Origin of the sequence: Oricola thermophila (genome assembly GCF_013358405.1) — a bacterium.
Classification (GTDB): domain Bacteria; phylum Pseudomonadota; class Alphaproteobacteria; order Rhizobiales; family Rhizobiaceae; genus Oricola; species Oricola thermophila.
On the sequence record NZ_CP054836.1, the window covers coordinates 2,780,198 to 3,235,922 of the forward strand.

Annotated in this window: 433 protein-coding genes, 6 tRNA genes, 1 other RNA gene, 2 pseudogenes and 1 riboswitch (2 of these 443 cut by a window edge); of the genes and pseudogenes, 187 read left to right on the forward strand and 255 right to left on the reverse strand. The window is 64.7% G+C overall.

Going from position 1 to position 455,725, the window contains the following annotated elements:
- A protein-coding gene (locus HTY61_RS13355) for an ATP-binding protein (protein WP_175277266.1) crosses the window boundary here: on the reverse strand, positions 1 to 107 show its start. Its footprint begins 1,252 nt before the window's first position; 107 of the gene's 1,359 nt are visible here — the first part of the coding sequence; the start codon lies at positions 105 to 107; its stop codon lies off the left edge, out of view.
- Positions 108 to 229: 122 nt separating this feature from the next.
- On the opposite strand from HTY61_RS13355, the gene ppk2 reads away from it, so the two are divergent.
- Complete coding sequence (gene ppk2, locus HTY61_RS13360; RefSeq protein ID WP_175277267.1) at positions 230 to 1,105, forward strand: polyphosphate kinase 2; 876 nt, start codon at positions 230 to 232, stop codon at positions 1,103 to 1,105.
- Between the two features lie 6 nt (positions 1,106 to 1,111).
- Here ppk2 and HTY61_RS13365 read toward each other — a convergent pair whose 3' ends face one another.
- Positions 1,112 to 2,173, reverse strand: coding sequence for a hypothetical protein (locus HTY61_RS13365; protein WP_175277268.1), 1,062 nt, complete (start codon positions 2,171 to 2,173; stop codon positions 1,112 to 1,114).
- Positions 2,174 to 2,384: 211 nt separating this feature from the next.
- Between HTY61_RS13365 and HTY61_RS13370 the strand changes: the two genes are divergently transcribed.
- Positions 2,385 to 3,347, forward strand: a complete 963-nt coding sequence (locus HTY61_RS13370) for an NAD(P)H-dependent flavin oxidoreductase (RefSeq protein WP_175277269.1) — start codon at positions 2,385 to 2,387, stop codon at positions 3,345 to 3,347.
- A 10-nt stretch (positions 3,348 to 3,357) separates the two neighbouring features.
- Here HTY61_RS13370 and HTY61_RS13375 read toward each other — a convergent pair whose 3' ends face one another.
- The 6 genes from HTY61_RS13375 to HTY61_RS13400 form a co-directional block, all read right to left on the reverse strand.
- Entirely contained in the window at positions 3,358 to 3,804 is a 447-nt protein-coding gene (locus HTY61_RS13375; protein WP_175277270.1) for a periplasmic heavy metal sensor, read from the reverse strand.
- Complete coding sequence (locus tag HTY61_RS13380) at positions 3,804 to 4,205, reverse strand: hypothetical protein (protein WP_175277271.1); 402 nt, start codon at positions 4,203 to 4,205, stop codon at positions 3,804 to 3,806. Before HTY61_RS13380 ends, HTY61_RS13375 begins: the two co-directional genes overlap by 1 nt.
- Positions 4,202 to 4,771: a sigma-70 family RNA polymerase sigma factor gene (locus HTY61_RS13385; protein ID WP_175277272.1), complete on the reverse strand. Its 570-nt coding sequence runs from the start codon at positions 4,769 to 4,771 to the stop codon at positions 4,202 to 4,204. Before HTY61_RS13385 ends, HTY61_RS13380 begins: the two co-directional genes overlap by 4 nt.
- A 20-nt stretch (positions 4,772 to 4,791) precedes the next feature.
- Positions 4,792 to 5,358 (reverse strand): EF-hand domain-containing protein, encoded by a 567-nt coding sequence (locus HTY61_RS13390; RefSeq protein ID WP_175277273.1) that lies wholly within the window; start codon positions 5,356 to 5,358, stop codon positions 4,792 to 4,794.
- Positions 5,359 to 5,774: 416 nt separating this feature from the next.
- Entirely contained in the window at positions 5,775 to 6,584 is an 810-nt protein-coding gene (locus HTY61_RS13395) for a hypothetical protein (protein ID WP_175277274.1), read from the reverse strand.
- Between the two features lie 147 nt (positions 6,585 to 6,731).
- Entirely contained in the window at positions 6,732 to 8,390 is a 1,659-nt protein-coding gene (locus HTY61_RS13400; RefSeq protein ID WP_175277275.1) for a cation:proton antiporter, read from the reverse strand.
- Between the two features lie 174 nt (positions 8,391 to 8,564).
- Here HTY61_RS13400 and HTY61_RS13405 point away from each other — a divergent pair, with 174 nt between their 5' ends.
- Complete coding sequence (locus HTY61_RS13405; RefSeq protein WP_175277276.1) at positions 8,565 to 9,419, forward strand: universal stress protein; 855 nt, start codon at positions 8,565 to 8,567, stop codon at positions 9,417 to 9,419.
- A gap of 63 nt (positions 9,420 to 9,482) precedes the next feature.
- On the opposite strand, the gene HTY61_RS13410 is transcribed toward HTY61_RS13405, so the two are convergent.
- From HTY61_RS13410 to HTY61_RS13430, 5 genes are all read right to left on the reverse strand, one after another.
- Positions 9,483 to 10,142, reverse strand: coding sequence for a L,D-transpeptidase (locus tag HTY61_RS13410; RefSeq protein WP_246273051.1), 660 nt, complete (start codon positions 10,140 to 10,142; stop codon positions 9,483 to 9,485).
- Between the two features lie 133 nt (positions 10,143 to 10,275).
- Positions 10,276 to 10,632: a hypothetical protein gene (locus tag HTY61_RS13415; protein WP_175277277.1), complete on the reverse strand. Its 357-nt coding sequence runs from the start codon at positions 10,630 to 10,632 to the stop codon at positions 10,276 to 10,278.
- A gap of 136 nt (positions 10,633 to 10,768) precedes the next feature.
- A complete protein-coding gene (locus HTY61_RS13420) occupies positions 10,769 to 11,563 on the reverse strand; it encodes an FAD binding domain-containing protein (protein WP_175277278.1) in 795 nt (264 codons plus the stop codon).
- Positions 11,564 to 11,580: 17 nt separating this feature from the next.
- Positions 11,581 to 13,920, reverse strand: coding sequence for a xanthine dehydrogenase family protein molybdopterin-binding subunit (locus HTY61_RS13425; RefSeq protein WP_175277279.1), 2,340 nt, complete (start codon positions 13,918 to 13,920; stop codon positions 11,581 to 11,583).
- 124 nt (positions 13,921 to 14,044) lie between these two features.
- Positions 14,045 to 14,536 (reverse strand): (2Fe-2S)-binding protein, encoded by a 492-nt coding sequence (locus HTY61_RS13430; RefSeq protein WP_175277280.1) that lies wholly within the window; start codon positions 14,534 to 14,536, stop codon positions 14,045 to 14,047.
- Between the two features lie 203 nt (positions 14,537 to 14,739).
- Here HTY61_RS13430 and HTY61_RS13435 point away from each other — a divergent pair.
- The 6 genes from HTY61_RS13435 to HTY61_RS13460 all read left to right on the forward strand — a co-directional run bounded on the left by HTY61_RS13435 (position 14,740) and on the right by HTY61_RS13460 (position 19,790).
- Positions 14,740 to 14,815, forward strand: a tRNA-Thr gene (locus HTY61_RS13435).
- A 233-nt stretch (positions 14,816 to 15,048) separates the two neighbouring features.
- Positions 15,049 to 16,185, forward strand: coding sequence for a TRAP transporter substrate-binding protein (locus HTY61_RS13440; RefSeq protein ID WP_175277281.1), 1,137 nt, complete (start codon positions 15,049 to 15,051; stop codon positions 16,183 to 16,185).
- Positions 16,186 to 16,267: 82 nt separating this feature from the next.
- Positions 16,268 to 16,852: a TRAP transporter small permease subunit gene (locus HTY61_RS13445; RefSeq protein WP_175277282.1), complete on the forward strand. Its 585-nt coding sequence runs from the start codon at positions 16,268 to 16,270 to the stop codon at positions 16,850 to 16,852.
- Entirely contained in the window at positions 16,849 to 18,267 is a 1,419-nt protein-coding gene (locus HTY61_RS13450) for a TRAP transporter large permease (RefSeq protein WP_175277283.1), read from the forward strand. Before HTY61_RS13445 ends, HTY61_RS13450 begins: the two co-directional genes overlap by 4 nt.
- Positions 18,257 to 19,624, forward strand: coding sequence for an amidase (locus HTY61_RS13455; RefSeq protein WP_175277284.1), 1,368 nt, complete (start codon positions 18,257 to 18,259; stop codon positions 19,622 to 19,624). Before HTY61_RS13450 ends, HTY61_RS13455 begins: the two co-directional genes overlap by 11 nt.
- Positions 19,617 to 19,790 (forward strand): hypothetical protein, encoded by a 174-nt coding sequence (locus HTY61_RS13460; protein ID WP_175277285.1) that lies wholly within the window; start codon positions 19,617 to 19,619, stop codon positions 19,788 to 19,790. The genes HTY61_RS13455 and HTY61_RS13460 overlap by 8 nt, the downstream gene beginning before the upstream one ends.
- 34 nt (positions 19,791 to 19,824) lie before the next feature.
- Here HTY61_RS13460 and HTY61_RS13465 read toward each other — a convergent pair whose 3' ends face one another.
- The 4 genes from HTY61_RS13465 to HTY61_RS13480 form a co-directional block, all read right to left on the reverse strand.
- Positions 19,825 to 21,477 carry an ABC transporter ATP-binding protein gene (locus HTY61_RS13465; RefSeq protein WP_175277286.1) on the reverse strand — a complete coding sequence of 551 codons (1,653 nt, stop codon included), beginning with the start codon at positions 21,475 to 21,477 and terminating at the stop codon, positions 19,825 to 19,827.
- Position 21,478: 1 nt separating this feature from the next.
- Complete coding sequence (locus HTY61_RS13470) at positions 21,479 to 22,609, reverse strand: ABC transporter permease (RefSeq protein ID WP_175277287.1); 1,131 nt, start codon at positions 22,607 to 22,609, stop codon at positions 21,479 to 21,481.
- Positions 22,610 to 22,617: 8 nt separating this feature from the next.
- Positions 22,618 to 23,541 carry an oligopeptide ABC transporter permease OppB gene (gene oppB / locus HTY61_RS13475; protein WP_175277288.1) on the reverse strand — a complete coding sequence of 308 codons (924 nt, stop codon included), beginning with the start codon at positions 23,539 to 23,541 and terminating at the stop codon, positions 22,618 to 22,620.
- Positions 23,542 to 23,611: 70 nt separating this feature from the next.
- Positions 23,612 to 25,195: a peptide ABC transporter substrate-binding protein gene (locus tag HTY61_RS13480; RefSeq protein ID WP_175277289.1), complete on the reverse strand. Its 1,584-nt coding sequence runs from the start codon at positions 25,193 to 25,195 to the stop codon at positions 23,612 to 23,614.
- 359 nt (positions 25,196 to 25,554) lie between these two features.
- On the opposite strand from HTY61_RS13480, the gene HTY61_RS13485 reads away from it, so the two are divergent.
- The 5 genes from HTY61_RS13485 (at position 25,555) to HTY61_RS13505 (ending at position 30,804) form a co-directional block, all read left to right on the forward strand.
- Positions 25,555 to 26,910 (forward strand): substrate-binding protein, encoded by a 1,356-nt coding sequence (locus HTY61_RS13485; RefSeq protein ID WP_175277290.1) that lies wholly within the window; start codon positions 25,555 to 25,557, stop codon positions 26,908 to 26,910.
- A 111-nt stretch (positions 26,911 to 27,021) separates the two neighbouring features.
- The gene (locus tag HTY61_RS13490) at positions 27,022 to 28,050 is read left to right on the forward strand and encodes a branched-chain amino acid ABC transporter permease (RefSeq protein ID WP_175277291.1); all 1,029 of its coding nucleotides are present in this window, start codon (positions 27,022 to 27,024) and stop codon (positions 28,048 to 28,050) included.
- Positions 28,051 to 28,054: 4 nt separating this feature from the next.
- The gene (locus tag HTY61_RS13495; RefSeq protein WP_175277292.1) at positions 28,055 to 29,221 is read left to right on the forward strand and encodes a branched-chain amino acid ABC transporter permease; all 1,167 of its coding nucleotides are present in this window, start codon (positions 28,055 to 28,057) and stop codon (positions 29,219 to 29,221) included.
- Positions 29,222 to 29,233: 12 nt separating this feature from the next.
- A complete protein-coding gene (locus HTY61_RS13500; RefSeq protein ID WP_175277293.1) occupies positions 29,234 to 30,052 on the forward strand; it encodes an ABC transporter ATP-binding protein in 819 nt (272 codons plus the stop codon).
- Entirely contained in the window at positions 30,049 to 30,804 is a 756-nt protein-coding gene (locus HTY61_RS13505) for an ABC transporter ATP-binding protein (protein WP_175277294.1), read from the forward strand. Before HTY61_RS13500 ends, HTY61_RS13505 begins: the two co-directional genes overlap by 4 nt.
- 194 nt (positions 30,805 to 30,998) lie before the next feature.
- Here the strand turns inward: HTY61_RS13505 and HTY61_RS13510 are convergent, their stop codons facing one another.
- From HTY61_RS13510 to HTY61_RS13540, 7 genes are all read right to left on the reverse strand, one after another.
- Positions 30,999 to 32,444: an NAD(P)(+) transhydrogenase (Re/Si-specific) subunit beta gene (locus HTY61_RS13510; protein WP_175277295.1), complete on the reverse strand. Its 1,446-nt coding sequence runs from the start codon at positions 32,442 to 32,444 to the stop codon at positions 30,999 to 31,001.
- A gap of 15 nt (positions 32,445 to 32,459) precedes the next feature.
- Positions 32,460 to 34,031, reverse strand: coding sequence for a Re/Si-specific NAD(P)(+) transhydrogenase subunit alpha (locus HTY61_RS13515; RefSeq protein ID WP_175277296.1), 1,572 nt, complete (start codon positions 34,029 to 34,031; stop codon positions 32,460 to 32,462).
- A 207-nt stretch (positions 34,032 to 34,238) separates the two neighbouring features.
- A complete protein-coding gene (locus tag HTY61_RS13520; protein ID WP_175277297.1) occupies positions 34,239 to 36,020 on the reverse strand; it encodes a GNAT family N-acetyltransferase in 1,782 nt (593 codons plus the stop codon).
- A gap of 164 nt (positions 36,021 to 36,184) precedes the next feature.
- A tRNA-Arg gene (locus HTY61_RS13525) sits at positions 36,185 to 36,261 on the reverse strand.
- A gap of 147 nt (positions 36,262 to 36,408) precedes the next feature.
- Positions 36,409 to 37,902: a sensor histidine kinase gene (locus tag HTY61_RS13530; protein WP_175277298.1), complete on the reverse strand. Its 1,494-nt coding sequence runs from the start codon at positions 37,900 to 37,902 to the stop codon at positions 36,409 to 36,411.
- Between the two features lies 1 nt (position 37,903).
- Positions 37,904 to 39,331, reverse strand: a complete 1,428-nt coding sequence (locus tag HTY61_RS13535) for a dihydrolipoyl dehydrogenase family protein (protein WP_175277299.1) — start codon at positions 39,329 to 39,331, stop codon at positions 37,904 to 37,906.
- Positions 39,332 to 39,379: 48 nt separating this feature from the next.
- Positions 39,380 to 40,117: a TVP38/TMEM64 family protein gene (locus tag HTY61_RS13540; RefSeq protein WP_175277300.1), complete on the reverse strand. Its 738-nt coding sequence runs from the start codon at positions 40,115 to 40,117 to the stop codon at positions 39,380 to 39,382.
- A 320-nt stretch (positions 40,118 to 40,437) separates the two neighbouring features.
- Between HTY61_RS13540 and rpmH the strand changes: the two genes are divergently transcribed.
- From rpmH to yihA, 4 genes are read left to right on the forward strand one after another with little or no spacing between them, the layout of a single operon-like run.
- Complete coding sequence (gene rpmH / locus HTY61_RS13545; protein WP_175277301.1) at positions 40,438 to 40,572, forward strand: 50S ribosomal protein L34; 135 nt, start codon at positions 40,438 to 40,440, stop codon at positions 40,570 to 40,572.
- A gap of 22 nt (positions 40,573 to 40,594) precedes the next feature.
- The gene (gene rnpA, locus HTY61_RS13550) at positions 40,595 to 41,026 is read left to right on the forward strand and encodes a ribonuclease P protein component (protein WP_175277302.1); all 432 of its coding nucleotides are present in this window, start codon (positions 40,595 to 40,597) and stop codon (positions 41,024 to 41,026) included.
- Positions 41,019 to 42,812, forward strand: coding sequence for a membrane protein insertase YidC (gene yidC / locus HTY61_RS13555; RefSeq protein WP_175277303.1), 1,794 nt, complete (start codon positions 41,019 to 41,021; stop codon positions 42,810 to 42,812). The genes rnpA and yidC overlap by 8 nt, the downstream gene beginning before the upstream one ends.
- A 7-nt stretch (positions 42,813 to 42,819) precedes the next feature.
- On the forward strand, positions 42,820 to 43,473 hold the full coding sequence (yihA, locus tag HTY61_RS13560; protein ID WP_175277304.1) for a ribosome biogenesis GTP-binding protein YihA/YsxC: 654 nt from the start codon (positions 42,820 to 42,822) through the stop codon (positions 43,471 to 43,473).
- Here yihA and msrB read toward each other — a convergent pair.
- A complete protein-coding gene (gene msrB / locus HTY61_RS13565; protein WP_246273052.1) occupies positions 43,470 to 43,976 on the reverse strand; it encodes a peptide-methionine (R)-S-oxide reductase MsrB in 507 nt (168 codons plus the stop codon). The genes yihA and msrB overlap by 4 nt on opposite strands.
- A gap of 144 nt (positions 43,977 to 44,120) precedes the next feature.
- Between msrB and argB the strand changes: the two genes are divergently transcribed.
- Positions 44,121 to 45,029, forward strand: coding sequence for an acetylglutamate kinase (gene argB, locus HTY61_RS13570; RefSeq protein WP_175277306.1), 909 nt, complete (start codon positions 44,121 to 44,123; stop codon positions 45,027 to 45,029).
- Positions 45,030 to 45,040: 11 nt separating this feature from the next.
- On the opposite strand, the gene HTY61_RS13575 is transcribed toward argB, so the two are convergent.
- Positions 45,041 to 46,339 (reverse strand): alpha/beta hydrolase, encoded by a 1,299-nt coding sequence (locus tag HTY61_RS13575; RefSeq protein WP_175277307.1) that lies wholly within the window; start codon positions 46,337 to 46,339, stop codon positions 45,041 to 45,043.
- Positions 46,340 to 46,401: 62 nt separating this feature from the next.
- Positions 46,402 to 47,307, reverse strand: a complete 906-nt coding sequence (locus HTY61_RS13580) for a DMT family transporter (protein WP_175277308.1) — start codon at positions 47,305 to 47,307, stop codon at positions 46,402 to 46,404.
- An 83-nt stretch (positions 47,308 to 47,390) separates the two neighbouring features.
- Between HTY61_RS13580 and HTY61_RS13585 the strand changes: the two genes are divergently transcribed.
- Positions 47,391 to 48,089, forward strand: coding sequence for a pyrimidine 5'-nucleotidase (locus tag HTY61_RS13585; RefSeq protein ID WP_175277309.1), 699 nt, complete (start codon positions 47,391 to 47,393; stop codon positions 48,087 to 48,089).
- A 34-nt stretch (positions 48,090 to 48,123) separates the two neighbouring features.
- On the opposite strand, the gene HTY61_RS13590 is transcribed toward HTY61_RS13585, so the two are convergent.
- Positions 48,124 to 48,966 carry an LOG family protein gene (locus tag HTY61_RS13590; RefSeq protein ID WP_175277310.1) on the reverse strand — a complete coding sequence of 281 codons (843 nt, stop codon included), beginning with the start codon at positions 48,964 to 48,966 and terminating at the stop codon, positions 48,124 to 48,126.
- Between the two features lie 131 nt (positions 48,967 to 49,097).
- Here HTY61_RS13590 and dapD point away from each other — a divergent pair, with 131 nt between their 5' ends.
- From dapD to HTY61_RS13615, 5 genes are read left to right on the forward strand one after another with little or no spacing between them, the layout of a single operon-like run.
- On the forward strand, positions 49,098 to 49,955 hold the full coding sequence (gene dapD, locus HTY61_RS13595) for a 2,3,4,5-tetrahydropyridine-2,6-dicarboxylate N-succinyltransferase (RefSeq protein ID WP_175277311.1): 858 nt from the start codon (positions 49,098 to 49,100) through the stop codon (positions 49,953 to 49,955).
- Between the two features lie 3 nt (positions 49,956 to 49,958).
- Positions 49,959 to 50,342, forward strand: coding sequence for a DUF805 domain-containing protein (locus HTY61_RS13600; RefSeq protein ID WP_175277312.1), 384 nt, complete (start codon positions 49,959 to 49,961; stop codon positions 50,340 to 50,342).
- Between the two features lie 38 nt (positions 50,343 to 50,380).
- Positions 50,381 to 51,115 (forward strand): hypothetical protein, encoded by a 735-nt coding sequence (locus HTY61_RS13605; protein WP_175277313.1) that lies wholly within the window; start codon positions 50,381 to 50,383, stop codon positions 51,113 to 51,115.
- Positions 51,116 to 51,150: 35 nt separating this feature from the next.
- Positions 51,151 to 52,347 (forward strand): succinyl-diaminopimelate desuccinylase, encoded by a 1,197-nt coding sequence (gene dapE / locus HTY61_RS13610; RefSeq protein WP_175278552.1) that lies wholly within the window; start codon positions 51,151 to 51,153, stop codon positions 52,345 to 52,347.
- Complete coding sequence (locus HTY61_RS13615) at positions 52,344 to 52,943, forward strand: hypothetical protein (RefSeq protein ID WP_175277314.1); 600 nt, start codon at positions 52,344 to 52,346, stop codon at positions 52,941 to 52,943. The genes dapE and HTY61_RS13615 overlap by 4 nt, the downstream gene beginning before the upstream one ends.
- On the opposite strand, the gene truA is transcribed toward HTY61_RS13615, so the two are convergent.
- Together truA and fmt are read right to left on the reverse strand one after the other, a co-directional pair.
- Positions 52,885 to 53,694 carry a tRNA pseudouridine(38-40) synthase TruA gene (gene truA / locus HTY61_RS13620; protein ID WP_175277315.1) on the reverse strand — a complete coding sequence of 270 codons (810 nt, stop codon included), beginning with the start codon at positions 53,692 to 53,694 and terminating at the stop codon, positions 52,885 to 52,887. The two genes, HTY61_RS13615 and truA, sit on opposite strands and share 59 nt — an antisense overlap.
- Before the next feature lie 71 nt (positions 53,695 to 53,765).
- A complete protein-coding gene (gene fmt, locus HTY61_RS13625; RefSeq protein ID WP_175277316.1) occupies positions 53,766 to 54,695 on the reverse strand; it encodes a methionyl-tRNA formyltransferase in 930 nt (309 codons plus the stop codon).
- Positions 54,696 to 54,820: 125 nt separating this feature from the next.
- Here fmt and HTY61_RS13630 point away from each other — a divergent pair, with 125 nt between their 5' ends.
- Positions 54,821 to 55,090: a hypothetical protein gene (locus tag HTY61_RS13630; protein WP_175277317.1), complete on the forward strand. Its 270-nt coding sequence runs from the start codon at positions 54,821 to 54,823 to the stop codon at positions 55,088 to 55,090.
- Here the strand turns inward: HTY61_RS13630 and def are convergent, their stop codons facing one another.
- Positions 55,091 to 55,615: a peptide deformylase gene (gene def, locus HTY61_RS13635; protein ID WP_175277318.1), complete on the reverse strand. Its 525-nt coding sequence runs from the start codon at positions 55,613 to 55,615 to the stop codon at positions 55,091 to 55,093.
- Between the two features lie 97 nt (positions 55,616 to 55,712).
- Here def and HTY61_RS13640 point away from each other — a divergent pair, with 97 nt between their 5' ends.
- Positions 55,713 to 56,957, forward strand: coding sequence for a DNA recombination protein RmuC (locus HTY61_RS13640; protein WP_175277319.1), 1,245 nt, complete (start codon positions 55,713 to 55,715; stop codon positions 56,955 to 56,957).
- On the opposite strand, the gene HTY61_RS13645 is transcribed toward HTY61_RS13640, so the two are convergent.
- Positions 56,929 to 57,687 (reverse strand): phosphate/phosphite/phosphonate ABC transporter substrate-binding protein, encoded by a 759-nt coding sequence (locus HTY61_RS13645; RefSeq protein ID WP_175277320.1) that lies wholly within the window; start codon positions 57,685 to 57,687, stop codon positions 56,929 to 56,931. The two genes, HTY61_RS13640 and HTY61_RS13645, sit on opposite strands and share 29 nt — an antisense overlap.
- A gap of 47 nt (positions 57,688 to 57,734) precedes the next feature.
- Complete coding sequence (locus HTY61_RS13650) at positions 57,735 to 58,736, reverse strand: fatty acid desaturase (RefSeq protein WP_175277321.1); 1,002 nt, start codon at positions 58,734 to 58,736, stop codon at positions 57,735 to 57,737.
- 129 nt (positions 58,737 to 58,865) lie between these two features.
- Between HTY61_RS13650 and HTY61_RS13655 the strand changes: the two genes are divergently transcribed.
- Positions 58,866 to 59,717, forward strand: a complete 852-nt coding sequence (locus HTY61_RS13655) for a helix-turn-helix domain-containing protein (protein ID WP_246272803.1) — start codon at positions 58,866 to 58,868, stop codon at positions 59,715 to 59,717.
- Here HTY61_RS13655 and HTY61_RS13660 read toward each other — a convergent pair.
- The 4 genes from HTY61_RS13660 to recR form a co-directional block, all read right to left on the reverse strand.
- On the reverse strand, positions 59,714 to 60,931 hold the full coding sequence (locus HTY61_RS13660) for a lytic murein transglycosylase (protein ID WP_175277322.1): 1,218 nt from the start codon (positions 60,929 to 60,931) through the stop codon (positions 59,714 to 59,716). The two genes, HTY61_RS13655 and HTY61_RS13660, sit on opposite strands and share 4 nt — an antisense overlap.
- A gap of 122 nt (positions 60,932 to 61,053) precedes the next feature.
- Complete coding sequence (locus HTY61_RS13665) at positions 61,054 to 62,031, reverse strand: hypothetical protein (protein ID WP_175277323.1); 978 nt, start codon at positions 62,029 to 62,031, stop codon at positions 61,054 to 61,056.
- A 109-nt stretch (positions 62,032 to 62,140) separates the two neighbouring features.
- Entirely contained in the window at positions 62,141 to 63,058 is a 918-nt protein-coding gene (locus tag HTY61_RS13670; protein ID WP_175277324.1) for a patatin-like phospholipase family protein, read from the reverse strand.
- Between the two features lie 16 nt (positions 63,059 to 63,074).
- Positions 63,075 to 63,683, reverse strand: coding sequence for a recombination mediator RecR (recR, locus tag HTY61_RS13675; protein WP_175277325.1), 609 nt, complete (start codon positions 63,681 to 63,683; stop codon positions 63,075 to 63,077).
- Positions 63,684 to 63,799: 116 nt separating this feature from the next.
- On the opposite strand from recR, the gene HTY61_RS13680 reads away from it, so the two are divergent.
- Genes HTY61_RS13680 through HTY61_RS13690 form a run of 3 tightly spaced genes read left to right on the forward strand, consistent with a single transcriptional unit; the run spans position 63,800 to position 65,317 of the window.
- A complete protein-coding gene (locus tag HTY61_RS13680) occupies positions 63,800 to 64,720 on the forward strand; it encodes a DMT family transporter (RefSeq protein ID WP_175277326.1) in 921 nt (306 codons plus the stop codon).
- A gap of 41 nt (positions 64,721 to 64,761) precedes the next feature.
- The gene (locus HTY61_RS13685) at positions 64,762 to 65,043 is read left to right on the forward strand and encodes a type II toxin-antitoxin system ParD family antitoxin (protein WP_246272804.1); all 282 of its coding nucleotides are present in this window, start codon (positions 64,762 to 64,764) and stop codon (positions 65,041 to 65,043) included.
- Positions 65,030 to 65,317 carry a type II toxin-antitoxin system RelE/ParE family toxin gene (locus HTY61_RS13690; RefSeq protein WP_175277327.1) on the forward strand — a complete coding sequence of 96 codons (288 nt, stop codon included), beginning with the start codon at positions 65,030 to 65,032 and terminating at the stop codon, positions 65,315 to 65,317. Before HTY61_RS13685 ends, HTY61_RS13690 begins: the two co-directional genes overlap by 14 nt.
- A gap of 6 nt (positions 65,318 to 65,323) precedes the next feature.
- Here the strand turns inward: HTY61_RS13690 and HTY61_RS13695 are convergent, their stop codons facing one another.
- The 3 genes from HTY61_RS13695 to ffs form a co-directional block, all read right to left on the reverse strand.
- A complete protein-coding gene (locus HTY61_RS13695; RefSeq protein WP_175277328.1) occupies positions 65,324 to 65,647 on the reverse strand; it encodes a YbaB/EbfC family nucleoid-associated protein in 324 nt (107 codons plus the stop codon).
- 11 nt (positions 65,648 to 65,658) lie between these two features.
- On the reverse strand, positions 65,659 to 67,509 hold the full coding sequence (locus HTY61_RS13700) for a DNA polymerase III subunit gamma/tau (RefSeq protein WP_175277329.1): 1,851 nt from the start codon (positions 67,507 to 67,509) through the stop codon (positions 65,659 to 65,661).
- A gap of 79 nt (positions 67,510 to 67,588) precedes the next feature.
- Positions 67,589 to 67,686: signal recognition particle sRNA small type (gene ffs, locus HTY61_RS13705), an RNA gene on the reverse strand.
- A 71-nt stretch (positions 67,687 to 67,757) separates the two neighbouring features.
- Between ffs and HTY61_RS13710 the strand changes: the two genes are divergently transcribed.
- The 4 genes from HTY61_RS13710 to HTY61_RS13725 all read left to right on the forward strand — a co-directional run bounded on the left by HTY61_RS13710 (position 67,758) and on the right by HTY61_RS13725 (position 71,598).
- Positions 67,758 to 68,174 (forward strand): HIT domain-containing protein, encoded by a 417-nt coding sequence (locus HTY61_RS13710; protein WP_175277330.1) that lies wholly within the window; start codon positions 67,758 to 67,760, stop codon positions 68,172 to 68,174.
- 79 nt (positions 68,175 to 68,253) lie between these two features.
- Positions 68,254 to 69,207 (forward strand): NAD(+) diphosphatase, encoded by a 954-nt coding sequence (gene nudC / locus HTY61_RS13715; protein WP_175277331.1) that lies wholly within the window; start codon positions 68,254 to 68,256, stop codon positions 69,205 to 69,207.
- Positions 69,204 to 69,758, forward strand: a complete 555-nt coding sequence (locus HTY61_RS13720) for a DUF924 family protein (protein WP_246272805.1) — start codon at positions 69,204 to 69,206, stop codon at positions 69,756 to 69,758. Before nudC ends, HTY61_RS13720 begins: the two co-directional genes overlap by 4 nt.
- A 145-nt stretch (positions 69,759 to 69,903) precedes the next feature.
- Positions 69,904 to 71,598 carry a long-chain fatty acid--CoA ligase gene (locus HTY61_RS13725; protein WP_175277332.1) on the forward strand — a complete coding sequence of 565 codons (1,695 nt, stop codon included), beginning with the start codon at positions 69,904 to 69,906 and terminating at the stop codon, positions 71,596 to 71,598.
- Positions 71,599 to 71,601: 3 nt separating this feature from the next.
- On the opposite strand, the gene HTY61_RS13730 is transcribed toward HTY61_RS13725, so the two are convergent.
- The 3 genes from HTY61_RS13730 to HTY61_RS13740 form a co-directional block, all read right to left on the reverse strand.
- A complete protein-coding gene (locus HTY61_RS13730; RefSeq protein ID WP_175277333.1) occupies positions 71,602 to 73,188 on the reverse strand; it encodes an ABC-F family ATP-binding cassette domain-containing protein in 1,587 nt (528 codons plus the stop codon).
- A gap of 183 nt (positions 73,189 to 73,371) precedes the next feature.
- Positions 73,372 to 74,142 carry an MBL fold metallo-hydrolase gene (locus tag HTY61_RS13735; protein ID WP_175277334.1) on the reverse strand — a complete coding sequence of 257 codons (771 nt, stop codon included), beginning with the start codon at positions 74,140 to 74,142 and terminating at the stop codon, positions 73,372 to 73,374.
- A 149-nt stretch (positions 74,143 to 74,291) separates the two neighbouring features.
- A complete protein-coding gene (locus HTY61_RS13740) occupies positions 74,292 to 74,480 on the reverse strand; it encodes a hypothetical protein (protein WP_175277335.1) in 189 nt (62 codons plus the stop codon).
- Positions 74,481 to 74,758: 278 nt separating this feature from the next.
- Here HTY61_RS13740 and pgi point away from each other — a divergent pair, with 278 nt between their 5' ends.
- Together pgi and HTY61_RS13750 are read left to right on the forward strand one after the other, a co-directional pair.
- Positions 74,759 to 76,396, forward strand: coding sequence for a glucose-6-phosphate isomerase (gene pgi / locus HTY61_RS13745; RefSeq protein ID WP_175277336.1), 1,638 nt, complete (start codon positions 74,759 to 74,761; stop codon positions 76,394 to 76,396).
- Positions 76,397 to 76,481: 85 nt separating this feature from the next.
- Positions 76,482 to 78,281 (forward strand): IlvD/Edd family dehydratase, encoded by a 1,800-nt coding sequence (locus tag HTY61_RS13750; protein WP_175277337.1) that lies wholly within the window; start codon positions 76,482 to 76,484, stop codon positions 78,279 to 78,281.
- A 78-nt stretch (positions 78,282 to 78,359) separates the two neighbouring features.
- Here HTY61_RS13750 and HTY61_RS13755 read toward each other — a convergent pair whose 3' ends face one another.
- From HTY61_RS13755 to HTY61_RS13775, 5 genes are all read right to left on the reverse strand, one after another.
- The gene (locus HTY61_RS13755; RefSeq protein ID WP_175277338.1) at positions 78,360 to 79,472 is read right to left on the reverse strand and encodes an ABC transporter ATP-binding protein; all 1,113 of its coding nucleotides are present in this window, start codon (positions 79,470 to 79,472) and stop codon (positions 78,360 to 78,362) included.
- A 33-nt stretch (positions 79,473 to 79,505) separates the two neighbouring features.
- Positions 79,506 to 81,173, reverse strand: coding sequence for a beta-galactosidase BglA (gene bglA / locus HTY61_RS13760; RefSeq protein ID WP_175277339.1), 1,668 nt, complete (start codon positions 81,171 to 81,173; stop codon positions 79,506 to 79,508).
- Between the two features lie 11 nt (positions 81,174 to 81,184).
- Positions 81,185 to 82,522, reverse strand: coding sequence for a carbohydrate ABC transporter permease (locus HTY61_RS19530; protein WP_246272806.1), 1,338 nt, complete (start codon positions 82,520 to 82,522; stop codon positions 81,185 to 81,187).
- A 14-nt stretch (positions 82,523 to 82,536) separates the two neighbouring features.
- Positions 82,537 to 83,778, reverse strand: coding sequence for a carbohydrate ABC transporter permease (locus HTY61_RS13770; protein WP_175277340.1), 1,242 nt, complete (start codon positions 83,776 to 83,778; stop codon positions 82,537 to 82,539).
- Between the two features lie 80 nt (positions 83,779 to 83,858).
- Positions 83,859 to 85,133, reverse strand: coding sequence for an ABC transporter substrate-binding protein (locus tag HTY61_RS13775; protein WP_175277341.1), 1,275 nt, complete (start codon positions 85,131 to 85,133; stop codon positions 83,859 to 83,861).
- Between the two features lie 266 nt (positions 85,134 to 85,399).
- Between HTY61_RS13775 and HTY61_RS13780 the strand changes: the two genes are divergently transcribed.
- Together HTY61_RS13780 and HTY61_RS13785 are read left to right on the forward strand one after the other, a co-directional pair.
- Positions 85,400 to 86,431: a LacI family DNA-binding transcriptional regulator gene (locus HTY61_RS13780; RefSeq protein WP_175277342.1), complete on the forward strand. Its 1,032-nt coding sequence runs from the start codon at positions 85,400 to 85,402 to the stop codon at positions 86,429 to 86,431.
- A 95-nt stretch (positions 86,432 to 86,526) separates the two neighbouring features.
- On the forward strand, positions 86,527 to 86,904 hold the full coding sequence (locus tag HTY61_RS13785) for a DUF3307 domain-containing protein (RefSeq protein ID WP_175277343.1): 378 nt from the start codon (positions 86,527 to 86,529) through the stop codon (positions 86,902 to 86,904).
- Here HTY61_RS13785 and HTY61_RS13790 read toward each other — a convergent pair.
- A complete protein-coding gene (locus HTY61_RS13790; protein WP_175277344.1) occupies positions 86,901 to 87,788 on the reverse strand; it encodes an NAD(P)-dependent oxidoreductase in 888 nt (295 codons plus the stop codon). The genes HTY61_RS13785 and HTY61_RS13790 overlap by 4 nt on opposite strands.
- A 130-nt stretch (positions 87,789 to 87,918) precedes the next feature.
- Here HTY61_RS13790 and HTY61_RS13795 point away from each other — a divergent pair, with 130 nt between their 5' ends.
- Positions 87,919 to 88,764 (forward strand): fumarylacetoacetate hydrolase family protein, encoded by an 846-nt coding sequence (locus tag HTY61_RS13795; RefSeq protein ID WP_175277345.1) that lies wholly within the window; start codon positions 87,919 to 87,921, stop codon positions 88,762 to 88,764.
- 10 nt (positions 88,765 to 88,774) lie between these two features.
- On the opposite strand, the gene HTY61_RS13800 is transcribed toward HTY61_RS13795, so the two are convergent.
- Positions 88,775 to 89,629, reverse strand: coding sequence for a prephenate dehydratase (locus HTY61_RS13800; protein WP_175277346.1), 855 nt, complete (start codon positions 89,627 to 89,629; stop codon positions 88,775 to 88,777).
- The gene (locus HTY61_RS13805; RefSeq protein WP_175277347.1) at positions 89,626 to 90,369 is read right to left on the reverse strand and encodes a 3-deoxy-manno-octulosonate cytidylyltransferase; all 744 of its coding nucleotides are present in this window, start codon (positions 90,367 to 90,369) and stop codon (positions 89,626 to 89,628) included. Before HTY61_RS13805 ends, HTY61_RS13800 begins: the two co-directional genes overlap by 4 nt.
- A 161-nt stretch (positions 90,370 to 90,530) precedes the next feature.
- Between HTY61_RS13805 and HTY61_RS13810 the strand changes: the two genes are divergently transcribed.
- The 7 genes from HTY61_RS13810 (at position 90,531) to HTY61_RS13840 (ending at position 99,861) form a co-directional block, all read left to right on the forward strand.
- Positions 90,531 to 91,130 carry a c-type cytochrome gene (locus HTY61_RS13810; RefSeq protein WP_175277348.1) on the forward strand — a complete coding sequence of 200 codons (600 nt, stop codon included), beginning with the start codon at positions 90,531 to 90,533 and terminating at the stop codon, positions 91,128 to 91,130.
- Positions 91,131 to 91,250: 120 nt separating this feature from the next.
- Positions 91,251 to 93,092: an extracellular solute-binding protein gene (locus tag HTY61_RS13815; protein ID WP_246272807.1), complete on the forward strand. Its 1,842-nt coding sequence runs from the start codon at positions 91,251 to 91,253 to the stop codon at positions 93,090 to 93,092.
- Positions 93,089 to 94,960 (forward strand): extracellular solute-binding protein, encoded by a 1,872-nt coding sequence (locus HTY61_RS13820; protein WP_175277349.1) that lies wholly within the window; start codon positions 93,089 to 93,091, stop codon positions 94,958 to 94,960. Before HTY61_RS13815 ends, HTY61_RS13820 begins: the two co-directional genes overlap by 4 nt.
- A 33-nt stretch (positions 94,961 to 94,993) precedes the next feature.
- Complete coding sequence (locus tag HTY61_RS13825; RefSeq protein ID WP_175277350.1) at positions 94,994 to 96,109, forward strand: microcin C ABC transporter permease YejB; 1,116 nt, start codon at positions 94,994 to 94,996, stop codon at positions 96,107 to 96,109.
- A 2-nt stretch (positions 96,110 to 96,111) separates the two neighbouring features.
- The gene (locus HTY61_RS13830; RefSeq protein WP_175277351.1) at positions 96,112 to 97,278 is read left to right on the forward strand and encodes an ABC transporter permease; all 1,167 of its coding nucleotides are present in this window, start codon (positions 96,112 to 96,114) and stop codon (positions 97,276 to 97,278) included.
- A complete protein-coding gene (locus tag HTY61_RS13835; protein WP_175277352.1) occupies positions 97,275 to 98,903 on the forward strand; it encodes an ABC transporter ATP-binding protein in 1,629 nt (542 codons plus the stop codon). Before HTY61_RS13830 ends, HTY61_RS13835 begins: the two co-directional genes overlap by 4 nt.
- A gap of 4 nt (positions 98,904 to 98,907) precedes the next feature.
- Positions 98,908 to 99,861: a 2-hydroxyacid dehydrogenase gene (locus HTY61_RS13840; protein WP_175277353.1), complete on the forward strand. Its 954-nt coding sequence runs from the start codon at positions 98,908 to 98,910 to the stop codon at positions 99,859 to 99,861.
- Here the strand turns inward: HTY61_RS13840 and HTY61_RS13845 are convergent.
- From HTY61_RS13845 to HTY61_RS13855, 3 genes are all read right to left on the reverse strand, one after another.
- The gene (locus HTY61_RS13845) at positions 99,858 to 100,718 is read right to left on the reverse strand and encodes a C40 family peptidase (RefSeq protein ID WP_175277354.1); all 861 of its coding nucleotides are present in this window, start codon (positions 100,716 to 100,718) and stop codon (positions 99,858 to 99,860) included. The two genes, HTY61_RS13840 and HTY61_RS13845, sit on opposite strands and share 4 nt — an antisense overlap.
- Entirely contained in the window at positions 100,715 to 101,065 is a 351-nt protein-coding gene (locus HTY61_RS13850) for a MarR family transcriptional regulator (protein ID WP_175277355.1), read from the reverse strand. Before HTY61_RS13850 ends, HTY61_RS13845 begins: the two co-directional genes overlap by 4 nt.
- Positions 101,066 to 101,149: 84 nt before the next feature.
- Positions 101,150 to 102,544 carry a leucyl aminopeptidase family protein gene (locus tag HTY61_RS13855; RefSeq protein ID WP_175277356.1) on the reverse strand — a complete coding sequence of 465 codons (1,395 nt, stop codon included), beginning with the start codon at positions 102,542 to 102,544 and terminating at the stop codon, positions 101,150 to 101,152.
- A 139-nt stretch (positions 102,545 to 102,683) separates the two neighbouring features.
- On the opposite strand from HTY61_RS13855, the gene HTY61_RS13860 reads away from it, so the two are divergent.
- On the forward strand, positions 102,684 to 103,532 hold the full coding sequence (locus tag HTY61_RS13860; protein WP_175277357.1) for a tetratricopeptide repeat protein: 849 nt from the start codon (positions 102,684 to 102,686) through the stop codon (positions 103,530 to 103,532).
- A 78-nt stretch (positions 103,533 to 103,610) separates the two neighbouring features.
- Here HTY61_RS13860 and HTY61_RS13865 read toward each other — a convergent pair whose 3' ends face one another.
- The 12 genes from HTY61_RS13865 to HTY61_RS13920 form a co-directional block, all read right to left on the reverse strand.
- Complete coding sequence (locus HTY61_RS13865) at positions 103,611 to 104,609, reverse strand: type II secretion system F family protein (RefSeq protein WP_175277358.1); 999 nt, start codon at positions 104,607 to 104,609, stop codon at positions 103,611 to 103,613.
- A 3-nt stretch (positions 104,610 to 104,612) separates the two neighbouring features.
- Entirely contained in the window at positions 104,613 to 105,626 is a 1,014-nt protein-coding gene (locus HTY61_RS13870; RefSeq protein ID WP_175278557.1) for a type II secretion system F family protein, read from the reverse strand.
- Between the two features lie 40 nt (positions 105,627 to 105,666).
- Positions 105,667 to 107,202, reverse strand: a complete 1,536-nt coding sequence (locus HTY61_RS13875) for a TadA family conjugal transfer-associated ATPase (RefSeq protein ID WP_175277359.1) — start codon at positions 107,200 to 107,202, stop codon at positions 105,667 to 105,669.
- A 33-nt stretch (positions 107,203 to 107,235) separates the two neighbouring features.
- The gene (locus HTY61_RS13880) at positions 107,236 to 108,516 is read right to left on the reverse strand and encodes a CpaE/TadZ family protein (protein ID WP_175277360.1); all 1,281 of its coding nucleotides are present in this window, start codon (positions 108,514 to 108,516) and stop codon (positions 107,236 to 107,238) included.
- A 19-nt stretch (positions 108,517 to 108,535) separates the two neighbouring features.
- Positions 108,536 to 109,210 carry a CpaD family pilus assembly protein gene (locus HTY61_RS13885; protein ID WP_175277361.1) on the reverse strand — a complete coding sequence of 225 codons (675 nt, stop codon included), beginning with the start codon at positions 109,208 to 109,210 and terminating at the stop codon, positions 108,536 to 108,538.
- Between the two features lie 11 nt (positions 109,211 to 109,221).
- Positions 109,222 to 110,727, reverse strand: a complete 1,506-nt coding sequence (locus tag HTY61_RS13890; protein WP_175277362.1) for a type II and III secretion system protein family protein — start codon at positions 110,725 to 110,727, stop codon at positions 109,222 to 109,224.
- Positions 110,728 to 110,780: 53 nt separating this feature from the next.
- Positions 110,781 to 111,575: a Flp pilus assembly protein CpaB gene (gene cpaB / locus HTY61_RS13895; RefSeq protein ID WP_175278558.1), complete on the reverse strand. Its 795-nt coding sequence runs from the start codon at positions 111,573 to 111,575 to the stop codon at positions 110,781 to 110,783.
- Positions 111,576 to 111,704: 129 nt separating this feature from the next.
- A complete protein-coding gene (locus HTY61_RS13900) occupies positions 111,705 to 112,220 on the reverse strand; it encodes an A24 family peptidase (protein WP_175277363.1) in 516 nt (171 codons plus the stop codon).
- A 153-nt stretch (positions 112,221 to 112,373) separates the two neighbouring features.
- Entirely contained in the window at positions 112,374 to 112,535 is a 162-nt protein-coding gene (locus tag HTY61_RS13905; RefSeq protein WP_175277364.1) for a Flp family type IVb pilin, read from the reverse strand.
- A gap of 201 nt (positions 112,536 to 112,736) precedes the next feature.
- On the reverse strand, positions 112,737 to 113,435 hold the full coding sequence (locus tag HTY61_RS13910; RefSeq protein WP_175277365.1) for an SH3 domain-containing protein: 699 nt from the start codon (positions 113,433 to 113,435) through the stop codon (positions 112,737 to 112,739).
- A gap of 709 nt (positions 113,436 to 114,144) precedes the next feature.
- Positions 114,145 to 114,552 carry a diacylglycerol kinase gene (locus HTY61_RS13915; protein ID WP_175277366.1) on the reverse strand — a complete coding sequence of 136 codons (408 nt, stop codon included), beginning with the start codon at positions 114,550 to 114,552 and terminating at the stop codon, positions 114,145 to 114,147.
- A gap of 79 nt (positions 114,553 to 114,631) precedes the next feature.
- Positions 114,632 to 115,072 (reverse strand): HdeD family acid-resistance protein, encoded by a 441-nt coding sequence (locus HTY61_RS13920; RefSeq protein WP_246272808.1) that lies wholly within the window; start codon positions 115,070 to 115,072, stop codon positions 114,632 to 114,634.
- 402 nt (positions 115,073 to 115,474) lie between these two features.
- On the opposite strand from HTY61_RS13920, the gene HTY61_RS13925 reads away from it, so the two are divergent.
- From HTY61_RS13925 to HTY61_RS13940, 4 genes are all read left to right on the forward strand, one after another.
- Positions 115,475 to 116,143, forward strand: a complete 669-nt coding sequence (locus HTY61_RS13925) for a hypothetical protein (protein ID WP_175277367.1) — start codon at positions 115,475 to 115,477, stop codon at positions 116,141 to 116,143.
- 198 nt (positions 116,144 to 116,341) lie between these two features.
- Positions 116,342 to 117,361 (forward strand): hypothetical protein, encoded by a 1,020-nt coding sequence (locus tag HTY61_RS13930; RefSeq protein WP_246272809.1) that lies wholly within the window; start codon positions 116,342 to 116,344, stop codon positions 117,359 to 117,361.
- A gap of 31 nt (positions 117,362 to 117,392) precedes the next feature.
- Positions 117,393 to 117,800: a hypothetical protein gene (locus HTY61_RS13935; RefSeq protein WP_175277368.1), complete on the forward strand. Its 408-nt coding sequence runs from the start codon at positions 117,393 to 117,395 to the stop codon at positions 117,798 to 117,800.
- Positions 117,797 to 118,417, forward strand: a complete 621-nt coding sequence (locus HTY61_RS13940) for a hypothetical protein (RefSeq protein ID WP_175277369.1) — start codon at positions 117,797 to 117,799, stop codon at positions 118,415 to 118,417. The genes HTY61_RS13935 and HTY61_RS13940 overlap by 4 nt, the downstream gene beginning before the upstream one ends.
- A 70-nt stretch (positions 118,418 to 118,487) precedes the next feature.
- On the opposite strand, the gene lepA is transcribed toward HTY61_RS13940, so the two are convergent.
- Positions 118,488 to 120,296 carry a translation elongation factor 4 gene (lepA, locus tag HTY61_RS13945; RefSeq protein ID WP_175277370.1) on the reverse strand — a complete coding sequence of 603 codons (1,809 nt, stop codon included), beginning with the start codon at positions 120,294 to 120,296 and terminating at the stop codon, positions 118,488 to 118,490.
- A 478-nt stretch (positions 120,297 to 120,774) separates the two neighbouring features.
- On the opposite strand from lepA, the gene HTY61_RS13950 reads away from it, so the two are divergent.
- From HTY61_RS13950 to HTY61_RS14015, 14 genes are all read left to right on the forward strand, one after another.
- Positions 120,775 to 121,566, forward strand: coding sequence for a hypothetical protein (locus HTY61_RS13950; RefSeq protein WP_175277371.1), 792 nt, complete (start codon positions 120,775 to 120,777; stop codon positions 121,564 to 121,566).
- Positions 121,567 to 121,790: 224 nt separating this feature from the next.
- Positions 121,791 to 122,123, forward strand: coding sequence for a curli-like amyloid fiber formation chaperone CsgH (gene csgH / locus HTY61_RS13955; RefSeq protein ID WP_175277372.1), 333 nt, complete (start codon positions 121,791 to 121,793; stop codon positions 122,121 to 122,123).
- A gap of 12 nt (positions 122,124 to 122,135) precedes the next feature.
- Entirely contained in the window at positions 122,136 to 122,699 is a 564-nt protein-coding gene (locus HTY61_RS13960; RefSeq protein ID WP_175277373.1) for a hypothetical protein, read from the forward strand.
- 31 nt (positions 122,700 to 122,730) lie between these two features.
- The gene (locus tag HTY61_RS13965) at positions 122,731 to 123,135 is read left to right on the forward strand and encodes a curli assembly protein CsgF (RefSeq protein ID WP_197945320.1); all 405 of its coding nucleotides are present in this window, start codon (positions 122,731 to 122,733) and stop codon (positions 123,133 to 123,135) included.
- A 32-nt stretch (positions 123,136 to 123,167) separates the two neighbouring features.
- The gene (locus HTY61_RS13970) at positions 123,168 to 124,013 is read left to right on the forward strand and encodes a CsgG/HfaB family protein (RefSeq protein ID WP_175277374.1); all 846 of its coding nucleotides are present in this window, start codon (positions 123,168 to 123,170) and stop codon (positions 124,011 to 124,013) included.
- A 150-nt stretch (positions 124,014 to 124,163) separates the two neighbouring features.
- Entirely contained in the window at positions 124,164 to 125,066 is a 903-nt protein-coding gene (locus HTY61_RS13975) for a FecR domain-containing protein (RefSeq protein WP_175277375.1), read from the forward strand.
- A 20-nt stretch (positions 125,067 to 125,086) separates the two neighbouring features.
- The gene (locus tag HTY61_RS13980) at positions 125,087 to 127,897 is read left to right on the forward strand and encodes an EAL domain-containing protein (protein WP_175277376.1); all 2,811 of its coding nucleotides are present in this window, start codon (positions 125,087 to 125,089) and stop codon (positions 127,895 to 127,897) included.
- Positions 127,898 to 127,983: 86 nt separating this feature from the next.
- Positions 127,984 to 128,460 carry a MarR family winged helix-turn-helix transcriptional regulator gene (locus tag HTY61_RS13985; RefSeq protein WP_246272810.1) on the forward strand — a complete coding sequence of 159 codons (477 nt, stop codon included), beginning with the start codon at positions 127,984 to 127,986 and terminating at the stop codon, positions 128,458 to 128,460.
- Positions 128,457 to 129,593 carry an HlyD family secretion protein gene (locus tag HTY61_RS13990; RefSeq protein WP_175277378.1) on the forward strand — a complete coding sequence of 379 codons (1,137 nt, stop codon included), beginning with the start codon at positions 128,457 to 128,459 and terminating at the stop codon, positions 129,591 to 129,593. Before HTY61_RS13985 ends, HTY61_RS13990 begins: the two co-directional genes overlap by 4 nt.
- Before the next feature lie 90 nt (positions 129,594 to 129,683).
- Positions 129,684 to 131,222, forward strand: coding sequence for a DHA2 family efflux MFS transporter permease subunit (locus HTY61_RS13995; RefSeq protein WP_175277379.1), 1,539 nt, complete (start codon positions 129,684 to 129,686; stop codon positions 131,220 to 131,222).
- Between the two features lie 119 nt (positions 131,223 to 131,341).
- Positions 131,342 to 132,616, forward strand: a complete 1,275-nt coding sequence (locus HTY61_RS14000; RefSeq protein ID WP_175277380.1) for an efflux RND transporter periplasmic adaptor subunit — start codon at positions 131,342 to 131,344, stop codon at positions 132,614 to 132,616.
- A complete protein-coding gene (locus HTY61_RS14005) occupies positions 132,613 to 133,374 on the forward strand; it encodes an ABC transporter ATP-binding protein (protein WP_281367559.1) in 762 nt (253 codons plus the stop codon). The genes HTY61_RS14000 and HTY61_RS14005 overlap by 4 nt, the downstream gene beginning before the upstream one ends.
- A complete protein-coding gene (locus HTY61_RS14010) occupies positions 133,364 to 134,572 on the forward strand; it encodes an ABC transporter permease (RefSeq protein ID WP_175277381.1) in 1,209 nt (402 codons plus the stop codon). The genes HTY61_RS14005 and HTY61_RS14010 overlap by 11 nt, the downstream gene beginning before the upstream one ends.
- A 72-nt stretch (positions 134,573 to 134,644) precedes the next feature.
- On the forward strand, positions 134,645 to 134,797 hold the full coding sequence (locus HTY61_RS14015; RefSeq protein WP_175277382.1) for an entericidin domain-containing protein: 153 nt from the start codon (positions 134,645 to 134,647) through the stop codon (positions 134,795 to 134,797).
- Between the two features lie 80 nt (positions 134,798 to 134,877).
- Here the strand turns inward: HTY61_RS14015 and HTY61_RS14020 are convergent, their stop codons facing one another.
- From HTY61_RS14020 to HTY61_RS14040, 5 genes are all read right to left on the reverse strand, one after another.
- The gene (locus tag HTY61_RS14020) at positions 134,878 to 135,114 is read right to left on the reverse strand and encodes a hypothetical protein (protein ID WP_175274854.1); all 237 of its coding nucleotides are present in this window, start codon (positions 135,112 to 135,114) and stop codon (positions 134,878 to 134,880) included.
- Entirely contained in the window at positions 135,114 to 135,374 is a 261-nt protein-coding gene (gene rpsU, locus HTY61_RS14025; protein WP_175277383.1) for a 30S ribosomal protein S21, read from the reverse strand. The genes HTY61_RS14020 and rpsU overlap by 1 nt, the downstream gene beginning before the upstream one ends.
- 119 nt (positions 135,375 to 135,493) lie before the next feature.
- Positions 135,494 to 135,700, reverse strand: coding sequence for a cold-shock protein (locus tag HTY61_RS14030; RefSeq protein ID WP_175277384.1), 207 nt, complete (start codon positions 135,698 to 135,700; stop codon positions 135,494 to 135,496).
- A gap of 234 nt (positions 135,701 to 135,934) precedes the next feature.
- Positions 135,935 to 137,245 (reverse strand): SulP family inorganic anion transporter, encoded by a 1,311-nt coding sequence (locus HTY61_RS14035; RefSeq protein WP_175277385.1) that lies wholly within the window; start codon positions 137,243 to 137,245, stop codon positions 135,935 to 135,937.
- 53 nt (positions 137,246 to 137,298) lie between these two features.
- Positions 137,299 to 137,979, reverse strand: coding sequence for a 5-formyltetrahydrofolate cyclo-ligase (locus HTY61_RS14040; protein WP_428978264.1), 681 nt, complete (start codon positions 137,977 to 137,979; stop codon positions 137,299 to 137,301).
- Between the two features lie 227 nt (positions 137,980 to 138,206).
- Here HTY61_RS14040 and HTY61_RS14045 point away from each other — a divergent pair, with 227 nt between their 5' ends.
- Positions 138,207 to 138,452: a hypothetical protein gene (locus HTY61_RS14045; RefSeq protein WP_175277386.1), complete on the forward strand. Its 246-nt coding sequence runs from the start codon at positions 138,207 to 138,209 to the stop codon at positions 138,450 to 138,452.
- 42 nt (positions 138,453 to 138,494) lie between these two features.
- On the opposite strand, the gene HTY61_RS14050 is transcribed toward HTY61_RS14045, so the two are convergent.
- Together HTY61_RS14050 and HTY61_RS14055 are read right to left on the reverse strand one after the other, a co-directional pair.
- Positions 138,495 to 139,403, reverse strand: a complete 909-nt coding sequence (locus HTY61_RS14050) for a CHAD domain-containing protein (RefSeq protein ID WP_175277387.1) — start codon at positions 139,401 to 139,403, stop codon at positions 138,495 to 138,497.
- Positions 139,400 to 139,876: a CYTH domain-containing protein gene (locus tag HTY61_RS14055; protein ID WP_175277388.1), complete on the reverse strand. Its 477-nt coding sequence runs from the start codon at positions 139,874 to 139,876 to the stop codon at positions 139,400 to 139,402. Before HTY61_RS14055 ends, HTY61_RS14050 begins: the two co-directional genes overlap by 4 nt.
- Positions 139,877 to 139,998: 122 nt before the next feature.
- On the opposite strand from HTY61_RS14055, the gene mbfA reads away from it, so the two are divergent.
- A complete protein-coding gene (gene mbfA, locus HTY61_RS14060; RefSeq protein ID WP_175277389.1) occupies positions 139,999 to 140,982 on the forward strand; it encodes an iron exporter MbfA in 984 nt (327 codons plus the stop codon).
- A 512-nt stretch (positions 140,983 to 141,494) separates the two neighbouring features.
- Here the strand turns inward: mbfA and HTY61_RS14065 are convergent.
- From HTY61_RS14065 to dnaK, 8 genes are all read right to left on the reverse strand, one after another.
- Complete coding sequence (locus HTY61_RS14065) at positions 141,495 to 142,145, reverse strand: transglutaminase-like cysteine peptidase (RefSeq protein ID WP_175277390.1); 651 nt, start codon at positions 142,143 to 142,145, stop codon at positions 141,495 to 141,497.
- A 127-nt stretch (positions 142,146 to 142,272) separates the two neighbouring features.
- Positions 142,273 to 143,538 (reverse strand): polyhydroxyalkanoate depolymerase, encoded by a 1,266-nt coding sequence (locus HTY61_RS14070; RefSeq protein ID WP_175277391.1) that lies wholly within the window; start codon positions 143,536 to 143,538, stop codon positions 142,273 to 142,275.
- A gap of 269 nt (positions 143,539 to 143,807) precedes the next feature.
- Positions 143,808 to 144,101, reverse strand: a complete 294-nt coding sequence (locus HTY61_RS14075; RefSeq protein WP_175277392.1) for a DUF1330 domain-containing protein — start codon at positions 144,099 to 144,101, stop codon at positions 143,808 to 143,810.
- 12 nt (positions 144,102 to 144,113) lie between these two features.
- Positions 144,114 to 144,827 (reverse strand): orotidine-5'-phosphate decarboxylase, encoded by a 714-nt coding sequence (gene pyrF, locus HTY61_RS14080; RefSeq protein ID WP_175277393.1) that lies wholly within the window; start codon positions 144,825 to 144,827, stop codon positions 144,114 to 144,116.
- Positions 144,828 to 144,893: 66 nt separating this feature from the next.
- A complete protein-coding gene (locus HTY61_RS14085) occupies positions 144,894 to 145,475 on the reverse strand; it encodes an NADPH-dependent FMN reductase (protein WP_175277394.1) in 582 nt (193 codons plus the stop codon).
- A 90-nt stretch (positions 145,476 to 145,565) separates the two neighbouring features.
- Positions 145,566 to 146,216, reverse strand: a complete 651-nt coding sequence (locus HTY61_RS14090) for a class I SAM-dependent methyltransferase (protein ID WP_428978265.1) — start codon at positions 146,214 to 146,216, stop codon at positions 145,566 to 145,568.
- The gene (dnaJ, locus tag HTY61_RS14095) at positions 146,206 to 147,342 is read right to left on the reverse strand and encodes a molecular chaperone DnaJ (protein WP_175277395.1); all 1,137 of its coding nucleotides are present in this window, start codon (positions 147,340 to 147,342) and stop codon (positions 146,206 to 146,208) included. Before dnaJ ends, HTY61_RS14090 begins: the two co-directional genes overlap by 11 nt.
- 70 nt (positions 147,343 to 147,412) lie before the next feature.
- Positions 147,413 to 149,344, reverse strand: a complete 1,932-nt coding sequence (gene dnaK, locus HTY61_RS14100; RefSeq protein ID WP_175277396.1) for a molecular chaperone DnaK — start codon at positions 149,342 to 149,344, stop codon at positions 147,413 to 147,415.
- A gap of 265 nt (positions 149,345 to 149,609) precedes the next feature.
- Here dnaK and HTY61_RS14105 point away from each other — a divergent pair, with 265 nt between their 5' ends.
- Positions 149,610 to 151,616, forward strand: coding sequence for a tetratricopeptide repeat-containing sulfotransferase family protein (locus tag HTY61_RS14105; protein WP_175277397.1), 2,007 nt, complete (start codon positions 149,610 to 149,612; stop codon positions 151,614 to 151,616).
- Positions 151,617 to 151,758: 142 nt separating this feature from the next.
- Positions 151,759 to 153,456, forward strand: a complete 1,698-nt coding sequence (locus tag HTY61_RS14110; protein WP_175277398.1) for a tetratricopeptide repeat-containing sulfotransferase family protein — start codon at positions 151,759 to 151,761, stop codon at positions 153,454 to 153,456.
- Positions 153,457 to 153,459: 3 nt separating this feature from the next.
- On the opposite strand, the gene HTY61_RS14115 is transcribed toward HTY61_RS14110, so the two are convergent.
- Both HTY61_RS14115 and HTY61_RS14120 read right to left on the reverse strand, forming a co-directional pair.
- Positions 153,460 to 155,709 carry a transglycosylase domain-containing protein gene (locus tag HTY61_RS14115; RefSeq protein WP_175277399.1) on the reverse strand — a complete coding sequence of 750 codons (2,250 nt, stop codon included), beginning with the start codon at positions 155,707 to 155,709 and terminating at the stop codon, positions 153,460 to 153,462.
- 192 nt (positions 155,710 to 155,901) lie between these two features.
- Positions 155,902 to 157,305 (reverse strand): M20/M25/M40 family metallo-hydrolase, encoded by a 1,404-nt coding sequence (locus tag HTY61_RS14120; protein WP_175277400.1) that lies wholly within the window; start codon positions 157,303 to 157,305, stop codon positions 155,902 to 155,904.
- A 528-nt stretch (positions 157,306 to 157,833) separates the two neighbouring features.
- Here HTY61_RS14120 and HTY61_RS14125 point away from each other — a divergent pair.
- On the forward strand, positions 157,834 to 161,217 hold the full coding sequence (locus HTY61_RS14125; protein WP_175277401.1) for an SIS domain-containing protein: 3,384 nt from the start codon (positions 157,834 to 157,836) through the stop codon (positions 161,215 to 161,217).
- Positions 161,218 to 161,252: 35 nt separating this feature from the next.
- On the opposite strand, the gene HTY61_RS14130 is transcribed toward HTY61_RS14125, so the two are convergent.
- Both HTY61_RS14130 and HTY61_RS14135 read right to left on the reverse strand, forming a co-directional pair.
- The gene (locus HTY61_RS14130; RefSeq protein WP_175277402.1) at positions 161,253 to 163,463 is read right to left on the reverse strand and encodes an AGE family epimerase/isomerase; all 2,211 of its coding nucleotides are present in this window, start codon (positions 163,461 to 163,463) and stop codon (positions 161,253 to 161,255) included.
- A 175-nt stretch (positions 163,464 to 163,638) separates the two neighbouring features.
- The gene (locus HTY61_RS14135; RefSeq protein WP_175277403.1) at positions 163,639 to 163,800 is read right to left on the reverse strand and encodes a Flp family type IVb pilin; all 162 of its coding nucleotides are present in this window, start codon (positions 163,798 to 163,800) and stop codon (positions 163,639 to 163,641) included.
- Positions 163,801 to 164,112: 312 nt separating this feature from the next.
- On the opposite strand from HTY61_RS14135, the gene HTY61_RS14140 reads away from it, so the two are divergent.
- The 3 genes from HTY61_RS14140 to HTY61_RS14150 all read left to right on the forward strand — a co-directional run bounded on the left by HTY61_RS14140 (position 164,113) and on the right by HTY61_RS14150 (position 165,925).
- Positions 164,113 to 164,589 (forward strand): pilus assembly protein N-terminal domain-containing protein, encoded by a 477-nt coding sequence (locus HTY61_RS14140; RefSeq protein ID WP_175278564.1) that lies wholly within the window; start codon positions 164,113 to 164,115, stop codon positions 164,587 to 164,589.
- Positions 164,590 to 164,724: 135 nt separating this feature from the next.
- Positions 164,725 to 165,279: a TadE/TadG family type IV pilus assembly protein gene (locus tag HTY61_RS14145; protein ID WP_175277404.1), complete on the forward strand. Its 555-nt coding sequence runs from the start codon at positions 164,725 to 164,727 to the stop codon at positions 165,277 to 165,279.
- A 28-nt stretch (positions 165,280 to 165,307) separates the two neighbouring features.
- A complete protein-coding gene (locus HTY61_RS14150) occupies positions 165,308 to 165,925 on the forward strand; it encodes a TadE/TadG family type IV pilus assembly protein (protein ID WP_175277405.1) in 618 nt (205 codons plus the stop codon).
- Positions 165,926 to 165,935: 10 nt separating this feature from the next.
- Here the strand turns inward: HTY61_RS14150 and HTY61_RS14155 are convergent, their stop codons facing one another.
- On the reverse strand, positions 165,936 to 166,868 hold the full coding sequence (locus tag HTY61_RS14155) for a PhnD/SsuA/transferrin family substrate-binding protein (protein WP_175277406.1): 933 nt from the start codon (positions 166,866 to 166,868) through the stop codon (positions 165,936 to 165,938).
- 75 nt (positions 166,869 to 166,943) lie between these two features.
- On the opposite strand from HTY61_RS14155, the gene HTY61_RS14160 reads away from it, so the two are divergent.
- From HTY61_RS14160 to HTY61_RS14195, 8 genes are all read left to right on the forward strand, one after another.
- Positions 166,944 to 168,185 (forward strand): phosphopentomutase, encoded by a 1,242-nt coding sequence (locus HTY61_RS14160; RefSeq protein ID WP_175277407.1) that lies wholly within the window; start codon positions 166,944 to 166,946, stop codon positions 168,183 to 168,185.
- Entirely contained in the window at positions 168,178 to 169,071 is an 894-nt protein-coding gene (gene mutM, locus HTY61_RS14165) for a bifunctional DNA-formamidopyrimidine glycosylase/DNA-(apurinic or apyrimidinic site) lyase (RefSeq protein ID WP_175277408.1), read from the forward strand. Before HTY61_RS14160 ends, mutM begins: the two co-directional genes overlap by 8 nt.
- Before the next feature lie 34 nt (positions 169,072 to 169,105).
- Positions 169,106 to 169,879: an enoyl-CoA hydratase gene (locus HTY61_RS14170; protein WP_175277409.1), complete on the forward strand. Its 774-nt coding sequence runs from the start codon at positions 169,106 to 169,108 to the stop codon at positions 169,877 to 169,879.
- 158 nt (positions 169,880 to 170,037) lie between these two features.
- Positions 170,038 to 170,304, forward strand: a complete 267-nt coding sequence (gene rpsT, locus HTY61_RS14175) for a 30S ribosomal protein S20 (RefSeq protein ID WP_175277410.1) — start codon at positions 170,038 to 170,040, stop codon at positions 170,302 to 170,304.
- A gap of 771 nt (positions 170,305 to 171,075) precedes the next feature.
- Positions 171,076 to 172,695 (forward strand): chromosomal replication initiator protein DnaA, encoded by a 1,620-nt coding sequence (dnaA, locus tag HTY61_RS14180; protein ID WP_428978266.1) that lies wholly within the window; start codon positions 171,076 to 171,078, stop codon positions 172,693 to 172,695.
- Positions 172,696 to 172,935: 240 nt separating this feature from the next.
- On the forward strand, positions 172,936 to 174,054 hold the full coding sequence (dnaN, locus tag HTY61_RS14185; protein ID WP_175277411.1) for a DNA polymerase III subunit beta: 1,119 nt from the start codon (positions 172,936 to 172,938) through the stop codon (positions 174,052 to 174,054).
- Between the two features lie 25 nt (positions 174,055 to 174,079).
- A complete protein-coding gene (gene recF / locus HTY61_RS14190) occupies positions 174,080 to 175,222 on the forward strand; it encodes a DNA replication/repair protein RecF (RefSeq protein ID WP_175277412.1) in 1,143 nt (380 codons plus the stop codon).
- Between the two features lie 13 nt (positions 175,223 to 175,235).
- Entirely contained in the window at positions 175,236 to 176,009 is a 774-nt protein-coding gene (locus HTY61_RS14195) for a HesA/MoeB/ThiF family protein (RefSeq protein ID WP_175277413.1), read from the forward strand.
- Positions 176,010 to 176,051: 42 nt separating this feature from the next.
- On the opposite strand, the gene HTY61_RS14200 is transcribed toward HTY61_RS14195, so the two are convergent.
- Entirely contained in the window at positions 176,052 to 177,053 is a 1,002-nt protein-coding gene (locus tag HTY61_RS14200) for a 2-hydroxyacid dehydrogenase (RefSeq protein WP_175277414.1), read from the reverse strand.
- Positions 177,054 to 177,260: 207 nt separating this feature from the next.
- Here HTY61_RS14200 and HTY61_RS14205 point away from each other — a divergent pair, with 207 nt between their 5' ends.
- Positions 177,261 to 177,812: an SH3 domain-containing protein gene (locus tag HTY61_RS14205; protein ID WP_175277415.1), complete on the forward strand. Its 552-nt coding sequence runs from the start codon at positions 177,261 to 177,263 to the stop codon at positions 177,810 to 177,812.
- Between the two features lie 15 nt (positions 177,813 to 177,827).
- On the opposite strand, the gene irrA is transcribed toward HTY61_RS14205, so the two are convergent.
- A complete protein-coding gene (gene irrA / locus HTY61_RS14210; RefSeq protein WP_175277416.1) occupies positions 177,828 to 178,241 on the reverse strand; it encodes an iron response transcriptional regulator IrrA in 414 nt (137 codons plus the stop codon).
- 164 nt (positions 178,242 to 178,405) lie between these two features.
- On the opposite strand from irrA, the gene fabA reads away from it, so the two are divergent.
- From fabA to HTY61_RS14230, 4 genes are all read left to right on the forward strand, one after another.
- Positions 178,406 to 178,921, forward strand: a complete 516-nt coding sequence (fabA, locus tag HTY61_RS14215) for a 3-hydroxyacyl-[acyl-carrier-protein] dehydratase FabA (RefSeq protein WP_175277417.1) — start codon at positions 178,406 to 178,408, stop codon at positions 178,919 to 178,921.
- A 56-nt stretch (positions 178,922 to 178,977) separates the two neighbouring features.
- The gene (gene fabB / locus HTY61_RS14220; RefSeq protein ID WP_175277418.1) at positions 178,978 to 180,198 is read left to right on the forward strand and encodes a beta-ketoacyl-ACP synthase I; all 1,221 of its coding nucleotides are present in this window, start codon (positions 178,978 to 178,980) and stop codon (positions 180,196 to 180,198) included.
- A gap of 28 nt (positions 180,199 to 180,226) precedes the next feature.
- Complete coding sequence (gene fabI / locus HTY61_RS14225) at positions 180,227 to 181,036, forward strand: enoyl-ACP reductase FabI (RefSeq protein WP_175277419.1); 810 nt, start codon at positions 180,227 to 180,229, stop codon at positions 181,034 to 181,036.
- 100 nt (positions 181,037 to 181,136) lie between these two features.
- A complete protein-coding gene (locus tag HTY61_RS14230) occupies positions 181,137 to 182,675 on the forward strand; it encodes a putative bifunctional diguanylate cyclase/phosphodiesterase (protein WP_175277420.1) in 1,539 nt (512 codons plus the stop codon).
- Here the strand turns inward: HTY61_RS14230 and HTY61_RS14235 are convergent.
- From HTY61_RS14235 to rbfA, 7 genes and pseudogenes are all read right to left on the reverse strand, one after another.
- Positions 182,672 to 183,685: a class I SAM-dependent methyltransferase gene (locus tag HTY61_RS14235; protein ID WP_175277421.1), complete on the reverse strand. Its 1,014-nt coding sequence runs from the start codon at positions 183,683 to 183,685 to the stop codon at positions 182,672 to 182,674. The genes HTY61_RS14230 and HTY61_RS14235 overlap by 4 nt on opposite strands.
- A 72-nt stretch (positions 183,686 to 183,757) precedes the next feature.
- Complete coding sequence (gene pnp, locus HTY61_RS14240; RefSeq protein WP_175277422.1) at positions 183,758 to 185,887, reverse strand: polyribonucleotide nucleotidyltransferase; 2,130 nt, start codon at positions 185,885 to 185,887, stop codon at positions 183,758 to 183,760.
- A 245-nt stretch (positions 185,888 to 186,132) separates the two neighbouring features.
- Complete coding sequence (rpsO, locus tag HTY61_RS14245) at positions 186,133 to 186,402, reverse strand: 30S ribosomal protein S15 (RefSeq protein ID WP_175277423.1); 270 nt, start codon at positions 186,400 to 186,402, stop codon at positions 186,133 to 186,135.
- Positions 186,403 to 186,561: 159 nt separating this feature from the next.
- Complete coding sequence (locus HTY61_RS14250) at positions 186,562 to 186,882, reverse strand: SPOR domain-containing protein (RefSeq protein WP_175277424.1); 321 nt, start codon at positions 186,880 to 186,882, stop codon at positions 186,562 to 186,564.
- Positions 186,883 to 186,889: 7 nt separating this feature from the next.
- A complete protein-coding gene (locus HTY61_RS14255; protein WP_175277425.1) occupies positions 186,890 to 188,314 on the reverse strand; it encodes an aldehyde dehydrogenase family protein in 1,425 nt (474 codons plus the stop codon).
- 27 nt (positions 188,315 to 188,341) lie between these two features.
- Positions 188,342 to 189,322, reverse strand: coding sequence for a tRNA pseudouridine(55) synthase TruB (truB, locus tag HTY61_RS14260; RefSeq protein WP_175278566.1), 981 nt, complete (start codon positions 189,320 to 189,322; stop codon positions 188,342 to 188,344).
- A pseudogene (rbfA, locus tag HTY61_RS14265) lies at positions 189,322 to 189,790 on the reverse strand (30S ribosome-binding factor RbfA). The gene truB and the pseudogene rbfA overlap by 1 nt, the downstream one beginning before the upstream one ends.
- 63 nt (positions 189,791 to 189,853) lie before the next feature.
- Between rbfA and HTY61_RS14270 the strand changes: the two are divergent.
- A complete protein-coding gene (locus tag HTY61_RS14270; protein WP_175277427.1) occupies positions 189,854 to 190,444 on the forward strand; it encodes an acyloxyacyl hydrolase in 591 nt (196 codons plus the stop codon).
- 79 nt (positions 190,445 to 190,523) lie between these two features.
- Here HTY61_RS14270 and infB read toward each other — a convergent pair whose 3' ends face one another.
- The 22 genes from infB to lptC form a co-directional block, all read right to left on the reverse strand.
- On the reverse strand, positions 190,524 to 193,094 hold the full coding sequence (gene infB / locus HTY61_RS14275) for a translation initiation factor IF-2 (RefSeq protein ID WP_175277428.1): 2,571 nt from the start codon (positions 193,092 to 193,094) through the stop codon (positions 190,524 to 190,526).
- Positions 193,091 to 193,762, reverse strand: a complete 672-nt coding sequence (locus HTY61_RS14280; RefSeq protein WP_175277429.1) for an RNA-binding protein — start codon at positions 193,760 to 193,762, stop codon at positions 193,091 to 193,093. The genes infB and HTY61_RS14280 overlap by 4 nt, the downstream gene beginning before the upstream one ends.
- A 35-nt stretch (positions 193,763 to 193,797) precedes the next feature.
- A complete protein-coding gene (gene nusA, locus HTY61_RS14285) occupies positions 193,798 to 195,435 on the reverse strand; it encodes a transcription termination factor NusA (RefSeq protein ID WP_175277430.1) in 1,638 nt (545 codons plus the stop codon).
- A gap of 20 nt (positions 195,436 to 195,455) precedes the next feature.
- The gene (gene rimP, locus HTY61_RS14290) at positions 195,456 to 196,097 is read right to left on the reverse strand and encodes a ribosome maturation factor RimP (RefSeq protein ID WP_175277431.1); all 642 of its coding nucleotides are present in this window, start codon (positions 196,095 to 196,097) and stop codon (positions 195,456 to 195,458) included.
- Positions 196,098 to 196,246: 149 nt separating this feature from the next.
- Positions 196,247 to 196,945, reverse strand: coding sequence for a tRNA (guanosine(46)-N7)-methyltransferase TrmB (gene trmB / locus HTY61_RS14295; protein WP_175277432.1), 699 nt, complete (start codon positions 196,943 to 196,945; stop codon positions 196,247 to 196,249).
- Positions 196,942 to 198,213: a methionine adenosyltransferase gene (gene metK / locus HTY61_RS14300; protein ID WP_175277433.1), complete on the reverse strand. Its 1,272-nt coding sequence runs from the start codon at positions 198,211 to 198,213 to the stop codon at positions 196,942 to 196,944. The genes trmB and metK overlap by 4 nt, the downstream gene beginning before the upstream one ends.
- Positions 198,214 to 198,360: 147 nt before the next feature.
- Positions 198,361 to 198,780, reverse strand: coding sequence for a helix-turn-helix domain-containing protein (locus tag HTY61_RS14305; protein ID WP_175277434.1), 420 nt, complete (start codon positions 198,778 to 198,780; stop codon positions 198,361 to 198,363).
- Between the two features lie 109 nt (positions 198,781 to 198,889).
- On the reverse strand, positions 198,890 to 200,509 hold the full coding sequence (lnt, locus tag HTY61_RS14310; RefSeq protein WP_175277435.1) for an apolipoprotein N-acyltransferase: 1,620 nt from the start codon (positions 200,507 to 200,509) through the stop codon (positions 198,890 to 198,892).
- A 66-nt stretch (positions 200,510 to 200,575) separates the two neighbouring features.
- Positions 200,576 to 201,703, reverse strand: coding sequence for a hemolysin family protein (locus tag HTY61_RS14315; protein ID WP_175277436.1), 1,128 nt, complete (start codon positions 201,701 to 201,703; stop codon positions 200,576 to 200,578).
- A 21-nt stretch (positions 201,704 to 201,724) separates the two neighbouring features.
- Positions 201,725 to 202,222 carry an rRNA maturation RNase YbeY gene (ybeY, locus tag HTY61_RS14320; protein WP_175277437.1) on the reverse strand — a complete coding sequence of 166 codons (498 nt, stop codon included), beginning with the start codon at positions 202,220 to 202,222 and terminating at the stop codon, positions 201,725 to 201,727.
- Positions 202,203 to 203,219: a PhoH family protein gene (locus HTY61_RS14325; protein ID WP_246272813.1), complete on the reverse strand. Its 1,017-nt coding sequence runs from the start codon at positions 203,217 to 203,219 to the stop codon at positions 202,203 to 202,205. The genes ybeY and HTY61_RS14325 overlap by 20 nt, the downstream gene beginning before the upstream one ends.
- Positions 203,216 to 204,625: a tRNA (N6-isopentenyl adenosine(37)-C2)-methylthiotransferase MiaB gene (gene miaB / locus HTY61_RS14330; RefSeq protein WP_175277438.1), complete on the reverse strand. Its 1,410-nt coding sequence runs from the start codon at positions 204,623 to 204,625 to the stop codon at positions 203,216 to 203,218. Before miaB ends, HTY61_RS14325 begins: the two co-directional genes overlap by 4 nt.
- 9 nt (positions 204,626 to 204,634) lie before the next feature.
- Entirely contained in the window at positions 204,635 to 205,456 is an 822-nt protein-coding gene (gene olsA, locus HTY61_RS14335; RefSeq protein WP_175277439.1) for a lyso-ornithine lipid O-acyltransferase, read from the reverse strand.
- A 6-nt stretch (positions 205,457 to 205,462) separates the two neighbouring features.
- A complete protein-coding gene (locus HTY61_RS14340) occupies positions 205,463 to 205,846 on the reverse strand; it encodes a Fur family transcriptional regulator (protein WP_175278568.1) in 384 nt (127 codons plus the stop codon).
- A gap of 81 nt (positions 205,847 to 205,927) precedes the next feature.
- On the reverse strand, positions 205,928 to 206,419 hold the full coding sequence (gene rimI, locus HTY61_RS14345; RefSeq protein ID WP_175277440.1) for a ribosomal protein S18-alanine N-acetyltransferase: 492 nt from the start codon (positions 206,417 to 206,419) through the stop codon (positions 205,928 to 205,930).
- A 1-nt stretch (position 206,420) separates the two neighbouring features.
- Positions 206,421 to 207,089 carry a tRNA (adenosine(37)-N6)-threonylcarbamoyltransferase complex dimerization subunit type 1 TsaB gene (gene tsaB, locus HTY61_RS14350; RefSeq protein ID WP_175277441.1) on the reverse strand — a complete coding sequence of 223 codons (669 nt, stop codon included), beginning with the start codon at positions 207,087 to 207,089 and terminating at the stop codon, positions 206,421 to 206,423.
- Positions 207,090 to 207,192: 103 nt separating this feature from the next.
- A complete protein-coding gene (gene ptsN, locus HTY61_RS14355) occupies positions 207,193 to 207,657 on the reverse strand; it encodes a PTS IIA-like nitrogen regulatory protein PtsN (RefSeq protein ID WP_175277442.1) in 465 nt (154 codons plus the stop codon).
- A 66-nt stretch (positions 207,658 to 207,723) separates the two neighbouring features.
- Complete coding sequence (hpf, locus tag HTY61_RS14360; protein ID WP_175277443.1) at positions 207,724 to 208,305, reverse strand: ribosome hibernation-promoting factor, HPF/YfiA family; 582 nt, start codon at positions 208,303 to 208,305, stop codon at positions 207,724 to 207,726.
- 129 nt (positions 208,306 to 208,434) lie between these two features.
- Complete coding sequence (gene rpoN, locus HTY61_RS14365; protein WP_175277444.1) at positions 208,435 to 209,952, reverse strand: RNA polymerase factor sigma-54; 1,518 nt, start codon at positions 209,950 to 209,952, stop codon at positions 208,435 to 208,437.
- A 152-nt stretch (positions 209,953 to 210,104) separates the two neighbouring features.
- Entirely contained in the window at positions 210,105 to 210,857 is a 753-nt protein-coding gene (gene lptB / locus HTY61_RS14370) for an LPS export ABC transporter ATP-binding protein (protein ID WP_246273057.1), read from the reverse strand.
- A 75-nt stretch (positions 210,858 to 210,932) separates the two neighbouring features.
- Complete coding sequence (locus HTY61_RS14375) at positions 210,933 to 211,508, reverse strand: LptA/OstA family protein (protein ID WP_175277445.1); 576 nt, start codon at positions 211,506 to 211,508, stop codon at positions 210,933 to 210,935.
- 14 nt (positions 211,509 to 211,522) lie between these two features.
- Positions 211,523 to 212,230, reverse strand: coding sequence for an LPS export ABC transporter periplasmic protein LptC (gene lptC, locus HTY61_RS14380; RefSeq protein ID WP_175277446.1), 708 nt, complete (start codon positions 212,228 to 212,230; stop codon positions 211,523 to 211,525).
- A 140-nt stretch (positions 212,231 to 212,370) separates the two neighbouring features.
- Here lptC and sppA point away from each other — a divergent pair, with 140 nt between their 5' ends.
- The 9 genes from sppA to olsB all read left to right on the forward strand — a co-directional run bounded on the left by sppA (position 212,371) and on the right by olsB (position 220,527).
- A complete protein-coding gene (sppA, locus tag HTY61_RS14385) occupies positions 212,371 to 213,324 on the forward strand; it encodes a signal peptide peptidase SppA (RefSeq protein WP_175277447.1) in 954 nt (317 codons plus the stop codon).
- A 36-nt stretch (positions 213,325 to 213,360) separates the two neighbouring features.
- Positions 213,361 to 213,639, forward strand: coding sequence for an integration host factor subunit beta (locus HTY61_RS14390; protein ID WP_175277448.1), 279 nt, complete (start codon positions 213,361 to 213,363; stop codon positions 213,637 to 213,639).
- 51 nt (positions 213,640 to 213,690) lie between these two features.
- Entirely contained in the window at positions 213,691 to 214,035 is a 345-nt protein-coding gene (locus HTY61_RS14395) for a LapA family protein (protein ID WP_175277449.1), read from the forward strand.
- 222 nt (positions 214,036 to 214,257) lie between these two features.
- Complete coding sequence (locus HTY61_RS14400; protein WP_175277450.1) at positions 214,258 to 215,397, forward strand: RsmD family RNA methyltransferase; 1,140 nt, start codon at positions 214,258 to 214,260, stop codon at positions 215,395 to 215,397.
- Positions 215,394 to 216,242 carry a TrmH family RNA methyltransferase gene (locus HTY61_RS14405; protein WP_175277451.1) on the forward strand — a complete coding sequence of 283 codons (849 nt, stop codon included), beginning with the start codon at positions 215,394 to 215,396 and terminating at the stop codon, positions 216,240 to 216,242. The genes HTY61_RS14400 and HTY61_RS14405 overlap by 4 nt, the downstream gene beginning before the upstream one ends.
- Complete coding sequence (lspA, locus tag HTY61_RS14410) at positions 216,239 to 216,724, forward strand: signal peptidase II (RefSeq protein ID WP_175277452.1); 486 nt, start codon at positions 216,239 to 216,241, stop codon at positions 216,722 to 216,724. Before HTY61_RS14405 ends, lspA begins: the two co-directional genes overlap by 4 nt.
- 34 nt (positions 216,725 to 216,758) lie before the next feature.
- Positions 216,759 to 217,754 (forward strand): acrylyl-CoA reductase (NADPH), encoded by a 996-nt coding sequence (gene acuI, locus HTY61_RS14415; protein WP_175277453.1) that lies wholly within the window; start codon positions 216,759 to 216,761, stop codon positions 217,752 to 217,754.
- A 76-nt stretch (positions 217,755 to 217,830) separates the two neighbouring features.
- Entirely contained in the window at positions 217,831 to 219,501 is a 1,671-nt protein-coding gene (locus HTY61_RS14420) for an ATP-binding protein (protein ID WP_175277454.1), read from the forward strand.
- Positions 219,502 to 219,624: 123 nt separating this feature from the next.
- The gene (gene olsB / locus HTY61_RS14425) at positions 219,625 to 220,527 is read left to right on the forward strand and encodes a l-ornithine N(alpha)-acyltransferase (RefSeq protein ID WP_175277455.1); all 903 of its coding nucleotides are present in this window, start codon (positions 219,625 to 219,627) and stop codon (positions 220,525 to 220,527) included.
- A gap of 6 nt (positions 220,528 to 220,533) precedes the next feature.
- On the opposite strand, the gene HTY61_RS14430 is transcribed toward olsB, so the two are convergent.
- Positions 220,534 to 222,834: an NADP-dependent malic enzyme gene (locus HTY61_RS14430; protein WP_175277456.1), complete on the reverse strand. Its 2,301-nt coding sequence runs from the start codon at positions 222,832 to 222,834 to the stop codon at positions 220,534 to 220,536.
- Between the two features lie 120 nt (positions 222,835 to 222,954).
- Between HTY61_RS14430 and mutS the strand changes: the two genes are divergently transcribed.
- The 6 genes from mutS (at position 222,955) to HTY61_RS14460 (ending at position 232,494) form a co-directional block, all read left to right on the forward strand.
- On the forward strand, positions 222,955 to 225,648 hold the full coding sequence (gene mutS, locus HTY61_RS14435) for a DNA mismatch repair protein MutS (protein ID WP_175277457.1): 2,694 nt from the start codon (positions 222,955 to 222,957) through the stop codon (positions 225,646 to 225,648).
- Between the two features lie 52 nt (positions 225,649 to 225,700).
- Positions 225,701 to 228,514, forward strand: a complete 2,814-nt coding sequence (locus tag HTY61_RS14440; RefSeq protein WP_175277458.1) for a [protein-PII] uridylyltransferase — start codon at positions 225,701 to 225,703, stop codon at positions 228,512 to 228,514.
- 3 nt (positions 228,515 to 228,517) lie between these two features.
- A complete protein-coding gene (gene murJ / locus HTY61_RS14445; RefSeq protein WP_175277459.1) occupies positions 228,518 to 230,095 on the forward strand; it encodes a murein biosynthesis integral membrane protein MurJ in 1,578 nt (525 codons plus the stop codon).
- A gap of 110 nt (positions 230,096 to 230,205) precedes the next feature.
- Complete coding sequence (trpS, locus tag HTY61_RS14450; RefSeq protein ID WP_175277460.1) at positions 230,206 to 231,270, forward strand: tryptophan--tRNA ligase; 1,065 nt, start codon at positions 230,206 to 230,208, stop codon at positions 231,268 to 231,270.
- A gap of 75 nt (positions 231,271 to 231,345) precedes the next feature.
- Positions 231,346 to 231,837, forward strand: a complete 492-nt coding sequence (locus HTY61_RS14455) for a universal stress protein (protein ID WP_175277461.1) — start codon at positions 231,346 to 231,348, stop codon at positions 231,835 to 231,837.
- A gap of 87 nt (positions 231,838 to 231,924) precedes the next feature.
- On the forward strand, positions 231,925 to 232,494 hold the full coding sequence (locus tag HTY61_RS14460) for a NifU family protein (RefSeq protein WP_175277462.1): 570 nt from the start codon (positions 231,925 to 231,927) through the stop codon (positions 232,492 to 232,494).
- Positions 232,495 to 232,573: 79 nt separating this feature from the next.
- On the opposite strand, the gene HTY61_RS14465 is transcribed toward HTY61_RS14460, so the two are convergent.
- Positions 232,574 to 233,188: a L,D-transpeptidase gene (locus HTY61_RS14465; protein ID WP_175277463.1), complete on the reverse strand. Its 615-nt coding sequence runs from the start codon at positions 233,186 to 233,188 to the stop codon at positions 232,574 to 232,576.
- A 199-nt stretch (positions 233,189 to 233,387) separates the two neighbouring features.
- Here HTY61_RS14465 and HTY61_RS14470 point away from each other — a divergent pair, with 199 nt between their 5' ends.
- Positions 233,388 to 233,870 (forward strand): MmcB family DNA repair protein, encoded by a 483-nt coding sequence (locus HTY61_RS14470; RefSeq protein ID WP_175277464.1) that lies wholly within the window; start codon positions 233,388 to 233,390, stop codon positions 233,868 to 233,870.
- Between the two features lie 9 nt (positions 233,871 to 233,879).
- Here HTY61_RS14470 and HTY61_RS14475 read toward each other — a convergent pair whose 3' ends face one another.
- The 7 genes from HTY61_RS14475 to HTY61_RS14505 all read right to left on the reverse strand — a co-directional run bounded on the left by HTY61_RS14475 (position 233,880) and on the right by HTY61_RS14505 (position 242,453).
- The gene (locus HTY61_RS14475; RefSeq protein WP_175277465.1) at positions 233,880 to 234,428 is read right to left on the reverse strand and encodes an ActR/PrrA/RegA family redox response regulator transcription factor; all 549 of its coding nucleotides are present in this window, start codon (positions 234,426 to 234,428) and stop codon (positions 233,880 to 233,882) included.
- A gap of 33 nt (positions 234,429 to 234,461) precedes the next feature.
- Positions 234,462 to 235,778 (reverse strand): ActS/PrrB/RegB family redox-sensitive histidine kinase, encoded by a 1,317-nt coding sequence (locus HTY61_RS14480; RefSeq protein ID WP_175277466.1) that lies wholly within the window; start codon positions 235,776 to 235,778, stop codon positions 234,462 to 234,464.
- Positions 235,779 to 235,851: 73 nt separating this feature from the next.
- Complete coding sequence (gene hrpB / locus HTY61_RS14485) at positions 235,852 to 238,317, reverse strand: ATP-dependent helicase HrpB (RefSeq protein WP_175278570.1); 2,466 nt, start codon at positions 238,315 to 238,317, stop codon at positions 235,852 to 235,854.
- A 13-nt stretch (positions 238,318 to 238,330) separates the two neighbouring features.
- Entirely contained in the window at positions 238,331 to 238,978 is a 648-nt protein-coding gene (locus HTY61_RS14490) for an ATP-binding cassette domain-containing protein (RefSeq protein WP_197945321.1), read from the reverse strand.
- A gap of 19 nt (positions 238,979 to 238,997) precedes the next feature.
- The gene (locus HTY61_RS14495; protein WP_175277467.1) at positions 238,998 to 240,677 is read right to left on the reverse strand and encodes an ABC transporter permease; all 1,680 of its coding nucleotides are present in this window, start codon (positions 240,675 to 240,677) and stop codon (positions 238,998 to 239,000) included.
- Positions 240,678 to 240,700: 23 nt separating this feature from the next.
- Complete coding sequence (locus HTY61_RS14500; protein WP_428978292.1) at positions 240,701 to 241,924, reverse strand: ABC transporter substrate-binding protein; 1,224 nt, start codon at positions 241,922 to 241,924, stop codon at positions 240,701 to 240,703.
- A gap of 109 nt (positions 241,925 to 242,033) precedes the next feature.
- A complete protein-coding gene (locus HTY61_RS14505) occupies positions 242,034 to 242,453 on the reverse strand; it encodes an Hsp20 family protein (protein WP_175277469.1) in 420 nt (139 codons plus the stop codon).
- A gap of 116 nt (positions 242,454 to 242,569) precedes the next feature.
- On the opposite strand from HTY61_RS14505, the gene HTY61_RS14510 reads away from it, so the two are divergent.
- The gene (locus HTY61_RS14510; protein WP_175277470.1) at positions 242,570 to 243,511 is read left to right on the forward strand and encodes a nucleoside hydrolase; all 942 of its coding nucleotides are present in this window, start codon (positions 242,570 to 242,572) and stop codon (positions 243,509 to 243,511) included.
- Here the strand turns inward: HTY61_RS14510 and HTY61_RS14515 are convergent.
- Positions 243,508 to 244,395, reverse strand: a complete 888-nt coding sequence (locus tag HTY61_RS14515) for a ribokinase (protein WP_175277471.1) — start codon at positions 244,393 to 244,395, stop codon at positions 243,508 to 243,510. The two genes, HTY61_RS14510 and HTY61_RS14515, sit on opposite strands and share 4 nt — an antisense overlap.
- Positions 244,396 to 244,564: 169 nt before the next feature.
- Between HTY61_RS14515 and HTY61_RS14520 the strand changes: the two genes are divergently transcribed.
- Positions 244,565 to 244,649 (forward strand) — tRNA-Leu (locus tag HTY61_RS14520).
- 59 nt (positions 244,650 to 244,708) lie between these two features.
- Here the strand turns inward: HTY61_RS14520 and HTY61_RS14525 are convergent.
- The 14 genes from HTY61_RS14525 to HTY61_RS14590 all read right to left on the reverse strand — a co-directional run bounded on the left by HTY61_RS14525 (position 244,709) and on the right by HTY61_RS14590 (position 266,271).
- Entirely contained in the window at positions 244,709 to 245,980 is a 1,272-nt protein-coding gene (locus HTY61_RS14525; RefSeq protein ID WP_175277472.1) for an ABC transporter permease, read from the reverse strand.
- 6 nt (positions 245,981 to 245,986) lie between these two features.
- Positions 245,987 to 247,126 carry an ABC transporter permease gene (locus HTY61_RS14530; protein WP_175277473.1) on the reverse strand — a complete coding sequence of 380 codons (1,140 nt, stop codon included), beginning with the start codon at positions 247,124 to 247,126 and terminating at the stop codon, positions 245,987 to 245,989.
- The gene (locus HTY61_RS14535; RefSeq protein ID WP_175277474.1) at positions 247,123 to 248,634 is read right to left on the reverse strand and encodes an ABC transporter ATP-binding protein; all 1,512 of its coding nucleotides are present in this window, start codon (positions 248,632 to 248,634) and stop codon (positions 247,123 to 247,125) included. The genes HTY61_RS14530 and HTY61_RS14535 overlap by 4 nt, the downstream gene beginning before the upstream one ends.
- 84 nt (positions 248,635 to 248,718) lie before the next feature.
- A complete protein-coding gene (locus tag HTY61_RS14540; protein WP_175277475.1) occupies positions 248,719 to 249,747 on the reverse strand; it encodes a BMP family lipoprotein in 1,029 nt (342 codons plus the stop codon).
- Positions 249,748 to 250,083: 336 nt separating this feature from the next.
- On the reverse strand, positions 250,084 to 251,220 hold the full coding sequence (locus HTY61_RS14545; RefSeq protein WP_175277476.1) for an ABC transporter permease: 1,137 nt from the start codon (positions 251,218 to 251,220) through the stop codon (positions 250,084 to 250,086).
- Positions 251,217 to 252,131 carry an ABC transporter ATP-binding protein gene (locus tag HTY61_RS14550; protein ID WP_246272814.1) on the reverse strand — a complete coding sequence of 305 codons (915 nt, stop codon included), beginning with the start codon at positions 252,129 to 252,131 and terminating at the stop codon, positions 251,217 to 251,219. Before HTY61_RS14550 ends, HTY61_RS14545 begins: the two co-directional genes overlap by 4 nt.
- Positions 252,131 to 253,081: an HlyD family secretion protein gene (locus HTY61_RS14555; protein ID WP_175278573.1), complete on the reverse strand. Its 951-nt coding sequence runs from the start codon at positions 253,079 to 253,081 to the stop codon at positions 252,131 to 252,133. Before HTY61_RS14555 ends, HTY61_RS14550 begins: the two co-directional genes overlap by 1 nt.
- A gap of 220 nt (positions 253,082 to 253,301) precedes the next feature.
- Complete coding sequence (locus HTY61_RS14560; protein ID WP_175277477.1) at positions 253,302 to 254,933, reverse strand: alpha-D-glucose phosphate-specific phosphoglucomutase; 1,632 nt, start codon at positions 254,931 to 254,933, stop codon at positions 253,302 to 253,304.
- Between the two features lie 9 nt (positions 254,934 to 254,942).
- Positions 254,943 to 256,859: a 4-alpha-glucanotransferase gene (gene malQ, locus HTY61_RS14565; protein WP_175277478.1), complete on the reverse strand. Its 1,917-nt coding sequence runs from the start codon at positions 256,857 to 256,859 to the stop codon at positions 254,943 to 254,945.
- Positions 256,856 to 258,946 (reverse strand): glycogen debranching protein GlgX, encoded by a 2,091-nt coding sequence (gene glgX, locus HTY61_RS14570; protein ID WP_175277479.1) that lies wholly within the window; start codon positions 258,944 to 258,946, stop codon positions 256,856 to 256,858. The genes malQ and glgX overlap by 4 nt, the downstream gene beginning before the upstream one ends.
- The gene (gene glgA, locus HTY61_RS14575; RefSeq protein WP_175277480.1) at positions 258,943 to 260,376 is read right to left on the reverse strand and encodes a glycogen synthase GlgA; all 1,434 of its coding nucleotides are present in this window, start codon (positions 260,374 to 260,376) and stop codon (positions 258,943 to 258,945) included. The genes glgX and glgA overlap by 4 nt, the downstream gene beginning before the upstream one ends.
- The gene (gene glgC / locus HTY61_RS14580; RefSeq protein ID WP_175277481.1) at positions 260,373 to 261,629 is read right to left on the reverse strand and encodes a glucose-1-phosphate adenylyltransferase; all 1,257 of its coding nucleotides are present in this window, start codon (positions 261,627 to 261,629) and stop codon (positions 260,373 to 260,375) included. The genes glgA and glgC overlap by 4 nt, the downstream gene beginning before the upstream one ends.
- A 21-nt stretch (positions 261,630 to 261,650) precedes the next feature.
- A complete protein-coding gene (glgB, locus tag HTY61_RS14585) occupies positions 261,651 to 263,852 on the reverse strand; it encodes a 1,4-alpha-glucan branching protein GlgB (protein ID WP_175277482.1) in 2,202 nt (733 codons plus the stop codon).
- A 46-nt stretch (positions 263,853 to 263,898) separates the two neighbouring features.
- Positions 263,899 to 266,271 (reverse strand): glycogen/starch/alpha-glucan phosphorylase, encoded by a 2,373-nt coding sequence (locus HTY61_RS14590; RefSeq protein WP_175277483.1) that lies wholly within the window; start codon positions 266,269 to 266,271, stop codon positions 263,899 to 263,901.
- A 240-nt stretch (positions 266,272 to 266,511) separates the two neighbouring features.
- On the opposite strand from HTY61_RS14590, the gene HTY61_RS14595 reads away from it, so the two are divergent.
- Both HTY61_RS14595 and HTY61_RS14600 read left to right on the forward strand, forming a co-directional pair.
- Positions 266,512 to 267,141: a ribonuclease D gene (locus HTY61_RS14595; RefSeq protein ID WP_175277484.1), complete on the forward strand. Its 630-nt coding sequence runs from the start codon at positions 266,512 to 266,514 to the stop codon at positions 267,139 to 267,141.
- Between the two features lie 13 nt (positions 267,142 to 267,154).
- Positions 267,155 to 267,838 carry an HAD family hydrolase gene (locus HTY61_RS14600; RefSeq protein ID WP_175277485.1) on the forward strand — a complete coding sequence of 228 codons (684 nt, stop codon included), beginning with the start codon at positions 267,155 to 267,157 and terminating at the stop codon, positions 267,836 to 267,838.
- An 11-nt stretch (positions 267,839 to 267,849) separates the two neighbouring features.
- Here HTY61_RS14600 and HTY61_RS14605 read toward each other — a convergent pair whose 3' ends face one another.
- The 4 genes from HTY61_RS14605 to HTY61_RS14620 form a co-directional block, all read right to left on the reverse strand.
- Positions 267,850 to 268,188 carry a DUF6665 family protein gene (locus HTY61_RS14605; RefSeq protein ID WP_197945322.1) on the reverse strand — a complete coding sequence of 113 codons (339 nt, stop codon included), beginning with the start codon at positions 268,186 to 268,188 and terminating at the stop codon, positions 267,850 to 267,852.
- A gap of 122 nt (positions 268,189 to 268,310) precedes the next feature.
- Positions 268,311 to 270,011 carry a 30S ribosomal protein S1 gene (gene rpsA / locus HTY61_RS14610; RefSeq protein ID WP_175277486.1) on the reverse strand — a complete coding sequence of 567 codons (1,701 nt, stop codon included), beginning with the start codon at positions 270,009 to 270,011 and terminating at the stop codon, positions 268,311 to 268,313.
- A gap of 137 nt (positions 270,012 to 270,148) precedes the next feature.
- Positions 270,149 to 270,787 (reverse strand): (d)CMP kinase, encoded by a 639-nt coding sequence (gene cmk, locus HTY61_RS14615; RefSeq protein WP_175277487.1) that lies wholly within the window; start codon positions 270,785 to 270,787, stop codon positions 270,149 to 270,151.
- Positions 270,784 to 272,142, reverse strand: coding sequence for a 3-phosphoshikimate 1-carboxyvinyltransferase (locus HTY61_RS14620; protein ID WP_175277488.1), 1,359 nt, complete (start codon positions 272,140 to 272,142; stop codon positions 270,784 to 270,786). Before HTY61_RS14620 ends, cmk begins: the two co-directional genes overlap by 4 nt.
- 236 nt (positions 272,143 to 272,378) lie before the next feature.
- On the opposite strand from HTY61_RS14620, the gene HTY61_RS14625 reads away from it, so the two are divergent.
- Both HTY61_RS14625 and HTY61_RS14630 read left to right on the forward strand, forming a co-directional pair.
- The gene (locus HTY61_RS14625; RefSeq protein WP_175277489.1) at positions 272,379 to 272,792 is read left to right on the forward strand and encodes a TIGR02300 family protein; all 414 of its coding nucleotides are present in this window, start codon (positions 272,379 to 272,381) and stop codon (positions 272,790 to 272,792) included.
- Positions 272,793 to 272,879: 87 nt separating this feature from the next.
- A tRNA-Ala gene (locus tag HTY61_RS14630) sits at positions 272,880 to 272,955 on the forward strand.
- Positions 272,956 to 273,027: 72 nt separating this feature from the next.
- Here the strand turns inward: HTY61_RS14630 and HTY61_RS14635 are convergent.
- Genes HTY61_RS14635 through HTY61_RS14650 form a run of 4 tightly spaced genes read right to left on the reverse strand, consistent with a single transcriptional unit; the run spans position 273,028 to position 276,984 of the window.
- Positions 273,028 to 273,804: an SDR family NAD(P)-dependent oxidoreductase gene (locus HTY61_RS14635; protein WP_175277490.1), complete on the reverse strand. Its 777-nt coding sequence runs from the start codon at positions 273,802 to 273,804 to the stop codon at positions 273,028 to 273,030.
- A complete protein-coding gene (locus tag HTY61_RS14640) occupies positions 273,801 to 274,736 on the reverse strand; it encodes an SDR family oxidoreductase (RefSeq protein ID WP_175277491.1) in 936 nt (311 codons plus the stop codon). Before HTY61_RS14640 ends, HTY61_RS14635 begins: the two co-directional genes overlap by 4 nt.
- A complete protein-coding gene (locus HTY61_RS14645; RefSeq protein ID WP_175277492.1) occupies positions 274,733 to 275,635 on the reverse strand; it encodes a bile acid:sodium symporter family protein in 903 nt (300 codons plus the stop codon). Before HTY61_RS14645 ends, HTY61_RS14640 begins: the two co-directional genes overlap by 4 nt.
- Positions 275,635 to 276,984, reverse strand: a complete 1,350-nt coding sequence (locus tag HTY61_RS14650; RefSeq protein ID WP_175277493.1) for a flavin-containing monooxygenase — start codon at positions 276,982 to 276,984, stop codon at positions 275,635 to 275,637. Before HTY61_RS14650 ends, HTY61_RS14645 begins: the two co-directional genes overlap by 1 nt.
- Before the next feature lie 80 nt (positions 276,985 to 277,064).
- Between HTY61_RS14650 and HTY61_RS14655 the strand changes: the two genes are divergently transcribed.
- Entirely contained in the window at positions 277,065 to 277,751 is a 687-nt protein-coding gene (locus tag HTY61_RS14655; protein WP_175277494.1) for a TetR/AcrR family transcriptional regulator, read from the forward strand.
- On the opposite strand, the gene HTY61_RS14660 is transcribed toward HTY61_RS14655, so the two are convergent.
- The 12 genes from HTY61_RS14660 to HTY61_RS14715 all read right to left on the reverse strand — a co-directional run bounded on the left by HTY61_RS14660 (position 277,748) and on the right by HTY61_RS14715 (position 288,300).
- Entirely contained in the window at positions 277,748 to 278,509 is a 762-nt protein-coding gene (locus tag HTY61_RS14660) for an IclR family transcriptional regulator (protein ID WP_197945323.1), read from the reverse strand. The genes HTY61_RS14655 and HTY61_RS14660 overlap by 4 nt on opposite strands.
- A 492-nt stretch (positions 278,510 to 279,001) precedes the next feature.
- Positions 279,002 to 279,349, reverse strand: a complete 348-nt coding sequence (locus HTY61_RS14665) for a hypothetical protein (protein WP_175277496.1) — start codon at positions 279,347 to 279,349, stop codon at positions 279,002 to 279,004.
- Positions 279,333 to 279,863, reverse strand: coding sequence for a chemotaxis protein CheD (locus tag HTY61_RS14670; protein ID WP_175277497.1), 531 nt, complete (start codon positions 279,861 to 279,863; stop codon positions 279,333 to 279,335). Before HTY61_RS14670 ends, HTY61_RS14665 begins: the two co-directional genes overlap by 17 nt.
- Before the next feature lie 2 nt (positions 279,864 to 279,865).
- Positions 279,866 to 280,255 carry a response regulator gene (locus tag HTY61_RS14675; protein WP_175277498.1) on the reverse strand — a complete coding sequence of 130 codons (390 nt, stop codon included), beginning with the start codon at positions 280,253 to 280,255 and terminating at the stop codon, positions 279,866 to 279,868.
- Entirely contained in the window at positions 280,242 to 281,300 is a 1,059-nt protein-coding gene (locus HTY61_RS14680; protein ID WP_175277499.1) for a protein-glutamate methylesterase/protein-glutamine glutaminase, read from the reverse strand. The genes HTY61_RS14675 and HTY61_RS14680 overlap by 14 nt, the downstream gene beginning before the upstream one ends.
- Positions 281,297 to 282,172, reverse strand: a complete 876-nt coding sequence (locus HTY61_RS14685) for a CheR family methyltransferase (protein ID WP_175277500.1) — start codon at positions 282,170 to 282,172, stop codon at positions 281,297 to 281,299. The genes HTY61_RS14680 and HTY61_RS14685 overlap by 4 nt, the downstream gene beginning before the upstream one ends.
- Complete coding sequence (locus HTY61_RS14690; protein ID WP_175277501.1) at positions 282,169 to 282,636, reverse strand: chemotaxis protein CheW; 468 nt, start codon at positions 282,634 to 282,636, stop codon at positions 282,169 to 282,171. The genes HTY61_RS14685 and HTY61_RS14690 overlap by 4 nt, the downstream gene beginning before the upstream one ends.
- 5 nt (positions 282,637 to 282,641) lie before the next feature.
- Positions 282,642 to 284,864, reverse strand: a complete 2,223-nt coding sequence (locus HTY61_RS14695) for a chemotaxis protein CheA (RefSeq protein WP_175277502.1) — start codon at positions 284,862 to 284,864, stop codon at positions 282,642 to 282,644.
- Between the two features lie 14 nt (positions 284,865 to 284,878).
- Positions 284,879 to 285,244: a response regulator gene (locus HTY61_RS14700; protein WP_175277503.1), complete on the reverse strand. Its 366-nt coding sequence runs from the start codon at positions 285,242 to 285,244 to the stop codon at positions 284,879 to 284,881.
- Positions 285,237 to 285,575 (reverse strand): STAS domain-containing protein, encoded by a 339-nt coding sequence (locus tag HTY61_RS14705; RefSeq protein ID WP_175277504.1) that lies wholly within the window; start codon positions 285,573 to 285,575, stop codon positions 285,237 to 285,239. The genes HTY61_RS14700 and HTY61_RS14705 overlap by 8 nt, the downstream gene beginning before the upstream one ends.
- 3 nt (positions 285,576 to 285,578) lie before the next feature.
- On the reverse strand, positions 285,579 to 287,528 hold the full coding sequence (locus HTY61_RS14710) for a methyl-accepting chemotaxis protein (RefSeq protein ID WP_175277505.1): 1,950 nt from the start codon (positions 287,526 to 287,528) through the stop codon (positions 285,579 to 285,581).
- A 190-nt stretch (positions 287,529 to 287,718) separates the two neighbouring features.
- Positions 287,719 to 288,300: a helix-turn-helix transcriptional regulator gene (locus tag HTY61_RS14715; protein ID WP_175277506.1), complete on the reverse strand. Its 582-nt coding sequence runs from the start codon at positions 288,298 to 288,300 to the stop codon at positions 287,719 to 287,721.
- 519 nt (positions 288,301 to 288,819) lie between these two features.
- Between HTY61_RS14715 and HTY61_RS14720 the strand changes: the two genes are divergently transcribed.
- Entirely contained in the window at positions 288,820 to 289,245 is a 426-nt protein-coding gene (locus HTY61_RS14720; protein WP_175277507.1) for a hypothetical protein, read from the forward strand.
- A 15-nt stretch (positions 289,246 to 289,260) separates the two neighbouring features.
- Here the strand turns inward: HTY61_RS14720 and HTY61_RS14725 are convergent, their stop codons facing one another.
- The 22 genes from HTY61_RS14725 to HTY61_RS14830 form a co-directional block, all read right to left on the reverse strand.
- A complete protein-coding gene (locus HTY61_RS14725; RefSeq protein ID WP_175277508.1) occupies positions 289,261 to 289,761 on the reverse strand; it encodes a hypothetical protein in 501 nt (166 codons plus the stop codon).
- A gap of 5 nt (positions 289,762 to 289,766) precedes the next feature.
- On the reverse strand, positions 289,767 to 290,156 hold the full coding sequence (locus HTY61_RS14730) for a hypothetical protein (RefSeq protein WP_175277509.1): 390 nt from the start codon (positions 290,154 to 290,156) through the stop codon (positions 289,767 to 289,769).
- Entirely contained in the window at positions 290,153 to 290,719 is a 567-nt protein-coding gene (locus HTY61_RS14735) for a rod-binding protein (protein WP_175277510.1), read from the reverse strand. The genes HTY61_RS14730 and HTY61_RS14735 overlap by 4 nt, the downstream gene beginning before the upstream one ends.
- A 35-nt stretch (positions 290,720 to 290,754) precedes the next feature.
- Complete coding sequence (locus HTY61_RS14740) at positions 290,755 to 291,171, reverse strand: hypothetical protein (RefSeq protein WP_175277511.1); 417 nt, start codon at positions 291,169 to 291,171, stop codon at positions 290,755 to 290,757.
- Position 291,172: 1 nt separating this feature from the next.
- Positions 291,173 to 291,928, reverse strand: a complete 756-nt coding sequence (locus tag HTY61_RS14745) for a flagellar biosynthetic protein FliR (RefSeq protein WP_246272816.1) — start codon at positions 291,926 to 291,928, stop codon at positions 291,173 to 291,175.
- Complete coding sequence (gene flhA, locus HTY61_RS14750) at positions 291,925 to 293,931, reverse strand: flagellar biosynthesis protein FlhA (RefSeq protein ID WP_428978293.1); 2,007 nt, start codon at positions 293,929 to 293,931, stop codon at positions 291,925 to 291,927. The genes HTY61_RS14745 and flhA overlap by 4 nt, the downstream gene beginning before the upstream one ends.
- Before the next feature lie 182 nt (positions 293,932 to 294,113).
- Positions 294,114 to 294,380 carry a flagellar biosynthetic protein FliQ gene (locus tag HTY61_RS14755; RefSeq protein ID WP_175277513.1) on the reverse strand — a complete coding sequence of 89 codons (267 nt, stop codon included), beginning with the start codon at positions 294,378 to 294,380 and terminating at the stop codon, positions 294,114 to 294,116.
- Positions 294,380 to 294,790: a flagellar hook assembly protein FlgD gene (gene flgD, locus HTY61_RS14760; RefSeq protein WP_175277514.1), complete on the reverse strand. Its 411-nt coding sequence runs from the start codon at positions 294,788 to 294,790 to the stop codon at positions 294,380 to 294,382. Before flgD ends, HTY61_RS14755 begins: the two co-directional genes overlap by 1 nt.
- Before the next feature lie 3 nt (positions 294,791 to 294,793).
- Entirely contained in the window at positions 294,794 to 295,249 is a 456-nt protein-coding gene (gene flbT / locus HTY61_RS14765) for a flagellar biosynthesis repressor FlbT (protein ID WP_175277515.1), read from the reverse strand.
- A complete protein-coding gene (flaF, locus tag HTY61_RS14770) occupies positions 295,246 to 295,593 on the reverse strand; it encodes a flagellar biosynthesis regulator FlaF (RefSeq protein WP_175277516.1) in 348 nt (115 codons plus the stop codon). The genes flbT and flaF overlap by 4 nt, the downstream gene beginning before the upstream one ends.
- Before the next feature lie 31 nt (positions 295,594 to 295,624).
- Positions 295,625 to 296,665, reverse strand: coding sequence for a flagellar hook-associated family protein (locus tag HTY61_RS14775; RefSeq protein WP_175277517.1), 1,041 nt, complete (start codon positions 296,663 to 296,665; stop codon positions 295,625 to 295,627).
- A gap of 4 nt (positions 296,666 to 296,669) precedes the next feature.
- Positions 296,670 to 298,130, reverse strand: a complete 1,461-nt coding sequence (flgK, locus tag HTY61_RS14780; RefSeq protein WP_175277518.1) for a flagellar hook-associated protein FlgK — start codon at positions 298,128 to 298,130, stop codon at positions 296,670 to 296,672.
- A gap of 76 nt (positions 298,131 to 298,206) precedes the next feature.
- Positions 298,207 to 299,463, reverse strand: coding sequence for a flagellar hook protein FlgE (locus HTY61_RS14785; protein WP_175277519.1), 1,257 nt, complete (start codon positions 299,461 to 299,463; stop codon positions 298,207 to 298,209).
- A 22-nt stretch (positions 299,464 to 299,485) separates the two neighbouring features.
- Positions 299,486 to 300,244: a response regulator transcription factor gene (locus HTY61_RS14790; protein WP_175277520.1), complete on the reverse strand. Its 759-nt coding sequence runs from the start codon at positions 300,242 to 300,244 to the stop codon at positions 299,486 to 299,488.
- 164 nt (positions 300,245 to 300,408) lie between these two features.
- Positions 300,409 to 301,011 carry a transglycosylase SLT domain-containing protein gene (locus HTY61_RS14795; protein ID WP_246272817.1) on the reverse strand — a complete coding sequence of 201 codons (603 nt, stop codon included), beginning with the start codon at positions 301,009 to 301,011 and terminating at the stop codon, positions 300,409 to 300,411.
- On the reverse strand, positions 300,932 to 302,419 hold the full coding sequence (locus tag HTY61_RS19625; RefSeq protein ID WP_175277521.1) for a flagellar hook-length control protein FliK: 1,488 nt from the start codon (positions 302,417 to 302,419) through the stop codon (positions 300,932 to 300,934). Before HTY61_RS19625 ends, HTY61_RS14795 begins: the two co-directional genes overlap by 80 nt.
- Positions 302,416 to 303,651, reverse strand: a complete 1,236-nt coding sequence (locus HTY61_RS14805) for a hypothetical protein (protein ID WP_175277522.1) — start codon at positions 303,649 to 303,651, stop codon at positions 302,416 to 302,418. Before HTY61_RS14805 ends, HTY61_RS19625 begins: the two co-directional genes overlap by 4 nt.
- Positions 303,648 to 304,892, reverse strand: coding sequence for a MotB family protein (locus HTY61_RS14810; protein ID WP_175277523.1), 1,245 nt, complete (start codon positions 304,890 to 304,892; stop codon positions 303,648 to 303,650). Before HTY61_RS14810 ends, HTY61_RS14805 begins: the two co-directional genes overlap by 4 nt.
- Positions 304,889 to 305,737 carry a hypothetical protein gene (locus HTY61_RS14815; protein WP_175277524.1) on the reverse strand — a complete coding sequence of 283 codons (849 nt, stop codon included), beginning with the start codon at positions 305,735 to 305,737 and terminating at the stop codon, positions 304,889 to 304,891. Before HTY61_RS14815 ends, HTY61_RS14810 begins: the two co-directional genes overlap by 4 nt.
- Position 305,738: 1 nt before the next feature.
- On the reverse strand, positions 305,739 to 307,424 hold the full coding sequence (fliF, locus tag HTY61_RS14820; RefSeq protein ID WP_175277525.1) for a flagellar basal-body MS-ring/collar protein FliF: 1,686 nt from the start codon (positions 307,422 to 307,424) through the stop codon (positions 305,739 to 305,741).
- A gap of 149 nt (positions 307,425 to 307,573) precedes the next feature.
- Positions 307,574 to 308,509 (reverse strand): flagellin N-terminal helical domain-containing protein, encoded by a 936-nt coding sequence (locus HTY61_RS14825; RefSeq protein ID WP_175277526.1) that lies wholly within the window; start codon positions 308,507 to 308,509, stop codon positions 307,574 to 307,576.
- Positions 308,510 to 308,776: 267 nt separating this feature from the next.
- Positions 308,777 to 309,709: a flagellin N-terminal helical domain-containing protein gene (locus HTY61_RS14830; protein WP_175277527.1), complete on the reverse strand. Its 933-nt coding sequence runs from the start codon at positions 309,707 to 309,709 to the stop codon at positions 308,777 to 308,779.
- 267 nt (positions 309,710 to 309,976) lie between these two features.
- Between HTY61_RS14830 and HTY61_RS14835 the strand changes: the two genes are divergently transcribed.
- Positions 309,977 to 311,581, forward strand: a complete 1,605-nt coding sequence (locus HTY61_RS14835) for a tetratricopeptide repeat-containing sulfotransferase family protein (protein WP_175277528.1) — start codon at positions 309,977 to 309,979, stop codon at positions 311,579 to 311,581.
- Positions 311,582 to 311,704: 123 nt separating this feature from the next.
- On the opposite strand, the gene HTY61_RS14840 is transcribed toward HTY61_RS14835, so the two are convergent.
- The 15 genes from HTY61_RS14840 to HTY61_RS14910 all read right to left on the reverse strand — a co-directional run bounded on the left by HTY61_RS14840 (position 311,705) and on the right by HTY61_RS14910 (position 322,408).
- Complete coding sequence (locus HTY61_RS14840; RefSeq protein ID WP_175277529.1) at positions 311,705 to 312,637, reverse strand: flagellin N-terminal helical domain-containing protein; 933 nt, start codon at positions 312,635 to 312,637, stop codon at positions 311,705 to 311,707.
- A gap of 225 nt (positions 312,638 to 312,862) precedes the next feature.
- Positions 312,863 to 313,603 (reverse strand): flagellar type III secretion system pore protein FliP, encoded by a 741-nt coding sequence (fliP, locus tag HTY61_RS14845; RefSeq protein ID WP_175277530.1) that lies wholly within the window; start codon positions 313,601 to 313,603, stop codon positions 312,863 to 312,865.
- Complete coding sequence (locus tag HTY61_RS14850) at positions 313,600 to 314,193, reverse strand: flagellar basal body-associated FliL family protein (RefSeq protein ID WP_175277531.1); 594 nt, start codon at positions 314,191 to 314,193, stop codon at positions 313,600 to 313,602. The genes fliP and HTY61_RS14850 overlap by 4 nt, the downstream gene beginning before the upstream one ends.
- Positions 314,194 to 314,210: 17 nt before the next feature.
- Entirely contained in the window at positions 314,211 to 314,921 is a 711-nt protein-coding gene (gene flgH, locus HTY61_RS14855; protein WP_175277532.1) for a flagellar basal body L-ring protein FlgH, read from the reverse strand.
- On the reverse strand, positions 314,918 to 315,460 hold the full coding sequence (locus HTY61_RS14860; protein WP_175277533.1) for a MotE family protein: 543 nt from the start codon (positions 315,458 to 315,460) through the stop codon (positions 314,918 to 314,920). Before HTY61_RS14860 ends, flgH begins: the two co-directional genes overlap by 4 nt.
- Positions 315,457 to 316,557: a flagellar basal body P-ring protein FlgI gene (locus HTY61_RS14865; RefSeq protein WP_175277534.1), complete on the reverse strand. Its 1,101-nt coding sequence runs from the start codon at positions 316,555 to 316,557 to the stop codon at positions 315,457 to 315,459. Before HTY61_RS14865 ends, HTY61_RS14860 begins: the two co-directional genes overlap by 4 nt.
- A complete protein-coding gene (gene flgA, locus HTY61_RS14870) occupies positions 316,554 to 317,024 on the reverse strand; it encodes a flagellar basal body P-ring formation chaperone FlgA (protein WP_175277535.1) in 471 nt (156 codons plus the stop codon). Before flgA ends, HTY61_RS14865 begins: the two co-directional genes overlap by 4 nt.
- Before the next feature lie 3 nt (positions 317,025 to 317,027).
- Positions 317,028 to 317,816: a flagellar basal-body rod protein FlgG gene (gene flgG, locus HTY61_RS14875; RefSeq protein ID WP_175277536.1), complete on the reverse strand. Its 789-nt coding sequence runs from the start codon at positions 317,814 to 317,816 to the stop codon at positions 317,028 to 317,030.
- 10 nt (positions 317,817 to 317,826) lie between these two features.
- Positions 317,827 to 318,147, reverse strand: coding sequence for a flagellar hook-basal body complex protein FliE (gene fliE / locus HTY61_RS14880; protein WP_175277537.1), 321 nt, complete (start codon positions 318,145 to 318,147; stop codon positions 317,827 to 317,829).
- Complete coding sequence (flgC, locus tag HTY61_RS14885) at positions 318,147 to 318,563, reverse strand: flagellar basal body rod protein FlgC (RefSeq protein ID WP_175277538.1); 417 nt, start codon at positions 318,561 to 318,563, stop codon at positions 318,147 to 318,149. The genes fliE and flgC overlap by 1 nt, the downstream gene beginning before the upstream one ends.
- Positions 318,563 to 318,943, reverse strand: coding sequence for a flagellar basal body rod protein FlgB (gene flgB, locus HTY61_RS14890; protein ID WP_175277539.1), 381 nt, complete (start codon positions 318,941 to 318,943; stop codon positions 318,563 to 318,565). The genes flgC and flgB overlap by 1 nt, the downstream gene beginning before the upstream one ends.
- A 79-nt stretch (positions 318,944 to 319,022) precedes the next feature.
- Positions 319,023 to 319,562, reverse strand: a complete 540-nt coding sequence (locus HTY61_RS14895) for a hypothetical protein (protein WP_175277540.1) — start codon at positions 319,560 to 319,562, stop codon at positions 319,023 to 319,025.
- A complete protein-coding gene (locus HTY61_RS14900) occupies positions 319,546 to 320,880 on the reverse strand; it encodes a FliI/YscN family ATPase (protein ID WP_175277541.1) in 1,335 nt (444 codons plus the stop codon). The genes HTY61_RS14895 and HTY61_RS14900 overlap by 17 nt, the downstream gene beginning before the upstream one ends.
- A gap of 5 nt (positions 320,881 to 320,885) precedes the next feature.
- On the reverse strand, positions 320,886 to 321,608 hold the full coding sequence (flgF, locus tag HTY61_RS14905; protein ID WP_175277542.1) for a flagellar basal-body rod protein FlgF: 723 nt from the start codon (positions 321,606 to 321,608) through the stop codon (positions 320,886 to 320,888).
- A gap of 23 nt (positions 321,609 to 321,631) precedes the next feature.
- Positions 321,632 to 322,408, reverse strand: a complete 777-nt coding sequence (locus tag HTY61_RS14910; RefSeq protein ID WP_175277543.1) for a DUF1217 domain-containing protein — start codon at positions 322,406 to 322,408, stop codon at positions 321,632 to 321,634.
- 149 nt (positions 322,409 to 322,557) lie between these two features.
- On the opposite strand from HTY61_RS14910, the gene motA reads away from it, so the two are divergent.
- The 6 genes from motA to HTY61_RS14940 are packed head-to-tail and all read left to right on the forward strand — an operon-like array spanning position 322,558 to position 327,480.
- Complete coding sequence (gene motA / locus HTY61_RS14915; protein ID WP_175277544.1) at positions 322,558 to 323,424, forward strand: flagellar motor stator protein MotA; 867 nt, start codon at positions 322,558 to 322,560, stop codon at positions 323,422 to 323,424.
- A gap of 2 nt (positions 323,425 to 323,426) precedes the next feature.
- On the forward strand, positions 323,427 to 324,413 hold the full coding sequence (locus HTY61_RS14920) for a FliM/FliN family flagellar motor switch protein (protein WP_175277545.1): 987 nt from the start codon (positions 323,427 to 323,429) through the stop codon (positions 324,411 to 324,413).
- Complete coding sequence (locus tag HTY61_RS14925; RefSeq protein WP_175277546.1) at positions 324,406 to 324,861, forward strand: FliM/FliN family flagellar motor switch protein; 456 nt, start codon at positions 324,406 to 324,408, stop codon at positions 324,859 to 324,861. Before HTY61_RS14920 ends, HTY61_RS14925 begins: the two co-directional genes overlap by 8 nt.
- A gap of 35 nt (positions 324,862 to 324,896) precedes the next feature.
- Positions 324,897 to 325,907, forward strand: coding sequence for a FliG C-terminal domain-containing protein (locus HTY61_RS14930; protein WP_175277547.1), 1,011 nt, complete (start codon positions 324,897 to 324,899; stop codon positions 325,905 to 325,907).
- Between the two features lie 20 nt (positions 325,908 to 325,927).
- A complete protein-coding gene (gene flhB / locus HTY61_RS14935; protein ID WP_175277548.1) occupies positions 325,928 to 326,998 on the forward strand; it encodes a flagellar biosynthesis protein FlhB in 1,071 nt (356 codons plus the stop codon).
- 5 nt (positions 326,999 to 327,003) lie between these two features.
- The gene (locus tag HTY61_RS14940) at positions 327,004 to 327,480 is read left to right on the forward strand and encodes a hypothetical protein (RefSeq protein ID WP_175277549.1); all 477 of its coding nucleotides are present in this window, start codon (positions 327,004 to 327,006) and stop codon (positions 327,478 to 327,480) included.
- Here HTY61_RS14940 and HTY61_RS14945 read toward each other — a convergent pair.
- The 3 genes from HTY61_RS14945 to HTY61_RS19715 all read right to left on the reverse strand — a co-directional run bounded on the left by HTY61_RS14945 (position 327,477) and on the right by HTY61_RS19715 (position 329,534).
- Complete coding sequence (locus HTY61_RS14945; protein ID WP_175277550.1) at positions 327,477 to 327,929, reverse strand: hypothetical protein; 453 nt, start codon at positions 327,927 to 327,929, stop codon at positions 327,477 to 327,479. The two genes, HTY61_RS14940 and HTY61_RS14945, sit on opposite strands and share 4 nt — an antisense overlap.
- 268 nt (positions 327,930 to 328,197) lie before the next feature.
- Positions 328,198 to 328,665 carry an RrF2 family transcriptional regulator gene (locus tag HTY61_RS14950; protein WP_197945324.1) on the reverse strand — a complete coding sequence of 156 codons (468 nt, stop codon included), beginning with the start codon at positions 328,663 to 328,665 and terminating at the stop codon, positions 328,198 to 328,200.
- Between the two features lie 611 nt (positions 328,666 to 329,276).
- Positions 329,277 to 329,534 (reverse strand): transposase, encoded by a 258-nt coding sequence (locus HTY61_RS19715; protein ID WP_175277552.1) that lies wholly within the window; start codon positions 329,532 to 329,534, stop codon positions 329,277 to 329,279.
- A gap of 174 nt (positions 329,535 to 329,708) precedes the next feature.
- Between HTY61_RS19715 and HTY61_RS14960 the strand changes: the two genes are divergently transcribed.
- The 3 genes and pseudogenes from HTY61_RS14960 (at position 329,709) to HTY61_RS14970 (ending at position 331,779) form a co-directional block, all read left to right on the forward strand.
- Entirely contained in the window at positions 329,709 to 330,479 is a 771-nt protein-coding gene (locus HTY61_RS14960; RefSeq protein ID WP_175277553.1) for a MerR family transcriptional regulator, read from the forward strand.
- Positions 330,480 to 330,684: 205 nt separating this feature from the next.
- Positions 330,685 to 330,855: pseudogene (locus tag HTY61_RS19720) on the forward strand (IS3 family transposase); the annotation flags it as partial.
- Between the two features lie 216 nt (positions 330,856 to 331,071).
- On the forward strand, positions 331,072 to 331,779 hold the full coding sequence (locus HTY61_RS14970) for a class II aldolase/adducin family protein (protein ID WP_175277555.1): 708 nt from the start codon (positions 331,072 to 331,074) through the stop codon (positions 331,777 to 331,779).
- An 18-nt stretch (positions 331,780 to 331,797) separates the two neighbouring features.
- On the opposite strand, the gene HTY61_RS14975 is transcribed toward HTY61_RS14970, so the two are convergent.
- Complete coding sequence (locus tag HTY61_RS14975; RefSeq protein ID WP_175277556.1) at positions 331,798 to 332,997, reverse strand: LysR family transcriptional regulator; 1,200 nt, start codon at positions 332,995 to 332,997, stop codon at positions 331,798 to 331,800.
- Between the two features lie 205 nt (positions 332,998 to 333,202).
- Between HTY61_RS14975 and HTY61_RS14980 the strand changes: the two genes are divergently transcribed.
- The 6 genes from HTY61_RS14980 to HTY61_RS15005 all read left to right on the forward strand — a co-directional run bounded on the left by HTY61_RS14980 (position 333,203) and on the right by HTY61_RS15005 (position 340,697).
- Entirely contained in the window at positions 333,203 to 335,032 is a 1,830-nt protein-coding gene (locus HTY61_RS14980; protein ID WP_175277557.1) for a thiamine pyrophosphate-binding protein, read from the forward strand.
- A gap of 80 nt (positions 335,033 to 335,112) precedes the next feature.
- The gene (locus tag HTY61_RS14985) at positions 335,113 to 336,081 is read left to right on the forward strand and encodes a Bug family tripartite tricarboxylate transporter substrate binding protein (RefSeq protein ID WP_175277558.1); all 969 of its coding nucleotides are present in this window, start codon (positions 335,113 to 335,115) and stop codon (positions 336,079 to 336,081) included.
- A gap of 26 nt (positions 336,082 to 336,107) precedes the next feature.
- The gene (locus HTY61_RS14990; RefSeq protein WP_175277559.1) at positions 336,108 to 336,572 is read left to right on the forward strand and encodes a tripartite tricarboxylate transporter TctB family protein; all 465 of its coding nucleotides are present in this window, start codon (positions 336,108 to 336,110) and stop codon (positions 336,570 to 336,572) included.
- Between the two features lie 18 nt (positions 336,573 to 336,590).
- The gene (locus HTY61_RS14995; protein WP_175277560.1) at positions 336,591 to 338,138 is read left to right on the forward strand and encodes a tripartite tricarboxylate transporter permease; all 1,548 of its coding nucleotides are present in this window, start codon (positions 336,591 to 336,593) and stop codon (positions 338,136 to 338,138) included.
- On the forward strand, positions 338,135 to 339,613 hold the full coding sequence (locus HTY61_RS15000; protein ID WP_175277561.1) for an aldehyde dehydrogenase family protein: 1,479 nt from the start codon (positions 338,135 to 338,137) through the stop codon (positions 339,611 to 339,613). The genes HTY61_RS14995 and HTY61_RS15000 overlap by 4 nt, the downstream gene beginning before the upstream one ends.
- Before the next feature lie 4 nt (positions 339,614 to 339,617).
- Positions 339,618 to 340,697, forward strand: coding sequence for an AbrB family transcriptional regulator (locus tag HTY61_RS15005; protein WP_175277562.1), 1,080 nt, complete (start codon positions 339,618 to 339,620; stop codon positions 340,695 to 340,697).
- Between the two features lie 70 nt (positions 340,698 to 340,767).
- Here HTY61_RS15005 and HTY61_RS15010 read toward each other — a convergent pair whose 3' ends face one another.
- On the reverse strand, positions 340,768 to 341,820 hold the full coding sequence (locus tag HTY61_RS15010) for an ABC transporter substrate-binding protein (protein WP_246272818.1): 1,053 nt from the start codon (positions 341,818 to 341,820) through the stop codon (positions 340,768 to 340,770).
- A 243-nt stretch (positions 341,821 to 342,063) separates the two neighbouring features.
- Here HTY61_RS15010 and HTY61_RS15015 point away from each other — a divergent pair, with 243 nt between their 5' ends.
- The 6 genes from HTY61_RS15015 to HTY61_RS15040 are packed head-to-tail and all read left to right on the forward strand — an operon-like array spanning position 342,064 to position 346,623.
- Positions 342,064 to 342,903, forward strand: coding sequence for an ABC transporter permease (locus HTY61_RS15015; protein WP_175277563.1), 840 nt, complete (start codon positions 342,064 to 342,066; stop codon positions 342,901 to 342,903).
- Positions 342,900 to 343,676, forward strand: coding sequence for an ABC transporter permease (locus HTY61_RS15020; RefSeq protein WP_175277564.1), 777 nt, complete (start codon positions 342,900 to 342,902; stop codon positions 343,674 to 343,676). Before HTY61_RS15015 ends, HTY61_RS15020 begins: the two co-directional genes overlap by 4 nt.
- A gap of 18 nt (positions 343,677 to 343,694) precedes the next feature.
- The gene (locus HTY61_RS15025) at positions 343,695 to 344,459 is read left to right on the forward strand and encodes an ABC transporter ATP-binding protein (protein WP_175277565.1); all 765 of its coding nucleotides are present in this window, start codon (positions 343,695 to 343,697) and stop codon (positions 344,457 to 344,459) included.
- 20 nt (positions 344,460 to 344,479) lie between these two features.
- A complete protein-coding gene (locus HTY61_RS15030) occupies positions 344,480 to 345,316 on the forward strand; it encodes a DODA-type extradiol aromatic ring-opening family dioxygenase (RefSeq protein WP_175277566.1) in 837 nt (278 codons plus the stop codon).
- The gene (locus HTY61_RS15035; protein WP_175277567.1) at positions 345,313 to 345,597 is read left to right on the forward strand and encodes a hypothetical protein; all 285 of its coding nucleotides are present in this window, start codon (positions 345,313 to 345,315) and stop codon (positions 345,595 to 345,597) included. The genes HTY61_RS15030 and HTY61_RS15035 overlap by 4 nt, the downstream gene beginning before the upstream one ends.
- A gap of 57 nt (positions 345,598 to 345,654) precedes the next feature.
- A complete protein-coding gene (locus HTY61_RS15040; protein ID WP_246272819.1) occupies positions 345,655 to 346,623 on the forward strand; it encodes a substrate-binding domain-containing protein in 969 nt (322 codons plus the stop codon).
- Between the two features lie 3 nt (positions 346,624 to 346,626).
- Here the strand turns inward: HTY61_RS15040 and HTY61_RS15045 are convergent, their stop codons facing one another.
- The 3 genes from HTY61_RS15045 to HTY61_RS15060 form a co-directional block, all read right to left on the reverse strand.
- Positions 346,627 to 347,571: a LysR family transcriptional regulator gene (locus HTY61_RS15045; protein ID WP_175277569.1), complete on the reverse strand. Its 945-nt coding sequence runs from the start codon at positions 347,569 to 347,571 to the stop codon at positions 346,627 to 346,629.
- Positions 347,572 to 347,659: 88 nt separating this feature from the next.
- Positions 347,660 to 348,634: a Gfo/Idh/MocA family protein gene (locus HTY61_RS15050; RefSeq protein WP_175277570.1), complete on the reverse strand. Its 975-nt coding sequence runs from the start codon at positions 348,632 to 348,634 to the stop codon at positions 347,660 to 347,662.
- Positions 348,635 to 349,429: 795 nt separating this feature from the next.
- A tRNA-Arg gene (locus HTY61_RS15060) sits at positions 349,430 to 349,506 on the reverse strand.
- Between the two features lie 204 nt (positions 349,507 to 349,710).
- Between HTY61_RS15060 and HTY61_RS15065 the strand changes: the two genes are divergently transcribed.
- Entirely contained in the window at positions 349,711 to 350,037 is a 327-nt protein-coding gene (locus HTY61_RS15065; protein WP_175277571.1) for a hypothetical protein, read from the forward strand.
- 4 nt (positions 350,038 to 350,041) lie between these two features.
- Here the strand turns inward: HTY61_RS15065 and HTY61_RS15070 are convergent, their stop codons facing one another.
- On the reverse strand, positions 350,042 to 350,806 hold the full coding sequence (locus HTY61_RS15070) for a GGDEF domain-containing protein (protein ID WP_175277572.1): 765 nt from the start codon (positions 350,804 to 350,806) through the stop codon (positions 350,042 to 350,044).
- A 222-nt stretch (positions 350,807 to 351,028) separates the two neighbouring features.
- Between HTY61_RS15070 and HTY61_RS15075 the strand changes: the two genes are divergently transcribed.
- Both HTY61_RS15075 and HTY61_RS15080 read left to right on the forward strand, forming a co-directional pair.
- Positions 351,029 to 351,322, forward strand: coding sequence for a hypothetical protein (locus HTY61_RS15075; RefSeq protein ID WP_175277573.1), 294 nt, complete (start codon positions 351,029 to 351,031; stop codon positions 351,320 to 351,322).
- A 64-nt stretch (positions 351,323 to 351,386) separates the two neighbouring features.
- Positions 351,387 to 352,601 (forward strand): MFS transporter, encoded by a 1,215-nt coding sequence (locus HTY61_RS15080; protein ID WP_175277574.1) that lies wholly within the window; start codon positions 351,387 to 351,389, stop codon positions 352,599 to 352,601.
- Positions 352,602 to 352,607: 6 nt separating this feature from the next.
- On the opposite strand, the gene hppD is transcribed toward HTY61_RS15080, so the two are convergent.
- On the reverse strand, positions 352,608 to 353,720 hold the full coding sequence (hppD, locus tag HTY61_RS15085; RefSeq protein WP_175277575.1) for a 4-hydroxyphenylpyruvate dioxygenase: 1,113 nt from the start codon (positions 353,718 to 353,720) through the stop codon (positions 352,608 to 352,610).
- 119 nt (positions 353,721 to 353,839) lie between these two features.
- On the opposite strand from hppD, the gene HTY61_RS15090 reads away from it, so the two are divergent.
- Positions 353,840 to 354,307 (forward strand): Lrp/AsnC family transcriptional regulator, encoded by a 468-nt coding sequence (locus HTY61_RS15090; RefSeq protein ID WP_175277576.1) that lies wholly within the window; start codon positions 353,840 to 353,842, stop codon positions 354,305 to 354,307.
- An 18-nt stretch (positions 354,308 to 354,325) separates the two neighbouring features.
- Here HTY61_RS15090 and HTY61_RS15095 read toward each other — a convergent pair whose 3' ends face one another.
- From HTY61_RS15095 to HTY61_RS15110, 4 genes are all read right to left on the reverse strand, one after another.
- Positions 354,326 to 356,827, reverse strand: coding sequence for a dipeptide ABC transporter ATP-binding protein (locus HTY61_RS15095; protein ID WP_246272820.1), 2,502 nt, complete (start codon positions 356,825 to 356,827; stop codon positions 354,326 to 354,328).
- 10 nt (positions 356,828 to 356,837) lie between these two features.
- Positions 356,838 to 358,049: an ABC transporter permease gene (locus HTY61_RS15100; protein ID WP_175277577.1), complete on the reverse strand. Its 1,212-nt coding sequence runs from the start codon at positions 358,047 to 358,049 to the stop codon at positions 356,838 to 356,840.
- A gap of 21 nt (positions 358,050 to 358,070) precedes the next feature.
- On the reverse strand, positions 358,071 to 359,108 hold the full coding sequence (locus HTY61_RS15105; RefSeq protein WP_175277578.1) for an ABC transporter permease: 1,038 nt from the start codon (positions 359,106 to 359,108) through the stop codon (positions 358,071 to 358,073).
- A gap of 118 nt (positions 359,109 to 359,226) precedes the next feature.
- Positions 359,227 to 360,870, reverse strand: coding sequence for an ABC transporter substrate-binding protein (locus HTY61_RS15110; RefSeq protein WP_175277579.1), 1,644 nt, complete (start codon positions 360,868 to 360,870; stop codon positions 359,227 to 359,229).
- Between the two features lie 307 nt (positions 360,871 to 361,177).
- Between HTY61_RS15110 and HTY61_RS15115 the strand changes: the two genes are divergently transcribed.
- Positions 361,178 to 361,984 (forward strand): undecaprenyl-diphosphate phosphatase, encoded by an 807-nt coding sequence (locus HTY61_RS15115; protein ID WP_175277580.1) that lies wholly within the window; start codon positions 361,178 to 361,180, stop codon positions 361,982 to 361,984.
- 142 nt (positions 361,985 to 362,126) lie between these two features.
- Here the strand turns inward: HTY61_RS15115 and HTY61_RS15120 are convergent, their stop codons facing one another.
- Complete coding sequence (locus tag HTY61_RS15120) at positions 362,127 to 363,125, reverse strand: complex I NDUFA9 subunit family protein (protein ID WP_175277581.1); 999 nt, start codon at positions 363,123 to 363,125, stop codon at positions 362,127 to 362,129.
- Between the two features lie 163 nt (positions 363,126 to 363,288).
- Between HTY61_RS15120 and HTY61_RS15125 the strand changes: the two genes are divergently transcribed.
- The 8 genes from HTY61_RS15125 to HTY61_RS15160 all read left to right on the forward strand — a co-directional run bounded on the left by HTY61_RS15125 (position 363,289) and on the right by HTY61_RS15160 (position 371,158).
- Complete coding sequence (locus HTY61_RS15125; protein WP_175277582.1) at positions 363,289 to 364,290, forward strand: 2-dehydropantoate 2-reductase; 1,002 nt, start codon at positions 363,289 to 363,291, stop codon at positions 364,288 to 364,290.
- Between the two features lie 239 nt (positions 364,291 to 364,529).
- On the forward strand, positions 364,530 to 366,128 hold the full coding sequence (locus HTY61_RS15130; protein ID WP_175277583.1) for an ABC transporter substrate-binding protein: 1,599 nt from the start codon (positions 364,530 to 364,532) through the stop codon (positions 366,126 to 366,128).
- 103 nt (positions 366,129 to 366,231) lie between these two features.
- The gene (locus HTY61_RS15135) at positions 366,232 to 367,236 is read left to right on the forward strand and encodes an ABC transporter permease subunit (protein WP_175277584.1); all 1,005 of its coding nucleotides are present in this window, start codon (positions 366,232 to 366,234) and stop codon (positions 367,234 to 367,236) included.
- Between the two features lie 67 nt (positions 367,237 to 367,303).
- On the forward strand, positions 367,304 to 368,170 hold the full coding sequence (locus tag HTY61_RS15140; protein ID WP_175278579.1) for an ABC transporter permease subunit: 867 nt from the start codon (positions 367,304 to 367,306) through the stop codon (positions 368,168 to 368,170).
- Between the two features lie 4 nt (positions 368,171 to 368,174).
- Positions 368,175 to 369,176 carry an ABC transporter ATP-binding protein gene (locus tag HTY61_RS15145; RefSeq protein WP_175277585.1) on the forward strand — a complete coding sequence of 334 codons (1,002 nt, stop codon included), beginning with the start codon at positions 368,175 to 368,177 and terminating at the stop codon, positions 369,174 to 369,176.
- Positions 369,173 to 370,186, forward strand: a complete 1,014-nt coding sequence (locus tag HTY61_RS15150) for a peptide ABC transporter ATP-binding protein (protein WP_175277586.1) — start codon at positions 369,173 to 369,175, stop codon at positions 370,184 to 370,186. Before HTY61_RS15145 ends, HTY61_RS15150 begins: the two co-directional genes overlap by 4 nt.
- A gap of 113 nt (positions 370,187 to 370,299) precedes the next feature.
- Positions 370,300 to 370,803, forward strand: coding sequence for a cytochrome b (locus tag HTY61_RS15155; RefSeq protein ID WP_175277587.1), 504 nt, complete (start codon positions 370,300 to 370,302; stop codon positions 370,801 to 370,803).
- A gap of 73 nt (positions 370,804 to 370,876) precedes the next feature.
- Entirely contained in the window at positions 370,877 to 371,158 is a 282-nt protein-coding gene (locus HTY61_RS15160) for a DUF1294 domain-containing protein (protein ID WP_246272821.1), read from the forward strand.
- Positions 371,159 to 371,285: 127 nt separating this feature from the next.
- Here HTY61_RS15160 and HTY61_RS15165 read toward each other — a convergent pair whose 3' ends face one another.
- Entirely contained in the window at positions 371,286 to 372,215 is a 930-nt protein-coding gene (locus tag HTY61_RS15165; protein WP_175277589.1) for a hypothetical protein, read from the reverse strand.
- 279 nt (positions 372,216 to 372,494) lie between these two features.
- Here HTY61_RS15165 and HTY61_RS15170 point away from each other — a divergent pair, with 279 nt between their 5' ends.
- A complete protein-coding gene (locus HTY61_RS15170; RefSeq protein WP_175275025.1) occupies positions 372,495 to 373,484 on the forward strand; it encodes an IS110 family RNA-guided transposase in 990 nt (329 codons plus the stop codon).
- A 227-nt stretch (positions 373,485 to 373,711) separates the two neighbouring features.
- On the opposite strand, the gene HTY61_RS15175 is transcribed toward HTY61_RS15170, so the two are convergent.
- The 8 genes from HTY61_RS15175 to HTY61_RS15210 form a co-directional block, all read right to left on the reverse strand.
- Entirely contained in the window at positions 373,712 to 374,182 is a 471-nt protein-coding gene (locus HTY61_RS15175; protein ID WP_246272822.1) for a DUF992 domain-containing protein, read from the reverse strand.
- A 446-nt stretch (positions 374,183 to 374,628) separates the two neighbouring features.
- Entirely contained in the window at positions 374,629 to 377,088 is a 2,460-nt protein-coding gene (gyrB, locus tag HTY61_RS15180; protein ID WP_175277590.1) for a DNA topoisomerase (ATP-hydrolyzing) subunit B, read from the reverse strand.
- A gap of 117 nt (positions 377,089 to 377,205) precedes the next feature.
- Positions 377,206 to 377,934: an energy-coupling factor transporter transmembrane component T gene (locus HTY61_RS15185; RefSeq protein ID WP_175277591.1), complete on the reverse strand. Its 729-nt coding sequence runs from the start codon at positions 377,932 to 377,934 to the stop codon at positions 377,206 to 377,208.
- The gene (locus HTY61_RS15190) at positions 377,928 to 379,586 is read right to left on the reverse strand and encodes an ABC transporter ATP-binding protein (protein WP_175277592.1); all 1,659 of its coding nucleotides are present in this window, start codon (positions 379,584 to 379,586) and stop codon (positions 377,928 to 377,930) included. The genes HTY61_RS15185 and HTY61_RS15190 overlap by 7 nt, the downstream gene beginning before the upstream one ends.
- Positions 379,561 to 380,145 carry an ECF transporter S component gene (locus tag HTY61_RS15195; RefSeq protein ID WP_175277593.1) on the reverse strand — a complete coding sequence of 195 codons (585 nt, stop codon included), beginning with the start codon at positions 380,143 to 380,145 and terminating at the stop codon, positions 379,561 to 379,563. Before HTY61_RS15195 ends, HTY61_RS15190 begins: the two co-directional genes overlap by 26 nt.
- Before the next feature lie 62 nt (positions 380,146 to 380,207).
- Positions 380,208 to 380,819: a YkoF family thiamine/hydroxymethylpyrimidine-binding protein gene (locus HTY61_RS15200; protein ID WP_175277594.1), complete on the reverse strand. Its 612-nt coding sequence runs from the start codon at positions 380,817 to 380,819 to the stop codon at positions 380,208 to 380,210.
- Positions 380,813 to 380,924: riboswitch (TPP riboswitch) on the reverse strand. (Overlaps the previous gene by 7 nt.)
- 86 nt (positions 380,925 to 381,010) lie before the next feature.
- On the reverse strand, positions 381,011 to 382,636 hold the full coding sequence (locus tag HTY61_RS15205; RefSeq protein ID WP_175277595.1) for a long-chain-fatty-acid--CoA ligase: 1,626 nt from the start codon (positions 382,634 to 382,636) through the stop codon (positions 381,011 to 381,013).
- Positions 382,637 to 382,706: 70 nt separating this feature from the next.
- On the reverse strand, positions 382,707 to 383,702 hold the full coding sequence (locus tag HTY61_RS15210) for an NAD(P)-dependent alcohol dehydrogenase (protein ID WP_175277596.1): 996 nt from the start codon (positions 383,700 to 383,702) through the stop codon (positions 382,707 to 382,709).
- A gap of 98 nt (positions 383,703 to 383,800) precedes the next feature.
- On the opposite strand from HTY61_RS15210, the gene HTY61_RS15215 reads away from it, so the two are divergent.
- Together HTY61_RS15215 and HTY61_RS15220 are read left to right on the forward strand one after the other, a co-directional pair.
- Positions 383,801 to 384,691 carry a LysR family transcriptional regulator gene (locus HTY61_RS15215; protein ID WP_175277597.1) on the forward strand — a complete coding sequence of 297 codons (891 nt, stop codon included), beginning with the start codon at positions 383,801 to 383,803 and terminating at the stop codon, positions 384,689 to 384,691.
- Positions 384,692 to 384,767: 76 nt separating this feature from the next.
- Positions 384,768 to 385,685: a ChaN family lipoprotein gene (locus tag HTY61_RS15220; RefSeq protein ID WP_175277598.1), complete on the forward strand. Its 918-nt coding sequence runs from the start codon at positions 384,768 to 384,770 to the stop codon at positions 385,683 to 385,685.
- 56 nt (positions 385,686 to 385,741) lie between these two features.
- Here the strand turns inward: HTY61_RS15220 and groL are convergent, their stop codons facing one another.
- Together groL and groES are read right to left on the reverse strand one after the other, a co-directional pair.
- Positions 385,742 to 387,370 carry a chaperonin GroEL gene (gene groL / locus HTY61_RS15225; RefSeq protein WP_175277599.1) on the reverse strand — a complete coding sequence of 543 codons (1,629 nt, stop codon included), beginning with the start codon at positions 387,368 to 387,370 and terminating at the stop codon, positions 385,742 to 385,744.
- Between the two features lie 17 nt (positions 387,371 to 387,387).
- Positions 387,388 to 387,702: a co-chaperone GroES gene (gene groES / locus HTY61_RS15230; RefSeq protein WP_175277600.1), complete on the reverse strand. Its 315-nt coding sequence runs from the start codon at positions 387,700 to 387,702 to the stop codon at positions 387,388 to 387,390.
- A gap of 256 nt (positions 387,703 to 387,958) precedes the next feature.
- Here groES and HTY61_RS15235 point away from each other — a divergent pair, with 256 nt between their 5' ends.
- On the forward strand, positions 387,959 to 388,231 hold the full coding sequence (locus HTY61_RS15235; RefSeq protein ID WP_175277601.1) for an usg protein: 273 nt from the start codon (positions 387,959 to 387,961) through the stop codon (positions 388,229 to 388,231).
- 3 nt (positions 388,232 to 388,234) lie between these two features.
- On the opposite strand, the gene HTY61_RS15240 is transcribed toward HTY61_RS15235, so the two are convergent.
- Positions 388,235 to 388,822, reverse strand: coding sequence for a thermonuclease family protein (locus tag HTY61_RS15240; protein ID WP_175277602.1), 588 nt, complete (start codon positions 388,820 to 388,822; stop codon positions 388,235 to 388,237).
- 160 nt (positions 388,823 to 388,982) lie between these two features.
- On the opposite strand from HTY61_RS15240, the gene pncA reads away from it, so the two are divergent.
- From pncA to HTY61_RS15265, 5 genes are all read left to right on the forward strand, one after another.
- Positions 388,983 to 389,582 (forward strand): bifunctional nicotinamidase/pyrazinamidase, encoded by a 600-nt coding sequence (gene pncA, locus HTY61_RS15245; protein WP_175277603.1) that lies wholly within the window; start codon positions 388,983 to 388,985, stop codon positions 389,580 to 389,582.
- Between the two features lie 14 nt (positions 389,583 to 389,596).
- Positions 389,597 to 390,907: a nicotinate phosphoribosyltransferase gene (gene pncB, locus HTY61_RS15250; RefSeq protein ID WP_175277604.1), complete on the forward strand. Its 1,311-nt coding sequence runs from the start codon at positions 389,597 to 389,599 to the stop codon at positions 390,905 to 390,907.
- Positions 390,908 to 391,029: 122 nt separating this feature from the next.
- Positions 391,030 to 391,476 carry a MaoC family dehydratase gene (locus tag HTY61_RS15255; RefSeq protein WP_175277605.1) on the forward strand — a complete coding sequence of 149 codons (447 nt, stop codon included), beginning with the start codon at positions 391,030 to 391,032 and terminating at the stop codon, positions 391,474 to 391,476.
- 142 nt (positions 391,477 to 391,618) lie between these two features.
- Positions 391,619 to 392,116, forward strand: coding sequence for a thioesterase family protein (locus HTY61_RS15260; protein ID WP_175277606.1), 498 nt, complete (start codon positions 391,619 to 391,621; stop codon positions 392,114 to 392,116).
- A gap of 133 nt (positions 392,117 to 392,249) precedes the next feature.
- A complete protein-coding gene (locus HTY61_RS15265; protein WP_175277607.1) occupies positions 392,250 to 394,100 on the forward strand; it encodes a putative bifunctional diguanylate cyclase/phosphodiesterase in 1,851 nt (616 codons plus the stop codon).
- Between the two features lie 9 nt (positions 394,101 to 394,109).
- On the opposite strand, the gene HTY61_RS15270 is transcribed toward HTY61_RS15265, so the two are convergent.
- The gene (locus tag HTY61_RS15270) at positions 394,110 to 395,153 is read right to left on the reverse strand and encodes an aldo/keto reductase (protein WP_175277608.1); all 1,044 of its coding nucleotides are present in this window, start codon (positions 395,151 to 395,153) and stop codon (positions 394,110 to 394,112) included.
- Positions 395,154 to 395,314: 161 nt separating this feature from the next.
- Between HTY61_RS15270 and HTY61_RS15275 the strand changes: the two genes are divergently transcribed.
- From HTY61_RS15275 to HTY61_RS15285, 3 genes are all read left to right on the forward strand, one after another.
- Positions 395,315 to 396,289, forward strand: coding sequence for a Bug family tripartite tricarboxylate transporter substrate binding protein (locus HTY61_RS15275; RefSeq protein WP_175277609.1), 975 nt, complete (start codon positions 395,315 to 395,317; stop codon positions 396,287 to 396,289).
- A 79-nt stretch (positions 396,290 to 396,368) separates the two neighbouring features.
- Positions 396,369 to 396,800, forward strand: a complete 432-nt coding sequence (locus tag HTY61_RS15280; RefSeq protein WP_175277610.1) for a tripartite tricarboxylate transporter TctB family protein — start codon at positions 396,369 to 396,371, stop codon at positions 396,798 to 396,800.
- A 3-nt stretch (positions 396,801 to 396,803) separates the two neighbouring features.
- On the forward strand, positions 396,804 to 398,330 hold the full coding sequence (locus tag HTY61_RS15285; protein WP_175277611.1) for a tripartite tricarboxylate transporter permease: 1,527 nt from the start codon (positions 396,804 to 396,806) through the stop codon (positions 398,328 to 398,330).
- A 9-nt stretch (positions 398,331 to 398,339) separates the two neighbouring features.
- Here the strand turns inward: HTY61_RS15285 and HTY61_RS15290 are convergent, their stop codons facing one another.
- Entirely contained in the window at positions 398,340 to 399,062 is a 723-nt protein-coding gene (locus HTY61_RS15290) for a spermidine synthase (RefSeq protein ID WP_175277612.1), read from the reverse strand.
- Between the two features lie 180 nt (positions 399,063 to 399,242).
- Here HTY61_RS15290 and HTY61_RS15295 point away from each other — a divergent pair, with 180 nt between their 5' ends.
- Complete coding sequence (locus tag HTY61_RS15295) at positions 399,243 to 400,649, forward strand: cytochrome P450 (protein WP_175277613.1); 1,407 nt, start codon at positions 399,243 to 399,245, stop codon at positions 400,647 to 400,649.
- 3 nt (positions 400,650 to 400,652) lie between these two features.
- Here HTY61_RS15295 and HTY61_RS15300 read toward each other — a convergent pair whose 3' ends face one another.
- A complete protein-coding gene (locus tag HTY61_RS15300) occupies positions 400,653 to 401,909 on the reverse strand; it encodes a glycosyltransferase family 87 protein (protein WP_175277614.1) in 1,257 nt (418 codons plus the stop codon).
- 134 nt (positions 401,910 to 402,043) lie between these two features.
- Between HTY61_RS15300 and HTY61_RS15305 the strand changes: the two genes are divergently transcribed.
- Positions 402,044 to 404,065, forward strand: a complete 2,022-nt coding sequence (locus HTY61_RS15305) for a hydantoinase/oxoprolinase N-terminal domain-containing protein (protein ID WP_175277615.1) — start codon at positions 402,044 to 402,046, stop codon at positions 404,063 to 404,065.
- A gap of 117 nt (positions 404,066 to 404,182) precedes the next feature.
- The gene (locus tag HTY61_RS15310) at positions 404,183 to 406,342 is read left to right on the forward strand and encodes a malate synthase G (protein ID WP_175277616.1); all 2,160 of its coding nucleotides are present in this window, start codon (positions 404,183 to 404,185) and stop codon (positions 406,340 to 406,342) included.
- Between the two features lie 54 nt (positions 406,343 to 406,396).
- On the opposite strand, the gene HTY61_RS15315 is transcribed toward HTY61_RS15310, so the two are convergent.
- Positions 406,397 to 406,762 carry a hypothetical protein gene (locus tag HTY61_RS15315; protein WP_175277617.1) on the reverse strand — a complete coding sequence of 122 codons (366 nt, stop codon included), beginning with the start codon at positions 406,760 to 406,762 and terminating at the stop codon, positions 406,397 to 406,399.
- Between the two features lie 86 nt (positions 406,763 to 406,848).
- On the opposite strand from HTY61_RS15315, the gene HTY61_RS15320 reads away from it, so the two are divergent.
- Entirely contained in the window at positions 406,849 to 407,457 is a 609-nt protein-coding gene (locus tag HTY61_RS15320) for a TetR/AcrR family transcriptional regulator (protein ID WP_175277618.1), read from the forward strand.
- An 85-nt stretch (positions 407,458 to 407,542) separates the two neighbouring features.
- Here HTY61_RS15320 and HTY61_RS15325 read toward each other — a convergent pair whose 3' ends face one another.
- The gene (locus tag HTY61_RS15325; protein WP_175277619.1) at positions 407,543 to 409,906 is read right to left on the reverse strand and encodes an autotransporter family protein; all 2,364 of its coding nucleotides are present in this window, start codon (positions 409,904 to 409,906) and stop codon (positions 407,543 to 407,545) included.
- A 327-nt stretch (positions 409,907 to 410,233) separates the two neighbouring features.
- On the opposite strand from HTY61_RS15325, the gene HTY61_RS15330 reads away from it, so the two are divergent.
- The 5 genes from HTY61_RS15330 to HTY61_RS15350 all read left to right on the forward strand — a co-directional run bounded on the left by HTY61_RS15330 (position 410,234) and on the right by HTY61_RS15350 (position 414,373).
- Positions 410,234 to 411,166, forward strand: a complete 933-nt coding sequence (locus tag HTY61_RS15330) for a carbohydrate kinase family protein (protein ID WP_175277620.1) — start codon at positions 410,234 to 410,236, stop codon at positions 411,164 to 411,166.
- Between the two features lie 71 nt (positions 411,167 to 411,237).
- Positions 411,238 to 411,927, forward strand: coding sequence for a glutathione S-transferase family protein (locus HTY61_RS15335; protein ID WP_175277621.1), 690 nt, complete (start codon positions 411,238 to 411,240; stop codon positions 411,925 to 411,927).
- A gap of 48 nt (positions 411,928 to 411,975) precedes the next feature.
- Positions 411,976 to 413,106: a tRNA epoxyqueuosine(34) reductase QueG gene (gene queG, locus HTY61_RS15340; protein WP_175278581.1), complete on the forward strand. Its 1,131-nt coding sequence runs from the start codon at positions 411,976 to 411,978 to the stop codon at positions 413,104 to 413,106.
- Complete coding sequence (locus tag HTY61_RS15345) at positions 413,103 to 413,969, forward strand: SDR family NAD(P)-dependent oxidoreductase (RefSeq protein ID WP_175277622.1); 867 nt, start codon at positions 413,103 to 413,105, stop codon at positions 413,967 to 413,969. The genes queG and HTY61_RS15345 overlap by 4 nt, the downstream gene beginning before the upstream one ends.
- Positions 413,970 to 414,040: 71 nt before the next feature.
- Positions 414,041 to 414,373: a septal ring lytic transglycosylase RlpA family protein gene (locus HTY61_RS15350; protein ID WP_246273060.1), complete on the forward strand. Its 333-nt coding sequence runs from the start codon at positions 414,041 to 414,043 to the stop codon at positions 414,371 to 414,373.
- Positions 414,374 to 414,433: 60 nt separating this feature from the next.
- Here HTY61_RS15350 and HTY61_RS15355 read toward each other — a convergent pair whose 3' ends face one another.
- Positions 414,434 to 416,311 carry a L,D-transpeptidase family protein gene (locus HTY61_RS15355; protein WP_175277624.1) on the reverse strand — a complete coding sequence of 626 codons (1,878 nt, stop codon included), beginning with the start codon at positions 416,309 to 416,311 and terminating at the stop codon, positions 414,434 to 414,436.
- A 179-nt stretch (positions 416,312 to 416,490) separates the two neighbouring features.
- Here HTY61_RS15355 and polA point away from each other — a divergent pair, with 179 nt between their 5' ends.
- Positions 416,491 to 419,397: a DNA polymerase I gene (polA, locus tag HTY61_RS15360; protein ID WP_175277625.1), complete on the forward strand. Its 2,907-nt coding sequence runs from the start codon at positions 416,491 to 416,493 to the stop codon at positions 419,395 to 419,397.
- A 7-nt stretch (positions 419,398 to 419,404) separates the two neighbouring features.
- Here the strand turns inward: polA and HTY61_RS15365 are convergent, their stop codons facing one another.
- Positions 419,405 to 420,334, reverse strand: coding sequence for a LysR family transcriptional regulator (locus tag HTY61_RS15365; protein WP_175277626.1), 930 nt, complete (start codon positions 420,332 to 420,334; stop codon positions 419,405 to 419,407).
- A 131-nt stretch (positions 420,335 to 420,465) separates the two neighbouring features.
- On the opposite strand from HTY61_RS15365, the gene HTY61_RS15370 reads away from it, so the two are divergent.
- Entirely contained in the window at positions 420,466 to 420,759 is a 294-nt protein-coding gene (locus tag HTY61_RS15370; protein WP_175277627.1) for a hypothetical protein, read from the forward strand.
- A 30-nt stretch (positions 420,760 to 420,789) separates the two neighbouring features.
- On the opposite strand, the gene HTY61_RS15375 is transcribed toward HTY61_RS15370, so the two are convergent.
- From HTY61_RS15375 to HTY61_RS15385, 3 genes are all read right to left on the reverse strand, one after another.
- A complete protein-coding gene (locus HTY61_RS15375) occupies positions 420,790 to 421,680 on the reverse strand; it encodes a carbon-nitrogen hydrolase family protein (RefSeq protein ID WP_175277628.1) in 891 nt (296 codons plus the stop codon).
- A 74-nt stretch (positions 421,681 to 421,754) separates the two neighbouring features.
- Complete coding sequence (gene msrA / locus HTY61_RS15380; RefSeq protein ID WP_175278582.1) at positions 421,755 to 422,390, reverse strand: peptide-methionine (S)-S-oxide reductase MsrA; 636 nt, start codon at positions 422,388 to 422,390, stop codon at positions 421,755 to 421,757.
- Between the two features lie 46 nt (positions 422,391 to 422,436).
- A complete protein-coding gene (locus HTY61_RS15385; RefSeq protein WP_175277629.1) occupies positions 422,437 to 422,757 on the reverse strand; it encodes a hypothetical protein in 321 nt (106 codons plus the stop codon).
- Between the two features lie 258 nt (positions 422,758 to 423,015).
- Here HTY61_RS15385 and HTY61_RS15390 point away from each other — a divergent pair.
- A tRNA-Ser gene (locus HTY61_RS15390) sits at positions 423,016 to 423,105 on the forward strand.
- A 46-nt stretch (positions 423,106 to 423,151) separates the two neighbouring features.
- Here the strand turns inward: HTY61_RS15390 and HTY61_RS15395 are convergent.
- A complete protein-coding gene (locus tag HTY61_RS15395; protein WP_175277630.1) occupies positions 423,152 to 423,427 on the reverse strand; it encodes a hypothetical protein in 276 nt (91 codons plus the stop codon).
- Positions 423,428 to 423,747: 320 nt separating this feature from the next.
- Here HTY61_RS15395 and HTY61_RS15400 point away from each other — a divergent pair, with 320 nt between their 5' ends.
- Positions 423,748 to 425,319, forward strand: coding sequence for a hypothetical protein (locus HTY61_RS15400; protein WP_175277631.1), 1,572 nt, complete (start codon positions 423,748 to 423,750; stop codon positions 425,317 to 425,319).
- Between the two features lie 12 nt (positions 425,320 to 425,331).
- Here the strand turns inward: HTY61_RS15400 and HTY61_RS15405 are convergent, their stop codons facing one another.
- The 3 genes from HTY61_RS15405 to HTY61_RS15415 all read right to left on the reverse strand — a co-directional run bounded on the left by HTY61_RS15405 (position 425,332) and on the right by HTY61_RS15415 (position 428,537).
- On the reverse strand, positions 425,332 to 426,042 hold the full coding sequence (locus tag HTY61_RS15405; protein WP_175277632.1) for a response regulator transcription factor: 711 nt from the start codon (positions 426,040 to 426,042) through the stop codon (positions 425,332 to 425,334).
- A gap of 471 nt (positions 426,043 to 426,513) precedes the next feature.
- On the reverse strand, positions 426,514 to 428,307 hold the full coding sequence (locus HTY61_RS15410; protein ID WP_246272824.1) for an SLC13 family permease: 1,794 nt from the start codon (positions 428,305 to 428,307) through the stop codon (positions 426,514 to 426,516).
- Positions 428,308 to 428,324: 17 nt separating this feature from the next.
- The gene (locus HTY61_RS15415; RefSeq protein ID WP_175277633.1) at positions 428,325 to 428,537 is read right to left on the reverse strand and encodes a SlyX family protein; all 213 of its coding nucleotides are present in this window, start codon (positions 428,535 to 428,537) and stop codon (positions 428,325 to 428,327) included.
- Positions 428,538 to 428,715: 178 nt separating this feature from the next.
- Between HTY61_RS15415 and cdd the strand changes: the two genes are divergently transcribed.
- From cdd to deoA, 3 genes are all read left to right on the forward strand, one after another.
- On the forward strand, positions 428,716 to 429,117 hold the full coding sequence (gene cdd / locus HTY61_RS15420) for a cytidine deaminase (protein WP_175277634.1): 402 nt from the start codon (positions 428,716 to 428,718) through the stop codon (positions 429,115 to 429,117).
- Positions 429,114 to 429,908 (forward strand): purine-nucleoside phosphorylase, encoded by a 795-nt coding sequence (locus HTY61_RS15425; RefSeq protein WP_175277635.1) that lies wholly within the window; start codon positions 429,114 to 429,116, stop codon positions 429,906 to 429,908. The genes cdd and HTY61_RS15425 overlap by 4 nt, the downstream gene beginning before the upstream one ends.
- Before the next feature lie 159 nt (positions 429,909 to 430,067).
- A complete protein-coding gene (deoA, locus tag HTY61_RS15430; RefSeq protein ID WP_175277636.1) occupies positions 430,068 to 431,381 on the forward strand; it encodes a thymidine phosphorylase in 1,314 nt (437 codons plus the stop codon).
- Positions 431,382 to 431,393: 12 nt separating this feature from the next.
- Here the strand turns inward: deoA and HTY61_RS15435 are convergent, their stop codons facing one another.
- The 3 genes from HTY61_RS15435 to HTY61_RS15445 all read right to left on the reverse strand — a co-directional run bounded on the left by HTY61_RS15435 (position 431,394) and on the right by HTY61_RS15445 (position 433,755).
- A complete protein-coding gene (locus HTY61_RS15435) occupies positions 431,394 to 431,942 on the reverse strand; it encodes a retropepsin-like aspartic protease family protein (RefSeq protein ID WP_175277637.1) in 549 nt (182 codons plus the stop codon).
- Positions 431,943 to 432,060: 118 nt separating this feature from the next.
- Complete coding sequence (gene upp / locus HTY61_RS15440; protein ID WP_175277638.1) at positions 432,061 to 432,690, reverse strand: uracil phosphoribosyltransferase; 630 nt, start codon at positions 432,688 to 432,690, stop codon at positions 432,061 to 432,063.
- 102 nt (positions 432,691 to 432,792) lie between these two features.
- Positions 432,793 to 433,755 (reverse strand): adenosine deaminase, encoded by a 963-nt coding sequence (locus HTY61_RS15445; protein WP_175277639.1) that lies wholly within the window; start codon positions 433,753 to 433,755, stop codon positions 432,793 to 432,795.
- Between the two features lie 125 nt (positions 433,756 to 433,880).
- On the opposite strand from HTY61_RS15445, the gene ubiE reads away from it, so the two are divergent.
- The 5 genes from ubiE (at position 433,881) to HTY61_RS15470 (ending at position 439,525) form a co-directional block, all read left to right on the forward strand.
- On the forward strand, positions 433,881 to 434,663 hold the full coding sequence (gene ubiE / locus HTY61_RS15450; RefSeq protein ID WP_175277640.1) for a bifunctional demethylmenaquinone methyltransferase/2-methoxy-6-polyprenyl-1,4-benzoquinol methylase UbiE: 783 nt from the start codon (positions 433,881 to 433,883) through the stop codon (positions 434,661 to 434,663).
- A gap of 10 nt (positions 434,664 to 434,673) precedes the next feature.
- Positions 434,674 to 436,251, forward strand: a complete 1,578-nt coding sequence (gene ubiB, locus HTY61_RS15455; RefSeq protein ID WP_175277641.1) for a 2-polyprenylphenol 6-hydroxylase — start codon at positions 434,674 to 434,676, stop codon at positions 436,249 to 436,251.
- Positions 436,252 to 436,309: 58 nt separating this feature from the next.
- On the forward strand, positions 436,310 to 437,833 hold the full coding sequence (gene coaBC, locus HTY61_RS15460; protein ID WP_246272825.1) for a bifunctional phosphopantothenoylcysteine decarboxylase/phosphopantothenate--cysteine ligase CoaBC: 1,524 nt from the start codon (positions 436,310 to 436,312) through the stop codon (positions 437,831 to 437,833).
- A gap of 52 nt (positions 437,834 to 437,885) precedes the next feature.
- Positions 437,886 to 438,803, forward strand: a complete 918-nt coding sequence (locus tag HTY61_RS15465; RefSeq protein WP_175277642.1) for a pirin family protein — start codon at positions 437,886 to 437,888, stop codon at positions 438,801 to 438,803.
- Between the two features lie 125 nt (positions 438,804 to 438,928).
- Positions 438,929 to 439,525 (forward strand): hypothetical protein, encoded by a 597-nt coding sequence (locus tag HTY61_RS15470; RefSeq protein WP_175277643.1) that lies wholly within the window; start codon positions 438,929 to 438,931, stop codon positions 439,523 to 439,525.
- 7 nt (positions 439,526 to 439,532) lie between these two features.
- Here HTY61_RS15470 and HTY61_RS15475 read toward each other — a convergent pair whose 3' ends face one another.
- The 3 genes from HTY61_RS15475 to HTY61_RS15485 form a co-directional block, all read right to left on the reverse strand.
- Complete coding sequence (locus HTY61_RS15475) at positions 439,533 to 440,717, reverse strand: BaiN/RdsA family NAD(P)/FAD-dependent oxidoreductase (RefSeq protein ID WP_175277644.1); 1,185 nt, start codon at positions 440,715 to 440,717, stop codon at positions 439,533 to 439,535.
- A 93-nt stretch (positions 440,718 to 440,810) separates the two neighbouring features.
- The gene (locus HTY61_RS15480) at positions 440,811 to 441,464 is read right to left on the reverse strand and encodes a peroxiredoxin (protein ID WP_175277645.1); all 654 of its coding nucleotides are present in this window, start codon (positions 441,462 to 441,464) and stop codon (positions 440,811 to 440,813) included.
- 170 nt (positions 441,465 to 441,634) lie between these two features.
- Positions 441,635 to 443,221 carry a peptide chain release factor 3 gene (locus HTY61_RS15485; protein ID WP_175277646.1) on the reverse strand — a complete coding sequence of 529 codons (1,587 nt, stop codon included), beginning with the start codon at positions 443,219 to 443,221 and terminating at the stop codon, positions 441,635 to 441,637.
- A 233-nt stretch (positions 443,222 to 443,454) separates the two neighbouring features.
- On the opposite strand from HTY61_RS15485, the gene HTY61_RS19630 reads away from it, so the two are divergent.
- The 5 genes from HTY61_RS19630 (at position 443,455) to HTY61_RS15505 (ending at position 445,788) form a co-directional block, all read left to right on the forward strand.
- Complete coding sequence (locus tag HTY61_RS19630; RefSeq protein ID WP_281367560.1) at positions 443,455 to 443,589, forward strand: hypothetical protein; 135 nt, start codon at positions 443,455 to 443,457, stop codon at positions 443,587 to 443,589.
- Positions 443,590 to 443,610: 21 nt separating this feature from the next.
- Entirely contained in the window at positions 443,611 to 443,964 is a 354-nt protein-coding gene (locus tag HTY61_RS15490) for a DUF1428 domain-containing protein (protein ID WP_175277647.1), read from the forward strand.
- A gap of 88 nt (positions 443,965 to 444,052) precedes the next feature.
- Positions 444,053 to 444,586: a GyrI-like domain-containing protein gene (locus HTY61_RS15495; RefSeq protein WP_175277648.1), complete on the forward strand. Its 534-nt coding sequence runs from the start codon at positions 444,053 to 444,055 to the stop codon at positions 444,584 to 444,586.
- Positions 444,587 to 444,655: 69 nt separating this feature from the next.
- On the forward strand, positions 444,656 to 445,114 hold the full coding sequence (gene dut, locus HTY61_RS15500) for a dUTP diphosphatase (RefSeq protein WP_175277649.1): 459 nt from the start codon (positions 444,656 to 444,658) through the stop codon (positions 445,112 to 445,114).
- A gap of 14 nt (positions 445,115 to 445,128) precedes the next feature.
- Entirely contained in the window at positions 445,129 to 445,788 is a 660-nt protein-coding gene (locus tag HTY61_RS15505; RefSeq protein WP_175277650.1) for an HAD family hydrolase, read from the forward strand.
- Between the two features lie 534 nt (positions 445,789 to 446,322).
- Here the strand turns inward: HTY61_RS15505 and HTY61_RS15510 are convergent.
- The 8 genes from HTY61_RS15510 to rph all read right to left on the reverse strand — a co-directional run bounded on the left by HTY61_RS15510 (position 446,323) and on the right by rph (position 453,166).
- Positions 446,323 to 447,855 carry a YifB family Mg chelatase-like AAA ATPase gene (locus tag HTY61_RS15510; protein WP_175277651.1) on the reverse strand — a complete coding sequence of 511 codons (1,533 nt, stop codon included), beginning with the start codon at positions 447,853 to 447,855 and terminating at the stop codon, positions 446,323 to 446,325.
- 94 nt (positions 447,856 to 447,949) lie between these two features.
- Positions 447,950 to 448,888: a glutathione synthase gene (gene gshB / locus HTY61_RS15515; RefSeq protein ID WP_175277652.1), complete on the reverse strand. Its 939-nt coding sequence runs from the start codon at positions 448,886 to 448,888 to the stop codon at positions 447,950 to 447,952.
- A 57-nt stretch (positions 448,889 to 448,945) separates the two neighbouring features.
- Positions 448,946 to 449,323 carry a YraN family protein gene (locus HTY61_RS15520; protein WP_175277653.1) on the reverse strand — a complete coding sequence of 126 codons (378 nt, stop codon included), beginning with the start codon at positions 449,321 to 449,323 and terminating at the stop codon, positions 448,946 to 448,948.
- A complete protein-coding gene (gene rsmI, locus HTY61_RS15525; RefSeq protein ID WP_175277654.1) occupies positions 449,307 to 450,203 on the reverse strand; it encodes a 16S rRNA (cytidine(1402)-2'-O)-methyltransferase in 897 nt (298 codons plus the stop codon). Before rsmI ends, HTY61_RS15520 begins: the two co-directional genes overlap by 17 nt.
- Positions 450,200 to 451,402 (reverse strand): radical SAM family heme chaperone HemW, encoded by a 1,203-nt coding sequence (hemW, locus tag HTY61_RS15530; protein WP_197945325.1) that lies wholly within the window; start codon positions 451,400 to 451,402, stop codon positions 450,200 to 450,202. Before hemW ends, rsmI begins: the two co-directional genes overlap by 4 nt.
- Positions 451,380 to 452,030 (reverse strand): RdgB/HAM1 family non-canonical purine NTP pyrophosphatase, encoded by a 651-nt coding sequence (gene rdgB, locus HTY61_RS15535; RefSeq protein WP_175277655.1) that lies wholly within the window; start codon positions 452,028 to 452,030, stop codon positions 451,380 to 451,382. Before rdgB ends, hemW begins: the two co-directional genes overlap by 23 nt.
- Complete coding sequence (locus tag HTY61_RS15540) at positions 452,027 to 452,440, reverse strand: VOC family protein (RefSeq protein WP_175277656.1); 414 nt, start codon at positions 452,438 to 452,440, stop codon at positions 452,027 to 452,029. Before HTY61_RS15540 ends, rdgB begins: the two co-directional genes overlap by 4 nt.
- 3 nt (positions 452,441 to 452,443) lie before the next feature.
- Positions 452,444 to 453,166, reverse strand: a complete 723-nt coding sequence (gene rph, locus HTY61_RS15545; RefSeq protein ID WP_175277657.1) for a ribonuclease PH — start codon at positions 453,164 to 453,166, stop codon at positions 452,444 to 452,446.
- 102 nt (positions 453,167 to 453,268) lie between these two features.
- Between rph and hrcA the strand changes: the two genes are divergently transcribed.
- Together hrcA and grpE are read left to right on the forward strand one after the other, a co-directional pair.
- Complete coding sequence (gene hrcA / locus HTY61_RS15550; protein WP_246272826.1) at positions 453,269 to 454,366, forward strand: heat-inducible transcriptional repressor HrcA; 1,098 nt, start codon at positions 453,269 to 453,271, stop codon at positions 454,364 to 454,366.
- A gap of 89 nt (positions 454,367 to 454,455) precedes the next feature.
- Positions 454,456 to 455,199, forward strand: a complete 744-nt coding sequence (gene grpE / locus HTY61_RS15555; RefSeq protein WP_175277658.1) for a nucleotide exchange factor GrpE — start codon at positions 454,456 to 454,458, stop codon at positions 455,197 to 455,199.
- A gap of 33 nt (positions 455,200 to 455,232) precedes the next feature.
- Here the strand turns inward: grpE and HTY61_RS15560 are convergent, their stop codons facing one another.
- Positions 455,233 to 455,725, reverse strand: partial view of an adenosine kinase gene (locus tag HTY61_RS15560; RefSeq protein ID WP_175277659.1) — the final stretch only. Its footprint extends 506 nt past the window's final position; 493 of the gene's 999 nt are visible here — the last part of the coding sequence; its start codon lies off the right edge, out of view — the gene reads right to left on this strand; its stop codon occupies positions 455,233 to 455,235.

Sequence of the window (455,725 nt, forward strand, 5' to 3'; positions counted from 1 at the left end):
GGGAAGCGGTTGGAGAACAGGCGCCGGCGCACGCCTCGAAGGATGCTCTCCCGTCCCGCGTCGGGCTTCTCCGCATCCGCGCCCGAGTCCTCGCGCCTTTCAGGCATGGTCGCCCCGCAGGATGAAATCGGCTGTTACCATCGCCGGCCCCGGCGTCTGGACGGCCCGGACGCGAAGCCATAGGCTGGCGCGACACCAATCGGCAGGTTCGGGAAAACGGCGTTCTGACATGGCAAGCAAATCACGCGCGATCGAGTTCATTATCGACGGAAAGAAGCGGGTATTCGATATCGACGATCCCAAACTGCCGGACTGGGTGGACGACAATGACATAACCGCCGGCGGCTATCCCTACAAGAAGCGGATGGACAAAGACGATTACGAACAGCAGCTGGAGGCGCTGCAGATCCAGATCGTCAACATGCACACGCACATGCAGAATACCGGCAAGCGCATGATCGCCGTCTTCGAGGGACGCGACGCCGCCGGCAAGGGCGGCTCGATCAGCGTGCTGCACGAATTCCTCAATCCGCGCACCGCGCGCAACGTGGCGCTGCCCAAGCCGTCCGACGTCGAGCGCGGCCAGTGGTACTACCAGCGCTACATCGAGCACTTCCCGACGACCGGCGAACTCGTCAGCTTCGACCGCTCCTGGTACAACCGCGGCGGCGTCGAGCCGGTGATGGGCTTCTGCACGCCGGAACAGCACCGCGCCTTCCTGCACGACACGCCGGAATTCGAGAAGATGATCGTCGAGGAAGGCATCGTCTTCTTCAAGTTCTGGCTCAATATCGGCCTCGAGACGCAGCTCAAGCGCTTCCACGACCGCCGCCACAGCAAGCTGAAATACTGGAAGCTGTCGGACATGGACATCATCGGCATGCGGAAATGGGACGACTACACCGCCGCCCGGAACACGATGATCTCGGCCACCCATTCGCCACATGCGCCATGGACGGTGATCCGCATGAACGACAAGCGGCGCGGCCGGCTGGAAGTGCTGCGCCACATCCTTCTCAACATGGACTACGAGGGCAAGGACCGCGACGCCATCGGCAGCCCGGATCCGAAGATCATCGGCACCGGTCCGGACGCGCTCGACTGACGCCGCCTAGCGGCGCAGCTCGCGGACCCGCACCCCGGACAGCTTGACGGCCCGTCCGCCATCGGAAATGTCGGTCACGATCGACACGGTGCCGGTGCCGGTGGCCCCGGAGGGTATCTCGGCCGCGAAAAGGAACTCTCCGTCGTTCTGCGTGACGGAGAAGCGTCGGCGTCCGCAATCGCCCTGCCCCGCGATGTCGCAGGTCACCGAAATCTGCGTCGGCGCGTTGACGTCGGAGCGCGCGATGATCGAGAACTGCGCCGTGCGTCCGGCCAGGGTCTGCATGACGCCCGACGGGATGTCGATCAACACCGGGCTCTCCGTATCCGGCGAAACGATGCGCGCGAACTGGCCGACCGCATCGCTTTCGATGACCGCGGACGCATTGCCGACGAGCGAGACGGTCGTCGGGTCGTCGGGCCGGAACAGGACGATCCAACCCTCGTCGCTGGCCGCCAGCTCGGGAAGGTGCGCCGGCCCGGAGGACGTCTTGGCGTCGGGATTGCCCCGGAAACTCTCGTTTTCCAGTTGCAGCGGCGGGTTGGGCACCGAAGTGTCCCGCTCGGCGGCCGACCGGAAGGCCCCGGTGGAGACGATCCACCATGCTCCCATGACGATCACCGCGAGAACAATGACTCCCGTGAGCATTTTCGCGAAGGGTGCGCGTCGCCTCGTTCCGGGCCGTTCCTCGCGGTCGGGCGCTTCGATGCGCGGCTCGGGTTCCACCCCGGCTTCGCGCGGCGCCTCGTCGCGACGCTCGGCACGCGGTTCGGCTTGCAGGGAGACCTCGGGACCGCGCGTCTCCGCTCGCGGCTCGGGCTGCACCTCCGGCGAGGCGGGAGCGGCAGGCGCAGGCTCTGCAAAGGCGGCCTCGGCGGCGCGGATCGCCTCGGCAAGACGCCGCTTCTGCTCGGCCACATGCGCCGCATCCGCATCGGGCTGGGAGGCGAGCGTGCGCTCGAGCGCATTGACGGCCGCACGATAGACACGCTGGCGAAACGCCGGATTGGACGCCTCGCCCCGGGCGAGCGCGTTCTTCAGCGCGATTTCCAACTCGTTGTCCGACATGTCTTTCCGGTCCACTCCACGCCAAAAGGCCGACATGCGGCCTGCAGCATGTCCGGATTTGGCACAATCCGCGCATCATTGAAAGCGCGAGCCCCTCTCTCCCCCGAAAGATGCACGCGGAACGCGGACCGGACAAAGCGCCTTGCGTCGCAACGGTCTTGGCTTTAGGTCTTACGTTTACGAAAACGTCAATCTGATTTGGGAGGTCACGATGGCGCTGCCGCCGATCCTGAAAGACAATCTCCAACTGCCCGTGGTCGCGGCGCCTATGTTCATCATCTCGCACCCTCCTCTCATCCTCGAGCAGTGCAAGGCGGGCATCGTCGGCTCGTTTCCGGCGCTGAACGCCCGGCCGGAAAGCCAGCTCGACGAATGGCTGGCCCAGATCACCGAGGAACTGGCGGACCACAACGCGAAGAACCCGGACCAACCGGCCGCGCCTTTCGCGGTCAACCAGATCGTTCACATGTCGAACAAGCGGCTGGAGCACGATCTGCGGCTGTGCGTGAAGTACAAGGTGCCGATCGTGATCTCGTCGCTCGGCGCCGTGCCGGAAGTCAACGAGGCGATCCACTCCTATGGCGGAATCGTGCTGCACGACGTCATCAACAACCGCCACGCCAATTCCGCGATCCGCAAGGGCGCGGACGGGCTGATCGCGGTGGCCGCCGGCGCGGGCGGCCATGCCGGGCCGCTGTCGCCCTTCGCGCTGGTGCAGGAAATCCGCGAATGGTTCGACGGGCCGCTGCTGCTGTCCGGCTCGATCGCCAATGGCGGGGCCATCCTCGCCGCCCAGGCGATGGGCGCGGACATGGCCTATATCGGCTCGCCCTTCATCGCCACGCCGGAAGCGCGCGCGGCGGAGGACTACAAGCAGATGATCGTGGACTCGACATCGAAGGACATCGTCTATTCCAACTATTTCACCGGCATCCACGGCAACTACCTCAAGCCCTCCATCGCCAAGGCCGGCATGGACCCGGACAACCTGCCGGAAGCCGACCCGTCCAAGATGGACTTCGAGAAGGCATCGAGGCCGGACGCGAAGGCGTGGAAGGACATATGGGGTTCCGGCCAGGGCATCGGCGCGGTCAAGGAGATCGCCCCGGTGGCCGATCTCGTCGCCCGGCTGAAACGCGAATATGACGAGGCGAAAGCCGCCCTGTGCGGATAGGCCTTGCCGGCTACTCCGCGAAACGCCCGAGCCGCTCCTCCAGCCCCCTTTCGGGAACCCTGATCGCCGCGCGCTGCTCGGGCGTGGCGCCGCGCATGACCGCAAGGAGATGCTCGTGGCCGAGCGCCTGAAGGTCGGAGACGGCGTCGCGCAGATCCGCCATGGCCGCGCGGACAGCGACCTCGTCCAGTTCCTCCTCGCGCAGAAGCTCGTAGAGACGCGCCCGCGCGGCATCGACGCGCGCGACCTCGCCGCGAACCTCGAGCCGGGCCCTCCCGAACTCGGCGCGGATGGCGCGGCGCAAGTCCCGCGGGTAGATCTCGACGGACTGGCGCACGGCCAGAACCGCCCCCGGATTGCGCCACATCCAGGCCGCCGCGCCGGCGGAAAGGAAGGCAAAGATCGCCAGCGGCACCAGGATCGCGACCAGGATGCGGTTGAGACGGCGTGCAGTCATCAGAACGCTCCCGGGAGACCGGTGGCGATGACGGCGGATACCGTATCGAACAAGGCCGCCGGAACGACCAGCCCGGCGATCGCCGCCGCGGCCGCGTAACCGATCCCGGCCAGGCCGAGGGAACCGGCCAGGAACCCGGCGAGCCCGGCGGGCGTTACATCGAACGCGGCCGGCTCGCTGCCGGTTGCCGCCGCCACGACGCGCGCGGCGAGATCGCCGGAGGGCGCGACCGCAGAAGCGGCAAGCACCGCGCCGTCCACGCCGCGAACCGTCTCGACAAGCCGTCGCGCCCCGGCATCCGATGCCACGAGACGCCGTGCCTCGTCCCTGAATTCCGCGGGCCATCGCTCCGGGTCCGCACCGTGAAGCAGAAGCAAGTTCTCGAATTGATCCCTGTTCATAATCCCGTACTCCCGGGCCCGTTCAATTGATCGCGCAAGGCGCGCCTGGCGCGCACAAGCAGTTGTTCGACCGCGCCGACGGAAATTCCCATCGTTTCCGCGATCTGCGGATTGGCAAGCCCCGCCGAGACCGACAGCAGGATCGCCATGCGCTGGCGGTCCGGAAGCGCCGCGACCGCCCGGGCAGCGACAGCCAATTCCCCGCGCCCGGCAACCGTGCGCTCGGGATCGTCATCGCCGGCGAAAAGGGCCTCGATCCGGTCGAGTCCGATCCAGCTCCTGATACGAAGGCGGCGGGCATGATCGATACAGCGATTGGCGGTGACGCGGTAGAGCCACGTGGAAAACCGGGCATCGCCCTCGCGCCACCTGCCGGCGTTGCGCCAGACGGACAGGAAAACCTCCTGGGCGATGTCGTCGGCATCGGCGGCATTGCCCGTGAAGCCGGTGGCCACGCGCCGCACGCGGTCGAGGTGACGCGAGACGAGCAGGCCGTAGGCCCGCTCGCTGCCATCCGCGACGGCGCGCAGAAGCTCGTCATCGGTATCCTCGCGCGCCGGGGCCATTCCGTATCGTCCAACGCCGCTTACCAGTTGCGTGTCACGGCAGGGTTGTAGACCCCGCCAGTCGACCCGGCAACGGCGGCGGCGGGAGGAAACCCTTTCGGTTTCATCGCCTGCATCCTTTCCCGCCCGTTCCGGTCAGCGCGCCTCGGCAAGTGCGGCCAGGAACCGCTCGATTCCGCGCGGTCCAGCGCTCCGTCGGCATTGGTGTCGACGAGTGCGAAGCCCGGCCGCGGCGCGGAGGCGAATTCGGCGCGCGAGATGGCTCCGTCGCCATCGGCATCCAAGCGGTCCAGCCGTTCCTCGCCGGCCAGCCAGGCCATCTCGGCGCGGCGGGCACGACGATCGGACGCCCTGTCCCGCTCGGCACGGGATATCTTTCCGTCACCGTCCGCGTCGGCGCGCTCGAAGGCGCGCATGCGCATCTCGGCAAGCTCCGCGGGATCGAGAACGCCGTTGGCGTTCAGGTCGGCATTCTTGAACAGGTACGCCACCGCCATACGGGCGCGGGGGCCGCCTTCCGCGCTTGCCGGTGCGGAAAGAAGAAGGGCCGCACAGACGGCGCCGGCGACAATCGAAAGAGCTTTCATCTGACATTCTCCGGTATCGGTTGAACACGGGCCGGATCGTTCCGGTACAGGTCTGACACGCGGATGCCCCCCGCCTCCTACGCGGCGCGCGGAAATTTTTCCGGAGGCCGTAGCGCCAGTATCCGCCATCGCGTTCGGAGCCTGCCGACGATTCGCCGGATCGTCGGCTTGCCTCTTCCAAGGTACTTGCCGGGGCGGGGCCCGCGGCCTCCGGCAGCTCCCGCCCGTTCGGCGCTCGAAACGATCCGCCGGATCGTTTCGTCCGCTGCGCGGACCGCGCCTCACCCCCCTCTCCGTCTCGGCTTCGCCTCGACACCTCTCCCCCACCTTCTTGGGGGCGAGGAAGAGGCGTGCGGGATCGGCCCCGCGCCTCGTCTCCGAAGCCGGTCTGTCGGGAACGACCTGTCGCCTTCCGCTCACGACGTGTTCCAGGCGTCGAGCGCCAGCAGGTGGCATTCCTTCAGCACCTCCTCGATCTCGGTTCTTGGCCGCCTTCGCCAGCCCGGCGGCAGGCCGAGCCGCAGTGGGCGGAAACGCCATGGTGCAGGCTTGCGGACCGCGCCGGCTGTAACGCCCTCGATCTCGCCCGCGTCCGCGGCGCGGATGCGCTCGATGGCGCGGTCGAAGCGGGCCTTCCAGCGGGCGAGGCGGGCGGCCTGGCGATCGAGATCGTCCAGCGCCAGTGCCAATGCCCGGATGCGGCGCGACAGGGCGCGGGCATCGACCAGCGCGTCGGGGTCGAGGCCCGGTTCGGACCAGACTTCTTCCCTCGCGTCGTACTCCAGGAAGACATGGCCGAAGGGGCCGTCCAGCCCGGTGACGTCGAACAGGAATGGCGCGTGGCGCTTCCACGGGTCGAACAGGGCGAAACACGGGCGGTCGCGGTAAAGGTCGAGCAGTTCCGCGTCGGTGGGTTCGTGTTCCTCCTCCGTCCCGTGTCCGGTCTGCCGCACCGAAGGGTCGCCGCCATCCGGACCGCGTCGCTGGCCGGGGCGTTCCGGGCCGAGCGTCACGTCCCGTTCCAGCTTGCAGGCGGCCATGACGATCAGTCGGCGGGCGGCGAACTCGGCGGGGCGGAGGACAGACAGGATGCGGCTGCGCAGGGCGCGCGGCACGAAGACCAGCGAGCGGCCCGTCCTGATCCCCGCCAAGAGGAACAGCTGCGCGACGATCCGCAAGAGATCGTCCAGGTTCCTTTCCACCGCCCGTTTCCAGTCGAATTCCATGGCCTTCTCCGTGGTCGCGCGGAGAAGGATACGGGAAGGCCGGATGCGGTGGACAAGTCGCGCAGCCCTATCCAGGAAATTCAGGCGGTTACGACAAATTCGCCGTCAATCCATGCAACCGGAAGCGCGGCGCATGACGGCACAAGATCACTCGCGCTCCGCCGGGAACAGCTCGGCCGCCCTGTCGGCGGCATCCTGGAACGGCTCGAAGACGTGGTCGGCGCCCGAGGCGAGCAGTTCCCCGGTCTCGGCCGTGCCATTGGAGGTCAGCGCGATGCGCCCCCGGAAACCGGACAGGCGCGCGAGCTGCATCAGCGTCAGCCGGGCATCCTCGTGGCTCAGCCCCGTGGCATGGACCGGAACGGAGGAGACCAGCCAGTCAGCATTTTCGAGCGGCAGACCGGCGACGAATTCCGGATCGGTCGCGTCGCCATATTCGGCCGCCATGCCCAGCGCGCGCCAGCGGCGCACGGCGGCGGGATTGAAGTCCACGCCAAGCACGCGCAATCCCTTTTCCTTCAGCCGCAGGCCGAGCGCGGTGCCGAAGCGCCCGAGGCCGAAGACGATCACGTCATGGCGCGAGCCGGCAGGGACGGCGCCGTCATCGCTTTCACGCGGTGCGCCCCTGCGCTCGAACACGCCGAGAAACGGCTCGAACAGGGCATAGAGGTGATGGGAATAAGTGATCATGTAGGTGGATGCGGCGATGGTCACGAGGCCGACCATGGTCACGAGACCGAGCGCGTCATCCTGCAGGTGGCCGAGCGAGATGCCCATGGCGATGAAGATCAGCGAGAACTCGCTGATCTGGGCGACGGTGAGACCGGCGAGGAAGCCGGTGCGCTTGCGGTATCCCATCGCGCCCATGATTGCCAGGACGATCAGCGGGTTGCCGACGAGCACGAAGGCGGAAAACACCAGCGCCGCCGTCACCTGCTGCCCGAGCAACGAGAGGTCCAGCGTCGCCCCGAGCGCGATGAAGAAGAACAGGAGCAAGAAGTCGCGCAGCGGCGCGAGCCGGGCCGCGATGGTCTCGCGGAACGGCGTCGAGGCCAGCGACACGCCCGCGAGAAGGCCGCCGACCTCCTTGCCCAGCCCGACCGCGTCGCCCACCGCGGCAAAGACGGCAGCCAGTGCCAGCGCGAAGATGACCAGCAGTTCCGGCTCGCGGGCCAGCCGCTCGGTCAGCGGATTGGCAACGTAGCGAACGAAAACCGCAACGAACGCGATCAACGCCAGGCTGGCCCCCAGGATCACCGGCAGGCTGCCGGATGCCCCCTCGGCGCCGATGCCGATGGCCGACAGGACGATCATGGCGAATACCACGAAGATATCCTGGACGATCAGGAAGCCGAGCGCGATCTGGCCATGCAGGGAATCGATCTCGCGCTTGTCGGAGAGCAGCTTGACGATGATGATGGTGCTGGAGAAGGTCAGCGCGACCGCGACGTAGAGGCTGGTCGTGACATCGAAACCGAGCGCCAAGCCGATCAGGAAGCCGAAGGCGGAGGTGAAGGCGACCTGGCCGAGACCGGTCATCAGCGACACGGTGCCGAGCGAGCGGATGAGCTTGATATCGAGCTTCAGGCCGACGAGGAACAGCAGGACCGCGATTCCCAGTTCCGACAACAGGTCGATCTGCTCGCCCGCGGTGACGATGTCGAGCAGCGACGGCCCGGCCAGCAGGCCGACCGCGATGAAGCTGACGATCAGCGGCTGGCGCAACATTATGCCGACGAAGCCCAGCACGGCGGCCAGCATCAGCAGTACTGCAATTTCTCCGAACGCGGAATCGATCTCGATCATGGGTTCCGTTTCCTGCCGGCACACGCGCCGCCCGCAACCGCGCCCGGCGCTCGACCGGCGCGGACGAGTCCCCTGCCCCCATGGAAGGACGCGGTCACTGCGTGCGGATGCAACGAGTCGTGATACGCTGTATCCGCTTGACCGTAACCGCACAAACCGCGAAATCAATCAGCCATGAAGAAGATACTCGTCGCCACGGATTTTTCGGCGCGGTCCGATCGCGCGATACGGCGCGCCACCCTGCTGGCAAGGGAGTTCGGCGCGACCGTCACCCTGGTTCACGTGGTCGACGACGACCAGCCGCGCCAGCTGGTGGAGAGCGAAAGCGAGATCGCCGAGGGCATCCTCGCCGGGCAATGCGCGTCACTGCGCGAAATCGACGGGCTGGACTGCGATTTCCTGATCGAGCCGGGCGACCCGTTCGAGGGCATCGCCGCGGCGGCGGGGCGGCTGGCGCCCGACCTGCTGGTCATCGGCGCCCACCGGCGCCAGGCTCTCAGGGACATGTTCGCGGGTACCACGGCGGAGCGCACGGTGCGCAACCAGGAACGGCCGGTGGCAATGGCCAACGCCGTGCCCGCCGGACCGTGGCGGCACGTGCTCGTCGGCATCGACCTTTCCGACAACGCGGCTGCCGCGCTGGACGCGGTGAAGGCGCTCGGCATCGCGGACAAGGCCGTCGTCACCGCCCTTCACGTCTTCGACGCGCCCGGCACCGCGCTGATCGCCCATTCGGCGATGACCCGCGACGAGGCGGATGTCTATGTCGCCGGGGAACGGGCGCGGGCCGAAAGGAAGCTGGCCGCGTTCCTGGAACGAACCGGCCACGCGCCGGACCATGCGGTCCTGCGGTTCAACGAAACCTCGGTGGGCGCCGTGCTGGCCGAAACCGCGCGCGAACTTTCCGCCGACCTCATCGTGGTCGGGACGGGCATACGCCCCGGAATATCCAGGACGCTGCTGGGCAGCACCACGGACGAGGTCTTCCGGATCTGCGAGAAGGACGTCATGGCCGTGCCCGCCCGCTAGGGGCGGGAGGGGCGGCACCTCGGGGCACCGCCCCGGCCTGCGGCCGCCTGCCGGTCGAGACCGTCAGACGACGACGATGTCGGAACCGGGCGTGACGCGGCTGTAGAGGTCGATCACGTCCTGCTGGATCAGCCGGACGCAGCCCGAAGACACGGCCTTGCCGATGGACCAGTATTCGGGCGAGCCGTGGACGCGATAGAGCGTGTCCCTGCCGTTCTGGAAGATGTAGAGCGCGCGCGCGCCGAGCGGATTCAGCGGCCCCGGCGGCATGCCGCCGTTGCGCACGCTCCATTTCTCCAGCTCTGGCTGGCGGGCGATCATCTCGTCCGGCGGCGTCCACTTGGGCCAGGCGCGCTTGTAGGCGATCTTCGCCCGGCCCTTCCACGAGAAGCCCGCCCGGCCGAGCCCGACGCCGTAGCGCATCGCCTTGCCGTTCTCCTGCACGAGATGGAGAAAGAACTTGTTCGTGTCGACGATGATCGTGCCGACGCGCTCGCTCGTCGGATAGTCGACCTGCTGGCGCCAGAACTGCGGCGGGATCTTGCGCGGGTCGACAGCCGGGATCGGGAAACGCTCCTCCGGCATCGCCCGGTAGGCGTTCAGCACGGAAGGCGACAACGCCGGTTTCGGCGGGGTGACAGCACGGGGCTCGACGGTCTGGCAGCCGGCAAGCGCAAGGCCCGTGACGCCCGCGGCGCCCGCAAGAAAGGCCCGGCGCGACATGGACGGCGTTTCGACCGGTTCACAGGGGCGGTCGGAAGGAACACCCGTTTCGAATGACATGATTTCGCGGTTCAACTTGCATCTCCTGATTCTTCTTCACCGTTCGGCGCCGAAAGCGCCGGCATCATGGCGATCAGGAAATGGGAGGGCGGAACGGGCCGCCGTCGTCACGCCCGAGAAGGCGGGGAAGCGGAGCCGGCTCGTGCACATGCGCGCCGCGCGCAACCGCTGGCAGCGACACGGCGCCGACATGCTTGACGTCGCTGCCACAGGAGGATGCCCGCAAGGGCGCCTTGTCATCAGGCGCCGGAAACTGCGCCTTGCGCCAGCAGACCCGCTTCCAGGCCGGACCGGAAAAGTCCTGCGCGGAAGCGACCGAAGGCTGCGGGACAGCGCCCGCGACATCCGCCACGTGGCGCGGAACGGCCAGGGCGAAGGCCTGCCCGGTCAGGAAAACGAGCATGAGTGCGGCTGCGACGATTTTCTTCATGGCACTCATAAAGCGCGCAATCGTGGCAAGTTCCACCACATTCGGCATCAAAGAATCGTGAGCCGGCACAGCGTGGCAGGAAGGCAACAGAAAGGCGGCCCGGAAGCCGCCTTCCCGATCGGTCTGCGATGGCGTCTCAGCAGGCGGCGACGGCCCGCTTCGCCATGACCTTGACGAGGTTGGCGCGGTATTCCGCCGTGCCGTGGAGATCCTCCATCATGTCGCCCGGATCGACGGACAGGCCGTCGAGCGCATCGGGGGAGAAGTTCGCGCCGAGGGCGGCCTCCGCCTCCTTCCAGCGGAACACGCCGTCATTGCCAGCGCCGGTGACGGCGACGCGCACGCCGCCCGAACCCTTCGCCACGAAGACGCCGGCCATGGCGTAGCGCGAGGCCGGGTTCGGGAACTTGGCATAGGCGCAGGCATCGGGCGCGGTGAAGGACACGGCGGTGACGATCTCGTCCTCCTCCAGCGCCGTCTCGAACATGCCGACGAAGAAGTCGCCCGCCGCGATGTCGCGCTTCGAGGTGTGCACCGTCGCGTCCAGCGCCAGCATGGCGGCCGGATAGTCGGCGGCCGGGTCGTTGTTGGCGATGGACCCGCCGAGGGTGCCCATATGGCGGACATGCGGATCGCCGATATGGGCGGCGAGATCGCAGATGCCGGGGCACACGGCGCGCAGCTCGGCCGAGGCGGCAACGTCGTGGTGGATGGTGCCGGCGCCGATCCGCACCGACTTCCCGCTGACCTCGATGCCCTTCATCTCGCCGATATGACGCAGGTCGATCAGCGCGTCGGGCGCGGCAAGCCGCTGCTTCATGGTCGGGATAAGGGTCTGGCCGCCGGCGACGAACTTGCCGCCTTCAGCCTCACCCATCATCTTCACCGCCTCGTCGACGGAACCGGCGCGCTTGTAGCTTGTCTGGTACATGATCCGTTTCCTCTCGCTCAGCCCTGCATCGCCGCCCACACCTTCTGCGGCGTGGCGGGCATGGTCAGGTTGTTGGTGCCGATGGCATCGGTGATGGCGTTGATCACGGCCGGCGGCGAACCGATGGCGCCGGCCTCGCCGCAGCCCTTGATGCCGAGCGGATTGCTCGGGCAGGGCGTCGCCGTGGTCGACACCTTGTAGGACGGCAGGTCGTCGGCGCGCGGCATGGTGTAATCCATGTAGCTCGCCGTCAGGAGCTGGCCCGTCTCGTCATAGGCCGTGCCCTCGAGCAGCGCCTGGCCGATGCCTTGGGCGAGGCCGCCATGGACCTGGCCCTCGACGATCATCGGGTTGATGATGTTGCCGAAATCGTCGGCCGCGACGAACTGCACGATCTCGGTCTTGCCCGTTTCCGGATCGACCTCGACCTCGCAGATGTAGCAGCCGGCCGGGAAGGTGAAGTTGGCCGGGTCGTAGAAGGCGCCCTCCTTCAGCCCCGGCTCCATGCCCTCGGGCAGGTTGTGGGCCGTGTAGGCGTTGAGCGCGACCTCGTGCCAGCCCAGCGCCTTGTCGGTGCCGGCGACCTTCACCTGGCCATTCTCGATGACGATGTCGGACTCGTCGGCCTCCAGCAGATGGGCGGCAATCGCCTTGGCCTTCTTCTCCACCTTGTCGAGCGCCTTGACGACGGCGCTCATGCCGACGGCGCCGGAGCGCGAGCCGTATGTGCCCATGCCCATCTGCACCTTGTCGGTATCGCCGTGAACGACGGAGACCGAGTCGAGCGGAACGCCGAAACGGTCGGCGACGAGCTGGGCGAAGGTGGTCTCGTGCCCCTGGCCGTGGCTGTGCGAGCCGGTCAGGATCTCCACCGTGCCGACGGCATTGACCCGGACCTCGGCCGATTCCCACAGTCCGACGCCGGCGCCAAGCGAGCCGACCGCCTGCGACGGCGCGATGCCGCAGGCCTCGATGTAGCAGCTCATGCCGATGCCCCGCTTCCTGCCGCGCTTCTCGGCCTCGGCCCTGCGTGCCGGGAAGCCGTCCCAGTCGGCAGCCTTCATCGCGGCGTCGAGCGAGGCCTCGTAGTCGCCGGCGTCGTAGTTCATTATGACCGGCGTCTGGTAGGGGAACTCGCGGATGAAGTTCCTGCGGCGCAGCTCGGCCGGCGAGACGCCGAGCTCGCGCGCCGCCGTCTCCACCGTGCGCTCCAGGAGATAGGTCGCCTCCGGGCGGCCGGCGCCGCGATAGGCATCGACCGGCGCGGTGTTGGTGTAGACCGTGCGGACGTTGCAGTGGATCGCCGGGATGGCGTACTGGCCCGACAGCAGCGTGGCGTAGAGATAGGTCGGAACCGCGGAGGAGAAGAGCGACATGTAGGCGCCGAGATTGGCGATGGTGTCGACCTTCAGCGCGGTGATCCGGTTGTCGGCGTCGAAGGCCATCTCCACCGTGGAGACATGGTCGCGACCATGGGCATCCGACAGGAACGCCTCCGTGCGGTCCGCCACCCACTTGACCGGAACGCCGGTCTTCCTCGATGCCCAGAGACAGACGATCTCCTCCGGGTAGATGTAGATCTTCGAGCCGAAGCCGCCGCCGACATCGGGCGCGATGACGCGCAGCTTGTTCTCGGGCGCGACATTGTAGAAGGCGCTCATCACCAGGCGGGCGACATGCGGGTTCTGCGAGGTCGTCCAGCAGGTGTAATGGTCCTCGGCCTCGTCATAGTGGCCGAGCGCGGCGCGCGGCTCCATGGCGTTGGGCACGAGACGGTTGTTGACGATCTCCATGCGCGTGACATGGGCGGCCTTGGCGATCGCCTCGTCGACCGCCGCGCTCTCGCCGATCTCCCAGTCGTAGATGAGATTGCCGGGCGCGTTGTCGTGGATCTGCGGCGCGCCGGGCTTCAGCGCGTCGACCGCCTCGACCACCGCCGGCAGCTCCTCGTAGTCGACCTCGACCGCCTCGGCGGCGTCGCGCGCCTGGGCCCGCGTCTCGGCGACCACGACGGCGACCGCGTCGCCGACATAGCGCACCTTCGTCTGGGCCAGCGGACGCCAGTCGCCCATGTTCATCGGCGAGCCGTCCTTGGAGTGGATCATCCAGCCGCAGATCAGCGAGCCGATGCCGTCGGCGGCAAGTTCGTCACCGGTCAGGACGCCGATCACGCCGGGCATCTTCTCCGCCTTCGACGTGTCGATGCCGCGGATGTTGGCGTGGGCGTGCGGCGAGCGCACGAAGGCGGCATGCTTCATGCCGGGAACGACCATGTCGTCGGTGTACCGGCCCTTGCCGGTGATGAACCGCTTGTCTTCCTTGCGCGCCACGCGGGCGCCGATGCCTTCAATCCCCATAAGTCACTCCTCCCTATGGTCCTGGCAGCGAATGGTCCCGCGCAGAAAGCCAGAAAGCCGTCGTCCGGCCGGTCCGCGCAGTTTCTTCCTCCCCATCCGCCTGTTTCCGATCGCCTGTCGTGGTCTACTCGGCGGCCACCTTCGCGGATCCGCCCATCTGTTCGGCGGCGGCGAGGATGGCCTTGACGATGTTGTGATAGCCCGTGCAGCGGCAGATGTTGCCCTCCAGCTCGGCGCGCACCGTCTTCTCGTCCAGCTTGCCGCCGTGTCGATTGATCATGTCGGTGGCCGCCATGATCATGCCCGGCGTGCAGAAGCCGCACTGCAGGCCGTGGTGTTCCCTGAACGCGGCCTGGACCGGATGCAGCTCGCCGCCCTGCGACAGGCCCTCGATGGTCGTGACCTCCGAACCGGAGGCCTGGGCCGCCAGCATGGTGCAGGACTTCACGGCCTTGCCATCGACATGGACGACGCAGGCGCCGCATTGCGAGGTATCGCACCCGACATGGGTTCCCGTCAGATTGAGGTGTTCGCGCAGGAATTGCACCAGCAACGTGCGATCCTCCACCTCGGCGGAAACGGAACGCCCGTTCACCGTCAATTCTACCTTGGCCATCGATATCCTCCCGTCGACTCCACAACTTGCATCTCGCGATGCCCGTATCTGCCGCAGCGAAGCTTGGCGAGAATTCCGCATTTTGTCCATATGGTTGAAAGAAAAAGCCGCCCATGCGCGATTGCGTGCATTCGGGCCTTGAATTCGGCGGGCAATGCCGATAAAGCGCGCGTTAGCGTTTTTCCGCCAAGGTTGCGCTCCCCGCCGCATTAGCTCAGTTGGTAGAGCACGTCATTCGTAATGATGGGGTCGCTGGTTCGAGTCCGGCATGCGGCACCACCCCCTTCCCGTTTCTCCCATTTCCTCCCGGCCCGCCGCCCCGCGCGGGACTTATTCCGTTCGCAGTATCCACAGCGGCGCACGCACCGAACAGGCCGCGAACGCGCGTATTAAATCGAATAGATTTCCACCCCACGAAAAGGTGACGCAGCGCAAGCTTGCCTGAACCCTTGGTAAGGCTATACTTTTTACTGCCGCAGTTGGGAGGCTGCGGAGAAACCGGGAGGAAAATCATGCAGAACGCTTCAAAGCGCGAGGTCTCGCGCCGCTCTTTCCTGAAGAAAAGCGCGCTGGCCGGCGGCGTCGCCGCGGGCAGCGCACTTGCAGCTCCGGCCGTGCTGGCCCAATCACCCATCGTCGTGAAGATGCAGACGTCCTGGCCCGCCTCGGACATCTGGATGGATTTCGCGCGGGAATACACGACACGCGTGGAGGAAATGTCTGCCGGGCGGCTGAAGATCGACCTGCTGCCGGCAGGCGCGGTGGTCGGCGCGTTCCAGGTCATGGACGCCTGCAATGACGGCGTGCTCGACGCCGCCCACACCGTGCCGGTCTACTGGTACGGCAAGCACAAGGCGGCATCCTTCTTCGGCACCGGCCCGGTCTGGGGCGGCTCGGCAACGACCATGCTGGGCTGGTTCTACCAGGGCGGCGGGGCCGATCTCTACCGCGAACTCACCCAGGACATACTCGGCCTCAACGTCTACGGCTTCATGGGCTTCCCGATGTATGCCCAGCCCTTCGGCTGGTTCAAGAAGGAGGTCAGCACCGTCGAGGACCTGCAGGGCTTCAAGTACCGCACGGTCGGGCTCGCAGCCGACCTGCTGCAGGCGATGGGCATGTCGGTGGCGCAGCTTCCCGGCGGCGAGATCGTGCCGGCGATGGAACGCGGCGTGATCGACGCGTTCGAGTTCAACAACCCGTCTTCCGACAGCCGTTTCGGCGCACAGGACGTGGCCAAGAACTACTACCTGTCGTCCTACCACCAGGCGTCGGAAAGCTTCGAGTTCCTGTTCAACAAGGACTTCTTCGACGACCTCGACCCCGACCTGCAGGCGATCCTGAAATACGGGGTGGAGGCAGCCTCGACGTCCAACACCGCCTCGGCGATGGACAACTACTCCGCCGACCTGGAGAAGCTGCAGACCGAGCACGGCGTCACCGTGCACCGCACGTCGAAGGAAATCCTCGACGCACAGCTCAAGGCCTGGGACCAGCTCATCGCGGACCTGGAGCAGGACGAGTTCATGAAGCGCATCATGGACAGCCAGCGCGCCTGGGTCGAGCGCGTCACCTACTACGAGCTGATGAACGCGCCGGACTACGCGCTCGCCTACGAGCACTACTTCCCCGGCAAGCTGAAGCTCTGACCGGCATAACCTGTCACAACGGACGTCCCGGCACGCTCTCGCGGCCGGGACGCCCAGTCTCAACCGGGGCAGCAATCATCCAATGACCGGATTCATCCGTTTCGCCGATTCCCTCTCGGCCTGGTTCGGCAAGGCCTTCGCGTGGCTGATCGTGCTGATGGCATTCGGCACCGGCTACGAGGTCTTCGTCCGCTACGCGCTCAACAGTCCCACGCCGTGGGCCCTCGACGTCTCCTTCATCATGTACGGGACGCTGTTCATGATGGGCGGCGCCTACACGCTGTCGCGCGGCGGCCATGTGCGCGGCGACTTCCTCTACCGCCTCTGGCAGCCGAAAACGCAGGCCAAGGTCGATCTCGTCCTCTACCTCCTCTTCTTCTTTCCGGGCGTCACCGCGCTGATCCTGTCGGGCTGGAAATACGCCTCGCGCTCCTGGGGCTATGCCGAGGTCTCCATCAACAGCCCGGCCGGAATCCCGATCTACCAGTTCAAGACCGTGATGGTGGCCGCAGGAATCCTGCTGTTCATCCAGGGAATCGCGCAGGTCATGCGCTGCATCCTCTGCATCCGGACCAACCAGTGGCTGGAACCGGAGGAGGACATCCGCGAGACCGAGGACATCCTGCTGGCAAGGGCCACGGAAGCCGAGAAGGACGCGCATCCATGACCGACCCGCAAGTCGCCCTCATGATGCTGGGGCTGTTCATCTTCATGGTGTTTCTCGGCTTTCCCATCGCCTTCACCCTGATGGCCATGGGCATCGGATTCGGCTACTACGCCTATTTCGACGGCGCGCGCATGTGGCGCGCCTACAACCGGCTCGACGAGACGGCGAGCTGGTGGGACAGCACCAGCCTGTGGATCGACGGCTTCTTCAACAACCGCATCTTCGACCTGTTCATCAACCAGACCTACACGGTGATGTCGAACGAGGTGCTGACCGCGGTGCCGCTGTTCCTGTTCATGGGCTACATCGTCGAACGCGCCAACATCGTCGACCGGCTGTTCACCACCCTCAACATCGCGTCGCGCAACGTGCCCGGCTCGATGGGCGTGGCCGCGCTGATCACCTGCGCCCTGTTCGCCACCGCGACGGGAATCGTCGGCGCGGTGGTGACGCTGATGGGACTGCTCGCCCTGCCCGCCATGCTCAAGGCGCGATACGACAAGTCGTTCGCCTCGGGCATCATCTGCGCCGGCGGCACGCTCGGCATCCTGATCCCGCCGTCGATCATGCTGATCGTCTACGCGGCGGCGTCCGGCGTCTCGATCGTGCGGCTCTATGCCGGCGCGCTGCTGCCGGGCTTCACGCTGGTCGGCCTCTACCTGGCCTACGTGGTCGGGCGCTCGATTCTGCAGCCGAAAGCGGCGCCGCGGCCGACAGCGGACGAAGTGCCGGAGGTGCCGTTCCTGCGCCTGGCCGGCATGATCCTGACGTCGTTCTTTCCGCTGGCATTTCTCATCCTCGCCGTGCTGGGCTCGATCCTGTTCGGCCTGGCGACGCCGACGGAGGCCGCCTCGATCGGCGCGCTCGGCGGCATATTGCTGGCCTTCGCCTACCGAGCGATGACGTTCCAGCGAATGCGCGAATCCGTCTACCTGACGGTGCGCACCACGGCGATGGTGTGCTGGCTGTTCGTCGGCTCATACACCTTCTCCTCGGTGTTCTCCTATCTCGGCGGCGAACAGGTCATCACCGAGTTCGTCAGCGGGCTGGACCTGACGCCGCTGCAGTTCCTGCTGCTGGCGCAGCTGATCATCTTCCTGCTCGGCTGGCCGCTGGAGTGGTCGGAGATCATCATCATCTTCGTGCCGATCTTCCTGCCGCTGCTGGAGATCTTCGGCATCGACCCGCTGTTCTTCGGCATCCTGGTGGCGCTGAACCTGCAAACCTCGTTCCTGACGCCGCCCATGGCCATGTCGGCCTACTACCTGAAGGGAATCGCGCCGCCGGAAATCCGCCTGACGCAGATATTCGCGGGCGTGATGCCGTTCCTGTTCATGGTGTTCGTGTCGATGGCCATCGTCTACAACTTCCCGCAGATCGTCTTCTACCTGCCGGAGCAGATCTATGGACGCTAGAAGCACGGCAACGACCGAACTGACCGCGGTCGAGCTGCGCGACCGCATCGCGCAGGGCGCGCTGAAGGCGCGCGAGGCGGCGGAGGCCTTCCTGCAGCGGGTGCGCGAGCGCGACGGCGAAATCGGCGCCTTCGCCTGGCACGACCCGGATTTCGTCCGGCACCAGGCGGACGCCCTCGACCGGCACCGCGAATCCGGCCGACCGCTGGGCGCGCTGCACGGCGTGCCCGTGGCGCTGAAGGACATCATCGACACCGCCCGCATCCCGACCGCGAACGGAACGGCAATGGACGCCGGACGGACGCCCGGGCGCGACGCGGCCATCGTGGAACGGCTCAAGGCGGAAGGCGCGATCATCCTCGGCAAGACGGTGACGACGGAACTCGCCGGGATGGAGCCGGCCGGGACGCGCAATCCGCACAACACGGCGCACACGCCGGGCGGGTCGTCGTCCGGATCCGCGGCGGCGGTCGCCGCCGGAATGGCGCCGCTGGCGATCGGAACCCAGACACGCGGATCGGTGATCCGCCCCGCGGCCTTCTGCGGCGTGACGGGTTTCAAGCCGACCTTCGGGGCGATCCCGCGCACCGGCGTGCTGCGGCAGTCGCAGACCCTCGACACGGTGGGCGTCTTCGCCCGCACGGTGGAGGACGCGGCGATGCTGGCCGAGGCGCTCTTCGGCGCGGACGAACACGATCCGGCCACAGCGCCGGCGCCGCATCCGCGCCTGCTCGAGACCGCGCGCTCGAAGCCGCCGGTGAAGCCGATGTTCGCCCTCGTGCACACGCCGTTCCGGGACCGCGCAGACGCGCAGACCGGGGCGGCCCTCGCGGAGCTGGCGGCGTTCCTCGGCGAGAACTGCTTCGAGGCGGAGCTGCCCGAGGTGTTCGCGGGCGCGCCGGCGATCGTCGAGACGATCAACCTAGCGGAGATGTCGAAGAACTGCGCGCGCTATCTCGACCGCGGGCGCGACACGCTGGGCGAACGGACCGTCGCGGCGCTCGAGAAGGGCAGCGCGATCACCGCGCGCGACTATCTCGCCGCGCTCGACTGGCGCGAGGTGCTTTACGCCGGCCTGGCGGAAATCTTCGAGCGCTGCGACGCGATCATCACGCCGGCGGCGCCGGGGCCGGCACCGCGCGGCCTGGAAAGCACCGGCGATCCCGTCTTCAACGAGCTGTGGACCCTTTGCGGCACGCCGGCAATCACCATACCCGCCTTCGAGGCGGAAAACGGCCTGCCCATGGGCGTGCAGCTGATCGGGCCGCGCGGCCACGACGGTCGGCTGCTGCGCACGGCGCGATGGCTGGCCGACACGCTGGCTGCAGGCAGCACGGAGGAAGAACGATATGGGTGACAAGTTCCTGGCGGCCCTTGCCCTGGCCGTGCTCGCCGGCTTCCTCGGCATACTGGTGTGGAACGTGCCGCGTCTCGACCTGGCCTGCGTCGTCGCGCTGACGCTGGGGCTGGCCGTCTACGACTTCGTGCGCGGATTCCGCACGGAAGGGAAGCGGCAGAAATAGCCGCTCCCCGCGGTGCGGGCAGCCCGGGTCCGGATCAGGCCCCGGCCTCGAGCGCGCGGGCACGCTCCGCCTGGCGCGAAAGCACCGTCTTCAGGTCGAACGCAGCCTCCATGAGCGCCTTCGTGTAGTCGCTTTGGGGATTGCCGAAAATCTCCTCCGTCGGCCCCTGCTCGACGATGTCGCCGGTGCGCATGACGACCACGTAGTCGGCAAGCGCGCGCACGACGGCAAGGTCGTGGCTGATGAAGATGAAGGAGAGGTCGTAACGCTCCTGGATCTCGCGCAGGAGCACGATGATCTGCTTCTGCACGGACCGGTCGAGCGCCGATGTCGGCTCGTCCAGCACGACGACCTTCGGCTTCAGGACGATGGCGCGGGCAATGGCGATGCGCTGGCGCTGGCCGCCGGAAAACTCGTGCGGGAAGCGGTTGCGCGATGCCGGGTCGAGGCCGACCTCGCGCAGGGCCTGGACGGCGCGCTCGTCGCGCTGCTTCGCCGTCAGCTCCGGCTCGTGAACCAAGAGGCCCTCGGTGACGATCTCGCCGGCTGTCAGGCGCGGCGACAGCGAGCCGTACGGGTCCTGGAAGACCATCTGCAGGTTGCGCCGGAGAGGCAGGATCTCCTTGCGGCCGGACACGCCGCTGATCTCGCGGCCCTGGAACACGACGCGGCCCTCCGACGGGATCAGCTGCAGCAGCGCGCGGCCGAGAGTCGACTTGCCGGACCCCGACTCGCCGACGATGCCGATGGTCTGCCTGCGCCGCAGCGTAAGGCCGACATCCCGCACCGCGCGAACCTCGAAGCGGCGGCCGGAGAGCAGGCCGCCGCGCCGCAGGAAGGTGACGGAGACATTGTCGGCGGAGAGCAGGATGTCGGCATCCCCGGAGACGGGCGGCTTGGAGCCTTCCGGCTCGGCGGCAAGCAGCATCCTCGTGTAGTCGTGGCGCGGTGCGGCGAATATGTCGGCGGCGGCCCCCTCCTCCACCACCTGGCCCTTGCGCATGACATAGACGCGGTCGGCGAAGGCCTCGACGATGCCGAGGTCATGGGTGATGAAGATGATCGCCATGCCGAGACGCGCCTGCAGCTCGGCGAGCAGGCCGAGGATCTCGGCCTGGATGGTGACGTCGAGCGCGGTCGTCGGCTCGTCGGCGATCAGCAGGTCGGGATCGTTGGAGAGCGCCATGGCGATCATGACGCGCTGGCGCTGCCCGCCCGACAGTTCGTGCGGGTAGGAGTCGATGCGGCGCTCGGGATCGGGAATCTGCACCAGGCGGAGCAGTTCCAGCGCGCGGGCGCGCGCCTGCTGCGCCGTCATGCCGCCATGCACCATCAGCGGCTCTGCCATCTGCCGGCCGATGGTGTAGAGCGGATCGAGCGAGGTCATCGGCTCCTGGAAGATCATGGTGACCTTGTTGCCGCGGATCTCGTTGAGCCGTCGGCCCGGCATGCCGATCAGCTCGCGGTCGCGGTACCGCGCCGACCCGCTCGCGCTGCCGTTGGAGGCCAGCAGGCCCATCGCCGCCATCATCACCTGGCTCTTGCCGGAGCCGGATTCGCCGACGACGGCGACGGTCTCGCCGGAATGGACCGTCATGTCGACACCGTTGACGGCATCGACCGTGCCGTCCGGCGTGTCGAAGGAAACCCGGAGATCCCGGATCGTGAATATCGGTTCCGCAGCCATGTCAGCGATCCTTCGGGTCGAGCGCGTCGCGCAGCCCGTCGCCCAGGAAGTTGAGGGCGAAGAGCAGCACGGTCAGCGCGATGGACGGATAGATGAGCATGTAGGGCGCGCCGCGCATGTTCTTGGCGCCCTCGGAGATCAGCACGCCGAGCGAGGTCATCGGCTCCTGCACGCCGAGGCCGAGGAAGGAGAGGAAGCTCTCCAGCAGGATGACCTTGGGGATCAGCAGCGTCATGTAGATGATGATGGGGCCCAGCGTGTTGGGAATGATGTGCCTGCGCACGATGCCGCCGGAACTGACGCCCAGCGCCTCGGCGGCGAGAACGAATTCGCGCCGTCGCAGCGAAATCGTCTGGCCGCGCACGATGCGCGCTATGTCGAGCCACTCGACGGCGCCGACGGCGATGAACATGAGGATCACGTTGCGGCCGAAAAACACCACCAGCAGGATGACGAAGAAGATGAAGGGCAGCGAGTAGATGATGTCGACGACGCGCATCATCACATTGTCGATCCGCCCGCCGAGGAAGCCGGCCGTCGCGCCGTAGGCGACGCCGATCAGCAGCGCGACACAGGTCGCCAGCGCGCCGATCATCAGCGATATCCGGATCGAGATCAGGATGCGGGCGAACAGGTCGCGGCCGTTGGCATCGGTGCCGAAGATGAAGCGCAGGCGCTGCACCTCGGCCTCCATGACGACCGAGCGGCCGTCATCCGAACTGCTTGCGATGCGCGTATCCGTGAACAGGTCGGAGCGGTCGAGATAGCGCGTCACGCGCGGGTCGATCTCGCGCGACGATTCCGCCTCGATTCGTATGACACCGCCGTCCACGGCGATATCGCGCAGGTCCAGCCGTGCCCGCGACAGCGCCTTCTCGGCCTCCGGCACGATCTGGTCGGCGCGCGGATAGGGCTCGAGGCTGGCCGGCACCTTCACATACTCGGAATAGACGGTGGCGTAGTGGTGCGGGCTGAGCATGGGGCCGAAAATGCCGGCGAACACGTAGACGACGAGAATGACAATGCTCGCCATCGCCGCCTTGTTGCGGCGCAGGCGCAGGAACGCGGTCTCCCACAAGGAGCGGCTTCTCATTTCCGGCGCCGGGTTCTGAACGCTTGCAGCATCGGTCATGGCGGGCCTCAATCGTAGCGCACGCGCGGATCCAGCGCGGCATAGAGAAGGTCGACAATCAGATTGAACACGACCACGAAGACGGCGACGATGATGACGGTGCCCATCACCAGCGTGTAATCGCGGTTGAGCGCACCCTGCACGAAATAGCGACCGACGCCCGGAAGGCCAAAGATCGATTCGACGACCACGGATCCGGTCAGCAGTGCGGCGGCTGCGGGGCCGAGATAGGAAACCGCCGGCAGCGCGGCAGCGCGCAGTGAATGGGTGACGACGATCATGCGGACCGGCAGGCCGTAGGCGCGGGCAGTGCGCACGTGGTCGGAACGCAACGCCTCGATCATCGAGCCGCGCATCAGCCGCGCAATCACCGCGACCTGCGGCAGGGCAAGAGTGATCACGGGAAGCAGCATGTGCTGCAGCGAGCCGCCATCCCAGCCCCCCGCCGGCAGCCAGCCAAGCCAGACGCCGAAAACCAGGGACAGGACGGGCGCGACGACGAAATTGGGAATGGTGATGCCGAAGGTGGCAATCGTGATCACCGCGTAGTCGACCCACCCGTTCTGGCGCAGCGCGGCAATGGTGCCGAGCACCGTTCCGAGGATGAAGGCCAGCAGAAGGGCGAGGCTGCCAAGCTGGACCGAGACCGGCAGGCCGTTGCCCAAAAGCTGCTGAACGGAGAAGTCGCGATAGATGAAGCTCGGCCCGAGATCGCCGCGGAAGAGATTGCCGAGATAGTAGAAATACTGTTCCCACACCGGCCTATCTAGATGGAAGACCCGGTTCAGGTTCTCCAGCACCTTGGCCTCGAGAGTGCGCTCGCGGTCGAACGGGCCGCCCGGCGCCACCCGCATCAGAAAGAAGGAAATGGTGATGATCAGGAACAGTGTAGGGATCGCGCCGAGAAGGCGGCGTATCGCGTAACCGAACATTGGCTACAACCTTCCTGTTTGCACCATAGCCCGCCCGGCCGCGAGGCCGGACGGAACGATGATGCGACTGTTACTCGCTGATGCTCAGGAAGCGCGTCGCGTGAACGTGCTGGATGTTGTCCTCCCAGCCCTTGAGCTTGGGAGAAACCACCGCGAGCGATGAGTAGAACAGCAGCGGGATGAACGGCATGTCCCGCATGAAGATGGCCTCGGCCTCGCGCAGGATCTCCGCGCGCTTGGCCAGGTCGGTTTCCGCCGCGGCCTTGTCCAGGAGCGCGTCATACTCCGGGTTGTCATACTGGGCGTAGTTGAAGCCCGGATTGTCGGCCTCGACCAAGAACAGGAAGTTCTGCGGGTCGGAATAGTCGCCGATCCAGCCGGCGCGCGCCACGTCGAAATCCTTGTCGTCGCGCAGCATCGCGTAGTGGGCCGAGATGTCTCGAACGTTGAATTCCACATTGACGCCGAGAGGCTTCCACATCTCGGCAATCGCGGTGGCCGTGTTCTTGTGGTTCTCGGAGTTGTTGTAGGAAATCTCCAGCGTGACCGGATTGTCCGGACCGTAACCGGCCTCGGTCATCAGCTCGACCGCCTTGTCCTCGCGATCAAGCAGCGGCATGTCCGCCCATTCGGCCTCGGCGCCGCCGCCCTCGTAGTTGCCGATGCCCGGCGGCACGAGAGAGAAGGCGGGCAGCATGGCGCCGGCCCAGATTTCCTCGCCGAGGAACTCGCGGTCGATGGCCATCGCCAGCGCCTGGCGTACGCGCACGTCCGAAAGCGGCTCGCGCTTCATGTTGAGCGCGTAGTAGTATGTTCCCAGATAGGGCGTGATGCGGACCTGGTCGCCCAGCCGCTCCTTGAGCGAGGCGATCTGCTCGGTCGGAAGGTCCTCGCAGCTCAGCACCTCGCCGGCCTCGAAACGGCGCACGCAGGCGGCGCGATCCTCGATCGACAGGTACTCGACCCGGTCGATCTGCACGTTGGCCGCGTCATGGAAATTCTCGTTCTTCTCCATGACGATCTTGTCGTTCGGCTGGAACGAGACGAGCTTGTAGGCGCCGTTGGACACCATGTTCTCCGGCAGCACGAAATCGGAACCGTGTTCCTTCACCGACGCCGGATGGACCGGAAGGCCGGTCTGGTGCGTCAGCAACTCGAGGAAATAGGGCGTCGCCTGTTCCAGGGTGATCTCGAGCGTCCGGTCGTCAAGCGCGACCACGCCCAGCTCGGACGTGTCCATCTCGCCCTTGTTGATGCTCTCGGCATTCTTGATGGGGTAGAGGATGTTGGCGTATTTCGCCCCGGTCTCGGGCGTCATGATCCTCTGCAGCGAAAAGACGAAATCGCCGGCGACCACCGGATCGCCGTTCGACCACTTCGCGTCCCCGCGCAGCTTGAAGGTGTACACCGTGCCGTCGCCGGACACCTCCCAGCTCTCGGCCACGCCCGGAATGATGTTGGCAGCCGCGTCATAGACAACGAGGCCCTCGTAGAGATCGCGCAGGATGCGCGCCTCGATGGTGGTCGAGGTCTTGTGCTGATCCAGTGTTTCCGGATCACCGTCATTGCCCCGCACATAGGTCACGGCATTGGCAAGTCCGGCGCTGCCCGCGAGCATGGAAGCCGCAAGCAATGCTGTCATCAGATGTTTCATGGAAACCTCCTGTAGGTGGGCCGGCCGGCGGCAGCGCCCCGGCGCGGATCGAACCAGTATTCAGAAACAATCCGGGCGGCAGGTCAAACGCAAGTTTTCGCAATTGCGACATATGAAAGCACCGACACGCGCGCTTGCCCGAGGCCATCTCCGCCGGCCTCGACGAGTCGATCTCGCCGGACGGAACGGAAACGCCAGAAGAACCGGCAGTAACAGCCCGTCGGGCCCGCGTTCTTCTTTCCGAATTACGCACAATGGATAATTGCGGCGGTCCGTCGCAATCCGTTACCACCAATGCTCCGGCCGGGAATTCCCGGAATTGTTGCCGGAAGACAGTTACTCATTTTGGGAGGAGCCATATGAGCAAGAAGTTCATCATAAATCGCCGGTCCGTGCTGAAATACGGCGGCGTCGCCTCGGCGGCGCTGGCAACACCGTACTTCTTCACGCGCGGCGCGCTCGCACAGAGCGAGAACTACCGCAATGCGCCGAAAGGCGGCACGGTGACCTTCGGGTTCAACGTACCGCAGACCGGCGCATATGCCGACGAGGGCGCCGACGAGCTGCGTGCATACGAGCTCGCCGTCGAACACATCAACGCCGGCGGCGGCGGCATGCTGGACACCTTCTCGTCCTCCGCGCTGCGCGACGCGGGCGGCGGCGTCAACGGAAAGAAGGTCGAGTTCGTCACCGGCGACACCCAGACCAAGTCCGACGCGGCCCGTGCATCCGCCAAGCGCATGATCGAGAATGACGGCGCCATCATGATCACCGGCGGCTCGTCCTCGGGTGTCGCGATTGCCGTCCAGGGCCTTTGCCAGGAGGCCGGCGTCATCTTCATGGCCGGCCTGACCCACTCCAACGACACGACCGGCAAGGACAAGCGCGCCAACGGTTTCCGCCACTTCTTCAACACCGAGATGACGGGCGCCGCCCTCGCCCCGGTGCTCAAGAACAACTACGGCACCGACCGCAAGGCCTACCACCTGACGGCCGACTACACCTGGGGCTGGTCGCAGGAAGAGTCGATCAAGAAGTACACCGAACAGCTCGGCTGGGAGACGGTCGCGGCCGTCCGCACCCCGCTCGGCGCCGGCGACTTCTCGCAGTACATCACGCCGGTGCTGAACTCCGGCGCCGACGTGCTGGTGCTGAACCACTACGGCAAGGACATGGTCAACTCGCTGACCCAGGCCGTCCAGTTCGGGCTGCGTGACAAGCAGGTCAACGGCAAGAACTTCGAGATCGTCGTCCCGCTCTACTCGCGCCTGATGGCCCAGGGCGCCGGCGAGAACGTGAAGGGCATCTTCGGTTCGACCAACTGGCACTGGTCGCTGCAGGACGAGGCCTCCCAGGCCTTCGTCAAGTCGTTCGGCGAAAAGTACGGCTTCCCGCCGTCCCAGGCTGCGCACACCTGCTACTGCCAGGCCATCCTCTACGCGGACGCCTGCCAGCGTGCCGGCACCTTCCGCCCGTCGGCGGTCGGCGCTGCGCTGGAGGACTTCGAGTTCGACGGTCTCGGCAACGGCCCGGTCCTCTACCGGGGCGACGACCACCAGTGCTTCAAGGACATCCTTGTCGTGAAGGGCAAGGAGAACCCGTCGTCCAAGTTCGACCTCCTGGAAGTCGTGGAAGTGACGCCGCGCGCCCAGGTCGAATACCCGGCCGAACTGCTCGGCGGCGAGCTCGGCCCGTACAACGACGGCGAAGCCTAAACCGCAATCGACCGCAACCGGCCGGCCGCCACATCGGCGGCCGGTTCGCAATCGGGACAACAATCCAAATCCGCCGACCGAGGTCGCCGGATCAGTTCGCGGTAGCTTAAAATGGACGCAATATTCCTTCAGATTCTGAACGGATTGGACAAGGGCGGCGCCTATGCGCTCATCGCGCTCGGCCTGACGCTCGTCTTCGGCACGCTCGGCGTCGTGAACTTCGCGCACGGCGCGCTGTTCATGCTCGGCTCCTTCTGTGCCGTCACGCTCAACCGGCTTTTCAACCTTTCCTTCGTGCGGGTCAGCGAGACCGAGAAGGACTTCCTCGGCAACCCGCTGAAGGAGCAGGTTCCCTACCTGCAGGAGTGGTTCGGCCCGCAGGTCAGCGGCTTCCTGCTCGAATGGTCGGTTCCACTATCCATCCTGCTCGCCATCATCGTCATGGCGGCGGTCGGCGTCATCATGGAACGCGGACTGATCAAGCATTTCTACAAGCGGCCGCATGCCGACCAGATCCTGGTCACCTTCGGCCTGGCCATCGTCCTGCAGGAAATCGTGCGGCACTATTTCGGCGCCAACCCGATCCCGCAGTCGGCGCCCGCCATCTTCGCCGGCGCTGCCGATGTCGGCAGCTGGGTGGGACTCGGCGAGAACGTCTACTATCCGTGGTGGCGGCTGATCTACTTCCTGTTCTCGGCCGTGGTGATCTTCGGAGTCTTCGCCTTCCTGCAGTTCACGACCTTCGGCATGGTGGTGCGCGCGGGCATGCAGGACCGCGAGACCGTGGGCCTGCTCGGCATCAACATCCAGCGGCGATTCACGATCGTGTTCGGACTGGCCGCCGCGGTGGCAGGCATCGCCGGGGCGATGTACACGCCGATCCTGCCACCCGACTACCACATGGGCATGGACTTCCTGGTGCTGTCCTTCGTCGTGGTGGTCGTCGGCGGGATGGGATCGCTGTCGGGCGCGGTGCTGGCCGGCTTCCTGCTGGGCATCCTGCAGAGCATCGCCTCGATGAACGAAATCAAAAGCATCCTTCCCGGCATCGACCAGATCATCATCTATCTCGTCGCGGTGATCGTCCTGCTCACGCTGCCGCGCGGGCTGATGGGACGCAAGGGCGTGATGGAGGAATGACAACATGCTGAAATCACTTACCCGCAACGACTGGCTGCTGCTGATCGGATTCTCCGTCATCGTGCTGATCCTGCCATGGGCGCTCCAGCCCATCGGCGCAGCCTATCCGGACCTGCTGCAGAAATTCGCGATCTACGGAATCTTCGCGATCGGCTTCAACATCCTGTTCGGCCTGACCGGCTACCTGTCCTTCGGCCACGCCGCCTTCATCGGCGTCGGCTCCTACGTGGCCGTGTGGTCGTTCAAGCTGCTGACCATGAACGTGCTGCCGGCGGTGATCCTGTCGGTCGGCACGGCGGGGCTGTTCGCCTTCATGATCGGCTACGTGTCCCTGCGCCGCTCCGGCATCTACTTCTCGATCCTGACGCTCGCATTCGCGCAGATGAGCTACAATCTCGCCTACTCGGTGCTCACCCCGATCACCAACGGCGAGACCGGGCTGCAGGTGCGCGCCATCCGCGAAAGCGCCGCCGTCCCGCTGCGCGACGGCGACGTGCGCATCATCGACCAGGCGCTCGGCATCCACGAGATCGGCGTGCCGATCACCAACCTGTTCGGCATGAAGATGAGCGGCTATCCGGGCTTCTATTTCTGCGCCGTGCTGCTGATCGCCTGCTTCTTCATCGCCCTGTGCATCACCAAGTCGAATTTCGGCATGATGCTGAAGGCGATCAAGTCCAACCAGAACCGGCTCAACTACACCGGCGTCCACACGCGCCCCTACCTGATCTCGGCCTTCGTGATCTCGGGCATGTATGCCGGCCTGGCCGGTTCGCTGCTGGCGATCACCGACCCGATCGCGGGCGCGGAACGCATGCAGTGGACGGCATCGGGCGAGGTCGTGCTGATGACGATCCTCGGCGGCGCCGGCACGCTCGTCGGCCCGGTGCTCGGCGCCGGACTGATCAAGTACGCGGAGCAGAAGGTCTCGTCATGGAACGAGGGCATCCTGCACGACGCCCTCTCGTTCCTGCCCGACGGCATGGAGGACTTCCTCGTCAGCACCTTCTCGCTCTTCGTCGGGGAAGGCTGGCACCTGACGCTCGGCCTTCTGTTCATGGTCATCGTGATCTTCCTGCCCGGCGGGCTGATGGAGGGCGCGCGCCGCATCGGCGCCGCCTTCGGTCGCGGCCGCGCCAGCGAAGCCACCATCGCCAAGCCGGCGGAATAAGGGGGAATCGACATGCTAGATGCTGCAGTCACACGACAGGACGAAGGCGAGCCCGGCTTCAAGACGGGCATCCCGGACAAGGTCCTGCACATCGACGACGTGCACAAGAGCTTCGCCGGCCTGCATGCGCTCTCCGACGTCGACCTCGACGTCCGCCAGGGCGAGACGCATGCCATCATCGGCCCCAACGGCGCCGGCAAGTCGACGCTGCTCAATGTCTGCGTCGGCCGGCTGAAGCCCGACCGCGGGGCGGTGATCTTCGACGGCGACACCCTGACCGGCAAGGCGCCGCACGAGATCAACCAGCTCGGCGTCGCCCGCGTGTTCCAGACGCCGGAGGTCTTTCTCGAACTGACCGTGCTGGAAAACGTCATGGTGCCGGCGCTGTCTAAGCGGGACGGCCATTTCAAGCTCAACCCCTTCGCCGCATTCGGCGCGGAAAAGGCGATCCGCGAGGAGGCCATCGAGATCATCCACAATGTCGGCCTGCACGCGCAGCTCAACGACGTCGCCTCCAGCATGTCGCGCGGCGACAAGAGGCGGCTGGAACTGGCCATGTGCCTGATCCAGCATCCCAAGCTGCTTCTGCTCGACGAGCCGACAGCCGGCATGGCGCGCGCCGACACCAACGCGACGATCGACCTCCTGAAGAAGATCAAGGAAGGCGGCATGACCAAGGTCATCATCGAGCACGACATGCATGTCGTGTTCTCGCTCGCCGACCGGATCAGCGTGCTTGCCGGCGGGCGCATCATCGCGCAGGGCACGCCCGAGCAGATCAAGAACGATCCGCGGGTCAAGGAAGCCTATCTCGGGGAGGAACAGGTATGACGACCGGGGCAGAGACGACGATCCGTCCGACGGCGGCGGATCCGAAATCGCAATATTTCGCGGTACGCAACCTGCGGGCCTATTACGGCGACAGCTACATCGTCCAGAATGTCTCCTTCGACATCAACGAGGGCGAGATCCTGGCGCTGCTCGGCCGCAACGGCGCGGGAAAGACCTCGACCCTGCGGACCATCGCCCGGGCCGGTTCGCCGGACCTGCGGTCCGGCGAGATCTGGCTTAAGGGCGAACCGGTGCACCAGATGCAGTCGTTCCAGGCGGCGCTGCACGGCATCCAGCTGGTGCCCGAGGACCGACGCATCATCCCCGGCATGACAGTGGAGGAAAACCTGGACCTCGCCTGCATCTCCGGCGAACTCGGCTGGGACTACGAGCGCATCTACGCCCTGTTCCCGCGGTTGAAGGAACGGCGGAAGCAGGAAGGCACGACGCTCTCGGGCGGCGAACAGCAAATGCTTGCGATCGCCCGCGCCCTGGCACGCGACCTGAAGCTGCTGCTTCTCGACGAGCCCTACGAGGGCCTTGCACCGGTGGTGCGCCACGACATCGAGAAGGCGCTGATCGAGGTCCGCAACGCCGGCATCACGACCATCATCGTCGAGCAGAACGCCGTGGCGGCGCTGAAACTCGCCGACCGGGCCGTGATCCTCGACACCGGCGAGGTGGCCTATGACGGCACCGCGCAGGAAGTGCTCGACAACGAGAAGCTGCGGCACGACTACCTGGCAATCTGACCGTCGGCGCATCGCAATTTGAAGGCCCGCCTCGCGCGGGCCTTTCGCTATCCAGGCCCTCATGACAGCAAGACATGGAGGCCGGTTCCTGCCGGAAACGGCGACAGCGCCCCGACAGGACAAGCCGCCTCTCCCGAAACGAAAACGGGGGGCACGAAGCCCCCCGATCATCCGTTCGACGGAATGATGCGCGGTCAGTCGACCAGCGGCAGAAGCGAGTCGATCGACTTCTTGGCGTCACCGTAGAACATGCGCGTGTTCTCCTTGAAGAACAGCGGGTTCTCGATGCCCGAATAGCCGGTGCCCTGGCCGCGCTTGGAGACGAAGACCTGCTTGGCCTTCCAGACCTCCAGCACCGGCATGCCCGCGATGGGAGAGTTGGGGTCCTCCTGGGCAGCCGGGTTCACGATGTCGTTGGCCCCGATGATGATGACGACATCCGTTTCCGGGAAATCGTCGTTGATCTCGTCCATCTCGAGAACGATGTCGTAGGGCACCTTCGCCTCGGCGAGCAGCACGTTCATGTGGCCCGGCAGGCGGCCGGCAACCGGGTGGATGCCGAAACGCACCTCCTTGCCCTTGGCGCGCAGCTTGCGCGTCAGCTCGGAGACCGACTGCTGCGCCTGGGCCACCGCCATGCCGTAACCCGGGACGATGATGACGCTCTCGGCATCGTTCAGCGCGGCGGCGACGCCGTCGGCGTCGATCGCCACCTGCTCGCCCTCGACCTCCATCGCCGGCCCCGACTCACCGCCGAAACCGCCAAGGATGACCGAGATGAAACTGCGGTTCATCGCCTTGCACATGATGTAGGACAGGATCGCGCCCGACGAGCCGACCAGCGCGCCGACGACGATCAGCAGGTCGTTGGACAGCGAGAAGCCGATGGCCGCGGCCGCCCAGCCCGAGTAGGAGTTGAGCATCGACACGACGACCGGCATGTCGGCGCCGCCGATGCCCATGATCAGGTGGTAGCCGATGAAGAAGGCGAGCAGCGCCATCACGGCCAGCGTCCACGTCCCCGCGCCCGCCAGGTACATGACCAGAAGGATGAGCGAGAGGATCGCAGCGCCGGCATTGAGCGCGTGTCCGCCCGGCAGCTTGGTGGCCTTGGAGCCGACCTTCCCGGCCAGCTTGCCATAGGCGATGACCGAGCCGGTGAAGGTTACCGCGCCGATGAAGACGCCGAGGAAGACCTCGATCTTCAACACGTTGATCTCGGCCGGTGTCTTGGCCGCGACCTTGAGCGCGAAGCCCTTCAGGGCGGCCAGCGCCGACGTGTCGGAAGCGGCCTGCATGGCCGCAACGCGAACCATCTCGAACTCGGCGTTGAAGCCGATGAAGACCGCCGCGAGGCCGACCAGCGAATGCATGGCGGCAACAAGCTGCGGCATTTCCGTCATCTGGACGCGGTTGGCGATGTACCAGCCGATCACGCCGCCGCCGGCGACCAGGATGACCGAAAGCCACCAGTTGCCCGCGCCCGGCCCGATCAGCGTGGCGAAAACCGCCAGCGCCATGCCGGCGATGCCGTACCAGACGGCGCGCTTCGCGCTTTCCTGGCCCGACAGGCCGCCAAGGGACAGGATGAAAAGAACCGCCGCAACGACATAGGCGGCCGTGGTGAATCCGTATTCCATCGCTCGCCTCTCTCCTTAAGACTTCTGGAACATGGCGAGCATGCGCCGGGTGACGAGGAAGCCACCGAATATGTTGATCCCGGCCATGAAGACCGACAGGGCGGCCAGCAGCAGAACGAGCCACGAGCCCGAGCCGATCTGCATCAGTGCCCCGAGAATGATGATCGAGGAAATCGCGTTGGTGACGGCCATCAGCGGCGTGTGCAGCGCGTGGCTGACATTCCAGATCACCTGGAAGCCGACGAAGACAGCAAGCACGAAGACGATGAAGTGCTGCATGAAGCTGGCCGGCGCGAACAGCCCGGCAAGCAGGATCGCCGCGCCGCCGACGGCAAGCAGGGTCACCTGCTGCTTCGTCTGCGCCTTGAAGGCCGCCATTTCCTGCGCCCGCTTTTCCTCCGGTGTCAGCTCCCTCGGCTTCTCCTTCGGCTTCGCCGCGGCGATGGCCTGGACCTTCGGCGGCGGCGGCGGGAAGGTGATCTCGCCCTGGTGCGCGACGGTCGCGCCGCGGATGACGTCATCCTCCATGTCGTGAACCACCTTGCCGTCCTTGCCCGGCGTCAGGTCCGTCATCATGTGGCGGACGTTGGTGGCGTAAAGCGTGGACGACTGCGATGCCATGCGGCTCGGGAAATCCGTGTAGCCGATGATGGTGACGCCGTTCTTGGTGACGACCTTCTCGTCTGCCACCGTGAGATCGCAGTTGCCGCCACGCTCGGCCGCGAGGTCGACGACCACGGACCCCGGCTTCATGGACTCGACCATGTCCTTCAGCCACAGTTTCGGCGCGTCGCGGCCAGGGATCAGCGCCGTGGTGATGACGATGTCCATCTCGGGCGCCAGCTCGCGGAACTTGGCAAGCTGCTTCTCGCGGAACTCGGGGCTCGACGGGGCGGCATAGCCGCCGGTCGCGGCGCTGTCCTGGGTCTCGTCGAACTCGAGATAGACGAACTCGGCGCCCATCGACTCGATCTGCTCGGCGACTTCCGGACGGACGTCGAAGGCATAGGTGATGGCGCCCAGTGATGTCGCCGTGCCGATGGCGGCAAGACCGGCCACGCCGGCACCGACGACGAGAACCTTGGCCGGCGGAACCTTGCCGGCCGCCGTCACCTGGCCGGTGAAGAAGCGACCGAAATTGTTGCCCGCCTCGATGACGGCGCGATAGCCGGCGATGTTGGCCATGGAGGACAGGGCATCCATCTTCTGCGCGCGGGATATGCGCGGCACCATGTCCATGGCGATGACGCTGGCGCCCTTGTCCTTGCAAAGCTCGAGCAACGCCTCGTTCTGCGCCGGGTAGAAGAAGGAGATCAGCGTCTTGCCCTTGGTCAAACGCTTCGCCTCGGTCTCTGTCGGCGGACGCACCTTGGCGATGATGTCCGCCGCCTTCCACAGCGCGGCCGCCGTCTTGACGACCTCGACGCCGGCCTCGCGATAGGCGGCGTCGGTGAAGCCGGCAGCAACACCCGCACCGGCCTCGATAACGCAGTCATATCCCAGTTTCTGAAGTTGCCTCGCGCTGTCCGGCGTCATGGCGACACGCGCCTCGCCCTTCAGCACTTCCTTCGGTGTTCCGATCTTCAAGCCGCTCTCCGAGTTGCGTGGTTATTCCAAGCCAACGCTGCCGACGATCAGGGGAATGGACAAGCCGCCTCCCCCCGACATCGGCTGCCAGTCCCCCCGATTACAGCGCAAGCTCCCTACAGTCCACAGGTGACTGCATGTCGCAGGAATTTTCCCCGGCGGCGGGCGGGCCGGGCTGGCGGAATGAATCGTGAGGAAATGTCGATGCTAGCGGCGGGCCGGACCGCCGGCGAGCGGCGCCTCGCCGGCGCGGGAGGCGGCCAGCACCGTGAGCAGCGCGCTGTCCGTCTTCTGCCAGTTCCGCAGGTCGGCAGCAAAGGAGCGCGGACCGGCCTGCGCCGCGCCGGCGGCGGCAAGGCGGCCGGCGAGAATGCGCGCCCTGCGACCGACATCGGCATGCCGGCCCGCGGGCCCCGGCACCCGCTTCCGGCGGAGAAGCAGGGTCCTTGCCATGGCGGTTCGCGCGGCAGCATGACCGGGCTTCAGGCGCAGCGCCGCCTCGAAGGCCGCCAGTGCCGGGTCGGTCTGGCCAAGGATCAGAAGGATCCTGCCAAGGCGATACCAGGCGGTCGCGAAGCCGGGGTTGTGCGCGAGCAGGCGGCAATGGGTGTCTGCGGCACCGGCCCAGTCCCTCAGGCCGATCTGCGAACGACCCAGCCTGAACAGAACCCTTATGCCCCCCGGATCATGACCGAGCAGCGAACGGAACCGGCGAACCGCTGTCGCGTGGTCGCCGAGCCGGGCCGAGACCATGCCATGCAGATAGAGCACGCCGCGATCATGCGGCCTGACTTCCAGCACCTGCTCGAAGCCGCGCCTTGCGGCGGAGAAGCTGCGCTCGCGGTAGAGGGCCGCCGACCTTCGCCTCACATAGTCCAGGCAGCGCGGATCCAGCCGGCCCCCGAGATTCTCGCCGCTGCGCGTGCTCAGCACGAGCGAGGTGATGCGCGCCTCGCCGGTCGCGAAGGAATACTTGTACGGCTCGTTGCCGCGCAGGAAGTCGTATCTCGTGAAGCCGCTCGAGATGGCGTACCGGATGGCATGGGCGTGCAGGATCAGCCCCGAGGGCGGGCCCCTGAAGGATTCGTCGCGGCCGCCGATATAGAAATGGCAGGCCTTCTTGCGACGGTCCACGAGAATGGCCAGCATGCTGACCGGACGATCCCCGTGCCAGAACACGGGCATGAACAGCGTGCCGGTCTCGAAGGCGTGGTGCAGGAGCCGGCGATAGGTTTCCAGAATGGTCCCCAGGCGCCGGCCCTTCCTTGCGCCCCACTTGTCCGCCCACATCTTCAGCAGGATCGCGATGTCGCGATTCAGCGTCTCTCTGCCAGAATGGGTGATGCGGAATTCCTGCGATCCCTCGACCTGGCGCAGGAAGCGCCGGATCTTCTGGCGCGTGTTCGCGCTGACGCTCGTCGCCAGGAACTCGTCCCAGTCACCCGGAAGGGCGGCATAGGGACAGACGCTGTTGTCGATGCCGTCGGGATTGACGGGATCAGGCCGCCCGATCTCGAAAGAGGAACCGGAAAACTGCCGAAGGAATATCGCGGCGCGCCTCCCGGAGGCGGCGAAATTGAGAAGCCGGAAATGGCGCCAGTTCATCCGCTGCACGGCGGCGCCGAGGGCCGACAAGGCTTCCTCCTCGTGATCGGGCCTGCAGATCAGGCCGGCATAGTCCGACGAATAGCACCCCGACAGATATATCTCGTTGTAAAAGCCGGTTTCGGCGTGTTTCGTCACGCGGCGCAGCGGAAGGAAAGCGACATATCCGGGACCGCTGCCCGGTTCGCGGACCGCGAGGACGTAGCCGAAACGGCCGGCTCCCTCCGGCGTCCCGAACTGCCATTCATAGGACAGGAAATATGTCGCCTCGGGGTCCGCCTCGTAGACCGCGTTCCAGTGCGGCCGCAATGCGGCGATCGCCTTCCGTCCGTCGATCAGTTCCACGCGCATCGCCGCACCCCTGCCCTTCCGGACAGAAAGCACGGGCCGGATGTCCGGAGGAACGAATTGCCCCGTCACATTGCTAATCCGCCGATTCGACCGGAACAAGTTCGGGCCGCTAGCCAATTCGGGCTAGTACCCCGCCCGTTCGCGGCAAGAAGCGCGACAGCGGAAACCGGCGAAAAGGGCAATTCCTCGAAGGGGAATGGCGCGCCCGAAAGGATTCGAACCTCTGACCCCCAGATTCGTAGTCTGGTGCTCTATCCAGCTGAGCTACGGGCGCGCATTGCGATGCGGGACATCGTGTGTCCCCGGCGCTGAGCCGGCTTCCTAGTCCGTTGCGAAACGGATTTCAAGACACCCGGCGCGGAAAAATGAAGATGGGGATGCGGCGCCCGGATTTCCAGGGACGGCGCGGGACGGCTCGCCGTCAGGCCGAACCGCTCGAACGCCTGCCGGCACCACGGCGGGCGCGCTCCTGCTCCAGCGACACGGGCGCATCGGGCAGGCGAATCTCGAAATGGGTGCCGATTTCACGGTCGTCGCGCAGTTCCAGCGTGCCGCCATGGGCGCGCACAAGCTCGTGGGCGATGGCGAGACCGAGACCGGTTCCACCAGCACGCGCCGAACCCTTGAAGGCCGAAAACAGGTTCTCGCGCGCCTTCTTCGGCAGGCCGGGCCCGGTGTCCTCTACGCTGATCAGCGCGGTCGTGCCCATGCGGGCAGCCGACACGGTGAGCCGCTTGACCGTCGCCGGATCGTCGTCGCCGCGCATCGCCTCGACGGAATTGCGACACAGGTTCATCAGCACGCGGAACAGCTGCTCCGAATCGGCGTCCAGCTCGAAATCGTCGGGGATGTTGGCGGAGAACTCGATTCCCGACGCCGGGTCGATGCCGAGGAGTTCCTCGACATCGGCGACGACCGGCGAGAGCTTGATCCGGCGGCGCGTGGGAGCGGCCTCCCCGGCCCTGCCGTAGGAAAGGACGTTCTCCGTGTAGTTGATGGCGCGGCCCAGGGTGCGCATCAGCTTGGGCGCGAAACGCTGGACCGAAGGGTCCGTCACGCCCGACAGGCGATCCGACATCAGCTGGGCGGAGGCCAGGATGTTGCGCATGTCGTGGTTGATCTTGGAGACGGCAAGACCGAGATCGGCCAGCCTCTTCTGCTCCTTGAGCGTCTCGTGCAGCCGGCCCTGCATGGCCGCCAGCTCGCGCTCCGCGATGCCGAGCTCGTCGTCGCGCCCGGACGGCCGGACGATGGCATCCGGGTTGTCCGGCGACCGCGAGAACGCGAGCATGGACTCGGTCATCCGCCGGATCGGCCGGATCGCGATGCGGTTGATCGCCATGAAGACGAGGCTCGCCGTGATCAGCGAAATGACCAGGGAAAGCAGGGCGACATTGCGCGCATAGACCAGCATCGCGGCACGCAGCGGCGCGTCGGGCAGGATCAGCTCGATCATGTTGTCGCTGTCGGCAATCGGGCCGTAGACACGGATGAAACGGTCGCCGCCGAAAAGCAGCGTGTCGAAGGCATCACGGATGGCCGCAAAGGCGCTGAACTCGCCTACATTCACATGGGCGTGGATCGGCGGCACGGTCTCGCTCAGGCGGATGAAGCGCGAATCCTCGCCGACATGCAGCGCGATCGCCTTGGCCCCGGTCGCCATCAACACCTCGTCCTGAACGCTCGGCGGAAGCTCCAGGCTTGCATCCGACGCGATCAGCACGCTGGCCGCGGCCGCGGTGCTCATGCGCCCGGAGAGCCACGTCATCCGGAAATTGGCGACCGAGGGCACGAATATCAGCACCTCGGCGATCATCACGAACAGGATCGTCAGGAGAAGAATTTTCGAGGACAGGCGACGGCGCGGCCGGAAGCTCTCCAGATCGGCTGGTGTCGTCCGTGTTTCTGTCGTCATCTCAACCGAATATCCGCATGAACCCGATCAGCCTACGCACCCAGGGATTGCGAGTGACGGGCACATAGTACGACGTCGCGGCGCGTTTAGCCATTTCCGTCATCGTCGGATATGGCGCGATATAGCCGCGCAGATCGGCGACCTTCATCCCGTTGGCGAGCGCCAGGGAGAACATGTTGATCATTTCGCCCGCGCCGGCACCCACGATGGTCGCGCCGAGGATACGACCCTTGCGGTCCGTCACCACCTTGACGTGGCCGACGGTCTTGCGCTCGGCCTGGGCGCGGTCGTTCTCCGCATAGGGCCAGCGCAGGACGGATATGCGGCGATGGCGTTCGCGCGCCTGTTCCTCGGTCAGCCCCACATGGGCAAGCTCGGGGTCGGTGTAGGTGGCCCAGGGAACGATCCCGCGGTTTTCCTTCGCGGGGAACCGGAAGAGAATCGTCTGGACGACGAGGGAGGCGTGGTAGCCTGCGACATGGGTGAATTGCAGGCCGCCGGCAACATCGCCGATGGCGAAGATCCGGCGATTGGTGGTGCGCAGGGCCCTGTCGACCCTGATGCCGGACCGCTCTACCGCGACGCCCGCCTTTTCGAGGTCGAGACCCTCGACATTCGGCTTGCGCCCGGTGGCCACGAGGACGTGGGTTCCGGTCACTTCCCCCGGCCCGTCGCCGGTCTCGAAGCGGACGGAGACCGAGGAGCGGCTCCTGCTCGCGACCTCGACGACCTTCGCGCCCTCATGAACCGTCACGCCCTCGGCGCGGATGCGCTCGAGAACGATGGCTGCCATTTCCGGATCGTCCTTGCCGAGCGCCTTCAAGCCCTCGATCACGGTGACCTCGGAGCCGAGGCGGCGATGCGCCTGCGCCATCTCCATGCCGATCGGCCCGCCCCCGATCACGATCAGGTGACCCGGCTTGCGGGTCTGGTCGAACAAGGTCTCGTTGGTGAGATAGGGCACCGTGTCGAGGCCGGGAATCGGCGGCACCGCCGGCGACGACCCCGTGGCGATGACAAAGCGGCGAGCCCTGATCTCGTAGTCGCCGGCAACCAGGGTGTTGCGGTCGGTGAAGCGACCGTATTCCCGAATCACGCGCACGCCCATCGCCACGAACCGTTCCACCGAATCGTTCGGCGCGATCGCGTCCACGACCGAGCGGACATGGTCGTGCACCTTGCCGAAATTGACCTGCGGATCGACCGACTTGATGCCGAAGGCGTCAGCCCGGCGCATGGTCTCGGCGGTTTTGGCGGCGGCGATCAGCGCCTTGGAGGGCACGCAGCCGTAGTTCAGGCAGTCGCCGCCCATCCGGCCGCCCTCGACAAGGACGACCGGCACGCCGAACGCTGCAGCTGCAGCGGCAACGGTCAGGCCACCGGAACCGCCTCCGATCACGCATATGTCGGGTTTCAGGATCTCTGGCATTCTCATCTCCGTGAAGCCGGCAACGGCGTGCCGGGGAAGCTAACAAATTCAGGGGCGGGCGCGAAACAGCCTGATGACGGGCGGGATGGCCGCGACAACCGCGAGCGCAACGAAGGCAAAGGTGATCTGCGGCGTGACCAGATCGGCCGCGCCTACCTCGGTCCCCGCTTCCCGGGCGACGAGCAAGACACTGTCGATTCCCTGGCCGAGCCAGGCATAGGCAAAGGTGCCCGGCAGGATCCCGAGAAAGGTTGCCACCACATAGGTGCGCACCGGAACGTGAAACAGCGCGGGCGCGATATTGATGACGAAGAACGGGAAAACCGGCGCCAGCCGCAAGACGAGGAGATAGGAGAAGGCGTCCGATTCGAAGCCCTCGGCAAGCCGGCGAACCCGGCCGCTGACCCGGTCGCGAAGAAAGTCGCCGAAAGCGCTGCGCGCGGCCACGAAGACGATGGTCGCCCCCGTCGTGGCGGCGAACGCGACCGTCACCCCGCCCACGAACCAGCCGAACAGGAAGCCGCCGAACACGGTAAGCACCCAGGCGGTGGGGAAGGAAAAGGTCACGGCCAGCACATAGGCGGCCGCGAAGCCGGCCACCGACACCGCGTAATTCGCATCGACGAAGGCGCGCAACGCCTCCCGGCTGTCGGCAAGAAATTCCAGCGACAGGTAGCGGTGGATGCCGCTCGCATAGGCCAGCGCCAGCCCGGCAAGGATGACCGCCAGCGGGGCAAGGCGTTTCGCGATGCCCGGCTGTCTCGCCGCGTCATCGGGTTGGGGCATGTCAATCATTTCGTCCGGCACGTTCTGTGTTCCTTGCAGGCGGTTTCGCCGTCCGTGGCATGATCCGCTTCCCGCATTTGGCTTTCCCGGCGGTAAAGAACAATTCACAAAGCATTGATGCCCGATGCCGCGACCGGCGGGCGCGCGACGTTCCCGGCCTTGCCAATGCAGGCGGGCATTGACTTGAAAGACGGTTTGGACCATAAGCGCGCAACGCTCGGGCGCGTCTCCGGCGGCGTGTATTTATTGTGCAGCCCCGGATGACCAGGTTCCCAATCGAAAGATCAAATATCAGGGCCGCCTGACAGGCGGGATGAACAATGAAACGCACCTATCAGCCTTCCAAACTGGTCCGCAAGCGCCGCCACGGCTTCCGCGCGCGCATGGCAACGGTTGGCGGCCGCAAGGTTCTCGCCGCACGCCGTGCCCGCGGTCGCAAGCGCCTTTCGGCCTGATTGACCGACCGCGACGCTGGCAATGGAACCACCGGCAGAACAGGCCGGCAGGAATGACCAGCGCGCCACAAGACCTTACGGCGTCCTACGAAAACGCCCCGAATTCCTTGCCGTGCGCCGCGGAACGAAAGTCCGCGGCGCATTCGTGCTTGTCGAGGCCAGAGAGCGGCGGGACGACGCGCCACCGCGCCTCGGGCTGACCGTCTCGCGGAAGAACGGCAACGCCGTCAAACGCAACCGGATCAAAAGACGACTGCGCGAAGCCGTTCGCCTGCATTGCGCGGGTGACATGGCGGACGGAAATGACTATGTGATCGTTTCGACGCCGAAGGTGCTGCGCGTACCCTTCGATGCCTTGTGCGCCGATGTTTCTTCCGCATTCGCGCAGGCCAACACCAAATTGCAGCGCCGCCGCGAAGGCGCAAAAGAGGACCGGAATTCGCACGATGGATAACAACCGCAACCTGTTCATCACGATCATTCTTTCCGTCGTGATCCTGGCAGCGTGGCAGATTTTCTATATCGGGCCGAAAATCGAGGCCGAGAGGCAGGCGCAGCTCGAGCTGGAGGCCTCGCAGCCGGCGGAAAGCGCGACGGAAGCGCCGGAAACGGCCATACCGCAGCCTGCCGCCGGGGCGGGAACGACCGTCATAGCCGAGGCCCAGGACAGCGGCGAGGACGCCGGCCGCATCGCCATCGACACGCCGACGCTGACCGGTTCGATCAACCTCAAGGGCGCGCGCTTCGACGACCTGAAGCTGAAGGAATACCGCGAGACGATCCAGAAGGACTCCGACATCGTCACGCTGCTTGCGCCGGCGCAGCAGCCGGACGGCTATATCGGCGAGTTCGGCTACGCCGCGCCCCAGGGCGCCCCCGGCCCGAACACCGTGTGGGAAGCCCCCGCCGATGCGACGCTGACGCCGGAAACGCCGGTCGAACTGACCTACACCGCCCCGAACGGGCTGGTCTTCAAGCGCACGATCTCGGTGGACGAGCAATACATGTTCTCGATAGAGGACACCGTGGAGAACACCACCGGCGACGCGATCGCGCTGCAGGAGTACGGTCGCGTGACACGCTATTCCAAGCCGGAGAAACGGCCCATCTTCGTGCTGCATGAAGGCATGATCGGCGTCACCGGCGAGGAAGGGCTGACCGAGATCAAGTATGCCGACATCGAAGATGACGGGACGGTGACCCCCGGCAAGTCCAGCGACGGCTGGCTCGGCATCACCGACAAGTACTGGGCGACGACGCTGATCCCGGCGGACGACACGACGTTCCAGCCGCGCTACACCTATATCCCTGACGGCCGCACCCGCTACCAGGCGGACTTCCTGTCCGACCCGGTCCTCGTCAATGGCGGCGAATCCGTTCAGTTCCAGAACCGGTTCTTCGCCGGAGCCAAGAAATCGAGCCTGCTCGACGGCTACGAGGAAGACCTCGGCATCCGCCAGTTCGGGCTGCTCATCGACTGGGGATGGTTCCATTTCATCACCCGGCCGATGTTCCACCTTCTCGACTGGCTGTACCACCTGTTCGGCAATTTCGGAGTCGCCATCCTGATCACCACGGTGATCGTCAAGGCGATCTTCTTCCCGCTCGCCAACATGTCCTACCGGTCGATGGCGCGGATGAAGGTCGTGCAGCCGAAGATGCAGGAGATCAAGGAGAAGTACGGCGACGACCGCGAGAAGATGCAGAAGGCGATGATGGATCTCTACCGCGAGGAGAAGATCAATCCTGTCGCCGGCTGCTGGCCGATGCTGATCCAGATCCCGGTGTTCTTCGCCCTCTACAAGGTGCTCTACGTCACCATCGAGATGCGGCACGCGCCGTTCTTCGGCTGGATCCAGGACCTGTCGGCACCCGACCCGACCACGGTGTTCAACCTGTTCGGACTGCTTCCGTTCGACCCGACGGCGCTGCCCGTGTTCGGCACCTTCCTGGCGCTCGGCGTGTGGCCGCTGATCATGGGCATCACCATGTTCCTGCAGATGCGCATGAACCCGGCTCCGCCGGACCCGACCCAGGCGATGATCTTCAACTGGATGCCGCTGGTCTTCATGTTCATGCTGGCGAGCTTCCCGGCGGGACTGGTGATCTACTGGGCGTGGAACAACACGCTCTCGATCATCCAGCAGGCGGTCATCATGAAGAAGAACGGCGCCCAGATCGAGCTGTGGAACAACCTGCGAAACATGCTCGGCGGCAAGAAGGCCGGATCGGTCGAGTGACGCGACCATGAACGACAAGGCCAAGGAGGACGCGCTGGCGCGCTTCCCGCTGCAATGGGACTTCATCCGCGGCGTGCCGTCGATGAAGTTCCTGCCGCCCGAGGGACCGCCCGAGGTGGCCTTCGCCGGACGGTCGAATGTCGGCAAATCCTCGCTGATCAACGCCGTCGTCGGCAAGAAGGGGCTGGCCCGCACCTCCAACACGCCGGGGCGCACGCAGGAGCTGAACTTCTTCGTGCCCGGCGGATATTCCGGCGAGGCCGGCGACATGCCGCCGCTGGCCATCGTCGACATGCCCGGATACGGATTCGCCCAGGCCCCGAAAGCCCAGGTCGACAATTGGACGAAGCTCGTCTTCGACTATCTGCGCGGGCGGGTGACGCTGAAGCGCGTCTACCTGCTGATCGACTCCCGCCACGGCATCAAGAAGAACGACGAGGAAGTTATGGACCTGCTCGACAAGGCAGCGGTGTCCTACCAAATCGTGCTGACCAAGATCGACAAGATCAAGGCGGCGGGCGTGCCGCGCATGCTCGCCGAAACGGCGGAGCGGACCAGGAAACGGCCGGCAGCCTATCCGGAGGTGCTGGCGACCTCCTCGGAAAAGAACACCGGGATCGAGGAATTGCGGTCGGCGATGCTCACCGCCGCCCGTTCCTAGGCATCGGAACCCTCAGCAGGCCGGAAGACCAGCGCCACGCCGTTGATGCAATGCCGCTTGCCGGTCGGCGGCGGGCCGTCATTGAAGACATGGCCGAGATGGCCGCCGCAGCGACGGCAATGTTCCTCGGTGCGCGGATAGATCAGCTTGAAATCGGTCCTGTAGGCAACGGCATCGGGAAGCGCATCGTAAAAGCTCGGCCAACCTGTGCCGCTGTCGAACTTCGTCTCGGAGGAAAACAGCGGCAGGTCGCAGGCGGCGCAATGATAGGTGCCCGCCCGCTTCTCGTCGTTGAGAGGGCTGGTGAAGGGACGCTCGGTCGCCTCCTTGCGCATCACCGCGAACTGCTCCTCGGTCAGGATCTCGCGCCACTCGTCGTCGGTCTTCATGATCTCGAATGCCTCCCCGGAAGCCGCGTGCGCCGGGCCGGCCGCAACCAGGCGCGAAGCGCCGGCGCCGGCCAGCGCGGTCGCAGCGAGTGCTATGAAACGTCTCTTGCTCAGCATGACAAAGCCTCCGTGTCAGCCATCCTTCACCCAACCAGATAATGCGCGCCGGCATCCGCCGCACTACACAACCGTGAACAATTGCGTGATCGCGGGCGCGGCGCTAAGAACGGCGAGTTCCTTTCAGAGCGCCGCAGGTCCATGTCCGACAAATCCTCCACCCCCGGTCCCGAAACCGAAGCCCACATCCTCGCCAAGGCGCTGCCCTACATGCAGCGCTACGAGGACAAGTCCATCGTCGTGAAATACGGCGGCAACGCCATGGGCGACGCCTCGCTCGGCCAGGCCTTCGCGCAGGACATCGCGCTGCTGAAGCAGTCCGGCGTCAACCCGGTCGTCGTGCATGGCGGCGGCCCCCAGATCGGCGCGATGCTGACCAGGATGGGCATCGAATCGAAGTTCGAGGGCGGCCTGCGCGTCACCGACCGCGCCACCGTCGAGATCGTCGAGATGGTTCTCGCCGGCTCGATCAACAAGGAAATCGTCGCGATGATCAACGCGGCGGGCGAATGGGCAATCGGCCTGTGCGGCAAGGACGGCAACATGGTGTTTGCCGAAAAGGCGCGCAAGACGATCACCGATCCCGACAGCAACATCGAACGCATCCTCGACCTCGGCTTCGTCGGCGAGCCGGTCGAGGTCGACCGCACGCTGCTCGACCTGCTGGCGAAATCGGAGATGATCCCGGTCATCGCGCCGGTGGCGCCAGGGCGCGACGGGCATACCTACAACATCAACGCCGACACCTTCGCCGGCGCCATTGCAGGGGCGCTGCAGGCATCGCGCCTGCTCTTCCTGACGGACGTGCCGGGCGTGCTCGACAAGAACGGCGAACTGATCAAGCAGCTGACGGTCTCCGAGGCGAGGGCGCTGATCAAGGACGGCACGATCTCGGGCGGCATGATCCCCAAGGTGGAGACCTGCATCGACGCGCTGCAGCGCGGCGTGAAGGGCGTCGTGATCGTCAACGGCAAGGTGCCGCACGCGGTGCTGCTGGAACTGTTCACCGAACACGGCGCCGGCACGCTCATCGTCCACGACAAGGACTGACATACGCCGGCCTAGCGCGTCGGCGGGCAGTCCTCCCGGTCCGGGTCGCAACGCCTCCCCGCCGGCGTGACCACCGGGACAACCCCGCTCACCACGTTGCCGAGGTTCTGGCCCAGCCGGTCGGCCTGGTCATCGAGATTGTCGCGCGTCGCCGGATCGACGATCGCGATCGGCACCGAGACGGCAAGGCTTGCCGCCGACCCGACCGTGTTGGTCACGCCGATGGCCGCGGCGCCGATGTGCTCGCCAAGGCCGATATCCTGGTCGGTCACCGTCTGGCCGGCAATCAGCCTTTCGCCGAGCAACCGCACCACTTCCGGGCTTTGCGCGAACTTGGAGTGATTGAGCCGGTCGCCGCCGCGCAGCTCCGTCAGGTCGAACACGACGATCCCCTCGCCCTCGAGGAGTTCCCGATACCGCGGATCGGCAATGTCGATGGCGCCGAGCCGATCGATGTTGCCCGAGATGCGGCGGGACAGCTGCAGGGCACGGTCATCGTCGGAAACGAAGACAGTGAATCGCGGCCGCTTCGGCCCCATGTCGGCCAGCTGCTGGCGGAAGACGTCGACATCGAGATCGGGAGCGGCGAGGATAACATCCTCGATCTTGTGCGGCACCCCGCCATTGCGGATCGCCATCTGGCGCAGCGCTTCAACCGTCAGCCAGGTCCCCATCGAATGGGCGAGTACCGTGATCTCGCCGACCTCGGGGTGCCGGCTTGCCGAAGTCAGGAGCCGCTCGAGCGCCGTCCGCGAATAGTTGGTGCTTTCCTTGTCATAGCCATAGGCAAAGATGCTGCCGCGCGACGGCCAGGTGAAAAGGAAGGGCGTTGCCTCCATGCGACTGTCGTGGGCGATCTGCGCGAACCGATAGACCGCGCTCTCGTAGCGGTTGTTGAAACCGTGGACGAAAACCAGCAGCCGCCGGTTCGGCTTGCGGTTGGCGACAAACCACGCCGCGGCCGCGGCCTCGTCCGGAACCGCTGCCACGGACAGGGTGGCAAAATCCCGCGCCGGATCGGGCGGCAGCTTCCTTGGCCATTGCACCTCGCCGATCCTGCGGTTCCCGTCGGGCGGTATGGAAACGACGATCTCGTTGAGGTCCACCCGCGGGCCACGCTCGCCGGAATAGAGAAAGCCCGGATCGTCCGAGGGCGCGCGCGTGGTTGCAACGAGTATCGGAATCCGCGACGTGCCCGGAACGTCTCCATCGACCGGAATCAGAACGCCCTCCGGCAATCCGGCACATCCGGCGATCAGAAACGCCAGTACCGGCGCAAGAAAACGCCTGACACGGATCTTTTGCAACACTTGGGGTTCCTCCGATCAAGGGCCGTCAAAGGAAAGCACGTTCCCCGTCCGGCGTAAAACGGTCAGCCGCCGAAAACCAGTGCAAGAATTCCCGCGACGATCAGCACGCAGCCGGCAATCTCCAGCCGGTTCACGTGCTCGCGAAAAAACAGGATGCTGGTCGCGAAGGCGAAAATCATCTCGACCTGGGCGAGCGCCTTGACGACGGCCGCCTGCTGCAGGGTCATGGCGGCGAACCAGCCGAAGGAAGCCGTGGCGCCGACGAAACCGACAAGCGCGGACACCTTCCAGGCAGCGCGAACCTGCGCGAGGCCGGCGCGATCCCGCCAGACCATCCAGGCCAGCATGACCGCGGTCTGCAGGGCGATGGCCCACAGCAGCGTGGTTGCCGCCTGGATCGCGAAACCCGGATGGCCGAGGGACAGGGACGCCGCCCGATAGGCGACGGCCGCCACGCCGAACAGGCTGCCCGACAGAATCCCGATTCCAGCGGTTCGCGTGAACACCGAAGACACCAGCGCCAGCGCGGTAAAGGTGCCGCGCGCCACCGATATCAGCATGACACCGACCATGGAGACCGCGATCGCCACAAGAGTCAGCGGACCGACGACCTCGCCAAGGAAGACAAGGCCGAACAGGGCAGCCTGCGCCGGCTCCGTGCGCGAATAGGCCGTCCCGACGGTGAAGTTCCGAAACGAAAACAGGTGGATCAACAGGAATGTCGCCGCGACCTGGCCCAGCGCGCCGAGGCCCGTCCAGGCCAGGAATGCCGGCGACGGGGCGGGCAGCGGATTGCCGGACAGGCGCGTCAGCGCAAACAGGTAGAGCGCCGCGAAGGGCAGGCCGAAGCCGAAGCGCACGAAGGTCGCACCGGTGGTGCCAACGTGTTGCTTGAGATGGCGTTGCAACGATGAACGGACGTTCTGGAGAAATGCCGCGCCGACGGTGATGGGAATCCATAGTTCCATGCCCCGTCATCGGTTCGCGGGACAGATAATGCAAGCCCGAATGCACCGGTGACAAAACGCCCGTTCGCGCTTAAGGCTTGGGCATGACAAAAAAGCCCTCCCCCGCAGACTTCGCCCATGTGCGCGAATGGGTGTTCGATCTCGACAACACGCTGTATCCGCATCACACGAACCTGTTCGCCCAGATCGACGTAAGGATGACCGCCTATGTGTCGGAGCTCCTGCAGATTCCGCGCGAAGAGGCGCGCAAGGTCCAGAAGGACTTCTACAAGCGCTACGGCACGACACTGCGGGGGCTGATGGACAATCACGGCGTGGACCCGGACGACTTCCTGGAGAAGGTACACGACATCGATTATTCCTGGGTCGCGCCCGATCCCGCACTGGGCGAGGCGATAAAGGCGCTGCCAGGGCGCAAGTTCATATTCACGAACGGCGACCGGAAGCACGCCGAACGCACCGCGCGCCAGCTCGGCGTGCTGGACCATTTCGACGACATCTTCGACCTTGTCGCCGCCGACCTGGTGCCGAAGCCGGCAGCGGAAACCTATGACAAGTTCCGCGCGCTGCACCGGGTCGACTGCGAACGGGCGGCCATGTTCGAGGACCTGGCGCGCAACCTCGTCAGGCCGAAGGAACTCGGCATGACGACGGTGCTGGTGGTGCCGCGCAATTTCGAGCCGACCTTCTCGGAGATATGGGAACAGGATGCCGACGAGGACCAGGTCGACTACGTGACAGACAACCTGGCCGAATTCCTGTCGGCCCTGATCGACCAATAGCGGACCGGATACGCCCCCGGACGCGCCGGCGCCATCAGAGCGCGTAGAAGTCCCGTACGATCTTCCATGCCTCGTCGGCCGTATCCACGCGGTCGATCAGCGCCGCATCGTCGGGCGCGATCGTGCCCTGCCGGGCGAGGAAATCCAGGTCGATCACGTTCGACCAGAATTCCCTGCCGAACAGCAGCACCGGCACGCGTTCCATACGCCCGGTCTGGATCAGGGTCAGGGTCTCGAACAGCTCGTCCATGGTGCCGAAGCCGCCGGGAAACACGGCAATTACCTTCGCGCGCATGAGGAAATGCATCTTGCGGATCGCGAAGTAGTGGAAGTTGAAGGACAGTTCCGGCGTGACATACTCGTTCGGAGCCTGCTCGTGCGGCAGCACGATGTTGAGACCGATGGAGGGGGCGCCGACATCGGCCGCGCCGCGGTTGCCGGCCTCCATGACGCCCGGGCCGCCGCCGGTGACGACAACGAATTCCCCGTTGCCGGCCTGCAACGAGTGCCGGGAGCAGAGACGGGCGAATTCGCGCGCCTCCTCGTAGTAGCGGGCGTTCGCCTCCAGGTTCTTCTTCTGGGTCTCGTTGTGCGCCGCCCAGGCGACGCCGCCCGGCTCGGGAATGCGGGCTCCGCCGAACAGAACGACCGTCGACTTGATGCCGCTTTCCTGCAGCAGGAGCTCCGGCTTCAGGAGCTCGAGCTGCAGGCGGACCGGCCGCAACTCCTCCCGGCACAAGAAATCCTGGTCGTCATATGCAAGCCGATAGGCGGGCGAGCGCGTCTGCGGCGTATCGGGAACGGCACGTGCCCGGTTCCTGTCCTGATGCGATGGAACCAGCGGATCCCATATCTCGCGATTGCGTTTTGCACTCATTCAATCACTCCACGGCGCGGGCCGAGCGCCCGATACCGCTCCCTTTGTTGACCATTGCGGGCGCATTCGCGTAGTTACCGCGAGACGCGCCCGAGCGGCGTAGATGCTATCCGCCCACAAGGAAACAATTCATGACCGCCCACGATATCGCGACGCTTGAAAACATCATCGAGACGGCGTTCGACAACCGGGATTCCATCTCGACCGACACGCACGGAGAAGTCCGCGAGGCCGTCGAGGAGGCCCTGAACCTGCTCGATGCCGGCAAGGCGCGCGTCGCGGAACGTCAAGCGGACGGCGAATGGAAAGTCAACCAATGGCTGAAAAAGGCGGTGCTGCTTTCCTTCCGCCTGAATCCCATGGAGGTCATCTCCGGCGGACCGGGCGCTTCCGGCTGGTGGGACAAGGTGCCGTCCAAGTTCGACAGCTGGAGCGGCCAGCATTTCGAGAAGGCGGGCTTTCGCGCCGTGCCGAACTGCGTGGTGCGCCGCTCGGCCCATATCGGCAAGGGCGTGGTGCTGATGCCGTCATTCGTCAATCTCGGCGCCTATGTCGACGAGGGCACCATGGTCGACACCTGGGCCACGGTCGGTTCCTGCGCGCAGATCGGCAAGAACGTGCACCTTTCCGGCGGCGTCGGCATCGGTGGCGTGCTGGAGCCGATGCAGGCCGGCCCGACCATCATCGAGGACAACTGCTTCATCGGCGCGCGCTCGGAAGTGGTCGAGGGCTGCATTGTGCGCGAGGGCTCGGTGCTCGGCATGGGCGTGTTCATCGGCAAGTCGACCAAGATCGTGAACCGCGAGACCGGCGAGATTTCCTACGGCGAGGTGCCGCCCTACTCCGTCGTCGTCGCAGGGACGATGCCCTCGGACAAGCAGATGCCGAACGGCCTGCCGGCACCCAGCCTCTACTGCGCCGTGATCGTCAAGACGGTCGACGCGAAGACGCGTTCGAAAACCGGCATCAACGAGTTGCTGAGGGACTGAACCATGAAGGCGGTGCCCGACCATCCGCTGACGGTCAAATGGGTGCTTTTCGGTTTCAAGGGGAGAATCAGTCGCAAGAGCTTCTGGCTGGCCGCGCTGCTGATGATCCTGATACACGCGGCAATCCTGTCACACGTGCTCACCCTGCCGAACAACAGTGCCGCACTGGCGCTCTGGGTCCTGTTGATGGCGGTCGCGTGGCTGGCCACCGCCTGGGTCCTGCTGGCGCTGTCGGTCAAACGGCTGCACGATCTCGGCATGCCCGGCATCCTGTCCATCTGCCTTCTGATCCCGCCCATCACCTATATCGGCTTCCTGCTGCTGGCGTTCCTGCCATCGAAGCAGGAAACAAACCAGCACGGGCCGCCGCCTTTTCCGAAACCATGAGAACGGTCCGTTAAAGGAAAGCTGCGACTGTCGGCGCCATGCCGTACCGCACGCTCGACAAGGACCGGATCACCGCAACCGCCTCCCGCCTGGAGCAACGGATCGGCGAGCGGTTCCCGGATTCCAGCCTGCGCAAGGTCGCGGTCGAACTGGTGGCACTCGCAAACGACACCGGAATCCAGGCTGCGGCGCTGGAAAAGCCCGTGATCTGGCTGCGTATCCTGACCGGCCTCGCCGTGCTCTGCGCGGCAATGATCTTCGCCCTGGTCGGAACCGTGCTGTCCTTCGACCGGATATCGACCGGCGCCTTCGATTTCGTGCAGGGGCTGGAGTCCCTGCTCAACACGCTCGTCTTTGCCGGCGTCGGCGTCTGGACGCTGGTGACGCTGGAGGAGCGCTTCAAGCGCAAGCGGGCGCTCGACGGCCTGCATGCCCTGCGCTCGGTCATCCACATCATAGACATGCACCAGCTGACCAAGGACCCGGCAGCATTCAATGTCGGCTTCATCCCGACGAAAAGCTCGCCCGAACGGAAACTGTCGCGGGCCGAACTGACGCGCTATCTCGACTATTGCTCCGAACTCCTGTCGATCACCGGAAAGCTGGCCGCGCTCTATGCCCAGGCACTGAACGACAGCATCGTCGTCAATGCCGTCAACGACATCGAGAATCTCGGCACCAACCTGTCGCGCAAGATCTGGCAGAAGATCATGCTGATCGGGGAAACCGAGAACAGGCTCGCGGGCGGGCGCGGCGCAACCGCCATTCATTGACGCTGCCGCCGGGCGCCGATACAGCATTGCGCATGATGTCCAGTGCCAGCGATCCCGTCGAAAACCTGCGGACCCTGATCCGCTGTCCCTCCGTTACCCCGGCAGAAGGCGGTGCGCTCGGCGCGCTGGAAGCCATGCTGAAACCGCTCGGCTTCGAGACGGAGCGTCCGGTCTTCCGCGAGGACGGCACGCCGGACATCGAGAACCTCCATGCCCGCCTCGGCAGCAAGGGACCGCACCTCGCCTTCGCAGGCCACACCGACGTGGTGCCGACCGGCGACGAATCGGCCTGGTCGCACCCGCCCTTTGCGGCGGAGATATCGGACGGAATGATGTATGGCCGCGGCGCGGTGGACATGAAGGGCGGGATCGCCTGCTTCGTCGCCGCCGTGGCCCGGCATGTCCAGAAATACGGCCCGCCGAAAGGCTCGATCTCCTTCCTGATCACCGGCGACGAGGAAGGCCCGGCCATCAACGGCACGAAGAAGCTCCTGAAATGGGCGGCGGATCGCGGCGAGACGTGGGACGGCTGCGTTCTCGGCGAGCCGACCAATCCGGAGACGATCGGCGACATGATCAAGATCGGCCGACGCGGCTCGATCTCGGGCAGGGTCACGGTTTCCGGCGTCCAGGGCCATGTCGCCTATCCGCACCTTGCCGACAATCCCCTGCGCGGCATCGTGCAGGTGGCCGAGGCGCTCCTCGATCCGCCGCTCGACGACGGCACCGACCAGTTCCAGCCGACCAACCTGGAGATCACCACGATCGACACGGGCAATCCGGCGACCAACGTGATCCCGGCCAGTGCGACTCTGGCCTTCAACATCCGTTTCAACGACCGGTGGACCGCAGACAGCCTGAAGGCGGAAATCGAGGCACGCGTGGCACGGGGCGCGGCGGCGACGCGTCTTCGCCCGGGCAAGTCGGCGGCGCTGAAGGCGGAAGTCGAATGGCCCACGCCGGTCAGCCCGGTCTTCCTGACGCGCGACGAGACGCTGATCTCGACCGTCGCCGGCGCGGTCGAGGCGGTGACCGGCCGGATGCCCGCGCTGTCGACCTCCGGCGGCACGTCGGATGCCCGGTTCATCAAGGATTACTGCCCGGTGGTCGAGTTCGGCCTCGTCGGCCGGACCATGCACATGATCGACGAATGCGTGGCGGTCGAGGACCTCGAAACGCTCACGGCGATCTACGAACGCGTCATCGCAGACTGGTTCGCGGGCCGGCCATGAACTTCCTCGACTATGCCCTCTACCATGTCATCGGCGTGGCGCGCATCGTGCGGGGCGACCCGGACGCGCTTTCCGACATGGACATCTCGGCAGACGGCTTCTGGCGCTCCTTCCAGGCGATCCCGGCGGCAATGCCGGCGCTGATTTTCGCCTGGACGACGGAGGCGAGGCAGATCCGGGCCGCCGGGGCGGCGGATTCCGTCCTGTCGATGGTCGCCCGCATGGCATTCCTGGAAATCCTGTTCTGGATACTGCCGGTGATCGCGCTCGCCTTCGTGCTCAGGGCACTCGGCATGTCGCGCCGCTTTCCCCACCTGATCATCGCGCGCAACTGGCTGACGGTGCTGACCAGCTACATCTTCGTGCTGGTTCCACTCGGCGAGTTCGTTTTCCGGACCGGTGCGGAAAGCGACGCAATGCTTCTCGTGACCATCGTCACCATGCTGCTTGCGCTGTGGTTCTCGGTCCGCGTCACGCGCGTCGCGCTTTCGGTGACGCCGGCGGTCGCCTTCGCCTTCGTCGCGGTCGAGGTGTTCCTTACCTACCCGCTCGCCGTTTTCGCCTACGGGGCCGTGGGGTTGTATCCACAGGCGTGAAGGCGATGTCGTAGTCGACCTTCTCCAGGTAGAGCCCGTGCGGCGGAGCCAGCGCGCCGCAGCGCTGGTGGTCGCGCGCCTCCAGCGCCTCCTTCACGTCCTGCCTAGTCCAGCGCCCCTCCCCGACCAGCTTCAGCGTGCCGACGATCGAACGGACCTGGTTGTGCAGGAAGCTGCGCGCCGAAACGCGGAACGTGACCAGTTCCCCCGAACGGGAAACGACGATCCTGTCGAGCGTCTTGACCGGCGACTTCGACTGGCACTGAACGGCGCGAAAGGTGGTGAAGTCATGCGTGCCGATCAGCTCGGCGGCGGCATCCTGCATGGCATCGACGTCGAGCGGACGCTTCACCCACCAGGCCCGCTCGCGCTCCAGCGGGATCGGCTGGTGGCGGTTGACGATGCGGTAGAGATAGTGCCGGTTGGTGGCCGAGAAGCGCGCATGGAAATCCTCGTCCATCCGCTCGACATCGAGAATGGCAATGCGCTCGTCGGCCATCACCAGATGCGCGTTGATGGCGTCGAGGACGCGGCGCGCCTCCCACTCGCGCGCAAGATCGACGTGGCAAACCTGGCCCAGCGCGTGAACGCCGGTATCGGTGCGCCCGGCAACATGGACCGTCACCGTCTCTCCGGTGAACTTGCCGATGGCGCGCTCCATCGCCTCCTGGACGGCGTAGCCGTTCGACTGGCGCTGAAAGCCGACATAGGGCGTGCCGTCATATTCGACAGTCAGGCGATAGCGGGGCATGAAATCTCATCCGTTCGGGTCAGGCCCCGGCTTCTAGATCGGCGGGCCGGACGCGTAAAGCTCCCGGCGTTTCAGCGCACGGCCGTCACGGCCGCGCCGCGCAGGAAATCCGTGGCCGGGAGCGGCTTGCCGCCGGCCTTCTGCAGCGTGACCAGCTCGACAGCACCGTCGCCGCAGGCGACCGCAAGACGCTCATCGGCTGAAACCAGGTCGCCGGGCGATGCCGCTGCCTCGCCGGCCAGCCGGCTGCGCAGAAGCTTCACCCGCTCCCACCTGCCGCCAAGCTCCATCTCGCACCATGCACCCGGGAAAGGGGACAGGCCGCGAACGTGGTTGTGGACCTCGCGGGCCGGGCGGGACCAGTCGACGCGAGTCTCGGCCTTGTCGATCTTGGCCGCGTAGAGGACGCCCTCTTCCGGTTGCGGCGTGAGGGTGAGGCTGCCGCGCTCCAGCGCCGCCATGGCCCTGACCATGAGGTCGGCGCCAATCCGGGACAGCGTGTCGTGCAGTTCTCCCGCGGTTACGTCTTCACCGATCGGAACGCGCTCCTCCAAGGCTATGTCGCCGGTGTCCAGCCCCCTGTCCATCTTCATGACCATCATGCCGGTCTCCCTGTCGCCGGCCATGATGGCGCGCTGGATCGGGGCGGCACCGCGCCAGCGCGGCAGAAGCGATGCATGACCATTGTAGCAACCGAGACGGGTGCCGTTCAGCACAGGCTCGGGCAGCAACAGGCCGTAGGCAACCACGACCGCCGCATCGGCATCGAGATCGCGGAACGCGCGCTGCTCCTCCTCGCCCTTCAGGCTCGCCGGAGTGCGCACCGGGATGCCGAGCGCCTCGGCCTGGCGATGAACCGGGGACTTCGTCAGTTCGAGACCGCGACGGCCTGCCGGTCGCGGCGGCTGCGTGTAGCAGGCGACGATCTCGTGGCCCTGGGCGGCAAGCGCGGTCAGTGTCGGAACGGCAAAGTCCGGCGTGCCCATGAATATCAGCCGCATCGTGGCTCCCTCGCTAAAAAATTTCCCGATTCGTTAAAATGCCCACGCCCCCGTAAACGCAATCTTCAGGCGCTTTGCAAATAGAGGATTAACCGAGCAATGGGTGGATTGTGGGGTTGTTTACCATGACGAAGGCTGCATTCGGCCGTCGCAACGCAAAAGTCATTGCCAGCAGCGCGGACGCGGTGCTCAAGGAACACGCCGAGTACCGGGCCGGCGCCAAAGCGGAGAAGACGGCCGCGAAAAACCGTGACGGGTCCCTGATCGACCGCATGCTGGCATGGCTGTCCTATTACACGCTTGTATTCGTCAGTACCGTGGCGATGACGCCCGACACCGCCGCGGCAGCGGTGATGAAGGTCAGGCAGGTCGTTGAGACCGCGCTGCCAGGCTGATCACAGCCTGGTGCCGCCGCGCTGCTTGGCCAGCTTGGTGAATTTCCGGATGACCATGTCGCGCTTCAGCTTCGAGATGTGGTCGATGAACAGCACGCCGTTCAGGTGGTCGATCTCGTGCTGGACGCAGGTGGCGAGAATGCCGTCCGCATCCATCGTACGCTGCTTGCCGTCGCGATCGACATAGTTGACCGTCACCGTCGCCGGGCGCTCGACCTCGGCATAGTAGTCGGGAATCGACAGGCACCCCTCCTCGTAGGTCGAGGTCTCGTCGCCGGTGGACACGATTTCCGGGTTGATGAGGACGAAGGGGGACTTCTCCTCGTCGTCCTTCGAGACATCCATGACCAGCAGCCGGATCGGCTCGCCGACCTGGATGGCGGCAAGGCCGATGCCCGGCGCCTCGTACATGGTCTCCAGCATGTCGTCGGCGAAACGGCGAATGTCATCGTCCACGCGCTCAACCGGCTTCGATTTCTGGCGCAGGACGGGATCGGGGAGGAGAACTAGAGATCTGGTCGTCATCGTGCCGCTCACGTAAGCGCTGAACGCCGCGCCGTCAATCTCCCGCCGCACTCGGCGCCCATCTGACAGCAACCGGCGAATCGACTAGAAGGTAAGGATGGAACCCGCACTCGACCTGTCCCGCCCCCTCATCCCGCTCGGCGACGGCGCCATCACGCTCGGCCAGGCGCTGGCGGGCGGGGGCATCCTGCTGGCACTGGGCCTGCTCGCCCTGGTCATCGCGGCGATGCGGGCGGCAAACCACAGGGCCATGCTGCTGGAGGAGAGCCGGCGCCAGACGGCCGAGGCCGAGGCGCGGATGGCCGAGATCCTCAAGGCGCAGTCCGAAATGCAGGGCCGGATGGCCTCCATGGCGGAAATATTCGGCTCGCGGCAGGCGGAACTCAACCAGTCGATCCACCAGCGCTTCGATTCGATGACGAACCGGCTCGGCCAGTCGCTCACCGAGCACCAGAAGTCGACGCACGAGAACCTCTCCAAGCTGCAGGAGCGGCTCGTGGCGATCGACACGGCGCAGTCCAACATCCAGCAGCTCGCCGGACAGGTGGTGGAACTGCAGTCGATCCTCTCAAACAAGCAGACGCGCGGCGCCTTCGGCCAGGGCCGGATGGAGGCGATCGTCTCCGACGGGCTGCCGCCGGATGCCTACGAGTTCCAAGCAACGCTGACGAACGGCAACAGGCCCGACTGCATCATCCGCATGCCGAACGGCGCGCCGGGACTCGTCATCGACGCGAAATTTCCGCTCGAGGCCTGGAACGCGATCCGAAAAGCGGAGGACCCGGCACAGGCCACGGAGGCGGCAAGGCAGTTCCGCCGCGACATGGACGTCCACATCAAGGCGATCTCGGAGAAATACCTGATCGCGGGCGAGACGCAGGACACGGCCTTCCTGTTCGTGCCGTCGGAGTCGATCTTCGCCGACATCCACGAGCACCACGAGGGAATCATCCAGAAGGCGCACAAGGCAAGGGTGGTGATCGTGTCGCCCTCGCTGCTCATGCTGTCGATCCAGGTGGTGCAGGCGCTGCTGAAGGATGCGCGGATGCGCGAGCAGGCGCACCTGATCCAGGCCGAGGTGCTGCGGCTGATGGAGGACGTCACGCGGCTGGACGAGAGGGTGCGCAAGCTGCAGTCGCATTTCGGCCAGGCGCAGAAGGACATCGACGACATCCTGGTCTCCTCCTCCAAGGTGACGCGGCGCGGCCAGAAGATCGAAAGCCTGGAGTTCGCGGCCGAGAAAACAACGGAGGCACCGGCGGCGGACAAGCCGGCCGACAAGAGCGCCGAAAGCAAGACCGGCCAGCTGCGGCTCAGGGTCGTGGATCCGGAAGAGGAATGATCTCGAAAGGCGGGTCGAATTCCACCGCCTCCATGACGGCATGCACGGCACGCCGGATGCGCACCAGGGCCGCATCGTCCGTCGCGCGCGCGGTGATCAGCGGCAGGCCGGGACGCGAGGCGGTCCAGCCGGCGACGCGAAGCTGTTTCGCCGCCGGCTCGTGTTTCAGCGCGATTTCCCAGGTCACGCAGTCGATTGCCGCGAAATCCGCCTCGCCCGCCGCAACGGCCCTGACCGAATCCCGGTGCGAACCGGTCCACAGGACCTCTTCCGCCGACGGCAATTGCAGCCCGAGGGCCGCGCAATCGCGGACGAGCGCGACAAGGCCCGACATGGATGCCGGCTCGTTCGCCGCCATTCGGCCCGCAACGGCCTCCGGCGGAATCATTGCCGGTCCGTCGCCGTCCGGCGGCGGCACGTCCGCGCCCGGAGCGCGGCGCAGGATGGCGCTGCGATAGGTTCCCCGACCGCAACCCGGCGCATCGCTGACCGGCGTGGCAACATAGCGAACGCGGCCGGCCAGCACGGAGGCGAGCGGATGGCTGCAGGTCTCGCCGAGCAGGAGATCGGCGGACAGCCAGAGGGCAAGCAGGTCGCCGCCGCGCGTCAGGCGATCCGGCGCTTCCAAACCTTCCGCGCGCAGGGCATCGCGCAGCGCCGCCCAGCGGGCGTCGGTTTCGGCGCGACACTCCGGCCAGTCATACATGGGAAGCGTTGCAATCGGCGGCATGTCCGTTTCCTAGACGAACAGCCCCGCAATCGCCATGGCCCCGGCCGCTATTCCCGGTCCGCCTTCGCGGGAACGACGGCACCGCCCCCGACGCGCGGCCCGGTCGGCGCGCCGGCAGGATGAAAGCTTCCGCCGGAAACCGATGCCGGCACCTCGCCGATCCGCCAGGCCGGATGCACGACGGGCTCCTTCGCGCGGAAGGCATAGGCACGGAAGATCGCCCAGTAGTCGGGAAATACATAGCCGCCGTTGCGACGCAGCCATTCGGCGCGGTGCGCGCGGTAGAGGGCGGGCAGCTCGTACCACGGGACCTGCGGACGCTTGTGATGTACGAGATGCAGGTTGTTGTAGAGAAAGAGCAGGCCGAGGACGCCGCCATTCTCCACGATCACGGTGCGGCCGTCGGGCCGCTCCTCCCAGCGGTGCTCGCAATAGGTGCGGATGGCGATGATCGACATGCCCGCCCAAGCGACGGCGAGATAGGCGAGCGGCGGAATGTCCATCACCCCGAAAACGATCACCGCCAGGACGGCGAGACCGGCGACATGGTGAAGCCATGCCCGGCGAACGCCGCGCTCGCCGCGCAATATCCGGCCCGGCTCGGAGGCAAAGAAGGCCCCGACCATCAGGAGCGGACCGACGAGGAGGCGGCCGGCGAGCGTGTTGTTGACCACGAGCAGGAAACGCAGCGGCGCGCCGAGGCGCCGCCAGGTCACGGCGGAACGGTACCAGCTCTCCGGATCGTCATAGGGATCGGTCAGGCGCTCGTCATTGTGGTGGGCCAGATGCAACTGCCGGAAACGGCGATACGGATAGAATACGCCGAGCGGCAGGGCGACCAGCAGCTCGTTGACGGCGGCGCTTCGGGTCGGGTGGCCGTGCAGCACCTCGTGCTGCAGCGAGGAGTGAAGCGCCACGGCGACAGCCATGAGCGCAAGCGCGGGCAGCGGAAATTCCGGCCAGACAACCAGCCCGCAGACAAGCCACAGGCCATAACATACCGCCAGCATGGCCACGGTGGGCCATTCCAACTGTTTCGGATTTCGCATGTTTTTCCCCTAGCGGGCACAACATGCCTCCCGACTGCAGGGATTGAAACGAGAAACTGGTGAATTTCTTTTGAGACTGCACCACATTTCTGTCATATGTTTACCGATGTAAACAATGGTGCGGAAATAATGAACGCTCCGATCGACAAGCGGGATGCCGCGCGGCTGTTCCGCGAACGGCTGGAGGAGCTGCTGAAGCGGTCCGGCCTCAACCGCTCGGCCTTCGCCGCGAGCGTCGGCGTCGACCGCTCGGCGCTGTCGCAACTGCTCGCCGGCGAGGTGACGCGGCTGCCGCGCGCGGAGACGCTGATGCGCATTGCCGGCGTGCACGGCGTCAGTCTCGACTGGCTGCTGGGGCTGAGCCAGGCGGAGGACGTGACCGCGGCGATCAAGCCGGCGCTGGAACTGGAAGAGGCGCCCGACGACCGCGACGAGACGCTGCTGGACGCCTGGCACGGCGAGGCGGCGGGCACCAAGATCCGCTACGTGCCGAAGACGCTGCCCGACCTGCTGCGCACCGACGCGGTGATCTCCTACGAAAGCAGCGAGAACAAGCGCACGCTGGTCTCGCGCATAGACGAGGCGCAGGACCGCATCGCCTATACCCGCCGGCCGGAAACCGACATGGAAATCTGCATGCCGGTGCAAAGGCTGACAGACCTGCGAAGCGGCACGGGAACCTGGGCCGATCTCGCCGAACCGGCGCGGCTCTCCCAGCTCGACCACATGGCGGCGCTGATCGAGGACCTCTATCCCAGCCTCCGGCTCTATCTCTATGACGGGCTGTCCCACTATTCCGCGCCCTACACGGTGTTCGGGCCGTACCGGGTCTCGGTCTATATCGGCGACATGTACCTGGTGCTGAACGCCAAGGAGGCGGTCGCGGCGATGACGCGGCACTTCGACAACCTGATAAGGGCGGCCGCCGTGCAGGCGCACGAGGTGGCGGACTGGATCCGCGACCTGCGGGCCGGGGACTAGCGGATCGCCGCGACAAGGGCGTTCGACGGGAAGCACGTCGGCTTCATGCCGTTCCTCTCCTGCCACTCGCCGATGGAGCGCCGCGTGCGGAAACCCGGCAGCCCGTCGGCACCGCCGACATCGTAGCCCATGCCCTCCAGCGCGCGCTGCATCCTCGCGATGTCGGAGCGGAGCATGGAATCGGTCCTTCCCCAGGGCGCCGAGAAGCGGCGGTCGCCCCACTCGATGCGGTCGCCGGCATGGCCGACGAAGAGCGCGTAGAGATCGCTCTCGTTGTATTCCTTCAGCACGTAGAAATTGGGCGTGACGACGAAGGCCGGGCCGTGGCGGCCGGCGGGCATGAGCAGAAAGCCCTCCTTCCCCGCCTCGCCCGACGGGAAGGGCTTGCCGGAAACGCGGCGGATGCCGAGCTTCTCCCAGTCGGAGATGCGCCGCCCCCTGTCCGGCCCCTCCAGCGCGCAGGAGACCGTGTCCGGCACCGTCACCTCGAAGCCCCAGTCACGGCCCGCATCCCATCCGGCCTCCTTCAGATAGGCGGCGATGGAGGCCAGCGTGTCGGGCACGGAGTTCCAGATGTCGGGATGGCCGTCGCGGTCGTAATCGACGGCGTGATCGAGATAGGAGGAGGGCAGGAACTGCGGCTGGCCCAGCGCGCCGGCCCAGGAGGAGCGCATGTCGCCCGGCGCCGCCAGGCCGCTCTCGACGATGACGAGGGCGTTGAGCAGCTCCCTGCGGAACAGCTCCGGCCGGGTCGACATGAAGGCCTTGGTGCCCAGCACGCGGAAGGCGTCATGCGGGATTTTCACGCGGCCGAAGCCGGACTCGCGGCCCCATATGGCCAGCAGGATGCGGCCGGGCACGCCGTAGCTGCGCTCAATACCGGCCAGCAGTTTCGCATGCCGGCGGGCAAGCTCGCGTCCCGTCGCGGCGATATGGCCGACATTGCGCTCGTCGAAATAGTTCGCGGGCGCGGAAAACTCTGCCTGGCGCATCTGCCGCGGCGGCTCCTTCGATCCGGGCTTCACGAGGCCGGGAATGTCCGTATCGAGGCGTTTCGCGCCCATGGCGCGGTCGAAGGTGGCACGCGCGATGCCGGAACGCCGCGCCTCGGGCCAGATCGTGTCTTCCAGGAAGGCCTCATATTGCGCCTGCAGCGACTGCGCGGCGGCGGGCGCGGCGAAAAGGAGGGCAAGGACGGCGATGAGACGGCGCATTCGGATCTCCTCGATTCGGGACAGAGGGTAGCAGGCGAACACGGAATGGAAAGGGCGCGCGCCGCCGTTCCCGCCCTTCGCGCAGGGCGGGTTGCCGGAAAGGCGGTGGCCTTCCGCCCCGGTCACGGCGGCCCTTCCCGTTCCGCCCAGACCGCGACGCGGTGGCATTCCCCCAGAACCTCGTCGATGGCGTGGCGGCCTCGCTTCCGGTGCCCCGGCGGCGGGCCGGGGCGCAGCGCGGTGTAGATCACCCGGCGGCTGTCCGGCGGGCGGTGGCGGACGCGCGCCTCGTGGCGGGCAAGGCGGCGCGCCTCGCGGTGGATGTTGTCCAGCGCCATGCGCGCCGACACCAGGCGGCGCAAGAGGGTGACGGCGGGAACCGCATCGCCCGGCAGGCGCAGGTCAGGCTCCGGCAATGGCGGGTGGCGCATGTAGACCGGAAACGGGTTGTCGCCCAGCAGGCGGATGCGCGGGCGCGTGCGTGCGTAACGGCGCCGGGGGCGGGTGAAATCGAAGCGCTTGCGCGGATCAATGAGCGGGAAGGCCGGGATGGGGCCGAGCGGCACGGGACCGTCCGGCTTCTCTTCCTGCTCCGGTTCGGGGTCGGGGACGATGCGGAGATTGGCCAGTCCCAGATTCACCGGCACGCGGACGAGCTGCGGGGCGCCGGGAAGCGGTTTTTCCGGCGGCGCGGGCGGCGCGGGGCGGATGGTGACGGTGACGGGGGTGGCGGGCTCGCTCCTCCCCTCTCCCCTCGCGGGAGAGGGTGGCGCGCGCAGCGCGTCGGGTGAGGGGGAACCGGCGTTTGCCGGTTTCACCTGCCCTCCGCCATCGCGCCCCGTCTTCGGCTTCAATGCAGGCGCATGGCGGACCCGAACCTCGATGTCGCGCGCGGCGATCACGATCAGCCTTCTGACGGCGGCCTCGGCGGAGCGCAGGATGCGGCGAACGTGGAGAACGGCGAAACGCGGCAGGGTGGCCGGGAGGACGGGCGCGGGTGCCGTATCGAAGTCCAGCCCGGCCAGCGCGAAAAGGTCGCGCAGGATGCGCAGCAGGTCCCTGCGGTTTCTCTCTATCGCCAGTGCCCAGTCGAACTGCATCGCCTGCCTCCTCGCCGCACCATGCGGCGCGAACAAGGATAAGGGAGGCGGGAGCGCGGTGGACAAGTCCTGGCAAAAGACGCGGCGGGGCCCCGGACCGCGGCCATGCCTAGCCGAAGGCGTCGAGCATGCGGCGGATTTCCGGCAGGGCGAATTCCGCCGTCCGCCGCCCCTCCCCGATCGCCCTTGCCGCGTTCTCGAAATCGAGAAAGCCCATGCCGCCGAGGCGCGGCACCAGAAGCGCATGGGGCGGCTCGCCGGCCAGGCGCGAGCGGGTGATGCGGTCCTGCATGATGTTGATGGAATTGGTGAGAATGTCGAAATAGCCGGGCACCTTCTCCCCGGTGCCGAAATGCCGCCCCAGCGTCTCGGCGACAACCGGGCGCCATGCCGAAGGCAGGCCGGACAGGGCCTTGTCGATCATGTCGGAGCCGGCCTGCCCGCCCGCCCTGGCCGACTGGGCGCGGCGGCGACCGACCAGCTCGCCGTTCAGGTTGACGGCGATGACGAAATCGGCGCCGAGCGCGCGGCAGACAGAGACCGGCACCGGGTTGACGAGACCGCCATCGACGAACCAGCGATTGCCGATCCGGACCGGGGCGAGAATGCCGGGCAATGCCAGCGAGGCGCGCACGGCGCGGTCCACCGGGCCGGTTTCGAACCATTCCTCCAGGCCGGTGCCATAGTCGGTGGCGACCGCGGCGAAACGGCTGCCGAAATCCTCGATATTGCCGCCGACCCCGAACTCCCGGAAGAAATGGTTGACGAAGCCGGTCGAGATCAGCCCGCCGGAAAAGGACAGGTCGAACTTGCCGACCACGCGGCGCCAGGAGAAGGCCTCGGCCCAGTTCCTGAGATCCTCCAGCTTCCCGGCCGCGTAGGCCGCGCCGACAAAGGCGCCGACCGAACAGCCGGCGACGACATCCGGCCGGATGCCTGCCGCCTCGAGCACCTCGATGACGCCGATATGCGACCAGCCGCGCGCCGCGCCGCTGCCGAGGGCGAGGCCTATGACCGGCTTGTGCATGACCGTGTCCCCCGCCTCAGAAGCTGGTGCGCGAGCGCAGGGCCGCCGACAGCGTGCCCTCGTCGAGATAGTCCAGCTCGCCGCCGACCGGCACGCCGTGGGCGAGCCGCGTGACCTTGACGTCGAGCCCCTCGAGCTGGTCGGTGATGAAATGCGCCGTGGTCTGGCCCTCGACCGTGGCATTGACGGCGATGATCAGCTCCGAGACGCCGCCGGCGGCAACGCGGTCGACCAGAGAGCGGATGTTGAGATCCTCCGGGCCTACGCCGTCGAGCGGCGACAGCGTGCCGCCGAGCACGTGGTATTTCGCGTTCATGGCCCCGGCGCGCTCCAGCGCCCAGAGATCGGACACGTCCTCGACCACGATCACGGTGGCGCCGTCGCGGCGCGGATCGGTGCAGATCGAGCAGGGATCGACCGTGTCGACATTGCCGCAGACCGAGCAGACCGTGACCTTTTCGACCGCCTCGGCGAGCGCGCCGGCGAGCGGGGCCATCAACTGGTCCTTCTTCTTGATCAGGTGCAACGCGGCGCGGCGGGCCGAGCGCGGCCCGAGACCCGGCACCTTTGCAAGGAGCTGGATCAGCCTCTCGATTTCCGGTCCGGCGATTCGCTTGGTGGACATGGCGCAGATGTAGGGATTTCGGCGCGAACGGGAAAGAAAAAACGTCACGGAGACAAGAATCGGGTGGCGGACGGGGCTTTCCGGCGGCACGGTCGCCGCGCAACACGGAGACCGACATGCCCGCCGCCCGCACATCCATGACGCCGACCGAATGGGCGATGCTCGTTGCGCTGTCCGTCCTGTGGGGCGGGTCCTTCTTCTTCAACGGCGTGGCAGTGCGGGAACTGCCGCCGCTGACCATCGTGTTCGCCCGGGTGGCGCTGGCCGCGCTGGTGCTGCATCTCGTCCTGGCGGCGACGGGACGGCGGCTGCCCGCGAGCCGCGAGGCCTGGCTGGCCTTCGCCGGCATGGGCGTGCTCAACAATGTCGTGCCCTTCACGCTGATCGTCTGGGGCCAGGGCCAGATCGCCTCGGGCGTCGCCTCGATCCTGAACGCCACGACGCCGCTGTTCACCGTGCTGGTGGCGCACGCCTTCACCGCCGACGAGCGGCTGACACCGATGCGCGCGGCCGGCGTGATCGCCGGATTCGCCGGGGTGGCGGCGATGATCGGCGGCAACGGGCTCTCCGGCGCGGTGCCGGTCGCGGCCTACGCGGCCTGCCTCGGCGCGGCGCTTTCCTACGGCCTGTCCAGCGTCTTCGGGCGGCGGTTCCGGGCTCTCGGCATCGCGCCGCTCTCCGTGGCGACGGGACAGCTGACCATGTCGAGCCTGATGATGCTGCCGCTGATGCTCGCCGCCGAGCGGCCGTGGACGCTCGCCGTGCCCGGCGCCGACACGTTGCTGGCGGTGGCCGGGCTGGCAACGGTCTCGACGGCGCTGGCCTACATACTGTTCTTCCGCATCCTCGCCGGCGCCGGGGCGACCAACATCTCGCTGGTCACGTTCCTGATCCCGCCCAGCGCGATCCTGCTCGGCATCGCCTTTCTCGGCGAGACGCTGCTGCCGCGCCACGTCGCCGGAATGGCGCTGATCGGGCTCGGGCTGGCGCTGGTGGACGGGCGGCTGATGCGGCGGCGGGCGAAGGCGCAAACCTAACAATTCTTGTTGGTTCCTGCCAGGAGCGCTATATTGGGAGCATGAAAACCGAACCCATGAAGACGCTCACCGTTTCGCTCTCGCCGCAACAGGCGCGCATGCTGCAGGCGGCAGTCGACTCGGGCAGCTACGCCTCCAACAGCGAGGTGGTGCGCGATGCGTTGCGCCTGTGGGAACAGCGGGAGGAGCTTCGCCGCCTCGAGATCGCCCGCCTGAAACGGGCCTATGACGAGGGAAAGGCGAGCGGCGAGGGCCGGGAAATCGACGGTCCCACGCTGCTGGCCGAACTGAAAGCCGAAGCCAAGGCGGATGGGCCGCTATAGGCTGACACCGCGCGCCGAGGAAGACCTGCGAGCGATCTGGCGCGCGATCGCCCCGGAGAACGAGGCCGCGGCAGACGCTCTCCTGATGCGGATATTCGACCGGCTCGAACTGGCCGCGGAACAGCCCCGGATGGGCGCTGCGCGCCCGGAACTCAGCGCGACGGCACGCATTCTCGTCGAGGGCAACTACATCGTCATCTACGAACCGGAGCCCGACGGTATCCTCGTCATCGCCGTCGTCCACGGCATGCGCGATCCGGCCAACTGGCTGTGACGCCGCCTAGAAGGGCAGCTTCATGCCGGGCGGGATCGGCAAGCCGGCGGCCATCTCCTTCGTCTTCTCGGCGATGATCGCCTCGATCTTCGCCTTGGCGTCGTTGTGGGCGGCGATGACAAGATCCTCGAGGATCTCGACGTCGTCCTCCCTGAACATGGAAGGATCGATCTTCACGCCCTGCATGGCGCCCTTGCCGTTCAGCGTGACGGCGACCATGCCGCCGCCGGCCGTGCCCTCGGCGGTCATGGTCTCCATCTCCGCCTGCATGGCCTGCATCTTTTCCTGCATTTCCCTGGCCTTGCCCATAAGGCCCATGATGTCGCGCATGACGCTCTCCTCTAAAGTTCGTCGGCCTCGTCGGGATCGAAGGGGACCTCCGGCGCGGCGAATTCATCCTCCGCGATATCGGCATCCGCCGCCCCCTCGGCAAGCCGCACGTCGATGATCTTCGCGCCGGGGAAGGCCGCCAGGATGGCGGCAATCTCGGGATCGCGGCCGGCATCGGCCACCGCCATCTCGCGGCGCTCGGTGTCGATCTCCTCCAGCGTCTTGCCGCCCGGCTCGCGCGACAGCGAGACGACCCAGCGCGTGCCGGTCCACTCCAGCAGCTTGCGCGACAGGTCGCCGAGCAGCGCGCGCGGCGCGTCCTCCGTCAGGCTGACGGCAAGCTTGCCCGGCTCGATGGAGACCGGGCGGACGCACTTGCGCAGATTGACCTTCATCAGCGGGTCGCGGTGGCGGTCGGCGAGATCGACCAGATCCTGCATGGAATAGACGGGCACGGCGGGCCGCTCGGGCTCGGGCTCGGGCCGCGGCGCCTCCTGCAAACGGGGCTCCGGCCCGGAGGAGACGAGGCGCATGGCGCTCGCTCCGCCGCCGGCGCCCGCCGTCGGGGCACGATCCGGCGCGGAGGCCGGGGCGGCGGCCTGCGCAACCGCCTGCGCGCCGCTGCCGCCGCCATTGCCGCTTGCGGACGGCGCGGACGAACCGGCGGAAAGCGCCGGGCGCGACGGCTCGCCCGCGGGCGCGGAATCGAGCGCCTTCAGCGCCTCGTCCAGCGTCGGCAGCGTGGCCGCGTGGGCAAGCCGGATCAGCACCATCTCGGCGGCGGCGACCGGACGCGAGGACAGCTCAGTCTCGGGAATGCCCTTGAGCAACATCTGCCAGGCGCGCGACAGGACCTTGACCGGCAGCCGCTTCGCGAATTCGAGGCCGCGGGTGCGCTCGTCCGGCGTCAGCGACGGATCGTTCTCGGCGGCCTGGGGCACGAAACGAAGCCGGGTGACGAGATGGGTGAAATCGGCGAGGTCGGTCAGCACGACGGCCGGGTCGGCGCCGACATCGTACTGGGCGCGGAACTCGTCCAGCGCCTCGGCGACGCGGCCGGACATCAGGTGCTCGAACAGGTCGATGACCCGGGCGCGGTCGGCCAGGCCCAGCATGGAGCGCACGGCCTCCGCCGTGACGGCACCGGAACCGTGGGCGATCGCCTGGTCGAGGATGGACAGGGAATCGCGCACCGAGCCCTCCGCCGCGCGGGCGATCATGGCCAGCGCCTCCTCCTCCGCCTCGACCGATTCGAGATCGGCGATCCGGCGCAGGTGCTGGGCGAGCTCGGCGGTCTCGATGCGGCGCAGGTCGAAACGCTGGCAACGCGACAGGACCGTGATCGGCACCTTGCGGATCTCGGTGGTGGCGAAGATGAACTTCACATGCTCCGGCGGCTCCTCCAGCGTCTTCAGCAGGCCGTTGAAGGCCTGCGTGGAGAGCATGTGGACCTCGTCGATGATGTAGACCTTGTAGCGCGCCGAAACCGGGCGGTAGCGCACCTGCTCGATGATCTCGCGGATGTCGTCGATGCCGGTGTGGGAGGCGGCGTCCATCTCGATCACGTCGACATGGCGGCCCTCCATGATCGCCTCGCAATGCTCGCCCGGCTCGGCGAGATCGATATGCGGACGATCGATCGTGTCGGTCCTGTAGTTGAGCGCGCGGGCCAGGATGCGGGCCGTCGTCGTCTTGCCGACGCCGCGCACGCCGGTCAGCATCCAGGCCTGGGCGATGCGCCCCGCCGAGAAGGCGTTCTTGAGGGTGCGCACCATCGGCTCCTGGCCGATAAGGTCGGAGAAGTCGCGCGGACGGTACTTGCGCGCAAGAACGCGGTAGGGCGTTGCGGGGGTGTCGCTCATGCTTCCTGTCTAAAGCGATTCAGCGCCGAGCGAAAGCGCCCGAAGGTCCGAATTGCCCGTGAAACACCAGTGCGGGAAGGCGGGAGGCTGGCACGGTGACCCGTGCCGGATCTCGTTAGGGCTGCTTCCTTCCGGACCTGACCCGGTTGGCGAGTGGCTCGTCCACCACCAACCTCCCGACCGCGATATCGTATTTCGCGGCGGCAAAAGCAAGTCGCCAGACGGAAAAAAGCTGCTAGTGTTGCGCCATGAAACAGTTTTGCCTCGATCCGACACTCGCCGCCGACACCATTCCCGTGGCCGACCTCGGCCTGTGCCGGCTGCTGCTGATGAACGACAGCCGCTTTCCCTGGATGATCCTGGTGCCGAAGCGGGCGGACGTGACCGAGATCTACGAGCTGTCGCCGCTCGACCAGACGATGCTGACCTTCGAGACCGTCACCGTCTCGGAGCATCTCAGGGTGCTGACCGGCTGCCACAAGGTCAATGTCGCCGCGCTCGGCAACCAGGTGCGGCAACTGCACATGCATGTCATCGCGCGTCACGTCGACGACGACGCCTGGCCGAACCCGGTCTGGGGATCGGGCCGGGCCAAGCCCTATGCGCGGGAGGCGGCGGAACACTTCATCTCGGAATTCACCGCCAGCTTCCAGGAACGCTCCTGACGGATTTCGCAACTGGCCCCCGCGCCCGCGTTCTGGCACAAATGTTCCCGCAGAGAGAACCGCGAAGCGAGGTAACCGCATGACCACCCGCCTGGACGGCGCGCCCTATCCGGAACCTTCGAGCGAAACCGGCTTCGCGGGCAACCGCCTGGAACGGCGCTCGGAGAAACGCAGCGCCGACTCCACGCGCGAGGCACTGGCGGACGACCGGGCGCATCTCTACCTGCTCGCCGACAACCGCGTGCTGCTGAAGCACGACGAGGAAATATTCGACCCGCTGTTCGCGCCCGGCGAAATCTCCGATCTCGATGCCGATATCGACGAGGCCGTGCTGCTCGGCTTCGAGGCCGACGGGGCGCCGGTGCTGGCGGCATGGACCGAAACCGACAGGGAACACCTGCCCGACCACATCAAGGCGATCGACCTGCGCTCGGTCTACGTGCAGGGACTGGTGCCGCCGGACCGGCTGGGCGCCATCGCCCAGGCCGCCGCGCTCGTCTCATGGAACCGCACGCACCGCTTCTGCGCGCGCTGCGGACATCCCAGCGAAATCACCGACGGCGGCTACAAGCGCATATGCAGCCAATGCGGGACGCTGCACTTTCCGCGCACCGACCCGGTGGTCATCATGCTGTCGGTGACGCCGGACAACGGCTCCTGCCTGCTCGGGCGCAGCCCCCATTTCGGCGAGGGCATGTATTCCTGTCTCGCCGGCTTCGTGGAACCGGGCGAAACGATCGAGAACGCGGTGCGACGCGAGACCAAGGAGGAAAGCGGCATCTCCGTCGGCAAGGTCGCCTACCATGCCAGCCAGCCCTGGCCGTTCCCGCACACGCTGATGATCGGCTGCCACGCGGTGGCCGAGTCCACCGAGATCACCATCGACGAGGAACTGGAGGACTGCCGCTGGTTCACCCGCGCGGAAGTCCGGACCATGCTCGACAGGACCCATCCGGACGGGCTCTGCACCCCGCCGGACGGCGCGATCGCGTCGCTCCTCATCCGCGCATGGGTGGACGAAAGGGAGACATGAAGATGCTGACGGACGGATGGGAGAAAAACGTTCTCGAGTTCTGGTTCACCGAGCTGACGCCGGACCAGTGGTACAGGCGGGACGACCGGCTTGACGAAACGATCGCCGGACGGTTCGGCGCGCTGCACGAGGCGGTGGCCGCAACCGACAACGACAAGCTGCTCGCCACGCCCCGGACGGCGCTTGCCGCGATCATCGTACTCGACCAGTTCTCGCGCAACATGTTCCGCGGCAGCCCGAAAAGCTTCGCCACCGACGCCAAGGCGCGGGCAATCGCGAATGCCGTGCTCGACGCGGGCGGGGACGAGGGCATGAGCGACGACGAGAAGCAGTTTCTCTACATGCCGTTCATGCATTCCGAGACGCTGGCCGACCAGGACCGGTCCGTGGCCCTGTTCGCCACGCTCGGCCGCGCGGAGTCGCTGAAATACGCCAAGGCGCACCGCGGCCCGATCAAGGCGTTCGGGCAGTTCCCGCATCGTAACGCCGTTCTCGGCCGGCCGACCTCGCCGGCGGAAATGGCATGGATCGAGGAACACGGCGGTTTCTGAGGCGAAACGCGCCGCGACGTTTACGTTCACGTCAAAAAAACTTGCATCGTCACAAGTCGCGAAATATGTCAGCTTGAATACGAACAACAATTTCGGGGCGTGCGGAGGGAGAGATCGCAAGCGCCGGCGGTTCGGGAGGAAAGAGATGGCAAGTACAGCGAAAGCAAAATCGGCCTACGCGGCGAAACCGTGGCTGAAGTCCTACCCGGAACAGGTTCCGGCTGAAATGGGGCAGATCGCCTACAGCTCGCTGGCCGACATGGCCGAGAAATGCTGCGCGAAATATGCCGACCGCCCGGCCTATACCTGCATGGACAAGACCATCAGCTACGCCGAACTGGACGCGGCGACCGTCGCCTTCGGCGCCTACCTGCAGTCACTCGGCCTCGAAAAGGGCGACCGCGTCGCGCTGATGATGCCGAACATCCTGCAATATCCCGTGGCGCTCTACGGCGTGCTGCGCGCGGGCATGACGGTGGTCAACGTCAACCCGCTCTACACGCCGCGCGAGCTGGAGCACCAGCTCAAGGATTCCGGCGCCAAGGCCATCGTGATCCTGGAGAATTTCGCCCACACATTGCAGGAGGTCGCGGAAAGGACACCGGTCGAGCACGTGGTGGTCACGGCAATGGGCGACATGATGGGGCTGAAGGGCCACATCGTGAACTTCGTCGTCCGCAAGGTGAAGAAGATGGTGCCGGCATGGTCCCTGCCCGGCCACGTCTCCTTCAAGGCCGCGCTGGCCGCCGGACGCGGCAAGCCGCTGCGCCCCGTGGAACTCGGCCACGGGGACATCGCCTTCCTGCAATACACGGGCGGCACGACCGGCGTTTCCAAGGGCGCGACGCTGACGCATGGCAACGTGCTGGCCAACGTGCAGCAGAACACGCACTGGGTCGAGGTGGCCTATGCGGCACGCGGCAAGCCCGACCTGATCACCTACATGTGCGCGCTGCCGCTCTACCACATCTTCGCGCTCACGGTGAACTCGATCTGCGGCATGGACCAGGGCGGCCACAACGTGCTGATCCCCAATCCCCGCGACATCCCCGCCTTCGTCAAGGAACTGGCGAAATACGAGTGGAACTTCTTCGCCGGGCTCAACACGCTGTTCAACGCGCTGCTCAACAACGAGGAGTTCCGCAAGCTCGACTTCAGCCACGTGCGGCTGGTCATGGGCGGCGGCATGGCGGTGCAGAAGCCCGTCGCCGACCGCTGGAAGGAAGTCACCGGAACGGTCATCTACGAGGGCTACGGCCTCTCGGAAACCTCCCCGGTGGCGACGGCCAACCGCTTCGACTCGCCGGAATTCACCGGCACGATCGGCCTGCCGCTGCCGTCGACCGAAATCGCCATCCGCGACGAGGACGGCAACGACCTGCCGCTGGGCGAGGTGGGCGAGATCTGCATCCGCGGCCCGCAGGTGATGGCCGGCTACTGGAACCGGCCGGACGAAACGGCGAAGGTCATGACCGAGGACGGCTTCTTCCGCTCCGGCGACATGGGCTTCATGGACGAGGCAGGCCTGACCAAGATCGTCGACCGGAAGAAGGACATGATCCTGGTCTCCGGCTTCAACGTCTATCCCAACGAGATCGAGGAAGTCGCCGCCGCGCATCCGGGCATCCTCGAGGCCGCCGCCATCGGCGTTCCGGACGAGAAATCGGGCGAGGTGGTGAAGCTGTTCGTGGTGCGCAAGGACGAGAGCGTGACCGAGGACGTGGTCAAGGCGCATTGCGCCGAGAACCTGACCAACTACAAGCGGCCGAAATACATCGAGTTCCGCGACGAACTGCCGAAGACCAATGTCGGCAAGATATTGCGGCGGGAACTGCGGTAGCGCTCAGCGCGCCGGCAATTCGAGCCGGCGGGTGATGCCGATATTCGAAAGAAATGTCTCGTCGTGGCTGACGACGAGCAGGGCGCCGTCATAGGCGAGCAGGCCCGCCTCCACGGATTCGATCGAGTCTATGTCGAGATGGTTTGTCGGCTCGTCCAGGACCAGCAGGCCGGGCGGTCTCGGGCCGCCGAAGACGCAGGCAAGGCCGGCCCGCAGGATCTGCCCGCCGCTGAGCGACGCCACCGGCCGCAGCGCCGCATCGGCACGGAACATGAAGCGCGCCAGGGCGGCGCGGCAGGCATTGTCGGTCGCATCCGGGTGGAGCCGCCGGAAATTGGCGAGAATCGAGACCGCGGGATCGAGCATGGTTACCTGCTGGTCGAGAAAGGCGAACCCCTCGATGATGCGAACGGTGCCGGAAAACGGCCTGAGCGCGCCTACCGCGAGGGCGAGAAGCGTGGTCTTGCCCGACCCGTTCGGCCCGGTGACGGCGATGCGTTCCGGCCCCGCGACCGCAAAATCGAGATCGCGGATCACCGGCCTTTCCGGCTCGTAGCCGCCCGTCACCGCCTCCATCGCGAGCACGGTGCGGCCCGCCGGCAGACCGCTTGCGGGAAGCGAGACCGAGAGCGGCTGCAGCACTTCCACCCGCTTGCGCGCGTTTTCCAGACGGTCGGATGCCTGCCGCTCCCTTCTCTCGGCAAGCCTTGCCATCGCGCCGCCGGTCGCCTCGCTGGTATCCTTCATCTTGCCGAGCAGGATGCGCGGCACTCCGCCGCTCGCCTTCCGGCGCCGCCCGGCGGAATCGCGGCGCGCCTTGCGCTCGGCGGCAAGCCGGCTCCGGCGCGCACCCTCGGCAACCAGCCTATCCGCGACGGCGAGATCGTGCCGCGCCGCCTCAAGCTCCACCGCCTTGCGTTCGACGTAGTGGCTCCAGTTGCCACCATGGACGGCCGCGCCCAGCGACGAGAGCTCGACGATCGCGTCCATGCATTCCAGAAGCTCGCGGTCGTGGCTGACGACGATCGCGCCGCAGCGCCAGGAGGACAGAAGGCGGACGACCGACTCGCGGCCCTCGCGGTCGAGATTGTTCGTCGGCTCGTCGAGCAGGAGAAAATCCGGCTGCGCGAAGACCAGGGCCGCAAGACGGGCGCGGGTCTGCTGGCCACCGGACAGCGCCGCCAGCGGCACGCCGGGCGAAATGTCGAGACCGACGCCGGAAAGCGCTTCCCCTACCCGGATTTCGAGCGTCCAGTCGGCATCGGCCATTTCGGCGGCGGTCGCCTCGCCGCGCTCGGCGCGGGCCAGCAATGCAAGGCCCTCGCGCGCGCCGAACAGGTCGGCGACGGTCTCGCCGGGCGAAGCGCTCACCGCCTGGCGCAGCAAGGCGATCGAACCGCCGGCCGCGACCGATCCGGTGCGGGGCGCGAGGTTTCCCGCGATGATGTTCAGAAGCGTCGTCTTGCCCGTTCCGTTGCGACCGACGAGGCCGGTGCGAACGGGACCGAAGGAAAGATCGATACCGGAAAGAACGGATGTTCCGTCAGGCGCGGACCAGGATATGTCGGACAGGATTATGGCGGCGGACATGATGCAGGATTTCCCCGTTGGCAAGGCAAGGCGGCATTGCAATCGGGTTGAAATCCATTTCGGCGCACATCCTGTCTGTTCCGGATCGACGGGGCGGAAACTAGCGCAGCCGGACCGGCCATTCAAGGCCGCGAACGGCGCAAGAAGCCCCGGAAGACCGGGGCTTCGCCTTCGAACGGGCGGTCAGGCGTACCAGTCGCCCATCTTAACCTCGGTGACGTCGCCGACCAGTTTCGCGAACTCGGCCGGGTCCTGCGTGCCGCCGTCGCGGCCGCGATAGTGATAGGGGTAGACGAATTTCGGCCGGAACTCCTGCACGGCGGACGCCGCCTGCGCGACATCCATGGTGAAGGGCAGGTTCATGCACAGGAACGCGAGGTCGATGTTCTCGAGCGCGCGCATCTCCGGGATGTCCTCGGTGTCGCCCGAAATGTAGATCCGGAAGCCCTCGAAGGAGAGGACATAGCCGTTGTCGCGGCCCTGCGGATGGAAGATCTTGCGTTCCTCGGTGGTGTTGTAGGCGGGAATCGCATCGATCGGAACGCCGTTGAAGGCCGTCGATTCGCCGTTGGCGATCGCCGAGGCCCTGGCCTTGAGCGCCTCGGGCAACATGCCATGAACGGCGGGATTGGCGATGATCACCGTGCCGTCGGCGACGAGGGCGGCGAGCGTGTCGGCATTGTAGTGGTCGCCGTGCTCGTGGGTGACGAGGATCAGGTCCGGGGCCGGATGACCGGCATAGGCGGAGGCCTCGCCGACCGGATCGACATAGATGGTGCCGGCCGGCGTCCCGAGCACGACCGAGGCGTGTGCTACCGGATGGACCGCGATGTCGCCGGCATCGGTCGAGAACATGTCGGCCTCGTGGCCCGCCGCACGCGCGGCAAAGGGAAGAATCGTGACCGTGCCGGCGGCGGCAGCCACAGTGCAGAAATGGCGTCGTGTCAGTTGCATGGCAGACCTCATATCGATGTTTCCCGCGGGAACACGGCCGAGCGCTCCGGCCGCACGTTGCGTGCAGTAGCTCAGGCTGCGGTGCAAAAGCGGCAATTCCGGGCGCACGGAGGGGAGCGGACGATCAACTGTCCGTGAAGACGGGCCGCCTACCGCGCCGACACGCCGCTGTGCACCGAATCCCGGCCGGCGGCATCCGGCCGTTCATCGGCGCCATCGCCGGCAATGCCGTAATAGGCGGCGATCTCCGCCTCGCTCAGGCCGAGATCCAGAAGGGCTTCCCATGCCCGGCGACGCAGCTGCAACAGCTCGTAGCGGACGTCTCGGGCATCAATCATGTCAAATTCGGGGTGCAACCGGGGAGCGTTGGGCATGATCTCCTCCATGGAAATTACGGCGATCGGGCATTGCCCCTCCGCCTACACCGCCGACATGCCAATTCGATGAAAAAACCGCGGCAGAAAGAAGGCGCGGCACGATTTCCCGATTTCGGGCCGCAATATCCTGCCGTGCCGGGAAACATGCCGCCCGCGCACGCCGATCGCTTGCAATCGACGCCGACAAGCTCTTTAACAGCGCCATTCCGCCATCTCCTAGCGAAGGGGAGTTCCCTGACATGCCGACGAGAGAAGAAGCCGTCGCCGCGCTGAAGCGGCACGCCGAAACGGAAGCCCCGAAAGACCTGCGCGCGGCATTCGCCGCCGATCCCGGCCGTTTCGCCAAGCACAGCGCGCAGCTGGAAGACATGCTGCTCGACTGGTCGAAATGCGGCGTCAACGAGACGACGCTCGACCTGCTGGAAAGGCTCGCCGAGGCCTGCGACGTCGCCGGACGGCGCGAGGCGATGTTCAGGGGCGAGAAGATCAACACGACCGAAGACCGCGCTGTGCTGCACACGGCACTTCGCAACCGCTCCAACACGCCCGTCATCGTCGACGGCGAGGACGTGATGCCGAAGGTTAACGCGGTGCTGGCGGCGATGGCCGATTTCTGCCACGCGATCCGCGGCGGAACGCTGACCGGCGCGACCGGCAAGCCGATCACCGACGTGGTCAATATCGGCATCGGCGGATCGGATCTCGGGCCGGCCATGGCGGTGCTGGCGCTGGCGCCCTACCACGACGGGCCGCGCTGCCATTTCGTCTCCAATGTCGACGGCGCGCACATCGCCGACACGCTGGCCGGGCTGGAGGCGGAGACGACGCTGTTCATCATCGCGTCGAAGACCTTCACCACGGTCGAGACCATGACCAACGCGCAGACGGCGCGCGCATGGCTGACGGAGCGGCTGGGCGAGGACGCGGTTGGCGCGCATTTCTGCGCCGTTTCGACCGCGCTCGACAAGGTGGACGCCTTCGGCATCCCCGAGGACCGCATCTTCGGCTTCTGGGACTGGGTCGGCGGACGCTACTCGCTGTGGGGCGCCATCGGCCTGCCGATCATGCTGGCTGTCGGCCCGGAGGATTTCGGGCGCCTGCTCGAGGGCGCGCATGCCATGGACATCCACTTCCGCAACGCCCCTGCGCGGCAGAACCTGCCGATGATGCTGGGGCTGATCGGCTACTGGCACCGGGCGATATGCGGTCACCCCTCGCGCGCGGTCATCCCCTACGACCAGCGACTGGTGCGGCTGCCGGCCTACCTGCAGCAGCTCGACATGGAATCGAACGGCAAGGGCGTGACGCTTTCCGGCGAGGCCGTCGCGGGCGTGTCCGGGCCGATCGTCTGGGGCGAGCCGGGCACCAACGGCCAGCACGCCTTCTTCCAGCTCCTGCACCAGGGCACCGACATCGTGCCGGTGGAATTCATGGTGGCGGCGAACGGCCACGAGGAGAAGCTGCGCCATCACCACGAACTGCTGCTCGCCAACTGCCTGGCGCAGTCCGAGGCGCTGATGAGGGGCCGCACATTCGAGGAGGCCAGGAACCAGCTTCTCGCCAAGGGACTGGGAGAGACGGAAGCGGCGGAACTGGCGCCGCACCGGGTATTCTCCGGCAACCGGCCCTCGATCACCCTGCTCTACGACCGGCTGGACCCGCACACGCTCGGCCGCATCATCGCGCTCTACGAACACCGGGTCTTCGTCGAGGCGCAGCTGTTCGGCATCAACGCCTTCGACCAGTGGGGCGTGGAACTGGGCAAGGAACTGGCGACCGCCCTGCTGCCGGTGGTCGAGACCGGGGAAGGCGCGGAGCGCCGCGACGGCTCCACCGCCGCGCTGGTCAACCATGCGCGCCGGCTGGCAAAGCGCTGAGACCGGTTACGGCACCTCCGGCGGGCCACTTGCGGCCCGTCCGCGCATGGCCTAACGCTGGCGCGAACGATCAGGGGAAACATCGATGACAAGCCGTACAGGGAAAAAGCTGCGCAGCCAGGAATGGTTCGACAATCCCGACGATCCGGGCATGACCGCACTCTACCTGGAGCGCTATCTCAATTACGGGCTGACGCGCGAGGAACTGCAGTCGGGCAAGCCGATCATCGGCATCGCGCAGACCGGCTCCGACCTCTCGCCGTGCAACCGCCACCACGTGGAACTGGCCAAGCGGGTGCGCGCGGGCATCATCGCCGCGGGCGGCATCCCGTTCGAGTTTCCCTGCCACCCGATCCAGGAGACGGGCAAGCGGCCGACCGCCTCGCTCGACCGCAACCTGGCCTACCTGTCGCTGGTCGAGGTGCTCTACGGCTACCCGATCGACGGCGTGGTGCTGACCATCGGCTGCGACAAGACCACGCCGGCGCTGCTGATGGCGGCGGCGACGGTGAACATCCCGGCCATCGCCCTGTCGGTCGGCCCGATGCTGAACGGCTGGCACCGGGGCGAGCGCACCGGCTCGGGCACGGTGGTGTGGAAATCGCGCGAAAGGCTGTCGGCGGGCGAGATCGACTACGACGAGTTCATGGAGATCGTCTCCTCCTCGGCGCCGTCGGTGGGCTACTGCAACACGATGGGCACGGCGACGACGATGAATTCGCTGGCCGAGGCACTGGGCATGCAGCTGCCGAGCGCGGCCGCGATCCCGGCCCCCTATCGCGAGCGCGGACAAATCTCCTACGAGACCGGAAGACGCATCGTGGAGATGGTGCACGAGGACCTGAAGCCCTCCGACATCATGACCCGCGAGGCCTTCGAGAACGCCATCGTGGTCAACTCGGCCATCGGCGGCTCGACCAACGCGCCGATCCACCTCAACGCGGTGGCACGGCATCTCGGCGTCAAGCTGGACAACGACGACTGGCAGGCCCTCGGCCACAAGATTCCGCTGCTGGTCAACCTGCAGCCGGCCGGCGAGTATCTCGGCGAGGACTTCTGCCGCGCCGGCGGCGTACCGGCGGTGGTGATGGAACTGATGAAGGCGGACCTGCTGCCGCACCCCGACGCGATCACCGCCAACGGAAAGTCCATCGGCGAGAACTGCCGCGACACGGAAAACCTGAACCCCGACGTGATCCGCGGCGCCGACGCGCCGCTGAAGGAACATGCCGGCTTCATCAACCTGAAGGGCAACCTGTTCGACTCCGCGATCATGAAGACCAGCGTGATCTCGGAGGAGTTCCGCGAGCGCTACCTCTCCAACCCGGACGACCCGGAGGCCTTCGAGGGCAAGGCCGCCGTGTTCGACGGGCCGGAAGACTACCACAGGCGCATCGACGACCCCGCCGAGGCGATCGACGAGAACACCATCCTGGTGATGCGCGGCGCCGGGCCGATCGGCTATCCGGGCGCGGCCGAAGTGGTCAACATGCAGCCGCCGGACTACCTGATCAGGAAGGGCGTGCATTCCCTGCCCTGCATCGGCGACGGCCGCCAGTCGGGCACGTCCGGGTCGCCGTCGATCCTCAACGCCTCGCCGGAAGCCGCCGCGATGGGCGGGCTGGCGCTGCTCAGGAACGGCGACCGCATCCGCATCGACCTGGCGAGAGGCGAAGCCAACATACTGGTGTCCGACGAGGAACTGGCGGCGCGACGCAGGGCGCTGGAGGAGGAAGGCGGCTACGCCTACCCCGCGCACCAGACGCCGTGGCAGGAAATCCAGCGCGGCATGGTCGACCAGCTTTCCGAAGGCATGGTGCTGAAACCGGCGGTCAAGTACCAGCACGTCGCGCAGACCAAGGGCCTGCCGCGCAACAATCACTGAACGAAAAGCCCTGCTCGCGCGGGGCTTCCTTCATCGAGAGGGGCCGGTCGGACGATCGCGCGCCGCCGGCTGGAACCGTCAGGCCGCCAGCGGGCGCGCGGAGGACAGCGAATTGCCATCCTCGTCGAAGAGGTGCAGCGCCTCCGACGCGGCAGACAGGTGGACGGTGGCCCCGCGCTCGATCTTCACGTCGCCGGGCAGCTTGGCGATCAGGGACTCCTCGTGGCCTTCCATCCGGACATAGAGGAGCGTCACCTCTCCGAGCGCCTCGACGATCTCCACCTCGCCGGATACCAGCGCCGAGGCCTTGTCCTTCGCGATGGCAAGGTCCTCCGGCCGGACGCCCAGGCTGACCTTCTGCCCCTTCAGTTTCGCGTCGCCGCCGACCGGAACCTCCGCCTTGCCGGCATTGGCTATATCGACCCTGATGGCGCTGCGGTTCGCCGACGTCACCTTCGCGTCGAGTATGTTCATGGCCGGCGAGCCGATGAACTGCGCGACGAACAGGTTGGCCGGGCGGTGATAGAGTTCCATCGGCGAGCCGACCTGCTCGATGTGGCCGGCACGCAGCACCACGATGCGGTCGGCCAGCGTCATCGCCTCGACCTGGTCGTGAGTGACGTAGATCATCGTCGTGTCGGGCATCGACTCGTTCAGCTTGGCGATCTCGATGCGCGTGGCCACGCGCAGGGCCGCATCGAGATTGGACAGCGGCTCGTCGAACAGGAACACCTTCGGGTCGCGACAGATCGAGCGACCGATGGCGACACGCTGGCGCTGGCCGCCGGACAGCGCCTTGGGCAGACGATCGAGATAGGGCGTGAGCTGCAATATCTCCGCCGCATTGCGGACCCGCCTGTCGATCTCCTCGCGGGGGAACTTGGCCAGCCGCAGCCCGAAGGCCATGTTGTCGTAGACCGTCATGTGCGGATAGAGCGCGTAGGTCTGGAACACCATGGCGATGCCGCGCTGCGACGGCGGCACGTCGTTGACGACCATGCCGTCGATCTCAAGCGTTCCGCCGGTAATCTGCTCGAGGCCGGCAATGCAGCGCAGCAGCGTGGACTTGCCGCAGCCCGAGGGCCCGACGAAGACGATGAACTCGCCCTTGGCTATGTGAAGGTTGATGCCGTGCAACACCTTCACATGGCCATAGGCCTTGTCGAGATTCGTCAGCTTCAGTTCCGCCATGGTGCTTCTTCCTCCCTCAGCTGCCGCGCCAGATCATTTCACACGGCCAATGAAACCGCCAAGCGCCTTCAAACGGACAACGCCGTCCTCCGCGACACCGTCCAGCCCGGCGGCCTCGACAGGTGCCGCATTCACGCCAGGTGCAAACTCGCAATCCTCGTGGCCTAGATTGAAGGCGCACAGAAGCGTCGTCTCGCCGTCGGTGCGCAGGAATGCCACGACGTCCTCCGGCGCATCCACGAAGCGAATGTCTCCCTTGGCCAAGACCGGATGGTCGCGCCGGAATTCCAGGAAGGCACGGTAAAACTCGTAGACGCTTTCCGGATTTCCCTGCTGGGTATCGACGGCCATCGCGCGATGGATGTCCGGCACCGGAAGCCAGGGCTTGCCGGTCGTGAAACCGCCATTGGGCAGGTTGGACGACCAGACCATCGGCGTGCGGCAGCCGTCCCGCCCCTTGTATTTCGGCCAGAAGCGGATGCCATAGGGATCCTGCAGGTCCTCATAGGCGATATCGGCCTCGGGCAGACCGAGTTCCTCGCCCTGATAGATGCAGACCGAGCCGCGCATGGTCAGGAGCATCGCCGCAACGAGCTTGAGGAACCGCTGGGGATCGCGCTCATGGGCGCCCCACCGCGTGGCGTGGCGCGGCACGTCGTGGTTGGAAAATGCCCAGCAGGACCACCCGTCCGCCGCCTCGCGCTCGAACCTCTCGATGATCGAGCGCACCCGGGACGCGTTGATGCGTACCGGCGCAAGAAAATCGAAGGAATAGCACATGTGGATGCGGTCGTTGCCCGCGGTGTACTCGGCCAGAAGCTGCAACCCGCGGTGCGCGTCGCCGATCTCGCCAACCGCCGCGGCGGCCGGGAACTCGTCCAGCACGGCACGGAACCGCTTCAGGAACTCGATGTTCTCCGGCTGGCTCTTGTCGTAGAGGTGATCCTGGTAGTTGTAGGGATTGACGTCCGGCGCGATCGCGTTGTTGCGATGCTCCGGCGGCAGGACCGGGTTGTCCTGCAGCGTCTTCGAGTGGAAATAGAAATTGATGGTGTCCAGACGGAAGCCGTCGACGCCCAGCTCCAGCCAGAAGCGGGTGATGTCGAGCAGTTCGTCCTGGACGTCCGGATTGTGAAAATTGAGATCCGGCTGGCTCGAAAGAAAATTGTGCAGATAGTACTGGCGGCGGTTCGTGTCCCATTCCCATGCCGAGCCGCCGAAGATCGACAGCCAGTTGTTGGGCGGCGTGCCATCCGGCTTGGGATCGGCCCAGACATACCAGTCGGCCTTTGGATTGTCCCGGCTGGAGCGGCTTTCGACGAACCAGGGATGCTGGTCCGACGTGTGGGAGATGACAAGATCGATCATCACCCGCAGGCCGAGGCGATGCGCATCCTCGACGAGAGCGCGGAAATCCTCCAGGCTGCCGAACATCGGATCGATGCCGCGATAATCCGACACGTCGTAGCCGAAATCCTTCATCGGCGAAGGGAAGAAGGGGGAAATCCAGATCGCATCCGCACCGAGATTGGCAATGTAAGGCAGGCGCTGGCGGATGCCCGCCAGATCGCCGATGCCGTCGCCGTTGGAATCCTGGAAGGAACGCGGATAGATCTGGTAGATCACCGCGCCGCGCCACCAATCGGGATCGGGCTGAACCAGAACCTCCGGTTGTTCAGCCACGGAAGCGAATACGCTCATATATCAGAACCTCACTTGACGGAGCCGGCCAACAGGCCGCGCACCAGATAGCGTTGCATTGCGAAAAACACGACGAGCGGAACGGCAATCGATACAAAAGCCGCCGTCGCGAGAATTTCCCAGTTTCCGCCACGCGTGCCCAACAACTCGACGATCTGGTTGGTCATGACCGTCGTGTCGCCCGTCGCGTCGATCAGGAACACCTTTGCGACCAGCAGGTCGTTCCAGGTCCACAGGAACTGGAAGATGGCGAAGGACGCGAGTGCCGGGAACGACAACGGCAGGACGATGCGCGTGAAAATCTGGAAATCCGTGGCGCCATCGACCTTTGCGCATTCGATGATGTCGCGCGGAAGGCCGACCATGTAGTTGCGCAGAAGGTAGATGGCCAGCGGCAGTCCGAAGCCCGTATGGGCAAGCCAGACGCCAAGATAGCCCTTGCCGATGCCGATGCCCAGATGCAGGCGCAGGAGCGGAATGAGGGCCAGCTGAAGCGGCACGACGAGCAAGGCGACGACCGCCGCGATCAGGAGCGCCCTGCCCGGGAACCGCATCCAGGCAAGCGCGTAGGCGGCGAAGGCGGCGATCACGATCGGGATCACCGTCGCCGGGATCGTCACGGTCAGCGTGGAGAAGAATGCCTTCGCCATGCTGTCGGTCGTCTGCGCGCCCGCGACGGTACCGGTGGAAAGACCGAACAGGTAGACCAGGGCGACGAGCAGCGCGATGCCGCCGACCCAGGGCGCCGCCGACGCGACCATGTCGGTGCGCTCTCTCACCAGGAGCCGGACAACCGCCCCGAAGGCCACGGCGGCGAGCATGAAGAGCAGCAGCCGCTGGACGACGTTCTTGCCAAGCACCTTGTCATAGTTCTCAAGGGTGAATTCCGGCGGGGTGGTCGCGGTCACGAAAACCCGCTCGCCTCGACGCCCGGAGAACTCCACGTCGTTCTCGAGCCGATAGTCGCCATTGGCCTGGACGGTCAGGCGCCCGTCGTCACCCATGTCGGCCGTCTCTCCGGGGGCATAGTCGGAAATCGCTCGCGACGATATCCCCCAGGCGGATATCTCCGACTCCGCGACACGGTCATTGTCCGAAAAGATGTTGCCCCGGATGACGAACAGGTCGCCCTCGCGGACCTGCGTGTCGGGCGCCGACGTGCGCAGCACGAGATTCTGCTCCTGCGGAAACAGCGCCTTCCACCAGCCACTGGCCGATATCTGGTCGGCGGTGCGGAAGGACGAAACGAACAGGCCGACTGTCGGGAACAGCCAGAGAAGAACCAGCGCGAGGACCGAAAGATGGACCGCCCAGGTGAGAGTCGGCTTGCTGCCTGCAATCGATGACATGACTTCGTCCCCCCTCAGCGCATTTCCTTACGCGCGTTGTAGACGTTCCAGACCAGGATCGGCAGAACGAGCAGCATGATCACGATCGCGCTCGCGGAGCCGACGCCCCAGTCATTGGCGCGAAACAGCTTGTCGTACATGTAGTTCGCCAGGACCTGCGTCTCCCACTGGCCGTTGGTCATCGCGAAGACGATGTCGAAGACCTTGAGAACGACCAGGGTGATGGTGGTCCAGACGACGACGATGGTGCCCATGATCTGCGGCACCTTGATCCGGAAGAAGATGTCGAAGGGATTGGCACCGTCGATGACGGCGGCCTCGATGGTCTCTTCCGGTATGCCGCGCAGCGCCGCCGACAGGATGACCATCGCGAAGCCGGTCTGGATCCAGACCAGGACAACCATGAGGAAGAAATTGTTCCAGAAGGGAATCGTCAGCCAGGTCTGCGGCTCGCCGTAGGGCAATGCCACGGTGAGAACCGGGAGAATCGATCTCGACGCCAGGAAACCGAGCCAGGCAGCACCCGCGGCGACGATCACGCGCACGAGCGCGGTCAGCCGGGACCCGCCGGAATGCGCCGTGTTCCGGCGCAGCAACGGCACGAGGGCGAGGTAAATCACGTAGAGCATGAGGACCGCGAATGCGGCCAGCAGGACCGCGGGCAGCAACCTCAGGACGACGAAGGACCAGACACCGCCGTCGAAAGCCAGCCACACGGCATTGAGAACGCCGATCTGCTCCTGTCCGGCGGGACGGGTGTCATAAACAAGCTTGAAGATCACCGAGGCGCCGACAAAGGAAATCGCCATCGGCATGAAGATCAGCGACTTGGCGATGCTGCCCCACTTGATGCGGTCGGTGAGCTGGGCCGCCATCAGGCCGAAGGCGGTCGACGCCGCCGGCACGACGATCAGCCAGAGCATGTTGTTGCGCATGGCCTCCCAGAACTTCGGCTCGCCAACCATCTGGCGATAGTTCTCGAGGCCGACGAACGCGCCCCCGAGATTGCGGTCGGTCAGTGACAGGCGCAAGGTCTCAATGACGGGATAGGCCAGGTACAGCCCGAGGGCGAAGATCGCGGGAAAAAGAAACAGCCAGGGCCGTACCATGTTGGCGCGGTTGATGTTGCGCCCGGCCTGCGGCCCCTTCGCCGGAAAGAGAAAACGGTCCAGGACGAAATTCGAGAAATAGAAGTAACCGACGCATCCACCGACGCCGATGATGATCGTTATCAAGCCTTGCAACGCCGGATGCATGGTTATCCCTCCCCCGATTGCGCGTCATCTGCGCGATCCGGGGCCGGAGCCCCGGATCGCAATGAAGCGTTGTCGACCGGTTACTTGAGCGATTCCCAGGACTTCTGGATCGCGTCGGCGACTTCCTCGGCCGACTTGCCGCCGGCATAATCCACCATTCCGGTCCAGAACGAGCCCGCACCGACGCCGCCCGGCATCAGGTCGGAACCGTCGAAACGGAAGGTCGTCGCCTGCAGCAGGATGTCGTTCATCTTGCGCAGGGTCGGATCGCTGAAGGCCTCCGGATTGACCGCCTTGTAGGGCGTCAGGAAGCCCTTGAGGCCCATCCAGATCTCGTGCGCCTCGGTGGTCTGCAGGAAGGCGATCAACTCATGCGCGGCATCGCTCTCGTTGGTGATCACCCAGGTCGTTCCGGCGCCGAGCACCGGCTTGCCGAGATCCTTGCCCTCATAGGCAGGGAAGTAGAAGAAGTCGGCGTCGTCGCCCATCATCGTGCCCTCGGGGAAGAAGGCCGGGATGAACGATGCCTGGCGGTGCATGTAGCACTGCGGCGGCGAGGTGAAGAGGCCCTTCGGCGAATCGCGGAAGTCCGTCGAGGCAACGGCGCCGGCGCCGCCGGCAACGAAATCGTCATTGCGCGCGAACCAGCCGAATTCCTCGATCGCGTTGATGACCACCGGATCGGTGAACTTCATCTCGTTGGTCACCCACCTGTCGTAGTCTTCAGGCGAGGCCGTGCGCAGCATCATCTCCTCGACCCAGTCGGTGGCCGGCCAGCCGGTGGCCGCACCCGATCCGAGACCGATGCACCACGGCGTGCCGCCATCGGCGACGATCTGCTCGGTGAGAGCCTTGAGCTCCTCCATCGTCTCCGGCACCTCGTAGCCGGCGTCCTCGAAGTTTTCCGGCACGAACCAGACAAGCGACTTCACGTCGATCTTGAACGGGAAGCCGTAGAGCGCGCTATCTCCGTCGGGACCGACATAGGTGCCGAGATTCACCCAGGACTCGCCCGCGGCATAGTTCTCACGAAGCCAGTCGGCGACATCCTCGCCGAGCGGCGCAAGGAAGCCCCGCTTCGCCATGTCGGAGGCGAGGCCCGGCTGCGGGAAGGCCGCGACATTCGGCGCCGAACCCGCTTCCAGGTCGACCACGATCTGCTGCTCGAAACTGTCGGACCCGACATAGCGCACGTCATGGCCGGACTTCTCGGCGAAAGCCTCGAGAACAGCTTCGACATAGGACTGGTCCGGACCGAGCCACGGGCCGAACACCGTCAGCTGTTCGGCGGACGCCGAGCCGGCGGCACTGGTCAGCAGGGCGGCGGCGAAGCCCGCCATGACTGTCTTCTTCATAGGAAATCCTCCCAGGATTGGTTCGAAGCGAGCCTGCCGACCCGCTCCGGGCACAGTAATTCATTCAAACGTCCAAAGCCAATCAAAGCGCTTTGGCTGTCGCAAATCTCCGCCGGAGGCGACCGAGAGTCAAGATGAAAATTTCACGCAGGACGGCCCAATGCGGCCGATTTTTGCATGCCAGGAGGCATTAGGGACTGGTCAGCGGGGCCATTGTCTGGCAATATTCAAAGCCCTTTGAACGCCTCTGGAGGAGGGGACGTCCGTTGAATCTAAAGGAACTGTCGGAAAAGCTCGGCCTGTCGCAGACAACGGTCAGCCGCGCCCTCAACGGATATCCCGAGGTCAGCGAGAAGACGCGCGAGCGCGTGCTGGAATTCGCGCGGATGATGAACTACCGGCCGAATTCCAACGCCCGGCGCCTGGCCATCGGCAGATCGAACACCATCGGCCATGTCGCGCCCCTTTCCGATCACGACATGATCAACCCGCACTTCACCGATTTCATCGCGGGTGCGGGCGAGGTCTACAACGAGCGCGGCTACGACATGCTGATCTCGGTCACCAATGACGGCGACGAGGAACAGGTGTACCGCAAGCTGGCACGCGATCGGCGGGTCGACGGCGTGATACTGCACGGCCCGAAGGCCGACGATTCGCGCATAGAACTGCTCAGGGAACTGAAACTGCCATTCGTCGTCCACGGGCGCATGGCCGGCCCTGCGGAAGGCTATTGCTGGGTCGACGTCAACAACCGCCGCGCGTTCCGCAAGGCGGCCGAATACCTGCTCAAGGCCGGTCACCGGCGCATCGGCCTGATCAACGGGCTGGAATACTTCGCCTTCGCGACGCGGCGGCGCGAGGGCCTGGAAAGCGCGCTGGCCGAATACGGAATCGCCCCGGATCCCGACATCATGTTTTCCGGCGAGATGATCGAGCCGAACGGCTTCGCGGCAATGACGCGGTTCCTGGCGCACCCGAACCCGCCGACCGCCGTGCTGTGCGCCAGCGTTCTGACCGCGATCGGCGCCATGCGCGCATTGCAGGCGCGCGGGTTGAGCGTCGGCCACGACGTCTCGCTCGTGGCCTATGACGACTGCCTGTCCTTCCTGCCCTCGACGGGCGAGGACCCCAGCATGACGGTGATGCGCTCGTCCATCCGCCTTGCCGGACGGCACTGCGCCAACATGCTGATCGACCAGATCGAGAAGAAGCCCGGCGAGCAGCATCTGCTGCTGGAGGCGGAATTCGTCGTCGGCGCCTCGACAGGGCCGGTTTCCCAGAAGGCGACCTCCTGAACGCGGCGCTGTGCGATTGCACACAGCGCCGCGGCCGCCCGAATGGCAACCTTCCACGCCAGCACATTTCCCGCGGCTGCAAACGGAAGGGACACATGCCGCTTGTTTTCGTCTTGTTTTCCGGACTGCTTCTCAAGCATTTTCTCGCCGACTTCGTTTTTCAGCCCAGATGGATGCTGGCCGGAAAGGGGCGGCTCTCCGCGCCTGGCGGCTATGTCCACGCGGCGGTCCATGCGCTGGGTAGCGGACTCGTGCTGGCGGCCTGCGGAATCGCGGGACCGGTGATCGCGGCGGTGGCGGTCGGCGAGTTCGCGGTCCACTACGGTATCGACTTCGCCAAGGACCGCATCGGCGAGCATTCCCGGGCCGAGCGCAGCCCCAGGCTCTACTGGCAATTGCACGGGCTGGACCAGCTGGCCCACCAGATCACCTATGTCGCCATCACCTACATGGCGACGGCATCGCTCGCCTAGATGCGCCCGTTCCGGTCGAGCAACTCGACGAACAGGGCGGAATGGTCGAGGCCGGCACCGTCGAGTTCATCGCAGAGACGGGCAAAGCGGGCGCGGATGTCGTTGCCCAGGGGCAATTCGAGGCCGAGACCGGCGGCCTCGGCGAGGATGTTGTCCATGTCCTTCAGGTGCAACACGGCACGGCCATGCGGAGCGAAATCGCCGGCGGCCATGCGCGCGCCGTGCAACTGCAGGACCTTGGAATCGGCCAGCCCCCCGGCAAGCGCGTCGCGGAAGGCGTCCATGTCACCACCGCCCTCGCGCATCAGCAGGGTGGCCTCGGCGACGGCGGCGATGGCCGCGCCAACGATCAGCTGGTTGGCGAGCTTGGCCAACTGGCCGGCGCCGACCGGACCGACCCGCGTCGGGCGGCCCATCGCGGAGAGGACGGGGCGCACCCGCTCGAACACTTCCGGATCGCAACCGGCCATGATGGCCAGCGTGCCATCCCCGGCGCCGGACGGCCCGCCCGAAACGGGCGCGTCGCAGAAGGCCACGCCGCCCTTCGCCAGTTCGGCGGCAAGCGCCCGCGCCTCCCCCGGCCGGGCGGAACTCATGTCCACGAACACCGTCCCTTCCGGCAGGACATCGGCGAGGTCATTCTCCGCAACCAGCGAGAGGACAGCCGGCCCGTCCGAAAGCATCGAAATGGCAATGTCGGCACCCTCAGCCGCCTCGCGTGGCGAGGCGCAGGCAACGACATTGCCTGCCTCGACCGCCCGCGCCCTTTCTGGCGTACGGTTCCATGCGCGCACGGCGTGGCCGGTGGCAGCGAGGCGCCGGATCATCGGCGCCCCCATGAGCCCGACACCGAAAAACGCGATCTGCCGGCTTGTTCCGTCCATGTCCATCTCCCTCGCCATCCGACCGCGAGGGGATGCCCGCGCGGGCAAAATGTCAACATCCGGGCGCGCTTGATTTCTCGCGCGATGCCGATAGGTTCCGCACCCGACGCCAACCGGGAGGACCGAGCCGATGAAACTTCTGCGATACGGGGCGCCGGGACACGAAAAGCCCGGACTGCTCGATTCGGATGGCAGAATCCGTGACCTCTCCGCCCACCTGCACGACATCGACGGGGCGGCACTGCACCCGGATTCGCTGGCCCGGCTGGCGGATATCGACCCGGCCACCCTGCCCGAGGTCGATGCCGGCACGCGGCTCGGCCCATGCGTCGGAAACATCGGCAAGATGATGTGCATCGGCCTCAACTATTCCGACCACGCGGCGGAATCGAACCTGCCGATCCCGGACCACCCGATCCTGTTCATGAAGGCAAATTCGGCGATCGTCGGACCGAACGACGACGTCGAACTGCCGCGCGATTCGAAGGCGACGGACTGGGAAGTCGAGCTCGGCGTCGTCATCGGGACACGGGCGAAATACGTGACGCGGGACAACGCGCTCGACCATGTCGCCGGCTACTGCATCGTCAACGACGTCTCCGAACGGGACTTCCAGACGAAGCTCACCGGCCAGTGGACCAAGGGCAAGTCATGCGACACGTTCGGACCGACGGGCCCCTGGGTGGTGACGAAGGACGAGGTTGCCGACCCGCAGGCGCTCGACCTTTGGCTCGACGTCAACGGCGTGCGCCGGCAGACCGGCAACACGTCCAAGATGATCTTCGACGTGGCGACGATCATCGAGCACCTTTCACGGCTGATGACGCTGCATCCCGGCGACGTGATTTCGACCGGAACGCCTCCCGGCGTCGGCATGGGCATCAAGCCGGAGCCCGTCTACCTCAAGGAAGGCGACGTGATGGAACTCGGCATCACCGGGCTGGGCACGCAGCGTCAGAGGGTCGTGCAGGGCTAACGCCCTGCCGTCACATGCCCTCGCGGAACGGCGACGCCCGGTAGACGCCGAGGATGCGGAAATCCTCGGAAAAGAACCCAAGTTCCTCGAAAGCCAGCCGAACGTTGCGATCCTCGGGGTGCCCCTCGATGTCCGCGTAGAACTGGGTGGCGAAAAACTTGCCGCCAAGCTGGTAACTCTCCAGCTTCGTCATGTTCACGCCATTGGTGGCGAATCCGCCCATCGCCTTGTAGAGCGCGGCCGGTATGTTGCGGACGCGGAAGACGAAGGTGGTCATGATCAGTTCGTCCGGCGAGACGCGATCGGGAACCTGCTTCTCCTTCGAGAGCACCACGAAGCGGGTGACGTTGTTCTCCTGATCCTCGACATCGCGGGCGATGATATCGAGGCCATACATCTCGGCGGCCAGTTCGGGCGCCAGCGCGGCCATCGTGCTGTCGCCAGTCTCCGCTACCAGCTTCGCGGCCCCCGCCGTGTCGCCGGCGACCATCGCCTTCCATCGGTGCTTGCGGATCACCTTGCGGCACTGGCCGAGCGCGTGGATGTGGCTGTGGACCGACCGGATCCGCTCCATGGAGACGCCGGGCAGGACCATCAGGTGAAAATGGATCGGCAGGAAATACTCGCCGACAATGTGCAGCCGCGACTCGGGCAGCAGGTGATGGATGTCGGCAACGCGTCCCGCAATCGTGTTCTCGATCGGGATCATGCCGAGCCGCGCCTTGCCGCTTTCCACCGCGTTGAAGGCATCCTCGAAGGTCGCGCAGGGAAGCGGCTCCATGTCCGGAAACATGTCGCGGCAGGCCGTGTCGGAATTGGCACCGGGTTCGCCCTGGAAGGCGATGAGATTCGAGGATTCCGTCATGTCGCTTGCTTTCCCTGGCCCAGGATCGCGCGGGCGCGTTCCAGATCGGGCTGCGTATCCACCCCGAGCGGCTCGGAGTCAATGATTGCCGCATGGATCTCCATGCCGGCCTCGAGGGCACGAAGCTGCTCCAGCCGCTCGCGCGTTTCCAGGACGGAGGGCGGCAGCGCAACGAAACGGTCGAGCGCCGCGCGGCGATAGGCGTAAAGGCCGACATGATGATAGAGCGGCCCCTCGCCCCAGGGCGCAGTGGCGCGGGTGAAATAGAGCGCGCGCAGGATCGACGGTCCACGCGGCGAGCCCACGATCTTGACCACGTTGGGGTTGGTTTTCTCCGCCTCGTCCACGATTTCCACCCCCAGCGTCGCAATGTCGCAGGCAGGGTCGGAAAGCGGCGACAGGGCGGCGCGAATGTCCGCCGGGTCGATGGTCGGCAGGTCGCCCTGCACATTGATGACCGCGTCATGCCGCCCCTCCGGATCAAGCGCGCCCAGCGCCTCGAATATGCGATCGGAGCCGGACGGGTGATCGGCCCGTGTCATCACGGCGGCGAAGCCGGCATCGCGCACGGCCTCGGCGACCCGGGCATCGTCGGTCGCCACCGCAACCGGGCCGCAGTCCGCCTCGCGGGCGCGCTCGGCAACGTGAACGATCATCGGCCTGCCGGCGATCTCGGCAAGCGGCTTGCCGGGAAGACGGGTCGAGGCCATTCGGGCGGGGACGAGAACGAGTGGGCGCATGACGGCAGGTATCGAAGTCCGATTGGAACGAAAATGGCAAAAAGTCTCAAAACCAACGCGCTTATATGTGTTGCATAAGCGGAGCAAAAGACCTAGTTTCCGCGCCAATCTGCGCCGCTGCGTCGCGCGCAACCATTCAGGAATCGGGATTTGGTCAAGCGATGAGTTCGTCGAATCTGAACACTTATGCCGGCACCCTCCTCGGCGGGGTCTTCATCATGATGACGGTCGGCATCCTCGGGGAAGCGATTTTTCACACGGAAACACCGGAACAGGCCGGATTCGCGATCGTCGTGGACGAGAGCGCAGGCAGCGACACCGGCGTGGCGGAAGCCCCGGAAGTCGAACTGATCGCCCCGCTGCTCGCAAGCGCCGATGTCGACAAGGGCGCGAGCGTGTTCAAGAAGTGCCAAGCCTGCCACACGACGGAAGAGGGCGGTGCCAACAAGGTCGGCCCGAACCTCTGGGACATCGTCAATCGCCCGGTCGCCGCGCATGAGGGCTTCAAGTATTCCGGCGCGATGACCGAGTTCGCCGCCAACGGCGCGGTTTGGGATTACGAGCACCTGAACGAATTCATCAAGAAGCCGAAAAACCTGGTGCCGGGAACGGCAATGGGCTTTGCCGGCCTCTCCAAGATCGACGACCGGGCCAACCTGATCGCCTATCTGCGCACCATGTCGGCCAACCCGGCTCCGCTGCCCGACCCGAACGCGGCACCGGCGGACGAAGCGGCCAGCGCGGAAGGCGCAGCCGAGTAACAGCCTCGCGGCGAACGGAACGGATCGAAGCCGGGCACTGTCCCGGCTTCTTTTTTGCCTTTGTTTTCCCGCATTAGCCTTTAAATTCGTGACAAGCCCACTCGGCAGGGAGAGCATGGCGTGCGGATCAGAACTGTCTTCTTGGTCATTGGCATGGTGGTGGGGTCGCTCCAGGCGACAACGGCACAGGAAGCGGAGTGGCGTCACGCCACCAGCCTGATCGGAGAGCCGAAATACCCGCCGGACTTCCGGCATTTCGACTATGTCAATCCGGACGCGCCCAAGGGCGGAGAATTGCGTCTCTCGGAAACGGGCAGCTTCGACTCGCTCAATCCGATCCTGCCCAAGGGCGAAGTGGCCACCGGCATCGTCGGCTTCGTCTACGAGACGCTGATGACGAGCTCCGAGGACGAGGTGTCCACCGAATACGGCCTTCTCGCCGAGGCTCTGGCCTTTCCCGACGACTACTCCGAAGTGACCTACCGCCTGCGCGAGAACGCGCGCTGGCACGACGGCGAGCCGGTGACGGCCGACGACGTGGTGTGGTCCTTCGACAAGCTGGTCGAGATCAACCCGCAACAGCGTTTCTACTACCAGCACGTGACCGGCGCCGAGGCGCTCGACGAGCGCACGGTGCGATTCACCTTCGACGAGGCGGGGAACAAGGAACTGCCGCACATCGTCGGCCAGCTCCCGGTGCTGCCCCGACACTGGTGGGAGGGAACCGACGCGGACGGGAATCCGCGCGACATCGCCGAGACGACGGTGGAACCGCCGCCAGGATCCGGTCCCTACCGCATAGCGACGTTCAGCCCCGGCTCGACGGTCACATTCGAGCGTGTCGAAGACTACTGGGGCCGCGACCTGCCGGTGAATGTCGGATCTCACAATTTCGACCGGATCACCTACACCTACTATCGCGACCTCAATGTCGAGTTCCAGGCCTTCAAGGCGGGCGAGTTCGATTTCTGGCTGGAAAACGAGGCCAAGCGCTGGGCAACGGCCTACGACTTTCCCGCCGTGCAGGAAGGCAAGATCAGGCGCGAGAAGCTGGAAAACCCCTATCGCAGCGCCGGCATCCTCGTCGGCTTCGTGCCCAACCTGCGCCGGCCGCTGTTCCAGGACTATCGCGTGCGCCGCGCACTCAACCTGGTTTTCGACTTCGAGACGCTGAACCAGACCATCTTCTACAACGAGTACGAGCGCGTGGATTCCTTCTTCTACGGCATCCCGCTACGCTGGGAAGGCCTGCCACAGGGCCGCGAACTGGAAATCCTGGAAACCGTGCGCGACCTCGTGCCCGAGCGGGTATTCACCGAGGAATACCGGAACCCGGTCAATGGCGGAGGACGGGCACACCGCCAGAACATGCGCGAGGCATTGCAGCTGCTGCAGGAAGCCGGCTTCGAGCAGCGCAACGGCATGATGGTCAACAAGACGACCGGCGAGCCGTTCTCCTTCGAGTTGCTGCTCAACGGGCCGACGATCGAGCGGGTTGCCCTGCCCTTCGCCGAGGACCTGCGCAAGCTCGGCATCGACATGCGGGTGCGATCGGTGGAGCCGTCGCAATATGTGAACCGGGTCCGAAGCCGCGATTTCGACATGATCTATACCGGCTGGGCGCAGTCGCTGTCGCCCGGCAACGAGCAGTTCGATTTCTTCGGCTCGGAGGCCGCCGACCGCGAGGCGTCCCGCAACTATGCCGGCATCAAGGACCCGGCCGTCGATGCCCTGATCAGGCGGGTGGTCTTCGCGACCGACCGCGAGGAACTGGTGGCGGCAACAAGGGCGCTCGACCGGGTGCTGATGGCCAACCAGTACGTCATCCCGTCCTACACGTCGCGCAACGCGCGCATCGCCTACTGGGACAAGTTCGGCCGACCGGAACCGCTGCCGGAGTACTCGATCGGCTTCCCGACCGTATGGTGGTACGACGCTGACAAGGCCGCGAGGTTGCAATGAGGCCGGACCGCAGGCGCTTCCTGATCCTTTCCGGCGGCCTGACCGTCAGCGCCGCCTTCCCCGCCCTTCCGCGAGCGGAGAACCCGAGCGGGATCGAACTTCACGGGCTGTCGGCCTTCGGCGACCTGAAATACCCGCGCGGCTTTTCCCATTTCGACTACGCCTCGCCCGAGGCGCCGGATGGCGGGACATTCAACTTCCAGCCGGGATACTGGTACTTCAACCAGAACGTCCAGACCTTCAACACGCTGAACAGCTTCGTGCGCCGGGGCGACGCGCCGCCGCGCATGGAATACTGCTTCGACGCGCTGACTGTTTCGGCCTGGGACGAACCGGACGCCGTCTACTGCCACCTCGCCGAGAGCGTTACGATCTCCGACGACCGGAACCGCTTCACATTCAGGCTGCGCCCGGAAGCGCGCTGGCACGACGGATCGCCCGTCACCGCGCATGACGTCGCCTTCAGCTACGAAACACTGAAGGCACAAGGCAATCCCGAATTGTCCCTGCCGCTCTCGGTGCTCAAGGAGGCGGTCGCCGAGGACGAGGAGACCGTGACGCTGGTCTTCGACGGAACGCAATCGGCACAGGCCATCCTGGCGATCGCCGGTTATCCCGTCCTGAACGAGAGATGGTACGCCAACCGGCCCTTCGATGCCGCGACGCTGGAGCCGCCCCTCGGCTCGGGGCCCTACCGGGTCGGGAAATTCTCGGCCGGAAGCTACATCGAATACGAGCGCGTCGACGACTACTGGGCGAAAGACCTGGGCACCGCACGGGGGCTGGACCATTTCCGCACCATCCGCATCGAGTTCTACAAGGAACGCCAGGCGGCATTCGAAGCATTCAAGAAGGGCGCGATCACCTGGCGCCAGGAATTCACATCGAAGAGCTGGGCGACGGAATACGGGTTCCCGGCAGTCCAGGACGGCCGGGTGGTGCAACGGCTTTTCCCGCGGGAAACGCGGCCGAGCATGCAGGCCCTGGCGCCGAACCAGCGCCGCGCGCAGTTCCGCGACAGGCGCGTCCGCGACGCGATCGCGCTGTGTTTCGACTTCGACTGGACCAACAAGAACCTGTTCCACGGCGCATACGAGAAGAGCCACTCGCTGTTCGCGGGATCGGACTACGAAACCTCCGGCCCGCCGGATACCGACGAGCTGGCGCTGATCGGGAAACTGTCGGCCGAACACGCCATTCCCGAAGGCATCGAGGGCGACGCCTATCGCGAGCCGCCGAGCGACGGATCGGGCCGCGACCGCAGACGGTTGCGCGCTGCCATCGGGCTGCTCGACGCGGCCGGGTGGAAGAATGACGGCGGCGTGCTGCGCAACTCCGACGGCGAAACGCTCGACGCGGAGATACTGATCCGGTCGAGCGTGTTCGAGCGCATCTACAATCCCTGGGTGGAGACGATGCGCGCGCTGGGGATCAATGCCTCGCTCCGACTCGTCGACCCGGCACAGTTCCAAGAACGTACCAACAGTTTCGACTTCGACATCGCCGGCTTCGCGCTGTCATGGACCGCGACGCCGACAAGGTCCGGACTGGAAGGCGTGCTCGGCAGCAAGGCGGCGCAGGAGGAAGGTTCGAAAAACTGGACCGGAACGGCCGACCCGCTGATCGACGCCATCATCGCCGAGGTCGGCGCGGCGCGGACGCGCGCGGAACACCGCACCGCGATGCGCGTTCTCGACCGGGTCTTGCGCCTGAGGCGAGACTGGATTCCAAATTGGACATCGGCGAATCACCGTGTCGCCTACTGGGACATGTACGGCTTCAAGGAACCGAAGCCCGATTACTTCTGGCCGGTGGAGCGACTGTGGTGGACCGACCGGGCAAAAGCTGAGGCGCTTGGAAAGGCTTGACGTGAAAGTGACACACCGCGGGGGAGCCGCCTGATGGGGGCATACATCCTGCGAAGACTGCTGCTGATGATCCCGACCATCCTCGGGATCATGGCGATTTCCTTCACCGTCATCCAGTTCGCCCCCGGCGGACCGGTGGAACAGGTGATCGCGCAGCTGACCGGACAGGGCGGCGACGCAACCGACCGGATTACCGGCGGCAGCGGCGACTTCGGCGCCCAGGAGGAGTTCGGCTCGGACCTCGCCAGCGGCAACGAGATCTCCTCTAAGTATCGCGGCGCGCAGGGACTCGACCCGAAGTTCATCGCCGAGCTGGAAAAGCAGTTCGGCTTCGACAAGCCGCCGCTGGAACGCTTCGGCCTGATGCTGTGGGACTATCTGCGCTTCGATTTCGGCGAAAGCTTCTTCCGTCACATCTCGGTGATCGACCTGATCAAGGAAAAAATGCCGGTCTCGATCTCGCTGGGACTGTGGATCACGCTGATCTCCTACGGCATTTCCATCCCGCTCGGCATACGAAAGGCCGTCCGCGACGGCTCCGCCTTCGACGTGTGGACAAGCGGCGTGATCATCGTCGCCTATGCGATTCCCGGCTTCCTGTTCGCGATCATGCTGATCGTGCTGTTCGCGGGCGGATCGTTCCTCGACTGGTTCCCCCTCAGGGGCCTGACGTCGGACAACTGGTCGGAACTGTCCTGGCCAATGCGCATCGTCGACTATTTCTGGCACCTTGCGCTTCCGCTGACTGCCATGGTGCTGTCGGCATTCGCCACGTCTACACTGCTGACCAAGAACTCGTTTCTCGACGAGATCCGCAAGCAATATGTCGTCACTGCCCGCGCGAAGGGGCTGAACGAGCGACAGGTCCTCTACGGCCACGTGTTCCGCAACGCCATGCTCATCATCATCGCCGGTTTTCCCGGCGCGTTCATATCCTCCTTCTTTACAGGCTCGCTGCTGATCGAGACCATCTTCTCGCTCGACGGGCTTGGCCTGCTCGGCTTCCAGTCGGTCATCAACCGGGACTACCCCGTCGTCTTCGCGACGCTCTACATATTCTCGCTGATGGGATTGCTGGTCGGACTGCTGTCGGACCTGATCTACACTTGGGTCGATCCGCGCATCGACTTCGAGCGCAGGGACGTGTGACGATGGAGCAAACCGCCGCATTGACCGCACGGAGCGGACCGAAACCACGCAGGCGCCCTTTCCTGTCGCCGCTGAACCAGCGCCGCTGGCAGAACTTCAAGGCGAACCGGCGCGGCTACTGGTCGCTGTGGATCTTCCTCGCCCTGTTCATCCTGTCGCTCTTCGCCGAGTTCATCGCCAACGACAGGCCGATCCTGGTTTCCTACAAGGGCCAGTACCTGACGCCCATATTCAAGACCTATTCCGAGCGGGTGCTGTTTCCCGACGATCCGCTTGCGCTGCCGCGCATCGACTTCACCGACTCCTTCATACAGGAGGAAATCGCGGCCAATGGCGGATGGATGATATGGCCTCCGATCCGCTATTCCTACCGCACGGTGAACAAGGAGGTGCCGACCTCCGCGCCGTCGAAACCGGCCTTCCTGTTCGACAGCCGGGAGGAACTTTGCGTACGCTACCCGAAGGGCGCGGACGACCCGAACTGCACCTGGGGCAACTTCAACTGGCTCGGCACCGACGACCAGGCGCGCGACGTGCTCGCCCGGCTGATCTACGGATTCAGGATCTCGGTGCTGTTCGGCCTGATCCTGACGGCGCTCTCGGCGGTGATCGGCGTAACCTTCGGCGCGATCCAGGGTTTCTTTGGCGGATGGACCGACCTGATCGGCCAGCGCATCATCGAGATCTGGTCTTCCATGCCCGTGCTCTACCTGCTGCTGATCATTGCCGCCATCCTGCCGCCGGGCTTCTGGATCCTGCTCGGCATCATGCTGCTGTTCTCCTGGGTCAGCTTCGTCGGCATCGTGCGGGCGGAATTCCTGCGGGCGCGCAATTTCGAATATGTCAACGCTGCGCGCGCCCTCGGCGTGCCGAACCGCACCCTCATGTTCCGCCACCTGCTGCCGAACGCCATGGTGGCGACGCTGACATTCCTGCCCTTCATCCTGAACGGCTCGATCACAACGCTGACGTCGCTCGACTTCCTCGGCTTCGGCCTGCCGCCCGGCTCTGCCTCGCTCGGCGAACTGATCCTCCAGGGCAAGAACAACCTGCAGGCACCGTGGCTGGGTTTCGCCAGCTTCATCGTCATCTCGGTCATGCTGTCGCTGCTGATCTTCATCGGCGAGGCGACGCGCGACGCCTTCGATCCAAGGAAGACGTTCGCATGACGAATCCCCCTCTTCTCTCCGTTCGCGATCTCTCCGTCGCCTTCACCCAGGGCGGCGAGACGACCACCGCCGTCGACCGCATCTCCTTCGACATCGCCGACGGCGAGACAGTCGCGCTGGTCGGCGAGTCCGGTTCGGGCAAGTCCGTCTCCGCGCTGTCCGTACTCAAGCTGCTGCAATATCCGGCAGCAAGCCACCCGTCCGGCGAAATCCTGTTCGAGGGAAAGGACCTGCTGTCCGCGACCGAGAACGAGCTGCGCAAGGTGCGCGGCAACGATATCGCGATGATCTTCCAGGAGCCGATGACCTCGCTCAATCCGCTGCACACGGTGGAAAAGCAGATCGGCGAGACACTGAGGTTGCACGGTGCGCGCGACGTGGAGATCCCGTCCCGGACGCTGGAACTGCTCGAACAGGTGGGCATCCGCGACGCGGCCAAGCGCCTGAAGGCCTTCCCGCACCAGCTTTCCGGCGGGCAGCGCCAGCGCGTGATGATCGCCATGGCACTGTCCAACCGGCCGAAACTGCTGATCGCGGACGAGCCGACGACGGCACTCGACGTCACCGTGCAGGCGCAGATCCTCAAGCTGCTCGACGAGCTGAAGCGCGAGGAAGGCATGTCGATGCTGTTCATCACCCACGATCTCGGCATCGTGCGGCGCATCGCGGACCGCGTCTGCGTGATGACGGAAGGCCGGATCGTGGAGACGGGACCGACAGAGAAAATCTTCTCCGACCCGCAGCACGGCTACACGAAGCACCTGCTGGCCGCCGAGCCGAAGGGCAAGCCGATCCCGCTCAACGACAATGCCGAGACGGTGCTGACCGGCGAGAACGTCAGAGTCTGGTTCCCGATCCGCAAGGGGCTGCTGCGCAAGACCGTCGACAACGTGAAGGCAGTCGATGGTGTCGACGTGACCGTCCGCAAGGGCCAGACGCTGGGCATAGTCGGCGAATCCGGCTCGGGCAAGACGACGCTGGGGCTGGCGCTGACGCGGATGATCGCATCGCAGGGCAGGATCGATTTCGGCGGCCGTGAGATCAGCACCTACTCCTTCGAGGCGATGCGTCCGCTCAGGCGCGAGATCCAGATCGTGTTCCAGGATCCGTTCGGCAGTCTCAGCCCCCGCATGTCCATCGACGAGATCGTCGGCGAAGGCCTCGGCATCCATGAGCCGAAACTGTCACGCGACGAGCGCGACGCCCGCGTGACAGGGGCACTGGATGAGGTCGGACTCGACCCCGACACCCGGTTCCGCTACCCGCACGAGTTTTCCGGCGGCCAGCGCCAGCGCATCGCCATCGCGCGGGCCATGGTACTGAAGCCGAAATTCGTCATGCTGGACGAACCGACCTCGGCACTGGACATGAGCGTCCAGGCCCAGGTGGTGGACCTGCTGCGCGACCTGCAACGCAAGCACGACCTCGCCTACCTGTTCATCAGCCACGACCTGAAAGTGGTGCGCGCGCTGGCCAACGAGGTCATGGTCATGCGCAACGGCAAGGTCGTCGAGGCCGGGCGGGCGGAAGAGATTTTCGACAACCCGAAGACCGACTATACCAAGGCTCTCATGGCCGCCGCCTTCGACATAGAGGTGGCCCCGGCCGGCATCGTGAACGAGTAGACCCATGGCAAAAGGCACCATCCTGCTGTCCGTCACCGGCTTCGATCCCGCGACATGGTGCGCCGAACTCGAAAAGGCGGCACCCGACCGAAAGGTGGTCACGGAACCCGCAGGAGCGAACGACCCGGACATCGAGTATGCCGTCGTGTGGAAACAGCGGCGCGGCGTGCTCAACGGTCTCCCGAACCTGAAGGCGATCTTTTCCATCGGCGCGGGCGTCGACCACATCTTCGCGGAGGACGAACTGCCCGACGTACCGATCGTGCGGGCGATCGCCGACGACCTGACCGAGCGGATGAGCGAATATGTCGCCTGGCAGGTGCTGGACCACCATCGCAAGGGCCCGCTGTACCGCGAACAGCAGGCACGGCGCCTGTGGCACGAGGACATCATGCAGCCGGCGGCACGGGACGTGACCGTCGGCATTCTCGGCTACGGCACACTCGGACGCGATGCCGGCAGGAAGCTGCGCACACTGGGCTTCGAGGTGGTCGGCTGGAGCCGGAGGGAGAAGACAGGCGAGAAAATCGACGTTTTCACCGGAGACAACGGACTCAACCAGTTCCTGGCCGTTGCCGATATCGTGGTCTGCTTGCTGCCGCTGACACCGGCGACGCGCGGCATCCTTTCGGCGCGGCTGTTCGACCGGATGAAGAGGCGCGGACCGCTTGGCGCCCCGATACTGATCAATGCCGGTCGCGGTGGCCTGCAGAAGGAGGCGGACATAATCGCGGCGCTGGAAGACGGACGGCTGGGCGCAGTCTCCCTCGACGTTTTCGAGACCGAGCCCCTGCCGGAGGATAGCCGGCTGTGGAACCATCCGCGCGTGACCATCACACCGCATGCGGCGGCGACCTCGATGCCGCACGCGCTGGTGCCGCCCATGATCGAGCAAATGGAGGCGCACGACCGCGGCGAACCGCTCAGGAACGTGGTCGACCGCGAGGCAGGCTACTAGGGCCGCCTGAACGAGGTGGGCTGACCGTAGTGCGGCTCGATGCGGGCGATCGCATCGGCAAGCGGTTCGAGCGCCACGCTCATCGTGCTGCCATTGGCGTGCAACAGGCGTGTGTCGTCGACCATGATGCCGACATGCCCCTTCCAGAACACCAGGTCGCCGCGGCGCAGCCCTGAACGGCCGACCCCGACCTCGACGGCCTCGCCGATGCTCGCCTCCTGCATGTCGGTGTCGCGCGGCACTTCCGTTCCCGCCATGCGCATGGACAGCTGGACGAGACCGGAGCAATCGACGCCGAAACCGGACGCGCCGCCCCACAAATAGGGCGTTTCGAGGAACCGTTCGGCGACCGCAACGAAATCGGGCGCGTGTTTTCCGACCGGCGCGACATGAACGGCCGGCAGCGCCGTACCGTCGGCCAGCATCGCGTAACGCGTGCCCCGATGCACCTCCTCACCCGCGATGGCGACTTGCGCACCGATGGAGAGCGCGGCAAGCGGCGGCTTCTTCAGTTCCGGTTCCGGAAAAAGCCAGGTGCGGAGCGCGGTTACACGATGCGTTGGCGCAGGCTCGGTATCGAATGACAACGCACTGCCCGGAACGTATCCGACATAGCCGTCGCGCACGCCCTGCACCCACGCCCAGCCCTTTGCCACCTCGAAGACGCGCACCGGTTCGCCCAGCAGGAACTGCGTGTCGATGCCGGCCTCCCGGGACGGCGCGCCGTGCAGATCCGCAACCGGCACCGCAATGACGGCCGGGCGGGCATCGACGAACCGCTCCGCAAGAACCCGGCCTTCCAACACCCTGTCTGCCAGATCGGGACGATAGGCGTGCAGCCGGGGATCGAGCGTCACAGCGGCAGTTCCCTTGCCTTGGCGATAATCACGTCCGCGAAACGCTCAAGATAGAGCGAGCCTTCCACCGTGCGCGATATGACGACATTGCGCCTGTCGTTCGGATCACGATGCCGGGTGACAAGGCGGCGCGCGCCCATGGAATCGAGCGCACGGGTGATCACCGGCTTGGTGACGTTCAGCTTTGCGGCGAGACCGCGCACGGTATGCGGCGGCGGCTCCAGATAGATGGACAACAGCACCGCCATCTGACGAAGCGTCAGATCCGGCTCGTCGTCGCGCACCTCCGATAGGGCAACCTGGTGCCAAAGGGCCAGCGCCTGACTCGGCCTCAAGCGAATGGACATCTTCCCGTCATCGCGTTCGTTTCGGCTCCGGCACAATAGGCACCGAACCGGTGAAAACGCAATATGGGGACGTCCCCGCGGTGCCTAGTCGGCCACGCCGTAACGCTGTTTGAGGGCCATCAGCAACGCACGGATGCCCTGTGCCTCGCCGCCCACGGGCGCGTGTGCCTTTGCGTTCAGGCTCCAGGCGAAAATATCGAAATGCGCCCAGCTCTTGGCCTCGGTGACGAAGCGTTTCAGGAACAGCGCCGCAGTCACCGATCCGGCCATGCCGTCGGTGGTGACGTTGCAGAGATCGGCAACCTGCGAGTTGAGGCCCTTCGCGTAGGGTGCCCACAGGGGCATGCGCCAGAGCGGATCGTGCTCCAGCAGCGAGGCGGCGGCGACCGCATCGGCAAAGGTATCGTCGGTGGTGTAGAATGGCGGCACGTCCGGGCCGAGCGCGACCCGGGCGGCACCCGTCAGCGTGGCCATGTCGATCAGCAGGTCTGGCTTCTCCTCATCCGCCAACGTCAGCGCGTCGGCAAGAACCAGCCGTCCCTCCGCATCAGTGTTGCCGATCTCGACGGTAAGCCCCTTGCGGCTGGGAAAGATGTCGCCAGGGCGGAAGGCATTGCCCGCGATGGCATTCTCGACGGCCGGTATCAGGACGCGCAGGCGCACGTCCAGCTTCATGTCCACAATCAGCCCGGCCAACGCCAGCACGTTGGCCGCGCCGCCCATGTCCTTCTTCATGTTGCGCATGCCGGATGGCGGCTTGATGTCGAGTCCGCCGGTGTCGAATGCGACGCCCTTGCCCACCAGCGTCAGGCGCGGCGAACCGCGCTTGCCCCAGCGAAGGTCGATCAGGCGGGGCGCCTGGGCCGAAGCGCGACCGACCGCGTGGATCAGCGGGAGGTTCTGCTTCAGCAGCTCGTTGCCCCTGGTTACCCGGACGGTCATCTTGCGTCCCTTCGCGACAGCGCGCGCCGCCGCCTCGATGCCGTCGGGGCCGAGATCGTTTGCCGGCGTGTTGACAAGGTCGCGCGCCAGCCACACGGCCTCGGCGACAGCGCCGATTTCACCGCGGTCCAGGTTCCGGTCGAGGACCAGGCGCGGCGCAGGGGACGCGGGCTTGCGATAACGCGAAAAGCGATAGGCTCCCATGAGGAACCCGAGGCTGGCAAGGCGCAGGTCGATCTCGCCGCCATCCTCGAAATACCAGTCTCCCGCCGGCAGCTTCCTCGCCAAGGCACCGGCGGCGAAGGGATCGTCGGCTTCGCCCAATCCGAGCACTGCGCCGGCGACAGTACCCGGTTCGTCGCCCGGGACCAGCAACACCTCCCCGGCGCCCGCCTTGAAGCCCGTTTCCTCTATCCACCTGGAAGCAGCCGGGGCCAGAGCGGCAATGTCCGCCGGGCTGTCGGAACGGATCATCCAGACCGGCCGCGCCGTCCTGGTGCGGCGGGTCGTCGGAGCCAAGACATCATTCAGATTCATTCGACCAGTTCTCTCCTGCAAGCGCCCGACGGGCGGAACGTTAACCATTGGTTAGGGTTAACAGAATATTGCTTCCAACAAGAGACTCACCGTCAATCGTTGCAGCGTCATCCACGGAAACGCTGCCTGGGAGCGCAGCATGAGGCGAATCGCCAACGGTGCCCGTCCGGCATCCTCCCCACAGAGGCAAGAAGCCCGCCCGTTCCTTCGCGCCATGGTCATACTGCTCGCGGCCTCGACCGCGACGGCCTGCGCCGACCGGTCGATCACGACCGGATCGATCAGCCCGGCCGCGTCGCACAAGGCGGTCGAACAGATGACGGCGACGGAACTGGAGCAGGCGCTCGCCTCCTATTCGAAATCATACGAGCGCAATCCCAAGGACAAGAATGTCGCCATGACATTCGCCTCGATCCTGCGGATGAACAACCGGAACGAGCAGGCGCTCGCGGTAATGCGCAAGGCCGCCATCGACCATCCCGACGACAAGCAGGTGCTCGCCGCATACGGCAAGGCACTTGCCAGCGTCGGCGAATTCACACAGGCGCTCGATGCCATTCAGCGCGCGCAGGATCCGACCCGTCCGGACTGGCGGTTGCTGTCGGCCGAAGGCGCCATCTACGACCAGACCGGACGTTCGGGCCAGGCACGCCGCATATACGAGAAGGCGCTGACGCTGCAGCCGGGCGAACCGACCATCCTGTCCAACCTGGGCATGAGCTACCTGCTCGAGGGCGATCTTGCCCGGGCGGAAAACTACCTGCGCGAGGCGGCACAGAGCCCGACCGCAGACAGCCGCGTGCGCCAGAACCTCGCTCTCGTCGTCGGCCTGCAGGGCCGCTTCGAAGAGGCGGAGCAGATCGCACAACGCGAACTTTCGCCGCAACAGGCACAGGCCAATGTCGACTACCTGCGGAAGATGCTGTCGCAGCAGAATGCCTGGAACATGATCCAGCAGGAAGACGAGAAGAAGACCGCACAGCAATAAGCACACATCCCCGACGATCCAACGAAAACAGGCGGCCCTTGCGAGCCGCCTTTTCCGTTGTCGGAAGCGGGCCTCTTCCTAGAAGATGCCGCCGCGCTGGGATACCTGGATGCCGGCAGGGCCGAGGATGACGCCAAACAGGACCGGCAGGAAGAACAGGATCATCGGCACGGTCAGTTTCGGCGGCAGGGCGGCTGCTTTCTTTTCGGCCTCGTTCATGCGCTGGTCTCGGCTCTCGGCAGCCAGCACGCGCAGCGCCTGGCCGACCGGTGTACCGTAACGCTCGGCCTGTACCAGCGCCTGGGCCACCGACTTGACGCTTTCCAGCCCGGTGCGGTTGGCCATGTTCTCGTAGGCCATGCGGCGCTCCTGAAGGAAGGAGAGCTCGGCGCCGACGAGAACGAGCTCCTCGGCCAGCGGAACGGATTGCGTGCCAATCTCCTCCGACACCTTGCGAAAGGCCGCCTCGACGGACATGCCCGACTCGACGCAGATCAGCATGAGATCGAGCGCATCGGGCCACGCCTTCTGTATAGACTGCTTGCGCTTCGTGGCCTTGTTGGAAACGTAGATGTTCGGCGCGTAGAAGCCGACATAGGCAAAGCCCACGCAGGCCAGGATCCTGATCGCCGTCGGCTGCTCGGCAAGAGCATGCAAGCCGAACACATAGGCCAGGGCGGCGACAAAGAAGACCAGCGGCAGCACGAGACGCAGGAACAGGAACACGTTCAGCGGCTGCTGGCCGCGAAAGCCGGCCGCGCGCATCTTGTCAATCGTGGACTGGTCGGCGAGCGCCGTCTTCAGGTCGAGGCGCTCCACGATGCGACGCACACCACCTTCCTTGGCCTCCATGCGCAACGAATTGCGGTTCTGTTGCTTCTCGGCGGCAAGGCGTGCGCGCTCGCGGGCGCGGATCTCGTCGCGCTCGGTGGCTACCGTCTTCATGCGGCTCTTGAGTTCATTGCCGCCAAGCATTGGCGCCAGAACGGTGAACAGCGTGGCAAACACGCTCACCGACACCAGGATCGCAAAGACGAACTGCTGAGAGGTCAGCAGGTTCACGATATCGTCGGTCATCGGCTAGACCTCGAAGTTGATCATCTGCCGCATCACGAAGACACCGATCGACATCCACACGGCCGAAACGCCAAGGATGAGAAAGCCGGTGTTCGTGGTGAACAGAAGGGTGATGTAAGCGGGGCTCGTCAGGTAGACGAGAACGGTAACGACAAAGGGCAGCGACGCGATGATCGCGGCGGAGGCCTTGGCTTCCATGGACATGGCCGCGACTTTCGCTTTCATCTTCTTGCGCTCGCGCAGGACACTCGAAAGGTTGCCGAGCGCCTCCGCAAGGTTGCCGCCGGCCTTCGCCTGGATCTGGATGACGATGGCGAAGAAATTTGCTTCCGGAAGCGGCATCGACTGGTACATGCGGCCGCAGGCCTCGGGCGTCGAAAGACCGAGCTGCTGCGCCTCAATGATGCGACGGAACTCGCCCTTGACCGGCTCGCGCGCCTCCGAGGCGATCAGGCGCAGACCGTCATTCAGCGGAAGGCCCGACTTGATGGCGCGCACGATCACGTCGATCGCATTGGGAAACTCGTTCAGGAACGCCTTCATGCGACGCTTCCGGATAATGGCGACAGTCCAGCGGGGCAGGCCGAAAATGCCCACGAAAAGCACCCCGATCAGGTAGAGCGACGGCACGCCGGACAGGAATGCCACGACAGTGAGCAGCGCCCCGCAGACCGCCGAATAGATGTAGAATGTGCGAACATCGATCTTCAGCCCCGCCTGAACGAGCATCTTCTTCAGGGACGGATGCGTGGCATCCCTGGCGCGATCCTTGTTGCGCTCATCGAGCTCGGCCAGTGAATCCGCGATCTGCTTCTTGCGCTTGGCCCCCTCGGAGGCGCGCTCATGCGCGGCGCGGCGCGACGCGCTGTCGGTGGACTGCGCCTTGATGCTTGACAGGCGGCGGTTCACCTTCTGCTCGTTCTCGATGGTGGTGAAGAACAAGGCATAGAGGACGCCGCCCACACCGAGACCGGCGAGAACGACAAAAGCGACAACAGACGCTGGCAGACCGAATATCACCATAGCGATTTACCGATACTGACTGGCCCCGACACGGTCACGCGGCTGCAACCTCCATTGCATCGAGTGCCGCGGCGAGGCGCTGTTCCTCGTTGTAATAGCGGGCACGGTCCCACATCGCCGGCCGGCCCACACCCGTGGACCGATGCTTGCCGATGATCTTGCCGTCGGCATCCTCGCCCTCGATGTCGTAGACGACCAGATCCTGGGTGATGATGACATCACCTTCCATGCCGATCACCTCCGTGACGTGGGTGATGCGACGCGAACCGTCGCGAAGGCGCGCCGCCTGGATGATGACGTCCACCGAGCCCACGATGATCTCGCGCACGGTCTTCTGTGGCAGCGTGAAGCCGCCCATCGCGATCATCGATTCCATTCGGCTGAGGCATTCGCGCGGGGTGTTGGCGTGGATGGTGCCCATCGAGCCGTCATGGCCCGTGTTCATGGCCTGGAGAAGGTCGAAGACCTCCGGACCGCGCACCTCGCCGACGATGATGCGTTCCGGACGCATGCGCAGGCAGTTCTTGACGAGATCACGCATGGTGATTTCGCCCTCGCCCTCCAGGTTCGGCGGGCGCGTTTCGAGCCGCACCACGTGGGGCTGCTGAAGCTGAAGTTCCGCCGAGTCCTCGCAGGTGATGATGCGCTCGTCCTCGTCGATATAGCGTGTCAAACAGTTGAGAAGCGTCGTCTTGCCGGAGCCCGTGCCGCCGGAAATGACGACGTTGCAGCGCACGCGACCGATAATTTCCAGAAGCGTCGCCCCCTCGGGCGAGATCGATCCGAAGCTGACCAGCTGATCGAGGGTCAGCTTGTCCTTCTTGAACTTACGAATTGTCAGCGCCGTTCCATCGATGGCAAGTGGCGGCGCAATGACGTTGACGCGGGAGCCGTCCGGAAGACGCGCGTCACAGATCGGGCTCGATTCATCGACGCGGCGGCCGACCTGGCTGACGATGCGCTGGCAGATGTTCAACAGCTGCTGGTTGTCACGGAAGCGCACATCGGCTTCCTGCACCTTGCCGTTGACTTCGATATAGGCCCTATCGGCACCGTTGATCATGATGTCGGCGATGTCGTCGCGCGCAAGGAGCGGCTCGAGCGGGCCGTAACCCAGGACGTCGTTGCAGATGTCCTCGAGCAACTCCTCCTGCTCGGCGATCGACATGGCGAAATTCTTGATGGCGATGATGTCGTTGACGATGTCGCGGATTTCCTCGCGTGCCGAATCGGCATCGAGCTTGGCCAGCTGCGACAGGTCGATCGTCTCGATCAGCGCCGAAAACACCTGCATCTTGGTGTCGTAGTAGACGTCGTTGCGCTGCGTCCGGGCGCGCGGCTTTTCATCCGGCAGATCGCGGGGCGCCGCCGCGGGCTGCTGCATCGGCGCGGCCGCGGCTTGCGGACGACTTTCCGGTGCCGGCGCGGCCGGCGCCGGCATGACATCAGCCGGCGGCGCGGCGGGCGGCGGCGCAGCCGGCGCGGGCGCTACATCCCGCGGAGCCGGAGAAGGCGACGCACCCCCGAAGGAGCCACCTGGCTTGCTACCCGTTCCCTTTTTTCCGAACATCGTTCAGTCCCGTTACACCGTTTCGACGAAGCTTCACTTCTTCTTGAGCTTTTCGAGAATCCCCTTCAGGCCGGATTTCTGCTTTTCCTTGATGACCCCGCGTCCGGTAACCAGATGCGCTATGTTCGACAGACTGGCGACGATCGGATTGGCGGCGTCGGTCTCGGCAAGCATGCGGCCATTGTTGGCCGCGGTACCGAACAGCTGTGCATCAAAGGGAATCACCGCGACCGGATCGAGTTCGAGCGGCTCCGCGAAATCGTCCGGATCGATCTCCGGGCGTTTCGGCATTCCGACCTGGTTCAGCACCAGACGGGGCGCGAAGTCGTTGGGGCGCAGCTTGCGCAAGGTATCGATCAGATTCTTGGCGTTTCGCAGGTTGGCAAGTTCCGGGGTGGCCACGATGACCACCTCATCCGCCTGCTCCAGCGTGCGTTGCGTCCAGCCGTTCCACACATGCGGAACGTCGAGGATGACATATGGCGATGTCCGCTGCGCAACCTCGATCAGCTGGCTGAATGCATCCGGGCTAAAGTCATAGACCTTGTCCAGCATGGAGGGCGCGGCCAGAAGCGACAGATGCTCCGCGCAATCCGCCAGCAACCGGTCGAGATAGACCTCGTCGATACGATCGGACGAGAACACGGCCTCGGCGATGCCCTGCGCCGGATCCTGGTCGAAATTGATGTTCGCCGTGCCAAAGGGCAGATCCATGTCGGCAATCACCACCTCGGACTGGAACAGCGTCGAGATGGACCAGGAAACGTTGTGCGCGATGGTCGAGGAGCCGACACCGCCCTTTGCGCCGATAAAGGCGACGGAACGGCCAAGCGGCTCGGCCTCGGGATCGACGAACAGGGTCGACACGACATTCATGATGTCCGCGATGGTGACCGGCGCCACCATGTATTCCGATATGCCGCTCTTGATCAGCTCGCGGTAGAGCGCGACATCATTGTTGTGGCCGACTATCACGACCTTGGTGCTGGGATCGCAGACCTCGGCCAGTTCGTTCAACGTCCTGAACAATTCGTCGGTCGGCGCCGAGGATTCCAGAATCACCAGGTTCGGCGTCGGGGCGCTCTGATAGAATTCAACCGCAGCCGGGATACCGCCCATGTAAACACGGGTCTGGGCCTTGGCCATCCGGCGATCCTCGGCCATCCGCCCGATCGGCGCAGCCACGCCCTCGGTCTCGCAGAAAGCCTGGATCGAGATTCGCGGGACCGGGCGCACCTCGGCAAGCGCGGCGACCTCGCCCGGTTCGGCTGCCGGCCTTTCCTCGAAGTCTTCGTTGTAGGCAACGTCTGACATGGTTTTCTCCAAACCCGCTCTAATACCTGACTTCGGACGCGGCGCCGCGCGGTCCGGACTGGTAGTCCTCGATCACCGCGGCGCGCTGGGTCGCGTCGATGGAACTCGACTGACGGGGGCCCATCAGGTCAACAGGATTGGCGATGATTGCCGCCAGATTGGCCTGGGACGAGCAGCCGTAGTCGTAGTAGTTCCTGTTGTACTTCGTATCGGCCAGGTCGTCGGGCCAGTTGCCGCAGGGGCCTGCCGAAGCGCTGACCGTGTTGTAGGAAAGCCGTACAGCGGCCGCGGATCCATGCGCGCTGGCATCATAATGCTGGAGGATCAGCCGGTTGCGCGGCGCTCCGCCAGCAACCAGGCTCTCAATGATCTGTTCCTTGACGGCACCGACCGCATGGGCGTTCGGCGATCCGGAAGGCAGTATCACGAACAGCGACCCCGTGCCGGCCTCGGCAAATCCGGATGCGAAGCCGCGGATGTTGCTGCGGACCGCGCTGTTGAGCTCCCGCGCGCCCGACGCTATCGGAATGTCGATCGTCTTTTCCTGCTCGTCCAGCACGATGGGATGGCGCGCACGGTAGTCAAGCGGGATGCCGCCAACCTCGATATGCTCGCGGTCCGTCCTCGCGCAACCGGCGAAGGCGACTGCCACAAGAAGCAGGCCCGCGGATTTGACAATTGCTCTCGAACGCATAGGCCCGACTCCTATTTGTATATGAACCCGACCGCGCCATGATAGCGGCCATCGGGAAGCTTCTTCTTCGCCGTGCCGTAGATGCGGTTCACGCGACCGAGAAGATAGGTCGTGCGATCGCTCGGCGGCGCGAGATTGTCGGTCGGCAGCGCCAGCTTGTTGGGCGCGGTCGGCCGCACGAGATAGGGCGTCACGGTAATGACAAGTTCGGATTCGTTGCGGATGTAGTCCCGGCTGCGGAACAGGGAACCGATCACCGGAAGCTTCTGCAGTCCCGGGAAGCCGCTGACCACCTGGCGGACATCGTCGCGGATCAGGCCGGCAATCATCATCGCACCCCCGGACGGCAGCTCGACAGTCGTGTCGGCAAGGCGCCGGCGGATGGAAAGGACATTCGTCGAGGCACCGTTGGATGCGCCGATCGACAGCGGTACGGTGCCCTCGACTGTCGGCTCGGACACCGAGGTGCGTATCTTCAGGCTGATACGGCCGGGCGCGAGCACCACCGGCGTGAATTCCAGACCGATGCCGTATTCCACCGTCTCGATGGAATAGGTCGTGCCATTGTCTTCATCGACGGTTGAGCCCTTGATGATGTTGTAGTCGCCGCCGACCTTGAACACTGCCGTCTCGCCGGAAACCGCTGTGAGCGTCGGCGTGGCGAGCGTGCGCATCACGCCGGCCTCCTCCATCGCGCGGAAGTAGGCCTCCAGCGAGAGGCCGCTGACCGAGGCGGCAAGGCCGAGTCCCGAAGGCGCAAGCGGCTTGCCGAGCGCGCCGGCAATCCCCTCGGAAATCGCGGCAAAGGAAATGCCGTCCCCAGCCGGCCTATGGCTTCCGACCAGATTGAGGCCGAGCTGCTTCATGACCGAGCGCTGAACCTCGGCAACCGTGACCTTGAGCGTCACCTGGTCGCCGCCAACGATATCGAGCATGTTCACGATCTGGCTGTTGCCGGTCTGGAAGAACCACGAGAAGCCGTTCTGGGTGGCATCACCGCCCTTGAGGAATATCTCGGCGATCTGGCTGGCCTTGGCCGCATCCTGCGGCGTCTGCACGGTGCCAGTCAGGACAATGTTGTCGTTGATGATTTCCGTCTTGATGTCGGAATCGGGGATGAAGCGGGCGAGATAGCGATCCAGCCCTGAAACATCGCGTTCGATACGCAGATCGAGGCTGACGACCTGCCGGCCCGACTTGTCGAAGATGAAGATGTTGGTCTCGCCGACCTGCTTGCCGAAGAGATATATCCGCCGCGCGGTCCGGGTCACGGCATCGGCGACCTCCGGATTGGCGACGAGAATATCGTGCGCGTCGACCGGCAGGTCGAGGACGATCGACTTGTCGAGGCCGAGCGTCACACGTTCCGATCCTTCGGTCGAACGCCCGACCTTGATGATGTTGCCCGGCTCGGCGACCGCGCCGAAAGCGGACGGCGCAATGAGCGGGGAGGCGGCTGCCAGGGTGGCGCCAACCGCCACCGACAGTATGGCCGATTTCAGTTGCTTGATGGTCATGCCCGGAGAGCTCCGTTCGGCGGTTTCAAAGCTTGAGCGTGGAAGAAGGCCGTTCATCGCGTTTGGACCTCGCTGCGCTGGCCGGACTTGATGAGGGTGACGGCACCACCGACCCCTCCGGAGAGCAGGTGCTCGGCGCCACCTGTATCGGTGTCCGGCTCCACGTCGCGCACCGAGCGCAGCGCCAGAGTCAGGCGTTCCGCCATCTGCTGCGCGACAGTTATGATTTCCGCCTGGCGGGGGGTGAGCTGGAGCGTGGCCGTCTGCCCGACCTGGACCAGCTGGCCCTCCTCGTTCTCGCGAATCGTCTGGTCGATGGCCAGTACGCGGATGTTCTCCAGGATCGTCTCGGTAACGTATCCGCTTCCACCCGGCATGGTCCGGGTCATGATGACGTCGACATAGTCATCCGGCAGGATGAAGCCGCCCGCCGAGGTGTCGGCGGCGATCTGCGTGGCGACGGCGCGCTTGCCGGCGGGAAGGATCGACGACATGAAACTCTGGTCGGGCCCGAGCAGCTTGATGGGGCGGATCGGCTCGCCCTGGGCAACGCTGGACCGGATGACCGAACCGCGCAGCTCTTCGATGGCGTTCGGCCGCATCGAGCGCGTGATGAAATCGGGCGAAAGAGCGCCGACCGGCCATTCTTGCCAGCGCAGCTGCCCGTCGATGGCGGCGCCGGTGTTCAGGTTCTCGGTGGCGACCAGAACCTGGTCGGTCTCCACTACCGGCCGCGTTTCGGCCAGCTCCACATTCTGCTGAGGCGCGGCCATGTTCATGGCAAGATAGCCGGCGCCTCCCGCAGCGAGAACCGCAACGCCAAGAATAATGATACGCTTCGACATAATGGCACCCACCTCACGGACAGATTCCGAACCTCTCGGGTGCATGTTTCATTGGCAAAGGTGTAATTAGGGTTAATGACCCCGTAATTTTCTTGCTTAATAAATATTAAATGCGAGCTATCTGCCGCAGAGTTAGCCAGCGACCTGCGCGAGCGCCCATGTCATCGCAGGCGATTGCGGGAAGGCGATGAGGCCGCCAATGGCCAGCGCAACGCCGTAGGGAACGTCCCGCTCGTCGATCATGCGGCGCAGGATCGGGATCTCGCCGGCATAGACGGCGAGGGACGACTTGCGGAAGAAGACCAGGAACAGCGTGAAGATGCCGCCCCACACGGTCGCCCACAGGAGGTAGTCGAGCAAAGACGGGCCGAGGCCCATCCAGAGGCTGGTGGAGGCGAGCAGCTTCGCATCGCCGCCGCCCATGGTGCCGGTCGCGAACAGGGCGAAGGTGACCGCGAGCACGAGGGCGAAGGCGGCGACATGCCAGCCGAACTCCGCCCAGGACAGGCCGATGAAGGGCGCGACGACGAGGAAGGCGCCGATCAGCACCGCAGAGATGCGGTTGCCGATGGTCATGGTGAAGACATCGGACAGGGCCGCGAATATCATCGAAAAGGGAAACACGACCATGATGATGGCGGCGATCATCGCTCCACTCCCGCTCTTTCACATGCCCCTTCCTAGCCCCATCGCCCTTAAGAAAGGCCAAACGCGCCGCAGGGGCCGTACCGACGAAAAAGGCCCGCCGGAAACGACGGGCCCTGATCATGCAGTTTGCGCTGCCGCGTGGCAGCCTATCGATTAGACGCCCTTGACGGTCGTGCCGATCGCGTTGAACTTGGCGTTCAGTTCGGTACCGAGCGTGGTCGCGCCGGCGATGATGGCAACAGCGATCAGGGCAGCGATCAGGCCGTACTCGATGGCGGTCGCACCGGACTCGTCTTTCAGGAAACGTGCAAACATGGTGAGCTCCTATTCTCGTTCACAGCACTGTCGTCGACACTCTTCGGTGCCAACCGGACGTGGGGGAAACTACCCGGGGCCTGTTGCCACCGGCTTAAGGAACACGGTTTCCAAAGTTTTAAGCGCCGGAAACCGCCGCCATGGTGAAGAAAGGGTAAGCGGCGACGCACGGGCGGGCGCGCCGGCCCGCCGCGGCGCGCATCACCGGTCGAAGGCGATGAAGCTCTCGTATATGTAGCCGCGCCGGCCGTCCCAGGCGACGGCGCACCAGCCGGAGCAATCCGGCTCGACCCGCAGGTCATCGCCGCCGGGCACGACGGCCAGGACCTCCGCCCCGTTGTCGGGGCCGGCGCGCAGATTGACCCATTCACGCGCGCGCGCCGTCACCATTGCCGGTTCCGCGGGATCGGCGGCGGCGGTTTCCGCCGGTGCCTCCGGCAGGGCGAAGGTGTCCGCGCCGGCCGCGGCAAGCTCGGCCTCGATGGCGACCACGTCCGCCTCGGTCTCGGCGACGGGCACCGGCTCCGCGGCCGCGCCGGGAAGGGCGGCAACCGGGCCGTCATCGACGGCCGGAACCGCGGGACGCGGCGACTTCGGCGCGACGACGAAACGCTCCGAGCCGTCGGCAAGCGGCCGCTCGACCTGCGCCAGGCGCGGCGCCGTCGGCGAAACCGGCCCGGCCCCGCCCTCCGGAAGCGGCGTCGCGGAGACATCCGCCGCCGGCTGCGGCGCCACGGGCGCACGGCCCGCGCCGGGCCACAGGATCGCCACGGCAAAGGCGGCCACGACGACACAGAACAGGACCGCAAGAACGACGATGGCGGCATGGCTGCCGCGCGCCTTGCCGGCGCCTCCGCCCGGCACAACACGGCCGGGCGCGTCTTCCCAGACAATACTCATGTTCACTCCACCCCGTACCTGTCGAACGCGCGGCACGGGTGCCGCGCCGGGGCAGTTCACACGGCATATGCGCCGGGAATTTGGCGATTGCGCCGCGCCGCTTCACGTTTGATTGCCGGCGGACTCCGGCGCGTGAAGCCGGCGAAACGGAACCCCGCGCGTGCGGACATGCCCCATCCTCGCCACGCCCCGGAACCAACCGGTCTGGCCATTGAAACTCCTGGAAGACGGGCGGTCGGAGGCCGCTCATCTCTTGTTTTGCGCGGTCCCCCGACCGCCCGCTCGGCATTCTCACGACATCAGTCATCCCGCCGCCTTGCCCGTGGGCAGCTCGCAGGCCGGATACGGCACGCATCTGTGACCCGCCTTCCCCGTGGCGGATGCGCTCGCGTTCCGGCGCCGCTCGCCCGCCGCTGCTGCTACCGCCCGGGGGAGCCGGCGGCACGGCGGTCACGCGCGGGACCGATATGCCTCCCCGGTTTCGGAGCTGTTGGGCGACTTCCGTCAAGCCGGCTCCTGCCCGCGCCACCTGCACGCGGACACCGGGTACCGTCCCCCTCCCCGAAATGCCGGTGCGCACTCAGGCTTCCGCGAGGGGGCAAGGGGAAGGATAGGCGAGGCCGGAGGGCGGTGGACAAGTTTTCGCGGAAATGCCGGAGTTCCGGGAAAGGAGCGCGAAATTTATCCAACTGGGGGCGGGGGGCGCCCGTCAGAAACCCAGGGCGGGCAGGACGAGGACGAGCAGCCAGACGACCGCCGCGGCGACAAGGGCGAGGAAGACGGCGGCGCTGCCGGCATCCTTGGCCGCCTTCGCGAGCGGGTGGATTTCCGTCGAGACGCGGTCCAGCGTCTGCTCGATCGCCGTGTTGAGAAGCTCGACCACCAGCACCGCGACGACGCTGGAAAAGAGAAGCGCGCGCTCCGCCGCACCGACATCGGCCAGCACGACGAAGGGCATGGCGAGGGCGGCAAGCGCGACCTCCTGCCGGAAGGCGGCCTGGGAGCGGAAGGCGGCGGCAAGGCCGGCGCGGGTGGCAAGCCATGCCCGCCAGACGCGGCGCAGGCCGCCGCCATGGCCGAATTCCGGCGCGCTTCCCTTGCCCTGCCCTCTCTTCATGATGTCCCGGCTCCCCTTCTCCGGCGCCGCGAAGGCGGCGGCGCGGGCGGGACCCTAGCCGGGTTTTGCAAAGAAGGGGTTACCCGGCGGCGCGGCGGACCCGCCATGCCATCCAGGACAGCGCCAGGCCCTCGCAAAGAAGCTGGATGCCGACGAGGAGGCCGAGCAGCCAGGCGGCCGCGACCGGCATCTGGGCGAAGAGCAGCACGCCGAGGCCGAGGCCGACGATGCCGGAGCCGAGGATCCAGCCCCATTCCGGGAAGGGGCGGATGGTGAGCGCGAAGACGATGCGCGCCATGCCGCCGACGATGAAGAAGACGATCAGCAGCAGGGTGAGCGCCAGCAGCCCCTCGCCGGGGCTGGCGAGGAACAGGAAGCCGACGACCAGCGACAGCGCCGCCGAGACGAGCTGCAGCCAGAAATGGGGCACGTGCGACGCGCCGACGAGGCCCAGCGCCTGCAATATGCCGGAAACGACGAGCAGCCAGCCGAGCATGACCACCACTGCGACGGAGGACAAGGACGGGAAAGACCAGCGCGACGAAGCCCGCCAGCACCATCAGTGCGCCCTGCGCGAGATACCAGAAGGAATGGCGCCTTATGGCATCGCGCATCGCCGAACGCATGATGCGGGCGGCCTGGTCGACGGTGATGGGGGTGGAGTCGGAGGGCATAGGGTGGGTTCCTGTGCGATGGCGGGTGAGAACGCGATGATAGAGACGCGGAATGGTTTCGGGAATGGGAACTAGGGTTGACCAAGAGTGTAGAAGGACTGCTCAGGATTTCGATTAAAAGGAAATTGAATATAGACCTCACGACCAAATCTTCCATTTTCCTTTAGGATTGATAATTTCGGAAATCATAATACGAATCGGATATGATCCTCAGCAGTTAAGACTTGGATTTTAGGTATCTTTAGAAGATGTCTCTCGAACGCATAAATCTGAGAAAGCTTCTTGCGCTTATCTATCTGCCGCCGAGAGATCGTGTTTCAGCGCTTCGGAGAGATATAACTGAAGATAGAAGACGAGAGGGGCGGCTGCGTGGTAGCGGCGGCGATTTCCATGTCCCGTTTTGGGCGGATGCTAAATCGCAGGCGAGAGGTGTAGGAAATCTAACTCAGCTCACTGAGGTTCGAATTGAGAGCAATCCCCGCCGAGGAAGGCTATACCCCCTATTGCGGGATGGATTTCTCACTTGGTGGAACGAGCGCCGCCGTTGGATTAACGAACCTTTTGAAGTCCTCGAGGAAAACGTACGAGCTTACTACGAAGTTGAGGCTCTTGGCTGCACCGTCAAGGTAGAGAACATACTGGCGGTAAGGATGGATGACGGCTCCTATCGCCTGATCTATCCCTATTTCGCAGAATATCCCGAACTTTCTCATGATGCCGCGCTACTCGGCCTTTGGGTCATGAACCAAGCACTTCCAGAGTATGACCCGAACGGATTTCGAATTCTCGATGTTTTGCGCAGCACTTCGTTTCGCACAGAGGACTACCCATTTCAGGGAGATGAAGAGGAAAGATTGTTGCGCGAGTACGAGTCGCTGTTATCAGATTGGGAACATCTCCGATCGCAATACGGCTAAGGATTTACAACGGCGCAAATTCGAGTGCCTATGCTGCGATCAAGGCGATAGCTCACGGGACCAACCTAGCCGTATGATCGACGCCACCAAGAACGCCGCCAGGCGCCACAAAATCGGATTGGTGTATGAAAATCAACAAAGAATAAGGGGGATTGTTTGACAAATTTACCTGACATTGCCCGGACTATGCGGGCTCGAATGCCGTGGCCGGTCGGGCGTAAAATTCTCAATCAAAATAGCTTTCCTCGCGGTCAGGGATGGGATCGTACGCTCGAAAAACTGATAAATCTCTCCGGTCAGCCCACCGAAAGCTTAGCCGAGCTTACCATTGCGTTACGAGAACACACGTTTAGCGGAGAGAAACTGTCGGGGTTTTACAGAGTGAAACCAGAGAAGATTGGAAAGGTGCGCGATAAGATATTGAAAACCAAAGTCCCAGACTCGGATTATTCGAGACTCTACCCCGTTGCGTTATCGGACGAACAACTAGCCCTCCAACCCATCGGTTCCAAATTAGCGGCGATTGAACCCACAGATGATGGCGTTGCCGTAGTTTTTTCGTCGGTACGCGTAATTACGATACGAGAAGAAATTGAACTGTCACAATTTTCAGATGAAGCCGCAAATTTGTTAGAGGACTATCAGGAAGTCTTTGGTCTTAGAACGTTACGATTTCAGGCTTTTGATGTTGTCTGGCTCCCGCATAACGGGGCCCTCATCGACGTTCGTGTAGATTTCCCATTTGGTACGCACCACGACGTCGCCGTAGCCGCATTCGCACAGACTGTAGATACGTTCCACAAATTAATAGGCGAGAACGTCCTTGTTGATGAGTTGAATTTGTTCCCCCTTATCGATCGGATCTATAATGATAGGAATGAAGGAATTGTGGTCGAATTGGGTTTCGGCACAACGACAGCATCACTGAAACATGAAAAGATGCGCAGAAAGCAACTCGACCTTCGCGATGAGCAATATCATAAGGGCGGGAAAGCTGCCCTTGCTTCGCCCATTGAGCCATTCCGGCTTAGCGTTACCTGGAAACGAAATGCAGGAGGCGGATTAGTATCGAACCCAGAACTGAGCATAAACAGTAGCGCCCGCGCCGCTGGCGGCGAAAATCCTACAATTAACAGCGTCGTTATTCGCAAATGCATGGGGCAGGCCGACTACGAATTTGTCCGCTCTAGAATTGAAACCCACCTAACGCCCCCCTGAAAGGCACCAGACCTTTGAAAGAGTCATCAAAGTGACACTCGATAAACTTCGCGCCGAAATACTAAATGAGTGGGATTCAATTTCTGCCGCTGAAATATGCGTTCAGATATTAGAATATTTTGAAAACCTGCCTCCTAAAGAACTTAATTTTCTTACTTTTCGCACCCTTCGTACCGCCGCAAATAGAGACAGCATAGACGATGAGTTATTATTTGCCATAAACATTCTATCAAATTCAAATCCCCCTCTACTAGAATTACATACACTTTTTATCGATGAAAATGATGAAGAGTTTGAGATAGACCCCAAGGAAATAGGCGAAGCAAAAAAAACTGGTATCTTTATACACCCTGATACAGGCGAACCAGTTAATGATTATGAAAACTATATTATTCCATTTTTTTCGCCTACGAAACGCCTGATAGCGGAACTTAAATGAAATCTTATAGCCCTTCCCTCGCAGACCTTAGAGCTGCCGCAAATCAATCAACCCCCGCTCAGATTGCGCTAGAATGGTTGATTGCTACGGATTTCGAAGAATTGCACAAACTAGTTGAAAGGGCGATAGACTGGATATCTCAAGAGATGTCTAAGACATGTCACCTTAGACAAGAACGCAGTGAAGACCAGATATCTATAGATTTTGTAGGGATGCTCAAAAGCATGGGCTTGAACGCTGCCCATGATACCCAGTATGGAGGACACTGCGATATTATCGTCGAAGGGCGCAATGAATTTCTATGGATAGGGGAAGCGAAGATACACTCCTCTTATTCGTGGCTTGAAAAAGGGATGCACCAGCTTTCTACGAGATATTCTACCGGCCTTCAGGGTCAAGACACAGGAGAGATATTAATTTATACGTATGATAAACGCCTAGATAGAATTCTCAAAGCTTGGCGTGAAAGACTCATAGAACTTGTTCCTGATATTGAAGTCGATGAAATTGATATGGAAAAATTAATTTTTAGATCGACGCACATTCATGAGAATACAGGACGTCTATTTAGAGTTCGGCACAAAGGTATTACACTTCATTTCGACCCTAAAGCCTGAGAGATCAAATTTTCTTCGAAACAGGCCGTCGCAAAACGTAATAGCGTTCGTGACGTAATATCGCGATTCCCTATTCACCCACCTTCAGCACCTGAATAAACGCCTCCTGCGGGATTTCCACCTTGCCGAACTGGCGCATGCGCTTCTTGCCCTCCTTCTGCTTTTCCAGAAGCTTGCGCTTGCGGGTGACGTCGCCGCCGTAGCACTTGGCGGTGACGTCCTTGCGCATGGCCGAGATGGTCTCGCGGGCGATCACCTTGCCGCCGATGGCGGCCTGGATCGGGATCTTGAACATGTGGCGCGGGATCAGGTCCTTCAGCTTCTCGCACATCTGCCGGCCGCGCTTCTCCGCCGCGGTGCGGTGAACCAGCATGGACAGCGCATCGACCGGCTCCTCGTTGACGAGGATGCTCATGCGCACGAGATCGCCCTCGCGGTAGCCCTCCAGCGTGTAGTCGAATGAGGCATAGCCCTTCGAGATCGACTTCAGGCGGTCGTAGAAATCGAACACCACCTCGTTGAGCGGCAATTCGTAGGTGACCATGGCGCGGGTGCCGACATAGGAAAGGTCGGTCTGGATGCCGCGGCGCTCCTGGCAGAGCTTGAGGATGGCGCCGAGATACTCGTCCGGCGTCATGATGGTGGCCTTGATCCACGGCTCCTCGATGGAGGCGATCTTGACCACGTCCGGCATGTCGGCCGGGTTGTGCAGCTCGGTCGTGGTGCCGTCCGTCATGTTCATGCGGTAGACGACCGAGGGCGCGGTGGCGATCAGGTCGAGGTCGAACTCGCGGGACAGCCGCTCCTGGATGATCTCCAGGTGCAGAAGGCCGAGGAAGCCGCAGCGGAAGCCGAAGCCCAGCGCGGCCGAGGTCTCCATCTCGTAGGAGAAGGAGGCATCGTTGAGGCGCAGCTTGCCGATGGCGGCGCGCAGATCCTCGAAATCGGCGGCATCGACCGGGAACAGGCCGCAGAACACCACCGGCTGGGCCGGCTTGAAGCCCGGCAGCGCGGCGTCGCAGGGGCGCTTGTCCTCGGTGATGGTGTCGCCGACGCGGGTATCCGCCACCTCCTTGATGGAGGCGGTGATGACGCCGATCTCGCCGGGGCCGAGCTCGGGCACGACGACCAGCTTGGGCGTGAGCACGCCGACGCGGTCGACCGGGTATTTCGCCCCGGTGCCCATCATGCGGATGTTCTGGCCCTTCTTCAGCACGCCGTCGATGACGCGCACCAGCACGATGACGCCGAGATAGGCGTCGTACCAGGAATCGACCAGCATGGCCTTGAGCGGCGCGGACCGGTCCCCGCCCTTCGGCGGCGGCAGCTGCGTGACGATGGCCTCCAGCACCTCGTCGACGCCCTGGCCCGTCTTGGCCGAGATCAGCAGCGCCTCCGAGGCATCCAGCCCGATGACCTCCTCGATCTGCTCCTTGACGCGGTCCGGCTCGGCGGCCGGCAGGTCGGCCTTGTTGAGGACGGTGACGATCTCGTGGTCGGCGTCGATGGCCTGGTAGACATTGGCCAGCGTCTGCGCCTCGACGCCCTGGGAGGCGTCGACGACGAGGAGCGAGCCCTCGCAGGCGCGCAGCGAGCGCGAGACCTCGTAGGCGAAGTCGACATGGCCGGGCGTGTCGATCAGGTTGAGGACGTAGTGCTCGCCGTCCCTCGCGTCGTATTCGAGGCGCACGGTGTTGGCCTTGATGGTGATGCCGCGCTCGCGCTCGATGTCCATGGTGTCGAGCACCTGCTCCTTCATCTCGCGCTCCTCGAGGGAGCCCGTCATCTGGATCAGGCGGTCGGCGAGCGTCGACTTGCCGTGGTCGATATGGGCGACGATGGAGAAGTTGCGAATGTTTTTCAGCGGTGTGTCGGTCATGCCACCATATAGGCGCAAAGCAGCAAATCTGTAAGCCGGTTTTTCGCCGATCCACGACCCGCGGGCGGCGGGCGGGACACGCGCGATCCGGCGGGCGACATCTCGCGGTGCGGAGGCGACGCCCCATCCGCGGGCGGGAGCCCAAGAGGCGCGCTCCGTTGAATTGATTTAAAATATTGAGATCCCGCGCAATTCCGACTTATACACAGCCTGTGGACAACAATGCGGCGACCAGAACAACAGCCACCCCTCAAATATTGTCGTGCCATCGCATAAATGCGAGTCCTTGCCACATCATTACATTTTGCGATGCAGCAGGAATACGCCTTTCGGATGATTTTCACTTGTCGCTGCATGTCGTTTCTTCACATGTGCTTCGACAGGCAGGAAATATTCGCTTGATTTCACGCCTTACGCTTCGTTAACTCATGCGGGCGCGCAAGCGCGATCAAACCATAAACAGGGAAGGATCGATGCAATGAGAACAAGCATACTCGCAGCCATTGCAGTACTCGCCATGGGCGGAACCGCGTTCGCGGGATCGACTGTCGACATCGACCAGCTGGGCACCGGAAACTCGGCGAGCGCACTGCAGCAGGGTGACAACAACGAGACCTATGTCCGGCAGCTGGCGCACTACAACCTCAGCGTCAGCAAGCAGGTCGGCGACAGCAACTACATCGTGGTCCGGCAGGAAACCAGCTACAACAAGGTCGGCAACGCCGACGACAACTCGGGTGTTGTCCAGCTCGGCAACAGAAACGAGGCCCGCGTCACCCAGAAGCAGGGCAACGAGAACGATGTCCGCAAACTCCTGCAGAACGGCAACAGGAACGATGCCAGGGTCGTCCAGGACGGCAGCAGCAACGTGATCGACCGGGTCGAAACCCACGGCAACGACAACACCGTCAGGATCACCCAGACCGGTTCGCAGAACGGCAAATGGGGCCTCGGCTCCGGCAACCTGCCGGGCGGGTATATCGATACCTCAGACGCGAACTTCGCGCTTTACGGCGGCACCCGGAAAGCCTCGACCTTGCTGCAATATGGTGACGGCAACGACGCCATCATCGGGCAGAGTGGCAGCCGCAACTTCTTCGAGGTCTACCAGGGCGTGTCCGCCGGCAACAACTCGGTCGGCTCCGACTACGATCTGACGCAGGTCGGTCACTACAACTATGCCTATGCGATGCAGACAGGCACGGGCCACAACTCGACGGTCGATCAAATAGGCAACACAAACCGCTCCTTCGTGCGGCAGGACAACTAGGCAGCCCGTTCGTACCGGACCGCGAAATTCGCGGTCCGGACGCGAAACGGCCGGACCCGCGATGCGGGCCGGCCAGCGGATGACCGATGCGAGCCGTATCCATGGCTGTTTCGAGACGACATCACGGCCGATCCCCGTCACCCCGGCATTGCCGGGCGCAACAGGGCGGGCGATACCGCCGCAACCTTCCGGGCCTCGCGCTCGCCGTCGCAGCCTGCGCGGGCATGGCTTCCGGCGCGCTAGCGCAATCGCAGGTGCAGATCCTGTGCGAGGCGCGGATCGAGCGGGCGGGCGACATGCTGGACATCCACGGATGGGTGCAGACGGACCAGCCGGCGACGGTCGACTACACGATGACGGTCACGACCATCGCGGCGGCCAATATCGGATCCACGGCGCAACGCGGCACCATCTCGCTCGACCCGAACACGCCGCAGCGCACATCGCAGGTCACGGTGAACGTCACCGAGGACGGCTTCTACGAGGCCGAACTGGACGCCCGGGAGCGCCTCACCGGAAACAGCTGCAGCTCGAAAGCGACGAGCCAGGGCCAGTAGCGGAGGAACAGAATGCGCATTCGCCAATTCACACGCCCGGCGGCGACCGCCCTTCTCGGCGGCACGCTTCTCATCGCCGGTGCGCCCGCGCGTGCCGACGACCCGGAATTCGACCCCGGCGGAATCCATATCGGCCAGATCGGCCAGCAGGCGGCCCCCGCACCGCGCGACCGCGTGCCGATCGAACAGGAATACGCACCGCATATCGACGGCCGCGTCTCGCGGATGCTGGGCATCGCGGAGCGGCTGTCCGAGACGACGGTCGTGCAGAGAGGCGACGGCAACATGGCGGCCAGCAGCACAAGGGGCCCCAACAACGTGACCGGGCAGTTCCAGATCGGTTCCTTCAACCTTTCGGAGATCGGCGTCGCCGGCTTCAACAACAAGGTCGTCACCATGCAGAACGGCAACCGGAACGCGTCCGAACTCGAGATCATCGGCGGCAACAAGACAGTCTATCATTTCCAGATCGGGGACACCCAGCGCGTGAAGGAAATCTACCGGGGCAACAGCCGGGAAAAGCTGCTCATCATCGATGCGGGCCGGAAGGGGGCCTATGTCGCGCGGATGAAGTGACGGCCGGCGGGCCAAGACCAGGGAGGGCAGAATGCTCAGGACACTTGCAACCATGGCCGCGGCGCTGCTCGCCGGCACGGCGGCGGCCAGCGAACTGGTTTACGAGCCGGTCAACCCGTCCTTCGGCGGCGACCCGCTCAATTCCTCACATCTCTTCCAGGGCGCCGAAATCGCCAACACGTTCGAGGACAGCAGCCTCGACAGCCTGTTCGAGGAGCCGACGGCGGCCGACGAGTTCGCCGCGGCGCTGCAGAGCGCGCTGATCGGAGGCGCGGCATCGCAGATCACCGACGCGATCTTCAACGACGGCGCCCCGCCCTCCGGCACCTTCTCGCTGGACGGCGCGACGGTGTCCTACAACACGGTCGGCGGCAATGTCGTGATCACCATAAGCGACGGCATCTCGACCAGCACGTTGACCGTGCCGGTTCCGTAACCGCGCCGGCAGGTTTCGAAAAGGATCGCTTCATGACATCGCCGTGCTTGCGTCTCTGCTTCCTCGCGCTGCCGATCCTCCTGGCGGCCTGCGCGACCACCAACGAGCCCCTGATCTCCGCCCCGGCGAAGATCATAGAACCGACGGCCGCCACCTCGCTGGTCAACGAGCTCCCGCCACCATCGGAGCCGATCTTCGTCGCGGTCTACGAGTTCCCCGACCTGACCGGCCAGTACAAGCCGGGAAGCAAGTTCGCGGAATATTCCAAGGCCGTGACGCAGGGCGCGGACGCAATCCTGGTCGACGTGCTGCAGAATGCCGGGCACGGCAAATGGTTCGAGGTCGTCGAGCGGCGCGGGCTGACGAACATACTGAAGGAGCGCCAGCTGATCAGCGCGACGCGCCAGCAGTTCCTCGGCAACAACGCCGAACCGCTGCCTCCACTCAACTTCGCGGGCATGCTGATCGAGGGCGGCATCGTCGCCTACGAGAGCAACGTGACGACCGGCGGGCTGGGCGCCAAGTATCTCGGCATCGGTGGCGACACGCAGTTCCGTACCGACGTGGTGACGGTCAACCTGCGCGCGGTCAGCGTGCAGACCGGCAAGGTGCTGCGCTCGGTGACGACGACGAAGCGGCTCTATTCGACGGCGCTGCGCGGATCGGTGTTCAAATATGTCGGCCTGAACGAGCTACTGGAGCTGGAGGCCGGCGTGACGCAGAACCAGCCTGCGCAGTTGGCCGTTCGCGAAGCCATAGAATATGCGGTCTACGCACTGATCCTGGAAGGCGTCGAGCACGGGCTCTGGCAGTTCGCCGACCCGCAGGAAGGCGAAAGACTTCTCGCGACCTACCGGACAAGACAGGCGACGGCGTAACCACCGGTACAACGGCCGAAAATGCCCGATTCGCCGCCGATGCAGCGGGCAACTCCCGTGATGCGTGTGCCAAACACGCATCCGGGATTCAGCATTTCTTTGGAAAATCAAGATAACAGGCATGAAATTGCAACCCTACGGAGCATTGTCATGCGCCCCCATCGCATCGCCTGCGCCCTTTTCATGCTTGTCGCGGCGATCGCTGCGGAACCGACGCTGGCTGCCGAATGGGTCGCCGCTCGCGTCATGCAACCTGCAGAATACTCCACCGACGGCGGCAACTGGATCGACCTGGAACGCGGCATGGACGTGCCGAACGCCGCCTGGATCCGGACGGGAAGCCGCGGGCGCGTTCAGCTGGAACGCGACGAGGACACGATCCTCGTCATGCCGAACACCATGATGGTCGCGTACAAGACCGACCGCCGCGGCAGGCGGCACGCGATCCGGCAGAAGTACGGACGCATCCGTCTCGACCTCGAGAAGCGGAACTACGATCACATGACCGTACGCACGCAGTTCATGGCGGCGGTCGTCAAGGGAACGCGCTTTACCGTATGGACGAATCCGTTCCGCTCCGTCGTCTCGGTCTCCCGCGGGCTTGTCGAGGTGCGCGACACGCGTACCGGATCGAAAGCCAGCGTCGGCGCAGGCGGCAGGGCGGAAGTCGAAAAGGATGCCGGCCGCGGCATCGGGCTTTCTCTGGGCAGCAAGCGCGTCGGCACCGTCGGCGGGAAGCAGGGCGCCAGCGCCGGCAGCGCCGGTGGCGGCAAGGGCACGAGTGCCAGCGCGAGCGTGGGCGGCGGCAACGGCGTCAATGCCAGCGCAAGCGTCGGCGGTGGCAACGGTGTCAATGCCGGCGCCAGTGTCGGCGGCGGTAGTGGTGTCAATGCCAGCGCAAGCGTCGGCGGCGGCAACGGTGTCAATGCCGGTGCCAGTGTCGGAGGCGACGGCGGTGTCAGTGTGGGCATCGGTGTGGGCGGCGGCAACGGCGTCAGCGTCAATGTCGGCATCGGCGGCGGCGGCCTGGGCATCGGCATAGGCGGGAAATAGCGGCGGGGGCATGCCCTGCCATGAAGCAGGATACGCGAAATAGGACACTTCTCGGCGCGAGCCTGCTCGCGCTGCTCCTGTTCGCCCAGTCGGCGGGCTGGCTGGCGCCGCTGAACCGGTACCTGTCGGACCACCGCTACGTCTTCGGCGACCGTCCGGTTTCCGGCGAGATCGTGTTCGTGGCGATCGACAAGCGCAGCCTGGACGAGATCGGCGTATGGCCATGGCCGCGCAGCCTGCACGGTGAACTGACCGACCGGCTGATCGAGGCCGGGGTGAGCGAGATCGTTTTCGACATCGACTTCTCCACGCCCTCGTCAGCCGAGGAAGACGCAGCCTTCGCTGCAGCGATCGAGCGGGCTGGCGGCACCGTGGTGCTGCCGGCATTCCTGCAACGCGCGTCAGCCGACTCCGCGAATCCGGGAATCGAACTCTCCGAACCCATTCCGGAACTGGCACGCAACGCCTGGCTTGCCTCGGTAAACGTGTTCCCCGACAGCGACGGCATGGTGCGCCGCTTCCCCAACGGGTTCATGACGGACGGCAGCTTCATCGCCTCCGTTCCCGCGACACTGGCCCGAATGCCGGACCCGCACGAGGACGACGAAGTGCGGATCGATTTCGGCATCGACGCATCCGGCATTCCCGCCATGAGTGCCGCCGACATTCTCGGAGGTCGCGCGGACGCGCGGCTGCTGCAAGGCCGATCGGTGATCGTCGGTGCTCTCGCCACGGAACTGCGCGACTTCTACTCCGTGCCAAGGCACGGCGTCGTAGCAGGATCGGTGCTGCAGATCCTGGCCGCCGAGACCCTGATGGCTGGCCGGGATCTCGTCGGACTCGACGGGACGATGGTGGCAGTCGGCACGAGCGGGCTTCTGCTGCTCGTCCTGCTCGCCGCGGGCCTGTCCCAGAAAACCAGGATTGCGCCCGCCCTGATCGCCCTCGCCGCGCTGGCGGAGACGGGCGCGACAATTCTCTACGTGCGTAACGGCATCATCGTGCCGACCGCCTTCATCCACATCGCCACGGCGGCGATCCTGGCGCTGCGCTGGATGACGATGACCGATTTCTTCCGCGACCTGCTTCGCGAGGCAACCGCCAAGGCCCGGATGAACCGGAAGGTGCTCCAGCAGGTGGTGCGCGAGAATTTCGACGCAATCATCATCGCGGACGGCGCGGGGAACGTGCGGCAAGTCAACCCGGCAGCACGCGCGATCTTCGATATCGCCGAATCCGCGGCGGGCGACGGCGCGACGATCCCGGACATCCTGCCCCGCCCGATCGCGGAAGAAGTCGACCTCGCCATAGCCGATATCAGGAGCGAGGGGTCCCACGCGACCGAGCTACGGACGGCCCGCCTCGCCCGGGAGGGCGGCATGCCGTGCGCGATCGAATACACGATCGGCGTGTCCCTGCTCGCAGGCCGGGATGCCTCCGAAACGCCGGAGGATGCGGCAATCGTCGTCTGCCTGACCGCGCGCGACATTTCCGAGCGGATCAGCTACGAGGAGAGACTGCGCTGGATGTCGGACAATGACGACATGACCGGCCTGGCGCGACGCCACGCCTTCGTCGCCCGGACGGAGGATGCGCTTGCCGGATCCGGAAAATGCGCCGTGGCGGCGTTCAACCTGCACCGCTTCAAGACGGTGAACATGGCGCTCGGACGGGAGACCGGAAACGCGCTGCTGCGGGAGGTTGCCGAACGGATCGCGCCCGACGGCGGCCTGATCGCCGCGGCAGCGCGCCTGGGCGGCGACACCTTCGCGGTGCTCCTGGAGGGGCTCGGCGAGGAGGAGGAAGCCCGGGCGGCATGCGAGGCCATCTGCGCGGCGCTGATGCGTCCCTACAGTATCGAGCAGGGCTCGGCGCAGGTGGGCGTACAGGCCGGACTGACCGTGCACGACACGCGCCGAGACGGGGCGACCAGCGGCGAGACGCTACTCGACCACGCGGAAATGGCGCTCGACGAGTCGCGGATGGTCCACGGATCGCACATCGTGCTCTATGACAGGCCCCTGGCGGACCAGCGCCGGCGCAGCAGAATCATCGAACGGGACCTGTGGCAGGCGCTGGATCGCGGCGAGTTCCACCTGCGCTACCAGCCGAAGGTGAACCTCGCAAACGGGAGTCCGACCGGTGCCGAGGCATTGATGCGCTGGCACCACCCGGAGCTGGGCGATGTCTCGCCGGCGGACTTCATCGCCATTGCCGAGGCGAACGGCTCCATCGAGACACTGGGACGCTGGGCGCTGGAGACGGCATGCCGCGAAGCGGCCACATGGCCCGAGCCGCTCGGCGTCTCGGTCAACATCGCACCGCAGCAGTTCTGCTCCGGCAACATCGCTTCGGACGTGGAATCCGCGCTGGCCGCCTCCGGCCTTCGCCCGGGGCGCCTGACACTGGAACTGGTCGAAAGCGAGATGCTCGAATCCGACGCGACCGTGCTCCGGCGTGTCGAATCCCTCAAGCGGCTCGGCGTGCGCCTGTCGCTCGACGATTTCGGCACCGGCTATTCCAGCGTCGGCTACCTGTCGCGGCTGCGCTTCGACGAGATCAAGATCGACCGGCAGTTCACCACCAATCTCGGTACCGACCCCGGCGCCCAGGGCATCATCCGCTCCGTGGTCGTGCTCGCGGAGACGTTCGACATGAAGATCGTCAGCGAGGGAATCGAGACGCCCGAACAGGCGCTGTTCCTGCGGCTGGCGGGCTGCCAGGAAGGACAGGGATTTCTCTATTCCGAGCCGCTGACTTCGGCGGAGTTCCGCGCGCGTTTCGCCGGCACCGGGGACTCCGGCCGCCCCCCGTCCACAGCACGGGCCTGACTCCGCCGCTTCCGCCGAAACAGAATCGTTCTTCGCGACGCATTGCGACACTTGATAGATAAGCATGCTTATAATATATGGCGCTCATGAATGACGACCTCCGCAACAGCCTGGGCTTCCTGCTGCACAATGCCGCCCGCCAGCTGCGCAAGCGCTTCGAGGCGCGCGGCGCCGAGTACGGGCTTTCGTCGGCGCAGTGGCGGGTGCTGGTGTTCCTCATCAAGGGGAATATCTCGGCACAGGCGCGGCTGGCCGAGCTGCTCGAGATCGAGCCGATCAGTGTCTCGCGGCTGATCGACCGGATGGAGGAAGCCGGCTGGGTGGAACGACACCCCGACCCGGCCGACCGGCGCGTAAGGCTGCTCCAACCGACAGCAAAGGCGCGCGCCGTGTTCGACGAGGTGAGAACCATGGCGGCGGATGTCTACGACCAGGCATTCGCCGGAATGACGGAAGAGCAGCGTACCGCGCTCATCGCGGGCCTGCAGACGATTTGCGACAACCTGTCGGACGACGAGACGGTCTGCAACAGGATGAAGAAGGACACGGACAGCGGATCATGAACGCGATCACGGAAACCGACGAGAAAACGGCCACCCCCTCCGGCAACGCATGGGACAGGCAGGAGGAAGCCGAGCGAAAGAAGCGCGGGTCGCTGCGCAAGGTGCTGATGCTGGCGCTGCCGCTCGCGCTCGTCGCCGGCGGCGCCTACGCCTGGGCAACGGGCGGACGCTACCAGGAAACCGAAAACGCCTACCTGCAACAGGCCAAGGTGACCATCGCGGCGGAAGCCTCCGGGCGGGTGGTGGAAAGCCATGTCAGCGAGAACGGCCAGGTGAGAAAGGGCGACGTGCTGTTCGTCATCGATCCGGAACCCTACCGCATCGCGCTCGACCAGGCGGAAGCGGCGCTTGCCGCGGCGCGGATCAATGTCGGGCAGCTTCGCGCCGCCTACAGCCAGGCCGTCGCCCAGCGGCGGGCCGCGGCCAATGACGTCGCCTATTACGAGAGCGAACTCGATCGCCGGAACACGCTGGCGACGAAGGGCATCGCGACCAAGGCGGAACTCGACGAGACGACGCGAAACCTGACGCGAGCGCGCGACCAGCTCGCAGCAGCGGAAGAGGCGGTGAGCGGCGCGCTCGCCGCGCTCGGCGGCGATCCGGACATCGAGACCGATGCGCACCCGGCGGTCAGGGCGGCGCTGGCCGCGCGCGACAAGGCCGCGCTCGACCTCGAGCACACGACCGTCACCGCGCCCGCCGACGGCGTGGTCACGCAGGCCGCATCCTTCCAGGTCGGCCAGCTGGTGGCCGCCGGGACGCCGTTGTTCTCGCTGGTCGAGAACGGCGAAAGCTGGGTGGAGGCCAATTTCAAGGAAACGCAGCTGACCAACATGAAGCCGGGACAGGAAGCCGAGATCCGCTTCGACACCTTCCCCGGTCGGCCGGTCAGGGCCACGGTGGAAAGCATCGGCGCCGGCACCGGCGCGGAGTTCTCGCTGATCCCCGCGCAGAACGCGACCGGCAACTGGGTCAAGGTCACGCAGCGCATCCCGGTGCGCCTGCGGATCGAGGACGCCGCCTTCGCCGCGGCACTGCGCACCGGCATGAGCGCGTCCGTGGAGGTCGACACCGGGGTGGCCCGCGGCCTGCCGGCCCTCCCCGGCATGACAACAGCGAAGGCCGCCGAGTAGGCCGGCCCGACACCCTTTCCGGTTCGCCCGCTTTCCCCGCCCACCCCCTCACGGAAAGCGGGCGGGCCGGAAAACCCCACTGGCACGACGATGACCCACCCGACCGAAACGACACAGCGGGACGTTCCGCACCGCGGCCTGATCACCCTGTCGATCATGCTGGCGACCATCATGCAGGTGCTCGACACGACGATCGCCAATGTCGCACTGCCGACAATGACCGGCGATCTCGGCGCCTCGATCGACACGATCACCTGGGTGCTGACATCCTACATCGTGGCCGCCGCGATCATGACGCCGGTCACCGGATGGCTGTCCGACCGGTTCGGGCGGCGCGAGCTGTTCCTGGCATCCATCGTCGGCTTCACCGTCACCTCGATGCTGTGCGGGCTCTCCTGGAGCCTGGAGAGCATGGTGGTCTTCCGCATCTTCCAGGGCCTGTTTGGTGCGGCGATCGTGCCGCTGTCGCAGACATTCCTGCTCGATATCAACCCCAAGGAGCGGCACGGCCAGGCAATGGCCATGTGGGGCGCCGGCATCATGGTCGGGCCGATCATCGGGCCCACGCTCGGCGGCTGGCTGACGGAGTCGCTCAACTGGCGCTGGGTGTTCTTCATCAACCTGCCGGTCGGCATCATCGCCTTCCTCGGTTCCGCCGCATACCTGCCGCGGATCGCAAGGCGGTTGCGGGGCTTCGACTTCTTCGGCTTCGCCATGCTTTCGCTCGGCGTCGGCGCGTTGCAGATGATGCTTGATCGCGGCGCGGAAGTGGACTGGTTCTCCGCCGTGGAAATCTGGATCGAACTCGGCCTCAGCCTGACCGGTTTCTGGGTATTCACCATCCATCTGCTGACCGGAGAGGACACTTTCATCGACGCGGCGATCTTCCGGGACCGCAATTTCGTGACCGGGCTGGTCTTCATCTTCGTCGTCGGCATCATCCTGCTGGCCAGCCTCGCATTGCTGCCGCCGATGCTGTCAAACCTGTTCAATCACTCGACCATCCTGACCGGGCTGGTGATGGCGCCGCGCGGCGTCGGCACGATGATTTCCATGATCCTGGTCGGCCGGCTGGTGCGCGTCGTGGACGCCCGCCTGCTGGTGGTGGCCGGACTGGGCCTCACCGCAGTGTCGCTGCACATGATGACCGGCTTCTCGCCGCAGATGGACGACCGTCCCATCATCGTCTCCGGCATCATCCAGGGGCTTGGCCTCGGCCTCGTCTTCGTACCGTTGTCGACCGTGGCCTTCGCGACGCTGCCACCGCATTTCCGCACCGATGCGGCCAGCCTTTTCAGCCTCGTCCGCAACATCGGCTCGTCGATCGGCATCTCCATCGTCACGGTCATGCTGACGCACAACATGCAGGTCAATCACAACGACCTTTCGGCCGCGATCTCGCCATTCAACCCGGTGCTCGGCACGGTTTCGCCCGCAGCGCAGGCGGGGGACCCGGTCGCTCTGTCCATCATGGAGCAGCTGGTCGCCGCGCAGGCGCTGATGATCTCCTATATCGACGACTTCAAGCTGATGATGGTGATCACGCTGGCGGCGATGCCGCTGGCGCTGCTGCTGCGCAAGCCCGCGCCCGCCATGGCCGGCGCGCACGCGGCCGCGCAAGCGGAGTAACCGGGCACGCCGCGCGATCGTGCGCCGACTTGCCTATGGGCGCGACTTCGCGCACCCTCGCCTTGACGGGAGTCAAGGCGCGCCGGCGCATTGGCGCATAGGGATGGAATTGACCATTCATGCCGAAGGATCAGTATCCCATGCCCGAGAAAACCGATATCGAAGCAATCGCACGCCGCAAGGGAAGCGGCAGGACGCGAAGCTGGATGGTGGCGATCGCGGTAGCCGTCATTGCCGCGGGCGCGTGGTTCTGGCTGGCGGCCGGCAACGAAACGGGTGCGGTGCGTTACACGACCCTGCCGGCCACGATGGAGGACATCATCGTCACGGTGACGGCCACGGGCACGATAGAGCCGGTCAACACCGTCGAGATATCCAGCGAGCTGTCGGGCACGATCCGCAAGGTACACGCCGACTACAACGACCTGGTCGAGGAAGGCGACGTCCTGGCGGAACTCGACACCGACAAGCTGGAAGCGAATGTGGAACAGGCCCGCGCCACGCTGACCGCGCGCGAGGCCAGCGTGATCGAGGCCGAAGCAACGCTTCGGGAGAAGAAGGATGCCTACGACCGCGCGGCAAGCCTGTCCGCACAAGGGATATCCTCGCAGGAGACGCTTCTTGCGGCCAGGGCGGCCTACGAGCGGGCGCAGGCCGCACTCGACACGGCAAAGGCCAACATCAAGGTCGCGGAGGCCAATCTGAAGCTGGTGCAGACGGACCTGGAAAAGGCCTGCATCTGCTCGCCCATCGACGGCATCGTTCTCGACCGCGCCGTCGAAGTCGGTCAGATCGTGGCCGCCTCGCTGTCCGCTCCAGTGCTGTTCACGCTGGCCGAGGACCTGACGCGCATGGACCTGACCGTCGACATCGACGAGGCCGATATCGGCAAGGTCTCCGTCGGCAACAAGGCGACATTCACCGTGGAGGCCTACCAGGGACAGACCTTCTCGGCAGAAATCAGCCAGTTGCGCTACGCGCCGGAAACAATCGAGGGCGTCGTCACCTACAAGGCGATCCTCGACGTCGGCAACGAGGACATGCTGCTGCGGCCGGGCATGACGGCAACGGCGGACATCACCGTGGCTGAACTCAAGGACGTGCTCACGATCCCGAACGCGGCGCTGCGCTTCTCGCCGCCCGTGGAGGACGCCGCCGGGTCCTCGGGGGGCGGACTGCTCGGGATGCTGTTACCGAACCCGCCGGGACGCGACAGCGGGGCAACCGGCGCGGCAGACACGGACGGCATGCGCTCGATCTGGATACTGCGGGACGGCCAGCCGGCCGAAGTCAGGATCCGGACCGGCGCCACCGACGGTTCGCGCACGCAGGTCGTCGAGGGCGACCTTGCCGAAGGCGACGCCGTGATCACCGACATGGAAACCGGAACATGACCAGCGCCCCCGGCAAGCAGGGCGACCGCAAGCCGGCGGTGATCTCGCTGCGCGGCGTCACCCGGACCTATGGCGAAGGCGAGGCCATCGTGCGGGCGCTTCGCGGGATCGACCTCGACATCGAGGAAGGCGAGTTCGTCGCCATCATGGGGCCGAGCGGCTCCGGAAAATCGACGGCAATGAACATACTCGGCGCGCTCGACACGCCGACGGCGGGAACCTACCGGTTCTCGGGCACGGATGTGGGAGGGTTCGACCGTTACCAAAGGGCGATCCTCAGGCGCGAATACCTGGGCTTCGTCTTCCAGGGCTACAACCTGCTGCCGCGCACGACCGCGCTGGAGAATGTCGAACTGCCGCTGATCTACAAGGGCGTCACCGGCGCGGAACGGCGGAAGCGCGCGGCAGAGATGCTGCAGCGGGTCGGACTAGGCCACCGGCTCGACAAGGATCCGTCGCAGCTATCCGGCGGCGAACAGCAACGCGTTGCGATCGCTCGCGCCATCGTCACCAAGCCGGACGTTCTGCTGGCCGACGAGCCGACGGGCAATCTCGACACCGCGCGCTCGATGGAAATCATGGATCTGATCTCGCGGCTGAACGAGGAGGAAGGGCTTACCATCATCATGGTGACGCACGAACCCGACATGGCCGAGTACGCAAAGCGGATCATCCACTTCAAGGACGGACTGATCGAAAGGGACGGCACCAACGGCGCGCGACGGGTACCGGACCGGGAGACCGCCAATGTTCGCTGAAACCGTGCGCCAGGCGCTGCAAGCAATCCTGCGCAACGCGATGCGCTCCTTCCTGACGATCCTCGGTGTCATCATCGGCGTGGCCGCCGTGATCACCATGGTCACGATCGGCCAGGGCTCAACCGTGCAAATCGAGGCCGATGTGTCCAAGCTGGGCACCAACCTGCTGATCATCCGGCCGGGCACCGGCATGGGACCGAGCAGCTCCGGCGGCAGCGCACCGCGCTTCTCGCTGCAGGATGTCGACGCAATCCGCGAACAGGTACCCCGCGTGCTGGCCGTCGCGCCGGTCAACAGCTCGTCCCTGACGGTCGTCCACGGCAACGAGAACCATCCGGCCACCGTCACCGGAACCGACAACGACTTCCTGGTCGCGCGCGACTGGAACCTGGCGCTGGGGCGCGAATTCTACGACAGCGAACTGCGCGCAGGCTCGGCCGCCTGCATTCTCGGCGAAACGGTGCGCCAGGAGCTTTTCGGTGCCGGGGACCCGGTCGGATCGACCGTACGCATGGGACAGATATCGTGCCGGGTGATCGGCCTCCTGGAAGCAAAAGGCGCATCCAGTTTCGGCCAGGACCAGGACGACGTGGTGCTGATCCCCGTCCGCGCCTTCATGCGGCGGATCGCCGGCCACCAGGACGTTTCATCCATGTATGTGGCCGTGCAGCCGGGCTATTCAACGGAACGGGCGCAGGCCACCATCGAGGCGCTGCTGCGCGAAAGAAGGCGCATCGCGCTCGGCGAGGAGGACGATTTCTCGGTCATGGACACGAAGGAGATCACCTCCATGCTGACCAGCATCACAGGGGTGATGACCGGATTGCTGTCGGCCGTCGCGGCGATCAGCCTGCTGGTCGGCGGCATCGGGATCATGAACATCATGCTGGTGTCGGTGACCGAACGCACGCGCGAAATCGGGATCCGGCTGGCCATCGGCGCGACGGAAGGCCAGGTGCTGATGCAGTTCCTTGTCGAGGCAATCGTGCTGTCGCTGTTCGGCGGCCTGATCGGGATCGCGCTGGGCCTTGCGCTGGGCTATGCCGGATCGGCCTACATGAAGGTGCCGTTCTCGCCGGACTGGACAGTCACGGCAATCGCCTTCCTGTTCTCGGCCTTCATCGGCATCGTGTTCGGCTATTTCCCGGCGCGGCGCGCAGCACGGCTCGATCCGATCGAGGCACTTCGCCACGAGTGAACAACACCGCCGAATTTTTGCCCGTATCGTGCGATCTACCGGCGGCGACGAATCGAGAAGAAGGGGTCATCCATGGCACAGGCGGCAAAAACCATGCTCATCCTCGCCGCGTTTCTTTCGGCCAGCGGCTGCGCCAACACCATCCGCGGCATCGGCGAAGACACGGCAAATGCCGTGGAAGCCACGCAATCGGCCGGGCGCAACATCATCCACGCCGCCCGCTAGTCACGGGCGCGAGACGACATCAGGCCCGCCCGCGCGCCCCGGCAATTGCGGGGCATCCGGGCAGGCGATGGCAGAACCGGTCAGGATTTCTTCGCGCGGCTCCGCCCGCCGGCGGGGGGCCGTTTCGGCGACGGGGTTTTCGTCGCCTCGCCTTCACCTGCCGACGAGGCCTCGAGACGCAGCTTGCGCAAACGCTCGGTCTTCTTGCGGCGGGCCTTGGCTTCGGCGTCGATCATGGCGCGGGCGGTGTAGTCCGTCGCGGACTGTTTCGACTCCGCGCGCGTCGGCTTGAACAGGGGAATGCCGTTCCGGGCCATTACCGGGTCCCCGGCCTCGCGGCGTTCACAGGACGCGGCTTGCGCTTAGGGCCGGGGAGCAATCCCTCGCGTTGCGCCTGCTTGCGCGCGGCCTTGCGGCTGCGGCGAACGGCTTCCTGCTTCTCGCGGGTGCGCCTTTCCGACGGCTTCTCATAGGACCGGCGTGCCTTCATCTCGCGAAAGAGGCCTTCGCGCTGCATCTTCTTTTTCAGGACGCGAAGCGCCTGGTCGATATTGTTGTCTCTGACGATAACCTGCATCGAAACTCCTCATTCACTACGTTCGAGTTGACCGGATCGGTTCTCCCGCCAGGCGGCGGGTGCGATGTCGCTCGCCGTCCGGTCGCCAACGCGTCCGGGCCCGGACGCGTGCGGCCAGATCAGACCGTCTGCAGATTGGCAGCGGAAGCGCGGCCATCGCGGCCAGTTTCGAGATCGAAGGTCACCTTCTGGCCTTCGACGAGACCGCCAAGGCCGGCGCGATCGAGCGCGCTGATATGGACGAAGACATCCTTGCTGCCATCTTCCGGCTGGATGAATCCAAAGCCCTTCTGGCCATTGTAGAATTTAACAGTACCTGTCTGCATAATATGTATGTTTCCTGAAAGCATATGCCGCGCCGCAAACTGCGGACACGATCCAAACATCGATAATCTGGAAAGAAATTGGCGGGTCGAAAGCGATTGACGCCGCGAAAGCCAAGCCTGGCCAAAACACGATGACCCCGTATAGGCCCTAAACACGGCCAATACAAGGCATGCCGTCACCCGCCCTGCCCGGAGCAAGGCGAAGACCACGGCCAGAGGCGCGCAAGACGGCACCTAGTGGTGCGGAGCGTGCCACTCCGGCGGATCGATGTCGCGGCGGCGAATCCGCAGGGCAAGGCCGATGGCGACCCCCACCCCGATCGCGACGGTAAGATCGACCAGCACGGTGAGAACCATGGTGAGAACCAGTAGGCCGCGGTCGGAAATCCGCACCGATGGCGACAGACGGTTCTTCAGCTCGTCCATCTCGGCCATGTTCCAGGCCGTCAGCAGAAGAATGGCGGCAAGGGCCGGCATCGGCAGATAGTTCGCCAGCGGGGCGGCAACCAGCATGAATACCAGGATGAACAGCGCGTGGGCGATTCCGGCCACCGGCGTCCGGCCACCGGCACGCACATTGGTCGCGGTGCGGGCGATGGCGCCGGTGGCGGGCAGGCCGGCAAACAGCGCCGAAGCGGTATTGGCAATGCCCTGGGCAACCACCTCGGCATTGGGGCGGTGCTTGCCGGCCACCATGCGGTCGGCAACGATGGCGGAGAGCAGGGACTCGATGCCGGCAAGGAAGGCGATGATGAAGGCCGAGGGGAACAGTTCCACCAGCTTCTCGGGCGACAGGTCGGGCAGCCGCGGCGCGGGCAGGGACGACTGGATCTCGCCGTAGCGCGAACCGATGGTCTCGACCGGCAGGCCGAACGCCCAGACGGCAAGAGAGGCCAGGATCACGGCAAATATGATGCCCGGCAGACGCGGCGCGAGCCGGCGCAGGAGCACGATCAGTATGCCGGTGCCGACCGTAACCATGAGCGCCGTCAGGCTGAAGGTCTCGCGTACCGCCCACATGCCTTCCATCTTGGCGACGAATTCCGCCGGAAGGTTCTCGGCCTGCAGGCCGAACGCATCGCGAAACTGGCTGACGGCGATGATGATCGCGATACCGACAGTGAAGCCGTTGATGACAGGCTCGGGAACATGGCGGATCAGGTTGCCGATTCTCAGCCAGCCGGAAACGACGAGGATGATCCCCGCCATGAAGGTGGCCGTGACGAGACCGTCATAGCCGTGCTCGGCGATGACCCCGTAGACGACGACGATGAAGGCCCCCGTGGGACCGCCGATCTGGACCCGGCTGCCGCCGAGCGCCGAAATCACGAAGCCGCCGACCACGGCGGTGACGAGGCCTACGCCCGGTTCCGCCCCCGAGGCGATGGCAATGGCTATCGAAAGCGGCAAGGCGACCAGCGCGACTGTCAGCCCGGCGAACAGATCGCCGAGAAATGTGTGCGTGTCGTAGTCCCTGAGCGTGGTCAGGATCTTCGGCTGGAACAACGGCCCGCGGGCCGGCTTGGAGGGTGTGTTCGGTTGCATGGCACGGCAGGATGATAAGAGGACCTCCTACTTGCGCCATCACCCTGTCGCGGTCAAGCGCCCACCACCGTGCCTGCCTGCGTCACTATGGCATCCATGGGCACATCATGGGGCTGTGGAAAGATCGTGGGAATGCGCGCCAGTTCGTAACCGACACCGATCACGACGGGCCTTTTCTCCATCGTGGCGAGCGTGCGGTCGAAGAAGCCGCCGCCATAGCCCAGACGATAGCCCTCGCCGTCGAAGCCGACGACCGGCGCCAGGACAATGTCGGGGACGACCGGCGCACCGCGTGCCGGGACGGGAATGTTCCAGACGCCGCGCTCCAGGTCGTCGCCGGGTCGCCACGGGCGGAAGACCAGGGGCTGCCCCTTCGCCTCCACCACCGGCAGGGCGCTGGTACCGCCCCGCCGCAACACGGTTTCGGCAAGCGGCCGCAGGTCCGGCTCGCCGCGAATCGGCCAGTAGAGGCTGACGATCCGGCCGGAGACATCCCGCAATTCCGCCACATGGCCGGCAATCTCTGCCGCCCAGGCCGCGCGCTCCGCGGCGCCGACGGCCAGCCGTGCAGCGATCAGCCTTTCGCGCTCGGCCTTGCGCCAGCGCATCACGTCGCGCCGCTGCCGGGCGTCGACGAGATGAAAGGATCCGTCCGGAGCCTGCACGAGCTCCTCCGCAAAGCAGGGCGACGAGGCGGGTACGCCCATGTCCCTGCCGTCCCCCCTGCCTGTCATCGCCTATCCTCCTCTCCGAAACCGGCCACAGCATGGCAGACGCCGCCTGCTCCCGTACGCCCGGTTGCGACGCCGAGCATTGGCGATGCTCCAGCGCGCCGGTCATTACTTTGCCGCACGAAGACGGTTTCATGGAAGACCCTCCCGGGGTCCGGCGGGACCTTGATGCGCATCAATGCGCGAGGAAGCCCGACGGGATTGTCTCGAACGGCAACATGGAGAGGCAGATGACCAAGCCAGCAATCAGTTCGGCCGATATCCGGCGCATCTGCGGCGACATGCCCGACTGGAAAGTCGCCGCGATCCAGGCGGCCGGCGGCGACATCAACGATCTCAAACAGGCGGTGGCATGGTCGACCGGCGACGACGAGACGACGCCACTGCGCCACCTACCTCCCGGCAGCCCGGCGGCAAGCATTTACGCCGTGCTCATCGCCGGCGAGGAGGAAGAGGATGACCGTGCCCCGCGCTAGCCAGTGGCGGGATGGCGTGCGTCGCGCGGCCGCAACGCGGTGTCAGCGGTCCGCGTCCCGGCAGAGCATGGCGATGCGGCGCTCGAACAGCTTCGGTTCGTCGCGCAGCAGGTCCTTCACGATCATGCGCACCTGTTCGTGCAGCCGCCGGGACCGCTCGGCAATCGCCGCGCGGAGCAGCCGGGTCTCGGTGGCGCCGCCAACGACCTCCGGTTCGGCGGCCATGAGCAGGCAGAGATTGGCGAGGTCATGGTCGTCGCCGAGCGCCTCGCCCGCACGATCGGCGACCTTGGCGCGAATGGCCATCTCGCCCGGCCAGGCCGGGCGCAACAGCAGGACATGCATCCCGTGATACTTGATGCGCTTGCGCATGTCGTGCCAGTCGGCCTGGTTCCCGCTCTTGCGCGCGGTTTCGAAGGCACGAATCGCGCGCGCATAGTTCTTCGCCGCACCGGCAGCGAGCAACGCGATCGCCTTGCCGCGCCCCTTCGGCAGATCGATGCCGTCGAGCGCATCCATTCCCTTCATGCACTCGACAATGGCCGCGGCGACCTTGCCGGAAAGGTCGACCTCCTCGGCAACAATGCGATCGCGCCGCTCCGCGAGACGGCCGCGCACGGCAAGCAGCGCCTCGCGGCTCTCCTCCGAGGATTCTGACTCCAGCAGCCTGTCCATCGCCTCGACCAGCGCGGTGGCGTCGCGCGCCGCAGAAAGGCTTCCGGCGATGGCGCGCAGCCGGGCATTCTCGGCGTCGAAGAGATCCCGCTGACCGTCGCGCACGAGGCGAAACAGGCCGCGCAGGCGCTTGAACCGCTTGCGGGCATCGTGGATCGCCCGGTAGCGATCGTTCTTCCCCTTGCCGAGAACGTCGATGGCCTTGCCGTATTGCGCCCTGGCGATGCGAACGACCTCGCCGGACAGCGGCCGGCCCGGCCTGATCTCATAGCTCATGGAAGCGCGCCCTCGGGCAATCCGTGAATGGCAAGCATGGCGTTCGACCATGCGGCTTCGCCGGTCACCTCGCGGCCGATCCATTCCGGCAGAACCGGCGTATCGTTCTCGGACCGCATCTCGACCTCGGCGATCACCAGGCCGGAAAGAGCGCCCTCATAGACATCGACCTCCCAGACGAAACCGCCCGATGGAATGACATGCCGGACCTTCTCGATCAGCCTGCCCTGCGCCGCTTCGATCATGCGCTCGGCATCTTCCAGCGGAACGGGATACTCGAACTCGTCGCGCACGAGACCCGAACGGCCGATCTTCACCGTCAGGCGTGCGCGTCGACCGTCGGATATGCGCACGCGCACCGAGGTGGAGCCGTCGAGCGCGAGATAGGCCTGGAGTATGTGATGCGAACCTCCGCCGGCTTCGCGCCAACTTTCGCCATCAACAAGGTATTTCCGCTCGATCTCAAGGGCCATGGACCGCATTCTTCGCCAATTCGGGGTTGGAACGCAAAAAGTTTCTCCGCGACCTTCCGTCCCTTGACGCCGAACCGGCAATCGCTAGATTTAGAACAGTTCTAAAGTGGTATTTCCCGGTCATGATCCAACGTTTCTTTTCCTCCGCCCGACGCGATTTCAAATCCTTGAGCGAGCAGGAGATTCTCGCGCTTGCCATATCCTCCGAGGAGGATGACGCGCGCATCTATCTCGCCTATGCCGACGGTTTGCGCGACTCCTATCCGAACTCGGCCAAGGTCTTCGAGGAAATGGCGGAGGAGGAGAGCACGCACCGGGCACGGCTGATCGATCTGCACAAGAAGCGATTCGGCGACCGCATTCCGCTGATCCGGCGCGAGCATGTGCGCGGCTACTACGAACGCAAGCCGGACTGGCTGGTGCGCCCGCTGGGCCTCGAAAAGGTGCGCGCCCAGGCCGCCGAGATGGAAGCGCAGGCACACCGATTCTACCTGCGCGCGGCGCAGCAGTGCGAGGACGCGGACACGCGCAAGCTGCTCGGCGAACTGGCGCTCGCCGAGGCCGGGCACGAGGCGAAGGCCGAGGAGCTGGAGGCCAAGCACCTTCCGGACGACGTGCGCGAAGCCGAGGATTCCGCGGAACGCCGCCAGTTCATCCTCACCTATGTCCAGCCGGGCCTCGCCGGCCTGATGGACGGCTCGGTATCGACACTGGCGCCGATCTTCGCCACGGCCTTCGCGACAATGAATCCCTGGACCACCTTCCTCGTCGGTCTCGCCGCCTCGGTCGGTGCCGGCATCTCGATGGGCTTCACCGAAGTGGCATCGGATGACGGCGTCATTTCCGGGCGCGGTTCGCCGATCAAGCGCGGGCTGGCAACCGGCATCATGACCACGCTCGGGGGGCTCGGCCACGCCCTGCCCTACCTGATCCCGCATTTCTGGACCGCGACGATCATCGCCATGATCGTCGTCGTCATCGAGTTGTGGGCGATTGCCTGGATACAGAAACGGTGGATGGAAACGCCGTGGAACCGGGCGATCTTCCAGGTCGTGCTTGGCGGCGCGCTGGTATTCGCCGCCGGCATGCTGATCGGCAATGCCTGACGCGGTCACCGGAAACAAACCAAGTCCACGCGCAGGTGCACATTTTCTACCGCCGAATGCCACCAAAAACCCGAACCGCCGGGTTTCGTTCACGCAGGATTCACACAGTTGCGGTTAGAACCGAACCCATAGGGACGAGAGGCAAGAAACCTCCGTTACTCGGGAAACACGAGAATGGTCTATATCAAGGCACTCGAACACAGACTGCGCACCATCCGCAAATTCATCTGGCCTGACTACAGGCCGGAGCGGCACTACATGCGCGGACCGGGACCAGCCTGCGCACGGCGACAGGGCGAAACTTCCTTTTCGTAAGGCGCTTCGCCCGCCAATCACGGCGGTTTCGCAGCCCGGCAACATCCTCGTCACCAGCAGCCACCCGGCACATCCGTTCCGTGCTGCCACAGGAAGGACCGGCCAGCTGCATGATCACAGACCCGGACGGAAATCCGATCCTGCTCGATCAGCATGTGTAAGAAAATGCGGAAACGGGGGCGGCCAGCCCCCGACGGTCATTCTACCGAGCCAACGACCGTCCGGTCGGGCATCTCGATCGACACCCAGTGGCCTGCATGGCGCTCGGACTGGCGCTTCAGATAGGTGTAGGGCGTATCCTTCCACAGCATGACCTTGGAAGTCAGATTGTCGAGAACGAAATCGCCGCGCGTCGTGCGCACGGTCAGCACGGCATGCCCCTCGCCGTCCGGCTTGCGGACCACGGTAATCAGCAGCGCGGAGGGCGAGATGCCCTCGTTGATGAGAAGCTGGCGCTTGAGCAGGACATAATCCTCGCAATCGCCCGCCCGATCGGGATAGGTCCAGACCTCTTCCTTGCCATAGATATCGAGGTCGCTCTTCGGCTCGATCACCATGTTCACCGTGGCGTTCACGGTCAGGATGGTGTTCCAGGTCCCCGCATCGAGGCGAAGAGGCTCGGCTGAGCCCCCGATGCGATCGCACTCGTCGCGATAGACCCGGCAGAAATCATAGTGGCCAATCGGCTGCGAGGTGAGCCCGCCCGTGCGCATCGCTCCGGCGGCGCCGGCATTTATCGGCGAAACCGAGGCCATCACCGCGGCCATGGCAAAAGCCGACACGATTCTCAACACACCGGAACTCCCCACTACGCACTCCCACAAGGTTAACGAAAGGTTAACCGGCATCGGCGAACAGCACAACGGCGTTGCGGGCAAACCTCACAGTATGGTTACCGGCGAGAGCGGCCGCCGAATCGGGGAACGAAAAAGGGCGCCCTCTCGGACGCCCTTCCGGGAATGAATGTTCCGCCCCTCAGGCGGCCGGCATCCGGCTCTTCCCGCCGGCGGAGAAGCGCGAACGGGCACGCATGAAATCCAGTATGCGGGGGGCGATCTCCTTGCGGAAGCGCGATCCGTTGAAGACGCCATAGTGGCCGACCCGCGGCTGAACGTGGTGCATCTTCATCGCCTCGGGAATCGAGGTACACAGATCGTGGGCAGCCCTTGTCTGGCCGCGGCCGGTGATGTCGTCATTCTCGCCCTCGACGGTCAGCAGCGCAACGCGGCGGATCGCCGACGGATCGACCTTCTCCCCGCGATGCGTCATCGTTCCATTGGGCAGGGCGTGCCGGATGAAGACAGAATCCACGGTCTGGAGGTAGAACTCCGCCGTAAGATCCATGACGGCGAGATACTCGTCATAGAATTCGCGATGCTTCTCCGCCGAATCGCCGTCGTCGCGCACAAGGTGCATGAAGAAGTCCTTCTGCGCGATCAGGTGGCGGTCGAGATTCATGCTCATGAAGCCCGTGAGCTGCAAGAAGCCCGGATAGACATTGCGCATGAAGCCGGGATTGGGTAGCGGCACCTGCATGATGACATTGCGCTCGAACCAGTCGATGTCCTTTTCCTCGGCAAGGCGGTTGACCGCGGTCGGATTGCAGCGCGTGTCGATCGGCCCGCCCATCAGGGTCATGGACATCGGCACGTCGGGATCGTCGCGTCCCTCCATCACGGAGACGGCGGCGAGCACCGGGACCGAAGGCTGGCAGACGCCGACGATGTGCGTGTCGGGCCCGAGCAGATGCAGCATCTCGATGACGTAGTCGACATAGTCGTCGAGATCGAAACTGCCATCGGAAAGCGGCACCATGCGCGCATCGATCCAGTCGGTGATGTACACATCCGCTTCCGGCAGGAACCGCTCGACCGTGCCGCGCAAAAGGGTTGCGTAGTGGCCCGACATCGGCGCAACAAGAAGCACCTTCGGATCATCCGGGCGGGGCGTCTTCAGATCACGCCGGAAATGGATCAGGTTGCAGAACGGCTTCGACCAGACGATCTTCTCGTGCACGTCGACGGCCTCGCCGTCGATCTCGGTCTGCGCCAGCCCGAATGCGGGTTTGCCGTAACGGCGCGTCGAACGCTCGAACACCTCGCACCAGGCGGCCGCGGTACGGCCCATCGCGGTTTCCGACAGCGGGTTGAGCGGATTCCGGTAGAACAGGCGAACCGCGTCGGCTGCCGCCCGCCAGGGCTGCATCATCGCGTGGTTCATTTCGTAGAGCTGGTAGAACATTGCGTATCTGCCTTTCCGCCCGTCGCCGCGATACGGCGCGGACACGAGCCCACCAAAGGGGGCGGACGTTACCACGTTCATGATGCAACGCAACAAACCAGCGGAGGATTTGGCCGCCAGATCGTAGAAATACGGTATACAATCGGCGTTTTCCGCGCCGCCGACGCCCGGTCGGCATGCATCGCCCCCCGGGAAAAACGGAAAGTTCGGTCAAACGGCCCGGGTTGCCGGCGCGGCACAAGTCGCGTAGCCGGGCGCCGGCGCCGCCATCAGCCGTCGAAGCCTTCGACCACCACCAGTTCGCCGTCGGCAATCTCCTGCCGTATCTTGCGTGCGGCGACATAGGCCGGCGAATTGTAGCAGGCCAGCGCCTTCTCGTAGGACTCGAACTCGATCACGACATTGCGCGGCCGGGCCTCGCCCTCTACCGCGTCGAACTTGCCGCCACGCACCAGAAATTTCGCGCCGTATTCCCTGTAGGCCGGCGTGGCTGTCGTGACATAGTCCTTGTAACGCTCGGGATCGTGCACCGTTATGCGGCCGATCCAGTATCCCTTGGCCATCGTTTCCTCCGTTCAAACAGCCGCCCGAAGGGCCGCTTCCATTTCATCCAGGATCGCCTGCGCGGCAGCTTTCGGATCGTCAGCCGCGACAATTGGCCTGGCGACAACGAGATGGCTCGCGCCGGCGCGGATCGCGTCGCCCGGCGTGACAACGCGCTTCTGGTCGCCGGCGGCGGCCCCGGCCGGCCGGATGCCCGGCGTGACAACGGCCATGCCCGGCCCCGCCATCGCGCGAACGGCGGCGGCCTCGGCCGCCGAACAGACGATGCCACCCATGCCGGCGTCACGCGCCTGCCGGGCGCGCCGCTCGACCAGCGCCGCTGCCGTATCGCGATAGCCCGCATCCGACAGGTCCGCATCGTCCATCGACGTCAGGACGGTGACACCCAGCAGGCAAAGATCCGAGCCCCTTGCGGCCCCGACGGCGGCGGCCATCGCCTTGGGATAGGCATGGATCGTCAGCATCGAGACGCCCATGTTCGCGATGTTCTCTACGCCCCGGGCAACCGTGTTGTCGATGTCGAGCAGCTTCATGTCGAGGAAGACCCGCTTGCCGGATGCGGCAAGATCGCGGGCAAATTCCAGTCCGCCGCCGAAAACGAGCTGGTATCCGATCTTGTAGAAGGAGACGGTATCGCCGAGCCGTTCGACCATGGCCTCGGCATCCGCCACATTCGGCAGGTCGAGTCCGACAATCAGGCGGTCTCTGGCGGCTGTCATCGGCATTCTCCCGGAATCATGGCATGCCATCACTTGGCACGGGCTACCGCCGACGGCAAGGGGCTCGGGCCGTCAGCGGCCACGACCGGGCGTGCAGTGGTCCAGCAGCGCCCGGCAGGCTTTCTCGAGATGCTTCGCCTCCCGCTCGTCGGACGGCATGCCGTCTTCGCCGAACGCCTTGTTCGCCCAGGATATCGCGCATTGCTGGCTGACCACCTGCGCACCGACATTCATGAGGACGGCCCGCAGGTGGTAGAGACCGCGGATGCCGCCCAGCTTGCCGTCCGAGGCCGAACCGAGGGCCACCGTCAGCCCGTCGAACGGCCTGACCGGGCCGGAGCCGTCGGACCTGACAAGGCTCACCCAGTCGATCGTGTTCTTCACCAGCGGCGGAATGGAAGCGTTGTACTCGGGACTGGCAAGGAAGAGCGCATCATGGGCGGCAAACAGCCGCGCCAGCCGAATCGCATTGGCGGGAACGCCCTTTTCCTTCTTCAGATCCTCGTCGACCAGCGGCAGCGGATAGTCGGCCAGCGCAATCATGGTGACCTCGGCTCCCTGCAGGGCCAGCACCTTGGCCGCCGCCTGGGCAAGCTGCCGGTTGAAGGAGCCCGAGCGGTTCGAGCCGGCGAATACAAGTACCCTGGGTATCATCGGCAATCCTGTCTGTTCCGGCACGGTCCTGCCCGAAAATGCGCTCCATGCGCAAGAGGCCGGCGAAAGGACGCCCGTTTTCCGGCGCGGTCAGGCCTTGCGGCGGTAGGTCCATACCCTCGCCGGCGGCATGTTGCGCAGGACCCAGGAGGAGCGGGCGACCGCGATCCCCGGATCGTCGACCGGAACCGGCTGCATCATGCCGTAGGAAAACTGCACGAAGGGCCGGCCGACGGGCAGCACGGACAGCGCCATCGCCAGCAGGCCACACCGTTTCTCGCGGGCGAAATTCAGCAGCGGGAGACCGGAAATGACGCAGTCGAACCGCCCCGGCGCCGCATCGCCCATTCGCTGTGCCAGCGTCGCCTCGAGGTCGAAGGCATCGCCCTGATGGAACCGCGCACCGGGAAACTTCTCGCGCAGAAGCCGGCAGAAGGATGCCGAATACTCTATGGCATGAAGGCGTTCCGGCGGCAGGCCGGAGGCGAGAATCGCCTGCGTGATCGCCCCCGTGCCGGGTCCGAGTTCCAGCACCGGCAATCCCGAGGACAGGTCGATATGGGAGGCCATCAGGCGCGCCGTTTCGGCCGATGTCGGGGCAATCGCCCCGATCGAGCGCGGCGCGCGAAGGACAGAACCCAGAAAGCGGACCTGGTCGGCAAACCGCGCCCTGACGACGGCCTTCCGCGCGATCTTCACGGGCGGCGCATGCAGGGCGGGCGGCTTGCCATCATTCGTCACTGCCGAAGAATTCCTTCATGCGCGAGAAGAAACCGTTCGATTGCGGATTGTTCTCCTTGGCCGAAATCTCCTCGAACTCCTGCAGAAGTTCGCGCTGCCGCTTGGACAGGTTCTGCGGCGTCTCGACCACGATCTGAATGTACAGATCCCCCATGGCGGCCTGGCGCAATACCGGCATGCCCTTGCCCTTCAGGCGGAACTGGCGGCCGGACTGGGTCCCTTCCGGAATCTTCACCCGGGTATAGGCCCCGTCCATTGTGGCCACCTCGAAATGACCACCAAGCGCGGCCTGGGTCATGGATATCGGCACCTTGCAGTAGAGATCGGCGCCGTCGCGCTGGAAGAACTCGTGCGGCTTCACCGAGACGAAGATGTAGAGATCGCCCGTGGGACCGCCTCGGAACCCGGCCTCGCCCTCGCCGGCCAGGCGTATGCGGGTGCCGTCCTCGATGCCGGCGGGAATGTTGACCGAAAGCGACCGCTCCTGAGTGACCCGACCTTCGCCGTGGCAGTTCTCGCAGGGATCCTGAATCGTCTGGCCGCGACCGTTGCAGGTCGGGCAGGTGCGCTCGATGGAGAAGAAGCCGGACGCCGCACGCACGCGGCCGGCACCGCCGCAGGTCGAACAGGTCGACGGACTGGAACCGGGCCGGGCGCCGCTGCCGGAGCAGACCTCGCAGATGACCGAAGAGGGCACGCGGATCTGCGCGGTCTTGCCCGTGTAGGCTTCCTCGAGCGTGATTTCCATGTTGTAGCGCAAATCCGCGCCACGTTCGCGGCCGCCTCCCCTGCGGGAACGCGCGCCACCCATCATCTCGCCGAAGATGTCCTCGAAGATGTCGGAGAATCCGGCCCCGCCGAAACCGCCGCCCATGCCGCCGCCCGGCCCCATGCCGCCGTTCTCGAAGGCGGCGTGGCCGAAACGGTCGTATGCCGCGCGCTTCTGCGGATCCTTGAGCGTCTCGTAAGCCTCGTTGACTTCCTTGAACCTGGCTTCCGCCTCGGGATCGCCCGGATTGCGGTCCGGATGATACTTCATCGCGAGCTTGCGATAGGCGCTCTTCAACGCCTTCTCGTCAGCACCGCGATCGACACCCAGCGTCTCGTAAAAATCGGCCTTGGCCATTGTCCGCCGCTATCCCCTCAACAGAATGTCCTCCCGCGCCGGGCGCGGGAGGGACCGGCTGTCGCCCGGATCAGGCAGACTTCTTCTGATCGTCATCGTCGTCGATTTCCTCGAAATCGGCGTCGACGACATCATCGTCCTTGGCCGCGTCGGCAGACGCATCCGCTTCCGCCGCGGCCTGCTCCTCGGCCTGCTGGGCCTCATACATGGCCTGGCCAAGCTTCATCGAGGCCTCGGCGAGCGCCTGGGTCTTGGTCGTGATCGCCTCGGCATCGAGGTTCTCCGCCTCGATCTCCGACTTGAGCGCAGCGACAGCGTCCTCGATGGCCTTCTTCTCGTCCTCGGTAACCTTGTCGCCGTAATCCTTTAGCGACTTCTCGGTCTGGTCGATCAGGCTCTCGGCCTGGTTCTTCGCCTCGACGGCCTCACGGCGCTTCTTGTCTTCCTCGGCATGAGCCTCGGCGTCCTTGACCATCTTCTCGATCTCGTCGTCGGACAGGCCGCCGGACGCCTGGATACGGATCTGGTGCTCCTTGCCGGTGCCCTTGTCCTTGGCCGAGACGTTGACGATACCGTTGGCGTCGATGTCGAAGGTGACCTCGATCTGTGGCACGCCGCGCGGCGCCGGCGGGATGCCGACAAGATCGAACTGGCCGAGCAGCTTGTTGTCGGCAGCCATCTCGCGCTCGCCCTGGAACACGCGGATCGTCACGGCGTTCTGGTTGTCCTCGGCCGTGGAGAAGACCTGGCTCTTCTTGGTCGGGATGGTCGTGTTGCGGTCGATCAGGCGGGTGAACACGCCACCGAGCGTTTCGATGCCGAGCGACAGCGGCGTCACGTCAAGCAGCAGAACGTCCTTGACGTCGCCCTGCAGGACACCGGCCTGGATGGCGGCGCCGAGCGCGACCACCTCGTCCGGGTTGACGCCCTTGTGCGGATCCTTTCCGAAGAACTGCTTCACAACTTCCTGGACCTTGGGCATGCGAGTCATGCCGCCGACGAGAACGACCTCGTCGATCTCGCCCGCCTTCATGCCGGCATCCTTGAGCGCGGCCTTCATCGGATCGATCGTGCGATTGACGAGATCCTCGACGAGGCTCTCGAACTTGGCGCGGGTCAGCTTCATCGCCAGGTGCTTCGGACCGGACGCGTCGGCGGTGATGAAGGGCAGGTTGATCTCGGTCTGCGAGGAGGACGACAGCTCGATCTTGGCCTTCTCGGCAGCTTCCTTGAGACGCTGCAGGGCCAGCTTGTCGTTCTTGAGGTCGATGCCCTGGTCCTTCTTGAACTCCGTCGCGAGGTAATCGACGAGGCGCATGTCGAAGTCCTCGCCGCCGAGGAAGGTGTCACCATTGGTCGACTTCACCTCGAAAACGCCATCGCCGATCTCGAGAATCGAGACGTCGAAGGTGCCGCCGCCAAGGTCATAGACGGCAATGGTCTTGCCCTCGGTCTTGTCGAGGCCGTAGGCGAGCGCGGCAGCCGTCGGCTCGTTGATGATGCGCAGGACCTCGAGACCGGCGATCTTGCCGGCATCCTTGGTCGCCTGGCGCTGGGCGTCGTTGAAGTAGGCCGGGACGGTGATGACCGCCTGCTCGACGGTCTCGCCCAGATAGGCCTCGGCGGTTTCCTTCATCTTCTGCAACACCATGGCCGAAATCTGCGACGGCGAGTATTTCTCGCCGGAGATCTCCACCCATGCGTCGCCATTGCCGCCCTCGACGATCTTGTAGGGAACAAGCTTCTTGTCCTTCTCGACCGTCGGATCGGAATAGCGCCGGCCGATCAGGCGCTTGACCGCGAAAAGCGTGCCTTCCGGGTTGGTGACCGCCTGGCGCTTGGCCGGCTGACCAACAAGGCGCTCGCCGTCGTCGGAAAACGCGACCATGGACGGCGTGGTGCGCGCGCCCTCGGAGTTTTCGATCACCTTGGCATCCTTGCCGTCCATGACGGCGACACAGGAGTTGGTGGTTCCAAGGTCGATCCCGATAACTTTTGCCATTTTTATAACCTCTCCTAAGCAGACCGCCCGGACCCGTTCCGGCATTCCTTCCAGCGGCCCCTGTTTGCGGGTTTGCAGCTCGCCACCGCAATCGGAGCGGCGACGTTGCGGCGTATATAAGAACCGGATTTTGCGCCTGCAAGACTGGCGAAGGGGCGAAAGACACCGCGCCGGGACAAATCCTCGAGGCTCCGTCAGCCTCGGACAAGGCGACTCCATCATCCTTCACGAATCGCCACAGCGGAGCGTGAAATCCGGCAAACCGATGACTGCTAGCCATCCATACGTCAACCAGGCACTGCAAGCGGCTGCGAGTCCGAGCGAATATGACGCGCTGTCCGGTGCGAAACAGGTCTGCCGCCGGATACTCGACAAGATACCGAAACACGGACGTGCGCCGGCGGCATTGCGCGCCCCGCAGCAACAAGGCAGCGAGGCGGCGCTGCCGCAGGAGGCCGACGAGGCAATCGACCTGTTCCGCCAGGGCCGGCTGGAAGAAGCGCGGGCGGAGGCTGCAAGCCTGGTCGCGCGATATCCACGCGCCGCGACGATGCACAATCTGCTCGGCTCCATCGAAGCAGGACTCGGTCATTCGCTGCGCGCCATCGGCAGTTTCCGGCGCGCAGTGGCGCTAATGCCGGAACTGCTGGAGCCGAAGCTGAACCTGGCCGAAGCGCTGGGCGAGGTCGGCCGCCAGGAGGAAGCCGCGGACATCCTGGCGCGCGCGACCCGCAGCCATCCGGACAGCGCCGATGCGCACGACCGGCTGGGCGCGGTGCTGCAAGCGCTCGGACGGCACGAGGCAGCTGCGGAAAGCCATCGCAAGGCCATCGACCTCAATCCCCGCTCGGCGCAGGCGCATATCAACCTCGGCCGCGCCCTGTCCGCGCTCGGAAAGGTTGAGGAAGCCACGCGCCAATTCGCCAAGGCGGCGCGGCTCGAATCGGATTCAGGCCAGGCCTTCTCCTGCCTCGGCGCGGGCCTGACCGGACTCGGACGCCCGAGGGACGGGATCAAGGCCTGCCACCGGGCAATCGAGCTCAGCCCCGGAAACGCACAGGCCTATGTCGACCTGGCCGAGGGGCTCGAAGGTGTCGGCGAGATTGAATCCGCGCGCCAATGCCTCGAAAGGGCGCTGGCGCTGAAACCCGACCATGCCGGGGCCCATAGCGCGCTCTGCGGCCTGCACCGGCGGGCAGGTGATGAAGACGGTTTCCGCGCCGCCCTGGAGAAGGCACGCCGCCAGTGCGGCGAGGACGATCCGCGTATCCGCTTCCGGATCGCACAGCTCGCCGAGACCGAGGATGCCCCCCTGGCAGCCCGCAGAATCGCCGAAGGAATCCCCGACGGCAGACTTCCCGCGATCATGGAAGCGAGCCGGCTGATGCTGCTCGGCCGCGTCATGGACCGGCAGGGCGATCACGCGCAGGCGTTCGAACTCGCCCGTCGGGCCAACGATTCGCTCGGAGCGACCCCGCTGGCGCGCAATCTCGACCCGGCAGCCTTCCTGCGAGACATCGAATCCCTGACGGCATCCTTTGCCGGGTTCACCGAGAAGCCCTGGCAGGACCCGCCGGATGCACCGTCGGACGCCCCCGTATTCCTGGTCGGCCCGCCCGGCACGGGTGGCGGCTTCATCGACGCCGTGCTCGCCGATCATCCTTCCATCACCGTGGTGGAGGAAAAGCCGATGGTTGCGCGCATGCGAGCGCTGATCGACGGCCCGGCCGACTGCGAAAGGCTGGAAGCCCTTTCGCCAAGCGAACTGGAAGCGATGCGGCACGCCTATTACGGAGAGCTGAACCGCCATGCCGGTTCGGGCAACGCCGGCGCAGTCATCGTCGACAAGCTGCCGCTGAACATCATCCATGCCGGACTGATCAGCCGGGTCTTCCCGTCGGCAAAATTCCTGTTCGCCGCACAGCACCCGTGCAACAGCGTGCTTGCCTGCTACATGGACGATCCTTCCCTCGACGCGGTGACGGCGAACTTCCTCGATCTCGAGACCGGCGCCACGTTCTACGACCGGGTGATGCGACTGTGGTCGACATACCGGCAAATGCTGCATCTCGACGTCCATGTCCTCTCCTGCGAGGCGCCGCCGGCGGACCGTCGACAGACCGTGCGGGCGATGCTGCAGTTCCTCGACCTCGATCCTTCCTACCTGCTGATCGAGCGCGGAACGACACGGCCCGGCTGGTGGGAGAACTATCGCGAACAGCTCGAGCCAGTCCTGCCGTTGCTTGAGTCCTGGGCACGGCACCCCGCCTGAGGCCGGATCCCGACCGACGTCGGGAGCCCCGGCATGCCGCCGAATGGCGTGCAGCAATGCCTGCCACTGTTGCAATTCGAGAGGGGACAGGATCAGATCGGTCTTTCCCGTGACCGATCCCGGATAGATACGTCCCGAACCGATGAACGCCACCGCCCTTTCCGTAGACCAGGCATTGCGCAAGGCCAAATCGCTTGCCCGAAAGGGTGCGATGGACGAGGCCGAGGCGCTGCTGCGCCAAATGCTCGCACGGTTTCCCGACAACAGGCGACTGCAGGAGAGCATGCGGACGCTGGCACTCCCGCCGGGCGCCAGAAGGAACGGCAGGCCGTTGCCGCCCGACAAGGCGAACGCGCTTCTGGCTCTTTTCCGGCAGCGCCGGATCCGCGAGGCACTTGCGCTGGCCCGGTCCCTGCTCGCCCGACATCCGCAGGTCGCACTCCTGCACAGTGTGGAAGCCGCGTGCCTCGCCGAATCCGGCCAGACCGATGCCGCGCTTGCGAGCTACCGGCGCGCCATTGCGCTCGCCCCGGAAGCCGTCGACATGCGCAACAACATGGCCCGCCTCCTGATGGCAATGAAACGCAACAGGGAGGCGCTGGAGCAGCTGGACGCCGTGCTGGAACGACAGCCCGACAACCTGGAGGCGCTGAACAACATGGGGGCCGTCCTGACTGTGCTCGGACGATCGCAGGAGGCCATCGCGCCGCTGGAGAGGGCGCTTGCGCTCAAGCCGGATTTCCCGGACGCCCTGGCCAATCGCGGCAACGCGCTGAACCATGTCGGCCGACGCGAGGAAGCGATTGCCGACCTCGAAAAGGTCGTGGCACTGCAACCCGGCAATGCCGCGGCACACCGCAGCCTGAGCGCCGTGAAAACCTACGAGTCCGGCGATCCGCAAATCGCGCAGATGGAGGCACTGCTGGCCGCCGCCGGCCCCGCCGAACGAAGGCACCTGCATCTCGCGCTCGCCAAGGCCCATGACGACCTCAGGGACGTGGACAAGGCCTTCGGGCACCTGCAAGCCGGAAACGCGCTTTGGCGCCAGTCCCACGGCGATCCGATGGAACGGCACCGCAAGGTCTTCGCGCAAATCCGATCCATGTTCGAAGACGGCATACCCGAGCCGATCTCCCCGGCAACGACCGGGAAACGGCCGATCTTCGTGCTCGGCATGCCGCGATCGGGAACATCCCTGGTCGAGCAGATCCTGGCCAGCCATCCGGAAGTCCATGGCGGCGGCGAGCTTTCGGCGCTACGCCAGGCCGTGATGCCGGCGCTCGGTGAAGAAACGCCGACACCGGAGATGCTGCAGGACATACGCCGACGCTACCTCGGGGAAATCGAAACGCTGGGCACCGACCGACCGGTTGTGACAGACAAGATGCCGGCCAATTTCCGGTGGATCGGATTTATCGCGGCGGCGTTGCCGGAAGCGACAATCATCCACACGACCCGGGACCCGGTTGCCGTCGGTTGGTCCATTTTCAGAACCTTCTTCCCTGCGGGCGGCATGGAATACAGCTTCGACCTCGGCGACATAGCGGCCTATACCAGATTCCACGACGAGATGATGGCCTTCTGGGCCGACCGGTTGCCCGGGCGCATCCACGAGATCAACTACGAGCGACTGACCGAAGACCAGGAAGGCGAAACCCGCCGGCTGCTGGAACTGTGCGGGCTGGAATGGAACCCGCGCTGCCTCGAGTTTCACCGGACGGAACGGGTCGTCACGACCGCCAGCGCGGGTCAGGTGCGCAGGAAGATGTATGGCGGCAGCTCGCAGGCCTGGCGGAAATACGAAAAGCATCTCCGGCCGCTGGTCGCCGCACTTCAATAGGACCTAGCGCCCCATCAGGATGTCCATCACCGTCTTGCCTCCTTCGCCGGATGCCTCGCCGACGCCAACCCTGGGACGCGGACCGGCCGTGGAAGAGGTAACGGTGCGGTCGCGTTTCGGCGGGGCAAAATCGCGCGCGACGGGAACCGGCCGGCCGCCATCGCCGGCTCCGGCAGTCGAGAGGGCGGGCGCCGGACGGGGCGCCGGCACGTTCCGCGGGCGGGCGACAGGCGTGGCAATGCGGGGCATGTGTCCAGGCAGTCTCGCAACGGGCACGCCCTGGTGCGCCCTGACCATGAAGGCGCGCCATGCCTTCGCGGGCAGGGAGCCGCCGGTGACCTTGTCGGTCGGCGAGCCGTCGTCATTGCCGAACCAGACACCGGTTGTCAGATTTGCAGTGTAGCCGATGAACCATGCATCCCGCGATCTCTGGCTCGTGCCGGTCTTGCCGGCGGCCGGATGATCAAACGCCGCCGCACGGGCCGTGCCCTCGGTCAGCGTCTTCGCCATCATGGAATTCATCATGCCGGCAACTTCGGGAGAAATTGCGCGGCTCATGTTGTCGGCGGTGTGCTCGTAGAGCACCTTCCCGTCCAGCGTCGTCACGCGCCTGATGATGTAGGGTTCCGCGCGGTAGCCGCCATTGGCAAACGGGACATAGGCCGAAGTCAGCTCCATCAGCGTAACCTCCGACGTGCCGAGAGCAAGGGAGGCATTCGGTTCAAGAGCGGACCTGATGCCCAGGCGATGTGCGGTTTCTACAACCTTTTCCGCACCCGTTTCCATGATGAGCTGCGCCGCCACCGAATTGAGAGACTTTGCCAGCGCCGTCTCCAGCGTCACCCGACCATAGTACTTTCCACCGTAGTTTTCCGGCGTCCACTTGCCGATCTTCACGGGCGCGTCGTTGCGCACGGACTGCGGCGTGCGCCCCTGTTCGAGCGCCGCGACATAGACGAAGGGCTTGAAGGCCGAGCCAGGCTGGCGCTTCGCCTCGGTGGAACGGTCGAACTGGGAATTGGCGTAGTCGTAGCCGCCCACCATGGCACGCACCGCACCGGTGTTGTCGATGGAGACCAGCGCGCCCTGGCTGACATTCTTTTTCCTTCCCTCCTGCGCAATCAGGTCGCGAATGGCATTCTCTGCGAATTTTTGCAGCACGAGATCGACAGTGGTATCGACGATGACATCCTGGCGGACCTCGCCAATCAGCGAGGGCAACTCCTCCATCACGGCGTCAGCGACATAGTTCTCCGATCCCGTCCAGTAGGCAGCGGCACGAGTGGTGGGGCGAGAGATCGCGGCCGTCATCTCGCGATCGGAGACGAGGCCCTGATCGCGCATGGCGGCAAGAACAACCTGGGCGCGTTCCTCGGCAAGGTGCGGGTTGCGTGCCGGAGACAGGCGCGAGGGCGCCTTGAGAAGACCGGCCAGAAGTGCCGCCTCGGATAGCGAGACATCGCGAGCACTCTTGTTGAAATAGCGCCGCGCGGCAGCCTCGACACCGTAGGAACCGGATCCGAAATAGACCCGGTTTAGGTACATCTCCAGGATCTGGTTCTTGGTGTACTTGTGCTCAAGCCATAGCGCGAGCAACACCTCCTGCACCTTGCGGCCGACCGTGCGGTCCGGTGAGAGGAACAGATTCTTCGCCAATTGCTGGGTAATCGTGGATCCGCCCTGCACCAGCCGGCCCGCCATGAGATTTGCAGCCATTGCGCGGGCGAGGCCGACGGGATCGAGGCCGAAATGGCCGTAAAAGCGGCGGTCCTCGATGGCGATCACGGCCTGCGGGATCCATGGCGACATCTCGTGGATGCCCAGCGCCTCGCCGCCGGTGGCGCCGCGATTGGCGATCAGCGAGCCGTCGACGGCGACGATCTTGACGTTGGGCGGCCGGTCGGGAACCGCCCAGGTGGTGGCCGACGGCAGCTGCGCGCCGTACCAGGCAATGACGCCGGCAACGGCAACACCGCCCCAGATGCCGAGAACGAAGCTCCAGTAGACGAGACCGCCGAGCAGCCCGACCCAGCGACGGCCGGAACGGCGGCCGCGGGCCGTCTTCCGCTTCGGCTTGCGGGCCGATGACGCCTTGCGTTTCGTGGCGGTCTGCTTCTTCGCCGCCGGCTTGCGGCGGCGCGGCGGCGCGGCACGGTCGTCGTCGCTGACGCGAAGATCCGATCCGCGGCGTGCACGCGGCGCGTCGTCCAGGCGCGGCTCGACGCGTTTTCTCGGTTTCTTTCGGCTGGCCATGTGCGGGTCCGGTCCGTTACGCGATACTTCGGCGGCTCATGCACAGTAATTGCGGCAATTTAAGGCGCCGTTAACAGGCGGTGAACGCGGAAGGGCAACTTGTAAAGAACCGGCCCGCACACGCGGACGCCGCCCCCCGGGAACACCGGGAGCGCGGTCACCGCCGAGAACGGCCGGACCCGGCCGGCCAGACTATCGTGCGGCCAGTGCCGCCATGATGCGCGCCCAGGAACGCTGGCCCTTGTGGTAGGATTTCAGCGCATATTTCTCGTTCGGCGAGTGGATGCGGTCATCGGCAAGACCGAAGCCGACAAGGACCGAATCCATGCCGAGCAGGTCCTGGAAATCGCCGACGACGGGGATCGAGCCGCCCATGCCGATCATGACGGCCGGATTCGGCCACTCGTCGGACAGCGCCTGTTTCGCCTTCTGCAGGACCGGCGAATCGTAGGGCAGCTGTATGCCCGGGGAACCGCCGTGCTCCTCGAAGGAAACCTTGCAGTCGGCAGGGATGCGCGCCCTGACGAAATCGCGGAAATTCCTGCGGATCGCCTCGGGATCCTGCTTGCCGACCAGGCGGAAGGAGACCTTCGCCGAGGCCTTCGCCGGGATGACCGTCTTGAAGCCTTCGCCGGTGTAGCCGCCGACAACGCCGTTGACCTCCGCCGTCGGGCGGGCCCAGGTCAGTTCCAGGACGGATCGGCCCTTCTCTCCGGACGGGATGGACAGGCCGACCTCGCCGAGGAACTTCTCCGCCGTCAGGCCGAGGCTCTCCCACTGTTTCAGCACGTCGGCCGGCGTCTCCTCGACGCCATCGTAGAAATGCGGAATCGTGACCGCGCCGTTCTCGTCATGGAGATCGGCCAGAGCCCTGGCGAGGATGTGAATCGGGTTGGCCGCCGCACCGCCGAAATAGCCGGAATGCAGGTCGCGGTCCGCCGCCTCGACGGTAACCTCCTCGCCTACAAGGCCGCGCAGGCCGGTCGAGATGGCCGGCGTGTCGGCGTCCCACATGCCGGTATCGCAGACAAGGGCGAAATCGGCCTTGAGCTCCTCGGCATTGGCCCGGAGGAACGGCTTGAGCGACGGCGAACCGGATTCCTCCTCGCCCTCGAACAGGATGGTGACGCGGCAGGGCAGTTCGCCGTAAACCTCCTTCCAGGCGCGGCAGGCCTCGACGAAGGTCATGAGCTGGCCCTTGTCGTCGGCAGTGCCCCGGCCGGTGATGATCTTGGAACCGTCCGGCCCGTCCTTGACCTTCGGATCGAAGGGATCGCTCTCCCACTCATCAAGGGGATCGACCGGCTGGACGTCATAGTGGCCGTAGAACAGCACATGCGGCGCGTCGGGCGAAGGCCCGTCGTGATGCGCGACTACCATCGGATGACCCGGAGTATCGCGCAGGGAGGCGTCGAAGCCGAGCAGGTCAAGCTGCGCGACCAGCCACTCCGCCGCCTTGCGGCAGTCGCCGGCATAGGCCGGGTCGGTCGAGATGGAGGGAATGCGCACCAGTTCGAAGACGCGCACCAGGCTGTCGGCCAGATTTTCGTCGATCCGCTCGAGGACCGGCGCGAGGCCGCCATTGACGTTCTGCATGAGTAGACTCCGTTCGAAACCGGAATCGATATCTGCGCGCGAAACGCAACGATGTCAAAGGGATGCGCGGCAGAAAACAAAACCGCCGCATGGCGGACCATGCGGCGGAAACTCGAAAAGGTTCAAAAAGTGGCAGCCCGGAGAGGGGGATTAGGCTGCCACCTGTCCGGATCGGCGGGGGACGGGCCTTAGCCGGACATCGGCGCAATATGCCGATTAACGATTTGTCCCACATGAGTGTGGCATAAAAGGGGCAATTTGCACGTTGTGCGGCACCTGTTAACTTTACGTCATGCAGGACCGGGCAAGGCTGGCGTAAAAGGCAAGGCCGGGCATCTCCATGTTCCGTCCGCCGGGCACCGTTTCCACCCTGGCCGAGTCGTTACAGCGTGCAAGACAATGTGAGCGCGTGTATCAGTCATCGCACTTGTAGAAATCAATCGTCGGCGCTTCAAGAACGAGAAGCGTACAACCGGGCCAATTCAACCGGCGGCACGAGCCGCCGAAGCGAGATTTCGAGGGAATTACATGTGTGGCATTGCGGGATTCGTAACCGGCGCATTCGACGCCCGGCAGGCCGACACCGGCTGGCTCGCCGCGCTGTCCGCCGAAATCTCGGCGGCACCGCCCGGCCTTGCTGCCGTTGAGACCCTGCAAGCGGCGGTCGGCACGCTGGAAGAGCGATTCGCCGACCTCATGAGCTTCGACACCGGGCTTGCCGTCGCCTTCGACGGCGAGTTCCGCCGGAAGGCCGTCGCGCTCGCCGACGCGTTCAAGGCCCAGGTCGAGGCGCTCACCGAACTTTCGAGAAGCGGCCGGACGGACCTCGATCCGCTGATCGAGAGCCTGCGCGACTACGAATGGCAGATCCGCGAGGAACTGGTGGCGCAGACGGGAGAGGCCGTCGCGCTGATGCCCGCCGACATGAAGTCGCTCGACGGCAACGCCGCGAAGGTGGCGCTGGCGACCGAACATGTCCTGCGGGCGAATGACCGCCTCGAGGTGCGCGGTCGCGACTCCGCCGGCATCGCGATCCAGATCCAGGTGCCGCAAACGGCCATTGCGGCTCTCTCAGCCGAACTGAAGGCCGAATACGAGAAGCGGAGCGCCGCTCTGCACGCGGACCACCTGGCCGTCTATTTCCACGAAAACGGCGGCGCCACGGCCACGCTGACATTCGTCTTCAAGACCGCGAACCTGGTCGGACGCCTCGGCGACAACGGCGCCGCGCTGCGCGAAACGATCAGGAACGACCACCTGCTTTGGACGCTGGCGGGCGAGGCGCGGCGGGCGGGCGTGCTGTCGCACACGCGATGGGCGTCGCACGGCATCATCTCGGTGGCCAACTGCCACCCGCACAACCCGTCCGTGAAACAGGACGAGACCGGCAGCAGCGGCATCCCGCTCGGCGCGATGTACGCGCTCAACGGCGACGTCGACAATCACATGGAACTGCTCGCCGAACTGGTGACGAACCGGCAGATGGCCATCGATCCGGCCATAACCACCGACGCGAAGATCATCCCGATCGCGCATCGCAGCGCGGGCGCCGAGGGCGGCGACCTGCTGGACCGGTTCCGCACCGCGATCCGCCGCCTCGACGGCTCGATCGCCGTCGGCTGCATCGATCCCGGCCGGCCCGGCGAGGCGTTCCTGGCGCAGAAGGGATCGGGCCAGGGGCTCCACGCGGCGCGGCTGGCCGACGGCTGGATGTTCGCATCCGAGGTCTACGGCCTGTGCAACGTGGCGCGCGCATCCTACAACCTCGCCCGCTCGGTCGCCGGCGGCTCGGTCATCCAGCTCGACGGCGACAGCGACACGCCGGTCATGCGCGGCGTTTCCGACGGCACTCCGGCAACGGTGAACGCCGAGCCGATCCAGATATTCGCACGCGACATCTATCGCGGCCATTTCGACTTCTATCTCGAGAAGGAAATCCACGACGGGCCGGAAAGCGTCGCCAAGACGCTGCGCGGGCGCTACCGCCGCGACGGCGGGCTGGTCGCCTTCGACAACCTGCCGACGGACATCTGGGCGCAGATGCGCAAGGCCGTCGCCAAGGGCATCGCCCGCGTCTACGTGATCGGCCAGGGAACGGCCGGCGTCGCTGCCGTCGGCATCGCCCACCTGATCGAGCGCGCACTCGGCCAGGACACGCGGCTGGACATCGCCGTGACCGCAAGGCGTTCCTCGGAGATGTCGGCGGAGATCGACGCCTACGACTTCCGCAACGCGCTGGTGATCGCGGTGTCGCAGTCCGGCACGACGACGGACACCAACCGCGCGGTCGATCTCGCGCGCGAACGCGGGGCAACCATCCATGCCATCGTCAACCGGCGCAATTCCGACCTGGTGCGCAAGGCCGATTCCGTGCTGTTCACCTCCGACGGGCGAGACGTGGAAATGTCCGTCGCCTCGACCAAGGCATTCTACTCCCAGCTGACCGCCGGCAAGCTGACCGCGCTTTTCCTGGCCGACGCGCTCAACACGATGACCGATGTCGAGATCGCCTACGAGATGGGCGAACTGGAGCGGCTGCCCAGCCTGATCGCGCAGGTGCTGGAAAATGAAGACCACATCGCCGAATGCGCGCGCTCCTTCGCGCCGCAGGCGCGCTACTGGGCGGTCACCGGCTCCGGCGTCAACCATGTCGCCGCGCTGGAAATCCGCATCAAGCTCTCCGAGCTCTGCTACAAGTCCATTCCCGTCGACTACACGGAAGACAAGAAGCACATCGACCTCTCGACCGAACCGCTGACGCTGGTCATCGCCAACGACCTGCCGGGCGATCTCGTCGGCGACGTGGTCAAGGAAGTGGCGATCTTCAAGGCGCATAACGGCCGCCCGATCGTGTTCGCGACCGAGGGCGACGACGCCGCGGCGTTCGCCGAATACGCGGAACGGGTGATCGCGCTGCCAAAGATCGGCGGCGACCTCGCCTTCGTGCTGGCCACGGTCGCGGGGCACATGTTCGGTTTCCATGCCGCGCGCGCCATCGACCGCGCGGCGCAACTGCTCAAGCCGATCCTCACGGATCTGGGCCATGTCGCCATGGGCGACCGGGCCGCCGACCGGACCGCCGTGCTCGAAAGGCTCGACGCCTTCATCGACGAGGGTGCCGCGGGCGCCTTCAACTCCGGCCTCGGCGCCAACGACCTGGCCATGCTCGCCAAGCTCGGCCGCGAACTCGGCCGGGCCGCCGATGCCGACGCGGCACGCGCCGTGGCGGAAGCCGCGATCGGGCGGGTGCGCCACACATTCGAGGAAACATCGCGCCCGATCGACACGATCCGGCACCAGGCCAAGACGGTCACCGTCGGCACCAGCCGGCCGGAGGACGCGCTTTCGCCGGCAATCCGCGACGCGCTGGCCGAACTCGGCGTCGCCGACTCGCGCCTTTCCTTCGACAATCGCAAGGTGCTCGCCGCCGTTTCGCGGCTCATCGACACCATCGAGTGGACCGCGCAGATGTCGGTGGAACAGGCCAAGGACGGGCCACAGGTGCGGCTCGAAGGCAGCGCGCCCTCGCCCGCGATGGAACCCTATTCGGAACCGGCGAAACCGCTCGGCGTGCTGGGTTCCGCGCTCGACGACAACACCGTGCATGCCGGCTACCTGGGCGATGCGGCAGTCATCGCCGTGCCGGTCAACAATGCCGCCTACTCGGAAGTGGATTCGCTGATCTGCTTCGCGGTCAGGCTGCAGGCCCACGCCTCGCGCGAGCAGAAGGCGGCCGCCATGACGGCGCTTGGCACCTACAAGCCGGCACTGCGCGAATGGGAACAGGTGTTCGGCGAGGATGCCGCGTCGGCGCTGGCGCGCCAGATCGCGCGCGAAACGCCCGAGAACATCGTGTTCCGGCCCAAGGTCCTCGACCCGGCACTAAGCCGGGACGAACGGCAGAGCGCGTAGCCGGACCCGGCCGGACCGCGCGGAAAGGCGCCCGGCTAGCGGGAACCCGCATACTCCGCCAGCGCGCAGAAGACGTGGTAGAAGCTCGATGACGGCATGTCGGGGGCGATCACCTGGCCCTCGTCGTCGATGGCATCGTACCAGCCGCCCGGCACCGGGCCGTTGAGATAGTGCGAGAACAGCACGTCAAACATGCGCCGGCGCAACGCCGCGGCGGGGCCGAGGCCCCGCTTCTCGAAGGCGAGGGAAACCTTGAGCGCCTCAGTCTGCGGCCAGAGCCGGGCATGCGGCTCCACGGCCGACCCGTCCGGCTGCATGCCGTCGGCGGCGGCGCCCGTCGCCGGATGATGGCCGAAGGTGGCGGCGGTGGCAAAGAGCTGGCGCGCCTTGGCGCCGACATCCGGCGTATCGCGATGATCGAGATAGCGCGTGATCAGCCAGGCCCATTCGTAGTGGTGGCCCGGCTCGATGCGGGTCTCCTCGGCCGAGTTGCGGCTGCGCGACCAGTCGGCATGGAAATATTCCGACAGCGTGCCCGTCGCCTCGTCGAAGAAGTGGCGGTCGAACAGCATGACCATCGCCTGCGCGCGGTCGAGATACTTCTCCTCGCCGGTCGCCTCGTACCAGGCCATCATGGCCTCGAGGAAATGCATGTGCGGATTGGCGCGGCGCGGAAGCTTGCGGCCGTCGGTCTCGTAGAACCCGCCATGGGCGTGGTCGGCGAGATTCCGGTCCATGTAGTCGAGCGTCCAGTCGGCCCATTCGCGCGCCTCGGCCCGGCCGGTCGCCCGGTAGAGCCATGCCAGCCCGAACAGGACGAAGCAGTGGTCATAGGTATCGCGGGTCTCGTCCTGGACGCTGCCGTCGGGATTGAACAGGTGGATCCAGCCGCCATCGGGATGCCAGCCGGTGCGGGTCAGCGTTTCGAAGCAGTGGTCCAGGATGCCGTCGGCATCGCCCTCCCAGCCCATGAGCTTCGCGTGGGAGAAGCAGTAGATCTGCCGCGCCAGCACGCGCAGGCGCTTGTAGGGCAGCGGCGCCGGCGTGCCGTCGAAATTCAGCGCCTCGTGCACGCCGCCATGGACCCGGTCCACCCCCTTCTCGGCCCAGAACGGCAGGGCCGTCTCGAACAGCCAGGACCGAACGGTGGAGGGGTGGCTGTCGTCGCCGCGAGCCTTGAAGGCCAGGGTGACGTCCTTGACCAGGTGGGTGCGGTCGCGCGCGGTGACCAGAATCTTGTTGTCCTCGGCCACGACGACCAGATCGCGCACGCCGGCAATGGCCACCGTGGCGCCACGCGCGCGCACCAGGTTGCCGTCTGCATCGACGGTGATGACGTCGCCGGACACGGCATTGGCGCGATCGTCCTTCGGCGCGGCCTCGTAGAGCTGCGCCCAGGAACCGAGATCGTCCCAGTCGAAGCGCGCGGGCACGACGCCGATATTGCCGGCCTCCTCCATGATTGCGTAGTCGATCGACAGTTTCGGCGAGGCGGCGAAGCTCTCCGGGTCGAGCACCAGCTTGCGGCCGTCGCGCGCGCCCTCGCGAACGGCCTTGCGCGCGCACTCCCAGATTCGCGGCTGAAGGCGGGCATACTCGGCGGCGAGGCGGCCGGCCCGGAACAGGAATATGCCGGCATTCCAGAAGAAGCTGCCGCTGCGCAGGTAGTGCTCCGCCGTCTCAAGGTCCGGCTTCTCGCGGAAACGGATGACGCGGAAGCCATCGCCCAGCGGCTCGCCCTTCTCGATATAGCCGTACTGCGTCTCGGCGCGGGACGGCGGAATGCCGATGGTCATGATCGCATCGGTCTCCCGCGCCACGCGGGCGGCGGCCGCGACCGTGTCCTGGAAACCGGCGATGTCGTCGATGCGGGCATCCGACGGCAGGACGATGACCAGCTCGTCGGGATTCGTCTCCGCGACGGTGGCGATGGCGGCGGCGATGGCGGCCGCGGTATCGCGGATGCAGGGCTCGAGAACCAGAACCTGCGGCAGGACGGGCGCGCGCGCGACCTCCTTCTCGAGCGCCTCGCCGAGCGCCGCCGAGCCGATGACATGCACCGGCCGGAACGATATGCCCGGCACCACGGGAACCATGCGCTCGATGGTGTTGACCAGCAGGCTGCGATCGTTGACGAGGGCGTGGAACTGCTTCGGCTTGTCCTCGCGGGACATCGGCCACAGGCGCGATCCCGCCCCGCCGCACAGGATCACCGGGGTCACGGTCACATCATTCTTGTTCGCCATCGTCTTCCGATCGCCAGATTTCGCAGGCGCCCCCAGGGAACCCAATACACGTTTCAGGGCCGGCTGCCCGGTCTCGGCGCGCACGAGGCCCGCGCAAGAAGAAACGGCCCGTCTCCCGGTTGAGGAGACAGGCCGTCCCTGATTTGTCAAGTGCCGCCGCGCGGCGGCGTATCGGTCAGGCGCCCTTGACGGTCGTGCCGATCGCGTTGAACTTGGCGTTCAGCTCGGTACCGACCGTAGTCGCGCCGGCGATGATGGCAACGGCGATGAGGGCGGCGATCAGGCCATACTCGATGGCGGTCGCACCGGACTCGTCTTTCATGAAACGTGCAAACATGGTGAGCTCCTTTTCTCGTTCACAGCACTTCCGTCGGCGCTCTTCGCGGCGTCGATCGGATGAGGCCAACCTACAGCGCGCCGATTTCCACCTGCTTAAGGAACAGGGTTTCCAAAGGCTTAAGGCGAAGGAACGGCAATCTTGGTGAACAATCGGTGCACGCGATGGCGACCATCCGACCGGCCCGCGCCGGACGCGCCGGCGCGGCGACGAGGCCGGGAGCGGGCATGATCGGCGGAGGCGCTTATGGTTAAATCTTCGTTCATCATTCCGGGCCATATTGCGACCGTACAGACGACAAGGAGTGCCGGTATGTTCAAGGGGTCGAGATACCTTCTTAGCGCCGCGGCGGCGGCGGGCGTGCTCGCTCATTCGCCGATCGCCGTTGCAGCGGAAAATTTCGCGGAGATGAATGCCGTTCCCGAACCCGCCATCCGGGTCGTCCTCAATCACGCACGGATCGTCAAGCTGTCCGAGCCCGCCGCAACCGTGATCATAGGCAATCCGGAAATCGCCGATGCGACGGTGCGCGACTCGCGCACGCTCGTGCTTACCGGAAGGGGCTTCGGCCAGACCAATCTCGTGATCCTCGACCAGGGCGGAAACCCGATCCTGGACGAACGGATCGCCGTCTCGCGCGAAAACGGATCGGCCCTGCGCATCTATCGACGCGCGGAGATCGAAACCCTGTCCTGCGAGCCCTATTGCGAACGGGCCTACCTGACGGAAGCCGAACTCCAGTCGATCAGGGCGATCGCGGAAGCCAACAACGTCGACGACGACGATTGATCTCCCGCCATGGCGGGACCAATCGGCACCATTGCCAAATCGTAAAAGCGAAAGCTCGCGAAATCGCGGGCAGGAAAACCTTTTCTAAATCCTTTTCACCTATGTTGCCCCCGGTTTCGACCTGCGGGGGTATACATGGCGACACGTGCTGACACATACGGCCGACGCATCCTCGGCAAACTTCGCGGCTTCCGTGGCGACAGTCGCGGCGCGACCGCAATCGAATTCGCCATGCTGGCACTTCCATTCGCATTGCTGTCCTTCGCGATCCTGGAGACGACGGTCTCCTTCACCGCGCAACAGGTGATGAACCACGCAGCCGACCGCATCGGACGGCAGATCCGTACCGGACAGATCACGCTGGACAACACGACGGCGGCGCAGTTCCGCGCAAGGATCTGCAACGAAATCTCCATCATCGTCGGCGACGGGTGCCCGGAGCTGGTGTACGACCTGAACCACTACAACAAGTTCTCGGACGTTCCGAAGACGATCCCGATCGGAGCCGACGGCGACATCGATTCCACGGGTTTTACCTTCAATCCGGGCGACGAGGGAACAATCAACTCGTTGCGCATCTTCTATCGATGGCCTGTCATGACCGACGTGATGCGGTCGTTCATGGAAAACCTGCCCAATGGCAAAACCCTGCTGTTCGCGACGGTCACCTGGCAGAACGAGCCGTTCTGACGATGCGACCCGGCTGGAAAACGAGGACATGACCATGAAAGCGTTTCCGACCAGAGTCCTGCGCAAGGCGGCCGTCATGCACCGTTTCCTGCGCGACCGGCGCGGCATCGCGGCCGTCGAGTTCGCGCTGATCGTCCCGCTCATGCTGGTGATGTATCTCGGCACGCTCGAAATATCCGGCGCAGTGTCGATCAACCGGAAGGTCAGCCGCGTCGCCTCCACGGTCGCCGACCTGGTAACGCAGCAGGACGGCGTGACCAAGGCCGAACTCGACGACATCATGGAGATCGGCGAGGCGGTGCTGTTCCCCTACACGATAAAGAAGCCGGACATCTGGATCACCGCAATCAACGTCGATTCGAGCTATCCCAAGGGCGGGAAGGTCGCGTGGTCGCGCCGCTACAACGAGGGCACGTTCCAGAGCGGCGTGCCGGAGGGTGACGACACCTGGGTTCCACCGGATCTGCGCATCGACGGGACATTCCTTGTCAAGGTCGAAGCGGAACTCGACTATGTCCCGCTCGCAGCATGGCTCATCGGCAACTCGATCGGCACCACCAAGGACGGTGTCGGCATGATCGAGATGAGCGAACGCTACTACCTGCGGCCGCGCCTCGGCGAGGACATTCCCTGCCCGGACTGCTAGGTTCCGCGCTTCACTCGCCGGAGGCGGAAATCGCAGCAACCAGCGCGAGCGCAGAGCGATACTCGTCGGCGGTCACGATCTCGAACCCACCGCCGAGTTCCGGAGAAATTCCATCGAGAACATCGGGATGACCGAGAGCGAGGCCGGCAAGAGCGCGCCGGAGCGCTGCTTTCGCCTCGTGCGGCAGGTTTCGGCGAACCGCATGGGGACCGAAACGCACGGCCTGCGACCGCCACATGACGGCAAAACGATCCGGGGCCAGTTCTTCCAGATAGGCGCGGGGACCGCCCGCGAAAACGGCCGCCGAACCGGGCCGCACAAATTCCCATACAAAAGCCGCGGCAACCTCTCCATCGGCCAGCATGCGCAATGCCTCCTGCGTGGTTTCGACGCGCCGCAAATCGAGCCCGGATTGCGCGAGCGGACGCCCCTGCCAGCGAAAGCCCGCCGCGGGAAGCATATCCCCGCCAAGCGAATCCCGCGGGCCGATCGCGACCGGCAGGCCAGCAAGGTCGCCGATGTGCGCGACTTTCGCGCCGTCGGCGACCAGCACCGAGCGCACGGCGCTCGCCCCCTCCCTGTTGACCGGGGCCGCAAGCGGTTCGACGCATTCGCACAACTCGGAAGCCGTGGCATAGGCCAGCGCGGAAAACACCGCATATTCCACGCGTGACGTGGCGACGGCATCGATCAGCGCGGAACCGTCGCGTGCCGGAAATATCTCAACCGGCATGGCAAGGACTTCCGAGACCAGCGCACGAAATCCTTCCAGCCTTTCCCGTGCAAACGTCCCGTCCGACGGCAGGACAATGCCTATCCGGAACGTGCCCATCCCATCGCGCCAGTCGGCCCGCGCCGGGATGGCGGCAAGCAGGGCCACGGCCAGGAAAATCGCCGCTTCGAGAAGAAGCGTCAGCTTGTTTCGGCGTCTCGGCAATGCCATCTTTAGTCATCCACCTCCATCCTGCCGATACGCAAAGGTATCGCAGAGGCAACAAACATAACAACGGACCATGCAATGAAACGCGTTTTCCTCTTCGTCCTCGATTCCGTCGGCATAGGCGGGGCCAAGGATGCCGAAGCCTTCGGCGACGCGGGTTCGAACACGGTCGGCCACATCCTGGAACGCGCCAACGCCGGACAGGCCGACGAGGCGGGACTACGCGACGGCCCCCTCGAGCTTCCGAATCTCGCATCGCTCGGTCTCTTTCACGCACTCGAGGCGGCATCGGGGCATCCCCTCGCCGCGCAGATGAAGCCGGCCGAGGTTACCGGATTCTGGGGCGCATGCGACGAGGTTTCACACGGCAAGGACACACCGTCCGGGCACTGGGAAATCGCCGGCGTGCCGGTACGCTTCGACTGGGGATATTTCCCGGACGAGATCCCCTGCTTCCCGCAGGACCTGCTCGACAGGATCTACAAGGACGCGGGCATCGACGGCTCCCTCGGCAACAAGCATGCCTCGGGAACGGAGATCATCAGGGAACTCGGCGAGGAACACGTGAAGACCGGCCTGCCGATCTTCTATACATCCGCCGACTCCGTGTTCCAGATCGCCGCCCACGAGGAAAGCTTCGGGCTGCAGCGGCTCTACGACCTGTGCGAAGTGGTGCGCGGCCATGTCGATGCGCTGAACATTGGCCGCGTGATCGCCCGCCCCTTCATCGGCAGCTCGGCGGACGACTTCGCGCGTACCGGCAACCGGCGCGACTACTCAGTGCTGCCGCCCGAGCCGACCGTGCTGGACCGGCTGACCGGGGATGGCGGGCGTGTTCTCGCCGTCGGCAAGATCGCCGACATCTTCGCCCACCAGGGCATCACAAAGCTGCGCAAGGCGAACGGCAACGCGGCACTGTTCGAGGCGACCCTGGCGACGATGGACGAGGCGGGCGACCGCGACCTCGTCTTCACCAATTTCGTCGATTTCGACATGCTGTACGGCCATCGCCGCAACGTGCCCGGATACGCAGCGGCGCTGGAGGAATTCGACAGGCTGCTGCCGGAAGCAATGGCAAGGTTGCGGCCGGGAGACCTCATGATCATCACCGCCGACCACGGCTGCGATCCCACATGGCCCGGAACGGACCATACCCGCGAGCGCATCCCCGTCATCGGCACCGGCCCGGGGCTGCGTGCGACCGGCATCGGCGTGCGACCGACCTATGCCGACATAGGCGAAACCATTGCCGAACACCTGGGACTGAAGCCCGGGCGGCACGGCACATCCTTCCTGGCAGATATCGCCGCGAATGCCTGAACTGCCCGAAGTCGAAACCGTCCGCCGCGGCCTGCAACCGGCCATGGAAAACGCGCGAATCGACTCGGTCGAAACCCGGCGACCGGACCTGCGGTTTCCGCTTCCGGAAGGCATGGAAGGCGCGCTGGCAGGCCGGCGGATCGAGGCGCTGGGGCGGCGGGCGAAATACCTTCTTGTCGAGCTGGACAACGGACAGGTCCTCGGCTGCCATCTCGGCATGTCCGGGTCGTTCCGCGTCGAGGACCCGGAGGCGTCGGAGACGCCGGGCGCATTCCGGCACGCCCGCTCGAAGGACAGCGCGCACGACCATGTCGTGTTCCACCTCATGTCGGCGGACGGAACGGCGCGGCGCGTGATCTACAACGATCCACGGCGTTTCGGCTTCATGTTCCTGACCAGCCGCGAGAGCCTCGACGGCAATCCCTTCCTGAGGAAGCTCGGCCTCGAGCCGACCGGCAACGCGCTCGACGGCAAGGCGCTGGCCGCCACACTCGCGGGGCGCAGAACGACGCTGAAGGCCGCCCTGCTGGACCAGAAAACGGTTGCCGGGCTCGGCAACATCTATGTCTGCGAGGCGCTGTGGCGAGCGGGACTGTCGCCGAAACGCACGGCCGCCACGCTGGCGCGCAAGGACGGCATGCCGACAGATCGCTGCGTCCGGCTGGCCGATGCCGTCCGGGACGTCATCGCCGACGCGATCGCGGCGGGCGGATCGTCGCTCAGGGACCACATACGGACCGACGGGACGCTGGGATATTTCCAGCACTCCTTCTCGGTCTACGACCGCGAGGGGCAGCCGTGCCCGCGCGACGGCTGCGACGGCACGATCCGGCGCATCGTGCAGTCCGGACGCTCGACTTTCCACTGTCCGACATGTCAGAAATAGCCGCCCAACAGGCAATGGCGAGCGGAGTTGACCAATGGCCTACGAAACCATCCTGAGCGAGAAGCGCGGCGAGGTCGGGCTTATCACCCTGAACCGGCCGGACGCGATGAACGCGCTCAACTCCCGGCTCCTGTCGGAGCTGCTCGACGCGGTCGGCAAGATGGATGCCGACGCGCGCATCGGCGCCGTGGTGATCACCGGTTCGCAAAAGGCGTTCGCCGCAGGCGTCGATATCAAGGAAATGCAGGACTATGAATTCGCCGACATATGCATGAACGATTTCGTTGCGGGCTGGGACCGGTTCGCGGCGACGCGAAAACCGGTGATCGCCGCAGTCTCCGGCTATGCGCTCGGCGGCGGATGCGAGCTGGCAATGATGTGCGACTTCATCATAGCGGGCGAAAGCGCGAAGTTCGGCCAGCCCGAGATCACGCTCGGCGTCATGCCCGGCATGGGGGGCACGCAACGCCTCGCCCGCGCGATCGGAAAGGCCAAGACGATGGAGATGTGCCTGACCGGCAGGCTGATGGATGCCGCGGAGGCGGAAAGCTCGGGCCTGGTGGCGCGCGTCGTCCCGGACCACGAGGTCGTGGAAGAGGCCATGCGTGCCGCGGAAAAGATCGCCGGCCTCTCGCGCCCGGCCGTGCTGATGACCAAGGAAACCGTCAACCGCGCCTTCGAGACAACGCTCGCGGAAGGCCTGCGCTTCGAGCGGCGCGCCTTCCAGTCCATGTTCGCGCTGGAAGACCAGAAGGAAGGCATGGCCGCGTTCGTCGAGAAGCGGTCTCCGAGCTTCAAGAACCGCTAGCCAAAACCTCGGGGCGCGACGGCGGCAACCGTTGACGCAAAGGCCAATTGGGCGTATAGACCGCCCACCTTGGCGGCCAACCGGTCGCCATTATGATTTTGTCTGCCCGCATCGGCTGAGGATGCCGGACCGGGCTCCGAAAATGAAAGAGGACCACCATGGCCAACACAACCTCGGCCAAGAAAATGACGCGCAAGATCGCGCGCCGCACGGCGATCAACACCAATCGCCGCTCCCGCGTGCGCACCTTCATCCGCAAGGTCGAGGAAGCGATCGCTTCCGGCGACATCAAGGCCGCCTCGGAAGCACTGAAGGCTGCGCAGCCGGAAATCATGCGCGCCGCCACCAAAGGCGTCCTGCACAAGAACACGGCATCGCGAAAGGTGTCGCGCCTGGCCTCGCGCGTGAAGGCCCTGGCCAGCTAGATTTCACGTAGTCGGCTAATGAATTTCGAAGCCCGGCAGTGCCGGGCTTTTTTGCTGCCCGGACGCAGGGCCGCGGAGCGCTTGTGGACAGGTCCGGATTTGCGTTTTGGCGCAACGCCTTACCCTGCGAATTGAAGGCGGCGCCGAGCTCGAACATCGACACAAATTTGCAAAGAAACTATCAAGCCTTAGAAATTCTCGTTGCATATCAGCAACTTGCGGACATTTTCGCCTCATGCATACCAGCGTCCCATTTCGGGATTGCAAAAAGTTACAAAAACCCTAACCGAGAAATTTTTTTCGTCCGGAGGGTCATTTTTTTCCGAAAAGAGAATCTGTGGAGTCTCAAATATTTAGGTTTTCACAGCCCCCCCGATGCGCATTTTGAATCGATTTGCAAGCCCATTGATTCCCTAAAATTGAGAGTCGAACGGCTTGCGTTTCCCGGTTCGGATTTTGTATCTTCCCCCCATCAGACAAGACGCTTGAACAACCCGACAGCGCGCTTCCGAAAGGGGCGATCCAGAACCCCGGCGCGGCGCGATGGCGCGCAAGCTTTGTCTAACGGCAGGCATTTCGCCTGCCACTTCAAAACAGGCCAACAACCGCAACGGGGAACGACGGTTTCGCGACCGCCGAACGGGTGACTATTGGGAGGGCAAAAGGCGCATACATTCTCATACAGCACAATTCGAAGCGGCAGAACCGCGGGGGCAGCGGAGCAGCCGGCCAATGAATTTTTCAACTGACAGGGCGACAGAGAGAAGGTCGATGAGGTATTATAGCGAGGGCATGGGCGGTCAACTCGAGGGGAAGGCCGGCATCCCTGCAATCATTGCGGGGCACAGCGCGAAACCGTCGGCCGCCAACGCCAACAAGGGGGACGGTGTGAGCGACGGATCATCGGGCGGGCCGGAACATCCGAAAATGGACGACAATGTGGGTACACCAGCCTACGAGGCAGCATTCGAACGCATCAGGACGCGCCTGCGCGCGAAACTCGGCGCCGATGTATACAACAGCTGGTTCGGACGACTGAAACTCGAGTCCGCGACACGCAGCGTGGCGCGCATGTCGGTGCCGACGGCGTTCCTGCGTTCCTGGATCAACAGCCACTACATCAACGACCTGATGACGCTCTGGTCCGAGGAGATCCCGGACATCATGCAGGTCGAGATCGTTGTCCGCAGCGCCACCAAGGCGCCGGCGCAGATGCGCGCCGACGACGCCAAGGGCGCGGCGCCGCGAAAGACATCCATGCAGCCGGTGGCGCGCGCGGTCTTCGCCCAGGACCGGAACAAGCCCGCCCGCGGCAACGCCCTCGCCGAGAACAATGCCGGCGGCAAGCTGATCGGCTCGCCGATCGATTCCCACTACACCTTCGACAACTTCATCGAGGGCAAGTCCAACCGGGTCAGCCTGGCCGCAGCCCGGGCCGCAGCCGACCAGGGCGCCAACGCGGCGCGCTTCAACCCGCTGTTCATCTATGCCTCGGTCGGCCTCGGCAAGACGCACCTGCTGCAGGCCATCGCCAACGGCGTCCTTTCCGCCGAGCCGAAGAAGCGGGTGGTCTACCTGACCGCGGAATACTTCATGTGGCGCTTCGCCAGCGCGATCCGCGACAACAACGCGCTGACACTGAAGGAAACTCTGCATGACATCGACCTGCTGATCATCGACGACATGCAGTTCCTGCAGGGCAAGAAGATCCAGTCGGAGTTCTGCCACCTGATCAACACGCTGCTCGACAGCGCGCGCCAGGTGGTGGTGGCCGCCGACCGCCCGCCGCACGAGCTGGAATCGCTCGATCCGCGCGTGCGCTCGCGGCTGCAGGGCGGCGTTGCGCTGGAAATCGGCGCGCCCGACTACGAGATGCGGCTGGCGATGCTGCAGCAGCGGCTGGAAAACGCCAAGAAGGAAGACCTGACGCTCGACATCTCCACGGAAGTGCTCGAGCACGTGGCCAAGAACGTCACCTCGAGCTTCCGCGAGCTGGAAGGCGCGTTCAACCAGCTGGTGTTCCGCCATTCCTTCGAGCCGGACCTGTCGATCGAGCGCGTGGACGACATTCTCGGCCACCTGGTGCGCGTGGACGACAACCGCAAGATCCGCATCGAGGACATCCAGCGCGCCGTGTCGCGGCACTACAACGTGTCGCGCACCGACATGCTGTCCAACCGGCGCACGCGCCAGATCGTCAAGCCGCGCCAGATCGCCATGTACCTGGCGAAGATACTGACGCCGCGCTCGCTGCCCGAGATCGGACGGCGGTTCGGCGGACGCGACCACACGACGGTGCTCCACGCCGTGCGCAAGGTGGAAGGCATGATCGCCGAGGACGCGAAGCTCGCCAAGGAGCTGGAGCTCCTGAAACGGCTGATCGAGGAGTAATCCTCCCGAACCCCGGCCGGCCGGCACGGCAATCCGGCCGGGGCTCCCTTTTCCCCAGTCTTTGGCCTCCGCGTTCCGCGCAAGTCCGTCCGGGCGCTTGCTTTTCCGACCGCAAGCCGCCACATTCGCGGTCCGTACCGGCGGGGAGCGAACGCGGCCGAATTTGCACGAATTCGCATGCCGCGGGCTGGCCCGCTCCGCGCCGGCTCGTCACAGATTCACACAATCGGACAGCGAACCATGCGTGTCACCCTCGAACGAGCCAACCTGCTGAAGTCCCTGAACCACGTTCACCGGGTCGTCGAACGCCGCAACACCATTCCGATCCTCTCCAACGTCCTGCTGAAGGCCGAGGGATCGGCGCTCGACATGAAGGCGACGGACCTCGACCTAGAGATCACGGAGGCAGCTCCCGCCGTCGTCGAACAGGCCGGCGCGACGACGGTCGCGGCCCATCTGCTCTACGACATCGTGCGCAAGCTGCCCGAGGGCACGGAAGTCATGCTGTCGACGGATGCCGACGGAAACTCCATGACGGTGGTTTCCGGGCGCTCCAACTTCAAGCTGCAATGCCTGCCGCAATCGGACTTCCCCGAGCTGACCGCCGGCGAGTTCAGCCATACCTTCCGCCTCGACTCAGCGGTGCTGAAGGAACTGATCGACCGGACCCAGTTCGCGATCTCCACGGAGGAGACGCGCTACTACCTGAACGGCATCTACATGCACACGGCGGAAGGCGACAACGACATCGTCCTGCGCGCCGTCGCGACCGACGGCCACCGGCTGGCCCGCTGCGAAACGCCGGCGCCGAACGGCTCCGAGCAGATGCCCGGCATCATCATCCCGCGCAAGACGGTCGGCGAACTGCAGAAGCTGGTCGACGACCCGGACGTGGCGGTGACCGTGGAACTGTCGGATTCCAAGATCCGGTTCACCATCGGGGCCATCGTGCTCACCTCAAAGCTGATCGACGGCACCTTCCCGGACTACCAGCGCGTGATCCCGACGGGCAACGACAAGGACATGATGGTCGATCGCCAGAGCTTCGCCGCCGCCGTCGACCGCGTCTCGACGGTGTCCAGCGAGCGCGGCCGGGCGGTGAAGCTGTCTCTCGCCGACGGACAGATGACGCTGACCGTCAACAACCCGGATTCCGGCTCGGCGACGGAAGAGCTTGCGGTCGACTATTCAGCCGACCCGATGGAGATCGGATTCAACGCACGCTACCTGCTCGACATCACGAACCAGATCACCGGCACGGACGTGAAGTTCACGCTGGCCGATGCGGGATCGCCCACCCTGATCATCGACTCGGCCGACGAGAAATCGCTCTACGTGCTGATGCCGATGCGCGTCTAGGACGCGCATTCGCGCGCGCGGGAACATGACGCCGGAAAGCTTTCTCTCCTCGCTGAAGCTGACGGCATTCCGCAACTATGCCAGCCTGTCCGTTGCGTTCGAGCCCGGCCACGTGGTGCTGAGCGGCCCCAACGGCGCGGGCAAGACCAACCTGCTGGAGGCCGTCTCCTTCCTGTCGCCGGGGCGCGGGCTGCGCCGCGCGCAGCTGGCAGACGTGGCGAAAGCGGGCACGCAGAGCGGCTTCGCCGTTCACGCGACACTGGAGCGCGGCGGCGAGAGCTATGAAATCGGCACCGGAACGGCCTACGGCGATGCCGGCCAGCGCCGCCTGCGGATCAACGGCACAAACGCGAAAAGCGCCGACGAGCTGCTGGACCTCGCCCGCATCATCTGGCTGACACCGGCGATGGACGGGCTGTTCACCGGACCGGCCTCGGACCGGCGGCGCTTCCTCGACCGCATGGTCCTGGCGATCGACCCGGCTCACGGACGCCGCGCCGCCGACTACGAGAAGGCGATGCGGCAAAGAAACCGGCTTCTGGAGGAGCCGCCTGGCAGCCAGACCGACGCCTGGCTTGCGGCCACGGAAGCGCAGGTCGCCGCGCTCGGCTCGGCGATCATCGCGGCACGCCAGGAACTGGCCGGACTGCTGTCGGCCATCATCGCCGAACGGCGCGAAAGCGGCGACCCGTTTCCCACCGCGGTCCTTGCGATCGAGGGCGAACTGGAAACGGCGGCTCGCGAAGGCGCCGCGGCCGGCGAGATCGAGGAGCGGCTGATTGCCGACTATCGCGAGGGACGGTACCGCGACCGCGCGGCGGGACGCACGCTAACCGGACCGCATCGCGCCGAATTCGCGATAAGGCACGCGCAGAAGGACATGCCGGCCGCGCAATGTTCCACCGGCGAACAGAAGGCGCTGCTTGTCGGGCTCGTTCTGGCACATGCGGCACTGACACGCACCGTTTCCGGCATGGCCCCGATCATGCTACTCGACGAGATCGCGGCACATCTCGACCCGGCACGCCGCGCCGCGCTGTTCGACCGGATCGACGCTGTCGGCGGGCAGGCCTTCATGACCGGCACCGACCGGTCGCTGTTCGAGGCGCTGGGCGAGCGGGCGCAATACCTGCGGGTCGAGAACGGCGCACTGGCGCGCGAGGACTAGGACTGGACCGAAGATGAGCGACGGCAAGCCGCTGAACCCGGACGAGATCGAGCGCTACGCGCGCCATATCATCCTGCACGAGATCGGCGGGGCAGGACAGCAGAAGCTGAAGGCGGCACGCGTGCTGGTGATCGGTGCCGGGGGCCTCGGCAGCCCGGTCCTGCTTTACCTCGCCGCCGCGGGCGTCGGCACGCTCGGCATCGTCGACGACGATGCCGTGAGCCTGTCCAACCTGCAACGCCAGATCCTCCATGCAACCGGGGACATCGGCCGTCCGAAGACAGAGAGTGCGGCGCACAGCCTGATCGAAATGAACCCGAATGTCGCGATCGAGGAGCACAATGTGCGGCTCACGCGGGAAAATGCCGAGGCCATCCTCTCCGGCCACGACGTCGTTGTCGACGGCTCGGACAATTTCGAGACGCGCTACCTCGTCGCCGATACCGCGGAAGCGCTCGGCATCCCGCTGGTCGCGGGCGCTCTCGGTCGGTTCGACGGCAGCCTGACGGTGCTGGTGCCGCACCAGTCTGACGCGCAGGGAAATCCCAATCCGCGCTACCGCGACCTGTTTCCCGAACCGCCGCCCGAGGGCACCGTGCCTACATGCGCGGAAGCCGGCATCCTCGGCGCGGTCGCCGGCGTCATCGGCACGCTGCAGGCCGTGGAGGTGCTCAAGCTGATCACCGGCATCGGCGAACCGCTTGTCGGCAGGCTGCTGCTCTACGACGCACTGTCGGTACGCTTCCAGACCATGAAATACGGACGGCGCGGCGAGCCCCGCAGGTAGGCGCGTCCCGCCATGCCATGCTGCGACCTGCCCTTCAGCAGGTCAGACCATGGACGGAAGGACGCGGTCGGGCGGCCGGTCGCCATCGGCCATCATGCGGATGTTGATGATGACCTTCTCGCCCATCTCGATGCGGCCCTCGATCGTCGCCGAGCTCATGTGGGGAGACAGCACCACCTTGCCCTTGCGTGCCAGTTCGCGCAGGCGCGGATTGACCGAGGGCTCATCCTCGAAGACATCGAGGCCGGCGCCGGCAATACGCCCCTCCTCGATCAACCTGATCAGCGCCTGCTCGTCGATCACGTCGCCGCGCGAGGTGTTGACGATATACGCGGTCGGCTGCAGCAGCTCGAGGCGGCGCGCCGACAGAAGGTGGAAGGTCGCAGGCGTCGACGGACAGTTGACCGACACGATGTCCATGTGAGCGAGCATCTGATCGAGGCTCTCCCACCAGGTTGCATCGAGTTCCTGCTCGATCGATTCGGCCATGCGGTGGCGGTTGTGATAGTTGATCGAAAGGCCGAAGGCGCGAGCCCGGCGCGCCACCGCCATGCCGATGCGGCCCAGCCCGATAATGCCGAGCCGCTTGCCGGAAATCCGGCGACCGAGCATCCAGGTCGGAGACCAACCCGCCCATTCGTCGTCGCCGGTAAGCACGGCGGCTCCTTCGGTCAGGCGACGCGGCACGGCAAGGATCAGCGCCATGGTCATGTCGGCGGTGTCCTCGTTCAGCACGTTCGGCGTGTTGGTGACCGTTATGCCATGGCCGTGGGCCGCCTTGACATCGATATTGTCGACGCCGTTTCCGAAATTGGCGATCAGCCTGAGCTGGGGCCCCGCCTTGCCTATGAGTTCCGCATCAATCCGGTCGGTGACAGTCGGAACCAGCACCTCCGCCGTCTGCATCGCCTCGGCGAGCTCGGCGTGCGACATCGGCCGGTCGGTCTCGTTCAACCGGACATCAAACAGCTCCGCCATCCGCGCCTCGACGGGGTCCGGCAGCTTGCGCGTGATAATGACCAGCGGTTTCTTGCTTAGGGGCATTCCTACTCCCAGTAACGCGTCCTGTGTCCTGCGCCGGTTCCGGCGTTGAGCGCTCGTTAACCAAGATGGGCCAGAATGGAGGATGGCCCGCCTGCGTTCTGTAGCAAGGCGGGTGAAACAAGACAAAGAGTTTTGCGCGCGCGAAGGGCCGTTCATGACGGGGCAGCCCATGCCGCGCCGGTTGTGTAGAAAAGGTCCAGGTCCACTATGTTTTCGCGTCGTACCGGTCTTTTGCTTTCCGCTTCCGCTTTTCTCGGCCTCACCGTCGCTGCCGCCGCGCAGACGACCGGCGCCATCAACAAGGGACCAAGCGGCCTGCCGCTTCCGCGTTTCGTCTCGCTGAAGGCGACGAAGGTGAATTTGCGTGTCGGCCCCGGCCAGGACTACGCGGTTGCCTATCGCTACGTGAAAAGCGGTCTCCCGCTGGAGGTCATCCAGGAATACGACAACTGGCGGCGCGTCCGCGATGCGGACGGCACGACCGGATGGATCCACGGCTCGCTGCTGTCCGGCGCGCGCACAGCAATCACCTCGCCATGGCGGAAGGGATCGGACACGGACGAAACGGTCGTTCTCTTCGACACGCCTTCCGCCCAGGCCGGCGTCATCGCCTATATCGAACCGGGCGTGATCGGCGAGATCGAATCCTGCGACGGCGCGTGGTGCGAGTTCGAGGTCACCTATGACGAGCGCACGCTGCGCGGCTACGTCAACCAGGCGGAACTCTGGGGGGCCTATCCCGACGAGGTGATCAAGTAGGGAAAAGCGGCGCGATCAGCGCTTGCGCCGGAGCCGGATCACCACATCGATATTGGCGACCTCCATGCCTTCCGGCGGCTCGGGCAGGTTCTCCACCCGGAGACCGGAAACCGGGACGTCGACCACCTCGCCCTCTTCCTCGATATAGAAATGATGATGGTCGGAGGTGTTGGTGTCGAAATAGGTGCGCGACCCCTCTACGGCGAGGATACGCAGCATGCCCGCATTGGTAAACTGGTGCAGGGTGTTGTAGACGGTGGCAAGCGACACCGGCACGCCGGATTCGATTGCCTCGAAGTGCAAGTCCTCCGCGGCGAGGTGGCGATCGCCCTTGGCAAACAGCAATTCCGCCAGCGCGACACGCTGACGCGTCGGCCGAAGCCCCGCATCCTGCAATCTACGCCTTATTTCCGCGCCCGACTGGCTCACTTTCCCGACAGACCCCTGCAAATCTCGCCTTAAGTCCGTGCAAAGATAAGATTTATCCTGTTCCTTGCCGCCGTCATCATATATTCGCTATGGCTGACGCAATCAATAGCGCAACCCGGCGCCGCCGGCGCGGCGACAGGAGACGACAAGAGGTTTTGCACCCCATGGCCGAACAGAAATCGAGCTACACGAAAGACGAACTCATGGCCTGCGCGAGGGGCGAAATGTTCGGTCCCGGGAACGCGCAGCTTCCGGCCCCGCCCATGCTCATGGTCGACCGCATCACGGAAATCAGCGAAACCGGCGGCGACAACGAAAAGGGGTTCATCCGTGCCGAGTTCGACATCAAGCCCGACCTGTGGTTCTTCCCCTGCCACTTCATCGGCGACCCGGTGATGCCCGGCTGCCTCGGCCTCGACGCGTTGTGGCAGCTCACCGGCTTCTTCCTCGGCTGGCTCGGCGAGAAGGGCAAGGGCCGCGCGATCTCGACCGGCGAGGTCAAGTTCACCGGGATGGTGACGCCGGAGACCAAGCTGGTCGAGTACGGCATCGATTTCAAGCGCGTCATGCGCGGTCGTCTCGTGCTCGGCATCGCGGACGGATGGGTCAAGGCCGACGGCGAAACAGTCTTTCATGCGAAAGACTTGCGCGTGGGCTTGTTTCAGGAAAAATCCGCCTGACATAAGAAGCGGGCGCACAACGTTCGCGCCCGAACCGGCAAGCCAGGGAGCCTCTCATGAAACGCGTCGTCGTCACCGGCATCGGCATCGTCTCGTCCATCGGGAACAACGCGCAGGAAGTTACCGCCTCACTGCGGGAAGCGAAGTCGGGCATCAGCTTTTCCGAAGACTTTGCCGAGCACGGTTTCCGCTGCCAGGTCTGGGGAGCGCCGACGCTCGACCCGGCGGAACTGGTTGACCGTCGCGCAATGCGCTTTCTCTCCAAGGGCGCGGCATGGAACCATGTCGCCATGGAACAGGCCATCGCCGACGCCGGCCTCGAGGAGAAGGAAGTCTCCAACGAGCGCACCGGCATCATCATGGGTTCCGGCGGACCTTCGACGCGGACAATCGTCGAGGCAGCCGACATCACCCGCGAAAAGGGCAGCCCCAAGCGCATCGGGCCGTTCGCGGTTCCGAAGGCGATGTCTTCGACCGCATCGGCGACGCTGGCAACCTGGTTCAAGATCCACGGGGTGAACTACTCGATCTCCTCTGCCTGCTCGACATCGGCACATTGCATCGGCAATGCCTGCGAGATGATCCAGTGGGGCAAGCAGGACGTGATGTTCGCCGGCGGCCACGAGGACCTCGACTGGACGATGTCGAACCTGTTCGACGCCATGGGAGCCATGAGCTCCAAGTTCAACGACACGCCGCAATCCGCCTCGCGCGCCTATGATGTCGACCGCGACGGTTTCGTCATCGCCGGCGGCGCGGGCGTGCTCGTGCTGGAGGAACTGGAGCACGCCAAGGCGCGCGGTGCGAAGATCTATTGCGAGGTCACCGGATACGGTGCCACTTCGGACGGATACGACATGGTGGCGCCGTCCGGCGAGGGCGCCGTGCGCTGCATGAACCAGGCACTCGCGACCGTCGACGGCGAGGTCGACTACATCAACACGCACGGCACCTCGACGCCGGTCGGCGATTCGCGCGAGATGGAAGCGATCCGCGAGGTCTTCGGCGAGAACGTGCCGCACATCGCCTCGACGAAATCCCTGACCGGCCACTCGCTCGGTGCCGCCGGCGCGCAGGAATCGATCTACTCGATCCTCATGATGCAGGAAGGCTTCATCGGCGAAAGCGCCCATATTTCCCAGCTCGATCCCGAGTTCGAGGGTATGCCGGTCGTTCGCCAGCGCATCGACAACGCGAAAATTGACACTGTGCTGTCGAACTCGTTCGGCTTTGGCGGAACGAACGCGACGCTCGTCTTCCAACGCTACAACGGCTGACCGTCCGACAATCCAGAAAGGAAACGGCATGAATGGGTTGATGGCTGGAAAACGCGGCTTGATCATGGGCGTGGCAAACGACCACTCCATCGCCTGGGGCATAGCCAAGGCGCTGGCTGCACAGGGAGCCGAGATCGCACTGACCTACCAGGGCGAGGCCTTCGGGCGCCGGGTGAAACCGCTGGCCGACTCGATCGGTTCGAAACTGCTGCTGCCCTGCGACGTGGAGGATGCCGAGACCATCGCCTCCGTGTTCGACACGCTGAAGTCGGAATGGGGCAGCCTGGACTTTCTCGTCCACGCCATCGGCTTTTCCGACCGGGCACAGCTCAAGGGCCGCTATCTCGACGTGACCACGCGGGACAATTTCACGCGCACCATGGTCATTTCGGCCTATTCCTTCACCGAGGTCGCGCAACATGCCGCACCGCTTCTGAACAAGGGCGGATCCCTGCTGACGCTCACCTATGGCGGGTCGATGCGGGTAATGCCCAACTACAACGTGATGGGCGTCGCCAAGGCTGCACTGGAAGCGATGGTGCGCTACCTCGCGGCGGACTTCGGCGAGGATGGCGTGCGCGTCAACGCGATCTCGGCCGGCCCGGTGCGCACGCTCGCGGGCGCCGGCATCGGCGACGCGCGCCAGATGTTCTCCTACCAGCAGCGGAATTCTCCGTTGCAGCGTACCGTCAACATAGATGAAATCGGGCAATCCGCGCTTTATCTTCTGTCCGACATGTCTTCCGGCGTGACGGGCGAAATCCATTACGTGGATTCGGGTTACAACATCATGTCGATGCCGCGGATGAACGAACTTCGGAAACTCGACCCGAAGTAATGCGCACATCGCAAAATCTTGTATTGGGCTAGAGCAAGGTCGTTCTTCAACCGCTTCTTAGGAAATACATGCCACGCTGCGCCTTTGACGCGGAGTGGACATGATGTCTGTGAATGGAAAGCGGCGCAACTTCCTGCTTCGTCTCCTGACGATTCTTTCAAGCGGCTTCGGGGCGTTTTCCCTGGCTTTCGTTGCCCTGATGGTGTTCGCCTCGAATACGACCGGAGCCCCCGGATCTGTCATTATCGGAAGTGGCATCGCTGCATTGTCGGCGCTTGCCGGCATCGGATTCGCCTTTGCCTATTTCGCGGAAACGCCGGGCCAGACCGGCGATGAGGAGGTTTCGCCGGTCGTCGATCCCATTACCAGCCTGCTGTCGCGCTGCGGCCTCGAGAATGAACTGGCGCACGTTCTGGATGGACAGGACGAAAACGACACTCGCTGGATGCTGGTCTCGATCGAGATCGATGCCTTCCGCGACATCAACGACACGCACGGGCAGGAAACCGGGGACAGGGTGTTGCGGATCGTCGCCAATCGCCTGAAGCGCCTGGTCGGAAATCTCGGCCCCGTGGCGCGTATAGCCGGAAGCGAATTCGCCTTCGCGATCGCTTTCGGCAACGACGACCGGGAGATCGCCGCCGTCATGAGCGCGGTCATCAACGAGGTCGGCAAGCCGATCAAGGCCGATCGCAAGACGATCACCGTCTTCTGCACCGCGGGACTGGTCGAACTGAAGCGCGACAACCTCTCGATCGACAAGATGCTGCGGAGGACCAACCTGGCGCGGGCAACCGCCCGGGCAAGCGGACTCGGCAATTGGGCGATCTATCACCCGGAGATGACGCGTTCGGCCAGCTACCGCAAATGGATAGAGGCGGAGCTGGTTCGCGCGGTAAACGGCGACGAATTCGATCTCGTCTATCAGCCGCAGGTCAACAGCCTGACCGGGGAGACAGTCGGCTACGAGGCGCTGCTGCGCTGGACTCACCCGAAAAAGGGCGTCATCCCGCCCTCCGAGTTCATCCCGGTCGCCGAGAAATACGGCCTCATCAGCCAGATCGGCAGCTGGGTCATGCAGCGCGCCTGCGAGGACGCGCGCGCACTCCCGCCCGGTGTCACGGTCGCCATCAATGTCTCGCCGATACAACTGAAATGCGACAGGTTCGTCAACGAACTCGCCAAAATGTTCGAGCAGACCGGGACGCGGCCGGAACAGATCGAAATCGAGATCACCGAAAACGTGCTGATCGACGACCACGATGCGGTGCGGCGCCAGTTCCGCAGCATCCGCTCCCTCGGCTGCAGCATCGCCATCGACGATTTCGGCACCGGCTATTCCAATCTCGGCTCGCTCGCCGACCTGCCCTTCACAAAGCTGAAACTCGACCGCTCGCTGGTCGCACGGCTCGGTACAAGGGAAAACGGCGGCGCGGTCGTCTCCACCATCGTCAACCTGGCGCGCGCGCTTGATGTCGACATCCTGGCCGAAGGCGTCGAGAACGAAGACCAGGTCGTGTTGCTGCGCGCAGCGGGCTGCAGGCTGATGCAGGGCTACTATTTCGGGAAACCCGTCGCGTTCGGAAAGCCCGGTGACGACGAAAGCCGGGCGGCCCCGCTGCAGAAGCTGTCGGCCTAGCGCACGGCCTCGATCACCTTGTAGCCGGCCTCGACGTCCTTCTCCGCGACACGGCGGAACCCCTGCGCCAGGGCCTGCTCGTATGGCAGCTTGCGATTGGCCACCATCAGCAGCCGTCCGCCGGGCTTCAGGGCATTCGAGGCCGCGGCAATGAATGCCCGTCCGATATCCGGTTCCGCCGCACGCCCCGAATGAAAGGGCGGGTTCATGACCACCCAGTCGAACCGCCGCGCAACCGGCTCGGCGGCCAGGTCGCGCCAATGAGCGGAAACGGGCAAGCCCGGCGCGAGAGGCCCGACATTGCGCTCGGCGGCCTTCAGTGACGGGTAATGCGCCTCGAACATGGCCAGGCTGGCCGGGCGGGACCGCTCCAGGACATGCGATGCGAGATAGCCCCAGCCGGCACCGAAATCGGCCACGTCACCCGTGATGCGCTCGTCGATATGGCGCGCCAGCAGCACCGAGCCGGGATCCGGCCGCGCATGGGAAAACATGCCGGGCGCGGTCTCGAATCGCCCGTCCACGAGCACGACCCCGGCGTCCATGTCGGAGAAGACATCGTCCCGGGGCGCGGCAAAACTGAAGACCGTGGCATGATGCTTCGCGAGGGATCCCTCGATCGCAACACGATCGCCGGTCCACTTGCGCAAGGGCTGGATGCCGAGCGTCTTGTCGCCGGCAACGGCAACGGTGCCGTCGGGCGCCGCCAAGCCACAGGCCCTCGCTATCATGGCGCGGTTCTCGCCCTTGTGCTTTCCGGCCAGGACAAGAGCGGCGGCAAAATCGCCCGCAGCGCCATCGAACACGGGCACCGCCGCATATCCGGCACGTTCAAGCGCAAGGAAGGCGGGCCGGAAGCCTTGCTCGCAAAGCAACGCCGCCCTGTCGAAGCCCTCCGGCAAAGCGTCGGGGACGGCCGCATTCAGGAAGGCAATGCGTTGTCCCGCGCCCGGAAGAGCGATGTCGCCGGTGGCGAAGGGGATGAAAAGGGTGTCGACGGCGCCGCTCATGCAATCCAATCCCAAAACGAAAAACGCGGGGCAATACGCCCCGCGCTTCATCACTGCCAGGCAAATGGCCGATCAGTCGGCATTGTCTTCCCTGGCGATTTCCTTGCCCGACTCCTGGTCGACCACCTTCATCGACAGGCGAACCTTGCCTCGCTCGTCGAAACCCATCAGCTTGACGTAGACCTTGTCGCCTTCCTTGACGACATCGGTCGTCTTGGCGACGCGCTCCGGCGCCAGCTGCGAGATGTGCACGAGGCCGTCGCGCGGACCGAAGAAGTTGACGAAGGCACCGAAATCGGTGGTCTTGACGACCGTACCCTCGTAGATCTCGCCAACTTCCGGTTCGGCAACGATGGAGTGGATCCACTTCTTGGCTGCCTCGATCTCCTTGCCGGAGGCGGAGGCGATCTTCACAGTACCGTCGTCGTCGATATTGATCTTGGCGCCAGTCTGCTCGACGATCTCGCGGATCACCTTGCCGCCGGAACCGATAACGTCGCGGATCTTGTCGACCGGGATCTGGATCTGCTCGATGCGCGGCGCGAACTCGCCGAGCTCCGAGCGGCTTTCCGAGATCGCCTTGGCCATCTCGCCGAGGATATGCAGGCGGCCGTCGCGGGCTTGGCCGAGAGCGACCTTCATGATCTCCTCGGTAATGCCCTGGATCTTGATGTCCATCTGCAGCGAGGTGACGCCCTTCGAGGTACCGGCAACCTTGAAGTCCATGTCGCCGAGATGATCCTCGTCGCCGAGAATGTCGGAAAGAACCGCGAACTCGTCGCCTTCCTTGATCAGGCCCATCGCGATGCCGGCCACCGGAGCCTTCAGCGGAACGCCGGCATCCATCAGCGCCAGGGAGGTACCGCAAACAGTCGCCATCGAAGACGAGCCGTTGGACTCGGTGATCTCGGAGACCACGCGCAGCGTGTAGGGGAATTCCTCGGCGCTCGGAAGCATCGGGTGAATGGCGCGCCAGGCCAGCTTGCCGTGACCGATCTCGCGGCGGCCCGGAGACCCCATGCGGCCCGTCTCGCCCACGGAATAGGGCGGGAAGTTGTAGTGCAGCATGAAGGTTTCCTTGTAGGTCCCCATCAGAGAGTCGACATACTGCTCGTCCTCGCCGGTGCCGAGCGTCGCGACGACGAGCGCCTGCGTCTCTCCGCGAGTGAACACGGCCGAGCCGTGGGTCCGCGGCAGGACGCCGACTTCCGCCACGATCGGGCGGACGGTCGAAAGGTCGCGGCCGTCGATCCGGGTCTTGGTCCGGAGAATGTTGCCGCGCACGACCTTTGCCTGCAGCGACTTGAAGACGGAGCCGATCTGTTCAGGCGTCCACTTCGCCTCCTCGCCCTCGGCGGGAGCGAAATGGCCCTTTACGCGATCCTTGACGGCGTCGATCGCGGCGTAGCGATCCTGCTTGTCGGTGATGGTATAGGCCTCGGCGAGTTCGCCGGAAACCAGGTTCTCCATCTCGGTCTCGAGCGCGGAAAGGTCTTCCGGCTCGAATTCGCGCGGGTCCTTCGCCGCAACCTCGGCGAGCTTGATGATCGCCTTGATGACCGGCTGGAAGCCTGCCTGACCGAACATGACGGCGCCGAGCATGGTTTCCTCGTCGAGCTCGCCAGCTTCCGATTCCACCATGAGCACGGCATCACCGGTGCCAGCGACGATGAGGTCGAGATCGCTCTCCACCATCTCGTCGACATGCGGGTTCAGCACGTATTCGCCGTTGATGTAGCCGACGCGCGCGCCGCCGATCGGGCCCATGAAGGGCACGCCGGAAAGCGTAAGGGCGGCGGAAGCGGCGACCATCGCCAGCACGTCCGGATTGTTTTCCAGGTCATGCTGCAGGACGGTGATGACCACCTGGGTGTCGCACTTGTAGCCATCCGGAAAGAGCGGGCGGATCGGACGGTCGATCAGGCGGGAGACCAGCGTCTCGTTTTCCGACGGACGACCCTCGCGCTTGAAATAGCCGCCCGGGATCTTGCCCGCGGCGAACGCCTTTTCCTGGTAGTTGACGGTCAGCGGGAAGAAGTCCTGGCCCGGCTTCGGCTCCTTGGCGGAGACGACGGTGGCAAGCACGACGGTCTCGCCATAGGTGGCCAGAACCGCGCCGTCAGCCTGACGGGCGATCTTGCCGGTTTCGAGAATGAGCGGACGCCCACCCCATTCGATTTCGACCTTGTGATTCTTGAACATGTCTTGTCCTTGTTGTGCGGAGCGTACCCGCCACATGATCGCGCAGGCATCTCCAGTCCTCGTTTGAACGAGCCACGGGCAAGACGACAGGATGCTTGGGTCAATTCACAAGCAGCCGGCAATCCTGCCCCGAAGCTCCCTCGGGTCGGGCGACGGTGCTTCATTGCATACCGCCGGCCGGTTCCGGTTTCACGCCACCCGGAAAAGGCGAAAAGCGGACCGGCAAAGCCGGTCCGCAAGTCTTGTCAGCGGCGAATGCCGAGTTCGGCAATCAGCTTCTGATAGCGGCTTTCGTCCTTGCGCTTCAGATAGTCGAGCAGGCTACGGCGCTTCGACACCAGCTTCAGCAGACCACGGCGGGAATGGTTGTCCTTCTTGTGATCCTTGAAGTGCTCGGTCAGGTTGGTAATCCGTTCGGTGAGGATTGCCACCTGGACCTCCGGCGAACCGGTGTCTCCGTCCTTGGCCGCGAATTTCTGAATGAGCTCAGCCTTGCGCTCGGGCGTAATCGACATCGTGTACCCTTTCCTTGATCGGGGCGAACCCCTTGTTGTTGGATAAGCCGCCCTGTGCCGGGATGTCGTCCAGCAGGGGCCGTGTTTCGCATTTTCATGAATGCAGGCCCGCATATAGGCGATGCAGGGCGAAATGTCGAGAGTTGAGGTCGCGCTGCGTTAACAACCTCTCTTCACGTAGGTTTCGCCAACGGTCTCGCCCCAGTCGACCGCCTCGGCCGCTTCGCGGCTTTCGAACGGTCCGTCAACGAGGCAATGCCAGCCGTCCCGGAAGTTCGGGTAATCCTCGGTGCGGACGACCTTGGCGCGCGTCGTCCCGTCATCGGACAGGGCCGCGATGATGGCACGCTTCCGCTCCATCACCGCCTCCGACCTGGCGCAACCCAGCACGATGTACCAGCCGCATGTCTCGCCCGCGGCAAGCGGCACAGGCGTCGCAAGAACGGCAAGACAGATCATTGCAGCGGGGAACCGTTTCATCGGCGAACTATCGCGTGCTGACGATCTTGACCTCGAGGAAATCCTCGATACCCCAGCGCCCGCCCTCGCGGCCGTTACCGGATTGCTTGTATCCGCCGAACGGATGGCCGGCGGCGAGGCCGGCACCATTGACGCGTACCATGCCGGCGCGCAGTTGCCGGGCGACGCGCTGCCCCCTTTCTGCGTCCGCCGTCGAAATGTAGGCGGCAAGTCCGTAGGGGGTGTCGTTGGCGATCGCAACCGCCTCCTCTTCGCCATCGAAGGGAATCATCACCAGCACCGGCCCGAAAACCTCCTCGCGCGCTATGGTCATGCCATTGTGCACGTCGGCGAAAACAGTCGGGCGGACGAAATAGCCCCGGTTCATGCCGTCCGGCCGACCGGGACCGCCGGCGACCAGGCGCGCGCCCTCGGCGATCGCGGTCTCGATCAGGCCCTGGACCTTGTCGAACTGCGCCTGCGAGACAAGCGGGCCGATGTGATCGCCATGCTCGCGCGGATTGCCGACCCGGACGGACTCCGCGGCGCGTTTGGCAAGATCGACCGCCTCGTCATAGACCGGCCGCTCCACCAGCATGCGCGTCGGCGCATTGCAGGACTGGCCGGTATTTTCCATGCAATGGCTGACACCGCCGCGAACCGCCTTTTCGAGGTTCGCATCGGCAAAGATGATGTTCGGCGACTTGCCGCCGAGCTCGAGCGTGACGCGCTTGACGGTGTCGGCTGCCGCCCTGAACACCTGCGCACCGGCCCGCGTCGAGCCCGTGAAGGACATCATGTCGATATCGGGATGGTGCGACATCGCCTCGCCGACCGTCGGGCCGTCACCGTTGACGAGATTGAACACGCCTTTCGGGAAACCGGCCTCGTCGATGCATTCGGCGAAGATCAACGCCGAAAGCGGCGCAATCTCCGACGGCTTCAGAACGCAGGTGCAACCGGCGAGCAGCGCCGGGATGACCTTCAGCGCGATCTGGTTGACCGGCCAGTTCCACGGCGTGATGAGGCCGCAGACGCCGATCGGTTCGCGGACGATGATCTGCCCCTCGGCGAAAGGCTCCTCCCACGCGATGTGCTTCACGCCCTCGAGAAAGCCCTTCATGTGCCACGGGCCGCAGGCGGCCTGCTCGCTGACAGCGAAATCGATCGGCGCGCCCATTTCCAGCGAGATCGCCTCGCCTAGCTCGCCGATGCGGCGCTGCATGATCGCGTCCAGCCTTTCCAGCAGGACGATGCGCGACTCCAGCGGCGTGGCCGCCCATGACGGGAAGGCGCGCCGCGCCGCCGCGACAGCCTCGTCGACATCGGATTTCGCACCAAGCGAGATGACCGCGCACGCCTCCTCGGTCGCCGGGTCTATTACCTCGAAGTCATTGGCCGCACGGGGAGAGACCCAGGCCCCGTCGATGTAGAATTTCCGTTTCTCGATCATGACCTTCCCCGGATTCCAGCCGTCCGATCATATCTTGAACACGCGGCGCGGGCGGAATTCGCCGGCGGCGATCTCGCCTATGGCGACCAGCCTTCCACGTTCGAAGGCGCAGGCATCCTCCGTCGGCAGCGGCGCGTCGCGACCGCGCAGGATGACCGGGTTGCCGAGACGGATCCGCTTGGCCTGGTCCCCGCTGACCGCGATGCTCGGATAGCCGTGCATCGCCTCGCCGGTATCGAGCAGGCAGGGATCGAGTGCCGCGAAACGGGCCTGCAGGCGCAGCTGCATCGCGGCCTCCTCGTCGTCGCCGTCCCCGATGTCCGCCTCGGCTTCGGCCGCGGACTTTTCCAGTTCCTCCAGCGTGACCGCATCCTCCTCGTCGAACGGATCGACCACGGTGCGCCGCAGATCGACGACGTGGCCATAGCAACCCAGTTCACGGCCCATGTCGCGGGCCAGGGACCGCACATAGGTGCCCTTGCCGCACTCGACCTCGAATGTGGTGCGCCCGTCCTCGTGATTGACGACAACCAGGCTGTCGATCCGGACCTCGCGGGCCGGGATGTCGACCGCCTCGCCCTCGCGGGCGAGATCGTAGGCGCGCTCGCCGTCAATCTTGATCGCCGAATAGGCCGGCGGCTTCTGCATGATGGTGCCGGTATATCCGGGCAGGATCGCCTCGACGTCCTGCCGGGAGGGCCGATCGCCGGATTCCTTCACGACCGCGCCCTCGGTGTCATCCGTCGCGGTCTCCGCGCCCCACGCAACGGTGAAACGGTAGACCTTTTCGCCGTCGACGACATAGGGCACGGTCTTCGTGGCCTCGCCCAGCGCGATCGGCAGGATGCCGGAAGCCAGCGGATCCAGCGTGCCGGCGTGGCCAGCCTTCTCCGCCTTGAAAAGCCACTTGATCTTGGAAACAGCCTCGGTCGATCCCATGCCGCGCGGCTTGTCGAGCACGAGCCAGCCGGAAACGGGCCGCCCCTTCTTCTTGCGCTGGCGAGCCATCATTCGTCCCCTTCGTCGTGACCGAGATCGCGCGCGACCTCGGGTGAGCGAAGCAATTCGTCAATCCTGGAAAAATTGTCAAAGGAGGTATCGGCGCGAAAACGGAACTGCGGCATGTATTTCATCTGCCGCAATGCCGGCGCGACGCGACCGCGGATGAACTTCGCATTCGCGGCGAGCGCCTTGACGATCCGGTCCATGTCGTCGCGGCCAAGTGCCGTCACGTAGACGGTCGCTATCTTCAGGTCCGGCGACATGCGCACCTCGTTGACGGAAAGCACAACGCCCTCGAGCGCCGGATCGCGCAGGTCGCCGCGCTGCAGAATCTCCGTCAGCGCGTGGCGCACCTGTTCACCAACGCGCAGCTGGCGCTGCGACGGCATCGTCCTATCGCGTGTCATGACGCCTCGCACTGTCCGGCCCTGCGAAAGCGGCAAATCGCGCTTCGAAGAGAAGGTGACAATTCAAATACAAATTCTATACCTTTCTGTGCTCTCAGTAACCCGGTTTCCGCTCAGGACTGAAACGACCATGAACATTCCTCGCACTGTTGCCGCCCTGTCGGCGATGACGGCCCTCGTCGCCGCTTCCGGCGCCGTCGCGGGCGAGCGGCTCCATTCGGAGTGGCCCTGGATCGGCAAGAACGCCGAGGCCATGGAAATCCGCTTCGGCGGCGCATTCTACGACACCGGTCCGGCGACCCGCCACGACGAGGACGGGTTCGTCGTGAATGGCGAGGTGCTGCTGCCTTCGCCCGCCCTTCTCTCCGGCATCGGATCGCCCAGACCCTATGTCGGCGCGGACCTCGCCCTTGTGGAGGACGGCGCCGAGCCGGTGCATGTCGTCTATGCGGGTCTCAACTGGCAGGCGCACTGGAGCGAACGCTTCTACACCTCGGCCAGCCTCGGCGGCTCGTACAACACCGCAGATCTCTCCAACCCCTCGCCCAATCACGGGGGGCTCGGCTGCAACTGGCTGTTCCATGTCGGAATCAGCGCCGGCTTCGATATCAGCGAACGAGTATCCGTCGAGGCCTATGGCAACCATTTCTCGAATGCCAATCAGTGTTTCAGCAATGGCGGGCTGGAATCGGCCGGCATGCGCGTCGGCCTGAGGTTCTAGGCGGTTCATCCGTTGCCGGGGCAGGAATGCATCGGCCCGGCTTGCACCGGGCCGTTCTTCCCGCATTCCCGTCACGCCGCTACAGCGACCGGGCGATTTCCTCGACGCGGAAACACTCGATCACGTCGCCGGCACGAATGTCGTCGTAGTTCTCGAAGGCCATGCCGCATTCCTGCCCGCCGGGCACTTCGGAAACCTCGTCCTTGAAGCGCTTGAGCGTCTTCAGCTTGCCCTCGTGGATCACCACGTTGTCGCGGATCAGGCGCACACCCGCACCACGCTCCACCTTGCCCTCGGTGACGCGGCAACCCGCGACCTTGCCGACCTTGGTGATGTTGAACACCTCGAGGATCTCGGCATTGCCGAGGAAGGTCTCGCGGCGCTCCGGCGACAGCAGGCCGGACATCGCTGCCTTCACGTCGTCAAGCAGGTTGTAGATGATGTTGTAGTAGCGGATCTCGACGCCCGCCGCCTCGGCGGCGTCGCGTGCCTGCTTGTTGGCACGCACGTTGAACGCCAGGATCGCCGCACCAGTCGACTCGGCGAGGGAAACATCCGTCTCGGTGATGCCGCCGGCGCCGGAATGGACGATGCGGGCTTGGACCTCGTCCGTGCCCAGCTTTTCCAGCGCGCCGATGATCGCCTCGACGGAGCCCTGCACGTCGGCCTTGATGAGCAGCGGGAACTCCGCCATCTCCTTGTCGCGCGCCTGCGCCATCATCTGCTCGAGCGAGCCGCGGGAACCGGCCTGGCGGGCGACCGCCTTCTCGCGGGTAACCCGCTGACGGTACTCGGAAATCTCGCGGGCCCGGGCCTCGCTTTCGACGACGGCGAACTTGTCACCGGCCAGCGGCGTGCCCTGCAGGCCAAGAATCTCGACCGGCTGCGACGGCACCGCTTCCTTGAGCTGCTGACCACGATCGTTGACGATCGCGCGCACGCGGCCCCACTCGTCACCGGCAACCAGAATGTCACCGATCCGCAGCGTGCCGGCCTGCACAAGTACCGTCGCCACCGAGCCGCGGCCCTTGTCGAGCTTGGCCTCGATCACGACGCCCTCGGCGGAGCGGTCCGGGTTGGCCTTCAGCTCGAGGAGCTCGGCCTGCAGCAGGATGGATTCCAGGAGGCCATCGAGATTCGTGCCCTTGAGCGCGGAGACCTCGACCTCCTGGATATCGCCGCCCATGGATTCGACGAAGACCTCGTGCTGCAACAGTTCCGTGCGCACCTTCTGCGGGTCGGCCTCCGGCTTGTCGACCTTGTTGATCGCCACGATCATCGGCACGCCGGCCGCCTTGATGTGATTTATGGACTCGATCGTTTGCGGCATCACGCTGTCGTCGGCTGCCACCACCAGGATGGCTATGTCCGTCGCCTGCGCACCACGGGCACGCATCGCCGTGAAGGCGGCGTGACCGGGCGTGTCCAGGAAGGTGATCTTCTGGCCGTCCTGCTCGACCTGATAGGCGCCGATATGCTGGGTGATGCCGCCGGCCTCGCCGGAAACGACGTTGGCCTTGCGAATGGCATCGAGGAGCGACGTCTTGCCGTGGTCGACATGGCCCATGATGGTGACGACCGGCGGACGCGGCTTCATGTCCTCGGGACGATCCTCGACATCGAAGATGCCTTCCTCGACATCCGCCTCGGTGACGCGCTTGACAGTATGGCCGAACTCCACGGCGATCAGCTCGGCCGTATCGGCATCGATCAGGTCGCCGGGCTTCATCATCTGGCCCTGCTTCATCAGGAACTTGACCACGTCGACGGCCCGTTCGGCCATGCGCTGTGCAAGTTCCTGGATGGTGATGGTCTCCGGCAGCTGAACCTCGCGCGAGATCTTTTCGCGCGGCTCGTTGCCGGCCATCATCCGCTTCACCTTCTCCTGGCGGCGGCGCATGGCGGACAGCGAACGCGCGCGGCCCTCGCCGTCGGCGCCGACATTCGACAGGGAGATCTTGCCACGGCGACGCTCCTCGTCACGGCGCGGCGCAGGACGCGGCGGCGTTTCGGTGCGGCCGGGACGGCGCGGACCACGATTTTCTTCCTCCTCGCCGGCCCCGCGACGCCCCGCGGGCTTGCCCGCGGCGACGGCAGCCTTTTCCTCTTCCGGCGTCGGCGCACGCTTCGCGGCGTCGACCTCGGCGCGTTCGCGCGCAGCCTTTTCCGCGGCGAGGCGCTCCTCTTCCTCCTTCTGACGGCGCTCGGACTCGGCGCGCTCCTTGGCGCGACGCTCGTCCTCCTCGGCACGGCGCTTGGCCTCCTCGGCGGCACGCTTGCGTTCCTCGGCCTCGCGCACCTTGGCTTCCTCGAGGGCACGCTTGCGCGCCTCGATCTCGCTCTGGGACAGCTGGTTGAGAACGACACCGCCGCGCTTGCCGCCCTCGTCCGGGGCCGCGGCAGGTTTCCTGCCCTCGGCCGCCGGCGCGGCGGCGCGCGGCTTCACGCCCGCCTTGACCGTCGCGGCCGCAGCAGGCTTCTCGTCGGGCCGCGTGAACTTGCGCTTGCGCGTCTCGACGACCACCGATTTGGACCGGCCGTGGCTGAAATTCTGCCGCACGGTGCTCTTGTCACCGCCCGAGCGCTTCAGCGTCAGCGTCCGTTTTCCGTCCGCGCCGGTTTTCTTGTCGTCCGAAGTCGTATCACTCATTCCGTAGTCGTGTCCTTCGCGGTGTTCGAGTTCGCGCCGCCCGATTGCGTATTTTCTGCGCCGAAATGCCGGAAACGGTCGAGAAATACAAGGCTTCGCAATGCAGCCTGTCCCGGCTGCCCGTCCAGTATTGCAGCATGTATCACATTTCCGGCGCCCAATGCCAAATCCAATTCGCCCTCGGCAAATGATTTGAACGCCGGAATGTCCGGCCCGCCCATGCTACGCACGAAAGTACGGGCCTGTTCTATCTTGCGGATCCCGTCCGCCGCCGCCGCCGGATCGTGCAGCACGGCAATCGCCGTGCCGGAACGGACCGCCTTGTCGACCTGCATCGCGCCCGTCACGACCGCACGGGCCTTGCGGGCGAGCCCGAGATGGCCGAGCGCGCGCCTGGCTATCAGATGATCGACCAGCGCGCCGAGTTCAAGGTCCACGGTCACTTCACGGCGCAGACCGCGGCGAAAAAGCTTTTTCGCAACGGCCCTGTCGACGAGATCGCGGCGCGCGGTGACCCAGCAACCGCGCCCCGGCAGATTGCGTTTCAGGTCAGGGACAACCCTGCCGTCCGGATCCGCAACGAAGCGGATCATCTCCTCGGGCGGACGCGCCTCGCCGGTCACGATGCAGGTACGGTCGTTCATGTCGTCCTTCTTGCCTGCGGTCATGTCCGTATCCGGTCAGCGCGCCCATGGTGCCCGCCTCAGGCGTCGAACACGGCGCCGGCCTGCGCCTGCTCTTCGGCCGCTTCCCCGGCCTCGCCTTCCTCGACCTCCTCGTCTGCGCGCAGATCGTCCTCCGTGATCCAGCCGACGGCCAGGCGGGCGGCAACGATCATTTCCTCGGCCTCGGCACGGGAAGTGCCGAAGGGCGTGAAGATTCCGTCATGGATGACGGTCTCGCCTTCCTTGCGCTCGCGCCAGCCGACCAGGTCGTCGGCCGCGCAACCCGCGAAGTCTTCCATGCTCTTGACGCCGTCCTCGCCGAGCGCGACCATCATCGCCGTGGTCATGCCGGGAATCTCACGAAGCGCGTCGTCAACACCGAGCTTCTTGCGCTTCTCGTCGTTCTCGGCCTCGATGCGCTCCAGATATTCCCGTGCCCGGGTCTGGATTTCCGCGGCCGTATCCTCGTCGAAACCCTCGATGGAGGAGACTTCCTCTGCATCGACATAGGCGACTTCCTCGATGGAGGTGAATCCTTCCGAAGCCAGCACCTGGCCGACCATCTCGTCGACGTCGAGCGCCTCCATGAAGAGGTTGGAGCGTTCGACGAATTCCTTCTGGCGACGCGCCGATTCCTCTTCCTCGGTCAGGATGTCGATATCCCAGCCGGTCAGCTGCGAGGCGAGACGGACGTTCTGACCGCGGCGGCCGATGGCCAGCGACAGCTGCTCGTCCGGAACGACGACCTCGATGCGTTCCGCATCCTCGTCGAGCACCACCTTGGCAACTTCCGCCGGCTGCAGCGCGTTGACGATGAAGGACGCGGCATCAGGCTGCCACGGAATGATGTCGATCTTCTCGCCCTGCAATTCGGCGACGACGGCCTGAACGCGGCTGCCACGCATGCCGACGCAGGCGCCGACCGGGTCGATCGAGCTGTCCCGCGACACCACCGCGATCTTGGCGCGCGAACCGGGATCGCGAGCCACCGACTTGATCTCGATGATGCCGTCGTAGATTTCCGGCACTTCCATCTGGAACAGCTTTGCCATGAACTGCGGGTGGGTGCGGGACAGGAATATCTGCGGTCCGCGCTGCTCGCGGCGCACGTCATAGACATAGGCGCGCACCCGGTCGCCGTAGCGATAGGTCTCGCGCGGGATCAGCTCGTCGCGGCGGATGATGGCCTCGGCACGCCCCAGATCGACGATCACATTGCCGTATTCGACGCGCTTGACCGTGCCGTTGACGATTTCGCCAACGCGATCCTTGAATTCCTCGTACTGGTTATCGCGCTCGGCCTCGCGCACCTTCTGGACGATGACCTGCTTGGCGGACTGGGCGGCGATACGACCGAAATCGAGCGGCGGCAGCTGCTCGGCGATGAAATCGCCCGGCTGCGCCTCGGGGTTGCGGCCGCGAGCCTGCTCGATGGAAATCTGCGTGGCCGGGTCCTCCACGGTCTCGGACACCTCGAGCAGACGCTGCAGCTTGATCTCGCCGGTCTTGGTGTTGATATCGGCGCGGATGTTGGTTTCCTGGCCGTAGCGGGACTTCGCCGCCTTCTGGATCGCATCGGCCATCGCGGAGATGACGATGTCCTTGTCGATCATCTTCTCGCGCGCGACCGCGTCGGCGATCTGCAGAAGTTCCAGCCTGTTAGCACTGACTGCCATTGTCGTCTCCTCTATGGCTCTCAAGCCTCCGCATCGCTGTCCGATGCGGTATCCTCGTTGTCGTCATCGTCCCCGACCTCCAGTCCGCGGGCCAGGCGGGCGGCCTTGTCGGCCTTGAGCGCGGCACGGATCAGCTCGTCGGTCAGGATCAGCCTCGCTTCGGAGACCGCTTCGAAGGGTATGTCCGCGACCATCGCCTCGCCGAGCTTCGCCTTGTCCGCCTCGATCGTCACCGCGTCCTGCGTCATGCCGGTAATCGTGCCCCGGAACCGCTTGCGTCCATCGACCATAACCGAGGTCTCGATCTTGGCGATGTGGCCCCGCCACCGGGCAAAATCGGACATTCGGACCAGTGGCCGGTCGATGCCGGGCGACGAAATCTCGAGATGGTAGGCCCGGTCGATCGGATCTTCCACGTCGAGCAGCGGCGAGATCATGCGGCTGACATCCTCGCAATCCTCGACCGTCATGGTGCCGTCGGCGCGCTCCGCCATGATCTGCAAGGTCAGGCCATTCATGCCGGAAAGGCGAACGCGAACCAGCCGGTAGCCGGCCGAATTGAGAACCGGCTCGACGATCGACGCCACACGTGCGTCGACACCCGTCTCGCGAACGATCCGCGGTTCGTCATTTTCTATCGGCGCCAGAGTTGCGTCGCTCACCAGATGCCTGCGGCCTTGTCCGCCAAAACAAAAAGAGCGGGTCCTCGCGGGCCCACTCTTGTTCAAAAGACCAAGAATTTAAAGTCCATATACGCCCCGTGCGGCAAAAGCGCAAGAGCGCCGCGAGGCGGGCAGGACCGCATCCCGGCCTAACGGCGCCGAAAGGTCAGATAGGCAGGCGTGCGGCCTTCACGGAGCGCCTTGGCCTCATATCGCGTCCCCGGCCATCCCTCGAATGGTTCGCGCCAGTCGGCAGCATTGCGCGCCGTCCAGTCGAAGGCCGGATGGGCGTGCAGATGCGCAAGCGTCCAGTTGACATAGGTGTCGATATCGGAGGCGAAGCGGAAGTTCGCACCCGGCTTCATGACGCGGGCAAAACGATCGAGGTTCGCCGCATTCACGAAACGGCGCTTCCAGTGCTTCTTCTTCGGCCAGGGATCGGGATAGAGCAGGTCTATGCCGTCCAGGCATGCCCCGGGCAGCCAGTCGAGAAGTCGCGTGGCATCATCGTCATAGAGACGGATGTTGGCCACGCCCGCGTCCTCTGCGGCCGCGAGAAATTTCGCCATCGAGTTGACAAAGGGCTCGACCCCGATGAACCCGGCATCCGGGTCCTCCTGCGCCCGGTGCAGCAGGTGTTCGCCGCCGCCGAAGCCGATCTCCAATACGATCCGGCTTGGCGCGTTGTCGAAGATGTCGGACAGGCGGTCTGGCGCAGGCGCCTCCAGGTCCAGCTTCCAGCGCGGCAGAAGACGCTCGAGAAGATCGGACTGGCGAGGACGCAGCGCCTTGCCGCGCCGGCGCCCGAAGAAGGCCTCGGTCGATCGGGTACGGCGCTCGCCGGTCATTTCAGTCCGAGCGCTTCCTTCAACGGCTTGACCAGATTGGTCTTCTCCCAGGAGAAGGAGCCGTCACGGCCGGGCTTGCGGCCGAAATGACCATAGGCGGCCGTCTTGGCATAAATCGGCTTGTTGAGATCGAGATGCCTGCGGATGCCGGTCGGGGACAGGTCCATGACCTTGCGCAGCGCATCCTCGATCGCCGCGTCCGCGACCTTGCCGGTACCGGCGGTGTCGACATAGACCGACAAGGGTTGGGCCACGCCGATGGCATAGGAGAGCTGGATCGAGCACCTGTCGGCGATCCCGGCGGCGACAACGTTCTTGGCAAGGTAGCGCGCGGCATAGGCGGCGGAACGGTCCACCTTGGTGGTGTCCTTGCCGGAAAAGGCGCCGCCGCCATGCGGTGCGGCGCCGCCATAGGTGTCGACGATGATCTTGCGACCCGTCAACCCGGCATCGCCGTCAGGGCCACCAATGACGAACTTGCCCGTGGGGTTGATGTACCAATTGCAGTCCGCGGCGATCGGCAGGTCGCCGAGAGCCTCGCGGATATAAGGCTCGACCACGGCCCTGACCTTGTTGCTGTCCCAGCTGTCGTCCAGATGCTGGGTCGACAGTACGATCTGGGTCACTTCCGACGGCTTGCCGTTGCGATAGCGCACGGTGACCTGCGACTTGGCATCGGGACCGAGCTTTGCCGCTTCGCCTTCACCCGCATGGCGCGCGGCCGCCAGCAACTCCAGGATCTTGTGCGCGTAGTAGATCGGAGCCGGCATCAGTTCCGGCGTCTCGTTGCAGGCATAGCCGAACATGATGCCCTGGTCGCCGGCACCTTCCTCCCCCTGCCGGTCGGCGGCATTGTCGACGCCCTGGGCAATGTCGGCAGACTGGCCGTGCAGAAGCACGTCGATGCGGCAGGTCTTCCAGTGGAATCCGTTCTGCTCGTAGCCGATGTCGCGGATAGCGCGGCGCGCGGCAGAGCGGAATTTCGCCGGATTGACCATTGGATGGCCCGTTGCATCCGTGACGAAATTGCCGGACTTGTCCTTCTTGAGCATGCTCTCAGGAACTCGCACCTCGCCGGCAATGACGACCCGGTTCGTAGTTGCCAGCGCCTCGCAGGCAACCCGGACGCGCCACTTCTCGTCCTCGCCGTGCCTGCGCGCCTCCCGATAGATCAGATCAACGATCTCGTCGGAAATGCGGTCGCAGACCTTGTCCGGATGGCCTTCCGAGACCGATTCGGAGGTGAAGAAATAGTCCTGGCGCGCCATGAAGTGTCCCCCGGTGCAGGTACGAAGTCGCCGCCACCACGGCGACATGAAGCCTGCACTGGTTAGGCAAGAGGCAAATTCCGGTCAAGTGAAAACCGGTTTTCGCTTAAAGATATAAGGATAAGTGCATATCGCCCGAATGGAGGACTAGCCCTCTTCGGACTCGGCGGCCAGCGCCTTGACCAGCTCGATTATGCGCTTGCGCACGCGCGAATCGGATATCCGGACGAAGGCGCGATTGAGCTGAAGGCCTTCGGAACTGGACAGGAAGTTCACGACGTAGGAAGCGGAATTCTCCGACACCCCGGTCGCGGAGACCTCGCCTCCATCCCCCGGCGCATCCTCGAAGAAAAAGGACACGGGCACGCCAAGGATCCCCGCCATGTTCTGCAGCCGGCTGGCCCCGACGCGGTTCGTGCCCTTTTCGTATTTCTGAACCTGCTGGAATGTGATGCCGAGCGCCTCTCCCAGCTTTTCCTGGCTCATTCCGAGCATGGTCCGGCGCAGCCGGATGCGGCTGCCGACATGAATGTCAATCGGATTGGGTTGCTTCTTGTTGTCGGCCATTTCATGTCCTTGCCACTTATGTATCTGTTTGTCTTGTTGTTTCCAAGGACCAGCTGTGCCGGCAACAAACGAACCGACGTAAGGGAAACATCATAGCAGTCAAAATCGGTTACACAAAACGCGTCATTTTGCGGGTAGCACGAGATCGCAGGCCTGCACCGACAATCCGGGCCAATGCCGCGATAGCGGCAAACAGCGAAAAGATCCCCGACACGATCTGCCAGCCATGGGTCCGGTAGAGTGTCATTTCCAAGGGGCTGGCAACGGGCGCCTCGAAGGCGCCGCGCACGTCATAGCCGAGCGCGCCCAGCTGACGGCCATGGGCATCGAACACGGCCGACAGGCCATTGTTGGCGGCGCGAACCATTGGCAAGCCGTTTTCGACCGCGCGAATCCGCGCCTGGTGGAGATGCTGATAGGGGCCGGGCGTATCGCCGTACCAGGCATCGTTGGTCACATTGACGATCAGGGTCGGCGGCTCGCCCTCGGACGCGACCGCGTAGGGGAATATCGCCTCGTAGCAGACGGACGGCAGCACCACCACGCCGCCGGGCAGCGACATCGTGCGGCGCAGGCTGGCGGGCGAATAGCCGCGATCCGCATCGGCGATCTTCCGCAGGCCGAAGCGCTCCGCGATCTCCCGGAAGGGAAGATATTCGCCGAAGGGAACAAGGTGCTTCTTGTCGGCCGCATCGATGATGACGCCTTCGTCATTCACGGCAAGGATCGAATTGTACCAAGTCGGTTCCCCGCCCTCGGTCCGTTCCCCGGCACGCACCGCGCCGGCGAGCAGGATCTGGCCCTCGCCCAGCATTTCCGCGATGGCGGCAACAGCGCCGGGCGCCTCGGTCAGCACATAGGGCACGGAGGTCTCCGGCCAGACGACCAGGGCCGGACGCGTATCGCTCCCGTTCGGCTTCTCGGACAGGGCCGTCAGCATGTCGAATATCTCGGAACGCCGTGCCCGATCCCATTTTTCCGACTGGTCGATCGCCGGCTGCACCACGCGCACGACCACGGCGTCCGTGTCGGCTTCGGGGGCATGGTGAAGACGCCAGTAGCCAAAGGTCGCATGGCCGCCCAGCTGGAGAGCGATCAGCCCCATCGAAAGGCCCGCGCGCAGGCGCGTGCGGGCAATGCAGGCTGGCAGGGCGAAGGCGAGAACCGCGAGCGCGTTCATGCCGTATAGACCAACGACCGAGGCCGACTGCATCAGCTCGGGTACCGGCATCGCCGCATAGCCAATGGCATTCCAGGGGAAGCCGGTGAAGGCGTAACTGCGCAGCCATTCGGCAAGGCCGAAACCGAAGGCGAGCGCAAAGATGCGGCCGATGCCGTCCGACCACAGCATCCGGGCGAAGACCGCGGCAAGCCCGTAGAACATGGCAAGGACCGCCGGTATCAGCGTGACCGCGAAGGGCCACAGCCAGGCAAGCGCCTCCGCCTCGACGAAGAGGGCGTTGCCGATCCACCACATTCCGGCCGCGAAATAGCCGAAGCCGAACCACCAGCCGGTCGAAAACGCCGGCCAGGCGGAGGCCACGAGGGAGCGCGACGGCCGCGCCACCGCGCCATCCAGCAGCCAGACCAGGAGCGGGAAGGTCAGGAAACAGACGAAAAACAGGTGAAACGGCGCCTGGGCGAGAACCGTGACAGCGCCCGCGAGGACTGCCAGAAAGGCCCTTCTCCAGCCGGTCGTCAGCAATATTCGGTTGGCTAGACGCTCCATTCGCCGGTCCGGTTTCGAATCAACTCTGCGAAGCAGCTTTATCAGGACTGATCGTCGGAGACGATGTCACTCCGCCTTTTCAGCGGCTTTCTCCACGTCCGGCGCGCCCTTTTCGCTGCCCGCCGGCACCGGGACGGCCTCGCGGTCCGGAACGTCCCGGCGCGACGGCCGGCGTCTCGTGCGCACGATCCGCACGCGCCTGATGCGGCGCGGATCGGCCTCCAGCACCTCGAACTCGTAGCCGGCGAAGGAGGCAATCACCTCGCCGCGAACGGGAATCCGCCCCAGAAGCGAGAAGATCAGGCCGCCGATCGTGTCGACATCGTCCTCCTCGCTGCGCGCCGCCTCCAGGAAGTCGGAACCGAGCAGCTTGGCGAGGTCCTCGAGGTCGGCGCGCGCATCGGCGATGATCGTGCCGTTCTCCTGCTGGGTGACGAGCGCCTCGTCCTCGTCATGCTCGTCCTCGATGTCGCCGACGACCGTCTCGACGATGTCCTCAAGCGAGACGAGGCCGTCGGTGCCGCCATACTCGTCGATCACCAGGGCCATCTGGATGCGCTGCGCCTGCATGCGCGCCATCAGGTCGGCGGCCAGCATGGAGGGCGGCACGAAAAGCACCTGGCGGGCCAGCTTGAGTTCCTCGATGGTCTTGTCGAGCTGCACCCTGGATAGGTCGAACTCGCCGGCGCTGTTGTGGCCGACCGTCGCGGAACCGTTCTTGCGGCGCGGGCGCTTCTTCTCGGCAGCGAGCCTGGTAATCACGGCCACGACGTCGCGGATGTGGACCATGCCGCGCGGGTCGTCGAGCGTCTCGTCATAGACCGGCATGCGGCTGTGGCCCGACCGTTCGAACATGCCCAGCAATTCGCCGAGCGTCGTCTTCTGGTCGACGGCATCGATCTCGGCACGCGGGATCATCACGTCGTCGACACGCATCTCGCGCAGCCGCAGGATGTTGTGCAGCATGGCGCGTTCGCCCGGCGAGATGGTCTGGTCCCACTCGCCGTTGCCGGCAAGCGCGTCCTGCAGGTTTTCCCGGATGGTCGCGGCGGATTGCGGCCTGAAGAGATTGATCAGACGCTGGAAAAAGCCCGGGTAGCCGCGTGTCTTGCCGGGCTCCGTGCGGGGACTTCGGGGATCGGTATCGCTGTCGCCGCCGTCAGACCATGATGAGTCGCTGTCGGTACTGTTCATTTAAGGCTTGTTGTTTCGTTCTCAGTCACAATAGGGGTCGGGAACGCCGATGTCAGCAAGAATTGCGCGTTCCGCGCCTTCCATTTCCCCGGCTTCCGTGTCGTTTTCGTGATCGTACCCCAGAAGATGCAAGAAACCGTGTACAACCAGATGCCGGAGATGGTCATCGAAGGACTTGCCTTCAAGCTCGGCCTCGCGGGCCACCGTCTGCGAAGCGATCACGATATCGCCGAGCATCGGCCCCGGCGCATCGCCGGGCGCGAGATCGAAGGCAGGGAAAGACAGCACGTTCGTCGGCCTGTCCTTGCCGCGCCATTCGGCGTTCAGCCGGCGAATCGCGGCGTCATCGGTGAACAGGACGGACAATTCCGTGTCGGCACCGGAAAGGCCCAACCGGGCCGCCGCCGCATCGACGACCTCGCGCACCAGCGCCTCGAGTTCGTCCGCACCCGGCCAGTCGCCGGCCTCGACGCCGACATCGATCTCGACAGCCAAGGCCCTAGTCCCGGTTGGCGTCATAGGCGGAAACGATGCGGCCGACGAGCGGATGGCGAACGACGTCCTTCTCGTTGAAGCGCACGGTGACGATGCCGGGCACGTCCCGCAGCACGCGCAGTGCCTCCACGAGCCCCGACTGCGCCCCGAGCGGGAGATCTATCTGCGACGGGTCTCCCGTCACCATCATCATGGAATTCTCGCCGAGACGGGTCAGGAACATCTTCATCTGCATCGAGGTCGTGTTCTGCGCCTCGTCGAGTATGACAGCGGCATTGGTCAGCGTGCGGCCACGCATGAAGGCCAGCGGCGCGATCTCGATGACACCGGCGGCCAGCGCGCGCTCGACCTTGTCCGCGGGAATCATGTCGTAAAGCGCGTCGTAGAGTGGCCGCAGATATGGATCGACCTTCTCCTTCAGGTCGCCCGGCAGGAAGCCGAGACGTTCGCCCGCCTCCACGGCCGGACGCGACAGGATGATCCGCTCGACGGCACCGCGCTCCAGCAGCATCGCCGCATGGGCGACCGCGAGATAGGTCTTGCCGGTTCCCGCCGGGCCGATGCCGAAAACGAGCTCGGCACGCTCGAGCGCCCGAATGTAGGCATCCTGGTTCGGCGTGCGGGCGAATATGGTCTTCTTGCGCGTCGATATCTGCGCCGCCGCGAGTTTCGCGGGCGCCGTGATGGTCGGCAGCGAAAGCTGGTCGTCCGCCGCGACCGCCATGCGCAACGCCCCGTCGACCTCGGCTGCATCGGGTTCCTCGCCGCCGGCGGCCAGCCGGTCGTAGAGAAAGTCGAGCGCGCGGCGCGCCTGTTCGGTGGCGGCCGGCTCGCCGCGAATCGAAACCTGGTTGCCCTTGGATCGGACGTCGACGCCCAGGCGCTGCTCGATCAGGGCGAGGTTCTCGTCGAACTGGCCGTAGAGAGCGCGCGCGTATTCGTTGTTGTCGAAGGTCAGGACTATGTGCGCCAGATCGGAGGCGCCGGTGGCCACGGGATTCACATTGGCTTCTGAGTTCAAGCCGGAATTTCCACTTCGCTGTTGTCCGCAATCAGGCTGTTGGCGGATGCCCTCGTGATTCGCACTTGGACAATGTCGCCGATTTTTCCGACATTTTCATCACAAACCACGGGTTGAAGCCAGGGAGACCTCCCGACCAGCTGGCCCGGATCGCGCCCGGGCTTCTCGAGCAGGACGGAAATCGTCCTTCCTTCCAGCCCCTTCATGAAACCTGCCTGCTGCTCGTCGAGCAGGGCCTGCAGGCGGTGAAGCCGCCCGGTCTTGACGTCTTCCGGCACCTGATCGTCCATGTCGGCACCCGGCGTGCCCGGACGCGGGGAATACTTGAAAGAGAAGGCCTGGGCGTAGCCGACATCGGCAATCAGCCGCATCGTGTCCTCGAAATCGGCGTCGGTCTCCCCCGGAAAGCCGACGATGAAATCGCCGGAAAGGGCAATGTCGGGCCGCGCATCGCGAATGCGGTCCACAAGGCGCCGGTACTCGTCGGCGGTATGCTTGCGGTTCATCGCCTTCAGGATGCGGTCGGAGCCCGCCTGTACCGGAAGGTGAAGATAGGGCATCAGGCAATCGAGATCGCGATGCGCCGCTATCAGGGCATCGTCCATGTCGCGGGGATGGCTGGTCGTGTAGCGCAGGCGATCTATGCCGTCGATCTTCGCAAGCTCGTGCAGCAGTTCCCCGAGCCCCCACTCGCGGCCATCGGCACCCTCACCATGCCATGCATTGACGTTCTGGCCGAGCAGGGTGACCTCGCGCACGCCTGCCCCGGCAAGGCGGCGCGCCTCGGAAAGGATCTGGTGAACGGGGCGCGACACCTCGGCGCCTCGCGTATAGGGCACGACGCAGAAGGTGCAGAACTTGTCGCAGCCTTCCTGGACGGTAAGAAAGGCGGTGACGCCACGGGCACGGACCCGTTGCTCGTCATGCGCCGGGAGCTTCTCGAACTTGTCCTCCATGGCGTAGTCCGTCTCGACAACCTTGTTGCCCTGCCGGGCCTCGGCCGCGATCTGCGGAAGCCGGTGGTAGGTCTGCGGACCGATGACGAAATCGACGACAGGCGCGCGGCGAATGATCTCCTCGCCCTCGGCCTGGGCGACGCAACCGGCAACGCCGATCAGCATTTCGCCGCCATCGGAACGGCGCCTGTCGCGCAGCTTGCGCAGGCGTCCGAGCTCCGAATAGACCTTCTCGGCCGCCTTCTCCCGGATGTGACATGTGTTGAGGAGGATCATGTCGGCATCTTCCGGCGACGCCGTTTCCACATAGCCGTCTGCGCCAAGCGCATCGGCCATGCGCTGGCTGTCATAGACGTTCATCTGGCAACCATAGGTCTTGACGAAGACCTTGCGGGTGTTGCCGGCAGCCGGCGCCTCTTCGCGCCCCGTGAGTTCCAGAATATCGCTCATGCCCGGTCTTTACCCCGTTTTGACGCCGCTTGGAAGCGGTGTGCGGCCGCGCAATACGCCGGAGACCATTTCGCGGATCGCGGCCTCGCAGGCGGCCGCAAGCGCCTTGCGGTCGGGCAGTTCCGAAGCCGGAAAGGCTTCGCCGAAGACGATCGACACGTCGATGGCGCCCTCGCCCAGCACGCGCCAGAGATGCGGGGCCAGCCCGACGTCACCCGGCCAGGCGGCAACCGGCCGGTCGTAGCGCCCCATCGGCATCCCGTGCAGGTGGGTGTAGACGATGGCGACCGGCTGGACGTGAGGCGACTTTCCGGCAGCATGGGGCGTGACACCCACCGCACCGAACAGCGCGGACTTGAACGGCAGCAGGAAATTGCCGTCGGACGTGGTGCCCTCGGGAAAGAGGACGACGGCATCGCCCCTCTCGAGACGATCGCGGATGCGCGCCGCCTGCTCGCCGACCTTGCCGCGCCTATGCCGCTCCACGAAAACCGTTTCCTGCAGTTTCGCGAGAATGGAGATGCCGGGCCAGCGGGCGACCTCATCCTTGGCAATGAAGGATACCGGGGCCGCGGCGCCAAGCGCGATGATGTCGAGCCACGAAACGTGATTGGCCGCGATCAGCACACCGGCATGATCGTGAATGGCAGGTTTTCCGTGCACCCGTGTCCGCAGCCCGATGATCCGCGCCGCAATGCGGTGCCAGCATACCGGAAGCCACCTGCGAAGCGGCATGCCGGTGCGCACTGCAAGCAGCTGGAAAGGGGCGGCAAGCACGGTCATCGGCACGAGCAGGCCAAGGAAGAGGATGAGGCGCAACCAGCGTGTCACGACACGTCAGGTCTTGTCCTTGGGGTCGATCGGCACCGCGTAGAGTTCGAGACGGTGATCGACGATGCGGTAGCCCAGTTCACGGGCTATCTCTTCCTGCAGTGCCTCGATGCGCGCATTGCGAAACTCGATCACGTCGCCGGACGTCACGTCGATCAGGTGATCGTGATGCTCGTCGGGGATCGGCTCGTATCGCGCCCGGCCGTCGCGAAATTCGTGCTTTTCGATGATGCCGGCGTCCTCGAACAGCTTCACGGTTCGATAGACGGTGGAAATGGAAATGTTCGAATCCACCGTCGATGCCCGGCGATACAGCTCGTCCACGTCCGGATGATCGGACGCATCCTGCAACACGCGCGCAATCACGCGGCGCTGGTCTGTCATGCGCATGCCGCGTTCGATGCAGAGTTCTTCCAGCGTTTTTTCCGTGCCGCCTTTCACCGCCGTCTCCCGAACCTCCGTTCCGTGCGGTTAACGGAGATCGCGGCGCATGACAAGCGCGGCCGTCGCCCGTCCCGAGCTGTCCCGATAGTAATCCGGCCGGCCTCCGACCTGGTAGAATCCGAGCCGCCGATACAGAGCGATGGCAGATTCGTTGGTCTCGTCGACCTCCAGGAACACCGCCTCGATCCGTTCGCGATGCGCCTCGGCCAGCGCGGCATCCATCAGCTTGCGGCCGATGCCGTGACGCTGCCAGTCGGGAGAAACCACGATCGTCAGTATTTCCGCCTCGCCCGCGGCGGCACGCACCAGCACGAAACCGAGAACCCGGCCCTTGCCGAACCGCATTTCGCGGGCGGCAAAGCCGAACACGGTGTCCTGCGAGAGCAGGTCGTGGAACTCGCCGTCCGTCCATGGCCGGGCGAAGCTGCCGGAATGCAACTCGGCCATGGAGCGGGCGTGCACCGGCTCCAGGGGGTCGATGACGACATCGAGCGGGAAAAGCCTGGCGAGCCAGTTCATGTCACGCCCCGGAACCGGTACGGGGCAATGCAAAGCCGGACTGCGGCCTGGCATCGGCTCCGCGCAGGTAAAGCGGCACCGGCCGGCGGCCCGACCTTTCCGCGAGGCGGGCAATGGTGGTTATGGATCCGGTCGGACGATCGAGCACCGCCTGCACCGGGCGGCCAAGCGCGGCGGCGATGTCCGTCGCGGCATTTCCGGCGATACATCCGATCGACGGCGCCACCAGCGACGCCGCCTCCTCCAACGGCACGGCCACCGGCTCGCCCACGGGGGCACCGTCGGCGGCGAAGGACTGGAGGAAAACCTGGCCACGACCGCCATGAACGGCGACGGCCAGCGCACCGGCCGCGACGCCACGCGCGTCCTCGGCCAGCGCCTCGAGCGTGGTGATCCCGACGACGGGCGCGCCCAGCGCAAGACCGAAACCGCGCGCGGCGGCGACACCGACACGAATGCCGGTGAACGACCCGGGACCGACGGCGACCGCAATGCGCCCGATGTCGGAGAACGCGCGACCGGCACCTGCCAGCGCCCCGGCGACGACCTCCATCAGCTGCTCGGCATGGCCGCGCCCGATATCGCGCTCCTCGACTCCGAGCACGCGCTTCCCGTCCCACGCACAGGCGGAACAGAATCTGGCGGCTGTGTCTATGGCGAGCGTCAGCATCGGATCTGGTTATTCAAACGGCGCGGTGCGGGCAAGCATTTCAACCCGCGGGTCGGCGCCGTTGCCGATTCGGGATTTCCGGACGCTCGCGAATGCCGCCCGCTCAGGCAGCGTTGGAAGCCTGGTCTTCGGTGAGGAAGGAAAACAGCGCTTCCGGGTCTTCCGTGGCGCGCAGCTTCGAAATGCGGCCGGGATCGCGCAGCACGCGCGCGATACGCGACAATGCCTTCAGATGGTCGGCACCGGCGCTTTCTGGAGCCAGCAGCAGGAACACGATGTCCACCGGTTGGTCGTCAAGCGCCTCGAAATCGACCGGCGCGTGCAGGCGCGCGAAGACACCGACGATGCGGTCGAAGTTCGGGAACTTGCCGTGGGGAATGGCTATGCCCTTGCCGACACCGGTCGAGCCCAGCCGTTCGCGCTGCAGGATCGTGTCGAAAATCGCCCGAGCGGAAATGCCCGTCAACTCGGACGCCTTTTCCGCGATTGCCTGGAGAAGCTGCTTCTTGGAACTCACCCGCAAATCCGGGATAATCGCTTCCTGCGTGACAATATCGCCCAAATTCATCAGTCTGCCCTTGCGGATAGTGCGAGCCAAGGCACGCGCCTTTCAGCGCGGTTCAAACATATTCGGTCATGCTTGTTTGATCGAGCCCGGATCTATCCAGCCAATGTTTCCGTCGGCACGGCGGTAGACCAGATTGACGTCGCCGCTGCCTGCATTTCGGAACACATATACCGGGTTGTCCTGCAGGTCCAGTTGCAAAACAGCCGACGACACGGTCATCGTGGCGAGCTTCATCGAGGTCTCCGCGACAATGGTCGGGGCGAAATCCTCGGGAATGTCATCGTCCTCGGTTTCCGGCAACGCCTCGAGCACGCGATAGGCATATTCCTCGGTGCGGGCTGCCGCTTCGTCGGAATTGTGCGACTTCAGCCGGCGCTTGTAGCGGCGCAGGCGCTTCTCGATGCGCTCGGCGGCCATGTCGAAACTGACCTGCGGATCCTGCGCCTCGCCGGTCGCCTGGAGGACGACTCCGGATGCGAGATGGAGCATGCAATCGGTCGTGTAGCGCGATCCCGACTTCTCGACGGTTACATGGCCGTCGGCCCCGCGGTCGAAATACTTGGAGAGAGCCTCGTCGATCCGGTCCTCGATGCGCGTGCGGAACGCGTCACCGATGTCCATGTGTTTTCCCGAAACGCGCAAAGCCATTTGCAACTCCATTGCTTTTCAACTCGTGGCGGCGTGGCCCAAAACACAGATTGGGCGAAACATGCAAGGCTGTGAAGCCGGGCGCACAGAAAAATGCCACCGCATTATGACCCGCGCTGGGCGCGGCATTCAGTCGCCCGCGACCGCAAGCGCGCGCTTTTCGCGTCGTCGCTGCACGGAAGAGGCGATGTTCATGGACTCGCGGTACTTGGCAACGGTGCGCCTTGCGATATCGATGCCTTCCTCCTTCAGAATGGATACCAGCCTGTCATCGGACAGGACGGCGTCGGGCGTCTCCCCTTCTATCAGTTCCCGTATGCGTTGGCGAACGGCTTCCGAAGAGTGGCCCTCCTCCGTCCCGCCGCCGGCACCTATGGCAACGGTGAAGAAATAGCGGAACTCGAACATGCCGCGCGGGGTCAGCATGTACTTGTTGGCGCTGACCCGGCTCACCGTCGATTCATGCATGCCGATCTCGTCGGCGACCATCTTCATGGTCATCGGCTTCAGCGCGCTGACGCCGTGAACGAAAAACGCGTCCTGCTGGCGCACGATCTCGCTGGCGACCTTCAGGATGGTGGTGGCGCGCTGGTCGAGGCTGCGTTCGAGCCAGGTAGCGTTCTGCAGGCACTCGCTCATGAACATCTTTTCTTCCGCCGAAAGGCCGGAACGCGCCACGTGCGCGTAGTAGTCGCGATTGACCAGGACCCGCGGCAGCGCGTCGGGATTGAGCTCGACGCGCCAGGTTCCGTCATCACCTTCCGTCACCTCGACATCGTAGACCACCGACTCCACGCCGACGGGCTCGAACGCAAGGCCGGGCCGCGGATCGAGCGCGCGGATCTCCGCGAGCATCTCGACCAGGTCCGCCTCGCCGACGCCGCAGATGCGCGACAGCGCCTTGAAGTCGCGCCGGGCGAGGAGGGGCAGGTTGTCGAGCAACGCCGCCATGGCCGGGTCGAGGCGCCCCCTGCGGGCCAGCTGCAGGGCCAGGCATTCCGACAGGCTGCGGGCGAAGACGCCGGGCGGGTCCATTGCCTGCAATGCGCCCAAAACGGCCTCGATATCCGCCTCCTCGCACCCCACCCGACTTGCCAAATCGGCAAAATCGACTTCCACATAACCGTTCGGGTCCAGCGCATCGACCAATTCAAAGGCGATGGCCCGGTCCGAATCTGTCCGAAGTGTAAGTGCAATCTGTTCAATCAGATGATCTCGCAGAGTCAGAGACGCGGCGACGACCTCCTGCAGATCGAAATCGTTCTCAGCGTGGCCAACGCCCCCCTCCCCCGAACGAGGCAGCATCACCTGATCCGATTCCACTCGACCCGGGTCATCCGGGAATACATTTTCGAGAGACGTGTCGAGCCTATCCGCGATTGAACCGGCGCTGACCTCCAGTTCGTCCATCGGCCATTCTACGGGCCGATCACGATCCGTATCACCATCAACGTCAAGCGTTTTCGGATCGGAAGCAGTTTCGTCCGATGCGGCTGCCTCCAACAATGGATTGATTTCGATCTGCTCCTCGATGAAACGGTCAAGCTCAAGCTGAGAGAACTGCAGCAACCTGATCGACTGCAGAAGCTGCGGCGTCATCACCATCGACTGGCTTTGCCGCAGGCTTAGCTTGGCAGACAGCGCCATCCCCGCTTACCCGTACCTCAATCACATTTCACCAATTTGGCCCGAAAATTGCTTATCACCGGCTCACTGTCAAACGGTTAAGGGTCGAGCGGTCAATCGCCCAACCACGTCCGGCTCAATCCATTGGAGAATATCCCAGATATTACTAAACCCTAGAGGGAAAACTGTTCCCCAAGATAGAGCCGCCTCACATCGGGATTGGCAATGATTTCGTCCGGCTTTCCCTGCGTAAGAACCTTTCCGGCGTGAATGATATAAGCTCGATCGATCAAACCGAGCGTCTCACGCACATTGTGATCGGTGATCAAGACGCCGATACCGCGCTGAGTAAGGTGGCGAACCAGTTCCTGAATATCGGAAACGGCAATGGGGTCCACGCCGGCAAAAGGCTCGTCGAGCAACATGAATGCGGGATCCGAAGCGAGAGCGCGTGCAATTTCACAACGCCGTCGTTCGCCCCCCGAAAGCGCTATTGACGGTGCCTTGCGCAAATGCCCTATGGAGAACTCCTCAAGTAGCGCATCAAGCTTCCTCTGGCGCTCCTTCGCGCTCTTCTCGACAACTTCGAGCACCGCCAGAATATTCTTTTCCACTGACAAGCCGCGAAAGATCGACGCCTCCTGCGGCAAGTAGCCAATACCAAGGCGGGCGCGCTGATACATCGGCATAGCGGTCACGTCATTGCCGTCGATGAGTATGTGGCCCTCATCGACCGGCACCAGGCCGGTTACCATATAAAAGCAGGTCGTTTTGCCCGCGCCGTTCGGCCCAAGCAGGCCAACCGCCTCGCCGGCTCGCACACCCATGGTAGCGCCGTCAACAACCTTGCGACCACGATAGCTCTTGGTCAGACCGCGCGCGATGAGGGTCCCTTGCAGATTGCGGCCCCGCAGTCCCGGCGCGATCTGCGCCGGAGATGCCGGCTTTCCTCTTTCGGCACCGCGGCGCAGGAGATCAAAAATCGACAATGGGAAATACCCTCATTCGTCTTGAAGAGAGCGCGGTTGCAGCAGAATGGTCGGACGAGAACCCGAACTACCGCAGCCCTGCAGGGTGGCGCGACCGGACTGCATTGCAACCGTCAATTTGCAGCCCGTTGCCACGTTTCCGCCCTCCGAAAGAGTGACCTTGTCTCCGGTCAACACCAGTACTTGCGTCTCCATGTCGAACACGCCGGTGTCTCCAGTGGCCACTTGTGTCTCCGAACGGATATTGACTCCGCCCGTTGCCTCAAGCCTTTCGATCCGCGACGCATCGGATGTAATCGACCCTCCTCCACCCGCATTCCCCGCGTAGTGAATTACGAGCTTTCCGGTACGAAGGACCGTGGCATCCTGAGCGACGCGAACATTGCCCGTAAATACAGCAATACCCTTGTCCTCGAGCACTTCCAGCTTGTCACCTTCGATCTGGACCGGCCTATCGCCCGAGATCTGCAGACCAGTCGTCCGGCTTGTCTGGGCTTGGGCAATCGGCACCGTGATGGCCGCCAACATGGCGACGATGCCGACAAGCCTCACAGCTTTCCAAATTGCAGTGATAGGCGACTTCAGCATGACCGACCCCCTGTCTATCCGCCCGGACCGGCGGCCGCTTCCCCCTCGGAAGCAAACGTCCCGATTGCGCCGGGCTGTACCACAAGTCTGACGCGACTTTCAAAGACCATTCGACGACCGTTATCCTCAACACGCAGACGATCGGCTTCCAAGACAGCGCCAGGCAAAGAAATCCGCACAGGATCGTCAGTCGTCAGGACTCCATCAGCAAGATCGATCGCGGCCGACCCAAGATCAGCGCGCTTCCCGTCACTGGTCTCGACGGAAAGGGATTGCATGATGTCCAAGGTGTTCGCCTCCGAATCGAATATGCCGGAATCTGCCAGAACATTCGCTTCGACGCCTGCAGTCATTTCCACTTTTGCCTGTATCCGCTCCAGATCAATCGCGCCGGACCCCGCCAAGTCCTGAATGGCGCGAGCGGCGCGCATGGAATAGGGTCGCCCATCCGCCGTAAAGCCATCAAGCTTCGGGCTGGCCATGACCAGCTTGCCATCGCGGATCGCACTTCCGGACAAGTCGAGCGTGGTGGTGGGGGTGGCGCGGGAGACCACCATCACAAGCACCATCACAAGCAGAACGGCGACCGCGAGCGCGGGCAGGGCCAGGCGCGCGAGACGCACGCGGCCGGAATGCGCGAGCGCGCTGCGATAGGCGCCCTGGCGCCTGCCGCCGTGCATTTGCGCCGGATCGGCGGCGCCGGTACTGGTGTCTGCCTGCATCAAATCATCTCGCCAAGCCGCCAAAGCGACCATATGGTGATTCCCCGGATATCGCCATGACATGGCGATGCCGGGGCAAAACACAAGTTCCTGCCCCATTCGTAGCAAAAAAAGAAACAGGGAAACCTTTCGGGAGCACCATGTCCGATCATCTGGCTGACGACATCATCGACCGCAGGCGCCTGCGCCGAAAGCTCACCTTCTGGCGCGTCATCGCCGTCGGCGTCGCCCTCGCAGGCCTGTTCGCCATCGCGCTGGCCGCCCTGCCCGAGGACCGCTTCGGACCGAAATCGCGGCCGCATGTCGCCAAGGTACGCATCGAGGGCGTCATCGTCGAGGACGAGGACCTGATCCAGATGCTGGAGGACATCGCGGAAAGCGAGGCGGCAAAAGGCGTGATCCTGGCCATCGACTCGCCCGGCGGCACGACCGCCGGCGGCGAGGCCGTATACGAGGCGGTGCGCCGGCTCGCGGAAACGAAACCCGTGACCGCCCAGATCGGCACCACCGGCGCCTCGGCCGCCTACATGGTCGCCGCGGCCGCCGACTTCATCGTCGCGCGCAAGACGTCGATCGTCGGCTCGATCGGCGTGATCGTGCAATATCCGAACGTCACCGAAATGCTGAAAAAGCTCGGCATCGACATGCAGACGATCAAGTCCACGCCGCTCAAGGGCGAGCCGTCGATGTTCGGCGAACCCGTGCCCGGTGCCGAGGAAATGATGCGCGCGATGCTGCTCGACAGCTATCAGTGGTTCAAGGACCTCGTGCGGGAACGGCGCGATTTCTCCGAGACCGAAATCGACCGGATCGCCGACGGATCGGTGTTCAGCGGGCGGCAGGCGCTCGCCAACAGGCTGGTCGACGATCTCGGCGGCGAGGAAGCGGCCAGGAACTGGCTGACCGGGCAGGGCGTGGACGAGGAGCTGGATATCGTCGAGTGGAAGAAGGCCGAGCCCGCCCCGAACCTGTTCTGGGCGCGCGCCGCCGCGCAATGGCTCGGGCTCGCGCCCGGGAAAAAATCTCCCGTCGACGCGATACAGGAGCGTCTTTTCCTTGACGGTATGATTTCGGTTTGGCACGTTGGCCGCTGATTGCCGGCATGTCCGACCGGACGTGGAGGGGCTGACTTGATAAAATCCGAACTCGTGCAAATCATCGCAAACCGGAACCCGCATCTGTTCCAGCGCGATGTAGAAAACATCGTCAACGCCGTGTTCGACGAGATCGCGGATGGCCTGGCCGCAGGGAACAGGGTCGAATTGCGCGGCTTCGGCGCCTTCTCGGTGAAGAACCGGCCGGCGCGCGAAGGGCGCAATCCGCGCACGGGCGAGAAGGTCGCGGTCGCCGAAAAATGGGTGCCGTTCTTCAAGACCGGCAAGGAACTGCGCGAACGGCTGAACAAGTAGCCGCCGGCCCCGGACTTGACAGGACGGGGCGCTTGCAGGAGTTGACGGGTCATGATCCGGCGTCTGATTACCCTTTTCATCACCATCCCGCTGGCGATCGTCCTGATCGCCCTCGCGGTGGCCAATCGCCATTCCGTCCCGCTGCATCTCGACGTGTTCAACTCGCAGAACGCGGCCCTGACCGTCCATGCGCCGATGTTCCTCTGGCTGCTGTCCGCCGTGGCGATCGGCGTGCTGGCGGGCGGCATCGGCACCTGGATCGCCCAAGGCAAACACCGCAAGATGGAAAGGCGCTACAAGAAGGAGGCAGCGAGCCTGCGCTACGAGGTCGAGGACAGGAAGCGCACCAAAGACGCAGAACCGGAAACCGGCGGCACCCTGCTGCTGTCGCGCTGAGCCCCGGGCCGTCGCGCCGCGAGAACACGGCCCCTAGCCGATCCACTCCCCGAGCAGGAAAAGCACGAGGCAAAGGGCAAGTCCCCAGAAGAAGACTATTGCGGCGTTTTCGCGGTAGGGTCTGCCCATGTGATCTCCTTTTCCGAGCCTGCCGAATTATCGAAGCCCCCGAAGCGCAAGGTCAAGCACGACGCGATCCGGTGTCTTGGTTTTCGCACGCGAATGTTTCATAGACTGCGCCGACAGAACGCGAAGGCAGAAACCTTGGCCAAGACCGACCAGCGAAGAAACAAGCGACCCCGAGGCCGCTCCGCCGCGGGCAAGACTCCCGAGCGCAAGGGCGCGGAGACGCGCGCCAAGGCATTCCGCCCGAGACCGAAACATGCCCTGCCACAGGAAAAGGCCGAGACGGCGACCACCCGAATGCCGCGACGGCCGCGCAGCGGCGCCGCACCGCGGGGCGAGGCCCCGGTGATACTGGAAACGGCGGCGGACGCCAATTACGCCCTGCTCGACTGCGGCGACGGCGAGAAGCTGGAACGCTACGGCCCCTACCGGATCATCCGCCCCGAGGCGCAGGCGATCTGGGCGAAGAGGCTTCCGCCGGCGGAATGGGAAAAGGCCGACGCGATATTCACCGGCGACACGGACGAGGAAGGCCTCGGCCGCTGGCGGTTCCCGGACAGGCCGCTCGGCGAGACCTGGGAAATGGCCTTCGACACCATCGCCTATTTCGGCCGCTTCACATCGTTCCGCCATGTCGGGGTGTTCCCCGAGCAGGCGGTTCACTGGCGCGACATGGCGAACCGCATCCGCAAGGCGGACCGGCAGATCAGGGTGCTCAACCTGTTCGGCTATACCGGCGTCGCATCCCTGGTCGCGGCAGAGGCCGGCGCCCACGTCACCCATGTCGACGCATCGAAGAAGGCGATCACGTGGGCGCGCGAGAACCAGGAACTCGCCGGACTGCAGGACCGGCCCATCCGGTGGATCTGCGAGGATGCCCTGAAATTCGTGCAGCGGGAAGCAAGGCGCGGCAATGCCTACGACATCATCCTGCTCGATCCGCCGGCCTACGGGCGCGGCCCCGCGGGCGAGGTGTGGCAGCTGTTCGAGAACCTGCCGGACATGCTGGACGGCTGCCGGGACATCCTGTCCGAACAGCCGGTCATGCTGACATTGACCGCATACGCGATCCGGGCATCCTTCTTCGCCATGCACGAGATCATGCGCGACGTCTTCACCGGCTGGCGACACGAGGGTCTCGTCCAGTCGGGCGAGCTTATCATCCGCGAGGAAGCCGGAGAGCGCGCGCTTTCGACCTCTCTCTACAGCAGGTGGATCGCGGGAGGGACGCAATGAGCACGACGGTGCGCGCACCCGGCCGGGTGAAGGAAGTGACAAGCCTGTCCAACCCGATCATCAAGGACATAAGGCTGCTCGAGAAGAAGCGGCACCGCGACGAGACCGGGCTTTTCCTCGCCGAGGGCATGAAGCTGGTCATCGACGCCATGGAATCCGGCTGGACGATCCGCACGCTGATCTACGGCAAGGCCGGCAAGGGCCAGGAAAAGGTCGAGGCGCTCGCCGCGCGCTGCCTGGCGCAGGGCGCCGACGTGCTGATCGTGTCCGAAAAGGTGCTCGGTGCGATCGCGCGACGCGACAATCCGCAGATGGTGATGGGCGTGTTCGAGCAGCAATGGCTGCCGCGAGATACCATCGCGCCGACCGGCAACGACACATGGGTCGCGCTCGACCGGGTGCGGGACCCCGGAAATCTGGGCACCATCATCCGCACCGCCGACGCAGCCGGCGCAAAGGGCGTGATCCTCGTCGGCCAGACGACCGACCCGTTCGCCACCGAAACGGTGCGCGCAACGATGGGGTCCATTTTCGCGGTGCCCCTGGCGAGGATGGACGAAGCCGCCTTCATCGACTTCGCGGGGAAATGGCCCGGCATCGTGGCGGGCACGCATCTGAAGGGCGCCGTCGACTACCGGAAGCCCGACTACACGCGCGAGCCGGTGCTGCTGGTCATGGGCAACGAACAGGCCGGCATGACGGACGAACTCGCCGATGCCTGCACGACGCTCATCAAGATACCGCAGGCAGGCAGGGCCGACTCGCTGAACCTCGCGATCGCCACGGGTGTCTGCCTGTTCGAGATCCGGCGCCATGCGCTGACATTCGACGGGGACGACGCATGAAACGACCCGCGGCGGCACTCGGCACGATCGGCCTCGTCGTTGCCATCGACCAAGCGGCGAAATATGCCACGGAGCGGTTCATGGCCTACCAGCGGGCCATCGACATCCTGCCGTTCTTCGCGCTTTACCGCACCCACAACGAAGGCATCGCCTTCTCCATGCTGTGGGGGCTGGGGCCGGGCATCCTGATCGCGATCAGCCTCGGCGTCATCGCCTTCGTATTGTGGCTGTGGCGGGCGAGCCCTGCCGAGCGCGTCGTCTCGCATGCCGGCTTCGCGCTGGTGATCGGCGGAGCCATAGGAAACCTGATCGACCGGGCCGTCTTCGGCTATGTGATCGACTACTTCCTCTTCCACACCCCGGCATGGTCCTTCGCCGTGTTCAACCTCGCCGACGCCGCCATCACGGTCGGCGCGGGACTGATCATATTGGACGAACTGATGACCTGGCGGCGCGAAAGAGCGATTGAGAAATCCGAGTGATCGCTGTTTGGTAGCCGAAAACGGGAGAAAGAACATGGCGGACACGTTCAAGGCAATCCTGGTCTCGCGCGACGAGAACAAGAACCAGTCGGTCGAGGTCAGGGACATGGCAGTGGACGACCTGATGGAGGGCGACACCGTCGTTTCCGTGGAGGCGACCACCGTCAACTACAAGGACGGACTGGCGATCACGGGCAGGTCGCCGGTCGTTCGCCGCTGGCCGATGGTGCCGGGCATCGACCTGGCCGGAACGGTCGAAAGCTCGACGCATCCCGACTGGAAGCCCGGCGACAAGGTCATTCTCAACGGCTGGGGCACCGGGGAGACGCATTACGGCGCCTATGCCGGAAAGTCGCGGGTCAGGGGCGACTGGCTGATCGCGCTGCCCGAGAGCATGTCGCCGACGGACGCGATGGCCGTCGGCACCGCGGGCTACACGGCGATGCTGTCGATCATGGCGCTCGAGCGGCACGGCATCACCCCGGAGCGCGGCCCCGTCGCGGTGAGCGGCGCGTCCGGCGGTGTCGGTTCCGTCGCCGTCTCCATTCTCGCCAGGCTCGGCTACCACGTGATCGCATCGACAGGCCGTACCGCCGAAGCCGACTACCTGACGGGGCTCGGCGCGGCGGAGATCATCGACCGCGCGGAGCTTTCCGAGCCCGGGCGGCCGCTCGGCAAGGAACGCTGGGCGGCGGCCATCGACTCGGTCGGCTCGCACACGCTGGCCAACCTGCTCGCGCAGACCCAGTATGGCGGTGCCGTCACGGCCTGCGGGCTGGCGCAGGGCGCGGACCTGCCCGCAACCGTCATGCCTTTCATCCTGCGCGGCGTATCACTGCTCGGCATCGATTCGGTCATGGCACCGAAGCCGCTGCGGGAGGAAGCATGGTCCCGCATAGCCCGCAACCTCGACACGGCGAAGCTCGCGAGCCTGTCGTCGGTCATCGGCTTCGACGACATCATCGACAGCGCAAATGCCATTCTGGATGGAAAAATTCGCGGCAGGGTTGTCGTCGACATGTCGAAATGACCGTTTCGGTACGGTTGCCGACAGTTTTAGCGATCAGCTCAACCTCGCCCTAACCGCGACGCGGTAGGCTGGTCTCATGGAACTGAACGAGACATTTCAGCTACTGCATCGTGTCGGAGACGCCTTTGCCCGCTGGATGGCCCCGGCGGCACCGGCCGGTTTCAGCGGCAAGGGCTCCGAGAACATCGACATCCACTCGGTTCAGCGGGCCCGCGACGAAGCCGAACGCGCCAATCGGGCGAAATCGCGTTTCCTGGCGATGACGAGCCACGAGATCCGCACGCCGCTGAACGGAATCATCGGCATGGGCAAGCTGCTGGCCGATACCGAGCTGACGCCGGAACAGCAGAACTATGTCGACGCCATCACGATTTCCAGCGAGGCGCTTCTCACGCTGGTCAACGACCTGATGGATTTCGCCCGCTTCGAATCCGGCGACCTGGAGTTCCACCCGCAGCACACCGCGGTCGCGCCCCTGCTCAGCGGCGTCGTCGAGCTCCTGTGCAGCCGTGCCTATGTCAAGGGCATCGATCTCGGCTACTACATGTCGCCGGACGTTCCGGAAAGCGCGGTCTTCGATCCCGCCCGGCTTCGCCAGGTGCTGATGAACATCATCGGCAATGCAGTGAAGTTCACCGAGAAGGGCGGCGTCTCGATCACGGTCGGCCACGACGACGACATGCTGGAAATCTCCGTTCAGGACACCGGACCCGGCATCGCACTGCGCGACCAGCAGCGCATTTTCGAGGAATTCGAGCAGGCGAGCATAGGCTTCAACCGGCCGCATGAGGGAATCGGGCTCGGGCTCGCCATATCCCGGCGCATCGTCGAGGCCGCCGGCGGCTCCATCGCGCTGGAAAGCCGCTTCGGCGAGGGCGCACGCTTCACCATTCGCTACCCGGTAACCGACCAGAAACAGGCCGAGGCGATCGACGGGAAACTCGACGGACGCTGGATCGCGATCCTCAGCCCGAACATCATAGAGGCGGAGATGCTGGCCCGGACCCTCCACGACGCCGGCGCCAGGACCGACATCTTTCACGACCGGGAGGCGGCGATCGCCGCCTGCAGCGGCGACGCGCCCTGCCCGACCCTGATCGTCGACAACCGGATAAGGGGCGGCGCGGAAAGCTTCCTCGACCTCGACGGTTTCTCGGCCGACCTGATCGCGCTGATCGAGGCGGAGGACCGCGGCTCGACAGGCGCCAGCTTCAAGGATGCCGGCCAGTCCTTCCTGACGCGGCCCGTGCGCCCGAGCACGCTCATCCGCATCGTGTCCGGCACCGTGCGCGAAATCTCGCTCGCCGCCAGCAGCATCGTCATGCGGCCCGACATCTGCCTGAAGTCCGGCCTCAACGTGCTCGTCGCCGAGGACAACCCCGTCAACGCGCTGCTGATCCTGCGCATGCTGGAAAAGCTCGGCCACCGCGTGAACCATGTCGAGAACGGCAGGGACGCGGTGGATGCCGTGCGCATGGCGCACACGCAGACCGGCCTGCCCTACGACATCGTGCTGATGGACCTGCACATGCCGGTGCTCGACGGCGTCGACGCCATATCCGCCGTGCGCCGCTTCGAGGACGAGGCCGGATTGCCCCCGGTGCCCATCCTCGCGCTGACCGCCGACGTGCTGCCGGAGACCCATGTCAACGTGCTCAATGCGGGCGCCGACGGCATCCTGACCAAGCCGCTGGAACCGGACGAATTCGTCGCCCAGATCACGCGGCTGAACCAGAAGGCGGCGTGACACCCCCTCGCATCCGTCATCCGGTTGTCGTAAACTGCGACTAGCCAGTTCCGCAATCGTTGGCAGGGGGCGATTCGGTCGCGGCGGCGCGACCCCGGCCCCTTGCCGGGAAAGGGGCAGAGGATGAACATCGCCAACCGGACGATCCGCGCGACCAGGCATTCCGACGCGACCCCGCCATTGTTTCAAGATTCCGGCCAGGCCGACGAAGGCGCCGTGCTGGGCCGGATCGGCCCGCTCGTCGCCAGGCTGATCGCCGACCCCGCGGAACTCGAGGCGGCACAGCGGCTTCGCTACCGGATCTTCCGCGAGGAAATGGGCGCATCATTCTCCCCGGACAGCGGCAGGAGCGATCGCGACGAGGACCGTTTCGATGCAACCTGCGATCACCTGATCGTCGTCGACACGACACGGCCCGGCAGCCCGGCCGAGCAGATCGTCGGCACCTACAGGCTGCTGCGCGACGAGGTCGCGGCGCGCGCCGGCGGCTTCTACTCGGCCGGCGAATACGCCATCGACGCGCTGGTGGCACGCCACCGCGGCAAGCGGTTCCTGGAACTGGGCCGCTCCTGCGTGATGCCGGACTACCGCTCCAAGCGCACGATCGAGCTGCTGTGGCAGGGGATCTGGGCATACTGCCTGCGCCACGGGACCGACGTGATGGTCGGCTGCGCGTCGTTCCCCGGCGCGGACGCGCGAAAACACGCGCTGGCGCTGTCGTTCCTGCACCGGCACGCCCGCGCCAGCGGCGAGTGGGCTGTCGACCCGGCGACCGCCGACGCGATCAAGATGGACATGCTGCCGGAAGAGGCCATCGACATGAAGGCGGCGCTGGCCGCCATGCCGCCGCTGATCAAGGGCTACCTGCGGCTCGGCGCGAAATTCGCCGACCGGGCGGTGATCGACCGGGCCTTCGGCTCGACCGACGTCATGGTCATCCTGCCCGTCGACACGATCAGCGAGCGCTACGTGCGCTATTACGGCGCCGATGCCGGCCGGTTTGCGCCCGGCGCCCGGACCGCCTGAGCGCGCTCACGAATCCGCGTTGTAGGCGGCGATCGCCGCCATGTTGACGATGTCGGCATCGCGCGCACCGAGGGAGACGATCTGCACCGGCCTGTTGAGGCCGACCAGAAGCGGGCCGATCACCGTCGAGCCGCCGAGCTCCTGCAGCATCTTGGTGGAGATGGAGGCCGAATGGAAGGCCGGCATCACCAGCACGTTGGCCGGACGGGACAGGCGGCAGAAGGGGTATTGCGCCATCAGCTCGGCACTGAGCGCCACATCGGCGGCCATCTCGCCGTCATACTCGAAATCGACGCGGCGCCTGTCGAGGATGCGCACGGCGTCACGCACCACCTGCGAGCGCTCGCCCGGCGGCTGGCCGAAAGTGGAGTAGGCCAGCATGGCGACATGGGGCTCGTAGCCCATGCGGCGGGCCATTCCGGCAGCCTCCTCGGCGATGTCCGCCAGTTCCTCGGCGCTCGGCATGTCGTGGACCGCCGTGTCGGCAACGAGCACGGTGCGGCCGCGGCACAACGCCAGGGACAGGCCGATGACACGATGGCCGGGCCGCGCGTCGATGACGCGGCGGACATCGGACAGCGCGGTGGAATAGTTGCGCGTGACGCCGGTGACCATGCCGTCGGCATCGCCGAGGGCCACCATCGTCGCGGCAAAATGGTTGCGGTCGTTGTTGACCAGGCGCTGGCAGTCGCGGAACAGGAAGCCGTCGCGTTGCAGCCGCTCGTAGAGGAAGTCCGCATAGTCCCGGTTCCTGCTCGACAGCCGGGCATTGATCAGCTCGATGCCCGGCCTGTCGATGTCCGCGCCGGCCTCGCGCGCCGTCTCCCGGATCAGGTCCTCGCGGCCGAGCAGGATGGCGGTGCCGAGCTGCTGGTTCACGTAGGACACGGCCGCGCGGATCATCTGCTCCTCCTCGCCCTCGGTGAAGACGATCCGCTTCGGATGGCGACGGACGCGCTCGTAGATCCGCTGAAGCGTCGAGGCGATCGGGTCGCGGCGCGCCGAAAGCTGGTTGGCATAGGCCTCGAAATCCGTGATCTCGCGGCGCGCGACGCCGGTCTTTATCGCCGCCCTGGCAACGGCGACCGGAATGGCCGAGATCAGTCGCGGATCAAACGGCACCGGAATGATGTAGCCCGGCCCGAATTTCGGCCGGTTGCCGGCATAGGCGGCGGCGACATCATCGGGAACATCCTCGCGCGCGAGCTCTGCCAGTGCGTGGGCTGCGGCCGCCTTCATCTCCTCGTTGATCTCCGTCGCGCGCACATCAAGCGCGCCGCGGAAGATGTAGGGGAAGCCCAGCACGTTGTTGACCTGGTTCGGATAGTCGGAACGGCCGGTCGCCACGATGGCGTCGGAGCGGATGGCCGCGACCTCCTCCGGCGTGATCTCCGGGTCGGGATTGGCCATGGCGAAGATGATCGGATTGTCGGCCATGGAACGCACCATGTCCTCGGTCAGCGCCCCCTTGACGGAAAGCCCGAGAAAGACATCCGCACCGTCGAGCGCCTCGGCGAGCGTACGCCTGTCGGTCTTCACGGCATGGGCCGACTTCCACTGGTTCAGGCCGGTGGCACGCCCCTGGTAGATGACGCCCTTGGTATCGCAGAGAATGACGTTCTCGTGCGGCACACCCATCGACTTGACCAGCTCGATGCAGGCGATCGCGGCCGCGCCGGCGCCGTTGCAGACGATCTTCACGGATTTCATGTCGCGGCCTGTCAGATGCAGCGCATTGATCAGACCGGCCGCGGCGATGATTGCCGTGCCGTGCTGGTCGTCGTGGAAAACGGGAATGTCCATTTCCTCGCGCAGCCGCTGCTCGATGATGAAACAGTCCGGCGCCTTGATGTCCTCAAGGTTGATGCCGCCAAAGGACGGCCCGAGAAGGCGAACGCAGTTGACGAACTCGTCGATGTCCCGGGTGTCGACCTCCAGATCGATGGAGTCGACATCGGCGAAGCGCTTGAACAGCACCGCCTTTCCTTCCATCACCGGCTTGGATGCAAGCGCACCGAGATCGCCCATCCCCAGGATGGCACTGCCGTTGGAAATGACGGCAACCATGTTGCCGCGCGCCGTGTAGTCGAAGGCCTTGTCCGGGTCCTCGGCGATCGCCTTGACCGGCACCGCGACACCCGGGGAATAGGCAAGCGAGAGGTCGCGCTGCGTCGTCATCGGCTTGGTCGGCGTGATCTCGAGCTTGCCCGGCCGGCCACGCGAATGGAAGTCCAGCGCTTCCTGGTCCGTGACCCTCGGGGCCTCGGAAGACTGCTTGCCGGATTCCGGTTCCTGGGAGTTGGACATGGGCGTTTCCACTGTTCTTGCCGTTATCCCAAACAAGATGGGGGGTGGATGTCCTAAGGCTATTTCGCCTGCCTGTAAACGCGACTATGACAGGGACAATTCCGAGACAACGCAGGATCCATGCTGACCAAGACCGCACCGGCAGCAGCGCCGACGCCGATGATGGCGCAATATCTGGAGATCAAGGAAGCCAATCCGGATTCGCTCCTTTTCTACAGGATGGGCGATTTCTACGAGTTGTTCTTCGAGGACGCCGAGATCGCATCGCGCGCGCTCGGGATCACGCTGACGAAGCGCGGCAAGCATCTCGACCAGGACATCCCGATGTGCGGCGTGCCCGTTCACTCGGCCGACGACTACCTGCAAAAGCTAATCGGCCAGGGCTTCCGGGTCGCCGTCTGCGAACAGCTGGAGGATCCGGCGGAAGCCAAGAAACGCGGCTCCAAGTCCGTCGTGCGCAGGGCTGTGACGCGACTTGTCACGCCGGGAACGATCACCGAGGAAAAGCTGCTCGACCCGGGCGAGAGCAGTGCCTTTCTCGCCATCGGCCGCACAAAGGCGGGCGGGGAGTTGGCGCTTGCATGGATCGACATCTCGACCGGACAGTTCCGGATCGCCGCAACCGCTCCCGAACGGCTCCTGTCGGACATATTGCGAGTCGGACCGCGCGAGATCACGGTGGCGGAAGCCGTGTTCGAGGATCCCGAGCTTCGGCCGGTGTTCGACCAGCTGGGCCTGGCGGTGACGCCGCTTCCGGCGAGCTTCTTCGACAGCGCAACCGCGGAAGAGCGACTTACGCGCTTCTACGGCGTGAGCACGCTGGACGGATTCGGCAATTTCAGCCGCGCCGAACTGTCGGCGGCCGCGGGTGCCATCGCCTATGTGGAGCGAACCCAGATTTCCGAACGCCCGGTGCTCGAGCGGCCCGAACGAGAGGATTCCGGCGCAACGCTGTTCATAGACCCGGCGACGCGCGCCAACCTGGAAATCGAACGCACGCTGTCCGGGTCGCGGCAGGGCAGCCTGCTCAAGGCCGTGGACCGCACGGTGACGGGCGGCGGCGCGCGGCTGCTCGCCGAACGGTTGCGCTCGCCGCTGACCGATTGCGACGCGATAAACGAGCGGCTGGATTCCGTCACGTTCTTCATGGCCGGCGACGAAAGGCTGGCAAGCGACCTGCGCGACATCCTGAAATCGTCGCCCGACATGCCGCGCGCATTGTCGCGGCTGTCGCTCAATCGCGGAGGCCCCCGCGATCTCGTCGCGATCCGCGACGGGCTGAAAGCGGCGGAGGCGGTGCGGCGCCTGCTCGAAGCGGCAGATCTGCCGGCCGAGCTGTCACGGGCCGCCGCGAGCCTTTCGGCGGCGCCCGGCGACGTCGCGAACAGACTCGACGCCGCGCTTGCCGACGAGGTGCCGCTAATGAAGCGCGACGGCGGCTTCGTGCGTGCCGGCCATCATGGCGAGCTGGACGAGATGCGGGCACTGCGCGACGAGTCGCGGCAGATCATCGCGCGAATGCAGACCGAGCTGATCGAGGAGACGGGCGTCAAGTCGCTCAAGATCAAGTACAACAACGTGCTCGGCTACTTCATCGAGGTGACGCAGCAAAACAGCGGCGCGCTGACCGATACCGACGAGGCCAAGGGCCGGTTCATCCATCGCCAGACACTGGCGAACGCGATGCGCTTCACGACAACGGAACTGGCCGACCTCGAAAGCCGCATCGCCAATGCCGCCGACCGCGCGCTCGCCATAGAGCTGGAGATATTCGACCGGCTGCAGGCGGCGGTAATCGGGTCGGCGGAGGCAATCCGCGGCGCCGCGCAGGCGCTGGCGGTCATCGACGTGTCCATCGGCCTCGCAAGGCTGGCGGAATCCGAGGGCTACTGCCGGCCGAAGGTGGACGGCAGCCGCAGCTTCGAAATCGTCGCCGGACGGCACCCGGTCGTGGAACAGGCGCTCAGGCGGCAAGCGGCCCATCCCTTCGTGGCCAATGATTGCGACCTGTCGCCGGAGGGCGACAGCGAGCAGGGCGCGATCTGGCTGCTCACCGGACCGAACATGGGCGGCAAGTCGACCTTCCTGCGGCAGAATGCGCTGATCGCGATCCTGGCGCAGACCGGCTCCTTCGTGCCCGCCGGCAGCGCGCATATCGGCGTGGTCGACCGGCTGTTCAGCCGGGTCGGCGCATCCGACGACCTGGCACGCGGACGCTCGACCTTCATGGTGGAAATGGTGGAGACGGCGGCGATCCTGAACCAGGCCAGCGACCGGTCGCTGGTCATTCTCGACGAGATCGGGCGGGGCACCTCCACCTTCGACGGGCTGTCGATCGCCTGGGCGACGGTAGAATACCTGCACGAAAAAAACCGCTGCCGTACCCTGTTCGCGACGCATTTCCACGAGCTGACCGCGCTCGCCGAGACGCTGGCCAACCTGCACAATGTCACGATGCGCGTGAAGGAGTGGGAAGGCGACGTGATCTTCCTGCACGAGGTTGCCAGGGGAGCGGCCGACCGTTCCTACGGCGTGCAGGTCGCCAAGCTCGCGGGCCTGCCGGAGAGCGTGGTGACCCGCGCCCGCGACGTGCTCGACCAGCTGGAAGCGCAGGGGCGCGAGTCCAAGGCGTCGAAGCTGGTCGACGACCTGCCGCTGTTCTCCGCCGAAGTGGCGAAGCGCGAGCCGGCCGCCGCCGCCAAGCCGAGCAGGATCGAGGAGGCGGTCGCCGAGCTGACGCCAGACGAAATGACGCCGCGCGAGGCACTGGATGCGCTGTATCGGCTGAAAGGGCTGATAACGAAACCGCAGTGAAGTCATGTGACATTGCGGCGAGGCTTCTGTATGAGGCCCTGAGGACCGGAACATGACAGCAGCCCAGACACAGACCGGCAGCGACACGCTGCACGCCGAGTTGATCGCCATCGCGGACAGGCATGGCGGCGACGGCTCGGGACATGCCGTGCGCTCCGAGGTCTTGGCGCATCTCAAGTCCGTCCTTGCCGAGGATCGCAAGCGGGCCGAGAAGCAGCTGTTCGAGGACGGCGGCGGCATAGCATGCGCCCAGAACCTTTCCGACGACATGGACCGGATGATCCGCGCGATCTACGATTTCGCGATGGAGCGGGTGTTCCGCGTCACCAACCTGTCGCGCGGCGAGAGGCTGGCGCTGGTTGCCGTCGGCGGCTACGGGCGTGCAACACTGGCACCGGGTTCCGACATCGACCTGATGTTCGTGCTGCCCTACAAGCAGACACCGCTGGGCGAACAGCTGGCCGAGTACATCCTCTACATGCTCTGGGACCTCGGCCTGACCGTCGGCCACGCCACGCGGTCCATAGACGAATGCATCCGGCTGTCGAAGGCCGACACGACGATTTGCACGGCGATCCTCGACATGCGCTACCTCTACGGCGAGCGGTCGCTCTTCGACGAACTGGAAAAGCGCTTCCAGGAGGAGGTCGTGCAGAACTCGGCCTCGACCTTCATCCAGGCAAAGCTTGCCGAGCGCGACGCGCGCCACAAGCGGATGGGCGAAACGCGCTATCTCGTGGAGCCGAACATCAAGGACGGCAAGGGCGGATTGCGCGACCTGCAGACGCTGTTCTGGATCGCGAAGTATTTCTACCGCGTCTCCGACCGGACGGACCTGATCAGGAAGGGCGTGCTGTCGCGATCGGAGTACAACCTCTTCGTCAAGTGCGAGGACTTCCTCTGGGCGGTGCGCTGCCACCTGCACTTCATGACGGGAAAGGCGGAAGAGCGCCTCGGCTTCGAGGTGCAGCGCGGCCTCGCCGACCGGCTCGGCTACAAGAGCCATCCCGGCCTGCGGGATGTCGAGCGCTTCATGAAGCACTACTTCCTGATAGCCAAGGATGTCGGCGACCTGACCCGCATCATCTGCGCGGCGCTCGAGGAGGAAGAGGTCAAGCAGGCACCGGCCTTCAACCGCTTCCTGCAGACGCTGCCATTCGCCCGGCGGTCGCAGAAGATCCAGGGAACGCACGATTTCATCATCGAGAACAAGCGCATCAATGTCGCCGCCGACGACGTGTTCAGGAACGACCCGGTCAACATAATCCGGATGTTCTGGTTCGCCGACCGCGACGGCCTCGATTTTCACCCCGATGCGCTGCAGCTCATCCGCCGATCGCTGAAACTCATCAATTCGACGCTGCGCAACGATCCGCGGGCGAACAGGCTGTTCATGGACATCCTGACGTCGCGCAAGGACCCGGCACTCAATCTCAGGCGCATGAACGAGGCCGGCGTGCTCGGCCGCTTCATCCCCGACTTCGGCAAGGTCGTGGCGATGATGCAGTTCAACATGTATCACCACTTCACGGTGGACGAGCACCTGATCCGTTCCGTCGACGTGCTGTCGCGAATCGAGCGCGGCATCCTCAAGGAGGAACATCCGCTCGCCTCCTCGCTGCTGCCCGACCTGGAGGCGCACAGGCGGGTGCTCTACGCGGCACTTTTCCTGCACGACATCGCCAAGGGACGGCCCAAGGACCACTCGGTGGCCGGTGCGGAAGTGGCGGAGAAACTGTGCCCGCGGCTCGGCTTCTCCGCGCAGGAGACCAAGCTTGTCGCATGGCTTATCCGCGATCACCTGACAATGAGCACCGTTGCGCAATCGCGTGACCTGTCCGACCGCAAGACCATCGAGGATTTCGTCGCCAGCGTGCAGACGGTGCTGAGGCTCAAGCTGCTCGTCATCCTCACCGTCTGCGACATACGCGCCGTCGGACCCGGCGTGTGGAACGGCTGGAAGGGACAGCTCCTGCGCACGCTCTATTCCGAGGCCGAACTCGCGATGACCGGCGGCTTCTCGGAAATCAACCGCAAGGAACGCGCCCAGATGGCGCGCGAGGAACTCCTCGAACGGCTGTCGGACTGGCCGGAAGAGGAGCGCGCGGCCTATGTCGGACGGCACTACGACAACTACCTGCTGTCGGTGCATGTCGACGACCAGGTGCGGCATGCCGAGTTTATTCGCGATTCGCTCGGCAAGGACCGGAAACTGGCAACGACCGTCAAGACCAACCATTTCCAGGCGATCACCGAGATCACCGTGCTGGCGCCCGACCACCCGCGCCTGCTTTCCATCATTGCGGCCGCCTGCTCGAGCGCGGGCGCCAAGATCGACGGCGCGCATGTGTTCACGACCAGCGACGGCTGGGCGCTGGACACAATTCTCATCAATCGCGAGTTCGAGGACGACGGCGACGAAATCCGGCGCGCGACACGGATCGGCAAGATGATCGAGGCCGTTCTGGCGGGCCGCGAATACGTGCCCGACATGCTGGCAAACAAGATGAAGCAAAGGCGCGGCCTCAAGGCCTTCTCCATCGAACCCTCGGTGGCGATCAACAACACGCTGTCGAACAGGTTCTCCGTCATCGAGGTGGAGGGCCTGGACCGGCCCGGCATCCTGTCGGAGATCACCGGCGCGCTGTCGGACCTCAGGCTCGACATCCATTCCGCGCATATCACGACCTTCGGCGAGAAGGTGGTCGACACCTTCTATGTCACCGACCTGACCGGACACAAGCTCACCGATCCGTCGCGCCAGAAGCGCATCCGCAGGGTGCTGGAGGACGTGCTGCAGGGGCGCGGCGACGAAAATCCGGTCGTGCAGGTGAGCGCCGGACTCGCCAGATCGAAGGCCGGCTGAGCCATGAGCCTGTTCGGCAAGTTCCTCGGCGTCGGCGGCGCAACCTCCGCCAGCAGGGTGCTGGGCTTCGTGCGCGAGGCGATGATCGCCGCCACGCTCGGCGCCGGCCCGGTGGCGGACGCGTTCTACGCGGCGCTGCGCTTTCCCAACCTGTTCCGCCGCCTGTTCGCGGAGGGCGCGTTCAACTCCGCCTTCGTGCCGATCTTCGCAAAGGAGGTCGAGAGCAACGGCAAGGCCGGCGCGGCGCAGTTCGCCGGCGAGGTGTTCTCTGTCCTGGTACTGGTGCTGGCGGCACTCTCGGCGCTGGCGCTCGCCTTCATGCCGTTCCTCGCCGCAACGGTGATCGCGCCGGCCTTCCAGGACACGCCGGAGAAGTTCGACCTGACCGTGCTGCTCGCGCGGATCATGTTCCCCTATCTCGCTGCGATGTCGCTGGTCGCCATGCTGTCCGGCGTGCTCAACTCCTTCCGCAAGTATTTCCTCGCGGCGCTCGCGCCGGTGCTGCTCAACATCGTCCTGATCGCGGTGCTGCTGGCGGCGCTGCAACAGGGATGGGACGGACGGACAGTCGGCATCGCCCTGGCGATCGGCGTGGTGACGTCCGGTTTGCTGCAGCTGGCCCTGCTCGTTTACGGACTTGCCCGAATCGGCTTCCGCTTCACGCCGCAGCGGCCCCGGCTGACGCCGCAGGTCCGGCGGATGCTGAAACTCGCCGCTCCGGCCGCGCTGACCGGCGGCATCGTGCAGATCAACCTCGTCATAGGGCAGATCATCGCCTCGCAGCAGGACGGCGCGATCGCGCTGCTCAACTATGCGGACCGGATCTACCAGCTGCCGCTCGGCATAATCGGCATCGCCATCGGCGTGGTGCTGCTGCCGGAACTGGCGCGCGCGCTGGGCGCCGGGGAGCAGAAGACTGCGCTGACGCTGCAGAACCGGAGCCTCGAATTCGGCCTCGGGCTGACGGTGCCGGCGGCGGTCGCGCTGGCGCTGACACCGGTGCCGTTCATCGCCGTGATCTACGAGCGCGGCGCCTTCCTGCACGAGACGACACAGGCAACGGCGGCGGCGCTTGCCGCCTTCGCCGTCGGCCTGCCGTCCTTCGTGCTGGTCAAGGTGCTGCAGCCAGCCTACTTCGCGCGCGAGGACATGAAGACCCCGATGTGGTTCTCCCTGGTCTCCCTGGTCGTCAATGCGGGCGGCAGCATCGCGCTGTTCCCCCATTTCGGGCATGTCGGCATCGCCGCGGCCACCAGCCTCGCCGGCTGGACCAACGCCGTGCTGCTTGGCGCAACACTGTGGCGCCGCGACCAGTTCCGCCCGTCGACCGAAACGATCCGCCGCGCGGTCCTGATCGTCATTTGCGCGGCGGCCATGGGTGCAGCGCTGCTGGGCGCATGGTCGCGCGTGGACGAGCTCTTCCTGGCGTCCGGCATCCTGGTGCGGGTGCCCGTCACGGCCGGACTGATCGGCGGCTCGATGGTCGTCTATTTCGGGCTGGCGCTCGCCACCGGCGGAATCGACCGGGCCATGCTGGCGCGAGCGCTGAAGCGCCGCGGCGCCGGCGGAGCCGAATCGTGACCCCCTCTTGAAGCTTGGCCGGCAGCCTGCCATAAGCCGCGCGCAACCTATCCTCGCAGCCTGAGCAACACTCTGCGACGAGGCCCTCCACCAGCTTCGGGAACATGAACATGAGCAGCTTCGCCCCCCTGATCTTTTCCGGCGTGCAACCGACCGGCAACCTGACTCTCGGCAACTATCTCGGCGCGATCAAGAAGTTCGTCGCGCTGCAGGAAACCCATGACTGCATCTACTGCGTCGTCGACCTGCATGCGCTGACCATCAATCCATCGCCCAAGGAGTTGGTGAACGGGACACGGTCGATCGCGGCGGCCTTTCTTGCTGCGGGAATCGACCCGGTCAAGCACATCGTCTTCAACCAGAGCCGCGTCCACCAGCACGCCGAACTCGCCTGGGTGTTCAACTGCGTGGCGCGGATGGGATGGCTGAACCGGATGACGCAATTCAAGGAAAAGGCGGGAAAGGACCGCGAGAACGCCTCGGTCGGCCTGTTCGCCTACCCTGCTCTCATGGCCGCGGACATCCTCGTATACCGCGCCACGCACGTGCCCGTCGGCGATGACCAGAAGCAGCACCTGGAGCTGACCCGCGACGTCGCGCAGAAGTTCAACTACGACTACTCGGACCACATCGGCGAACTCGGCCTCGGCGTGCCGATGGAGATCGGCGAGGAAACGGTCAACGGCTATTTCCCGATGACCGAACCGGTGATCGAGGGCCCGGCGACCCGCATCATGAGCCTGCGCGACGGGACGAAGAAGATGTCCAAGTCCGATCCCTCGGAACTGTCGCGCATCAACCTGACCGACACTGCCGACGACATCGCCAAGAAGATCCGCAAGGCGAAGACCGACCCCGAGCCCCTGCCCGGCGACAGCGGCGGTTTCGAAGGGCGCCCGGAGGCCGAAAACCTGGTCAACATCTATGCCGCCCTGTCCGAGACCACCAAGGAAGAGGTACTGAGGGAATTCGGCGGCAAGCAGTTCTCCGTGTTCAAACCGGCCCTAGCGGATCTCGCAGTGGAGAAACTCAGCCCGATTGCCGACGAGATGCGCCGGCTGCTGGACGACAAGGGTCATATCGATTCCGTGCTGGCGAATGGCGCCGAGCGCGCTTCCGTGCTGGCGGAGAAAACCATGACGGACGTGAAGAAGATCCTTGGTCTTTCCTGGTAGGGCGCCATCAGGCGTCCCTGCCGCGGGCCGATCTCGGCGCTTGATGCAGCCAAGGCGGCATGCCATTTATCGGCCATGGTAACCAAGCGACTTATCCACGAGGCGGGCCACCGCCGCAAGTTCCTGGCGATCATCGACGATACGCCGGAATGCGAACGCGCGGTGCTCTACGCGGCACGTCGCGCCGCGAAGACGAACAGCGGAGTGACCCTGCTCTTCGTCATAGAGCCGGGTGACTTCCAGCATTGGCTGGGCGTCGAACAGGTCATGCGCGCCGAGGCGATGGAAACAGCAGAGGCGACGCTGGCGAAGCACGCAGCCATGGCGCGGGAACGCTGCGGCACGGAAGTGGAAACCGTCATCCGCGAGGGCGTGCCCGTCGAGCAGATTCACGCGTTGATCGAGGAAGACCAGGACATCGCCATCCTCGTCCTGGCAGCCGGCGCGTCGAAGGAAGGCCCCGGACCGCTGGTCTCGTCGATCGCCGGCCGGAACGCGGCCTTTCCCATTCCGGTGACAGTCGTGCCGTACAATCTGAGCGACGAGGACATAGAAAGCCTGTCCTAGAACGAGGAAAGGTGCGCGGGGGATGCTTGATATCGAACTGTGCAAGCCTTAATTTAGAACCATTCCAAACAATCGCCGGAGCGAGCCATGTTCATCCAGACCGAAGCGACGCCCAATCCCGCCACGCTCAAGTTCCTGCCCGGCAATGTCGTGCTGAACCAGGGAACCGCGGACTTCCGCGATGCGGATGAGGCGGCCACCCAGTCTCCGCTCGCCGCCAAGCTGTTCGGCATCGACGGCGTATCCGGCGTTTTCTTCGGGTATGACTTCATTACCGTGACCAAGGAAGACGCGGTGGACTGGTCACACCTGAAACCGGCGATCCTGGCATCCATAATGGAACATTTCATGTCGGATGCACCGGTCATGGCGGACCAGAAGGAAGGGCAGGAGATCGCACCGGGAGAAGAATTCTACGACGCCGGCGACGAATCGATCGTCGCGACGATCAAGGAACTGCTCGAGACCCGCGTGAGACCCGCCGTTGCCCAGGACGGCGGCGACATCACCTTCAGGGGCTACAAGCAGGGCACGGTCTTCCTGCACATGAAGGGTGCATGCGCCGGATGCCCGTCATCGACGGCAACGCTGCAGCACGGAATCCAGAACCTGCTGCGCCATTTCATCCCGGAAGTCCAGGCTGTCGAGGCGGTCTGATACCGTTCCCGATACCGGGCCTGCACAAAAGAATAGGCCGGGCACAAGGCCCGGCCACTTGCATTGAATTCCGCATGCGTCAGGTGACGATCACCTTCGCGCCCGGCTCGACGCGCTCGTAGAGATCGATGATGTCCTGGTTCATCAGGCGAATGCATCCCGACGAAACATTGCCGCCGATCGACCACCATTCCGGCGTGCCGTGCAGGCGATAACCGGTGTCACCGTTGCGGTTGTACAGATAGAGCGCCCGCGCACCCAGCGGATTGGTAAGGCCGGGCTTCATGCCGCCCCGGTACTTGGCCAGTTCCGGCTGGCGCTTGATCATCGGCTCGGGCGGCGTCCAGGTCGGCCATTCACGCTTGAAGGCGACGCGCGCCGTGCCCGACCAGGTGAACCCCTCGCGCCCGACGCCGATTCCGTAACGCACGGCCTTGCCGCCATCGAGCACGAAATAAAGATATTTCGCCTTGGTATCGACGATGACCGTTCCCGGCTTCTCCTTCGTCTGATAGGCGACGATCTGGCGGCGGTACTGCCGCTTGATCTTGCTGACCGGAATCGCCGGCAACTTGTAAGCGCCATCCGCCTTCGCCGTATAGGCGTTCACCATCAGGCCCGAGCCGCCAGTGGTGCTGCAGCCCGCCAGCGCCAATGCCGCGATGACCGCAATCAGAATTCGTGACCCCCGCATGGAATTCTCCCGTTTTGCTACCGGCGGCGACTGCCCCTATCGGCCCGGTACCCTACCTACAGTCTTGCAAGACCGTCTCTTAAGTTCCAATGATTGATTAACCATGAACGCGAATATGTGCCATCGGTCACAAGGCGGTCGGACGCAAAAAACGTGATGTGCCCGTTCCAATTGCCCGCGACCGTGGCAAGACGGACACATGCCGATCATAGATCTCCACGCGAAAAACCCCCTCGAAGACGGTCGCCAGTCGGCGCGGGCACTGCGCATAAGACGCGGCGTCCAGCAACTGCTGACCGGGTTGGGCGCGACGCACCTGCCGGAGCTGACGCTGGCAAACGGCCGACGCGCCGACATCGTGGCACTGTTTCGCGACGGTTCGATCTGGATCGTGGAGATAAAGTCTTCGGTCGAGGACATGAAGGCCGATTCCAAATGGCCGGAATACCGGGATTATTGCGATCGGCTGTTCTTCGCCACGCTGGAGGACGTTCCCGAGGAAATCTTCCCGGCCGATTGCGGCTTCATCCGCGCCGACACGCATGGCGGCGCGCTTCTGCGCGAGGCGCCCGAACACAAGCTCGCCGGCGCAAGACGCAAGGCGGTAACCCTGCGAATCGCGCAATCGGCGGCGCAAAGGCTCTACAGGGCAGAACTCTCCGGCGTGGAACTGCCGGAATAGGCGATTGCCTCAGCGCGGCGCCCGCTTGGCCAGAATCCTTTGCAGGGTGCGGCGGTGCATGTTGAGGCGGCGCGCCGTTTCCGACACGTTGCGATCGCAAGCCTCGAAAACACGCTGGATGTGCTCCCAGCGCACCCTGTCGGCCGACATCGGGTTTTCCGGCGGCGGCGTCTTCTCGCCCGGTTCGGCCGTAAGCGCGGCGAAGATGTCATCGGCGTCGGCCGGTTTCGCCAGGTAGTTGATCGCACCCAGCTTCACCGCGGTCACGGCGGTGGCGATGTTGCCGTAGCCCGTCAGGACGATTGCCCGGGCATCCGGCCGGCGAGAGCGAATCTCCTCGATGACATCGAGGCCGTTGCCATCGCCAAGCCGCATATCAACCACGGCATAGGCCGGTGGCGCCTTCCTCACTTCCGCCAGGCCTTCCGCGATCGTCTCGGCCAGGGTGACCTCGAATCCGCGGCTTTCCATCGCCCGTCCGAGCCGCTGCAGAAACAATCTGTCGTCATCCACGATCAGGAGACGCCGATCCGGGCCCAGGTCGCTTTGCTCTTCCATATCAGTCACCTGCGATTGCACTTCTCATATATCTCATTTTTCCCCGGCTGCCAGTTGCCCGGACTGACGCGGCCATTCCACGACCACATCGGCGCCCTTGCCGGATGAAAACGCGTTGGCGAACCGGACCGTGGCCCCGCTGCGCTCGAGCAGCGTCTTGGCGATGAATATGCCGAGTCCAAGCCCGCCGCCGCCATTGCGGGACCGTGCCGAGAACCTGGCCAGCGGCAGGTCGGGCTCGCCGATCCGCTCGAGGACTTCCGGAGGGAAGCCGGGACCGTCGTCCAGTATGCGAACGGAAACGGTTTCCGGCGTCCACGACAACCGGATCTCGACCGTCTCCTCGGCAAAGTCGACCGCGTTTTCCACGAGATTTCCCAGGCCATAGAGAATAGCCGGGTTTCGGCGGCAAACCGGCTCGTCGCCGTCCCGGCTCTCGACCACGGTGGTGATCGCTATGCCGAATTCGCGATGCGGCGCCACGACCTCCTCGATCATGGTGCGAAGCGCCATGCGCGCCAGGTGATCCTCGTCACCCGCGCCCAGCGTCGAAAGCCGCCTGAGTATCTCGCGACAACGGTCGGCCTGGGTGCGCAAAAGCGTGATGTCGTCGCGGAGGCTGTCGGGATCGAGCGGCTCACGGCCCATTTCCTTGACCACGAGGGAAATCGTCGCCAGCGGCGTGCCGAGCTCGTGCGCGGCGGCCGCCGCCAGCCCGTCCAGCGCGGAAAGATGCTGCTCGCGTTGCAGGACCAGCTCGGTCGCGGCCAGCGCATCCGACAGCCTGCGCGCCTCCTCGGCGACGCGATAGACATAGAACGCCGTGAAGATGAGCATGGAGGCAACCGCGACCCACACCCCCGCGACATATACCAGCGGGATCTCGAGCCGCGTATCCGGGTACCAGGGCAGCGGAAGATAGACGAAGACCAGCGCAGTCGCGATGGCGAGCGTCGTCGCCCCGAGCAACGCCGTGTAGCGCGGCGCCAGCGTGGTCGCCGAAATGATGACCGGGACAACGAGCAGAACGCAGAAGGGGTTGGTCAGGCCGCCGGTCAGCGCCAGCAGACCCGCCAGCTGCGCGACATCGAAAACGAGAACGGCCAGTACACCGGCGGGATTGAGCCGCTTGTTGGCCGGAAAAAACCAGGTCAGGACGAGATTGAGAAGCGCCGCGAGGACAATGAGCACAACGCAGGCGATGACCGGAAACTCGAAACGCAGAACCAGCGCCACGAAGGCGACGGCCGACAGCTGGCCGAAGGTCGCCAGCCAGCGCGTGTTGGTGATGGTCGACAGGCGCAACCGGCGCGTGGAAAAGCCTGTTTCCGGGGCAAGATCATATTCCATGGCGGGCTGTATACGACGCGTTTCCGCTTTTTGAAAACGACATCCGTCAATTCCGTCCGGGGACCGTCCCTTCTCAGCGTCCCCGCGGCTTGGCGCGGCGCGTGGGTTCGGAATTTGCCGGGTCTTCCGGCCAGGGATGCTTGGGATAGCGTCCCCGCATCTCGGCGCGGACAGCCGCCCACGACCCGGCCCAGAACCCGGGCAGGTCCTGCGTGCGCTGTATCGGCCGGTGCGCCGGCGACAGCAATTCCAGCGTCAGCGGAACCGTGCCGCCGGCGATCGAAGGGTGGCTCTTCAGGCCGAACAGTTCCTGCACGCGCAGGGATACCACGGGCGCGGTTCCGTCGGCCGGATAGTCCAGCAGGAAGGCGGAACCGGTGGGCGCAACGAAACGCGGAGGGGCATTCGCATCGATCTCGCGCTGCAGATGCGGTGGAACGCGCAAAACAAGCGCATCGCGCAGGCTCGCGGAGTCGAGCGCCGACAGATTCACGGCACCCTGCAGGAACGGCGCCAGCCATCCCTCCAATTCGTCGAGCAATGAAGCGTCGTCCATCGCAGGCCACGGATCGCCAAGCCGGACATGCAGCCATTCCAGCCGGGCGCGCAATTGCGACACCTCTTTCGACCAGGGCAGCAAGCCAAGCCCGTGCGTGCGCACGGCATCGAGCAGCGCCCGTGTAGCAGCCTCGCCGGGCTCGACTTTCACGGGCACCCGCGAGAAGACGACCGCCCCGAGGCGTTCCACCCTGCGCGCAGAAAGGCCGCCTTTCTGCCGGTCGAATTCGACCTGTTCCACGCTCTCGATTCGATCGCCGAGAACAGCGCGTATTTCCTCCGCGGTCACGGCCGCGGCGGAGGTGACCCGTCCCTCGCGGGCGGCGCCCGTCACGTCGGCGGCCACCAGGTATTGCTCGCCGGCCAGCGGCTCGGTCTCATCCAGCGCCACGCCGCGCCCATTGGCCATGACGAAGGCCCCGTGGCGGCCGCCGCGCGCTTTCGCGACGCGATCCGGCCAGGCATCGAGCAGCATGGCACCCGCACTGGCGATTTCGTCGCCTTGCGGCAGATTCATGCCGGCAACGGCGCGTTTCGCGATGTCGCGCAGACGGGCAAGCTGCGCGCCCTTTCCGCGCAAGGCCGTGTCGAGGCGATGGCCGAGATCGATCCCGGTTCCCGCCGCGCCGCGTTCCGTGACCAGCAGGGCCAGGAGCATCCGGCGAAACGCATCCTCGCGGTCCTGCGCCGCCACGACCATCGCCGCCAGGCGGGCCGGCAGGGCAAGATCGCGCATCGCCGCGCCCTTCTTCGTGAGCATTCCCCTGCCATCCAGCGCTCCGAGCATCGCGAGCAGGGCGCGCGCTTCGTCGAGCGCGGGCACCGGCGGCGGATCCATAAAGCGCAGGCTCGCCGGATCGGCGACACCCCAGGCAAGACAGTCGAGCAGCAGGCCGGCCAGGTCCGCGTTGAGGATTTCCGGCGGATCGAACTCGGCGAGCGCACGCGTCTGCTCCGCGCGCCACAGGCGAATCGCGACACCGGGTTCCGTTCGTCCGGCGCGGCCCGCGCGCTGCGCGGCGGCCGCGCGACTGACGCGAACCGTCTCCAGCCGGGTGAGACCGGAGCCCGGATCGAAAACAGGACGGCGGGCAAGCCCCGAATCGATGACCACGCGCACGCCGTCTATGGTGATCGACGTCTCGGCGATCGCCGTGGCGAGAACGACCTTGCGGGTTCCCGGTTCGGGCGGGCGGATGGCGCGGTCCTGATCGGCAATGTCCATCATGCCGTAGAGGGGCGCGAGAAGGACGCCTTCCGGAAGCCGGCCTTCGAGAGCCTCGGCGACGCGCCGGATCTCTCCCTGGCCGGGCAGGAAGACAAGCAGGCTGCCGGTCTCTTCGGCAAGTGTCTTGCGCACCACGCGGGCAACCGCCTGCTCGATCCGCTCGGTGCCCGGCCGGTCCTCGTGGCGAATATCGACAGGGAAGGTGCGCCCCTCGCTCTCGATCACCGGCGCATCGCCGAGCAGGCCGGCGACGCGGGTACCGTCCAGCGTCGCCGACATGACGAGGATGCGGAGATCCTCGCGCAGCCCCTCTTGGACGTCGAGCGCCAGCGCCAGGCCGAAATCCGCGTCGAGGCTGCGTTCGTGGAACTCGTCGAACAGGACCGCCCCGACCCCGGACAATTCCGGATCACCGGTTATCATGCGCTGGAAAACGCCCTCGGTGACGACCTCGATGCGCGTTCGCGGACCGACCCTGGTATCCATGCGCATGCGGTAGCCTACGGTCTCGCCGACCTTCTCGCCAAGCAGCTCCGCCATGCGCCGGGCGGCGGCGCGCGCGGCCAGCCGGCGCGGCTCCAGAACGACGATCCTGCGGCCTTCGAGCCAGCCCTCGTCCAGGAGGGAGAGCGGCACCAGTGTCGTCTTGCCGGCGCCCGGAGGGGCCACGAGGACAGCGCCGGACGCCCGGGAAAGGGCAGCCTTCAGCTCGCCGAGCACCTCGGCCACGGGAAGGTCGGGCAACGTCTTCAGCACAGCCGGGACCTCATCCGATCTCGATCACCTCGCCGCCGGCGGCTTTCGCGTCGGCCTCGTCATGGGTGACGAGGATCACGGGCAGACGGGAGCGCCGGGCGCTGTCGAAAACCAGGGAGCGCGTCTGGTCGCGCAACTGCATGTCGAGCTTGGAGAACGGCTCGTCGAGAAGCAGGAAGTTCGGCTCGGACAGCAGAACGCGGGCCAGCGCGACCCGGGCCTTCTGGCCGCCCGAAAGAGTGTCGGGATCGCGGTCGAAAAAGCCCTCCAGCCCCACGTCGGCGAGCGCGGCCTCGGCCCGGGCGCGACGGGCCTTCCTGCCGGCGATCGCCTGCGGAATCGCGAAGACGAGATTGCCGCCGACCGACATGTGAGGAAACAGCAGCGGATCCTGGAACAGGATGCCGGCGTGGCGCTCCTCGGCGGGAAGATGCGCGATATCGCGGCCGCCGCAGATGACCCGTCCCTCGCCGGAAAAGACCGGATCGAGAAAGCCGCCGACATAGGCGAGCAGTGTCGACTTGCCGGAGCCGGACGGCCCCATCACGGTCAGCGTCTCGCCGGGGGCGACGTGGCGGTCGACGGCAAGGAGTTCGCGCCCGTCAAGCCGGATGCGAACGGAATCAAGGCGCAGGCCGGCTGGGTTCCCGTTCTTCAAGCAGATCTCCGCGGTCGTTTCAGGCGACCTTCATGGCGCGGCGATCGCGGAAAAGCAACGCCGGGACCAGCGCCGCGACGGCAAAGCCCAGGAAAGGCAGAAGCATCTGCACGAAGGCGTAGATGCCGATGACACGGCGGTTGCCGCCGGCGCCGAGCGCAACCGCCTCCGTGGTGACGGTGACGAGCCGGCCGGCGCCGATCAGGAGGGTCGGCAGATACTGGCCCACCGAAACCGCGAAGCCCACCGCCATCGCAACGAGGATCGCGCGCGACAGCATCGGAAGGCGGATCGCGAAAAGCGTCTGCCACGCCGACTTGCCAAGCCCGGCCGCGATCGCCTCGTAACGCGTGTCGAAGGCGCGCCAGGGCGCCGAAAGCGACAGAAACACGTAAGGAAGGACAAACACCATGTGGACGAGCACAAGTGCCGCCCAGGTGGCACCGACACCGCCATGGGTGAGGAACAGTTTCAGGCCGAAGACAAAGCCCGCCTGGGGCACCAGCAGCGGCAGATAGAGAAAGAACAGCGTCCAATTCGCGCCCGTTCGCCCGGTCTGGCGCTCGCGCGCAAGGCTGGCAATGACGATCAGCGCCGACAGGACGGTCGCGGCCAGCCCGACGGTGACTGTCGTCGCAAGGGGGCCGGCAATCCTCGGCATCACCTTCATCCATCCGCTCAGGGAAAGCGAGTCGGGCAGGACATGTGGAAACTGCCAGAGGCCGGACACCGACCACAGCGCCAGGACGAACATCCCGCCGAACACCATCAGCGCGGTGAGCGCCGTCAGCACCAGTGCGACCTGCCGCACGATCCGGTCGGCACGAAAGCGTCGCCCCTGCCCGCACAGATGCATCGTCACGGCGGCGGCAAGCTTCTCGACCAGGAGCCAGATCACGAGCGCGGCCAGCGTCACGCCCAGCTGCAGCACAGCCCCGGCCGAAGCCATGAAGCGCGAGGACAGGTCCGGATCGTTCATCCACTCGACCAGCCGAACCGGCAAGGCCGCCGGCGTCGTCGGACCGAGAATAACGGCGACATCCACAGCCGAGGACGCAAACGCGATGACGGCAAAGACCGCCAGACGGATCTGGCGATAGATCGCCGGCCACGAGGTGAACAGGAACCCGGCCGTACGACCGTATCCGAGCGAGGAGGTGAGCCGGGCCGACGCCGCCATCGGCACCTGGGGTGCGGCCGCGAGCGCCATGAGCAGGAGGAACGGCACTTCCTTGACAACGAGCCCGGCCATGAATGTCAGGCCAAGCGGATCGTTCACGATCAGCCAGTCGGGCGGCCGCGCCCATCCCGTCGCCCAGGGCGAAAACAGGCGTGCGACAAACCCGGACGGCGCAATCATGAAGGCCAGGCCGAAGGCAGCGGCCGCGTGCGGAACGGCAAGCAACGGCGAAACCAGGGACTGCATGCGGCGGAATGTTCGGGTTCCCGACCATCCGCCCACAAAGAGCGCCACGATCAGGACGGATATCGCGGCCGTGACAACGCCCGCAACAAGCGCAATCAGGCAGGACCGCAATAGCCCGGGCTGTCCAAGGACGACACGGAAAGGTTCCAGGGAGAATGCGTCGCCGCCGAGGGCCGGAAGATATCCGAAGGCCGGCAGAACCGTGCCGGCCAGCCCGCCGAAGACCGGAACGGCCAGAACGGCGATGGCGATGGCGGGCGCGAGACGAAGCATGGCGGGCGTCCGCGATCCCGACGTCAGTTCGCCACGCCGTAGCGCGCGGCCCACTCCTTCTCGATCATCGCCATCCATGAAGGATGCGGCTCCGGCAGCGCCGGCCCAAGTTCCTGCGGCGACAGCGTGGCAACACCGAGATCGAGCGCCTCGAAACGGGCGCGATCCTCATCAGGCAGCTTCTCCATCGCCAGCACGGTCGGATCTCCCCAGACATCCGGGTCCTGCTTCCGGGCCTGGGCCTCGGGCGAAAGAAGAAAGTTGGCGGTCACCAGCGCGCCTGCCTTGGCCGCCGCATTGTAGGGAATCGCGACGAAATGGGTGTTGGAAAGCGTTCCGCCGGAGAAGGTGAAGGAACGGATGGTATCGGGAAGAAGGTCGTTTGCTATGGCGCTCGATGCCTCGGCCGGATTGAAGGCAAAGGTGATCTCCAGCTCGCCATCGGCCAGCAGCTGGCTCATGGACGGATAGTCCCTCGGGAACGCCCGGGCAGAGCGCCAGAGATGGGGATGCAACTCGTCCAGATAGTCGAACAGCGGCTTTGCCAGCGCCGGGAACTCCTTCGCGTCGACAGGCTCGAGCAATCGGGACGGATCGTCGATCCTTTCCGAAAGGACCTGTTTCAGGAATGACGATCCGATGAAGTCCGGCGGCTGCGGATAGGAAAAGCGGCCGGGATTGCGTTTCGCCCACTGCAGCAACTCGTCAGCCGAATCAGGAAGATCGGCCGCCTCGGTGCGGGCGCTGTCGTAGAAGAACACAAGCTTTGCCATGCCCCACGGGGATTCCATCCCGTCCGTGGGAATGGTGAAATCGGTGGTGATCGTCGGCCTGTTCTCGACATCGACATACCGCCAGTTCGGCAGTTTCTGTACCCATCCCGGCCCGTACAGCAGGCCCTGCCGTTTCATCGAGGCGAAGTTCTCGCCATTGATCCAGATCAGGTCTATTGCACCATTGTCGTGCTTTCCGGCCGCTTTCTCGGTCAAGACGGCCGCAACCGCGTTGGCGGTGTCGTCAAGCTTCACATGCACAAGCTTGACGCCAAACTGCTCGCGCAGTTCCTCGCCGACCCAGCCTATGTAGTCGTTGATGCTTTCGGAGCCGCCCCAGGCATTCCAGTAGACGGTCTGACCGCTCGCCTTCCTGACGACTGAGTCCCAGTTGCCCGGATCGATCTCGTCGGCGGATGCCAGGCTGGCGGACAGGATCAGCGCGGCAAACGCCGTGAACAGCGTCTTCATCAGAATGGCCCTCGGCTTTCGGATTCTCGTGGTCGGAGACCATAGATGGGGCGAGCGCCGCGTCAATCGCAGCACACCTACACACCTTGTCACATTCGAGTGAGGATGGCGTTCAATCGCGCGCCTTGATCTCGATCTTCCGGATCTGCTTTTCGGGCTGCGGCCGGTCGAGATCGATCGAAAGAAGGCCGTTTCGGAGCTCCGCACCGAGGACGCGTATCCCGTCGGCCAGAACGAACGCCTTCTGGAACTGGCGGGCCGCGATGCCGCGATGGAGGTACTCGCGCGGCTCCTCCTCAATCTGGCGCCCCCTGATGACCAACTGGGAGTCCTCGGTGGATATCTCCAGATCATCTATGGAAAAACCGGCAACTGCGAGGGTGATGCGCAGGATTTCCGTGCCGTCCTTCACCAGCCGCTCGATATTGTAAGGCGGATAGCCGTCGGAATTCTTGGCAATGCGTTCCAGCGATTTCTCTATGGTCTCGAATCCAAGGAGAAGCGGGCTGGAAAACGGAGGAATCCGCGACATGGCCATGTCCTTTCCTGAAAAGCGACATATGCGGCAAACCCGTTATGGCATTCACCGACGCTCCTGATATGGTCTGCGAAAAAGTCGATTGCAAGCAACCGCATAGCAGGAACTTCATGACAAGGACGCGCCCGATCATCATCGACACCGACCCCGGCCAGGACGACGCGATCGCCATCCTTCTGGCACTGGCCAGCCCGGAACTGGACGTACTGGGTATCACTGCGGTTGCCGGCAACGTGCCCCTGGAACTGACCGAGAAGAACGTGCGGAAGATCTGCGAGCTCGCGGGCAAGCCCGAAACGAGGGTGTTCGCCGGAGCTTCCAGGCCGCTTGTCCGGAAACTGGTGACCGCCGAATATGTGCACGGCAAGACCGGACTCGACGGGCCGGACCTTCCCGAACCCACCATGCCCCTGCAGGAAAAGGACGGGGTCGATTTCATCATCGAGACGTTGCGCGAGAGGCCTGCCGGCGAGATCACGCTGTGCACGCTCGGGCCGCTGACCAATATCGCCCTGGCGCTCATCCGCGCGCCCGACATCGCGCCGAAGATTGGCCGGATCGTGATGATGGGTGGCGGCTTCTTCGAGGGCGGAAACACCACGCCGGCCGCGGAATTCAATATCTTTGTCGATCCGCATGCCGCCAAGACGGTTTTCACGTCGGGCATACCGATCACCATGATCCCGCTCGATTGCACCCACAAGGCGCTGACCACGCGCGATCGGGTCGCCGCCATGCGGTCTCACGGAACCAGGGTAACGACCGCGGCCGCCGAACTGATCGATTTCTTCGAACGATACGACGAAGACAAGTACGGCACCGATGGCGGCCCGCTACATGATCCTTGCGTCATTGCTTGGTTGCTGCGCCCGGACCTGTTCTCGGGCCGCGACTGCAATGTCGAAATCGAGACCGGCTCGGAACTGACCATGGGCATGACCGTCGTCGACTGGTGGGGCGTGACGAACCGGTCAAGAAATGCCCATGTCATCCGCGACCTCGATGCCGACGGTTTCTTCTGCCTGCTGACGGAACGAATCGCAACGCTCTAGACGCTTTCGCGAAAGGGAATCGCGGGCTGGGCGCCGGTTTTCAGGCATGCCGCCGCGCCCGCGCGCACCGCAAGGTCCAGCGCCAACGGCCAGTCCAGCCCCTCGGCAAATGCAGCCGCGAGATATCCGCAGAACGTGTCGCCCGCGCCGACCGTGTCCACCGGGTCGATCTCAGGCGCGGCAACATCGAAACGGCGATTCCGCGTTACCGCCACGGCTCCCTCCGCGCCAAGCGTGACGACCAGCGATCGCCCGGTCGCGCTCGGAAAAGCCGCCATCCGGGCGGCGCGATCGGCGCCTTCCAGACCAAGGGCCGCGGCAAGCAGGTCGAACTCGGTCTCGTTGACAATCGTGACATCGGCCTTGCGCGCAAGCCCGACCGCGTCTTCGTCAAAGGGAGCCGCGTTGAAGAGCGATAGCGCGCCGGCCTTGCGGGCATGGTCGAGAGCGGCATGATTGGCCGCAGCCGGGATCTCCATCTGCAGCAGCAACGCGTCGTCCTCGCCGATGGGGTGAGCCGTCACCTTTTCGGATTCGACGCACCCATTGGCACCGGCGATAACTGCAATGGCATTCTCGCCACGCCCGTCATCCACGAGTATCAGAGCGACCCCAGTGGAAGTTCCTTCGACTCGCGCAACACCGGACAGGTCGACACCGTCCCTTTCCAACAGCGCCAGCGCCTCGCGGGACTGCGTATCGTCGCCGACAGCACCAATCATCGCAACCGGAGCCCCGGCCCTTCGCGCGGCAAGCGCCTGATTCGCGCCCTTCCCGCCCGGTGACGTGGCAAATGACGAACCGCGCACCGTTTCGCCGGGCGCGGGCAGTCGCTCAACGCGGCCAACCAGGTCAAGGTTGATCGATCCAACAACGATGATCAAAGCAGCCTCCCCCGGACATTTCCCGGCCGGTTACACCGGCGAAGTCACCAATCGAAATCCCTCGCCGGCAAGGTCTTCAAATTTCCGCGACAATTCCCACATTGAAGCCCGCAATGGCGTTGACTCGGCGCGCATGTCCTTTTAAACGATGCGGCCTAGCCAAGCCCGTGCCCAGATGGCGGAATTGGTAGACGCGCAGGTTTCAGGTACCTGTGCCGCAAGGCGTGGAGGTTCGAGTCCTCTTCTGGGCACCATTTCTTTCCCCGAGACGAGCAAATGCAAGCGCGCAGCCGGGTCCGGCCGCGCGATGCTTCTATTCCTTGACGTAGGGCTTGCCGTCTGCTGCAGGCGGACGGGAGCGCCCCACGAAACCCGCAACGACGACGATCGTCGCCAGATAGGGCGCCATGGCGAGAAATTCCGACGGAATGGGCGTCCGCAACAGCGCCAGCTTCTGCTGCAGCGAATCGGCAAAACCGAATACGAGCGCCGCCATGAGCGCCCCGACCGGATGCCAGCGACCGAAGATCATCGCCGCCAGCCCGATATAGCCACGACCGCCGGTCATGTTCTCGTCGAAACGACCAACGGTGCCCAGCGTGAACCAGGCGCCGCCGAAGCCGGCCACCATGCCCGCCAGCGTCACGTTGATGTAACGGGTGCGGTAGACATTGATGCCAAGCGTATCGGCAGCACGCGGATGCTCGCCGACGGCACGGGCACGCAGGCCGTACCGGGTATAGAACAGGTAGTAGGTCGCCACGGCGACCAGAACCAGCGCGCCGTAGACGAAAAGGTTCTGGTTGAACAGCATCGGCCCGATCACGGGTATGTCACCGAGCACAGGTATCTTCCAGGAGCGGAAAACCGGTGCATTGTTCAGGAATCGGTACTCGGAGAAAACCTGACTGGAAACGTAGGACGTGACACCGAGGACGAAGAGATTGATGACAACGCCGGCGATGATCTGGTCCATCCGGTAGGTGACCACGAGCGCGGCAAGGATGAAGCCGAACAGGCCGCCGATGGCAACGGCGAAGGCAAGTCCGCCCCAACCGCCAACCAGCGATCCCATCAGCGCCCCGGTGAATGCGCCGGCCAACAACATGCCCTCGATGGCGATGTTGACCACGGCGACACGTTCCGACAGCACGCCGGCAACGCCGCCGAGAGCGATCGGCACCGCCCGCACCATCGTCGCCTGCAACATGCCGGTCAGCGAGAACGATTTCCCCGCTGTCGCCCACACAAGGAACGCCGCGACGACGATGGCAAAGCCGATGCCAATGGAGATCATCGACCAACGGGCGCCGCCGCGAAGGAACTGACGCACTCCCAGGAAGGCGAGGATCGCGGCAGCGATGTAGTTGAAGGGCGCGGCAGGAATGACGAGATTGGGCAAGGCCCATGGATCTGTCGGGCGCGACAGGCGGAAATTCGCATCTCCGGAAGAATCCAGGCCGAAAACGCCCGCGACGAGTATGGCTAGCGCCAGCAGGACAAAACCGTAGATTCTGGCCTGGCGGACCTTGTGAACGTCCAGCTTCTTATTCGGTGCGATATCCGTCGAGGATGCTGCGGTCATGGACGGTTACTCCTTGCGTCCCGCCGAGGGCTTCTGAAAGCCCCACGGGAAGATCGCCCGCACGAGCAGCGGTGCGGCTATGAACACGATAATGAGAGCCTGAATGATCCCGATCAGGTCAATGGAAACGCCCGCATCAACCTGCATCTGGCGGCCGCCGGCTTCCAGCGCTCCGAACAGCAGCCCGGCAAACAAGACACCAATCGGATGAGAGCGACCGAGCAGCGCGACGGAAATTGCGTCGAAGCCGATACCCGCCGAGAACCCCGGCGTCGCTCGCCCCAGCACACCCATGACCTGGTTGGCACCGGCGAGACCGGCCAATGCTCCCGCCGTGGCCATCGCGGCAACGATGATGAGGGAAGCACGCATGCCGGCATAGCGGGCCGCATCGGGATTCTCGCCGGAAGCACGGAACTCGAAGCCGGTCTTTGTCCGGAAAAGCAGCCAGTGCACGACAAAAACCGCGATCACGACAAGAATGATGCCGGCATGGACACGGAGGTTCGGATCCAGCCATCCGAAGAGTCGCGGAAGCTCGGCGCTGTCGAGCACGGATCTGGACACAGGATCCGACCGACCCGGCCGCTGCACCCAGTCGAGACGAAGCGTGTAATCCAGCAAGCGATAGGAAATGAGGTTCAGCATGATGGTCGAAATGACCTCGTGAGCACCCGTCGCCGCCCGCAGGTACCCCGCAATCGACGCATAGGCTGCGCCGGCCAGCGCACCGGCCAGCAGCGTCAGCGGCATGTGGATTATCCAGGGCAGTCCCTCGAAGGAGAAACCGACCATGACAGCGGCAATGCCACCGACCACGATCTGGCCTTCGGCACCGATGTTGAACAGTCCGGCGCGAAAACCGAGTGCCAGCCCAAGACCCGCGAGGATGAGCGGCGCGGCCGCGGTGAAGGTTTCCGAGATTGCGTTCAGCGAACCGACGGAGCCCTCGAGGAGGGCGACATAGGACCGGCCGATCGTCTCGATATCGACGGCAGTCGCAAGCATGACGAGCGCGCCGACGATCAGCGCGACAACAACGGCGAAGATCGGCACGACGACCAGATCCTCGAATTCCGCGCGACCGGGCGCCGCGCGCTGCAGCAGTTTTTCAGCGAGGGTCTGTTGCGAATTCGTGTCGGTCATGCATGCGCTCCCGCCATGGCAAGGCCCACGGCATTCTTGTCTACCGGTCCGGCCGAAGCATCGAACTCGGCCACTATGCGCCCCTCGAACATGACGAGGATGCGATCCGAGAGGGACATGATCTCGTCGAGTTCCGAGGAGACGATGAGGACACCGTCGCCTTCGTCGCGAGCCTCCATCAGGCGCTTGTGGATGTATTCGATCGAACCGACATCGAGGCCTCGCGTCGGCTGGGAGGCTATCACCAGCTTGGTTTCCCGTTCGAGCTCACGGGCAACCACCATCTTTTGCTGGTTGCCTCCGGAAAGATTGCCCGCCTTCAGGTAGACCGACGGTGTGCGCACGTCGAAATCGACCGCATATTGCGCCGCCGTCCTGAGCACTTCCTGCCAGTCTATATTCGGCCCCCTGGAAAAGCGGTCGTCATAGTAGGTGTTGAGCACCATGTTCTCGTAAATCGTAAAATTGGCGATCATGCCGGATTTGAGCCGATCTTCCGGAATATGCGCCATGCCCATGCGATGGCGGTCGCGCACCGACGCGTGCGTTATGTCCCTGCCCAAAAAATCTATATGTCCGCCGGCAGCATTCTGGAGACCGGTCAGGGCCTCTATCAGCGCCGTCTGTCCGTTTCCCTGAACACCGGCGATGCCCACCACCTCTCCGGACCGGACATGGAAGTTGACATGATCGACAGCGACTTCGTCATTCTCGCGCAACACGAGCAGATCCCGGACATCCAGAAGCGTTTCGCCCGGCTTGAACGGCCCCTTTTCAACGTCGAACGAGACCGGTCGACCGACCATCATCTCGGCCAGTTCCTCTTCGGTCATCGCTTTCGGATCGCCCTCGCCGACGATCCTGCCGGCACGCAACACATTGATGCGGTCGGCAATTTCCAGAATCTCGTGCAGCTTGTGCGTGATGAAGACGATCGCCTTGCCGGAATCGCGCAGCGACTTGACGATCTCGAAGAAGTCCTCGACCTCCTGAGGCGTGAGAACGGCTGTCGGCTCGTCGAGAATCAGGACCTCCGCCGAGCGGAACAGAACCTTGATGATCTCGACACGCTGCTGGATGCCGACGGGCAAGTTCTCGATCAGCGCGTCGGGATCGACCTTGAGGCCGTATTTCTCGTTGATCTCGCGCACCTGTTCCCGCGCTGTCCCGAGGTCCAGGAAATCCAGTCGCCCGGTCGGCTCCACACCCAGAACCACATTCTCGGCAACGGTGAAGACGGGTACGAGCATGAAATGCTGGTGAACCATGCCTATGCCTGCGGCAATCCCGTCGCCCGGGCCATGGAACTCGACGGGCTTGCCGTCGATCAGGATCTGCCCCTCATCGGGCGAGTAAAGCCCGGACAGGATGTTCATCATGGTCGATTTGCCGGCGCCGTTCTCGCCCAGCAAGCCCAGGACCTCGCCCGCGCGTATCGTCAGGTTCACGCCATCATTGGCCGTTACCGGCCCGAACCGTTTGGTTATCCCCCGAAGCTCAACATCCACGGCGTCGCACTCCCCACTCCGGCAAATCAGGCAGATAGAAGCCCGCCGCCACGGGGGCGCAGCGGCGGGCAGAAGCAACCGGTCTCAGTTACCGAACTTGATCGAGCCGTCAATAATGCCGGCCCTGATTTCCTCGATTTCCGCCTTCAACTCGGCGGGAACGTCGTCCTCGAAATCGTGGAACGGGGCAAGGCCCACGCCGTCATTTGCAAGCGTGCCGACCACGACACCGCCTTCGAACGTGCCATCCATCACGGAATCGATCACGGCCTGAACCGTTGCGTCCATGCGCTTGAGAACCGAGGTCAGATAGACGTGCTGCTTCTCGGTGTCCGTCATGTACTGGTCGGCGTCGACGCCGATGATCTTGAGCTTGTCGGTGCCGAGTTCATCGGCGAGAGCGGCGGAACCGAGACCGACCGGGCCGGCGACCGGCATGACGATGTCCGCGCCCTCGTCATAGAGATTCTGGGCGAATGCGCGGCCGTCATCCAGGCTTTCGAAGTTGTTGGTGAACAGGCCTTCCTTGGCTTCCGGATCCCAGCCGAGAACCGTAACCGAAGTACCCTTTTTCTCGTTGTAGTAATTCGCGCCGTGAACGAAACCGTCCATGAACACGGTCACCGGCGGAATATTGATGCCGCCGAACGTTCCGATCACACCGGTCTGCGACATTCCCGCGGCGAGATAGCCGGCGAGAAAAGCCGCCTGCTCGGTGGCAAAAACTTGGCCGGCAACATTCGGAATCGCCGGATCATAGGCGAAGTCGACGATCGAAAACTTCTGGTCCGGATTGGCTTCTGCCGCAGCCTTGGTCGCATCACCCATCAGAAAGCCGACCGTGATGATGATATCGCACTGGCCACCGAGCAGCGAGTTCAGGTTCGCCTCGTAGTCGGTCTCCGCCTGGCTCTCCAGGAAGCGTCCCTCGATCCCCTTTTCCGCCATGGCATCCTGGACGCCTTTCCACGCGGTCTGGTTGAAGCCAGCGTCGTCAATGCCGCCGGTGTCCGTCACCTGGCAGGCGGTAAACGCCGACGCCATCGATACGGAGCCAAGCAGAAGCGACGTGGAGACAAACGCACCGCCGATGATCCTGCTGATTTTCGCCATTACATTCTCCCTTGAGATGACACTTACTCGATACCGCAAAACATCCGGTCATTTGAGGGTGGTTTCACTGCCACCACAAGCCCCGACATCTTCCGATAAGACAATTTCGAACGCTGCCAATCCACGCCTGAAACGATGGACAAGGTCAACGCCTTGCAACATCTATGCACATCCCGGCGCGGATTGGCAGTGCTTTTTCGACAAGCCCGAATGCACGGCAACAATGCGCCTTGCGTCAATACCGTTCGCTGCAGCCCCATGATTTCCGTGGCAAATTTCTCCTGATGCGCCAACGCCCCGGGTGCCGCGATGCCCGAACGCGGACAATGCGGGCCGTCAGTCGAGCGTGCGACGGAACCGAACAAGGGCAAGCCCCGAATAGCCCAGGACGAACAATGCAAGCGCACCGAAATGCCGGGCCACGATGTCCAGTTCGGCGCCCTTGAGCATGATGGCACGCACGAGGCGCAGGAAGTGGGTCAACGGAAGAGCCTCGCCCACCCACTGTGCCCAAACCGGCATGCCGCGGAAGGGGAAAATGAAGCCCGAGAGAAGAATGGAAGGCAGGAAGAAGAAGAAGGCGAGCTGCATCGCCTGCATCTGGGTACGCGCCAGTGTGGATATGGTGTAACCCAGCAGGACCAACGCAAGGACGTAAACGAGCACACCGGCCAGCAGCAGGCCCAGATCGCCGACAAACGGCACGGAGAAGAGAACCCGTGCGGCGACGAGGATCACGACGACCTGCACGGCACCGACAACGAGATAGGGCAGGATCTTGCCGAGCATGATCTCGAAAGGCGTCGCCGGAAGCGACAGAAGGTTTTCCATCGTGCCGCGCTCCAACTCGCGGGTAAGCCCCATCGAGGTCATCATCACCATGGTCATCTGCAGGATGACGCCCAGCAGACCGGGCACGATGTTGTACTGGGTTATGCCTTCCGGGTTGTAGCGCTTGTGCACGACCACCTGGAGCTGGCCCTCCAGCGCGGCGGCCGCCTCCGCGGCCACCGGCTGCTCGCGCAGCAATGCCTGCGCCGCCACGGTCCCGAGTGTCGAAATGGCGCCAGAGGCAACGGAAGGATCGGTCGCATCCGCCTCGATCAGGATCTGCGGATGGTCGTTCCTCTGCACACGGCGGGCGAAGTCGGACGGAATGGTGACCACGAAGGAAACCTCGCCCTGCCGGAACAGTCGCTCCGCCTCTTCCGCGGAATCGACGATGTGGCTGAAATGGTAGTAACCGGTCATCTCCAGCGCCGTTACCATGGCGCGGGTGTAATGATCCTGGCTGGTCGTCACCAGCGCCGTCGGCAGATGCTTGGGATCGTTGTTGATCGCGTATCCGAACATCACCAACAGCATGAGCGGGATGCCGATCATCATCGCGAAGGTGACACGGTCCCTTCGCATCTGGATCGATTCCTTGTCGAGCAACGCGCGGAGCCGGCGAAGGGAGAAGCCGAGGATCATTGCCGTGCCTCCTGCGGTGCGTCCATCAGCTGGATGAATACATCCTCCAGGCTGGTGTCGCCCAACCGCACGGTCACGCCGTCGCCGGCAATCTCTTCGACCGAGCGACGCAGCAAGTCCGGATCGCGGCCCACCACGTGCAGGGTCGTCCCGAAGGGCGCGACCTGATCGACGCCCGGCGCGCCAGAAAGACGCTGCATTACTTCGGCCAGGTTCGGCCCCTCTATGACGAAGGTTGTCAGGCCTGCGTTCTCGACCACCTCATCGACCGTGCCACTCGCCAGCACCCTGCCGCGGGAAATGTAATTGATGCGATGGCAACGCTCGGCCTCGTCCATGTAGTGGGTCGACACAAGGACCGTCATGCCGCCAGCCGCGCGTTCGTGGATCTCGTCCCAGAACTCGCGCCGCGCCTTGGGATCGACGCCGGCGGTCGGCTCGTCGAGCATCAGCAGCTTGGGCTTGTGCATGACGCAGGCGGCAAGCGCCAGGCGTTGCTTCCAGCCTCCCGACAACTGACCGGCCAACTGCCGTCGGCGCGCGGTCAGGCCGAGATCCTCCAGCGTGTCGCGCACGCGATCGCGGACGGGGTCGAGTTCGTAGAGCCGCGCCACGAAATTCAAGTTTTCCTCGATCGACAGATCCTCGTAAAAGGAAAAGCGCTGCGTCATGTAGCCGACCTGGAGCCGAATCCTTCGGGTCTCGCGCCGAACGTCGTAGCCGAGAACCGTGCCCTCGCCCTCGTCGGGCGTCAGGAGGCCGCACATGAGGCGGATGGTCGTCGTCTTGCCGGAACCGTTCGGCCCCAAAAAGCCCGCGATCTCGCCCTCGGCAACCTTCATCGAAACGTGGTCGACCACCGCGCGTCCGGAGAACCGCTTGACCAGGTCGCGAACGTCGATAACGGCCACTACTTGCCCTCCGCGACCAGCACGTCAACAATCTGGCCCGGCTTGAGCGACCGCGCCGAGGCGTCGGGCAGCGCCTCGACAAGATAGACGAGCTTCTGACGACTCTCGAGCGAGTAGATGACCGGCGGCGTAAACTCCGGCTCGTCGGCTATGTAGTAGACCGTCGCGCCCGCATCCGGACCGCAGCCGTCACAACGAACCGTCAGCTTCGTGCCGACAGCGATGCGTGCCAGCTCCGGCTCGGGAACATAAAGGCGCAGCTTGGTCGCACCGTCAGGGAGTATCGTGAGGATCGGTGCCTGCGGACCGGCGATCTCGCCAGCACTGCGGATCACATCGAAAACGCGGCCGGCTACCGGCGACGCGACCGTACGCTTGGAGAGACGCCACTCCGCGGTTTCCAGCGCCGACCTGGCCTGGGCGACAGCGGCCTCAGCCGCGGCAATCGTATCGGCGCGCGCCGGCAGCTGCGCAACCGTCAGATTGGCCTCGAACTCGGCCACGCGGGCGTTGGCCAGCTCGAGGCTGGTCTCGGCAGTGTCATAGTTCGCCTGGGAGGTAATCCCCTGTTCGAGCAGATCCTTCTGGCGGGCGAGGACTCGCCTTGCCTCGGATGCCTGGGCCCGCGCGGAATTGAGTGATGCCCGGATTGCCGCGATTTCCTCCGGCCGCTTGCCAAGCCTGAGATCCGACACGTGACTCTCGGCCTCGGCCAGGGCGGCTTTCGCCTGGGCCACAGCGATCTGTGCGTCGCGGCTCTCGAGCCGCGCCAGCACCTGCCCAACCTCGACCGGGTCCCCACGCTCCACTTCCACCGTTTCTATCTGTGCCGTTTCGATGGGCGCGATCCGCACATAGTCGCCCTCGACATAGCCGACAGCGAGGGCCGGCGCCGCATCGCAAGGCCCGAAAAGACCGGCCAGAACAGGCAGGGCACAAATGAATTCCAACATGGCCGAATCACCCGACTCGAAAGGGAATGAGAATTGGTGTGCGGTCCAATCTAACCCATTCCCGACCCCGTACGCCAGACCTTAATGTACCGTGGGTCATTAAAATCCAACCCAAACAGGCGGGCCGGCCCCTCGTCGCCCCGGATACAGGGCCGACCGGCGCCGGGACAAAGGCATCGGCGAGATGTCCGACCGCGCCCGGCCGGCGGGCCGGCGGTCAGGTCATCACGTCGGGTTCGGTGCGCCCGGTATGGCGCGCAATACCGGCAATCGCGTCGGCGGCGGCGATGACAGGCGCCAGCGCCTCCTGCTGCGCACGATGCAGCCTGGCCGGATCGGTCTCCACGTTTTCGAGATAGACGCGCAATGTCGCACCGACCGTACCGGTACCGGAAAGACGGAAAACGATGCGGGCGCCGCCGGAAAAGCCAATGCGGATTCCCTGCCGCTCCGATCGCGAACCGTCGACCGGATCGTCATAGGCGAACTCGTCCGCCGTCTCGACGACAAGGCCGGAGAATTTCTTGCCCGGCAGGGTTGCCAGACCGTCACGGAGCTCGTCGACCAGCGCATTGGCCTTCTCCGGCTCGACGCCCTCGTAGTCATGGCGCGAATAGTAATTCCGGCCGAACTCGTTCCAGTGCGCGGTCATGATTTCGGCAACGGACTGCCGCTTTGCCGCCAGGATGTTCAGCCACAGCAGCACTGCCCAGAGGCCGTCCTTCTCGCGCACGTGATCTGACCCGGTACCCGCGCTTTCCTCGCCGCACAGCGTCACGCGGCCGTCATCGAGCAGATTGCCGAAAAACTTCCAGCCGGTCGGCGTTTCGTAGCAGTCGAGACCCAGCTTATCCGCGACGCGATCGAGCGCGCGGCTGGTCGGCATCGAACGGGCGACGCCCTTCAACCCCGAGGCATAACCCGGCGCGAGATGGGCATTGGCGGCCAGCACGGCAAGGCTGTCGGAAGGCGTGACATAGATGCCCCAGCCGACGATCATGTTGCGATCGCCATCACCGTCGGACGCGGCGCCGAAATCCGGCGCGTCGGCGCCAAACATGACATCCATCAATTCCTTCGCCCAGATCGGATTCGGGTCGGGATGGCCGCCGCCGAAATCGGGAAGCGGTTCGGCGTGGACGACGCTGCCGGGCGGTGCGCCAAGCTTGTCCTCCAGGATAACCCGGGCATAGGGACCGGTGACCGCGTGCATGGCATCGAAGCGGATACGGAACCCCGAGCCAAGCAGATCGCGAATCGCGTCAAAATCGAACAGGCTTTCCATCAGCGCGGCATAGTCGGACACCGGATCGACAATCTCGATCTCCATTGCGCCGAGGCGCTCGGTGCCGGGCTTCGACAAGTCGATGTCCTGCGTCTCGATAATATCGTAGGATTTCACCCGCTTCGTTGCCTCGAATATCCGCGCGGTCACGTCTTCCGGGGCGGGGCCGCCATTGGGCATGTTGAACTTCACGCCGAAATCCTCGTCCGGACCGCCGGGATTGTGGCTGGCCGACAGGATAATGCCGCCATCACTGCCGCGCAGGCGAATCAGGTTGGAAGCGGCCGGCGTCGACAACAGCGCGTCGCGGCCAACTATCACCTTGCGCACGCCTGCCGCGGCCGCCATGCGGAGGATCACCTGGGCGGCGCGGTCGTTGAAATAGCGACCGTCCCCGCCAAGGACGAGCGTCTTTCCTTCGACGCCGCCAATGCCCGTCCAGATCGCCTGGACGAAGTTTTCCAGATAGTGCGCGCCCATGAAGACGCGGGTTTTCTTGCGCAATCCCGAGGTGCCGGGCTTCTGGCCCTCGATCGGTGTGGTTTCAACCGTTATACGCTGCATTCTTCTCTCCTATCGTCCGGTCCTTGCCATGATCTCCGCGGTTCGTCGGAACCGCGCGTCCTCGGCGAAATCCGATGCAGGAACCGTCAATCGGCGGCGCCAGTTCGGATGTTCAAACACCGTGCCGGGCAAGTTGGCCTGTTCTTCAATTCCGAGAATATCCTCCGCCTGCAACGCAACGAGTCGCGAGGCGGCACCGGCCAGAAACGTGTGCATCGCATCCGGTGAATCGCAAGCCTGACCGACGAGGGAATCGAAGGCCGCGACATCGGCGGCGCGCTGCCCGCGCTCGCCGGCGGCCGATTCCGCATCGAGATGACCGAGCTTCTCGCGCCAGTCGATGTCCAGCCCCTTTCGCCAGCCGCGCCAGGTCGGCAGATCGTGCGAGGCAAAGGAAGCGAGTGTCTGGGCATCCCAGGACGAGGCCGGCGCAAAGCCTCCGCCGCCCTGCCAGTCACGCTCGAACATCGCGACCCGGCAGCCCAGGATACCCGACGCGTGGAGATCGGAACGCAGACCGTCAGGAATGTTGCCCAGATCCTCACCGACGATCGTGGCGCCGGCCCGCGCCGCCTCGATGCGGGCAGCCGCCAGCATGGCTTCCTTCGGCATGGTCACGTAGAGCCCGGGCAAGCCTTCCGGACACCAGTAGGCACGCTCGAAGCCCAGGATGTGATCGATGCGCAGCAATCCGCAGAAGCGGAACTGTTCGCGCAGCGTCTCGGCAAGCACCTCGAAGCCCGTTTCGGCAAGCGCGGGCGGCGACAGCGGCGCCACGCCCCAGACCTGCCCCTCACCCGAGAAGGCATCGGGCGGCGAGCCGAGCGACACGCCGCGCGCGAACAATGCGGGATCGGCCCAGGTTTCGGCACCGGCCGGATGGGTGCCGACCGCAAGGTCGAGATAGAGCCCGTGGCGCATGCCCGCATCCAGACCGGCCTGCTGCGCGGCATCCAGCGCGCGCTCGGCACACCACTGGAGCCAGGCGTGGAATGCAACACGATCCTCGCTCGATCGCGCGAATTCCAACACGGCGGAACTCGCCGGATCGCGCAAGTCCACCGGCCAGTCCGTCCAGTAGGCGCCATGGACCTCCGACAGGGCCTGATGGACGGCAAACCGCGCAAGCTCCGCGCCGCGTTCGGCACGCCATGTCTCGAAAGCCGCATCGCCGCCGTCCGCGCGGAAACGCTTCCATGCAGCCTGCAGCGCGGCCTGCCTGGCGGCCAGTGCCGCCGGGTAGTCGATCAACTCGTGCTCCGCGCGGGCGCCGTCGCCCTCGACGGCAATGTGACCGACATTCAGGTGTCGCCGGCTGGACGGCGCATAGGGGCTGAAGTTCAGCGGGTCTTCCGGGAACCCGGCATGTACGGGATTGATACCAAGGAAATCCGCGCCGAGCGCGCCAAGCTCCGTTGCTGCGCGGGCGAGATCGCGATAGCTGCCGATCCCGCCGCCAAACTCCGGCTTCAGGCCGTAGAGCGGCGCCGTGACGCCCCAGCCGCGCGGCACCTCTGCAAGCCGTTCGGGCGCGACCAGCAGCATCGCCATGTCATTGCCGACCTGCAGGCGATGACGGCCGGACGGAAGCGGATCCAGCGCGACGACATCGACACACCGGCCCTCGCGGATTTCGCCATCCTCGCAGCATAGCCGCCATTCGGCCGCACCGCCCCCGGAAAGCGGCAACCGCGCCGCACGGCCGGGCGAGAGAACGAACCATTCGGGCACCCGGCGGCGCGCCCGTTCCTCGCGAAGGCAGCGCAGGCTCTCCCGTGCAGCCGCATCGCTTCCGGCGTCATGGCCGAGGGCGGACAGCACGGCACGCAGGCTTTCCGGCGGTGCCTCGCGCCGGAGCCCTGAACCGTCATTGTAGCGCCAGACGAGCCCGGCCTCGGCGGCGAGCCGTTCCAGCGCCCCTGTCATCGCGCCTTCTCCAGCACCATGACGACGACCGAGTCGGCGGACACGGAAACGGTGTGCCCGTGGACGGCGCGGGGTTCCATATCCGGGCGGGACGTGTCGACATGCAGGCTCCAGGCCCCGCCGGGCGGCGAGCCGGGTACCACGACGTCGACGGCGTCGCCCGCGTTGAACACGGCGAAAATCGCGCTTTCCTGCGCATCGTAATACGGCGTTCCCGAGGCGGTGCGCAGCTCCACGCAGACCAGACGCAGGTCAGGGTCTTCCCAGTCGGCGGTCGTCATCGGGTTGCCGTCGGCGCGCCACCAGAACAGGTCCTCCTTGCCGTCGATGGCCCGCTCGCGGGAATGAAGGAACAGCTTCTGGCGCAGGATCGGACGCGCCTTCCGGAAGGCGATCATGCGGCGGGTGAAGGCAAGGAAGGCCTTGTCGGCATTCTCCCAGTCGATCCAGCTGATCTCGTTGTCCTGGCAATAGGCGTTGTTGTTGCCGCGCTGGGAATGGCCAATCTCGTCGCCGGCGAGGATCATCGGTGTGCCCTGGGCAAGCAGCAACGTCGCCATCATGTTGCGACGGCGGCGGGCACGCGCCGACAGGATGGCGATATCGTCCGTCCCGCCCTCGGCGCCCATGTTGTCGGAGAAATCCTCGTCATGGCCGTCGCGGTTGTCCTCGCCATTGGCCTCGTTGTGCTTGCGGGACCAGGACACGACATCGGCCAGGGTGAAACCATCGTGGGCGGAAACGAAATTGACCGACGAGGTCGCCGGACGACCGGAATGGTCGAACTGCAGCGCCGAACCGGTCAGACGGTCGGCAAGGTCTGGCGCACGGCCCGGGTCCTTGCGCCAGAACCGCCGCACGCCGTCGCGGAACCGGTCGTTCCACTCCAGGAAGGGCGGCGGAAAGGCGCCGAGCTGGTAGCCGCCGGGGCCGATGTCCCAAGGCTCGGCGATAAGCTTGACCTTTGCCAGAACCGGATCCTGGCGCACCGCGTCGAAGAAGGACGCGCCGCGGTCGAAGCCGGACGGCGTGCGCCCGAGCGTGGAGCACAGATCGAAACGGAAGCCGTCTACATGCATCACCTCGACCCAGTAGCGCAGGGAATCCATCACCATGCGCAACACCATCGGATGGTCGAGGTTGAGGGTGTTCCCGGTGCCGGTATCGTTGACATAGTGGCGGGGATCGTCCGCCAGGCGGTAATAGGCACGATTGTCGAGGCCGCGGAAGCACAGGGTCGGCCCGAGTTCGTTCCCCTCGCAGGTGTGGTTGTAGACCACGTCCATCAGCACCTCGATGCCGGCCGAGTGAAACCGCCTCACCATGACCTGAAACTCGGCAATGGACGCCTTGTGCAGGTAGCGCGGCTCGGGCGCGAAAAAGCCGATCGTCTGATAGCCCCAGTAGTTGACCAGGCCCTTCTCGACCAGGAACCGATCGTCGAGAAAGGCCTGAGACGGCAGCAGTTCCACCGCGGTAACGCCGAGATCGACGAGATGATCGAGCACTGGCTGCGACGCCATTGCGAGAAAGGTGCCGGGCGGAGACGCCGCCGGATGCCGCATCGTCAGCCCCTTCACATGCGCCTCGTAGATGACGGATTCGGCGACCGGGATGTCCGGCGGCGCGTCGTCGCCCCAGGCGAAGGACGGGTCGACCACGACGCATTTCGGCATGAAGGGCGCGCTGTCACGGGTATCGAAACTGAGGTCGTCCCGCTTCGAGGCCGGATCGTAGCCGAGCAGCGCGTCCGACCAGACGGGATGCCCGGTCAGTTGCTTGGCATAGGGGTCGATCAGCAGCTTGTGGGGATTGAAGCGATGGCCCCTGTCGGGGCGGTACGGGCCATGAGCGCGGTAGCCGTAGACCTGGCCGGGAAGCAGCCCGGGGATGTAGCCATGCCAGACGTCGCCGTCGCGCTCGGGCAGGTCTATCCGCGCAGTCTCCCTCGCACCGTCGTCGGAAAACAGGCACAGCGTCATGCGCGTCGCGTGTTCCGAGAAGACGGCGAAATTCACGCCGTTGCCGTCGAAGGTCGCCCCGACGGGGGCCGACTTGCCCGGCAGCATGGCGAGTTCGCCGCTCATGCCGGCGCGATGCTCTCGTACAGTGCGGCATAGCGCGGCGCGGACGCTGCCCAGCCGACGGGATGCGCCATGGCGCGGCGCTGCATCCGGTTCCAGGTCCGACGGTCGGCATAGAGGTCGCACAGCTGCGCCAGCGCACCGGCAAGGGCATCCCGCTCGACGGGGTGGAACTGGAGACCCGTGGCGACACCGGCCGTCAGCGCCGCATCGTTGGCGGGGATGACCGTGTCCGCAAGGCCGCCGGTCAGCGAGACGACAGGGATCGCGCCATATCGCAGGCCGTAGAGCTGGGTCAGGCCGCAAGGTTCGAAACGGGACGGCACGATGACGGCGTCACCGCCGGCCATCATGCGATGCGACAGGCTCTCGTCATACCCGATGCGGACCGCGACCTGCGGCATTGCTTCCTCTGCCAGCAACCAGGCCGTTTCCAGCTCGCTGTCGCCAGAGCCGAGCAGCGCAAGCTGGCCGCCTCGGGCGATGAAGGCCGGCAGCGCCTCGAGCAACACATCGAGCCCCTTCTGGTGCGTCAGGCGGGATATCACGACGGCCAGTGGACCGCCGGTGTCGGCAAGGCCGAATTCCGCAAGAAGTGCCTTGCGATTGGGCCGCTTGCGCTTGGGCGAGGCGAAGTTGGAAATCTGCGGATCGGTCTGCGGATCCCATGCTGTCTCGTCGATCCCGTTCAGGATACCGACGAGATCCGCCCCCCGGCTGCGCAGGACGCCCTCCAGTCCCATTCCGAATTCCGGCCTCATCAGTTCGCGCGCGTAGGTTGGACTGACCGTCGACAGCCGGTCCGCATAGACCAGGCCGGCCTTGAGAGCGTTGATCTTGCCGTAATATTCAAACCCTCCCGCATGGAACCCCCATGCGGGCAGGCGCAGCTCCGCCAGGCGCGACGCCGGCGCAATGCCGTGAAAGGCGATGTTGTGGACGGTCAGCAGGGAGCCGACCGATCCGGCCGCGCCCATGTCGCGCAGAAAGACCGGGGCGAACGCGGCCTGCCAGTCATGCAGGTGCAGTACTTCCGGCCTCCACGAATCCGCCCCCTCGGCCGCGATGGTCGCGGCCATCCAGCTCAACGCGGCAAAGCGTTCGGGATTGTCCGGCCAGTCCCTGCCGTCCGGGCCGAGATAGATCGCGCCCTCACGCTCGTACAGGTGCGGTGCATCGAGCACGAGCAATTCGAGCCCTGCCGCCCGCGCTGACAGCAGGCGCGCCGGACCGCCCATCAGATCGCTTTCCTCGCGCACCGTCCTTGCCTTCCTGCCGAGCTTCCTCATCACTGCGGGATAACCCGGCAGCAGCGTCCGCAGCCGCCACCCCTGCGGAGCCAGGGCTGCCGGCAGCGCACCGACCACGTCGGCAAGACCGCCGGTCTTGACCAGCGGCACGCATTCGGAGGCGACCGAGAGAACATGCCTCATCCGGCCGCTCTCCTGTCGAGCATCTCCTGGGTAATCAGGACGATCCCGTTGTCGGTGACGCGAAACCATTTCGCGTCCTCCGCCGGATCCTCGCCAACGACCAGCCCCTCGGGAATGACGACACCGCGGTCGATGACCACGTTTTTCAGCCGCGCCGAACGCGCGATCTCGACATGGGGCAGGACGACAGCATGATCGAGCACGGAGTAGGAATTCGAATGCACGCCAGTAAACAGCAACGAATTGCGCACCTCCGTTCCCGAGAGGATGCAACCGCCGGAGACAAGACTCGAGATGGCGGTTCCCCTGCGCGTTTCCTCGTCGTGCACGAATTTCGCCGGCGGCATGATTTCCGAGTAGGTCCAGATCGGCCAGTGGCGATCCCAGAGATCCAGTTCCGGCGAAAAGTCGGTCAAGTCGATATTGGCCTTCCAGAATGCGTCAATGGTACCGACATCGCGCCAGTAGGCGGGGGCATCGGGCGAGACGCGCACGCAGCTGCGCGAGAAGCGGTGCGCCACCGCCTTGCCGTTCCTGACGATCTGCGGAATGAGGTCGCCGCCGAAATCGTGCCGCGAATGCCGGTCGGCACTGTCGGCAAGCAGAAGTTCACGCAGGAACGGCCAGGCGAAGACATAGATGCCCATTGAGGCAAGCGCGACCGTCGCGTCCTCGGGCGTGCCCGGCGGATCGGCCGGCTTTTCCAGGAAATCGGTGATCCGGTCGGTCCTGTCGACCGCCATGACCCCGAAAGCGCTCGCCTCCTCGCGCGGCACGGTCAGGCAACCGATCGTGACATCGGCGCCGGTTTCCACGTGCTGACGCAACATGATCTCGTAGTCCATCTTGTAGACATGATCGCCGGCGAGAACCAGAACGTAGTCAACATCGTAGCTGTCAACGATATCGATGTTCTGGGTCACGGCGTCTGCCGTCCCCAGATACCACTTGTTCTCTTCCACGCGTTGTGAAGCCGGCAATATATCCAGGTACTCGTTGCGCTCGGGACGGAAGAAGTTCCAGCCGCGCTGGCAGTGGCGGATCAGCGAGTGGGCCTTGTACTGCGTCGCGATCGCCATCTTGCGGATGCCGGAATTGAGGGCATTGGAAAGCGCGAAATCGATAATGCGCGCCTTGCCGCCGAAAAAGACGGCCGGCTTGGCCCGCTTGTCGGTCAGCTCCTTCAGGCGACTGCCCCGGCCGCCTGCCAACACGAATGCCATGCTCCTGTTTGTTAGCCGGGTCATCACCATGATCGCGCCTCCTCGTTCAAATCATGCCTCAAAGGCCAGGATGACCGTTGACAGCGGCGGCAGCGTGACCGGCGCCGAAGCCGGCTGACCGTGCATGGGCAGGTCAGTCGCGATCACGCCGCCCATGTTGCCGCGATTGTCTCCGCCATAGATTCCCGCGTCCGTGTTCAGCGCCTCCCTCCACCTGCCCGGCAGGGGCAGGCCGCAGCGCCAGTCCCGTCGCTCGACGGGCGTGAAATTGCAGATCACGGCCACCGGCGGGTCATCCGGTCCGCCACGCCTGATCCAGGCAAAGACGGATTCAACTGCCGCGTTTGCCTCGATCCACTCGAACCCGTCACTCTCGCAATCCTTCACGTGAAGAGCGGGATGCGCCCGGTACAGGGTGTTCAGATCGCGTATCAGTCTTTGGACGCCCGCATGGGCGGGCCGGGCGGCCGCATCCCAGTTCAGTTCGCCATCGTGGCTCCACTCCTCCGGCTGGGCGAACTCGCTGCCCATGAACAGGAGCTTCTTGCCCGGATGTCCCCACATGTAACCGTAATAGGCGCGCAGGTTCGCAAAGCGGTCACGCTCATTGCCCGGCATGCGGCCGAGCATGGATCCCTTTCCGTGCACCACCTCGTCATGGCTTACCGGAAGTATGAAGTTCTCCGAGAATGCATATTGAAGACCGAAGGTCATCTGGTGATGATGATACCGGCGATGCACGGGCTCACGTCCGACATAGTCGAGCGTGTCATTCATCCAGCCCATGTTCCACTTGTAGCCGAAGCCGAGGCCGCCGGTGTCGACCGGTCGGGAAACACCCGGAAAGGACGTGCTCTCCTCTGCTGCCGTCATGATGCCGTCCACCTCCCCGTAGACGATTGCGTTCATGCGCTGCAGCAGGGCAATCGCCTCGAGATTCTCGCGGCCGCCGTGAACGTTCGGGATCCACTCGCCTTCCCTGCGCGAGTAGTCGCGATAGAGCATCGAGGCGACCGCATCCACACGCAGCCCGTCGACATGATATTCCTCGAGCCAGTAGAGCGCGTTCGAGATGATGTAGTTGGCCACCTCCGAACGACCGTAATTGTAGATCAGCGTATTCCAGTCGGGGTGATAGCCCTCGCGCGGATCGGCATGCTCGTAGAGCGCGGTTCCGTCGAATCGGGCGAGGCCATGAGCGTCGGCGGGAAAATGACCCGGAACCCAGTCGAGAACGATGCCGATGCCTTTCTCGTGGGCCGCCTCGACGAGATCGCGGAATTCGTGCGGCGGACCGTGACGAACCGTCGGGGCATAGAGCCCGACCGGCTGGTAACCCCAGGAACCGTCGAATGGATGCTCGGAAAGCGGCAGAAACTCGATATGGGTAAAACCCATGTCGAAAACGTAGTCGACCAGTTCGCTTGCCGCCTCCCGGTAGGACAGCGAGCGCCCACCATCCTCGTGACGACGCTTCCAGGAACCGAGATGAACCTCGTAGATCGAAATCGGCGCGTTGCGGGAATTGCGGCCCGCGCGCTCCGCCATCCACGGGTTATCGTGCCAGCCATAGCCGGAGATGTCGCGCACCACGGAAGCCGTTTCCGGCGGGTGCTCCGCCCCGAAACCGACAGGGTCGGCCTTCAATGGCTGCACCGTGCCGTCCGGGCCGACGATCCGATATTTGTAACGTGCGCCCTCGCCGACGTCGGGGATGAAGATTTCCCACACGCCGGAAGCGCCCCGCCGGCGCATGACGTGACGGCGTCCATCCCACCAGTTGAAATCGCCCACCACCGAGACGCGCCGGGCGTTCGGCGCCCAAACCGCGAAATGCGTGCCCGCGACTCCCTCATGGGTGATCACATGGGCACCGAGAACCGTCCAGAGACGGCGATGCGTGCCCTCCCCGATCAGGTACTCGTCCATCTCGCCGATGACGGGTCCGAAACGGTAGGGGTCGTCATAGCTCCAGTCCCTTCCCTTGGCATATCCATGAAGGCGATAGGCAGACGCATCGGGAAGCGCCCCGTGGAATACGGTGGGAACCTGCAAGAGAGGCTTCAGTTCGACGGTACCCGTGGGTGTTTCGGCGACGAGCCGCTCGGCGCCGGGATCATGGACAATCAACCAGGTTGCGGTTCCGACCCTGTGCGGCCCAAGGACGGCAAAAGGGTCGTCATGCGTCCCGTCCGCGATGCGTCGTGCCGCCTCCGCGGAAAGGATTTTGGCGATCGGTTCCTCGGCCTTCATTACGCAAGGGTATCTCCCCTGCAGGGAATAGCAACATGCAATGCCCCTATACGATCGATTGCACGCCCCAGATATCGTTCATGTAGCCGCGAATCGTGCGATCGGAGGAAAACCAGCCCGAACGCGCCGTATTGCGGACCGACATGCGAATCCAGCGGTCGCGGTCCATGAACACCGCATCGGCCTCGCGCTGGCTGGCGTAGTAGGAATCGAAATCCGAACAGACGAGGAAGTAATCCGACCAACGCAGGTTCTCGACCACGTCCCGGTAGCGTTCCGGGTCGCCCGGCGAAAACACGCCTGCCTCGATGGCGGCGATGGCGCGCGCCAGCACCGGGCTGGCCTCAATGGCCCTGGTTGCATGGTCGGGAACCGCCCGGCGCGCGACGGCCTCCGGCGCGGTCATGCCGAACAGGAAGAAGTTTTCCGCGCCGACGCGCTCGCGGATCTCGACATTGGCGCCGTCGCGGGTGCCGATGGTCAATGCGCCGTTCAGCGCGAGCTTCATGTTGCCGGTGCCGGACGCCTCCTTGCCGGCGGTGGAAATCTGCTCGGACAGGTCGGCAGCCGGGATCAGGCGCTCGGCAAGCGTCACGTTGTAGTTCGGCATGAAGACGACCTTGAGCAGACTGGAGGTCACCGGATCGGAATTGACGAGACGGGCAACATCGTTGATCAGGTGAATGATCTTCTTGGCGAGGACGTAGCCGGGCGCAGCCTTGCCTGCGAATATCTTCACGCGCGGGGTCCAGCCGGCATCCGGGTTGTCGCGGATGGCCTGCCACAGCGCGATCGTCTCGAGAATGTTCATGTGCTGGCGCTTGTATTCGTGTATGCGCTTGATCTGGATATCGAACATCGCCTCCGGATCGACGGCGATGTTTTCGGTCTCCAGGATGAAGCGCGCGAGTTCCGCCTTGTTTTCCGCCTTGGCGGCCGCAAAATCGGCGCGAAATCCCGAATCCTCGACATGCGGCTCCAATTCGGAAAGACGCTCAAGATCCCCGACCCAGTCGTTGCCTATGGTGCGGTCGATCAGTGCGCTCAGTCGCGGATTGCATGACAGCAGCCAGCGGCGCGGCGTCACACCATTGGTCTCGTTGACGATCCGATCAGGGTGGAGACGGTTGAGCTCGGCGAATACGGTCTGCCGCATGAGGTCGGTATGCAGGGCAGACACACCGTTGACCTTGTGCGCCATGACAAAGGAAAGCTCGCCCATCCTGACATCGCCGTCCTCGCGTATGCGCATCTTGCGGTCCGGGTGTTGCCGGGCATGGGTATCGTCGATGCGCTCGATCAGCTTCATGTGGCGCGGCAGCAGGGAACCCAGCAGGGCCTCCGACCAGCGTTCCAGTGCCTCGGGCATCAGTGTGTGGTTCGTATAGGACAGACAGGCCCGGGCGATCGCCACCGCATCATCGAAGTCAATGCCGTTCTCGTCGTGCAGCAGGCGCACCAGTTCCGGCCCGGCAATTGCCGGGTGGGTATCGTTGAGCTGGATCGCCACCTTCAGCGGCAGCTTGCGCAGGTCGTCGTATTCCGACCGGAAACGGCGCAGGATGTCGCGCAGCGAGGCGGCGGTGAAAAAATATTCCTGCTTAAGGCGCAGCGCCTTGCCCTGCTCGGTCGTGTCGTCGGGATAGAGGACGCGCGAGATCGTGCGGGCCAGCGCCTCCGGCTCGGCTGCGGCCGCGAACTCGCCGCGATTGAACCGTTCCAGATCGAAAAGGCGGGTCGGCCTGGCGCTCCACAGCCGAAGGGTGTTCGCCCAGTTGCCGCGCCAACCTATGATGGGCGTGTCGTGTGCCTCGGCGATGACGCTCTCTCCCGGCTGCCACAATGCGCGGCTGCCCGTTTCCGCAACTTCGCCGCCGAAACCGATCTCGAACGCGGCCTCGGGCCGCTGAAACTCCCAGGCATGGGTATCGGAAAGCCAGGTTTCCGGTTCCTCGACCTGCCGGCCGTCGACGAAGCGCTGCCGGAACAGCCCGTGCTCATAGCGAATGCCGTAGCCGTAGGCAGGACAGGCGAGGGTGGAAAGGGAATCGAGGAAACAGGCGGCGAGGCGTCCGAGCCCTCCGTTTCCGAGCGCCGCATCCGGCTCGTTGGCAAGCACGTCCCCGAAGGAAACGTCATATTCACGGAAAACCTCCTCGGCCTCGTCGAGGAGGCCGAGATTCACGATGGCATCCTCGAGCAGGCGCCCGATGAGAAACTCCATCGACAAGTAGTAGACGCGCTTGTGCCGGCCGCCATAGGTGGCACGGGTGGCTGCAAACCAGGGATCGACTATGCGGTCGCGCACGGCAAGCGACAACGCAACCCGCCAGTCGCGGACCTGCGCATGGGCGGGATCCTTGCCGAGAGAGTATTTCAGATGGTGCAACATGCCCTGACGCAGGCCCGCTTTCGTCATGATCTTTTCCCCTGCCGGCCCGCCGCCGCGGACTGGAGCTGTGCGGATTTGGTCTTGCGTGGCCAAATGGTTTCAACCGATTGTATCGGTGAAAGACAGCCGGCCTGCAAGAAAAATGACGCAACGGCAGGGCCGACGGCTCGAAAGGTGACCGTATCGACACAGGAAAGCGCCCTGTCGGCGTTCCAATTGGAAGCGAAACGCTCTAGAAGGCGCGGGAATATGATTTGAGGGGAACGCATGGCCGACACTTCCATCCGTTTGCACCAGGGCGACCTGTCCGACGAGGCGCTCGCGCGCTACGGCGACACGGTTGCCATCGACACCGAAACACTTGGCCTCAACCCGCACCGTGACCGGCTGTGCGTGGTCCAGCTTTCGCCGGGAGACGGCACGGCGGACGTCGTGCAGATCGCCAAGGGCCAGAAGAAGGCACCAAACCTCGTCAAGCTCCTGCGCGACTCCAGGAAAACCAAGGTCTTCCATTTCGGCCGCTTCGACATCGCCGTGTTGAAGCACGCTTTCGGCGTCACGACAGCGCCGGTCTTCTGCACCAAGATCGCCTCGCGGCTGACACGAACCTATACGGACCGCCATGGCCTGAAGGACATCTGCCGCGAACTGCTCGGCGTGGACATCTCGAAGCAGCAGCAATCCTCCGACTGGGCGGCCGAGAAGCTGAGCGACGCGCAACTCGAATACGCGGCCTCCGACGTCCTCCACCTGCACGCCCTCAAGGCGATCCTCGAGGAGCGGCTGAAGCGCGAGGGACGCGAAAAGCAGGCGGCGGCCTGTTTCCGCTTCCTGCCGACACGCGCCGAGCTAGACCTCATGGGATGGCCCGAGGAAGACATCTTCTCGCACAGCTGAGAAACGACGCACCTTGTCCGAACCGCTCCTGATCTTCGACTGCGACGGCGTCCTGATCGACAGCGAGGTGATCTACCTCGAGGTCGAGCTGGCCTTTCTGCGCGACCTCGGCATCTCGGTGGAGTGGGCATCCTATGTGCGCGAGTTCATGGCGCTTGGCCCGGCGGAATGGCGCGCGAAATATGCCGGCCTGATCCTGCGCGAGACGGGCGAACCGCTTCTCGACGAGGGTTTCGAGAAACTGAAGGCGGAATCGCGCCGCCGCGTGGCGGAGGAACTGCGACCGGTCGAGGGAGCAGAGGCAATGCTGGACGGCCTGCGGCACCCGCGATGCGTCGCCTCCTCGACGCAGCTCGGCTTCCTCTACCGCAAGCTCGACCTAGTCAACTTCTCCCGCTTCTTCGGCGACCGCATCTATTCCGGCGACATGGTGGAGCGCGGAAAGCCCGCCCCCGACCTGTTCCTGCACGCCGCACAGACGTTGGGCTACGAGGGCCGGGACTGCGTGGTGGTGGAAGACAGCGTCAACGGCGTGCTGGGCGGCAAGGCCGCCGGCGCCCTTGTCATAGGCTTTACCGGCGGTTCACATTGCCGGAAGGGTCATGGCGACATGCTGGAAGACGCCGGCGCCGACATGGTTCTCGACAGCCACGAGGAACTGGCGGCGTGGATCGCCAGCGAGCTGAAAACCGCCTGACGGCGGCCGCCTCACGCGGACCGCTTGCCGAAAACGCCAATGCGCAGCATTACCTCGCGTGGAATGTCGTATGTCGACAGCAGATGATGGTCCGTCTTCAGCCCCAGATAGTCTCGCTGGATAAACAGGACCCAGGCCTTCTCGGCGGCCTCCTGCACGAGTTCCTCCCGGTCGCGGTTGGAACCGGGCGTCTCGTCGTGACGGCGCAACGCCTCCAGAGCCTCTTCGAGGTCACGCCCGATGCGCCCGAGAGCCGCCGCGGTCTCGGCCATGATCTCGTGGCTGAAGGCATCGAATCCGTTCGCGGACGCATCGGCGTTTCCGCTGGCTGGCATACGGGGCGGGCACATTCATCCTTCCGATCAGCTTGCCGCGAAAGAATCGGGGCAGACCGTCACGCGGTCAAGCCGGGACAACAAAAAACCCGCCGGACGCTGCCGCCCGGCGGGTGCCATTTTCACGAACGGAAGGCCTAGTTGCCTTCGCGGTTCTTCAGAGCCGCGCCCAGAATGTCGCCGAGCGATGCACCGGCGTCGGTCGAACCGAACTGCGCGACGGCCTGCTTCTCCTCGGCGATTTCCAGCGCCTTGATCGAGATGGTGAGACGACGCGTTTTCTTGTCGAACTGGGTTATGCGGGCATCGACCTTCTGGCCGACGGCGAAACGCTCCGGACGCTGCTCGTCGCGATCGCGCGACAGGTCGGACCGCTTGATGAAGGTCTCGACATCGTGATCGACGAGTTTCACTTCCAGGCCGCCATCGGTGACGGCGGTCACTTCCGCGGTCACGACTGCACCCTTGCGGAGCTCGCCCGAGGCCGCGGCCTCACCAACCGAGTCGCGACCAAGCTGCTTGATGCCGAGCGAGATGCGCTCCTTCTCGACATCGACGTCGAGAACCTGGGCCTGGACAACGTCGCCCTTGTTGTAGTTCTCGATCGCCTGCTCGCCCGGAATGGTCCAGTCGAGATCGGACAGGTGAACCATGCCGTCGACATCGCCTTCCAGGCCGATGAACAGGCCGAACTCGGTCTTGTTCTTGACTTCGCCCTCGACGACGGAACCGACAGGATGGCTCTGCGCGAAGACCTCCCACGGGTTTTCAAGCGTCTGCTTGAGACCGAGCGAGATGCGGCGCTTGGCCGGATCAACCTCGAGAACGACCACGTCTACTTCCTGGGAAGTGGACAGGATCTTGCCCGGATGGACGTTCTTCTTGGTCCAGGACATCTCGGAGACGTGGATAAGCCCCTCGATACCCGGCTCGATTTCCACGAACGCGCCGTAGTCGGTGATGTTCGTGACAGTGCCGGTGATCCGCTTGCCGACCGGATACTTCGTGCCAATGCCTTCCCACGGATCGTCCTGCAGCTGCTTCATGCCGAGCGAGATACGGTGGGTTTCCTGGTTGATGCGGATGATCTGGACCTTGACGGTCTGGCCGATCGACAGGATCTCCGACGGGTGGTTGACGCGGCGCCATGCCATGTCGGTCACGTGCAGCAGGCCGTCGATGCCGCCGAGATCCACGAAGGCGCCGTAGTCGGTGATGTTCTTGACCACACCCTCGACAACCTGGCCCTCTTCGAGATTCTGGACGATCTCCGAACGCTGCTCGGCACGGCTCTCCTCGAGAACGGTGCGGCGCGAGACGACAATGTTGCCGCGGCGCTTGTCCATCTTGAGGATTTCAAAGGGCTGCGGATTGTGCATCAGCGGCGTGACATCGCGCACCGGGCGGATATCCACCTGGCTGCGCGGCAGGAAGGCCACGGCACCGTCCAGATCGACGGTGAAGCCGCCCTTGACCTGGTTGAAGATGACGCCCTCGACGCGCTCGCCGTTGTTGAACTTCTCTTCGAGCTTGATCCAGCTTTCCTCGCGACGTGCCTTCTCGCGCGAAAGAACCGCCTCGCCAAGTGCGTTCTCGACGCGCTCGACATAGACTTCCACGGTGTCGCCGACATTGAGCGTGCCGTCCTTTGCCTTGGCGCCGAATTCCTTCAGCGGCACGCGCCCCTCGACCTTGAGGCCGACATCGATAACCGCCATGTCCTTCTCGATGGCCGTAATTACACCCTTGACGACGGTACCCTCGCTGGTGTCGCGGTCTTCAAAGGACTGTTCAAGCAGTGCCGCAAAGTCGTCGCGGCTGGGGTTTAGTTCTGACATTTATACTCCTGGGAATGCCCGGAATTCTCATCGGGCAAAAGCGCCGGCGGTTCGTGTTGCACCATTCCAAACGGCAATCCGGTCCTGAAGATTCCAATCGGACCAAATCCGGCGCGGGGACTGCGGTTCGGAACTTGTTAGCTATTCTTTTCCAGAGCGGCGTCAACAATGGTTTTCGCCGCCCGGAACGCGGCTTCTATAGTCATTTCCGTCGTGTCAAGCAAGTGCGCATCCCGCGCCGGCCTCATCGGCGAATCGGCACGGTTCGCATCACGATCGTCGCGCCTGATGATATCGGCGAGGATCGCCTGCTCCTCAGCCTTGCCGCCATTGCCGAGAATCTCGTGGTAGCGTCGGCGGGCGCGCACCTCGGGAGAAGCCGTGACAAAGAGCTTCACGGGCGCATCCGGGCAGACCACCGTCCCGATGTCACGACCGTCGAGTACGGTGCCGGCGCCCGTGCGGGAGAATTCGCGCTGTCGTTCCACGAGGACGCGGCGCACGACCGGCATGACGGCGATCCTCGAGGCCGCCTCGCCGATACCGTGTTCCGCAAGCACGTCACGGCGCATTTCGGAGATATCGAAACTGCGCGCGGCCTCGACGGCCGCCGCCTCGTCGTCGAGCGGCAGGCCGGCATCGAGCATTGCCTTGGCAACGGCGCGATAAGTCAGCCCGGTGTCGAGGTGGCGAAATCCGTAGTGGGCGGCCAGCCGGCGGGCGAGCGTGCCCTTGCCGGATGCAGCGGGTCCGTCGATGGCAATGGTGAAACTCATGTATCGACCTCCAATTGTGCGCCAAGCCCGGCAAAAAGCGTCATGAATGCGGGATAGCGATCCGTGATCGACGATGCATCGTCGATCCTGCTCCCGTGTTCTGCCGCTAGCCCGAAAGCGAGAAACGCCATGGCGATGCCTGGATCGAAACGCGTTTCGACGACGGCCCCATCAGTCATCGCGCCCACGCCCCTGCCTCCAGGACGTCCGTGCACGGAAAGACTGTCCCGGCCTTCTGTAAAGTCCACGCCGTTGACCTCGAGCGCTCGAGAAACGGCGTCGAGCCGGTCGCCGCAGGCAACGCGCAACGGCTCGATTCCCTGCATCACCGTCTCGCCATCGGCAAAGCTTGCAGCCACCGCGAGAAGCGGAAAATCCTCAATCATCCCCGACACACGTTCCGCCGGCACCGTCACGCCCTTCAGGTCGGACGAACGTACGCGCAGATCTGCCACCTCCAGGCCGCACGAACGGCGCGCGTTCGTGACTTCGATGGCTGCGCCCATTTCCAGCAATGTATCGAGCAGTCCGACACGGGCCGGATTCATAGGGACGCCCTCCAAGGTCACGTCGGATCCGTGCGTAACCAGGGCCGCCACGATTGCACAGACGGCGAGCAATGAATCGCCGGGCACGGCGATGTCACGGCCGCTCAACTCGCCCTGGCCGGTGATCGCCACACGGCGCGTGCCGTCACCGCCGGTCTCGATGGCGATGTCCGCGCCAAATGCAGCGAGCATGCGCTCGACATCGTCACGGGACATTTCCGGCTCAATGACGGTCGTAATTCCGGGCGCATTGAGGCCCGCAAGCAGGAGCGCGGCCTTCGCATCCGGCGATACGACCGGCAAATGGCACGTTATGGGGTTCGCGGTACGCGGACCGTGCAGCCTTGCAGGCAAACGGTCCCCCCCGCCGGCCTCGATCTGTACGCCCATTCGACGCAACGGCTCGAGAACGCTGCCCATGTCCAGCTTGCGAAGCGACTCATCGCCGGTGATGGCCGTTTCCATGTCATAGGTGCCCACAAGGCCCGCCACCATGCGCGCGCCCGTCGCGGAGCCGACAAGATCGAGGGGACACCCCGGTTCGAGCAGGCAGCCATTGCCGGTGCCATGGGCGATCCACTCGTCCCCGTCCCTGCGAATATCGGCGCCCAGCGCCCGCATGGCGGCAGCAATGGCGAGAACATCGCCGCTTTCGGGCAGCCCCGAAATGCGGGTCTCGCCGGCAGCCACGCCGGCAAGCACCAGCGAGAGACCGGAAACGAAACCGTCCCCAGAAATGCGCACGGCGCCGGACAAGGCCGCGCCCGGGAGCGCGGCGGCTGGGATGGGTATGGCGGACAGGGACATCGGCTCCGTTAAACCGTGGCTGGCTATGGTCGGCAGGCGACCTAACACAGGATTTTGCCGAAATCACCTTGCTTGTGAACGGCAGGCGTGATCTGCACGCTGTGCATTGCAGCGCGATTTCACCTTTGACAGGCATTTTCTTTGCCGCTATGGACCGTCGAAATTTTCAGGACAAAAGAGCCCCCCGTTCCTCCGCCACTCCGGACGGAACGCAAGTACTTCACAAGGACGCGACCGTGGCAAAACCGGAACTTGGAACCAAGCGCATCTGCCCCGAAACGGGGCGCAAATTTTACGATCTGAACAAGGATCCGATCATCTCGCCCTATACCGGGAAGAGCTATCCGCTATCGTTCTTCGAGGACACGAAATCGGAGATCATCGAGGAAAAGGCCGAAGAGGTCGAGGAAGCGGTGGAGCTTGACGAAGAGGAAGACACCGCCGCGCCGGACGTCGTGTCACTCGAGGAAGCGGAGGAGGACACCACGACCAAACCCGACGCCCTGCCGGATCTCGGCGACAACACGGATGACGACATCGACATCGACGACGATGCGGACGACACCTTCCTCGCCAGCGATGACGACGAGGACGACGACGACGTGACCGGTATCATCGACGTCGCCGGCGGCGACGACGACGAAAGCTGAAAAAGCGCGTCGAAAGGGCTTGATCTCAGCGCCGCACGAATGTATCGGAACGCGACCGGCGCGTCGCAAGGCGCAAGGGACCGGAAAGGGGCCATAGCTCAGTTGGGAGAGCGCTACAATGGCATTGTAGAGGTCAGGGGTTCGACTCCCCTTGGCTCCACCAGTTCCCCGGATTTCAAAGATACCCCGGCATGCCGGGGTTTTTTGTTGCCTCCATCCGGAAGCCGGAATCCTCTCAATCGCGGCTGTCGGAGATGTTGCGCTCCATCAGCCTGACATAGAGTCCCGGCGCCAACCGATTGATCCACCATGCCATGCGCGCCACGCGTCCGACCGGTATCGTTTCCCGGCCACGGCGGACACCATCGAGGATCACTTCCGCGGCCGTGTCGGCGTCCATGTAGTCCACGCCGTCCGTCGCGGAACCGGGCCGGGCGATACCACCCGGACGCCGTTCCGGGTTGCCAATATTGGTCGCAACGAAGGAAGGGGCCGCTATATGCACGCGCACGCCGTGCGGCCTTTCCTCGCTGGCCAGGGTACGGAAAAAACCTTCGAGCGCGTGCTTGGACGCCGAATAGGCGGAACGCCGATGGAGCGGCGCGAATCCGGCGACCGAGGATATCGCGAGATGCGCCCCGCGGCTCCGCCGCACGGCCTGCAACAACGCCGCCGCGACGTGAACCGCGCCGAAATAGTTGACCGCGAAAACCTTGCGATGAACGTCGGAGGGCATGTCGGCAAAGAGGCCTATCTGGGTAATGCCCGCATTGTAGACGACAAGGTCGATCGTCGGGCGCGCCGCAAGAATGCCCGCACACGTCCCGGCAACGGCTCGCTCGTCGGTCAGGTCGCAGGACCAGGTGCTGACTTCGGCGCCGAGACCGGCCGCGGCATCCAGTTCATTTCCGGGCAGATCGACGATCGCGACATGCCATCCCTGCCCGAGCAGGCGCCTCGCCAAGGCCTGCCCGAGACCGCCGGCACCGCCGGTTATGACCGCAGTCCTCACAGCCCGACGCTCCTTCGCCACAGTTCGAAGACCTCGGCGCTCGACTTCTCCGGCACGTAACCGAATTCCGTTTTCAGCCTCGTGTTGTCTAGAACCGGGCGATACTGCAGGAAGCGTACCTGTTCAGGCCCGTAACGCGACAGGCCCAGTGGCCGCGCGATGCCGAGCGCCAGCGCGAGCAGGGATGGCGGCAACCAGCGCACCCTCTTTCCGAGCGCGGCTGCAAGTTCGCGGGTGCCCAGCGTACCGTCCCCGGCGACGTTGAAAATGCCCGGCGGGCCATCAGTCGCCGCGCGCAACAGGATACGGGCAAGATCCTTGGTCCAGATGAAAACGAACGGGCTGTCCGAGCCGCGTATGCCGAGCAGCGGATCGCGGTGAAACAGCGCCGTGATCTGGTTCGCGATCCCCTCGCCCAGCACGGTACCGACACGCAAGACGACCTGCTCCAGCTGCGGATGATCGCGGCGGGCATCCGCTAGCATCTCTTCCACAAGGCGCTTGTGAAAGGCATAGGCAAACTCCTCGTTGCCGCGCAATGCGTCCGTCTCGCGAAGCGGAACGGGATTGTCGCCATGGTAGCCATAGGCCGCACCGGACGAGGTGACGACAATGCGGCGCACGCCGTGGGCGACGCAGGCGTCGAGCACACGGCCGCTTCCGGCAACATCGACGGAAAACTCGAATGACCGGGTCGACCCCTTTTGCGGCGTCACGATGGAGGCCAGATGGACGACGACCTCGGGCCTCCAGTCGCCGATTACCCGGTGAGGATCATCGCCACGCACGTCGAGGGAACGATACTCCGCGCCGGCCGGAAGATTCGCCGGTCGGCGAATGTCCGTCGCCAGAACCTCGTGGCCGGCCGGAATCTCGGAAAGCAGCGCCTGGCCGATCCCGCCGGCCGCGCCGGTAACCAGTATCCTCGTCATGGCGCGACGTCCCTACGGGCCATCACCGAAGCCAGGGCCAGGCCGGAAACGGCGTGCCAGATTCCCCAGAAGGCAGCGACGACCGCCATGCCGCCAAGCCCGTTGAAGAAAGCGAAGATCAGGATCAGCCCGAGACCGGAATTCTGGATGCCGGTCTCGATCGTGATGGCGCGCCGGTCATAGGCCGAGACTCCGGCCAGCGTCGCCGCCATGAAACCTCCACCAAGCGCAAGCGCGTTGTGCGCGATCACCAGCATGGCCACGGCACCCGCATAAGACAGGAAAAAGCTCCAGTTGGCAGCCAGTGCCAGAACGATGAAGGCGATGAAGATCAGCATGGACAGGGCCTGCAACGGGCGGCGGATGCGCCCCGCAAGACCCGGCTTCCGCGCGTTGACCAGGATGCCGAGGCACAGCGGCAACACCAGCATCAGGAACACCGTGACAGCAACCATGACCGGGTCGATCGCGGTCTCGCGCAGGATCTGTCTCGTCGGCGGGTAGAGACTGCCCCACAGGCCGATGTTGAACGGCGTCATGAGGATTGCCGCGCAGGTGGCGATCGCCGTCATGGACACGGAAAGCGCGGTGTTCCCGCGTGCGCGATGGGTGATGAAATTGGAGATGTTGCCGCCCGGGCAGGCGGCAACGAGGATCAGCCCGAGCGCGATCGATGGGCGCGGCTGCACCGCCAGGATGAACAGGAAGGTCGCCACCGGAAGGACGACGAATTGCGAGACCAGGCCGGTGACTAGCGGCCTGGGGGCACGGATCAACGCGCGGAAATCCGCCGGTCTCAGGTCCAGCGCGATGGAAAACATCACGATGGCCAGAATGGCGTTCAGCAGGTTCAGGGAACCGGGACTGAAGTTCAGGAGAACGGTATCGATATCACGCATCACGCCGACCGCTTCAGTTTCGCGATGCGGGTATTGACGGCCTTCCGGAAGGTCGCCTTGTCGACATAGTAGGCCATGCGCGGCAGGTCGATGTACTTCATGCCGCCGGTGAGCCGGTCGAAGCTGCCCGCCTTTTCCCGCTGCAACTGCCGGGCTGCGGACGTTCCGTCACGCAGGCCGCGGATGTAGCGCGCGACCATTTCCGCCTGCTCGTGCCGCCCCTGCCAGCCGAGACCCGACGCCTCGACCATGCCCAGCACGAAGATGTCGTCGCGGGCGGGATGCATGCAGTTGAGGAAAAGGTGAGGCGCATCGCCCTTCCAGTTCAGCAGCGCGCGGTCGATGAACGGATAGTGCAGCCTGTAGCCGGTCGCGGCCAGAACCATGTCGTACTCGCCGCTGGTACCGTCGCGGAAATGCACCGTGTTGCCATCGAACCGCTCGACATCGGCGCGGATCCGTATGTCGCCGTGACCGGCATGGAACAGGATCAGCGAGTTGACGACGGGATGGGACTCGTAGAGCCGGTAATCCGGCTTCGGGAATCCGTATTTCTGCGGATCACCGACGAACCATTTCAGGATCATCCCGTCGATCCGACGCTTCAGCCACATCGGAAGCCCGGCGCCACCACCGAGCGTGTCGGCCGGCCGGCCGAACACGTATTTCGGCACGAAATAGTAGCCCCGGCGCATCGACAGGTCGCAGGAGACGCCGTGGTGGATCGCATCGACCGCAATGTCGCAGCCGGAATTTCCGGCACCGATCACGAGAACGCGCTTGCCGTCGAACTGGCGCGGCGAACGGTACTTGCTGGAATGAATCAGCTCGCCCGCGAATTCGCCCTCGAACTCCGGCATGTTCGGCTCGGAAAGCGTTCCGTTGGCGACGAGCACGCCGGCGAAGATGTCCTCGCGCGCCTCGCCGTCCCCGCCGCGCCAGACGACGCGCCAGCCCTCGCCGCTGCCGCCGAGCGGCTCGGTGCGCAGGACCTCGGTCCCGAACATGAAATGGCGACGCAGGTCGAACCGGTCGGCAAAGGCGCGGAAGTATTCCTTCACCTCGCGATGCGACGGATACTCGGCGACTTCCTCGCGCATCGGGAAGTCGGCAAATTCCGTCATCCTCTTCGAGGAGATCAGGTGGGCGGTCTCGTACATGGTCGAGCGCGGAGCGTCGATGTCCCACAAGCCGCCGACATCCGAATGCAGTTCGAAGCCCTGAAAGGGAATGCCCTGGTCGATCAGCGTTCTGGCCATCGCCAATCCCATCGGGCCGGCGCCGATCAGCGCGAAACGGTCGCGATTGCGGATGCCCTCCTCCGGCACCCGGCTCTGCCGGTCAGTCATGTCTCCTCCCTGAACCGAAAATGGTGGTCCAATCCCTCCTTATGTTGAACGACCGTTCAAAATAATGCAAGATGGTTTCCATGACTGCCGCAGAAGCACCCGCCGCCGGAAGGAAGCGCGCACCGTCGAAGCGCTCGCTGCAGACCCGCGCCCGCATCCTCGATGCGGCCGAGCTGCTGTTCGCCGCAAACGGCTACGAGGGGACGTCGATGCGGGACATCGCCGCGGCGGCGCAGGTGCCGGTCGCGCTGGTGAACTTTCATGGCGGGGCGAAGGAAGAGCTGTTCGCCACGGTCGTCGCGCGCCGCGCCGACGTGCTGTCGCTTCGCCGCACGGAGGCGATCGCGGCGGCGAAGGCCCGGAAGGCGGAACTGGACGCGCGGGACGTGCTGGACTGCTTCATACGCCCCTACCTCGAACTGGCGGCAACCGGCGGCCCGCAATGGACCGCCTATGCCCGGCTGATAGCCCTCGTCTCGGCCGACGAACGCTGGCGGCCGATCAGCGAGCGCTGCTTCGACCCGACCGCGCAGGCCTTCATCACCGAACTGGCGCGCCTGTTTCCCGCAGCCGACAAGCGGAAGGTGGCCGGCGCCTTCGTGTTCTCGATCTCGGCCATGCTGTCGCTCGCGACCTCGCGGTGGCGCATAGAGGCAATGGCCGGACAACCGTCCGGCGAGGCGCCCGCGCCCGACGGCTGGGCCGGTTTCCTGATCGAATTCTGCGAGGGCGGCTTCAGGACCGCGCTGGCTGCGGATGCGCCCTAGGCGCCCGCGGCAAGCCTGTTCTCGGCCATCTTCGCGCTGAGCTCCGCGGATATGTCGCAGATGCGCCGCCCTATCCGTTCGATCAGCTCCGGCGTGGTCCGTTCGGTGTACATGGTGACACAGAAGGTGGCCACCGGGCTGGTGCCACCGTCGAAGATCGGCGAGGCGATCCCGGTCATGTCGCGCGTCACGTCACCGTGCGAATAGGCGTAACCGCGGCGACGGACCCTGCGCAATTCGCCCATCACTTCCTCGACCGTGTCGCCGAGCCCTGCCCCGGCGAGCTCCTCGATATTGGCCTCGATGTGGGCTTGCAGCCGGCGGCGGGTCATGTGCGCCATGATGGCGCGCGAGGTCGCTCCGCGGGCGATCGGCAGAGGCCTGCCGCGGGGATACTCGTTCTCGTGGCCGGGCGTCATGCATTCGGAAGCAACCACCAGCTGCTTGCGGCCGTACCAGCGGACGAGCAGGGCGGCGCAGGGATAGTCCGCGGCGAAGCGTTCCAGGTGCGGCTGCGCGTATTGCGCCAGCCTGTCGGACTTGCGCATCAGGAAATCCATCTCGACAACCCGCGGCCCCAGGGTGAAGCCGCCCGTCGGCATGGACGCCAGAAACCCGGCCTCCTTCAGCGTTTTCAGGTAGCGATAGAGCGTCGGCCGGCTGTAACCGAGCTCGGCCATCAACTCCTCGGGCGTCCACTCCAGGCGGTCTTCCGCAAATACGTCGAGCAGCGCAAGCACGCGCTCAAGGCTGTTCATCTCCGACAACTGTCCGTGTCCCTTCGTCCTGTGTGCCCGACGCCCCGGGCAGTCGGCAATGCCGCCTCATAGCCGGACCGTCCCCGCGACGAAAGTGTCACGTGCCCCGTTGCCTGTCCATGCACTCCGCCGGCGAGGCCCCGCGTTTACCAATTGCAAACCGCGTATCCGTCTTGTGGCGCCTGCAAGATGTTGCAGGCCGAGATGCCGCAAGCTTGAAGCGTTTGTTTAACGCCCGATTAGGTTCTGGCTTTCTAGGATCGGCGCGCAGTCCAGCGGTCTGGTATCCGTCGCATGAAGCATTGGGGCTGCTTGCCGACACCGGAATGTCGTGTTTTCGCTGCACAGCATGATTCCCACCCCGAATCAGGTCGGCGTGCCCACAACCCACCCCACAATTGCGCCGGCGTTCACAGCTGCTGTGCTGGCTGGAAACAAACGGAAAAGCCCGCCGTCCCGGCGGGCTTTTCTGCTTCGCGGCGCAGGGTCCCCCTAACCCTGCTTGCGAAACGCGGCCAGCGTGTGCTCCAGGCCGACATCCGTCAAGATTTCCTCGAGGTCATGGAGCGAACTCGGCGTGGCGTCACCGAAGGCATTCTGCATGATCTTCGCTACCTCGATCAGCCGTTGACGGCAGAAGTCGATCTTCTGGAGTGCGACGATCTGATCGCGCGTCAGTTCCTCGGTGGCGATCGGAACATCCTCGATGTCGCGAGCAATCAACGACAATTCCTGAACGAGAACCGCGACGAGCTCCGACTGATGAATTTCCGCCTCCGTCCGCTTGTCGGGCCCGTCCGATGCAAATTCCTTCTCGAAATCCTCAAAAGAAATCGACATCGCCCGCATTCTCCAACTGCTTCTCGATTGTTCTGGGTTCCGGCTCCGGAACGGCAATACCAATGAATTTCTGCCGTGCCTTTCCCGTCGTGGGCTCGAATTCGATGCGGCGGCCCTGAAAGCCGCCGAGACTGGTGGAAACCAGGGCCAGCCCCTCGTTCCGGATGAAGTTCTCCGCGAACTCGGCGTTCTTCGCGCCCGCATCGCTCGTCGACTCGATGACCCGGGCGCCGCCGAAGAGCTTGACCCGAAGCCGGGAGCGCTCGGCGCCCTTCTGGTAGAGCGCGTTCAGGAGCATCTCCATCAGGTAGACTCCATAGCGCCGTGACTGGTCCGAGCCGTCTCGGTCCGGATTGCCGGGCAGCAGGAAGTGATTCATGCCCCCGACCCTCGCTTCCGGATCAAAAATGCAGGCGGCAACGCACGATCCCAGCACGGTCGACATGATCGTGCCGTCAACGTCCGAAACGGCGTAGTCACCCTGGACGACCGGTATTTTCCGAGCAATCAGCACGTCTAGTTCAGCTTTCCTACGACCGACTCGATCGATTTCTTCAGCACGTCCGGGGTGAACGGTTTCGCGATCACGTTGTTGACGCCAAGCTTGACCGCGTTCTGGACAACATTGTTGTCCTTGCGCCCGGTCAGGATGATGAATCCGGTTTTCGCGAGCTTCGGATGCGCCCGAATCGCGCGCAGCAGCTGGAAGCCGTCAATGTCCGGCATATACAGGTCGGAGATGGCCAGGTGCACCGGCTCGGCGGTCAGTTTCTTGAATGCCTCGCGCCCGTCCTTGGCGACGCTGATGTGTTTTATGCCCATCTGCTGGAGAGCCTCGACCGTCACCATGCGGCTCGAGATATGGTCATCGATGACCATGACCCTCAGTACGTCAAGCACAGACATTTTGTGTCACCTCCGTTCCGCCGCCAAACAGTGCGGACGCGATATCTCTTAGTGGCAAAACATGGTTTGCAGCGCCGAGGCGTTCTGCTGCGGCCGGCATTCCGTAGACGAGGCTGGTCGCACGATCCTGGGCTATCGTGAGCGCACCCGCCTTCTTCAGGGCCAGAAGGCCCTCCGCGCCGTCGCTGCCCATTCCCGTCAGAAGCGCGGCCGCGGCCTTGTCTGCAAAGGCCTTGGCGACGGATTCGAACAAGACGTCAACCGAGGGCATGTGTCCGCTGCGCAGTTGTCCGGGCTGCACCCGGCACAGCTTCTCCGTGCGACCGGCAACCGTCAGGTGGCCGACACCGCCCGGCGCGATATAGACGTGCCCCTCGCTGATCGGCATTCCGTCGGCGGCCTCCACCACCTTCGGCGCGCAGAGACGATCAAGACGTTCCGCGAAACTCTTGGTGAAATGCTCCGGCATGTGCTGTGTCACCACGGTCGGCGGACAGTTGGCGGGAAATCCGCTCAGGACCTCGGTCAAGGCCTCAACGCCGCCAGTCGAGGCGCCGAGCGCAATGACATCGATACCCCGCTTCCGCTTGAGAACGGCCGACCGGGCCGGCTTGGTGCGGGCATCCCCCGATGTCCTTTGGCGCCCCTGTATCGCCATCTTGGCACTGGCCGCCGCCTTGACGTTCTGGCGCATTTCCTGGAGCGCTGCCTCATCGTCCATGCGCGGCTTGGGCAGACAGGAAACCGCACCGATCTCTAGCGCCGCAATGGTGGCATCCGCACCCTTGCGGGTGTGGCTGGAAATCATCACCACCGGCATCGGGCGCAACCGCATCAGGCGCTCGAGAAAATCGAGACCGTTCATGCCCGGCATCTCGACATCGAGCGTGATCACGTCCGGATCGAGCACCTTGATCATTTCGCGTGCCTCGATCGGATTTGACGCAGTGCCGATAACCTCGATTTCCGGGTCGGTTTCGAGAACGGCTGTTATGAGTTTCTGCATCGACGGCGAATCGTCCACGACGATCGTTCGCACTGTCATCGAATGCCTCCCGTTATGTGCTTGTAGGATGTGACTGCAACTTGCCGAAGCGCGCTCGTGGCCGGGCCGGCGATCCGTTCGGAATGCCCGATATAGAGGTAGCCGCCCGGCTTCAGAACGGAGCAGAACCGCGTGAACAGGCGGGACTGCAGTTCCTGGTCGAAATAGATCAGCACGTTGCGGCAGAAGATGACGTCGAACTTCTGCTTGAACGGCCATTCGTGCAACAGGTTCAGGTATCGGAACGCGATCAGGTCCCTTACCTGCTGTACCGGCTCGGAAACGTCGCCGAGGCGCCTGAAATAGCGCTCGCGAATGGCGGCCGGCGCCTTGTCGACCATCTCGTTGCTGTAGCGGCCTTCCTTGGCCTTGGCGAGCGAGTTGTGGTCGATATCGCTTGCCAGGATCCTGAAATTGTAGCGCGCCACCTCGGGGAATGCCTTCAGGACAGTGCAGGCCATGGTGTAGGGCTCGCGGCCGTCGGAACAGCCTGCCGACCACATGCGGACCGGCTCGCCCTTCATCATGCGCGCGGCGAGTTCGGGCATGACCGCCCGTTCCAGGTGCTCGAAATGATGCGGTTCCCGGTAGAAGTTCGTGACATTCGTGGTGATCGCCGAGATCAGCTCGCGCCGCTCCATCTCGCCGGCCGGCGAGCTGACCAGGTCGAGATAGGTTCCGAAATCCGTGAGCGCATGCCGGCGAAGCCGCTTGACCAGGCGCGAATAGACGAGGTCACGCTTGGCCTCGGTCAGGTTGATCCCGGCCTCTTCACGCACGAGCTTCGCGATGGTCGCGAAATGCTTGTCCGTAAGGAGGAACTCGCGCGCTCCTTCCGGACGTTCCACCATTTGCTGGACCGCAAGGTTCATGCCGCCTGCATCTCCTGTTCGGGCATGATCGACTCGAGGCAGATCTCGCAGATGATCCGCTTGTCCAGGACGATGACGCGATTGAACATCTCCGTGGACATGTCACTGCTGACCTCGGGCACGGGACGCAGGTGATCCGGGCCGACATCGAGAATGTCGGAGACCGAGTCGACCAGCAGGCCGATGGTCTTGTCGCGCACCTGGACGACAATGATGACGTGGCGCTCGCTCGGAGCGCTCATGCCCATGCCGAGACGTGCCGACAAGTCCATGATTGGCAGGATCGTGCCGCGAAGGTTGATGACGCCGACTATGTAGTCGGGCGAATGCGGCAGGCGCGTTGCCTGGCTCCAGCCCCGTATCTCACGGGTCGAGGTGATCTCGACGCAGAATTCCTGCTCTCCAACACGGAAAGCAATGAACTCTTCACCGCCGACGACTGCCTGTTCGTTTTCGTCATGCATGTTCGTTACCCCGCCATGGATTGGATGAGTTCCGCTTCCGGTTCACCGGAATTGTGCGAAACGATGTGATCGCAATCGAGGATGAGCGCGATCTGCCCATTGCCGAGGATCGTCGCCGCGGCAATCGACGGGACGCGCTTGTAGTTGGTCTCGAGGCTCTTGATGACGACCTGCTGCTGGCCTTCGATCGAATCGACGATGAAGGCGCCCATGCCGCTCTTGCCTCCCTCGACGACCATGATCGTTCCCTTGGTGAAATCGGTGCGCTGCTCGGCAAAGCCCAGCTGGCGCCCAACATCGATGATCGGGATCAGGGTGTTGCGCATCTTCACGACGCGATGGTTCTTGCCGATCGTGTAGACATCGCCCGGCTTGAGCGTCGCAGTTTCCAGAACGGCGGATACCGGAAGAACCAGCGTCTGGCCCGCCTCCTTGACGATCATGCCGTCGAGAACGGCAAGCGTCAGCGGCAGGCTCATGGAAAACAGCGACCCCTTTCCGGGTTCGGACGAGATGCTCACGCGTCCCCCCAAGGACTGGATCGACTGGCGCACCACGTCCATGCCGACCCCGCGGCCGGATACGTCCGTGATCGCTTCCGCTGTCGAGAAACCCGGCGCGAAGATCAGGTTGTCGATCTCGTCATCGGTGAGTTTCGCGTCGCGGCCGACGATGCCCTTCTCGATCGCCTTGTTGAGGACGCGCTCGCGATTGATGCCGGCGCCGTCGTCCTTGATTTCGATGACGATCCGGCCCGACGAGTGATATGCGGAAAGCTTCACCGTGCCCTGCGGCGGCTTGCCCAGGGCGACGCGCGTTTCCGGGTCTTCGATGCCGTGATCCACCGCATTGCGGATCATGTGCGTCAGCGGATCGATCAGGCCCTCGATCACCGTGGTATCGACTTCCGTATGCTCGCCCTCGAGTTCCAGCAACGCCTTCTTGCCGGTCGCGCTGCAGACCTCGCGAACGATGCGCGACATGCGCATGAACACCGGTTTGACGGGCTGTGCGCGGATCGCCATGACGCCCGACTGGATCTCGCGAGTCAGGTTCTGCAGCTCGACCAGCGCCAGCGCGGCGGGCGACGCGTTCCCGAAACCGGCCTGGCCGATCCGCTCCGCGAGCATGGCCTGGTTGATAACAAGTTCGCCCATCAGGTTGATCAGGCGGTCGACCTTCTCGGATTCGACGCGAATCGTCTGGCTGGGCTTCTTGACCTCCTTCTTTTCCTTTTCCGGGCGCCGAACGGCTTCGCCGCTCCTGTCCTTGCCGTTGTCACCGGTCGCTCCGCCCGACGCCACGGGAGCAGTCGAAGGCGGACTGTCAGGTCCGGCGACCGGAGCGGCACCGGCAGACGCCGCCTCGCCGCCGGACGGCGTTTCCTCGCTTCCGATATCGGCGAGTTCCGGATCATCGCCCAGATTCGCCAAGAAGTCATCGAGCTCCTCGCCGCCGCCGTCGGGCGAACCGCCGCCGATTTCCTCGATGGTCAGATCGCATTCGCCGTCGACCCAGTCGAAGACCGCCGCGATCTCGTCGCGATCCCTCTCGGTCTCCATGTCGACCTGCCATTTCAGATAGCTCTCGTCGGGAGACAGTTCCGTGAGCTTCGGAAGGGAATCCAGGTCGCAGGAAACGCCGAGCGTGCCCATCTCCGAAAGCTCGCGGAAGAAGCGGAGCGGATCGTGGCCCTTCAGGTAGAGGCTGGCATGCGGCGCGAAACTGATGCGGTAGGTGCGGCCCGACGGCGTTTCCGCCGCATCCGAAGCGTCCAGGTCGAACGCCTCCAGGTCGATCGTGACCGGAGCGAAGTCCTCCAGCGCGTCTTCCTCCTCCTCGCCCTCGGCGGTCAGGCCGAAGGCCGCTTCCAGCTCCCTGGCGAGCGCGGTGGTGTCGGTCGGCTCGGTCCCGGTGCGCTCCGCCTCGATGACGTCGGAAAGAACGTCCACGGAACGCAGGAGAAGGTCCATGCGTTCCTCGTTGACCTGGCTCAGGTCGTTGCGGATCACGTCGAGCGCGTTCTCGAAAACATGGGCGAAGGACACCAGCGCGGCATAGCCGAACGCTCCCGCGCCCCCCTTGATCGAGTGAACCGCGCGGAACACGGCATTGACCGTGTCCATGTCCGGACCGTCGGACTGGATCTCGTGCAGACCCGTTTCCAGATCCGCCATCTGGTCCGCGCATTCGGCGAAGAATGTTTCCTTGATATCGTCGAGGCTCATGGGTCCGGTCCGCCTCAGGGCATCACGCGATTGACGGCCCTGGTCAGCTTCTCAGGGTCGAAGGGCTTCACGATCCAGCCGGTCGCGCCGGCGTTCTGCGCACGCTGCTTCTTCTCCGGTGCACTCTCGGTCGTCAGCACCAGGATCGGAACACGGTTGTACTCGGCGTTCTTGCGGACGTTCTCGATGAACTCGAACCCGTCCATAACAGGCATGTTGATGTCCGTAATGACAACGTCCGGCTGCGACTCTTCCAGCTTCTTGATGCCGTCCGCCCCGTCTTCGGCGGTCACGACCTCGAAACCGGCACTGGACAGGGTGTGACGAAGCATTTCGCGCATGGTGCGCGAGTCATCCACGGTCAGAACCTTCTTAGACATGGTTGGCATCCCCTACTTCCAATTCAGCCGTTGTCAGGCCGAGGGTGGTCAGATTGTCCGAGAACATTTCGGACTGCGCAGAAATCGACATGGGCAGGCGGTCGTCCCGCCAGCAGCGGGCGGCCGACAGGAGCACCTGTATGCACGGCGTGTCGATACGCTTCACGGATCCCGCATCGACCGCGACCGGCTTGCCGCGCGCGGCCAGGAGGAGGTCCGCAACATGCGTCGCCAGTTCGCCGGGAAGGCTTTCCGGCAACGAAAGCTCGAAACCGCTTTCGCTTTCCGTCAGGCACTCGGCCAGGGGGTTGTTACCGACTGCAATCGTCATGGATCAGCATTCCTCCCATTCGTCTTTGAGTGCGACATTGCCCACGCTGCGGCCGCGGACGGCTCCCCGAACCCGGCCTGCGGGTTCGCGGGCCGGACGGGCAGAGGGGCTTTCGGAGCGGGATTGGGAAGTTCCGGGGGATGAACCGGTCGCGCCGCGATCCCCGGCCATCCTGAAGAGCGCGACAAGGGCGGCGAGACGCTCGGCCTCCCGCGAAAGCGACTGGCTCGACGCCGTCGCCTGCTCGGCCATGGCAGCATTCTGCTGGGTGGTCCCGTCCATCTCGCCGACCGCGGCATTGAGCTGCTTGATGGCCGCGGACTGCTCGCGCGCACCATTGGCGATCCCGTCGATCACCGAGGCGATCTCGACGACCTGGCCGGCGATGCGGTGCAGCGTCTCGCCGGTCGCGTTGACCAGCTCCGAGCCCGCGGAAACCTGGTCGGACGACCTGGCGATCAGTTGCTTGATCTCCTTCGCCGCGCCGGCCGAGCGCTGCGCCAGCTCGCGGACCTCCTGCGCGACCACGGCGAATCCCTTGCCGGCATCGCCTGCACGTGCCGCCTCGACACCCGCGTTCAGCGCGAGCAGGTTGGTCTGGAAGGCGATCTCGTCGATCACCGAGATGATCTGGTTGATCTCCGCCGCCGACTTCTCGATACCGGACATGGCCTCGAGCGCGCGGCCGACCACCTCCTCGCTCTGCTCGGCATCCTGGCGGGCGGCATGAACGATCCGGCGCGTGTTCTCGGCGCCCTCGGACGACTTCTCGACCGTAACGGTGATCTCGTCCAGCGTCGCCGCGGTCTGCTCGAGCGAGGCGGCCTGCTGCTCGGTGCGCCGCGACAAGTTGTCCGACGCGGAAACGATCTCGCGGGTGCCGGCCTCGATCGTCCCGGCGGCGGCCGCGATCTCGCCGAGCACTTCCGCAATGCGGGCAAGCGCCAGGTTGAAATCGGTGCGCAGGGTTTCCAGCTCGTCGTCAAAGGCTTCCTCGATCCGGCAATCGAGATCGCCCTCGGAGAGCCGGTTGAGCGCGTCGCCGAGCAGCGCGACGGCGCGATTGGTCCGCTCGGCCCTGGCGGCGCGCTCGGCATCGGCCTGCGCCTTCACGTCCTCCATCCGGCGACGCTCGGCCGCAGCCTCGCTCTCGGCCGCGAGCTTGTCCGCCGTCACCTGGCGGAAGACGGTCAGCGCCCGGGCGATAAGGCCGACCTCGTCGCCGCGATGGACATAGGGCACGTCCGCTTCGGTGCGCCCATGCGCGAGATCGGCGGTGTAGCCGGCGATGTTCACCAGCGGCCGGACGACGGCGCGACCGGCCCAGAACAGGAGTCCGGCGATCAGCAAAAGCGAAACCGCCGTCACGCCATGATGGATCCAGCCGATCAGCTGCTTGCGGCTTTCGCTCTGCTCCTCGACCGAGGCAAGATAGGATATCGCCTCCTCCGAGGCGCGAACGACGATCGCCTTGTGCTCGAGGAACCGCTCCTTGAGCACGCCAAGCGACTGGTTGATCTCGGCCGCCCCGAGGCCGATGCCGCCGGAATTCTCCAGCTTGGGAAAGAAATTGTTCTCCGCCTCGATCCAGAAGCGGTCGAGGACAGTCGGCGAGTCGATGACGATGAGCTTGCGCAGGCTTTCGGGAAGGTCGAGCGTCTCCCAGTTCTTCAACTGCGCGTAGTAGGCGTCCTTTTGGGCGCGGTAAGTCGCGAAATGCTTGTCACGGTTCCACGGCTCCTGGGAGGCCTGGATGATCGCGAGATAGGCCTCGATCACGTAGGAGGTCGGCGGCAATATGTCGGCGACGAGCGCCTTGCCCTCGGCTATGCGTCGGTAGTCGTCGCTGCCGATGCTGGTCACCGCCGTGCGATAGTTGGCAAGGGCGGAGAGCACCACGAAGACGACAGCAATGCCGGCGGCGAAGAGCTTCAACCCGTTTGACAGGTTCAAACGGCTCGTCTTTCCCTGTCCGGCATGCATCGTCAGATTTTCGGGGTTTCCCATACCCTATCGGCCCCTGGAACGGAGATGTTCTCAACATTCCGGATTTTCCGGGGCTTGGGAGGGGCTTCATGCCGGGCGAAATGCCGTCCAAGCAGGGATCCAACTAAGCCGATTTACCTTAACGAAAATTAAACGCTCAGGGCTCGGCGTTGATATCGAGGATGCCGTGCCGGATGGCTATGGTGATGGCGTGCATCCTGTTCACGGCATTGAGCTTTTTGGTCGCGCTGATGAGGTAGTGATTCACGGTGTGCGTGGACAGCGAGAGGATGATGCCGATCTCCTCGCTGGTCTTGCCCTCGGCACACCAGCGCAGGCATTCGCGCTCGCGCGCCGTCACCCGAATCGAGGTGCCGCCGCGGACCGGCGAACACAGGGAAAACTGATCGAAAAGCAGCTGGGCCAGGCCGTGACAGTAGAACAGCGACTCGCTGTCCAGCGGTTCGGCGCCGGGTGCCGACTGGCCGATGAAGACCAGCCTTTCCGCCGCCGAACAGCAGCGGAAGTAGACGTGGAACACGGAACCCGCCAGTTCGGCCCATGCATCACCCGCACCGGCCTTCGCCCGGCGGCACACCGCGGGATCGGATGCGAACGTCCAGGTGAAGGGCATCCGGGCCTCGCATGTCCGGATAGAAAGTTCCGACGTTTCGTCCGCCAGGACTTCCGACACGTAGGCCGAAACGTCCGGATCGAGCGACGACTCGATCATCTGCATCCGTATCTGGCTGTTCCTGACCAAGCGAAAAATCGCATATCGTCCCGATTGCGCAACTGTGCTTAGCTCGGCGACAATCGCCTTGGAATCGACCTTTTTTTCGGCGGTGGTCGAAAGAACGCCGGCGGGAAGCGATCTAGGGTGCATTGTCCGTGCCCATTCTTATTGTTGTTCCATTCCGATACCGGAACCGTTCCGGAGCGCTTGGGCAATGCCGCGCATACGCCTGTAACGGTCTCGCCCGTGCCGCCTGCGGCGGCGCTGTCGAACTCCCTCCTATTGCATGGCAGGATCAATTCCCCGTGACGCGCGACAGCTGAGCCCTACCCTTCCTTCAAACCCATCATCACACAGATTGTTTCCCTTCCGGAAAAGACCTCCCCTGCCTTTCTCCACAGGGATTGAATAGCTCCGCGCAAGCGCCAGGCGGTAAAATGCGCACGACACGGACCCGGAATGCCGGGCTCCGGACCCCATCGGACGGCGGGACGGTTTCGCCAACGGACAGCTAGCGCGTCAATGAACATCACACACTATTCCATTGCCGGAATCACCGCCTCGGTCGCAGCCGTCGCGGGCGTGTTCCTGCAGGTGCTGGTCTCGCGGCCCGACACGGAAGTTCCGGTCAAGGTAGAGGAACCCGCCCCGGAGACCGGCGTGAAACTGCCGCAGATCGCCGTTCCGATCTATTCGCAATCGGAGAAGGTCGGCTATTGCGTGATGGGCATCGAGTATGGCGGCGGCGATGTCCGCCAGGAGGATTCCGAGCTCGTCGTGCCCCGCGTCACCAACGATCTGTATATCGAGTTCGGTGCTGCCCTGCCGGAGGGCGTCGATCCGAGACGACATTGCGCCGACCGCGCGGGCCTGCGCACCGACATGTTCATCATCGAGAAAGCCAGGTTCTACGAGAAGATCGCCGGCGAGAACGAAGACGACAACTGACCGGCCGGTTCCGCTTCACTCGATTTCCGCGGAAGGGCCGAATTCCTGCTCGTCTCCCATTCTGACATCCTCCTTGGAGAAATAGTCGAGTTGCTCGATCAGCACCTCCGCCACGACCTCGGCTCCGGCGGTCTCGTTGGCGAGGGTCCGCAAATCCTCCAGCGATTCGCGAAGCCGGCTCCAGCCGGTTGCAGTCGCGAACGCGCCCGCCTGCGCGTAGAAGTGCCGGCTCAGGGAGTCGAATATCAGGGTGTCGATCGGCATGCGCGAGGCGGCCGCCTGTTCCGGATTGGTCCGAACCACGAAGCGACCGGTCAGATAGCCGACAATGCCGTTCTCGTCGACATGCGGAATGGCGAACAGGTCAGTGTGAAAGTCGCCGGAATCGCCGTCGTGAGCGGCATATCCCCCGCTGTCCGCCCCGCCACTCTGCGCGACGGAAACGGCCTGCCCCAGGTAGATGCCGCCCAGCGTCACGGCGGCAACCAAGAAGCCGAAGGCGAACTGCCCCAGCATTGTCCCTATTCCGCCGGCCGGCGCGCTGCCAGCGGATAGGTGCCGTCGGATTCGGCGTTCACGATGGCGTCACCCAGCATGTCGATGACATCCTTGGTGGCCGTCATGCAGGCGCGAAGCACGCCTGCATTCTCGTCGACCTTCTTTCGCAGCGAAAGCAGTTCCGAACGGATGTCCTCGTCTATGTCCCCGGGCGTCAACTCGCGCGAAACCAGGTTCAGCTCGTACAGGCAGCGATTCTTCCGCGCATTCGTCGCAGAGATGTCCGCTGCCGGATTCTTCCGCAGCATCCTGGTCTCAGCCTCGATGGTGGAACCAACACGCGTGATCAGCGCCTTGAGCTGGCTCTTGCTCAGGCTGGTGTTCTGTCCCTTCGCGTGGCTTGCCGTTTTCATGTTTCAGTCTTCCCCGTTGTCTGCCAATTGCCGGTTCCGCTGTCGTCAAGCGACATCACGTCACGAATGAAATCCCGGCTGATCTCCTGGGTACCGCGCCGCGCCGCGTCCAGCAGACGCGCCTTGTCTGATTCCAGCTCCCTGTCATTCACGCCGCGCACGGGCTCGACCGTCTCGCCTTGCCGAACCACGTAGTCCGCTATGCTCGATGCGAAACCGAGATTCCCTGTCTCGGCAACCTGCGCGGCGATCTGCTCGGCCATCATCGACTTCCAGACATCGCCGGCGAATCCGCCACCGAAATAGCTCTCGCCGGTTTCGGTCATCATGTCCTCGATCATGGTCGTGAGGAGAACGGCCTCGAATTTCTTGCCGATCTCCGTCACGTCCTTTCCGCTCGCTTCGCGCGAAAGGCGAGTGCCGGCTCCGGTGATTTCGGTCGCCGACGCGGTTGCCTCGGCGGACTTGCCGGTGTTGAGGCGCGCCTCCAGCCGGCGAACGCTGGCGGGATCGGCGGCGCGCGCCACGTCAAGAATCAGGTCGGATGGAAATTCGACGGCCATCGGTCGCAGTTCCGGAACATTCGTGTCAGACGGCCTCAGCGTATCCTTCCAAACTTGCTTGAAGCTGACAGCAAGCCGGCAACCCGCTGATCCAGCACCTCGGACCGTTCGGCCTCCTCCGCCCGGTTCTCGTCGGACCGGCGTTGTTGATGGTATCGCTCCTCGATCACCTCGAGCTTGCGGTTTTCCTTCACCACCCGGTCGCCGGATTCCCGTACCTGCCGGTCGGCTGCGGCCTTTTCGGAAAGGGTGTCCTGCATGTGGCCGGCAAGCAGATCGGGAAACAGGCGCGCCACCGTACTGCCTTCCGCAACCATGCGTTCGAGATCCTCCAGGGCCCGGCCCGCGGATGCCGACCGGTTCCGGGCGTCTGCAAGGTCGCGCTCGCGCAATGCCTTCATCGCGCGTTGTATGCGAAGCAGCCTTGCGAAGTCTCTGTTCGGGCCAGCCATGTCAGCTCAGGGTGAAAACGGAGGGAAAGGACTGCCCGAACTGGCTCAGGAGATAGGGGATGGCGAAGTAGAGGACCATCAATCCTAGTCCGAGCACGGCGGGCAGCGAAATGAAGTAGATCGGTATCTGCACCGCCAGCTTGTTGATGAGGCCGACGGTGAGGTTCACGATGATCGCGAAGCCGATGAACGGACTACCCAGCCGAAGCGCCACGATGAAGCTTTCGCGCAGGACATCAAGGAGATTCACGAGCAGGAGGCGCGTCGACGGGAACTGGTCCATCGGCATCACGTCGTAGGAGCCAAGCAGCGTGGCGATGACCAGGTGATGGAAATCGAGCGTGAAGAGCACCAGCAACGCGCTGAATGACACGAAAGCGGTGAGCGCCGACTGCATCTCGAATCCATCGACGCTGGCCCCCAGCATGCCGCCATAGCCGATCGACATGCCGATCCCGGAAATGATGAACTCCAGCGCCAGGAGGTAGAACCGCGCCAGGAGCCCGAAAAATGTTCCTATCACGATCTCGCTGGCAATCAGTCGCATGAGCAGGAGCGCGGACGGGTTGGCGAGCAGGATCTGGAGCTTCGGGGCGACGAAGGCAGCCACGGCGACGGAAACCGCAAACGCGGCGAGAATGCGGATTCGTGGCGGCACGCGTGCGGAGGACATTCCCGGCAGCACCATGAAACAGGCGCCGACACGGCAGAACACGAGGAAGGCCGCCAGCAGGTCGGCGGACAGCGCGGTGATCACGAGACGGACCCGAGAATGCGGATTTCGATGCCCTTGCCGATTTCCAGGTGCGATAGAACCGGCGTGTCCGGATGCAGGCGCTCCACGATCATGCGCACATAGGGACGCGCCTCGGGCGAGGTGATGATCGCGAACCTGCGGTTCTGCTTCTTGAAGTCCTCGATCTTCTTGTTCACCTCGGTGCCGAATTCCTCGAGCAGACGGGGATCGATATCGAACTGGTGAATCTCGCCCTTTGCGTCGCGTTTCAGGCTTTCGCGGAACACGAGATCCCAGCGGTTGCCGAGACGCAGGACATGCAGGACGCCATGTTCGGTGATGTCTCCGCAGATCTGCTGCGCCATGCGCCCGCGCACGTGTTCGACTATGCTTTCGGTGCGGCGGGTCGACGGCGCGATTTCGGCGACCGCCTCGATGATGAGCGGAAGGTTGCGGATCGAGACGCGCTCGGCGAGCAGCAGCTTCAGGACCGCCTGCAGGCCGGGATAGGAGGAGTGGGTGGTGCAGATCTCCTCGGTCAGCTTGCGATATTCCGGGTCGAGCCGCTCGATGATCGCCTTCATCGTCTTGTAGGAGAAGAGCTGCGGCAGGTTGTTCCTGATAACCTCGCTGAGATGCGTGAGGACGACAGCGACATTGTCGGCGGTCGGGATGCGCGCGGTCTTCAGGTCCTCGCCGAATGTCTCCGGAACCGATATCGCCTCGATGCCGTAGGCCGGCTCGCGGACGATCTCGAAGGGAATGCCCTTCAACTGGTTCGGCTCCGCAAAGACCATCAGCTCGCCGATGCGCATGGAGTATTCCGCGACCACGGTGCCGTGGACCTTGATCTGGTAGGATTTCGGATCGATGCCAAAATCGTCGGTGATCTGGATCTCCGGCACGATGAAACCGTAATCCGCGGCGAAGCGCTTGCGCATCTTCTTCATGCGGAACGCCATTTCCTGGCGGTTGGGGACCAGCTTGGCGGCAAGCTGCTTGCCGAGCACCAGTTCGAGTTCCGAGGACCGCAGCGATTCCCTGACCGAATCGCGCTCCTCGCTCTGCATCTTGCTGCGCTCCTCCTCGGCCGCCTTCTCCTCCTCGGCGGCGCGGCGCGCGGCAACCAGCGGACGCATGTATCCGATGCCGGCCAGGATGCCGGACAGCATGACGAACGGAACGAAGGGCAGGCCCGGCATAAGGCCGAGCAGGAACAGCATGGCAGCCGCCACGAAAAGCGCGCGGGGGTAGTTGCCGAGCTGGTCGAGAACGGCCTTGTCCGCCGATCCGATCGTGCCGCCCTTGGAAACGAGAAGGCCCGCGGCAAGGGAGACGATCAGCGCGGGAATCTGCGAGACGAGACCGTCGCCGACCGACAGCTTGGTGAAGACGTCGACCGCCTCGGACACCGTCATGCCGTGGCGGGTGTAGCCGATGATGATCCCGCCGATAATGTTGATGGCGGTGATGATCAGGCCCGCGATCGCGTCGCCGCGCACGAACTTGGAGGCACCGTCCATCGAACCGTAGAAGGAGCTCTCCTCCTCCAGTTCCTTGCGGCGGTCGCGCGCCTCCTGCTCGTCGATGATGCCGGCGGAAAGATCGGCGTCGATCGACATCTGCTTGCCGGGAATCGCGTCGAGGGTGAAGCGGGCGCCGACCTCGGCGATGCGGGTCGAACCCTTGGTGATGACCAGGAAGTTGATCACCACGAGAATGAAGAAGACTACGAGGCCGATGACGAAATCGCCGCTCATCACGAAGCGCGAGAAACCGCTGATGACATGCCCCGCCGCCTCGGTGCCGTGCTGGCCCTCGGAGAGGATCGTGCGGGTCGTGGCGATGTTCAGCGACAGGCGCAGCATCGTCGCTATCAGCAGGATCGTCGGGAAGGACGAGAAGTCCAGCGGCTTCGATATCCACAGCGCGACCATCAGGATCAGCACCGAGAACGCCAGCGACAGCGCCAGGCCGAAATCGATCAGGAAAACGGGTACCGGCAGGAACAGGATCGTCAGCATCACGACGATGCCGATGGCGAAGGCGATATCGCGGCTGTTGGAGATGCCGGGTTTCTGAGCGACGTCAACGAGGGCCAAGAGCAATCACCTTAGACGAGTGGTTCGTACGGAACGTGAGTCCCGCGATACCATCCCATCCTTGCGCCAAGCTTTGGCCGGCCGGAAAAGGCGCCGGGCAGCGGTCAGAAGCCGCTCTGCATCCGGCTGAAGACCACGTCGGTCAGACGACCGATCTGGGAGCCCACGAAAGGCGCGGCCACCGATGCCGACAGCAGGACCGCGACGATCTTGGGAACGAAGGTCAGGGTGATTTCCTGGACCTGGGTGAGCGCCTGCACGAGGGCGATGCCGACGCCGACGATCATGGCGACCAGGACGACGGGCCCCGATGTCACCAGTACCGTCCAGATCGCGAACTGGACGATGTCGAGGGCATCGGCCTCGCTCATCAGCTGATCGTCACGCCACCGGAGACGACCACCTGCTCGCCGCCCTCCAGGACGGCGACGATGCCGTCGTCGAAGACGCGGACCTCGTCGATCACCCCGGTCACGTCGCCGTCGGGCGAGGTCAGCGTGCGGCCGATGATCGAGCCGGCCTGCTGCAGGTAGCCCATCTGGATCAGGTCGTCGAGCTTGGCATTGGTCTGGATGCTCTGCTCGACCGAGGAGAAGGACGCGAGCTGCGCGATGTATTCCGTCGAGTCCACCGGCTCGGTCGGATCCTGGTTCTTCAGCTCGGCGACGAGGAGCCGCAGGAAGGACTCGTAGTCGACATTCGCCTTGGCCATCGACGCCGTCGCCGTGGACTGCGCCGCCGCGGCATATGTGCTGCTCGTTGTGCTGGTGACTTCGGTCATCTCCTACCCCGCACTTGCTTCCCGGATGGGCTCGACATTGTTATCCAGCCGCTTCGCCGTGGCCGGATTGTTGCGCAGGATTTCCTCCTCGATCGGATAGAGCCCGCGGATGGTCTTCAATGCCTCGTAGTACTTCTCCTCGGCCACCAGCCGGTCGACATGCTTCAGGTCGGAAAGGATCCTGGAATTGTCGAACGCGGTGATCAGTGCCGGCAGGCTCTCACGGAAAAGCGGCATGGCCGCATCCTTGTCGTTCGGGGACATGACCATGACCTGAACGATGAAGTAGAGCTGGCGCAGCGGCGTGGTCGCGTCCTCGGCCTGAAGGACATGGTTCTCGAGAAGGAACTGCACATCGTTCAGCAGTTCCAGAGAGACCTTGCGATCGACCCTTATCACCGCACCGTTGATGAAAATGCGTTCATTGGCCTTCAGAAAGATCTTGAACGAACTCTTCATTCCACCCCGCCCCGAATGATCTTGGCAATTTCAAGCAGGCCATCGATGTTCTCGGATTCGCCCTTGCGGATTGCTTCGGCTTCGCGAAGAACCCAGATCCCGATCGAAATCAGGCTGGCCCGGAGTTCCTTCGGCAAAGCGTTGTCGTCGCTTGCCAGGTCCTCCATGAGCGCGGTCCAGAGGCGGATGGTGAAATGTATGGCCTCGACGCATGCGAAGGACTTCACGCCCGCTTCGCTCGCCCGGGTCAACAGCTCGATGGATCGGTCAAAGAGCTGGCGCTCCCGGTCCCGGGCCTGGTCTGGCGCGTCTTCCTCAATTTCTGCGTAGCGCAACTTTATCATTCTTAACTAGCCAATTCGAAACGAGTTTGGTTCAGACATAATCCATGAGCGACAGGCTCTGGATCCTTGCCGTTATCTGGTATGAAATCTCGATCTGGGTCAGCAGCGTGTTGAGTTCGACGCTCGTATCGTAGCTGTCGACCGCCACCAGCTCGGACGCGAATGTTTCCAACAGTCCTTTCTCTGCCGTCAGCTCCTCGTTGAGACGCTCCAGCCGGTTTTCGACCAGGCCGACCTGCCCGCGCACCTTGACGAGATCGCCGCCCGCCGAACCGGCCTGCGAGATCACGAAGTCGGCCACTCCCAGCAGCGCATCCCCGTTCAGGTTGCTGTCGAACAGTTCGGTCGCAACAACCGACGCCATCGTCAGCTTGCGAAAGGCGGTCTCGTTGGCACTGACCGAGGTTTCGGCGGTGACACCGGCGGAGATGCGCGAGGTGATGACCTCGTCGGTGGCGGAGGACATGTTCGCCGTCCATCCGGCCCCCATGAACAGCGGGTCGACCTGCGTGGTGAGAAAGTTCTCGATATCCGCCGCGGTCAGCAGCGCTGCGTTGGGATCATCCTTGGTGAAACCGAAATGGAGAAGAAAGGCGTTGTCGAACGCAGCCTTGCCGCCGCCGGTCTCGTAGTCGGAAATGGGCCTGGTATCCACATTCAGGCCACCGAAGACGAACACCCCGTTGACCTGGGTGTTGAGCACCGAAACGATCTCGGCAACCGCGTTGGAAGCCGTCTGCTGGGCGGTGGGATACTGGTTCTGGTCTCCCATGACGATCGCCACCGCATTGACGAGCTCGTCCGCGAGTTCGCCGAGATAGCTCATGCTCTCCTGGGTGATGGACAGGCGCGTCCGGACCTGTTCGTTGGTATCGATCATCTGCTGCACGTGATCGATATCGCCGACAAAGGCAGCCAGCTTGCGGCTTTCGGCACCAAGGGAAAGGCCGCTGTCGGCATATTTTCCCGTGACCAGCTCGGTCTGCAGGCGCGGCAGGTCATGCTGAAGCTGGTTGGTGGCCGAGCGCAGGGCGAGGGAGACCGATAGCGTGGAGATGTTGGATATCCGCATCGGCCTATCTCACGACGCTCAGGAGCGAATCCAGCATCTCGTCGACCGCCTGCACGATGCGGGCCGATGCCTGATACGCCTGTTCAAGATCGATGAGGATCGCCATTTCCTCGTCAATGTTCACGCCGGTCTCGGAAAGAAGCGCAGTGTTCAGCCGCTCGTAGAGGGCCGCCTTGCTGTCCGCGGCATCGGAGGCCCGCGACCGCAACGATTCAAGCCAGCCGAGCGACGACTCCGCGTATTCGGATATCGAATAGGTTCCGGCGATGCCGGCGTTGATATCGGTGGGGATCGGTGCGCTCATCGCCTCCAGGTAGCCGATCAGGCGATCCGAGAAGCCCGTGCCGTTCGTCGTGTTCCAGTCATATGCCGGCCCGTTGAAGCCGCCGTCGCGCAGATACTCGGGATCGCCGCCCACGGTCGGATCATAAGCCGGATTGACACTGATCGACATGGCGATTCCGGTCTCGATCGTGCCAGCTGCGGGAATTGCAGGCGCGCCGGACCAGGTGAACAGGCCCACAAGATCCGGCCCGACACCCGAGGTGTCGCTTTCGGCGAATATCGTCACCAGGCCGCGAGCGATCTCGTCGAGCTGGCTCTGCATGTCAACGGCAACGCTGTCGCGCATCTGTACCATTGCGGAAAGCTTGCCGCTCGAACTGGTATTGGCCCCGACACCGCCGATAACCGGGATGCCGTCGATCCGGATCGAATTGCCCGTGACACCGGGCGAATAGACGGTCAGCGGGTCGAACGTCACTTCCCGCGGGATCGTCTCGAACAGGGTCACGCCCTGGCCGGTGTAGAGGACATAGTCGTTGTTGTCGCGCTGGACGACGGACACCGAGACGTATTGCGAGATTTCCTTGAGCAGGCTGTCACGCTCGTCGAGCGCATCGTTCACGTCCGCATCGACGATGGTTCCCTGGACGATCTCGTCGTTGACGTCCTTGAACTTCGCCAAGAGATCGTTCAGTTCCGCAACCGCTCCCTTGATTTCCTGGTCGATTTCGGCGCGGTAGCTCTGGATCGCCAGCGAGGAGGAATTCAGGCCGTCGACGAGTTCCTTGGCGTAGTCGATGACGGACGATGCGAGAAGCGTGTTGGAGGCGTCGTTCGAATAGAGCTGCAACGCGTCCTCGAAACTGGAGAGCAGCGTAGCCGGTGCCGTCCCGTTTTCGACGCCGTTGATCAGCCGCTGAAGACGGTCCGCCCCCTCGCTGATAACCGACTGCGCATTGCTCTCCGCATATGCCTGCAGGCCGTCCCAGAGCAGCTTCTTGTCCGTCGCCCGCAGGATGCTGACCACCCGAGCACCACTGTCGGAGCTGACCAGTATCGCATCGCGCCGCGAGTAGTTCTCGTTTGACGCTTCCGCGATATTGCGTGACGTAACGACGGTCTGAAGCGCAGTATTCAGCAACGAACTCTGAGCGGTCCTTATCGCTGATGTAAGGGACATTTCATCGCCTCCGGTTTTGTCGCCCTTAGCTTGATGGCAACTCAGTTTAGCCCAACGCCATCCCTAATCTTTTACTCTAGCGTTTAAGATTGAGCAGAACGTCCATCAGGTCGGAACCTGTCTGAAACACCTTGGAATTGGCCGTATAGTTGCGCTGTGCCTGGACCATCTCCGTGAGTTCCTCGGCGATATCGACGTTGGACGTTTCTATCGCGCCCGATTTCAATGCCCCGTTGCCGTTCGAATTCGGGAACCCTATCCGCACCTCGCCCGACATGTCGGTCGTCTGGAAGACATTGCCGGACAACGCTACCAGCTGGTCCGGGCTTGCGACGGAGCCGAGCGCGATGCGATACAGATCCCGTGTCGTGCCGTCGCTGTATTGCGCGTAAAGGATGCCGTCGTCTGTGAAATCGATCCGTTCGATCGTTGCCGGCGCATTTCCGTTCACGTCGATTTCGGCAACAAGGTATTCCGTCGACAATTGCGTCATGCCGCTGATGTCGATCGTCAGGTTCTGGCCGCCCGGAACAGCAATCGTCAGCGAATTGGGGCTGGCGCCCGTGAGCTGGCCCGTGACGCCGTCGAAAGCGATGTTCACGCTTGTGAGTGCGGCAGAGGCATAGGGGAAGGATGTTCCCGGCGTCGCGTCGGCCTGGTTGAACACCGTGATTTCCCAGGTGTTCGCCGCGGTCTTGGTATAATAGATGTCGAGCAGCACCTCGCCACCGAGATTGTCATAGACAACCATCGACGATTTCTCGGTGTATTCGCTCGTCGCGGCGTTCGCGGACGGCAACGTGCCCGCGACCACGGGTGCCGCATTGGGAAGGTTCGAGTTGAACACGCCTTCGGTCGAGGGAGTCGCGGAGATCTCGTTGCTGGTGACAACCACCGGCTCAAGGCCGTTGTAGCCGTTGACGACCACCGAGGGCGTACCGTTCGCGTAGCTGTAGCCGGCGAGATAGAAGCCGGCTGAATTGATCAGCCTGCCTTCGTCGTCCGGCACGAAAGAACCGGCGCGGGTCAGGTAGGAATTTCCTTCCGCGTCCTGCACGATGAAGAACCCGTCGCCGTCGATCGCAAGATCGGTCGTGGAATTGGTGTATTGCAGGACACCGTCCTGGGAGACCGCCTGGCGGACCGTCGTGATGATGCCGCCGGAATTGTAGCTGCCACCACCGCTGTTGACCACGAGCGTCGAGAAGTCGACGCTGAATTTCTTGTAACCGGTGGTGTTCGAGTTCGCGATGTTGTCGGCGATTGTCGAGAGTTTACTGGCTTGTCCCTGCATACCGGACACGCCGGTACGCATCATTCCGTAAAGACTCATGAGGTCTTCCCTCCGTTCGGTTTCACCCGAGCGTAGCTTGCAAATCTTGTCCGAAGCTGCCCGACGCGATCTCCACGTCGCGGTCGCTTTCTCCGACGGAGGACTGATCGACCTTGATCGCCAGGCGATAGCCAAGGAAGCGCTTGGAATCGATGATCTCGTATCCGAGCACCTTGCGCAGCTTCTTGCGCAGCTTGGAAATGTGGCTCTCGATCACGCATTCCTCCACGTCCTGCTCGAACAGGCCGTAGACTGCATTGTAGATCTGGCTGCGCGTAGCGCGACGCTCGCCGTTCGAGGCAAGATACTCCAGGATCCGGCGCTCGCGGCGCGGCAACGGAAAACACTTTCCGTCGATCTCGGGATCACGCCCGTCGGTGTAGACCCGCAAGCGGCCATATTCGAACACGGTGCGCGTCACCTCCCTGCGGCGCCTTATTGCGGCGATGCGCGCAAGAATTTCCCGCACGTGAATCGGCTTGCGGACGACATCGTCGGCGCCGGCCTCGAACAGCTGAAGAATGTCCGGCAGGGAATTCTGCTCCAGTACACCTATGACGGGAAGTTTTGTTATGCTGCGAATTTTCGCCACCGGGCAGAAATCGATATTCGTTTGCCCGACAAGAAAAGCTTCAATCGATTCTATTTCGTTCGAGCAGATTGACTCAAGCCAACCCGGAAGCTCTTCTCCAGATACACCATATACAGGATACCCAATACGCTGGAACATACCGGAAAAACCTTGGCGAACAAGGTCGCGGTCATCGACGATGATAATCATTTCATCCCCCAGCCCGAATCACATCTTCGTTTCGGCAACTCCGGCTTAACGAAACGCAAAAGCTTTCCACAATCGCGACAAGTAACATATTGCTTTGTTAACCATTTCATGGCCCAGCAAAGCGAATCACGCGGGGCGGACGGATCACGCCCGCCGAGGACGGACTACTTTCGGTTGCAAAAGCTTCGGGATTCCGGCGTCCATTTTCCAATTCCCGCGGCCACCATGTTGCCGATGACGCGACAGACGTATTTCTTCTGGGCGGGATCGTTGTCCGGCCCGGCGTGATAGCGGGCGACGGCCATCGACCATGTCTTATGCTTGTCCTTCAATTCCTTGAGAAATTTCGCCGCGTACTCGACATTGCGGGCCGGGTCGAACATGGCCAGGTCGGACGGAAAGTTTTCCCTGTGGTAGTAATGATTGATCTGCATGCAGCCCATGTCGATCAGACGAATGCCGCGGCGCCGGGCATCGTGGAATTCCCGCATCGCCATTTCAACCGTAGCGGGAAATCTCGCTTCCCCTGCAATGTTCATGGCGAAGGGATGCAACCCGCCCTTCCTGCCGGATTCGGTCAAGCCGACCGCATAGAAAATGCCGAGCGGGATGCCGTACTTGCGCGCAGCGCGCGACACATGACGCTCGCAAATTCCCGCCTGCTCCGATCCGGCTGCGACGGCAGGGCTAGATGACAATGCGGCCGTCGCGGCCAGGCCCGCTCCGACCAGCATCATCGCCAGCGGCTTGACCAAAAACAGAGTCATTTGAACGTGCTTCCTGGTAGGATTGGCGCGATTCATTCGAGGCACCCTGGTGATCCTCCCTGGCGCCGGACTGGTGGCCGGCGGCATCGCGATCCTGGGCTCCGAAGGGCTGGTTCTGCAGGCCTTCATTGCGATTGGACGTCACGACGACGTCCGCGCCGGAAATGCCGATGGCCCGCAATGCCGACCGGATGGTGTCGGAATCATTGTTGAGCATCTGCGCCGTCCGGTCGGACTCCGCGTGGATTGATACCTGCATCTCGCCGCCGACGGACTGCAGCCGGATATTCACCGCTCCAAGCTCGGCCGGACGAAGCTGCAGGCGCATGGTCTTCACGGTGCGGCCGGCTTGCGACGTGCCGGCATTCAAGGTCATGCGCGTGGCGGACATTTCCTCCATTCCGCGAAGCACGGCATCCGCGACCTGGCGACCGGCAGGCGTTTCGCCATTGCCTGACGGCACCTCGAACGAACCGGATGGCCTTGCGGTCAGCGCGGCGGGCTCGAACGCGGCCGGCTTCGCTCCCTTGGCCAGATCGCCCCGGACGCCTCGCGGCTCCGAACGCGCATTGCCGATGATGCGGTAGCCGTCTCCGGCCGACCCGTCCCTGGCCGTCAAGGCTTTCGCGAGTTTCGCCATATCGCCTGTCGCGACATCATCGGAGCCTGCTTGCGAACTGGGGGCCGCGGCATTCCGGCCGCGCGCCGCCTTGGCGGCGTCCTGGACGGGTTCCGCACCGGCGCCGCCGGTCCGGAGACCTGCCACCACCGCGGCGATTTCCGCTACCGGCACCTGGCGGCCGGCCGCCCCGTTGACGATGCGGGCGGCATTTCCGGCATCCGGATCGGGCCCGGACAGGGCCTCTTGTGCCCCGGCATTGCCGAGAACCATGCCGGTCGGCGCGTGGGCGCCTGGAAGACCCGCCTTGCCACCCGCAGCAGCATCGGCATTCGCGCCGGCCTGCAGGCCCGCGCCCTTGCCGGCCGGCACGTCACCCGCCGGCATCGCAGCATTTCCCGCGCCGGCCGCGTGCCGTCCGGGAACATCCGACGCCCCGGCACTTCCGGCCCCGGCGCCGGAAGCGGCTGCCAGCAGTTCCGCCGCAAGCTCCGAAGGCGCGCCTTCCGCAGCCGCGCCTTCCCCGGCATCGCCGGCCTTTCCCGCTGCGAACCCGGCGCCGGACGGACCGGCATCGATCGCCGTGTGCCAGCGCGGGGTCGCGAAGGCGCCGCCGGGCCGTTGTTCCCCCTTTTCGGCCTTTTCGGCCGCGACTCCGGCCTCGTCCCCCCCCCTCTTCTCAAGCGCATCGCTGAAAGCGCTTGCTCCATTGTTCGCAATGCGCCCGGAATGCCGGCCTCCGGACGACGCAGTTGCTGCCGGCGTACTAGTGATCACATTGCTGATCATTCGATTTCCTCCAGCAATTGGTCGACGGCCTCCAAGGTACTTCGCATACCTCCGACGAAATCCTCGAAGTCATTGAGCACCGGTTCAACTTGTTGGGTGGCAGCCTCATAGAGAATGCCTTCCCGATGATCCGGTTGTTTCACGGATTCGGGTTCGGGAAGCGGTTGGACCGGATTGGTCACGGCATCCGCAACCGCCAGCACGGCGCGCAACAGATTGCGATCGCCATCTGTCAAAACATTCGTATCAAGCTTGCGAAGCTCTACAGCCACTTCCCGCACGTTGGATGAAGTTATCCCCGCTATCAGGGAATAAAACTGTTGGCGCGCGGAGTAGTCTGCCAACTCCTCCTGAGTTACTTCAGCGCGCTCCCCTGAACCACTTTTCGGCGCAAGCGAATCGATGCGAGTGATGATATCGGGCTTTCCCTCGATCGTAGCTGTATGCATCAGGCGAAGCGTCAACGCCTCACGGTAGGGTCTGGGCATGAACTTTAAAATCTCGAGCACTTTGTCCATGTCCATCCGATCGCCAAGCGCCACGACTCCTGCAGCGAACTCCTGGGCGTACTGAAGGGCATAGGGCGAGGCGACAAAGCGACGCGCATAGCGGCTGGCCACCCGCAAAAACGCTTCGGTATTGCCGTCACGCCGGTGGATCGACATCAGGCGCCTCAAGGCAGCTTCCTCGATAAGGGTACCGGGCGCCAGAAGCCTTGCAGTGTCAAAATCCGCGACGGCCTCCAAATCATCCTCAGTGAGCAGACCTCGAACCAAGGCGATGGAAGCACCAAACAATCCGCCATATCTATACGGATCGATAGCCCTAAGCCGCACCAAAGCTTCCTGCGATGCGCCCTTCTGGTAGGACAGCACGGCATAGCCGAGCTCCGCCAGCTCGCTTTTCTCGCTGCCGAGATCGGCCAAATGCTCTTCAAGAGTGCTCGGGTTGCCGCCGAGCATAGAATAGGAAATCAACGCAGTTGCCGTCCTGACGTCTTCGAATGCATCGACGCCAAGACGCCGGAAACTCTGATCAACGAGCCTTGTCATTTCAAGCTGCATGCCGACTGCTGCCTTGTCGCCATCTGCAATCTCGTCCTGAATCCTCTGTAGCGAGCGCACGAGCCTGTGTGGCTCCATGTTCGGCACGGCTGTCCCTGCTTCGGCAACAAACGCCATCAGGATAAAACCCGCTGCAAGCAAATTGGCGCTGTGGCGCGGCCGCATCATTCGGCAGGCACCTCCACAAGCACCTCAATGCGGCGGTTACGATATGAGAACGGATCTTCGGCATCCAGAAGTTCGCGATCGGCGAAACCGGAGATCTCACGAACCCGCGTTTCCTCTAACCCGCCGCGAAGCAACATGTAGTACGCAGACTGTGCACGTGCCGCCGACAAACGCCAATTGTCGTAGCCGCCTGAGCGGAACGGCCGAGCATCAGTATGACCCTGTATACGCACCCCTCCTTCTTGCTCTGCCAATACGGCGCCTACCTTTTCGAGCGCAGTGACAAGCTCGGGTGACGGCACTGCCGACCCGATTTCGTACATCGAAATGTCGAGCGAATCGGTCAGCGAAATCATTACGTCATCGCCTTGAGCAGTGACTGCCAATTCCTTCACAATTTCGGAGTCCTCGCCAAATGCCGCGTTGAGTTCCGCAGTAATTTTCCGACGCAATTCGGAAGCCGCATCCTGAACAGCGGTGGCTCGCTCGTCTTCTTTCCCGGTTTCGTCGATAGCATCTTCCACAATGCCCTCCGGAATTCTGGGATGATCGATCCCCCTTGCCTGCGCAGCGGTTCCTTCCACGTCATTCTCGTCCGCTGGACGCTCAATACCTTCGCCATCACCGCCCCCCGGCGCAGCTGCCATTTGGCCATCTGCGTCCTCGCTATGACCTTCGGACTCGTAGATACCGGTGAGTTGGCCGCTATCGTTGGAATTGCGAATTTCCTCATTCCAAAAATTGGGCGAAAACGGATCCATAAATGCTTCACCGCCTGCAGCGTCATTGATTGCGTCGTTGCCCTCGCGACCGCCGCCTTCCTGCTTGTTCTGGACATCCTTGGGCTCGTCGTTGGACGCTATGACATCCAAAACCGCAAAGGGGTCTGAAAAGAGCTCGGCGTCAGTGATCTCCTGCTGTGGAGCATCCTCGGATGGCATCGATTCAGGAAACTTGCCGTTCGGGTTCTCAGGTTCCTCATCCTGCACACCCTGGCTGTCATGAACGCCTTTTTCGGTACGATTCCGTTCGACAAGCTTTACAGGATTGAAATAGCTCGCGACGGCCTTCTTGGTTTCCTCGTCAGCGGCATTGATCAACCAAAGCACGAGAAACAATGCCATCAATGCGGTCATGAAGTCCGCAAAGGCGATCTTCCACGCACCGCCATGATGACCGTGTTCACCTTCACGATCACGCTTGATTATGATGATTTCTTGTGCGGTATCGGGGCCGTTCATCGCAGCGCCTCCTGGATCAGTCTATCGACCTCCGACAGCCGCGTCGCTATTACGGTCTTGTCGATACGAGCAAGCAGATCGGCACCATCCGCCACCACATATTTTACCGGCACATCGTTCTCCGGCCACATTTCCTTGAACGCGGAAATGAGATGGGCGGGGCCGTGCAACTCGAATTGTAGCGCCTCTCCACCTTCCAGCATGGCGCCAATCTCGGCGACAAAGGAATTGAGCACTTTTTCTGCCTGCGCTTCCCGCAGGGTGGCCGCCAACAGAGGCGCAAGCTCCCCGGCGACAGCCTCCACGACCTCTCCACGGAGTCTCGGCAGCTTCGTCGAGAACAGTTCCGCGATTTCGTACTGGTGTGCCCTTTCAATATCCCCGATTTCTGCACGATGTGCAGCTTCAAGCAACTCGTGCATGGGGAGACCGGCAGCTACGTCTTCCTCTCCCCGGTCTTGGGAGGTGTCCACGTGTGGAATTGCATCCGGATCAACACTGTCCGAATCGGCCTCCTCCGGCTCGTTGGCAATATCGACAGGCAATTCAGTGGTCAGACCAGCGTTCGCCAAAGATTCTTCGGTCGCAACATCGAGCGAAGTCCTCTCCCCGCTCAAGTCAATATCCGGCGCCATAATATGCTCGACACAAGAGTCGGGCTCGGACCCGATACCTGGCTCCGATGCAACTCCGGAGAATCCAGCCGGCATGCCAAGCACCGCGAATTCCTCGCGCGAACCAGCCGCCTCTACGAGGGGCTCAAAGCCCGGCGCCCGCGGCGGCGCAAAATGGCGATCACCACTCGACAAATCCGGCAAGAGATCCAAAAGGGCGGAACGACTCAACTCAGGCGGCCTCCTGTCTCACCCACCGACGCAGGATGGCGGCAGCACGCTCCTCATCAAGGTCGACAATCATCGTCAACCGTTCTTCAGGCGATGGCCGCATTTTTGCGAGCAATTCACTCGGGTCGGCCGAAGCGTTCACGCCGATCGACGGAAGGGACGGAAGTTCAGGGAGGCCTGGCAGGTTCATGCCATCATCGGATGCTGCCATGGAGTCGCCGAGAGTACCGTCGTCAAGTGCGGGCAGATCTCCAAGTTCGCCATCGCCAACTGCGCCTTCGGTGGCGGTATTTCCATCACCGCTCAATGCCCTGACAAGCGGACGCAGTCCAAGAAAGACAATCAACAACGTTGCCGCCACGAACGAAAGGGCATTGATGACCGTACCAAGATGCTCGCGAACAAGATCGAGCATGCCCGGTTCGGACAGGGGCACTCCGTCAACACCTTCCATAAACTCGACAGCGGTTACTTGCACCAAGTCGCCGCGTTCATCGGAAACACCCGCCGCAGCGATCGCCAACTGGCGTATTTCAGCTAGTTTTGCCTCAACCTGCGCCGCATCAGCATTGCCGCCCAGCACTTCCGCTATGCGGTCCTGGTTGACGACCACAGCAATCGACAGACGGTTGACCGAATAGCCATTCGAGATGGTGGCGATACGCTTGGTATTGAGCTCGTAGTTTGTGGTCTCTTCACGACGCTCACTGCGCTCAGACGAGCTCGGGCCCGACCCGTCGCCGGTCGTCTGATCGGGTAGGTTCTGCTCGACCGTTGCCGGAGTTGAGCCGCTCTGCTGGGCCGATGCGTCTTCGCTGCGAACGACCTGCACCGACCGCTCCACGCGTGAATCCGGATCGAAGATCGTTTCCTCAATCTGCTTCTGGTCCGTGTTGATGTCCGCCTGCACGCTGACACGGAAATTCATGTTGCCGAGATAGGGGGCCAACGCCTTGTACACGCTGTCGGCAACCTCGTTCTCGACCGTTGCCTTGATTCCTAGATTGCTGGTCGCGGTGTTGTTCAGCGGATCATCCCCGGCGGCAAGAAGCCGACCGGAAGCATCAAGCACGGTGACGTTCTCGGCCTGAAGACCCGGTACCGCGGCCGCGACCAGGTGACGAATCGCCAGCGCGCTCGCTTCAGCATGTGCGCCTTCATAGCGAACCACTACGGATGCAGTCGGGGTCTGCTCGGTGAAACGGAAGTTGCCGCGATCCGCAAGCACGATGTGGACGCGCGCGCCTTTGACACCGCGAATCGTCTGGATGGAACGAGCGATTTCGCCTTCCAATGCGCGGACGCGGGTGACCTCCTGCATGAAGGCGGTAAGGCCAAGCGAACCGAGATTGTCGAACAGCTCATAGCCGGTTCCCGAACTGTTAGGCAGCCCCTTTTCGGCAAGAATCATGCGGGCTCGGCTGGTCTTGCCGGCGGGCACTAGAATCGAAGTACCGTCGGTGTTGACATCGTACTCGATGCCGGCATCTGCCAGAGCCATGCCCATACGCGTAACGTCGTCAGGCTCGAGGCCAATGTATATCGGCTCGAATGCCGGCCGGTTTAGATAGAAGGCGGCGGTGGCGACGCCCACCACAACAAACACACCAACAGCGGCCAGGATGGCCAGTCTGCGGGTTCCAAGAGCGGTCAGGTTGCTGATGATCTGCTGAAACTGCTCAAACACCGGGTCGTCTCCCTATATCGGGGGGAAAGGTAGCCCGCGAAGCTTGTGTGAGAATGTCTTGACGTGCCGGCAGGCATCCGCAGCGACGGCGGGAACGAAAAAGGGCGGCCCGGGGCCGCCCTCGACAGGATGCCGACCTTGCGGCCGCGTCAGTTCTGGAAGAGCTGCAGGATCATCTGGGCGTTGGAGTTGGCGATGGACAGCGCCTGGATGCCCAGCTGCTGCTGCACCTGCAGGGCCTGCAGCCTGGTCGATTCCTCTTCCATGTCGGCATCGACAAGCTGGCCTATGCCGCGCTCCATGGCGTCCATCAGGTTGTCGACGAAACTCGTCTGCAGATCGATGCGCTTCTTGATGGCGCCGAGATCCGAGGCCCGCTTGGTCAGCTGGCCCAGTATGTGGTCGACGCCGACAAGCGCCCGTTCCAGGTCCGCCGTAGTGACGTCAAGGGCGGTGAGGTCGAAGCCCGTCACCGAGGTGGACGACGTGGCGGTGGCCGGCGTGTAGCTGAAGGTGACATTTTCCAGCAGGCCGACCTGCGAAGTACCCGTGGCCGTCGTAATGTCGATCAGCGCATAGTCGGCCAGGGTAATGGTGATCGTACCGAGCGAGATGGCACCGGTGGCGTCACGGGTGAAGGAGGACACGATCTCCTGTGTCGCGGCCGCACCGGTTTCCGTCACCAGCCAGTTGGAGCCGGCATATGATGCAGAGGTCGCGGTGCTCCGGATGCCGTCGATCAGCTGGATGATTTCGGACTGGATCTTGCTCTTGTCGAGGCCCGACTGGGTGGCAGCGGCGATCTTGGACTTGATCTCGTCGACATACTCGATGACCGTGTTCGTCGCCGTGTAGGCTGTGTCGACAAGTCCGGCACCGAGGCCGAGCGCGTCCTGGACGGTGGACAGGACCTTGTTGTCGGAGCGCATGGTGGTCGCGATCGACCAGTAGGCGGCGTTGTCGGCGGCTTCCGAGATGCGATAGCCCGTGGAGATGCGGTTCTGCGTTTCCTCGATATTCCGGTTCGTCGTCTGCAATGCCTGCAATGCGGTCATCGCAGAGGTGTTGGTCATAATACTGGACATCCTACCCCTTTCCCTTCAGCCGGGGACGAAATTCTCCTGCCGAAGTTTCGCCCAAACAATGCTCCCTCATTCGCAACACATGGCCTCACGGCAAACGACATGCCCTGCTAACGAACCGCGACAGGGCATCGCTCCAGAATGCGGAATCCGCGAGGCCGGCATTCCCGCCCTGCCGGACTGTATGGGCGGTAGCTTGCGCGGGGCTGGAATCCATAAAGAAAAGGGCCCGCGGATCCGCGGGCCCTCGAAAATCCTGCGTTGGCCGGACTACCTGAAGAGCGACAGGAGGTTCTGGGCGTTAGAGTTGGCGATCGAAAGCGCCTGGATGCCCAATTGCTGCTGCACCTGCAGGGCCTGCAACCTGGTCGATTCCTCTTCCATGTCGGCATCGACAAGGTGGCCAATGCCGCGGTCCATCGCGTCCATCAGGTTGTCGACGAATTCCTTCTGCAGGTCGATACGGCTCTTGATGGCGCCGAGGTTGGAAGCCTTGTCGGTCAGCTGCGTCAGGATGTAATCGACGCCGGCGAGAGCCTCTTCCAGGTCAGCCGTGGTGACGTCAAGGGCGGTAAGATCCCAGCCCGTCACCGAGGTAGACGACGTAGCGGTAGCCGGCGTGTAGCTGAAGGTGACGTTCTCGAGCAGGCCGACCTGCGAGGTGCCGGCCGCGGTCGTGTTGTCGATCAGCGCATAGTTGGCCAGGGTGATGCTGATCGTGCTGAGCGAGATACCGCCGCTGGAATCGCGCGTGAAGGCGGAAACGATCTCCTGCGTTGTCGGGCCACCGGTCTCCGTCACCAGCCAGTTGGATCCGGCATAGGACGCGGAAGTGGCCGTGCTCGTGAAGCCCTCGATCAGCTGGGCGATCTCGGACTGGATCTTGTTCTTGTCGAGACCCGACTGGGTGGCGGCGGCAACCTTCGCCTTGATCTCGTCCACATAGTCGATGACCGTGTTCATCGCGGTGTATGCGGTATCGACAAGACCGGCACCGAGGCCGAGTGCGTCCTGGACGGTGCCGAGCACCTTGTTGTCGGAGCGCATGGTGGTCGCGATCGACCAGTAGGCGGCGTTGTCGGCAGCTTCCGAAACGCGATAACCCGTGGAGATGCGGTTCTGGGTTTCCGCCATGGAGGCGTTGGTCATGCGGAGGGACTGAAGCGCGGTCATCGCCGCGGTGTTGGTCATGATGCTAGACATTCAGGTCTGCCCTTAAAATGAAACGTACAGGGAGACATTCCGAGCCTGGCCGGCATGACGGGGCAGCTTCATGCAATTGAACGACGTGAAAGGTTCAACCCGTCATCATGGCCGAAGTAGTGACTTGGTAACCTTAACGAAGGATTAAAGGCGCGCATTCCGGAGACCGAAAATGTGCCAAGCCTGACGTAAGCTTGGCATGGCAGGATGGGCCGTCGCCCCGGCGGCATACCATGTTCAACCGCCAGCCATCTCGTTCGAAAGACCATGACCGATTCCCTGTCTGCAATGCTTGAGGAAAGGCCCGTCCAGACGGGCGTCGAATGGACACAGGTGGCGAGTGCCTCCTTCGCGGCGCGCCCGCAGAGCAGACAGGCGCCGAGCCTGAAGGACCAGATCATGCGCGACCTGGAGCGCCGGAACTATGCCGGCGCCCTGAAGGGACTGCAGAAAGCGCACGCGGTGGCCAGAAAGAATACCGAGATCATGCGCTGGCTGGTCGCCGTGGCCAACGATGCAGACGACCTGTTCCTGGCTCGCAAGTTCGCGCGCAGATTGGTGGAGACCGAACCGAATGTCGCCGTCAACCACGTTTTCCTCGGGACGGTCCTTGACCGCCTCGGCAAGACCGAAGACGCGATCAAGGCCTTCCGCAAGGCCGACCGGCTCCAGCCCGGAGTGCCCAAGACGCTGATGGCGATCGGTCGGGCATATGCCACGACCGGAAAGCACGACGAAGCGCTGCGCTACTTCGGGAAGGCGCTCGAGGCCGATCCGTACAACGATGCGGCGATCCACAATTCCGCCCAGTCGAAGAAATACGGCGAGGAGGAAGCACTGGAACTGGTGAGGCAGGCCGAGGCGGCACTGCCGCATGCCAAGGCGAACACCAACAAGGCACGCCTGCACTTCGCGGCCGGCAAGGTGCTGGACGACATAAAGCGTCACGACGAGGCGTTCGCCCACTTCAAGGCGGCAAACGACCTGGTCAATCCCGAGAAGCCGCGGGACATGTCGATAACCTTCAGGAACACCCGGAACGCCTTTCCGGACGCGGCATTCTTCGAGGCGCGCAAGGATATCGGCGCAAGCACGGAGCGGCCCATCTTCATCGTCGGCATGCCGCGCTCGGGCACAACGCTGACCGAGAGCCTGTGCGCAGCCCATTCCCTCGTGACGGCGGGCGACGAGCAGACCGCCATGGGCGCGCTGGCGGCACAGCTCGGCCGGGACGCCGCGGGCGACCACTATCAACGCTTGATTGCCTCGCTATCGACCGAACATGCCGAAGCCTTTGCAAACGCCTACCTGGAACATTGCGAGCAGACGGTCGGAACGAAGACACCCCGGTTCACCGACAAGATGCCGCACAACTTCCTCAATGTCGGCCTGATCGCCCTGCTCTTTCCCAACGCCAAGATCATTCACTGCCGGCGCCATCCGCTGGATAGCTGCCTTTCGCTCTACAGCAAGCACATGGCCCAGGAGTTCCACCTGCAGTACAAGGCCGACCTGGCCCGGCTGGGCGAACACTGCCGCGAATACCTGGACCTGATGGACCACTGGCATTCCGTCCTGCCGGGAAGGGTTCATGACCTCTACTACGAGGACCTGGTTGCCAACACGGAACTGAACGCCCGTGCGATCATGGATTTCCTCGGGCTGGAGTGGGAAGACCGCGTCATGCAACGCTCCGATTCCCAGCACCGTGTCGCCACCGCTTCGCAGTGGCAGGTGCGCCAGCCGGTCTACCAGTCGTCGAAAGGCCGCTGGCGCCGCTACGAGAAACATCTCGGCCCGCTGATAGAGGCCATCGGCCAGGAAAGGCTGGACGCCTACGAGCAGGGCCTGGCCGCACTGGACCACGCCTAGAAATCATCTGCCCGATTGTCGCGGTTCCCGCACAGGCAGCAGCAAAAGAGGCCGGCCGCGCTTCTGCCGAAGCGCGGCCGGTTCAGTATTGTCGAATCTCTTCCTGCCTCGGCAGGCCTGGCCTTACCTGAAGAGCGACAGGAGGTTCTGGGCGTTGGAGTTGGCGATCGAAAGCGCCTGGATGCCCAATTGCTGCTGCACCTGCAAGGCCTGCAGCCTGGTCGATTCCTCCTCCATGTCGGCATCGACAAGCTGGCCAATGCCGCGGTCCATGGCGTCCATCAGGTTGTCGACGAAATTCGACTGCAGGTCGATACGGCTCTTGATGGCGCCGAGGTTGGAAGCCTTGTCGGTCAGCTGGGTCAGGATGTGATCGACGCCGGCGAGAGCCTCTTCCAGGTCAGCCGTGGTGACGTCAAGGGCGGTAAGATCCCAGCCCGTCACCGAGGTGGACGACGTGGCGCCCGCCGGCGTGTAGCTGAAGGTGACGTTCTCGAGCAGGCCGACCTGCGAGGTGCCGGCCGCCGTCGTGTTGTCGATCAGCGCATAGTTGGCCAGGGTGATGCTGATCGTACCCAGCGAAATGCCGCCATTGGCATCACGGGTGAAGGAGGAAACGATGTCCTGTGTCGCGGCCGCACCGGTTTCCGTCACCAGCCAGTTGGAACCGGCATAGGAGGCGGAATTGACCGTGCTCGTGATACCGGCCTGCAGCTGGGCGATTTCCGACTGGATCTTGCTCTTGTCAACGCCGTCCTGGGTGGCGGCGGCGACCTTCGCCTTGATCTCGTCGACATAGTCGATGACGGTATTGATTGCCGTGTAGGCGGTGTCGACAAGGCCGGCGCCGAGGCCGAGTGCGTCCTGGACGGTGCCGAGCACCTTGTTGTCGGAGCGCATGGTGGTCGCGATCGACCAGTAGGCGGCGTTGTCGGAAGCTTCCGAAACGCGGTAGCCCGTGGAGATGCGCGACTGGGTGGTTTCGATAGAGGAATTGGTCATGCGAAGCGCGTTGAGCGCGGTCATCGCAGACGTGTTGGTCATAATGCTGGACATGGTTGTCCCCTAAAAAATACGCAATACTCAGGGACATTCCGGACTAACCGGTACAGCGGCCCGGCATCATGCCGTTATCGACGTGGATCGCCGCTGTGACTGGGGAGACGATGCGGCGGAAAACTTAATGGAATATTGATAGCCGCCATCCACCCGTTCCATTTCGGAATGGGCGGGAATTCATGGTAAACCCGAGGTAAAGCGGGCCGGGTATTCGCGGCCGGTTCAGACGACCGACCTGACCATGCTTCCCACGAGAAGGTTCCAGCCGTCGATCATGACGAAGAACAGGATCTTGAACGGAAGGGACACCAGCGACGGCGGCAGCATCATCATGCCCATGGCCATGACAATCGTCGCGACAACGAGGTCGATCACCAGAAACGGCAGCACGACGAGGAATCCCATCTCGAAGCCGCGCCGTATTTCCGAGATCATGAATGCCGGCACGACGATGCGAATGTCGATGGCGTCATCGAGCACCACATCCTGACCGCGCTCGCGGGCGAGATCGGCAAACAGCTCGAGGTCCTCGTCACGGACGTTGGTCAGCATGAATTCCCTGAATGGCTGGACGATGCGGCCGACGGCCTCCACCTCGTCGATTTCCTCCTGAACCAGGGGCTGCACGCCCTCGCGCCAGGCGCGGTCGAATACCGGCGACATGACATAGAAGGTCATGAAGAGCGCCAGGCTGACAAGCACCATGTTTGCCGGTGTGGTCTGCAGTCCGATTCCCGCGCGCAGGATGGAAAAGACAATGACGAAACGGGTGAAGCTGGTGACCATGATCAGCAGGCCGGGCGCGACCGCGAGAACGGTCAGCAGGCCGAACAGCTGGATGATGTAGCCGCTCGTCTCGCCGCTGAAGCCCTGGGGCAGCGCGAAAGCCGGCTGTTCCTGCGCCAGCGCTGGCTGCGCGGCAAGAACCAGAAGGGAAACAAGTATAAGGATGACGCGCTTCATTCGAGAATAAACGACCTTACAAGAACGCGCCTTACCCGTCCGCCGGACCGGATCGCCGCGCGCTCGTTGAGATCCTCCAAGAGGTGCTGGAAGCCGCTGCCGCCACGCAGGTTGTAGAGCTTCATGGTGTGGACATAGGCCAGGATGTCCTGATGGATTTCCTCGGAAATCGCATCGTCCGCGGGACCGTCATAGGCCAACGCGAGTTCCATGCGGATCCAGACGTCCTCGGGATCGAGCAGGTTGGTGGTAATCGGGGCGATGTCGACAACCGTCAACCGGGACGGCAGCGTCGACCTCCGGGCGGGCACGGCGGCCGACACGCGATCCGACTTTGCGCTCGCGGCCCCGGCACCGGGCGCGTCTGCAGCACCCCCTGGCGCATCGGCCGCGGCCCCTTCCGGTGCCGGCGCGACCACGGCAGCCGCAGTCCCTCCGACCGGTGACAGCACCGTCGCCCCGACACCGAAACCGGCTCCGCCGGCGAGAAGCGTGATCGCCAGGCAGACAAGGAGGAGCCTAAGGAGAGGCGATCCTTCCTTTTCCGGCTTTTCCTCGGCTTCCAGGTCTTCAAGCAATTCCAGCGACACGGTCGACGGCCCCGCGATCAGAACGGAAGGTAGAGATCGAGCGCCTGCTGCCCGTAGGGCGGCTGCTGCATCTCGGTGATGCGGCCGCGGCCGCCATAGGAAATGCGGGCCTCGGCAATGCGCTCATAGTCGACGGTATTGTCCGGAGCGATGTCCGACGGACGCACGATTCCGGAGATGGTGAGAATGCGCATCTCGGCATTGACCCGAACCTCCTGGGATCCCTGGATGAGGAGGTTGCCGTTCGCAAGCTCCTCGATCACCACGGCGGCTATGGACAGGTCGATGGTCTCCGACCGGGCCGTGCCGCCGGACCCCTCGTAGTCGGTCTCCGACGAAATGCTCCCGTCAGCGGCGATGTCTCCGGCCGAACCGCCGCTGGTCGCGAAACTGGCGCCAAGGCCGAGGCTGCGGCTCGAATTGCGGTTGCGCTCGCTCTTGTTGTCGAGCTTGGCCCGGTCGTCGATCGCGATCCTGACCGTCACGATGTCACCCTTGTGGATCGCTCGGTTGGCGGTGAAAAGACCGGCTGCGCGGTCGGTCCAGGTGGAGTAGCGATTGCCGGACGGTCGCGCCGGGTAGTATTCGGACTTCGCCACCATGTGCTCGGGCGCCAGGGCGCTGCCGACCGGCGTCATGGCCGGCTCGCGACCGATCTCGCGCGGATGCACGGCGCATCCCGCAAGGCTGGTGGCCAGGATCAGACCGGCAAGTAGACAACGCCTCATTGAACCGCTTCCTGGTTTTCAGCGCCCTGGTCCTTGTCGGCCGCGGCAGACATGATGACCGTGACCAGGGCGGCACGTTCGGCCGACATCTCGTTGAGAATGGTTCCCGCCATGCGCGGATTGAGCTTCGACAGCAGCGCGGCGCTCAGCTCGCCGGGGAGCTTCTCCATTCGCTGCGCCGCCGCGTCGGGCCGCATTTTCGAATAGACCTCCACGAGATCGTCACTGGCCTGGGACGCGTATTCCTCGCGCAGTTCCACCCAGTTCTTCAACGCGGCACGCTTGTCCTCGAGAATCGCGATCTTCATCTCGATCTCCTCGCGCAGCGCCTCAAGTTCCGCCTTCTGCAGGGCATAGCGGCGCTCGCGCGCGGCATCGGTGATGTTGATGCAGAACCGCTCGATATCCGCCATGCTGGCATCGGGCGGCGGAACATCGAGGATCGATGCCGTCGCGGTCTGGGCATGCGCCGGCGCGGCGAACGCCAGAACGGCGCCGGCGGCAAGAGCGGGAAGGCTGCAAGGAACAAAGCGACTCATTGCACCACCAGTTCGGCCTGCATTGCACCGGATGTCTTGATCGCCTGCAGTATGGCGATGGTGTCGGTCGGGCTGACCCCGAGCCGGTTGAGCCCCTCGATCAGCGTCTGCAGATCGGTGCCGTGGACCACGCCGAGCGCCGTTCCCTCCTCGTTGACGTCGATATAGGTTTCCGGCTCGACGGCGGTCACGCCGCGCGAGAACGGCGCCGGCTGGACGACGGTCGGAGACTCGGTGACGCGCACCGTCAGGCTGCCGTGGCTGATGGCCACCGTCGAAATGCGAACGTCCTGGCCGATGACCACGGTGCCCGTGCTTTCGTCGAGGACCACGCGCGCCGGGGTGTCGGTCTCGACGACGAGGTTCTCGATCGAGGCGACGAAGCGCGCGGTCGAGACATTCGGCGGCTTGCGGATCGCGATGGTCCGGGCGTCGATCTCGCTGGCGGGCTGCATGCCGTAGCGGCTGGCGCCGTAGCTGTTGATCGCGTCGGTGATGGCGATGGCCGTGCTGAAGTCCGGGTTGCGCAGCTGCAGGGTGAGCGCCTGTTCGGCATCGAACTCGGCAAGGACCTCGCGTTCCACGATGGCGCCGCCGGAAATGCGGCCGGTGGTCGGCGTGCCGCGCGACACGGTTTCCGCCGCGCCCTGCGCCTGGAAGCCGGACACGGAGATCGGCCCCTGGGCCACCGCGTAGATCTCGCCGTTCGCCGCACGCAGCGGCGTCATGACAAGCTGGCCTCCCTGCAGCGACGTCGCATCGCCCAGCGAGGACACCGACACGTCGATGCGCGACCCCTGGCGCACGAAGGCGGGAAGGTTGGCGGTCACGATCACCGCCGCGATGTTCTTCAGCCGGGCGCGTCCCTCGCTCGTCGCGATGCCGAGATTGTCGAGCATCGAGCGCATCGACTGCTCGGTGAAGGGCGCGTTGCGCAGGCTGTCGCCCGTGCCCTGGAGACCAACGACGAGACCGTAGCCGACCAGCTGGTTGTCGCGCGCGCTCTGAAGGACGGCAATGTCCTTGACGCGCGACTGCGCCAGGGCCGGCCCGATCGCGACAAGCGCGGCAACGAGACTGAGAACCAGGCGTTTCATCGTGCCTCCACAGAAACCGTCCCGTCCGGCATGACGATGCCGGCGATGGTGCGACCGCTCTGGATATTGCGGACCCGGATCGGCTTGCCGATATTGGCCGACTGCAACGCAATGCCGTCCATCGCGATGGTCAGCCCTCCCTGACGAAAATAGACGGTGGCGGGCTGCCCGGCCTCAATGGCATAGGCATCGCGCAAAGCGCTGGGCGCGATCAGCCGCTTCGGCAGGATGGTCTTCGCGGCGACCATACCCACAAGCGATTCGACGTCGCGAACCACCTCCACCCCGGATGCGAGCGGTCGGCGCAAGCGAGTCTCCACGACCGCGTCGGCCGGGATGACCTGACCGGGATAGATGACGCGATTGACGGTTACCACGACGTTCGAGTTCTCGGTCGCAGCCGCGGCGCCGAACGAGAGGCAGACGGCCGGAAGCAGGATTCCGACTATGCGCAGCAACCGTTTCATCGCTTATCTCAAGCCGGTGGAGATGACGGATGCCATCTCATCGGCCGCCTGGATAACCTTCGAATTCATCTCATAGCCCCGCTGGGCCGAGATCAGTTCGGTGATTTCCTTCACCGGGTCGACGTTGGACGCCTCGAGATAACCCTGCTCGATCGTGGCATAGCCGGGATCGCCCGGCACACCGACAATCGCCTCACCGGACGCCTCGGTCTGCGCGAACAGGTTCGATCCGAGCGGTTTCAGGCCGGCATCGTTGGCAAAGATCGCAATCGAGAGCTGGCCGAGTTCCTGCAGATCAATCTGGTCGTCGAGACGCGCAAACACCTGGCCGCTGCTGTTGACGATAACCTCGACAGCATCTTCCGGCACGACGATCTCCGGCGACACGCGATAGCCGTCGACGGTCACCAGTTCGCCGATACCGTTGGTATTGAATGCACCGGCGCGGGTGTAGACGATCTCGCCGGCAGGCCCCTCGATCTGGAACCAGCCGCGGCCGGTCAGCGCGAGGTCGAAGCTGTTTCCGGTTTGCGTAAGCGCACCCTGGACATGGAGGTTGCGTACCGCCGCGGTCCGCACGCCAAGGCCGATATTGGCCCCCTCGGGAACGACTGCCTGATTGCCGATGTTGGGCGCACCCGCCAGGCGCTCCGTCTGGTAGAGCAGGTCGGAAAACTCCGCGCGCGCACGCTTGAAGCCCGTCGTATTCACATTGGCAATGTTGTTGGCGATGACTTCAAGATTGGTCTGTTGCGCCGTCATGCCGGTGGCGGCGATGGAAAGGGCTTTCATCGATCACTCCCTAGATCTGCATCCGGCTGATTTCGAGAAACGCGGTCACGATCTTGTCGCGGATCGCGATCGCCGCCTGAAGGTTCTGCTCGGCGCTCATCACCGCATCGGCGACATCGCGAACGTCCGCGTTCCCTGTCAGCGCCTGGAGCGATATCTGCTCGGCGTTCCGCAGGTCGCTGATCGTTGTCCTGGCCGCCGATTGCAGCGCCTCCACGAAGGTCGGACCGGAGGCAACTCCGGTGGTCGGCACGGCAGAAGCGGACGCGTCGAGCGACGATGACGTCGGATCAAAGCCACGAATACCGGCAATTGCGATAGTGGGTTCCATCAGCGGGATCTCATCAGTTCGAGTGTCATGGAAATCAGGTCGCGGGCCTGCTTGAGCACCTGGAGGTTTGCCTGATACGAGCGGTTGGCCTCGCGCATGTCGGCCATCTCGATCAGCGGATTCACGTTCGGCATCTTTACGAAGCCTGCCTCGTCCGCCGCCGGATGGGACGGATCATACTCGATGCGGAATTCGGATGTGTCGCGGTCGATCGAATCGACATTAACCAGGCTGGCATTCGTTACCCGATCGAGCTCCGAGCTGAAATTGACCAGCTTGCGCCGATACGGATCGCCGCCGGGAACATTCGAGGTGGCGTTCGCGTTCGCGATGTTCTCCGAAACGACGCGAAGACGGGTCGATTCGGCGTTGAGGCCGGAGGCGGCAACCTTGATAGCGGAGGTAAGGTAATCCATTACGAACCCTTCGCAGTCATCAGGATCATCCGGTTGAAGGCGGATACGATCGACGTGTTCAGTTCAAAGGAATGGCGGATCTCGCCGGACTTGACGAGTTCGTCCTCCAGGGACACGCGCTTGCCCTGATTGCTGAACGTCGCCGGCTCCTCGTCCAGCACGCGGAAGGCGATTTCGTTGGCCGATGTTCCGAAATGATTGGCGGCAGTCGAGTTCAGCCGTACCGACGCGCTCGACAGGACATCGGCGAAAGGCTCCACATCGACGGACCGATAGCCGGGCGTGTTCGCGTTTGCGATATTGTTGGCAACAGCGGTCTGACGCACGGAAAGCCATTTCGCCTGCGTCGAAGCCAGTTTGAACAGATTGACGGCAGTCATTGTCGTATCCTTGTCTGCGGAAAACGCTACATCGAGTTTCTTGCGTGTGCCTTGTCGCGACAGCGCCCGCACGCAAACGCTACGGGCGCAGAATCCTTTCGTCGGATGTGAGGATGTACCAGCCGGCTTCGTCATGCCTGAACGAGCGTGCAAACGTACCGTCCGGAAGGCGGGAATGAGGACGGATCAGGTACACGCCGTGGGCGTCACCGACCAATGCGCGCCGGCCATCGACGGCGAACACCTCGAACCCGACGTCCCTGCCCGGGAACTCCTGGTCCAGATCGCCGGTGGCTGCCGCGCGGTCGGGGTCGATCCTTCCCGTGACCAGCGGATCGACGCCGGCAACGCTCCGGTCATCGACGACGAATCTGCCTTTTCGCATGTCGAAGACCGCTTCACCCGACTGCAAGGCAAGGATTTCCGCCTCGGGGATGACCCCGCCCCGCGAGAACGTCATTCGCGGAGGGCCGTACTTGTCCGGGTTCAGGTAGACGTGCCACGGAAACAGCGCCGCCGCAGTGCCGAGACACAGGCCGAGAACGGTCAGGATGTAGTCTGCCGCCGTCATGTCCCGAAACCAGCGGCGACGTCGGCGTGGCTTATGCTTTCTGGTCATTTCTCAGATGGTCCGCAAGTTCAGTGAAGGGATCGGCGTCGGGCGGACTCGGTTGCGACTGCTTCAACGCATCATAGATGCGCGGAACCGTCGCGACCGCGTTGTCGAGTTCCGGATCCGCGCCCTGCTGCCATCCGCCCATGAGGCGCAGATCCCGGGTTTCCTCATAGAGCGCGATCATCGCGCGCAGCTGCGAGACCAGATTGCGCTCCTGGTCACTCCATGCCCTGTCGGCAAGGCGGGAAACCGAGGACAACGGATCGACGGCCGGGTAACGGCCGCGATTGGCGATCGATCGCTGCAGGACGAGATGCCCGTCGAGAATGCCGCGCAATGAATCGCTTACCGGATCGTTGTGATCGTCGCCATCGACCAACACGGTCACGATCGCGGTGATCGAACCGCTTTGCGGCCCGCCCGGCCCGGCGCGTTCCAGTAGCCGCGGCAGATCGGTAAACACCGATGCGGGATACCCCCTGGAAACCGGCGGTTCGCCGACGGATATCGCCACCTCGCGCAGGGCGTGTGCATAGCGGGTGACCGAATCAACCAGGAACAGCACGCGCTTGCCGCGATCACGAAACCACTCGGCAACCTCCATCGCGCAGAGCGGGGCGCGGCGGCGCATGATCGGGCTCTCGTCACTGGTAGCGACGACAGCCACGGATTTCCTCATGCCATCCGGGCCCAGCGTATCCTCAAGGAATTCGCGAACCTCGCGGCTGCGTTCCCCGACAAGCGACACGACGACGACATCGAAGGAATCTGCCCGCGCCAGCATGGCAAGGAGGGTGGACTTGCCGACACCGGACCCGGCGAACACGCCAAAACGCTGGCCGATGCACAGGGGCGTGAATATGTCGATCACCCGCACCCCGGTGCGAAAGGGTTCGCCGACGCGCGCGCGCATCATTGCCGAACGACGCTTGCCCGGTTCAGGCCGGTCGGCCGACGGAATCAGCGGTCCCTTTCCGTCAACAGGTTCCCCAACCGCATTGACGACCCGCCCGAGCCAACCCTCGTCGGGCCGCGCATGCATCGCACCGCTATGCAGCACGATATCGTTGATCGACAGGGAATGCGCGTTGTCGCAGGGCGCGACGAGCACGCGCTCGGGCTCGATCTGCACGATCTCCCCGCGCGTCGCGTTCGGGCCATCTCCGATATCGACGAAATCGCCGAGTGCCGAGTAGCCGGCCATTCCCTCGGCCACAATGACATTGGGATTGATTGCCGTAACCGTGCCGCCGCGCCGCAACGGCCGTTCCCCGATCTCGGAGGACTGAAATGCCTGTCGCAGGCGTAGAAGCGCGTTCATGCCCGTCAGCCGCTCTGGAATGCCCTAATGAGCTGTTCGATCGATTGCTCCGATTTCTCCATGAGGGCGGCCGCCTGCTCGAAGGAGCGTTGCACCTCTATCAGCTGGGTGATCTCGTGCAGTGCATTGACGTTGGACTGCTCGACATAGCCCTGCACCACCCCGGCATTCGGATCGTCGACAATGGGCTCGAGTTCGCCGTCAACGATGATGCCGGCGTCGCCAAATCGCCGGAAGTCAGGTGCCGGCTGGAACGCGAACAGGCCGATCGCGCCAACCTGCTGTCCGCCCTGACGGATGAACCCGTCGCCGCCCACCTCGGGTTCGCCGGCCGCCGGATCAAGCTGAATCGGCGCGCCGCCCGGATCGAGGACGGGATAGCCCGACACCGTCACAAGCCCGCCGTCCGGCGTCATCGTGAACCGGCCATCGCGCGTAACCACCGGACCCGCCGGGGTCTGGACGCCGAACCAGGCGTTTCCGCGAACGGCGAAGTCCAGCGGATTGCCTGTCTGCTCGAGACCGCCCTGCGTGTTGTCAAGGTATTCGACACCATCGACCGAGAACGACAGGTCCTCGCCGGAGATATCCTTGACGAGTTCCTCGAAGCGAATCTCGCTGGCGCGAAACCCGACCGTCTTGGCATTGGCAATGTTCTGAGCGATCGTCGTCAGCCGCTCGATGCGCGCAGCCTGCGCGGACAGGCTGACATAGATTCCGTTTTCCATCGTCCCCGTTACCGCCTGTTCGGTTACCTCTTCAATTGTGCGATCTGCAGCATCAGATCCTCGCTGATTCCCTGCACCGAACCGCCAAACAGCCGAGATACGTTTGCGACCTCCTGGGACACCGTCGCCTCGTTGGTAACATCCCAAAGCGCGGCAAACCGCTGCAGCAATTCGTCGAGCTTGTCCGGATCGCCGAAGGTTTCGATGTCCAAGCGCTCCGAGAGCATCTCGACCTGCTTGTCGATGTCGGCGCTGGCAATGGAATCGGGCAAGCCGAGCGAGGTGCGAACCACCTGGGCAAGGGCCGGATCAGCAAGGATCTCGTAGAAGTTCGAAATCGAGTCCGCCTTGCGCTGGAAATAGAGCGCCAGCCGCACACCCTCGTTGTCGTCGCCGGCCTGTTCCTCGAGAGTCTGCCGGATATAGTTGTCGACCACGCCCTGCTGCGCCTTGGTGAAGATGGTCGCCGATTCGCCGAAATCCTTGAAGTTGAACGTATCGGCAAACTCGACATAGCGGCGGTCGACAAGCTTTCCCGCAAAACTGTCGGCTCCGGGACCGCCCTCCAGAACCTTCTTCATGAAGGCCTTCGCATAGGTCATGTCTTCCAGACCCATCGCCTTCATCGCAAAGCTGAAAAGACGGTAGTCGCCCACGAACTCGTCGACGGTTTTCACATTGCCGATATTCTGGAGATAGTACTCGATCTCGCGCTCGACCATCGGCTGGCTCGATACGCGCTCCAATTGCGTATCGAGATTGCCGACAACGGTCTTGTAGGAAACAAGCGTGCTGATCATCGAAGTTTTCCCAATCTTTCCACATTGGCGATAGCGCACACGCCTTGCGCGAGCCTGTCGCGTTACGTTCAATCCGAATCGTTCGGGTTGTCAGCCCCGTGCAAGGTTTGGATTCTAGCTTGCGGCGGAACACAATTCGGAGTGGTTTCGTGGGTATTCTGATCGGACTGGTCATCACGATTGGCAGCGTCATCGGCGGCTACATGGCCATGGGCGGCCATATAGAAGTGCTGTTCCAGCCTTTCGAATTCGTCATTGTCGGCGGCGCAGCGATCGGCATTTTCATTGTCGCGAATCCGCTCGCGACCGTTAAGGACGCCGGCAAGGCCTCGCTGGAAACGATCCAGAACAAGGTGCCCAGCCGCGAGCTCTATCTCGAGCTTCTCGGCCTGCTGCACCAGTTGCTGCGCGAACTGAAGACAAAGCCGCGCAACGAGGTCGAAAGCCATATCGACGCCCCCGAGGAATCATCGATTTTCCAGCAGTACCCGCTGATCCTGGCAAACAAGGACCTCACCAACTTCATCTGCGACTACTGCCGGCTCATTATCGTCGGCAATGCTCGCCCGCATGAGGTCGAGGCGCTGATGGAAGAGGAAATCAGCACGATCCGGCATGACAAGCTGAAGTCCGCCCACGGTCTCCAGGGCATGGCCGACGGCCTGCCGGCGCTCGGCATCGTCGCCGCCGTGCTCGGCGTCATCAAGGCCATGGGCGCGATCGACCAGAGCCCCGAGATCCTCGGCGGGCTGATCGGCGCCGCGCTCGTGGGAACGTTCTTCGGCGTATTCATGGCCTACGGCGTCGTCCAGCCGCTCGGCTCCAAGATCGCGGTCATCCGCGAGAAGAACATCCGGCTCTACTACGTCGCCAAGCAGACACTCATCGCCTACATGAACGGCTCGCTGCCGCAGGTGGCGCTCGAGTTCGGCCGGAAAACCATTTCGAACTACGACCGTCCGTCGCTCGACGATGTTGAAGCCGAGGCGATGGGTACCGGCGGGAAAGCCGCCTGACCATGAACCAAGTGCACGAACCGACCGCACCGAATCTGGAGATCTTCGACCGGCTTCTCGGTCGCAAGGGCGACGCCACGCGCCTCGATCCCGCGATTCACGCGGTCACCCGGTTTTTCGGCGAGCGCCTGCAAGGCATCCTCTCCAGGGCCGGTTTCGAAGCAGCGTTCGAGGCGACCGGCCATCGGCACACGAGCGCCGAGGAATTGCTCGGGGCCCTGGAAAATGGCGCCATCTGCACGTTCCTTGGCGTCCAGGCCAACCAGCCGCAGGCTTTCCTGATCACGGATTTCGGGGCCAGCAGCGTCATCGCCGAACTCATGCTGGGTGGCGATCCGGAATTCGCATCGCTGTCCGCGAGCCGGCCGCCCACCGATATGGAATGCGACCTCGTGCGCCAGTTCGGGGATTTCATCGGCGAGGCGCTGCAAACGACGCTTTCCGTCGGGGAACAGCCGAAGGCATTGCGGATCATCCGGAAAATCGAGGAGGTCCGCGACGGCGAAGAACAGGAACCGATTGTCGCATTCGATGTGACCATGACCTTCGGCGAGGCGAAACCCACCCTGACGCTGGCGGTCACGCACACCATGCTGCTTCGTATGGCCCGGCCGCCCCAGGAGACGGTCAAGAGACCGCAGCATGGGGCCCGGGAGACCCCGAACCGGCAACCGGAACCTGCCACACGACCGAATCCCAAGGCCCTGGCGGTCAAGGTCCCGGTCACGGGCTCGGTCGTGCTGCCCGCGATTTCTCTCGACGCGCTCGGCAGGCTGCGCCCGGGCGACGTGCTGCCGCTGTCCGAGGAAGGCGATGCCAAGGTGAAGCTGAAGGTGAAGGGACGCCCGCTCTATGACTGCAGCCTCGGCCGCAAGGGCGCCCATTACGCGATTTGCCTGGAGAGGCCGCACCAGGCCATGGCAGACGCCTTGAACGGCATTGGCCTGTCCATGCCCAATCCCGATTCAGAGGAGACCCACCATGAGTGAGCCGGAACCGTCCCCGCTCGACGACCTGCCGCCGCTTTCGGAACAGACACCGGATCTTTCCGATCCTCCCGGCACGCCCGACGCGCTGGACGAGGCAATCGCCGAACTGCAGGGTGTCATCGAGAAGGACTCCGAAATGGGGCCGCTCGACGACGAATTCGCAGGCGCGAACGGCGACCGGCAGGCACCGGGAACACCGTCCGGCGGCCTGCAGGGCATGGTCATGTCCATTCCCGTGCAGGTCGACGTGATCATCGGTTCGGCCGAAATGCCGGTCGCGGAACTGATGTCCATGGAGGCAGGCTCCGTCGTGTCGCTGAACCGGAAGATCGGGGAGGCGGTCGACATTTGCGTCAATGGCACCAAGATCGCGACCGGCGAGATTCAATCTCTTGAGGATGATCCGTCCCGGCTGGGCGTAAAAATCCTGTCGCTGGAACAATCCTGATACACTTGGATCGGGAATCGGATCGGAAGCGCTAAATGGCGAAACGCTACACACTGACCAAACCTCAACGGGCGGCGGCCGTGCTCGTCGCCATGGGGAAGTCGCGCGCTTCGCAGCTCCTGAAGTTCTTCAAGAGCGACGAGCTGCGCGTCATGATTGACGCCGCGCATACCCTCAAGACCATCCCGCAGCCGGACCTCGAGGAACTGGTCAAGGAATTCGAGGCGGAATTCGCCGTTGGCGCCGGCCTGATGGATTCGGCCGAGACGATGCAGAAGATTCTGGGCGAGGCGCTTTCCGAAGAGGAAATGTTCGCGATCACCGGCCGGAGCCACGACCTGCATCCCAATGAACCCGAACTCAGCGTCTGGGAAAAACTGCCGAAGGTCGACACGGACGAGCTCGTCGCGTTCCTCGGCAACGAATCGCCGCAGCTCTGCGCCGTCGTTCTCTCAAGGATGGATTCGAAGATTGCCGCCGCGATCATAGAAAAGCTCGAACCGGGCCTGCGCAAGGCAACGGTCGCCCGACTGCTGTCATCGAAGGACGTTCCAGATCCCGTGCTGGGCACGGTGGAGAACCGGCTGGAGGAAGTATTCGATCTCTCCGGCAACACCGCGGCCGCCGGCGAAGGCGCCTCACGCCTGGCGGACATCCTCAACCAGATGCAGAAGGAAGTGTCCGACGATCTCCTGGAACAGCTGACGCCACTCGTCGGCGAAAAGAAGGTCAACGGCGTCAAATCGAAGCTGTTCCGTTTCGAGGACATCCCCAGCCTTTCCAAGGAGTCGCGGACTGCCCTGTGCGACGGCCTTTCGACGGAAGTGCTGACGATCGCGCTGCGCGGTGCCGACGACGAGCTGAAGGAAGCGGTCCTTTCCTCCATCAGCCAGCGCACGCGCCGCATGATCGAATCCGAACTCGAAGCCGGCAAGGCAAAGGCATCGGAAATCGAACAGGCCCGCAAATCCATCGCCACGCTTGCATTGCGCATGGCGCAGGAAGGTCGCATCGACCTGCAGCATTCCGAAGAAGAAGCTGCCTGACGGCCAGCCGGGTACACTGAATGGCTGAAGAACAGGACAAGGAAAGCAAGACAGAGGAAGCGTCCGAGAAAAAGCTCCAGGACGCCATCGAAAAGGGCAATACCCCCTTTTCGAAGGAAACCCCCATCCTGTTTTCCCTTCTTGCCACGCTGTTCGTGGCCGCGTTCTTCATGCCGGATCGAATTACCACGATGTCCCAGCAACTGGCCACGATCATCGACCAATCCTACGAGTACCGGCTGTCGACGAGCGGCGATATCTACTGGCTGATCCAGCGCATTGCGGTCATATCGGGCGTAACAGCAATTCCCCTGTTTCTGGCTCTTGTCGTCGCCGGAATCGCTGGTTCGGCCATGCAGAACACCCCGCGGGTCGTGGCGGAACGCATCAAGCCGCAATTCTCCAGGATTTCCCTGACGAAGGGCTGGCAGCGCATGTTCAGCGCCAAGGGCTTCGCGAACTTCCTGAACGCGCTCGCCAAGATCGGCTTCACCAGCCTGCTCGTCGCGCTCGTCCTGCACGATCTCGTGCCCCGCATGCTGCAGGGAATGAACATGGAGACCACCGGGTTTCTGGTGGTCCTGAAGAACACGCTGTTCAAGGTGTTCGCCACCATCATCTTCTCGATGACACTGATAGCGGTGGCGGACTGGTTCTGGACAAGGTTCCAGTGGAAGACCGATCTGCGCATGACGAAGCAGGAGGTCAAGGACGAGGTCAAGCAGTCCCAAGGCGATCCGCTTGTGAAGGCCCGGCTGCGCTCCATGGCGCAGGACCGTGCCCGCCGGCGCATGATGAGCGCGGTCCCGAACGCATCGCTCGTGATCGCCAATCCGACCCACCTCTCGATCGCCCTGCGCTATGAAGCAGGCAAGGACGCCGCGCCGGTCGTCGTCGCGAAGGGACAGGACCTCATAGCACTGCGCATTCGAGAAATCGCGGAGGCAAACGGCGTTCCCGTGTTCCAGAATATCGAGCTCGCACGGGCCATGTACGGCCAGGTCTCCCTCGATCAGATGATACCGCCGGAATTCTTCAAGGCAGTAGCCGAGTTGATTTCGATCATCCGCAGGCGTGCGCAAAACAGGTGATCACGATGCTGGCACAAGACATCTGCCTCGAAATCGAACCGCATGTAGCCGCGGCAATCGCAAACCTTGCCGCCGAACTGAGGCTCGTCGATATCGGCGACTATATCGCCTATCTGCGGATGGAGCAGTTCGACTGCATCGCAGACATCGTGCGGGACGCGTCCGAAATGTATTTCACGCCGGGTTTCATAGAATTCGGCAATGACGGCGAAGCCTCGGCGGAATGGGGTTCCCCGCCGGAGGTAACGCTCATGCTGGTCATCAACAGCGCGCGGGCGAAAGCGCATGTGGCGCTGAAGCTGTGCACCGATCACGCCGAGGTGAAGCTCGGCTATGTCAGTTTCGACCATGCCTTCGACGGGCGTCACGATCTGGCAACATTGCTGGTCGACGACATCTTCGACAACATGATCGCGGCGCCCGGCCTTCCCGGACGGATATTTTTCCCGCGGGGCGGGCTGACCGGTCCCGGCGCGCCCTAGGCGTCCAGGCGACCCGCGCCACGGTCGTGTGCAAGGCCGCGCCGCGACATGACAAGAACGCCGCTCCATTCGCGATCCGCGTCGCCGCCATCGTCGGGCGGCGCGACAAAGCCGTGCACGAAGCGCCCGGAACGACCCGACAACCGTGCCGTATAGTGGAACGGGCTCTGTTCGCGGGCGAAGCGCTCGATCAGGGACAGCAGCTCCCTGCGCTCATCGTCCCGATAAGCATCCAGAAACCTGCCGATACCGATAAACTCGTCGTCGACCGGCAATCGGTGAAATACCCGTGCCAGCGGTCCGAGACAGATCAATCCGCGGTCGAGATCCACCTTGAAATGGTCCACGATCGCATGCTTGGAAAACCGCCGCAGTTCGCGGGTGCCGCTTTCGAGATCCCGAAAATCCCGATCCGTCGGCACAAGAACGCCGCCAAAAAAGTCATTCATGTCCAAATTCCGCCATGAGATAGCGCCGCATCGCTTCTTCCACGCGCTGCTTCCGACAAAATGCGGAAAATGTTGATGTCAGGTCCAGAAACCAATCGCGCCTTGAATCCAAACAATCACGAAACGGGATTGCCGCGCAATTTCAATCCTTTGTTAACCTAACTATACGCCGTTTTACTAAAGTTGGACCGGATGGAACATCCCGCTTCCGGCGATCATCCAGACAGCAGAGCATCGGCAGGACAGCCCCACGGGCCGGTTGTCCGCATCAAGAAGCGTCGGCCCCGCTGCGGCCGATGCAGTTGCCGGACAATGCGCCTCCGGACCGGCGAAGCGGCAGGTACAACATGTCCTCAAGCTCCCGGTTGCCCTCGACGAGATCGGCAAGACTGATCTCGTCGAGGGTCTCATAGAAGGATTCGACAGCCTTCTTGAGCGCCGGCTTGAGCCAACATGTATCGATTAGCGGACAGTTGTTTTCCTTCTCGTCGAAACACTCGGCAAAGGGTAGATCCGCCTCGAACAGGCGGAAAACCGCCCCCACCCGGATATCAGACGCCGGCATGGCAAGAACCAGGCCGCCATTGCGTCCGCGCAAGGCCCTGACATATCCGAGACGTGCAAGCTGCCGGATCACCTGGCCGAGATGGTTCTTCGAGGCATTGCATTTCTCGGCAATATCCGACTTGGTGATGTTTGTGCCGGGATTGACGGCACAGGCCATCAATACCCGCATCGCCAAGTTTGTCCGGATCGTCAGGCGCATGGATGCACCGCCTCTGCACAATTCGACTTAAACACGTCCCTTGGTAATTTTAAATGAACCATTCACAACTCGGTTTGATCGAGATCATATATATTTCGCCGATTTTGCACGGACGCGGCGCCCAACAATAGGCCAGCATTTCCTTGATCGAATGCAGGGAACAACGCATGCCAGAACGAAGGGACAGCAAGCAAGACAGCAGCGGTGCGCCTCGGCGTAGAAAGGGCGAAAGCTCTTTTCGACGCGCTGGCTGAATGGGCGGGTCATCTCGTGCAGCCGGACCCTGACGGTCCGATGGGCGGCGTACAACGCGGTTCGGACAGCAGGTCGCGCCCGGATCCAGAAGATCGTCGTGAAGCTTGCGCCCCTCGGCAATTGCATGGCAATCGCCTGCCGGCCGCTGGATCGCCATGTGCCTGGCCGCTTTCCTCCCGGCCTTCCGGATCAGTTCGGCCTGGCGGATGTCTTCCTTCGCTCACTTGCTCGGCAGGTTCTCAAGCCAAGCGGGGTGTGGATGCGCAGGCTACAACACGGCAGCCGCACCGAGAACAGCGGGCGATGCTCGGCGACGAACGCGTGTTTCACTTTGCATCCCTGGCGAAATTGACGGTGGCTCTTCCAGGATATCGCGCTCTTCGGTGCCCCTTTCGGGTTCGCGCTTCAGCCGTCTCATCTCTGCGTCCCTGTCCCGACGGAGGCGAGTTCCTCTTCCACGCCTGGGACGAGTGCGGATTGATGCCCAGCCGCCTCGAGATCTCCGCGACCGGATAGCCTCGCTCGGCAATCTGCGCCACCGCGTACCGTTTGAACTCATTGCTGAAACCGGCTTCGCCCGTCATGGCCTCCTTGCCTCAAAATCAGGGACGAAGGCATCTACGAATCCGCGGGCTATCCACTCCCGCCGGGCGGTCCACGCCGCCCCGCATCTCTCATCCGACAAATCGTTGTCTTGACCCTCACGCCGCGTGAGGCACTAACAAAGCGTTCGGCAACATGCGCAGGAGCACCGTGAGATGGCGAACTACCTGGTTGGCGAGTTGGCGGCAATGGCGGGCGTTTCCGTCCGCACGCTGCATCATTACCACGAGATCGGCCTTCTCGTTCCTGCTCATGTCGGTGAGAACAACTATCGCTACTATGGTCGCGAGGAACTGCTGCGTCTGCAGCAAATCCTGATCTACCGAGAGTTGGGAATACCTCTCGCGGAGATAGGGGCCATTCTCGATGCGCCCGGCTTTGACCGCCTGATCGCACTCAAAGGTCAACGGGAGCGTATCGCCCATGAGGTCGCTCGTTTCACCGAAATGCTGAGGACGATCGACCGCACGATCGCCGAACTTGAAGGAGATCGCGTGATGAAAGACGCAGAATTGTATTCCGGTATCGTGGATCCAAAGAAGCAGGCGGAACACGAGGCGTGGCTGGAACAGAATTATGGCCCCGATGTCCGGGAGCATATCGAAACCAGCCGCCTGAAGATGGAGAACCTGAGCCCGGCTGAACGAAACAGCACGATGTCCGAACTGAAAGACATCGAGCAGAAGCTTGCCATGGCCCTGCGGGATGGCGTGCCGCCCGAGGCTCGTTCGCTTGACCCGTTGATCGAGCGGCATCACGCCTGGGTGGTCTCCGCGTGGGGGCGGGATTGTCCACCGGTCGCCTATGCCGGGCTGGCCGACACCTACGAGCATCCTGACTTCAAGGCTCGCTACGAAGCCATTGAAAAAGGTTTCTCCGCATATCTCTGCGCGGCAATGCGCAGTTGGGCCAAGCGGCAAAGCTGAGGGGAGGCCAGGTGTCGCGTTGACCGTCAACCGGCGCTGCTCTGTGAGTACCGGATCGTTTGATGCTGGGTTTTTCTGCCGGGTTTCACTGGCGGGGAGAGGAGCGGAAACGCACGAAGGCATCGAAGTTCAGGGACGCGCGGAAGGCGTTGATCCTGGGACAGGGCGAGGCACGCACACCGGCCGCGGAGATCTGCCGGAAGGCCAGGCCTGCCGGGTTCTTCGGTTCGACACCTCGACTTACCAATACAGATGCTGCCGCATCGGACAGGCCGGCCTCGAACGACGGATCAAGGAGATTTGCGAACCCCGTATTCGTTACGGCTTTCGCCGGGTGCGTGTGTTGTTGCGCCGGGAGCGTTGGCAGGTGAACATCGCGGAGTTGCGATGGCTGCGTCACTATCCAGTCCGATTTGTCAACTGGGCATTGCCGCCTGTCCTTTTGCCGAAATACGCGGGCACCAGCGGACCGATACGCGAGACCGGACGTGTATGGCTGCCAAAGGCCGTCGGTAGTTCTCAACCTCGCGGCGTTTCGGTTTATTCGCCGTCACCGTCCGTCCTTGCGACGAATACAGGGAGCAGGCATGCCATGGGCAGTTCGAGAGAAGCGATCATCGACGAGCTGGTCCTTGCCAACCGCATTCTCGCCAACGAGAACGTGCTCGACGCCTTCGGCCATGTCAGCCTGCGCGACCCCGATGATCCTGGGGCGTTCTTTCTGTCGAGGTCGCGGAGTCCCGGACTCGTCGAGGCGCGTGACATAATGCGCTTCGACCTTGAAGCGAACGTGCTGGACGGCGACTTGAAACCGTATCTGGAAACGGTGATCCACGCCGCCATCTTCAAGGCACGTTCCGATGTGATGTCCGTGGTGCATCATCACGATCCCGCTGTTCTGCCATTTGCCGTCTCTCCGGCAAGACTGCGCCCGGTCTTCCATCTGGGCGCGGTGGCCGGCGCGGAGGTGCCGGTGTGGGACAGCCAGCAGGAATTCGGTGACACGAGCCTTCTGGTCTCCGACATGGCGATGGCGAATTCGCTTGCCCGCGCCATGGGAAGCGGTCCCGCCGTTCTGCTCAAGCGCCACGGCGCCTGTTGCGCGGCCAACAGCCTGAAGCAGGCTGTTTTCGTGGCGATATGCATGCGCGACAATGCACGTCTTCTTGCGGAAGCGCTTGCGCTTGGCGAGCCGTCATATCTGACGCCGGGAGAAATCCGTGCCGCCGCCGCGAAACACGATGGTGGCGCTCCGGTTGAGCGCGCCTGGGAATTCTGGGCCTCCCGGCTGGAGCCCTGAAAAGGATGGCGCCCGCGGTTACGCGATTTCGCCGGCAACGCGTTTCAGTTCGCTTATCAGCGCGCCAATCAACGGTGTCGGTTGGAAATCCTCGCGCATGGTGACGCCAACGGGTCTCGGCCGTTGTCCGATGTTCACCGGCAGGATTTTCAGCAGCCCGGCTTTTATCTCGTAGTGGAGCTGGTGCGGCGACAACGCAGCGATGTAGCGGCTCTCGACGAGCAGCGTGCGCGCCACGATCATCGAGTCGGTCTCGATAACATTCCGGGGAGGAGCCAATCCCTCGTCGGCGATGGCGCCTTCCAGGATGACGCGCAGGGGGACGCCCGCGAAAGGAAGCACCCAGTCCCAGTTCAGGCAGTCGGCAAGCGAGACCTTTTCCTTATATGCAAGCGGGTGGTCGGCTCCTACGGCGAGCGCGGTCACGTCTTCAAACAGTGATATGGAAAAGGTTTCGTTCGCGTCACGGATCGTCCCGACGAGAAGGTCGATATCGCCATGCCTGAGTGCCGCGAGCAGGGACGTGTAGGAACCATCCTCGACCGCGATTTCAGCAGCGGGAAAACGCTCCAGCAATGATTTTAGCGCTAGCGGCACCAAGCGTATCTGGGTTAGTGGCAGCGCGCCAATCCTTATCCGGCCGCCGACCGTGCCAGCAGCACCGCTGGCGAACGCAATCTCTTCCAGGCCCTGACGAATTTCCGACATTGCGAGTTTCGCGCGGCGAACGACGTGATCGCCCGCGGGCGTCGTCCGCATCCCCTGGCCCGTACGGTCGAAAAGATCCTGGCCGAGCCGCGTTTCCAGCATACGCAGCGACCGGTTCAGCGCCGGCTGCGAGATGCCGACCTTCCGCGCCGCGGCGCTGACCGAGCCATGGGCGGCGATATTTACCACCGCGGACAGTTCATGGTCGCTCGCTTGTTCGCTCAGCGGTGCGGTCGCGAAAACTTCTCTTCCAGGCGGTGACAGCGCCGACTCCGCGATGCGCAGCTGATGCAACGCGCGTCTGACGCGTCTAGCGAGGGTTCGGCCGTTGGTATTGCAATGGATGCCGCGCCCGGTCCGCGCAAACAACTCGACGCCGAGTTCCGTTTCCAGCGACTGGATGGAGCGCGTGACCGCCGGCTGGGAAAGATTGAGATGCTGCGCCGCACCGGCCACCGACCCGGCATCGGCGACAGCCGCCATCACGCGCAGTTTCCGCAGCTTGATCAAAGCAGGAGCCTATATCCGCATTGCATTGCTGCCATATAATTTTTGAACTGAATCTCCGTAAATCCTTGTGCTCAAAGAGATTGTGAAGAATAGCCTATAACTAGAATGCATTCATGGAAAGCAGAAATCAATTACATTTCAGCGGCATCTGCGCAAGGCTCGGTTGCGGGCAAAGCAAATCTTGCCCGTTGGGAGGAACTTACGAATGAACGAGACCGCCAGCCAGCCAGCCGAGGATCAGGACTATCTGGACCGGTTGGAACGGCCTGTTCCGGCAGGCGAGGACACGCCGCGATGGGGCAGCGACGTCGTTGCCGCGCTGCTGCGCGATCTCGACATTCCCTATGTCGCGCTGGTGCCCGGTTCGAGCTTTCGCGGGCTTCACGACTCTCTCGTCAACTACCTCGGCAATCGCGATCCGCGCATGGTTCTGTGCCTCCATGAGGAGCATGCGGTGGCGATCGCCGACGGTTACGGCCGCGCGACCGACAGCGCCATTGCGGTGGCGTTGCATTCCAATGTCGGCCTGATGCATGCGGCAATGCCGATCTACAATGCCTGGTGCGATCGCGTTCCGATGCTGATCATCGGTGCGACCGGTCCAGTGGATGCCCACAAGCGTCGCCCGTGGATAGACTGGGTGCATACGTCGCGCGACCAGGCTTCAATCATCCGCAACTACGTGAAATGGGATGACCAGCCGGCTTCGGCCGAGGCGGCGGTGGAATCCCTGCTTCGCGCGCACCAGATTGCAAGCAGCGCGCCTTTCGGCCCGACCTATATCTGCCTGGATGTTACCTGGCAGGAGGAGAAGCTCGACCGGGAGGTGGCGATCCCCGCCGTGAGCCGCTTTGCCCCTCCGCAGCCTCCGGCCGTGTCTGCCGCATCACTCGACGCGGTCATGGCGGCGCTGGGGAACGCGCGCAAGCCTCTGTTCATGTTCGGCCGGGTGTCGCGTGGCGAGGACGCCTGGGATACGCGGGTCAAACTGGCCGAGGCCGCCGGCGCCGCCGTCATCACCAGCATTCACAATCCCGCGGCTTTTCCCACGGACCATCCCCGGCACTTGCTGCCGGTCTGCGGTGAACAGCGTTCCGAGGCGGAGATGCGGCTCGTCGAGGAATCCGACCTGATCGTCAGTTTCGACTGGATGGATCTGGCGGGATATCTGCGCAGCTGCACGGACCGCTCGCAAACCCAGCAACCCGTCGATACCACTGTCGTCCACGTGTCGCTCGACAGCCTCGTCGCCAATGGCTGGAGCATGGATCATCAGGCTCTGCCGGCCGCCGATATCAATCTTCTTGCCCATCCGGACAGCTTTGCAGCCGATCTCCTCGGCCGCATCTCCGGGACGGGTGTAATGCCCGCGGACGGATGGGACTTCGGCGGCCCGCACTGGACTTCGCGCCTGCCGGACGAGCCGGTGGGCGACCGTGACGGCTGCATGGCGATCGGGGATTTTGCCATGATCCTGCGCCGGTTCGGCGCGGAGAACGACGCCACATTCGTGCGCTATCCCTTGGGCTGGCCGCGTGCGGCCAGCCGGTTCGACCATCCTCTCTCCTATCTCGGCAAAGATGGTGGTGCGGCCGTCGGCGTCGGTCCCGGCCATGCGGTCGGCGCCGCGCTTGCCCTGCGCAACAGCGGCCGCCTCGTCACGGCGGTTCTCGGAGACGGCGACACGCTGATGGGCATCAACGCATTATGGACAGCGAGCCATCTCGACCTGCCGCTCCTGATCGTGGTCGCCAACAACCGGTCCTATTTCAATGACGAATTGCACCAGGAACGAGTCGCGACAGCGCGAGGACGTCCGGCAGAAAACCGCTGGATCGGGCAGCGGCTGACAGACCCGGAAGTCGATATCTGCGCCATGGCGCGCGCCCAGGGGTTTGAAGCGCTCGGGCCGCTGTGCGGTCACCGGGAATTCGCCGCAGCGCTGGAACACGCGGCAGAGACGGTCAAGGCGGGCGGAAGGGTTCTGATAGATGCCCGCATCGAGGAAGGTTACGGCACGGATTTCGGTTTGTAGCCGCAGGTACGATGCGAAGAGGAGGTCAGGACGCAAGGCACCTTATAGAGTTCAACAATACCAACGGGAGGAATGAACAGATGAACACGATTTTCAAGACACTACTGAAACTGGCCGCCTCAACGGCTCTGATCGTGTCGGCCGGTGCCGCATGGGCGGAGTTCCCCGAAAAGCCGATCACCATGTATATCGGCTTCAATCCCGGCGGCGCCGTCGATACCACGGCGCGTCTGCTGCAGAAGAACCTCGAGAAGGAACTTGGCGTTCCCGTCGTGGCGGTCCAGAAGCCGGGCGGCGGCGGCACTGTCATGGCCACGACGCTGATGACCGACAAGCCGGACGGCTACACGATCGGCATGGGCGCCAGCGCGGCCTACGTGCTTGCGCCTCAGCTGAACTCGGACATCAAGTACAAGATGATCGACGACTTCGATCACATCGCCACGGTGTCGATTCCGCAGGACGCGCTCGTCGTCAAGGCGGACGCCCCCTGGAACACCTATGAGGAACTGATTGCCGACGCGAAGAACAACGGCAAGACCCTGTCGTTGTCCTCTCAGGTTTCGGTCTCGCGCCTCATGGCCATCGCGATCGAGAAAAAGGAAGGCATCGATATCGACGTGGTCCCGGTCAAGGGCGGTTCGGTCGGCATCCAGCAGGTGCTCGGCGGTCACACAGACATGACATGGGGCGCCTCCGGCTGGCACGCCCAGGTCAAGGCTGGCGACATGAAGCCGCTGCTTTCGCTCGGTTATGAGCGTAACGCCGACTTCCCGGACATTCCGACCGCGCAGGAACTCGGCATCGATTACGCTTTCGTCGACACCTTCATGCTGTCCGCGCCCAAGGGCGTGCCCGATGACGTGCTGAACACGCTGGCCACCGCCGTGGAAAGGGCGTTGACGCCGGAACTGCGCGCGGAATTGCAGTCCAAGATGTACCTGAGTGCCGACTACCGCGGCCCCGAGGCGACGGACGAGTATCTGCAAATGCAGTTTGACCAGGTGAAGCCGTTCATTGAAATCATGATGAGCGAAGACGCGAAGTAGGCGTCCGGGGAAAAGGGGGTAATCGCGTGCATCGTACAGATATCCTGTCTGGACTGTTGCTGGCCTTTGCAGGCTTGCTGACGATCTACGTGATTATCCCCACCCAGATCAGCGGCCATTCCGACTATGGCCTCGCGCCGGACTTCTTTCCGCGGGTGCTCGCATGGTTCTTCGTCATACTGTCGGTCACGCTTGTCGGCCACAGATTGTTCCAGTTGATGACGTCGAAGCCCGCCACGGAAAATGACGAGCCGCCAATGCATGTGCATGACTGGCTCTTCATCGCCGGTTTCGCGGCCTTCATGGTCGCCATATACGCGCTCGTGGATTTCGCCGGGTTCATTGTCGGCGGTGCAATTGGCATTGCGGTGGTTTCGTCCCTGATGGGGGATCTGCGCAAGCATCCCTTCCGCCTCGCGACGATATCGCTGATCGTGCCGGTCGCCGTCTACTACGCCTTCAAGAAGTTTTTCTTCGTATTCCTGCCATAGGACCAGGGAAGCAGCGCTGTGGAAACCATACTCGCAGGCGTCGCGGACGCCTTTACGCTGACAAACCTTCTCTACATTGCCCTTGGCGTGTTCATGGGCATCATGGTCGGTGCCATCCCGGGTCTAAACGGGCCGATGGCGATCGCCGTTGCCGTGCCGCTGACCTATTACATGTCGGCCCTGACGGCCATCGCCTTCCTTATCGGGATCAACAAGGGAGGCACTTTCGGCGGGTCTGTCGCGGCGATATTGCTCAATACGCCCGGCTCTCCGGAATCGACATCCACGGCGCTGGACGGCTACCCGCTGGTCAAGAAGGGCAAGGGACTGAAAGCGTTGAAGATGGCGCTCTACGCCTCCGTGACCGGCGACATACTGAGCGATCTCGTGTTGTTCACGGTGGCCGCGCCCCTGGCCATCATCGCGCTGAAGATGGGGCCTGCGGAAATGGCGTCGATCTTCCTGTTCTCACTGACAATCATCGCCGGCCTGTCGGGCAAGTCGCTGCTGCGCGGCCTGATCGCCGCCGTGCTCGGCGCCTTCCTGTCGACGGTAGGCCTCGACATCGAGACCGCGCAGCCGCGCCTGACGCTCGGCCTGAACGAGCTGATCGAGGGCATCCCGATCATTCCGCTGACGATCGGACTGCTGGCACTCTCCGAAATCATCATCCAGATCGAGGCCCGGTTCCTCAAGCGTGAGCAGCATGCGCCTGCCCAAGACGTGTTCGGCCGCTCGATCCCGCGCGAAAACAAGCGGGTCAGTCTCGCCGAATACAGGCAATGCCTGCCGACGATACTGCGTTCTGCGGCCATCGGCACCGGCGTTGGCGCGGTGCCGGGCATTGGCGCCATCGTCGCCGGTTTCCTCGGCTACGCGGCCGCCAAGCGCGCAGCGAAGAACCCCGAGGAATTCGGCACCGGCAAGCTGGAGGGTGTCGCGGCGACCGAGGCCGCGAACAGCGCCGTCGTCGGCGCCAACCTGATACCCTTGCTCGCGCTCGGCATTCCGGGCAGCCTTTCCGCCGCGATCCTGATCGGAGCTTTCCTGATCCACGGTGTCGAGCCGGGGCCGCTGATCTTCCGCGAGCACGGCCAGCTCGTCTACGGGATATTCGCCGCGATGTTCATGGCGAACTGGATCAATTTCGGTATCGCCAATGTCGGGCTCCGGCTGTTCGCGCTGATCGTCAGCCTGCCGAAATCCGTCATCCATCCTGTTGTTGTTGTACTGTGTATCGCCGGAGCCTTCGCCAACGGCAACTCGATGTTCTCCGTCGCCGTCATGATGGTGTTCGCCGTAATCGGCTATTTCATGCGCAAGCTCGACTTCTCCATCGCGACCTTCATTATCGGCTTCGCTCTCGGCGGCACGTTCGAACAATCAGTGCGCCAGGCGATGATCCTGTTCCAGGATCGTCCAGCCGATCTGCTGCAGCATCCGATCGTCCTGTTCTTCATTGCGCTGACCGTATTCTCGCTGTGGCGCATCCTCAGGTCGAGCATGCGTAGCGCCCCGCTCCCGCAATTCGAAGAAGAGTCCACTGCCCGGGAGGAAAAATCATGAACAGCAAGACCCCGCGGGGCAGCCAGCGACCGAGGCTGCCGGAAAGCCGAAACCTCTATTACGGCGGAGAATGGAAGCCGGCGAACAGTGGCCGCCGCGAGGAATGTTTCAGCCCCGCCACAGGCGAGAGCTTTGGATCCGTCGCCTATGGCGATGCATCCGACATGGAAGCGGCGATCTCTGCGGCAAAATCCGCTTTTGCGGCCTGGCGCGACACTCCGCCTTTAGAGAGGGCGGGGCGGCTGCGGGAAATCGCGGCCGTAATGCGTGAACACAAGGAAGAACTGGCACTCGTCGACGCCGCAGACTCCGGCAACCCGGTCGCGGCCATGCTCAAGGACATCGACATCGCGACCAGCCAGCTTGACTACTTCGCCGGCCTCGTCCTCGAGATGAAGGGAGACACCATCCCGATGGGACCGGACGCGGTCAACATGACGGTGCGCGAGCCGCTGGGTGTCGTCGGACGCATCGTCGCTTTCAACCATCCGCTGATGTTCTGCGCCTCGAAGGCTGCCGCGCCGCTGGCGGCCGGCAACACGGTGGTCATGAAGCCCGCCGAACAGGCTCCGCTTTCGGTCCTGCGCTGGCTGGAACTGATCGACGGCATTCTTCCTCCCGGCGTGCTCAACGTCGTCCATGGGGGACCGGAAGCGGGACAGGCACTGGCCAGTCATCCCGACGTTGCCAAGGTGGGGCTGATCGGCAGCGTGCCGACCGGCCGGGCGGTCATGCAGGGGGCCTCGGCCACCATCAAGGACGTCATTCTCGAACTCGGCGGCAAGAACGCGCTGATCGCCTGTCCCGACGCCGATATCGAAAAGACAGCCAAGGGAATCGTCGCTGGCATGAATTTCGCCTGGTGCGGCCAGTCCTGCGGTTCGACCAGTAGGGTTTTCATCCACAATGACATCCACAACGCGGTGCTGGACCGGGTGGTCGAGATGGTCCAGGCATTCAAGCCCGGCGATCCGACGGATTATTCGACGACGATGGGTGCCCTGATCAGTGCGAAGCAGCGGGATCGCGTGCTCGGCTATATCGAGGGCGCCCGACGCGAAGGCGCGCGACTGGTGGCTGGCGGTGGCGTGCCCGACGACCCGGCGCTGGCCAGGGGCAATTTCGTCGAGCCAACCATCTTCGCCGACGTGACCACGGACATGACGATTGCCCGCGAGGAGATATTCGGTCCGGTGCTGTCGGTGTTTCGCTGGACCGACGAGGACGACGTGATGGAGAAGGCCAATGACGTCGAATACGGCCTGACCTGCTCCATCTGGACCCGCGACCTTGCACGCGCCCACCGCATGGCGCGCCGGGCGGAAGCCGGCTTCGTCTGGGTTAACAAGTCGGCGGCGCATTTCCTCGGTGCGCCTTTCGGCGGCGTCAAGCAATCGGGAATAGGGCGCGAGGAATGCATCGGCGAAATGCTCTCCTTCACGCGCGAGAAGAACATCCACATCGCGCTGGACTAGAGACGTGTCGTCGCAATTTCGATGGAAAACAGCCGCGGGAACGCTCGCAATCGCTACCGTCGGCGGCTTTCTCGCCAGCCTTGCGGGACTGCCGCTGCCGTGGCTGATCGGTGCCCAGATCGCGCTGTGCATCGTCGCCCTGATGCGGATCGACATATTCGGCGCACCACCCCAGTGGCCCCGCGCCAGCCGCGACCTTTTCTTGCCGGTCCTGGGAGTGATGATCGGTACATCCTTTTCCGCTGAAGTGCTGGAAGGGATACCGCAATGGTGGCCCAGCCTGCTCGCGCTGTCGGCATTCATTGTGGTCGTGCATGGCATCGTGTTTTTCATCTTTCGCCGCATAGGGGGATACGACAACGCCACCGCGTTTTTCGCTTCTTTTCCCGGTGGCTTCGTCGAGGCGACCATTCTTGGCGAGGAGGCAGGCGGCAATCAGCAGGTTATCGTCATTCAGCATTTCCTGCGTATCTCGTTGATCGTCTTCCTGGTGCCACTGATCTTCTGGGCAGTCAGCGGGACGGTGGTTGGAAGCGCTGCGGGCGTGACCATGGGCGGGGTTACGGGGCCGGCCCGACCGGTCGACTTTGCCGTGCTCGCGGTCGCCGGGGTCGTCGGCACGCTGGTTGCGCGGCGGCTGAGATTGCCGGCCAAGGACATTTCGGGAGCGATTGCCGCCAGCGCTTTCGTTCACATAATGGGCTGGGCTGATGGAGCCCTGCCGCCGGCGCTGATCGCGCTGACGCAGCTGATGATCGGCACCGCTCTCGGGGTTGGCTTCACCGGCGTCTCGCGCAGCGAGATCCTGCGGGCGACCGGCCTTGCATTCCTGGCCTTCGGCCTCGTTTTCCTCGGCGCAGTCGGCTGCGGATACTTCCTTCAGGATCTCACGGGCACGTCGCTGGAGGCGCTGATCCTTTCCTTCGCGCCCGGAGGGCTGGCCGAAATGAGCCTGATCGCCCTGTCGCTGCATCTGAGCGTACCCTTCGTGACGCTGCACCATCTGTACCGCATCTTTTTCACCGTGGCGGTGCTGCCGCAGTTATACCGCCTCATAGAACGCGGCGGCGCGCCGGAAGCATGAGGGACACGTGAAAAGGCCCGGCAGGCAATTGCCCGCCGGGCCAGGTTGCGTCCGGGGTCCCTGTCCCAGCCTACTGCCCGTATTTGTCGGGCGTCTTCACGAATTCCTCCAGATCGGGGATCTCGTCGATGAAGCCGTAACGCTTGGCCAGTTCTGCGCCCATCTCGAAATCGGTCGCGGAAAGCGTCGTGTTCCAGAACGGCAAGGCCATCGAGTGGGCTACCTTGGGATTGGCGTTCTCGTTGAACTTTGGAAACGAGTCGCGCACTTCTTGCGGGTTCTCCGAGGCGAATTCCATCGCCTTGTTGATGGCCCGAGTGAAGGCCGCGACAACGTCTGGACGCTGTTCGATCAGCTTGTCGGAGGTGAAATAGGCCGACATCAGGAAGCTAGGTCCCGTCTCGATCAGGGGATGCATGATGACGCGGGTGTCGCCAAACATGTCGCCCACGGTCACGAAGGGCTCGACCACCCAGGCAGCGTCGACCTGGCCCTGATTGACCGCGCCGACCGCATCCGGGAACTGGACCTCGATGAAATTCACCTGCTCCTGCGGGTTTTCGACGCCGGCATTCTCCAGCGCGCGCAGCAGCACCATGTGGGGCGTGTTGTTGAGCGTGTTGACCGAAACGGTCTTACCAATCAGGTCGGTCGCCTCCCGGATGTCACTGTCGATCTTCACGATGACGCCGTCCCAGGCAGTCTCGACGTCCGGCGAACCAACGACCGCCTTGGCTATGGCGCTGACACCCAGACCGCGCGAGCGTGCGATCAGCAACGATGTCTGGTTGGAGAAGCCGAAGTCGAACTCTTGGGCGACAACGGCGGTGACGATATCCTGCCCCCCCGGTTCGGGTTTCAGCTCGACCTCCAGTCCCTCGTCCTTGAACCAACCTTTCTCCACGGCCAGGAAGGCCGGGATCAGCGGCGCGATCGGAATGGTGCCGAGCGTGACGCGGTAGGGATTGTTCGGATCGAGCGGCTTGTCGTCCTGCGCCGCCCCCGGCGCGATGCCGGCTGCAACGAACGCCACGGCCAGCGCCACCGCGAGCGGCGCCCTGATGCCGATCGCTCGACGGGTTATCTTGCGCGGATGCATGTCCGCGCACATAGGCGTGTTCATAGGCTCCTCCCATGCAATGCGCGGCCGCATTGCGCCGCGATCCCACTAAAATCGCATGATCGCCCGGCCGGACCCACTACAAATGACTAATGGCAGCGCTGCAAAAATGTGGTCGCCGACCACCGGCATCCGGCGACGCAGCAAATTCGAAGGGCAGCCCTAAGCAAACTGTTGTGGGTTTGCCACAACGCGTCGTGCCATCAATCGCACATGCATGCGCACGGGGCGCTGCCGAGAGGACAGATGGCAAAAGAACCGAACGCGGATATCGACACGCGGGATGCCGCCCGGAACGGGACGGGCATCGCCGTCGTGCTGACCGGGGACGCGGCACTGCCGTGGCTCGGCACCTTTGCGTTCGTCGCCCTAGTCGAGTTCGTTACGCGATCCGGTATCGTGCCGCAGCAGTTCTTCCCCGCGCCGACCACCATGTTTGCCACGCTGGCGGCGCAATTCGCGCTACCGGACTTCTGGCTGGCATTGTGGAACACGCTCTGGACCTGGGCAGCGAGCCTCCTCATTGCCTCAACGCTCGGCATTGCGCTTGGCGTCGCCATGGGGGCGTCGCGCCTTCTCTTCGCAGCGCTGCGGCTGATAGTGGAGTTCCTGCGCCCGATTCCGTCCGTCGCGCTCATTCCGGCGGTGATCCTCGTCATCGGCATCAACTACGAGAGCAAGATATTTCTCGCCGCATTCGCCGCATTCTGGCCCGTCCTGATCCAGTCGATCTACGGCATGCACGATGTTGAGCCGGTGGCGGTCGAGACGGCTAGATCATTTGGCTTCGGACGCGCCGCCCGGCTGGCACTGGTCTCGCTGCCGCTGGCGCTGCCCTACATCGCCACCGGCGTGCGGATCGGCGCGGCCGTGGCACTGATCATCGTCGTGACGATGGAGATCGTCATCGGCGTCCCGGGACTGGGCAAGATCATCCTCGAGGCACGCCAAGGAGCCAATGTCGAACGCGCCTACGCACTGATACTAGCCTCCGGCCTGCTCGGATGGGGCCTGAACACGGCATTGGCCCGCCTAGAGTCGAAACTCCTTTTCTGGCACCCGTCCTACAGGAGGGCACACGCATGAAACCGCGCCTGACCGTCCTGCTGATCGCGCTCGAAATCGCCACGCCGCTGGCGCTGGTCGCCGCCTATGCGCTGTGGGCCGGACCGCGCGACGACTTCTTCTTTCCGCCTCTTCGCGAGGTTCTTTCGGTCTTCATGGCGGACTGGCTGGGGGAACGGCTGTCAAGCGACATATGGCCGAGCATCCGGCGCATCCTGATCGGTTTCACCCTGTCAGCGGCGCTTGCAGTCGGCCTCGGCATATTGTGCGGCCTTTCGCGGCGAACGCGCCTCGCCGTGACTCCGCTGATCGAGTTCTTCCGCGCGCTGCCGCCGCCGGCGCTGCTGCCGCTGACATTGCTGGTCCTCGGCGTGGGCGACAGCGCCAAGATCCTGCTGATCGCGCTCGTATGCGTCTTCCCGATCCTGCTCAACACGATTGCCGGCATTTCCGGAATCGACCCGACCCTGCGCGAGACGGCCCGCGTGTTCGGCATCACCCGGCGCGACACGCTGTTGCACGTCATCATTCCGGGTGCGATGCCCAGCATTTTCGCCGGTCTCAGGACAAGCATGTCGCTTGCCGTGATCATGATGGTGATCAGCGAGTTCGTGGCGGCCTCGAACGGCATCGGCTTCGGCATATGGCAGGCAAAGCGGCTGTTCGACATTCCCGCCATGTGGGCCGGCATCATCCTGCTTGGCATACTCGGCTACGGCCTGAACATGACGCTGCTGCTGGTCGAGCGCCGGGTGCTCGCCTGGCACCGCGGCGCGCGCGCTGCCGCGCACTAGCTCCCGGGGAGGAAAGAGGTGCTTCGCGTCGAGAAGTTGAGCAAGAGTTTCGGAACGGTACGCGCCATCGCGGATATATCCGTCGAATTTTCACAGGGCGCGTTCACCTGCATCGTCGGCCCGTCGGGATGCGGCAAGACCACCCTGCTGAAGTGTCTTTCCGGGCTGGTCCCCCCCAGCTCGGGCCGGGTGATCCTCGACGGCGTGCCGGTCACGAAACCGCCGAAGAAGATGGCACTGGTCTTCCAGGACTACTCGCGCTCGCTCTTTCCCTGGATGACCGTGCGCCAGAACGTGGCCTTTCCACTGCGCAACAAGGGCCTAACCGCCGACGACGCGCAACGCCTCGTCCGGGAATCTCTGGAGGCCGTCGGGCTGACCGAAGCGACGGACCGCTATCCCTGGCAGCTTTCGGGCGGAATGCAGCAGCGCACCTCGATAGCCCGGGCCATCGCCTACCAGCCGGAAATACTGCTGATGGACGAGCCGTTCGCCTCGGTCGACGCGCAGACGCGCTCGGACCTCGAGGACCTGATGCTGTCGATCAAGGCGCGCTACGGCATGACGATCCTGTTCGTCACGCACGACATCGACGAGTCCGTCTATCTGGGTGACCGGATCGTCGTGCTGGGCGCGCCGCCGACGACGGTGCAGGAAGTGCTCGACGTACCGCTACCCGGGCACCGCGACCAGATCACCACCAAGGCCGATCCGCGGTACCTGCGCCTGCGCGAACATGTCTATCGGGAAATCATGCGCCCCCGGCAGGACCGGAACGGCTAAACGGGAAAGAGGAGAAAGAAATGGCGACCATCGCGGGAGGAATCGGCGTGCCACATACGCCCTATTTCCCCAGATTTGCCGCAGCGGAGGGGCCGGACGGCGAGATAAACCGTCAATTCGGCAAGGTGCGCGCGGAACTTCAGCGCCACGATCCGGACGTGATCGTGATCGTCGACACCGACCACTTCAACACCTTCTATTTCGACAATTTTCCCACCTTCGCAATCGGCTGCGACCACACCTTCTACGGCCCCGTCGACGACGTGGCACTGATGCCGCCGCGTGACATCGGCTCGAACAAGGCCCTGGCGCTGCATCTGCACCGTCGGCTCGTCGCGCAGGAATTCGACACGGCACTAGTGACCAACTACCGGGTGGGCCATTCGATCGGCGTGCCGTTCTATTTCCTGACGCCGGACCTCGACATCCCGATCATTCCGGTCTTTCTCAACGGGCACCTGCCGCCGATGCCGCTCGCCTCGCGATGCCATACCTTCGGCCGTGCGCTCCGTCAGGCGATCCTTTCCTGGCCGGAAGACATCCGCGTCGAGGTCATCGGCACTGGCAGCTTCTCGCTCGACGTGGCCGGACCGAAAATGTTTCCCGGCGAGAACTACGGCGTGCCGGACCTGCCTTGGGCAAAGCGCGTCATCGAACTGATGTTGGCCGGTGACATGGACACCCTTCTGTCGGAAGCGACGGAGGAGCGAATGCTGGCCGCAGGAAATGTCGGCGGCGAACTGCTCAACTGGATCGCGATGATCGGCGCGGTCGGCAACGACCGGGCATCCTGGATCGACCTGCAGGAGATACGTGGCCACGCCTACGGCGTCTGGGAAGCGGGAGGAAACCGATGAGCATCTATGCCGTGAACCGAATGTGCCACCAGCTCATGCACGACAAGAATCACCGCTACGCGATGCAGAACTATCCCGAGCAGGTCGTCGCCCGGCTCGACTTGACCGACGAGGAGCGCGAGGCCGTGCTGGCCGGCGATGTCGGCAGGCTCTACCTGATGGGCGCCAACGCCTTCCTGCTGGGCTACCTCACCCGCTTCGAAGTGCTCGGCCTGACCCTGCCCGTCTACAACGAGCGCATGCGCGCCGTCGACGGGCTGACGCCGAAGACCGACCTGTGAATCCGGCAACACCAAAGCCCGAGAAAGGCCCTCCGAATGAGTAACTTGCAATTGTCCATGGCAGTAGGCGACTATGACCGCGTTCGCCCGCTGTTCGACGGCGAAGTGCAAATCGACGGGGTCGATCCCGTCTTCCTGCGGCTGTCCCCGGAGGAAATATTCTTCCGCGCCTTCCGCCACGCCGATTTCGACATCTGCGAATTGTCCCTCAGCTCCTTTGCCGTGAAGACGGCGCGCAACGACTGCCCCTATGTCGGAATTCCGGTCTTTCCCTCGCGAGCCTTCCGGCACACCTCGATCTATGTGCGCAAGGACCGCGGAATCGACGCCCCGGCGGCGCTGAAGGGAAAACGTGTCGGCGTACCGGAGTACCAGCTGACCGCCAATGTGTGGGCGCGCGCGCTGCTGGAAGACGAGTACGGCGTCAGGCCGGCCGACATAGAGTGGGTGCGCGCCGGCATCGAGCAGCCGGGACGGCCGGAAAAGATCAAGCTCGACCTGCCCGGCGACGTCATGCTGAGCGATGCGCCGGAGGGCCGCACGCTTTCCGGCATGCTCGCCGCCGGCGAGATAGATGCGCTGATCGGACCGCGCATTCCCTCGTGCTTCGGGCCGGAAAACAAAGTTGGCTGGCTGTTCGACGATCCCAGGGCGGCGGCCCTGGACTACTACCGGCGCACTCGCATTTTCCCGATCATGCATGTCGTCGGCATCCGCCGCGACCTCGTCGACAATCATCCCTGGCTTCCGGCGACCGTGGCCAAGGCTTTCGACGCGGCCAAAAGGGTTTGTGCCGACCGGCTGTCCGACACCTCGGCAACCAAGGTCATGCTGCCCTTCATCGAGGAGCAAATCCACGAGGTGAAAGAACTGATGGGCGAGGACTACTGGTCCTACGGCCTCGGGCCGAATCGGCACGTTCTGGAGACCTTCCTGCGGCATCACCACAGCCAGGGCCTTTCGCCGCGCCAGGTGGCGCCGGAGGAACTGTTCCATCCCAGCACCCTGGAGACCGCCGTCATCTGAGCGTCAGCCGCTTTCCCCATCCTCGCTCAGCTCGGCGAGATCGTCCAAGTCCATGGCCAGTTGCTTCACCACCGAGCGCATCAGGCGCATGATGCCATTCTCGTTGACGAAGGCGCCACGCCCGCACGGGCGGGCCAGATAGAGCGTTCGATGGAGCTGCGGCTCGACGATCCGCCGCGAGACGAGCTTCCCGGCGGCCAGTTCCTGCGCCACTGTGCCGTAGGGAAGGATGCTCGCCGCCGAGCCTTCCATGACAACCCGCTGCGTCGCCTGAAGCGACTGCACTTCGTAGGCGACATTGACACTCAGACCGCGTTCCTGCGCGGCCCGCTCGACAAGGATGCGGATCGGGTCGCGGCTGTGGGCGAGCACGAGCTCCATGCCGAGGAGATCGGCGAAGGATACCGCCGGCGCCGCCGGCGCCATGCGCGGATGGGTCACGAGAAGCAGTTCCTCGACCAGCATCGGCGTGTTCGCGATGGGTGTGTTCGCCGGCAGTTCGTAGGTGAGTGCAAGGTCGATCTCGCCGCGCTGCAGGCTCCCCTCCAAGACGTGGCTCGTTTCCTCGATCAGGCTCAGATAGACATCCGGCAAGTCGCGCCGCACTGCAGTGATGATCTCGGTCCCGACGAGGCGCATGATTGAGGGCGTGACGCCGAACGTCAGCATCTCCTGACGGTTTTCGCCAAACGCCCTTAACTCGGTTTCCGCCTCTTCCATCAGCTGCAGGATTACGCAGGCGCGCTCATAGAGCCTCTGGCCCGCCGGCGTCACTGAGACGCCGCGGGAGTGGCGCTCGAACAGCGGCGTGCCGAGCAGTTCCTCCAGCTGCCTGATCTGGATGCCCAGCGCCGGCTGGGCGACATGCAGCAACGCAGCGGCCTTCGTCATGTTGCCGACCTCGGCAACCTTCACGAAATACCGTAGCTGCCGGTCATTGATGTGCATCTGTCTCGGCCGGGCCTTTCGGGTCGCGCGTCCTAGTCGTCAGCAATACCGTAGCGCGCAAAGGACTGGCAAGGGTACACCGTGAGGGCTATTGGTGAATGGCCGTGTCGCGGCCGGATTGCGCCGAGGAAATCATCGCCTCGACGACGGCGATCCCATTCAGCGCCTGCTGGTTGGTGACTGGATAGGCCCTGCCACCGGCGACGAAGTCGGCGAAGGCCTCCAGTTCCGCTCGTTCCTTGTCGGTACCGACCAGGGGTATGCGTTCCGGATCGTTGCCAAGCTTGCAAATGACGAGGTCGGTGTCGCCGCGCATTTCCAGCCATCCCCGGGTGCCGTAGGCTTGCAGCCGCCAGATCTCGCCGGTCGCGTGATGCGAGGCGAGATAGCCGGTCACCCCGCTGTCAAAACGCAACAGCGCTGAGGTGACGTCGTCGATGTCGACGTCGAGCACCCGCCGTTCGCTGTAGCAGAACACCGACTTGACCGGCCCCGCCATGGAAATCATCGCGTCGAGTGCGTGAATGCCGCGCGCCGTCATCGCGCCGGCCGGGCACTCCGCCCGCTCCGCCCGCCACGTGCCCGGCTTGAGCGCATAGCCCGAGGGACCGGAAAACTGGCCTTCAAGATGCAACATCTCGCCGATCTCGGAGGCGTGCAGCCGCCTGACCATTTCCAGATAGGCCGGCGCGAAGCGGCGGTTGAAGCCGTGAGCGAGCCGGACCTTCGCCTTGTCGCAAGCGGCAATGATCCGCTCTGCGTCGGCGACGGTAAGGGCAAGTGGCTTCTCGATGAACACGTGCTTGCCCGCCTCGGCAGCCATGACTGCGAGATCACGGTGACTGGAATGCGCCGTCGCGATGAGCACGGCATCGATGGCTGGATCCGCCAGCACCTCGTGGTAGTTGCGAATGGCAATGCCGTATTTTTCGCCGAAATCGACATGGCGGTCGGGATTGCGGCTCGCCGCCGCCTTGAACGCGATCTTTTCGCTCTTGCCCTGTACCGATCCAACTAGGCGATCCGCCCATTTGCCGGACCCGAACACTGCGATGTTCAGCATTTCATCTGGCTCCCTTCGTGCGGCAGCGGCAAGGATGCCGTTTAGGAGACGTCAAACCAAATTCTCTCGCTTTGTTCCAAAACATTTGGCGAAGCGCTGCTAGCCTTTTAAAGTTTGATTTCCTCCACAAGCATACAGGCTGGGTATCCGCGGTCCGCACGCCGGTTGCCGCGAGCAGATGCAAGGCTCTGTTGACCAAGGGGATTCCCAAATCAGCGGGGTTCTAATTCCAGGCTTCAATCTGGGAGGCAGTCTTGGCCATAAGGCGTTTTCAAAGCGATTTGACGGACGAGGAAATGGCCATCATCGGTCCGCTTCTGCCGCATAGCAGCGCGCTATGACAAGCTGACACGCAACTTCCTACCCGCTGTCGCCCTTGCCACGCTCATAGCGTTCCCGATCTGAACGAGTCTCGATCCCATTGAGCTTTCATCCAGCGTCGATCGGAGCCTGGTTGGTGTCGACGCGGATTTGCGCAGGTTGCGCAATCGCCTGCGGGGCCCGGGTAACCATCGTCCCGATCCGGTCATGCACGAACAATCAAGCTGGATCACTCGGGCGGGGTGATCAGCACCTCGATGCCGCGATCAGCTTCCCTTTTGCAACCAGAACACGATTTCGGCGAGATATTCCTGCGACGGCAGGAATCAGCCTTGCTCCGACCGACATGTTCCGGCGAGCTGTCCCTCTCCATCGACCATGCGAGTCCTCCCTGAGAGCCATTGACCGGCTCGCATCGGTGGTTACTCTTGCAAAGCTACCATAGTCCGTATCCATGTAAGCCATTGAAAGGACTGGCGCACCCGACAGGATTCGAACCTGTGACCTCTGCCTTCGGAGGGCAGCGCTCTATCCAGCTGAGCTACGGGTGCTCCGGGCGCGGGGCCAAAGCCCGGCCTTGATAACCGAGCAGAACGATTCCTTCAATGCGAAATCGTCCGGCAGTTTCATGTTTCCCGCTCGCGCGGCCGACGCCGTCGCCGCCAGGTTGTGAACTCGTTCCGTACCGGATGGACAGTCTCGCGACATCCGCGCTATCGGCATTGTCGTCGTGGTAGCCTGTCACGGAAACGGGGATGAAGACTCGAGCGATGCTGGCCGCGTTGGCGGCGATCCCGGCCCTGCCATCCGACGCCGGGGAGAACGAAGCCGTACGATTCGCGATCTTTCGCGGCTACACGGCCGCGATCGAGGCAAGCTGTCCGGAATATTTCGCCTATCCGAGCGCTGTATCCGGCGGGCACCTGAGTGCGCGGGACCGGTCGGCAGCGCTGGCGGACGCACCAGCCTGGCGTGTTGAAATGCAACGCAACGTGAAAGCGCTGGGCTGCGACGCAGCCGCTCGGGACGCCATGGCGTTCACCGACCTGAAGTTCGAGCAGGTTTGGGAATACAAGCAATAGACCGTCAGGCCGCGGGGAACATGTCGATATCCCTGACGACACGGTCGCGACCCCGCTCCTTCGCGACGTAAAGGGAACGGTCCGCCGCCCGAAGCACGTCGTCCAGATCCTGCCCGTTGCGGTGGCGAGCGATCCCGATACTGACCGTAACGCCGACCTGTGCAAGATCCATGCTTTCGGCGATTGGGTGGACCCGGGTCCGGATGCGCTCGGCGACAACCTGCGCTGCCGCCGTGTCGGTCCCGTTCAGAAAAACCGCAAACTCCTCGCCGCCCATGCGGGCGGCGACGTCGGCCGATCGCAGGCTGTCGCGAATGACCGCACCGAGCGCGACAAGGACACGGTCACCGACACCGTGCCCGCAAGTGTCGTTGATCTTCTTGAAATGATCGGCGTCGATGAAAAGAAGCGTTCCGGCTCCATGCGGGCACTTCGATGCGGAAATCAGGGTACCGACCGAAGCCATGAACTCGCGACGATTGGCAAGACGCGTCAGATGATCGGTCTGGGATGCCTCCCGCAGCTCCTCGACGAGCCGCGCAACCCTGGTCGACTGCCCCATGAACAGCCAGCTAATCGGAAATGCCACGGCAAAGGTGATGACGGCGGTCAACACAAGGTCCAATACGAGCCGGTCCGCGAAAAACAGGCTGTAGAAGACCAGCGTGAGTATGTCGGCACAGAGAACGGCAACAATCGTCACGAGCACCGATTGCTGCCATGGGTCCAAGCCGCTGAACCATCGGGAATAGGCGCCGCCATCGATCATGAGTCATTTCCCCGAACCATGGCAACATCCTGCACCGCCGCGACAAATAGCGGCCCTACATGCCAATCAAATACTTAATTTTTCGCGCCACGGACCCGGAATCGGCCAGGAAATCCCGCAAACAGCGGGAAACATGCAAGTTCAACCGGTGCAGTAAACCGCCTGTTCAGGAACGATCGGTAGTTTCCGTGGGGTGAGAACATCAAGTTCGCGGAGAATCGAATGACTTTCGATCCGGACACCATGACCTTCCTGCTTCTCGTACTGTTCGGTGCTGCGGGAGCCTATTTCATCGGTTATGCGATGGACGGCGTCATGCAGCAGGACGGATTCGGCGTGCTGATGAATTCGGTTATCCTGATCGCCGGCGGCATCATCGGTTTTCGTGCGAGCAAACTCGTCCATCTTCCATTCGATTCGGTGACGACGACGTCGGTCCTGATCGTCGCGGGCGGCTTTTTCAGCCTTGCGGTGCTGGCCGTCTTCAAGGGGATATTTCGCCGACTGGGTTACTGACGGCGGAAGACGCCGGCCGACAAGAGCGATGGACAAGCCTGCCGCCCGGCAATAACGTCGCGCGATGCACGGCGTTTCGGTATTCGACAGCCGATATTCATGGATACGACTCGCGATCACCCTGCTGATCGCAACCGTCGTCAATGTCGGCATGTGGTCCATCATTTCCGTCATGCCGGATGTGCAGGCGGAATTCGCCACGGCGCGCGCGACCGCCTCGCTGCCATACACACTGACCATGGCGGGCTTCGCACTCGGCAATCTAGCAATTGGCCGGGCCGTGGACCGTTTCGGCATAAGGCGCGCACTTGTCGGCGCGGCGATCCTCCTGGGCGCAAGCTACGCGGCAGCGGCAGCCAGCCCGTCGATTCACGTGCTTTCGGCAGCACAGTTCGCCATCGGCCTGGGAACCGCGGCGGGTTTCGGTCCGCTGATCGCAGACATTTCCCTGTGGTTCCAGCGTCGCCGGGGCATCGCGGTGGCAATAGCGGCAAGCGGCAACTATCTCGCCGGCGCTGTCTGGCCTTCGCTTCTGCAAGGCGTCCAGAGCGAAGGGGGCTGGCGAGCGGTCTACCTGTCCCTTGCCGCAATCATCGTTGCCAGCGTGATACCGCTCTCGCTTCTGCTGGGTCGCCGGATACCGGCAAGCGCCACCGGAGTGCCACTCGCCTCGATCGCGGGGTCCCGCAAGGCAGCGGCCTTCTCGCCACGCACGATGCAATGGCTGCTCGGCCTCGCCGGAATCGGTTGCTGCATCGCCATGTCGATGCCGCAAGTGCACATCGTTTCCCTCTGCGTCGATCTCGGCTTCGGGCCTTCCATCGGCGCGGAGATGCTGTCCGTGATGCTTCTGGGCGGCGTCGCCTCCCGCCTCATTTCGGGAATCGCGGCCGACCGGCTCGGCGGCATGGCGACGCTCCTGATCGGATCGACGCTCCAGTGCATCGCGCTTTTTCTCTACCTGCCCAATGAGGGGCTGGTTTCGCTCTACATGGTCAGCGCCATCTTCGGCCTGTCGCAGGGCGGCATCGTGCCCAGTTACGCACTGATCGTTCGCGAGTACATGCCGGCAAGCGAAGCCGGCACGCGCGTTGGCTTCGTGATGATGGCAACCATCGTGGGCATGGCGGCCGGCGGCTGGATGTCTGGCTGGATCTACGACGTTACAGGTACATACCGCATGGCATTCCTCAACGGGATCGCCTGGAATGTCCTCAACATCGCGATCATCATCATGATCCTGTCGCGCGCCGGCCGCCCGAGGCCGATGGCAGCCTGAACGCCCCTATTCGGCTGCCTCGACCTTCAGTTCACCGGACTCGATCTGCTGGCGCTCGATCGACTCGAACAGGGCGCGGAAGTTGCCTTCGCCAAATCCGTTGTCTCCCTTCCGCTGGATGAACTCGAAGAAGATCGGCCCGATCACGGTTTTGGAGAATATCTGCAGCAGGATCTTCGTCTCACCGCCCCCGACGACGCCTTCGCCGTCAATGAGGATGCCGTGCTTCTTCATCCGGTCAAGCGGTTCGTCGTGGCCGTGTACGCGATCGCGGCTCATCTCGTAGTAGACATCCGGGGGGCCGGGCATGAACTGCAACCCGTTCTCGGCCAATGCATCCGTCGCATCGTAGATGTTCTCGGTCCCGACGGCGATGTGCTGGATCCCCTCGCCCCTGTACTTCCGCAAATAGCTCTCGATCTGCGACTTGTCGTCGGTCGACTCGTTCAGCGGAATGCGGATCTTGCCGCAGGGCGAGGTGATGGCGCGGCTGACAAGGCCGGTGAGCTTGCCCTCGATGTCGAAGAAGTGGATCTGTTCGAAGCCGAACAGCTCGCGGTAGAAGTCCCACCACTTGTCCATGTTGCCGCGATAGACATTGTGGGTGAGGTGATCGAGATAGTAGAAGCCGACACCCTCCGGCCTGGGATCGCGTTCGCCGATCCACTCGAATTCCGCATCGTATGGCGACCCCTTTTCACCATAGGTGTCTATGAAATAGAGGAGCGAACCGCCGATCCCGACAATGGCCGGTACGTCCAGCATCTTGTCATCGCCTTCATAGGGCGTGGCCCCCTTCGAAACGGCATGATCGAAGGCATGCTTCGCATCGACCACCCGCCACGCCATGGATGGTGCGCAGGGTCCGTGCTCGTCAACGAAACGCATCGCATGCGAGCCGGGTTCGGCATTCACGATGTAGTTCACGTCGCCCTGCCGCCAGACCGTGATCGCCTTTGACTTGTGGCGCGCAACGGGCGCATAGCCCATGCGCTTGAACAGCGTTTCCAGTTCCTGTGGATCGGGGTGGGCGAACTCGACAAACTCGAATCCGTCGGTACCGGCCGGGTTCTCGGCGGAAATCTTCGCCTTCGGTGCGTTGTGCGGAAAAGGACCCATCAAAAACTCCTCCTGTTTTCCTGATGACAGGATAACGCGCAAGCTCCGCAATGTGTTTGCATTCTGGCGCGTCATATATCAAAAATATGCATGGTTCATGCATCAAAGGGACGGCTGACATGGGCGAAACGTATCTAGATGAAACCGACCGCAAGATCCTTGCTCTCTTGCAGGATGACGCGCGGCTGACCAACAACGACCTCGCCGAGCGCATTCACCTGTCGCCGTCGCAATGTTCACGCCGGCGCGCGCGGCTGGAACGCGACGGCTTCATTGCCGGCTATCACGCGCACGTCGATGGCGAGAAAGCCGGTTTCGGACTGGTGAACTTCATCTCGGTGACGCTGTCGACGCACAACCGCAACAACGCCGCGCGCTTCGCCGAACTGATGACGAGACTGCCGGAAGTGCAGGAAGCGCATGCGCTGACCGGCGAGATGGACTACATTCTGAAGGTCGTCACGAAAGACCTGCGCGGCCTGTCGGATTTCGTCAACGAGACACTGCTGCCGCACGAGGCGGTGCAGAACGTCAAGACGTCGATCGTGCTGCAGACCCTGAAGGAGACGAGCGCACTGCCACTGTGACCGCCGGATGGAAAGTCGCTATCGCGGTTTCCTGCCGAAGACCCTGGCGTATTCCTCGACGCCACCCCTGGCGAGCGCCTTGGCCTGCCTCACCCAATCGTCCCGCTCGATGCGTCCCTTGAACTTCAAATGGTCATCGACCCAGTCGCGCTCGGCTTTCTTCCACTTGGCGACCTGTTCGTACTTGTAGATGCCGAGCCCGTTCAGGATACCCTCGATCTTCGGCCCGATTCCCGAGATGAGTTTCAAGTCGTCCGGTTTCGCCGGCTTGCGCATGCCCCGCGGACGCGCGTTCTTTGCAGTCGAACGTTTCGCGCCGCCTTTCGGGGCCGCCATCCCCGCACCGGCAGATGCCTTCGCAGACCTCCGCACGGCAGGCTTCTTCGGGGCCTGACCCTGTTCCGCCGCATCGAAGGAAATGACCGGCTCCATCGCCGAGAAATACTCGTCCGACAAATGGCAAAGCACAGAATGTCCACTTCCGAAGCGCTTGACCGGCGGCACCTGCGTCTCGCACAAATTTCCGGGCACCTGCCCCTTGTGGGGACAGCGCGTCTGGAACGGACATCCCGGCGGCGGATTGAGGGCCGAGGGAATATCGCCCTCCAGGATAATGGATTTCTTCTTCACCGACGTGTCCGCAATGGGAATCGCCGACAGGAGCGCCTCGGTGTACGGATGGTAGGGCGGCGCGAAAACCTCGTCGGTGGTGCCCTGCTCCACGATATAGCCGAGATACATGACCACGACGCGATCCGCGATATAGCGCACGACCGAAAGGTCATGGCTGATGAAGAGCATGGTAGTGCGTGACTCGCGCTGGATATCCATCAGCAATTCCGTCACCGCGGCCTGCACGGAAACATCGAGCGCCGAAACCGGCTCGTCGGCGACGACGACCTTGGGACCGCCGGCGAAAGCGCGGGCAACACCGATGCGCTGCTTCTGACCGCCCGACAACTGCCGCGGCATACGGGTCTCGAAGGCGCGTGGCAACTTGACGAGGTCGAGAAGCTCCAGCATGCGCTCGCGCCTCTCCTCCTGGCTCGAACCGATATTGAACTTCTCTAGCGTCCTGATGATCTGCGAACCGACGGAGTGGCTCGGATTGAGCGTGTCGAACGGATTCTGGAAGACCATCTGGATCTGCGACACGAGGTCAGCGCCGCGTCTTTCGACCTCGATTGCCTGGATTTCCTCGTTGCCGAGCCTGACGGTGCCGCTGGTCGCCGTTTCGAGGCCGAGCAGCACCTTTGCCAGCGTCGACTTTCCGCAACCGGACTCGCCGACCAACGCGACGGTCTCCGCCTCGCGGGCATTGAAGGTGATCGACTCGTTTGCCTTGACGGTACGCCGCTCGCCGCCGCCGAAAATCGCGTTCGCGGCAACATCGTAATACTTCTTCAGGTCTTCGATCTGGAGGATCGGATCACCGGGTTCGACCTGTTCACGCCGCCGCACCCCTTCCGGCGTCTCGTTCCAGTCAAGCTCCGGAAAACGCTCGCAGCGGCTGGAGTGTCCGGCATGGCCGGGAACCGCCTGCATCGGTATCTCGCGAACATCGCAAACACCCTCCCTGAAATGGTGACAGCGGGGAGCGAAATTGCATCCCCTGGGGCGCTCGTGCGGCAGGGGAAGCTGACCGGGAATCGCGATCAGCGGGCGTTCGTTCTTGTCGGTGCCCGGCAAGGGAATCGAGCGAAAGAGACCCTGCGTATAGGGATGGCGCATGCGGTCGAACACGTCCCGGACATCGCCGGTCTCCACCGCCTCTCCCGAATACATAACGGTAATGCGGTCACAGGTCTCCAGTATCAGGCCCAGGTTGTGGGAGATGAACAGCATCGACATGCCGAACTTCTTGCCGAGATCCTTGACCAGCTGGACGATGCCGGCCTCGACCGTGACATCGAGGGCAGTGGTCGGTTCGTCGAGCAGGAGCAGTTCCGGATTGGACAGAAGCGCCATGGCGATAACGACGCGCTGCTGCTGACCGCCCGATATCTGGTGCGGATAGGACCCCATCAGGCGCTCGGGGTCGGGCAAGCGCACTGCCTCGAGCATCTCGACCGAACGCGTCCACGCCTCTTCCTTCGAAACGCCCTCGTGGATGATCGGAACCTCCATCAACTGGCGCCCGATCTTCATCGCCGGATTGAGGGAGGCCATGGGCTCCTGATAGATCATGGCGATCTTGGAACCGCGCAGGTCACGCAGCTCGGCATCGCTCATCTCGCCCATGTCGCGACCCTTGAACCTGATCGTGCCGGACTTGATCTTCCCGCGATTCCCCATGTCGCGCATGATGCCGAGCGCGACCGTGGACTTGCCACAGCCGGACTCGCCGACGATTCCCATCGCCTCGCCGGGCATGACCTTGCAGGAAAAATCCATCACGGCCGGTATCTCGCCGGCACGGGTATAGAAGGAGATGTGCAGGTTCTCGATCTCGAGGATCGGTGTCTGCGCGGCACCCTTCGAACCTGTCATTTTCGGGGCTTCGGTGGTTGCGGTGTTCATGTCATTCCCCTCAATCCTTCAGCGATTCTTCGCGAAGCGCATCGGCGAGCAGGTTCAGGCCAAGCACGAATGACATCAGGGCGACAGCAGGCACGATGGCCGGCCATGGCGTGAGTCGCAGCAGTTGCGACCCGTCCTTGATCGCGGTTCCCCAGTCGGGGCTCTCCGGCGGCATGCCAAGGCCGAAATAGCCCAGCGTTCCGAGCAATATGGTGGTGTAGCCGATGCGCAGGCAGGCATCGACGATGAGCGGACCGCGTGCATTGGGCAGCACTTCCCACAACATGATGTACCAAGGGCTTTCACCGCGGGTTTGCGCGGCCGCGACATAGTCGCGCGTCTTGATGTCCATGACGAGACCGCGAACGATGCGGAAGACACCGGGGCTCGACGCGAAGACCACCGCGACAAAGATGTTGAGCTGTCCCGGCTCGATGGAAATGATCTTGAAAATCGGCAAATCGAACAGCCACGCCAGCGGCGCCGTCAATCCGTTGCCAAGCCTTGTCACGACGATCTCGTTCGAAACGAGCGAAATCCACACCCATGCGCCGATCACAACGGACAGGATGATCCCGGTCCACATGATGTTCGGTCTCGACTGGTAGCGCGTGTGAAAAAGCGTGACGAGAAATATGATCGGGAAAACGAAGAACAGGCCGGCCATGGAATAGGGGATCGGCGTTTCCATGATCCCCGGCGTCACCAGAAGGTAGAAGAGCAGGATCACCGGGAAGGCCAGCACGAGATTGGCCAGGAAGGACAGAACGGAATCGATCCGGCCGCCATAGTAACCCGCCGGAAGGCCGAGCGTGATGCCGACCATCAGCGCAAAGGCCGTCGCCGCCGGGGCGATCATGAGCACGATCTGCGACCCGTACACCATGCGGCTGAAGACATCGCGCGCCAGCTTGTCGCCGCCGAGAAGGAACGGATTTCCGCTGGCGGGGTCTATCGCGCCGGGCGCCGCATTCTTCATGACCGGCACCACCCCGAGCGGATCGAAAGGTGCAACCATGCCGGCGAAAAGCGCGGTGAACAGCCAGAAGCCGATGAACAGAAGCCCCGCCATGCCGATGCCGGAATCATAGAGCTGGCCGTAGAGACCCAGCCGTTCCCGGTTGAACCAGGACAGGCCGCCGACGACGACCAGGGCCGCCCAAACCGGCCAGAAGCGGACGATCAGTTGCAGGATGATTTCCAGTGCGGAAAGCGTTTCCATTTGCCTACTCCGTACAGCCGGTCACGACACGCGGATGCGCGGGTTGAGAAAGGCATAGCCTATGTCTGACAGGAGCTGGGTCAGCAGCACCACGATCACGGATACCAGCGAGCAGGCCAGGAGCAGGTCGATGTCGTTGTTGGATGCGGCCTGTACCAGCGTATAGCCGAAGCCCTGGTAGCGGAACATCGATTCCACGATGACCACGCCGGTCAGCAGCCAGGGAAATTGCAGCATGATGACGGTGAACGGGGCAATCAGCGCATTGCGAAGCGCGTGTTTCACCACCACGGCTCCGAAGGAAAGCCCCTTCAGGCGCGCCGTGCGTATATATTGCGCGGTCATTACCTCGGCCATGGATGCCCGCGTCATGCGCGCGATATAGCCCATCCCGTAGATCGCCATGGTCATGACCGGCAGCGTGAAATTATAGAATGAAATCCCGTCGCGGGTGGCAGTGGCGGCAGAACCGTTCAGCCATCCCAGCCAGGACGCGAACACCACCGTGAATATGATGCCGGAGACATATTCCGGCGTCGCCGTCGACGCGATCGAGGCAACGGAAAGCGTTCGGTCGGTCCTCGATCCCTCGCGCATCCCCGCCAGCACTCCCGTTATCAGGGCGCCCGGCACCATGACCAGCATCACGTAGAACATCAGCCAGCCGGTCGCGGCAAGCGCCGGAAACAGCTTGCGGGAAACCGTGGTCTTGAATTTCGTGGAACAGCCGAAATCGCCCTGAATAACCCCGGAATAACGCACTTCCGCGGGCTCGTCGCAGTACCGAAACCGCGGAACCGCCTCACCCGTTTCCGGATCGACATTCGGCCTCTTCGGATAGACGCCTAGCCATGCACCGTAGCGCAGCAGGAAATTGTCACGATAGCCATTCTTGACCAGCCAGCTTTCAATCTGCTCGTCGGTCGCCCGCATGTTTGTCTGGCTGATCGACAACTTGCGCAGGTTCGGTTCGAGATTGACGAGGAAGAAGACCACCATCGTCAGGCACAGCATGGTCAAGATCATGGTGCCGAACCGGCGCAATATGAATGACAGCAAGAACTCACTCCCTGTTCTGTCGTGCCCGCCCCGGCAATTGCCGCCTCCGGCTGTCAGACACGCTGCTGTTGGGCGGACCCGGCGCAGTCACGCCGGGTCGCCAAGTTCGAATGATGCCTCAGGCGTCGAGCCAGACCTTCTCCAGGTCCAGTTCGTAGGTCGGGTGCTGATAGTAGTTCTGCACCTCGGGAACATTGAAGTTGAACAGAGACCGCCAGTAGGACTGAACGATGATGCCCGAATCCTGCAGGATCTTCTGGATGTCCTTCATCAGCTCGCGGCGCTTGTCGGCATCGGCAATGCCCATCGCCTCGTTCAGCTTGGCATCGAATTCCGGATTTGAGTATCCGCACTCGTTCCAGGCCTCGCCGGTACGATAGGCCAGGGCAAGGATCTGCACGCCGAGCGGACGGTGGTTCCAGTTGGTGGACGAGTAGGGATACTTGGTCCAGTCGTTCCAGAATGTCGAGCCGGGAAGCACGGTCCGCTTCACCTTGAAGCCGGCCTCGCGAAGCTGCGCGGCAACGGCATCGGTGGTGTTCTTGCGGTAATCGTCGTCGATGGAAATCAACTCGTGCTCGTAATCCATCTGGCCGGCTTCTTCCATCAGCGCACGAGCACCCTCGATATCGCGTTCCTGCTTCGGCAGTTCCGCATATTCGGGATGGATCGGCGCGACATGGTGGTTCTCGGCCACCTGCCCCTGCCCCGCGATGCCTAGCTGCAGGACGACATTGTTGTCGACCGCCTTCTGCAACGCCTGACGAACGCGCTGATCGTCATATGGCGGATTGGTGACATTGGTGCGCACCACCACCGTGGCGCCAGTCACAGCCTCGTTCTTCACAAGGCCGAGCCCCTCGAAGATATCGACGAAATCGCCGGTCACCTCGTAGTTCGCATGGACCTCGCCGGACTCGAAGGCAGAGATCTGGGCCGACTGGTCTGTCCCGTAGTCAATGAACTCCACGCCGTCGAGCAGGGCCGTACCGCCCCACCAGCCGCTTTCGCGGCGCTTGTACTCCGCGCGGTTGCCGACCTCGAAGGACACGAGCTCGAAGGGTCCCGTGCCGATCGGGTTCTGCGCCAGGTCGCCGGTCTCGGCATAGGAGGGATGCACGAGCAATGCCGGGTAATCCGCCATGCCGGCTATCAGCGTGATGTCAGCCACCGGAAGATTGAGGCGAACGGTGTAATCGTCCACCTTCTCGATGGCGCCATCCATCGCCTTTCCGGTCGAGTCATCGATGATGACGGCAAAGCGGGACGCCATGGAATTGCCCTCGACATCCTTCTCGCACCAGCGCTGGATATTGAAAATCACGTCATCGGCAGTGAAATCGTCGCCGTTGTTCCACGTCACGCCCTTGCGGACGTTGAGTGTGTAAGTCCTGGCGTCATCCGAGATTTCCCATCCCTCGAGCAGACGCCCCTCGAAGGTAAAGTCGTTCGTGTACTTGACCAGCGGTTCCAGAAACTGGCGTCCGAGATTGCCCATCTGGGACCAGTCGAATGTCCGGGGATCCTTCAGCTCGCGGACATCCATGGCGATCCGCAGGATGCCGCCGGGTCGGCCTTCCTGGGCCCGGGCCGGCGAGGGAGCGGCCAACCCGATCATGGAATAGGCGACCGCCGTCGACGCGCCGAATGTGCTCGCGAGGGCGAGGAATTCGCGGCGGTCCATCCTGCCTTCCCTGGCGGCTTTCGCCATGCCGACAACATGGTCAGGCATGGGTTCGCCGCTGCGTTTGAAAAATGCCATCTCAATAACCTCCCTGAGTAGCGCATTCCGTGGTCCAAGCTTCGGTCATCGCCGTGGCGATGTCAAAAGCGCAGACAGCATGCGCCCGGCCAACGACCGTTTTATTACAGATGCGACATGCACTATCGATTTTCCGGCAACTTGTAAAATTGCGACATCTTCGATTTCGTGAATTCCCGCGATTAGCGGACGACCGACCATCCGACAGCTCGCAAACAGGACTGGCCAGCGCGAACGGTTTTCGTGTATGCCGCGCCGGTACCTTTTCCCGCTTCCGCCTTCCGACGGCACAAACCGGACTTCACGCATGGCTGACCAGACAATCGTCGAAGCGCTTCTTCTCGGCATACTGGAGGGTCTGACCGAGTTCGTTCCCGTATCGTCTACCGCGCACCTTCTGCTGGCCGGCCATTTCCTCGGTTTCGAATCCACCGGCAAGACCTTCGAGGTCCTGATCCAGCTCGGCGCGATCATGGCAATACTTACGGTCTATTTCATGCGGCTCGTCAGGATGGCGGCCGCGCTGCCGTCAGACCGCAAGACACGGCGTTTCGTCGCCGGAGTCCTGCTCGCCTTCCTGCCGGCGGCGGTGATCGGCGCAGGCGCCCACGGTTTCATCAAACAGGTGCTCTTCGAGACGCCGGTCCTGATCTGTACCGTACTGATCGTCGGCGGCGTGATCCTGCTCTGGATCGACCGACTTCCTCTGAAGCCGCGCTACACCGACATAATGGACTACCCGCTCGGCCTCTGCTTCAAGATCGGACTCTTCCAGTGCCTCGCGATGATACCCGGAACCTCGCGATCGGGTTCGACAATCGCCGGGGCATTGTTGATGGGCACCGACAAGCGATCTGCTGCGGAATTCTCCTTCTTCCTTGCCATGCCAACCATGGCCGGAGCCTTCACGCTCGATCTGTACAAGAACCGCGATGTACTCACATTCGACGACGCGGTCATCATCGGCGCAGGGTTCGTTACGGCCTTTGCCGCCGGTGCGTTCGTCGTGAAATACCTGCTCGACTACGTGTCAAAGCACGGTTTCGCACTATTCGCGTGGTGGCGGATCGCCGTCGGCACGGTCGGCCTGATCGGGCTTCTCCTGCTCGGTTAAGGAATCGCGTGGCGCATTTGACTTGCCCGGACCGGGGCCTGAAGCGCGCGCTGCAAAGGAACCCGCATGACGATGCCGCGACCAGACCGGCAGCGGCATCGAGGGAGAATGCTTGGGAGCTAAAGCGCCGTGGCGGTCACGATCAGACAGTACCGTTCATCTCGGTCGGCACGTTGGGATTGGGAAACTGGCCGGTCTCGCGGAAGCGCCAAAGATAGGCCGGCAATATCGCATCGACCGTCGTACCGCGAATGCCTATGCCGCCCAGCGTGCGGCCTTCCTGCTCGGCTTCCGGGGAGACCACGTTGTCGCTCTTGAGCAGCGTGACCTGATCGACCGTCAGCGGCGGTTTCGGCAGAAGGCCGAGAATGCGTCCCTGGAGCCGGGCGGCCCACCACGGGATGTTGACGAAGAACCGCCTGCGCTGCGTGACTTTCAGCACCTCTTCCATGCACTGGCGGAAGGAAAGCACCTCCGGCCCACCGAGCTCGTAGACGTTTCCTCCGACGAGATCGCCATCGACCGCGCGCGCGAATGCCTCTGCGACATCGCCGACATAGACAGGTTGGAACTTCGTCTTTCCGCCGCCGATCAACGGAAGGAACGGAGAGAAGCGTGCCATGTTCGCAAACTTGTTGAAGAAGTCATCCTCCGGTCCGAAAATCACGGAGGGACGCATGACGATCGCCTTCTCTCCAAGCGTGGACAACACGGCCTCCTCGGCACACCCCTTGGTACGGGCATACTCGGATTCGCCGTCGGGATCGGCACCCAGCGCCGACATGTGGACCAGCGGAAGATCCGCCTTGGCACAGGCCTCGGCGACGGCGCGTGCGCCGAATTCCTGCACCGCGGCAAAGCTCTGGCGGCCGCTCTCGTGCAAAATGCCGACCAGGTTGAACACCGCGTCAGCGCCTTCCACTGCCCGCTCCACGGACCAGCGGTGTCGAAGGTTGGCCTGCACGGCCGCTATCTGCCCGACATCGCCAAGCGGCTGCAGGTGGAAGGCAAGATCCGGGCGCCGCACGGCAACCCGCACGCGGTAACCGCGCCGCGCAAGCGCGCGAACGACATGGCGTCCGACAAATCCCGAGCCTCCGAATACCGTCACCACCTTGGGAAGATTGGTTTTCTCGGTCATGGATTTCTCCGGATCTGGCTGCCGTTTCTCTATCGCGCTCCACTACCGTTTTTGGTCGCCGAGGTGAAGGGGAAAATTGTCATGTGCGGTTTCTTGTCCGCCCTCGCCGGACTTGACCACGCCGGCAACATCGGCAGGCTGGCCCCAAAGCGGGAGTGACTTCATGAAGACCGGCATATTCGGCGCGGGGTCGGTCGGCTGCCATGTCGGAGGCATGCTTGCGGCGGCGGGTCTGGATGTCGTGCTCGTCGGACGACCGGCCATGGACCGGCGCCTGACGCAAGGCATGTTGCTTACGTGCTTCGACGGATCGGGGCGCCATGTTCCGGCCGAAGACTTCGCGTTTTCGACCGAACCGGCGGCGCTCGCCGATCGCGACGTTATATTCGTCTGCGTGAAAAGTGCGGCAACGCGAGAGGCCGGCCGGGAACTGGCGAAGGCGGCGAGACCGGACTCGGTCATCGTGAGCCTGCAGAACGGCATCTCGAATGCCGCAGAGCTGGAGGAGGCACTTGCCCCGCGTACCGTGCTGCGCGCCATGGTCGGCTTCAACGTGGCGCAGATCGGAGGCAACAGGTTTCACCGCGGAACCGAGGGTGAGATCGTCATCGGCGATGGCACCCAAGCAGGCGCGGTCGTGGACATGCTGGCGACTGCGGGGATCGCGGCGAAGACCACAAGCGATATCGAGGCCGTGCAATGGGGCAAGCTGCTGCTCAATCTCAACAACGCGGTCAATGCGCTGTCCGGCTTGCCGCTGAAACGGGAACTTTCGATGCGCGCCTATCGCCAGGTGCTGGCCGCGTCGATGCGGGAGGCGCTGACCGTTCTCAAGACCGCCGGAATCCGTCCCGCTTCCGTCGGCAAGACCGGGCCGGCGCTGATCACGCGGGTTCTCGACCTTCCCGACTGGCTGTTCGTGCGCCTCGCGGCATCGATGCTGAAGATGGACGAGGAGGCGACATCCTCAATGGCCGAGGACCTGGCACGCGGACGCATGCCGGAAGTCGACTGGCTGAACGGCGAGATCGTCGCGCTCGGAAAGCAGGTAGGTGTCGCCACGCCCGTCAACGAGCGCATCGTGGCGCTGGTCAAGGCCGCCTTCGCGAATGAAGGCCCGCGCAGCTACAGCGGCGCGGAACTGAAAAAGGCGGCGGGAATCTGATCCCCGCCGCCTTTCCGGTTGCCACCGGCACCACCGCGACCAATGCTCCGCCTCAGGCGGCCGTGGCCCGACCTCCGGCTTTTATCAACCGGACAAATTTCATCCGATTACATATTGCAATCACGACACATTCGGGCTTTGCTCAATGCTTCCGCACTTCGAGACGAAGTGCCGTTCCCTGTTCCAAAGCATTTGGAACAGGCTTCCTGCACGTTGAAGCATTGCAAATGGGAGCAATCATGAGCATTCGAAAAATCACCTCGTTGCTGGCAGCGACGATGCTCGCATCGGGGCTGGCAACCGCGGCCAGCGCGAAGACACTGGTCTACTGCTCGGAAGGATCGCCGGAGGGATTCGATCCCGCGCTCTACACGTCGGGCACGACTTTCGACGCCTCTTCCAAGCCGGTCTACAGCGGCCTCGTCCAGTTCGAGCCGGGCACGACCAATGTCATCCCCGACCTGGCCGAGAGCTGGGAAGTCTCCGATGACGGGCTGGAATTCACCTTCCGCCTACGCCCCGGCGTCAAGTTCCATTCGACCGACTTCTTCACGCCGACGCGGGATCTCAATGCGGACGACGTGATCTTCAGCTTCGAACGCCAGATGGACGCGAACAACCCGTTCAATTCCTACGTAGAGGGCGCGAGCTGGGAATATTTCAACGCCATGTCCATGCCGGACCTCATCAAGTCGATCGAGAAAGTCGACGACATGACGGTCAAGTTCGTGCTCAACCGTCCCGAGGCACCGTTCGTGGCGAACCTTGCCATGGACTTCGCGTCGATCTTCTCGAAGGAATATGCAGACAGCCTGGTCGAGTCAGGACAGCTGTCCGATCTCAACCAGAAGCCGATCGGCACCGGCCCGTTCCAGTTCGTGGCATATCAGCCCGACGCGGTAATCCGCTACAAGGCCTTTGACGGTTACTATGCCGGCAAGCAGCCGATCGACGATCTCGTCTTCGCCATCACGACCGACAATGCCGTGCGCCAGCAGAAGCTGATCGCCGGCGAGTGCCACGTGATGCCCTATCCGAACCCGGCCGACGTGCAGGCGCTGAAGGACAACCCGGACATCACCGTGATGGAACAGGAAGGGCTGAATGTCGGCTACCTCGCCTACAATACGCAGCAGCCGCCCTTCGACAACGCCAAAGTGCGCAAGGCGTTGAACATGGCGATCAACAAGCAGGCGATCCTCGACACCGTGTTCCAGGGCGCCGGCAAGGCCGCCAAGAACCCGATCCCGCCGACCATGTGGTCGTACAACGACGCGATCGAGGACGATCCATACGATCCGGAAGCCGCCAAGAAGATGCTCGAGGAAGCCGGCGTATCCGACCTGTCCATGAAGATATGGGCAATGCCGGTACAGCGTCCGTACAACCCGAACGCCCGCCGCATGGCCGAGGTGATCCAGGAGGACTTCTCCAAGATCGGCGTGGATGTCGAAATCGTCTCCTATGAATGGGGCGAGTACCTGGAGCGGTCAAAGGACGTGAACCGCGACGGCGCCGTGCTGCTCGGCTGGACCGGCGACAACGGCGACCCGGACAACTTCCTCGCCGTGCTGCTCGGCTGCGACGGCGTCGGCGGCGCCAACCGTGCCCAGTGGTGCAACGAGGAATTCGACGCCCTGATCAAGAAGGCGAAGAGCGGCAGCCAGGAAGAACGCGCCAAGCTCTACGAAGAGGCACAGGTCGTCTTCAAGCGCGAGGCGCCGTGGGCGACGATCGCGCACTCGGTGGTCCACATGCCGATGCGCAAGAATGTCGTCGGCTACAAGATGGATCCGCTCGGCGGCCACAACTTCGAAGGCGTCGACATCGCCGAATAGTCCCCCGAAACGTGTCGCCCGGCCTGTTGCCGGGCGGCACATTCCGCGTTAGCGGATACGCCGCATTTGAAATGTCGGCAGAAATCAGGCAAAGCCCCACGCCATGCTTCGATTTTTCCTCTACCGGCTCGCGCTGGTCATCCCCACCTTCATCGGCGTCTCCATCGTCGCCTTCGCATTCATCCGCCTGTTGCCGGGCGATCCGATCATGCTGCTCGCCGGCGAGCGAGGCATGACCGAGGAGCGGTACCAGCAGTTGCAGGCCGTGTACGGCTTCGACCAGCCGCTGGTCATGCAGTATCTCGATTATGTCGCCGGCATACTCCAGGGCGACTTCGGCTCCTCGATCGTCACGAAGCGGCCGGTGCTCCAGGAATTCTTCGCCCTGTTCCCGGCGACGCTGGAACTGGCAATCTGCGCGATCATCCTGGCCGTCGCCATCGGCATCCCGGCCGGTGTCTTCGCCGCCGTGAAGCGCGGCTCCTGGTTCGACCAATCGATCATGGGCATCGCGCTGACCGGCTACTCGATGCCGATCTTCTGGTGGGGCCTGCTGCTCATCATCTTCTTTTCCGGTTTTCTTCAGCTGACCCCGGTCTCGGGGCGCATCTCACTGCTCTATTTCTTCGAGCCCGTGACGGGCTTCATGCTGATCGACAGCCTGCTGTCCGGCCAGAAAGGCGCCTTTTCCTCGGCGGTCAGCCATCTCGTCCTGCCCACCATCGTGCTGGCGACGATCCCGCTCGCGGTGATTGCGCGGCAAACGCGTTCCGCCATGCTGGAAGTGCTGGGCGAGGACTATGTCCGCACGGCACGGTCGAAGGGCCTGTCGCCGCGGCGCATCATCGGCCTGCACGCGCTGCGCAACGCGCTGATCCCCGTCGTGACCACGATCGGCCTGCAGGTGGGCGTTCTGCTGACCGGCGCCATCCTGACCGAGACCATCTTCTCCTGGCCGGGCATCGGCAAATGGATGGTGGATTCGGTCTCCAAGCGCGACTACGCGGTTGTCCAGGGCGGCCTGCTGCTGATCGCCAGCGTCATCATGATCGTGAACCTTGCCGTCGACGTGCTCTACGGCCTGATCAATCCGCGCATCAGAAGGTAGTCCCGTGGCCCAGACCGAAGCGCAAAACACCGAAACCCTGAACCGCCACGCAGTGGATGCCGGCGCCATGCGCAGGGCCATGCTGTCCGAGTTCTGGTTCTACTTCAGCCAGAACAAGGGCGCCGTGATCGGCCTTGCCGTGTTCACGGCCATCGTCATCGTGGCGATCTTCGCGCCCCTGATCGCACCACACAGCCCGACCCTGCAGAACCGCGAGGCGCTGCTGCTGCCGCCGGCCTGGATGGAGGGCGGCTCCCTGGCGTTCCCGCTCGGCACCGATGCCGTCGGGCGCGACATCTTCTCCCGGCTGGTCTACGGGGCGCGGTTCTCGCTGTTCATCGGCGTGGTCGTCGTGGCGTTGTCGGTCTCGGTCGGCGTGGTGGTCGGCCTGGTGGCCGGATTCTTCCGCGGCTGGATCGACACCGCGATCATGCGCGTGATGGACATCATTCTCGCATTTCCGTCGCTGCTGCTGGCGCTGGTCCTGGTGGCAATCCTCGGCCCGGGCCTGATGAACGCCATGATCGCGATCGCGCTGATCCTGCAACCGCATTTCGTACGGCTGACACGCGCCTCGGTGCTCTCGGAACGCGAACGCGAATACGTGATCTCGGCGCGCGTGGCCGGCGCAAGCAAGCTCAGGCTGATGTTCGTCACCATCCTGCCGAACTGCCTCGCCCCGCTGATCGTGCAGGCGACGCTCGCATTCTCCAACGCCATCCTCGACGCCGCCGCGCTCGGCTTCCTCGGGCTGGGCGCACAGCCGCCGACGCCGGAATGGGGCACGATGCTGGCGGAAGCGCGCGAATTCATCCTGCGCGCCTGGTGGGTGGTCACCTTCCCCGGCCTCGCCATCCTCGTCACCGTGCTCGCCATCAACCTGATCGGCGACGGACTGCGCGACGCGCTCGACCCGAAACTGAAGCAGAGCTGACGCGATGAGCCTTCTCGAAATCGAAAACCTGTCGGTCACGTTCAAGACCTCCTCCGGACCCTTCCGGGCCGTGGACGGGGTGTCGCTGACCTGCGACCGTGGCGAGATCCTGTCCATCGTCGGCGAATCCGGGTCCGGCAAGTCCGTCTCCATGCTGGCGCTGATGGGCCTGCTACCATGGACGGCGACGGTGACGGCGGAGACCATGCGCTTCGACGGCAAGGACGTGCTCTCGCTGACGCCGCAGCAGAGGCGCAGGATCATCGGCAAGGACATCGCCATGATCTTCCAGGAGCCGATGTCGAGCCTGAATCCCTGTTTCACCGTGGGCTTCCAGATCGGCGAAAGCCTGCGCATCCATCTCGGCATGAACCGTGCCGAGCGCAGGGCGCGGACCATCGAGCTGCTTAACCTCGTCGGGATACCGGCACCCGAGAAGCGCCTGAACCAGTTCCCGCACCAGCTCTCCGGCGGCATGAGCCAGCGCGTGATGATCGCCATGGCGCTGGCCTGCAACCCGAAGCTGCTGATCGCCGACGAGCCGACCACGGCGCTGGACGTGACCATCCAGGCGCAGATCCTCGACCTGCTGGTCGACCTGCAGAAGAAGAACGAGATGGGGCTGATCCTGATCACCCATGACATGGGCGTCGTCGCGGAGACGGCGGAACGGGTGCAGGTGCAGTATGCCGGGCAGAAGGTGGAGGAGCAGGAGGTGCGCGAGCTGTTCACCGACCCGCACCACCCGTACACCCAGGCACTGCTGTCGGCGCTGCCCGAGCGCGCCACCCGGCACGGAAGGCTGCCGTCGATCCCCGGCGTGGTGCCGGGCCAGGGCGACCGGCCGTCCGGCTGCCTGTTCTCGCCGCGCTGCCAATACGCCACCGAGCGCTGCTCGCGCGAGGCGGTGCGCCAGGGCGCGGATTTCGGATTCGCGCTGTGCAACTTTCCCCTGAAGGACGGCAAGCCGACAGGGCTGCCGGCGGAGACGGAGGCGGCGCGATGAGCGTGACGGCGGCAATCCCCGAAAGGCGGACCGGGACCGGCGAGGTCGTCGTCGAGGCCCAGAACCTGAAGCGGCACTACGAGGTCGGCGGCGGCTTCTTCGGTGCCAAGGGAACGGTGAAGGCGCTGGACGGCGTGTCGTTCAGCCTCGAGGCCGGCAAGACGCTGGCCGTGGTCGGCGAGTCGGGCTGCGGCAAGTCCACCCTCGCCCGCCTCGTCACCATGATCGAGCGGCCGACCGACGGCGTGCTGAAGATCGACGGTCTGCCGGTGACCGAATCGACGCCGGAGCTGCGCCGCAAGATCCAGATCGTCTTCCAGAACCCCTACGGCTCGCTCAACCCGCGCCAGAAGATCGGGACCATCCTGGAGGAGCCGCTGCTCATCAACACCGACGACGACGCCGCGACGCGGCGCGACAAGGCGATCTCGATGATGGAGCGGGTCGGGCTGCGGGCGGAACACTACGAGCGCTACCCGCACATGTTCTCCGGCGGCCAGCGCCAGCGCATCGCCATTGCGCGCGCCCTGATGCTCAACCCGCGGATCCTCGTCCTCGACGAGCCGGTCTCGGCGCTGGACGTGTCGATCCAGGCGCAGGTGCTCAACATCCTGATGGACCTGCAGGAGGAGTTCGGCCTCGCCTATCTCTTCATCAGCCACGACCTCTCGGTGGTGCGGCACCTGGCCGACGACATCATGGTCATGTATCTCGGCAAGCCGGTGGAGACCGGCCCGGCCGAGGAGGTGTTCAACGGCCCGCGCCACCCGTACACGGCGGCGCTGCTCTCGGCGACGCCGGTGGCCGACCCGTTCCGCGAGAAGAAACGCATCAACCTCGTCGGCGAGCTGCCGTCGCCGCTCGACCCGCCGAAGGGCTGCGCCTTCAACCCGCGCTGCTGGCGCGCCGACGACAGGTGCCGCAACGAGCAGCCGCCGCTGATCGACCAGGGCCTGCAGTGCCACGCCTGCTTCCACCCGCTGCCCGTCGGCGACGGCGCGCACGGCTGACCCCGGCGGGCGCGCGGCGCTGCGACGCCGTACCGCACGGCGCGGGCCTTCGGCACGGCGGCGCATTTGGCTAGGCTGGCGGCGAGGAACCCAAAGCTTTCGGGAGAACCGCCATGCAAGCCGCCGAGAAACCCGTGCCCGCCGGATTTTCCGCCGCGCAGATCCGCCTGCACTGGATCGTCTTCGTGCTGATCGTTCTGCAATACGTGTTGCACGAGCCGATGTCGGACGCCTGGCGGGCGATCCGGCGCGGCGAGGACTTCGCCTTCGACCCGCTGGTGGCGGCGCATGTCTTCGGCGGACTGCTGGTGCTGCTGCTGGCGATCTGGCGGCTTGCCCTGCGGGCCCGGCGCGGCGCGCCGCCGCCCCCGGACAGGGAACCCGCGATCCTGAAACGCGCCGCAGCGGCAACCCATTTCGGCCTCTACGCGCTGATGTTCCTGATGCCGGTCTCCGGCATGGCGGCATGGTTCGGCCACATCGACGCCGCCGCCGCGGCGCACAGCATCATGCGGGTGATCCTGCTGGCGCTGGTCGCGCTGCATGTCGCCGGCGCGCTCTACCACCAGTTCGTGCTCAAGACGGACGTGCTGAACCGGATGCGAAGGCCGGGCTGAGCGCCGGGCCGCCGACGGGGCGCCCGGGCCGCCGCGCCGTATTCGTGCCCCGCCCAAGCGGAGACCGATGCCGATGATTGCCGAAACGCTGGCAGCCGTCGCCGCGATCAACCTGGCCAGCTTCGCCGCCTTCGGCCTCGACAAGCGCCGGGCCCGCACCGGCGGCCGGCGGATCGCGGAATCGACCCTGCTGCTCATGGCGCTCGCCGGCGGCACGCCCGGCGCCTTCGCGGGACGCCGCGCCTTCCGCCACAAGACCCGCAAGCAGCCCTTCGTGGCGCGGCTGTACGCGGTCGCGGCGCTGCAGATCGCCGCCGCGATGGCCGCGGCATGGTGGCTGACCCGGCAGGGCTGACCCGGGCGGGGACCCCGCTGCCTCCGCGTTCGTCGCCCGAAACGGTTCACCGGATCGTTTCGTCCGCTGCGCGGACCGCGCCTCGTCTCCGAAGCCGGTCTTCCGGGCGCGAATTGTCTTCCGCCACTCACGACGTGTTCCAGGCGTCGAGGGCCAGGGTGTGGCATTCCTTGAGCACCTCCCCGATCTCATCTCGCGGGCGTCTTCGCCAGCCCGGCGGCAGGCCGGGGCGGAAGGGGCGGAAGCGCCACGGCGTCGGTCTCCGCACTGCATCCGGCGTCATGCCGTCGAGCTTTCCCGCGTCCGCCAGTCGGATGCGCTCGATGGCATGGCCGAAGCGCGCCCGCCAGCGGGCGAGGCGGGCGGCCTGTGCGTCGAGATCGTCCAGCGCCAGCGCGAGCGCCCGGATGCGCCGCGACAGGGCGCGGGCATCCACCAGCTCGTCGGGGTCGCGGTCCGGTTCGGGCCAGTCGTCGCCGTCCTCGTCGTCGTACTCGACGAAGACGTGGCCGAAGGGGCCGTCCATCCCGGTGACGTCGAACAGGAAGGGCGCGTAACGCTTCCACGGGTCGAACAGCGCGAAGGAAGGCCGGTCGCGCCAGAGGTCGAACAGTTCGGCATCCGAGGGGCCGGCGTCCGGCTGCACCTCCGGTTCGCTTGCAAGCGCGGTGCCCGAATGCCCGTCCGGGCATTCGTCGCGGAGGACGACAGTGAGCGCGCTGTTCTTCGGCTCCGGTGCGGGCGCGGCATTCAGGGAATGGTCCCTCGGGTCATCACCGGTCCCCGGCTCAAGGCCGGGGATGGCGGGGGATTGCCTGCCGCGCGGTTCCGCCCTGCGGGTGACGACCGTCACCAGCTTGCAGGCGGCCATGGCGACCAGGCGCCGCGCGGCGAACTCGGCGGGGCGCAGGATCGACAGGATAAGGGCGCGCAGCGCGCGCGGCAGGAAGACCAGCGAGCGCCCGGTCCTGATCCCCGCGAGGACGAAAAGGCGCGCGACGATCCACAACAACCCGTCCAAGTTCCGCTCCACTGCTCGTTCCCAGTCGAACTCCATGACCCTCTCCGTTGTCATTGGGAGACAGGGTAAGGGAGGCCGAGGCGGGGTGGATTACATTTTCATTTTGAAAGCGTTTCGGGCCGGTTCTCCGGCCTGGAATGAATGAAGCATCAGGGCGGCCACCCTGATGCTTCGGGCTGCAGGCGGGACAGTGGTGGATGGGCCTCTTGCGACGGCCGTAACTTATCTTATCCCCCTGCAGCATCCATTCCGGCCATCCGAACGGTAGAGAGGCCTTTGCGGCCGCATGTAATCCAGGACGAACGGACAACCGCCATGACAATGTGCAATTCCAATCCTCTCGGCAAGCCAGAAGCCGAACACACCATTATCGCCTTCGATGTCGCCAAGGAGACCCTCGCCATCCATGTGCTGCCCGACGACAGCGCCCATGCGATCGCAAACAGGCCGGCGGCTGTACGCGCCTTCCTGCGGCGCGCTGCCGTCAAGGCAAGGACGCCTGTGCTCGTCGTCTGCGAGGCGACTGGCGGCTACGAGCGCCATGTCGTCGATGCGGCGCACGCTCTCGGCCTCGCGCTGCATCGCGCCCATGGCCAGCGCACCCGCCTGTTCGCCCTCTATCGCGGCCTGGCGGCCAAGACCGACCCGCTCGACGCGCGCATGCTGGCGCTTTACGGCCGCGATACGCCGGACCTGCGCCTGCATGCTCCCGACGATCCCGACCAGACCACCTTGCGCGCCCTGCGCAAGCGTCGCGACGACCTGGCGATGATGATTGGCATGGAACAGCGCCGGCTTCACCATGCCGGCTACAAGCGCATCGAACGATCGATCACGCGCCATATCACGGCCATGCGGAAGGAGCTCGCCGAGCTCGACGCCGAGATTGAGACGCTGATCGAGACGTCTCCCCAGCTTGCCCGCAAGGCCGCCCTCATCCGCTCCATCAAGGGGGTCGGGCCGATGACCGCCCAAGCCTGTCTCGCCTACATGCCGGAATTGGGAACGCTCACCAAGGGGCAGGCCGCGAGCCTGGCCGGCCTCGCCCCCGTAGCGCGCGATTCCGGCAAGCTGTCCGCCCCGCGCCGTATCAGCGCCGGCCGGAAAACCCTGCGCTCATGCCTCTACATGGCTGCCGTCGTCGCAGCCTCGCACAATCCGGTCTTCAAACAATATGCCGCCGAAATGCGCCAGCGCGGCAAGCCTGCAAAGGTCATCATCACCGCCATCATGAGACGCCTCGTCGTCATCATCAACGCCATCCTAAAGGAGGGCAAACCATGCCGACAAAGCATCCCTGCTTGACAACCAGAGACGGTAGATAAGATTGGGCAGGAATGCCCGGATTCGGGGCAACCGGGGCGGAATTCATGCAACGTGAAGGGTGGGAAGCAAGCCGGCGCGAAGCGAACGGCGCCCTTCGGCCACCTGGCGGCGACCGGTTCGCCGACGCTCGCGTGGCACCCCGATCCCTCCCCACAAGGAGAGGGACCGGGCGCGGCGCCGCGAGGTCCGTTTCCGGCCGGGCCGTGCTACTGCGCGGCCACGAGGGTAAGGGTGGACACGGCAAGCGCCACGTTCAGCCCGGTCTGGCCCTCTACGGACACCGGCTGAAGGCCGATATTCTCGGCCTGGCCGCCGATCAGGGCATTCGCGCCGAGGCCGATGCCGAGCGAGATGCCGGTGGACACACCGGCATATTTGCCGGCCAGCGTATGCTCGCCCATCTCATTGCCGGCCGGGGTGAAGACGACCCACTTTATGAAGGACTTGCCGGTTATGCCGACATCGAGGCCGATCTTGTTGATGGAGCCGGTATAGTTCTCGCTGGCGCCGTCGGCGGCCGTGAAGATGCAGGCGAGCTTCTTGCTGGAGCCGACGAGCAGGCCGATGCCGCCCTCGACCTCGCAATCTAGGACGCCGAGCTTCTGGCCGGTGACTTCGGCAGAAACGGGAGACGCGGCCGCAATCGCCGCGGCGGCAAGAATGGTGGTCATGCGCATGTGGTTTTCCCTTTCATGGGGGTTGTCTGCCGATAGCCGGCATCCGGGCGACATGCGGCGGGCCCGACCTCAGCGGGCGTCTTGCGCCCCGGTCGTCAGTGCCTCGCCGTCGCTAACGCGGTTCTTCCGCGGCCGTCCGGGAAATCGCCATGCCCGGGTGGTCGCTTCCCTTGCAGGGAGCCTTTCCACGGGCAATGGCGCAGTAACCGGCACGGATCCGCTGCCGCGCATCTGCGCATGGCCGGATCCGGACCTGCCGGTGCACGATCATAGCCCATCGCAAGACATAAAGATAACGGAATTGTTCGAAGGGGCGGGTGCGGGGCCGCAACCATATGGTGGCCGATCGCCAATATCGCAGGCGCCCGGTCTCGCGGACACCGCTTCTCATCCGACTTCGCTTCGTTCAGGCACCCTCTCCCACAAGGGGAGAAGGGCGCGCGGGATCAGAAATCCAGATTCGCCACGTTGAGCGCGTTGTCCTGGATGAAGATCTTGCGCGGCTCGACCTCGTCGCCCATCAGCTGCGAGAACAGCGAGTCGGCGTCGGTGGCGTCGTTGATCTTCACCTGCAGGAGCGAGCGGGCCTCCGGGTCCAGCGTGGTCTCCCACAGCTGCTCGGCATCCATCTCGCCGAGACCCTTGTAGCGCTGCAGCGTCAGCCCCTTGCGGCCGAAGGCGAAGACGAGGTCGATCAGGGCCATCGGGCCGTTGATGACGTCGGAAATCTCCTTGCGGCGCAGGACCGGCGGCTCGGAATAGACCTCGGCCAGCCTCGGCGACAGCGAATGCAGCGCGCGCGCATCGGCCGAGGCGATCAGCCCCGCATCCAGCGTCACCGCCTCCTTCACGCCGCGCACCGTGCGCTCGAATATGTAGCCGCCGGCACCCGGCTCGTTGGACGGGTTGACGCGGCCGGTCCAGCCGCGCTCGGTCTCCTCGGCGATCATGTCGAGGCGGCGGGCGACGGCCTCGGCCATCGCCGCGGCGCGGCCCGGATCGGCCAGCACCGCCGGGTCCATGGCGCCGGCAATGGTGGCCTGCTCGACCACCGAGCGGTCGTAGCGGGTGTGCAGGCCGGACAGGACCGAGCGCATCTGCAGCGCCGTCTCGATGACCGCGCGCAGGTCCAGCCCGGTGCGGACCTCGCCGGAGGTCAGCTCCAGCGCCGTGTCGTCCAGCGACAGGTCGATGAGATAGTTCTCCAGCGCCTTCTCGTCCTTGAGATACTGGCTCTGCTTGCCGCGCGTGACCTTGTAGAGCGGCGGCTGGGCTATGTAGAGATAGCCGCGCTCGATGATCTCCGGCATCTGGCGGAAGAAGAAGGTCAGCAGCAGCGTGCGGATGTGGGCGCCGTCCACGTCGGCGTCCGTCATGATGATGATCTTGTGATAGCGCAGCTTCTCGATGTCGAACTCGTCCTTGCCGATGCCGGTGCCGAGCGCCGTGATCAGCGTGCCCACCTGGTCCGACGACAGCATGCGGTCGAAGCGCGCGCGCTCGACATTGAGGATCTTGCCGCGCAGCGGCAGGATCGCCTGGTTCTTGCGCGAGCGGCCGCCCTTGGCGGAACCGCCGGCGGAATCACCCTCGACGATGAACAGCTCGGACTTGGCCGGGTCCTTCTCCTGGCAGTCGGCCAGCTTGCCCGGCAGGGAGGTGATGTCGAGCACGCCCTTGCGGCGCGTCAGTTCGCGCGCCTTGCGGGCGGCCTCGCGGGCGGCGGCGGCCTCGACCACCTTGCCGACCAGCGTCTTCGCCTCGGCGGGATGCTCCTCCAGCCACTCGGAGAGATGCTCGTTGACGAGGCTCTCGACGACCGGACGGACCTCGGAGGAAACCAGCTTCTCCTTGGTCTGGGAGGAGAATTTCGGGTCCGGCACCTTCACGGACAGGACGCAGGTCAGGCCCTCGCGGCAATCGTCGCCGGTGAGCGAGACCTTCTCCTTCTTGATCAGGCCGGACTTGTCGGCATAGCCGGTGACCTGGCGGGTCAGCGCCGAGCGGAAGCCGGCCATGTGGGTGCCGCCGTCGCGCTGCGGGATGTTGTTGGTAAAGGCGAGCACGTTCTCGTGGTAGGAATCGTTCCACCACAGCGCCACCTCGACGGTGATGCCGTCCTTCTCGCCGGTGATGTGGACCGGGGTCTCGATCAGCGGCTTCTTCGACCGGTCGAGATAGCGGACGAACTCGATCAGCCCGCCCTCGTAGAAGAGCTCGGTCTCGCGCGTGTCGGCATGGCGGTTGTCCGCGAGACGGATGCGGACGCCGGAATTGAGGAAGGCCAGCTCGCGCAGGCGGTGCTCCAGCGTGTCGTAGGAGAACTCGACATTGGTGAATGTCTCCTGCGAGGGCGTGAAGGTGACCTCGGTGCCGGTGTAGTCGCCGGCGTCGCCCGTGACCTCGAGCGGGCCGTCGGCAACGCCGTGGGTGAAGCTCATTTCGTGGAACTTGCCGTTGCGGGCGATCTTCAGCTTCAGCGAGGTCGACAGCGCGTTGACCACGGAAACGCCGACGCCATGCAGGCCGCCGGAGACCTTGTAGGAGTTCTGGTCGAACTTTCCGCCGGCATGAAGCTGGGTCATGATGACCTCGGCCGCCGACACGCCCTCCTCCGGGTGAATGTCGGTCGGGATGCCGCGGCCGTTGTCGGTGACGGTCACCGAGCCGTCGGCATTCAGCGTCACCGTGACCAGATCGGCATGGCCGGCCAGCGCCTCGTCGATGGCGTTGTCCACAACCTCGTAGACCATGTGATGCAGGCCGGAGCCGTCATCGGTGTCGCCGATATACATGCCCGGCCGCTTGCGCACCGCGTCGAGGCCCTTGAGCACCTTGATGGAGCCGGCGCCGTACTCGGCGGGATCGGCAGGAATTTCTTGAGGAATTTCAGGCGTTTCTGTCATGTGGTCCAAGGCTTTCCGGGGCGCGCCGCGGCCGCCGGGGATGGCGGCCGAATCAAGCGCGCGGAACATCTGAAACATATAGGATTTCCAACGGGAAATGCCAATTCCGGCGCGCGATCAGGCAAGCGCGGCGACGGCGGCCAGGAGGGCCAGCGCGGCCAGGACGAAGACAAGGTCGCGCCGGCGCGGCACAGGCGCGCCGAGAACGGTGCGCGGGACGCCGGCGGCGAGCCCCCGCGTCTCCATGGCGATCGCGGCCCGGCCGGCGCGGCGGATCGCGAAGGCAAGCAGCGGCACGACCAGAGAGGCAGTCTCGAACGGCCCCGGCACGCGGCGCGGCGGGCGGCCGGCGCGCATGGCGCGGGCAAGGCGGACCTGGCGGGCCTCGCCGGCAAGGTCGGGCACCAGGAGCATGGCCGAAAACAGCGCGTAGCCGATGCGCGGCGACAGCCGGCAATGCACCATCAGCGCCTTGACGAGGGCGGCGGGATCGGTGGTCAGCGCGAAGAGCGCCGAAACCATGCCGCAGGCGACGGCGCGCAGGAACAGGACGACGCCCGCGGAAACCGACGCCGAGCCGAAGGGCGTCTCGGCGGCGGCATGCAGCGCGAAGTCGGACTCCCGGCCGAACAGCACGCTGGTGGTCAGGAAGCCGAAGCCGAACAGGGCGAAGGGCACCATCAGCGCGAGGACGAGAAGCGGCGGGCGGCGCTCGGCGACGACGAGAAGCCCCGCGGCAAGCGCGATGACGGCGAGCTGGAAGCCGGCGTCGAAAACCAGCACGGAGGCGGCGATCCACGCGAGGCACACAGCGAGCTTGGGCAGCGGATGAAGGGCGCTCAGCACGGCACCGCCTCCCGCCAGGCAAGGGCAGGCCCGATCGCCGGCGGCGCGAGGCCGGCGCGGGCGAGCAGGGGCGCATCCGCCAGCAGGCGCGGCGCCGGGCCGTCGGCAAGGATGGCGCCCTCGCCGACGATGACGGCGCGCGGGCAGGCGGCAAGCGCGAAGCCCGTATCGTGGGTGACGAGCGCGACGGCGCGGCCCCGGGCGCGGAATGCGGCGATGGCGCGGGCGACCATGGCGGCGCCGGCGGCATCCAGCCCGGCGGTCGGCTCGTCGAGGACGAGCAGCGGCCAGCGGCCGGACGCCGACAGGGTGGCCAGCGCGAGTCGCCGCTTCTGGCCCTGGGACAGCTCGAAGGGATGGGCCCCGGCGAGGCCGTCCAGCCCCCAGGCGGACAGGTCGCGCAGGGCGGCGGCACGGCGCTCGTCGCGCGGGAGGGCGCGGTCCTGCGCCTGCTCGAGTTCCTCCAGCACGCTGCCGCCGACGAACTGGCTTTCCGGGTTCTGGAAGGCCATGCCGCCGGTCGGGCCGTGGCGGCGTCCTTCCTTCAGGCGCAACAGGCCGGCGAGGCTGGCCGCCAGGGTCGACTTGCCGGCGCCGTTGGCGCCGAGAATGGCCACCGCCTCGCCAACGCGGATCTCCAGGTCGATGCCGCGCAGGACGACCGGGCCGAAGAGCGGCGCGCAGGCGCCCCCCTCGAGGCGGGCGACGGGCGCGCCGGGCGCGCCGGCGGGTGCCGCGACGCGGCCGTCGAGAAAGGCGCGGATGGCCGGCGCGGCGGCCGACTCCCTGCCCGGCGGGATGCCGGCCAGCGCCTGCCCGACCGTCAGCGGCGGGCTCTCCGGCGCCAGGCCGGCCCCGGCGAGACGGGCATCGAGCGCCGCTGCGACGGGAAGGGCGACGCCGAGTGCCTCGAGATCGGCGCGGCGGGAGCGGAACAGCGGGCCGGGCGGGCCGTCGGCGGCAACGCGCCCGTCGCGGCCGACGACCACCACCCGGTCGATGTCCTCGACCAGCTCGTCGATGCGGTGATCGACGACGACGAAGGTGCGCTCGCGACGGTCCTCGCGCAAAAGCGCGCGGAAACGCTCGGCGGCGGCTGGCGCCAGGTGGGCCGTCGGTTCGTCGGCAATGAAGAGCGGCGCGTCCTGGGCGATCGCCGCGGCCAGGGCGACGAGCTGCCGCTCGCCCCCCGACAGCGCCGCGGTTCGGCGGCTCAGCATGTCCTCGGCAAGGCCGGCGCGGTGCATGGCGGCGGCGACGCGACGCCGGATCTCGTCCTCCGGCAGGGCGCGGTTCTCCAGCGCGAAGGCGATCTCGTCGCCGACCCTCATGCCGCAGAGCGTCTGCTCGGGATCCTGGAACAGGCGCGCGACGCGGTCGCTCCAGCCCGAGGGCGGCCGGGCCGAGACCGGCTCGCCGTCGAGCCGGACATCGCCGACGACCCGCGCCGGGACGATGCCCGGCACGATGCCGGTCAGCGCATTGAGCAGGGTCGACTTGCCGGAGCCTGTCGGCCCCATGAGCAGGACCCGCTCGCCGCGATGCAGGCGAAGCGAAACCGGGCCGACCGCATCGGCGGCGCGGTAGGGATAGCGGACCGCGACCTCACGCCATTCGGCGGCCGCGTCAGGCTCCGGCCGAGCGCAGGTCATGGTCGATCCCCAGGCCGGACAGCACGCCGGTGCGGTACAGCGCCCTGACGACCATGTGACCGGCAAGGCCGCCGAGAAGCGCGCCCGAGAGGCAACGCAGCACGAACATGGCGACCAGCAGACCCGGCGCGAACGTGCCGTAATCATAGAGGAACCAGGTGTAGATGTAGGAGAACACCGCGGCACCGACACCGGCGAGCATGAGCACCGGCAGGCGATAGTTGCGCCAGCGCGTGGCGGCGAAGACGGCCTCCGCGCCGGCGCCCTGGATCGCGCCGGCAAGGAGGAGCATCAGGCCGGCCGGGCTGCCGAGCAGGATCTCGACCAGCGAGGCCAGCACCTCCGAAAGAAACGCCGCGCCTGGCTTGCGGATGATGGCGGCGGCGATGATGGAGACGATGAACCAGAAGCCCATCACGACATCCATGGTCAGGGCGCCGAAGATTGCCTGGGCGACGAGCCAGACCTGCACCCAGCCGAGATAGAGCACGGCAAAGACCGCGCCGAGAACGGCGAGAATCAGGATTTCGCGAAGGGACCAGCGAAAGGGATTGTCCATGACGGGGACCTCGATTTTTCAACGGAAGGAAGGTGCGGGCGCGGCCGAAGGCGCGACCGCGATCAGGCGACCGGTGTCGGGCTGTTCGCCGAAACCGTCATGTCGAGCGCGACATGGCCTTCCGGCGCACCGAAGCGAAGGAAGGCTTCCGACAGGGTGGCGAAAACCGGGCCGGCATCGCCGCGCAACTTGGTGCAGAAATTCTTTTCCCGGTCGAAGACGCCCGACGACTTGAGAAAGTCGATGCAGCCCCAGATCTCGTCCATGTGGCCGTCCGCGCCGAGCGGGTAGAGCGAGAACTGGGCGGCCACGGCCTGGCCGGTGGTCTCCGCCGCGGCGACGGTGCTGCGGGCATCGCGCATGCGATCCTCGAGCGGACGGTCGGCACCGATGCCGGAAAGCGGCGTGCAGATGTCATCGTCCGGCGAGCCGGGACAGCCCCGCGATACCGTGGCCGAAAGCACGCAATGGACGCCGCCCGAGGCCGCCGCCACGAAGAGATCGCGCATGGCGGGAAACAGCAGTTCCGGCGGACCGACGACGAGAGTGGAGAGATCGTCGGTCTCGATACGGAATTGCGGACGGTAGGGATCGAGCGCGCCAAGCGCGCTGAGGATGACGCCGACGAAATCGTCGGTCATCGGGTAAAGGGATAGCTGTGCACCTGAAAACATGTCGTTCGCCTCGCTCCGCTGGCATTAACCAGATCAGCTTCAAGGGTCCCGGAACATGCGTCCCGATCTCAGCCCCGGCGATACGGAGCACCCCTGTCGATGGCCGTTGGGTAACACCAGGCGGGCGGGGAAGGCAAGAAGAAATCGGCGGGAGACATGCTCCCGCCAATGCGATCCTACGTGGCCGGCAATCAGGCCGGCAGCTTGTAGTGGGCAAACTGCTCGCGCAGCGCCGTCTTCTTGATCTTGCCGGTGGCGGTGTGCGGGATCTCGTCGACGAAGGTGACGTCGTTGGGCATCCACCAGTCGGCGATCTTGCCCTTCATGAAGGCGAGAATGTCCTCCCTGGCCGGCGAGCAGCCCTCCTTCGGCACGACGATCAGCAGCGGTCGCTCGCCCCATTTCTCGTGCGGCAGGCCGATCACCGCGGCCTCGGCGACCTCGGGATGGCCGACGGCCAGGTTCTCCAGCTCGATCGAGGAAATCCACTCGCCGCCCGACTTGATGACATCCTTGGAACGGTCGGTGATCTGCATGTAGCCATGCTCGTCGATATGGGCGACATCGCCGGTGTCGAACCAGTTCTCGTCGTCGAACTGCTCGGCGCCCGCGCCGCCATAGTAGGAAGAGGCGACGGCCGGGCCGCGCACCTTGAGGCGACCGAATGTCCTGCCGTCCCAGGGCAGCTCGTTGTTCTCGTCGTCGGTGATCTTCATCTCGACGCCGAAGGGCGCGAAGCCCTGCTTCTGCTTGATGTCGAGCAGTGCGTCGCCGGTCTTGTCGCCATGTTCCGGCTTTATGGTGCACAGAGAGCCGAGCGGGCTCATCTCGGTCATGCCCCAGGCGTGGATCACCTCGACGCCATAGACCTTCTCGAACTTCTCGGTGATGGCCCGCGGGCAGGCCGAACCGCCAATGACGACCTTGTTCAGGTACGGCAGTTTCCTGCCGGTCTTCTCGAGGTATTGCAGCAGCATCAGCCAGACGGTCGGAACGGCGGCGGAGAAGGTGACCTTCTCGGCGTCCAGCAGCTCGTAGATGGATTCACCGTCCATCTTGCCGCCCGGCATGACCATCTTGGCGCCGATCATCGGGGCGGTCTGGCCGAGCCCCCAGGCATTGGCGTGGAACATCGGAACGACCGGCAGGATGACATCCCGGCAGCCGATGCCCATGGCGTCGGGCATGGCGGCGATCATGCCGTGCAACACGTTGGAGCGATGGGAATAGACGACGCCCTTGGGATCGCCCGTGGTACCGGAGGTGTAGCACATGCCGCAGGCTGCATCCTCGCCGACATCGGCCCATTCGAAATCGCCGTCGGCGTCCTTCAGCCATTCCTCGAAGGACACGACGTCGGGCAGCGCCGTTTCCGGCATGTGGGCGGCGTCGGTCATGACGATGACCTTCCTCAACGACTCCACCTGCGGGGCGATCTTCTCGACCAGCGGCATGAAGGTGAGATCGACAAAGAGCGCGCGGTCGGCGGCGTGGTTCATGATCCAGGCGATCTGGTCCGGAAACAGGCGCGGATTGAGCGTGTGATAGACGCCGCCCATGCCCATTATGCCGTACCAGGCCTCGAGGTGGTTGCCGGAGTTCCAGGCCATGGTGGCGATGCGGTCGCCCGGCTTGTAGCCCTCGCGCGAAAGAAGCTGCGCGATCTTCAGCGCGCGATCGCGCACCGCGGCATAGGTGGTGCGCACGATCGGCCCCTCGACCGAGCGCGAGACGACCTCGCGCCCCGGATGCTGGCGGGCTGCGAAGTCGATGATCTTGTGGCAGACGAGCGGCCACTCCTGCATCAGTCCAAGCATGCGATCTCCTCCCAAAGATGCTGTAAGGGAACAGTGACGGAAAGACCGGGGCATTGTCCAGTGGATGATTTCAGGGGGACGGCGCGCAGGCCGCCGCCTCATCCATCAAGACGATGACCGCGCCGCCGGCGTGGCGGGATTCGACGCGGCGATGGGCCGCGGCGATGTCGCGCAACGGGAAGCGGCTGTCGACGACGGCACGGATCTCGCCAGTCTCCAGCAGGCCGGCGAGGATTTCCAGGTCCGCGCGGCTGTCTCCCGACACGTTGATCACGATCTTCGGGCCACCCGTCACGCCCGCCCACAGCGCCTGCAGCATCTCGCGGCCGCCGAATTCGAGCGGAAGGTAGCGGCCGGTTCTCGCGAGGATGCGCCGGGCCCTGGCGAAGGGAAGCTTTCCGGCGGTATCCAGAACGACATCGTAGCGCTCGCCGGATGCGGCGGGATCGTCCTTCCGGTAGTCGATGACGCGGTCGGCGCCGAGCGAGCGGACGAGATCGACATTGCCGGTGGAGGCGACGCCGACGACCTCGGCGCCCAGATGCTTCGCGACCTGGACGGCCCACGAGCCGACACCGCCGGACGCGCCGGCGACGAGGACCTTCTCGCCCGGCTTCACGCCGGCGAAATCGCGCAGGAAGACCAGCGCCGCCAGGCCGCCGAAGGGCGCGGCGGCGGCCTCGTCGTGACCGATGTTCGCCGGCTTGGCGACGACCGGCCCGTCGGCCTTCACGGCGACATATTCGGCATGGGCGCCCGCGCCGGAAAAGCCGAAGACGGCGTCGCCCAGCGCGAAACGGTCGACATCACCGCCGCGCGCCACCACGCGGCCGGAAAAGGCGGTGCCCAGCACCTTCTGCCGGGGGGCGAAGAGGCCGAACATCAGCCGGCCCGGCAGCGCCATGATGCCGGGGAAGGCGGCGGCACGCAGACGCCAGTCGGCGGTGGTGACGGCGGCGGCGCAGACCTTCACGAGGATCTCGCCGTCGGCGGGTTCGGGACGGGCGATGTCGCGGATTTCGAGCACACCGGCGTCGCCATACTTCTCATGGATCGCGGCTTTCATGATCTTCTTTCCGTTGCGTCATTGATCGTACCACGTTCTACCCATTCAATTTCGCAGAGTTAATTGACCGATTTCCTTGATCTGGTATGCGTTTTCGCATGGATTGGAAGGCGGTAAAGTTCGACTGGAACCGGGCGCGGGCGTTTCTCGTCACGGCGGAGGAAGGGTCGCTGTCGGCGGCGGCGCGGGCGCTGGGCATGGCGCAGCCGACGCTGGGACGGCAGGTCGACGCGCTGGAATCGGAGCTGGGGGTGCTGCTGTTCGAGCGCGGCGGGCGCGGGCTTACGCTGACGCAGGCCGGGCTGGAACTGCTCGACCACGTGCGGGCGATGGGCGAGGCGGCGGGGCGCGTCTCGCTGGCGGCATCCGGACAGGCTCAGTCGATCGAAGGCTCGATCACGATCACCGCCAGCGAGATCCATTCCGCCTTCCTGCTGCCGCCGGTGGTGGCGCGGCTGCGGCGCGAGCAGCCCGGCATCGAGGTGGAGATCGTCGCCTCCAACGCGACCATCGACCTGAAACGGCGCGAGGCCGACATCGCGGTGCGTTCCTTCCGTCCGACCCAGCCGGACCTGATCGCGAAGAAGATCGGAGACGAAATCGCCCGGCTCTACGCCGCCGAAAGCTACCTGGAGCGGATCGGCCATCCCCGGACGCCGGAAGAGCTGTCCGGCGCGGCGTTCATCGGCTTCGACACGACCGACGTGATGGTGGACGGGCTGAACCGGCTGGGGCTGAAACTGACGCGCAAGAACTTCCCGGTGCTGACGGCGAGCCACCTGGTGCACTGGGAGCTGGTCAAGGCGGGCGCCGGCATAGGAATCGTGCCGGAGGCGGTCGGTGACCGAGAAGGGGGCGTGCGCCGGGTGCTGGACGACCTGCCGCCGATGGAATTCCCGATCTGGCTGACGACGCATCGCGAGCTCAATACCAGCCGGCGGGTGCGCCTGGTGTACGACATGCTTGCGGAGGAACTGGGCAGGGGGTAGGCCAGTCGCCGACTGCCGCCGGTGAACGGCCCGCACCGGCACCCGCATCACGACAGACACCGGATCGGACCAAACCATGCATCTTCCCCCGCTTGTCCCGACGCTGGCGCTTGCCGGCCTGATCGCGATCTCCCCGGCAAAGGCCGACGACGCCACCAGCCCGCTCGCCGGCACGGCGTGGACCGGCGCGGGCGAAAGGGCGTCCTTCGCGGACATCGAGGCCGCGGCGCGGACGGCGGATTTCGTGCTGGTCGGGGAAATTCACACGAACCCGGAGCATCACGCCAACCAGGCGCGGCTGATCGCGGCCATGGCGCGGGCGGGGCGCAAGCCCGTGGTGGTGCTCGAAATGGTGCCGAAAAGCCTGCAGGGCGCGCTCGACGCCTTCCTGGCAGAGGAATCGCCGGACGCGGCGGAGCTGGGCGAAAGGCTGGACTGGGAAAAGCGCGGCTGGCCGGACTGGACGATCTACAGGCCGGTCGCCGAGGCGGCGCTGGCGGCCGGGCTGGCCCTGGCCGCCGGCGATCTCGACCGGGAGACGATCCGCGCCATCGGCAGGGGCGAGGCAGAACCGGAGGAAAGCGTCGCCTATCCCGACGACACCCGCGAAAAGCTGGGCGAGGAAATCAGGCAGGCCCATTGCAACCTGATGCCCGAGGAAGCGATTCCCGCCATGGTCACCGTCCAGCAGGCGCGCGACCTGTCGATGGCGGACGCCATGCTGGCGGCAGGCGACGACGGCGCGGTGCTGATCGCCGGCGGCGGACACACGCGCAAGGACTGGGGCGTGCCCTTCGTGCTGCGGGCGAAAGCGCCGGACAGGACGGTCCTGTCCATCGGGCAGATAGAGGTGGCGGAGGGAATGACCTCCTTCGCCGACCATCTCGGCGAGGGCGAGACCTCCCTGCCCCACGACTACGTGGTGTTCACGGAGCGCAGCGACGACACGGACCACTGCGCGGAACTGGAAGAGCGGATGGGCAAGGGGCAATGAAAAGCCCGCGGGAGAACTCCCGCGGGCCGTTGCGAGACAGCAGTTCTGCCGACAGATCAGAAATCCATGCCGCCGCCGGGCATGGACGGGGCCGGATTTTCCTTCTTCGGCAGCTCGGCGACCATCGCCTCGGTGGTGATCAGCAGGCCGGACACGGAGGCCGCGTCCTGCAGCGCGGTGCGCACCACCTTCAGCGGGTCGATCACGCCGGCCGAATAGAGATCCTCGAAGGTGTCGGTCTGGGCGTTCCAGCCCCAGGAGAAGGTTTCGTTCTCGCGGACCTTGCCGACAATGACCGAACCCTCGGCGCCGGCATTCTCGGCGATCTGGCGAACCGGGGCCTCGATGGCGCGGCGGACGATGCCGATGCCGACCTCCTGGTCGTGGTTGTCGGCCTTGACGCCGTCGAGCACCTTCGCGGCACGAAGCAGCGCGGTGCCGCCGCCCGGGACGATGCCCTCCTCGACGGCCGCACGGGTCGCGTTCAGGGCGTCGTCGACGCGGTCCTTGCGCTCCTTCACCTCGACTTCGGTCGCACCGCCGACGCGGATCACCGCGACGCCGCCGGCCAGCTTGGCGAGGCGCTCCTGCAGCTTCTCGCGGTCGTAGTCGGAGGTGGTCTCCTCGATCTGGGCCTTGATCTGGTTGACGCGGCCGTCGATCTCGGACTTCGAGCCGGCGCCGTCGACGATGGTCGTGTCATCCTTGGAGATGACGACCTTCTTGGCGCGGCCGAGCATCTCGAGGGTGACGTTCTCCAGCTTCACGCCGAGATCCTCGGAGATGAAGGTGCCGCCGGTGAGGATGGCGATATCCTGCAGCATGGCCTTGCGACGGTCGCCGAAGCCCGGGGCCTTGACCGCCGCGACCTTGAGGCCGCCGCGCAGGCGGTTGACGACGAGGGTCGCAAGGGCCTCGCCCTCGACATCCTCGGCGATGATGAGGAGCGGCTTGCCCGACTGCACCACGCTCTCCAGCACGGGCAGCATGGCCTGCAGGTTGGAAAGCTTCTTCTCGTGCAGGAGGATGTAGGGATCCTCCAGCTCGACGCGCATCTTGTCCTGGTTGGTGATGAAGTAGGGCGACAGGTAGCCGCGGTCGAACTGCATGCCCTCGACGACTTCCAGCTCGGTCTCGGCGGTCTTGGCCTCCTCGACGGTGATGACGCCCTCGTTGCCGACCTTCTCCATGGCCTCGGCGAGGAACTTGCCGATCTCGGCGTCGCCGTTTGCCGAGATGGTGCCGACCTGGGCGATCTCGGAGTTCTGCGAGACCTCGCGGGCGTTCTTCTTCAGCTCGTCCACGACGAGGTCGACGGCCTTGTCGATGCCGCGCTTCAGGTCCATCGGGTTCATGCCGGAGGCAACCGCCTTGGCGCCTTCCTTGACGATGGCCTGGGCAAGAACGGTGGCCGTGGTGGTGCCGTCACCGGCGATGTCGTTGGTCTTGGACGCCACCTCGCGCACCATCTGGGCGCCCATGTTCTCGAACTTGTCCTCGAGCTCGATGTCCTTTGCGACGGTCACGCCATCCTTGGTGATGCGCGGCGCGCCGAAGGACTTGTCGATGACGACGTTGCGGCCCTTGGGGCCGAGCGTCACCTTCACGGCATTGGCGAGAATGTCGACGCCGCGCAGCATCTTCTCGCGGGCTTCGGTGTGAAACTTGACTTCCTTTGCAGCCATCTTGTCACTTCCCCTTGTCAGGCGGCCTTCTGCGCCGCGGCTTCACCTTCAATGACGCCGAGAACGTCGGATTCCTTCATGATGAGGTAATCCTCGCCCTCGAGCTTGATCTCGGTGCCGGACCACTTGCCGAACAGGATGCGGTCGCCGACCTTGACGTCGAGCTCGACCAGCTTGCCGGAGTCGTCGCGCGCGCCCGGACCGACGGCGATCACCTCGCCCTCGGACGGCTTCTCCTTCGCGGTGTCGGGGATGATGATGCCGCCGGCCGTCTTCTCCTCGGCCTCGATGCGGCGGACCAGAATGCGGTCATGCAATGGACGGAACTTCATGCCGTTTTCCTCCTGGACAAACATGGTTTGAAAAAGTCCCGCCGGCCGCCGTTCGGATCCGACCCGGCGGCAGGCGCGCGAACCGGTCTCCGGCTTCGCGCGCCGGAAATCTGGTTTCGCGCATTTTTCGATTCAAGAGGGTGCGGCGAAAAAATCAGCACTCGCCCAACGCGGCTGCCAACAACATGAAATCATTGACAGATTCCAATTTTGCCCTAGCCTTTCAACCGTGCCCAACCCGAAAGGAGGAGCACCGATGCAAGAAAAGAGCGCCCTGGAACTGCAACTGGAAGGCTACGGGCTGACGACCGCCCACATCCTGTACCGGATGCCGGACCACCCCGACCTCCTGCAGACATTCATCTGGCAGGACTACGATCTGGCGCCGGACTTTCCGGAGATGTTCGGCTTTCTCGACTTCTGGAACGAGAACCTAGACGGGCCGCTGCACTCGGTGCGCTACACGCATCAGCGGCTGATCAAGCCGGGCGAGTTCCGCCGGGTGAACGGGGAAATCCTGCTGCACTGACCGTCAGGCGCCGCACCAGGTCTCCGCCGGCTCGCGCCGGCCGCGCCAGTGCACGGCAAGGCGCTGCGCGACGAGGGCGGAGCCGACGTCGCCCTCGGGCGTGACCAGCGAGGCGAGCGTGCGCCCATAGCGGTCCCTGCCCTCGCGGTCGAGCCGGATGGGCCGGTTCGACACCAGGCTCGCCAGCATGCGCGTCGCCGTGGCCGCACGCTCGCGCTCGGCGCGGCAACGGCCCTTCACCTCCGGTGCGTCGATATTGACGATGCGGATCTTCTCTCCGTCCAGCCACAGCGTGTCCCCGTCGACCACGCAATTGACGCGCCGGCCGGAGCCGCAGAGCGGCATGGGGCGCGGCGCGACCGACGCCAGGAAGGTCGCGGCGCCCTCCGGCTCCGGCGCGTAGGCGCTCGTCGTCATGGTGTCGACGAGACCGGTGAAGCGGCTCAGCTCCAGCCCGTCCGTCTGCCGGACCAGCAGGGCGGCACCGGCGCCTATGGCGAAAAAGGCCGCGAACAGCGCGAAGCGGCGTATGCGACGGGCCGTCCTGCGCGCATGGAGGGGAACAACAAAGGACGATTTCGAAGCCGCCATTTCCTGCCTTCCGTATGCCGATGGGAGCGGTCAGGGTGGCGGCAACAGGTTACTTTTTCGTTCAGGCCGGGGCGGACGGAACGGCCGGAGGCGGCCTTCCCATCGGGGCCGTCATGGCCTAATCCTTCGGGCGGGAATAGTTCCGGAACGGGAGGCGGAAATGCCGGACAAGGCACTGATCGTCATCGACGTGCAGAACGACTTCTGCCCGGGCGGCGCGCTCGCGGTGGAAAACGGCGACGAGATCGTGCCGCTGGTCAACCACCTGATCGCCAGCCACCACAACGTGGTGCTGACGCAGGACTGGCACCCGGCGGACCATTCCTCCTTCGCCTCGCGGCACGAGGGCAGGCAGCCCTTCGAGACGATCGAGGCATCCTACGGGCCGCAAACGCTGTGGCCGGATCACTGCGTGCAGGGATCGAAGGGCGCCGATTTCCACCCGGACCTCGACCGGACGAAGGCGCAGCTGGTGATCCGCAAGGGTTTCCGCGCGGAAATCGATTCCTACTCGGCATTCTTCGAGAACGACCACGAAACCACGACGGGACTTGCCGGCTACCTCAAGGAGCGCGGCATCCGCGAGGTGGTGCTGTGCGGTCTGGCGACGGACTTCTGCGTCGGCTTCTCCGCACTCGACGCGGTGAGGTGCGGCTTCAAGACCTCGGTCGTCATGCAGGCCTGCCGGGCGATCGACCTCGACGGCTCGCTGGCCGCCATGACCGAAAGGATGCGCGCCGCCGGCGTGCACCTTCTCTAGCCCCGGACAAGAAAATGGTATTCCGCGTCCTCGACATCGCCAAGCGCGTCCACGACCACACGTGGAAGCTCGACCCGATCATCCGGTCGCTGCTCGACACCGACTTCTACAAGCTGATGATGCTGCAGATGATCTGGAAGATGCATCGCGACGTGGACGCGACCTTCACGCTGATCAACCGCACGACATCGATCCGGCTGGCCGAGGAGATCGACATCGGCGAATTGCGCGCCCAGCTCGACCATGCGCGCACGGTGCGGCTCACCAAGAAGGAGGCGATCTGGCTGGCCGGCAACAGTTTCTACGGCCGCAAGCAGATCTTCGAGCCGGATTTCCTGGCCTGGCTGGCCGAGTTCCGGCTGCCCGACTACGAGATCGCGCAAAAGGACGGGCAGTTCGAACTGCATTTCCACGGCAAGTGGACGGACACGACGATGTGGGAAATTCCCGCGCTCGCCATCATCAACGAGCTGCGCAGCAGGGCGGCGATGCGCGGCATGGGGCCGTTCGAGCTGGACGTGCTCTATGCGCGGGCCAAGGCGAAGATGTGGGAGAAGGTGGAGCGGCTGAAGCAGCTGCCCGGCCTGTCGATCTCCGATTTCGGCACGCGGCGGCGGCACTCCTTCCTGTGGCAGCGCTGGTGCGTGCAGGCTCTGCAGGAGGGCATCGGCGAGGCGTTCACCGGCACGTCGAACGTGCTTCTGGCAATGGACAACGACCTCGAGGCCGTCGGCACCAACGCGCACGAGCTGCCGATGGTCTACGCGGCACTGGCCGAGACCGACGAGGGCATCGCCCGGGCCAACTACAAGGTGCTGGAGGACTGGAACCGGCTCTATGGCGGCAACCTGAAGATCGTGCTGCCGGACACTTTCGGCACCGCCGCCTTCCTGCGCCACGCGCCGGACTGGGTGGCCGACTGGACCGGTTTCCGGCCCGACTCGGCACCGCCGATCGAGGGCGGAGAACGGATCATCCGCTGGTGGCAGGAACAGGGCCGCGACCCGCGGGACAAGATCCTGATCTTCTCCGACGGGCTGGACGTGGACACGATCATTAACACCTACCGGCACTTCGAGGGAAGGGTGCGCATGGCCTTCGGCTGGGGCACCAACCTGACCAACGACTTCGTCGACTGCGCGCCGCGCCGGAACGACCAGCTGCGCGCCATCTCCCTGGTCTGCAAGGTGACGGAGGCGAACGGCCTGCCGGCAGTGAAGCTGTCCGACAACCCGCGCAAGGCGACCGGCGACCCGCGGGAAATCGAGCGCTACCTGAGGATCTTCGGCTCGGAAGAGCGGGCGGAAAAGCCGGTCTACGTGTGAGGCAGGCCGGCGGCCGCGGAGCGGCTCGCGGCATTCCGCGACGGAAGACGGCGACCGATGCTGGACAAGCCGGTTTTCCTGTGAGAGGGCGGGCGAAACCCGACTCAGACGGAACCTATCCCATGACAGAGCCCCTCTATCTCGAAGACATCCAGGTCGGCCGGACCTTCGTCAGCGCCAAGCACGAACTCGACGCCGAGCAGATCAAGCGCTTCGCCTCGGAATTCGACCCGCAGTTCTTCCACACCGACGAGGAGGCAGCGAAGGACTCCTTCTTCAAGGGACTGGCGGCCAGCGGCTGGCATGTCGCGGCAGTGACCATGCGGCTCGTCGTCGACATGATACCGGCCGGCGGCGGCATGATCGGCGCCAGCGTGGAAATCACCTGGCCGCAGCCCACGCGCCCCGGCGACGTGCTGCAGGTGTTCAGCGAGGTCACCGAGGTGCGGCCGTCGCGCTCCAAGCCCGATCGCGGCATCGTCACGCTGAGAAGCGAAACCCGCAACCAGAAGGGCGAGGTGCTGCAGGTGCTGACCACCAAACAGCTGATGTTCCGGCGGCCGGCCTAGCCCCGCCGCCCCGAACCGACCCGGCCCGCGAAGCGGGACACCTTCCCGCCGCCCGCAGGAAAAGAATGGCCCTATCCGGCGTATCGACTTCCCTTTACGTAAACGTTAAACAACCGCCGTCCGACAAGGAGGAGCAGTCAAGATGAACCTCGTCTTCCGCATGATCCAGGTCATGCTCACCGCCATGCTGGGGGGAAGAATGGATGTTACCGAGGAAGGGCGCGTCCGGCTGCGCTGCTGGCCGAACGACCTCGACATCAACCTGCACATGAACAACGGCCGCTATCTCACCATCATGGACCTGGGGCGGCTCGACCTGCTGCTGCGGACCGGGCTGTGGCGGACGATGCGCGAGCGCAAGTGGTACCCGGTCGTCGCGGCGGAGAAGATCGCGTTCCGCCGCTCGCTCAACGCGTTCGACACCTTCGAGCTGACGACGCAGGTGATCGGCTGGGACGAGAAATGGCTCTATATCGAGCATCGCATGGAGCGCGACGGCAACGTGATGGCGCAGGCCTTCATCAAGGGCCTGTTCCTCGGGCCCGAGGGAAAGGTGCCGATGGCCGATCTCGTTGCCGCGGCAGGCCATGAAGGGCCGTCGCCCGAAATGGACCCGAAAGTAGTGGAATCCCTTTCCTGACGCAGAGTTTTCAAAATAAAATTCGTTAATCCAAAGAATTAATACGCGATGTGGAAAAAAAGAATCACGGATTAAACATATTAGTAATGTCCGCGTGATGAATTCCGGCGATGCCAGCCGTGGACAAAAGCCAATGAAGCTCGAGGAACAACTTGAACTCTCCGCGTTTCAAAGCGCGATTCTCGAGGCCGTCGCCACGGGAAGCGACTTCACCGCAGTCTCCGACCGCATCTGTCGCGGCGCCGAAATGCTCGCCCAGGGCACATATTGCACCATAGTAAGCGTGGACGAGGCGGGGCTGTTGCACCCGGTTTCCGCGCCGAGCCTGCCGGACAGCTATTCGCAGGCCCTGGAAGGACTGCCCATCGGGCCCGATACCGGCTCCTGCGGCACGGCCGCATACCTGGGGGAACCGGTGCATACCGAGGACATCGCTACCGATCCGAAATGGGCGGACTATCGCGGGCTGGCGCTGCCGCTCGGCCTCAGGGCCTGCTGGTCAACACCGATCAAATCCCGCGACGGCCGACCGGTAGCGACATTCGCCTTCTATTTCCGCGAGAAGCGAAGCTCGACGGAGATGGAGCGCGAGCTGGTGGCGCGCTGCGCCCACCTGTGCACCATCGCCTACGAGCATACCGAGATGACCGCGCGCAATCACTTCCTGGCCTACCGCGACCAGCTCACGGGCCTGGGAAACCGTCGTTCCTTCGAAGCGGCATTCAACGCGCCGGCGCTCTTCCACGACTCCTTCGGGCTGCTGATGCTCGACATCGACAATCTCAAGATCGTCAATGACAGCCTCGGACACGAAGCAGGCGACCAGCTGATCAGCGCGGTCGCCCGGCGCCTGAAGAAGATGTTCGGCCCCGACCACGCGTTCCGGCTGGGCGGCGACGAATTCGCCATCATCCGGCATGGATGCGGCGACCACGAAACGCTGGAGGAAACGGCGCGGGCGTTGCTGGACCTGGTAATGGCACCCATCGTGCAGAAGGGCGCCACCATCAATCCGAGCGTGACCCTGGGCGGCGTGATCAACGGTGCGGACGGCAGTTCGCCGGAACAGCTGAGACAAAACGCGGATCTCACCCTGTACCACGCGAAGGAAACCCGGCGCGGCGGCTACATGCGTTTCGACCCCGGCCACAAGACATCCATCGTGCGCCGGATCGACCAGTCGCGCCAATTGGCGGAAGCGCTCAACGAAGACCGCGTGCTCGCCCATTTCCAGCCCGTGGTCAGTCTCGAGACCGGCCGGATTACCGGAGTCGAGGCGCTGGCGCGCATCCGCCAGCCGGACGGGCGTATCGCGGAGGCGGGAGAATTTCTCATGGCATTCGCCGACCCGCGCAACGCGGCGCGACTGACCGACCGGATGATCGACCTGACCACCCGGGACTTCCGGGGCTGGCTGGACGAAGGCCTGCCCATCGAGCACATGGCGCTCAACCTGACCACCGCGGATTTCCGGGCGACCGATCTCGATGTCCGCCTCGGAGACGCCTTCGGAAAGGCCGGCATTCCGCTCAAGCACCTGCATCTCGAAGTGACCGAGACGGTGATGATGGAAAACCGGCTGGTGCGTCAGATGTCAGATCTGCGCGAGCGCGGCGTGCGCCTGGCGCTGGACGATTTCGGGACCGGCTTCGCCTCGCTGACCCACCTGCTGAGCTTCCCCGTCGACATCATCAAGATCGACAAGACCTTCGTCACGCGGCTGCTGTCCGACCGGCCGAGCGCCGCCATCGTCCAGGCCCTGATCGACATCGCGCGCAAGATCGGAATCGACATCGTCGCGGAAGGCGTGGAGGAGACGGAACAGGCGGAGCGGCTCGCGACACTGGGCTGCCACTACGCGCAGGGCTACCTGTTCTCGCGGCCCGCGGACGCGGCAACCATCGCCCGGCTGCTGCGCTCGACCCTGCCAACCGGCCGGATCGATCCGCCGGAGGAAACCGGCCTGGAAGACAAGCGCGCCTGATCCCGGCCGCTAGAGCGGAAGCGGGTATTTCCGGTAGACCGCCTGTATCTCGTCGAGCACCGCCTCGGAAAGCTCGACGTCGACGGCCGCGATGTCGGTCCTCAGCTGATCCATGCCCGTCGCGCCGATGATGGCCGCAGTGGTGAAAGGCCGCGACAGGACGAAGGCCAGAGCCATCTGCGCCGGCTCGAGTCCGTGCCTGTCCGCGATATCCAGATAGGCGGCGACCGCCGGCTTCGAGCGCTCCGTCCAGCGGCCGTTGAGATCCGCCTGCATGGACATGCGCGAGCCCGCCGGTACCGCGCCGTCACGGTACTTGCCCGACAACAGCCCGGCGGCAAGCGGGGAATAGGCGAGCAGGCCGATATCCTCGTGCGCGCACAATTCGGCGAAATCGGTGTCGAAAATGCGGTGCAGAAGCGAATACTCGTTCTGAATCGAGGCGACGCGCGGGAGACCCCGTTCCGCGCCGATGCGCAGATAGTTCATCGTGCCCCAGACGGTCTCGTTGGAGAGGCCGAAATGGCGGATCTTGCCCTCCTTGCGCAGCGCCTCCATCGTTTCCAGCGTCTCCAGGAAATCGGCCCGCGCCTTCTCGCCGTCATGGGTGTGCGGCGCCCATGTCCAGGTCTGGCGAAAGTGGTAGGAACCGCGGTTCGGCCAGTGGACCTGGTAAAGATCGATATAGTCGGTCTGCAGCCTCTTCAGCGAACGCTCGCAGGCGCGACGGATCTTTTCCGCCGAGAGCGGCGCGCCGTCGTCGATATGCGGCCGGCCCGGCCCGACGACCTTGGTGGCGAGCACGATGTCCTGGCGCCTGCCGCGGCTCGCGAACCAGGTGCCGATGATCTCCTCGGTGCGGCCATAGGTCTCCGGCCCCTGCGGGGTCGTGGGATAGAGCTCCGCGGTGTCGAAGAAGTTGACGCCCTGCGAGACGGCATAGTCCATCTGCTCGTGGCCCTCGGCCTCCGTGTTCTGGGAACCCCATGTCATGGTGCCAAGGCAGATCGCGCTGACCTCGAGGCCGGTGCGGCCGAGCTTGCGGTATTTCATCGCTTTTTCCGTTCAGGATCGAAAAACCAGTGGAAGGACGGTGGCGTCGTTATAGCCGGACTGCGCCAGACGGCAACCGCGCGGCTGGACAAGTGCACGAAACGTGGTGTTCACTCCGGCCGATAGTCATGCACTGTTCCATTGTTCACAGGGAGGAAACCATGAAAAAACTGATCGGCCTCGCGGCCGCCTTCACGCTCGCATCATCGATCGCCGCCTTCGCGTTCGAGCCGTCCAACACCGAGTGCATCGCCCCGGCCAATCCGGGCGGCGGATGGGACTTCACCTGCCGCCAGGTCGGCAAGACCATGCAGGATCTCGGCCTCATTCCCGGCACCATGCAGGTGACGAACCTGGCCGGCGGCGGCGGCGGCGTGGCCTATGCCGAGGTCGCCAACAAGCGCAATGACGACAACAACCTGATCGTCGCGGCCTCGTCGGCGACGGCGACACGGCTGGCGCAGGGCGCATTCCCCGGCAACACGATGGACCAGATGCGCTGGGTCGGCGCGGTCGGCGCCGACTACGGCATCATCGCCGTGGCCGCCGATTCCGATGTCGAAACGCTCTCCGAGCTGATGGACATGATCAAGGCCGACCCGACCTCGGTGTCGGTGGCGGGCGGTTCGGCCGTCGGCGGCTGGGACCACCTCAAGGTGCTGCTCGCCGCTCGCGAAGCCGGCATCGAGGACGTGCGCCAGATCAAGTATGTCGCCTTCGACGGCGGCGGCGAGGCGGTGACGCAGCTGCTCGCCGGCTCGGTGCAGGCCTTTACCGGTGACGCATCGGAAGCCAAGGGCTTCGTCGATTCCGGCGACATCAAGGTGATCGCGGTGCTCTCGCCGGAGCGCCTGGAAGGCGATTTCGCCGACTTCCCGACCGCAAAGGAACAGGGCATCGACGTGATCGGCGCCAACTGGCGCGGCTTCTACGCGCCGGGCGGCATGTCCGACGACGCCTATGCCTTCTGGACCGACGCCGTGGCCAAGACCTACGCTTCCGACGAGTGGAAGGCCGTGATGGCGCAGAACGGACTCGCGCCGCTCGACATGACGGGCGACGCGTTCGAGGCCTTCGTGGCGGAATCGATCGCCTCGATCACCGACCTGTCCAAGCAGATCGGCCTGATCAAGTAGGCGCGCAGCCACCGAATCGACATCCCGTCCGGCGGCTCCGCGCCGGACGGATTTCGGATCACGGGGGGGAGGAGTGATCATGAGCGACCGAATTTTCGGCGTCATCGGCCTGCTGCTGGCAGGATTCTATGCCTGGCAGGCAACGCTGATCCAGGAAAGCTTCATCCAGGACCCGGTCGGCCCCAAGGCCTTCCCCTTCATCATCGCCGTGGTGCTGGCGGCATCCGGCATCGTCTTCGTGCTCAAGCCCGACCCCGCGCCGGACTGGCCGGCCGTCGGGCGCATCTTCGAGATCGCCGTCACGGTCGCGGTGATGATCGCCTATGCGCTGGCGCTGCCGGAAGCCGGCTTCGTCGTCTCGACGGCGGTGGCCGCGGCATTCCTTTCCTGGCGGCTGGGCGCGAAACCCGCCCGTGCTCTGGCGGCGGGAATCGCGATTTCCGTCGGCATCTACGTCATTTTCCATCTCGTGCTCGGCCTTTCGCTGGCCGAAGGTCCGTGGGGGTTCTGAACGATGGACGTGCTTTCCTCGCTCGGTGACGGTTTTGCCGTCGCCTTCACGCTGCAGAACCTGATGCTGGCGCTGGTCGGCTGCTTTCTCGGCACGGTGATGGGCGCGCTGCCGGGCCTCGGCCCGTCCAACGGCGTGGCCATACTGATCCCGCTCGCCTTTACACTCGGCCTTCCGGCAACCCCGGCGCTGATCCTGCTGACCAGCGTCTATTACGGCGCCATGTATGGCGGGCGAATCTCCTCGATCCTGCTCAACATACCCGGCGACGAGCCGGCGCTGATGACGACGCTGGACGGCTATCCGATGGCGAAACAGGGCATGGCCGGCGAGGCGCTGGCGCTGTCCGGCATAGCCTCCTTCGTCGGCGCCTTCTTCGCCACCTGGGGCCTCGTCTTCCTGGCGCCGCAGCTGGTGAAGGTGGCGCTGCTGTTCGGCCCGGCGGAGTATTTCGCGCTGTTCACGCTGGCCTTCGCGACGCTGGGCGGCATCGCCAGCCGCAACCAGGCCAAGGCGGCCTTCGCCGCGGCGCTCGGCCTCGGAATCGCCACCGTCGGAGTCGACGGCCAGACCGGCGTGCCGCGCTTCTCCTTCGGCGAGGTGCACCTCTATGACGGGATCGATTTCCTGGTCGCCATCGTCGGGCTGTTCGCCCTGTCGGAGGTGTTCGTGTTCCTGGAGAACCATCGCGGCGCGGCGGAAGCGGAGAAAGACCAGGTCAAGATCGGCCGGGTGACACCGCCACTTTCCATGCTGAAGAAAACGGCCGGCGCCATGAGCCGCTCGACGGTGATCGGCTTTATCGCCGGCGTGCTGCCCGGGGCCGGCGCCTCGCTCGGCTCCTTCCTTTCCTATTCCATCGAGAAGCGCGTTTCCGACAGGGACGGCACCTTCGGCAAGGGCGATCCGCGCGGCGTGGCGGCACCGGAAGCCGGGAACAACGCCGCGGCGGGCGGCGCGCTGGTGCCGATGCTGGCGCTGGGCGTGCCGGGCTCGGGCACGACGGCGGTGCTGCTGGCCATGCTGCTGGCGCTCAACATCACGCCGGGACCGCTGCTGTTCCAGCAGAACCCGGACGTGGTCTGGGGCCTGATCGCGGCGCTGTTCATCGGCAATGTCATGCTGCTGCTGATGAACATACCGCTGGTGTCGATCTTCGTGCGGGTGCTGCTGATCCCGCCGAAATACCTGATGCCCGCGGTGGCGATGATCTCCTTCGTCGGCATCTACGGCATTTCCGGCTCGACCTTCGACCTGATGGTGATGGTCGGCTTCGGGGTGATCGGATGGGTGCTGCGCAAGCTCGACGTGCCGCTGGTGCCGGTGATCCTCGGCGTGCTGCTGGGCGACCAGATGGAAAAGAACCTGCGCCGGGCAATGACCATCTCCGACGGCGACTGGTCGGCGCTGTTCGCCTCGCCGCTGGCGATCGGGCTGTGGGCCTTCGCGTTCGTCGGCTTTGTCGCGCCGATCCTTTTCGGCCGGTACTTCCGCGTGAAACGGCGCGACGAGGAGCATGTCGGCGACTGAAGGCGGCGGTCAGGCGGATTTGCGCGCGACGTAGACCGTCTGGGTGAACTCGCGATCTTCCTGAAGGGGATTGCGGAAGGTGACGGGCTCGGCACGGACCTCGTCGAACACGCCCGCAAGGCGCGCCACGAAAGCCTCGTCTGCCCGGTCGTCGGACCACAGGCCCATGATCCCGCCCGGATGCAAGTGCGCAGACAGGCGTTCGAAACCCTCGCGGCTGTAGAAGCTGCCGCTGCGCCCGTCGAGCAGCCGGTCGGGCGCGTGATCGATGTCGATCAGGATCGCATCGAAGCGGCGGCGCGGCCTATCCGGATCGAAGCCGTCCGCCGACGCCGACAGGGCGAAGAAATCGCCGCGCACGAACCGGCAGCGCGGATCGGCCGACAGGGGCGGATCGAGGGGCAAAAGGCCCCGTTCGTGCCAGTCGATCACCGGTTCGAGCATCTCGACAACGACCAGAGAGCGGACATTGTCGTGTTCGAGCACGGCCCGCGCGGTATAGCCGAGGCCAAGTCCGCCGACGAGGACATCGATCTCGCGGCCTGCAAGGGGCGCGAGGCCCAGCCGCGCCAGCGCGATCTCCGACACGGTGAACAGGCTCGACATGAGGTGCTCCTCGCCGAGCAGGATCTCGTAGACATCCTCGCCCAGCGCAAGGACGCGGCGGCGGCGCAGGATGACCGGACCGATCGGCGTCGGACAATAGTCGATTTCCTCGAAAAGCTTGCTCATGAACGTCCCGACTCCGGCTGCGATCCCGGCATCCTATCAGGAAAGGGAACGGGAGGGGAAAACCAGCCTCCGCGGAGACGCGCGACCGCGAAACCGCCGCACTCCCGGCCCATATGTCCGAGTGGACGGACGAGCGGCGTTCGTCCATGATTTTCCGGCAAGTGTCGCGCGAAAGAGTCCATGGACACACGACAGCAAGAGCCCTTCGTTCCGCCCCACCCGGCCCCGCGCACCCGGCCGCCGACGCGGCTGGAGCTGATCCGCACCACGATGCGCAACCCGATCGAGATCTGGGGCGAGCCGTCCTACACCAAGCCGCACATCCTGGTGCGATTTCTCGGCGAGACGATACTGATCGCCAACCACCCGGAACTGATCCGCCACGTCCTGATCGACAACGCGAAGAACTACCGCATGGCGACGGTGCGGCAGCTGATCCTGCGACCGATCCTGCGCGACGGGCTGCTCACGGCCGAAGGCGATGTCTGGAAGCGCTCGCGCAAGGCAATGGCACCGGTGTTCACGCCGCGCCACATCCGAGGTTTCGCCGAGATGATGAAGGCGCGCGTCGAGAGCTTTCTCGACCGGTTCCGCGAGAGCGACGGCGAGGTGCGCGACATCAGCCACGACATGACGGAACTGACATTCCAGGTGCTGTCGGCGACGCTGTTTTCCGACGACGTCGCCGCGGAAGGCAGCGACTTCGCGGAGGATGTCGACCGGCTGCTGTCGACCATGGGCCGGGTCGATCCGCTAGACCTGGTCAAGGCGCCGGGATGGCTGCCGCGCATCCGGCGCATGCGGGGACGCAGGGTGCTGGAGAAGTTTCGCAAGGTGGTGCGGGACACCATGGCGGCCCGGCGGCAGAAGATGAAGGACGATCCGGACGCGGTTCCCGAGGATTTCCTGCGGCTGCTCCTTGAGGCGGAAAAACCCGGCGGGCTGACGGCGGCGGAGGTGGAGGACAACCTCATCACGTTCATCGGCGCCGGCCACGAAACGACCGCCCGCGCGCTCGGCTGGACGCTCTACTGCCTCGCCAATGCCCCGCGCGAGCGGGCGCTGGTGGAGGAAGAGATCGCCGCGGTGCTGGCGGAAGGCCCGCCGCCGGTGGAGTGGCTGGAAAGGATGCCCCGGACGCGGGCAGCCTTCGAGGAGGCGCTGAGACTGTATCCGCCGGCGCCGACGATCAACCGCGAGGCGGTCGAGGCGGAGACCGTCACCCTGGGCGACGGGACGGCGGTGGAGATCGAGAAGGGCACGACCGTGCTGGTCATGCCCTGGGTGCTGCACCGCCACCGGCTGTACTGGGAGGAGCCGGACGCCTTCCGGCCCTCGCGCTTCTGGCCGGAAAACCGCGACAGGATCGACCGGTTCCAGTACCTGCCCTTCGGCGCAGGCCCGAGAATCTGCATCGGCGCGACCTTCGCGCTGCAGGAGGCGGTGATCGCGCTGGCGCTGATCCTGAACGAATTCCGCCTGGAACCGACGCCGGACCTCGATCCCTGGCCGGTACAGAAGCTGACCGTGCAGGCGCAGAACGGCCTGCCGATGCGTGTGGAAAAACGCCGGGCACGGCCAGGCTGACAGTCAGGGCCGCGACGGGGCAAGGGCAACCCGGCAGGAAACGGTCAGCCAGAAAAAGGCGAACAGCACGATGAAAGGCAGTGCCAGAAGCAGTTCCGACAGGAATGGCACCGTGGCACGGACCGGCATGATCCATGGCAGAAAACAAACGAGCGTCGCGACCAGGCAGACCGCGAAGCTGCCAGTTCCCGCGATGGCGCGATGGACAAGCGCGAGGAGTGCCGCCGCCGCGATCAGTGCGCCCATGTCGTAGAAGAAGAAATATGGCGATACCAATGCGCTACCGGCGAGGAAGACCAGGCTCCGGCGGAAATCGGTGTCTGCGCGGGCGATGCAGATGACAGCGCTGACCAGCATCAGCGCGGAATAGACGAGGTTCACCCGCACCGCGAGCGCGGCAGGAACATCAAGCAGCCTCAGGAAGGCAAAAGGCGTCGGCATCATCCGCAGGAAAATGCCGACCCACTCCGTCATCACCGATGTCTGGTCGGCAAGCGTGACGGTCGCGAAGAGGATGAAGGGCTCGATGCCGAATATCGCGGCAGAAAGGGCGAGAAGGACGAATATCCCGGTCGCGGCGGCGAATATCGCAGTCCAGCGACGCTCCACCAGGAACAGCACGGGAACGAGCACGGCAAGCTGCGGCTTGACCGAAAGCAGCGCAACGAGCAGGCCGGCGATCCATGGCCGCGTATCGCGCAGCGCCAGGGCAGCGAGAATGATTCCGGCAAACCAGAAGCCGTTCTGGCCGACCGCGATCTGGGTGGTGACATAGGGAAGCAGCAGAATCGCGACCTGGGGCAGATCGGGAAGACCGCCGCCGGGCGGCGACACGGCAAGGAAACGGACAAGGCCCCAGACGAAAACGGCAAAACCCAGGACCTGGAACGCGACATAGGCAAGCGGATAGGGAAGGAAGGCAAGCGGCCACAGGAAGAGGAGCGCATGAGGCGGATAGGACCAGTTGCGCAGTTCCATGTCCCGGCCGAACTGTTCCTGCAACCCTTCGAAATAGGCATCGGGGCGGAAAAGCAGCCCGTGCTCGCCGGACACCGCCAGCTTCGCGGCAAACCAGTAATTTACGAAGTCCTTGTTGACGAGCGTATCGGTTTCGGCGAGGCGAATGAGCGAGAAGGCCGTGTCGCCGAAACTCGCGCCCCAGACGCCGAGACTTCCCGACAGAAGCAGGAGCAGGCAGACAATGGCGAAAACTACCGTGCGCCTGGTGACAGCCCGGTGAACTGCTGCGTTGTCCTGCATGTGCCCTTTCCCGATTCGCGTTCCAGGCAGGCTAGTGCCGCTCACCTGAAAATGGAATCGCCGGCGCACCCGGGCAGGGTAACTGCATTGCCCCGACCGGGCCGACAGGCTTAATTGGCACGGCCAAAAGGAACATGCCACATGACTCTTTGGAAATGACCCTCTCACTCGGCATCGACACGGGCGGCACCTATACGGACGCCGTCATCCACGACGAGACGCGGGGCGTGATCGCCAAGGCAAAGGCGCTCACGACGCGGCACGACCTCGCGATCGGCATCGGCGAGGCGATGGAGAAGGTGCTCGCGGAAAGCGCCGTCGAAGCAGGAAGAATCGGCCTGGTGTCGATATCGACCACCCTGGCCACCAACGCGCTGGTGGAAGGCCAGGGCGGACGGGTCGCGCTGGTGATGATCGGCTTCGAGGAGGCAGATCTCGACAGGGCCGGGCTGAAAGAAGCGCTCGGCAGCGACCCGGTCGTTTTCATCGAGGGCGGACACGATGCGCACGGGCGGGCGAACCCGCTCGGCCTCGCGGCGCTCGAGAGCGCCCTGCCCGGCCTGCGGGACGAGGTCTCGGCCTTCGCCGTCGCCGGCTATTTCGCCGTGCGCAACCCCGAACACGAGATCGCGGCACGGGACCTGATCCGGGCGCGCACGGGCCTGCCGGTGACGACCAGCCACGAACTGTCCGCAAGGCTCGACGGACCCCGCAGGGCACTGACTACGGTTCTCAATGCGCGGCTGATCGCGATGATCGACCGGCTGATCGTCGCCGCGGAAGCGCGGATGACGGCGGCGGGCATCGCCGCGCCGCTGATGGTGGTGCGCGGCGACGGCTCGCTGGTCTCGGCGGATTTCGCCCGCGCGCGGCCGATCGAGACGATCCTTTCCGGCCCGGCGGCGAGCCTGGTCGGCGCGCGCTACCTCACCGGCGCCGACAATGCGTTGGTCGCCGATATCGGCGGAACGACGACCGACATCGCCATTCTCGACAGCGGCCGACCGCGCATCGACCCGCAGGGCGCAAGCGTGGGCGGCTTCCGCACCATGGTCGAAGCGGTGGCAATGCGAACCTTCGGCCTGGGCGGCGACAGCGAGGCGGGTCTCGCGGAAGGCGGGCTGAAACCCGAAATCCGCCTCGGCCCGCGGCGCCTGGTGCCGCTGTCGCTGCTTGCGCACCTGCACGGAGACAGCGTGAAACGGGACCTCGAACGGCAGGCGCGCGCGCCTTTTCCGGGCCGGAACGAGGGACGGTTCGCGCTGAAGGCCGGCGTACCGGAAAAGCTGGCGGCCGGGCTGTCGCGCCCGGAACGGGAGTTGTTCAGCCGGCTAGGCGATGCGCCGCAGCCACTCGACCGGCTGATCGGCGCAACGGCGGAACTGGCGACGCTTGACCGGCTGGTCGCACGCGGCCTGGCACTGATCGGCGGCTTCACGCCGTCCGATGCGCAGCACGTGCTTGGGCGCTTCATGCACTGGGACCGGGAAGCCGCGCGGCTGGGGGCGGTCCTGTTCGCGCGCAGGAAGGACCGCTACGGCAATCCGATTGCCCCGGACGCGGAAACGATCAGCCGCCGCGTGGTCGAAAGGCTGATCCGGCTGTCGGCGGAACGAATACTGGAAACGGCCTTCGCGGAGGACGGTCTCGACGGCGCGGCGCTGGCCGCCTCGCAACCGGTGCAGCGCGCGCTCGACGGCGAGAGGGGCATTGCACGCCTTGCCCTGTCGCTCGACAGGACACTGATCGGACTCGGCGCCGGCGCGGCCGCCTGCCACCCGGACGCCGGAGCATTGCTGGCCACGCCGACAACCGTTCCCGAACATGCCGACGTGGCCAACGCGATCGGCGCCGTGGTTGGACAGGTGCGCGTCACCGTCGTTGCCGAGATCGTGCAGCCGGCCGAGGGCCGGTTCGAGATAGCCGGGATCGAGGGTGCGGCCAATCTCGCCTTCGAGAACGAGGACAACGCGCTGGAAACGGCGGAGAGACTGTGCCGGGAGGCGGCGGAAAGACAGGCCCGCGAAGCCGGCGCCGCCGAGGTGACATCGAGCGTGACACGCGACGTGAAGACGGTCAGGGTCGAGGGCTGCGAGCAGTTCATTTCCGCCAGCGTGACCGCGACGGCCGGCGGACGACCGGCGACGGCCCGCTGAGGCATCGACAGCCGATCTTTTCCGATTCGGAGAAAATCATTGTCACCTTGTCCAAGTTGACAGGGAAAGCGGTGCCGTGCATTGCCGCTGCATCACGGAAATTGCGGGAGCAGCAGGATGACAGGAACGATCACCATAGACGGCCTGACGATCGACAAGGACCTGTTCGATTTCATCACCGACGAGGCGATGCCCGGCACGGGCGTGAAGAAGGAAGAGTTCTGGCCCGCCTTCTCCCGGATCGTGCACGAGCTTGCGCCGCGCAACCGGGAGCTGCTGGCGCGCCGCGACGAGTTGCAGGAAAAGCTCGACGCCTGGTACCGCGAGCACCGCGAGAGCGGCTTCGAGATGCCCGAATACAAGGCGTTCCTGGAGCAGATCGGCTACCTCGTGCCCGAGGGCGAGCCTTTCCGGGTGACGACGCAGAACGTCGACCCCGAGATCGCCGCGGTCGCCGGGCCGCAGCTCGTCGTACCCATCATGAACGCCCGTTTCGCGCTCAACGCGGCGAATGCCCGCTGGGGCTCGCTCTACGACGCGCTCTACGGCACGGACGCGCTGGGCGACCTGCCGAAGGGCGGCGGTTACGATCCCGAACGCGGCAGCCGCGTGATCGCCTGGGCGCGCGATTTCCTGAACACCAGCGTCCCGCTGACGGCCGACTGGAACGAGGCACGCGGCTTCGCCGTCGAGAACGGCTCGCTGACGGTACGGACCGAGGGCGGCACGGCCGGGCTGAAGGACAGGACGCAGTTCGCCGGCTATCGCGGGGACGCCTCCGCGCCAACCGCCATCCTGCTCGTCCGGAACGGCATGCATGTCGAGATCGTCATCAACCCGGATCACCCGATAGGCAAGGACGACAAGGCCCATATCGCCGACGTGGTGCTGGAATCGGCGCTCACGACGATCATGGATTGCGAGGATTCGGTCGCCGCCGTCGATGCCGAGGACAAGACGCTGGTCTACCGCAACTGGCTCGGCCTGATGAAGGGCGACCTGGAGGAGACCTTCGAGAAGGGCGGGAAAACCGTCACCCGCATGATGAACCCGGATCGGGAATACGTCGCGCCGGACGGAAAATCCTTCGCGCTCAAGGGACGCGCGCTGATGCTGGTGCGCAATGTCGGCCATCTGATGACCACCCCGGCGGCGACCGACCGCGACGGCAACGAGGTTCCCGAAGGCATCATGGACGCCATGATGACCGGGCTGATCGCGCTGCACGACATCGGGCCGAACGGCCGCAGGGCCAATTCGCAGGCCGGCTCGATGTATGTGGTCAAGCCGAAGATGCACGGGCCGGATGAAGTCGCGTTCGCCGTCGATCTGTTCGCCCGCGTCGAGGCCGCGCTCGGCATGGCGCCCAACACGATCAAGATGGGCATCATGGACGAGGAACGCCGTACCACGGTGAACCTCAAGGAATGCATCCGCGCCGCAAAGGAGCGCGTCGTCTTCATCAATACCGGCTTCCTCGACCGCACCGGCGACGAGATCCACACCTCGATGGAACTCGGCCCCATGATCCGCAAGGGCGACATGAAGTCCGCACCGTGGATCCAGGCCTACGAGGACTGGAACGTCGATATCGGGCTGGAATGCGGCCTTTCCGGACATGCCCAGATCGGCAAGGGCATGTGGGCGATGCCCGACCTGATGCACGCCATGCTCGAGCAGAAGATCGGCCATCCGAAGGCGGGTGCAAACACCGCCTGGGTGCCGTCGCCGACGGCGGCGACGCTGCACGCCACGCACTACCACGCGGTCGACGTGAAGGCGGTGCAGGAACAGCTGAAGTCGCGCGGTCGCGCGAAGCTGGAGGACATCCTTTCGGTGCCGGTGGCAAGGCGGCCGAACTGGTCGGAGGAAGACATCCAGCGCGAACTCGAGAACAATGCGCAGGGCATTCTCGGCTACGTGGTGCGCTGGATCGACCAAGGCATCGGCTGCTCCAAGGTGCCGGACATCAACGATGTCGGGCTGATGGAGGACCGGGCGACGCTGCGCATCTCCTCGCAGCACATGGCCAACTGGCTGCATCATGGCATCGTCTCGGAACACCAGATCGTCGAAACGATGAAGAAGATGGCCGAGGTGGTGGACCGGCAGAACGCCGGCGACCCGAACTACCGGCCGATGGCACCGGACTTCGACGGATCGGTGGCCTTCCAGGCCGCGCTCGACCTGGTGCTCAAGGGCCGCGAGCAGCCTTCCGGCTATACCGAGCCGATCCTGCACCGCAGGCGGCTGGAGCTGAAGGCAAGTCGGCGCTGACATGGAAAACCCGCCCGGCATGACCGGGCGGGTTTTCACTTTCCGCAATCGCGGTCAGGCGCCTTGACCTGTTCCGCGCAGATCCTTCACCACATCAATGACAATGAACAAGGTTGCCAGCTGGGCTGCGATGACCGCAGGCCAGACCTCGTCAAAGGCGGGGTCGAACCACTTTTGCGGTCCGTAGGAGATCATCGCCAATGCCCCCGCCAGAAGCGCCAGGACAGCGCCGGAACGTCCCGGCATCCGCATCAGCGCAGCAACGCAGACCGCCAAGGATACACCGAGGAACGGCCCCATGCCGAACGGGGCGACAACATAGGGCGGATGCGGCGGCGCCTGGGTGAACATGGCAAGGAGCATGACGACCTGAAGCACAAGAAGGGCCGCAACCGCAGTGGCGGTGACCGAGTATCGCATGTCACTATCCTTTTCCGTAAAGTTTTGTACGCTTGACGTAAATGTAATTTAGTTTACGGATTCGTCAAGAGACGGGAGAATTGACGATGAGCGGGAAATACGCGGCCAGCCGGCGCGCCGCGATCAAGGAAGCGGCCTTCGAGGTGCTGGCGGAAAAGGGCTACAAGGCCGCCTCGGTGCTGGAAATCGCAAAACGGGCCGGCTCCTCCAACGAGACGCTCTACAAGTGGTTCGGGAACAAGCAGGGGCTGTTCCGGACTCTGGTCGAGGACAATGCCGGCCAGGCGCGCGCATTGCTGGAATCGACGCTGGCGGAAGGCGGCGACGCGCTGGAGGCACTGGCGCGGCTGGGGCCGATCCTGCTGACCATCGTCACCGGAGAAAAGGCCGTGGCGCTGAACCGGGCCGCGGCCGGCGACGTGTTCGAGACGGCTACGCTCGGCCCGACGATCGCGCAGAACGGACGCGACTCGATCCTGCCACTTCTCACCGCGATCTTCGAAAAGGCCGACCGCGACGGTTCGCTGGCCGTGGCAGACCCCGAGGACGCCGCCGAGACCTTCATCAACCTGCTGATCGGAGACCTGCAGATCCGAAGGGTCATCGGCGTCGTCGAGATGCCGACAAGCGCGGAGATGGCGGCCCGCACCGACCGCGCCCTGTCGAAGATCCTGCGCATCTACCGCACGGGCTGAGGCGCCGGAGGAACGGTGCGCTTGCATGGCCACACAAACACGCCGAAACACGGCACCCGCAAAAACGGGCCCGCAGCGAGTATCGTCAGAACCGCCCTCGCAGCCCGGCGCGCAGGTCCAGCGTCACGACGCTGTCGGTACCCGCCCCGACCTCGAAACCGGCATTGAACGTCCGCCCGCCCGGCATCACATGCGCCGCATCCACGCCGACAAAGCCGCGCGCGACATCCTCATCCGTGCCGGACGCGAAGGATATGCCGGTGCCGAGAAGGTCGGCATCGACATCGTCTCCCCGGTGGAAGATGCCGTCCACGCCCGCCCGGAGGGAAACCCGCTGCATGTCGCCCGCGTCGCCCGGCCGCTCAAGCGCGGTCTCCACCTGCGCGCGCAGGTCGAAGACATGGTGAACGCGGCTGTCCACCGTCAGCGCCGCGGCCGAACCCGTCTCCGTATAGCCGTCCAGGTAGATGCCGGCATAGCGCGCGCGCAGGCTCGGCGTGAACGTCGCCCCCGCAACCTCGTAATTCCTGCCGACCGTCAGCGACGGGCTGGCAAAGACGCCCGCATAGCTGGCCGTGGCCGTCTCGATGCCGCCGGGCGCGAGGTTGTTCAGCACCCGCCGGTCGCTGTCGTTGAAGGTCACGCCGCCGGTCAGCGACAGGTCGGCGAAGAACGCCCCCGCATCGTGGCGGGCATAGGCGCCGCCGAAGATGCCGGCCATGTCCACCACCGTCGCGTCGTTGTCCTCGGCGAAGCGCCCCGCCAGGCCGCCCGCGAACAGGCCCGCCCTGGTCGAGGCCGACACCTCCCGGTCGAAGCCGACGACCGCACCGCCATGCAGCTGGCCGTAGCCGGCCTCGTTGCCGCTGGCGGACCGGCTACTCACGCCGCCGAAGACATCGCCCCACCAGCCCGCGGCGGACGCCCCTTCGCCGCCACCGGCGACGGGGAAGTAGGACGTCACGAAGGACGGGGCCGAGGAGGAGACGGGGCCGCGCATGCGCCGGTCGAGCGAATTGGCGAGGGCACCGGTCGCCCCGGCGATCATGGACGGGGCGGCACCGAAGCCGACCGGGTCGACGACCGCCACCACACCGCCGCTCACCACGAGGGGCCGCCCGCCCGCATCGACGGTCGCGGGCATGCCCGTCACCGTGAGTGCGGTGTTCAGGCCGGGGCCGATGTTGAGCGTCGCGGTGCCCGGTTGACCGAACTCGATCCCGCCCCGGATCACCGAACCGGCGAGCAGGTTCACCGTCGCATTGCTGCCCCGCAGTTCAAGGGCGTTGTCCTGCTCGCTGGCAATCGTGCCGCTGTTGGTGACCGTGGCACCGTCGGCGGTGCTGAGAACACCGGCTGCACCAGCGCCTGTCACGACGATCGTGCCGGTATTGCCGATCGTCGCATCTGCCGCCTCGGACAAAATGCCATACGCCAGATCGCCGGACGTTTCGATCGCGCCGGAATTGAGAACCACCGCATTTGCACCATGAGACCAAATGCCGTCCGCGTTATCACCCGACGTCGAGATCGTGCCGGAATTGGAGACCGTTGCGTTGGCGCCCGACGAATCGATGCCCTCCGCGCTATCACCCGACGTTTCGATCACGCCGGAATTGTCGATCGCCGCATTGGCGCCATCAGACCAGATGCCTTCCGCCGAAAGGCCCGAAGTCCTGATCGTACCGAAATTGCCGATCACCGCATCGTCGCCGTCAGACCATATGCCGTCCCCATATATTCCCGACGTTTCGATCATGCCGGAATTGGAGATCGCCACATCCTCACCGGTAGACCTGATGCCGTGCGCAGCAATGCCCGACGTACCGATCGTGCCGGAATTGGAGATCGCCGCGTCAGCGCGTAAAGACCATATACCGTACGCATCCTCGCCCGACGTTTCGATCGTGCCGGAATTGGAGATCTTCGCACTTTCACCAATCCAAGTGTGGATGCCATATGCAAAATATCCCGACGTTCGGATCGTACCAAAATTGGAAATCACTGCATGATCGTCCCAGGCGGATATTCCGCGCCCACCATCGCCCGAGGTTTCAATCGTGCCGGTATTGCCGATCACCGCATTAGAGCCACGAGAATAGATGCCTTCTGCAAAATCTCCCGACGTTCGGATCGCACCGGAATTGTCGATCACCGCATCTGCGCCATCAGAATATATACCGTCCGCTCCAATGCCCGAGGTCTCGATCCTTCCGTGGTTGGAAAGAGACTGGCCGTCATCCTGCATCCAGACAGCGTCCTCGGAATTTCCCGCCGTCGATATCGTGCCGCCGGCCTCGACGGTGCCGACATCGCCCGGGTCGGACAGCGTTTGCGTCGTCGTCTCCGTCTGCCCGTCGACAATGGTGAAATCGGCGGCCACGGCCGCCCCCGGGAGCATCAGCGCGCAAAGGGCCGATGCAGGCCACAACTTCAAATTAAGGTTCATTCGCCCCATCCGGATACTGTTTGATCGAACGCCTGATGCCCGCAGTCAGAATGACGCGTCCCTGTAATGGATTTCAACCCAAAATTGAACCCCCGCGACATGCAACCGCAAAGCGCAGCCAGGTCCGACACCCGCAGGAGCCTGCCTCCCTATTCCAAAACGGAATTCGTCGTGTATTACGGACCGCATTCCGGTGGAGGCGATCCTCGCGACTGCGCGCTTGCATGAGCACGCGGGAGCGCTAGAAAGGACCCCGGTCCGGCAATGCCCGTCGGACGATGCGCAAGTCCCGGGTCCACCACCGGGAAACCAGGCGAAAGAGCGACCATGTATCTCTGCTGCGGCGACTCCCTGTTCGACATGTTCACCGGCCCGTCGGCCGATCCCCATGGCGTCACCATCGACGGCCGCGTCGGCGGCTCGCCGCTCAACGTGGCGCTCGGGCTGGCGCGCATGGGCAACCACTCGCGCTTCTTCACCCGGATCTCCCGCGACATGTTCGGCCGGCGCATCGCCGCTTTCATGAGCGACAACGGCATCGATGCCTCGCTGTGCGTTCCGACCAGCGAGAACACGACGCTCGCCATGATCGGGCTCAAGGCCGACAATTCGGCCGACTACGCGTTCTACACGCAGGGAACGGCGGACTGTTCCATGGTGGAGGCTGACCTGCCGGCGAAGCTGGACGAAACGGTCCGCGTCATCCATTTCGGCTCGTACTCGACGGCGATCGAACCGACCGCATCGACGCTCTCCGCGCTCGCGGCACGCGAGGGCCGGGACCGCTTCGTCTCCTACGACCCCAACCTTCGCACGATGATCGAGCCGGACATGGACATCTGGCGGGCGACCGTGAAAGCGTTCACCGGCGCGGCTTCCTTCGTCAAGGCAAGCGACGAGGACGTGGGGCAGCTCGGCACCACGCCGGAGACATTCGCTGCCGATGCGACCGACGCCGGCGCCGATGTCGTATGCGTCACGCTCGGCAATGACGGGGCGCTGGCCTTCTCGGCCGACGGGCGAGAAACGCAAGTGCCGGGAATCAGGGTCGACGTCGCCGACACGGTGGGCGCCGGCGACACATTCCAGGCGGCCTGCCTCCACTGGCTGGGCGCAAACGGCCTTGCCGAGCGGGGCAAGGCGCGCGCGGCCGATCTCGACGCCATGGCGAACTTCGCCGTGAAGGCGGCGGCCGTGACCTGTACGCGGCGCGGCGCCGACCTGCCGACACTCGCCGACATCGAGTCTTTCGGACGCTGACAAAGCGTTGATTGAACGTAAACCGGTGGTCGCATAGATACGGGTGACCCCGAAGCGTTCAGTGATTCTCCATGCTGCTGTTTCATCATCCGATTTCCGCCCCTTCCCGCTTCATCCGCCTCATGCTCGCGGAATACCGGGAGGACGCGGAGTTGCGGGAGGAGCAGCCATGGCAAAGACGACCGGAATTCCTGCAGCTCAACCCCGCCGGCACGCTGCCGGTGCTGATCGGGGAAGCGGGCGTCGCGATCGTCGGCGCTTTCGCGATTTCGGAATACCTGGACGAAACCCGCGGCCCGATGATGCGCGACAGCCGGCTGATGCCGGATTCGCCGCTGGGACGCGCGGAAGTGCGCCGCCTGGTCGACTGGTTCCTGGTCAAGACCGAGGCGGACGTGACACGCGCCCTGGCGCGCGAGCGGGTCTACAAGCTGCAGATGTCGCCGGCACAGGGCGGCGGCGCACCGGACTCGACGGTTCTGCGGACGGCCCGCGCGAACATACGCCAGCACATGCGCTATCTCGGCTGGCTCGCCAAGAGCCGCGACTGGCTCGCCGGCGAAAGGCTTTCGCTGGCCGATCTCGCTGCCGGCGCGGCGGTCAGCGTGCTGGACTACCTGGGCGAGATCGACTGGACGGCGGAACCGGCGGCGCGGGACTGGTATCACCGCATCAAGTCGCGCCCCTCCTTCCGCGACCTCCTTGCCGACCGCGTGCGGCGGCTGCCGCCGGCCTCCCACTACGCCGACCTGGATTTCTGAGGGGGGCGGCGCTTGCCCCGAACGGCCCCGGACGGGCATGATCGCGCGATGAACCCGGAAAAGGCCAAGACATTCCTGACCGAGGATCTCGGAAAGGAGGGATTCGCCGACGTGCGGATCGCCCGTGCCGACTCGATCCCGCAGGCGGCCGGCAGGCTGCGGACATTCCTCGCCGCCGGGCGCCACGGCACGATGGGCTGGATGGCGGAAACCGAGGAGCGCCGGGGCAATCCGCAAAAGCTCTGGCCGGAGGCGAGAACGGTCGTGCTGGCGGCAATGGAGTACGGCCCGGAAGACGGCAACGAACCGCTCGCCGCGCTCGAGCGACGCGACCGGGGGACCATCTCCGTCTATGCGCGCAACCGGGACTATCACGACGTGGTCAAGGGCAAGCTGAAACAGGCGGCCGGGCGCTTCGCCGCGAAGACCGGGGAGCAGGTCAAGGTGTTCGTGGACACCGCGCCCGTGATGGAAAAGCCGCTCGGCGCGGCCGCGGGCCTCGGCTGGCAGGGCAAGCATACCAACCTGGTGAGCCGGCGGCTCGGCTCCTGGTTCTTCATCGGCGCGATCTTCACGACCGCGGACCTGCCGCCGGACGAGGCGGAAACAGATCATTGCGGCTCCTGCCGGGCCTGTCTCGACATCTGCCCGACGGATGCCTTTCCGGCGCCCTACCAGCTCGATGCCCGGCGCTGCATCTCCTACCTCACCATCGAGCATGCGGGACCGATTCCGGAGGAGTTCCGGCCGGCGATGGGCAATCGCATCTACGGTTGCGACGACTGCCTGGCGGCGTGCCCGTGGAACAAGTTCGCAGGCGCGGCCCGCGAGGCCAAGCTGAAGGCGCGCGACGACCTGAAAAGCCCCGCGATATGCGACCTGCTGATGCTGGACGATGCCAAGTTCAGGGCCATGTTCTCGGGCTCCCCGATCAAGCGGATCGGGCGAAACCGGTTCATCCGCAACGTGCTGATCGCGGCTGGCAACAGTGGCAAGGCCGAGCTGGCGGGCGATGTCGCGCCGCATCTCGAAGATCCCGACCCGGTGGTGCGCGAGACGGCGCACTGGGCGCTCGATCGGTTGAAATCCGCGGTTCAGATTAAGGATTTGAACAGTAAAGCTGCGCTAACCGAAGGCGAAAATTCAGCAACTCAGAACCGGCGCAAGAAGTCACCATGAGGGCATTCATATTCGGAGCGGGCTTTTCCGGTCTGGCCCATGGCAAGCGGCTCGCGGAACAAGGCATCCCGGTCGCGGGAACAACCCGAACACCTGACCGGATGGAGAAAATGCGCGAGGAGGGCATCACGCCCTTCCTGTTCGACGGCGCGACCGCTTCTGCCGATGTTCTGGACGAGGTCCACGAAACCACGCACCTGGTGATCTCCATCCCGCCGGGGCCGGCCGGCGACCCCGTGCTCAAGGCATTGCGCGACGGAGTCGCAGCGATGCCGAAGCTGCAATGGATCGGCTATCTCTCGACCGTCGGCGTCTATGGCGACCATGACGGGGAATGGGTGACGGAGGAAACCACTTGCCGGCCGCTTTCACAGCGCTCGGTACAGCGACTGGCGGCCGAAACCTCGTGGCACATCTTCGCCCGCACGATCGAAGTCCCGCTCGCCGTCCTGCGGCTCTCGGGCATCTACGGCCCGGGCCGAAACGCCTTCGTCAATCTCGAGGCCGGCACGGCGAAGCGGCTGGTCAAGCCGGGACAGGTGTTCAACCGTGTCCATGTCGACGATATCGCGGCAGCGATCGACTTTCTCGGAAACCGGTGCCTGGCCGGCATCTACAACGTCACCGACGACGAGCCGGCCCCGCCGCAGGACGTTGTCGAACATGCGGCCTCGTTAATGAAAGTTGATCCGCCGCCGGAACAGGATTTCGAAACCGCCACAATTTCGCCAATGGCCCGCTCCTTCTACGGGGAAAACAAGCGCGTCTCGAACGCGAAGATCAAGGAAGCGGGCTTCACCTTCTCCTATCCGGACTACAGGCAGGCGCTGGACCGGATGTGGGCGGAGAACAGCTGGCGATAGCGCGGTCGGGCGAAGAACCCGCCCGAACCGGGGACAGTACATTGAAAACGGCATTCACGGGCACGGCTTTCCTGGCCGCAGCGGCGGCGGCGCTCTGCGCCTGCTCGACACTTCCGGCCAGGGCGCAGTGCGGCAAGGCATCATGGTACGCTCTGCACTCGCAAACGGCGTCCGGGGAAATGATGGACCCTTCGGAGATGACCGCAGCCCACCGCAAACTGCCATTCGGCACCAGGGTCAGGGTCACGAACGAGCGCAACGGCAAGTCCGTGATCGTGCGGATCAACGATCGCGGTCCTTTCGTCCGGGGGCGCATCATCGACCTGTCTAAGGCGGCGGCCAGCCGGATCGGCATGGTGCGTTCGGGCCACGCACCGGTATGCATCGCCGAAACCGGCAAGTAGCCGGTCGCACAACAAAAAAGCCCGCCGGCCAGGCGGGCTCAGCATTTCATCGGACGGCAATCAGGATTCTACGCTTTTCCGGCTCTCGTGCACGGCCTCCAGCGCGCGTCCGAGATAGGTATCGCGTCCGTAGATATCGGGGAAATATTCCACCTCTCCCGAATCGGTCGGAAAGGCCGTGTAATAGGACACGAAGACCGGAATCTTCACCGGCACGCTTTCATGTTCCTCGCCACCGCCGGCGGCGATACGAGAATTGACGTATTCGACGCTCTTGCCGAGCACGGCGGCCGCCATCTCGCGCGGCTTCTGCAGCCGCACGCAACCATGGCTGAGCGCACGGTGGTCGCGATCGAACAGGTGTCGCGAGGGCGTGTCGTGCATGTAGATCGCATGCCTGTTCGGGAACAATATCTTGACATCGCCCAACGCGTTGGACGGGCCCGGCTTCTGACGCACGTTGAAGGGCACCTTGCCGTTGAACTGCCACCAGTCGATGCTGGCCGAGGAAAGCCGTTCGCCCGAGGTCGTGGTGACGACATAGCCGGCACGGTCGAGATAGGCCGGATCGTTATGCAGCTTGGGCAGCATCTCGTTGACGATGATCGACTGCGGCACGCCCCAGTAGGGCTTGAAGACCACCGTCTCGATCTCGTCGTAGAAGAACGAGGTCTGGTTCGACTTCTTGCCGACAATGGCGCGCGTCACCAGCTTGTCCCGGTAATCCTCGACATAGGTGGCGCGATAGGCGGGCTGGTTGATCAGCACATGGCGGGCACCGAATTCCTCGGGATGCCAGCGCAGGCGCTCGAGCGCCAACTCGATGCGCCGGATCTTGGAGGCATGGCCGATGTCGGTGAGGCGGGACACGGTTTTCCGGCCTACAATGCCATCGGCGACAAGGCCGTTGTCGCGCTGGAAATCCTTCACCAGCGCCACGATCTCCTCGTCATACCGGTCATCGCCCAGATACTCGGCGAAGGTGGCCGCGTGCTTCTCGTAGGTTTCCGGCGTGACGCGCTTGCGCAGCGCCTTCATGAGAAGCGGCAGGTCCGGTTCGGCCTGACCGGGCTTCACCAGCATGCCCTCCGGCAGGACGATCTCGTCCACCTTCATGGAGCGCAGCTTCTTCAGCTCCGCCCTCAGTGCCGCATATTCCTGCTGCTTCGGCTCCAGCGTCCGCAGCCAGGCGACCGGATCGTCGGCCTTCGCCAGCTCTGCGATGGCTTCTTCCGGCGAAAGGCGGTCCTTGGGGAAGTCATGGTAGCCGGACAGCTTGTTGGGATTGACCACGCCGTCCTTCATGTCCGCCGCATAGCGCAGGACGCGGGCGGACAGCATGACGTCGAAGGCCAGCAACTCCGCAGTGCGGCCGGCAGGATCGTCCATCGACCAGCCGTCGGAGGGAAGATCGACAGCGTATTCGGTTTCATCGAGGCCGTGCTCGCCGGCCTTTTCCAGAAGCTCGACGACCGCCTTTGCCTCCGCGGTGACGGAATTGCCGCGCGACCAGATGAAAGCCGGTTTGGCCGCGTAATGCGCCCTGAGCGCCGCAGCGATGTCCTTCTCCAGCCTGACGGGCGTTTCGGGCGCGAGACGAAGGGCCTCAGCAAAACGCCTGGCCTCGAAGTCGAGGCTCGGCTCCAGTCCCGCGTTCTCCGCCGGTGCCGGCAGCAGCGAAGCGATATCGGCCGTCACGACAGGGGCAGCCTTGTAGTTGTAGTAACGCGGGCTCGAGACCGGGACGATCTTCTTCGGCGCCTGCTGCACCTCGGCAGGAACCTCGCGGACACGCCGGTTGCGATTCTCGCGGCGTGCGCGGCCGAACAGAAGTTCGTGCAACTGGACCTGCGCCTCGGAGGATACGCTCATGGCCGGCACCACCGGCATCGCGAGCGCTGCGGCAAGGACAAGGTTGACGAGACGTCTGGACTTCACTGCTGGCTCCGGTTGATTCGATGATTTGTCTTGCTGCCCCTCGGGAACCATAACCAACCGAACATCGTTTAGAAAGGGTAAGCGCGGACGTGCCGGCGATCACGATTTCGTTGGTCACGACGGGAAACCGGCGCGCTTTGGCGTGGACGCATCGCCAGCCCCGCGCTATGGCTCTGACCATGACAAAAGACGATCACCTGTTCCTTGTCGACGGATCGGCCTATATTTTCCGGGCCTTTCACGCGCTTCCGCCGCTGACGCGCAAATCGGACGGCTTGCCGGTCGGCGCCGTGGCCGGGTTCTGCAACATGCTGTGGAAACTGCTGCAGGACGCGCGCGACACCGACGTCGGCGTCACGCCCACCCATTTCGCGGTGATCTTCGACTATTCGTCGAAGACCTTCCGCAAGGAACTCTATCCCGAATACAAGGCAAACCGGTCCGAGCCGCCGGAAGACCTGGTTCCGCAGTTCGGCCTGATCCGCGAGGCGACAAGGGCCTTCAACCTGCCCTGCATCGAGGTCGACGGCTACGAGGCAGACGACATAATCGCAACCTATGCGCGAATGGCAACGGAAGCCGGCGCGCAAACCACGATCATCTCGTCGGACAAGGACCTGATGCAACTCGTCGACGACCACGTGTCGATGTACGACCCGATGAAGGACCGCCAGATCGGGATTGCCGAAGTCGTCAAGAAATTCGGCGTCAAACCGGAGAAGATGATCGACCTGCAGGCGCTTACCGGCGATTCGACCGACAACATTCCCGGCGTGCCCGGCATCGGTCCGAAGACGGCGGCGCAACTGCTGGATGAATATGGAGATCTCGACACGCTTCTCGAGCGGGCCTCCGAGATCAAGCAGAACAAGCGCCGCGAGAACCTGATCGAATTCGCCGACCAGGCGCGGCTGTCGCGCGAACTGGTGACACTGAAGACGGACACACCGCTCGACATCGACCTCGACGGGCTGCGGCTGGAGCCCCAGGACGGTCCGAAGCTGATCGCGTTCCTGAAGGCGATGGAATTCAACACGCTGACGCGGCGCGTGGCCGAGGCCACGGATACCGACGCAGGCGAGGTGGAACCGGCAACGGTCGAAGTGGAAGCAGACACGAAGGCGCACGGACCGGATCTCGACGCGGGGCCGGAATCCGGCGACGGCGCAGCAAAGGACGACGCACCGACGCCAGCAGCCCTGGCCGAGGAACGCGCAAGAGCCGCGGCCTCGGCCAAGTTCGATCACGACGCATATGTCTGCATCCGCGACGTCGAAACGCTGGACGCCTGGATCGCGAAGGCGCGCGAAGCCGGTGTCGTCGCATTCGACACCGAAACCGATTCCCTGGACGCGATGCAGGCGACACTTGCCGGCTTCTCGCTGTGCGCCGCGCCAGGCGAGGCGGCCTATGTGCCGTTGAACCACAAGGCCGGCGACGGCGACCTGCTCGGCGGCGGACTGGTGGACGGCCAAATCCCGGAAGCGGACGCACTGGAGCGGCTGAAGGACCTGCTTGAGGACCCCTCGATCCTCGTGGTCGGACAGAACCTGAAATACGACTGGCTGGTGATGAAGCGCCACGGCATCGAGATCGCCTCCCTGGACGACACGATGCTGCTTTCCTACGTGGTCGACGCCGGCACCGGCGGGCACGGCATGGACGCGCTATCGGAACGCTGGCTCGGCCACAAGCCGATTGCCTTCAAGGACATCGCCGGAACGGGCAAGAAGGCGCTGACCTTCGACATGATCGACCTGGAGACCGCGACACGCTACGCGGCAGAAGACGCGGACATCACCCTCAGGCTCTGGAAAGTGCTGAAGCCGCAAGTGCTGGCAAGGGGCCTGATGCATGTCTACGAAAGGCTGGAACGGCCGCTCGTCGCGGTGCTCGCACGCATGGAGGCCCGCGGCATCTCCGTCGACCGCCAAATCCTTAGCCGGCTATCGGGCGAATTTGCGCAGAAGGCGGCGGCGATCGAGGACGAAATACACGAACTGGCCGGAGAACGTTTCAATGTCGGCTCGCCGAAGCAGCTCGGCGAGATCCTGTTCGGCAAGCTCGGCCTGCCGGGCGGCACGAAGACGAAGACCGGCCAGTGGGCGACCAGGGCCTCGCTGCTGGAGGACCTCGCCGCGGAAGGCCACGAACTGCCGCGCCGCATCGTCGACTGGCGCCAGGTGACGAAGCTGAAATCCACCTATACCGACGCGCTGCCGGGCTACATCAACCCGGAGACGAAGCGGGTGCACACCTCCTACGCGCTCGCCGCGACCTCGACCGGCCGGCTGGCCTCCTCGGACCCGAACCTGCAGAACATCCCGATCCGCACCGCGGAGGGCCGGCGCATCCGCACCGCCTTCGTCGCCGACAAGGGCAACAAGCTGATCTCGGCCGACTACAGCCAGATCGAGTTGCGCGTGCTCGCTCATGTCGCCGACATCGCGCAGCTGAAGCAGGCCTTCGCCGACGGCATCGACATCCACGCAATGACGGCGTCGGAAATGTTCGGCGTGCCGGTCGAGGGGATGCCGGCCGAGGTGCGGCGGCGCGCCAAGGCGATCAATTTCGGCATCATCTACGGAATCTCGGCCTTCGGCCTTGCCAACCAGCTCGGCATCGAGCGGTCGGAGGCGGGCGAGTACATCAAGACCTATTTCGAGCGCTTCCCCGGCATCAGGGACTACATGGAGGCGACCAAGGCCTTCGCGCGCGAGAACGGCTATGTCGAGACGATCTTCGGGCGGCGGGCGCACTACCCCGAAATCAGGTCATCCAACCCGCAGGTGCGCGCCTTCAACGAACGGGCGGCGATCAACGCACCGATCCAGGGCTCGGCGGCCGACATCATCCGCCGCGCGATGATCCGCATGGACGACGCGCTGGCCGAGGCGAAACTGTCGGCGCAAATGCTCCTGCAGGTGCATGACGAGCTGATCTTCGAGGCACCCGAGAACGAAGTCGAGGAAACCATCGCGGTGGTGCGCGAGGTCATGGAGAACGCGGCGCTCCCGGCGATCCAGATGGCGGTGCCGCTGCATGTCGACGCCGCCGCCGCGGACAACTGGGACGAGGCGCACTAGGCGCCCGTCAGGCGGCGATCCGGCAGTCGAGACGGCCGGCCTTCCAGTCCGCGATGCAGTTCCGGACATGGTCGGCGACGGCGGCAACCGCGCAATCGTCGACATGGCGGGCCATCATGCGAATCTGGGTCGATTTCAGCTCGGGCAGGCCGTTGGCCTTGCCGAGCGCGACCAGCGGCTCCTCGATCAACAGGGCGGGGATCGGCGCGATGGCGAGATCCGCCTCGACGGCCGCGATCTGGACGGCATAGTTGCCGCTCATGTAGCCCACGCGATACGCGATGCCCCGACTCTCCAGCGCCTCCACCGCGTTCGCGCGCCAGATGCAGCCCTGTTCCCACATGGCCAGCGGCACAGGCGAGCGCAGATGCGCGGTGCCGTTGCGCACGCCGGCCCATACCAGCGGCTCCTCCAGCAGGACCTCCGCGTCGGCCTCCAGCGGGCGGTCGGGCGCGACGTTCAGCAGCGCAATGTCGAGCGTGCCCGCGCGATAGCGTTCGACCAGCCGCGAAGAACCGTCGAGCACCACGTCGACCGTGACATTGGGATGGGTGGCGGCAAACTTGCGCAGGATATGCGGAATCAGCCGTATGCCGTAATCGTCGGGCGCGCCGAACCGGACAGTGCCGGCCATGTCGGGCGTGACGAAACGCGCCATCATCTCGCGGTTCAGCGCGAGAATGCGCTTGGCATAGGTCAGCAGCACCTCGCCATCGGCGGTCAGGCTCACGGAACGCGAATCGCGCTCGAAGACGGACGTGCCGAGCATGTCTTCCATCTTCTTGACCTGCATGGACACGGCCGACGGCGTGCGGAAGACGCGCTGGGCAGCCCTGGAAAAACTCCCGGTCTCGACGATGGCGACGAATGTCTTCAGCAGGTCGGCATCGAGCAGAAGGGAATTCGCGGCAGGTTCGAGTGTCTTCGGCTCGTTCATGGCATCCCCGTATTCAGATTATTTGAATGATAACGTCAAATCTATTCGTTTGATTGAACCATGGCATTCGACCATTGTCCAGCCCGCAGCCGGACAGACCCCATCAACCCCGGCGGCACATGGAGACGACAATGACCATTACCGAATATCTCGACACGTCGACCGAGACGCACGCCCGATCGTTCTCCCCGATCAACCGCGTCATTGCCCGCACGGCCATGCGGTTCGTCCGGGCGATCAACGCCTGGCACGTCCGGCGCCGCGACCGCGCAGCCTTCATGAACCTGCTGGACAAGGAGGAATGGGTCTACGAGGACATGGGAATCGGGCGGGCGGACGTGGAATGGGCGGCGCGACTGCCGCTCCATGTCAATGCATCGCTCGAACTCGAGAAGCTGCGTGCCCGCAACGCAATGGGACGCTGATGACCCGGACCGACAGAAAACCGGCAGGGGCTAGCCATCCGTCGTCCACTCGACGCGGTAAAGCTCCGGCCGGCGGTCGTGCAGGTTGCGGACCGAGCCGTTGACACGGGCCGCGTCCAGGCGGCCCATGTCGAGATCGGCGAAGATCATCGTCTCGACATTCTCGGTCGCCTCGGCCGCAATGCCGTCGCGGGCGAATGGATGGTCGGAAGGCGTCAGGATGGCCGACTGCGCGTGGTTGATGTCCAGATTGGCGACATTTTCGACATTGCCGACGAGCCCTGCCGTGACGACATAGCACTGGTTCTCGACCGTGCGGGCATGGCAGCAATAGCGGACGCGGAAATGGCCGTGCCGCGTGTCGGTGCAATAGGGCACGAAGAACAGCTTCGCCCCGGCATCGGTCAGGTGACGGGCCAGTTCGGGAAACTCGCTGTCGTAACAGATCATCACGCCGACGGAACCGCAATCGGTCTCCACCGGCTCGGCGGAGTTGCCCCCGGAGATACCCCACAGCGACTTCTCGTCCGGCGTCGGATGCAGCTTGTGGCGGGCGTGAAGCGAACCGTCGCGCAAGGCGACATAGGCGACGTTGCGCGTCTCGCCGTCGCCCGTGCGCGTGGCATGGGATCCGCCGACAATGTTGACGGCATGCTTCCTCGCCAGCGCGGACAGCCGGTCCTCGAGCACGGGTGTCAGCTCGGTGAGGCGCGCGATGGCGTCGGAAGGCGCAAGCATCCGCGGCTCGCCCGACAGGATCTGAAGGGTGAAATGCTCCGGAAAGCAGACGAAATCGGAACCGTACTCGGACGCAACCCGCACAAAATGGGCGACGCGCGAGAAGAATTCCTCGGGCGACGCGGTATGCCTCGCGGCGAACTGGACGGAAGCGACACGGACCGTGTGCGATTGGGCGTTCATCGGACCTCCATGCGAAGGATCATGCTGACGGGCGGACTTCCATCGCACAGGGCGTCGCGAAAATCACGCCCCAATCAGGTGCCGGGACAGGCAACGCCCGTGCCCCGCAGGCCGCAATAGCCACCCGGGTTCTTCGCCAGATACTGCTGGTGATATTCCTCGGCATAGAAGAACTCCGGCGCCTCCCGGATCTCGGTCGTGATCAGCGCGCCCGAGCCGGCGTCGCGCAATGCCTGCTGGTAGGCTTCGCGGCTGGCCTCGGCGGCGGCGAGCTGTTCCGGCGTCGTCGCGTAGATGGCGGACCGGTAGGTGGTGCCGATGTCATTGCCCTGGCGCATGCCCTGGGTCGGATCGTGCTCTTCCCAGAAGGTCCGCAGCAGCTGGCGGAAGGAGAGCCTTTCGGGATCGAAGACGACGAGGACGACCTCGGCGTGGCCGGTCAGGCCAGTGGTTGTCTCCTGGTAGGTCGGGTTCGGCGTGTAGCCGCCGGCATAGCCCACAGCGGTGACATGAACGCCGTCCATTTGCCAGAACAGGCGCTCGGCGCCCCAGAAACAGCCCATGCCGAAATACACGGTCTCCATGCCTTCCGGCCATGGTCCCTTCAGCGGATTGCCGTTCACGAAATGATGCGTCGCCGTAGGCAACGGCTCGGCGCGGCCCGGCAGGGCGCGCTCGGGATCGGGCATTTTCGTCTTCTTGTCGAACATGCTGGCGAGAAACACGGGCACCTCCTTGTCGGGCCGGGCACTTTTCCTATGGACGCAACCGGCGCAATCCGCGCGGACGCGGCGGGCGACCGAGCAGCCAGAACAGGAATGCGAACGCCGCGAACACCGCAAATGTGGGCAGGGACAGGAGCGATGCAAGCACCACGTCGGTCACAAAACCGGGAGCGTTGCGCCCCAGCCATTCCCGCAATCCCTCCAGGCGCTCGGGCGCGATCAGCTCGAAGGTCTCGCCGAAGGGCGTCAGGACGGGCGCTGAGACGCCGATCGAGCGCGTCGCATCGATGACGGTGAACATCACCGCAAAGGCAAAGGCAAAGACGGCCAGCACTCTAGAGACGAATCGCATCTTCGGAAAATCCCGCGACAGCATGACGCGGCGTTGCCAAGGATGCAACGCGCATCCGGTGATTAGGGGACCACCGCGCCGATGACAATGCCGTAGCGAGGGGTTGCGACGCGGGCAGGGCGAAAATGCGCGAATTTGCGGTTGAACGCGCAGGCGTTCTGACTATATTGCCGCCACCGTGGCGGCGCATGCACGCCACGCCCGGAACGCGATCGTTCCGGACACGCCCTGCGACAACCGGCCGGGCGTCATGGAAACGGTGAGGTGGCCGAGTGGTTGAAGGCGCACGCCTGGAACGCGTGTAGGCGGGAAACCGTCTCCAGGGTTCGAATCCCTGTCTCACCGCCATTTGCCCTCTCGATGCACAATTCCCGGTCGGCCGCCGATGCTACCGCTATTTCGCGGCGGAAAAGCCGACACCCTTGGCCTGCACCCCGCCCGGACAGCTCCGGGCCAGGGAGCCTTTCACCGGGCCGACCTCGACGCTGTGCAACGCCAGGAACCCGTTCATGTAGGCACGCGCCTTCAACAGCCTGAGCGCCGCCTCGCGACTCGGCACGCCGAGCGGGCCATTGCGACAGATCGTGGCCGAGAGATTCGAGAAACGCCCGACGCGGGCGGGTGCCTCATCCACGACGCGCACCCTGCGGATCTCCCGCTCGGACGGCATCTTCTGCCTTTCCGTCGAATCGGTGCTGCAGGCACCCAGGCACGCAACCGCTAGAAGAAATCCCAAGACCGTCCGAACCCGTATCGGCAACATCCTCTCCCTCGCTTGCACAGTTCCGTGCCGCCGCGAATGTTCCACGGCGGCCTTCCGAAATCGACAGGGAATCGCCAGGGTACGACGATGGTTAACAGACGATTGCCGCGCACACTGGCAAAACGCACAGTCAATTGTGACAGCGCCCGGAAGCAACCCCCGCTTTCCGCCATGATAGTTAACAACATGCTCTACTTGCGCCCACATCCAAAAGGAACGCGGGCTCCATGAAAAGACATTCCATCGCCACGCTGGTCCTCCTTGCAAGTTCAGTCGCCCTCCCGAAACCGGCAAATGCGCAGGCACTTGTCGACGTCTGCACCGGGCTGAGCGTCGACCTGCCGGTCGTCCAGCAGATAACCAATGCCGCGTCGGGGCTGCTCGCCGGCCTTCTCGACCCCGTGCTGAACGCGATCATCGGCGACGTGAACACCGAGATCGTCGACACGCTCAGCGGCCGGAACATCGGCCTCACCGTGCTGGACGAGGACGGCAACCTCGTCGCTCCGGCCGATGACTGCAACCTCGCCGCGGACAGCATCGTCATCGACCAGGATGCCGGGATCGCTCTCGGCGGCGGCACAGTCAGCGGGCTGGGCGGCACGTCGAACACGGCCGCCAGCGCCGGCGAGGTCGACTCGATCGCGGTCGGCAACGGCGCATCGACCGACCCGGCGGCGGCCAGCGCGATCGCGCTCGGGCTGCGCGGCTCGGTTACCGCAACCGACGGCGTGGCAATCGGCCGGGACGCGACGGCGACCGCGGCCTCGGGCGTCGCGCTCGGCGCGGATTCGCTCGCGGACCGCACGGGCATGAACGGCGCGAGCGAGGATTTCAGCGGCACGGCGGTCGGCTCCACCGCCGGTGCCGTCTCGGTCGGAAGCGCCGGCGCGGAACGCCAGATCACCAATGTCGCCGGCGGAACCGCCGACACCGACGCCGTCAATGTGCGCCAATTGCGCGCCGTCGGCGACGACATCGCCGGCGCCCTCGGCGGCGGCGCGGGCTTCGATGCCACGACCGGCCTGTTCACCGGGCCGGACTATACGATCCGCGGCACCAGCTACGGCGATGTCGGAAGCGCGCTCGCCGCGCTCGACACGGCCATCGATTCATCCTCCGGCATCATCGCGGCCAACAATACCGGCGCCCTGCCCGCCGCCACCGCGACGGGCGACGATTCTCTCGGCGTCGGCTACGGCGCGAGCGCCTCGGGCGACGATTCGGTTGCACTGGGGACCGGCTCCGGCGCGTCGGGGACCGGGTCGACGGCCGTCGGCAACGGCGCCACGGCGGCCCATGCCGGCGCGACCGCCATCGGCGCGGGAGCCACGACGACGCGGGCCAACCAGATGGTCCTCGGCACGGCGACGACGACCTACAACATGCCGGGTCTCGGCTCGACCGCGAGCCGCGCTGCGCAATCGGGGCCGGTTGAAGTGGTGACGACGGATTCCAGCGGAAACCTGGCGAGCGTGCCGCTCGACTCGCTCATCAGCGAACTGTCCGGCATGAGCGAAACGGATCTCGACGCATTGAACCGGAAGATCGACGACGTGAGGACGAGCTCGCGGCGCGGGATCGCGGCCGCCATGGCCATGGCGAACGCGCCGATGCCGTCCGAGCCCGGACGGACAAGCTGGGCAGCCAATATCTCGGTCTACGAGGGCGAGGTGGCATCCGGCTTCGCAGTGGCGCACCGGCTGGACACGGCGCTCCCGCTCGGCATTTCCGGCGCGATCGCCGTCACCGCCGACGGCGTGCCCGGCGCGCGGGCCGGCATGTTCGGCGAGTTCTGACAGGGCCCGGCCTTACCAGCGGTCGAGCCAGCCGCTCCGAATCGCCTCTGCCACGGCCTGGGTCTTCGTCCGTGCATCCAGCTTCCTGACCGCGTTGGACAGGTGATAGTTGACCGTGTAGGCCGTGATCCCGATCCGGTCGGCTGTCTCCAGCGAACTGTACCCGCGGGCGGCCGCCCCCAGGCATTCGAGTTCGCGCGCGCTCAGCGGATTCTCGCGATCACCCGGCCCGGACATGATGGACATGAGCCGCTCGAAGGCATGGCGGGCGATGAAATCCAGCGCCATCACCTCGTCGCTCTCCACCAGCTCGCGCGCGCCGGAAAAGGACACCCCACCCCTGCGGCCGGTGCTGCTCCGGGTCGGCACAAAGACGAACGCCTCGTGGCCGCTCGAACGAAGAAAGCCGGCCAGATCGCCCGGACCGGACCCCGCGCCTTCCCCCGGCTTCTCGCGGAGGACGATGCTGTGCGGCAGGACCGAGCCGACGCATGGCGGCACAAACGGCCAGCTGCCCGAATCGTTCTCGAGGCAGCGATGGACCACCTCGCTGTCCCAGTTGGTGAGCGCGACACGGTTCAGTATGTCCGCGCGCGCGCTGTCGGACGCAACGAAAATGCCGAAATACGGCAGGCGAAAGCCGGGAAGGCAGAGCTTGAGCGCCTTGAAAATGTCATAGCCGGTGCGGGCCGCGCCGATAGCCTCAACCGCCTGCATGCTCATCCAGGATACCTCCAGAAGATTCGTCCCGGCGTCATGCGCGAATCGCCGGACGTGCGCCGAGTTACGACGTTAGCGACCCGGGTATCGACCGAAGCAACGGATAAAGCGGAGACCGATTTGGTCCTTCCCCGGCATAATGCCGCGCCGGGAAACCGGAACGGCGCGTGGCGGCGGCGACAGCCAAGCCGCAAATGCCGCACGGCAAGGGCTCCGGGCGGCAAGGGCCTTGCCGTTGTGGCGAAACCGCCACAGTGACGCGAATACGCCACCGGGCCACTTTCGCGCCGAATGCAATTGGTCTAGTGAAATGACCATTACAAGATTTCGGGGGTTCATGGCGGGCAAATCGCCGGACGGCACGGCGCCGGAAGAACCTCCTACCCCATCGATTCGGTTGGACGGGCCGATCGGCAACCGAAAATCCCGGGCTTCGAAAGAAGACCCGGGATTTTCGTATCCGCCGGGGCCACTTCAGGCCAGCGGCCAGATTCGCGGAATGACGGCCATCGCGACGATGAAGGACGTCAGGTCGAGGATGAAACCCAGGCGCAGGAAGTCCGCGAAGCGGTACCCGCCCGCATTGTAGACCAGCGTGTTGGTCTGGTAGCCGATCGGCGTCATGAAGCTGGCCGAGGCGGCGATCATCACCGCAATCACGAAGGGCCGCGGATCGAGGCCCAGCGACTGCGCCAGCGCGACGGCAACCGGCGTGACGATCACGGCAACGGCGTTGTTGGTGACGATCTCCGTCAGGACCGTCGCGAGGACGTAGACAGCGGCAAGGGCGACAAGCGGCGGCAGGTCCATAAGCATCGGCTTGATGAAGCCGACAACGATATCGACCAGTTCCGTCTTTTCCATCGCCACGCCGACCGACAGCATGGCGAAGATCAGGCCGAGAATGCGCCAGTCGACCGACTGCACCGCTTCCTCCACCTCGACGCAGCGCGTCGCCAGGACGATCACGGCACCGATCAGGGCCAGCGCGGCGATCGGCATGAGACCGAGCGCGGCACCGACAACGACCGAGCCGGTGACTACGATCGCCAGCGGCGCCTTGGACCGCCGGAAACCGCGCTCGGTGGGCTGGGCGACATTGACGAGATTGTTCTCCTCGGCGAAGCGGGCGAGATCCTCCGGCGCGCCCTCCACCAGCAGCGTGTCGCCGACGGACAGCGGCGTGGTCTCGAAGCGGTCCGCCATGTTCATGCCGCCGCGATGCAGCGCCATCGGATAGACCCCGTAGCGGCGCCACAGGCGCAGGTGGCGCAGCGTGCGGCCGAGAACGCGCGCGCCCGGACCGATGAGCACTTCGACCACCTCGGAGGAGCGGGCCGCCGTCTGCTGCAGGCGGCTGGCCGCCCCGAGCGTCACCTCCCCCTCCTCCTTCATCGACAGTATCTCCGCGACCGGCGTGCGCAGGACGACGATGTCGCCCGGCTCGAGAATGGTCGAATCGAGCTCGCGGCGCAGCGAGGCGTTGGCACGGATCACGTCGACGAGACGGCGATCGGGCCTGTTGAAGACGGAAACCTCGCGCACCGGCATGCCGACATAGGGCGAATCATGGTCGATCACGGCCTGCACGATGAACTTCCGGCCGGATGCCAGGGCAGAAACGCTGGTCGCCGTCTCGCGATCGGGAAGCAGGCGGCGGCCGAAGACCATCGCCGCTATGCCGGCAACGGTCAGCACGATGCCCACGGGCGCGATTTCGAGGATGTGAAACGGCTCCAGGCCGACATCGCGGGCCACGCCGTCAACCAGCAGGTTGGTCGAGGTGCCGATCAGGGTGCAGGTACCGCCAAGAATCGCCGCATAGGACAGGGGGATCAGGATGCGCGACGGCGATTCGCCCATCTCGCGCGCCATCGAGGTGGCGACCGGAATCATCAGCATCACGAGGGGGGTGTTGTTCATGACGGCGGACGCGGCAGCGACCGCGGCAAGGAACGCCACATAGGCAACGAGCGGGGAAGTGCGGGCATGCCCGGTGACGAAGCGGGCGAAAAACTCCACCGCTCCTGTGCGAATGAGCGCGGCGGAGAGAACGAACATGGCACCAATCGTCGCCGGTGCGGGCGACGACAACACGCCGAGCACGTCGGAGATATCGAGGATGCCGGCAACGAGGAGAACGGCAACGGCAAGACCGGCGGTGACCTCCGGCTGGCGCCATTCCGTCACGAAGGCAGCCAGCATGGCCACGATCACCAGCGCGACAAGTGCCGGAGCGATATAACCGAAATCGAAGATGTGAAGCACGAACGCGGTTTCCCCGGTTACCAGTGCGGCGGCTTGGTCACGGGAACATCAGGCGAGACCTGCTCCTCGACCGCCTGGAACCGCTCGACCAACGCCTCGACGAGCTTTTCGAGGCGCCGGATCTCCCGGTCCTGCCGAATGACCGCCTCGTTCAGATCCTCGACGGTTCTCGCCTGGTGGGCAACGATGATTTCCAGCTCGTCCAGACGATCGGTATCATTCTTTGCCATGGCGGTCTCCCTGCGGTCTACCGCATTCTAGCTGCCCGGAACCGAGCCGAAAAGGGAGCAGATTTGCGCGCAATGACGCATCCGGGGCACGAATTCCAATTCGCGACTGGCGAAAAGGAAAAGCCATGCTAGTTTCTGCGCCTTGTCGAATCCGATGGCAGTCCGGAGACGCGTATTCATGAACGAGTTGGACAGGCTGTTCGCGGCAGCGCGCGAGGCCATGAAGAAGAGTCATTCCCCCTATTCGCGCTTTCCCGTGGGGGCTTCGATCCTTACCGAGGACGGCCGGATATTCTCCGGCGCGAATATCGAGGTGATATCGTTTCCGGAGGGCTGGTGCGCCGAGACGACCGCGCTCTCCCACTACGTGATGGGCGGCGGCGGACGCATAACCGACATCTGCGTCACCGCCGAACGGCTCGACGAATGCACGCCCTGCGGCGGCTGCCGGCAAAGGCTGGCGGAATTCGCGGAAGCCGATGCCCGCGTTCACCTGACCGACCGGAACGGCATCACCAAAACGATCACCATGGCCGAGCTCCTGCCGCTCGGATTCAAGACCGAGGTACTGTCGAAATGAAGACCGCTGCCGACACGATCGCCGAAGCGCTGAACGGACTGGTGCCGCGCATCGCCCTCGTGCTGGGATCAGGACTCGGAGGACTGGTGGATGCCGTCGGGAACGCCGTGCGCATTCCCTACGAGAACATCGAGGGCTTTCCGCAAAGCGGCGTCAGCGGCCATGCCGGGGAGGTTGTTGCCGGCACGATAGGCGACAAGCCGGTGCTGCTGCTGTCCGGGCGCGTCCACTACTACGAGAAGGGCGACGCGGCCGCGATGCGCCCCGCGCTCGAGGTATTGCAGGGCATCGGCATCGAGAAGCTGATCCTCACCAACGCCGCAGGCTCCCTGCGCGAGGATCTCGCGCCCGGCTCCGTCATGGTGATCGAGGACCACATCAATTTCTCCGGGACCAATCCGCTGATCGGCGAGGAAAGCGACCGGCGCTTCGTCGGCATGACCAGCGCCTATGACGCCGACATGCGGGCAACGATCGAAAGGGCGGCGGAAGCCGAGGGCATCGCGATCGACCGCGGCGTCTACATGTGGTTTTCCGGCCCGTCCTTCGAGACGCCGGCGGAAATCCGCATGGCGCGGACGCTGGGCGCCGACGCGGTCGGCATGTCGACCGTGCCGGAAGTGATCATCGCCCGTTTCCTCGGCATGTCATGCGCCGCATGCTCCGTCATCACTAATTACGGGGCCGGCATGACCGGCGCCGAGCTTTCGCACACCGAAACCAAGGACGTGGCACCGATCGGCGGCAAGAAGCTGCAGGCAATCCTGACCCGGGTCATCGCGGACATGTGACGGATACCCGGCCCGACGGACCCGACCAGCCCGGACGTCCGAACAAGCGTGCCGGGGGGCCGGAATCGCCCGCACATCGGTGCACCGGGCCCCATGAAGAACAGGCTGGCCGCGCCGACGGGAAGCGGGCCAAAGACAACGGACGGAGGATAATGAACCGTGCTGCCGCAGGAAATCATTCGCATCAAGCGTGACGGAGGCCGGCTTTCGCCCGAGACCATCCAGGCCTTCGTCGCCGGCATTACCGACGGCTCGGTGACCGACGCGCAGATCTCGGCCATGGCAATGGCCGTGTTCTTCAACGGGCTGGACGGCGACGAGACCGTGGCGCTGACGCTCGCCATGCGCGATTCCGGCGACGTTCTCGACTGGACGGGAATCGACCGGCCGATCTGCGACAAGCATTCCACCGGCGGCGTCGGCGACAATGTCTCGCTCATGCTGGCGCCGATCGCCGCGGCCTGCGGCCTTGCCGTGCCGATGATCTCCGGGCGCGGACTGGGCCATACCGGCGGCACGCTCGACAAGATGGATTCCATTCCCGGCTACACGACGCAGCCCGACAACGAGCTGTTCCGCAAGACGGTCAAGGACGCCGGCTGCGCCATCATCGGCCAGACGGCGGACCTCGCGCCCGCCGACAAGCGCTTCTACGGGGTGCGCGACGTGACGGCCACGGTGGAAAGCATCGAGCTGATCACCGCCTCGATCCTGTCGAAGAAGCTCGCCGCCGGACTCGGTTCGCTCGTCCTCGACGTGAAGTTCGGCAACGGCGCCTTCATGGCGAATTTCGAGGATGCGAGGAAACTGGCGAAAACGCTGGTCGAGGTCGCCAACGGCGCCGGCACGAAGACCACGGCGCTGATGACAGACATGAACGAACCGCTGGCATCCGCAGCCGGAAACGCCGTGGAGGTGAGGAACGCTGTGGAATTCCTGACCGGGGCGCACCGGGATCCGCGGCTGGAAGAGGTGACGCTTGCGCTCGCCGCGGAAATGATCGTCGTGTCCGGCGTCGAGACGGACCGGGCGAAGGCGCTGGAACAGGCCCGCGATGCGCTGACGAGCGGACGGGCGGCCGAGACCTTCGGGCACATGGTCCGGGTGCTCGGCGGCCCCGCGGATTTCGTCGAGAAATACGGGGACCATCTGGAAACGGCGCCCCTGATCGCGGCGGTCGAGGCACCCGAAGCCGGGCATGTGCAAGCCATCGACACGCGCGCGATCGGCGTCGCGGTGGTGGAACTCGGCGGCGGGCGGCGCCGGCGCGAGGACGAAATCGACCACGCCGTCGGCATCACCGGGCTGAAGCCGGTCGGGGCGAAGCTGGAAAGGGGCGAGCCGATCGCCATGGTCCACGCCCGCGACGAGACAGCGCTGAAGGCCGCGAAGGCAGCCGTGCTGGACGCCTACAGGCTGGGCGGGAATGAGCCGGAACCGCGCGACCCGGTCGCCGAGCGGATCGCCGGCTAGCGAAACCGGCCGCTAGAGCTTCAACTCCAGCACGCCGTTGGAAAACTCGAAATGGCGCAGGCGGTTGAGGAAACTCATGCCGATGAGGACAGTGTCGAGCGCATCGTCCTCCAGCACCATGGCCTCGACATTGCGCACCCGGATGGTGCCGAGACGCACCTCGTCGATCACCACGCGCGCGGCATTGACGCGCCCGTTCGCCGTGTTGACGGGATAGATGAACTCGTTCGGCCGCACGAATATGCCGGCGCGGCGCGCCTCGCTCTCGTTCATCGCGATCAACGTGGCACCGGTATCGACAACGCCCCTCACGCGCCGTGAGTTGAAGCTGAAATCGGCCACGTAATGGCCGAGGCGGTCGGCGCGCAGGCGCTCGGTGCCGGAATAGACGCGAACCGGATGCCGGGAATTCGCGGCAGTTTCCCTGGCCCGGCGAGCCTCCGCGGAATCGCGGACGACCGTTGCCGCGGTTTCGACAATGGCCGGCTTGTCATGCAGAAGCCGGACCGCGCCGAGCGCGGAAATCGACATCATGACGGCAATGACGACGTAGCGCAGCATTGGGCGATCCTTTCCGGGCGAAAGGATCGCGGGCAGGAATCACCGGACGCTTAAGGCGGGCGGGAACCTGATTCGTCGGTTAACGAAGGGTCAACGGGACTTCCCGAATGCCGGATCGCTACTTGGTGCCGTACATGCGGTCGCCGGCATCGCCGAGACCGGGGACGATATAGCCCTTGTCGTTGAGCCTCTCGTCGATGGCCGCCGTGACGACCGGCACGTCGGGATGGGCGGTCGTGAACTTCTCGATGCCCTCGGGCGCGGCCAGCAGGCATACGAAGCGCAGGTTCCTCGCGCCGCGCTCCTTCAGCTTCTGGACGGCGGCAATGGCGGAATTGGCCGTGGCGAGCATCGGATCGACGACGATGACGAGACGATCCGACAGGTCCTCCGGTGCCTTGAAATAGTACTCGACCGGTTCCAGCGTCTCATGGTCGCGATAGAGGCCGATATGGGCGACGCGGGCGGAGGGCACGAGATCGAGCATGCCCTCGAGCAGGCCGTTGCCGGCGCGCAGGACGGATGCGAAGACCAGCTTCTTGCCCTCGAGGACCGGCGACTGCATCTCGGCGAGCGGCGTCTCGATCGTCTCGTTGGTCATCGGCAGCTCGCGCGTGACCTCGTAGCAGAGCAGCAACGATATCTCGCGCAGCAGGCGGCGGAAGCCCGCGGTCGACGTGTCCTTCTTGCGCATGAAGGTAAGCTTGTGCTGGACGAGCGGGTGGTTGACGACGGTCACGCTTTTCATGGGATGCCTCGCTGGGAAATTTCCCGGCACACTAGCGGCGCAGGGCAACGGGGAAAACCCACAAGCGGACGCAAATCGCCCGCTATCCAAAGGCGGAAGGCATCAACCGAGGCGGGCAAGCAGCGCGGCGCGCGTCGCATCGTCGACAAAGGCGGCCTCGACGGAATTCCGCGTCATTTCGAGCAATGCCGCGTCGTCCATGCCGAAGTGCGTGCGCGCCGTCTCGTACTCCTGCGCCAGGGAGGTGTGAAAGAAGGGCGGATCGTCGGAGGAAAGCGTGACCTTGACCCCGGCCGCGCGGAGCCGGGGAAGGGGATGTTCCGCATAGGATGGATAGACCGACAGGGCGATGTTGGAGCCGGGGCAGACCTCCAGGACGATTCCCTCTGCCGCCAGCCTTTCGACCAGTGCCGGATCCTCGATGGCGCGCACGCCGTGGCCGATGCGCGCCGGCACCAGGTGGTCCAGCGCTTCGCGCACGCTCTCGGCGCCAACCAGTTCGCCGGCATGGACGGTGATGGCAAGACCGGCGTCGCGGGCAATGTCGAAGGCCTTCGCGAAATCCCTCGGCTCGTGCATGCGCTCGTCGCCCGCCATGCCGAAACCGGTAACCAGCGGGTGCGGATTGGCGGCGATGTAGCGCGCCGCGCGCTCGACGCCCTCCGGGCCCTCGTGGCGCAGGCCGGTCGCGATCATGCGCGACTCGATCCCGGTCCCCTCGCGGGCGCGGCGCATTCCCTCGGCGAGACCCGAGATGTAGGCGGCGGGCGTGAGACCCGCATTCACGGCATGGTCGGTGGAAATGAAGAATTCCGAATAGATCGTCCCCTGGGCGGCCAGTTCGGACAGGTAGGTCTCGGCGAGCAGGGCGTAGTCCTCCTCGGTGCGAAACAGCATCGACGCGACGTCGTAGCAGCGCAGAAAGGAGGTGAAATCCGACCAGACATAGCTGCCGTCCCGAATGATGGCGGAGACATCTACGCCATACTTCTTCGCCTGCGCCTCGACCAGCGCCGGGCTCGCGGCACCCTCGATATGACAATGGATTTCCGCCTTGACGACCATGAATCACGTCTCCCTCAGCAAACGGCGACCTCCGTGACATGATGGCGCGGCTTGCGCAATGGCCCCGTTTGCCTGCATAGGCTACCTATCCGAAACCAGAGACGTCACGGAAACGGACCCGACCCATGTCGCAGACCAGAACCACCGTCAGCAGCGCGACCGCGATGAAGACATCCTTCGGCTTCGCCGATGTGGGCGAGGGCGAGAAACAGACCCGCGTCAACGACGTGTTCCACAAGGTCGCACGACGCTACGACATCATGAACGACCTGATGTCCGGCGGGATGCACCGGGTCTGGAAGGACGCGATGATCACCGCCCTCAATCCGCCCAAGAGCGGAAGCTGGCGCTCGCTCGACGTCGCCGGCGGCACCGGTGACATCGCCTTCCGCATCGTGGAGGCTTCGCGCGGCAATGCCGACGTCACCGTGCTCGACATCAACGGATCGATGCTGGAAGTCGGCCGCGACCGGGCGGAAAAGCGCGGGCTCGCCGACAGGCTCACATTCGTCGAGGCCAATGCCGAGGAACTTCCGTTCGAGGACGGTTCATTCGATGCCTACACGATCGCCTTCGGAATCCGGAACGTGCCGGACATCCCGAAAGCGCTCGGCGAGGCGCATCGCGTGCTCAAGCGCGGCGGGCGTTTCCTGTGCCTGGAGTTCTCCGAGGTAGACATGCCGCTTCTCGAAACGCTTTACGAGAAGTGGTCGTTCAACGCGATCCCGCAGATCGGCCAGATCGTGACCGGGGACGGCGAGCCATATCGCTACCTGGTCGAGTCCATACGCAAGTTCCCGAACCAGGAAAATTTCGCTGCGCTGATCCGGCAGGCCGGGTTCTCGCGCGTGACCTATACCAACTATACCGGCGGAATCGTCGCGCTGCATTCCGGCTGGAAACTCTAGGGCCGCCCCCATGAACAAAGTCATGGCCACATTGCGGCTGATGCGCGCCGGCTGGGTACTTGCACGCGAGGGCGTGATCGCCGGCCTGCCGTCCGGCGGCCTCACCGGCATGGCCGCGACCGGGCACCGCATCGCCTCGGCGCTGGCACGGCGGCGCAGCAGAACGCTCGACAATGCCGAACGCATGACAAGGGCGATCGCCCGGCTCGGCCCGTCATATGCCAAGCTCGGGCAGTTCCTCGCCACGCGGCCTGACGTGATCGGCCTCGACCTCGCGCTCGATCTCGCCCACCTGCAAGACCGGATGGAAAGCTTCCCGAAGGCGGAAGCCGTCAGGCGCATCGAGGACTCGCTCGGCCGGCCCGCTTCCGAGCTGTTCGAGGAGATCGACGAGCCGGTGGCAGCCGCTTCGATCGCGCAGGTGCACCCGGCAACCGTGCGCGACGACGACGGCACGCTGCGCAAGGTCGCCATCAAGGTGATCCGCCCCGGGGTGCGGCAGCGATTCGCGCGCGACCTGCAGGCCTTCCACCTGTTCGCCCAGCTGCAGGAGAATCACGTCCCCGCGTCGCGACGGCTGCGCCCGGTCGCGGTGGCGGAGACGCTGGCCCAGACGACCAAGATCGAGATGGACCTGCGGCTGGAAGCCGCCGCGCTGTCCGAGCTGCGCCAGAACACGGAGAACGACCCCGGTTTCCGGGTGCCGAAGGTTGACTGGCAGCGCACCGGCCGCGACGTGCTGACGCTGGAATGGGTCGACGGCATCAAGCTGTCGGAAATCGAGGCGCTGCGCGCGGCCGGGCACGATCTCGACGCGCTCGCCGATGCGGTGGTCCAGAACTTCCTGCGGCATGCGATGCGCGACGGCTTCTTCCATGCCGACATGCACCCGGGCAACCTCTTCGTCGACGCGAAGGGCGACATCGTCGCCGTCGATCTGGGCATCGCCGGGCGGATCGGCCTGAAGGAACGCCGGTTCCTCGCCGAGATCCTCTACGGCTTCATCACCCGCGACTTCAGGCGCGTGGCACGGGTGCATTTCGAGGCCGGCTATGTCCCGGCACACCAGGACATGGGAGCGTTCGAACAGGCGATCCGCGCCATCGGCGAGCCCATCCATGGCCAGCCCGCAGAAACGATCTCCATGGCCAACCTGCTGACACTGCTGTTCGAGGTGACCGACATTTTCGACATGCAGACGCGCCCCGAACTGCTGCTGCTGCAGAAGACCATGGTGGTGGTGGAAGGCAACGCGCGGGCGCTCAATCCGCGCTTCAACATGTGGAAGGCGGCCGAACCGGTGGTCGGCGAATGGATCGCCCGCAACCTCGGACCGGCCGCCATGCTGACGGATGCGAAAACGGGCCTCGAATCGCTCGGACGGCTTGCCCGTGCGCTGCCGGACCTGGCCGACCGCACGGAAAGGCTGTCGCTGGAAATCGAGGAAATGGCGGAAAGCGGCATGAAGCTGGCGCCGGAAACGGTGGCGGCCATCGGAAAGGCGGAGGCCCGCGAATCGCGCTCCGGCCGGGTGGCGCTGTGGGTGATCGCGCTCGCCGCGCTGTGGATCGCCTGGCAGGTCGGCTGAGGCTTTACGGAAATCGCGCGATGTGATTGGATCACTCCAACTTTGTTGGAGCGTTCCCATGTCAGAAATCGGAAAATTCGTCGAAAGTCAGCTTCAAGCGCTGAACAAGCGCCCGATAACCGCTGCTGTCGAAGCCGGGTTGGAACGGTCCTACCTTCGTGACCTGATTGTCGGCAAGAAGCAGACGATCCGTGCCGACATGATCGAAAAGGTTGCCGTAGCGATCGGCGCGACGCCGCAGCAACTGATCGCGCTGCAATCGGGCGGCACGGCGCGTGCCGCCGGCGAGCCGGCGACGGAGCCCGCCGCACCCGGTGACAGCCCGGTGGGGGGCAGACGCATTCTCCTGATCATCGGCGGCGGCATCGCCGCCTACAAGTGCCTCGACCTGATCCGAAGGCTGCGCGAGCGCGGCGCGTCCGTGCGGCCGGTGATGACGAAAGCGGCATGCGAGTTCGTGACGCCGCTTTCGGTCGGCGCACTGGCGGCCGACAGGGTGTTCACGGAGCTGTTCGACCGCGAGGACGAGCAGGATGTCGGCCATATCCGCCTGGCGCGGGAGAGCGATCTGATCGTCGTTGCACCGGCAACGGCGGACCTGATGGCAAAGATGGCCACAGGGCTGGCCAACGACCTGGCCTCGACGATCCTGCTGGCGGCAGGAAGCCCGGTGTTGATCGCGCCCGCCATGAACCCGCACATGTGGAACCACCCGGCGACGCAGCGAAACCGGAAAACGCTGGAGAGCGACGGCATCCACCTCGTCGGACCGAACCGCGGGGAGATGGCAGAGGCGGGCGAGGCCGGCGAGGGGCGAATGGCGGAACCGCTGGAGATCGTGGCGGCAGCCGAACGGATTCTCGACACCGCGCCGAAGCCGCTGGCCGGCAAGCGGATCGTCGTCACCTCCGGCCCGACGCACGAGCCGATCGACCCTGTGCGCTATATCGCCAACCGGTCATCCGGCAAGCAGGGACATGCCATAGCCGCCGCGCTGGCGCGGCTTGGCGCCGACGTGCGGCTCGTCTCGGGGCCGGTGGCGATTCCGGACCCGGCCGGCGTCTCGGTTACGCATGTCGAGACCGCACGGCAGATGAAGGCGGCGGTGGAAGGCCTGCTGCCGGCGGATGCCGCGATCTTTGCGGCAGCGGTGGCCGACTGGCGGGCGGCGACCGAAGCGGACGAGAAGATGAAGAAGGAAGGCGGCAAGGGGCCGTCGTCGCTGCCGCTGACCGAGAACCCGGACATCCTCGCGGGGATCGGCCGGCATGAAAGCCTTCGGCCCGGCCTCGTGATCGGCTTCGCCGCGGAAACTGAAAGACTGGTCGAGAACGGAAGGGCGAAGCTCCGGCGCAAGGGCGCGGACTATATCGTCGCCAACGACGTGTCACCGGACTCCGGCATCGGCGGCACGGGCGTGATGGGCGGCGACCGCAACCGCATCACGCTGCTCTCGCCCGACGGCGCGGAGGAATGGCCGGAAATGAGCAAGGACCAGGTGGCCGAACGACTGGCGGGACTCGTGGCGGAACGGCTCGGCCGACCGTTTCCCGCCGCTGAACAATCCGTCTCCGGCAGGTGAAATTGTGGACTTTCACCTGCCCGCCCTATCTATGCGGCAAAGGAGACACGCCATGTCGATCAGACCCGTCAAGCATATTTCCGGCACGCAGCCGACGCTGGAAGGCGCGGGGGTGAAGCTGCATCGCGTCTTCGGCTTCGGCGACCCGTCGATGACCGACCCGTTCCTGATGATGGACGATTTCCGCAACGACCGGCCCGAGGACTACCAGGCCGGGTTTCCGTGGCATCCGCATCGCGGAATCGAAACGATCACCTATGTGCTGGAAGGCTCGGTCGACCACGCCGACAGCCTGGGCAATGCCGGTACGCTCGGTCCCGGCTCCGTGCAGTGGATGACGGCCGGCTCCGGCATCATGCACCAGGAAATGCCGAAGGGCGACGAAAAGGGCCGCATGCACGGCTTCCAGCTGTGGGCGAACCTGCCGCGCGACCTGAAGATGACAACGCCGCGCTACCAGGACATCGGCGCCGCCGACATTCCGGAAATCATCGACGACGACGGAACGCGGGTGCGCGTGGTCGTCGGCGAATTCTGGGGCAAGAAGGGCCCCGTGGACGGCATCGCGGCAGACCCGCAATATCTCGACGTGTGGGTGCCGCCGGGCAAGCGCAAGGTGCTGCCGGTCGACACCTACCGGCAGGCCTTTGCCTACATCTTCCAGGGCTCGGCCTCCTTCCGCGACGCCTCGAAACCGTTCGGCGTGCTGGTGGAAAAGGAGGTGGCGGGCGAGGAGGTCCATGTCCGAGATATGAGCGGGAACCGCACGCTCGTGGTGTTCGACACCGGAGACGAGATCGTGGTGCAGGCCGGAGAGGAAGGCGTGCGCTTCCTGCTCGTTTCCGGGGCGCCGATCCGGGAGCCGGTCGCCTGGCACGGGCCGATCGTGATGAACACGCGCGAGGAACTGGAACAGGCGTTCCGCGAACTGCGCAGCGGCACCTTCATCCGCGAATCCGCCACCTCCTGAGCGATCCTCCGGCGCGCAAATCGTCGCGCACCGGAAATCCTGCATCGACTGTCGGGCTGCCGGCAGCTACGGTTCCTCCGGAAGCGCGCCGGAGACACGGCGTCGCACATCGACAGGCATAGACGATGACCCACCCCGTTCTCGACGACCTGCAAAGACGCATGTCGAACACCCGGAAGGAAATCGAGGCGGAGATGGAGGCGCAACTCGCCGAACAGCGCGAACGCTTCCGCTACACCCTGCACCGGGGAAAGGTACGCTTCGAGCGTGACATGCGCGCGCTGCAGCGCCGCTACCGCGTCGGATTGCTGAAATATGTTTCGCGCGCTCGGCTCGGCTATGTGCTTTCGGCGCCGATCATCTACGGGCTGATCGTGCCGCTGGCATTTCTCGACCTGTCGGTGACGATCTACCAGCATGTCTGCTTCCGGATCTACGGGATCCCGCTGGTGCGACGCGGCGACCACGTGGTGGTGGACCGCCATCACCTGGCCTATCTGAACGGCCTCGAGAAGCTGAACTGCGTCTATTGCGGCTATGCCAACGGCGTCATCTCATTCGTGCGCGAGGTGGCCGGTCGCACGGAGCAGTTCTGGTGCCCGATCAAGCATGCGCGGCGCAATGCCGGGCCGCACGACCACGCGCACCGGTTCTTCGACTTCGGGGACGCCGAAGCCTACCGGTCCGGCCTCGCGGACCTGCGCAAGGACTGGAATGCATAACGGCAGCCTAGACCGCCTGGCCCGCCGCCCAGCCGGACGACCATGCCCACTGGAAATTGTAGCCACCGAGCCAGCCGGTGACATCCACCGCCTCGCCGATGAAGTGCAGGCCGGGAACGGATTTCGCTTCCATCGTCTTCTGGTCCAACCCGGCCGTATCGACGCCGCCAAGCGTCACCTCGGCGGTGCGATAGCCTTCCGATCCGGCCGGCTTGACCTGCCAGTCGTGCACAAGTTCGGCCAGCCGCCGGAGAGCGGCATCGTTCCTTTCCGCGACCGGCCCCGCCATGCCGGCCTCCGCGACGACGAACTGCGCCAGCGCCCTGGGCAGATACCGCGAGAGAACCGTCTGCGCCTCCTGCCTGCCGGATGACCGGCGTGCCGCGCGCAGCTCGGCGAAGATGTCGATGCCGGGTGCGAGGTCGACTGCGATCGCATCGCCCTCTCGCCAGTAGCTGGAGACCTGCAGGATCGCAGGGCCGGACAGGCCGCGATGGGTGAACAGCAGCGCCTCGTCGAAGGCGGTGTCGCCGCCCGACACGCGGGCGTCCGCGCTCACGCCGGCCAGCGGCGCAATCCGCTCGCGCAGATTCGGCTCGAAGGTCAGCGGCACGAGGCCGGGCCTGGTTTCGGTGACGGCAAGACCGAACTGTTCGGCCACCCGGTAGGCAAAGCCGGTGGCCCCCATCCTGGGAATCGACTTGCCGCCCGTCGCGATCACCAGCGACGAGCAGGCGACCGGGCCCGATGACAGGCGGATATCGAAGCCGTCCGGCCGCCGCGCGACGTCCTCGACGGATGTCGCGAGTTCGAGGGTTCCGCCGGTTCCGGCAAGATCGTCGGTGAGCATCGCCACGATCTGCGTCGCGGGGCCGTCGCAGAACAGCTGGCCAAGCTTCTTCTCGTGCCAGGCAATGCCGCGCGCATCGACCCGGGCAACGAAATCGGCGGCGGTGAATCGCTTGAGCGCGGAAATGCAGAAATGTGGATTGGCCGAGAGGAAATTGCCCGGCGAGGCGTGGATGTTGGTGAAGTTGCAGCGCCCGCCGCCTGAAATGCGGATCTTCTCGCCCGGCGCGCGGGCATGATCGACAACCAGGACGCGGCGGCCACGCCGCCCGGCTTCTGCCGCACAGAACAGGCCGGCGGCACCGGCTCCAAGAACGACGACATCGAAATTGCGGGATTTCATCGTTCGGGTCCAATGCGATCCGGCATGCATGTCAGATGGCCAAACGAAAAACCGGCGGATGACCGCCGGTTTTCGCGCGCTTTTCCCTCAGCCTCAGGCCGGGAGCTTTGCCTTGCGCAGATAGGGGAAGACCTTCTCGAAATCGCCGAACTTCTCCTTCGCCGCCTCGTCATCGACCGAGGTCGGGATGATGATCGGCTCGCCGACCGTCCAGTCCGCCGGCGTCGCAACCGTGTGCTTCGCTGCCGTCTGCAGCGCGTCGACGGCGCGCAACACCTCGGCGAAGTTGCGGCCGACATTCATCGGGTAGGTCATCGACAGCTTCAGCTTCTTGTCGGGGCCGATGATGAAAACGGACCGGACCGTCTGGCTGTCGGCCGGCGTCGGGTTGCCCGGCAGGTAGTATTCCGCGGGCAGCATGTCGAAGGCCTTGGAAACCGCGAGATCCGTGTCGGCAATGATCGGGAACTTGGCCGGAAGACCGGCATAGGTCGCGATATCGTCCTTCCACTTCTTGTGGTCCTCGACGCCGTCGACCGAAACGCCGATCACCTTGACGCCGCGCTTGGTCCACTCGTCATCGAGACGTGCGACCGCACCGAATTCGGTGGTGCAGACGGGCGTGAAGTCCTTCGGGTGCGAAAAGAGGATGGCCCAGGAATCGCCGATCCAGTCGTGAAAGCTGATCTTGCCCTCACTGGTTTCGGCGGTGAAATCCGGGACGGTGTCGTTGATGCGCAAGCCCATGTTTCTAGCTCCTTTGCAGTTCGCAACTGGACGGGTTCTATCGCGATTTCTCGTAACAGGCATGACATAGTATCGCGCGGACGAGCGTCAAAGGGGAAATCCATTTTCCGCCCGCGTCACTTCACCGCTGCACCTTTGCGGAATCGCAAGACCGGCAGCCGGCACCGGCCTCATGCAGCCCGGGCACGAACCTGGTAGTCCTTTATCTCGTTGAACACCATGCCGGGCGCGCGCTCCGCCTCGTAGTTCAGGGAGAAGGCGTTCTCGGCAAGAAACACGGGGTCGCCGTCCAGATCGCGGGCAATCGCGGCGCGATGCTTAACCATGAAGGCCTCGAGCTGGGCCCGATCCTCGTGCTCGATCCAGCGGCAGACATTGAAGCGGGCAGCCTCGAAATCGACAGGCAGGCCGTATTCCTGCTTCAGCCGCTCCTTCAGCACGTCAAGCTGCAGCGCGCCGACGACACCGACAATGGCCGGCGAGCCGTCCTCGGGAACGAATAGCTGTACGACGCCCTCCTCAGCCATCTGCTGAAGGGCTTCCTTGAGCTTCTTGGCCTTCATGGCATCGCCCAGACGGACGCGACGCAGGATCTCGGGCGCAAAGTTCGGCACGCCGTGAAACACCAGCGGCTCGCCCTCGGTCAGCGTGTCGCCGATACGCAGGGTACCGTGGTTGGGAATGCCGACGACATCGCCGGCATAGGCGGTGTCGGCGATCTGGCGCTGCGAGGCGAAAAAGAATTGCGGCGCGGTCAGGCCGAGCTGCTTGCCGGTGCGCGAGAGCCTCGCCTTCATGCCCCGCTGGAGCTTGCCGGAGCAGATGCGCGCGAAGGCGATGCGGTCGCGGTGGTTCGGGTCCATGTTGGCCTGGATCTTGAAGACGAACGCCGTCATCCTTTCCTCGTCGGCATGGACCGTGCGCGAATCCGCCTGCTGGTCGCGCGGCGGCGGCGCGAAATCGCCCAGCGCGTTGATGAGATCGCGCACGCCGAAATTGCGCAGCGCCGAACCGAAGAAGACCGGGGTCAGGTGGCCCTCGAGAAAGGACTGCCGGTCGAAGGGCCGGCAGGCCTCGCGCGCCAGTTCCAGCTCGTCGATGAAGGTTTCCCGCTCGTTCTCCGGCAGATGTCCGGCGACCGCCTGCGGACCGTTGACGGGCGTCGCCTCGACCTGGGAATCGCTGCCGCGGAAGGCGTTGTTCGCCAGGTGATAGGCGCCGCAGAAGGTTTTCGAGCGGCCGACCGGCCATGTCACCGGCGCGGTGTCCAGCGCCAGCTTCTCCTCCACCTCGTCAAGGATCTCGAAGGGATCGCGGGACTCGCGGTCCATCTTGTTGACGAAGGTGATGATCGGAATGTCGCGCATGCGGCAGACCTCGAACAGCTTCAGCGTGCGCGGCTCGATGCCCTTGGCAGCGTCGATGACCATGACCGCGGCATCGACGGCGGTGAGCGTTCGATAGGTATCGTCTGCGAAGTCCTCGTGACCGGGCGTGTCGAGAATGTTGAAGACCTTGCCGTCATACTCGAAGGTCATCACCGAGGTGACGACCGAAATGCCGCGCTCCCGCTCGATCTTCATCCAGTCGGAACGCGTCTGGATGCGGTCCTTCTTCGCCTTGACCTCGCCGGCGAGCTGGATCGCGCCGCCGAACAGCAGCAGCTTTTCGGTCAGTGTCGTCTTGCCCGCGTCCGGGTGGGCGATGATCGCGAAAGTGCGCCGGCGCGCGACTTCCGTCTGCAATGCGCTTTTCATGCGTGTCGGTCCTCAAGAATTGCGCGGTGTGTGGCAGGGTGCGCGCCGCAAGTCAACGACAAGGCAGGGCAACGGCGGTAGCGGCGGGGCCGGACAAATCCCGGCTCGAGATCGTGAATTGCAGATATGTTGATATCAACTGTTTTTCGTGCTAGCGGCGAAGGCGGGTTGCTTGCGACTCGCCGGACGCGAGCGCTGCCACCCACCGAACCCGAGTGCAGAATGGAGCCTCCGTGGAACCGACCATCCATTTCGATCCCGGCGACAACCGGATGGAAGCAATGGCGTTCCAAACCGGGCGTTTCGCCGTGTTCACCGACCGTACCGAAACACCGTGGATGCCTGGTTTCACCGACTCGAAGGGATGAACACAAAGGGAGCAAGGCAGGATGACCTATGTCAACGGAATGGTGGCCGCGGTGCCGGCCGTCGGCAAGCAGAAATATGTCGAACATGCCCGCATGGCCGCAGAAGCATTCAGGGAACACGGCGCGCTGTCGGTGGTCGAATGCTGGGAGGTCGACGTGCCGGACGGCAAGGTGACGTCCTTTCCCATGGCCGTGCAGAAGAAGGACGACGAGGTGATCGTGTTCTCCTGGATCACCTGGCCCTCGAAGGCGGTCGCCGATGCCGGCATGGAGAAGATCATGAGCGACCCGCGCATGTCGGAGGAGAACAACCCGATGCCCTTCGACGGAAAACGCATGATCCATGGCGGCTTCGACGTGGTGTTCGAGGCGTAGACCGCAGGCAGGCCTGGCCGGGCCGCTGCCCATGCACGGAATCGACATCGCGGCGCCGGACGCCGCGGCAATCCGAGGAGAGCGAAAAATGCTGCCAGTCGAAAAGACCGCCCACGAGGGTGCCGGGCTTTCCGTTCCCTGCGTGATCGAACGCGAAGCGGAACATTACGTCGCGCTGCCCGCGGCCGGGCCGATGTCCAATCTGCCCGAGTTCGCGCCGCCGAAATTCCGGGAGCTGCACGACCTGCTCGCGGACATGGGCATTGCAGACATCGGCGACGGGTTCTTTCGCTACCGGAGCTTCAGCCGACAGGGCCACGCGGAACTGGAAGTCGGGAACCTGGTGAAGCGCGGGATCGACGCCGCGGCCGAGATCATCGCCGGGGAGATTCCCGCCGGCCGCTACGCCTTCGCGACCCATACCGGACCCTATGACAGGCTGCACGACGCCTTCCTGATGCTTGAAGGCTGGATGGGCGGGCGCGGGCTGGAGCCGGAGGGCATGTACGGCCCGGAAGAAACGCGACCGGCCTGCCAGCTCGAAATCTACCGGATCCACCCGATGATGGAGCAGGACCCGCGGCTCTGGAAGACCGACATCCTGGTCAAGCTGGCCGACTGAGGCGCATTTCGCACAGAAATGCACCGTCCGCGGCTTGCGCGGCGAAACGCTGCGGGCCAGAAAACCCGCATGACGAAACCGACCCTCACACTGATCCGGCTGCCGCACGGCGAAGGCATCGCCCTGCCGGGCTACGAAACCGAACAGGCCGCCGGAATGGACCTGCGCGCCGCCGTGCCCCGCGACGCGCCGCTGACGCTGGCGCCGGGCGAGCGCGCCCTGGTGCCGACCGGCTTCGTCTTCGAGATCCCCGCCGGCCACGAGGGCCAGGTGCGGCCCCGGTCCGGGCTGGCCTACAAGCACGGCATCACCTGCCTCAACACGCCCGGCACGATCGACGCCGACTATCGCGGCGAGGTGCAGGTGCTGCTGGTCAACCACGGCAGCGAGCCCTTCGAGGTCACGCGCGGCATGCGCATCGCGCAAATGGTGATCGCGCCGGTCACGCAGGTCGCCGTGGCCGAGGGCACGCTCGCATCACAAACGGAACGCGGAACCGGCGGCTTCGGCTCGACCGGCACGCATTGACGGACAAAGCTCCCATGGCCCCACCCGAACTGGTGATCTTCGACTGCGACGGCGTGCTCGTCGACACCGAGAGCCTCGCCAACCAGCGACTCGCGGAAATACTGACCGCGCACGGCCTTCCCGTTTCCATGGAGGAATCGCGCAAGCGCTTCATGGGCCGGACAATGAAGAGCGTACGCGACATGGTGCTGGCGGAGAACGGAATCGATCTCGGCGAGGACTTCGCCGAACGCTGGCTGGCCGAACTGCCGTCGATCTTCGCCGACGGCGTGGAGCCGATCCCGCATGTGCGCGAGGTGCTCCTCTACCTGCGCGCCATCGACACGCCCTATTGCGTCGCCTCCTCGGCCAAGATCGAGAAAATGCACCTGACGCTCGGCGCCTCCGGCCTGCTGCCGCTGGTCGAGGACGTACTGTTCTCGGCCTGGATGGTGGAGCGCGGCAAGCCGGCGCCGGACCTGTTCCTGCATGCCGCCAGCACGCTGGGCTTCGAGCCGGAGCGCTGCGCGGTGATCGAGGACAGCGTGCCGGGCGCGGAGGCCGGAAAGGCGGCGGGCATGCGCGTCTTCGGCTATGCGGCCGATCCGCTCACCGACCGCGAGGGCCTCGCGAAAGCCGGCGCGCGGGTGTTCGACGACATGCGGGAACTCCCGGCGCTCATGGGTTTTCACTGACGCGCCTCGTCATCGCCACGCCCCGGAACCAACCGGTCTGGCCATTGAAACGGGTGGAAGACGGGCGGTCGGAGGCCGCTCATCTTGATTTTTGCGCGGTCCCCCGACCGCCCGCTCGGCATTCTCACGACATCAGTCATCCCGCCGCCTTGCCCGTGGGCAGCTCGCAGGCCGGATACGGCACGCATCTGTGACCCGCCTTCCCCGTGGCGGATGCGCTCGCGTTCCGGCGCCGCTCGCCCGCCGCTGCTGCTACCGCCCGGGGGAGCCGGCGGCACGGCGGTCACGCGCGGGACCGATATGCCTCCCCGGTTTCGGAGCTGTTGGGCGACTTCCGTCAAGCCGGCTCCTGCCCGCGCCACCTGCACGCGGACACCGGGTACCGTCCCCCTCCCCGAAATGCCGGTGCGCACTCAGGCTTCCGCGAGGGGGCAGGAGGAAGGGTAAGGCAGGCCGGAGGGCGGTGGACAAGTTTTCGCGGAAATGCCGGAGTCCCGGGAAAGCCGCGCGAAATTTATCCAACGGGGGCATCACCTATGCCGCCGACGCCAGCCTTTCGCCGGCGACACGGCAGGAGATGGCCTCGGCGACATGGATGCGGCCGGTTTGCGCCGCACCGTCGAGGTCGGCAAGGGTGCGGGCAACCTTGAGAACGCGGTGATAGGCGCGCGCCGAAAAGCGCATCTTGTCCGCGGCATCCGCCAGCAGCTGCAGGCCACCTTCATCGAGATCGGCAACCTGCTCGACCAGCGCGGTGGGACAGTGGGCATTGACGGAAACGCCCTCAAGGCCAAGCGCCGCGTATCGTTCCGTCTGGATCGCGCGAGCGGCGGCGACGCGCTTCGCGACCGCCGCGCTCGGCTCGCCCGGCCGGGAACGGATCAGGTCGCCCGGCATGACGGCGGGCACCTCGACGCGCAGGTCGATCCTGTCCATCAGCGGGCCGGAAATGCGCGCCTGGTAATCGGCCGCGCAGCGCGGACCCCGCGCGCAGGAATGGCCCGGCTCGCCGGCCATGCCGCAGCGGCACGGATTCATCGCCGCGACGAGCTGGATGCGCGCCGGGTAGGAAACCCGGTGATTGGCCCGCGCGATCACGCATTCCCCGGTCTCCAGCGGCTGGCGCAGGGAATCCAGCACCTGCGGCGTGAATTCCGGGAACTCGTCGAGAAACAGCACGCCGTTATGGGCGAGCGAGACCTCGCCGGGCTTCGCCCGCAGCCCGCCGCCCACCATCGCCGCCATGGAGGCCGAATGGTGCGGGGCGCGGAAGGGCCGACGGTCCGACAGCCTGCCGCCGGCAAGCTGGCCGGCGATGGAGGCGATCATCGAGACCTCCAGCAGCTCGGCCGGCAACAGCGGCGGCAGGATGGAGGGCAGGCGCTGCGCCAGCATGGACTTGCCGGAGCCGGGCGGGCCGACCATCAGGAGGTTGTGGCCGCCGGCCGCGGCGACCTCCAGAACGCGGCGTGCCGTCTCCTGCCCCTTGATGTCGGCGAGATCGGGCAGGTTGGCGGGCAGCTCGCGGCGGGCAGGTTGCGGGCGCGAAAGGACCTGCGTGCCGCGGAAATGGTTGGCCAGCGAGATCAGGCTGGCCGGCGCGACGATATCCACGTCCTCTCCGGCCCATGCGGCCTCGGGGCCGCACGCCTTCGGGCAGATCAGGCCCCGCCCCTGCGCGCCGGCGGCGATCGCCGCCGGGAGGACACCCGCGACCGGGGCGATGGTGCCGTCCAGCGACAATTCGCCGAGCACCACATATTGCTGCAGCACCTCCGCCGGAACGGCGCCCAGCGCCGCCATCAGGCCGAGCGCGATGGGCAGGTCGAAATGGGACCCCTCCTTGGGCAGGTCGGCGGGCGCGAGGTTTACCGTCACCTTCTTCGGCGGCATGGTCAGGCCCGAGGCATGCAGCGCCGACTGGACGCGCTCGCGGCTCTCGGCCACCGCCTTGTCGGGCAGGCCGACGATATGCATGCTCATCTTGCCCGGCGCGACCATGACCTGGACGTCGACCGGCACCGCCTCGATGCCCTGGAATGCAACCGTGGATATGCGAGAAACCATGAGCCACCCCCCGCGGTTGCGGGACATTAAGACTCATTTTCCGGAACAGATCAAGAACGGATTCGCGGCTCGAAGGAAGGCAGGGAGGTCTCGGCTACCGCTTCGCCTCGACCGCGTCCCAGAACAGGGCGGCGATGTCGGCACCGCCGAACTTCTTCACCTCGCGGATGCCGGTGGGCGAGGTGACGTTGATCTCCGTCATCAGGCCGCCGATCACGTCGATGCCGACAAGGGTGAAGCCGCGCTCGCGCAGCGACGGGCCGATGCGGTCGCAGATCTCGCGCTCGCGGTCGGTCATCTGCGTCTCGACGGCCTTGCCGCCGACATGCATGTTGGAACGGGCGTCGTTCTCGTCGGGCACCCGGTTGATGGCGCCGACCGGCTCGCCGTCGATCAGGATGATGCGCTTGTCGCCGCCGCGCACGTCGTCGAGATAGCGCTGGACGATGATCGGCTCGCGCGTCAGCTGGCCGAACATCTCCATCAGGGACGTCAGGTTGCGGTCGCCGTCGCGCAGGTGGAAGACACCCGCGCCGCCATTGCCGTAGATGGGCTTCAGGATGATGTCGCCGAACTCGCGCCGGAAGGCCCAGATCTCCTCGAGATCCTTGGTGATCATGGTCTCCGGCATCAGGTCCGGGAACTCGGTGACGAAGATCTTCTCCGGCGAGTTGCGCACCCAGGCCGGGTCGTTGACGACCAGGGTTTCCGGGTGGATGCGCTCCAGCAGGTGGGTGGTGGTGATGTAGTTCATGTCGAAGGGCGGGTCCTGGCGCAGCAGCACCACGTCCATCTCCGACAGGTCGGTGCGCACGGGCGCGCCGAGGGTGAAGTGGTCGCCCTCGACATCGCGCACGGAAAGCGCCTCGATGCGGGCGACGACGCGACCGTCGCGCATGGTCAGCCGGTCCGGCGTGTAGTGGAACAGCTCGTGGCCGCGGGCCTGCGCCTCCAGGCAGAGGGCGAAGGTGGTGTCGCCGGCGATTTGGATGGTGGAGATGTGGTCCATCTGGACCGCGACCTTGAGAGCCATGGTGTTCCGTTCCTTCGACTGCGCGGGATACTTGGCGACTCCGGCGCGGAAAATCAATCAGGGATATATGCCCGGCACGTGCACCGGCCAGCGGCGCGGCAGCACCGCAACGAGATCGAAGCGCAGCGACAGGCGGCCGTGATCGGGCTGGCGGGACAGCCAGAGATCGGCGGCCGCCTCGATGCGGCGCAATGCGTAGGGCGTCACCGCGTCCATGGCCTCGGCGAGGGTCGGCCGCGCCTTGACCTCGACGATGGCCACGAGATCGCCGCGACGGGCGACGAGATCGATCTCGCCCGACGGCGTGCGGTAGCGGCGGGCCAGGATGCGGAAGCCCTTGAGCCGCAGGGCCCAGGCCGCGAGCCGCTCGCCGCGTTGGCCGCGGGCATAGGCCACGCGGCGCCTTCCCTTAGCCGGTTTACTTCCCGCGCCCATCCTTCAGCTCCAGCAGGCGCGCATAGAGGGCGGATTTCGGCTGGCCGGTGGCGGCGGCGGCCTCGCGGGCGGCCTTCGACACCGGCATGGTCTCGAGCAGGTCGCGCAGCATCGCGTCCGTCCGTTCCGGCGTCCATTCCGTATCGCCGGCCGGGGCGGGGGCGACCAGCAGAACGATCTCGCCACGGACCGTTTCGGAAGCGAAGCGATCCCTCAATTCGCCTGCCGTTCCGGTGCGGATCGTCTCGAAACGCTTGGTCAGCTCGCGGGCGACGCAGACCGGGCGATCCGGGCCCATAACGTCGACGATCGCGGAAAGCGACGCCTGCAGCCGGTTGGGGGACTCGAAGGCGACCAGGGTCGACGGCTCGCGCGCCAGCTCGGCCAGCCGGGCGCGGCGGGCAGATTCCTTTGCCGGCAAAAAGCCCACGAAGCGGAAATCGTCGCTGGGCAGGCCGGAGGCGGACAGCGCGGCCAGCGTCGCCGAGGCGCCGGGCACGGGAATGACGCGAATGCCCTCCGCACGCGCGGCGGAAACAAGGCGGTAGCCGGGATCGGAGACAAGCGGCGTGCCGGCGTCGGAGACGAGGGCGACCGAGCGGCCTTCGGCCAGCGCGGCGACCAGCTTCGGGCCGGCGGCACCGGCATTGTGCTCGTGATAGGCGACCGTCTTCCGGCGGATGCCGTAGCGATCGAGCAGGCGGCGGGTGACCCGGGTGTCCTCGCAGGCAAGCAGGTCCGCGGCGGCCAGCGTCTCCAGCGCGCGGATGGTGATGTCGCCCAGATTGCCGATCGGTGTGGCGACGACGTAGAGGCCGGGTTCCAGCGGCGGGGCGGCGATCTCGTGGCCGCCGACAATGAAGCTGCGGACCGCGCTCATGCCGCCAGCTCCGCGATCAGGGCATCGAGGACGCGACGCCCGGCCGGGGTGGCGCGCAGCCGGCTGTTCGATACCGGCTCGACCAGCCGCTCGCCCTGCAGCATGGCGAGACGGGCCGGATCGAAGGACCGGCCGGACAGCGCCTCGTAGCGGGCAAGATCGATGCCCTCGGCCAGCCGCAGGCCCATCAGCAGCATCTCGTCGCCCTGGGCGGCCGCATCGAGCATCTCCTCATCGACGACGCCATGGCCGGCTTCCGCCACCCTTTCCGCCCAGCGCTCGGGGATGCGCTCCGCTATGGTGACGCGCTTCCTCCCGTCCCCGCCGGCAAAGCGGCCATGGGCGCCCGGACCCGTGCCGACATAGTCGCCATAGCGCCAGTAGGTGAGGTTGTGGCGCGATTCCGCGCCGGGCACGGCATGGTTGGAGATCTCGTAGGCCGGAAGGCCGAGCTCCGCGGTGACGGCATGGGTGAGATCGTAAAGATCGGCGGCAAGATCGGCATCCGGCAGGGCCAGCCTCCCGGCCTCGAACAGGGCGCGGAAGGGCGTGCCCTCCTCCATGGTCAGCTGGTAGAGCGACAGGTGATCGGCGGCGAGGCCGACGGCGCGGCGCAGCTCCGCCTCCCATGCGGCGAGCGCCTGGCCGGGGCGGGCATAGATCAGGTCGAAGGACAGGCGGGGGAAGGTTGCACGGGCCATGTCGATGGCACGGAGCGCCTCCTCCGTGTCATGCAGGCGGCCGAGGAATTTCAGGTCGGCGTCGTTCAGCGCCTGCACGCCCAACGACAGCCGGTTCACGCCCGCGGACCGATAGCCGGCAAAGCGCCCGGCATCGGCGGAGGACGGGTTGGCCTCCATGGTGATCTCGATGCCGGCGGGCAGGCCCCAGAGCGCGTCGGCCGTCTCCAGAAGGGCGGCGACGGTGGCCGGTTCCATCAGCGAGGGCGTGCCGCCGCCGACGAAGACGGATGTCACCTCGCGCGGGCCGGTCCAGCCGCGCATGGTCTCCATCTCGCGGCGGAAGGCGGCGAGGAAGGCCGCCTGGTCGACGCCCGCATGGCGGACATGGGAGTTGAAGTCGCAATAGGGGCACTTGGCCGCGCAGAAGGGCCAGTGGATATAGACGCCGAAGCCCGGCGTGCCGTCGTCGCCGTTCACCGGGGACCGGGCGGGATCACGTGACGCCAAGGCATTCATGCGCGAATTTCCGGAAGGCGCGGGCGCGGTGCGACAGGGCATCCGCATCGCCGGGCTTCCAGCCATGTTTCTGCTCGGCGGTCATCTCGCCGAAGGTGACATCGTGGCCGTCCGGCATGAAGACCGGATCGTAGCCGAAGCCGAGATCGCCACGCGGCGGCCATACCAGCGTGCCCTCGACCTCGCCGCGGAAATACTCGACATGGCCGTCGGGAAAGGCAAGGCAGAGCACGGAGACGAAACGGGCGGTGCGATCCGCAGGCGCGGTGGCACCCCTCTCGGCCAGCTTCTCCTCGACATTGCGCATGGCCATGGCGAAGTCGCGGCTGCCGTCGGGCAGTTGCGCCCAGTCGGCGGTATGGACGCCGGGCGCGCCGTCAAGGGCGTCGACGCACAGGCCGGAATCGTCGGAGAGCGCCGGCAGGCCGGTGGCCTCCATGGCCGCTACGGCCTTGGTGCGGGCATTCTCCTCGAAGGTGGTGCCGTGCTCCGGCGGCTCGGCAAGACCCAGCTCGCCGGCCGAGGTCACGTCGAAACCGAAAGGACCGACGAGATCGCGCATCTCGGCGAGCTTGCCGGCGTTGTGGGTGGCGAGCACGAGCTTGCCGGGTTCGAGCTTGCGGGTCATTCCAGTCCCCAGAGTTTCGGTTCCGCGATCTCGAGGCTGTTGCCCGCGGGATCGCGGAAATAGATCGAACGGGCGCCGTTGGGCCAGCGGAAATCGGCCTCGATCTCCACGCCCGCCGCCTCCAGATGCGCCCGCCAGGCATCGATTTCCACCGGATCGACCCTGAAACAGGCGTGGCCCGGACCATGCGCGCCGTGCGCCGGCACGGGCATTGCCGGGTCGGAGGGCGGGACGGCGGTCCGTTCCGGGTTGAACAGGAGCAGCACGCCCTTTCCGCAGGCGAAGAAGACGTGGCGTCCCTCGACGCGGGCGATGCGATCGAGCCCCATCACGGAGCCGTAGAAGCGCTCGGCGGCCTCAAGGTCGGCCACGTAGAGCGCCGTCTCGAGGATGCCGTCGAGGCGCGGCACGGCTCAGGCCCCGATCGCCTGCTTCTGCAGCTCGACGAGCTGCGCGATCGCCGATTCGGCCTGCGCGAAAAGCATGTCGAACTGCGCGCGGGAAAAGGGCGCGCCCTCGCCGGTGCCCTGGATCTCGACGATGCCGCCAGCACCCGTCATGACGAAGTTGGCGTCGGTCTCGGCCTCGGAATCCTCGGCATAGTCGAGGTCGGTGACGGCTGTGCCCCGGTAGATGCCGCAGGAAATGGCCGCGACGTGATCCCTCAGAACGCGCGTCTTCGACGCCATCTGGCGCTGGTGCATCCAGTCGAGGCAGTCATGCAGCGCGATCCAGCCGCCGGTGATCGAGGCGGTGCGGGTGCCGCCGTCGGCCTGCAACACGTCGCAGTCGATGGTGATCTGGCGCTCGCCGAGCGCCTCGAGATCGACAACGGCGCGCATGGAACGGCCGATCAGGCGCTGGATCTCCAGCGTGCGCCCGCCCTGCTTGCCCGACGCCGCCTCGCGGCGCATGCGGTCTCCGGTGGAACGCGGCAACATGCCGTATTCGGCGGTGACCCAGCCGCGCCCGGTGTTGCGCATCCAGCCGGGCACGCGCTCCTCCAGGCTCGCCGTGCAGAGAACGTGGGTGTCGCCGAACTTGACCAGGCAGGAGCCCTCGGCGTGCTTGGAGACGCCGCGTTCGAAGGAGATGGTGCGCATCTGGTCGGGCATGCGCCCGGACGGTCTGGCCATGGGTAATCCTCGCGATTTTCAACTGCCGGGGTTCTAGAGCAATGGCCGCGACATGCCTAGGACCAATTGTTTTGTTTGCGGATGGACACACTATATACAGGCATGACAAGCGTAACGCCGATGACCAAGATGCTGTCCAATAGCGAAATCAGCTCAGAGCTCGACGAACGGTCGCGCGAGATCTTCCGGCTGATCGTCGAGACCTATCTCGAGGAAGGCGAGCCGCTGGGCTCGCGCAACCTGTCGAAGAAGCTGCCGATGTCGCTGTCGCCGGCATCGGTGCGCAACGTCATGGCCGACCTGGAATCGCTCGGCCTGATCTATTCGCCGCATGTCTCGGCCGGACGGCTGCCGACCGAGCAGGGCCTGCGCTTCTTCGTCGATGCCTTCATGGATATCGGCGAGGTGAGCGAATCCGAGCGCGAGCTCATCGAGTCGCAGATCGCGCGCGACGGCGCCGAGAAGTCGATGGAGAGGCTGCTCACGGACGCCAGCCAGATGCTGTCGGGCCTCTCGCGCGGCGCGGGCCTCGTGCTCGCAACCAAGCGCGAAGGCATACTGAAACACATCGAGTTCATCCGGCTCGAGGAAAACAAGGCCCTGGCCGTGCTGGTGTGGGACAATGGCGACGTGGAGAACCGCGTCATCACGGTGCCCGCCGGGACGACCGCCGCACAGCTGGCGGAGGCGGCGAACTATCTCAACCACTATGGCCGCGACCACAGCCTTTCGGAGGCACGGCAGATCATCGAGCAGCGCCAGGAGGCGCTGCGCTCGGAGGTCGACGCGATCAGCGCGGACCTGATCTCGCGCGGGCTCGCCGTGTGGTCCGGCACCGAGGCCGGCCAACCGGCGCAGCTGATCGTGCGCGGACGCTCCAACCTGATCGAGAACGTGCAGGACAAGGAGCAGATCGAGCGGCTGAAGCTGCTGTTCGACGAGCTGGAGCGGAAGGACGAGATCGTGCGCATGCTGGAGCTCACGGAAGCCGGCTCGGGCGTGAAGATCTTCATCGGCTCGGAAAACCGGCTCTTCTCGCTGTCCGGCTCGTCGCTGGTGGTCGCGCCCTACCGCGATTCCAGCCGCCACGTGGTCGGCGCCATCGGCATCATCGGCCCGACCCGGCTGAACTATGCGCGCATCGTGCCGGTGGTGGACTACACGGCGCAGCTGATCAGCAAGCTGATGGAGAAGGGCTAGGGGAATCCGGCCCCTGCCCTTGATTTTTGCCGACCGAACATCGATATCGCCGTCAAAACATTTCCCTGACAACCATGGACGACATCCAGATGGCTGACGACAACAAGGCGCCTGAAGAGACCGTGCGCAGCACGGCAAATCCGCAGGATCGCGAAGCGCTGAAACGCGCTGCCGACGAAATCCTGAAGAAGGGCAAGACGCCGGAAACGGAAGACAAATCGGCCTGGGCGACGGACGAGGCAAACGACGGGACCTACGGACCCGACGGCACCTCCGGCGAGGAAGCACGCAATATCGAGGACGAGATCGCGGCGATCCAGTCGGAGAATGCCGAGATGAAGGACCGGTTGCTGCGGCTGGCCGCCGACATGGAGAACCTGCGCCGGCGCACCGCACGCGAGGTGCAGGACGCACGCGCCTTCGCGATCTCCAAGTTCGCCGCCGACATGCTGAGCGTCGCCGACAACCTGCGTCGCGCGCTCGAACACGTCACGCAGGAACAGCGCGAGACCGCCGACGAGACGCTGAAGAACCTGCTGGAAGGCGTCGAACTGACCGAGCGCGAGATGCACGCGACCCTGGAGCGCCACGGCGTCAGCAAGCTGGAACCGGAAGGCCAGAAGTTCGACCCCAATTTCCACGAGGCGCTTTTCGAGGTGCCCAATCCGGACGTGCCGAACAACACGGTGGTGCAGGTTGTGCAGGCCGGCTACCAGATTTCCGGCCGCGTGCTGCGACCGGCCAAGGTCGGCGTTGCGAAGGGCGGCCCGAAACAGGCAGCCCCGGAAGCCGAACCCGGCGCGCCGAACCCGGAAGCCGAAAAGGACGCCTGACGAAAGGGGCCGCGCAAGCGGCCCTTTTTCTTGTCAGGCCTTCACAAGGCCGGCATCGATGGCCGCCTGGCGCAGCGAGACCTGCGGGCGCGGACCGATCTGCTGGATGACGACGGCCGCCGCCAGCGAACCGAGATGCGCGCAGTCCTCCAGCGAACGGCCCTGCGTGTAGCCGTAGAGGAAACCCGCGGCGTAGAGATCGCCCGCGCCGGTGGTATCGACGAGCCTTTCGATCGGCATGGCCGAGACGCTGGCCGTCTCGCGCCGGCTCATGGCCGCCGAGCCCTTTTCCGACCGGGTGACGACGGCGAGGCTGCAATCGTCGCGCATGGCCGTGATGGCGGTCTCGAAATCGGCGGTCTGGTAGAGCGACTTCGCCTCGTCCTCGTTGGCGAATACGATGTCGACCGTGCCGGAACGCATCAGGTCGAGGAACTCGTCGCGGTAGCGGTCGACGCAGAAGGGATCGGACAGGGTCATCGACATCTCGCGGCCATGGGCATGGGCGATGTCGGCAGCCTTGCGA

Coding starts and splice junctions, on each gene's coding strand:
- ppk2 (WP_175277267.1), top strand. CDS start 230: ATGGCAAGCAAATCACGCGCGATCGAGTTCATTATCGACGGAAAGAAG.
- HTY61_RS13365 (WP_175277268.1), bottom strand. CDS start 2,173: ATGTCGGACAACGAGTTGGAAATCGCGCTGAAGAACGCGCTCGCCCGG.
- HTY61_RS13370 (WP_175277269.1), top strand. CDS start 2,385: ATGGCGCTGCCGCCGATCCTGAAAGACAATCTCCAACTGCCCGTGGTC.
- HTY61_RS13375 (WP_175277270.1), bottom strand. CDS start 3,804: ATGACTGCACGCCGTCTCAACCGCATCCTGGTCGCGATCCTGGTGCCG.
- HTY61_RS13380 (WP_175277271.1), bottom strand. CDS start 4,205: ATGAACAGGGATCAATTCGAGAACTTGCTTCTGCTTCACGGTGCGGAC.
- HTY61_RS13385 (WP_175277272.1), bottom strand. CDS start 4,771: ATGGCCCCGGCGCGCGAGGATACCGATGACGAGCTTCTGCGCGCCGTC.
- HTY61_RS13390 (WP_175277273.1), bottom strand. CDS start 5,358: ATGAAAGCTCTTTCGATTGTCGCCGGCGCCGTCTGTGCGGCCCTTCTT.
- HTY61_RS13395 (WP_175277274.1), bottom strand. CDS start 6,584: ATGGAATTCGACTGGAAACGGGCGGTGGAAAGGAACCTGGACGATCTC.
- HTY61_RS13400 (WP_175277275.1), bottom strand. CDS start 8,390: ATGATCGAGATCGATTCCGCGTTCGGAGAAATTGCAGTACTGCTGATG.
- HTY61_RS13405 (WP_175277276.1), top strand. CDS start 8,565: ATGAAGAAGATACTCGTCGCCACGGATTTTTCGGCGCGGTCCGATCGC.
- HTY61_RS13410 (WP_246273051.1), bottom strand. CDS start 10,142: ATGTCGCGCCGGGCCTTTCTTGCGGGCGCCGCGGGCGTCACGGGCCTT.
- HTY61_RS13415 (WP_175277277.1), bottom strand. CDS start 10,632: ATGAAGAAAATCGTCGCAGCCGCACTCATGCTCGTTTTCCTGACCGGG.
- HTY61_RS13420 (WP_175277278.1), bottom strand. CDS start 11,563: ATGTACCAGACAAGCTACAAGCGCGCCGGTTCCGTCGACGAGGCGGTG.
- HTY61_RS13425 (WP_175277279.1), bottom strand. CDS start 13,920: ATGGGGATTGAAGGCATCGGCGCCCGCGTGGCGCGCAAGGAAGACAAG.
- HTY61_RS13430 (WP_175277280.1), bottom strand. CDS start 14,536: ATGGCCAAGGTAGAATTGACGGTGAACGGGCGTTCCGTTTCCGCCGAG.
- HTY61_RS13440 (WP_175277281.1), top strand. CDS start 15,049: ATGCAGAACGCTTCAAAGCGCGAGGTCTCGCGCCGCTCTTTCCTGAAG.
- HTY61_RS13445 (WP_175277282.1), top strand. CDS start 16,268: ATGACCGGATTCATCCGTTTCGCCGATTCCCTCTCGGCCTGGTTCGGC.
- HTY61_RS13450 (WP_175277283.1), top strand. CDS start 16,849: ATGACCGACCCGCAAGTCGCCCTCATGATGCTGGGGCTGTTCATCTTC.
- HTY61_RS13455 (WP_175277284.1), top strand. CDS start 18,257: ATGGACGCTAGAAGCACGGCAACGACCGAACTGACCGCGGTCGAGCTG.
- HTY61_RS13460 (WP_175277285.1), top strand. CDS start 19,617: ATGGGTGACAAGTTCCTGGCGGCCCTTGCCCTGGCCGTGCTCGCCGGC.
- HTY61_RS13465 (WP_175277286.1), bottom strand. CDS start 21,477: ATGGCTGCGGAACCGATATTCACGATCCGGGATCTCCGGGTTTCCTTC.
- HTY61_RS13470 (WP_175277287.1), bottom strand. CDS start 22,609: ATGACCGATGCTGCAAGCGTTCAGAACCCGGCGCCGGAAATGAGAAGC.
- oppB (WP_175277288.1), bottom strand. CDS start 23,541: ATGTTCGGTTACGCGATACGCCGCCTTCTCGGCGCGATCCCTACACTG.
- HTY61_RS13480 (WP_175277289.1), bottom strand. CDS start 25,195: ATGAAACATCTGATGACAGCATTGCTTGCGGCTTCCATGCTCGCGGGC.
- HTY61_RS13485 (WP_175277290.1), top strand. CDS start 25,555: ATGAGCAAGAAGTTCATCATAAATCGCCGGTCCGTGCTGAAATACGGC.
- HTY61_RS13490 (WP_175277291.1), top strand. CDS start 27,022: ATGGACGCAATATTCCTTCAGATTCTGAACGGATTGGACAAGGGCGGC.
- HTY61_RS13495 (WP_175277292.1), top strand. CDS start 28,055: ATGCTGAAATCACTTACCCGCAACGACTGGCTGCTGCTGATCGGATTC.
- HTY61_RS13500 (WP_175277293.1), top strand. CDS start 29,234: ATGCTAGATGCTGCAGTCACACGACAGGACGAAGGCGAGCCCGGCTTC.
- HTY61_RS13505 (WP_175277294.1), top strand. CDS start 30,049: ATGACGACCGGGGCAGAGACGACGATCCGTCCGACGGCGGCGGATCCG.
- HTY61_RS13510 (WP_175277295.1), bottom strand. CDS start 32,444: ATGGAATACGGATTCACCACGGCCGCCTATGTCGTTGCGGCGGTTCTT.
- HTY61_RS13530 (WP_175277298.1), bottom strand. CDS start 37,902: ATGACGACAGAAACACGGACGACACCAGCCGATCTGGAGAGCTTCCGG.
- HTY61_RS13535 (WP_175277299.1), bottom strand. CDS start 39,331: ATGCCAGAGATCCTGAAACCCGACATATGCGTGATCGGAGGCGGTTCC.
- HTY61_RS13540 (WP_175277300.1), bottom strand. CDS start 40,117: ATGCCCCAACCCGATGACGCGGCGAGACAGCCGGGCATCGCGAAACGC.
- rpmH (WP_175277301.1), top strand. CDS start 40,438: ATGAAACGCACCTATCAGCCTTCCAAACTGGTCCGCAAGCGCCGCCAC.
- rnpA (WP_175277302.1), top strand. CDS start 40,595: ATGGAACCACCGGCAGAACAGGCCGGCAGGAATGACCAGCGCGCCACA.
- yidC (WP_175277303.1), top strand. CDS start 41,019: ATGGATAACAACCGCAACCTGTTCATCACGATCATTCTTTCCGTCGTG.
- yihA (WP_175277304.1), top strand. CDS start 42,820: ATGAACGACAAGGCCAAGGAGGACGCGCTGGCGCGCTTCCCGCTGCAA.
- argB (WP_175277306.1), top strand. CDS start 44,121: ATGTCCGACAAATCCTCCACCCCCGGTCCCGAAACCGAAGCCCACATC.
- HTY61_RS13580 (WP_175277308.1), bottom strand. CDS start 47,307: ATGGAACTATGGATTCCCATCACCGTCGGCGCGGCATTTCTCCAGAAC.
- HTY61_RS13585 (WP_175277309.1), top strand. CDS start 47,391: ATGACAAAAAAGCCCTCCCCCGCAGACTTCGCCCATGTGCGCGAATGG.
- HTY61_RS13590 (WP_175277310.1), bottom strand. CDS start 48,966: ATGAGTGCAAAACGCAATCGCGAGATATGGGATCCGCTGGTTCCATCG.
- dapD (WP_175277311.1), top strand. CDS start 49,098: ATGACCGCCCACGATATCGCGACGCTTGAAAACATCATCGAGACGGCG.
- HTY61_RS13600 (WP_175277312.1), top strand. CDS start 49,959: ATGAAGGCGGTGCCCGACCATCCGCTGACGGTCAAATGGGTGCTTTTC.
- HTY61_RS13605 (WP_175277313.1), top strand. CDS start 50,381: ATGCCGTACCGCACGCTCGACAAGGACCGGATCACCGCAACCGCCTCC.
- dapE (WP_175278552.1), top strand. CDS start 51,151: ATGTCCAGTGCCAGCGATCCCGTCGAAAACCTGCGGACCCTGATCCGC.
- HTY61_RS13615 (WP_175277314.1), top strand. CDS start 52,344: ATGAACTTCCTCGACTATGCCCTCTACCATGTCATCGGCGTGGCGCGC.
- truA (WP_175277315.1), bottom strand. CDS start 53,694: ATGCCCCGCTATCGCCTGACTGTCGAATATGACGGCACGCCCTATGTC.
- fmt (WP_175277316.1), bottom strand. CDS start 54,695: ATGCGGCTGATATTCATGGGCACGCCGGACTTTGCCGTTCCGACACTG.
- HTY61_RS13630 (WP_175277317.1), top strand. CDS start 54,821: ATGACGAAGGCTGCATTCGGCCGTCGCAACGCAAAAGTCATTGCCAGC.
- def (WP_175277318.1), bottom strand. CDS start 55,615: ATGACGACCAGATCTCTAGTTCTCCTCCCCGATCCCGTCCTGCGCCAG.
- HTY61_RS13640 (WP_175277319.1), top strand. CDS start 55,713: ATGGAACCCGCACTCGACCTGTCCCGCCCCCTCATCCCGCTCGGCGAC.
- HTY61_RS13645 (WP_175277320.1), bottom strand. CDS start 57,687: ATGCCGCCGATTGCAACGCTTCCCATGTATGACTGGCCGGAGTGTCGC.
- HTY61_RS13650 (WP_175277321.1), bottom strand. CDS start 58,736: ATGCGAAATCCGAAACAGTTGGAATGGCCCACCGTGGCCATGCTGGCG.
- HTY61_RS13655 (WP_246272803.1), top strand. CDS start 58,866: ATGAACGCTCCGATCGACAAGCGGGATGCCGCGCGGCTGTTCCGCGAA.
- HTY61_RS13660 (WP_175277322.1), bottom strand. CDS start 60,931: ATGCGCCGTCTCATCGCCGTCCTTGCCCTCCTTTTCGCCGCGCCCGCC.
- HTY61_RS13665 (WP_175277323.1), bottom strand. CDS start 62,031: ATGCAGTTCGACTGGGCACTGGCGATAGAGAGAAACCGCAGGGACCTG.
- HTY61_RS13670 (WP_175277324.1), bottom strand. CDS start 63,058: ATGCACAAGCCGGTCATAGGCCTCGCCCTCGGCAGCGGCGCGGCGCGC.
- recR (WP_175277325.1), bottom strand. CDS start 63,683: ATGTCCACCAAGCGAATCGCCGGACCGGAAATCGAGAGGCTGATCCAG.
- HTY61_RS13680 (WP_175277326.1), top strand. CDS start 63,800: ATGCCCGCCGCCCGCACATCCATGACGCCGACCGAATGGGCGATGCTC.
- HTY61_RS13685 (WP_246272804.1), top strand. CDS start 64,762: ATGAAAACCGAACCCATGAAGACGCTCACCGTTTCGCTCTCGCCGCAA.
- HTY61_RS13690 (WP_175277327.1), top strand. CDS start 65,030: ATGGGCCGCTATAGGCTGACACCGCGCGCCGAGGAAGACCTGCGAGCG.
- HTY61_RS13695 (WP_175277328.1), bottom strand. CDS start 65,647: ATGCGCGACATCATGGGCCTTATGGGCAAGGCCAGGGAAATGCAGGAA.
- HTY61_RS13700 (WP_175277329.1), bottom strand. CDS start 67,509: ATGAGCGACACCCCCGCAACGCCCTACCGCGTTCTTGCGCGCAAGTAC.
- HTY61_RS13710 (WP_175277330.1), top strand. CDS start 67,758: ATGAAACAGTTTTGCCTCGATCCGACACTCGCCGCCGACACCATTCCC.
- nudC (WP_175277331.1), top strand. CDS start 68,254: ATGACCACCCGCCTGGACGGCGCGCCCTATCCGGAACCTTCGAGCGAA.
- HTY61_RS13720 (WP_246272805.1), top strand. CDS start 69,204: ATGAAGATGCTGACGGACGGATGGGAGAAAAACGTTCTCGAGTTCTGG.
- HTY61_RS13725 (WP_175277332.1), top strand. CDS start 69,904: ATGGCAAGTACAGCGAAAGCAAAATCGGCCTACGCGGCGAAACCGTGG.
- HTY61_RS13730 (WP_175277333.1), bottom strand. CDS start 73,188: ATGTCCGCCGCCATAATCCTGTCCGACATATCCTGGTCCGCGCCTGAC.
- HTY61_RS13735 (WP_175277334.1), bottom strand. CDS start 74,142: ATGCAACTGACACGACGCCATTTCTGCACTGTGGCTGCCGCCGCCGGC.
- HTY61_RS13740 (WP_175277335.1), bottom strand. CDS start 74,480: ATGATTGATGCCCGAGACGTCCGCTACGAGCTGTTGCAGCTGCGTCGC.
- pgi (WP_175277336.1), top strand. CDS start 74,759: ATGCCGACGAGAGAAGAAGCCGTCGCCGCGCTGAAGCGGCACGCCGAA.
- HTY61_RS13750 (WP_175277337.1), top strand. CDS start 76,482: ATGACAAGCCGTACAGGGAAAAAGCTGCGCAGCCAGGAATGGTTCGAC.
- HTY61_RS13755 (WP_175277338.1), bottom strand. CDS start 79,472: ATGGCGGAACTGAAGCTGACGAATCTCGACAAGGCCTATGGCCATGTG.
- bglA (WP_175277339.1), bottom strand. CDS start 81,173: ATGAGCGTATTCGCTTCCGTGGCTGAACAACCGGAGGTTCTGGTTCAG.
- HTY61_RS19530 (WP_246272806.1), bottom strand. CDS start 82,522: ATGTCATCGATTGCAGGCAGCAAGCCGACTCTCACCTGGGCGGTCCAT.
- HTY61_RS13770 (WP_175277340.1), bottom strand. CDS start 83,778: ATGCATCCGGCGTTGCAAGGCTTGATAACGATCATCATCGGCGTCGGT.
- HTY61_RS13775 (WP_175277341.1), bottom strand. CDS start 85,133: ATGAAGAAGACAGTCATGGCGGGCTTCGCCGCCGCCCTGCTGACCAGT.
- HTY61_RS13785 (WP_175277343.1), top strand. CDS start 86,527: ATGCCGCTTGTTTTCGTCTTGTTTTCCGGACTGCTTCTCAAGCATTTT.
- HTY61_RS13790 (WP_175277344.1), bottom strand. CDS start 87,788: ATGGACGGAACAAGCCGGCAGATCGCGTTTTTCGGTGTCGGGCTCATG.
- HTY61_RS13795 (WP_175277345.1), top strand. CDS start 87,919: ATGAAACTTCTGCGATACGGGGCGCCGGGACACGAAAAGCCCGGACTG.
- HTY61_RS13800 (WP_175277346.1), bottom strand. CDS start 89,629: ATGACGGAATCCTCGAATCTCATCGCCTTCCAGGGCGAACCCGGTGCC.
- HTY61_RS13805 (WP_175277347.1), bottom strand. CDS start 90,369: ATGCGCCCACTCGTTCTCGTCCCCGCCCGAATGGCCTCGACCCGTCTT.
- HTY61_RS13810 (WP_175277348.1), top strand. CDS start 90,531: ATGAGTTCGTCGAATCTGAACACTTATGCCGGCACCCTCCTCGGCGGG.
- HTY61_RS13820 (WP_175277349.1), top strand. CDS start 93,089: ATGAGGCCGGACCGCAGGCGCTTCCTGATCCTTTCCGGCGGCCTGACC.
- HTY61_RS13825 (WP_175277350.1), top strand. CDS start 94,994: ATGGGGGCATACATCCTGCGAAGACTGCTGCTGATGATCCCGACCATC.
- HTY61_RS13830 (WP_175277351.1), top strand. CDS start 96,112: ATGGAGCAAACCGCCGCATTGACCGCACGGAGCGGACCGAAACCACGC.
- HTY61_RS13835 (WP_175277352.1), top strand. CDS start 97,275: ATGACGAATCCCCCTCTTCTCTCCGTTCGCGATCTCTCCGTCGCCTTC.
- HTY61_RS13840 (WP_175277353.1), top strand. CDS start 98,908: ATGGCAAAAGGCACCATCCTGCTGTCCGTCACCGGCTTCGATCCCGCG.
- HTY61_RS13850 (WP_175277355.1), bottom strand. CDS start 101,065: ATGTCCATTCGCTTGAGGCCGAGTCAGGCGCTGGCCCTTTGGCACCAG.
- HTY61_RS13855 (WP_175277356.1), bottom strand. CDS start 102,544: ATGAATCTGAATGATGTCTTGGCTCCGACGACCCGCCGCACCAGGACG.
- HTY61_RS13860 (WP_175277357.1), top strand. CDS start 102,684: ATGAGGCGAATCGCCAACGGTGCCCGTCCGGCATCCTCCCCACAGAGG.
- HTY61_RS13865 (WP_175277358.1), bottom strand. CDS start 104,609: ATGACCGACGATATCGTGAACCTGCTGACCTCTCAGCAGTTCGTCTTT.
- HTY61_RS13875 (WP_175277359.1), bottom strand. CDS start 107,202: ATGTTCGGAAAAAAGGGAACGGGTAGCAAGCCAGGTGGCTCCTTCGGG.
- HTY61_RS13880 (WP_175277360.1), bottom strand. CDS start 108,516: ATGTCAGACGTTGCCTACAACGAAGACTTCGAGGAAAGGCCGGCAGCC.
- HTY61_RS13885 (WP_175277361.1), bottom strand. CDS start 109,210: ATGCGTTCGAGAGCAATTGTCAAATCCGCGGGCCTGCTTCTTGTGGCA.
- HTY61_RS13890 (WP_175277362.1), bottom strand. CDS start 110,727: ATGACCATCAAGCAACTGAAATCGGCCATACTGTCGGTGGCGGTTGGC.
- HTY61_RS13900 (WP_175277363.1), bottom strand. CDS start 112,220: ATGATCGCCGCCATCATCATGGTCGTGTTTCCCTTTTCGATGATATTC.
- HTY61_RS13905 (WP_175277364.1), bottom strand. CDS start 112,535: ATGTTTGCACGTTTCCTGAAAGACGAGTCCGGTGCGACCGCCATCGAG.
- HTY61_RS13910 (WP_175277365.1), bottom strand. CDS start 113,435: ATGAGTATTGTCTGGGAAGACGCGCCCGGCCGTGTTGTGCCGGGCGGA.
- HTY61_RS13915 (WP_175277366.1), bottom strand. CDS start 114,552: ATGAAGAGAGGGCAGGGCAAGGGAAGCGCGCCGGAATTCGGCCATGGC.
- HTY61_RS13925 (WP_175277367.1), top strand. CDS start 115,475: ATGTCTCTCGAACGCATAAATCTGAGAAAGCTTCTTGCGCTTATCTAT.
- HTY61_RS13930 (WP_246272809.1), top strand. CDS start 116,342: ATGCCGTGGCCGGTCGGGCGTAAAATTCTCAATCAAAATAGCTTTCCT.
- HTY61_RS13940 (WP_175277369.1), top strand. CDS start 117,797: ATGAAATCTTATAGCCCTTCCCTCGCAGACCTTAGAGCTGCCGCAAAT.
- lepA (WP_175277370.1), bottom strand. CDS start 120,296: ATGACCGACACACCGCTGAAAAACATTCGCAACTTCTCCATCGTCGCC.
- HTY61_RS13950 (WP_175277371.1), top strand. CDS start 120,775: ATGAGAACAAGCATACTCGCAGCCATTGCAGTACTCGCCATGGGCGGA.
- csgH (WP_175277372.1), top strand. CDS start 121,791: ATGGCTTCCGGCGCGCTAGCGCAATCGCAGGTGCAGATCCTGTGCGAG.
- HTY61_RS13960 (WP_175277373.1), top strand. CDS start 122,136: ATGCGCATTCGCCAATTCACACGCCCGGCGGCGACCGCCCTTCTCGGC.
- HTY61_RS13965 (WP_197945320.1), top strand. CDS start 122,731: ATGCTCAGGACACTTGCAACCATGGCCGCGGCGCTGCTCGCCGGCACG.
- HTY61_RS13970 (WP_175277374.1), top strand. CDS start 123,168: ATGACATCGCCGTGCTTGCGTCTCTGCTTCCTCGCGCTGCCGATCCTC.
- HTY61_RS13975 (WP_175277375.1), top strand. CDS start 124,164: ATGCGCCCCCATCGCATCGCCTGCGCCCTTTTCATGCTTGTCGCGGCG.
- HTY61_RS13980 (WP_175277376.1), top strand. CDS start 125,087: ATGAAGCAGGATACGCGAAATAGGACACTTCTCGGCGCGAGCCTGCTC.
- HTY61_RS13985 (WP_246272810.1), top strand. CDS start 127,984: ATGAATGACGACCTCCGCAACAGCCTGGGCTTCCTGCTGCACAATGCC.
- HTY61_RS13990 (WP_175277378.1), top strand. CDS start 128,457: ATGAACGCGATCACGGAAACCGACGAGAAAACGGCCACCCCCTCCGGC.
- HTY61_RS13995 (WP_175277379.1), top strand. CDS start 129,684: ATGACCCACCCGACCGAAACGACACAGCGGGACGTTCCGCACCGCGGC.
- HTY61_RS14000 (WP_175277380.1), top strand. CDS start 131,342: ATGCCGAAGGATCAGTATCCCATGCCCGAGAAAACCGATATCGAAGCA.
- HTY61_RS14005 (WP_281367559.1), top strand. CDS start 132,613: ATGACCAGCGCCCCCGGCAAGCAGGGCGACCGCAAGCCGGCGGTGATC.
- HTY61_RS14010 (WP_175277381.1), top strand. CDS start 133,364: ATGTTCGCTGAAACCGTGCGCCAGGCGCTGCAAGCAATCCTGCGCAAC.
- HTY61_RS14015 (WP_175277382.1), top strand. CDS start 134,645: ATGGCACAGGCGGCAAAAACCATGCTCATCCTCGCCGCGTTTCTTTCG.
- HTY61_RS14020 (WP_175274854.1), bottom strand. CDS start 135,114: ATGGCCCGGAACGGCATTCCCCTGTTCAAGCCGACGCGCGCGGAGTCG.
- rpsU (WP_175277383.1), bottom strand. CDS start 135,374: ATGCAGGTTATCGTCAGAGACAACAATATCGACCAGGCGCTTCGCGTC.
- HTY61_RS14030 (WP_175277384.1), bottom strand. CDS start 135,700: ATGCAGACAGGTACTGTTAAATTCTACAATGGCCAGAAGGGCTTTGGA.
- HTY61_RS14035 (WP_175277385.1), bottom strand. CDS start 137,245: ATGCAACCGAACACACCCTCCAAGCCGGCCCGCGGGCCGTTGTTCCAG.
- HTY61_RS14040 (WP_428978264.1), bottom strand. CDS start 137,979: ATGACAGGCAGGGGGGACGGCAGGGACATGGGCGTACCCGCCTCGTCG.
- HTY61_RS14045 (WP_175277386.1), top strand. CDS start 138,207: ATGACCAAGCCAGCAATCAGTTCGGCCGATATCCGGCGCATCTGCGGC.
- HTY61_RS14050 (WP_175277387.1), bottom strand. CDS start 139,403: ATGAGCTATGAGATCAGGCCGGGCCGGCCGCTGTCCGGCGAGGTCGTT.
- HTY61_RS14055 (WP_175277388.1), bottom strand. CDS start 139,876: ATGGCCCTTGAGATCGAGCGGAAATACCTTGTTGATGGCGAAAGTTGG.
- mbfA (WP_175277389.1), top strand. CDS start 139,999: ATGATCCAACGTTTCTTTTCCTCCGCCCGACGCGATTTCAAATCCTTG.
- HTY61_RS14065 (WP_175277390.1), bottom strand. CDS start 142,145: ATGCCGGTTAACCTTTCGTTAACCTTGTGGGAGTGCGTAGTGGGGAGT.
- HTY61_RS14070 (WP_175277391.1), bottom strand. CDS start 143,538: ATGTTCTACCAGCTCTACGAAATGAACCACGCGATGATGCAGCCCTGG.
- HTY61_RS14075 (WP_175277392.1), bottom strand. CDS start 144,101: ATGGCCAAGGGATACTGGATCGGCCGCATAACGGTGCACGATCCCGAG.
- pyrF (WP_175277393.1), bottom strand. CDS start 144,827: ATGCCGATGACAGCCGCCAGAGACCGCCTGATTGTCGGACTCGACCTG.
- HTY61_RS14085 (WP_175277394.1), bottom strand. CDS start 145,475: ATGATACCCAGGGTACTTGTATTCGCCGGCTCGAACCGCTCGGGCTCC.
- dnaJ (WP_175277395.1), bottom strand. CDS start 147,342: ATGGCCAAGGCCGATTTTTACGAGACGCTGGGTGTCGATCGCGGTGCT.
- dnaK (WP_175277396.1), bottom strand. CDS start 149,344: ATGGCAAAAGTTATCGGGATCGACCTTGGAACCACCAACTCCTGTGTC.
- HTY61_RS14105 (WP_175277397.1), top strand. CDS start 149,610: ATGACTGCTAGCCATCCATACGTCAACCAGGCACTGCAAGCGGCTGCG.
- HTY61_RS14110 (WP_175277398.1), top strand. CDS start 151,759: ATGAACGCCACCGCCCTTTCCGTAGACCAGGCATTGCGCAAGGCCAAA.
- HTY61_RS14115 (WP_175277399.1), bottom strand. CDS start 155,709: ATGGCCAGCCGAAAGAAACCGAGAAAACGCGTCGAGCCGCGCCTGGAC.
- HTY61_RS14120 (WP_175277400.1), bottom strand. CDS start 157,305: ATGCAGAACGTCAATGGCGGCCTCGCGCCGGTCCTCGAGCGGATCGAC.
- HTY61_RS14125 (WP_175277401.1), top strand. CDS start 157,834: ATGTGTGGCATTGCGGGATTCGTAACCGGCGCATTCGACGCCCGGCAG.
- HTY61_RS14130 (WP_175277402.1), bottom strand. CDS start 163,463: ATGGCGAACAAGAATGATGTGACCGTGACCCCGGTGATCCTGTGCGGC.
- HTY61_RS14135 (WP_175277403.1), bottom strand. CDS start 163,800: ATGTTTGCACGTTTCATGAAAGACGAGTCCGGTGCGACCGCCATCGAG.
- HTY61_RS14140 (WP_175278564.1), top strand. CDS start 164,113: ATGTTCAAGGGGTCGAGATACCTTCTTAGCGCCGCGGCGGCGGCGGGC.
- HTY61_RS14145 (WP_175277404.1), top strand. CDS start 164,725: ATGGCGACACGTGCTGACACATACGGCCGACGCATCCTCGGCAAACTT.
- HTY61_RS14150 (WP_175277405.1), top strand. CDS start 165,308: ATGACCATGAAAGCGTTTCCGACCAGAGTCCTGCGCAAGGCGGCCGTC.
- HTY61_RS14155 (WP_175277406.1), bottom strand. CDS start 166,868: ATGGCATTGCCGAGACGCCGAAACAAGCTGACGCTTCTTCTCGAAGCG.
- HTY61_RS14160 (WP_175277407.1), top strand. CDS start 166,944: ATGAAACGCGTTTTCCTCTTCGTCCTCGATTCCGTCGGCATAGGCGGG.
- mutM (WP_175277408.1), top strand. CDS start 168,178: ATGCCTGAACTGCCCGAAGTCGAAACCGTCCGCCGCGGCCTGCAACCG.
- HTY61_RS14170 (WP_175277409.1), top strand. CDS start 169,106: ATGGCCTACGAAACCATCCTGAGCGAGAAGCGCGGCGAGGTCGGGCTT.
- rpsT (WP_175277410.1), top strand. CDS start 170,038: ATGGCCAACACAACCTCGGCCAAGAAAATGACGCGCAAGATCGCGCGC.
- dnaA (WP_428978266.1), top strand. CDS start 171,076: ATGAGGTATTATAGCGAGGGCATGGGCGGTCAACTCGAGGGGAAGGCC.
- dnaN (WP_175277411.1), top strand. CDS start 172,936: ATGCGTGTCACCCTCGAACGAGCCAACCTGCTGAAGTCCCTGAACCAC.
- recF (WP_175277412.1), top strand. CDS start 174,080: ATGACGCCGGAAAGCTTTCTCTCCTCGCTGAAGCTGACGGCATTCCGC.
- HTY61_RS14195 (WP_175277413.1), top strand. CDS start 175,236: ATGAGCGACGGCAAGCCGCTGAACCCGGACGAGATCGAGCGCTACGCG.
- HTY61_RS14200 (WP_175277414.1), bottom strand. CDS start 177,053: ATGCCCCTAAGCAAGAAACCGCTGGTCATTATCACGCGCAAGCTGCCG.
- HTY61_RS14205 (WP_175277415.1), top strand. CDS start 177,261: ATGTTTTCGCGTCGTACCGGTCTTTTGCTTTCCGCTTCCGCTTTTCTC.
- fabA (WP_175277417.1), top strand. CDS start 178,406: ATGGCCGAACAGAAATCGAGCTACACGAAAGACGAACTCATGGCCTGC.
- fabB (WP_175277418.1), top strand. CDS start 178,978: ATGAAACGCGTCGTCGTCACCGGCATCGGCATCGTCTCGTCCATCGGG.
- fabI (WP_175277419.1), top strand. CDS start 180,227: ATGAATGGGTTGATGGCTGGAAAACGCGGCTTGATCATGGGCGTGGCA.
- HTY61_RS14230 (WP_175277420.1), top strand. CDS start 181,137: ATGATGTCTGTGAATGGAAAGCGGCGCAACTTCCTGCTTCGTCTCCTG.
- HTY61_RS14235 (WP_175277421.1), bottom strand. CDS start 183,685: ATGAGCGGCGCCGTCGACACCCTTTTCATCCCCTTCGCCACCGGCGAC.
- pnp (WP_175277422.1), bottom strand. CDS start 185,887: ATGTTCAAGAATCACAAGGTCGAAATCGAATGGGGTGGGCGTCCGCTC.
- rpsO (WP_175277423.1), bottom strand. CDS start 186,402: ATGTCGATTACGCCCGAGCGCAAGGCTGAGCTCATTCAGAAATTCGCG.
- HTY61_RS14250 (WP_175277424.1), bottom strand. CDS start 186,882: ATGAAACGGTTCCCCGCTGCAATGATCTGTCTTGCCGTTCTTGCGACG.
- HTY61_RS14255 (WP_175277425.1), bottom strand. CDS start 188,314: ATGATCGAGAAACGGAAATTCTACATCGACGGGGCCTGGGTCTCTCCC.
- truB (WP_175278566.1), bottom strand. CDS start 189,322: ATGGCTCGCCAGCGCAAGAAGAAGGGGCGGCCCGTTTCCGGCTGGCTC.
- HTY61_RS14270 (WP_175277427.1), top strand. CDS start 189,854: ATGAACATTCCTCGCACTGTTGCCGCCCTGTCGGCGATGACGGCCCTC.
- infB (WP_175277428.1), bottom strand. CDS start 193,094: ATGAGTGATACGACTTCGGACGACAAGAAAACCGGCGCGGACGGAAAA.
- HTY61_RS14280 (WP_175277429.1), bottom strand. CDS start 193,762: ATGACCGCAGGCAAGAAGGACGACATGAACGACCGTACCTGCATCGTG.
- nusA (WP_175277430.1), bottom strand. CDS start 195,435: ATGGCAGTCAGTGCTAACAGGCTGGAACTTCTGCAGATCGCCGACGCG.
- trmB (WP_175277432.1), bottom strand. CDS start 196,945: ATGACCGGCGAGCGCCGTACCCGATCGACCGAGGCCTTCTTCGGGCGC.
- metK (WP_175277433.1), bottom strand. CDS start 198,213: ATGGCGCGCCAGGACTATTTCTTCACCTCCGAATCGGTCTCGGAAGGC.
- HTY61_RS14305 (WP_175277434.1), bottom strand. CDS start 198,780: ATGGCCGACAACAAGAAGCAACCCAATCCGATTGACATTCATGTCGGC.
- lnt (WP_175277435.1), bottom strand. CDS start 200,509: ATGGAGCGTCTAGCCAACCGAATATTGCTGACGACCGGCTGGAGAAGG.
- HTY61_RS14315 (WP_175277436.1), bottom strand. CDS start 201,703: ATGAACAGTACCGACAGCGACTCATCATGGTCTGACGGCGGCGACAGC.
- ybeY (WP_175277437.1), bottom strand. CDS start 202,222: ATGACGCCAACCGGGACTAGGGCCTTGGCTGTCGAGATCGATGTCGGC.
- miaB (WP_175277438.1), bottom strand. CDS start 204,625: ATGAGCGATATTCTGGAACTCACGGGGCGCGAAGAGGCGCCGGCTGCC.
- HTY61_RS14340 (WP_175278568.1), bottom strand. CDS start 205,846: ATGCGCATGACAGACCAGCGCCGCGTGATTGCGCGCGTGTTGCAGGAT.
- rimI (WP_175277440.1), bottom strand. CDS start 206,419: ATGAACTGGCTCGCCAGGCTTTTCCCGCTCGATGTCGTCATCGACCCC.
- tsaB (WP_175277441.1), bottom strand. CDS start 207,089: ATGCTGACGCTCGCCATAGACACAGCCGCCAGATTCTGTTCCGCCTGT.
- ptsN (WP_175277442.1), bottom strand. CDS start 207,657: ATGAATTTGGGCGATATTGTCACGCAGGAAGCGATTATCCCGGATTTG.
- hpf (WP_175277443.1), bottom strand. CDS start 208,305: ATGGCTTTGCGCGTTTCGGGAAAACACATGGACATCGGTGACGCGTTC.
- rpoN (WP_175277444.1), bottom strand. CDS start 209,952: ATGGCGCTGTCTGCCAAGCTAAGCCTGCGGCAAAGCCAGTCGATGGTG.
- HTY61_RS14375 (WP_175277445.1), bottom strand. CDS start 211,508: ATGCTGAAGTCGCCTATCACTGCAATTTGGAAAGCTGTGAGGCTTGTC.
- lptC (WP_175277446.1), bottom strand. CDS start 212,230: ATGCAGGCAGACACCAGTACCGGCGCCGCCGATCCGGCGCAAATGCAC.
- sppA (WP_175277447.1), top strand. CDS start 212,371: ATGTCCGATCATCTGGCTGACGACATCATCGACCGCAGGCGCCTGCGC.
- HTY61_RS14395 (WP_175277449.1), top strand. CDS start 213,691: ATGATCCGGCGTCTGATTACCCTTTTCATCACCATCCCGCTGGCGATC.
- HTY61_RS14400 (WP_175277450.1), top strand. CDS start 214,258: ATGTTTCATAGACTGCGCCGACAGAACGCGAAGGCAGAAACCTTGGCC.
- HTY61_RS14405 (WP_175277451.1), top strand. CDS start 215,394: ATGAGCACGACGGTGCGCGCACCCGGCCGGGTGAAGGAAGTGACAAGC.
- lspA (WP_175277452.1), top strand. CDS start 216,239: ATGAAACGACCCGCGGCGGCACTCGGCACGATCGGCCTCGTCGTTGCC.
- acuI (WP_175277453.1), top strand. CDS start 216,759: ATGGCGGACACGTTCAAGGCAATCCTGGTCTCGCGCGACGAGAACAAG.
- HTY61_RS14420 (WP_175277454.1), top strand. CDS start 217,831: ATGGAACTGAACGAGACATTTCAGCTACTGCATCGTGTCGGAGACGCC.
- olsB (WP_175277455.1), top strand. CDS start 219,625: ATGAACATCGCCAACCGGACGATCCGCGCGACCAGGCATTCCGACGCG.
- HTY61_RS14430 (WP_175277456.1), bottom strand. CDS start 222,834: ATGTCCAACTCCCAGGAACCGGAATCCGGCAAGCAGTCTTCCGAGGCC.
- mutS (WP_175277457.1), top strand. CDS start 222,955: ATGCTGACCAAGACCGCACCGGCAGCAGCGCCGACGCCGATGATGGCG.
- HTY61_RS14440 (WP_175277458.1), top strand. CDS start 225,701: ATGACAGCAGCCCAGACACAGACCGGCAGCGACACGCTGCACGCCGAG.
- murJ (WP_175277459.1), top strand. CDS start 228,518: ATGAGCCTGTTCGGCAAGTTCCTCGGCGTCGGCGGCGCAACCTCCGCC.
- trpS (WP_175277460.1), top strand. CDS start 230,206: ATGAGCAGCTTCGCCCCCCTGATCTTTTCCGGCGTGCAACCGACCGGC.
- HTY61_RS14455 (WP_175277461.1), top strand. CDS start 231,346: ATGGTAACCAAGCGACTTATCCACGAGGCGGGCCACCGCCGCAAGTTC.
- HTY61_RS14460 (WP_175277462.1), top strand. CDS start 231,925: ATGTTCATCCAGACCGAAGCGACGCCCAATCCCGCCACGCTCAAGTTC.
- HTY61_RS14465 (WP_175277463.1), bottom strand. CDS start 233,188: ATGCGGGGGTCACGAATTCTGATTGCGGTCATCGCGGCATTGGCGCTG.
- HTY61_RS14470 (WP_175277464.1), top strand. CDS start 233,388: ATGCCGATCATAGATCTCCACGCGAAAAACCCCCTCGAAGACGGTCGC.
- HTY61_RS14475 (WP_175277465.1), bottom strand. CDS start 234,428: ATGGAAGAGCAAAGCGACCTGGGCCCGGATCGGCGTCTCCTGATCGTG.
- HTY61_RS14480 (WP_175277466.1), bottom strand. CDS start 235,778: ATGGAATATGATCTTGCCCCGGAAACAGGCTTTTCCACGCGCCGGTTG.
- HTY61_RS14495 (WP_175277467.1), bottom strand. CDS start 240,677: ATGCTTCGTCTCGCGCCCGCCATCGCCATCGCCGTTCTGGCCGTTCCG.
- HTY61_RS14505 (WP_175277469.1), bottom strand. CDS start 242,453: ATGTCGCGGATTCCTCCGTTTTCCAGCCCGCTTCTCCTTGGATTCGAG.
- HTY61_RS14510 (WP_175277470.1), top strand. CDS start 242,570: ATGACAAGGACGCGCCCGATCATCATCGACACCGACCCCGGCCAGGAC.
- HTY61_RS14525 (WP_175277472.1), bottom strand. CDS start 245,980: ATGACCGCAGCATCCTCGACGGATATCGCACCGAATAAGAAGCTGGAC.
- HTY61_RS14530 (WP_175277473.1), bottom strand. CDS start 247,126: ATGACCGACACGAATTCGCAACAGACCCTCGCTGAAAAACTGCTGCAG.
- HTY61_RS14540 (WP_175277475.1), bottom strand. CDS start 249,747: ATGGCGAAAATCAGCAGGATCATCGGCGGTGCGTTTGTCTCCACGTCG.
- HTY61_RS14545 (WP_175277476.1), bottom strand. CDS start 251,220: ATGATCCTCGGCTTCTCCCTTCGCCGGCTCCGCGCGTTGCTCGACAAG.
- HTY61_RS14560 (WP_175277477.1), bottom strand. CDS start 254,933: ATGCAGCGTATAACGGTTGAAACCACACCGATCGAGGGCCAGAAGCCC.
- malQ (WP_175277478.1), bottom strand. CDS start 256,859: ATGACAGGGGCGCTGGAACGGCTCGCCGCCGAGGCCGGGCTCGTCTGG.
- glgX (WP_175277479.1), bottom strand. CDS start 258,946: ATGAGCGGCGAACTCGCCATGCTGCCGGGCAAGTCGGCCCCCGTCGGG.
- glgA (WP_175277480.1), bottom strand. CDS start 260,376: ATGAGGCATGTTCTCTCGGTCGCCTCCGAATGCGTGCCGCTGGTCAAG.
- glgC (WP_175277481.1), bottom strand. CDS start 261,629: ATGGTGATGACCCGGCTAACAAACAGGAGCATGGCATTCGTGTTGGCA.
- glgB (WP_175277482.1), bottom strand. CDS start 263,852: ATGAAGGCCGAGGAACCGATCGCCAAAATCCTTTCCGCGGAGGCGGCA.
- HTY61_RS14590 (WP_175277483.1), bottom strand. CDS start 266,271: ATGACGAAAGCGGGCCTGCGTCAGGGCATGTTGCACCATCTGAAATAC.
- HTY61_RS14595 (WP_175277484.1), top strand. CDS start 266,512: ATGGCCGACACTTCCATCCGTTTGCACCAGGGCGACCTGTCCGACGAG.
- HTY61_RS14605 (WP_197945322.1), bottom strand. CDS start 268,188: ATGTGCCCGCCCCGTATGCCAGCCAGCGGAAACGCCGATGCGTCCGCG.
- rpsA (WP_175277486.1), bottom strand. CDS start 270,011: ATGTCAGAACTAAACCCCAGCCGCGACGACTTTGCGGCACTGCTTGAA.
- cmk (WP_175277487.1), bottom strand. CDS start 270,787: ATGAGTTTCACCATTGCCATCGACGGACCCGCTGCATCCGGCAAGGGC.
- HTY61_RS14620 (WP_175277488.1), bottom strand. CDS start 272,142: ATGTCCCTGTCCGCCATACCCATCCCAGCCGCCGCGCTCCCGGGCGCG.
- HTY61_RS14640 (WP_175277491.1), bottom strand. CDS start 274,736: ATGACGAGGATACTGGTTACCGGCGCGGCCGGCGGGATCGGCCAGGCG.
- HTY61_RS14645 (WP_175277492.1), bottom strand. CDS start 275,635: ATGCGTGATATCGATACCGTTCTCCTGAACTTCAGTCCCGGTTCCCTG.
- HTY61_RS14650 (WP_175277493.1), bottom strand. CDS start 276,984: ATGACTGACCGGCAGAGCCGGGTGCCGGAGGAGGGCATCCGCAATCGC.
- HTY61_RS14655 (WP_175277494.1), top strand. CDS start 277,065: ATGACTGCCGCAGAAGCACCCGCCGCCGGAAGGAAGCGCGCACCGTCG.
- HTY61_RS14660 (WP_197945323.1), bottom strand. CDS start 278,509: ATGAACAGCCTTGAGCGCGTGCTTGCGCTGCTCGACGTATTTGCGGAA.
- HTY61_RS14665 (WP_175277496.1), bottom strand. CDS start 279,349: ATGTCGATTTCTTTTGAGGATTTCGAGAAGGAATTTGCATCGGACGGG.
- HTY61_RS14675 (WP_175277498.1), bottom strand. CDS start 280,255: ATGTCTGTGCTTGACGTACTGAGGGTCATGGTCATCGATGACCATATC.
- HTY61_RS14680 (WP_175277499.1), bottom strand. CDS start 281,300: ATGACAGTGCGAACGATCGTCGTGGACGATTCGCCGTCGATGCAGAAA.
- HTY61_RS14685 (WP_175277500.1), bottom strand. CDS start 282,172: ATGAACCTTGCGGTCCAGCAAATGGTGGAACGTCCGGAAGGAGCGCGC.
- HTY61_RS14690 (WP_175277501.1), bottom strand. CDS start 282,636: ATGCATGACGAAAACGAACAGGCAGTCGTCGGCGGTGAAGAGTTCATT.
- HTY61_RS14695 (WP_175277502.1), bottom strand. CDS start 284,864: ATGAGCCTCGACGATATCAAGGAAACATTCTTCGCCGAATGCGCGGAC.
- HTY61_RS14700 (WP_175277503.1), bottom strand. CDS start 285,244: ATGTCTAAGAAGGTTCTGACCGTGGATGACTCGCGCACCATGCGCGAA.
- HTY61_RS14705 (WP_175277504.1), bottom strand. CDS start 285,575: ATGACGATTGCAGTCGGTAACAACCCCCTGGCCGAGTGCCTGACGGAA.
- HTY61_RS14715 (WP_175277506.1), bottom strand. CDS start 288,300: ATGCAGATGATCGAGTCGTCGCTCGATCCGGACGTTTCGGCCTACGTG.
- HTY61_RS14720 (WP_175277507.1), top strand. CDS start 288,820: ATGAACATCACACACTATTCCATTGCCGGAATCACCGCCTCGGTCGCA.
- HTY61_RS14725 (WP_175277508.1), bottom strand. CDS start 289,761: ATGCTGGGGCAGTTCGCCTTCGGCTTCTTGGTTGCCGCCGTGACGCTG.
- HTY61_RS14730 (WP_175277509.1), bottom strand. CDS start 290,156: ATGAAAACGGCAAGCCACGCGAAGGGACAGAACACCAGCCTGAGCAAG.
- HTY61_RS14735 (WP_175277510.1), bottom strand. CDS start 290,719: ATGGCCGTCGAATTTCCATCCGACCTGATTCTTGACGTGGCGCGCGCC.
- HTY61_RS14740 (WP_175277511.1), bottom strand. CDS start 291,171: ATGGCTGGCCCGAACAGAGACTTCGCAAGGCTGCTTCGCATACAACGC.
- flhA (WP_428978293.1), bottom strand. CDS start 293,931: ATGCTGACGATCCTGTTCCTGCCGGTACCCGTTTTCCTGATCGATTTC.
- HTY61_RS14755 (WP_175277513.1), bottom strand. CDS start 294,380: ATGAGCGAGGCCGATGCCCTCGACATCGTCCAGTTCGCGATCTGGACG.
- flgD (WP_175277514.1), bottom strand. CDS start 294,790: ATGACCGAAGTCACCAGCACAACGAGCAGCACATATGCCGCGGCGGCG.
- flbT (WP_175277515.1), bottom strand. CDS start 295,249: ATGAAGAGTTCGTTCAAGATCTTTCTGAAGGCCAATGAACGCATTTTC.
- flaF (WP_175277516.1), bottom strand. CDS start 295,593: ATGATAAAGTTGCGCTACGCAGAAATTGAGGAAGACGCGCCAGACCAG.
- HTY61_RS14775 (WP_175277517.1), bottom strand. CDS start 296,665: ATGCGGATATCCAACATCTCCACGCTATCGGTCTCCCTCGCCCTGCGC.
- flgK (WP_175277518.1), bottom strand. CDS start 298,130: ATGTCCCTTACATCAGCGATAAGGACCGCTCAGAGTTCGTTGCTGAAT.
- HTY61_RS14785 (WP_175277519.1), bottom strand. CDS start 299,463: ATGAGTCTTTACGGAATGATGCGTACCGGCGTGTCCGGTATGCAGGGA.
- HTY61_RS14790 (WP_175277520.1), bottom strand. CDS start 300,244: ATGATTATCATCGTCGATGACCGCGACCTTGTTCGCCAAGGTTTTTCC.
- HTY61_RS14795 (WP_246272817.1), bottom strand. CDS start 301,011: ATGACTCTGTTTTTGGTCAAGCCGCTGGCGATGATGCTGGTCGGAGCG.
- HTY61_RS19625 (WP_175277521.1), bottom strand. CDS start 302,419: ATGATCAGCAATGTGATCACTAGTACGCCGGCAGCAACTGCGTCGTCC.
- HTY61_RS14805 (WP_175277522.1), bottom strand. CDS start 303,651: ATGATGCGGCCGCGCCACAGCGCCAATTTGCTTGCAGCGGGTTTTATC.
- HTY61_RS14810 (WP_175277523.1), bottom strand. CDS start 304,892: ATGAACGGCCCCGATACCGCACAAGAAATCATCATAATCAAGCGTGAT.
- HTY61_RS14825 (WP_175277526.1), bottom strand. CDS start 308,509: ATGTCCAGTATTATGACCAACACCTCTGCGATGACCGCATTGCAGGCA.
- HTY61_RS14830 (WP_175277527.1), bottom strand. CDS start 309,709: ATGTCTAGCATCATGACCAACACCGCGGCGATGACCGCGCTTCAGTCC.
- HTY61_RS14835 (WP_175277528.1), top strand. CDS start 309,977: ATGACCGATTCCCTGTCTGCAATGCTTGAGGAAAGGCCCGTCCAGACG.
- HTY61_RS14840 (WP_175277529.1), bottom strand. CDS start 312,637: ATGTCCAGCATTATGACCAACACGTCTGCGATGACCGCGCTCAACGCG.
- fliP (WP_175277530.1), bottom strand. CDS start 313,603: ATGAAGCGCGTCATCCTTATACTTGTTTCCCTTCTGGTTCTTGCCGCG.
- flgH (WP_175277532.1), bottom strand. CDS start 314,921: ATGAGGCGTTGTCTACTTGCCGGTCTGATCCTGGCCACCAGCCTTGCG.
- HTY61_RS14860 (WP_175277533.1), bottom strand. CDS start 315,460: ATGAGTCGCTTTGTTCCTTGCAGCCTTCCCGCTCTTGCCGCCGGCGCC.
- HTY61_RS14865 (WP_175277534.1), bottom strand. CDS start 316,557: ATGAAACGCCTGGTTCTCAGTCTCGTTGCCGCGCTTGTCGCGATCGGG.
- flgA (WP_175277535.1), bottom strand. CDS start 317,024: ATGAAACGGTTGCTGCGCATAGTCGGAATCCTGCTTCCGGCCGTCTGC.
- flgG (WP_175277536.1), bottom strand. CDS start 317,816: ATGAAAGCCCTTTCCATCGCCGCCACCGGCATGACGGCGCAACAGACC.
- fliE (WP_175277537.1), bottom strand. CDS start 318,147: ATGGAACCCACTATCGCAATTGCCGGTATTCGTGGCTTTGATCCGACG.
- flgC (WP_175277538.1), bottom strand. CDS start 318,563: ATGGATTACCTTACCTCCGCTATCAAGGTTGCCGCCTCCGGCCTCAAC.
- flgB (WP_175277539.1), bottom strand. CDS start 318,943: ATGACTGCCGTCAATCTGTTCAAACTGGCTTCGACGCAGGCGAAATGG.
- HTY61_RS14895 (WP_175277540.1), bottom strand. CDS start 319,562: ATGACCAGAAAGCATAAGCCACGCCGACGTCGCCGCTGGTTTCGGGAC.
- HTY61_RS14900 (WP_175277541.1), bottom strand. CDS start 320,880: ATGAACGCGCTTCTACGCCTGCGACAGGCATTTCAGTCCTCCGAGATC.
- flgF (WP_175277542.1), bottom strand. CDS start 321,608: ATGGAAAACGGAATCTATGTCAGCCTGTCCGCGCAGGCTGCGCGCATC.
- HTY61_RS14910 (WP_175277543.1), bottom strand. CDS start 322,408: ATGATCAGCACGCTTGTTTCCTACAAGACCGTTGTCGGCAATCTCGAT.
- HTY61_RS14920 (WP_175277545.1), top strand. CDS start 323,427: ATGAACCAAGTGCACGAACCGACCGCACCGAATCTGGAGATCTTCGAC.
- HTY61_RS14925 (WP_175277546.1), top strand. CDS start 324,406: ATGAGTGAGCCGGAACCGTCCCCGCTCGACGACCTGCCGCCGCTTTCG.
- HTY61_RS14930 (WP_175277547.1), top strand. CDS start 324,897: ATGGCGAAACGCTACACACTGACCAAACCTCAACGGGCGGCGGCCGTG.
- flhB (WP_175277548.1), top strand. CDS start 325,928: ATGGCTGAAGAACAGGACAAGGAAAGCAAGACAGAGGAAGCGTCCGAG.
- HTY61_RS14940 (WP_175277549.1), top strand. CDS start 327,004: ATGCTGGCACAAGACATCTGCCTCGAAATCGAACCGCATGTAGCCGCG.
- HTY61_RS14945 (WP_175277550.1), bottom strand. CDS start 327,929: ATGAATGACTTTTTTGGCGGCGTTCTTGTGCCGACGGATCGGGATTTT.
- HTY61_RS14950 (WP_197945324.1), bottom strand. CDS start 328,665: ATGCGGGTATTGATGGCCTGTGCCGTCAATCCCGGCACAAACATCACC.
- HTY61_RS19715 (WP_175277552.1), bottom strand. CDS start 329,534: ATGACGGGCGAAGCCGGTTTCAGCAATGAGTTCAAACGGTACGCGGTG.
- HTY61_RS14960 (WP_175277553.1), top strand. CDS start 329,709: ATGGCGAACTACCTGGTTGGCGAGTTGGCGGCAATGGCGGGCGTTTCC.
- HTY61_RS14970 (WP_175277555.1), top strand. CDS start 331,072: ATGGGCAGTTCGAGAGAAGCGATCATCGACGAGCTGGTCCTTGCCAAC.
- HTY61_RS14980 (WP_175277557.1), top strand. CDS start 333,203: ATGAACGAGACCGCCAGCCAGCCAGCCGAGGATCAGGACTATCTGGAC.
- HTY61_RS14985 (WP_175277558.1), top strand. CDS start 335,113: ATGAACACGATTTTCAAGACACTACTGAAACTGGCCGCCTCAACGGCT.
- HTY61_RS15000 (WP_175277561.1), top strand. CDS start 338,135: ATGAACAGCAAGACCCCGCGGGGCAGCCAGCGACCGAGGCTGCCGGAA.
- HTY61_RS15010 (WP_246272818.1), bottom strand. CDS start 341,820: ATGAACACGCCTATGTGCGCGGACATGCATCCGCGCAAGATAACCCGT.
- HTY61_RS15015 (WP_175277563.1), top strand. CDS start 342,064: ATGGCAAAAGAACCGAACGCGGATATCGACACGCGGGATGCCGCCCGG.
- HTY61_RS15020 (WP_175277564.1), top strand. CDS start 342,900: ATGAAACCGCGCCTGACCGTCCTGCTGATCGCGCTCGAAATCGCCACG.
- HTY61_RS15030 (WP_175277566.1), top strand. CDS start 344,480: ATGGCGACCATCGCGGGAGGAATCGGCGTGCCACATACGCCCTATTTC.
- HTY61_RS15035 (WP_175277567.1), top strand. CDS start 345,313: ATGAGCATCTATGCCGTGAACCGAATGTGCCACCAGCTCATGCACGAC.
- HTY61_RS15040 (WP_246272819.1), top strand. CDS start 345,655: ATGGCAGTAGGCGACTATGACCGCGTTCGCCCGCTGTTCGACGGCGAA.
- HTY61_RS15045 (WP_175277569.1), bottom strand. CDS start 347,571: ATGCACATCAATGACCGGCAGCTACGGTATTTCGTGAAGGTTGCCGAG.
- HTY61_RS15050 (WP_175277570.1), bottom strand. CDS start 348,634: ATGCTGAACATCGCAGTGTTCGGGTCCGGCAAATGGGCGGATCGCCTA.
- HTY61_RS15065 (WP_175277571.1), top strand. CDS start 349,711: ATGAAGACTCGAGCGATGCTGGCCGCGTTGGCGGCGATCCCGGCCCTG.
- HTY61_RS15070 (WP_175277572.1), bottom strand. CDS start 350,806: ATGATCGATGGCGGCGCCTATTCCCGATGGTTCAGCGGCTTGGACCCA.
- HTY61_RS15075 (WP_175277573.1), top strand. CDS start 351,029: ATGACTTTCGATCCGGACACCATGACCTTCCTGCTTCTCGTACTGTTC.
- HTY61_RS15080 (WP_175277574.1), top strand. CDS start 351,387: ATGCACGGCGTTTCGGTATTCGACAGCCGATATTCATGGATACGACTC.
- hppD (WP_175277575.1), bottom strand. CDS start 353,720: ATGGGTCCTTTTCCGCACAACGCACCGAAGGCGAAGATTTCCGCCGAG.
- HTY61_RS15090 (WP_175277576.1), top strand. CDS start 353,840: ATGGGCGAAACGTATCTAGATGAAACCGACCGCAAGATCCTTGCTCTC.
- HTY61_RS15095 (WP_246272820.1), bottom strand. CDS start 356,827: ATGAACACCGCAACCACCGAAGCCCCGAAAATGACAGGTTCGAAGGGT.
- HTY61_RS15100 (WP_175277577.1), bottom strand. CDS start 358,049: ATGGAAACGCTTTCCGCACTGGAAATCATCCTGCAACTGATCGTCCGC.
- HTY61_RS15110 (WP_175277579.1), bottom strand. CDS start 360,870: ATGGCATTTTTCAAACGCAGCGGCGAACCCATGCCTGACCATGTTGTC.
- HTY61_RS15115 (WP_175277580.1), top strand. CDS start 361,178: ATGGCTGACCAGACAATCGTCGAAGCGCTTCTTCTCGGCATACTGGAG.
- HTY61_RS15120 (WP_175277581.1), bottom strand. CDS start 363,125: ATGACCGAGAAAACCAATCTTCCCAAGGTGGTGACGGTATTCGGAGGC.
- HTY61_RS15125 (WP_175277582.1), top strand. CDS start 363,289: ATGAAGACCGGCATATTCGGCGCGGGGTCGGTCGGCTGCCATGTCGGA.
- HTY61_RS15130 (WP_175277583.1), top strand. CDS start 364,530: ATGAGCATTCGAAAAATCACCTCGTTGCTGGCAGCGACGATGCTCGCA.
- HTY61_RS15135 (WP_175277584.1), top strand. CDS start 366,232: ATGCTTCGATTTTTCCTCTACCGGCTCGCGCTGGTCATCCCCACCTTC.
- HTY61_RS15140 (WP_175278579.1), top strand. CDS start 367,304: ATGCGCAGGGCCATGCTGTCCGAGTTCTGGTTCTACTTCAGCCAGAAC.
- HTY61_RS15145 (WP_175277585.1), top strand. CDS start 368,175: ATGAGCCTTCTCGAAATCGAAAACCTGTCGGTCACGTTCAAGACCTCC.
- HTY61_RS15150 (WP_175277586.1), top strand. CDS start 369,173: ATGAGCGTGACGGCGGCAATCCCCGAAAGGCGGACCGGGACCGGCGAG.
- HTY61_RS15155 (WP_175277587.1), top strand. CDS start 370,300: ATGCAAGCCGCCGAGAAACCCGTGCCCGCCGGATTTTCCGCCGCGCAG.
- HTY61_RS15160 (WP_246272821.1), top strand. CDS start 370,877: ATGATTGCCGAAACGCTGGCAGCCGTCGCCGCGATCAACCTGGCCAGC.
- HTY61_RS15165 (WP_175277589.1), bottom strand. CDS start 372,215: ATGGAGTTCGACTGGGAACGAGCAGTGGAGCGGAACTTGGACGGGTTG.
- HTY61_RS15170 (WP_175275025.1), top strand. CDS start 372,495: ATGACAATGTGCAATTCCAATCCTCTCGGCAAGCCAGAAGCCGAACAC.
- HTY61_RS15175 (WP_246272822.1), bottom strand. CDS start 374,182: ATGCGCATGACCACCATTCTTGCCGCCGCGGCGATTGCGGCCGCGTCT.
- gyrB (WP_175277590.1), bottom strand. CDS start 377,088: ATGACAGAAACGCCTGAAATTCCTCAAGAAATTCCTGCCGATCCCGCC.
- HTY61_RS15190 (WP_175277592.1), bottom strand. CDS start 379,586: ATGACCTGCGCTCGGCCGGAGCCTGACGCGGCCGCCGAATGGCGTGAG.
- HTY61_RS15195 (WP_175277593.1), bottom strand. CDS start 380,145: ATGGACAATCCCTTTCGCTGGTCCCTTCGCGAAATCCTGATTCTCGCC.
- HTY61_RS15200 (WP_175277594.1), bottom strand. CDS start 380,819: ATGTTTTCAGGTGCACAGCTATCCCTTTACCCGATGACCGACGATTTC.
- HTY61_RS15205 (WP_175277595.1), bottom strand. CDS start 382,636: ATGCTTGGACTGATGCAGGAGTGGCCGCTCGTCTGCCACAAGATCATC.
- HTY61_RS15210 (WP_175277596.1), bottom strand. CDS start 383,702: ATGAAAGCCGCGATCCATGAGAAGTATGGCGACGCCGGTGTGCTCGAA.
- HTY61_RS15215 (WP_175277597.1), top strand. CDS start 383,801: ATGGATTGGAAGGCGGTAAAGTTCGACTGGAACCGGGCGCGGGCGTTT.
- HTY61_RS15220 (WP_175277598.1), top strand. CDS start 384,768: ATGCATCTTCCCCCGCTTGTCCCGACGCTGGCGCTTGCCGGCCTGATC.
- groL (WP_175277599.1), bottom strand. CDS start 387,370: ATGGCTGCAAAGGAAGTCAAGTTTCACACCGAAGCCCGCGAGAAGATG.
- groES (WP_175277600.1), bottom strand. CDS start 387,702: ATGAAGTTCCGTCCATTGCATGACCGCATTCTGGTCCGCCGCATCGAG.
- HTY61_RS15235 (WP_175277601.1), top strand. CDS start 387,959: ATGCAAGAAAAGAGCGCCCTGGAACTGCAACTGGAAGGCTACGGGCTG.
- HTY61_RS15240 (WP_175277602.1), bottom strand. CDS start 388,822: ATGGCGGCTTCGAAATCGTCCTTTGTTGTTCCCCTCCATGCGCGCAGG.
- pncA (WP_175277603.1), top strand. CDS start 388,983: ATGCCGGACAAGGCACTGATCGTCATCGACGTGCAGAACGACTTCTGC.
- pncB (WP_175277604.1), top strand. CDS start 389,597: ATGGTATTCCGCGTCCTCGACATCGCCAAGCGCGTCCACGACCACACG.
- HTY61_RS15255 (WP_175277605.1), top strand. CDS start 391,030: ATGACAGAGCCCCTCTATCTCGAAGACATCCAGGTCGGCCGGACCTTC.
- HTY61_RS15260 (WP_175277606.1), top strand. CDS start 391,619: ATGAACCTCGTCTTCCGCATGATCCAGGTCATGCTCACCGCCATGCTG.
- HTY61_RS15265 (WP_175277607.1), top strand. CDS start 392,250: ATGAAGCTCGAGGAACAACTTGAACTCTCCGCGTTTCAAAGCGCGATT.
- HTY61_RS15270 (WP_175277608.1), bottom strand. CDS start 395,153: ATGAAATACCGCAAGCTCGGCCGCACCGGCCTCGAGGTCAGCGCGATC.
- HTY61_RS15275 (WP_175277609.1), top strand. CDS start 395,315: ATGAAAAAACTGATCGGCCTCGCGGCCGCCTTCACGCTCGCATCATCG.
- HTY61_RS15280 (WP_175277610.1), top strand. CDS start 396,369: ATGAGCGACCGAATTTTCGGCGTCATCGGCCTGCTGCTGGCAGGATTC.
- HTY61_RS15285 (WP_175277611.1), top strand. CDS start 396,804: ATGGACGTGCTTTCCTCGCTCGGTGACGGTTTTGCCGTCGCCTTCACG.
- HTY61_RS15290 (WP_175277612.1), bottom strand. CDS start 399,062: ATGAGCAAGCTTTTCGAGGAAATCGACTATTGTCCGACGCCGATCGGT.
- HTY61_RS15295 (WP_175277613.1), top strand. CDS start 399,243: ATGGACACACGACAGCAAGAGCCCTTCGTTCCGCCCCACCCGGCCCCG.
- HTY61_RS15300 (WP_175277614.1), bottom strand. CDS start 401,909: ATGCAGGACAACGCAGCAGTTCACCGGGCTGTCACCAGGCGCACGGTA.
- HTY61_RS15305 (WP_175277615.1), top strand. CDS start 402,044: ATGCCACATGACTCTTTGGAAATGACCCTCTCACTCGGCATCGACACG.
- HTY61_RS15310 (WP_175277616.1), top strand. CDS start 404,183: ATGACAGGAACGATCACCATAGACGGCCTGACGATCGACAAGGACCTG.
- HTY61_RS15315 (WP_175277617.1), bottom strand. CDS start 406,762: ATGCGATACTCGGTCACCGCCACTGCGGTTGCGGCCCTTCTTGTGCTT.
- HTY61_RS15320 (WP_175277618.1), top strand. CDS start 406,849: ATGAGCGGGAAATACGCGGCCAGCCGGCGCGCCGCGATCAAGGAAGCG.
- HTY61_RS15325 (WP_175277619.1), bottom strand. CDS start 409,906: ATGAACCTTAATTTGAAGTTGTGGCCTGCATCGGCCCTTTGCGCGCTG.
- HTY61_RS15330 (WP_175277620.1), top strand. CDS start 410,234: ATGTATCTCTGCTGCGGCGACTCCCTGTTCGACATGTTCACCGGCCCG.
- HTY61_RS15335 (WP_175277621.1), top strand. CDS start 411,238: ATGCTGCTGTTTCATCATCCGATTTCCGCCCCTTCCCGCTTCATCCGC.
- queG (WP_175278581.1), top strand. CDS start 411,976: ATGAACCCGGAAAAGGCCAAGACATTCCTGACCGAGGATCTCGGAAAG.
- HTY61_RS15345 (WP_175277622.1), top strand. CDS start 413,103: ATGAGGGCATTCATATTCGGAGCGGGCTTTTCCGGTCTGGCCCATGGC.
- polA (WP_175277625.1), top strand. CDS start 416,491: ATGACAAAAGACGATCACCTGTTCCTTGTCGACGGATCGGCCTATATT.
- HTY61_RS15365 (WP_175277626.1), bottom strand. CDS start 420,334: ATGAACGAGCCGAAGACACTCGAACCTGCCGCGAATTCCCTTCTGCTC.
- HTY61_RS15370 (WP_175277627.1), top strand. CDS start 420,466: ATGACCATTACCGAATATCTCGACACGTCGACCGAGACGCACGCCCGA.
- HTY61_RS15375 (WP_175277628.1), bottom strand. CDS start 421,680: ATGAACGCCCAATCGCACACGGTCCGTGTCGCTTCCGTCCAGTTCGCC.
- msrA (WP_175278582.1), bottom strand. CDS start 422,390: ATGTTCGACAAGAAGACGAAAATGCCCGATCCCGAGCGCGCCCTGCCG.
- HTY61_RS15385 (WP_175277629.1), bottom strand. CDS start 422,757: ATGCGATTCGTCTCTAGAGTGCTGGCCGTCTTTGCCTTTGCCTTTGCG.
- HTY61_RS15395 (WP_175277630.1), bottom strand. CDS start 423,427: ATGCCGTCCGAGCGGGAGATCCGCAGGGTGCGCGTCGTGGATGAGGCA.
- HTY61_RS15400 (WP_175277631.1), top strand. CDS start 423,748: ATGAAAAGACATTCCATCGCCACGCTGGTCCTCCTTGCAAGTTCAGTC.
- HTY61_RS15405 (WP_175277632.1), bottom strand. CDS start 426,042: ATGAGCATGCAGGCGGTTGAGGCTATCGGCGCGGCCCGCACCGGCTAT.
- HTY61_RS15415 (WP_175277633.1), bottom strand. CDS start 428,537: ATGGCAAAGAATGATACCGATCGTCTGGACGAGCTGGAAATCATCGTT.
- cdd (WP_175277634.1), top strand. CDS start 428,716: ATGAACGAGTTGGACAGGCTGTTCGCGGCAGCGCGCGAGGCCATGAAG.
- HTY61_RS15425 (WP_175277635.1), top strand. CDS start 429,114: ATGAAGACCGCTGCCGACACGATCGCCGAAGCGCTGAACGGACTGGTG.
- HTY61_RS15435 (WP_175277637.1), bottom strand. CDS start 431,942: ATGCTGCGCTACGTCGTCATTGCCGTCATGATGTCGATTTCCGCGCTC.
- upp (WP_175277638.1), bottom strand. CDS start 432,690: ATGAAAAGCGTGACCGTCGTCAACCACCCGCTCGTCCAGCACAAGCTT.
- HTY61_RS15445 (WP_175277639.1), bottom strand. CDS start 433,755: ATGGTCGTCAAGGCGGAAATCCATTGTCATATCGAGGGTGCCGCGAGC.
- ubiE (WP_175277640.1), top strand. CDS start 433,881: ATGTCGCAGACCAGAACCACCGTCAGCAGCGCGACCGCGATGAAGACA.
- ubiB (WP_175277641.1), top strand. CDS start 434,674: ATGAACAAAGTCATGGCCACATTGCGGCTGATGCGCGCCGGCTGGGTA.
- coaBC (WP_246272825.1), top strand. CDS start 436,310: ATGTCAGAAATCGGAAAATTCGTCGAAAGTCAGCTTCAAGCGCTGAAC.
- HTY61_RS15465 (WP_175277642.1), top strand. CDS start 437,886: ATGTCGATCAGACCCGTCAAGCATATTTCCGGCACGCAGCCGACGCTG.
- HTY61_RS15470 (WP_175277643.1), top strand. CDS start 438,929: ATGACCCACCCCGTTCTCGACGACCTGCAAAGACGCATGTCGAACACC.
- HTY61_RS15475 (WP_175277644.1), bottom strand. CDS start 440,717: ATGAAATCCCGCAATTTCGATGTCGTCGTTCTTGGAGCCGGTGCCGCC.
- HTY61_RS15480 (WP_175277645.1), bottom strand. CDS start 441,464: ATGGGCTTGCGCATCAACGACACCGTCCCGGATTTCACCGCCGAAACC.
- HTY61_RS15485 (WP_175277646.1), bottom strand. CDS start 443,221: ATGAAAAGCGCATTGCAGACGGAAGTCGCGCGCCGGCGCACTTTCGCG.
- HTY61_RS15490 (WP_175277647.1), top strand. CDS start 443,611: ATGACCTATGTCAACGGAATGGTGGCCGCGGTGCCGGCCGTCGGCAAG.
- HTY61_RS15495 (WP_175277648.1), top strand. CDS start 444,053: ATGCTGCCAGTCGAAAAGACCGCCCACGAGGGTGCCGGGCTTTCCGTT.
- dut (WP_175277649.1), top strand. CDS start 444,656: ATGACGAAACCGACCCTCACACTGATCCGGCTGCCGCACGGCGAAGGC.
- HTY61_RS15505 (WP_175277650.1), top strand. CDS start 445,129: ATGGCCCCACCCGAACTGGTGATCTTCGACTGCGACGGCGTGCTCGTC.
- HTY61_RS15510 (WP_175277651.1), bottom strand. CDS start 447,855: ATGGTTTCTCGCATATCCACGGTTGCATTCCAGGGCATCGAGGCGGTG.
- gshB (WP_175277652.1), bottom strand. CDS start 448,888: ATGGCTCTCAAGGTCGCGGTCCAGATGGACCACATCTCCACCATCCAA.
- HTY61_RS15520 (WP_175277653.1), bottom strand. CDS start 449,323: ATGGGCGCGGGAAGTAAACCGGCTAAGGGAAGGCGCCGCGTGGCCTAT.
- rsmI (WP_175277654.1), bottom strand. CDS start 450,203: ATGAGCGCGGTCCGCAGCTTCATTGTCGGCGGCCACGAGATCGCCGCC.
- hemW (WP_197945325.1), bottom strand. CDS start 451,402: ATGAATGCCTTGGCGTCACGTGATCCCGCCCGGTCCCCGGTGAACGGC.
- rdgB (WP_175277655.1), bottom strand. CDS start 452,030: ATGACCCGCAAGCTCGAACCCGGCAAGCTCGTGCTCGCCACCCACAAC.
- rph (WP_175277657.1), bottom strand. CDS start 453,166: ATGGCCAGACCGTCCGGGCGCATGCCCGACCAGATGCGCACCATCTCC.
- hrcA (WP_246272826.1), top strand. CDS start 453,269: ATGACAAGCGTAACGCCGATGACCAAGATGCTGTCCAATAGCGAAATC.
- grpE (WP_175277658.1), top strand. CDS start 454,456: ATGGCTGACGACAACAAGGCGCCTGAAGAGACCGTGCGCAGCACGGCA.